Genomic DNA, 455681 nt, shown 5'->3' with positions numbered 1-455681 from the left:
CTGCCGAGCTGCACCGCCACGACGCCGACGCCGCCGCTGCCGCCGCGCACGAGCAGGCGCTCGCCCGGCTGCAGTTTCGCCTTGTCGCGCAGTGCCGTGATCGCCGTCGTGCCCACCGGGAGTGCCGAGGCCTCCACCAGGTCGAGGCCCGCCGGGAGGAGGGACAGGTGACGGGGGCGGACGGCCAGGTACTCGGCGACGCTGCCGAACGTGCGGTCCAGCACGCCCCACACCCGGTCGCCCAGCCGGGGACCGGGTTCGGCCGGGTCCGGGCCCAGGGCGACGATCTCGCCGGTGAAGTCGAGCCCCATGCGTTTCGGGAAGCCCCGCTGCATCAGCCCGGTCATGGGCCGCAGTGCGCCCGCCCGGCCGTGCAGCTCGCCGCCGTTCACGCTGGCGGCGTGCACGCGCACCAGCACCTCGCCGGGTCCGGGGACCGGCTTCGGCACCGTGCCCACATACAGCACTTCCGGTGGCCCGTACCGGTCGAACAGGGCCGCACGCATCTCAGTCGCAGTCATCTCCACGTGAGTGACGGTAGCGGGCTAACCGGAGGGGGCCGTCCATTTACGTTAATGTGAGAAATATGCCTGGTCCTCCCTCTCAGATGGCGCCCGCGCAGGCGCTGCGGGCCGACGCGCGGCACAACCGCGTGCGCATCCTCGAGGCCGCGCGGGAGTCGTTCGCCACGCGCGGGCTCGACGTGCCCATGGCGGCCATCGCGCGGCGCGCCGGGGTCGGCGTGGCCACGCTCTACCGGCGTTTCCCGTCGCGGGAGTCGCTGATCACGGAGGTGTTCGGCGACGAGCTGGCCACGTGCGCGTCGGTCGTGGACGAGGCGCTGGCCGATCCGGACCCGTGGCGGGGGTTCTGCTCGGCGATCGAGAAGGTGTGCGCGATGCAGGTCGCCGATCGGGGGTTCACCGACGCGTTCCTGACGGCGTTCCCCGACGCGATCGACTACGAGCGTACGCGGCTGCGGGCCGAGCAGGGCTTCGCCGAGGTGATGCGGCGGGCCAAGGCCGCGGGGCGGCTGCGAGCCGACTTCGACCTGGCCGACCTGACGCTGCTGCTCAAGGCCAACTGCGCCGTCGCCACCGGAACGAGGGAGGCCGCGGCGGCGACGTCGCGGCGGCTGGTGGCGTACCTGCTGCAGTCCTTCCGGGCCGAGCACGCCGAGCCCCTGCCACCGGCGCCGCCGCTCACACTCGACCTCCTGCACGGGTCGGCACCGATGCGGTAGCCCCTGCCCCCGTCACCGGCGCCTACCCTCCGGCTACGTGCCGGGCACCATGAAACGGCTCCGAATGAAGAACGGACGCTTCCTTCGCGCCTCCGGCCGAGGAGACGCGCGAAGTGATCGAGCTCCGCCTGACCCCGGAAAGCGATGCGCCGGAGCTGGTTCCCGCGGCTCGGGCCGCAGTGCTTACGGCGGTGTGTCGGTGTTGAGGGCGGCGGTGCGCAGGGCGTCGGCGACGCGGGCGACCGGCTCCGAGGGCGGGTGCGGGAGGCGGGCCAGGAGCAGGCGGCGGTGCTCCTGCGGGCCGCCCCTGACCGGCAGGATGCGTACGCCCGGCGGCGCGACCGCGGTCAGCAGGGCGGACACGGTGGTCAGCCCGCAGCCGGCCGCGACGAGGTGCAGCTTGGCGAGCCAGTCACGCGCGGTGTGGACGATCTCGGGCTTCTCGTCCAGGCCGGGCCACACCCCCATCGCCAGGTCGTCACCCGCGGGCCCGGCGATCCAGCGCTGCCCGCGCAGGTCGGCGACATCGATGTAGTCGGAGTGGGCGAGCGGATGGGTGGCGGGCACCGCGAGGCGCAGACCCCGCTCGGCGAGCGTCCGGAGGGCCAGCGGCGGCGACTCCGCGTCCGGCGGGCGGAACGGCGGCGCCGACGCCAGCAGGGCCAGGTCCAGGCTGCCGGCCCGCAGCGCGCGGACGAGCGCCGGGGTGCTGCCTTCCCGGGTGACGACCGTGATGGCGGGGTCCGTGCGGCGCAGCGCGGCAAGTGCCCTGGCCAGCAGCACGGCGCCCGCGCTGGGAAACCAGCCCACCCGTACGACCCCGGCCTGCGCCGGCAGGCCGGACAGCTCCCGCGCGGTCGCGTCGATCTGGTCCAGCACGATGGTGGCCCGGCGCAGCACGATGCGGCCGGCGGCGGTCAGCCGCGCGCCGTCGCGCCGCCTCTCCAGCAGGTCGGCGCCCGCGGCCCGTTCGATCGAGGCGATCTGCCGGGACACCGCCGACTGGGTGTAGCCGAGCGCGGTCGCGGCGGCGGTGAAGGTGCCCTGCTCGGCCACGGCGCGGAAGACCCGCAGCGCGGTCAGCGACACGTCGCTGAAGTCCATGACGTCTACGCATACCAGGTGTGCGTAACTTTCGTTGGACTCATGGCCGAGGCGGCTCCTAGCGTGGCGGCATGAACGATCCACGCATCGCCCTGGTGACGGGGGCGAACCAGGGCCTCGGCCGCGCCCTCGCCGAAGGGCTGGCCGCCCGGATGGCCCCGGACGACCTGGTCCTGCTCACCGGCCGCGACGCCCGGCGGGTCTCGGACGCCGCCCGGGAGGTCACGCGATCACCCGGCACGCGCAGCCGGGTGGAGGGCCGGGTCCTCGACGTCGCTGACTCCGGCGCCGTGGCCGGGCTGGCCGATGAGCTGCGCGAGCGCCACGGCGGGGTGGACGTGGTGATCTCCAACGCCATCGCCCCGAACGCCCCCGACAGGTCGCAGGCCGAGCAGGCCGACGAGTTCATCGACGTCGCCAACGTCGCCACCCACACGATCCTGCGCTCGTACGGCCCGATACTGAAGCCCGGCGGGCGGCTCATCGTCGTGGCCAGCACCCTGGGCACCCTCGGCCACCTGAACCCACGGCTGCACCACTTGTTCGACGGCGCCTCCCTCGACCAGGTCGAGCGGGCCGTCGAGTCCTGGCGCAGCGCCGTCCACGCCGGGACACTCGAGGAAGCCGGCTGGCCACACTGGCTGAACGTGCCCTCCAAGGTGGCGCAGGTGGCCGCCGTGCGCGCCGTCGCGGCCGAACGCCGCGAGCGCGACCTCGCCACCGGCACGATGATCGCCTCCGTCTGCCCCGGCATGGTCGACACCCGGGCCTCCCGGCCCTGGTTCAGCGAGTACGGCCACGCCCAGACCCCGGCCCAGGCCGCGCGGGCGGTGCTCGACCTGGTGCTCGCCGAGGGCGCCGACCCCGCCCTGTACGGAGAGCTGGTCCGCTTCGGCAAGCCCCTGCCCTGGTACGGCGGGACACCGCCCACCGAGCAGGAGCGCCTCGTCATCCCGTGACGCGGCTCAGCGGCCCGAGATCAGGTTCGCCAGGCGGGCGTACGGCGAGGTGGTGGTGCCGTGGTCGTTCTCCTGGCGGTCGGCGGTCCGGAACAGCGCGTAGATGAGCTGAACCCCCGTCCACCGCAGCGGCTCCGGCTCCCACTGACGCACCTGACGGCCCACCCAGGGCAGGGCCGTGAGCTCCGTGTCCTGGCGCAGCACCAGGTCGCGGAGCGTGCGCCCGGCCAGGTTGGTGGTCGTGACGCCGCTGCCCACGTAGCCGCCCGCCCAGCCGAGCCCCGACGCGTGGTCCAGGTGGACCGTCGAGCACCAGTCGCGCGGCACGCCCAGCACCCCGCACCAGGAGTGCTGGATCCGCGCGTCCGCCGCCGCGGGGAAGAGCTTCACCAGCATCCGCCACAGCAGCGCCACCGTCTGCGGCTGCGTGGCGCCCCGGACGTCGGTACGCGAGCCGTACCGGTAAGGCACGCCCCGCCCGCCGATCGCGATGCGGTCGTCGGCGGTGCGCTGCGCGTAGATGTAGGCGTGCGCCTCGTCCCCGAGCAGCTCGTTGCCCGACCACCCGATGTGCTTCCACACCTCGGCGGGCAGCGGCTCGGTGACGATCATGGAGCTGTTCATCGGCAGCCACTGCCGGTGCTGCCCGGCCAGCGAGGCGGTGAAGCCCTCGGTGGCGCGGATGACGTAGTCCGCCGAGACCTCCCCGCGCGTGGTGATCGCCGCCGCCTGGGCGCCGTCCCGCCGCGGCCGGATCTCCGTCACCGTCGTGTCCTCGAAGATGTCCACGCCCAGCCGGGCCACCGCCTCGGCCAGGCCGACGGCCAGCTTGGCGGGCTGGATGCGGGCGCAGTGCGGCGAGTACGTGGCCTCGAGCGTGCCCGCCACCTGCACGCGCTCGCGCTGCTCGTCGCGGTCCATCAGACGCAGGTCTTCCTCGCCGTACCCCCAGGTACGCAGGTCGTCGAGCTCCTCGCGGAGCCTGCGCCGCTGGGCCGGGTTCGTCGCGACGTGGATGAGCCCGCCCTTGTGGATGTCGGCGTCGATGCCCTCCCTGCGGGTCACCTCGATGACCTCGTCCACGGACTGGAACATGGCGTGCTGCAGGTCGATCATGGCCTGCCGCCCGCGCGCCTTGGCGTGCCGCTTGCGCGATCCGGCGAACTCCGCCGACAGCCAGCCGCCGTTGCGCCCTGACGCCCCGAACCCGGCGAACTCCTTCTCCAGGATCGCGATCCGCAGCCCCGGCTCGGCCTGCTTCAGGTAGTACGCGGTCCACAGGCCGGTGTAGCCGCCGCCGACGATGGCCACGTCGTACGAGCGCGGCCCGGGCAGCGGGGGACGCCGGTCCGGCAGGCCGATCTGCCGGTACCAGAAGGAGACCCCGCCGTTGGCGAAGTCCCTGGTCAGCGGGATGCCTTTCACGTTAGTACAGCCTCCACATCGGGTGAGTCGGGCAGCAGGACGGAGTCGGCGACGCGCCACGTGAGGGTGACCTCGTCACCTCCGCGGGCGTCGCTGAGGCTGCCGGCCTGCTCGCGGACCAGTGCCGCGGAGCCGTCGGGCAGCCTCAGCTCCAGCTTCCTGCTGGAGCCCAGGTAGATCTCACCGGTGACGGTGGCCGGCAGGGCGTTCCATTCCGGGTCGGGGTCGAAGCCGGCCTTCCGCACGGTCAGTCGCTCCGGGCGTACGACGAGCGCCCCCGCCTGCTCGGCCAGGGTGCCCGGCGCCCGCAGCAGGCGCGCGCACACGCCGATGCCGTCGGGCGTGACGTCGCCGCGCAGGATCGTCGACTCGCCGAGGAAGCGGGCCACGAACAGCGTGCTGGGCCGCTCGTACAGCTCCTCGGCGGCCCCGACCTGCTCGATGCGGCCCCGGTTGAACACCGCGATGCGGTCCGACAGGACCAGCGCCTCGTCCTGGTCGTGCGTGACGTACACGAACGTGATACCGAGCTCCCCGTGGATGCGCTTGATCTCCAGCTGGAGCCAGTCGCGCAGCTTCTTGTCCAGGGCGCCGAGGGGCTCGTCCATCAGCAGCACGCGCGGGCTGTAGACGATGGCCCGCGCCACGGCCACGCGCTGCTGCTGGCCGCCGGACAGCTCGCGCGGGTAGCGGTGGCCGTACTCGCCGAGGTGCACGGTGGCCAGCGCCGCCGCGACCAGCTCGGCGCGGCGCGCCTTGGGCACCTTACGCTGCTTGAGCGGGTACGCGATGTTCTCGGCGACCGTCATGTGCGGGAACAGGGCGTAATGCTGGAAGACCATGCCCATGTCCCGCTTGTGCGCCGGCGTCGCGGCGATGGCGGCGCCGTCCACGGTCAGCTCGCCGGAGGTGGGCCGGTCGAAGCCGGCGATGATGTTGAGCGTGGTCGTCTTGCCCGAGCCGCTCGGCCCGAGCAGCGTGATGAACTCGCCGGGCCTGATCGACAGCGAGACGTCGTCCACGGCGACGAAGTCACCGTAGCGCTTGGTCAGCCCGGTCAGCTCGATGCCTGCGCCGCGGGCGGCGAGATCGTTACTGGTGGACACGGGACCTCCTGGCGACGAAGAAGGTGGCGATCAGCACGAGGCTCGTGGTCAACACGATGATCATCGTGGCCGCCGCGGCGATGGTCGGGTCGGTCTCGCGGGTGACGCTCGCGTACATCTTCACCGGCAGCGTCTGCAGGTAGGGACTCTGGATGAACAGCGAGACGACCACCTCGTCGAAGCTCGTGACGAACGCGAACAGCGCGCCCGCGGCCACGCCCGGCGCGACCAGCGGGAGCGTCACGGTGCGGAACGTCGTCAGGCGTCCCGCGCCCAGGCTGGCCGCCGCGCTCTCCAGCCGCCGGTCGAACCCGCTCAGCGACGCGGTGACCGGGATCATCACGAACGGCAGCGCGAGCACGGTGTGCGCCATGACGAAGCCCATCAGCGTGCCCACGAGCTGCAGCTTCAGGAAGACGGCGTAGACGCCGATGGCCAGCACGACGCCCGGCACGATCATCGGGGCCAGCATCGACCCCTGGATCAGCGCGAGGCCGCGCATCCTGGCCCTGGTCAGGCCGAGTGCCGCAGCCGTGCCGAGCGCCGTGGCCACGATCGTGACCAGCAGGCCCACTTCGATCGAGGTCCACAGGGCCGACATCCAGGCCGTGTCGCCGAAGAAGTGCTCGTACCAGCGGGTGGAGTAGCCGTCGGGCGGGAACTTCAGCGAGGCCTTCGAGGTGAAGCTGAGCGGCACCACGATCAGCGCGGGAGCCACCAGCCAGAAGCCGACCAGGGCGCAGAACGCCCACAGCACCCCGCGGCCCGCACGTGCGCTCATCCGGTGACCTTCCTTCCCGCCCGGCGCAGCGTGACGCCCAGCAGCGCGATCATCGCGAGCGTGAGCCCGAGCAGGACCACGCCCATGGCGCCGCCGCGCCCCCACTTCAGCAGCCCGTTGACCTGCGTGAAGATCTGCTGCGAGAGCAGTGCGTCGGTGGGCGAGCCGAGCAGCGCGGGGGTGACGTAGAAGCCGAGCGCGCTGATGAACACCGTCAGGCAGCCCGCCGACACCCCCGGCAGGGACAGCGGCATGTACACGGTCGCGAACGCCTTGGCGGGGCGCGCCCCCATGCTGCCCGCGGCGGTGAGCAGCCGCCGGTCGATCCCGCTCATCACCGCGTAAAGCGGCAGCACCATGAACGGCATCAGCAGCTGCACCATGCCGATCACGACCCCCGCCTGGGTGCGGATCAGGCTGAACGGTCCCAGCCCGATGAGCCCCAGCGCGTCGTTGACCACGCCGGTGTCCTGCAGCAGGATCACCCACGCGAAGGTGCGCACCATGAGGCTGGTCCAGAACGGCACCAGCACCAGCAGCGTCAGCACGGCCCTGGCCCGCGGCCCGGCGATCGTCATCGCGTACGCGTACGGGTACGACACGATCAGCGCGATCACCGTCACCCACAGGGCGGTGGTGAACGTGCGGCCGAGCACCCGCAGGTTCTGGGCCTCGCCGAAGAACCAGGTGAAGTTGCCGAGACCGGGTGCCGGATCGGTGAAGGCGCTGATCACCGTCGAGATCAGCGGAAACAGGAAGAAGACGGCGAGCGCCACCAGCGCCGGCAGGGCCAGGAGCGCCGGGCGGCGCTCACGATCCGCCGGCTGATTGGCGGCGGCGGGCGGTGCGACCGCTTGCAGGGTGGAGGCCATGGGCGATCAGCCGCCGAGCCAGGCTGACCACTTCTCGATCATCTCCGGCTGGTGTTCGGCCCACCACTTGGAGTCGATCTTGAGTGCCTTCTCCGCCACTCCCGGGCTGGTCGTTAGGAACGACTGGCCGACCTGGTCGAGGTTGGGCTTGGCGTCGGTGTTGATCGGCGAGTACGAGGTCAGCTCCGTCAGCTTGGCCTGCTGCTGAGCGCCCAGGTAGTAGTTGATCAGCGCCATCGACGCCTTGGGGTTCTTGGCGTTCTTCGGCACGGTCAGCGAGTCCATGATCGGCATCCACTGGTCCCACGCGACCTGGAACGGCGCGCCGTTCTTGACGGCCGCGTACGCCCGGCCGCTCCACACCATCCCCATGTCCACCTCGCCGGACTCCAGCAGCTGCTGCGCCTCCGCGCCGGTCTTCCAGAAGACCAGGTTGGAACGGATCGACTGCAGCTTCTTGGTCGCCCGGTCGACGTCCAGGGGGTAGAGCTGGTCGGGCGCGACGCCGTCGGCGATCAGCGCGCCCTCGAACGGGCCGGGCGCCGAGTCGCCGGGGTTGCCGGAGATGGCGCGCTTGCCGGGGAACTTCGTGGTGTCGAAGAAGTCCTTCCAGCCCTTGGGCGGGTTGGAGCCGAACTTGTCCTTGTTGTAGACCAGCACCATGCCGTATTGCATCGCCGGGACGGTGCACTCGCCCGCCAGGCCCTCGGGGACCTTGGACTTGTCGATGATCTTGTAGTCGAGCGGCTGGAGCAGCTTGCCGCACTGGGCCTCGGCCCAGATGGAGTCGGAGTCGATCACGTCCCAGGTGACGTTGGAGGAGTCCACCTGGGCCTTGATCTTGGCGTAGTCGGTCGGGCCGTCCTGGAGGATCTTGGCGCCCGACTCCTGAGCGAACGGGTCGACCGCGGCCTTCTGCTGGCCCTCCTGGTAGACGCCTCCGTAAGAGACGAAGGTCATGTTCAGGCCGCTGAGCGCGTCCTTCTTGATCGTGCCCGACTTGGCGGGCCCCGATCCGAGGTCGATCGAGGCAGGCGCCGCCGAGCCGGCCCCGCAGGCCGCCGCGAGCAGGAGCGAAGCCGCGACACCGGCCATGGCGGCCAGTCGCGTCGGGTGCTTCGGCATGGGTTACCCCCTAGGTGGCAGGTATGAGTGGGGTTCAGGCGGATGTAGTAGGCGGGGCGACAATCCAGAGGATCTCGGCGGTTTCGTCGCTCTCATTGACGACCCGGTGGGGGACCGACGTGCGGTACTCCACGCTGTCCCCTGGCTCCAGCACATGAGCGGCGGCGGAGCCGTTGGGGCCGAGCCAGAGCGTGACCCGCCCGCGGAGCACCAAGAAGATCTCCTGGGAATCGCCGTGGGTATACGGTTCATCCCCGGTGGACGAGCCGGGATCGAACTCCCCGGCGTACACCTCCACGTTCTGGAGCGGACGCTGGGAGATCAGGAACTTGCGCGTGCCGGGGGCCGTGTGCAGCTCCGGACGTGCTTCGCGGCGCACCACGCGGTGGCCGATCTCGTCCTCCTCGTTGAACAAATCCGCGACCGTGAGTCCGAGAGCCGAGGCGATCCGCCGGAGCATACCGATGCTGGAGCTGGTCTGCCCGCGCTCCAACTGGCTGATGAAGCTGGCGCTCGCCTTGGCCTCGGCCGCGAGAGCGCGCACGGTCATGTGGCGCATGTTGCGGTAGGCCCGGATTCGCGCACCCAAGCGGGTGTTCTCCGACTCCGTCATCGAACCTCTCGATTGGCTGCACTGAACAAATTGTTAAGTGGCAATGAAAGGACCGTACAGAGGTAGTCGAATCCCCATCAAGGGGGAGATGAGTAACGAGTGCGTAAAAGGAGGCTCAGCCCCGGGTGGGGCGCTCGTACCCTTCGTCGCCCCCGTAGACGTGCAGATCAGGGTCGTGCTCCGGCTGGTTGGCCGGGCTGGTGGGCGAGGCGGTGTGCTCGGCGGCGAAGTCGTCCGAGAGCTCCGGCGGCGGCGGGAAGAGGTAGTCGTGCCAGGTGATCTCGCCCTTGGGCTCCACGTCCGTCAGGAGGTCGCCGGCGCGCTGGGCCGCGTACAGGCCGCCGGGGAAGCGGACGGGCAGGCAGGGGCGGTGCAGGTTCCTGGCCTGCAGCCACGTCTTGACCAGTTCCTCGGTGCTGAGCACCTCGGGGCCGCCGTACTCGATCTCGTCCATCGCGGGGCCCGCGTCGATCAGCTGGGTCAGCCGGGTGGCCACCTCGCCCGCGTGGACCGGCTGCCAGGGCACCGTGCGGTCCACGGTCAGCACGGGGAGCGACTCGAAATCGCTCAGCCGCCGGTCGAGCGACTGGTGGAAGTGGGTGGCGCGCAGGATCGTCCAGCTCAGGTCGCTCTCCGCGATCAGTCGCTCGGCCTCCAGCTTGTGCCTGAGATAGCCGATGGCGACGCGGTCGGCCCCGACCATCGAGGTGTACAGCAGGTGCGGGTACCCCGTCACGCGGGCGGCGGCGATCAGCTTGCGCGTGCCGGTCACGTCCACGGCGCCGCGGCCCTTGCGGCCGCTCGTGGCGAGGTGCGCGATCACGTCGACGTCCCGGACGGCGTCCGCGACACCGTTGCCGGAGACCAGGTCGCCCCACATCCACTCGACGTTCCCGCGGCCCTCCCGCTTCGTACGGCTCAGCGCCCGCACCCGGTGGCCCGCTCTGAGCAAAGCGGGCACCAGCGCGCCACCAAGCGTGCCCGTGGCTCCCGTGACCAGAATGCGCATGACGCCCCTCTACCCGCGAATCTCTGGAAATGACAAGGAATCTGGTAAAAGCGTCTGTGGGCGGCAGAGCGGGGTAGTGCCGCTCACATGGCTCGAATCGCAGCGGAATCCCTGATAGAACGGCTCGCCGAGTGGGGCGTCGACACCGTCTTCGGCCTGCCGGGCGACGGCATCAACGGCATCATGGAGGGGCTGCGGCGCCACCGTGACCGGGTGCGCTTCGTCCTCGTCCACCATGAGGAGGCGGCGGCCTTCATGGCCACCGGCTACGCCAAGGCCACCGGGCGGATCGGCGTGTGCCTGGCCACCTCGGGGCCCGGCGGCATCCACCTGCTCAACGGCCTCTACGACGCCAAGCTGGACCACGTGCCGGTGCTGGCGATCACGGGCATGCAGGAGACGTCCGTGCTGGGCACCGGCTACCAGCAGGAGGTGCACCTGGACCGGCTCTTCGCCGACGTGGCCGAGTACAACATGATGATCACCAATCCGGCGCAGCTGCCCTCGCTGGTGGACCTGGCGATCAGGACCTCCTACGCGCGGCGCGGGGTCTCCCATCTCACCGTGCCCAACGACATCCAGGTGTCGGAGGCGGGGGAGGAGCCGTACCGGACCGTGGCGCCGGCGCGCGCGCCGCAGACCGCGCCCATCTACCTGCAAGCCCCCGGCATCCCGCGGCAGGAGGACCTCCAGCGCGCGGCCGAGGTGCTCAACCAGGCCGAGCGCCCCGCCATGCTCGTCGGGCAGGGGGCGCTGCACGCCAGGCAGGAGGTGCTGGCCGTGGCTGAAGCGCTCGGGGCGCCCGTGGTCAAGACGCTGCCCGGCAAGGCGGTCATCCCCGACGACTCGCCGTACACGACCGGCGGGATCGGGCTGCTCGGCACCCGGCCGAGCGAGGAGCTGATGGACGACGTCGACGTGCTGTTCATGGTCGGCACGAACTTCCCCTACACGAAGTTCCTGCCGGAGAAGGCGCGGGTGGTGCAGTTCGAGGCGGAGCCGACCAGGGCGGGGGCCCGGATCGCGACCGACGTGCCCGTGGTGTGCGACGCGAAGGAGGGGCTGCAGGCGCTGCTGCCGCTGTTGACCCACAGGGACCGCACCTCTCATCTCTCGAAATATCAGACGATGATGGGCAAGTGGCGGGCCGAGATGGACGCCCTGGAGAATCCGGACCGGGATCCCATCGCGCCGCAGTACGTCATGTCCGTGATCGACGAGCTCGCCCGCGACGACGCCATCCTGACCTGCGACAGCGGCACCATCGCCACCTGGGCGGCCAGGCACTGGACGATCCGGGACGGGCGCCAGTTCTACCTGTCGGGGACGCTCGCCACGATGGCGCCGGGGCTGCCGTACGCCATCGCCATGCAGCACGCCTTCCCCGGCCGGCAGGTCATCGCGTACGTGGGCGACGGCGGCTTCTCGATGCTGATGGCCGAGTTCCTGACGGCGGCCCAGCACCGGCTGCCGATCAAGGTGATCGTCAACAACAACAACTCGCTCGGCCAGATCCTGTGGGAGCAGATGGTGCTCGGCTTCCCGGAGCACGGCGTGCGCTTTTCCGAGCCCGAAGCCGACTTCTCGGCCTGGGCCCGGTCGTGCGGCGGGTTCGGGGCCAAGGTCACCAAGGCGGAGGACGTGGCACTGACGATCGGGCAGGCGCTCGCGCACGACGGCCCGGCGCTGGTGGACGTGGACGTCAACCCGAACGAGCCGCCCATGCCCGGCAAGGTCTCCTACGAGCAGGCGAAGAGCTTCGCGCAGGCGTTCCTCAAGGGGCAACCGCACAAGGCCGCCATCGCCACCACCCTGTTCAAGGACCGGATCCAGAAGCTGGGGGACTAGCCTTCGCTATCCCCGCCGCGGCGTTCAGCAGCGGATCGATCAGGCGGGGCAGCTCGCGGGCGCGCCGGGACGACAGCACGATGCCCACGGCCGCGACGGGCCGCCCCTCCACCAGGATCGGCGCCGCCGCCGAGCACGAGCCCAGGGTCATCTCCTCGTACGTCAGGGCGTATCCCTGGGTCCGTACCGCCGCCAGCTCCCTGGCCAGCCGCCCCGGCTCGATGATCGTGTGCCGGGTCGGGCGTTCGAGCTTGCGCGCGAGGTAGGACTTCACGAACCAGTCCGGCTCGTACGCCAGCAGCGCCTTGCCCACGCCCGTCGGGTGCATCGGCAGGCGGCCGCCGGTCCTGGACACGATGGGCACCGCCCGCCTGCCGTAGACCTTGTCGACGTACAGCACCTCGAGCCCGTCGCGCACGGCCAGGTGCACGTTCTCGCCGGTGCTCGCGAACAGCTCCTGCAGCCACGGACGCGCCAGGTCGTGGAGCGGGCCGGGCGCGAGCTGGCCCAGCTCCCACAGGCGCAGCCCGACCCGGAGCCGCCCGTCGGGCGCGCGGCTCAGCGCCTGCCACTCCTCCAGCTCGGCCACCAGCCGGTGCGCCGTGCTCAGCGGCAGCCCGCTGCGCCTGGCCAGCTCGGTCAGCGTGAGCTGCGGATGCGCTGGGTCGAACGCGCCCAGGACGGCCAGCACCTTGGACGTCACCGAGCGCCCTGGCTCCCGTGATCCACCTGCCATGCGGCCATTCTTCCACTGAGTGGAAGGAGGATCTCGGCCAAATCGCGGTCGAGGCAGGATGCTTCCGTCATGCGAACTCAGGTCGGGATCATCGGGGCAGGCCCCGCCGGACTGCTCCTATCCCATTTGCTCCACCTGCGCGGCATCTCCTCCGTGGTGCTGGAGAAGCGCAGCCGCGATTACGTCGAGCGGCGGGTGCGGGCCGGGGTGCTGGAGCAGGGCACGGTGGACACGCTGGTCGAGGCGGGCGTCGGCGAGCGCATGCTGCGCGAGGGGCTGCCGCACCACGGCATCGAGCTCAGGTACGGCGGCGCAGGCCACCGCATCGCGTTCGAGAAGCTCGTGCCGGGCAGGTCCATCACCGTGTACGGCCAGCAGGAGGTGGTCAAGGACCTGATCGCGGCCAGGCTCGCGGCGGGCGGCGACGTGCGGTTCGAGGTCGAGGACGTGGCGCTGCACTCGCTGGACTCGGGGCCGTACCTGACGTTCGGCGGCGAGCGGCTCGACTGCGACGTGATCGCCGGGTGCGACGGCTTCCACGGCGTGTCCAGGCCGTCCGTCCCCGAGGGGGTTCTGAGCGTTTACGAGCGGGACTATCCCTTCGCCTGGCTGGGCATCCTGGCCAGGGTGGCGCCCTCGTCGGAGGAGCTGATCTACACCAGGACCGAGCGCGGCTTCGCGCTGCACAGCATGCGCTCGCCCACCGTCAGCCGCTTCTACCTGCAGGTTCCGGCCGACGCTCAGGTGGACGACTGGCCGGACGAGCGGATCTGGGCCGAGCTGAAGGCACGGCTGGAGAGCGTGCCCGGCTTCACGCTGACGACCGGCGAGATCATGGAGAAGGGCGTCACGCCGATGCGGGCGTTCGTGGCAGAGCCCATGCAGTACGGCCGGCTCTACCTGGCCGGGGACGCCGCTCACATCGTGCCGCCGACCGGCGCCAAGGGGCTCAACCTGGCCGTGGCGGACGTCCGCGTGCTGACCGAGGCGCTGGCCGCGTACTTCGCGGACGGCTCGACCGAACTGCTCGACGGCTACTCCGCCGCGTGCCTGAAGCGGGTCTGGCGGGCGCAGCACTTCTCGTGGTGGATGACGACGCTGCTGCACACGTTCGAGGACGACGACCCGTACGGGCGGCGGCTGCAGCTTTCGTACCTGGATTACGTGACCTCGTCGGAGGCGGCGGCGACCACCCTGGCGGAGAATTACGTCGGACTGCCATGAAAGATGGCTTCCATGGAGGAGACGGACTGCGTTGAGTTCTGACGGCGGCCTGCTCGCCCCGGTCTGGGCGGGCACTCGAGCGGAGGAGATCACCTCGGACGCGGCCTGGCTGCGGGCCATGCTGGAAGCCGAGGCGGCGCTCGCCCGCGCGCAGGCCCGGCTGGAGCTCATCCCTTCCGAGGCGGCCGCGGCCATCGACAGGACGGCCGCCGCGCTCGTCCTCGACCCGGCCGACCTGGCCCGACGCGGCCGCCAGTCGGCCAACCCCGTCGTGCCGCTGGTCTCCGACCTGCGGCGGGCCGTGCCGGGCGCGGCCTCGTACGCGCACCTGGGGGCGACCAGCCAGGACATCCTGGACAGTGCGGCCATGCTTGTGGCCACGCGGGCGGTACGTGCCATCGTGGGCGATCTGAGCGCGATCATGCGGGATCTGTGCGAGCTGGCCGAGCGTCACAAGGGCACGGTGATGGCCGCGCGGACGCTGGGGCAGCAGGCGGTGCCGACCACGTTCGGGCTGAAGGCGGCGGGATGGCTGGCCGGTCTCCAGCGGGCCCGCGCCCACCTCCGCGAGCTACGCCTGCCGGCCCAGCTCGGCGGCGCGGCCGGCACCCTGGCCGCCATCGCCGAGCGGGCCGGCGGGATCGGCGGGGCCGCCGATCCCGCCACCGCGCTGCTGCTCGTCGAGGTGTTCGCCGAGGAGGTCGGGCTGGCGGTGCCCGCGGTGCCGTGGCACGCCGAGCGCTCCGCCGTCACCGAGCTGGGCGCCGCGCTCGCCGGCACGGCCAGGGCGCTCGGCAAGCCGGCCACCGACATCGTCCTCATGGCACAGACCGAGGTGGGGGAGGTGGCCGAGTCGTCCACCGGTGGCTCGTCGGCCATGCCGCAGAAACGCAACCCCGCACTCTCCGTCCTCGTGCGCTCGGCCGCGCTCCAGGTGCCCGCGTACGTGCAGGTGCTCGGGCAGGTCGGCGAGCACGAGCGGGCCGCGGGCGCCTGGCAGGCGGAGTGGCTGCCGCTGCGCGAGGCGCTCCGGCTCACGGCCGGCGCGGCCGAGACCGCGGCGGAGCTGGTGGCCGGGCTTCGGGTGTTCCCCGACCGGATGCGCGCCAACGCCGAGCTGACCGGCGGCCGCCTGGTCGCCGAACGCCTCGCCGCCCACCTCGGCCCACAGGCACTGAAGCAGGCCCTGGCAGCGGAGGACTCGCGGCTCGATGTCCCTGATGAGCTGCTCGATCCAGGGGGGTACCTGGGCGCGGCTTCTGAGCTAGTCGATCGCATTCTCGCCACCTATCGGGAGCAACCGTGAAACTCCACCACCGCATCGACGGCCCGTCCGACGCGCCGCTGCTGGTGCTCGGGCCCTCGCTCGGGACCACGATGGAGATCTGGCAGCCCCAGCTCCCCGCGCTCACCGACTCCTGGCGCGTCCTCAGGTACGACCTGCCGGGCCATGGCGGCTCGCCGCCGGCCGCGGCCGGGTTCACGATCGACGAGCTGGCGCGGGCCGTACTGGACCTCGTCGAGACCGAGCAGTTCGCGGTCGGCGGCGTCTCGCTCGGCGGCGCGATCGCCACGACCATCGCGACCCGAGCCCGGCACCGGGTGCGCAAGCTGGTGCTGTGCTGCACGTCGGCCAAGTTCGGCGAGCCGGGGCCGTGGCTGGGGCGGGCGGCGCTGGTGCGCGGCAAGGGGGTGGCGGCGCTCGTCCCGACGCTGAAGGCCCGCTGGTTCACGCCCGACTTCGACGGCCAGTGGGTGTTCGACCAGCTGGTGGAGGTGGACGCCAAGTCGTACGCCGCCTGCTGCGAGGCCATCGCCGCCTTCGACCTGACGCGCCGTCTGGGGGAGATCACCGCGCCCACGCTGGTCATAGCCGGTGCCCAGGACCCGGCCACGCCGCTCGACCAGGCCCTCATGCTGGCCAACAACATCCCGGGAGCGTTCCTGACGGTGGTGCCGCGCGCCTCGCACCTGGCCAACGTGGAACGCCCCGAAGCGGTCACCACCGCCATCGTCGGCCACCTGTCAGGAGCGTCCCTCGACGAACCGCCTGCGCCGCCCCTTCCCGCGGAGGACGGTCTGGCGGCGGGGATGCGCACCAGGCGCGAGGTGCTCGGGGACGCGCACGTCGATCGGGCGGTCGCCGCCACCACGGACTTCACCCGCGACTTCCAGGAGCTGATCACCCGCTACGCCTGGAACGAGATCTGGAACCGGCCCGGCCTCGACCGGCGCACCCGCAGCTGCGTCACGCTCACCGCGCTCGTGGCCCGGGGACAGCTGGAGGAGCTCGCCATGCACGTTCGCGCGGCTTTACGGAACGGCCTCACGCGGGACGAGATCAAGGAGGTGCTGCTCCAGACGGCCGTCTACTGCGGGGTTCCGGCCGCCAACGCCGCCTTCGCGGTGGCCCGCCGCACCCTCGCCGAAATCGACGCGGAAGGCCACTGACCTTGGGAGATGCTTTACAGTTAGTTGGTGTTCTTTGAGGAAGGATGGGCGGCTTCGCCCCTGCGCTGGCTGATGAACGCACTGGGCGACGCCCAGCTCGCCCGGATGGACCGCGACCCGGGCCTGACGGCCGCGGTTGACCAGCACGCGGCGGTGCTGCGCGACGCGATCCCGATCGACCGGGAGACGCTGGGCGACTACCTGCTCGGCTTCCTCGACGAACTACGACACCGTGGCTGGATCTTCACCGGCGAGCCGGACGCGGCGGCGCTCCGGCTCACGGCGGTCTGCTGGCTGGCCCGCGAACAGGGCTTCCTGGAAGACGGCCTCCCCGCCTGACCTGCCCCGTCCCGCCGCACAGCGAGGACCACGCCGTGCGGCGGACGCCGTGCCCGAGCGTGACGCCCGCCGGGCGCGATCACTCCGGAGGCATCTCCGAGCGCGGAGGCATGTCCGCGCGCGGCGGGGTCGTCGGCGGGCCCGTGCGGATGGGGGTGGTCTCCGCCGACATCGCCCGAGCGTCCTCACGCCCCCGCTGGTACGCCTCCGCATGCGCCCTCGCCTGCGGCGCCTCCTGCTCGATGCGGCCCAGCCAGCGCTCCCAGCGCTGCTGCATCGGCCGGACGAGCCCGCCGCCGAAGCCGATCGCCGCGATCGCGCCGAGAGTGGCGAGCACAGTGATCAGCACCGGAGTCGTGACGGTGGTGGCCACGCCGATCTGGTTGAGCGCCGCGATGATGCCCAGCGCCCAGATGAAGACCGCGGCGGCCGTCGCCAGCCAGCGGCCGTACGAGAGCCCGCCGAGCATCCCCTCGACGATGTCCCTGACGGCCTTGGCCACCGCGCCCGCGACCACGATGATCACGATGGCGACCAGTGCCATGGGCAGCCAGGCGACCACGCTGTTCAGCATCGACGAGATCGGGTTGGGCCCGTACACGCTGAAGGCCAGCTGCAGGGTGACCAGCAGGATCGCGTAGAAGACGATCTTCGCGAGCAGGCTGCTGGCGTCGTACTTGCTCCGCTCCAGCCACCGCTGCACGCCGCTGCGCTCCACCGCCCGGTCGAAGCCGACGCGTTCGAGTATCTTGTCGACGATCTTCTCCAGCGCCTTGGCCACGAGATAGCCGATGAAGAGAATCACCAGCATCGCGATCAGCTTCGGAACGAACGTCGCGACCGCCCGCCAGGCGTCGGAAATGCCTTGGCCTATGTTGATGTCCACGGTTTCCTCCTGAGGAGCTAATGCAACGGCGCTACCCGTACCGAATCGGTGTATGCACGCACCGCAGTCGAAACTTCGCACAAGGCGACATCGCACGGGGCCCCCGGCGGTCGCTAGGGTGATCGACATGCATCGCAGCCGGGTCTACGCCCTTCTGATCGACACCCCCGCACCCGAGGCCGAGCAGGCGGCGGCGTTCTGGGCGGGTGCGCTGGGGGCCACCGCGAGCCCGCTCCCCGGATACGAGCAGTTCACCTCGCTGCACGGGGCCGTTCCCGGTTTCGACGTCGCTGTCCAGGCGGTGGACGACGACGCGCCCCGGTTCCACGTCGACATCGAGACGGACGACGTCGAGGCCGAGACCCGGCGGCTGCTGGCGCTCGGGGCGACGGAGGTGTCGCGGTGGCAGGAGTGCCGCATCCTGCGGGCGCCCGGCGGCCACCTGCTCTGTGTGCTGCCCGTGGAGAGTGACCGATTCGAGGCGGAGGCCAAGGCCTGGCCCTGACCGGGCCAGGTCCACCGGTGATCAGGACCTTCAGTCGCCCCTCGCGGCCTTCAGATGCGCGGCCGCGGCCTGCTCGAGATGGACGAGGTCGGAGGCGACGGTGGCGAAGGTGAAGCCCTCGGCCAGGCGGCGGGCGGCCAGCTCGCCGGTGGGGTTGTGGATCCCGGCCGCGATCCCGGCCTCCTCGGCCGCCGTGCTGATCCTCACCAGCGCGGCCTCGAACACGTCGGCGACCTCGGGGTCGTTCGGGAATCTTCCGCCCACGGCCAGGCACAGGTCGGACGGGCCCACGTACACGCCGTCCAGGCCCGGCGTGGCGCAGATCGCCTCGATATCGGCCAGCCCGTCCGGCGTCTCGATCATGGCCAGGACCAGCACGCTCTCGTCGGCCTCCGCCGGGGTGGGGCCGATCCTCAGCATGGAGCGCATGGGGCCGTACGAGCGGCGTCCCTTGGCGGGGTAGCGGGCGGCGGACACGGCGCGGGCCGCGTCCTCGGCGGTGTCCACCAGCGGTACGATCACGCCGCCCGCGCCGAAGTCGAGCGCCCGGCCGATGGCCGCGGGCTCGCCGGACTCGACGCGCACCAGGCCGACCGAGCGGCCGCCCGCGTCGATGGCCATGAGGTTGGACAGCAGCCCCGCGTTGCCGATCAGACCGTGCTGGGCGTCCAGCGCGACGTAGTCGTACCCCAGCCTGGCCAGGCGCTCGGTCGCGACGGGGGCGTCGAGCACCACCCAGTAACCGACGCACTGTTCGCGGTTGCGGATCTTTCTGGCGAACTCGGCTGCGGTCATGTGTGATCGATCTCCTCTGCGGGGACGCGGACGTCTTTGATGACTTTGATGCGGGCGACGTGCGGGGCGGGCGGCAGGCTCATGGGCCCCCTACCGGTTGTAGGCGGGCATCGGGCCGCGGAGCGCGTCGCCCACGGCGTCGCAGGCGTCGGCCACGTCGGAGGGCAGCGGCCCGGCGGCCAGCGCCGCGAGGTTCGCGCGCAGGTGGTCGACGCGGGACGCGCCGAGCAGCACCGCGTTCACCACCGGCTTGCCGGCCAGCCAGCGCAGCGAGAGCTCGGCCGGCGGCAGTCCCGCCCGCAGAGCGATCGCGTCGATCGCCTCGACGGCCTTGAACAGGTCCGCGTCCCAATACCGCTTCCGGTACATCTCCGCCAGCCGCGAGTCCCCGAACCGCCCGCTCTCCGGTGCCTGGTCGAACCGGTGCCGTCCGGTCAGCAGCCCGCCTCCCAGGGGGTTGTACACCATCGTCCGCAGCCCGCCGGTGAGGGCGAACTCCGCGTACTCGTCCTCGATCCGCCTGGCCAGCAGGTTGTACAACTGCTGGGCGACCGCGGGAGGGGGATCGATCCCGGCGATCTGCCAGGCGGCGTAGTTGGACACGCCCAGGCTGCCGACCTTGCCCTCGTCCATCAGCTCGGCGACCGTGGCCAGCGTGTCTTCCAGCGGGGTCGCCCGGTCGGGCTGGTGCAGGTAGAACAGGTCCACGTGGTCCACTTGGAGCCGGCGCAGGCTGCCTTCCAGGCTTGCCCGCAGGCCGGCGGGGGAGAGGGGAGCGTGCCCGCCGGCGTCCGGGTGGGGGATGCCCGCCTTGGTCGCCAGCACGACCCGGTCGCGGCGGCCCCGCAGCAGCTCGCCGAGGATCTCCTCCGCGGCCCCGCCCGCGTAGCCGTTGGCCGTGTCGACGCCGCTGACCCCGGCGTCGAGCGCGAGGTCGAGCATCCGCCCGGCCGTCCCGGCGTCCACGGTGTCGCCGAACGTCATCGTGCCGAGCACCGGTTCAGCGCTCATCAAGGGGCTCCTTTCGCTGCCGCGAGGACGTCGCGCATGGTCGCCGGATCAAGCGCCGCCGCGTGCGGCGGCCGCGAGCCCCAGGCCCTCGGCCGCCCCCGTCCAGAGGAACGCGCGGCGTGAGATGCCGGGGAGTGCGGGCTGAGTCATCCAGTCCTCCATCGGACTGGGGGTGTGCGGGGAACAACCGCGTTACTCTCGGGCAACTGTGGCATAGTCTGCGCATTTCGTGCAATACTCGCCGCGTGATTTGCGCAATTCGAGGTGAGCGGCGTGTTCGCCCTGGCGGATGACCTCACGGGCGCGGCGGAGACGGCGGCGGCTCTCATGTCGCCCGCCCGTCCCGCCCGGATCGCGCTGTCCGGCCTGGCCGCGGCGGCGCCCGTGGTGGTCGCCGACCTCGACAGCCGGCATCACCCGAGAGCCTTCGACCTGGTACGGGAGGCGCTCCGTCAGGCGGGCGACCGGCAGGTCTTCGTCAAGGTCGACTCGCTGTTGCGCGGCAACGTGGCCGCCACGGTCGCCGCCTGCCTCGACGCCCCCGTCGTCTTCGCTCCGGCCCTGCCGTCCGCCGGCCGTACGGTCGTGGGCGGGGTGCCGTACATACATGGGGTGCCTCTGCGCGAAACGCGCGCCTGGCGCTCCGAACGTCGTCCCGCTCCCGCCTTCGTGGCGGAGGCGCTGGGTGACGTCCCATGGGTCCATGTGCCCGTGGGCGCCGACCTGTCCGAGGCCGTCACGGCCGGGCGGGTGGCCGTATGCGACGCGCGGACGGACGCCGACCTGGACGCCATCGTGGCCGCCGCGCTTCGGAGCCCGGTTCGTACGCGCCTGGTGGGCTCGGGCGGCCTCGCCACCGCCCTCGGCCGCGCTCTCGGCGGAGGTGCCGGCTCCTGTGAGGTGTCACGTGGGAACGGCCGGTTGCTGGTGGTGGTCGGGACGGCCGAGCCGGGGGCGGCCGCGCAGGTCAGGCTGCTCGTGGAGCACGGGGTCGCGCACGTGAGGTTGCCGGCCTTGGACCTCGGTGCCGCCGCACGTGTACGGGACGCGCTGGCCTCTGGGCCTGTCGTCCTGACCGCGGGAGCTGCGGCCCTCACCCGACACCTGGGCGAGGTGGTGCGCGAGGCGCTCGGGAAAGGCCCCGCCGATCTGATCCTCACGGGAGGCGAGACCGCCAGAGGGGTTCTGGACGCGCTGGGCGTACGTGAGCTGATCCCCTTGGACCAGGTCCACCACGGCGCCGTTCACAGCCGCACTCCTGAGGGCCACTCGGTGGTCACCAGGCCAGGTAGCTTCGGGGACGTCGACAGCCTCCTCCGCATAGCCGTCCATCTCGACCCGGACCTCCTTCACTCGGAATCGAAAGGCTGACATGAGCACTACCCCTCTCATCGCCCTCACCATGGGGGACGGCGCCGGCGTGGGGCCGGAGGTGATCGTCGGCGCGCTCCTCGCTCAGGAGACCGCCACGTTCTGCCGCCCGGTGGTCATCGGCGACGCCGGACGCCTGCGCAAGGCCGCCGGCTTCATCGGCGTGCAACCGGAGGTGGTCACCGTGTCCGGGGTCGAAGACGCGGAGTTCCGGGCGGGGCGCATCAACGTCATCGACCTCGGTCTCCTCCCCGGCGACCTGCCGTGGGGCGAGGTGTCACCGGTCGCGGGCCACGCGTCCTACGAGTACGTACGGCTGGCCGGCGAGCTGGCGATGTCCGGCGACGTACAGGCGATCTGCACGGCCCCGCTGAACAAGGAGGCCCTGCACGCGGCCGGGCACGTCTTCCCCGGCCACACCGAGCTGCTCGCCCACCTCACGGGGACCGAGGAGGTGTCGATGATGCTCTCCACCTCCAAGGTCAAGGTCATCCACGTCACCACCCACGTCGGCCTGATCGACGCGGTCGCCCGGATCGAACCCGGCCTGGTGGAGCGGACCATCCGGCGGGGCGAGGCGGCCATGCGCGGCTCCGGCGTCGCCCGCCCCAAGATCGGCGTCTGCGGCATCAACCCGCACGCCGGGGAGAACGGCCTGTTCGGGTACGGCGAGGAGGAGGAGAAGATCGTGCCCGCGATCGAGCGCCTCCAGGCCGAGGGCATGGACGTCCACGGCCCGCTGCCCGCCGACACGGCGTTCTTCCTGGCGGGCCGCGGCGACTACGACCTGATCGTCGCGATGTACCACGACCAGGGCCACGGCCCGGTGAAGATCCTGGGTCTGGAGGCAGGCGTCAACATCACGGTCGGCCTGCCGGTGATCAGGACCTCCGTGGACCACGGCACCGCGTTCGACATCGCGGGGAAGGGCGTGGCGGACGCCGGTAGCATGATCGAAGCCCTCCGCCAGGCGGCCGAGCTGTCGTCCACGCGGGGCGTGTGAGGGAAGGGACCATCGATGGGCCGCGCTGCGCAGGTTCGCCGGGACGAGATCGTCCGCCTGGCCACCACCACGGGCCTGGCCAGCGTCGAGGAGCTGTCGGCCCAGCTGGGCGTGACCGCTTCCACCATCCGCCGTGACCTGGCCCACCTCAAAGCCGCCGGCCTGCTGGCCCGCACGTACGGCGGCGCCATGGCCGTGGTCACCCACCCGGAGGCCTCGCTCAGACAACGCGTCGGTGAGGCCTTCGAGGCGAAGCGGGCCATAGCGGCCTGGGCCGCCGCCCAGATCCGCCCCGGCGAAACGATCCTCCTGGACTCCGGCTCGACCACGGGCGCCCTGGCCCACGAGCTGAGACGATCCGTGGACCTGACGGTGGCCACGACTGGCCTGAACGCCCTCCAGGAGCTGGCGGGGGCGACGGGCGTCCACGTCGAATGCCTGGGCGGCACGCTCCGCCACGTGAGCCAGGGCTTCATAGGCCCGCTGGCGGAGGCGGCCTTGAGCATGATGACGTTCGACCGGGTGTTCCTCGGCGCCGACGGGGTGACGGCGGAGGACGGCATCTGCGAGGCGAGCCTGCAGCAGACCCGCTTGAAGGAGCTGATGATGGCCCGCTCCCACCACGTCTACCTGCTGGTCCACGCCGCGAAACTGGGTCGCCGCCCCTTCCACGCCTGGGCCCGCATGCCGGACACCTGGACACTGGTAACGGACACCACCGCCACCCCGGAGTCCCTGGCCCCCTTTACGGCGAGGGGCGTGGAAACCATCGTCGCCGCCCCGTAGGCGAGCCCTTGACCATCCACACAGGTGAACTCGGTGACCGGCGACCACACTCAACAGAGCACTCTCCATCAAAGCGCGCCGGTGAGCGCGGTCATGAGACGACCCCACCACACGAGCGTCTGGGCGAGGCGAACTTGCGCAGAGGCGAGCTTGAACGACGCCACGAGGTCGTCGAGGGACCGGCTTCGGCTCGTGGGCCGGCACCGGAGCGACACCAGCCCCTGACCGCGAGATCATCACGGTGCCGATCAGGGCGGCTGCGGTCTCCGCCTCCGCCGCCGCCTGGTTCTCGACCAGCACGGCGTGTCCTCACCGACCACGACCGCGCTCCAGGTGCGGCGTCGCACCCCCTCGTGAACCGCGGTCAGAATGTGGCGATCGGGTTGACTGGGCTGCCGGACGTACCGGCGAAGCGGACCGGCGCGACTGCGAGGTGGAAGTCCCACTGGCCGAGCTCGGCAGCCGTCGTCGCGCACACCTCCAGGTCGCAGTTGTCGAGCATCCACAGGCCCATCGCGACGAGGCTCACGGCGTGAACCGGCATCAACACGTCTTCGTACCCCGACGGCTGAACGTCCTGGGGGGTGTCAGCGCCGATCAGCGCGACCTCCCGTTCATGCAGCCACGGCAGGCAGGACGCGTGCCAGCCGGCTTGCGTGAAACCGCCGGCCTCACCGGCCTCGTGCCGGACGCGGCCATAGCCGGTCCGCAGGAGTACCGCGTCGCCGGGTCGCACCCGCACACCCTGGCGGCGCTCGGCCTCTTCGAGATCGTCGGGAAACACACCCTGCCCCGGTTCCAACCATGGCACATCGCGGACCCTCGCAATGTCCAGCAGGACACCACGCGTGATGATCCCGTTCGCCGCCGCAGTGACGGACGCCCACGCCGATCCCGTTGCGGCGTCGACCAGCGAGTGCGATCGCCCGTTGTACATCGTGCCGTCCCAGAAGATGTGGCACGGCGAGTCGAGGTGGGTGATGGTGTTGCCGTGGAACGTGATGCCGAGCCGCTCGTTCGAAAAGCCCCAGCGCCGGTCGGCGTGGAATGCGGGCACCGGCATGTTCTCGGCACCCGGCATGTCGGCGGCGCACGGGCACGTCGTCGTCGACCGCTCCATGTCTTGCGGTACGTCAACCTCCCATGCGCACGACACGCTCCTGCCGTGGCGCACGGCCCGCGCCGCCGCCAGCCGGACGTCGTCGGTGATGTGGTTGAGAGTGCCGAGCTCGTCGTCGTCGCCCCACCGTCCCCAGTTCGACAGCGTGTTGAAGTACCCGAGCACGTCGTCCTGCGTGGGCATCGGTCGCTCTGCCGTCATCCCAGCATCGGCTCCTCCGGTCACGCGGTTCGAGGCAACGAAGGCAAGGTATCCCGCCCTCTCCTTTGACATGCCAAGGCCCGCTGAGCCGGCATCATACAAGATCAGCGGGCTGGTACACCGCGTGGGCGGCCAGTTCCGTGAACCCTTCCGTCTTCGTCATCGACCCGGACGGAGGGGCAACCGCCGTGCTCGCTGGTGCCCTCAATGCCGATGAACCGTAGCGCCATGATGGCCTCCACTGCTCCGGATGTGCGCGGACTTGCACACACGCGAGCTCGAGGGTGGGAGGGTCGTCAAGAGAGGCAACTGAATCGCGGGGCATCACGGGTCAGCACCCGTGATGACAACACCCATGATCAACCAGGAACAACAAGAAGCCCCAGACTCCCGGCGTATGCCGTGAGCTGGGGCATTAACTCCTGATTGATCAAGTCAGCCCTGATCTGCTGTGGAGCATGGTGGACGATACTGGGATTGAACCAGTGACCTCTTCCGTGTCAGGGAAGCGCTCTCCCGCTGAGCTAATCGTCCGTATTGAGTTAGAACTCAGAGCGGAAGACGGGATTCGAACCCGCGACCCTCACCTTGGCAAGGTGATGCTCTACCACTGAGCCACTTCCGCGTGGTGCTGCGTTTACTTTAGCGGATCCCGAGGGGTCCGCCGGCTGGGCCGAGGTGGAGACGGGATTTGAACCCGTGTAGACGGCTTTGCAGGCCGCTGCCTCGCCTCTCGGCCACTCCACCAGGAGTCTTGCTCCGAGCGGAAGACGGGATTCGAACCCGCGACCCTCACCTTGGCAAGGTGATGCTCTACCACTGAGCCACTTCCGCGTGAACCCCGGGCGACGTGCGCCGGGCTACGGGAAAACCATATCGCCTTCCCGGAGTGCCCGTGCGCAGCCAGAGGCTCGTGGGCCCAAATTCACTTGATCAGGCGCACATCCTTAGCCATCACGAACATCACGCGGTGGCCGAGCTGGATCTGGTAGTAGCGGAGCTTGCCGGTCGTGGTGACGTGTTTGGCCGGGCTGAAGGCGTCGGCGGCGTAGTAGGAGCCGATGATCGTGTCGCCCACCGTGTACGTCTGGCCGGGCCCGATCTTGTATTGGAGCGGGGTCAGCGGCTGGTAGGACGCCAGCTTGTAGGCGGATTTCTCCGGGTATGCGCGGCCGTACACCTTGGTGTCTGGCTTGCGCGGGGTGACCAGAGGGCCCTTGGCGGGGACGGCGGTGGGGTTCGCGGGCGGGTTGTAGAACCAGGCCTTCTGCCCCAGGTACCAGATGGCCGTCCAGTCGCCCTGCCGGCCCGCCACGGCGTAGCGCTGGCCGGTGGAGGCGCGGGCGCTGTGGTCGTACACGCTGTACGTGCCGGGCTTGCCCGGATGCTTGCCCGGGTCGCTGACCAGGGGAGACGACTCGTTCGGCTCCTTGTGCAGCCAGACCGTGGTGGCGCCGTGCTCCGGGCATTCCTTGGCCGGTTTGCCGGTGACGCAGCCGGTGAAGCGGGGCCGGTTCTTGTCGTACGACGGGCGGATCATGATGGAATCGCCGTCCTTCACCCCTTTGAGCGGCTTGTCCAGCAGCTCGAAATAGTGGGCCCAGTCCCAGTACGGCCCCGGGTCCTCGTGCATGCCGGAGACGGCCTTCGGCGTGGTGCCGGGCACGTTGTCGTGGCCGAGGATGTGGGCGCGGTCGAGCGGGATGTCGTACTTGCCGGCCAGGTATTTGACCAGCTTGGCCGACGAGCGATACATCGCCTCCGTGTACCAGGTGCCTCCCTTGGCCAGGTAGCCCTCGTGCTCGATCCCTATCGAACGGGTGTTGACGTCCCAGTTGCCCGCGTGCCAGGCGATGTCGTTCGTCGGCACGTGCTGGGCGACATGCCCGTCGCTGGAGCGGATCGTGTAGTGCCAGCTCGCGTACTCCGGATCGCTGACCATGGACGGGATGCCCTTATAGGTGCCCTCGGTGTCGTGAATGATGATGTAGTCGACGGTCCGGGTCCGGCTCAGGTGGTCATGGTTGCCGTAGTCCCTGCTCTTCTTCTTGCCGAAGCGCTTGTAGGCGGCGGGCATCCATTCGCAGGCGAGGGAGGCGGGGCACTCCGCCTGCCCTGTGTCTCCCGCCTTGTCCACCTCTTCGGGCTTCTCGTCCGGGGCGGGCTGGTCGAGGGCCGGCAGGTTCGGCACGGGGCCGAGCCGCACCAGGAAGCCGTCGTCGGTACGGCGTGTCACGCCGTCCCGCATCACCGAGAACACCTCGTCGGCGAAATCATGGGCCGTGGCCGCGTCCTCGGCGCCGGAATAGCGGGCGACGGCCTCGTACCAGTCGGCGGGATTGGCGCTCGGGCGGTCCTGGTAGGAGGCGAGGAGGGCGGCACCGGCCCTGATGTTGGTGGCCGGGTCTTCCCGCACGCCGGCAACGGCGGCGCCGATGAGGCGCCCGGCCTGCGGGAGCGTCGCGGGCGGATCGGCCATGCGCATCGCCGACAGGGGAGGGGCGGCGGTGACCGTACGGGACCTCGGCCGGGCGTCGTCCCCCCGCGCGTCGCCGAGCGCGTCGCCCGGCTCAACGCGAGTGGCAGGCAGCGCGTCCACCAGGTGCATCGGCCCATAGCCGCCCGCCGTGCTGGGCGACCCCCCGTTCGTGTCCCAGCGGGACTCCAGATACGAGACGCCGAGCAGCACGCTCTCCGGCACGCCGTACTCCCGTGCGGCCGCGGCGAAGTCGGCCTGCCGTCCGGAAACGCGCGCGGCGGAGCCGGGATGCGGCGGGTGGTCGCGTGCGGGCACGAAGCCGGGCACGAGGGCGGGCGAGGTGAGCATGCCGGCGATCAGGGTGGCGGCGAGCCAGAAGTGCATGACAACTCTCTCGGGAACGTCACGATGCAACTACTGAACGTAACCATTCCCAGAGAGGGATGTGTCAGACGGGTCGGATGATACGCATGAGATCAGCCAGATCAGCAGAGAACTCGGCATCCCAGTCGTCGGGCGTGAGGTGCTCGGCCAGCCGCCTGTGGGCGGGGGCGTCGGTCCCGCGGCGGAGCCGGATGTCCGTGGAGGCGTCGGAGAAGCGGCCGCTCACCTCGGAGAGTGCGAAGCCCAGCACGAACGTGCTCATCAGCCGCTCGATCCGGGGGACGTCGGCCTCCGGGACGCCCGCGTCGATCAGCGCCTGATAGGCCAGGTCGACCAGCTTGACCCCGTCGGGCGTCACCGAGGTGCGCAGCAGCAGGAGCGGGAAGACCGACGGGTGCTCGCGGGCCAGGCGCCGGACGGCCCAGGCGACCGTGCCCAGGCGCTCCTGCCACGTCTGCCCGGGATCTTCGGGCATGAGGCCGCCGAGCAGGCGGCCGACCAGGCCGTCAAGCAGTTCGTCCTTGTTCCGGAAATAGCCGTACAGGGCCATGGGTGTCACCCCGACCCGCTCGGCGACGGCCCGCATGGACAGGGCTTCGAGGCCGCGCTCGTCGGCGATCGCGAGGGCCGCGTCGAGGATTTCCGGCTGCCGGGAGGTCTTGAGCTTCCGCACGGACTCAGTCTACGGTGTAGAGCAGTCTACGACGTAGACTGAGAAGGGGGCTGAGTCTCATGTTGAGCGCGAACGGGCTGGTCAAGCGGTACGGCGATGTCGCCGCGCTGGACGGGTTCGACCTGCGGGTGGTGCCGGGGGAGATCGCGGGGTTGGTCGGGCACAACGGTGCGGGCAAGACGACGTTCTTCGAGATCGCCGCCGGCCTGGTGCGGGCGGACGCCGGGAGCGTCGTGGTGCGGGGCGAGGTGGGGATGGCGCCCCAGCAGCTCGCCCTCTATCCCAGCGTCACCGTCCGGGAGACGCTGCGGCTGTTCGGCGGGCTCGCCGGGCTGCGGCGGCGCGCCCTGGCCGCGGCCATCGACGTCACGGCGGAGGAGATGGCGCTGACCGGGGTGCTCGACCGGCGCGTGAGCGTTCTGTCCGGCGGCCAGCAGCGCCGCACGCAGGCCGCCACCGCCCTCCTGGCGAAGCCGGAGGTGCTCCTCCTCGACGAGCCCACGGTGGGCGCCGACCCCGAGACCCGTGCCGCGCTCCTGGCGGCGGTGCGCCGCAGGGCGGACGGCGGCGCGGCGGTCGTCTACTGCACCCACTACCTTCCCGAGCTCACCGAGCTGAACGCCACGATCGCCGTCGCGAGGAACGGACGGGTCATCGCGAGGGGCACGGGCGCCGAACTGCTCAAGGGGCTGCCGGGCGAGGTCCGCGTCACCCTGGACGACGACGAGATCACGGTCGCCACGACCGATCCCACCGCCACGCTGGCCGCCCTGCTGCGTGACCTGGACCGCCCGGTGCGCGGCATCGACATTCGCCAGCCGTCGCTCGACGACCTCTACAGGGAGCTGGCCCATGCCGCGTGACGCCTTGCACCGGATCGCCGTGCTGGCCGCCCACAACGTGCTCCTGCGTAAGCGCGACCCGGCCCACCTGGTCAGCTATCTGGTCATGCCCATGGTCCTCATGCTCATCTTCAAGTCCATGCTGGGCGAGCCCGTCCAGGTCGTCACGGGTCTGCTGGTCATGTTCTCGGTCCTGTCGATGGCCGACGTGGCCACGGCCGGCCTCACCGAGCGCGCCTGGCACACCTGGGACCGCCTCAAGGCCACCAAGGCCCGCATACCGGAAATCATGCTCGGCAAGGCCCTGCCGGTGTTCGCCGTGCTGGTCTTCCAGCAGGCCGTGCTGCTCGTGTACGGGATCGTGGCGGTGGGCATGCGGCCGTCGGGACCGGTGTGGCCGCTGGCACTGGCCGTGGCGGCGTGGTGCTTCGCGCTGCTCGGCGTGGGCACGGCCCTGGCCGGAGTGGTGCGCAGCCAGGGTGAGCTGAGCACGCTCTGCAACATCGCGGCGTTGTCGGTCAGCGCGCTGGGCGGTGCGCTGGTGCCGTACTCGATGATGCCCTCCTGGGCGCAGGCGATCGCGCCGATCTCGCCCGGATACTGGGCGACGACCATGCTGCAGGCCTCCGTCAGGGGCGACGTCGCGGGCACGGCCGGTCCCGCGGCCGTCCTCGTCGGGCTCGGACTCGCCGCCGGCGCCTTCGCCTGGTGGCGGTTCGGTAAAGGTTGGGGCCGCAGCAGCCTCCTATAGAGAGCCATTGGAGTTAAATCCTGCCCGATATCGGGCAGGATGATGGCGTGTCTCGTTCCAGATGCGTAGTGTCCTCCTCTGTGTCCACCACACGACATCCCTTCGAAGACCTCATCGCCCACCTCACCGAGACGAGCCCCTTGGGCCCGGGTGAGGCCGCGCGAGTGGTCGCCGACGTGCTGTCGTACTTCTCCGAGTCCGCCGAGGAGTACGTCCGGCGCCGTCACGGAGAGCTGAAGTCGCGCGGCCACACCAACGACGAGATCTTCCCGAGGATCGCCCGCGAATTACGCGGTCGCCGGGTAGCGGCACCAGAGCTGTCCCTGCGGCAGCTGCGCAGGATCATTTACGGATAAAAGAGGAGACCTCTATGTGCGGAATCGTGGCCTACGTCGGCCCGAGGGACGCGGCGCCCATCCTGCTGGAGGGCCTGCAGCGGCTGGAGTATCGAGGCTACGACTCCGCCGGGGTCGTGGTGTCCAACCGAGGGCTCAAGGTACGCAAGGTCAAGGGCCGCGTGGCCGACCTGGCCAAGGTGATGCCGGTCAGGTTCAAGGGCACCCTCGGCATCGGGCACACCCGGTGGGCCACGCACGGCGTGCCGAGCGACGTGAACGCGCATCCGCACCTGTCCGGCGACGAGCGCATCGCGGTCGTGCACAACGGCATCATCGAGAACGCCGGCGAGCTGCGCGCCAAGCTGGAGGCCGACGGCGTGGAGTTCGCCTCCGAGACCGACACCGAGGTGCTCGCGCACCTGATCGCCCGCGCCGTCGACGAGAACGACACGCTGGAGGAGGCGGTCAGGAAGACGCTCAAGAGCGTCGTCGGCACGTACGGCATCGCGGTCATCGACTCGGAGCGGCCCGGCGAGGTCGTCGTGGCGCGCAACGGCAGCCCGATCGTGCTGGGCATCGGCGAGAAGGAGATGTTCGCCGCGTCCGACGTGGCCGCGCTCGTCCGCTACACCCGCCAGGTCGTCCACCTGGAGGACGGCGAGCTGGCCGTGCTCAAGGCCGACGGCTTCCACACCTTCTCCAGCGACGCCCGCGAGACGGCCAAGGAGCCGCTGACCGTCGACTGGGACGCCGGGCACTACGACACCGGCGGCTACGAGCACTACCTGCTCAAGGAGATCTCCGAGCAGCCCGAGACGATCACCCGGACGATGAGCGGCCGGCTCGACGAGCGCTTCCACGTGGCCCACCTCGGCGGCCTGAACATGGACGCCCGCGAGACCCGCTCGTTCCGGCGCGTGAAGATCATCGGGTGTGGTTCCGCCTACTACTCGGGGCAGATCGGGGCGCAGCTCATCGAGGAGCTGGCGAGGATCCCCTCCGACGCCGAGCCCGCCAGCGAGTTCCGCTACCGCAACCCGGTCGTCGACCCCGACACGCTCTACGTCGCGATCAGCCAGTCGGGGGAGACGTACGACACGCTCGCCGCCGTGCAGGAGCTCAAGCGCAAGGGCGGCCGCGTCATCGGCATCGTCAACGCGGTCGGCAGCGCCATCGCCCGCGAGGTGGACGGCGGCATCTACCTGCACGCCGGGCCCGAGGTGTCGGTGGCCTCGACCAAGGCGTTCACCTCGACGTCGCTGGCGTTCGCGCTGCTCGCGCTGCACCTGGGCAGGGTGCGCGACCTGTCGCCCGCCGACGGGCGGCGCATCGTGGAGGGCCTGCGCAGGCTGCCCGGGCAGATCGAGGAGATCCTCACGCAGGGCGACAAGATCGCCGAGCTGGCGCAGAAGTACGCCAAGCACCCGAGCATGATGTTCGTGGGCCGCGTGCGCGGCTACCCGGTGGCCAGGGAGGGCGCGCAGAAGCTCAAGGAGATCTCGTACGTCCACGCCGAGGCGTACCCGGCCAGCGAGCTCAAGCACGGGCCGCTCGCGCTGATCGGCCCCGACATGCCGACGGTCGCGATCGTGCCCGACGACGAGCTGCTCGACAAGAACCTCACCACGCTCGGCGAGATCCGCGCCCGCGGCGGCCAGGTGCTCATGGTCGGGCACCGCGAGCCCGACGCCAAGCTGGCCGACGACGTGATCGTGATCCCCAAGAACGAGATCGAGCTCGACCCCATCCTGCTCACGATCCCGTTGCAGCTGCTCGCGTACTATGCCGCCGTGGCGCTCGGCCGCGATGTGGACAAGCCGCGCAATCTAGCCAAGAGTGTCACGGTCGAGTAAAGAGGCTAATTTGGCCTCAAACCTCGTTATCTTGCTGCGGACGGCATAAATTCGATGCTGTGCGGCAGTTCGACCATGAGACGCCCAATCTCGCACGCATGTACGACTACATGCTCGGCGGGAAGGACAACTTCGCGGTCGACCGCCAGGCCATCGAGCAGCTCGCCGAGCTGATCCCGCAGGCGGTCCCGCTGGCCCGCGCGAACCGGGCCTTCCTCCAGCGTGCCGTGCGCTACGTGGCCGCCGCCGGGGTGCGCCAGTTCCTCGATCTCGGCAGCGGGCTGCCGACCCAGGGCAGCGCGCACGAGGTGGCGGAAGAGGCCAGGGTCGTCTACGTCGATCATGATCCGGTCGTCGCCGCACACGCCACGGCCCTGCTCGGACGTTCGGGCAGGGCCGCCTGCGTTCAGGCGGACCTCCTGGATCCCGACGCGGTGCTTGCCCAGGCGGGCACGTTCCTGGATCTGCGGAAGCCGGTCGGGGTCCTGCTGGTGTCGATCCTGCACTTCCTGCCGGACTCGGCACGGCCGCAGCGGGCGGTGGCCTGTCTGCGCGAGAGGCTGGCGCCGGGCAGCTACCTCGTGATCACCCACGCCACGTCGATGAGCCGTCTGGAGGACGAGCAGCGATACCGGGGCGCCTCCAGGGACGATCCGGGTGCAGGCGCCGACCGCGCGCCCGCCGAAATCCGCACGTTCTTCGGCGACTTCCCGCTGGAGCCTCCAGGGCTGGTGCAGGCCGTCGACTGGCGTCCCGACCGGCCCAAGCTGGTCGGCGACTGGTCTCTGCCTTCGTCGCTCATGGCCGGGGTCGGCAAGAAACCTCTCTGAGAGGCATGTGTATCTCTGCGTAATGTGCCAATAACTCCGAGTACGCGATAGTTCGGGGGAGAGGCACATGCGCCGTCGGCGGTTCTTCGCATGGGGGCTGGGTCTGGCCGTGTGCGCGGCCGGTTGCGGCACGGGACGCGTCACCGGAGGCGCGGCGCTGCGTACCCGGTTCCTGATCAGCCCCGAGGGGCGCCGCTGGACGCGCACCGGGCAGGTGTTCGCCGACGCGGCGCGCGCGGCCGGATACCAGATCGGCGCCGGCACGAAGGTCACGCTGGCCGGCCTGCCCGCCCTGGCCGCCGCCGAGGTGAACGGCGGCCATACCTTCCTCGACACCACGACGCCGCTGGCCAGGCTCAGCGGCGAGGTCGAGGTCGTGGTCGTGCCCGGCGACTCCCGCTTCAGGGACTTCGAGGCCTTCGGCGCCCACCTGCTCGCCAAGCCGGGCCAGACCCCGCTGGCGGGCGGACCGCAGGGCGAGCCGGACCACCTGCTGTTCGGGCTGATCGCCAAGGGGCTCGGCGCGGACACCAGGCAGATCGACTACACCGGCTATCCCAGCAGCCAGGAGGCCGCCACCGCGCTGCTGTCCGGCAAGGCCGAGGCCGCCGCGGGCCTGCTCGCCGACTGGCGCGCCGGCATCGGCACGGGCCAGGTCAGGGCGCTCGCTGTGTCCTCGGCCAAGCGGGTGTCGGAACTGGACGTGCCGACGCTGCTGGAGTCCGGCGTACGGGTGGACTTCGCGGACTGGGTGGCGGCCTTCGGACCCGAGGCCATGCCGGAAGGGGCCCGCGAGGCGGCCATCCGCATGTGCGACGACGTGACCGGCTCGCCGGCCTGGGACGCGGCCTGTCGTTCCGAGGGGTGGATCTCGATCCCGCTGAGTGGCGAGGACTTCGAGCTGTGGCTGGCCTCCGAGGTCGAGCGCACCCGCGCCGTACTGAGAGATCTCGGACTGCTCAACAAGCCCTGAGCCACAACATGCTGGGTCAGTTGCGGGAACGGCTACTAGATGTAGGATCCTCCTCGTCGCTGGTTCGCCTCTCCGGAGGCGGAGTAAAAGGGAACCCGGTGCGATTCCGGGGCTGCCCCGCAGCGGTGAGCGGGAACGACCGCCGTCATACGCACTGGAGCGATCCGGGAAGCGACGGCCAGTAGGCAACGATTGTGCGCCCGCGAGCCCGAAGACCTGCCTGCGACATGCCGGGCTGCCCGCCCGGCGTGAAGTGACCATGGCCTCGAGGGAGGGCCGGGGAGCGAACCGGCGGGTGCTGCCTGCCGTCGTGCTCTCGCGCGCCCTCACGGGGGACGAGCTCGCGAGGAGAGAGCACGTGACGCAGATCATCGGGATCGACCGTCGTCTGGCCATCGAGGAGGCCGCCGCCCGGGTCATCGCCGATCCGGCCAACTCCCGGGTCGCCGCCAGGCTGCTGGCCGAGGAGATCGCCGAGGAGGCCGCCGCGCACGGGGTGCGGTCGTTCTCCGAGTCCATCGCCGCCACCCACGCGGCCGGGCTCATCCAGGACGGGCTGGCGGAGTTCGTCGCCGCGCACGCGGCCGAGCTGGACGCGCTGGTCTCCGCGGAGGCGGACGACCGGTTCGAGTATTTCGGGTTGCGCACCGTCTATGACCGCTACCTGCTGCGCCACCCCGAGACGCGGGCGGTGCTGGAGCGGCCGCAGCACTTCTTCCTCCGCGTGGCCTGCGGGTTGTCCGAGACGGTCGAGGAGGCGGCCGAGCTCTACGCGCTCATGTCCACGCTGTCGTACCTGCCCAGCTCGCCCACGCTGTTCAACTCGGGCGCGCGCCGGCCGCAGCTCTCGTCGTGCTTCCTGCTCGACTCGCCGCGCGACGAGCTGGAGGCGATCTACGACAGGTACGGGCAGGTGGCGCGGCTGTCGAAGTACGCGGGAGGCATCGGCATCTCCTGGACCCGGGTGCGCTCGCGCGGCTCCCTGATCCGGGGCACGAACGGCCACTCCAACGGCATCGTCCCCTGGCTGCGCACGCTCGACTCCTCCGTCGCGGCGGTCAACCAGGGCGGGCGGCGCAAGGGCGCGGCCTGCGTCTACCTGGAGACCTGGCACGCCGACATCGAGGAGTTCCTCGAGCTGCGCGACAACACCGGTGAGGACGCCCGGCGTACCCACAACCTCAACCTGGCGAACTGGGTGCCCGACGAGTTCATGCGCCGGGTGGAGGCGGACGAGGTCTGGTCGCTGTTCGACCCGAAGGAGGTGCCCGATCTCACCGACCTGTACGGGGAGGCGTTCACGCAGGCGTACCGCGCGTACGAGGCCGCGGGGCGCTACATCCGGCAGATCCCGGCCAGGACCCTCTACGGCCGGATGATGCGCACGCTCGCCCAGACCGGGAACGGCTGGATGACGTTCAAGGACGCCGCCAACCGCACCTCCAACCAGACCGCCCGTCCCGGGAACGTCATCCACCTGTCGAACCTGTGCACCGAGATCCTGGAGGTCACCAGCGACGCCGAGACCGCGGTCTGCAACCTCGGCTCCATCAACCTCGCCGCCTGCCTCTCCGGGGGCGACCTGGACTGGGACCGGCTCCGCGGCACCGTACGCACGGCCGTGCGCTTCCTGGACAGGACCATCGACCTGGGCTTCTACCCCACACCCGAGGCCGAGTCGGCGAACAAGCGGTGGCGGCCGATCGGGCTCGGCGTGATGGGCCTGGCCGACGTGTTCTTCGCGCTGCGGCTCCCGTTCGACTCGCCGCGGGCCCTCGAGCTGTCCACCCGGATCGCCGAGGAGATCGCGCTGGCCGCTTACGACACCTCGGCCGACCTCGCGGCCGAGCGCGGCCGGCACCCCTCGTACGCCGACACGCGGGCGGCCGGGGGAGTGCTGCACCCCGACCACTACGGCGCCGGGACCTCGCCGCGCTGGGAGGCGTTGCGGGAGAAGGTCGGCGTGACCGGCCTGCGCAACTCACTCATGATCGCCATCGCGCCGACCGCCACGATCGCCTCCATCGCCGGCTGCTACGAGTGCATCGAGCCGCAGGTGTCCAACGTGTTCAAGCGCGAGACTCTGTCCGGGGAGTTCCTGCAGGTCAATCGCTATCTGGTGGCCGACCTGCAGGCACGCGGGCTGTGGACGCAGGAGATGCGCGACGCCATCAAGCGGGCCGACGGCTCGATCCAGGCGGTCCCCGGCATCCCCGACGACCTCAAGGTGCTCTACCGCACGGCCTGGGAACTGCCGCAGAAGGCGCTGATCGACCTGGCCGCCGCCCGCCAGCCGTACATCGACCAGTCGCAGTCCCTGAACCTCTTCATGGCCAGCCCGACCATCGGCAAGCTCTCGTCGATGTACGCCTACGCCTGGAAGCAGGGCCTGAAGACCACGTACTACCTGCGCTCCCGCCCCGCCACCCGCATCGCCCAGACCACCGTCGCGGCTTCGGTTTGCTCCCTGGAGAACCCGGAGACCTGCGAAGCCTGCCAGTAAGGAGACGTCTATGCTGCTCGACCCGGGAATGGACCTCACGCTCCGGCCCATGCGCTACCCCGACTTCTACGAACGGTACCGCGCGGCCATCCGCAACACGTGGACCGTCGAGGAGGTGGACCTCCACTCCGACCTCGCCGACCTGGCCAAGATGACGCCCCAGGAACGGCACCTGATCAACCGGCTGGTCGCGTTCTTCGCCACCGGCGACTCCATCGTGGCCAACAACCTCGTGCTCAACCTCTACCAGCACGTCAACGCCCCTGAGGCGCGCCTGTACCTCAGCAGGCAGCTGTTCGAGGAGGCCGTGCACGTCCAGTTCTACCTGACCTTGCTGGACACCTACCTTCCGGACCTTTCCGAAAGGGTGCAGGCCTTCGCCGCGATCGACCACATTCCTTCGATCCGCGACAAAGCGGAATTCTGCTTCAAATGGATCGATTCGATCAACGAGTTGCAGCGCCTGGAGACCCGGGACGACCGCCGGCGCTTCCTCCTGAACCTGATCTGCTTCGCCGCCTGCATCGAGGGCCTGTTCTTCTACGGCGCCTTCGCGTACGTGTACTGGTTCCGCTCCCGCGGACTGCTCGGCGGCCTGGCCACCGGCACGAACTGGGTGTTCCGGGACGAGTCCATGCACATGGAGTTCGCCTTCAGCGTGGTGGACACGGTGAGGGCGGAGGAACCAGGACTTTTTAACGATGACCTGGGCAAACAGGTTACTCTCATGCTGGAGGAGGCCGTGGCGGCCGAGCTGGCCTTCGCCGAGGACCTGTGCGGGGACGGCATGCCCGGCATGGGGGTCGAGCAGATGCGCCAGTACCTCCAGTACGTCGCCGACCAGCGGCTGGCCAGGCTGGGCATGCCCAAGAGGTACGGCTCGGCGAACCCGTTCGCGTTCATGGAGTTGCAGGACGTCCAGGAGCTGGCCAACTTCTTCGAACGGCGGGTCTCCGCGTATCAAGTGGCAGTTGAGGGCAATGTGACCTTCGACGAGTCTTTCTAGACATTGGGGGCAAGGCGTGCAGTCTCTGGCGGACTGGCCGATTCTCGTAATCTCGGTGATCGGGTCGATCCTCCTGGTTGAGCTGGTGCGGAGGGTGCTCAACAAGGTCGGGCGCAAATGGGCGCTCGCCCGGCACCTGGTGGAGCACTGCACGTGGCCCGCGTTCTCGGTGGCGGCCGTGGCGGCCTTCAACCTCGTCTTCAGGCCAGGGATGTTCGGCGCCGGCCCGGACGAACAGGGCGTCGCCGCGACGGTGCAGCGGGTGCTCGGCCTCGCCACGATCGCCGCGGTCACCTGGCTGATCGTCCAGGCCTCGTACGCGCTGACGGACGTCGTACTCGACCGGCTGGTGCTGGTCGAGGGGGAGCGCAACCGCAGGGCGCGGCGGATCAGGACGCAGCTCACGCTGGTCCGCCGCATCGCCGCCGCGGTCATCATCGTGATCGCCATCGGCGCCATGCTCTTCTCGTTCCCCCAGGTCCGCGCCCTCGGAGCGGGGATCCTGGCCTCGGCCGGCATCGCGGGCGCCATCGTCGGGATCGCCGCCCAGCCCACCATCGGCAATGCCCTGGCCGGCCTCCAACTCGCCTTCAGCGACGCGCTCCGGCTCGACGACGTGGTCGTCGTGGAGGACGAATGGGGCAGGATCGAGGAGCTGACGCTCACCTATGTCGTCCTGCGCCTGTGGGACGAGCGCCGCCTGGTCCTGCCGGTGTCCTACTTCACCCAGAACCCGTTCGAGAACTGGACCCGGCACGGCAGCCGGGTCCTCGCCGTCGTTTTGCTGCGCGTGGACTGGTCGGTGCCGGTGTCGAAACTGCGGGAGGCGCTGTATGAGTTCCTGCAGGGCAATCCGCTGTGGGACCAGAAGGACTGGACGCTCCAGGTCACCGACGTGCTCCCGAACGGCCTGGTGGAGCTGCGCGCCCTGATGAGCGCCGCGGACTCGCCGTCCGCGTGGGACCTCAAGTGCGACGTACGCGAGTTCCTGGTCGACCACGTCAGGGACAACTACCCGGACTCCCTGCCCCGCTTCCGCGTGGAGACCCCGGAATCCCGCGTGCAGAATTAAATATGTGGCACGGGGCCGATCAAGGCTTTACCGTGGACATTGTCCAGCAGCACGAAGAAAGGCGGCGAAGTGAGCATCCTCGTGGCCCTTCCCGAGCCGCCGCGAAGGCTTTCCTGATAAATCCTCGAATTGTTCGGAGAGCCGTCTCGGATCCACCGGGGCGGCTTATTTGTTGACGACCGGGTGTGGGGCAGTTTGGTCAGCCCGCCTGCCTTGGGAGCAGGAGTACCGCAGGTTCGAATCCTGCCACTCGGACAGCGGTCCTGAAAGGAAAGGGCCGCGGGCCACGGCCTGGCCGACGGGATTGGCGCCCCCCGGCCGGACCCAGCCCCCGCCCCGGGCCGGCCCACGCCAGCCAAGCCCGGGGCCCAGCCGCTCTGGCGCAATCGGCAGAGGGGTCAGCGCGTCGCGTAGGCCTTGGGCAGTCGCATGCCACGGTCAGCCATGATCTGCCGGACGCGGTTCGGATAGTCCGTGATGATGCCGTCGATGCCCATGTCCATCAGGGCCTCGATGGTCGCGGGGTCGTCGCAGGTCCAGGGGACGACCTTCAGGCCACGTGCGTGCGCCTCGGACACCATCGTCGTGTCGACGTAGAAGCGGAAGCCGGGGTCGCCGATCTTTCCGTTCTGCGGGAAGCCGTACACGGGAGACAGCGCGGTGACGCCCGGGATGCTGGCGGCGGCCTTCACGAAGTCGCCGCCGAAGTCGTCGGCGTCGAGCCCACCGAGCCACGGCGAGGCACCGGGCTTGCCTACCTGAAGGAAGTCGTAGTTGGTCAGCGCAACCAGTGGCCAGGACGGCGCCAGCCGGTGCACTTCCTTCAGCGCGCCCCAGTCGAAGGACTGGATGGTGACCTGGTCCTCGATTCCCGAGGCGTGGATCTCCTCGTACACCCGGCGGACGAACAGCTCGCGCGGCTGGGTCTGCTCCGGCGCGCCCGCCTCGACCTTGGTCTCGATGTTCAGCTTGACCTGCTTGGCGTGGAAGCTCTTGACGAGGTCCAACACGTCCTTGAGCTCGACCATCCGGAAGCCGTGGATCACCTCCTGCTCGGGGAAACCGGGCAGTTGCTGGTATCCGCAGTCCATGGTCTTGATCTGGGCCAGGGTCAGGTCCTTGATGAACTTGCCGACGTAGGGGTACATCGGGTCGCCCGGTGTGACCGGCGCGGTGTCGCGGCACTTCTGGGCGCTGATCTGCCGGTCGTGGTTGACGACGACTTTCTCGTCCTTGGTGACGTGGGTGTCCAGCTCAAGTGTGCTGACACCAAGGCGCAGGGCCTTGGTGAAACCCTCCAGCGACTCCTCGGTGGTCAAGCCGAGCCCACCTCGGTGGGCCTGCAGGTCGAAGTGGGTCTTCTGGGGCAGCACACCGGGATCAGCGGCGGTCGACGCGTGCGCGGCTACCGGAGCGGCAAGTGCCGGCAGGAATGCCAAGCCTGCCAGGACATGGCGAAGGTACACGGGAGTCTCCTTGCTCAGGTCTGTATGACCTCGCGAAGGTAGATCGTCCGCCGACCCGCGCTACGGCCGTGGCGTGATGGCGTCGTGAACGTTCGCCGAACGCTTCCAGCGACGGCCTGGCCGCGCTGCTTGCCTCTCCGCCTGCCACGGTGAAACTTTCATCAGCCACTGCAACTCCCAGCAGCTCAGGGTATGCAGTGTGACCTGCCCGGATGGCAGTCCGGAGATTCGCGTGGCCACGGAGTGCTTTCACGCCTCAGTCCCGTGTGCTTCACTGCTCCCATTGCCGGAAAGCGCTTTCCGAATTGGAGCGCCGACGCCCGTTCGAAAGAGGTCCGACTTGGAAGAAACGTTAAGGCGTTGGGCGCGGCGATCGTACTTGCCGTCGCCCTGAGCGCCAAAAGATGAAAAGAGCTCCCGGCGTACGGCTCCCGGCATTCCCTTTCTCGGCCTGCCGATCCCGCCGGCGGCCGGAGCCGGTGTCCCGGGCGCTGACGTGATCCCGTGACAAGCCCGATGCTGCGCCCCTGCGGCAGGCCCGCAGCATCCGACCGCAGGGAAACGCACCCAGCATACGAAGACGAAAGTGAGATGAGGATGAGACGAGTAGTCGCATTGCGACTCCAGGCGGCGCTGGCCACGGCGGCCATCGCCGGCACGATCGGCATGGTTTTACCGGGAATCCAGGCGTCGGCAGCGTCCGGCAGCGCCACCGGCTACGCGACCAGCAACGGTGGGACCACCGGCGGTTCGGGCGGGCAGACGGTGAGGGCCACCACGGGGACCGCGATCCATGCGGCTCTGTGCAGCCGGGCCAGCAGCAGCACCCCGATCACCATCGAGGTCGAGGGGACCATCAATCACGGCAACACCAGCAAGGTGTCGGGTGGAAGCTGCAACACCGCCGACGGCGTGATCGAACTCAAGCAGATCAGCAACGTCACGATCATCGGGGTCGGCAACGGGGCCGTCTTCGACCAACTGGGCATCCACATCCGCGAGGCCGGCAACATCATCATCCAGAACGTGACCGTCCGGAACGTCAAGAAGTCGGGCTCGCCCACGTCCAACGGTGGCGACGCCATCGGCATGGAGAGCGACGTACGCAACGTCTGGGTCGATCACGTCACTCTGGAGGCCTCAGGCGGGGAGTCGGAGGGGTTCGACGGCCTCTTCGACATGAAGAACAACACCCAGTACGTGACCCTGTCCTACAGCATCCTTCGCAACTCCGGTCGCGGCGGGCTCATCGGGTCCAGTGAGAGCGACCTCTCGAACGGCTTCATCACGTTCCACCACAACCTGTACGAGAACATCGACTCCCGCACGCCCCTGCTGCGTGGCGGCATCGCTCACATCTACAACAACTTCTACATAAACCTCAACGAATCCGGCATCAACTCCCGAGCCGGGGCCCGCGCCAAGGTGGAGAACAACTACTTCAAGGACTCCAAAGACGTCCTGGGCACCTTCTACACCGACGAGGCCGGCTACTGGCAGGTCAGCGGCAACACGTTCGACAACGTGACCTGGTCCAGCCCCGGCAGCGAGAACAACCCCGCCGGCCCCAACCCCCAGTCCAACACCACCGTCAGCATCCCGTACTCCTACAGCCTCGACGGGGCCGGCTGCGTGCCGGACATCGTCCGCCAGACGGCCGGCGCCAACAAGGGTCTGCAGGTGTCGAACGGCAACTGCTCGCCCCAGACGCCGACCGCGACACCAACCAGCCCCACACCGACAGCCAGCCCCACCCCCGGTGGAACCAACCTCAGCATCGGGGCCGGCTCCGACGGCTCCAGCAAGGGTGACGGTACGAGCTACGGCAACGTGCGGGACGGCGACATGAGCACCTACTGGTCGCCGGCCGGCTCGACCGGCGACATCTCGATCAAGTGGGGTTCCGCCAAGACGGTGTCCAGGATCATCATCCGAGAGGCGTCAGGCGCCACGGGCGCTATCGGGTCCTGGCAGGTCATCAACGGCGACACTGGCGCCGTCCTGAAATCCGGCAGCGGGGCGGGCGCCATCACCTTTGCCCCGACCTCGCTGAGCAAGATCACCTTCAGGATCGCCGGCTCGACCGGCACGCCGAAGGTCGCCGAGTTCGAGACCTACGCCGGGTAGCACCAACCACCAGGAGCGGGGGCCGTCAGAACTGACGGGCCCCGCCCTTCTGCCCTGAACGGTCAGAGCCCCTGAGGGGCTGACTTGCTCAGGGAGCTCCCGCCGGTGCCGCGGCTGATCGGCGGGAACGTCGGTGTCATCGGGTTCAGCACGAGCGTCCTGTCCGCCACGGCGCCGCACCGGCCGGCCGGAGCCCTCCACCGCGTCCTGGACCTGATCGCTCAGGGACGTCGCGACGTGCCGGTCACCGAGGTCGGCTCGCCCGACCGAGGTGCCCTTGGTCCATCAGCAGCTCGCCCGAGGGGGACGGCATCGGCAAGTACGTCGCCAGGGTAAGTCGTTCCGTCCGGCCGCGTGGACTCGCGTTTGAACGCGGCGAACGCGATGTCCGACGGGTAGTCCGTCTGCCGCGCCACGCTCCGTGGTGGCGCGTCGGACTCGCGCAGCAGCCGGGCCGCGATCTCGCGGGCGATGACGCGGTGTGCGGGGGGCTCTCCGGTTCTGTGGTCGGTGGGAGCCGATCGGCAGGCCGCCGGCCCGACTCCAAGCTGCGGGGCCGGGCCAGGGCCGCGGGAGTCAGTCCCGGATCGGCAGGAGCTCGCGGATCAGGCGGGTTGCCTGCGGGAGTTCGGTGAGCTCGTGGCCGGTGCTGGGCAGGTGGCCGCCATCGGGAAGCAGGGTGACCGTGGCGCCCAGGTCCTGGGCGAACGAGATGAGGTGTTCAGCGGTGGCTGGCCCGGTCACCGGGTCGTCGACGGCGTGTAGCACTTGTATCTTGTGCGCGGCCAGGCGGATGCGGTCCCAGTCGAACCCCGGGGTGAAGAATCCGGCCAGGGCGTCGTAGCCGACCTCCTTGGCCATGCCGGCCACCAGCACCACCCCCGCGTACGGGTCGAAGCGCTCGGTGTCGTGCTGCTGGAGCAGCCGCAACACGTTGACGCCGCCCAGGCTGTGGCCCACCAGCACAGTGTCGGCGGCCGTGCTCGGGTCGGCTGCCTCGGCCAGGGTCTTCAACCACGCGTGTGGCTCGGGGGCCTGCGGGTCGGGCAGGTCGGGGATCAGTACCTGATGGCCCTCGGCGGTGAACTCCGCGCGCAGCGCGGGGTACCAGAATTCGGTGCTGGAGCTGGCGAGCATGTGGGAGACCACGATGGTGCTCAAGGCGAGCCTCGACTCTCACTAATCAAATCGCTACGTTTCGTTTCGATTGAAACTAGCACGCTGCTACTGTGGCGTCCATGCCCAGGCCAGCTGACACCGCGCGACCCTCCAAGCCCGCACGTACAGGAGGCCGCGTCCGCAGCGAGGAGGCCCGCGACGCCGTTCTGACCGCCGCCGCCGAACTCGTCGAGGAGCAGGGGTACGGCACGCTGACCATGGAAGGCATCGCCGCCCGCGCCAACGTCGCCAAAAGCACCCTCTACCGCTGGTGGAAGACCCGGGCCGCACTCGTCCTGGACGCCTACGGCCCTGCCGTGGCCCGCCGTATGCCCGAACCGGACACCGGCGACACCGCCACCGACCTCATCGCCTTCATCCGCGAGCTCTACCGCGTCGTCGAGCATCCCTTCCGGGTCAACGCGCTGCGCGGACTGATGGCCGAAGCACAACTCGACCCAGCCTTCGCCGACCAGTTCCAGCAATGGGTCCAGAGCCGCCGCGCCGTGGTCAGCGACCTGCTCAACCGCGGTATCGAACGCGGAGAGCTGGCCCCGGACCTGGACCTCGACCACGCCGTCGACCTGGTCTTCGGCCCCTTCTGGTACCGCCTTCTCGTCGGCCACACGCCGGTGGACCCCGTCCAGGCCGATGCCCACGTCCGTCGCCTCCTGGACGGCCTGGCCCGCTGACACGCCACACCACCGTCAGCATCCCGTACTCCTACAGCCTCGACGGGGCCGGCTGCGTGCCGGACATCGTCCGCCAGACGGCCGGCGCCAACAAGGGTCTGCAGGTGTCGAACGGCAACTGCTCGCCCCAGACGCCGACCGCGACACCAACCAGCCCCACACCGACAGCCAGCCCCACCCCCGGTGGAACCAACCTCAGCATCGGGGCCGGCTCCGACGGCTCCAGCAAGGGTGACGGTACGAGCTACGGCAACGTGCGGGACGGCGACATGAGCACCTACTGGTCGCCGGCCGGCTCGACCGGCGACATCTCGATCAAGTGGGGTTCCGCCAAGACGGTGTCCAGGATCATCATCCGAGAGGCGTCAGGCGCCACGGGCGCTATCGGGTCCTGGCAGGTCATCAACGGCGACACTGGCGCCGTCCTGAAATCCGGCAGCGGGGCGGGCGCCATCACCTTTGCCCCGACCTCGCTGAGCAAGATCACCTTCAGGATCGCCGGCTCGACCGGCACGCCGAAGGTCGCCGAGTTCGAGAGCTACGCCGGGTAACAGACGATCCCGCCGCCTGCTACTGATCACCAGGATCGGGGCCACGGTTCTGAGGGGACCGTCGCAGCGATGCGGCGGTCCTGCCCGGCGAGTGGAGGTCTCATGACGGTTTCGAAGTGGGGGTGAGGCCGGCGAAAAGACGTTCCTCGGCGACGTCGAGGGCGCTGCGTACGGCTCCGATCGCGGAAGAGTGGTCCCCCATGACCGAGCAGACGACCGCCGGCGGGAAGGCCGTCTCGCGTTCGATGCGGACACGTACCGGCTCGCGGATGGCCTCGCCGGCGGCTGAGATGCCACCCCCGATGATCACGAGTTCGGGGTCGATCGTCACCATGACCGGCGCCAGACCCTGTACGAGTAGGTCGGCGAACCCGTCGATGCCCGCCTGAGCGGCCGCGTCGCCCGCCTTGGCGGCGTCGAAGATGGCCCGGATCGCATCGCCCTGGTCCGCGCTCCGCTCGGCCAGAGTTTTGGGCGCCAACTCCAGCAGCCGTTCGTACGCGTGCGCCCACGGCAGCCCACGCCAGAGGCCGATCTCGGCCGCCGCCCCGTGCCCACCGGCGTGCGGCCGGCCCGCGACCAGCAGGCCGGTGCCCATGCGGCGGCCGACGTGGACATACACCACGTCGGAGGTGTCGCGGGCCACGCCTTTCCAGTGCTCGGCCAGCGCGGCCATGCGCATGTCGTTGAAGACCTGGGTCAAGATGCCGAACCGGTCGTAGACGTGTTTGCCCAGGTCGATGCCGTCCCATTCGGGGATGGCTGGAGCGTGGGCGACCTTGCCCTCGGGGCCGACGACGCCAGGCGTGGCGATTGCCGCGCACATGATGTCGGTGGCGGACAGGCCGGCCGCATTCAGGGCCTCGCTGATCGTCTGGTTCATGATCGACAGGCGCCTGACCCTGGAGGAGGTGGGGCGGAGGGTCTTGCGGTGTTCGGCGACAATCTCGCCGGACAGGTCGCTGACGAGCACCAGCACCTTGTGGCCCCCGATGTCGACGCCGAGCACGTGGCCGGCGGCCGGGCGGAACTCGAAGCGCTGCGCGGGCCGCCCCACCCGATCCTTCTGGCCGGAGCTGCTCTGGATCCAGCCCGCCTCAAGGAGGTCGGAGATCGCCTGGCTGACGGTGGGCCGGGAGATCTTGGCGGCGGCCGCGATCGCGGTGATCGTGTGGCTGCCGCCGCCGTACAGCACCCGGAGCACAGACCGCAAGTTGAGCACGCGCACCATGGACATGTCGCCGCTGAGGTGCGTCGTCGGCGGAACCATGAACGAGGTCATCCGTTTCGCTTTCTGCCTCTTACTTTACAGTTCGGGCGTCGGGCGCCGTCCGACGCGGTCCGCCGCGACGAGCCGGCAGGGAAGTGGCGTGGCCCCGGCCTTGCGGCGCCGAAATGATATCGATCATGCCGAGATCTCGATGAGCATCGCAGTCTCGGGGCGCAGGGTGGGCAGCCGGACGCCGACCGTGCCGAGCGTCGCGCCGCTGAATCGGGCCTGCGAGCCGAGCCAGCCAGGCCGGGGGCCGAGGTCGTCGCTGTTCGGGCCGATGAGCCGGATCGTGTAGTGGCGGGCTGGGTCGAGGCCGGGGAGGGTCATGCGTCCCGCGGGCTCCTCATCGGAGCGGCACATCGCGGCCACCGAGTAGAGCGCGAGCTCCGGTGTCACGACGCCGGTCAGCCAGCGGCCGGAGCTCGGGTGCTCGTCGCGGACGAGCGTGCCGGAGTGCAGCAGTGCCCGGTAGCGCTTGTAGATGGCGATCCATTCGGCGAGCTCGGTGGTCTCGGCCTCGTCGAGCTTGGTGAGGTCGAGTTCCAGGCCGAAGTGCGCGAACAGCGAGGTGATCGCGCGGAAGGCGAGGTCGTGCCGGCGGCCGGTGGTGTGTGAGACGGTGGAGGCGACGTGGCCGCCGATGAGTTCGAGCGGGATGAGCTGGCTGGTCCAGCGCTGGATGGTCTGCCGTTCGAGCGGGTCGATGCAGTCGGAGGCCCACACCCGATCGGTGTGCTCCAGGATCCCGAGGTCGACGCGTGCGCCCCCGGACGAGCACGACTCGATCTCCAGCCCGGGGAAGGCGGCGCGCAGTTCGTCCATCAGCCGGTAGGCGGCCAGCGTCTGCCGATGGACGCCGGGCGCCTCGATCAGGTCGCGGTTGTGGTCCCACTTGAGGTAGCCGACGCCGTACTCGGCGATGACCGCGGACATCTGCTTGAGCAGGTGGTCGAACGCCTCCGGGTTGGCGAGGTCGAGCACCTGCTGCCAGCGCGAGGCCGGTGGCAGCTCGGTCCGCGCCCGGAGCATCCATTCCGGGTGCGTGCCCGCGAGCTCCGAGCGCGTGCTGACCATCTCCGGCTCGAACCACAGCCCGAAGGTCATGCCGAGCTCCTTGACCCGGTCGACCAGGGGGTGAAGCCCGTCCGGCCAGCTGTGCTCGTCCACGAACCAGTCGCCCAGCCCTCGTTCCGGCCCGTTCCTGCGGTGGAACCAGCCGTCGTCGAGCACGAACCGCTCCACTCCGATCGCGGCTCCGCGCTCGGCCAGCGTCAGCAGCGTGTCGAGGTCATGATCGAAGTACACGGCCTCCCACACGTTGAGGTTCACCGGCCGGGGGGACCCGGGATGGTGTGGCCGCTGCCTGAGGTGCCGGTGGAACCGGGAGGCCAACTCGTCGAGCCCGTCCGCCCACCCGAAGAACAGATCAGGCGACTCGTAGCTCTCTCCCGGCCGCAACACGATCTCCCCAGGCAGCAGCGACTCGCCGCCGCCCAGCGTCCTGAAACCCTCACCGGTACGCTCGGCCCAGGTGCGATGGTTGCCGCTCCAGGCCGTGTGGACCGCCCACACCTCCCCCGACCGGAACCCGAACCCCGCGACGCCCGCCGCCACCACAGTCGCCGCGTCCGCCCCAGTGCGGCCCCGCCGTCCTTCACGCAGATGCACACCCACGTTGAACGGCCCCCGCTGCGGTTGCCGCTCCCGCGACCAGCGCCCGGCCAGGTCGAGCAGCTCCACCGCCCGGTCGGGCACCGGTAGCACGGCCGACAGCGCGTCGACCCGGTATTCGTCATCCCCGTCATTCCGCACGGTCGTGCGCAACCGGACCAGCCCGCTGCCGGTCAGCTCGATGGCGAGCCGCAGCCCGAGCGCGGTGCCCGGGTCGGCCGCCTCGACGGTGAGCCGTCGCCCCTCCTGGACGGCGCTGCTCACGGTGAAGCGGGGGGCCCAAGCCTCGCTGCCGCGCGAGCCGGACAGCCCCGGAATGCCGAACCACCCGGTGTGGCCCTCTGGCAGCACCGAGTGCGAGACCGGCCCGTCGATGAGGTTGATCACGTGCGGCGGGACGGCGGCCTCGGCCATCGCGTCGAGCTCGGCCTGATCGCATGGGCCCGGGTCGGCGCCCCAGTGGACGACGCTGGGGAGCCCTGCGGACCGTAGGTCGACGATCAGGGCAACGCCGGCGGATCGCAACTGTACGACGCGCCGTTCGGCGTCGGAAGGCTTCGTCATCCTGACCCTTCTCGTCATGTCGTTGGATGTCTCACTCAAGAATCATTCCGGTATGAGGAAGACGTCCGAGCTCGGAAACCTTGGCAGTGGAGTGGTTTGCGCTGGTATGCGGTCACGGTTGCCCTCGGGAACATCGTACTCCTATTATGGAGAAGGCTTGCATAAGTGCGCAGGGCTTTCTACGATACATCCGATATATCGGCTCGGCGGATGGGTGCAAGAACGCATGAACGTGACCGTGTGGAACGAGTTCTACGAGGAGAGGAAATTTCCCAGCGTCTCGGCGGTGTATCCGGACGGACTCCACGTCGTGCTGAGACAGATCCTGGTCGAGCACCTCGGTCCCGAAGCTGACGTGCGCGTCGCGCTCCAGGAGGAGCCCGAGCACGGTCTCGGCCAGGCCGTACTGGACGACACCGACGTGCTGCTCTGGTGGAGTCACCTCAAGGACGACGAGGTCTCCGACGAAGTGGTCGAACGGGTCAGGCGGCGCGTGCTCGACGGTATGGGCCTGCTCATCCTGCACTCCGCCATCGGATCGAAGATCGCCAAGGCCCTGCTCGGCACGTCCGGTCAGATGACCGGCTGGCGGCACGGCGACAGCGAGCTGCTCTGGACGATCCTGCCGGGCCATGAAATCGTCCGCGGCGTCCCCAACCCCGTCGTCATCCCCTCGGGCGAGATGTACGGCGAGCCGCTGGACATCCCCACGCCGGACGAGCTCGTGTTCATCAGCTCCTACCAGGGTGGTGAGGTGCTGCGCAGCGGCTGCGGCTTCTTCCGGGGCAGGGGCCGGATCTTCTTCTTCGCCCCCGGACACGAGGAGGCTCCCATCTACTTCCAGCCCGAGATCAAGCGCATCCTGGCCAACGCCGTGCGGTGGGCGGCACCACCCGCCGAGGCCCAACCCAAGGCCACCAGGCAGGGCGAGTACCCGAAGAACTGGTGGGTCGAGGCATGACAGACCTGATCCAGATCGGCCTCGGTCCCTGGGGGATCGACTGGGCCACCAATATCTTTCCGCAGTTCACCGACGCCAAGGTGACCGGCTGGGTGGACGCATCCCCCGGCGCGCGTGCGGCGTTCGTCGCCGAGACCGGCGCCGACCCGGCCACCATGTACGCCACCGTGGAGGAAGCGCTCGAGGCGACCGGGGCCGTCGCCGTGATCGCACCGGTCGCGATCGGCGCGCACGCGGCCGTCGCCCGGCAGGTACTGGAGGCCGGCGCGCATCTGCTGCTGGAGAAGCCGTTCGCGCTGGACACGGCCACCGCCCGGGAGCTCGCCGGCCTTGCCGCCGAGCGCGGCCTGGTCTTCGGCATCGACCAGAACTACCGCATCTTCCCCGCCGCCCCGGTCGTCCGTGACCTGCTCGAACGGCAGGCCGTCGGGACCATCCGCCGGGTCTCCCTCGAATGGCACCGCATCCACCAGGGCGTCAGGGACTCCAATGCCCTGGTCGAGCTGGCCATCCACCATTTCGACCTCATGCGCCACCTGTTCGGGCGAGAAGCGGTGGCGATCACATGCGTGCCGGTGACGCCCGTACAGTCGGCGCAGGACCGTACGCCGGGCGCGAGCCTCATCGTCGAGCTGGACGGCGGGCTCACCATCGACTACGTGCTGTCCAGCCAGGGGGTGGACGCGCAGACGCCGTGGCCCGGAGTCTGGCGCATCTCCGGTGACGAGGGGCTCATCAGGTGGGGAGCCGCGCCGGACGACCACCGGGCCGTGTCGATCAGCAACGGTGACGGGAACACGACCGCCATCGAGGTGCCCGAACTGCCGCTGTTCGAGCGGGCCGGGGTGCTGCGGGCATTCATCGACGCGGTCGAGGGCACGGGCGCGCCGACCTCGCCCGCCGCAGACAACGCGCACAGCGTCGCGATGCTGGAGGCGGCGCTGACCTCGGCGCGCACCGGGCAACGTACGAGGGTCGAGCAATGGTGACGGCCGTGGCCGACCGGGGCACGATCCGCAAACAGCGGCAGAGCAAACCGGGGCGGGGCGGCGGCGGGACCATGCTGTTCGGCCGTAGGACGATGCTGTTCCTGCTGCCGGGGGCCCTGTACCTCGCGGTGCTGTCGGTCTACCCGCTCATCGATCTGTTCCGTACAGCGTTCTCCGACGTGACCGCTGCGAACCTGCTGGGTGAGCGGCCGTTCAACGGGCTCGACAACATGTGGCGGGTGATCGACGACCCGTCGTTCGGTCACGTGGTGCTGCAGACGCTGGCCATCGTCGCGATCGTCCTCGTCGTGGGGCTGGCCGGCGGGTTCGCCGCCGCGCTGATGCTGCGCCCGCGCACTCGGCTGAGCAGCGTGACGCTCGGCGTGATGGTGTTCGTCTGGACGCTGCCGGCGGTCGTCGCCGGGAATCTGTGGAAATTTCTGCTGGAGTCGGGCGGGCCGGTCAACTCCGTACTGCTCTGGCTGCATGTGATCGGGCAGCCGATCCCCTGGCTCGCCAACGGCACGCTGGCGATCGTCGTGCTCGGACTGGTCAACGCCTGGATGGTGGTGCCGTTCTGCGCACTCGTCCTGCGCGCGGCGCTGCTTGACGTGTCCAAGGAACTGCTGGAGGCCGCCGCGCTCGACGGTGCGGCCGGCTGGAAGGTCACCAGGTACATCGTGCTGCCGCTGCTGCGCCCCGTCCTCTCCATTCTCGGGGTGCTCGTCGTGATCAACGCGTTCCGCTCGTTCGACCTCATCTTCGTGATGACCAGCGGCGGGCCTGGCACCTCCACGACCACGCTGCCGTACCTGGGCTACCAGCAGGCGTTCAAGTTCTTCGAGTTCGGCCAGGGCTCGTTCACCGCCACGTTGTCGCTGGTCATCGTGCTCTTCCTGGGTGCCGTCTACCTGCGGATGAACCGGCGGGAGGAGTCATGACCGACGCGAGGCGCAACACCACGGTGACCGTGCTGGGCTGCGTTGTCCTGCTGGCGATCTATGCACTGCCGCTGTACTGGCTGGTCGCCACCTCGTTCAAGAGCCTCAAGGACGTGTTCGCCGGATCGGCGGCCCTGATCTTCACACCCACCGTGCAGGCGTACGTCGACGTGTGGAACGGCGGCTTCGCCACCTCGGCGGCCAACTCGTTGATCATCGCCGTGTCCACGACGGTCATCGTGCTCGTCATCGCCGTGCCCACCTCCTACGGCCTGGCGCGGCTCAGCGGCCCCGTGGTGACCGGGGGACTTGCCGTGCTGATCATCCTGCAGATGGTGCCGACGACCTCGACCCTCATCCCGTTGAACCGGCTGCTGGCCCAGTGGGGCCTCACCGGCAACCTGTACGGCGTCGCGATCGCCATCGCCGCGACGAACCTGCCGTTCAGCATGCTGCTGCTCAGGCCCTTCTTCACCGGGGTACCCATCGCCATCGAGGAGGCAGCCGCCAGCGACGGCGCCGGGAAGTGGCAGCGGTTCGTGAAGATCGTGCTGCCGATCACCCGCAACGGGATCGCGACCGTGGCCACCCTCACCTTCATCGGCGCGTGGGGCGAGTTCCTGTACGCGATCACCTTTCTCAACGACCCGGGTCAGTACCCGGTCAGCGCGCTGCTCGCGCAGCAAATGTCCTCCTACGGGGTGAACTGGCCGGGACTCATGGCGGTCTCCGTCCTGGTCTCGGTCCCCACGGTTCTGATCTATCTGTTCGGGCAGCGACTGCTGGTCGGCGGCATCACGATGGGAAGCATCCGTTGAATTCTGCAAAACTCCGCATGGTCGCCGCCGCGGTCGGCCTGTGCGCTCTGGCCGCATGCGGGACCTCCGGCTCCGGCGGCGCGGGCAACGCCAACCAGGTCACGTTCTGGCACTACTACGCCCAGGGCATCCCCGCCACCGCGAAGTTCACCAAGGACCTCAATGACATCTACGCCAAGGCCAAGCTGCCCAAGCCGCTGAACAGCGTGTACGTGCCCGGCGAGCAGCTGACCCAGAAGGTCGTCGCCACAGCGGCCAGCAAACAGGGCCCCGACGTCTTCGTCCAGGGTGGCGCCGACCTGCTCCAGCTCATCAAGGCCGGCGCGGTCGCCGACTTCACCGCGCAGTACGACAAGTTCAAGGACAAGGACCAGATCCCCGACTCGGCCGTCATCAAATACGACGGCAAGGTGTACGGCGTGCAGGGCTTCAGCAACGCGACCGCCCTCTGGTACAACAAGGCGATCCTGGACGAGTTCGGCATCACACCGCCCACGACGATGGACGAGCTGAACGCCGACCTGGAGAAGATCGGCAAGAAGTACATCGGCATCGGCCTGCCCGGCCAGGGAGATCAGGACGTCAACGCCTTCTCCTTCATCACCGCGTACGGGTTCGACTACGCCAAGCCCGACGCCGCCGCCCTGGAGAATGCGTTCAGGCTGGTCGGCAGCTGGGCCGACAAGGGGTACCTGCCCAGGGACGCCGCCACCTGGACCGCCGACGTCGCCTTCCAGAAGTTCGCCGCCGGTGGCATGGCCTTCGTGCTCGGCGGCAACTGGCAGTACGGCAACGCCAAGAAGACCGCGTCGTTCAAGTACGGCGTCGTGCCCGTGCCCAACGGGACCGCTCCGGCCAAGGTCTACCAGTTCGGCGACAACGTGCACATGGGCGCGTTCACCAAGGACAAGGACGCCGCCTTCAACGCCATCGCCACCATGTTCCTCAGCAAGGACGGCGAGCTCGCCGCCCTGGAGGCGGGCAGCATGCCGGTGCGCAAGGACCTGGCCGACACCAAGGGCATGCAGGATCCGATCTACAGCCAGTTCCAAAAGGCCCTGCAGAACGGCGTGCCGTACCTGCTGCCGGGGTTCGGCACCGAGCTGACGCAGATGCGCACGCCGGTGGCCGAGGCGTGGAGCGCCGTGATCGCGGGACAGTCCTCCCCGAAGGACGCCGCCACCACCGCGGTCGCCGCCGTCCAGCGCGCCGCCAAGTAAGACCACAATTCTTACGAGGGGTACTGGGTACCGACTACAGGGGCTTGACGGCTCGGCATTCAGGAGCCGGTGACGCTCAGGTAGCCGTTCCGGCTCCAAAGGATCTTGACCTTGCCCTTGGACTTCGGCACGACGGCGAAGTACATCGAGGCCCTCTTGTACACGGCCTTCTCGCGGAAGGTCTTGCCCTTGCTCAGATTTTTGGCCAGGGAGCCGCTGTAGAACTTCATCCCGGGCGCGCCGGTGCGGGCGGTGTAGGTGTCCTCTTCCGTGATGCCGTACCAGAACAGCGCGCTTCCGGAAGTCGTGCGCAGTGCGTACGACTCCTGGGCGGGCTGGGTGTTGCGCCGGAGGTCCCATCCGGTCGGCAGGTTCTCGCGATCCCGCTTGCGCACGTCGGCGTCCCAGGTGAAGACGTTCCGCAGGATGATCCGGTTGGCGCGCGGGTCGTCACCGGCGGTGGTCAGCAGGCGTGCGTGCGTCCGGGTGAGTTCCTGGGGTGAGATCACGAGCCCCGCGCGGTCGTCCGGGGCGAGCACGGTGGCGAAGCCGTCGTCGTCACGTGCCGGGGTGGGGAGCCTGTCCAGCGTCGCGGAGTCCGCCACCATGCGCCACCCGGCCGACGTCTTCGCGAAAATGATCTGCTCCCACAGGCGGTTGCCCGGGCGCTTGAACTCGGCCAAGAACCACGGTGTGCCCGCGGCCGCTCGAGGGATGGCGAAGCGCGGCTTGACGATGCGGCTCTGCGAGACCTGGGCAGCCTCCCCTTGCAACCGGTCGAGTCGTACCTCAGCCTGATGGATCTCCGCGATCAGGCCCGCCTCCGCTGCCGACCAGTCCGTGCCGCCCTGGCGCATCGCCTCCCGCTCGGCGCTGTCCCAGCGGGCGAGGATCTGCTGGGCCTCCGCCGCCGTCACGACCCCCTGCTTCTGCGGAGGCGGGGACGTTACGGTCCCCCGCTTCGGTGAGTCCACGAACGGCGCGGAGGGTCCACCGTTCCCTTTCTGCCCTACGAGGCCGCAGGCGGTGATTACGGGCAGGATGAGCAGGATGGATAACTGACGTCTCATGGCTGTCTCCGTGGTGTGATTGCCCCCTTGTACGCGGTCCTCGTCGCCGGAGTTCAGCCCGTACGGGTGCCATGCCCAATGGTTCAAAGGGCTTGCGCCCCGCGTTTCCTGACCCTGTGCCGCTCGAAACACGTTCTCGCTGGTCAGAGCCGTCAGGCAGGGGCAGGCCGATCTGCGACCGGAACCGGGATCACAGGCGCTTACGGCTCCATCCGGCCTCGCCGCCCGTCTGTCGACCCGGACCAACGAGACATCGCCCAGTCACAACAGCGGAGGATGTGGCGGCGACGGCCATCGAGTGCTCAGCTCTTATGCCTCACGTCGCAGTATCCGCTTGATCTCGGCGAACAGGTCGCTCGCCGTGTCCGTGACGGCCGCGCCGTACCTGGAGACCTCCTCGTTCCCATGGAGCAGCACGGCGTTGGACGTATAGAGCACCAGTGGGATCCGGCTGGACCGCATCCCACTCAGCAGCTTCAGCCCGGCTCGCGGCTCCTCGATCCCGTCCTCGATCCGGTGCAGGTCGGAGATGACGAGGTCGAACTTCCCCGCGTCCAGGGCTTGGAGCGCCTGCGCGGTCGTGCCGGCCGTCTCGATGTCCACGCCGAGTCGCTGCAGGTAGTTGATTTCGAAGAGGTGATGCTTGATGTTGTCGTCGGCCCACAGGATGCGGCTGCCGGGGAAGGATTCCTCGTCCCGCTTGGCGGAGTGCCCGGTCATTTTCGAGATCTGCTCGCCCAGGAAGTCGGCGAGCCTGCCGGGATCGGCGCCGGGTTCTTGAACGGCCTGCCGTACCGTGTCCTGCAGCGCCTCCACCGCGACCTCGTCGAATTCCACGCTGAGCGGGCCGACCGAGGCGCTGCGCGCCCGCTCGGTCAGCCCGCTGAGCACGGAGACGACCCGCCGCCGGAAGCTGACGACAATGACCAGCGTGACGACGGGCCACGAGACGAGGTGGCCGACCAGGCGGAGCACGGAGTCCACCCACTGCTGGAGGGTCATCGGTCACACCGCTACGGGGAGCCGGTCGGGCCCGCGCAGGTTGATGCGGCCGTTCCACTCCACCTCGCCGTTGAGCGCGAGGCGGGGGAAGCGGCGCACCAACCGCTCGATCGCCACCCGGGCCTCCAGCCGGGCGAGTGCCGCGCCGAGGCAGTGGTGCCTGCCTCCGCCGAAGGACACGTGCTCGCGGGCGTTCTCCCGATCCAGGCGGAGCCGGTCGGCGTCCGGGCCCCAGAACCGCTCGTCGCGGTTGGCGGAGGCCAGGCTCGCGACCACGAACGTGTTGGCCGGGATTACCTGGTCTCGCACGGTGTAGGGCTCGGTGGTGATCCGGCGGGTCTGCTGGACCGGGCTGTCGTAACGCAGGAACTCCTCGACGGCGTTGCCGGACAGGTCCGGCCGGGTGCGCAGCAACGCGAGCTGCTCCGGGTGGCGCAGCAGGGCGAGCACGCCGCCGGCGATGAGGTTCACCGTCGTTTCGTGGCCCGCCACGTAGAGCAGCACGACCTGGGCGGCCAGTTCGTCGTCGGTGAGCCGGTCGCCCTGGTGTTCGACCGCGATGAGCGAGCTGAGCAGGTCGTCGGCCGGGTTGGCGCGCTTGTGCGCGATCACCTCGCCGATGAGGGTGTCCATCCGCTCCGACGCCTTGCCGATCTCCTCGAACAGCTGAGGGTCGCCGATCGGTTCGAGGGTGCGGACGAGTAACCCGCTCAGCTCCCGGATGAGTGCGTGGTCGGCCGGTGGCATACCGAGCATGCGGGAGATCACCGTGAACGGCAGCGGGAAGGCCAGGGCCGAGATGAGGTCCACGCTCCCGGCGTCCGCGATGTCGTCGAGCGCGGCGTCGACGACGTGGGTGATCTCCGGTTCCAGCGCCGCGACCTGGCGCGGGGTGAACACCTTCGACACCAGGGAGCGCAGCCGCGTGTGGTCGGGCGGGTCACGGTCGAGCATGCTGCGACGGTCGCGGCGGAACTGCTCGCGCTGGTCGCGGACGGGTCCAGGAGCCAGCAGGCGGTCGTCGACCGAGAGCCGGGCGCGCAGGAACGCCGCGACGTCGTCGTAGGCGGTCAGCAACCAGAAGCCGAAGGGATGCTCGTGAACGGGATCGGTCTGCCGTAACAGACGGTAGGCCGGGTACGGATCGTCGGTGAAGCCGGGCTCGAACGGGTTGAACAGCAACGGTGCCTCGGTCATCAGGCCTCCTGGCGTCCTGCTCGCGCGGTTGATGTGAAGTGGATCGGGATTCGTCGCGGTGCTGAGACCGGCATCAGGTTCAGGCTGACCCCGGTCGCGGCCTGTAGCGTGCGCCGGTGGTGCTCGTCGAGCTCGGTGAGGGCCGGATCGCCTGCGTGTGCGTCCAGCAGCATCCTGACCTCGGGCATGTCATCGGCGAGCGCTCGCCATAACCGGATCACGGCGGCGCGCATGTCCGGCGGCCGGTCTTCGAGCAGGGCGTCCAAGCGTGCGTCGAACGTGCGATACCAGCGACGCTGCGCCTCTCGGAGAAACTCGCCGAAGCCACCGAACTCGGTCTCGACCTCGTCGGCGAGCGGTCCGGTGACAGCCGGCTGCCCGCTCGCGGCGATCTCGGCCAGCACGGCATGCATCAGCTGATGACGGCGACGCAGTTCGCTCCACGACATTGTGACCTACTCGGCGTCGGTAACATACACTGTGTATGTTCGTATACTCTGCGTATGTCATCTGTCAAGAGCCGGCGCGAGCAGTACTCGCAGGCCACCAAGACCGCCATACTCGAGGCGGCCACGCGCCGGTTCGCGGAGCACGGCTTCGCCGGGACGACTCTCGAGGACGTCGCCACCGACATCCAGGCCAGCCGTGGCGCGGTCTACCACCATTTCGCGAACAAGATCGCGCTGCTCGAGTCGGTCCTCGACGTCCTGGAGACCGAGATGATCCGCAAGGTCAGCGAGGCCGGCTCGGGTGCCACCCAACCGTGGCAGGCGGGGCTGCTGGCAGTGGAGGCGTTCCTCGACTGCTGCTGCGATCCGGTCTACGGCCGAGTGGTCTGGCAGGAGGCCCCCATCGCGCTCGGCTGGCAACGTTGGAAGGAGCACGAGGGGAAGTACTCCTACGGGCTCATCGAGCAGTTGATCAGGGCGGCGCTGGACAGCGGGGACATCCCGCCGCTGCCTCTGGAGCCGATGACGCACATCACCTTCCACATCCTCGGCGCCGCGGGGATGGCGCTGGCCGAGGCGAGCGAAGCAGACAAGCCGCGGGTCAGGGCCGAATACCTCCAGACGATCGCTTACATGCTCGTCGGCGGGCGCCGGTGAGCGTGCCACACCGATGCGCCCCAGAGGGCCGAGCCTGGCACCGCTGCCTCACGAATCAGCCGGCGGCGCACCATAGAAGCGGACGAGCGGCCAGTGGGGTCGGCGTCCGGCTGGTGGTGCACGCACGGGTCCGCCGCGTGGTCAGCGTCCGTCGCAGAGGCGCAACGACCGCCCCAGGTCGACGATGAAGCGGGCGAGCGCCGCCCGTTTGCGGAACAGGTCGTGCAGCTCGGGGGTGGGCTCCTGGTCCAGGAGCTCGAAGGGGATCGCGGTCCACGCGCTGCGCAGCACGAGTGCGGCGACGTAACCGAGGGAGACCTCGCCGGGGTCCGCGATGCCGGCCGTCGCGTCGGCGTACGCGGCCTCGATCGCCTCGTGGACGGCGGGCAGGTCCGAGGGGTCGAGCTCGCCGGTGTGCGCCCGGCCGACCAGGAGCTGGCCGAGGTCGAAGCCCACGGCCGCCGGGTGCGGCCAGCTCCAGTCGACGGCCACGAACTCCGCCGAGCCGTCTGCTGGGATCAGCAGGTTCATGGGGCCGGCGTCACCGTGGACGAGGGTGTGCGGGAGACGGTCCAAGGCCTCCAGCAGCGGGTCGATCCGGTCGGCGAGGGCCAGCAGGTCGGCCCGGAGCAGGGGGTCGGCGTGCCGGGCGACCAGCGGGTGGCGCCACGTCGCCGGTTCCCGCAGGATCGGCAGGAACAGGTTGGCGACCGGACCCTCGCAGTAATAGCGGAGGCCGCGGTTGAGCGGGTCGCGCGACGCGGACGACCGGCCCGCCACGGGCCGTGCGGCGGCCAGGTCGCCGAGCAGGCGGGCGGCGGCGCGGTAGCGGTCCAGGTCCCACGCGGCGGGCGTGACCTGCACGTCCTCCAGCCACATGACGAACCGGTCGTCCCCTAGGTCGTCCAGCCGGTACATCCGGGGCAGCCGCAATCCGGCGGGAAGCGAAGGCCGGGCCAGGTAGACGTCCGCGTCGGCCCGCCAGGGGAAGTTCGCGAGCACCTCGGCCCTCAGCCCTTCTGGCATCTTCGCGAACCAGGCCGAGTGCTTGATCGCATGGATCGACTTGACGAAGAACGACCAGCTCACGCCGCCGGTCGTCGTGCCACGCACGCGGTGGAGCGAGGCTGTCGACAGCGACCCGGAGCCGTGGTGGAGGAGCTCGACGTGCTGCTCCGCGATCTCGGCCAGGGGGTCTCCGAGGCTCGCGCGGACGAGGTCCGTCAGTCCGGGGGTCAGCGTGATGGTCATGGGCCCAGCATGCTACGGACGATAATGCTCTCGCATGAGCATGGCCTACTCAAATACGCTTTCGCCGTGGCAGTCTCCTGGCCGTTCATCGGACGTGCGGTGCAACTGGCGGAGATCAGGTCCGCCTCCAGGGGCGTGGTCGTCGCCGGCCCGCCTGGGACAGGCAAGAGCCGCCTGGTGGCGCAGGCCGTACACGGCCTCGACGGGGTCGCCTGGGCGCGGGCCACCGCGGCCGCCGGAGAGCTCCCGCTCGGCGCCTTCGCCCAGCTGCTGCCCGCCACGCCGCCCACCGGTAACCCGCTGGGCTGGGCGGCCGCCGCGTTGCGCGCGCCGGTGCTGGTGGTGGACGACGCCCACCTGCTCGACCCGGCCTCGGCCGCGCTCGTCCACCACCTCGTGACGCGGGGCGGCACCCGCGTGATCGCGACCCTCCGCAGCCGGGCACCCGTGCCGGACGCGGTGCTCGCGCTGTGGAAGGACGGCCTGGTGCCGCGGCTGGAGCTGGAGCCGTTCTCCGTGGAGGAGACGGCGGCCGTCCTGGAGGCCGCTCTGGGCGGCCGGGTGGAGTCCGCGACCGTGGCGCGGCTGTGGCGCGCCAGCCAGGGCAACGCCCTCTACCTGCACGAGCTCGTGCTGTCCGGGATCCTCACCCAGGACGGGGACGTGTGGCGCTGGCGCGGGCCGCTGACGATCACGCCCACGCTGCGCGAGACCATCGCCGCCCGCATCGGCGAGCTGACCGCGCGGGAGCGTGAGGCGCTGGAGCTCCTGGCGTACGGCGAGCCGCTCGGCGCCGACCTGCTGGCCGTTCTCGGGTCGCTCGACGCCGTCCAGCACCTGGAGGACCGGCAGCTCGTCACCGTGCAGCCGGACGGCCGGCGGCTCCAGGTACGGCTCGCGCACCCCCTGTACGGCGAGGTCATCAGGGACGGCTGCGGGGTGCTGCGCGCGCGCACGATGATGCGCCGGCTGGCCCAGGCGGTCACCGAGGCCGGGCTTCGACGGCGCGAGGACGTGCTCAGGGTCGCCGTCTGGCGGCTGGACGCCGGCATGACCGGCGATCCCGGGCTGCTGCTGGCCGGCTGCGAGCGTGCCAGGGTCATCCGCGACCTGGAGCTGGCCGTACGGCTCGGACGCGCGGCCGTGGCCGCGGGCGGCGGGACGCCCGCGCTGGCCGCGCTCGGTACCGTGCTGTTCTACAGCGACCGGCACGCCGAGGCCGAGGAGATGTACGCCACCGCCTGGGCAGCGGAGATGGGCGACAAGGCCCGGATCGACCTCGGCGTGCAGCGCGCACTGAACCTGACCGTCGGGCTCGCGGACGTCCCGCGGGCGCGAGCCGTCCTGGAAGAGACCACCCGGCTGGCCCGCGATGTCGAAGGACGGCAGGGCACGTTCATCATGCGGGCCGTCCTGGCCGCCCTCACCGGCGACATCGCCGCCGCCGAGGACCTGCTGGCGCGGACACGGGACATGGGCCCGCTCAGCCCGCACGGCGAACGCATGATCGGCGGGGCCGAGGCGGCCGTCCTGCTGGCCCGGGGCCGCGCCGTGGAATGCCTGGCCCGCGTGGAGGAGGCCGGCGCCCGGCTCGCGAAGGAACCGGACGCCATGCGCAGCCTGTCCGCCGCCCTGACCGGGCACGCCGCGAACGCCGCGCTGCTGCTCGGCGACCTGGACACCGCCGAGCGGCTCGCCGACGAGGGATACGGCCTGAGCGGCCGGTTCGGCAGCTGGACGCGGGCGATCCTGGAGTTCGGCACGTTGAAGGCTCGCGTGCTGCGGCTGCGTGGCCGGCTCACCGACGCCCTCGCCTGGGCCCGCGACACCGTCGCGCGGCTGCCCGCCCGCAACGTGCTGGCCGGAGCCTGCCTGGGCGAGCTCGCGCACGCGTACGCGCTGCTCGGCGACGTCGCCGCGGCCGAGGATGCCCTGGTGCGGGCGGAGGCCATGGGCATGCCGATCGGCCCGTACGCCATCCTGCCCCTCCGCTTCGCCCAGGCATGGACCCTGGCCGGGCGCGGCGACGTCGCCGGGGCCGTCGAGCTCTGCCTGGAGACCGCCGAGAGCGCGCTGCCCTGCGACATGCCGTTCGCGCTGCACGACGTCGTCCGGCTGGGCCGTCCCGACCTGGTGTCCGCACGGCTCGCCGCGCTCGACGTAGAGAGCCCGCTGGTCGCCCTCTTCGCGCGGCATGCCGCCGCCCGCGACGGCGCGGAACTCGACGCGGTCTCGGAGGGCTTCGAACGCCTCGGTCTGCTGCTGTACGCGGCCGAGGCGGCGGCGCAGGCAGCGACCCGCTACCGCGAGTCCGGGCTGTGGCGCGGCGCACGGGCGGCGGAGACTCGGGCCTGGTGGCTCTCCCAGCGCTGCCAGGGCGCCCGTACGCTCGCCCTGATGGACCTCGACGTCCCCGGCCTGACGCCGAGGCAGCGCGAGATCGCGGTGCTGGCCGCCCAGGGGCTGACGAACCGCGAGATCGCCGAGCGGCTCGTCGTGTCCGTCCGCACCGTGGCGAACACGCTGTACGCCATCTACGACAAGACCGGCGTCAACGATCGCACCGCGCTCGCCACTCTCCTGAACCGGCCGGAGGGATAGCACTCCAGGGAGGACGACAGTCATCGCTGACTGCCCCGCGACACCGCCGACCGGCTCTGGGCCTCCCAGCGGGCGCCTCCACGGCCGCGTTCACGACGCCGTCGAAGGCCGCGGCGTGTAAGGCGATCCCGTCCTGGTACTTCATCGCCACCGGCGACCGCATCATCGTCCCGGCCTCGCAGCGGGCCATGGCGAAACGGGCGCACGCGAAGATCACCACGTTCGCCGGCGGCTCCCACCGCACGCTGTTGTCGCATCCGGAGGCCGTGACGCGGGTGATCGAGGACGCGATCCGCTCGGTGCGCTGATCGCCTGCTCTGCCGCATCGTGCACGTCTCGTCCGATGCCCCTGCTGAACGGGCAGCCGTGAGCGCCCGACATGCACACGCCGACGGGACGGCGAGCGCCGTGGGCTTGTTGGTCCTCCGGCGCCACGGCTATGAGTCCCGGAGCATGGCCGGACTCTCGTCGGCGACGATACAGGCCAGTTCGACACGGGATGCGATGTCGAGCTTGGCAAAGATCCGGCGAAGATGGGTGGAGACCGTATGCGGGGAGAGGAACATTCGCGCGGCGGCCTGACGGTTGGTCAATCCTCGGGCGATCAGCCCCGCCACAGCGCGCTCCGTGTCGGTGAGGCTGTCCCAGCCGAAGGCGGGCCGCTGTGATTGGTCCCAGTGGCGGCGCCGTACACCCAATGCGCGCAGTCTCGCTCGCACGCGTGCCGCGTCCCGCAGCGCACCGATGCACAGGTAGCCGTCGAGTGCCTGGTCCAGGCTTTTGATGGCCTGCTCCCGTGCGGAGGCGCCGGGTGTGGCGGCCAGCAGGACTCCTAGATCTTCGGCGCCTGAGGCGCGTGCCCACGGTTCAGGCTGATCGGCGGTGGAGGCCAACGCCCCCGGGTCCTTGTGAAGAATGCCGCGGGCGTGGGCGGCCGTGGTGGCGATGACAGGGAAGTCGGGGTTGTTCTTGGCCAGGGATTCGGCCGTGTCGACGATGGTCTGCGCATACGGGCGATTCGCCGTGGCCAGCGCCAGTCGTGTCATCCATGCGGCCATGAGAGGCGTCGTGATGAGCGCCCAGCGCCGCTCCTCCTTGTCGGTGTAGATGGCGTGGAGGATGTCCATCGCCTGTTCGGGATCGCCTTGGGCCTCGGTCACTGCCGCTATCACCCACCTTTCCCACACCGACCCGAACAACATCCCGGGCGCGGCATGTATGGAGTGGTATCGCTCGATGTGGTGGACTGCGGCTTCGATGTCGCCTCGCCGCATGGCGATGAGAGCAAGCATGGACACCCCGACGCGGACGAACCCCTGCGTGCCCAGCTCATCGGCGATCATCAGCCCGGCTTGGGCCTCGGCGGCGGCGTCATCAAGTCGACCGGCGGCCAGTCGCAGAACGGAGCGGAACAGCGCGGGTTGTGCGGCGAGCACGGTCAGCCCGAGAGCTTTGATTTCCTCCTCGGCGGCTTGGATGGCGATATCGGCCGCCTCGAACTGTCGCATGGCCCTGTAATTGAGGCTCAGCAGTAGGCGCGCATAGGGCCGTTGGATGGCTTCGACGGTGCCGCCGTCGGCGATCTGCAGGGCTTCCTGCAAGTGTGCGAACGAGTCGGCGACCCGCCCATCGACTATGGCGAACCGGGCGAGCAGGAGGAGAGCCCCGACGACGGCGGCGTCGCTGTGTCGCTCGCGGTCGGCGAGAACGGCCCCGGCCCGTAGCCGCCCCTTCCCGAAGTCATTCAGGCAGATGAGCCCCCAGAACACCGCCCATTCGGCGATGCCGCGAAGGTCATCTGAGATCTCTCGCTGGGTGAGCAGGCTTTCGGCCTCGGCTACCGCGTCTGCCGGTCGGCCGCTCAGAAGCAGGATGTACGCCAGCGCGCATCGCAGGCGGGGCGCCTGAGCAGGCGGTGCCCTGCTGAGTGCGGCTCGGGCAAGATCGGCCGCCTCCGGCAGCCGCCCGATGGCGGTCAAGGCGTCGACCGCTGTGGCGGCACGATTGTGCCACTCAGGGTCAGCGAGGTCACTGAGTTCGAGCGCCCGCTGGGCGAGGTCGGCGGCGGTCTGGGGCGAGGATCGCAGCACCTCGCGCGCCGCTTGATCCAGTCCGAGCAGTGCGGATGCGTCACCGCGGCCGGCGCCGTGAATGAGGTGTGCGGCGGCGGGAACAGCTGATCCGCCTCGTTTGAGCAGCATGTCTCCTGCGTCGCGGTGCAGAGCCTGCCGCACGGGGGCTGGGATGGTGCCGACCACAGCCTGCCACAGCAGGTCGTGCCGGAAGGCCAGCTCATCCCCTGCGGCTTCAATGATGCCCGCCGACATCGCCTCCTCCAGCATGGGCAACAGGCCACTGGTCGACTCGCCGAGCATTTCGGCGAGATCCTTCACCGAGAAAGAACGGCCCAGGACTGCGGCGCCTTGAAGCAGATGCCTGGTCCGTGCGGACACCCCTTCCAGGCGTTCTTGCGTCACCACCCGAGCCTGCGGCAGCCGTGCCGGCACCATCCGCGCGTGACCATCGGCGACCTGGAACACGCCCTCGCTCTTGAGCTTCTCAAGGAGATCAACGAGTAGGAACGGATTGCCGTCCGCGAGGGCGGCCAGGCCCAGCACGTCTGGATCGGGCGCCGCCCCAAGGACATCGGTGACGACATCGGCCACTGCTCGCTCCTCCAGCGCTTGCAGCCTGATCCGCGTCGCGCCGTCGTGTTCCAGCACGTCGAACAGACGGTTGAGGCGGGGAACGTCGCCGCTGCCGCTCGTACGGGCCAACACCCAGATGAGCGGGTAGGAGGCGAGGTCTCTCGTGATCGACCGAAGGGCCAGCAGAGTCATCGGGTCGGCCCAGTGCAGGTCATCCAGCGTCAGGACCAACGGCCCCTGGGCCACCCGCCGTTCCAGCGGTTCCTGCAGGTGCTCCAGCAACAGCAGTCGATGATCGGTCGGATCCGGAAGGTTCGCGTTGTCGCGCCTGGAAAGAGTACGACTGGATTCCCCGAGGGCCGACAACAGCGGGGCCAGTGGTATCAACTGGGTCAGTTCGTCCGCCACGCCCCTGGCGACATCCAGTCCTGCCTCCTCGGCGGCGGTGGCGGCCACGTCGAGCATGCGGCTCTTTCCGACTCCCGGCTGGCCCTCGACCAACAAGACTCCACCCCGGCCGGCTCGAGCCGCCCGGATCAAGCCGGCGAGGAGCTCCCACTCCCGCGTACGGCCACGCCAGCCGGGCCACGAGGATATGCGGGAGTCGGGCAAACCTGCCGCTTCCGGGACATATCGGGATACGTCCCCCATAAATGCATTACACACCAGCCGTACGGAGCCCCGCAAACACGCCTGTGAAGCTTGTTGATCACATGCGCCGGGAGTGGGATTCACACGGATGTGCGATGCGGCGGCTTCCTGCACGGTTCAGGCTCATATTGGTTCATCTGGCAGACCGCTTACGCGACTCCCGCCCTCGTCAAGCCTGACATCCCTTGAATCCCTTTCGAAAGGATGGCAATGGTGGACTTGCCCAGCAACTGCCTGGTACTCCTGTGGCCTCTGGTGGCGCTGCTCACGTGGATGGTCGGCGCCAAAGTCTTCACGCACCTGCTGGCCGGTAGATCATCGACGGCCAAGTGGCACGAACTCTCAGCATGCGAGAGGTCGGCCTTCACGAAGTTCGCTCGCGGGGAGATCGACGAGGACGAATACCGGCGAAAGGCCTCTCACCACCGCCAGGAAACCGGTACGCCCCCGCGCCGAGCCGGCTCCGCCGACCCAATCCGCCGGCGCCTCCTGCGACCGCCGCATTCGAGCCCTGTGCGACAAGCGGCTCGCACGGAGCCATCGATGTGGAACCGGTGTAGGCCGCGTTCGCTCCGAGGACAGATCACTCTTCTGGTCACCGTCGTGGCTGCGGTTGTGGCCGTACTCACCATCCTCGGCACTGGAGCGGGGACATATCTGATAGCCCAGGCCGGCGCCCTGCAAGGGCGGAACGGTCTGCAATCGGTGGTGCCTCAGATCCATCTGGGAACGACGTACGCCGTCCATGCGAGGCCGCCGCTCCGGGGCCTTGCATGGCCTGGCTCTCTTCCGTTGAGCGTGGGGCTCCGTACCGTCGAGCTGATCGTCTTGGTCGGCTGGAGCGCCTGGAAGGTGGCCGGCAGGCTGCTGCGCCCCCTGGGGACGATCCGTGCCGAACTCGCTGCGATCGACTTCAGAGCCGTGCCCGCTCGCATCTCCGAACCTGGAGACGCGCAAGAGATCACCCGCTTGTGTCGCACGATCAACAAGGTTCTGGGACGTATGAGCAAGGCCAAGAGAGAAGTGGAGGAGATTGCGCGCCGCCAACGGCAGTTCGCCTTCGATGTCTCCCATGAATTGCGCAATCCCATCGCAGGACTGCTGACACATCTGGAAGACGCACAACAGGATCCCCGTCAGGCTCGGTTGCCCGAGTTGCTCGGAGCGACGTTGTATCAGGTGGAGCGGCTCCAGGCGATCACCGATGACATGCTGTCCCTGGCTCGGATACGCACCTGCGCATCCGCAGAACGACAGCAACTCGATCTCGCCGCGCTGGTCCAGAACGAGATCTCTCATCGGGCGGATCGGCTCCCGGTACGGCTCCAGCTAACCCACGGCTCCACCGTCAGTGCCGTGCCGTCCCAGATCGGCCGGCTGCTCGCCAACCTGCTGGACAACGCCCAGAGGCACTCGGAACATCTCGTACGGGTCGAGGTGCGTGCCACCCACGCCGCCGTCGAACTCGCGGTCAGCGACGACGGGCCGGGCATCGCGGTCGACGACCGGGAGCGGGTGTTCCACCGTTTCACCCGGTTGGACGACGGCCGCCGGCTCGACCACAACGGCACCGGACTGGGCCTGGCCATCGCCCGTGACATCGCTCATGCGCATCACGGCACCCTCAGCGTCGAAGAGAGCACCGCGGGCGGGGCTCGTTTCGTCCTTCGGCTGCCGCGAGTCCGGTCACGTGAAAAGGGATCATCATGAGGCTTGGAAACTACTCGATCAGAGGCCGCGTGGCGCTGTTCACCGGCGCGGCGGTGGGTGCGCTCTGCGTCGTGTTCTCCACCGTCCTGTTGTTCGCCATCAACAGGATGGCCACCCAGAACCTCACCAAAGAGGTGACGGCCGTGGGCGAGCTGACCGCGTACTACGTCGACCGGGGGGAAATCGTCAATCCGCTTCCGCCCATCTCGCAGGACCTGATCCGCCCTGTACAGGTGGTCGATCCGCGCGGGCAGGTCGTCGCCGCGACCAAGGATCTGCAGCACCAGCCGGTCATGGCGCACTTCTCGCCCAAGGGCCCGCAACGCGTGGCCAGTGCCGTCGTCTGCCATTCCGTCTTCGCGTCCGGACGATGCCACATCGTCGTCGCGCAACACGTTTATCGCGACGGCGACTGGACGATCTACAGTGCCGCACCGGCGCTGCCGTTCTACGTCTATCCGATTGTGGCGGCCCTCTTGATCGGGGGGACGGTCATCTTCACGATCGCGGTGGCCTACGGATCGCGGCACACCGTCACCAGCTCCCTCAGACCGGTCAACGCCATTCGGGCTCAACTCGACCACATCCGAAGCAGCAACCTCCGGCGCCGGGTCCCCGTCCCCGCGGCCCAAGATGAGATCTATCTGCTGGCCCACAGCGTCAACCAGACGCTGGACCGGCTGGAGGACGTACTGGAACAGCAGCGGCGGTTCTGCTCCGACGCCTCACACGAACTGCGCAGTCCGATCACCGCCATCCGCGCCCAGATGGAGGACGCCCTCCTGGCGCCAGAGGACATCGAACTGGCCGGGCTGTGCAACGCCGTACTCCCGAGCGTCGAGCGGCTCCAGTCGATCGCGTCCAACCTGCTGACGCTCACTCGACTGGACGCCGGCCTCCCCTGTGAGCGACGGGCGGTCGACTTGGCCGAACTCATCGCCAAGGAGCTGAAGAACCATCGCATGAGTAGGAAGGTCGTCCAACGCCTGACACCGGGCGTCACGGTCATGGGTGACCAGTCACGGCTTGGCGAGTTGATCGGCAACCTGGTTCAGAACGCTCAACGGTACGCGTCATCTACGGTCACGGTCACCCTCTGGTGCGGGGACGGCAACCCGGCCGCCGACCCGAGATTCCCGAGGGGCGTCGCGGAACTCGAGGTACTCGACGACGGCGCCGGAATCGCCGCCGACCAGCGCGAAACGGTATTCCAGCGGTTCACCCGGCTGGACACCGCGCGCAGCAGGGATGCCGGCGGCGTGGGGCTCGGTCTCCCCATAGCCCGGCAGATCGCCGAGAGCCACGGCGGCACGCTGACCATCCAGGACAGCGATCGAGGTGCCTGCTTCGTCGTCCGTCTTCCGTTGTGCTCGTAGGCCGGTTCGCCGCCCGGCTGGGAATTCCGCCGACTCCCATGCACCGCACTGCCTGGTCGGCGCCCTGCCCACGACAATCACCAGGGCGGCTTTCGGGATGGGACCGGGGGCCGTGTGAGCCGAGCAGCTGACGGGCTGCCCAAGCAGCGGTGCGGCCATGCAGGAGAAGCCCAGCAACGCGATGTCTCGTTGGCCTGACGCTGCAGGCAGGGTCCGAGTCCGACGAGTCGGCGTCGCCTACTTTTCCGTTCGGTGGCGCCGGCCCTGTGCCGGTCAGGCGCGCATGTTCGCGCCGCCGTCGATGGCCCACACCTGGCCGTTGATCCATTCGGCGTCGTCGGACAGCAGGAAGGCCACGACCGCGGCCAGGTCGCTCGGGCGGCCCAGCCGGGTGGTGGGGACGTGCTCCAGGAACATCTTCTGGAGCTGGACGTCGTTCTGCGCCGCCTGCGTCTCGCCCATGACGAGGCCGGGCATCACTCCGTTGCAGCGCACGCCCTTGGGGCCGAACCTCCCGGCGATATGACGGGTGAGCGCGTTGACCGCCGACTCGATGCCCCGTAGGCGGGGCGCTTGCGGTCGCCGGCACTGACCGCGGCGCCGGAGGAGCAGTTGACGATGCTGCTGCCGCCGTTGTCCAGCAGGTGCGGCAGGACGGCGCGAGCCGTACGGACATAACCCAGGACGTTGACGTCCAGAGTCCGTTCCCACACGTCAAGGTCGGTGTCGAGCAGCGACTTGTCGCGCCCGAGGTCGCCCCTCGGTGATCTTGGCGGTGGTGGCCTGCGCGCCGGACAGGTTGATGTCGCCGACGACGACCGCTCCGCTCGTTCGTCCTGGACATGCAATGGTTCATCGAGCATTCCCGCCGCATCGCGGCCTGCTTCGAGCCTCTCCTCGACCACGGCCGCGCGGCCGGCATCGTCCACCCCGTCGTCGACATCGACGACCTGATGCTCGCCATCTCCATGGGCGAGGGCGCAGTCAACACCAAGGACGTCGCCCAGCGCGACAACCGCCACAAACGCGTGTGGGAAATGCTCCACCGCGCCCTTTTCACCCGCTGACGCCAGCCGCTCTTGGTGGAGCACGAGCCGCGTGGGCAAAGCCGTCTAACGGTTCATCGGCCCGAGCCGCGTGTCCACGACCGAGCGTCCTCCCTGGTGAGGCGCAGTGCCATGAGCGAGATTTCGGTCAGGTCCCCGGAGGGGCGCTCCAGGGCTGTTGTCCGGCTGGTGGATATGGCATGCCGGCCGAATGCGGTTGCGCAGGTCGCCGGGTCAGGAGAAGCACAAGTCCGCTGACGGCAGCAGCGATCAGCGCCGCGACCAAAGGAACCACCGCGATGAGGTACCCCCACCTCCACCCGAGCGCGCCTGTCAGCCATTGACTGATGAACGGGCCAAGAATCAGGGCGAGGACACCAAGAGCCGCCAGTATCGCGAACACCGTGCCCCGGCGGGGGCCCGTCCGCCGCGCGAATGCCGCCGTCGCCCCCGCCGCGCCGCCGGCGCCGAGCCCGCTCAGAACATGGCCGGTCAGCAACATTCCGGCGTTGGCGGCGAGCGCGTCCAGCAGCACACCAATGATCATGAAGACGATGGCCGACATGCCCACTGTCATCAGAAAACGGCCACCAAGGCTGACACCCAGCGCTCCACCCGCTGCCGCGCCGGCCAGGTACGCAGCGAGAGTCGTGAGCAGGACGGCCTGGCCGGACAAATGGAGGGATGACTGCACAGAAATCCGCAGCATGGGCCCCAAGGGCGCACTTAGCAGGTACAGACCGGTGAGCGCAGCGATCCCTGGGCCGATCAACGCCCATGCCGGTTGCTCTCCGCCCGGCAGAGCGGCATGCCATTGTGGTTGATGATCGTGCATGCGGATCAGTGTGCACCGGGCTCGACTGCCTCGTCCACCCCGCTATATCACCCTTTGTTTCGGCCCTTGTCAGGAATGTGATGGATGCGCGTCCAGGTCGTACAGCACGCGAACGCGGTTCTGGCCCTGCTCCCATAGCCAGGGTCCACCGCTGCCCGCGTGTTCCAGGCGCGCCACCTGCGACGGCACCACACCTGCGGCGTGCGTGCGCACCCGCTAGCGCTTGGCCCTGGCAGTGCCGGGCTCAGACCAACCACCATCCAGAGACCGCGTCCCACCGCGATAGTCACCGACCAGGAGAAAGGCACGCACTCACGCCGAGTCACCGCAACCTCTCAACCTCTGTAAAGGCAACCCTCTGGCAGGGTGGCCCCGGCATTGCACAGGTGCCTGATGGCCGCGGCAAACGAATGACAGTCGAAAAGAGCCGAATGCTCGCGCCCCGACGCAGGCTTGGGCAGGCCGAGCACCTGCCACAGGCGGCCGACATTGGCCGGTGCCGTCACCGGCGCGATAGTGTTCAACCAGGGCTGGATATTCAAGAAGCGAGCGGCGAGAAAGCTGTGCTTGATCTCTTCTCCGCGAGCTCGCACCCAACCCATGTTCTCTCCGAGTACGACCATGTCGTTGCCATAGGAGAGCACAGACTGGCCCTGACAGAATCCCAGGAAGTCGCCAAGCGCTACAGCCGGGGATAGCCCGTATTGATCCACCGCTCTCTGGCTGATGCCGGTGAGCTCAGTAAAATATGTGGACAACTGCGGATTAATCACCGGCCGGACCAGTGCTTCATACTCCTCGACAACGGAATAGTCTTCCCTCAAACGCAAGGCGCCGATCTGCACGATCTCACGAAGCTGCCCCGGGGCCGACCAATTCTGTTCAAGCGCTCCCGGCCATGATGTGAACTCAAGATCAAATATCACAAAGGTTGACAAAGCTGCCTTTCCCCTTGTCTTGAAGTGCCTTTCCCGCCTGACATCGCCCTTACTCGGGGCTGATGCAAACCGAGCGAGATGTCGCACCGGAGTCTACTACCCTCTGCCAGGATGCCTGGCAGTCTACTGGCGCTTCCGGGTGGATGCAGCGACACCGCGCGAAACTGCTGGTGAACCTCCAGCCGGGCGGTGTCAGCAGCCCGCAGGTCTTGTTAATTGAATGTTCAGGGCGTGGTTGGGTCGCGACAGAGGCCTGCCTCCCAAGAAGGACACGCCGTTTCGTATTCGGGCGAAAGCTCACTCCCGGCAGACATTGCGCTGCAGCCACCATTGCCGAATCCTGTCGGGCGTTTGCAAGAATGCCGTTCAGTACACTTCTCTCAATAGGTCCAAGCGGGAGGCCAGGCTGGAGCGCAGGCCGGCGAAATAGGGCAGCAGCGCGAGGGCCTTGTCGCTGGTGACTGCCGGCCGCCCTTGAGCCGCAGGGTCAGCGGTCTTGGACGAGCGGTTGCAGCACCGTGAGGCCACAGGACTCGGCCGGTGACGGTGGCGCGACCTCCGGCGCGGTGACGCGGAACGTGGTCGGCGCCATGCCGTAGATCGCGCGGAACCGGCGGGAGAAGTGGTACGCGTCCGCGAAGCCGCACTGCAGGGCGATCGCCTGCATGGGCAGGTTGCTCTGCCACAGCAGCGGTTCGGCCCTGGCCAGCCGGAGCAGTTCGACGGCGGCGACAGGACCGACCCCGAACGTGCGGCGGAACGTACGCGACAACGTGCTCGGCGAGACCCGGGCGGCCGAGGCGAGCTCCCGCATCGGGACCGGCCTGGCCACCCCGTCGGACCAGTGCTCGCGCACCGCGCGCATCATCGCGATCACCAGTGTCGGCAGGGCCGCCGGCGTGCGGTGCGCCGGCGCGGGATCGGCCAGGAACGTCAGCACCAGCAGGCGCAGCGTCTCGCAGGCCTGGACCTGCCATCCCGGCGGGCACTCGGCTCCCAGCCAGAGCAGATACTGGCACAGGGCGCCCATCGGGTCGTGCCGTCCGGTCAGGTCCCGTACCAGCGGCCAGCTTGCCGGCACCTGACCGGTGAGCGTGAAATGCACGTACGCGTGCCGGGTCGGGGTGCGAGGATCCCAGCGGAACGCGTCACGCATACCTGGCCGGATGAGCAGCAGCCTGCCCGGAGTCAGCGGCAGCGCGACGTCGTCCCACAGCCAGGTGGCGCTGCCTCCGAGGAGCCAGACGAACTGGTACGACCTGGCCTCCCGCGGGCCGAAGGTCGAGCCGGGCGGATAGTCCGCGACACTCGGCCCGAGCCGGGCCGCCAGATCGACGGAGATCGTCACCTGTCACAGCCGCCGTCGCGATTCGGGCGGATGCGCGGCCGGCGCACGTCCTGGAGACCTTTGTACGCGTATGGGTCGGAGCCGGCGACGAGGACGACATCCCGGAAGTCCGCCTGCGCCATGCCCGTCCCCTCCGCCGGGGCGGCCCAGGGCAGCAGGGATTCGGCGCTCATGTAGTGGTTGACCAGCGCCCGCCGGTAGCCGTGGCGGCCGGTGTTGGGCAGCGACTTGTGCAACAGGTAGCCGTTGAACACCACCACGGAGCCCGCCGCGACCTCGACGGGCACCGCGTCGGAGTCGTCGAACGGGAAGCCGTAGGACTCAACCGTGCAGTCGTAGCGGGGGTCGTCGTGCTCGCGGTTCGGGTAGAGCACGCCACGCCGGTGCGATCCCGGCAGTACCCAGAGGCACCCGTTCTCCACGGTGGCGTCGTCGAGCGCGAGCCAGGCCGCCGTGAGTGAACGGTCGCGGGTCGGGATGAACAGCTCGTCCTGGTGCCACGCCTGCCCCGGTTCACCCTCGGACTTGATGAACAACATCGACTGCATCGCCTTGACGTTCGGGCCGATCAGCGAGGTGAGCGCCGAAACAATCGCCGGATGGCGCATCGTGGCGAGCATCAGGCCGGAGAGCTTGTGCGGGTAGTGGACGCAGAGAAACCTGCGCAGCACGTCGTCGTCGGTGTCGGTGGTCCTGGCGGGGAGCGCGCCGCGGATGTCGCCGAGCTCGCCCCGGCAGATGCGGACGGCCTCTTCGAGCAGCTTGCCGACCTCGCCTGGGTCGAGGGCGTGGTCGAGGACGAGATAGCCGTCGCGCTCGTACGAGATCGTCAGGTCGAGGTTCGTCATCGCCCCATCATCGCCATAGCGGCAAGGTCCCGGCCATGGCCCGATCACGCATCCGGATGGCGAATTTTGTCACCCGCAGTCGGCAAGCAGGCATCCGCTTGTGGGGTGACGAGCATTCCTGACACGATCTCTTAGGGGACGGTCAGGCGGACGCAGCATTCGCCCGGTTGGGGGTCCAGGACCGCTTCGACGCCGGTGGCCTGGAGACCTTCGAGGTAGCCCGACAGGAAGCCTTGGTTCATGCCGCAGACCAGATCGGGGGCCTTGGCGGCCAGCGGGTGGAAGGGGCAGTTGCGTAGCCGGATGTCTGTGGGGCTGGTCCGGTAAGGCTCGAAGCCGTGCTGTTCGAGCATGCGCTGGCAGAAGGTGAGGGCGCGCTCCGCGCCGAGCCTGCCCGGCCGGGACCGGTCGCGCTCGTCGCTGCCCAGGCCGCGCCCGCGTTGCCGGGCGATCCTGATCGCCGCCTCATTGCCCGCCTCTCCGTCGCGCTGGGTCAGGATGGCGTCCAGGAAGAGGTCGGCGAGAAGCGCATGCCGCCGCTCGGGGATGGTGACCCGGATCTCGGCGTCGCCGGGCAGGTAGACCTTGGGCCGGCGCCCTACCTTGCGCACCCCTTCCGGGGCAGCGTAATCGGCGCGCAGCAGGCCCGCCGCGACCAGCTTGTCCAGGTGGAACGCGGCCAGCTTGCGGGAGATGCCCACACTGGCCGCCGCCTCGTCGCGGGTGACGGGACGGCCTGCCCGGCGGATGTAGTCGAACATCTCCCGGCGCGACTCCTCGCCCAGGACGCTGACGATCGCGACGTCGTTGGTGGTCACTCAGCCAAAATACCTCCAATCTCCACGGGCGTTAACCGCTGACTTGACGGCTCCACGCGAATAAGACCAACATTGATTAGCGAAACTACGCTGGAGGGAACGGTCGTCGTGGATACTGCCAAGAAGCCGATGAGCCCGGCCCTGGCCGGACCGTACGGGCACCCGTACCACCCGATCCTGGTCACCGTGCCCATCGGTGCCTGGGTGTCCAGCCTGGTGTTCGACATCGCTGCCCAGCTCGTCCGCGACCCGGAGTTCCTCGTTCGCGGGGCACGCTGGTTGATCGCCATCGGCGTGATCGGCGCGCTGGCCGCGGCGTGCGTGGGCGCGCTGGACCTGTTCGCCATCCCCACTGGCACCCGTGCCTTCCGGACCGCCGTGCTCCACATGGGCCTGAACCTCCTGGTGACTCTCGCCTACGCCGCCAACTTCCTGTGGCGATCCGATGACCGTACGGAGCTGGGGATGCTCGCGCTCAACGCCGCCAGCCTGGCCGTCCTCGCGGTCGCCGGACACCTGGGCGGCAAGCTCGCCTTCCGCTACGGCGTCCGCGTCGTCGACGAGGACGCCCAGGCCGAAGGGTTCCTCCGATCGAAGTAAGAGGTGTTCCATGGAAATCGCCGCACTCGTCACCTGGGTCCTCACCGCGCTGGGCGGCTTCTACCTGCTCGCCGGCTGGCTTTCCCGGGGCGGCGCCAAGCAGGGGAGCGGCAGCCACCTGCCGGTCCCGGTCATCTTCGGCCACTTCGCGCTGGCCGCCGTCGGCCTCGTGGTGTGGATCGCCTACCTGCTCACCGGCAACCACGCCCTGGCCTGGACCGCGCTGATCATCTTGGTGCCGGTGGCCGCGCTCGGCTTCACGATGCTGGCCCGCTGGATCCCTGCCAGGCGCGTACGTGCCACAGTGTCCGCGGGGCAGCAGTCGGCCCCGGCCGAGAGCAACTTCCCCGTGCCGGTGGTCGCGGCCCACGGCGTGCTCGCCGTCGTGACCGTGGTCCTGGTCCTGATCACCGCCATCGCCGGCTGACCCGGTGGAGATCTGGATCAACCCCGCCTGCTCCAAGTGCCAGTCGGCGCTGTCTCTGCTGGACGGTGAGCAGGTCGACTACACGGTGCGCCGCTACCTGGAAGACCCGCCGAGCACCCAGGAATTGGAGGAGGTGCTGCGGCGGCTCCGACTGGAGCCATGGGACATCACCAGGCTGGGCGAACCCGTCGCGGCCGACCTGGGACTGGCCGAGTGGCCACGCACCCAGGCCGACCGCGGCCGATGGATCCAGACGCTGGCCGCGTACCCGATCCTCATCCAGCGTCCGATCATCACAGTCGACGACGAAACCGCCGTTGTCGCCCGCTCCCGGGAGGCAGTCCTTCGCGTCGCGCGGTGATCAGGTTGGGGGCAGATGGCCCCCTGGCCGTCATCCTGCCGGCCAGGGGGCCGGCCGTTCGCCGGGAGACAGCCGGAGCCGCCGTGCGCCGTTTCCGCGTGCCGCGTACGCCGACCGCCAAGGGCGAGCGCCCGCAGGTCAGCCGGGTGACATCATCACCGGCCGGCTCACCGGCCCGGCCAAGGACCGCTCCGCCGACACCAACCCCACCACCAAGGTCGAGGCCCGCTACGGCCCCAGCCAGTGGCCGCGCGAGGGCGACGAGATCGTCGTCCGTCACACGCTGCGCGACATCGACGGCCCCATGTACGTCCGCGTCCGCGGCACCAACACCGACGAGCCCGAGCCCCAGCCCGACCCGCACCGCTCCGACCCGTGGGCCGACCTGTGGTTCTACTCCAAACCGGTGTTCATCGAGCGCTGACGGCAAGACACCGCCGCCCGTCTCCCCCCCGGCCGGGCGCGGCCACCTCGGTGCCTGGAGTTCATCCGCCTCCTCGGGGAACCGGCGGATCGACGCGCCGCGGCAGTCACCGGCTCGGGCTCGGCGGTACGTGACCCAGGCCAGAAAGAAGAAGGTGGCGCTGGCGCAGGGTGAGGTCGCCGATGCTGGCGTCACCGTCGATCTTCGCCTGGCGGAGAGTCTGGGTGATTTCGGTGGTGGTGTGTCCCGGGAGGGCGCGGAGCAATGTCACGGCGTTGGCGCCGATGATGGCCAGGTCCCTGCGTGACAGCAGCGCCTCCAGGCCGAGCCGGCCGGTGGCGACGGCGGCGCGCAGCTGCGTCAACGTCATCGGCTGAGGTGACGGCGTCGGAAGCGGGCTTGGCGTGCGGGGGCGCGGGGCGGGCCGCGGGCCGGCACCCTGGGCGGCCGCGATGGGTATGGCCGCTGGAGGCGGATCCTCCGAAAGGAGAGTCTGCGTCGTGACCAGCAGGCCTCCGACGGCTGTCACGGCGGCCACCGTGAGGATGACGTGGCGACGTGAGAGGCGTCGGCTGTCGCGGGCTATCGTCAGCCCGATCACCGCGGTGCGCAGCAGCACGCCGGTGACCATGCCGAGCAGGATCGGCACGCTCTGCGCCGGCAGGGGCGCCACGCCGGCGAGCACGACGCCGCCGGCCGGGGCCAGGCAGGAGATCGCGAGCCAGGGCGTGAGCCGTCTGCGGGCCAGGTCGAGCAGTGCGGTCAGGGCCAGCCCCTCGCTGGCGGAGTGGATCACCAGGGCGCTCACCACGATGGCGGAGGCGGCCAGCGCCAGAGTGGCGCCCTCGATCATGCGGTGCAGCGACATCGCGGCGGCGGTGCCGACGCCGCCGTAAACGGCGGCGCTGACGGCCTGCTTGACCCGGCGGTGCAGGCCCGGCGCGTGGCGGCCGCCGGCGGGGGCGTCATCGTGGTTGTGGCCGCATCCCTTGCGAGTGAAGTACGTGATGACGACGAAACCGAACACTCCGGCCAGGCCCACCACCCACAGCGGCACCCCGGTGGCCGCGGCTTCCTTCCAGGCGTCGGGCAGCAGGTCGACCAGGGCCGTGATGAGCATCAGGGCCGAAGCGATGGCCAGCCAGACGCTGATCGCCGCGACGTTGCGCCGGGCCAGGTGGGCACCGGCCAGCGTGGACAGCGCGACCAGGATCACGGCTGCCCAGGTCGCCCAGCCCGGCAGGGCGGCCTCGAGGGTCGGGTTTTGAAGAGCCACCGGTAGTGCCGGCCCTCCGAGCGGCATGGACATGGCGCGGCCTTTCTGGCGACAGTGCGAGGTAACGCAGCGCGAATAGTGACTAGGCCAGGGGGAGCCGGTCCGGTCATGCAGGTGCGGCGGAGTCGTTGTACGCGGGCAATGGTGCGGTCGCCGGTCCTGGGGACAGAGGCGAGGCCTCGTGGGCGCCGTGGTCGGGCGTCGTGAGATCCTCCAGCACGACGCGCAGGTGGCCGAGCCGGGCGTGCAGGGCTTGGTGCAGTTGCCGCCCGTGGTCGGCGATGGCGCTGTCGAGTTGGTTGATCTGTTCTTCGATGGTCTCGCGGTAGGCCTGGTGGGCGGCCTGGGTCAGTGCGCCGGCCGCTGCGGTGGCCTGGCGTTGCAGCTGTTCGGCGTCGGCGTGGGCCGTGGCCAGGATCTGGTGGGCCTCCCGCTGTGCGGCCGTGATCGTTTCTTGCGCGGTCTGCTCCGCCGCGGCCAGCTCGTCGGCGCTCGCGGGTGGCACGGCCGAGCCGGCCGCCAGACGTTCTCGCAGGTGGGCGTTGTCCTGCCAGAGCCGGCTGAGCGTGGTCTCCACGCGGGCCAGGAAGTCGTCCACTTCGGCCAGGTCGTAACCCGAACGCAGCCGTACGACGCTGAAGACCTGGTTGTGCACCAGAGCGGCGGTCAGCAGGTGCCCGTTCACCTGGACCGGCAACGACACGGAGCCGTTCACGGTCGAGGCGTGGCTGTGCGGGAGATGAAGGCCATGGTCGTGCTCTTCGTGCGTTACATGCATGGCGGGGTGTCACCGAACCTTTCACCATCGGCGCCCGGGTCAGCGGGGGAGTGTCGTGCTCCGGCAGCAGGCGCGGTGCCCGGTGGCCTTAGTGCGGCGAACGATGGCAGTGAACGGCCACCGGGCTGACCCTCGGAGGGAGGGGCTATCGGTCGTTGAGTCCGTGATCGTCGTGGCAGTGCCCGGGGCCGCAGTCCGGGAGCTCGGTCCCGGACGTCGCTGCTGGCTGACCCTCGGGCTCGATGGCGCAGGGGGCAGTGTCGCTCCCGCAGCCCACTTCACCGTGATGGTGGTGTGGGTGGGAGTGCTGTTCAGTCATCGTGCTTCCCTTCGGGACAGGCGGGTGGGCAGGCGAAACGTCGGAGGAGTGATCAGCGGGCGCATAGGGTTCGCGCCCAGGTGGCGTATTGGAGGATGCGGTCGGTGATGATGCGGTCGACGCCGTAATCGGCCAGGCCTCGCCAGGCGGTAGGGGTGTCGGGGGTCCAGGCGTAGACGGGCACTCCGGCGGCGTGGTAGCGGTGCACCCACGAGCGGGACAACTGGTCGTGGCGGATGGCGACGAAGGCGTAGCGCCGCGCCTGAGCAGGAGAGGGCGGAGTGCGGGCCACCAGGCCCTGAGCGATCGGCAGGGAGGCGACGCGGGATAGGGCATCGGGCAGGAACGAAGTCAGTGCGGCCCAGCGGTAGGCGTGATAGCGACGGTAGACGGTGGCAAGGGCTTGGCTGTCGGCCTCGTCCGGGACGGTCTTCAGCTCGATCAGCGCCAGGTCGGCGTGGCCGCGCAGCGCGCTCAGTGCCTGCGCCAAGGTGGGCGGCGCGAGCCCGTCGCCGCCGCGCACTGTGCGCAGCCGGGCCAGGCTCGAAGTGGCCACCAGCCCGCTGGCGTTCGTGGCGCGATCCAGCGTGGCGTCGTGCATGAGCACCGGCTGGTGGTCCTTGGTGAAGCGGATGTCGATCTCCACCTGCCGGGCGCCGGCACCCAACGCCCGGCGCAGCGAGGTGAGCGTGTTCTCCGATCCCGACAGGGGATACCCGCGGTGGGCGATCAAGCTGGGCGCATGGCACCGGCCTTGCGCCCGGACGGCGTCAGTCGGGACGACCACGGCGAGAACCAGCGTGAGCGCGGCCATCGCAGCGGGTCGACGCCACGCACGCATCGGTGCATCGGGGATGCCGTCCCCGGTCGGCGAGTGCCGCCGGGGACGGGGCGAGATGCTCATCCGGTCTCGTTACCTGATCGGGGTCGCGCCGGTGGCGGCGCTCCTGTGCAGGTAGAAGCTCCAGGCCCAGCCGCGGACCCCGGTGGGCGTGGTGACGTGCAGCCAGCCGCTCCGGCTGGAGCAGCCCCCGGTGATCGCGTGCCCACCGGGTCGAAGCTTGGCGATCGGGTGGTGGGTCAGCCCGGCGCCGGAGCGGACGTTGAGGTAGCTGGCGCGGCGCACCCGCGTCACGGTGTAGCTGCACGTGCGCGCTGACCTGCCTGGTTGCGCGGCCGTGACCCCCTGCCCGGGCAGCTTGCTCAGATGGTGCCCTTGCGCCCAGCCGCGCACGCCGGAGGGCATGATGACGTGCAGCCAGCCCTGCTGGTCGATGCAGTTGCCGGCGATCGTCTGGTTACCGCTCCGCAGGTTGCCGACCACCCGCTTCGTGAGCCCCGGCGCGGAGCGGACGGTGACCGGTTCGCCCGGCTGCAGGTTCGTGACGGCGTAGCGGCACGTCACGGCGGGAGGCTGGAGGGTTGGTACGGAGACGGCGTCGGCCGGCAGGCTCGACAGTGCCAGCCATCCGCTTGCTGCTGCCATCACCAGTGCGGCGGTGGCGGCGTGGACAGTTCTCATGCGCAGTCCCTTCCTGTGCGCATCTGCACCGAGTCCGGTGGGCCGGGTGCAGAGGGGGTCAGGTCCTGACCACCTGACGGTTATCAACTTCTACGAAGAGTAGTTGACACACTACAGAGTGTTTAAACGTCTGAGTAGATGTTCATGTGTAGAGGTAATGAACATGCGATTGAGGGCATGCTCTTGACCTGGCGCGCCTCGGTCGGAACCATATGCACATATGAACACTCAGGCAGATGTTTCAAGGCTGCGCTTGCGTACGACCCGCTGATCGACGCCCGTGTCCCCAACCTTCCGGACCTGGCCGTCACACACGTCATCCACCCCAGTCCAAGGAGCTCAGTGCATGTCTGATCAACACGGGCACGACCGGAGCCACGTACGCAGCGAAGGCAGTGATGACCACGCGCATGGGCATGGTCACGGACATGGGCATGGCGTCAGCGCGGAGGCGGACCGGCGCTACCTCGGCGGCGCGCTCGCCCTGATCGTCGGGTTCATGGCCGTCGAGGTGGTGGTCGGCCTGATCGCCGGATCGCTGGCGCTGATCTCCGATGCCGGTCACATGCTCACCGACGCGATGGCGATCGTGCTGGCGCTGGTCGCGATGCGGATAGCGGCCCGCCCGCCCCGCGGCGGCTTCACCTACGGCCTCAAGCGTGCCGAGATCATCTCCGCCCAGGCCAACGGCATCACCCTGCTGCTGCTCGCGGTCTACTTCACCTACGAGGGCATCCGCAGACTCGTCGAGGCGCCACCGGTCGAGGGCCTGTTCGTCGTGGTCACCGGGCTGGCCGGCATCGTCGTCAACGTGGCCGCCACCTGGCTGCTGTCCAAGGCCAACCGCTCCAGCCTCAACGTCGAGGGCGCCTTCCAGCACATCCTCAACGACCTGTACGCCTTCATCGCCACCACCCTGGCCGGCCTCGTCATCTGGCTGACCGGCTGGACCCGCGCCGACGCCATCGCCGCACTGGTGGTCGCGGCGCTGATGCTCAAGGCCGGTTGGGGGCTGGTCCGCGACGCCGGACGGGTGTTCATGGAGGCCGCTCCAGCCGAGGTGAACCCCGCCGAGGTCGGCCGCCAGATCGCCGCCCTGGACACCGTGGTGGAGGTGCACGACCTGCACATCTGGGAGGTCACCTCCGGGTACGCCGCCCTGTCGGCACACGTTCTGGTCACTCCCGGCGCCGACTGCCATGCCGCGCGCCTGGCCGTCGAGGACCTGCTGCACGAGGGGCACGGCATCGTGCACACCACCTTGCAGGTCGACCACGCCCCGCCCGACAGCCACGCCGTCGACGACGGCGCCCCGCGCCACCTCGTACAGCACTGCGCCGACCCCCACGGTCCCATCCACCACGGCATCCGGCCCGACGAGACGGCGAGCGGGGATTGCCACGCCGAGCGCTGAAACGCCCCAGGCACCGGCCGTCGCCGTCGCACCGGTTCGTACGGCGCGGCGGCCGGGCCTTACTCGGCCGTAAGGACCCGCACCGGTTCGACGCCCTCCTCGTTGTGACGCTCCGCCCAGGTGGTCAGGGCGGTACGGCAGACGGGGTCGGGATGGTGGCCGGCGGCAACGCCCGGGCTGCCCTGGCGCGGTCAGCGGGAGCCGCACCAGGGCGCGTCCCGTCAGCCGGCGAGGGCTACCTGGCCGGTGGGGGAGAGCCGGTGACGCCGGTCCAATCGTCTGACTGCCGCCGCCGAGGCCGCTCCCGTGGCGGCCAGCAGCAGCCACGGCAGGCAGGCCAGGCCGGTGGCGCGGGCCGTGTCGAGCAGGGCGCCGGACAGCAGGTTCCCGGCCAGGATGCCGACGCCGGACAGCAGGTTGTACAGCCCGTAGTAGGTGCCGATCAGGCGATCTCCCGCCATGTCGGCGATGGTGGCCATCTCGAACGGGAAGGCGACCAGCGTGCCGACGGTGAGCAGGAGGGTGCAGGCGACGACGGGCGCCATCGCCCACACCGGCGGGAGCGGCAGCTGCGCGACCGCGGCGGGCGGCAGGAAGGCGATCCCCATGAGCGCCAGGCCGCGGCTGATCGCCTGGCCGCGGGTCCACCGGGCCGAGCACCAGGCGGTCAGGCGCATCTGCCCGGCGATGCCGAGCAGCGCCGAGACGGCGTAGAGGGCCATCACCCCGGTCTCGCCTGCGCCGAGGCGTTGCACTTCGAGCGGCAGGGCCAGATACATCTGATACGAGAGCGCGTACGAAGCGATCATCGCCGTGGCGAACGAGACGAACGCCCGGTCCCCGAACGCCTGCCGCCAGTCGCACAGCACCGGCTGCACCTTCTGTACGGGGCCGCGCCGGGCCGGCAGCCACAGGCACTGCAGGACGGTCAGCACCGCGAAGATGGCCGCGGCGGAGAGGCACACGGCGGTGAAGCCGGTTTTCAGCAGGGCGATGCCGGCCAGCGGGCCGAGCAGGATGCCGCCCTGGTAGAAGACGTTGAACACGGCGAAGGCGGCGACCTTGCGCTCGCCGGCCGCGACGGCCAGGTAGGCGCGGGCCGCCGGATTGAACAGCGCTCCCGCGAAACCCGTCACGACGGCGGCCACGACCAGCAGCGGCAGTGAGGTGGTCAGCCCGAACAGCGCGAACCCGACGGTCCGCAGCGCGCACCCGAGCATGATCAGCGGTTTGTAGCCGAGCCGGTCGGCCAGCGTGCCGCCGATCAGGAACATGCCCTGCTGGCTCATGTTCCGCAGGCCGAGGACCAGTCCGATCGTCCAGGCCGCCAGGCCCGCGCCGGTCGACAGGTGCTGGGCGAGGTAGGGCATGAGCATGTAGAAGCCGAGGTTGATGCCTGCCTGGTTGATCTGCAGGAGCTGGATCGGCCGGTCGAAGGAGCGGAACTCCCGCAGCACGCCGCTCATCTCGTGCCCGCCAGCGGGTCTGTCACGGTGGTGCAGCGCGTCCAGCGGCGCACCTCCCGCTCGGCCGGTGAGCGCAGCAGGTCCGGCTCCTCGGCCGGGACCGTGCCGAGCAGGCCGTGGGCGTGGCAGTAGTCGTCGTCGAAGACGGTGTTCCAGTACCGCCACGGTCCGTCGGGAAAGATCGCGACGATGGTCTGTTCGGGGGCGGTGCGGGCCAGCCAGCGGGCCACCAGGGTGACCGCGCCGGTGCTCCAGCCGCCGGAGACGTAGTGCCGGGCGGCCAGGGAGCGGCAGGCCCAGACCGCTTCGGCCGGGCTGACCCAGTGCACCTCGCTGAAGGCGTCATAGGCGACGTTGCGGGGATGGATGCTGGAGCCGAGGCCGCGCATCAGCCGTGCCCTGGCGGGCTGGCCGAAGATGGTCGAGCCGATGGTGTCGACCCCGACCAGCTTCAGATCGGGGAAGTGGTGGCGCAGCACGCCGAGGATCCCGGCGCTGTGCCCGCCGGTGCCGACCGAGCACACCAGCGTGTCGATGTGCGGCAACCGGCCCAGCAACTCGTGGGCCAGCCCGGCGTAGGCCTCGACGTTGTCGGGGTTGTTGTACTGGTCGGGGCAGTAGGCGCCGGGAGTCTCGGCCAGCAGGCGCTGGACCCGCTCGCGGCGGGCCTGCTGCCATCCCCCGATCGGATGCGGCTCGGTGACGATCTCCAGCCGTACCTCGTAGGAGGCGAGCAGCCGGCACATGAGCGGCTCCATCCCGGGGTCGCCCACCAGCACGACCGGGTGGCCGAAGACGATCCCGGCCAGGGCCAGGCCCAGCCCCAGAGTGCCGCTGGTCGACTCGATGATCGTGGCGCCCGGCCGGAGATCTCCCCGAGCCCGCGCCCGCCGCACCATGTGCAGAGCGGGACGGTCCTTGATGCCGCCCGGGTTGAAGCCTTCCAGCTTGGCCCAGAATCCTCCTCCCGGTACAAACGGCTCGGAAATGAACACCAGCGGCGTATTGCCGACGGCCAGGGAAAGCGATGAAGAACCGACAGCCGGCGCCTCTTGCGGGCGCGCGAAAACAGCTTGTGATGACATGGATGAATCCCCGAACGTGAATGACGCAATTCGCGGGCATGACGAAACGGCCGCGAAACCCGAGTGGATATAGGACGACTGCGGATGTCGTGACTCCTATATGCGCATCACGCAGAGATTTTCCAGATAGGGCGCGGCAAGGCGGGCCACACGCGCCGGGGGGATCGGGATCCCGGCGACGGCATGGGCCGTGGAGACCGACCGGGTCGCCGGCGTGGCCACGGAGAGGGGCGTGTCGGCCAGGTTGACCGCCGAGCAGTCCTGTTCGGTGCCGTGCCGGTGGCGCTTCGGCAGCTCCCGGTGCAGGCATCGCGCGTCGTTCACGGCGGTGTTCTCAAGGTGGGCGCCGTGGGCGACCGGCTCCGACAACTCCACGGCCGCGCACGCGCCGCCATGGGTGAACACCACGCCGACGAGCAGCACGAGCACGAGCACCGCACGCGCCGTCAGCCGACCGGCCGGGCGGCGAGAACGGGTCTTTCGTGTCGTGAGCATCACCGGTGATGATGCCCGCACGCCCGCCGGACGCGCCCGGCGAAGTCAAAGGTTCCGGTAAAGCTGCTGCCGCCGTTCATCCTGAAAGACGCGTCGACGACGGTGCCGGTCGTGGGCGGTCATCCAACCGCATCTCGCGACACGAGGAAATGAAGGGCATATCGTGCCGCGATTTAGGTGACACTGGGCATTCGCGCATCCCGCTGACTTACAGGTGGTGTTTTTCATGACCCTGTCGAGACGCCGGGTCGTCGCCGGGCTCGGCGCGATCGCCGCGGGTCCCGCGACCGCGGACGTGCTCTTCGCGCCTCGCGGCACCACCCCGGAGCAGGTGGCCCGCGATGAGCCCTTCTGGGCCACTGTCGCCCGTCAGTTCCGGGTGAGCCCCGACTTCCCCCGAGCCCGTCCGCCGGGCCTACCACCGCAACGTCGACCTCCTCAACGAGCAGAGCTCTCACCTGCTGCGCACCACGTACAAGGCCGGAGCCGACAAGATCCGCGACCGCATCGCCGGGCTGCTCGGCACATCGAGGAGCGAGATCGCGCTCACCCGGGGCGGCACCGAGGCCCTGCAGAATCTCATCTCCGGCTACCGCCGCCTGCGCCCCGGCGACGCCGTCATGTACGCCGACCTGGACTACCACAGCGGCCAGTACGCCATGAACTGGCTACGGGACCGGCGCGGCGTCGACGTCGTGCGCATCGTCATCCCCGAGCCGGCCACGCGCCAGGCAGTGCTGGACGCCTACGAACGCGAGCTGCGCGAGCACCCGAAGGTCAGGCTGCTCCTGCTCAGCCACATGAACAACCGCACCGGCCTGGTCACGCCCGTCGGCCAGATCGTGTCCATGGCCCGCAGGCAGGGGGTCGACGTGATCGTGGACGCCGCCCACTCCTGGGGGCAGCTCAATTTCACGCTCGCCGACCTCGACGCCGACTTCGCGGTCTTCTCCCTGCACAAGTGGATGGGCGTACCGCTGGGCGCCGGATTCCTCTACATCCGCGCCCACCGCCTGGCCGACATCGGCCTCCAGTACGCCGACGAGACCTACCCCGCCACCGACATCCGCTCCCGCGTGCACTCCGGGACCGTGAACGCGGCCCCCTTCCTCACCGTGGACGCCGCTCTGGACTTTCACGACAACCTCGGGGCCGCGGTCAAACAGGCCCGCCTCCGGTTCCTGCGGGATCGCTGGGTCAACCAGCTCCGCGACATCGAGAACCTCGAGATCCTCACCCCGGACGAGCCGGACATGTACGGCGCCATCACCGCGTTCCGGCTACGCGGGCAGACGACGGAAGCCGACAACATCGCCATCGCCGACCGCCTGATGAACGAACACCGGATCTTCACCGTCGCCCGGACGGGCATGACCGGCGGCGGCGCCGTCCGCGTCACGCCCGCTCTGTTCACCTCCGCGGATGACATCGACCGGTTCGCGGCTGCGCTCCGCGGCATCTGCCGGCCGAACGGGCGCCCTTGACACGCCATCCAGGCAACGCCCTAATCTTGTTCATATGAATGAGTCTTCAGATGAGCGCGTGTTGGCGATGGACGGATGTGCTGCCAAGGTAGTGGACGCCGACCGGGTGGCCGCCGTGTGCGGGCGGATGCCGGCCGCCGAGGACCTCACCGACACCGCGGACATCTTCGGACTGCTGTCAGACCCGAACCGGCTGCGCCTGCTGGTCGCCCTGCTGGACGGCGAATTGTGCGTGTGCGACCTGGCCGCGGTGACCGGTCAGAGCGAATCGGCCGTCTCCCACGCCCTGCGGTTGCTGCGCGCCCACCGCATCGTCGCCGCGCGCCGCTCCGGCCGGATGGCCTACTACCGCCTGGAAGACCCGCACGTACGGATGCTGCTCGACCTGGCGCTCGCCCACACCGAGCACACCGACGCCATTCATCCCGAACGCGACGGGGACACTTGATGGGCGCAGGACACGGACACGCGGGAAGCCGGCATCGGTGGCGCCTGGCGGTCTCCTTCGCCCTGATCGGCGCCTACTTCGTCGTCGAGCTGGCCTACGGGCTGATCTCCGGCTCGCTGGCGCTGATGTCCGACGCCGGCCACATGGCCGCCGACGTCGTCACCCTCGGCGCGGCCCTGGTGGCGACCAGGATCGCCACCCGGCCGGACACCACCGGACGCCGCAGCTACGGCTCCTACCGAGCCGAGGTGTTCGCGTCCCTGCTGGCCGTGGTGCTGATGCTGGGCGTCGCCCTGTACGTGGTCATCGGGGCCGTCGGCCGCATCGGCGCGCCCGCCGAGGTCTCCTCCGGCCCGATGCTCGTCGTGGGCGCCATCGGCCTGGTCGTGAACGTCGTGGCCCTGTTGCTGCTGCGCTCGGGCGCGAGCGAGAGCCTCAACGTCAAGGGCGCCTACCTGGAAGTCGTGGCCGACACGGCCGGATCCGTGGGCGTCATCGTCGCGGGCTGGCTGGTCTCCGCCACCGGCCGGACGTTCTGGGACACGGTCATCGCCCTGGCCATCGGCGTGTTCGTCGCCGTCCGCGCGATCTCGCTCGGCCGGCAAGTGTTCGCCGTGCTCGGCCAGCACGTACCCGAAGGCATGGACGCCACCGCGGTCGCGCAGGACCTGGCCGCGATCGACGGCGTACGCGACGTGCACGACCTGCACCTTTGGACCCTCACCTCCGGCATGAACGTCGCCACCGCCCACCTCGTCACCACCGACCAGAACGACAACCACTCCGTGCTGGACCAGGCCCGCGACCTGCTCCGCCGGCGCCACGGCGTCGCCCACGCCACCCTGCAGGTGGAGCCCGCCGATCACGAGGGCTGCGACGAGGTCGGCTGGTGAACTCACACGGACCCCGGACTGGAGGCTCCGCTCTCGTGGAAGGCGCCGGTCGGTCAGCCCGTCCCAGCAGCGCCGCGGTCCAGAACGACCTTTGACGTTCGTTGGTCATGTTCACAAGTCGTGATCGAAATGTTCCGACGTGGGCCTCATGTCCGCCCGTACGCTACGACGGACGGGGCACAACGGGGAGGTATGCATGTCGTTCATGACGCGGATGGCGGCGGCGTTCAAGGGGGAAGTCCGGGCCGACGAGCTCGAGGCCTATCGCCGAGCAGGCGGGTTCGTCTACACCGAGCTGGAGCAGGCGGAGGCGCTGCGCTCCCGGTTAGCCGCCGAGGGGGTGAACCTGTGGCATGGCCCGCAGGCCGCGGCCGGGCAACTGCTGTGCACGTGGAACGCGTTCGTTCTGCAAGCCATCGGAGAGCACCTGCTCGACGCGGACTACGCCGCCGACCCGAGCACCGTCGGCTACGTACCGCAGGTCACCGCTCTGCAAGTCGACGCCTGCTTCGCCCAGGTCGAGAACTGGGTGTCGCGGGCGCGCCAGGCCGCGGGAAACTCCCGTTACCTGGTGGAGAATGAACTGCTGCTCCCCGCCGACCTGCCCGAATGGGCAGAGGCCAGCTCGTGCCCGCTGCCGCACCTGCACGGCATGCTCGCCGCCTCACGCGCTATCCGCAGGCACGCCGAGGTCGCGCTCGGCGTCTTCGAACAGACCGTCGCCGACGCCGACAAGCACCGCCACGCGCTGGAACGGCTGCGCCAACTGGCCGCCGAGGCGGCGACGGCCGCCGACTACGCCGAGGGCCTTCTCGACACCCACCCGGCGCCGCGCATGCACGAGGCCATCGAGCAGCGCCTGCAGCGAGCTCTGGAGATCTACTATCACCTCGGCCAGCTCATCGCGATGCCCGGCTTGATCGCCGGCTACAAGGGACCAGCTGTACGGCAGGCCGTCCCGCCCGCCAACCTGAGGGTTGCCGACGCCCGCAACTTCGACCCGTGGTGCCTGACCGACCCGCAGAAGCGGAGCTTCTGGCAGGCCGACCCACGGGCACACCAGGCGATCAAGGAGATGTGGGACTACGACCCGGCCCCCGCCATCACCTTGCGTATCCAGGCCGAGATCGATGCCGCCCGGCAGTACGGCGCGATCACCTTTGCCACCGATGCCCAGGGTAAACCGTTCGGGAGCTACTACTGCTGCCCCTTCTCTGCGATCTACCTGGTGCGCCGCCCGGTCGTCATCGCCGGCCGCGCGCTGCGGGCGATGCAGCAGTTCACGCTGGAGGTGTCGGCCGAGGACGTGCCGAAGGGCGGCCCGTTCAAGCGAGAGATCATCGTCGCCAACTTCAGGCCGACGAACAAGGTCGACTACTGCGACCCGGACGGCCTGCACGGCGACTGACCCCGCGTGACACCCCCCTTGAGCAGGCTACGGCGTGAGCCCGATCCGTTCGCTGGCCATGGCCCGGAAGCGTGCGCAGGTGGTGAAGTCGGTGTGGTCGCACGCGAGTGCGCAGTCGAGGAGTTCCAGCGATGCCTGCGTTTCGGCGATGCGTCGTACCAGGTCGGCGCGGTGGCGTTGGATGATGGACCGGCGCGTGACCGGATCCGCTGTGGCGATCATCTCGCGGATGTCGTCCAGGCCGAAACCGGCCTCCTTCGCTCTCAAGATCACCGCGACCCGGTAGAGGTCGTCCGGCCCGTAGCGCCGCCGTCCCGCCTCGACGCGAGTGGGGGAGAGGAGCCCCATCGACTCCCAATGGCGCAGGACGTGGGTGGCGAGGCCGAACCGTTCTGCGACGTGGCCGATGCTCATGGATGCGTCGATGGTATTTGACTTCATGTCGACATTAAGTCGCATGCTGTCAGACATGTCGAACAACATCGCCCCTGAAGCAGACGTCGCCGCCATGATCGCGCTGCTGGACGCCTCCGAAGGCGTCCCTGGTGCCGCAGAGTTGCGTACGCGTTCCTACGAGTTGCTGGATCTGGCGCCGGGTGCCGGCGACCATCTTGCCGTTGCCGGCGTACATGCCCATGTGTCCGAGACCCTTGCTGAAGAGCAGGTCGCCCGGCTCCAGCTGGTCCAGCGGCACGCGGCGGTCGGATCCCCAGCCCCACTGGGTCCAGGTGGTGCGGGGTAGCTCGACGCCCGCACGGCGCCAGGCGGCCTGGGTCAGGCCGGAACAGTCGTACGAGCCCGGCCCGGTGCCGCCGTACGGGCGTTGCCGGAGGCCGGGCCGGTGTACACGATGCCCGGGCTGTTGGGGTCTCCGGTGTTGAACGCGCCCAGTCTGCGCAGGAGCTTGGTCTGTTCCTTGACCAGCTTGTCGACCTTCGCCTTCTCGCCGCGTACCTTGTCGCGCGCGGTCTCGGCCTCGGCCAGGAGGCGCTTGGCCTCGTTGCGGCGATCGCGGAGCTCTTTGGTGGCCGCGTCATAGGCCCGGATCTTCGCCGCCCTCGCCTCGGCGATCTGCTGGAGGGAGGCCATGTTGCCCAGCAGCGTTTGCGGGTCGCTCTGGCCGATGAGTCTTCCCCAGAGGGGGAAGGGGCCCGCCTGGTAGTCGTTGACCGCCGCTGTGACGAGATCCTGACGAAGGGCGTCGGCTCGGGCGTCCTTGCGGCCGAGCTCGGCGTTGAGGGCGCTGTACTTCTCCTTGGCGCTCTTGTACGTTTCGGTGGCCTGGTTGTACCGCTCGACCAGCCGGTCGGCCTGCTCGTTGAGTTTCACCAGCTTGGCTCTGGCCTTTGCGGGCGACGGCTCGGCGAAGGCGGCGCCCGGGGTGGCGCCCGATGCGACCACTGCCAGGGCTCCGGCCGCTGCTGTTCGCCCCAGCCACGTCGGCACGGTCACTACGATGCCTCCTCGTAAATCTTCCAATATGGGACGAAATAGTACTGAAGTGGGAAGACTTCTTGGGAGTTCGTAAACAACTGCACCGCTGAGGGATCTTCGTACTATCCGGCGTAGCTGACAGTTGCGCCGTCGCATGTCGTCGCCAGGGCGTTCAGCGGTGCGCCCCGGCTCTCTGGGAGAGCCGGGGCGATGACCTCTGCCTGCAGGATCCGCAACAACACGTTCGTCCGCTCATCGGCGGTGCAGCGTGAACCAGTACGTCGGGAAGGGGTTGGTGCCGGGGGTGACGTCGGTGAGTTCCCAGCCGGTGAAGCGGGTGCGGAGTTCCTCGGCGGTGACGCCGGTGAAGCCGTCGTCGAAGACATCCGGGCCGTAGCCGAACATCAGCAGCCGGGCGCCGGGGGCAGCCCGGGTCGTGACGCCCGCGGCGTACGCGTCGCGGCGGTGCGTGGGAATGCCGCAGTAGCAGCTCAGGTCGAAGAACAGGCTGAAGTCCTCGCCGAGGGCGAGTTCGCCCAGCCGGGTGACGTCGCCGCGCAGCAGCAGAGGTCGTACGTCCGCGGCGTCGGCCTTGTCCTTGGCACGCCGGATGGCACGGCCGATGAGGTCGACCCCGACGACGTCCCAGCCGTTGCGCGCGAGGTAGATGGCGTTGGTGCCGGTGCCGCAGCCGAGGTCGAGCGCGCGCCCGGGAGGCAATGCGTGCGGCCCCTCGACCGTGTCGACGAGCTCGGGAGCCGGGATGCCGCTGTCCCACGGCGGCTTGCCGGACAGGTAGTAGGCCTGCAGCGTTCGCTTGACAGCGAGCTCACGGCTGCGTTCGGACCGCCTGCCCAGGCTGCTGAGCCGCCATGTCATCCGCGCCAGCTTCATCTGATCCTCCGGAAGTTTTTAGAGCTGATCTCTAGATACTAACTCTAGATATAGGCTTGAGCCGTGAGCACTGTCAAGCGGCTGGATAAGCGAACGGAACGATCCCGGCAGACCCGCGCGAAGATCGTCGCGGCGGCGCGGGAGCTGTTCCTCGAGCATGGATATGGGGCCACGAGCCTCCAGGACGTGGCGGACCGGGCCGGCGTCGCCGTGCAGACGATCTACTTCGTCTTCCACAACAAGCGCGCGCTGCTGAAGGAGCTGGTCGACACCACCATTGCCGGTGACGACGAGCCGGTCGCCACCATGGACCGTCCCTGGTTCCGCGAGGCGTGCGCGGCGGCGACCGCTACGGACCAGCTACGCCGGCACGTGCACGGCACCCGGCTGATCCTCGATCGGGTGGCCTCCATCACGAAGCTCCTCGAGACCGCCGCCGCCAACGATCCCGAGATCGCCACGATGTGGCCCACCGAGGAGGATCCGCGCTTCACGGTGCACTCCACCGCCGCGCAGGCCCTGATCGCCAAGCCCGGCGCCCGTCCCGGGGTGTCCGCGTCGATGGCGTCCGACCTGCTGTACTGCCTGCTCAGCCCTGACCTGTACCTCACCTTCGTCCGCGACCGCGGCTGGCCACCGGCGAAGTGGGAAGCCTGGGCCTACGAAACCCTGCACAGCCAACTGTGCGAGGGCGCGGACTGAGCCGGCTTCCGCGGCGCCCGCTGCCCGGCACTCCACGCCCCCTACTATGGCTCTTCGTAGAAGGTCAGAGGGGGAGGAAGGAGTGGCAGTGGTGGGCGAGGAACGCGCCCACGCCCGGGGCCGCGGCCAGGGTGGCGGGGCCGGCGAGCAGCGCCGTCACGGCGAGAACTCCCGCAAGGCGTTCGCGCCGGTCGAGCGGTGCCTGCGGGTGCAACATGCGGCGGACGCGGGTGAGTGCCGTCTCGCCGCCCGCGCCCAGCGCGAAGGCGGGCACGCGGCCTGTGGCGAGCCGTACCAGGGCAGCGGCGATGTGGAGGCGTGAGTGGCGACGTGCTGCCACGTCGTCGGCCAGCAGTTCGACCAAGCGGGCGATCTCGGCTCGTGCCTGGCCGAACAGAGGGATGCGGGGAAACGCTCGCGCCAGCGTCTCGGTACCGGCCAGCACCAGGTGATGGCGGCCGCGCAGGTGTGCCTGCTCATGGGCCAGCACGGCGGCCACCTGCTCCGGCGCGAGCGAACGCAGCGCGCCGGTGGTGATGACCGCGTGGCCGTTGTGTCCGGGCAGGCAGTACGCCAGGCGTTCCTCGTAGTCGACCACGACCGCGTCGAGGTCGCGGTCGCGCCGGCCCAGCAGGGTGAGCGCCTCGCCGTGCCGTCGTCGTTCGCGGCGGGCGCCCAGCAGGACGGCTCCACCGGTGTAGGCCAGCCGTGCCACCAGGAGACCACCGATGGCGAGGCCGACGCGGGTGGTGGTCGCGTTCAGTGTGGCTCTTCCGTGGCCCAGCATGGCGGCGCAGGCCTCGAACAGCCAGGCAACCACCACGCTGGCGGGCACGGCCACGGCGAAGGCCGACAGCAGCGCCGAGACGACCGCCGACATGCTGGCCGCCTGCCACAGGGCGATCGCGAGCTCGAACTCGCAGGCCAAGGAACTGGCCAGGGCCATCGGGACCACTCAGCAGACCGAGGTGACGCAACTGCAGAAGATCCTCGACCGGCTCTGATGTCAATACCGCCCGGGCGCGATCGGCGCCCGGGCGGTCCTGGCTAGGCTCCCTTCTTGCCGGGCACGCATGACGAGTCCAGCGTGTCCAGCCGGCCGGCTTGTTGTCGGCGCTGACGCGGCGAGGGCGTGGCGGTAGCCGTACTGGCCGGAGAAGGGGTGGCGGCTTCGGCGCGGGCCACCTGGCCCGAGCCGCGGGAGCGTGCGATGGCAGCGCTCGCCGCCTTGCGGATGCGTGGATAGTCCGGATAGGCCGGGTTGAAGGCGGGTGGAACGAAGTTCAGCTTGGACACGCGGGCGGACTTGACCTGCTGAGCGAGCGGGACCAGGTCCTGCAGCAGGTCACGCGGGATGTCGGTGCGGAAGGTCTGCTTGGCCGCGGCGGCCAGGGCGTTGAACTTCAGCAGCACGTTGCTCGGGTTGAGCTGCTTGAGCATGGCGCTCATCACGCACTGCTGGCGGCGCATCCGGGTGTGGTTGTCGGCGCCCGCGCAGGTGCTGCCCGGATGGTCGCGGGCCCTGCCGTACCAGAGGGCCTGGGTGCCGTTGAGGGTGCGGGTGCCGGCCTTGACCACGCCGCCGTCGGTACGGCCCACGCCGTAGCAGATGTCCTGCTCGACATGGATGGTGACGCCGCCGAGAGCGTCGATCAGATGCGCCACGCCCCACATGTTGACGAGCATGTAATAGTCGATCTTGAGGCCGAGGATCTGGCCGAGTGCGCCCTTGACCGCGTCCGGGGCACGGGTGGGGGAGTGGCCGGCGACCTCGGGGTGCATGTCGGCGTAGGCCCAGATGCCGTTGATCAGGTCGGCGGAGCCGCGGCCCTGGCCTGGTGGCAGCCAGAAGTTCTTCGGCGGCGGGAAGCGCTTGGCCAGCGCGGAGCCCGGCGGAAACGGCGCGTTCTCCAGCTCGCGGGGCAGCGCGAAGACCACCGAGTCGCCCGTGTGGACGTCGATGCTGACCACGTTGATGCTGTCGGTGCGGATGCTGACGCCCTTGCGCGAGCTCGCGCCGTCGCCGCCCAGCAGCGCGATGTTGAGCCGATCGCGTCCTCGCCACGGATCCTTGTGATCGATCGGCTGAGAGGGCGAGGACTGGAAGACGGTGCCGAGCGCGTCGTCGGAGGTGCGGGCGGTCGTGGCAACCAGTCCGAACGGCAGCGTCACGGCCACCGTCAGCACGCCCGCGACCGCGCCCGTACCGAGCTGACCCCACTGGCCGAGCCTGCCCGGGCGCAGCACGACGTAGGAGCTGATCACGACCGCGGCCCAGCCCAGCCCTGCCACCACGCACAGGCCTATGACCACGGCCAGCCAGGTCGGGTCGATGAGCAGACCAGCCAGTGCCTCGCCGTTGACCAGCGCGACCATGACACCGATCAGCAGCACCCCGAAGATCCCCACCATGATCAGCCCGGTACGTTTGCGCCCGGCGCGCAAATGCGCGGCACCCGGCACCACGATCGACGCAAGCGTCCAGCCGATCACGGATGGAGCAGTCCACCTGCGCATCCGACCTCCCCCGAGGGCCACATCTGCCCCATCGCGCAAGAAATTTAGCAAATCGGCCGCGCTGAACCCCCGCTTTTAGATCAAGCTCCGCCGCTAGTTGTCCGGGCTCGAAGATCGGCATCTGTTCGAGGTGGAGGCAGGGCAGGGCCGCGGTCGGTCGGCTCCCGACAACGAGCCGATCAAGCCGACAGGCCGTGGCCCTTGCCGCCGCCGTAGACGTGGCGCAGTTGGCGCCGCAGTCGATCGTGCGTCACCGTGTGGGGTCCGTCTTGCCGGCACCAATGTCTTCAGACGCGGCAGCAGCTTGAGGTTGTCGTATTGCAGGCCTGTCTGATCGTCTTCCCGGTAAAGGAGAGGGGTTGGAGATGACCGAGTTGACCTTCGACTGTTACATCGGCGCCGACGCGGAGCGGGTGTGGGACGTTCTGACCGATCCCGGCCTGATTCCTCTTTACCGGTTCGGCCACACCTTCGATTGCGACTGGGAGGCGGACTCGCCCCTCGTGTCGCGCTTCCCCGACGGGCGTCCGGGGATCGAGGGGAAAGTGCTGGAGAGCCGCAAGCGCGAACGGCTGGTCCACACGTGGCAAGAGACCGGCATGCCGAGTGCCAACGGCGGACGCGCATCGCTGGTCACCTACGCGCTGACCACGATGGGTGACGTCACCCACCTGAGGATCACCCATGACGACCTCGATCCGGATGGGATGACCATCGGCATCGTCGGCAGGGCCTGGCCGTTGATCATCTCAGGGTTGAAGACCCTGATCGAGACGGGCAAGCCCCTGCCCATCCCGGCCCCGGGCTCGTAGGACGCCACGGCGACCAGGCCCAACGGATCTCCTTGCGGGCAACGACCCTTGGCCATCCGCGCCAGGATGGTGACATCGCGCCCTCCGGCGATCAGGGCCTCCATCATCGCGCGATCGGACTGGCCGTGGATACCGGTGAGCACCGTCCCGATCTTGATCTGGGCGTCCTCGAGAAGCTTTTCGGCGCGCCGCACCTCGCGCACCCGGTCTTGGACCAGGGCGCGCCGATAGCTCCTCAGGTCGCGCAACTGCCGGATCGGCTCGGGTCAGAGGATGCCGCGGGAGGAGAACACGGCGCGTACGACCGCCGCGGCGGACGCCCCGCCATGCCGCTCGGCGGAGGCGACGGTCGCCTCGGCGGCAGCGCGGAACGTGGTGTCCTTGGCGAAGTCGAACTGCGCGTCGATGATGATCGTCCCGGCCTGCCTGTCGCCCAGCTTGGCACGGATCTCGTAGAGCGCCGCCGACCAGATCTCGCCGTCCGCGTGCACCTCGCCGACCAGGTCCTCGGGGTAGTGCTTGATGCCGTCGAGACGGCGCAGGCAGTGCGGGGCGGCGGCGGTGTAGGAGACGGAGTCCCAGTCCGCGACGCAGGCTTCCGGGGTCTTCGTGGGCAGGCCCGCCTTCCAGCTGGTCACCGCGACGGCGAGGTAGTCGCCGAACGCCTCGCCGATCGCGCCCGACTCCAGGGTGGTGCCGAATCCGGTGACCTGCCCGTCCTGCACCGAGTGCCCGTACTCGTGGACGATCACCTCGGCGTCCTCGCCGTCGTCCACGCCGCCCTTGCCGAGGGTGATGTTGGCCTTGTCGTCCCGGAAGAAGGAGTTGTCGCCGCCGTACTGGTTGATCCGCAGCTCGATCTGGCGCTGGTTGACCGGACGCAGCCGCGAGCCGAAGCCGAGCGCCTGGATGTACTGCTGCGCGGTGGTCACCCAGTAGTAGCCCATCACCTGCTCGAACTGGTCGCTGTCGCGGTGCCAGGCGGGGAAGGCGCCGTTGCCGGCCTGGGCCGCCTTGCCGGTCTCGCTCTTGACTCGGACGTAGCGACCGGTGAGCGTCCCGGAGCCGTCGAGGTCGGTGAGGGTGACCGAGCGGTAGGCGGTGGCCAGGGCGGAGCTGTCGCGGTCCTTGTCGTCGGTGAGGGTCTCGTCTCCGGTGCTCTGGACGGGGTTCGGGAAGAACACGGTGGCGGTGGGATCGCCGGCCGCCCGCGCGGTGCCGGGTACGGCGAGCGCGGCCAGAGTGGCGACGGCGAGACATGCGACACGGACGCGGCGGTGGGGGGTGTTCACGGGTGCTGCTCCTCTGCGCGGGGGACGATCATCGCAATCTAGCTGTATGACCACTTTTCCGCCATATGTCCATGACGGGCGCCAAACCGCACGGCGGCGCCGCCCTCCTGGGCAAGCTGAAGCCAGGCGTGGATGACGCCAGCCGTGGCGGCTCGGTCTGGAGAGCCGTGAAGTCGGCACACCTGAGCTTGGAACCGGAGTTGGAGCGGGTGCAGGTGGCCGAGCAATGGCGACACAGGCGGGCGACGCCCCCTCGCTGCCGTCGCCGACAGGCTGTCGACGCGCGGGTGAGATCTACTTCATCCAGCCGGCCTTGTTGAAGTCGTCGGAGGACAGGCCTCCGGCGCCGAAGTTGGCCAGGCCCTTACGTACCGCGAGGATCTGCGGGCGCTGGTAGAGCGCGATCGAGTGACCGAGCGACCAGACGAGTGCGTCGGCCTGGTTGTACAGCTTGACGGCTTCGGCCCTGTCGGTGGTGACCTGGGCCTTCTTCAGCAGCTCCACCAGTTCGGGGGAGCTGACCCGGCCGTAGTTCTGGAAGACGTTGTCGCCGTCGGGGGCCTGGAACTGTGCGTAAGCCTCCGACAGGTAGATCTGGTCCACGTTGCGGAAGGAGACAAGGTCGAAGTTGCCGCGGTTGACGTACTTCTCGAAGTAGTCGTTGCCGGGCACCTTGTCGATCGTGAGCTGGATGCCCACCTGGCCGAGCATCTGCTGGATCAGCGTGGCCTGGTCGAGCTGCTGCTGGGTGGCGTCGGCCGAGATGACGAACGACAGCTTGAACGGCTGGCCGTCCTTGGTGCGCGGGTTGCCATCGGCCCATCCGGCGTCCGTGAGTAGCTTCTTCGCGCCCTCGACGTCGAGCTTGCCCCATTCGCTGGAGGTGTCCTGGTAGCCCTCCTGGTTCGGCATGAAGAAGTGGTTGCCGACGGGCTTGGGATCGACGGGCAGGCCCTTCAGCGAGACCGTGGCGATGGCCTGCCGGTCGATGGCCTTCTCAACCGCGTTGCGGACCTTCTGATCGGCCAGCGGGCCGCGGCCGCCGTTCAGGAGGACGATGACCTCGTCCCAGCGGGCGCCGACGCGGATGTCGGTGGTGGGGTCGCTCTTGACCCGCTCGTAGGCCTCAGTACGGACGGCGCTGGTGTAATCGATCTCCTTGTTGAGGTAGGCGTCGAGTTGGGCGGCCGGGTCAAGGGCGCGGAAGACGATCGTGTCGAGCTTGGGCGGGGTGCCCCACCAGCTGGAGTCGCGCACCGCGGTGATCGTCTGCGCCGTCTTGTCGTAGGTGCCGATCTTCCATGCGGCGCTGGTGATCGGCACCTTCTCGATCCAGTGCTTGTTGAACTTCTCGGGAGTGTCGTATTCGGCCGCGGGGAAGAGCACCTTGAACAGCGACTGCCAGTCGGCGAACGGCTGCGCGAACGTCACCCTCACCTCTGCGGTGCCGGCCCCCTGCTCCACCTTGCTGACCAGTTCGTAACCGGCCGAGCTGGCGATCAGGTAGCGCTTGTCCTTGCCGTTGAGGGCCTTCCACTGCGCCTCGAAGTCCTTGTACGACAGCGGCTCGCCGTCGGACCACTTGGCCTTCGGGTTCAGCTTGTAGGTGATGACCTGCGGGGAGGTCGAGGTCACCTCGGCTGAGATCAGGTAGTCGGGGTTGGCGTGCGGCACGCCCTTGGCGTCGTTCAGAAAGAGCGTGGGCTCCACCAGCGAGGTGATCGCCTGCGCGTCACCCTGCGTACCGTCCACCTGGTTGCTGTTGTACTGCGTGATCCACTGCTGGATCGCCATGCGCAGGGCTCCGCCGTCCTTCAGCTTGTCCGGCGGCTGCGGGTTGACCCCGGAGGCGTCGGCCGCGAGCGGTGTGGTGCCGGGGGCCGCGGACGATGTGGCGGGGTTCTGTCCACCCGCGCAGGCGGAAACCGCCAGGGCGAGTGCGGCGACCATGACGGGCAGCTTTGTTCTCAACGGAAACTCCTATTTCCTAAAAAAACTACCTGAACTGTAGGATAAGCACCCCCTAACGTGCCACTGGGAGGATCTTCGTGCTGGGCTACCTCGGCAGACGAGCCGGGTACTACGTCGTGTTGCTCCTGGTAGCGGTCTTCATCTCGTACGCCCTGGCGTCGGCGAGCATGAATCCCCGGGCCTATTTCGAGGGCAGGCGCCCGCAGCCGACCGCGGAGATGGTCGATGCGCAGCTCACCGAACTCGGGATCAACGACAAGGTCCCCTTTCTCCAGCGTTTCGGCACCTGGGCGGGGAAGGCCGTCACGGGCGACCTCGGCAGGACGATCGACGACACCCCAGTCAACGACGAGTTCGGTCGCCGCATCGGGGTGAGCCTGCGGCTGCTGCTCTTCGGCACGCTGGTCGGGACCGTGGCCGGTGTGCTGGCGGGAGCGTGGGGGGCGATCAGGCAGTATCGCTTCTCCGACCGGGCCGTCACGGTGATCTCGTTCATCCTGCTGTCGACGCCGGTGTTCCTGCTGGCGACGCTGTTGAAGATCGGCACCACCTGGCTGAACGACAACGTGGGCCACCTGGTCGACTTCACCGGCGAGAAGACACCCAACCTGCAGGGCGGGTTCCTCGTCCAGCTCGGTGACCGGGCCGGGCACCTGCTGCTGCCCACGCTCTCGATCGCGCTGGGGACCATCGCCGCCTACAGCCGCTACCAACGCGCCACCATGCTCGACGTGCTGGCCTCCGACTACCTGCGCACCGCTCTGGCCAAGGGCATCCACCCGAGGACGGCCATGCTCAGGCACGGCCTGCGGACCGCGCTGGTGCCGATGACCACCTTCTTCGCATTCGGGTTCCTCGGCATCTTCACCGGCGCCGCCTTCACCGAGCGGATCTTCGGCTGGCACGGCATGGGCGACTGGTTCATGAACGCCGTCGGCCGCAACGACCTGAATTCCGTGGTCGCCGTCAACCTCTTCGCCGCCGTCGTCATCCTGCTGTCGGGCTTCGTGGCCGACGTCCTGCTCGCCGTCCTCGATCCCCGGGTGCGTCACGCATGATCACGCTTCGACGCTTCATCAAATCGAAGGGTGTCCTGGTGGGCACCCTGGTCATCGTGCTGCTTTTCCTGCTGGGCTTCCTCGGTCCGGTGATCAGCCCATGGACGCCCACCCAGGTCGACTACCTGTCGATCCGTTCGGCTCCCTCGGCGGCGCACTGGTGGGGGACCAACAGGATCGGCCAGGACATCTTCTCGCAGACCACGTACGGGCTCCGCAAGTCGCTCATCATCGGCCTGGTCGTGGCCCTGTTCTCGACCGTGCTCGCCTCGCTGGCCGGCGCGGCGGCCGGGTATCTCGGCGGCTGGACAGACCGGGCGCTGCGCTTCTGCATCGACCTGCTCCTGATCTTTCCCGGGTTCCTGATCATCTCGATGGTGTCGCCGCGGCTGAAGGGAGCGGGCTGGCTGGTCTTCGCGCTCCTCCTCGGATTCCTCGGGTGGATGATCAGCGCCAGGATCGTCAGGTCGATGACGCTTTCCCTGAAGGAACGCGACTTCGTGCGGGCGGCCGAGCTCATGGGCGTCCCGAGATTTCAGATCATCACCCGGCACATCCTGCCCAATGTCGCGTCGTTCCTGATCATAGACACCACGATCGCGGTCGGCGGCGCGGTGATGAGCGAGACTGCGCTCTCCTACTTCGGGTTCGGCGTTCAGCCGCCCGACGTCTCCCTGGGCACGCTGATCGCCGACGGTACCGGGGCCGCCATCGGCTACCCCTGGATGTTCTACTTCGCCGCCGGTCTCCTCATCGTCTTCGTGCTGGCGATCAGCCTCGTCGGCGACGGCCTGCGGGACGCGCTCGACCCCACCAGCGAGGCCGCCCGGCCCAAGCGGGGTACGGTGACGGCGCTTCCACGCTCCGAAGCGCCTTCCGGCGACGTGGTCCTCAGCGTCCGCGATCTTACGGTCCGCTTCGGCGACGCCGTCGCCGTCGACTCGGTGAGCTGGGACCTGCGCCGCGGCGAGGTACTGGGCATCGTGGGTGAGTCGGGTTCGGGCAAGTCCGTGACGGCCCTGGCCGCGATGGGACTGCTGCCCGCCACGGCCGCGGTCAAGGGTTCGGTACGGCTCGGCGACACCGAACTGATCGGCGCCGACGTACGCACCCTCATGCGGGTCCGCGGTGCCAGGGTCGCCATGGTCTTCCAGGATCCGCTGTCGGCCTTCACCCCCGTCTACCGCATCGGCGTCCAGATCGCCGAGGCGCTACGTGCCCACACGGACCTGAGCAGGGAGGAAGCCCATGCCAAGGCCGTCGAGCTGCTCAGGTCGGTCGGCATCCCCGAACCCGAACGGCGGGCCGAGTCCTACCCGCACGAGTTCTCCGGCGGCATGCGCCAGCGCGCCATGATCGCCATGGCCATCGCCAACGACCCTGACGTGATCCTCGCCGACGAGCCCACGACCGCGCTGGACGTCACGGTCCAGGCTCAGGTGCTCGATCTGCTCCGCAGGGCGCAGCGCGAGACGGGCGCGGCCCTGGTCCTGGTCAGCCACGACCTCGGCGTGATCGCGGGTATCGCCGACAGGGTCGCGGTGATGAACAGGGGCGTGGTGGTGGAGGAGGGGGAGGCGGAGCGGGTGTTCGCCCGGCCGCGGGAGCCGTACACCAAGGATCTGCTGGCGGCGGTGCCGCGGCTGGACGCGGCCATCGTGCCGCGCAGCCCCGCGCGAGAGGCGCCGCTGGTGGAGGTGACCGGCTTGCGAAAGACGTTCCCGCTGATGCGCGGGTCGGCGTTCAAGCGCAGGATCGGGACCGTCTACGCCGTGGACGGCGTGGATCTGACCGTCAGGCCGGGCGAGACGCTGGGGCTGGTGGGCGAGTCGGGGTCCGGGAAGACCACCACGCTGTTCGAGATCCTCGGGATGCCGGGGGTCAGCAGGGACGCGCAGATCGTCTTCCAGGACCCGATGTCGAGCCTCGATCCGCGGATGACCGTGGGCGCCATCATCGCCGAGCCGCTGCGTGCCAAGGGGCTCCCCGTCGACAGCGTGCCCGAACTGCTCGAGCAGGTCGGGCTGAGGGCCGAGCACGCCGGCAGGTTTCCGCACGAGTTCTCCGGCGGGCAGCGCCAGCGCATCGGCATCGCCCGCGCGCTGTCGGTCCGGCCCAAGCTGGTCGTGCTCGACGAGCCGGTCTCCGCGCTGGACGTGACCGTGCAGGCAGGCATCCTGGACCTGCTCGTCCGGCTCCGCGACGAGCTGGGGCTGGCCTACCTGTTCGTCTCACACGACTTGGCCGTGGTCCGGCAGATCTCGGATCGGGTGAGCGTGATGTACCTCGGCAGGACCGTCGAGACCGGTGACACCGCGACCGTGCTGAGCGATCCCCTGCATCCCTATACCAGGGCGCTCATCTCGGCCGTGCCGATCCCGGACCCGGCCGTCGAGCGTGCCCGCGAGCGCCTGCTCCTGCCGGGCGACCCGCCGAGCCCCTTCGAACGCCACCAGGGATGTCCGTTCCGCGGCCGTTGCCCGGTCTACGCGGGCCTGTCGTCCCCGGACAGGCAGCGGTGCGAGACCGAGTCGCCCGCGCAGGAGGAGCGCCGCTCTGGCCATCTCGTGGCTTGCCACTTCGCTGTGTGAGCATTCTTTCGCCGCTCGGTTGAGATCACCAGCCCGATTCCGACCAGGATGACCAGCTTCGACGTGGGGTTGACCGGCTGGAGCGGCTCACACAGCCCGGGTGGCGTCGACGCCGTGGTCCGGGACGGGCGGACCACGGCGCGAAGGATCGGTGCCAGGACAGCAGGCGGCTTCCGAGCAGGTCCACCGCCATCGCGGTGAGGTGACCGGAACCGACCGCGATACCGATCGTCGCGTACGACTCCCCGTCGGACGCGAGCATGGTGGCGGGCCGGCCGATGCGGTGACCGCTCGGCCCGCTCTCGCGCAGCAGCCCCGAGCTGATCAGATCGGCGACGATGCTGGAGATCGTGGTCATGTTCAAACCGGTAGACCTACGAACTCGCCTGACGAGATGTTTCTTCGTGCCGCGATAGCCCCCGAGCGGTTCGGGCGTTTTGGCCTTATATGATCCGCTTCATCATGTATGCGCTTCCACGTTCCCATTAATAGGCCGGAGACCCATCTGCATGGACCTCGCTACGCGTCGGCGCCGGCAGTCGCTGTTCTTGTTCTTCTTCCTCCCAGGAATCGCGCTGTCATCGTGGGTGACCCGCACTCCGGACATCCGCGACCGGCTGGAGGCGTCCACCGGCCAGATGGGCTTGGTGCTGTTCGGCCTGTCGGTCGGCTCCATGATCGGGATTCTGTGCTCCGGACGTCTCGTCTCGCGTTACGGGACCAGGCCTGTCATGGGTGCGGGAACCGTACTGATCGTCGTGAGCATGGCCGTCATCAGCGTCGGCAGTCTCGTGTCGTCCGCGCCGTTGGTCATGGCGGGCCTGTGCGCGTTCGGCCTGGGCATGGGATCAGGTGAGGTCGCCGTCAACGTCGACGGCGCCGACGTCGAACGGATCACCGACACGACGACGCTGCCCACCCTGCACGGCTGCTTCAGCCTGGGCACCGTCATCGGCGCATGCGCGGGCATCGCCGCCACGGCCGCCCGCCTCCCGGTGCACGTGCATCTGGCGGCGGTCACCCTGATCGCCGCCGCGATCTTCTGGTACGCCATCCGCTCCATCCCCGCGGGCACCGGAATCCTCGCACCGGACCAGGCCGGCACCGGCGCCGGCCACCCGAGGCCGAGAGTCTGGAAGGACCGCAAACTTCTCCTGATCGGTGCGATCGTCCTGGCGATGGCCCTGGCCGAGGGATCGGCCAATGACTGGCTGCCGCTGCTCATGGTGGACGGGCACGGCCTGGACGCCGCATTCGGATCCCTCGTCTACACGGGGTTCGCCGCCGCCATGACCATCGGCCGTTTCGGCGGCACGTTCTTTCTCGACCGCTTCGGCCGGACCGCCGTCGTGCGCGCCAGCGCCGTCTCGGGGGCGCTGGGCCTGATCCTGGTGATCTTCTCGGACAACGCCGTGCTGGCCGGAGCGGCGGTTCTGTTCTGGGGGCTCGGCGCCTCTCTGGGCTTCCCCGTCGCGCTGTCCGCTGCGGGGGAATCGGGACCGGAACAGACCGCCCGCGTCAGCCTGGTGGCCACGATCGGCTATGTCGCCTTCCTCGTGGGCCCACCCGGTCTCGGCTTCCTCGGCGACCACTGGGGCCTGCGCTCAGCCATGCTGGTGGTGCTCGCCTTCGTCGCCTCCGCCGTCTTCCTGGCTCCTGCCGTCGACACACGCGGCCGTGTTTCAGCCGGTCCTCGCACGTACGCGGGTTAGTCATCGGAGGAGGCAACCGCCATTTCCTGTCATCCGCCTGTCCAGCGGGCGGACGTCCCCGGCAATCATCCGATGTCTGCTCTTGACCGGTGGGGCGGAGAAACCTTAACGTTCCGCCGTATGGAGCTCGCTGATCTCTCCCAGAGGCAGTTGTCAGGACAGTCCGCGGACGGCCTGGTCGAGGTGGCGTTCACGGTGAACGGAACGGCCGAGCGGCTCCATGCGGACCCACGGACGACGCTGCTCGACACCCTGCGGGAGCGGCTGGAGCTGACCGGCACGAAGAAGGGCTGCGACCGCGGGCAGTGCGGGGCCTGCACCGTGCACGTGGACGGCAGGCGGGTGCTGTCGTGCCTGACCCTCGTGGCCACGATGGACGGCCGGGAGGTCACCACGATCGAGGGCCTGGCCGAGGGCGACCGGCTGCACCCGGTGCAGCGGGCGTTCATCGACTGCGACGGATTCCAGTGCGGATTCTGCACGTCGGGGCAGATCATGTCGGCGGTGGCCGTGCTGCGCGAGGGGCATGCGAAGACCGACGCGGAGATCCGCGAGGCCATGTCGGGCAATGTCTGCCGCTGCGGCGCCTACCCGTACATCGTCGAGGCCGTGAAGCAGGCGAGGTCCTGATGCGCGCGTTCGGCTTCGCCGCGCCCCGCGGCATCGACGACGCCCTCCGCCTGGCCGGGGACGCCTCGGCCTTCCTCGCCGGCGGCACCACGCTGGTCGACCTGATGAAGCTCGACGTGCTCGCCCCCGAGCAGGTCATCGACATCAACCGCCTCCCGCTGCACGGGATCCGGCTCGGGCCGGACGGCCTGCGCATCGGCGCGCTCGAGCGGATGGAGGACATCGCCCGTCACGACGCCGTCGCGACCCGGTACCCGCTCATCTCGCAGGCGCTGCTCCTCAGCGCGTCACCGCAGCTGCGCAACATGGCCAGCATCGGCGGCAACCTCCTGCAGCGCACCCGCTGCGGCTACTTCCGCGACGTGGCGACGCCGTGCAACAAGCGCACGCCCGGCAGCGGCTGCCCGGCGCAGGGCGGCGACAACAGAGGCCACGCCATCCTGGGCACGAGCACCTCCTGCGTCGCCACACACGCCAGCGACGTCGCGGTGGCGCTGGTCGCTCTGGACGCTTCCCTACGGCTGCTCGGCGCCGACGGCGAGCGGACGATCCCGCTGGCGGACTTCTACCTGCGGCCCGGCGACACCCCGCACGTGGAGAACCGGTTGCGACCCGGCGAGCTCATCGCCGAGGTGATCGTGCCGCCGCTGCCGTGGGCCAGGCACTCCGTCTACACCAAGGTGCGCGACCGTCAGTCGTACGAGTTCGCGCTGGCCTCGGCCGCCGTGGCTGTCGATCTCCGCGACGGCGTCGTACACGACGCCCGGGTCGCGGTCGGCGGCGTGGGGACCGTGCCCTGGCGGCTGCCCGCCGTCGAGGCGGCGCTGCGCGCCGGTCAGAGCCGCGAAACAGCGGCCGCGCTCGCCGCGGAGGGCGCGCGCCCGCTGGCCGGCAACGCCTTCAAAGTGACACTGGTGCAGCGCGTGATCCTGCGCGCCCTGACGGAACTGGCAGGCCCGCAATGAGATCGGTGGACAGGGAAGACGGCCCCGTCAAGGTCACCGGCGCGGCGGTCTACGCGGCCGACAACCACCCGGACGGGCTCGCCCACGGCTACCTGCTCACCAGCACGATCGCGCGCGGCTCCATCCTCGCCATGGACACCGCCCTGGCGGAGAAGGCGCCCGGGGTGATCGCGATCTACACCCCGTTCAACCCGCTCGAGCTCCTGCCGTACGCCAAGGAGGAGAACGCCGAGGTCCACCCGCCGCTGCGGAACACCGGCGTCCGCTACTACGGCCAGGCCATCGGGCTGGTCGTCGCGGAGACGTTCGAGCAGGCCAGGGACGCCGCGGCGCTGGTGACCACCCGCTACAGGGCCGAACACCCCAGAGCGTCCTTCGCCGACGGCTCACCCACGCCGCTGCCCGGCGGCACGCCCGTCACAGAAGTGCTGGCCCCCGGTGTCTCCTCCATCGACGAGGCGCTGGCGGCCAGCGAGGTCACCGTCACCGCCACGTACACGACGCCGGCCGAGACGCACGTCGCGATGGAGCCGCACGCCACCGTGGCGTTCTGGACCGGCGACCGGCTCACCGTCTACACCGCCAGCCAGGGCGTGCGGCTGGTCGTGGACCGCCTGTCGGAGACGTTCGCCATGGATCCGGCGCGGATCCACGTCATCAACCCGTACGTCGGAGGCGGCTTCGGCAACAAGTGGGACGTGTGGGCGCACACCCCGCTGACCGCGGCGGCGGCCCGCGCGCTCGGTCGCCCGGTCAAGACCGTGCTCACCCGCGAACAGGTGTTCACCGTGGTCGGGCACCGGCCGCTGACCTCCCAGACCGTCTCGCTCGGCGCCGCCAGGGACGGCACGCTCACCGCCGTCAAGAACGACGGCGTCTCCAGCAAGTCGGCCTCGAACAACTTCCACGAGCAGGTGGCCAACCTCTCCCTGGCTCTGTACGGCTCGGCCAATCTGCACGTCAGCAGGAGGGCCGTCACACTGGACGTTCCGGTCACGACCATCATGCGCGCGCCCGGGGAGTCCAACGGCTCCTTCGCGCTGGACAGCGCGATGGACGAGCTGGCCGCCGAGCTCGGCATCGACCCGCTCGACCTGCGCATGAAGAACGACACCCCGATCCACCCGGCCAACGGGCTGCCCTGGTCGAGCAAGCACCTGGCGGAGTGCTACACGCTGGGCGCCGAGCGGTTCGGCTGGTCGCGGCGCAGTTCCAGGCCCGGCGCGGTCACCGACGGCGACTGGCTGGTCGGCCTCGGCATGGGGACGGCGACCTACGGCGCGGGCCGAGGACAGGCGTCGATCAACGTACGACTGCGTGACGACGGCCGCGCGGTGGTGTCGGGCACCGCGGCCGATCTCGGCACAGGACAGTCCACCGTCTTCGCCATCCTCACCGCCGACGCCCTCGGCATCCCGGTCGGCAGGGTCGTGCCGGAGCTCGGCGACTCCGCCACGCCTCCGGCGGCCAACGCGGGCGGCTCCGGCTCCACCTCCACCAACGGGCCGGCCGTACAACTCGCCGCCGGCGCCGCCAAGGAGGCGATGGTCAAGCTCGCGACCGAGCACGAGAAGTCGCCGTTCCGCGGCCGGGAGGTCACGTTCTCGGCCGGGGAGGTCAGGGCCGGCGGGCGCGGGGTGCCGTTCGGTGAGCTGCTGAGGCTCCTGGGTCTGCCCGCCGTCGAGGCCACCGCGACCTCGCCGCGGAACCCTGTGAAGGACCACGCGTTCAGGTCGTTCGGCGCGCACTTCTGCGAGGTACGGGTCAACCGGTGGACCGGGGAGCCGCGGGTCACACGGTGGCTGTGTGTGGTGGACGCGGGCACGATCGTCAACGCCAGGACGGCCCGCAGCCAGATCGTCGGCGGCATCGTCATGGGGATCGGCCAGGCGCTCCTGGAGGACCTGCGGATCGAGCCGGAGACGGGCCGCTTCGGCAACGCCACGATGGCCGACTACCTGGTGCCCATCAACGCCGACATCCCCCCGATAGACGTGGAGTTCCTGAATTATCCTGACACCCTGCTGAGCGACCTCGGTGCCCGCGGCATCGGCGAGTTCGGCATCGTCGGAGCGGCGGCGGCCGTGGCGAACGCCGTCCACAACGCCACCGGCAAGCGCATCCGCGACCTCCCCATCACCCTGGACAAGCTCCTGTGACCTGTTCGGCCCGCCATCGCGGCCGCCGGCGAGCACTCCAAGGCGTCGCGGAGGAGCCGGGTGCAGGCGTGCGAGGACCTGCCGCGTCCGGCGCCCGTGGCGCGGAGACCGCATCCACGGACAACGGACATGGCGGGAGACATCAGGCGCCACTTTCCCTGCACGGGCGAAGAGACGCCTGAGTCGACCGGTGCAAAACGGGGCCAGCCGGTGCCGGTTTCTTTCACCGGGCGCCACGCACCCCGCTGCGCTCAGGCGGCCTCTTGACGCGCTCGCCGGGCTGAAGCCGACGATTCTGGCCTGTGCCGCTGTCGTTCACGCGGCGACACTTCCTTGGCTTCCTGCTTCGACGGGTCGTGCCGGGTTCGCGCCCGGCCTTACCGGCCCTCCACAGGCGTTTTGCCTCTCCGCCCGTCCGGCGGCGAGGATATTGAGCGCGGCGTTGATGTCCCGGTCGTGGGCCGCACCGCAGGAGCAGGTCCACTCCCGCACCGACAGGGGCATGTCCTGCCGTACGGCTCCACATACCGAGCACAGCTTGCTACTCGGGAACCAGCGACTGACCTTGACGAAGGTCTTGCCGTACAGGCGCGCCTTGTACTCCAGCATGGCCACGAACGACGACCAGCCCGCATCATGCACGCTCTTGGCCAGCCGGGTGCGCGCCAATCCCTTGACCGCCAGGTCCTCCACATACACCGCTTGGTTCTCGCGGATGATCTGTGTGGAGAGCTGGTGGTGGAACTCGCGCCGCGTGTCGGCGACCTTGGCGTGCTGCCGGGCGACCACAAGCCGGGCCTTGGCCCGGTTCTTGGAATCTTTCTCCTTGCGGGACAGGGCCTTCTGCGCCCGCTTGAGTTTCTTCTCCGCCCGCCGCAGGAACCGGGGCGAATCGATCTTCCGCCCGTCCGACAGGACAGCGAAGTGTCCAAGACCCAGGTCGATCCCGCTCTCGATCCGGCTTTCCGGCAGGGGTGAGGCGCTGACCTCCACGACGATAGACGCGAAATACCGGCCCGCCGCATCTTTGATCACGCTCACGCTGGATGGCTCGGAGGGCAGCTCCCGCGACCAGCGCACCGCCACGTCTCCGATCTTCGGCAGGCGCAGCTTCCCGCCCGGCGTGATCGAGAATCGGGCGTTGCGGGTGAACCGGATCGCCTGCCGGTTGTCCTTGCGGGACCGGAACCGGGGAGCGCCCAGCTTCGGGCCTTTCCGTTTGCCTGACAACGAGGCGAAGAAGTTGCGGAACGCCCTCGTGCAGTCGGCCAGCGCCTGCTGGAGCACCACCGCCGACACCTCGCCCAGCCACACCCGGTCGGGGTGCTTCTTCGCCTCGGTGATGACCTGCCGGGACAGGTCGGCGTCGGTGACGAACGGCAGGCCGGCCTCATGTGCGTCGTTGCGCAGCCGCAGCGCGTTTTCGTCCTGCACGCTCATTTGGTTTTCGTGACCAAGTTCCGCCACCGGGTCTTCAACGGTGAGCACCTGACACGGCTGGAAGAGATCATGAGGGATGTGTGCGCCGACTTCGAGACCGAACTGCGTGAGTTCAACGGCGACAACAATCACGTCCACCTGCTGGTGAACTTCCCACCCAAGATCGCCCTGTCCAAGCTCGTCAACTCGTTGAAAGGGGTGTCCTCGCGGCGGATGCGCCAGGAGTTCCCCGAACTGGCCGCCCACTACTACCGGGCAAACAAGCTGTGGTCGGGCTCCTACTTCGCCGGGTCGGTAGGCGGCGCTCCCATCAGTGTCCTGCGCCAGTACATCGAGCAGCAGAACCGGCCGGTCTGAGCGGGGTGGACGCCGGTCCGCCTGGCGGCGAATCGGCTGTCCTTGCCCCGCTACGCGGGACGGTCGGCTTCACCCCCGGCCTGAAGGACTCCGTTGCCCAATTATGCGGCCAGGAAGACGCCGTCGATGGGTTTGCCCAGCCAGGCGAAGACGCCCACGACCGCTGCCGTGTCAACGGTGACGGCGGCGACCGCCGCGGTGCCGAACGTCCACCGGAACCTGATCGCCAGGTAGATCAGCTGGGCCAGCAGCGCCACGGCGAGGGCGATGAGGGCGTTGCGGCTCAGCTCTTCTCCCAGGCTGGGCCCGATCAGCTCGTCACGCAGCTTGGTCACCTCGCCGATCCGGCGGTCGAGCGCCTGCTCGATGCCGGCCACGTCGTCGGTGCTGATCTGGCCGGCGCGTACGGAGACCGTGGCGCCGGAGGCGTGCACGGCCGCCGCCGGATGGCCGGCCTCGGTCACGGCTTGCCGGGCCGCCTCGGCGCTCGCCGGTTGGGCGGTGCTGAACTCGATCAGCCGGCCCCCGGTGAACTCGACGCCCAAGTTCAGGCCCTGGACGGCCAGCCCACGTCGCGGTAGGCGGCCGTACTCCTCACGGGCTCGTTCGAACACCAGCACGTTGGCGTCGACGGCCATGCCGATGGCCAGCACGAACCCGGCCAGACCAGGCAGCGTGAGCTTCGCCCCGAGCGCGATCAACGCCGCGTAGGAGATGAGCCCGTAGGCGGCGAGCGCCACGGCGGCCAGCAGCCCCGCGAGCCGGTAGGCGGCGACGATGAACAGCGTGGTGAGGAGGACACCGACGACGCCGGCCTTGGCACTGGCCTCGATGGCCTCTGCGTCGAGGGTGGGCCCGACGGTGCGCTGCTCGATCAGGGTGAGCGGGACGGGCAAGGCGCCGCCCTTGATGAGCACGGCCAGATCGTTCGCCTGTTGGTGGGTGAAGGAACCGGTGATCTGTGTGGATCCGCACGAGATGCCGGTACGGCACGGCACGCGTGCGTCCACCTGGGGCGACGAGATGATTTCGTCGTCGAGGACGATCGCGACCCGTCGCCGGGGATCGCCCTGGCTCTGGCAGGCGGCCGCGCCGGTCAGCTGCTGCCAGGCAGTGGCATCGCGGAAGTCGACGGAGGCGCCCGGGATCTACGTGGCCGGGGACACAGCATGTGGGGGCTGGCCCACGGCCCCGCCACGGGACGCCTGCTGGCCGAACAGATCACCACCGGCAAGCAGCCCGCCGAACTACGTGACTTCGACCCGCTGCGGTGAACACCGGGTCATCGAGGGCCGAACTCGAGCGCGGCGTCGCGATCCAGCGGGAAGATCGGCCGCCTCAGGTTCCGGTACGGCAGCCGATGCAGGTCCTGGTCCACGCCGCCCGGCGTGAGCGCCAGCATCCAGTCCGCGGCGGCCTCGAACAGCTCAGGCTCCAGGTACCCGATCTTGACCGTGACCACGCCGGCCCCGGCGACGTCCACCCCCAGGCGCCGGTACGACTCCAGCAGCCGGTACTGCATCCGGCGTGAGGTCAGGAAGACGCTCAGCCCGCCGATGCGCACACTGGCCACACGCCCACCGTCGGGGTCGTCGGCCAGCGCCTCCAGCATGCCCTCCAGCAGCAGCGGCCCCGGCGGGCGCGCGTCGACACGGCCGCCGGCGCGTACGCTGACCGGCGAGCCGATCGGCAGGTGCCCGATGCGCGCCACCGCCTCGGGGTCGAACAGGGAGGCGTAGACGGCGCGGACCGAGCCGTCGCGGATCTCGGGCCTGGCCAGCATCCGCTCCAGGGCGTAGGTGACGTCGTCGGCGCCGCCCGCGCCCGGGTTGTCGCCGGAGTCGCTGATGAAGTACGGCCGGGCCGAGCTCTCCTTCAGCGCCGCGTCCAGGCACTCGTCCATGGAGCCCGTGGGCGCGACGAAGGCGAAGTCGTCGCGTGCGTCCCAGAACGCCTGCCCCAGCTCGCGCGCCGCCCGCTCGGTGGCGGCGGCGTCGGTGCCGGTCGCCACGACCGCGCCGGTGCAGCGCGGCTCGTCGGCCCAGGCGAAGCCGATCCAGATCGCCGCGTCGATCAGGCCCGGCCTGGCCTCGATGTCCGGGATGCGGGCGTAGAGGCCGCGGGCGGGTTCGACGCGGGTGCTGGTCATCTCGCCGGGCAGCAGGATCGGCACGTGGACCAGCGCCTTGTGCGGCCGGTCGCCGCGCCGCAGCGCCTCGACGAGGTTGCGGGCGGCGCGCTCGCGGGTCTCCCAGACGTCCACGTGCGGTGCGGTGCGGTAGCAGGTCAGCAGGTCGCAGCCGTCGAACAGGGTGGGGGAGACGTTGCCGTGCAGGTCCATCGCCGCCGACACCAGCGGTTCCGAGCCGATCACGGCGCGGATGGCGGTGATCAGGTCGCCTTCGGCGTCCTGGCGGCCGACGACGCTCATCGCGCCGTGGATGTCCAGCAGCACGCCGTCGAACGGGCCGTCGGCCAGGCCCTGGACGATCTCGGCCCGCCAGGCGTCGTACGCCGCGGGTTCGACCGCTCCGCCCGGCAGGGCGCGGGCGTGGACGAGCGGCACCCATTCCACCTCGGCCGCCCACGGCTCGCCGAGCCAGCCGTACCTGTCCAGCAGGGCCTGGCCGCGGGTGACCTCGAAGTCGGCGGCGCCGCTCAGGTGCGGCGAGAAGGTGCTGGACTCGATGTGGATGCCGCAGACGGCGATACGCAAGGACACTGTGGTGCTTTCTAGGAGGGGTGGATGTCGGCTGTTTCGCGGAGGAGCTTGCCCAGTCCGATCAGGGCCGCGTCCGGGCCGGCGATGCTCGCCTCGATGGACAACGACTGGGTCAGCGGCGGCAGGCAGCGCTCGTAGAGCATGCCTTTGACGGCTGCCACGTAGACGCCCAGGCTCGACAGCGCGCCGCCGATGACGACGCTGTCGGGATTGAGGAAGTTGACCAGGCCCGACAGGGCCACGCCCAGCAGCCGGCCGGCCTGGCGCACCAGGGTCACCACAGCCGGGTCGGCGTCGACGGTGGCGGCGATGATGTCACGCGTGCTGGCCACGGGAAGGCCGCGCCCGGCCAGTTCACGGGCCAGCGCGGCGCCGCTGGCGACGGTCTCCAGGCAGCCGCGGCTGCCGCAGGAGCATTCGCGCTCGCCGCTGTCGGCCACGCGTACGTGGGTGATGTCGCCGCTCAGGCCGCCTCCGCCGCGGTAGATCTGGGCGCCGTTGACCAGGCAGCCGCCGATGCCGGTGCCGGCCTTGACGTAGATCATGTCGCCGGACTCGCGGCGGGTGACGTATTCGCCGATCGCGGCGGCCTTGGCGTCGTTGTCGATGACCGCGGTCACCTCGAAGCGGTCACGCAGGTCGCTCTGGACGTCGTATCCGCTCCAGCCCGGCATGCGGGCCGGCCCGATGACCCGGCCCCGTGGGAACTCCACCGGCCCCGGCAGGGCCATGCCGACGGCCAGCAGCCGCTGGCCAGGCGCGTGGGCGGTCCTGACACCGTCGAAGGCCGCGGTGACCTCGTCGAAGATCGCCTTTGGGCCTGCTCCTATATCGACGGCGAGCTCCTCGGCCGCCAGTAAAGCTCCGGACGGTGAGCACAGGCCGACGCGGGCATGGTGGGCGCCCAGCTCGGCCACGGCGAACACGCCTCCGGCCTCGCGTAGCCGGAGGATCCTGGGGCGACGCCCGCCGGTGGAGGCACCCACACCCTCCTCCAGGATCGCGCCCTCCTCCAGCAGGCGGCGCACCACGCTGGAGACCGTCGACGGAGCCACCTGCAGGGTCTCCACCAGATCCGCGCGGGAGGTGGCCTTGCCGCTGGCCAGCAGGCTCAGCGCCTGCTCGCGCAGTTTGGCGGGGTCCGACATGCCTCTCCCTCCCTGGTGGACACAACAGACGCCCATCATCGAGCACGAAGTCGATCAACGAAAGGCTTCCGCCGCGGACTCTATCCCGAAATAAGTGAGGTGAACAAAGTGGATTTTTCGCATTGACTTACTACTTATACCTCTATACATTCTCCGCCTGAACGGCCCCTGGAGGGCACACCCACGTCTCGACGAGGAGAATCATGGGGACGAGAATCCGCATCGTGTGCGGCGTGGTGGCCATCGGGCTCGGCTTGACCGCCTGCAGCGCGGGCGCCGGCAGCGGTTCGCAGCAGGGCGGCGCGCAGGGCAAGGACACCGCGACCGTGGCCTTCCGCACGCCCAACTGGATCCTGCCGATCTCGGCCCCCGGCTTCACCCAGGGCGAGAACGAGATCTTCTCCACCGCCCTGTACCGCAAGCTGTACGCCTACAAGCTCGACGGATCCAGCACCGACAACGTCGACCCCGGACGCTCGCTGGCCGAGCCGCCCGTCGTCAGCGACGGCGGCAAGACGCTGACCATCACGCTCAAGGACAACACCTGGTCCGACGGTAAGCCGATCACCACCAAGGACATCCAGTTCTGGTGGGACCTCGTCACCACCAACAAGGACAAGTGGGCTTCCTACAAGCCCGGCGGCTTCCCCGACAACATCTCCGCCTTCAAGGTCAAGGACGACAAGACCTTCTCCCTGACCACCACGAAGGCGTACAACACGGCCTGGTTCGTCGGCAACCAGCTCAACCGGATCGTCCCGCTGCCCCAGCACGCCTGGGACAAGGGCGACGCCAAGAAGACCTTCGAGGAGCTGACCGCCGCCTCCAAGGACCCCAAGTCCTACGCGACCAACGCGCTGTGGAAGACCAACAGCGGCCCGTGGAAGCTGCAGAGCTACGTGCCCAGCGGCGAGGTGGTCCTGGCCAAGCAGGACACCTACTCGGGCACCGACAAGCCGAAGCTGAACAAGATCGTGCTGCGGCCGTTCACCGGCGACGACGCCGAGTTCAACGTGCTGCGCGCCGGGCAGATCGACTACGGCTACATCCCGCCGGCCAACCTGTCGCAGCAGGCCTACCTGGAGTCGAAGGACTACAAGATCTCACCCTGGTACGGGTGGTCGATCACCTACCTCCAGCTCAACTTCAACAACCCCAAGACCGGGGTGCTGTTCAAGCAGCCGTACCTGCGCCAGGCGCTGCAGATGCTCATCGACCAGCCCACCATCAGCAAGGTCATCTGGTCCGGCATGGCCGCGCCCACCTGCGGCCCGGTGCCGGCCAAGCAGGGCGCGCCCAGCGGCCAGGGCTGCGTCTACCCCTTCGACCCGGCCAAGGCCAAGCAGCTGCTGGAGAGCCACGGCTGGAAGGTGACCCCCGACGGGCAGACCACCTGCGCTGACCCCGCCCTGTGCGGTGTGGGCATCGCCAAGGACACCCCGCTGAGCTTCACCGTCACCAGCCAGTCAGGCTTCTCCGCGACCACCAAGATGTTCGCCGAGATCAAGTCGGCGATGGCCAAGGTCGGCGCGCAGCTGACCATCAAGGAGGTGCCCGACTCCGTCGCGGTCACCCCGGCCTGCAAGCCGGAGGAGTCCAAGTGCGACTGGGACATGTCGTTCTTCGGCTCCCAGGGCAGCTGGTACTACCCGGCCTTCGCCTCCGGCGAGCGCCTCTTCCAGACCGGCGCGCCCGTCAACCTCGGCAGCTACAGCAGTCCCGAGGCCGACAAGCTCATCGAGAAGGCGCAGTTCTCCGCCGACGCCGGTGCCCTTCAGGAGTACAACGACTTCCTGGCCAAGGACCTGCCGGTGCTCTGGATGCCCAATCCCGTCTACCAGATCTCGGCCTACAAGTCGGGTCTGCAGGGCGTCGACCCGCAGGACCCGATGAACCTGATGTACTTCCAAGACTGGTCCTGGAAGAGCTGACCGTTGACCCGGTACCTCCTCACGCGCCTGGGACAGGCCCTGGTCATCGTGATCCTGGTGACGCTGATCACGTTCGTGATCCTGCACCTGCTGCCCGGAGGGGCGGCGCGGGCCATCCTGGGCAAGGAGGCGACGCTCGAGCAGATCGCCTCCTTCAACCACGAGATGGGGTACGACCGGCCGCTGTGGGAACAGTACGCGCTGTACCTGCAGCGGCTGGTCCGCGGCGACCTGGGCTACTCCTTCCAGCTCAACCAGTCGGTGGCCGAGGCCATCGGCCAGCGTCTGCCCAAGACCATGCTGCTGTCGCTGGGCTCGACGCTGCTCGCGGTCGTGGTGGCCGTCCCGCTGGGCGTGGTGCAGGCCGTGCGCCGTAACCGCTGGCCCGACTACACCATCAACGGGCTGTCGCTGCTGGCGTACGCCACGCCGATCTTCTTCATGGGTCTCATGATGATCATTCTGTTCTCCCAGGTGTGGCCGGTCCTGCCGCCCGAGGCCCCGCAGGGCTTCACCCTGGCGGAGGTGCTGGCCGATCCCGCCGGGCTGGTGCTGCCCACGCTCACGCTGACGGTCCTCACCGTCGCGGTCTACTCCCGCTACATCCGCTCGTCCATGGTCGACAACCTGAACGAGAACTACGTCCGCACGGCACGCAGCAAAGGCCTGTCGGAAGGCCGCGTGATCGTCGGGCACACGCTGCGCAACGGCCTGTTCCCCGTCATCACGCTGCTCGGCATGTACCTGCCCGCGCTGTTCAGCGGCGCTCTCGTGGTCGAGCGGCTGTTCAACTACCCGGGCATGGGGCTGCTGTTCTGGCAGGCGGCGCTCAAGCGGGACTATCCGATCCTGCTCGGCGTCACGCTGCTGATCTCGGTGGCCACCGTGGCCGGCGCGCTGGTCGCCGACGTGCTCTACGCCACGGTCGATCCGCGTGTACGACTCAAGGCAGGCCGTTCATGACCGTCACCCCGCAGGAGGAGGCGCCCGTTCGCGGGATGTGGCGCCAGGGCCTCGAGGTCTTCTGCGAGAACCGGCTCGCCCTGGTGGGCGTGGGCCTCTTCGCCCTGCTGGCGGCCTTCAGCTTCCTCGGGCCGGTCTTCTACCAGACAGACCAGGTCCACACCGATCTGACCAAGGTCTTCCTGGCCCCCGGCACGGACGGGCACCCGCTCGGCGCCGACGGCGTCGGCTACGACCAGCTCGGGCGCCTGATGCTCGGTGGCCAGACGTCCATCGTGGTCGGGCTGGCCGCCGGCCTGCTGGCCACCGTCGTGGGGACCGTCTGGGGCGCCATCGCCGGGTTCGCCGGCAGCTGGGTCGACGCGGTCATGATGCGGGTCGTCGACGCGATGATGTCCATCCCCGCACTCTTCCTGTTCATGCTCATGGCCTCGATCGTCACGCCCACGGTGCCGATGCTCATCGTCATCATCGGCGCCTTCGCCTGGCTCGGCCCCGCGCGGCTGGTGCGCGGCGAGGCGCTCACGCTGCGCACCCGCGAGTACGTCATCGCGATGCGCGGCATGGGCGGGACCGGCGGACGCGCGGTGCGCCGGCACATCATCCCCAACGCCATCGGCACGGTGATCGTCAACGCCACCTTCCAGGTCGCCGACGCGATCCTGTACGTGGCCTACCTGTCCTTCCTCGGCCTGGGGGTGCCGCCGCCCGCGGCCAACTGGGGCGGCATGCTGTCCGACGGCCTGTCGGACACCTTCAGCGGCCACTGGTGGCTGCTGTATCCGCCGGGAATCGCCATCATCCTCATCGTCCTCGCCTTCAACTTCATCGGCGATGGGCTGAGGGACGTCTTCGAGGTCCGCCTCCGGCGGCGCTAGCAGGAGCTTTCGTACATGACCGCACCCAACGGGCCGCTGCTGCGGCTGCGCGACCTCAGCACCGACATCGCGCTGCGGCGCGGCACCGTGCACGCGCTAGACCAGGTCAACCTCGAGGTCAACCAGGGCGAGACGCTCGGCATCGTGGGCGAGTCGGGCAGCGGCAAGACCATGACCGTCCTGTCGATCATGGGATTGCTGCCCACGGGCGGCCGCGTCGCCGGCGGGGAGATCCTCTTCGACGGCCGCGACCTGCGCGGGCTGGAGGCCCAGGAGCTGCGCAGAGTGCGTGGCGTCGAGATGGGCATGGTCTTCCAGGACCCGCTCACCTCGCTCAACCCCACCATGCGCATCGGTGCCCAGGTCGCCGAACCCCTGCGTGTCCACCAGGGCGTCGGCAAGGCCGAAGCGCGCGAGCGGGCCGTCGAGATCCTGCGCCGGGTCGGCATGCCCCGCCCTGACAAGATCGTCGACGATTACCCGCATCAGCTGTCGGGCGGTATGCGCCAGCGCGTGGTCATCGCCATGGCGCTCATCCGCTCCCCGCGCCTGCTCATCGCCGACGAGCCCACCACGGCGCTGGACGTCACCACCCAGCGCCAGATCCTCGAGCTCATCGACGACCTGCGCGAGGAGTTCAAGATGGCGGTCATCCTGGTCACCCACGACCTGGGCGTGATCGCCGGCCGCGCCGACAGGGTCGCCGTCATGTACGCCGGGCGAGTGGTGGAGACCGCCACGACCGCCGAGCTGTTCCGCTCGCCGCGCCACCGTTACACCGAGGCGCTCATGCGCGCCCTGCCCGAGGGCACCACAGACGGGCGCCTCTACAGCATCCCCGGCCTGCCGCCCGACCTGTCGCGGCCGCTGACCGGCTGCCGCTTCGCGCCCCGCTGCGGCTTCGCCACCGACGAGTGCCGCACCACCGACGTCATCCTCGCCCCGGACGACGCCGGGAGCGGGCATGAGTACGCCTGCCTGCACCCGGTCACCGCACCCGTCACGATCGCAGGGTCGTCCGGCCCGGACCGGACCGCGTCCGACGCCTCCGACCCGATCCTGACCGTGCGGGACCTGGTCAAGGAGTACGAGGCCGGCGGTGCGGGGGTGCGCAAGGTCTCCGGGCGGGTCAGCGCCGTGGCCGGCGTGTCCTTCGAGGTCAAGCCCGGTGAGACGCTCGGCATCGTGGGCGAGTCCGGGTGCGGCAAGTCCACCGTGGGCCGTCTCGTCGCCGGCCTCGAAGCACCCACCACCGGTCAGATCGTCGTCGACGGCACCGACATCGCCACCCTGGACCGGCGCGCCCGCCACCGCATGCACCGGCAGGTGCAGCTGATGTTCCAGGACAGCTACGCGGCCATGAACCCGCGCATGCGCATCGACTCCATCCTCACAGAGCCGCTGGAGATCCAGCAGGTGGGCGACGCCGCCGCCCGCCGCGCCCGGGCAAGCGAGCTGCTCGACCAGGTCGGACTGCCACGGCGGGCGCTGGAGCGCTACCCGCACGAGTTCTCCGGCGGGCAACTGCAGCGCATCGGGCTGGCCAGATCGCTGGCGCTGCGGCCACGACTGATCGTGGCCGACGAGCCGGTCAGCGCGCTGGACGTGTCGGTCCAGGCGCAGGTGCTCAACCTCATGCGCGACCTGCAGGGTGAGCTCGGCCTGTCGTACGTGTTCATCAGCCACGACCTGTCCGTGGTCGACTACATGGCCGACCGCATCGGCGTGATGTACCTGGGCAAGCTGGTGGAAGTTGGCCCGGCCCACCAGGTGGTCCGCGCCCCGCGCCACCCCTACACCCAGGCGCTGCTCGACGCCGTCCCCTCGCCCGACCCCGGCCACACGCCCAGCCCGAGCACGGCCATCCAGGGCGAGCTGCCGAGCGCGCTCAACCCGCCGACCGGCTGTCGCTTCCGCACCCGCTGCCCCTTGGCACAGGACGTCTGCGCCGAGGAGCCTCCGCTGCAGGGCGGGACGCACCAGGTCGCCTGCCACTTCCCCCTTCGCCAGGAGACGCCGGCGACGTGATCGTCCGCCGGCTCGCCCGTCCGGCCGCCGGCCGTCTTCGGCCCCCGTCACACCGCCCGCACGATCGACGGGATCCCCTCCTGGCGGCTACGCGCAGGTGTGCGATGCGGTCTCTCAAATCGTGAGGACGTCGCCCTCGCGGGCGAACTCCGCCTCGCGGTACTCCTTGGCCAGGATGTCCAGCTCGTCGTCGGTGCGGTTCGGGGCGTGGTGGGTGAGGACCACGCGGCGGGCGCCGCAGCGGTTCGCGAAGGCCAGGGCGTCGGGGATCGTGGCGTGGCCGTAGCAGTCGGCGAGTGACTGTTCGGCCGGGCGGAACTGGCCGTCGTGCAGGAGCACGTCGACCCCGGCGGCCAGTGCTTCGGCCGCCGGGCTGCCGAGCTGAGGGCTGTGGTCGGGCAGGTACGCCAGCGACTTCCCGCCGCCTTCGACCCGGATTCCATGAGTCGTGCCGCCCTTGTGGACGATCTCGGCCACCCGCACCTCGTACCCCTCCACCGGGCCGTCGGCCGAGGGCAGGAATCGCCAGCGGCCGTGCAGCCCGGAAGGGGTGATGGGGAAGTACGGCGGCGACATGAGGCGGGTCAGCGTGACCAGCGGCTCGGGAGCGGGCAGGTACAGGTCCACCCTGGACTCCGGTTGGTCGAGCGGAGGACAGAAGGGCAGGCCCTGCACGTGGTCCCAGTGCAGATGGGTCAGGATGATCGAGCCGTCGTAGGCCCGCCCGGCCAGCAGCGCGGCCAGCCCCTGCAGGCCGGTGCCCGCGTCGAGGACCAGGCGGGGTACGTCGGAGTCGTCGGGCAGCACGGCGACGCAACTCGTGTGGCCGCCGTACCTGACGAATCGCGCGCCGGGGGCGGGGGTGGAGCCACGCACACCGAGGAGAGCGATCCTCACCGAGCCTCCGAAACCCGAGCCTCCGAAACCCGAGCCTCCGAAGCCGGTGCCTCCGAAGCGCTGGAGTCCTCGCGGCGGTGGCCCTGGGCCAGGCGGGACAGGGCCTCGACCTCGATGAGGTCCGTCGGCGCCTCGGCCACCCGTACGGGAGTCAGGGCGGTGAGCGTGGCCGTGCGCAGGCCGCCCTCCAGGATCGCGCGCTCACCGAGGATCGCGCCGGGGCCGACCTCGGGCAGCGCCCGGCCGCTCACGTCGACGCCGAGCACGCCGTCGAGGAGCAGGAACAACGACGAGCTGGGCTCGCCCTGGCGGACCAGCACCTCGCCTGCCTTGAGCGAGCGGATTCGCGGCTTGGCGCCGCCGCGCATTATGCGTGTGGACATCTCCCGCTCCAGTGCGGTCTCGGCGGCCGTGACGAGGACGAGGGAGTCCTCGAAGCCCCATGGCGTTTGCTCGGCCCCCTGCTGGGCCGCCCATCTGGCGAAGTCGGTCACGCCCGCCTTGAGCGCGAGCCTGTCGTCCGCACCGTACACCCAGTGTCGGGGGAACGGGCTCGCGCCGTCGAGACCCATCTCGGCCCGGCCGTCGGCGTGCAGCGTCAGCGACAGCGTCGTCCATACCAGCGGTGACTGCATCCGCAGGTACGGCGGGTGAGAGACGCGGCGCGGGAACGGCAGCGCGGTCCTGCCGCCGGCGCTCTGCCTGAAGCGCACCCAGCCGTCTCCCAGCACGGGCTCCGGCCGCAGGTCGGGCAGGCTGAAGGCGGCGAACCTCACGCCCAGCGGCCCCAGCCGCACGGAGGTGCTCCCCATGACCAGGCCACCGCCGCTCCCGTACGAGACGAGGCGGTCGCCGTCGAACTCGGCCCAGGCCGTCAGCCGGTTCGCGAACCGGAAGCCGTCGGACCCGCGCAGCGTCTCGAGGTCGCCGATGACGTCGGGTGGCGGGTCGTCGTAGTGGGTGATGCCCATCGTGAACGCGGGCTTGGTGTACCCCTTGACCGCTTCGGACGGGATCCATGACAGCGAGGTGACATGCGATTCGATTCTCATGCCCCAAACCCTGCGCGCACGACGCCGGATCGGCGAGGGCGCCACCCTGAGGAATCCGAGGGGTGCCAGCACCCCCAAGTCGCCGTCCTGGCACCCTTCCTGCCGGGGACGGCGGCGATATCTAATCGCCCTTGTGGATCGCATTTCGATCGTGCTCGCGGACGACAACCTGATCGTCCGTGAAGGCGTGCGCGCGCTGCTCCTGCGCGACGCCGCTCTCGACGTGGCCGGCCTCGCCGCCGACTATGACGAGCTCGTCGAGGCCGCCGTTCGGCTGCGCCCCCAGGTCGTCGTCACCGACATCAGGATGCCGCCCACCTTCCAGGACGAGGGGATCCAGGCGGCCCGCGAGGTGCGCAAGCTGCTGCCGGGCACCGGTGTCGTGGTGCTGAGCCAGTACGACGATCCCGAATATGCCATCCGGCTGCTGGAAGGGGGCGCCGCCGGGTACGCGTACCTGCTGAAGGACCGGGTCGGCGACGCCGGCCTGCTCGGGCGGGCCATCAAGGAGGTCGCCGCCGGCGGTTCGCTGATCGACCCCTCCCTCGTGCGGGAGCTGATCGAGCCCGCCCGCGACGAGGGCGAATTATCGCCGGAGGAGGAGGACCTGCTGCGGCAGGTGGCCGAGGGCCGTCCGGTGAAGGCCATCGCGGTGTCGCTCGGCCGCCCGCCCGAGTCGGTCAACGCCGCCGTCGAGCAGCTCTTCCTCGACCTGGCCAAGGGCGCCTCCGCTGGGCGGCAGGGCGCGCTGCGGCGGCTGCGGATGTTGCACACCGCGATCCTGCGCCGCGAGGAGCAGGGCGAGACGCTGTCCCGGCTGCTGCCGCATGGGCTGGCCGACAAGCTGCGCCGCGACCGCGACGCGTTCGGCAGGACGGAGCGGCTGGACGTCACCGTCCTGATGTCGGACGTGCGCGGCTACTCCGGCATCGCCGAGTCGACCGACCCGGCCGTGCTCGCCGCCCAGCTCAATGCGCACCGCCGGGCCATGAACGCGGCCGTGCTCGGCGCCGGTGGCACGGTCATGCAGTACGTCGGGGACGCGGTCATGGCCGTCTTCGGCGCCCCCGACCCAGCCGAGGGCCACGCCGAGCAGGCCGTCCGCGCCGCCTGCGACATGCACGCGCGCCAGCGCGAGCTGGACGCCGAGTGGTCGCTGCGCGGGCTCGCCCCGTTCGATCTCGGCATCGGCCTTTCCACGGGGAACGTAGCGGCGGCACTGCTCGGAAGCGATGAACGGGTGGAGTACACCCTCGTCGGAGACACCGTGAATCTCGCCCAGCGCATGCAGGACCTCGCCCGCCCGGCCGGCACCGTGGCCGCGGAGTCAACCGTGCGCGCGGGCGGCCGCGGATGGCCCTGGCGACCACTGGGCCCGCGAACAGTCAAAGGCCGCGCCAATCCCGTGAACGCGTATCACCTAGAGGTGAACTGATATGTCCTCCTTGCAGGCAGCCCTCCCGATCGACGAGGCCGCCACCGCGCCCGCCGTCCGCATCCGCGGGGCCCGCCGGACCTTCGCCGCCGAGCTCGCCCCGGTCCGCGCGCTGCGTGGCGTGGACCTCGACATCGACAAGGGCGGATTCGTCGCCGTGATGGGCCCGTCGGGCTGTGGCAAGTCGACCCTGCTGAACGTCATCGCCGGTCTCGACACCGTGGACGAGGGCAGCATCGAGGTCGCGGGCGAGCGGATCGACGGCCGCGACGAGGACTGGCTGGCCCGCTTCCGCCGCCACCACATCGGCTTCGTGTTCCAGTTCTTCAACCTGCTCGACGGTGTCTCGGCGCTGGACAACCTGGTCATGCCGGGCGTGCTGGCGGGGCGGAAGCGGCGGGCCGCGGAGAGCCGCGCCCGGGACCTGCTCGACCTGCTGGGCCTCGGCGACCGCGCACAGCAGGTGCCCGCGGTGCTCTCCGGCGGCCAGCGCCAGCGTCTGGCCATCGCCAGGGCGCTGGTCAACGAGCCGACGCTGCTGCTCGCCGACGAGCCGACCGGCGCGCTGGACAGCGAGGGCGGCCTCGAGGTGCTGGAGTTGTTCCGCCGTCTGCACGCCGACGGGCAGACCATCGTCATGGTCACGCATTCCCCCGACGTCGCCGCGGGGGCCGGCCGGACGGTGCTGATGCGTGACGGCAGGCTCTCATGACGCGGATCTGGCTGGGGCTGGAGCTGCGCCGGCGATGGCGGTCGCTGGTCCTGCTCGGCCTGCTGGTGGCGCTGGCCGCCGGAATGGTGCTCGCCGCGGTGGCGGGCGCCCGCCGGGGCGCGAGCTCCGTGGACCGCCTGCTGTCGGAGACGCTCCCCGCCACGGTCGCCGTCCTGCCGAACGACCCGGACTTCGACTGGGACAAGGTACGGGCGCTGCCCGAGGTCACCGCGGTCGGCGAGATCGCGGTCGCGCCCTTCTTCGTCGAGGAGATGCCGGACTATTACGGCTACCTGCCGCCCCGCGGCCCCGAAACCTATCGGACCATCGAGCGGCCCGTCGTGCTGGAGGGCCGCCTGCCCGACCCCGCCAGGGTAGACGAGGTGGCCGTCACCGCCCGGTTCCCCAGGCGCGTCGGCGACCGTCTCACTCTGCGCCTGATGACCCCGGAGGAGGCCGAGGACCCCGACTTCGACGGCAACCCGCACGGCCCGGCCATCTCCGCTCGCGTCGTCGGCGTCGCCCGCGGCCCCTGGTACGGCGACTCCATCTCCGACCAGGGCCAGGTCCTGGTGTCGCCCGCGCTGTTCGGCGAGCACCCGGCGAACTTCATCGGCACACACAAATCGTTCGGATTCGTGAACGCCCTGGTCCGGCTCAAGCGGGGCGGCGCGGATCTGGCGAGCTTCAAGGCGGGACTGGCCAGGGTCACCGGCAGGAACAACATCGAGCTGATGAACCTGGAGGACGACGCCGAGCACGCCAGGAAGGGCGTACGTTTCGAGAGCGCCTCCCTCCTGGCGCTGGGCCTGGCCGTCCTGGTGGCGGCACTCGTGCTCGTCGGGCAGTCCGTCTCCAGGTACGTCGCGGTCGGGCTGGGTGAGCTGCGGGCGCTGCGCGCCTGCGGTCTCACCCCGAGGCAGATGCTCGTCCTGGCAGCGGCACCGCCCACCGCCGCCGCGGTGTTGGGCGCGCTCGCCGGGGCCGCGGGCGCCGCGGGCGTCTCGCCGTGGATGCCGGTCGGCATGGCCGCCCTGTACGAGACGGCGCCGGGATTCGACCTCGACTGGCCGGTCCTGGGGGCCGGTTGCGTCGCCGCGCCGCTGCTGGTCCTCGGTGGGGCCGTGGCCGCCGGCTGGTTCTCGCTCACCGCGGACCGGTCCGGCGCACCGGACCGTCGCTCGGCCGTGGCGCTCACCGCCGCCCGCGCCGGGCTGCCGCTGCCCATCCTCGTCGGGGCGCGCTTCGCCCTGGAGCCCGGCCAGGGCAACGGCCGCGTCCCCGTACGGCCGGCGCTGCTCGGCTCGGTCGTCGGGGTCCTCGGCGTGCTGGCGGCGTTCACCTTCTCCGCGGGGGTGTCCGACGCGGCCGAGCATCCCGAGCGGTTCGGCATGACGCACCGGATGGTCGTCTACCTGGGCGAGGGCGGCACCGAGTACGGCCCCGCCGGCCCTGTCCTGGCCGCCGTCGCCAAGGACCCGGACGTCACCCACGTCATGGAGACGTACGTGGGCGTGCTGAACGCTCCGAAGGTGTCGGTGACCGCGTACTCCCGTCCGGAAGGGGCGGACTTCCCCGCTGTTCTGGACAGGGGACGGCTCCCCGAGCGCCCCGACGAGGTGGCCCTCGCCGTGACCTCGGCGCGCGAGCTGGGCGCGGACGTCGGCAGCACGGTCACGCTGTCCGGCAAGGCGCTCAAGGTCACCGGTGTGGGCTTTGTGATCTCCGGCGCGCACAACAACTACGACGACGGCGGCTGGCTGACGAGCGAGGGGTTCCGCAGGGCCTTCGGCGGCACGTCCAAGTACCATCTCGCCGCGGTCGCGCTGCGCCCCGGCGCTGACCCCCAGCAGGTCGCCGGCCGGGTCCAGGAATCGATCGGCGCGCTCCCCGGCGCGGGGAAGGTCTCCCTGGAGCCGGCCGTACGGCCCGAGGAGTCCGACGAGGTGCAGAACCTGCGCGTGCTGCCGGTTCTGCTCGGGGCGTTCCTCATCGTGCTGGCGGCCGGCGCGGTCGGCCACGCGCTCGCCACCGCCGTCCGGCGCAGGCGGCACGAGCTGGCGGTGCTGCGGGCTCTCGGCATGACCAGGAACCAGGTCAGGGCCGTGGTCGTCACCCAGGCGTCGTTGCTCGCCGTGATCGGCCTGGCGTTCGGCGTGCCGCTGGGGCTGGCGGCCGGCCGCACGCTGTGGCGGATCGTGGCCGACCAGGCTCCGCTGTTCTACCAGGCCCCCGACGCCCTGCCCGCGTTGCTGCTCATCGGGCCCGCAGCCCTGTTCAGCGTCAACCTGCTGGCCGTGTGGCCGGGGCGACTCGCCGCCCGGGTGAACGTCGGTCACGTTCTGCGTACGGAGTGATCGCGTTGACATCGACCTGGCTCCGACTCGAACTGCGCCGCCGCTGGCGATCGCTGCTCGTGCTGGCCCTGCTGGTGGCGTTCGCGGGCGGCACCGTGCTGGCCTCCCTGGCGGGGGCGCGGCGCGGCGACACCGCGATCGAGCGGCTGGCCGCGCGCACGCTGCCGCTCACCGTCGTCGTGCTGCCCAACCAGCCGGGCTTCGACTGGGCGGCCGTGGCGGCGCTGCCCGAGGTCGAGACGCTGGCCCGGTTCCCGGTGTCCGGGTTCGGGGTGGCGGGCATCCCCGGTTCCGACGAGATCTCCTCCTTCCCGCCCGTCGACGGGAACGCGCTGAACACCATCGAGCGCCCGGTGGTGATCGAAGGACGCATGGCGCGGCCCGACAGGGTGGACGAGGTGATGGCGAGCTCCCAGTTCATGGTCACCTACCAGAAGAAGGTGGGCGACAAGATCACGCTGGAGCTCATGTCCAAGGAGCAGGCGGCCAGTGAAGAGTACGATCTCGCGTCCGAGCCGCCCGAGGGTCCCCGCATCCCGGCGACCATCGTCGGCGTCATCCGGTCACCCTGGTTCTCCGACAAGGTCGTCGGCGACAAGGGAGTCGTCGTGCCCACGCCCGCCCTGTACAACACGTACAAGGAGAACTTCCTCGGCGCCCAGGGCAACATCAACGCGCTCGTACGGCTGAAGGACGGCCGGGCGGGGCTGGAGGCGTTCCGCCACGACCTGACCGTCGTCAGCAAGCGCAGCGACATCGACATCTGGGACTGGGAGCTGAAGTCCATCGTGCCGGCCCGCAACCTGAACCACGTCGAGGCCGCCTCGCTGCTGAGCTTCGGGCTGGCCGCGCTGGCCGCGGCCATCGTGCTCATCGGCCAGTCGATCGCCCGCTACACGGCGGCGACCATGGCGGACCTGCGGCTGTTGCGCGCGGTCGGGATGACACCCCGGCAGGCCATCACCGCCGCGTCCGCCGGCCCGTTCCTCGCCGCGGTCGCGGGGGCCACGCTCGCGGTGGTGGCCGCCGCCGTCGCGTCGCTCTGGATGCCCATCGGGGCCGCCGCCCTGGTGGAGCCCGAGCCCGGATTCGACATCGACTGGCTGGTCCTGGGCGGGGGCTGGGTGCTCATCCCGCTGCTGATCCTCGCGGGCACGGCCGCCGCCGCGGCTCTGGCCCAGCGCACGGGCGAGCACAGCGGCCGCCGCTCGGCCGTGGCGCTGGCCGCGAGCCGCGCCGGCCTGCCGGTGCCGTTCGTCGTCGGGGCGCGGTTCGCGCTCGAGCCCGGCCGGGGGCGCAGCGCCGTGCCCGTCCGGCCCGCGCTCTTCGGCGCGATCGCCGGCGTGCTCGGCGTGCTGGCCGCGTTCACGTTCTCCGCGGGCGTCAAGGACGCCGCGGAGAATCCGATCAGGTTCGGCCAGGCGTACCAGTTCTCCGCGTTCCTCGGTTTCAACGGCCAGGAGTTCGCCCCGGCCGGCAAGCTGCTGGCGGCGGTGGCCAAGGACCCCGACGTCATAGGCGTGAACGACGGCAAGGTCGCGGTCGCCGAGGCGCCCGCGGAAGGCAGGGAGCCGGGTGTGTCCGTCACCGCGTACACGTTCCACCCGGTCGGCCACCCCATCGACGCGCTCGTGCTGAACGGGAGGATGCCGGCGTCGGCAAAAGAGATCGCGCTCGCTCCCGCCAGTGCCTCCCAGCTCGGCGTCGGCGTCGGCGACCGGGTCACGCTCGGCGGCGGGCGGACGCCCGTCCAGCTCACTGTCACGGGCATCTCGTTCCTGCCGATGGGCCCGCACAACGACTACCGCGACGGCGGCTGGGTCACACCAGAGGGGTACGACGCCCTGTTCGGCGACGCCCACTACGACTTCAAGTTCCACACCGCGCAGATCGCGCTCCGCCCGGGAGCTGATCTGGAGACGGTCCGGAGCAGGCTGACGGACCTGGCCACGAAGGTCGCCGGACGTCCCGGCGTGGGGTTCGGCGACCCGATAGAGATCCAGCAGGTACGGCAGATCCGCGACGTGGAAGGACTGCCCCTGCTGCTGGCGGGGTTCCTCGCGCTGCTGGCCCTCGGCGCGGTCGGCCACGCACTGGCCACCGCGGTGCGGCGCAGGCGGCACGAGGTCGCCGTGCTGCGGGCGCTGGGCATGACCCGCCGGCAGGCCAGGTGGGCGGTCGTCACACAAGCCACCCTGCTCGCGCTGGCCGGGCTGGCCTTCGGCGTCCCGCTCGGGCTGGCGGCCGGGCGCACGTTGTGGCGTATCGTCGCCGACATCATGCCGCTGGCGTACGTGCCGCCGGTCGCCGTCTGGGCGCTGCTCCTGGTCGGCCCGCTGACACTGCTGCTGGCCAACCTTCTCGCGGCCTGGCCGGGGCGGATCGTCGGCCGGCTGCGCATCGGCCACATACTGCGGACGGAGTGAGCCCATGCTTGAGACAGCCTCCCCGCCGCTCGTGACCGTTGCGGCGGGGACCGCTCTCGGTGCGTTCGCCGTCGCCTCGGTCGTGCTCTGCGTGGCCTGGGCCGGTGCCGCCGTCGCGGCGCTCCTCGCGGACCGGCCGCTGCTCGCGCGTACGGCGGGGCTGGTGGCGATCGCGCAGGTCGCCGCGACCATCTGGCCCAGGGCGACGCCGGTCGCGGTGGTGGCCTGGCTGGCGTGCGCGCTCAGCCTGCCCGACGGCCTGATCGGGTCGTGGCCGCGCCGGATCGTCGTCGCGAGCGGACTGATCGTCTCCGCGGCGTGGGCGATCTGGCTGCCCGTCACGACGGGCTGGGTGATCCTCTCGATCGTCGTGGCCGGTGCGACGGCACTCACCGGCGGGCTGGCCCGTTGCCCGCGTGCCCCGGTGCCCCAGCGCCGCCTGCTGCAGTGGGTGGCGGCTGCCGCCGTGGTGACCGCCGCCGCCGACGCCGTGCTGTGCGCCCTGAACCTGCTGCTCGACCTGCCCCGCGACGGCACGCTGCTGCCGTGGCTGCTGGTCGCCATGATGGTGCTGCCCGCCGGCTTGGCGCTGGCCCAGATCCCGGCCGCGTCCAGGCTCGCCGAGCGGGCGCTGGTCGAGTCGGTGGTGATCGCGGGGCTGGGCATGCTCGTGGTCGCCGTCTACCTGGTCGTCGTGATCGGCCTGGGCCACGAGCCGGTGGGATCCGAGCACGACGTGCTGCTCGCGAGCGTGGTGGCCGCGCTGATCGCCGTCGTACTGGCGCTGCCGCTGCGGTTCCGGCTCGTCTCGATGGGCCAGTCCATGCTGGGGCGGCGCGGCCAGACCCCTGAGGAGGCGCTGGCCTCGTTCGGCGCCCGGATGAGCCGCGCGGTGCCGTTCGACGAGTTGCTGCTCCAGCTCGTCGAGTCGCTGCGCGCCACCCTGGGCCCACAAGGCGCGGAGGTGTGGGTCGGCACGGAAGGACTGCTGCACCTCACGTCCAGCGTTCCCGAGCGTCCCGAGGCGCAGATCGCGCTCAACGACAAGGAACGCCTGGTCGTGGGGCGCACCAGGATCGGCGGCAGCACCTGGCTGTCGGTGTGGCTGCCCACGTTGCTCGACGGCCATCCCGCCGACGCTCCCATCCGCGTCGCGCCCGCCGCCCACCTCGGCGAGCTGCTCGGGCTGCTCGTCGTACGGAGGGCGCCGGAGGGCGCCGAGTTCACCGATGAGGACGACCGGGTGCTCATCGAGCTGGCTCGCCAGGTCGGGCTGGCATTGCACAACATGCGTCTGGACAACGCCCTGCAGGCGTCCCTGGAGGAGTTGCGCCAGCGCAACGAGGAGCTCCAGGCCTCCCGCCTGCGCATCGTCACCGCGGCCGACGCCTCCCGCCGGGCCATCGAGCGTGACCTGCACGACGGCGCGCAGCAGCACCTGGTCGCACTGTCGGTGAAGCTCGGCCTGACCAGAGAGATCATCAAGGACGACCCGGCGATGGCCGCCGAGCTGCTGGAGGAGCTGCGGACGGACGTGCAGAACGCGAACGCCGCCTTCCGCGAGCTCGCTCACGGCATCTACCCGCCGCTGCTGCGCAACCACGGCCTCGGCGAGGCGCTGCGCTCGGTCACCCGGCGGGTCGCGCTGCCGTACCAGGTCAGCGTGGACCTGCCCCGGCGCTACCCGGAGGAGGTCGAGGCCGCCGTGTACTTCTGCTGCCTGGAGGCCATCCAGAACGCGGGTAAGTACGCGGGACCCGGCGCCACGATCCAGGTGAGCATCCAGGCCGAGCCGGGCAGACTCAGCTTCGCGGTGAGCGACGACGGCGTCGGCTTCGACACCCGCGGAAACGAGGGGCACGGATTCGTGAACATGACGGACCGGCTGGGCGCGATCGGCGGCGTGCTGCGCGTGGAGTCCACGCCCGGCTCGGGCACGACCGTTCGCGGCGACATCCCGATCCCCGGCGAGCCCGCCGACAACCGGTCCCGGTGGGCTCCCGACCTCCAAGAGCCGGTCAACGGCCAAGGCGACGCCCGCGTGCACGCGATCGGAGACGGTGATGATCAGGCCTGACGGGTTCGACGCGGTGGTGGTCGGTTCGGGGCCGAACGGCCTGGTCGCGGCCGTGACGATGGCCGAGGCCGGCCGCCGCGTCCTGCTCGTGGAGGCCGCCGACCGCTTCGGCGGCGGCCTGCGTACCGAAGAGCTGACCCTGCCGGGCTTCCGCCACGACGTGTGCGCCACGGTCCTGGCCCTGGCCGTCGCCAGCCCGGCCTTCCGCGCCCTCCGCCTCGACCAGCCGGTCGCCGGTCACGGTCCGCCACCCGTGGAATGGGCGCACGCGCCCATCGCCGCGGCTCATCCGCTGGACAAGCAGCCCGCCGTGCTCGTCCACCGGGACCTGGAACGCACGGCCGGCGAACTGGGCCAGGACTCGGCCGCCTGGCGGGCCACCGTCGGCGCCGCCGCTCGCGCCGGCGACCCGCTCGTGGACACGCTGCTCGCGCCGCTCTCGCTGCCGCGCGCGCCCCTCGGCGCGGCCAGGTTCGGCGCCCTCGCCGCCCTGCCCGCGACCGTGCTCGGCCGCACGCTCTTCCGCACCGAACGCGGGCGGGCCGTGCTCGCGGGGATGGCCGCGCACTCGATGCTCGACCTGCGCTCCCCGATCACCTCCGGGTACGGGCTGATGCTGGCCGCGCTGGCCCACCACGTCGGCTGGCCGGTGGCCGTGGGCGGCTCCCAGTCGGTGGCGGACGCGCTGGTGGCCAGGCTCGTGGCGAACGGCGGGGAGGTCGTCGGCGGGTGGGCCGTGCGGGATCTGCAAGAACTGCCGCCGGCCAGGTTGGTGCTGCTCGACCTCACGCCGCGCCAGGTCCTGGCCGTCGCGGGCGACCGGCTGCCGCCCCGCTACCGGCGCCGCCTGTCCCGCTTCCGGTACGGCCCCGGAGTCTTCAAGCTGGACTGGGCGCTGTCAGGGCCGGTGCCGTGGAGCGACCCGTCCGTCAGCCGGGCGGGGACCGTCCACCTCGGCGGAACCCTCGACGAGATCGCGCTGAGCGAGGCCGAGGTGGCCGCCGGACGGCATCCGGCGCGGCCGTACGTCCTGCTCACGCAGCCGACCGTGGCCGACCCCACGCGCGCCCCCGCGTCGCGTCACGTGCTGTGGGCCTACTGCCACGTGCCCAACGGATCCGGCCGGGACATGACCGAGGCGATCGAGGCGCAGATCGAACGCTTCGCGCCCGGCTTCCGCGACCTCGTGCTCGCCCGGCATGCCCTCGGTCCCGCGGACCTCGAGGCCCGCAACGCCAACCTGGTGGGAGGGGACATCGGCGGCGGCGAGGCGTCGCTCTCGCAGTTCGCCCGCCGGCCCCGGTACTCGCCGCACCCGTGGGCCACGCCGGTTCCCGGCCTCTACATCTGCTCCGCGAGCACGCCACCTGGTGGGGGAGCCCACGGCATGGGCGGCTGGCAGGCCGCCCGTCTCGCCCTGCGCCGGGACCGGCAGGCCTGAGCGTTCAGACAGGGAGCGCGCGCAGGGCCGCCGGAGTGAGGTCGTCCTTGCGCAGGTAGGTGAGCGCGCCGCAGGTCCGCGCGTCGGGGGGCAGGTCGTCGGCCGCGTACGTCGAAAGCAGAACGATCTTGATGTCGGGCGCCCGCGCGAGGATCCTGCGGGTGGCCTCGATTCCGCTGATGCCGGGCAGGTTGATGTCCATCAGGATCATCGTGGGCCGTTCCAGGGCCGCCTGGTCGTAGGCCTCCTCCCCGGTCGCGGCCTCGCCGACCACGCGCCAGCCCGGCAGCAGCCTGACGAGCGTCCTGGCGACCGAGCGGAACAGCGCCTGGTCGTCAACGATGAGGACGTCGACCGCTTTCATGTCTCCAGGGTCCACCTTTTGGGCGTACATCCCAAGGGAGGGAGCACCACAGTCAGCGGGTGCTAGCATCCCCGCTCCGCGCGGACAGATAGAGCAGCACGGCCATCACCCGGCGGTTGGTGTCCGGTTCGGGGCCCAGCCCGAGCTTGGCGAAGAGCGCGTTGATGTGCTTCTCCACGGCCCGCTCGGTGAGGAACAGCGCGGCCCCCACCGCGGCGTTGCTCTTCCCTTGCGCGATATGGGCCAGCACGTCACGCTCCCTGCCGGTCAGCGCCGCCAGCGGCGACGACCGCGCGTGGATGGAGTCGGCCACGAGGGCCTCCACCACGGCCGGATCGATGACCGAGCCGCCCCCCGCCACCGCCCGCACCGCGTCGACCAGCGACCGAGGGTCGCTGATCCGCTCCTTCAGCAGGTACGCCCGCCCGGCGCTGCCGCCCGCCAGCAGCGGCGTGGCGTAGGCGGGCTCGGCGTACTGCGACAACACCACCAGGCCCACCCCGGGATGGCTCTGCCGCAACCGGGTCGCGGCGACGATCCCCTCGTCGGCGAAGCCCGGCGGCATCCTGATGTCGGTCACCACGACGTCGGGCCCGTGCTCGTCCACCGCGGCGAGCAACCCGGGCAGGTCCGCGCAGGCGGCCACGACCTGGAAGTCCTCCTGCAGGTCGAGCAGGCGACGGACACCCTCCCTGACCAGCAGGGAGTCCTCAGCGATCACGATGCGTACGGACATCGGCGCCCTCCATGCGCAGCCAGGTGAGCACGGCGAGCACCCGCCGGTTGTCGTCCGCCGCCGGGCTCAGGCCGAGCTTGGTCAGCACCGCGGCGATGTGCGCCTCGACGGTCTTGGTGCCGAGGAACAGGGTGCGGGCGATGGCCGCGTTGGACCGGCCCTCCGCCATGAGCCGCAGGACGTCGCGCTCGCGGTCGGTGAGCCTGTTCACCGTCGTCTCCTCGTGGCGCAGTTGCAGCAGCATGCTCACGATCTCCGGGTCGACCACCGCCCCGCCCGAGGCGATCCGCTCAAGCGCGGCGCGCAGCGCGGCGGCGTCGTCCACCCGGTCCTTGAGCAGGTAGCCGACGCCGCGCCCGCCTGCCTCCAGCAGGCGGGCGGCGTAGGCGCCCTCGGCGTACGTCGACAGGACGAGCACGCCGACCTGTGGATACCGCTCCCGCAGCTCGATCGCCGCGGCCAGACCCTCGTCGGTGAACGTCGGCGGCATCCGCACGTCCAGGATCGCCGCGTCCACCTGATGCGCGGCGAGGTGCGCCCACAGCTCCGCCACGTCGCGCGCCTGCGCCGCCACCTCGACTCCCACCGCGCCGAGGAGCAGCGCCAGCCCCTTACGGAAGAGGGTCGAATCATCACAGATCACCACCCGCATGCGGTCAAGTCTGACAGCACGAAGGTCCGGACGCCCAGGGCGTCCGGACCTCGCGATCAGGAGTCACGCGTTGACGGATACCGGGATGGTCCACCCCTGCCGGCAGGTGTCGCCGGTCAGCTTGTCGTCGCAGCCCTCGACCCAGAACGTGTACGTCGCGGAGTAGCCCGAGCTGTTGGTCACGCCGGCCGGGGGGTAGCCGACGACCTTGCCGGCGGTCCGCGATGAGGTGCGCGTGGTGACGTCGTGGCTGGGGAAGCCGACCAGGCCGATGTTGGGGCTGGCCTTCCAGTGGATGCGCCAGTAGTCGTAGTTGAACGGGTTCGTCGGCCCCCAGCGGAACACCGCCTTGCCGTTCGACTCGTACGCTGCGACGATCATGTTGCTGCCCTGGTCCGGCGACCACGCCACCTGGCCGCCCGCGAAACGCTGCCTGCGCCCGTTCTGGTTGGGCACGCCCTTCTCCTCACTGGTGGGGCAGCCGAGGGGGCTCCTCTCCCCGCCCAGCGAGCGCCAGAAGTCGCCGATCGCCCCGTACGGCTGGATGGCGCACGTGGTGGTGCGGGCCTGAGCGGGAGCGGCGATGGCGAGCCCGGAGACGACAGTGGCGGCGAGGGTCGTGGCGGCGGCCAGGACGCGGGTCGAGCGGTTCATGGTGAGCTCCTCGGGAGTCGTGCTCTCTTCTTGATGGCTCAACCATGCGCTCACCGCCGGGTCCGCCACATCGTGGCAAACCCGGCGACGATCTAAGGGTTTTCCCTCTTGTGGTGTGGCGGGCCGGCGCCGAAGACGGAAAGTGGCCCGTGCTTACGGGGGCGTCGTGGACGTCCTGGAGAATCTTTCAGATGACCGGCCGTATCCAGTCGTTCGACAGATTCGCTGTCGCGGCCGTAGCTGAACCGTCTGCAGGCGAACAAGGACCGTGGGGAGTGTGCTGTGAGGGAATCCGTCCTGGTGACCGGCGCGACAGGCAGATTGGGCAGGGCATTGCTGCCACGGCTGACGGAGATGGGCTACAAGGTGCGGGGGATGAGCCGGACCATGCGTTCCGGAGGTGACGTCGACTGGGTCACGGCGGATCTGACCACCGGGTACGGGCTGGCCGCCGCGCTGACGGACGTTCACGCGGTGGTGCATCTCGCCGCGGCCCCGTACAAGCGCAAGTACACCGATCACGTCGAGCTGGACGGCACGCGCCGGCTTGCCGAGGTGGCCCGCGAGCGCGGGGTCGCGCACCTGCTCTATGTCTCGATCATTGGCGCAGACCAGATCCCATGGGGATATTTCCGTACCAAGGTGCGCGCTGAGGAGATCGTCAGTTCGGGCAGGGTGCCGTGGTCCATCGTGCGGGCCGCGCAGTTCCACGAGTTCATGGACCAGGCGTTCTCGATGGCGGCGCGCGCCGGGCTGATGATCGCCGATCCCGGCATCCGGGCCCAGCCGGTCGACGTCCGTGACGTCGCGAGCCATCTCATCCGGCGTCTGCAGGCCGGGCCGAGCGGTGAGACGGAGGATTTCGGCGGGCCTGAGGTCCTGGCGTTCGACGAGGCCGCTCGCCAGTGGCTCGAGGCGCGCGGCAAGAGGCGCCCTCTGGTACGGATGAAGGTGCCCGGCAAACTCGGCGCCACCTTCCGTGGCGACCACCTCGTGACCGATGCGACGCCCACGGGAACGATCACCTGGAAGCGGTATCTCCAGGAACAGCTCACTTGAGCAGCGATGCGGTCAGGTGCGCTTCCGGTGTCCCGATGGCGGTGAACAGGTCGTGAGCCCGCTGCCAGCTCTTTCGCGCGCTTGGATGATCATCGGCCAGATGCCGGGCGTGTCCGAGAATCAGCAGCGCGCGAGCCTGTTCCAGCCGCTGCCCTGATCGGGCCGCCAGGTCCGCTGCCTGCTTGGCGGCCCGGACGCTCTCCTCACCCGCATCCTGCGCCAGGTGAATCGCTGCCAGCAGGGCATGGAGTCGCGGCACGTCCAGCGGGCTGTGGTTCTTGCTCAGGGAGAGGGAGCGGCTGGCCAGTTCGCGTGCCTTGTCGTAGTTCCGTACGAGATATTCGGCGCGGGCGAGTCCGAGCAGAACCTGGCCGGTGTTCGTGTCCGGCTCCTCGGCGAAGCGGCAGGCCGAATCGAGATGTCCCAAGGCGCTGTCCACCCTGCCGAGCCGCAGTTCCGATTCCGCGAGGCCGAGCAGCGAGGCCAGCTTTGAGCTGCGGTTCTCCACCGACACGGCGATGTCGACAGCGGTGGTGAAAGCGGAGATCGCCTGCTCGTGACGGCCCGCGTCGCAGTGCACCATGCCGGCCGTTTCATGGGCGACGCCCTCCGCGTAGCGCAAGCCCGCCGCACGGGACACGGCCAGCGCCTCTTCCAGGACCTCCATCGCCTCCGCGAACCTCGCCTGCTGCTGGTGGACCAGGCCGAGGTTGACCAGGGTCAGCGACTGAATGTGCCGGTCGCCGGACTCGCGGGCGAGGGGGAGAACGGCGTGGAGGCACTCCTCGGCCTGCTCCAGCCGCCCGAGCAGGATGTAGGCGGAGGCCAGGTTGCCGAGTCCGCGTACCTCCCCGTGCGCGTTGCCCGACCCGTGATGCAGTGCCACCGCTCGCCGGTAGTGCGGAATCGCCCGGCCCGGCTGTCCCAGCCGTTTGAGCGTCACCCCGCAGGCGAGGAGCGCCATCGCCTCGCCCTGCTCCCAACCGGCCTGGCGGCTCAGAGCCAGCGCACGCTCGCTCTCCCACAAGGCCGCCTTCAGATCGGCCATGCGCCATCGCGTCGTGCCGAGGACCAGGTGCATCGCGGCCTGTCCCCGGAGGTCCTGCTCCTGCTGGGCGGCGTCCAGCCCGATCCCCGCGACCCGTAGCCGTTCCCCGAGCGTCGCCCGGTGATGGAGCAGCTCCTGAGCGCCTTCGACCAGCAGCCAGGCGTACTGCCGCGGGCCGTGCGTGGCCGCGCGTGACACGGCGGCCGCCAGATTCTGCCATTCACCGTCGAACCAGGCGGCGGCCTCGGCCGGATCGCTGAACGGCCGGCCCTCGCCACGGGGCAGTCGCGGGGTCTGGAAGCCGCAGGCCTCGGTGGCGGCGATGAGAAGGTGCAGGTAGTGGTCGAGCAGACGCCGCACAGCGGCCTCACGCTCGGCGGGCGCGTCGGCCTCGCGGCTGCGCTGTCCGGCGTACTCCAGGACGAGGTCGTGAGCGGCGAACCGGCCCGAACCAGACTCCTCGACCAGATGGATGCGCGCCACCGTGGCCAGCAGCTCTTCCGCCCTGGTATCGCTCGTTCCCGCCAGCGCGGCTGCCGCGGCGACGGAGATCTCGGTGCCCGGCACCAGCCCGAGGAGCCGGAACATCCGCTGGGCATCCGCCGGAAGCGCCTCGTTCGACGCGTCGAGCGCCGCTCGGACGGCCACGTTCTCGTCTCCGTCCACGCGCAGCCCTGTCATACGTCCCCGCGCCGTCAGCCGGTGAACGCAGTCACCCACCGTTCGATGGCCGTACTCCCCGATCCAGGAGGTGGCGATGGAGAGCGCGAGCGGGAGCCGGCCGCACAGCCGTACGAGTTCGGTCGCGGCGTCCGGATCGCGGCGCGCCCTGGCCGGCCCCACGGCCTGGGTGAGCAGGTGCAGCGCCTCGTCCTCGTCGAGCACGTCGAGCGCGATGCGCTCGACGCCGTCCACCGCCACCAGCCCGCTGAGGCGATCACGGCTGGTGATGACGATCCGGCAACCGGGAGGCGCGGCCAGCAACTCGCGGACCTGCCGCGGATCCGAGACGTCGTCCAGGACGACCAGCACCCGCCGGCCCGTGAGGCGCGTCCGGTAGAGCGCTATCTGCGCGTCCACGTCGACCGGGATGTCCGCGGACGTCAGCCCCAGCCCTTGCAGGAGCAGCGTCAGCGCCTCGGGGAGGGATCTCGGGCCTGCCGGGCCGAAACCCCGCATGTCGATGAAGAGCTGCCCGTCGGGAAAGCGTTCGGCCGCGCGGTGCGCCCAATGGACCACCAACGCCGTCTTGCCCACCCCGGCGGGGCCGACGACGGCCACCCGAGATGACGCGTCGAGTCGTCGCAGCGCCTCCGCACGGCCGGCGAAACGGGTGAGACCGTGCGGCAACTGATGTGGTGTCTGGACCCTCTGCGGGCGGACCTCGTCTTTCAGCAACCGCTGATGAAGGTCGCGGAGCTCCTGGCACGGCTCGATGCCCAGCTCGCGGACGAGCCGCTTATGGAGATCGCGATACACCGTCAGCGCCTCGGGCAACCGGTCGCCGAGGTGGAGCGCCCGCATGAGCAGCCCGTGTGGTCGCTCGCGCAACGGTTGCTCGGCGACGAGCTTGCGCAGCTCGGCGACGACGTCCTCGCCGTGGCCGCGCTCCAGCAGGATCTCGGCCCGCCGCTCGGCCGCTTCGACCCGCAGCTCCGTGAGCCGGCTCCGCTCGGTCTGGGCGGCGAGACCGGTCAGGTCGGGGAAGGGCTCGCCCCGCCACATCGCCAGCGCCCTGTCGTAGGCCGGCGCAGCCTCCGCGCCGGCGCGGCGCGCACGCTCGACCAGGGCGGTGAACTCGGCGATGTCCAGCTCGCCTGGCCCGACCCTGGCCAGGTAACCGGGGCTGCGGGTGAGGATGATCGATTGTCCCAGGGGGCCCAGAGCGCGCCGGACTTCGGCGATCAGCGCGCGTATCCGCGCCGCGGAGGACGGCGGGGGGCGCTCACCCCACAGCGAAGTGGCCAGGCGCTCCATGGGTACGACGCGCTCGGGTTCGAGCAGCAGTGTCGCGAGCAGCGCCCGTTGCCGGCCGGTCAGGTGCAACGCCTGGCCGCTGACCGAAACCTCCATGGGACCAAGAAGGAGATACCGGACATTAGACGCAGGCACGCCCCCGACCGTAGCACCAAGATCCATGCGGGATCCATGCGCGATCCGTGCCGGTCGGTGCGAAGTTGTTCGCCAACGGGCACGCGAGCGAGGAACCATCGATGAGACCACAGCTCAAAGGACTCTCCTGGGAACGGGCCGGCGACAGGCTGCGCCTGGTCTACGATCCGCGCGACCAGTTCCTCCTGGCAGATCTCGACGGCTCGGTGGAGAAACTGCTGACACTGCTCGACGAGGGCGGCCGGACCGTCGAGGACCTCGCCGGCGTCCTCACGGCCGACGTGGCCGACGTGCAGGCCGCCGTCCAGGCGCTGAACGCTCACGGGCTGGTCGAGGACGGCGATCGCCTGGGCGGGCTCGACCCGGACGAAGCCGAGAGGCACTTCAGCAACCTGGCCTTCTTCGAATCGTTCGCCACGCTCGACCGCAGCCATGAGGACCTGCGGCGGCGGCTGCGCGAATCGCACGTGCTGGTGCTCGGCACCGGCGGCCTGAACTCCACCGTCATCCCGCATCTGGCCGGCCTGGGCGTCGGCAGGCTGACCCTCCTCGACCGCGATCAGGTGGACCCGCGGAACTTCGCCAGGCAGTACCTCTACCGCTGGGACGACATCGGCGCGCGAAAGGTGACCCGCGCCGCCGAGTGGGTGGGGGCGTTCGACCCCACCATCGAGGTGGACACCGTCGACACGTCGATTGACGGGCCCGACCGGCTCGCCGAGCTGATCGTCCGGACCCGGCCCGACGTGGTGGCCGTCGGCATCGACCAGCCGGGCGACGTGGACCTGTGGGTCAACCAGGCCTGCGTACGGCACGGCGTGCCCTTCGTCCGCGGCGGATTCCTCGTCACCACCGGAGCGGTGTGGTCCGTCGATCCGGGAGTCAGCGCCTGCCGTGCGTGCATACCCGCGGATCCGGTCGATGTCACGGCGTACAGCGATCCGGACGAGAAGACCCTCAACGCGATCTCCGCGATGCGACTCCACATGAGCCGGGCGCAGCACAACCGGGGCATCGGCCCGGTTGCCGGGCTGCTCGGCTCCTATGCCGCCTTCGAAGTGCTCAGATACCTGACCCGTTTCGAGCCACCGGCACACGCCGGTCGGCCACTCGTCCTCGACTTCGCCCACGGCTGTGCGGCGAATCACCCCGACGAGTGGCAGCGCAACCCAGCCTGCGCGGTATGCGGGGGGAGGTGACCATGGTGAAGATCGAGATCGTGCGAGTCGAGAGCACCCGTCTGACGGGCAACGTCTGCATGTCCACCTGAGAAACCGACCGGGGGCCACGGGGTCGCGATCCCGTCGCCCCCGGCCGCGCCAACCTCTTACGGAGAGAGATGACCGCCTTTCCGGCCACGGAGCTGCACCAGCGGGTGGCATGGCTCACCGTCGGCTTCGACGGTGACGCCTGGATACTCGGACGGCCGGATCTGGGAGTCTTCGTCGCCGTACCGGAACCGGGAGCGGTCTTCGTGACCACCCTCCAGGAGACCGGGTCCATCGCCGACGCCACAGCCCGCGCCACCGAGGTGGCGGGCGAGCAGGTGGACGGCGACGACTTCATCGAAGGTCTCACCGCCGCCGGGCTGTTCGAGGCGGCCACGGAGCAGAAGACGGGGCCGGACGCGCCCGGGCGGATCAGGTGGATCGAGGGCGTCAGCCCCGGGACCGCGGCCCGGCTCTTCGGGCGCGTGGGATGGTCGTGTTACGCCGCGGCCGCCGTAGGGGTCCTCGTCATCATGGTGACCCGGCCAGATCTGCGCCCTTCATGGGAGGACGCCTGGTTCCTCCCCAGCCCTGGCCTGTCGCTCTTCGCCGGACTGCTGCTCACCATCGCATTCAGCGCCTTGCACGAAGCCTGGCACTGGCTGGCGGGCCGGGCGATCGGCGTGCCCGCGGTCTTCAGGCTCAGCTACCGGGGCATCTACATCGTCTTCGAGACCGATCTCACGCAGATCGTCGCCGTGCCCAGGAATCGCCGTCACGGGGTGTACCTGGCGGGAACGGCCGTCGACTCCGTCATCCTGGCCATCGTCCTCGGCCTGCGACTGCCCGGCCCGCCCGGCGTGATCGACGACCTTCTGGCGGCCGCCGCCCTGCTGCAGATCACCCGCATCATCTGGCAGGGCGCGGCCCTGCCACTGCGCAGCGACTCGTACGCGCTCCTGGCGAACGTGCTGCGCTGCCACAACCTCTACCGGGCGACCTGGTTGACCACCAAGGCCAGGTTCCTCAGGCTCACCGCGGAAGAGGCCGACGAGCTGGCCGCCATGAGCGCCAGGGATCGCAGAATCGCGAGCTGGTTCACTCTGCCGTACCTCGCCGGCATAGCGATCATGACCTGGGTGCTCTTCACCATCGCGGTGCCCTTGGCTGTCTCACTCGGTCGATGGGCGTGGGAGCGGCTCGGCAGTGCCACGCTCGGCTCCTTCGGCTTCTGGGAGGCGCTGTTCGTGGTCGTCTACGTCGGTGCGGAGCTCCTTCTTCCAGTGGCACTGGCGCTGCGGGAACGGCGGATGCGACGAAGCGGACGGCTCCTCTAGCGGCCGTTCTCGCGGGTGACGCCGCCGCCATGCATGAACGGCATGGGCAGACGGCGCCGTCAGGAAGGTTGGCAGCCAGAGCACCACACAGTCGTACGGCCGGCGATACGGCGGCTGGACAGGGGTGTACCGCAGCGCGGGCAGGGGCCGGCGGGTTCGTCGCGGGCACCGGTGAGCCAGGTGTCACGCGAGGGAACGCATCCGGCCTTGATCGACTCTCGCAGGACCCGGCGCATGGCCCCGTACAACGCCGCGCGGTCGCTATCGTCCAGATCTCCCACGGCACGCTGGGGATTGATCCGGGCATGCCAGCAGATCTCGTCGGCGAGCAGGTTGCCCAGGCCGGCGAGGAACGTCTGGTCGGTCAGCACCGACTTGAGCCGTCCCCGGCGGCCCGACAGCAGCTTGTCGAAGCGCGCGCGTGACACGTCGCGCGCGTCCGGGCCGAGGTCGCTGAGCACCCGCTCGGCCTGAGTCTCATCGTCGGCCAGGCGGATGCCCTGGAGCTTCCGCATGTCGCGGAAGCGCAGCTCACCGTCGTCGAACTGCCAGACGACGCGGTCATGCCGGTGCAATGGCTCATCAGGGGAATGCCAGGACAGTGAGCCGGTCATGCCGAAATGCAGCATCAGCACCGGCCCGCCTGCGGGCGCTATCAGCCATTTGCCGTGCCGCCTCGGCTGCTCGAACCGGTGTCCTCGCAGCGCATCGGCCAGTTGCCGCGCGCCGATGCCGCGAAGGATCCCGGGGTCGCGCACGCGCACGGCCCTGATCGGCGCCCCGGTGTGCTCCGACAGCACCTTGCGGAAGCCTTCCACGTCAGGGAGTTCCGGCATAAGGGCACCCTGCCCGCCCAGCCCTGTCACATCCCTGAGCCGGAAGCCGCGATCAGGTGCGGCGTCTGCACGTCGGGCAGCGCCACCAGATCGTCGGCGAGCAGCCGCAGCTCCCTGGGGCCTCGGGCGACTGCCCCACGGACTGGGCCGGGTCATCGTCGCGGCGCCGAGCAGGCGCTCGAGCGTTTCCGCGGCGCGGGGGAGCAGGTCAGCGTCCACCCAGGCCGCGAGGTGGCCGTGGAGTGCGGTGAGGGCCTGCCGGGGGCTCGCGGCGCCGGTGATCTCCAGCGGGCCGTCGAAGCGCAGCTGCTCGGAATCACCTGTCCTGGGAGATAACAGGTACGCGATTCGCCCGATTCTTCTATCTTTGGCCGTGGTCTAACCCATGCGCTCCCAAAGGAGATGTTCGTAGTGAAGAGACTTCTCGAAGGAGCCGCCCTGCGTGCCGGTGTCGTCGCCGCCGTCGCGTTAGCCGGCGGCCTGCTGACCACTTCCCCGGCCGGCGCCACCGTGACCGGTACGGAGTCCGTCGCCGTGGCATCGCAGACGGCCGCCGCGGCCCGCCCTAGTAACGGCAGGATCCTGTACGACCGGATCAGCGGCGGCCACGGCACCCTCAAGATCAAGAACGGCACTTCGAAGGACGGCGTCGTCACCCTCGTCAAGGGCAGGACCAAGGCGATCAGCATCTACGTCCGCGCGAAGTCCACCGCGAGCATCAAGGATGTCAGGGACGGCACGTACCGGATCTACTTCACCACCGGCTACGCCTTCGCCACCTCCAAGGGCAGGTTCTCCCGGGCCGCCAGTTACCAGCGCTTCAACGACCGGCTGAAGTTCGTCACGACCGCCACCTCGTACAGCATCTGGACCTTGACCCTCCACCAGGTGAAGGGCGGCAACGCGCGGACCACATCGATCAACCCCAAGGACTTCCCGGCCTGATCGCGAGTCGACGCCGCAGCCGGAAGATCCGGACTTGGCCGTTCGTCCGGCGGGGGAGAGCCCCGCGTGGGGATGCCGGCAGGGGGGTCAGTGATGTGACCGTACGGCCATCGACGTCTTGGCCGACGCGACCGCCCCGAAGGCATTCCCACGCAGCACCTGCACACCCATCTGATCGCGCGCGCATCGACGGCGTTTCGCGTACCGAGGGATGCCGGACCGGAAGGTACGGTCCTATTCGTGATCACGGGGCCGGCCCCCAGGGTGACGCTGACGCCAGATCAGGAAGACCACGCAGGACACCAGCGCCCACCCCGCCAGCACCAGGAACGGCATCAGGCTCTGGTGACCGCGGAAGTAGACGGCGGTGTGCTGGGCGTTGACCGACGCTCCCGGCGGCAGCCAGCGACCGATGGCGCCGAGCGGTGAGGGCAGCAGCGGCCACGACACCGCCCCACCGGAGGAGGGGTTGCCGAGCAGCACCATCAGCCCCCAGGTGGGGAGCATCGCCCAGCGCCCCAGGAAGGTGTTGAACATGGTGAACACCATCCCCGTCGTGAACGTGGTCAGGGCCAGGATCAACCAGGACTCCGGGACCGGCAGATCCAGCGCGCCCAGCAACCAGTCCACGATTGCCACGATGGCGAACGCGCCGAGCGCCGCGTACACCGCAGTGAAGGCGATCCGCTCGCCGGCATTGAGATCGGCGGCGTTGGCGCTCAGCTGGGCCGCCCCGGTGAACCCGATGATCACCGCGGCGAGCGTGATGTAGAAGATCGCCAGGCCGCGCGGATCCGCTCGCTGGAGCGGCTTGACGTCCCTCACCGTGAGGCGCACCCCCACCCGCGCGGCGACTCTCGGGGCCTCCTCGGTGAGCAGCTGCGCCACCGACGCGCCCGAGGCGCTCGACACGTCCATGTTGACGTCGGCGCCGCGCACGACGAACACGGCGAAGACCCGCTGCTCCTCGATGGCCTGCCTGGCCTCGGCATAGGTCGGGTAGAAGCGCAGGACGAGCGAGGCCTCCAGCGATTTCTCCAGCCCTTCGACGAAGGCCTTCCCGCGCACGGTCTCGGCGGTGACGCCGACGACCGCTACAGGCAGATGATGCGGGGTCGGGGAGGCCATGGCGTAGGTGTACGACCCGGCGAACAGCCCCGCCCCCGCCGAGAGGATCACCACCAGGACAGACGCGGGAAAGTACGGCGATTGCTTGAAGCCCGCCCACCAGTCACCCATGCGCCCACGCTAGGCAGGGGTCCACCGGTCCAGCTCGATGACATTCTCTCCGTGACGGCTCCCGAAGCCATTCGGGAAACGTCCATGACGGGACGTGGGGGCGCCATCGGCGCACACGTGTCAGCGGAAGTCGGCGGTACGGACTACGGCCATCATGTCCTTGGACCTGACCCCGGGGTAGAAGGACGCCTCGGCGCCGACCCAGCCGCGGAAGGCTCCGCTGTCGTCGATGATTTGCAGAAGCGGTTTGATATGCGAGTTGCCGGAGTAGCAGAACTGCTTGCGCTCCATGGCCAGGCAGGTGCACCAGCGCCACAGGGCGTCGCGGCGATCGTGGTTGGAGACTGTGACGAGGTTCTTGTTGAACCGTCTCGTCAAGGCCTCCTCTCGCATACTAAGAATTTGGTCATGCGGACATCGGCCATAGCGCCCGTGGCGATTGCGGGAATGGTGCTCATCGTGATCGCGGCCGCCATTGCCGCTGTCACGCCGGTCCTGTCAGCGCCATCGGCCGAAACCGGCACCGCGACCACCACAGCGCCCGCCACCTCTCAGCAGATCGCCGATGAGAACGAAGAAGACGGGGAACGGGTAGGTCCCGGAACCGCATGGTCGCTGCAGCTCGACGAGGCGACACGCCAAAGCCTCGTCGAGGCCGCTCGTGGAGCAGGTGCGGCCGCAGCGGTCAGAGTGGCTGCGAGCGGGACCGTATATTACGGCGCCGTATATGGGCAGACCGAAGCCCAGGATGTTTTCTATGCGATCGCCATTACCGACAAGGTTCAGTTCTGGAGCAAACAGGGCGGCAACGCGTGGCGCTATAGGGGCGACTTTCAAACAGCGGGCTGCATACCCCCGGTGCCGTTCCAGCTGTACAACGCGTGGGGCCTGAGTCTCCCGACAGAACGGCCGGCCGGCCAACCCCCGTGTCCTGACCGTCAATAGGCGTGAAACGGCCGCAAGCCGGGAGCGCCAGGCCACCGGCCACCATCGTCACAGTGAGGCCAGGTCGTCGATGGTCTCCGGAATCGATACGACGTCCTGGAATCGGGAGGCGAGGCGGTCCGCCCATAGCGGCCATCGGGCAGTCCGGCACGAGCGCGACGAGGCCCGCTCGGGTGAAAGTTTCAGGGGCGGTTGAGAGCGCGGCTGATCGCTGGCCAGCGGCGATGCCTTCCGGCCCGATCGGCGGGGATGGGCCGCATTGACGGTAAGGAAAGCGCTTTCCTACTGTGGCCTCGGTTTCATCGATGTTCCATGCTTGCCCGGGCAAGGACACAGAAGGCGATCTCGTACGCGGCGTCTTGGCGCTGGAACATGCGCCGGCGCCGCCGTACCCAACACCATTGGAGAAGGATGATGCGCCTGAAAGCCGTCCTCGCGTGCGCCGGCCTGTTAGCCGGCGCATTCGTCGCACTGACACAACCCGCCGCGCATGCCGCGTCGACGCGGTATGAGGCGGAGAGCTCACCCGCGGTCTGCAGCGGCACCATCGACAGCAACTGGGCCGGGTTCTCGGGCAGTGGGTTCTGCAACGGCAACAACGCCGCCGGCGCCTACGCCCAGTTCACCGTCAACGCCGCCACAGCCGGGACGGCGACGCTGGGCGTGCGGTTCGCCAACGGGACCACGGGTGCCCGGACCGCCGACCTGATCGTCAACGGCTCGACCGCCCAAAGCGTCTCGTTCGAGGCCACCGGCGCGTGGAACACCTGGGTCACCAAGACGCTCACCGTCTCGGTGAGCTCGGGCAGCAACACCATCCGGCTCAACCCGACCACCTCCAACGGCCTGCCCAACATCGACTACATCGACGTCGAAGTGGGCGGCACAACCCAGCCGCCGGCCGGCACGCTGTACGTGGCTCCGAACGGCAGGGACAGCGCGGCCGGGACGCAGTCGGACCCGACGACCCTCGCCTCAGCGATCACCCGCATCGCCGCCGGCGCGACGATCTACATGCGCGGCGGGACCTACAACCTCTCGCAGACGGTCACCATCGCGCCGGGCAACAACGGCACCTCGAGCGCACGCAAGAAACTGTCCGCCTATCCCGGTGAGACTCCGGTACTGAACTTCTCCGCCCAGAGCGAGGACTCCGCCAACCGCGGGCTCGCCGTGAACGGGTCGTTCTGGCACGTCTACGGCATCGTCGTCGAGCATGCCGGTGACAACGGCATCTTCGTCGGCGGCAGCAACAACATCATCGAGCGCACCGAGACGCGCTTCAACCATGACACGGGGCTGCAGCTCTCGCGGATCGCCTCTGACACCCCCCGCGATCAGTGGCCGTCCAACAACCTCATCCTGAGCGCGCTGTCGCACGACAACGCCGACTCCGACGGCGAGGACGCCGATGGGTTCGCCGCGAAGCTCACCGTCGGCTCCGGCAACGTCTTCCGCTACTGCGTGTCCCGCAACAACATCGACGACGGCTGGGACCTCTACACCAAGACGGACACGGGAGCCATCGGCCCGGTGACCATCGAGGACTCCCTGTCCTACAACAACGGCACCCTCAGCGACGGCAGTCAGGCCGGCAACGGTGACCGCAACGGCTACAAGCTCGGTGGCGAGGACATCGCGGTCAACCACGTCATCCGCCGCAACATCGCCTACCACAACGGCAAGCACGGGTTCACCTACAACCGCAACCCCGGCACGATGGCGATATCGGACAACATCGGCATCGACAACACCGAGCGCAACTACTCGTTCGACGCCGGCACCTCGGTGTTCCGCAACAACGTCTCCTGCCGCAGCGGCAGCGGGACCAACGACAGGATCGTCGGCAACGCCGACAGCTCGAACCAGTTCTGGTCCGGCTCGAACGGGTCCCGGTGCTCCTCCTACGCCGGCACCCTCAACTGGTCCTTCGCCGCGGACGGCCGTCTCGTCGTGACCTTCGGCGGCAGCCCGGTAACGCCGTAACAGACTTCGCCGCCGGGCGTGGCGCCCCCGACCAGCACCCCCAGCCCGACCTTGCCACTGAGCCCGCCCGGTGGCCGGCTCCTCGCCGCCGACGTCGGGGACGGCAACGCGAGCGGTTGGACCATGACTGAGGGTCGTGGGCGTCTGGTCGACCGGGTCAAGGGGTGCTGACCCGGTCGACGCTGCCGGCGAGTGAGATCCGCGCAGCTCATGGCCCGGGTCGGGGTGTCAGGCGGATGATCGGCAGCTCTCGGTCGGTCTTTTCCTGGTACTGGGCGAAGCGGGGTGCGGCGGCGGTGATCTGCTGCCAGGCCTGTTCACGTCCGGTCCCGTGGAGCTGCTCGGCCGTCACGGCGATCGTGCGGCCCTCGACCTCGACCCGGACCTGGTCGGGGTGAGCGGCGATGTTGTAGTACCAGGCCGGGTTCCCCGAGGCTCCGGCGGCTGAGGCCACGATCAGGTAGCTGCCGTCCGGGCCGGGGAACCAGCCGACCGGCGTGGTGCGCTCGGAGCCGCTTTTGCGGCCGACGGTCGTCAGGACCAGGGCGTTGAAGCCCATGAACGTGCCGCCGCCCTTACGGCGGATCCGCCTGGCCATCAGCTTGTTCAGCCAGCGGAACGCCCACCCGGACGGCTGGCGGGTGCCGCGGGTTCCGGCAGGGGTGTCGAAGCTCATGCGAGTCCTCCGTGACTTCAGGTCATGGGTTGGCCGACCGGCTGTTGCGGAAGCCGAACGACAGCCACACGCTGTCGGTGGCGTTCTTCAGGCCGGCGGGGATCCTGGGTCGTAACCGGCGCATAGGCGTCATAGTTAACGAAGCATACTGTACGCGGCATTAACTATATGCGACATGTACCATAACGTCGTGGCCAAAACGGGGCAAACGATCACGGGGACGGACTCCGCAGCGGGACTCGGTCGCGCGAGTGAAGGGCGGTGCGCCGGCGCGGGCGATCCGGAGATGGACGTCGCCACCGGACTGGTCCAGCTCACCGCCCTGGTGCAGGGCATCTACACGCGCGTCTCCGAACGCCACGACCTGACCCCCGTACAGGCCAAGCTGCTGTGCGTCCTGCTCGACGGTCCCCGAGGCATGGCCGATCTCGCGCGCTGCTTCGGCGTGGAGAAGGCGGCGCTCACCGGCCTCATGAACCGGGCGGAGCGGCGTGGGCTGGCCCAGCGATCATCGGTGCCGGGCGATCGGCGCGCCCTGCAGGTGACCTTGACCGACGCCGGCCACCAGGCGGCGATCGCCTTCCACGCCGAGGTGAGCGCGGAACTCGACCGGCTCATCGCATCCCTCAATGACGACGACCGCGAGCACTTCCGCAGCACGATGGCTGCGATCATCACACGCTGCAGGACATCATCGTCCGCCGCGGAACGCCGCTTGTCCTGATCTGAGGCGATCGGGGGGTGGTGGCAGCGCTCTGCCGCCAGGCCGGATCGTTTTCGGTCCTGAGCCGACGGCTCAGGTGAGGGTGGGGTAGTCGGTGTAACCGCGGTGGTCGCCGCCGAAGGACGTGCTGCGGTCGGGGGTGTTGAAGGGACCGCCGGCGGCCAGGCGGGCGGGCAGGTCGGGGTTGGCCAGGAACAGGGCCCCGTAGGAGATGAGATCGGCGGTGCCGTCCTCGATCAGGCCGAGCGCGTCGGGACCGGTGGGCTCCATGCCGGTGAACGGGTTGAGGATGAAAGCGCCGGGCCAGTCCTTGCGCAGGCGCAGCACCAGGTCCCGGACGCCAGGTGCCTCCATGAGGTGCAGATAGGCCAGGCCGATCGGAGCGAGCTCCCCGACCAGGGAGCCGTACGTCTCCTCCAGGTCGTCCTCGGTGATGTCGTTGTAGGGGTTGCCCGGAGACAGGCGGATGCCGGTCCGCGCGGCGCCGGGCCGGGGCGCGCCCTTCCCACTGTTCGGCGGCTCATCGCGCAGCCCCGTGCTCTGGAACGTCGCCTGCGGCATTCGCCTGATTGACACCATGGACAACATCGCGTCACGTTGTTACGTTCGAGTGACAGTTGACAGCGGTGTCAATCCTTGTCCCCCCACGAGGAGCGGAGATCGTTGATGGTGTCACGACGCAGTTTCCTCCGGGCGAACGGCGTGGTCCTCGCGGCCGGCGGTCTCGGCCTCACCCTCCAGGGCCCCGCCGCCGCGAGAACCAGCCCCACCGCCCCCCTCCTTCCGAACTTCGGCCGTCCCTCCCACCTCGACTTCGCCGACATCAGCACCCTCCACGGCAACGACCAGTTGCTCCTGACCACCCTCCAGGGCGTCGTCAACCGCCGCCGCCCGCGCCTCTACTTCAACTACGACGCCGCCGGCTACGACCAGCGCTGGCTGTCCAGCACCGGCGCAGCGGTCACGCGCCACGACCGCCCCCTCGACCTGGTCGCCCGCTACCGCGCCGAGGTACGCGGTGCGATCCTGCACGACCCGGACGTCCCCGACTCGGTCAACGTCGCCACCACCCTGGCCGGCCTGGAGAGCGCCGTCGCCGCCACCGCCGAGCAGGCCGCCGCGCACGGCCTTCGGACTGTCGTGGACCTGCGTGGCCGCTTCGACCCCGCCGACGTCCTGGCCACGTACCGCTGGCAACTCGACCAGCTGTTCCCCCGCTGCACCCACACCCTGCTCGCCGGGCTCCCGCCCACCAGGACCGTGCGGGTGGACGGCGTGCAGTGGCGCGAGCTCGCGCGAGAGACCGAGCGTGTCCGCGACTCCTCCAACCGGGCGGTGCGCACGTTCGACCTGAGCCAGGAGCTGCCGACCGCCCAGGACGGCGTCTATCTGCGCTTCCAGGACTCGCTCGGCGACGACGGCTGGGGCGCGTCGGTGGGCTCGGTGAAGGTGAGCGCGGACGGGACACAGATCGCGGCGTTCACCCCCGGCACGGACGCCGAGGCCCCCTACCTCTTCGACGGACTCAACTCCGCCATCGGCGGCGACGACAACCGCTTCGCCGACGGCGGCAACTACTTCGTCTACCGCTTCACCGCCCCCGCCGGCGCCCGGCAACTGCTCGTCGAGGTGGACCTGTGGAACCAGTACCTGGTCACCGCCGCCACCACCGCCCCCACCCGGGTCGAGCCGTTCCCCTACTTCCGCGACTACGCGGTGGCGACCCGGGCCATGGTCTTCTGGTTGCCGCCCACCGGCGGGACCGGTGAGCTGCTCGACGAGATCTTCGGCCGGGTAGAGCCCGCCACCCCGTACGCGGGCTGGTTCTCCAACGACGTGGCAGGCGAGTGGGGCGGCGTCGACCGGGCGTCCCAGCACGGCGTCGAGGTGGTCCCCGCCGACTACTACATGAACGCCACCGTCCACGCCGGGGTCTCCGCCGAGATCTCCGACCGGGTGCGACCGCGACCGCCGGCCAGGCTGCGCAACCGCGTCTACCTCACGCTCACCATCGGCGAGGGCGACAACATCCAGTACTGCCAGCGCCGGATGCGCGAGATCTGGGACGACCCCAAGCGCGGCGGCGTGCCGGTCAACTGGACGGTCAGCCCGCTGCTGGCCGACATCGGGCCCGCTCTGCTGGCGTACTACCAGCGCACGGCCACCGCCGACGACCTGCTCGTCGCCGGCCCGTCCGGCGCCGGCTACACCTATCCGGGGTCGTGGCCGGCGGCGGCGCTGGCCGCGTACACACAGCTCACCGGCCGTTTCCTGCGCCGCACCGGCATGGATCTCGTCTACGGCTACAACCACCGCAAGCCCGATGGCGACGGCTGGGTGGCCTTCGACGAGCGCATCGCCGCCGCGTACCGGCGCGACACTCCGGTGCGCGGCATCATCCAGTCGTGGGAGACCGGCGACCTGCTGATCGACCCGGCGGGCCTGCCCGTGATCGGGAACTTCTCGCCGCAGGGCAAGGCGCAGGAGTACCGGGACACGCTGGTGCGGCGGATCGAGGGATGGGACGGGGGTGAGCCGCTGTTCATCGCCTGCGCGGTCAACGCCTGGAACTGGACGCCGTCCGACATCGCCGAGCTCGCAGGTCTCCTGGCGGACCCGTTCGAGATCGTCCGCGGTGACACGTTCTTCGCGCTGTTAGGGGAACATCTGTCGGGCGGCCGCGGGGCGTCATAGAAGTCGGCGTCACCGGTCGCGGCGTCGGGGCGGGAGCCGGCTGCGATTCGCACAGGTCGGGCAGGTCCGCCGGGGCGGGCGGCCTGTCCGAGTGGGAGCCGGCAACCTGATCCACGGCAGGGCGGGCTCGGCGACGAATTCGCCGTCCCGCCCCGCGTGGTCAGTGGTTCATCGGCCCCGTTTGACCGTGATGTCGGCGACGACGGGGAGGTGGTCGGAGGCCGGGGTGTGCGGGACCTGCGTGGCGCGGACGCTCACCGAGCGGGAGACCGCCACGTAGTCGATGCGCCTGTCGGGCGCCTCGGCCGGATAGGTCAGATCGGGCTTCCCCGCCATGGCGTCGGTGAGCTCGGTCCACAGCGGGGCGAGCTCGGGCGCGTCGGGGCGGGCGTTGAAGTCGCCGAGCAGGACTTGCGGGTCCTGGCCCCCGCGCTCGGCCATGATCTTGAGGGTGTCGGCCACCTGGAGCTGCCGGACCGCGGGATCCGAGCGGTAGTCCAGGTGGGTGCCGTACACGTGCACGTGGGCTCCCTTGGCGTTGACCACGACCTCGGGGAAGCCCGGCGCGGGCTCGGGCACCGGGTTCGGCGTCTGGGTCGACAACCGGGTGATCGAGTGGTTCTGCGAGTACAGGACCGGATATCTGGTCAGGATCGCGTTGCCGTACTGCCTGCGGGGTTCGCCGTCCGCCGGCGGGTCGAGATCGTAGATCGGGCCGAAGAAGACCCGCATGCCCAGGGCGGTGGCGAGCTCCGAGGCCAGGTCGCGCCACTCGCTGCGGGCGCCCCAGTGGACGTCCACCTCCTGCAGGGCGATGACGTCGGCGTTCAGCGCGCGCATCGCCTCCACCTGACGCGCGACGTCGAAGCGGCCGTCCTGCCCGGCGCCCGCGTGGATGTTGTACGTGGCCACCCGGAGCCGCACGTCCCGGCCGTTCGCGTCCGCCATGGCGGGCGGTGCGCTCAGTACGGCCGCGACAGTCGTGGCCACCAGTGCGGCGGTGAAGAAGGTTCGTCTCATCGCTTTTCGTCCTCGTTCGATGTGCGGGCGGTCAGTGCGAAGATCTTGATGTTGGGCACCGCGGGGCTGGTGAACGAGACCGCCTCCCGGGCCGCGTCGGCGGGTACCGACACCCGCCAGACGTTCACCTTGCGGCCGTCGGCGGTGTTGTTGATGTTGTAGCGGGTGCCGGCCGTGATCGCCGCCTCCTCGCCGAAGCGGGGTGACGGGCTCGCCCAGTCGGTCACCTTGAGCGGAGCCGTGGAGGTCGTGCCGTCCGCGTAGGTGATCGTGAGCTCGGTCTGCTGGTCGCCGTTCACGGCGGTGACCAGCAGGTCGAGGGCCTGGTAGCGGCCCGGCGTGAGGTAGGTGCGCTGGCCGCGCAGGCTGTGGAAGTTGCCCGCCGTGCCCTTGGTCTCCGGGATCAGATAGGCGCGGCCCGACACGGTGCGCATGCCCGGCTCGGGCAGCTGCTCGGCGGGGAAGCTCCAGCCCTTGCCGTCCAGGTTGCCCTGGGGCTTGGCGTCGGTGGTGGCCACGCCGTCCACGTCGTACTGGAGTTTCTGGGCGCAGGAGGAGCCGGACGGCTCGCACGCGGCGGGCAGGTTCGGGATCGGGACGTCGGCGGCGGGGACGCGGTCGACGGGGAGGTCGCCGGATCCGGTCGCCCACGAGGTGCCGGGGGTGGCGCCGACGTTCACCAGGACGTCGCCGCCCTTGTTGAGCAGGGACTCGGGGAGCCAGGAGCGGGTGTACGCCTTGCCGTTGACCTTCACGTCCTGGATGTAGACGGCCTCGGGGGCGGCCTGCGGGGCGCTCACCGTGATCGTGCGGCCGTTGCCGCGCTTGATCCAGGCCTTCGGGAACATGGGGCTGGACAGCAGCATCTCGGCCCGGCTCGGCGTCTGGGGGTACATGCCGAGCGCGGCGAAGACGTACCAGGCGGACATGGTGCCGAGGTCGTCGTTGCCGGGCAGGCCGCCGGGGCCGGTCTTGTACACGAGGGACGCCATCGCGCGCACCGTCTCCTGGGTCTTCCACGGCTGACCCAGCGCGTTGTAGAGCCACGGGATGTGGATGCCGGGCTCGTTCGTCGGGTCGTAGCGGAAGCCGTCGCCGCCGGTCGCCCACGAGCCGTCGGCGCGGTGGAAGAACGTGTCGAGCCGCTTGGCCGCCTGCTGCCTGCCGCCCATGGCGGCGGCCAGCCCGGACACGTCGTGCTGGACCATCCAGGTGTAGGTGGCGCTGGTGCCCTGGGCGAAACCGGCGTCGGAGGTCGCCGAGAACGGCCACAGCCAGGTGCCGTCGGCCTTGCGCGCCTGCTGGTAGCCGCCCTCCTGGCCGGCCGACGGGTTGAAGGTGCTGCGCCACCAGCTCGCCCGCGGCATCAGCAGGTCGTGCTCCGCGTCGCGGCCGAGCCGCCCTGCCCAGTCCGCGAGCGCGAAGTCGGCGGTCGCGTCCTCGAGCGTCTCCGCCGCGCCGCCCCAGCAGTGGCAGGTGTCCTGGGGCGCGTAGCCGAGCCGCAGGTACTCGGCCAGGTTCGGGCGCTGGCCCTCGCACTGCCCCGGGCACCCCTTGTCGGACAGGCCGGACGGGTGCGGCACGGTCGCCTGCTTCACCAGGGAGTCGAAGGCTCCGCGTACGTCGAAGTCGCGCACGCCGAGCGCGTAGAAGCCGGCGAGCGCGGGGGCCGACGGGTCGCCGGTCATCACGTGGGTGGGGCCGTTGACGTGCACCCAGCGGTCCCAGACGCCGCCGTTCTGCTGCGCCAGGTTGTACAGGGACTGGGCGTAGTCGCCGGCGACCTGTGGTTCGAGCAGCGCCAGGAGCTGGGTGTGCGCGCGGTACTGGTCCCAGCCGGAGAAGTTGCCGTACTGGGCGCCCTGCCCGCGGGCCAGCCCGTGCACCTTCTGGTCGCTGCCGAGGTAGGTGCCCGCGACGTCGCTGGTCACGTTGGGCTGCAGGTAGGAGTGGTACATCGCCGTGTAGAACGTGGTCAGCAGGTCCGCGGAGCCACCGGCCACCTCGACCGAGCGGAGCCGGTCGTTCCACGTGCGGGTGGCCCTGCCGGCCACGGACGCGACGTCGTCCCGCAGGGAGATCTCCTTGGCGAGGTTCTGCTTGGCCGCCGCCAGGCTGGTGTAGGAGATGCCGACCTTCATGCGGACGTCGGTGTCGGCGAAGGTGACGTACCCGCCGGAGCCGCGGCCCGCGCGGTCGGCGCCCGTGGCGTAGCCCTCGCCGCCGCTCGCCGTCGTCGTGCCGGGGCGCAGGTCGCCGTTCACCCAGGTGCCGGTGCCGGAGAAGGCGCGGTCGAACGAGGCGGCGAAGTGCAGCCGGTAGTAGCTCTTGCGGTTGTTGACGCCGCCGTTGGCCCGGCGGCCGCAGAACGCGCCGGTCAGCACCGAGCCGGTGACCGTACGGGTGGCGGGGTCGATCGTGATCTCGGCGTCCTCGCTGCCGTTGAGCGAGTTGGACACCCGGAACAGCAGGCTGGCGGGTGAGCCCTTGGGGAAGGTGAACTCGCCCACGCCCGCGCGGGTCGTGACCGCGAGGTCGGTCTTGACGCCGGAGTCCAGCGTGACCGTGTACCGGCCGGGCCGCGCGCTCTCGTTGTCGTGGCTGAAGGTGCTCGAGTAGATCGCGTCGGTCGTGTCCGCGGTCGGCGACGACGTGACCTCGCCGGCGAACGGCAGGATCGGGACGTCCCCCGCGGCCCCCGGATGGCAGCCCGCGCCGTTGACGTGCGTGAGCGCGAAGCCCCTCACGCGGGGCGTGTTGTAGGAGTAGCCGTTGGCGCCGGCGGCGTTGGTCTGGTCGCCCGACGTGTTGGTCGGGCTCCACGAGAGCATCCCGAACGGCAGGACGGCGCCAGGGTAGGTGTTGCCGCCGTTGGCCGATCCGATCAGCGGGTCGACATGGCTTACGGGATCGGTGACCCTGGCGGGGGAGGGGGCTGCGGCTGCCGGGACGGCGACGGCTGTGCTGAGCACCGTGCCGATGACCGCGGTGGCGAGCCACGAACGGGGAGAGAACACCTCGTGATCACATCGGCTCACACTAACCGAACCATGAACGCGCACGTAAGCCTGGAAGTCCGGACAAATAATCCCCGCACCCCCGTCGAGCAGCCCCGACCGCCGTCAGTACCCCCGCACCTGGGGCCAGGCCAGCTCGAAACCGTCGGCGACCAGCTCGGCCTGGAACCGTTCGAGCACGGCGGGGTCCTCGTGGACCTGCGCCGGTTCGAGCCGGTTCCGCAGGCAGTACGCCGCCAAGGCGCCGGCCGCCTCGCCGACGTTCCACTCCACCGGGTGCAGGCGATAGCAGCCGTTGGTGATGTGCGTGGTGCCGAGGTTCTTCCCGGCGGCCAGCACGTTGCGCACGCGTATCGGCAGCAGCGCGCCCAGGGGGATCTGGAACGGGCAGCTCGCCACGTCGATGTAGTTGTCGCCGCCGGTGGAGGGGTGCAGATCGATGCGGTACATCCCGATGCCCACGGTGTCGTGGTAGGCGACCGCGCCGTGCTCGCCGCGCACCGCCAGCGACAGGTCGTGCTCCACGATCGTGCGGCGGGCGCGGATGCGCCGCGACTCGCGGATGTAGGGGCTCTTGGCCAGGCCGTCGGCGGTCCCCATGACGTCGGGGCGCAGCCGCAGCCCCGGCCAGCCGGTGCCGCCGTCGGGCCGCGGCGCCTCGGTCTGCAGCCAGTACAGCATGCTGAGCGCCTGGTCCCTGGCGCCCCGGAGATGCCGGGCCCGCTCGTCGTCGGGGACTCCGATCAGCGGGCCGGGCAGGTAGTCGATCTGCGGCCAGTTGACGATGACGACGTCGCTGGCCGCGAAGCCGGGCTCGAACACCTCCCGGCACAGGACGCGCCGGAACACCCACAGGTCCTTGTCGCCCGGGTCGCGGCTCTGGTCGGCGACGACCGACCCGGAGGAGGCGTTCGGCACGAATGTGCGCGGCGCGGGCTCCAGCGTGCGCGGGTCGGGGGCGACGAGGCTGAGCAGCCGGTCCGGCCAGAACGGCGGCCGGTAGTCGCGCCAGAAGGCGTACTCGTCGGGCTTGTCGATGGTGTGGTCCTCGCCGGCGCGGTGCTCGATGGCGAAGACCCAGGAGAACGCCTGCATGTTCGCCGGCTGGGCCTGCGCGGGGGCGCTGGGCTCGCCGGTCTCCCCCGCTGACTCGAAGCCGGTGACGTGCTCGATCCCGGCCAGCGGCAGCAGATCGCCCAGCTCGGTGGCGTCGAGCACGTACGGCGCGCGGACATGGAACGGCTCGTCGTCAGGGCCCGCGAAGGTCACTCCGGTCACCCGGTCGCCGTCCACGTCGGCGGCCACCGGCCGGTGCAGGTAGCGGATCGTCAGCCGCCCGGCGGAGAGGTAGGGGCCGACCATGGCGGCCAGCACCGCCGCGGCCACCCGCGGCTCGCAGCAGAGCCTGCTGACCGTTCCGCGCCCCGGGTTGAGGTCGGGCGTCTCGAGGGACTGCCTGGTCAGCGGGTACCAGGTGCGGTAGTGGTCGCGGATCGCCTCGCGCAGCCTGCGGTAGGAGCGGGTCGCGCCGAACTGCTCGATCCACGGGTGCTCGTCCGGCGGCACGCCCTGGCTGGTGAGCTGTCCGCCCAGCCAGTCGGTCTCCTCGGTGAGCACGACGGTGCGGCCGCGCCGCAGCGCCGCCAGCGCCGCGGCGACCCCGCCCATCCCGCCCCCGACCACCAGGACGTCGGCCTCGGCGCTGGTCAAATCACATCACCCTTCTCGAAGAAGCCGACCTCGCCGCGTTCCATGAGGACGATGAGGCTCAGCAGCGCGCCCCAGGTCTGGAACGGCTCGCTGTTCGGCTTGTCGCACGCGCCGCCGTGGATGCTGGAGTAGTTCTCGTGCACGTGGCGGTGCTGGTTCCATTCCTTCAGCACGAGCCGGGAGCTGCCTTCGGCGAGCCACGCGGCCGCCGGCAGTTCCCCGGCGCGCAGCAGTCCCAGGTAGACGAGGAAGTTCACCGGCGGCCACGCCCGTCCCGCCCAGTAGCTGCCTTCTCCCACGTCGACCGGCTCGCTGCGGGGCTCGGTCGGCAGCAGCCATTCGCCGCCGAAGCCGTCGTCGGTCATCAGATGCCCGGACACCATTCGCCGGGTCCGTTCCCCCTCGCCGACGCCGGCCAGCAGGGGGTAGAAGCTCATCGTGGACAACCGCTCGGTCGGGAGCCCGGTGTCGGTGCGCCTGCTGCGGTAGATGCCGCTCGGCTCGTCCCACAGGGATTCCATCGCCTCGACGACGGCCGCGTGCCGCTCGTGCAGCTCCGCCGCGGCCTCCCGGTCGCCGAGGATGCCGGCGATGTCGGCGAGCGCCTCGCAGTCGGCCGCGTACAGGCTGTTCAGCCCCACGTCGTGGGCGGCGAGCAGGCTCTTGGCCTGGTCGAAGGGCACGTCGTCGAAGACGGGGTGCGCGTCCCAGCCGGTCTCGCAGGTCGCGCCGAAGTGCTGGTGGATGCGGGGGACGTCCTGCGGCGAGGGAAACTCGGCGTCGAAGTACGTGGAGCCCGCGCACAGCAGGTCGCCGTCCCGGCGCACCCGCCACCACCAGCGGTTCCAGGACAGCAGCGGCTCGAACGTCTCCTCCAGGAACCACCGCTCGCCGAACCTGCGGTAGAGCTCGCGGGTCACCAGCGAGCCCACCGGCGGCTGGGACCCGTCGTAGGTCTTGCGGCCGGTGCCCTGCTCGACGTTGGGGACGAACCCCTCCGGCGTCAGGGCCCGCAGCATCTCGACCGTGTTGACGTAGGCGAGCTCCTTGCTCGACACGCCCGCCAGCAGCGCGTTGAAGAACGCGTCCCAGCAGAACAGGGCGTAGCCGCCGCGCTTGCCGACGTTCCAGAGCCGGCTGACGGTCGTGATCACGCGGGACCGCGAGGGTTCGTAGATCGTGTTCCAGGATATGGCGTCCCTGACGATCTCGCGGTGCTGCGCCAGGGGATCGGTGCCGGCCGTCCCGATCTCGGTGGAGGCGCGGGCGACGATCTCCGCGATCTCCGTCAGGTCGCGGGCGCGGCCGGTGCTGATCCCGACGGCGCCGGTCAGCTCCATCGCCAGGTACGGCCCGTCGATGTCGGTGTAGGGGTCGTCGACGTGCGGAGCCGTGCAGAAGACCTGGACGGTTCCGCCGGGCCCTTCGGCGGTGATCCGGTCGCCCTCGCGGGTGACGGAGCCGGGCCGGTTCCACAGGTAGGCGACGCCGGCGGTCAGCAGCGCGCTCCTACGCTGGTTGGCGGTGGGTGTCACCAGCACGACCAGGTCGTCGCCCGCGTGCGCGCTCTGCACCCGGACCGTGATGCCCGCCCACGTCACGGTCGTCTCGGTGTAGCCGCCGTCGTGGGCGTGCCGGCCCAGGGTGACGGTCTCCGCGCCCTCGGTGCGGCGGCCGATCTGGGCGGCGCGCAGCGATGTGCCCCGGTAGTACTCCTTCAGGCCGAGGGACAGGCCCAGGGCGTCGGGGAGGAGGACGTGGGAGAGCACGCTCCGCGTGTCCCAGGTGTTCCAGCCTCGGGCGAGCGAGGCCTGGATACGGGCGTAGTTCGTCATGTGTTCCTTCATGTCGTCAGCCGGGGGATCCACACCCGCATGGCGTGCGGGCCGCGGTTGGCCCAGGCGTAGTAAGGGATCAGCGTGATGTCCGTGGACCGCGCCGGCGGGACCGGCTGCCCGAAGGGCCGGTAGGGGGACTCGGCAGGTCCCTGCGTGAGCGCGCCGCCGGCTCGGAGCACGGTCACGCCGTCGAAGAGGTCCGGCCGGTGTTCGGGCCGCGGCGGCGTGGTGGTGTCGATGCGGATGTCCTCCAGCACGACGCCGGACGGTTGGTCGGGCTGTTCGATCGCGTAGACCAGCGGCCCACGGGCGACGGCGACACACCCTCGTGTCGCATCGATCCGGTCGTCGGCCACCAGGAGCCGAACGGGCATGGGCATCCGCAGCAGCACCCGATCTCCCGCCTGGAACACCCGGCGGATGCGGGCGTAGCCGCCCGGCGTCACCGGCTTGTCATCCACGGAGGATCCTTCTGCCCAGTCCGGTACGCGCAGCGCCAGTTCCACCTCCCGCCGGGGCGCCTCGCGTACGGTCACCGTGACCAGGCCGTCCCATGGGTACTCGGTGTCGATGTCCACGGTGAGGCCACCAGAGGTCAGCGTGCTCTGGGCATACAGGTGCACCTGGAGCCCGTCCTCCCCGCCGGTCGCCAGGTACGCGGGGAGGCCGGCCAGAGTACGCATCACGTTGGGAGGGCAGCACGCGCAGTTGAACCATGGGCGGCGGCCGTGCGCCGGTGACCGCTGCACATCACCCCGTGCGCCGGTCCGCCGGTGAAGCGTGTTGACGTAGAAGTAGTCCGCCCCGGTCAGCGACACCGCGGGCAGCAGGGCGTTGTACAGCAGCAGCTCGATCTGGTCGGCGTACGCGGATTCGCCGGTGGCCAGCAGCAGCCGCCACGCCCACTGCATCGCCCCGATTCCGGCGCATGTCTCCGCGTACGCCCGATCGGGCGGCAACTCGTACGCCTCGCCGAACGCCTCGCCATCCCAGCGTGCGCCGATGGCGCCGGTGACGTGCTGCTTCTGGCGGCGCATCGCGTCGTACTGCCGGCGCACCGCCGCCAGCAGTTCGGCGTCGCCGGTCTCGATGGCGACGTCGGTGGCGCCCGCCGCGAGGTAGACGGCGCGCACGGCGTGCCCCTCCACCGTTCCCGCCTCGCGTACGGGCAGCCGGTCGGAGTAGTGGGCGGGGTCGCCGTAGTGGGAGGGGTCGAAGCCCGGTTTGCCGGCACGGCCGTGTCCGCGGGCCTCGACGAAGTGACGAGCCAGGTCCAGGTACCGTCGCACACCCGTCTGCCGATAGAGCTCGACGAGAGCCATCTCCACCACGGGGTGCCCGTCCAGCTCGCCGCGCCGGTCGGTTCCGAACGTGTCGGCGAGATGGTCGGCCAGCCGGGTGGCGACCCGCAGCAGCTGCGTCCGGCCGGTTGCCCGGGCCGCGGCCACGGCCGCCTGGATCAGGTGACCCGCGCAATAGTGCTCGTGGCTCATCCACAGCCGCGCGTACCGTTCCTCGCCGCGGACCTGGATGGCGGAGTTGAGGTACCCGTCTTCGCGTTGCGCCGCCGCGATCGTACGGCTGAGTTCGAGCAGGTGGTCCAGCAGTCTTTCGCCGGGGCTGCGCGCGTACTCCCAGGCGACCGCCTCCAGCCATTTGTAGACATCGGAGTCACGGAAGCTCGCACCCTGGGCCGTACCGGTGACCTCGCCCGCGGCGATCCGGAGATTGCCGATGTTGCCCGCTTCGACCAGCCGTTCATGCCCAAGTGGGATCGCACCGCGGTTGGCGTCCAGCCGCCGGGCCCAGAACCCGCCGAGCACGCGGGCGGCCGAGGGCGGCAGCGGGCGCAACGCCACGGCGGCGGTAGAGCTCGGTATGGCCGTCATGCCGGCGCCTGCCGGCGGAACCGGACGGCGTCGGCGATGACCACACCGTCAGCCGCGTCGCTGAGCTCGACATATCCCTCGAGGCCGGCTCGGAAGGAGAAGGTGCCCAAAGACGTCCATTCACCCATGCGGACGTCGGGCACACCGCGTACCCGCTGGTTGACGGCCACCGGAGTCGCGCCTTCGGCGTGGTGGACGACGTACGTGGCGTTCGTGGCCCGGTTGGCGTCGGCCGAGTAGGAGACGAGCACCTCGTATCGATCGTCGCCCGGGAGCGCCGGCCGCCACCGCGCGACGTTGCCGCCGGTGCCGCGCGCGTGCGTCAGGTAGTTGAATCCGTAGTACCCGGTGACGCCCCTGCTGCTCGGCCAGGAGCCGGTGACGTCGAAGCCGAGCCCGCCGTTGTCGACGGTGACCTCCTCGCGGATGTCCGGTGCGGTGGCTGCCCGGATGAGGCTCAGCTGATCGAGGGAGATGGCCGTGCCGCCACCTCGGCCGGCGCCGGCCAGCGTGAAGCGGATGGTGTGCGGGCCGGGCCGCAACCCCATCCGATCCAGGAGAACGACGTCGTAGCCGTCGCCGCGGAACGCCGTCAGATCCGACGTGGAGTTGCGTGGAGTCTTCCCGTCCACGGTCACCGCCATGAGGCCCCCGTCCGCGGACCTGTAGTAGCGCAGCCATAATTCGTGCTCGCCGCCGCGGGCGACGACGAAGGGGTACTCGATGAAGTCGCCGGCCGCGGCGGGGGCGAAGGCCGCGCGGGCGCCGCCGCGCGCGGTGGCCTCGCGTACCACTGACACCGTCCCGCCTGACCGGCGGGCACGCGTTGCCGGATGACCCAGGTCGTGCGTCGTCTCGGTCAGCCTCGGGCCGGTGGCCAGGCTGTCGCGGCCCTGCGTCAGCCACTCCAGGTTGAACCGGGCGGCGGCCACGCGCCGCGGTGTGCCGTCGAGGTCGCCGTCGCAGCCGTAGAGGAGCACGATGGTGCCGTCGGACAGGCACGCCAGATCCGAGTAATACCCCCGGCCCGGGTTGACGGAGCGGCTGTATCTGAAGGAGTGGCCTTCGTCGTAGCTCACCGCGACGGTCATGTTCCAGCGCATCGGAGAGTCGGGCCGGCTGAACAGCACGCGGTTGACGGCTCGGCTGCGCGGCCCGCCGGTGTAGCGGATGAGACCGGTGTCGCAGCCGTTGAAGAGTCCGGGGCTGAAGTCCATTCTGGGCGGCGACCAGGTCAAACCATCGTCCTCGCTGACCGCGATGTCCCGCGGCCAGTCGTTGCCCGAACCGGGCCGGCTGTTCATCACCACCGTGCCGTCCTCGCGCTGCACCAGCCTGGCCTCCCCTACGACGGGATAGCCCTCTCCCATCGGCACCTCGCCACCGGCCTGCCACGTGCGGCCGTGGTCATCGCTGTAGACGGTCGAGGCGCCGTAGTGGCGATCGGCGGTGGGGACACCGGTGATGATGGTCCGGTGGGAGACGGTGAGGAGCAGCCGGCCCGAGTCGAGCTGGATGCCGTGACCGGGCCCCGGGCCGTGCATCGCCCAGTTGTACGTGAAGTGGTCGAAGAGCCCGTCCAGGCTGCGCCGCTCGCTCCAGGTGACGCCGCCGTCCTTGCTCGAGATGACGTACACCGTGCTGGAGTCGGCGGAGCAACTGGTGTTCTCCGGCAACTTCACGCAGAGCCCGTGGAACAGGAACACCTCACCCGTCACACGGTCCACCACGAAGGTGGGGTTGGACCAGCACTGGCCGTCGACGGAGAGCTCCACAGCCTGGGAGGGGCTCCAGGTCTGGCCCCCGTCGGTGCTGCGGCGGACGAGCAGGTCGTGCGGTCCGGCGTCGCACACCTCGTGCCGGCCTTCGGTACAGGCCAGGATCGTGTCGTCGGGCAGTACGGCCAGGCCGTACACGTGGTAGCTGGCCAGCGGGTCCACGGCCGAGTCCCACAGGGTGGTCTCCGCGAAGAACGGTGCGGCTGGGGCCGTGGAGGCCGCGGCGGGGGAGGGCAGGGCGGTCGTGGCGGCGCCTGCGGCGAGCCCGAGAGCGAACGTCCGCCGGCTGATGGGCATGGTCATGCGACTCTCCTCGGGGGGACTTCCTGAGGACAGGACTGGGTGGGGGGTGCTTACCTGGGTTGCGGATCGAGTGGTCGGACGAGGTCGTGGAGGCGGGCCAGCGCGGCGCGCAGGTCGGTGAGCTCGGTTTCGGTGAGGGGCAGGAACGGCGCAGAGGCGTGGGGCGGGCAGAGGCCCAGCAGGTGTAGCGCGGTCTTGATCACGACCACACCACTGGCCCCCGGCCGGATCCCGAAGAGTGCGGCCAGCCGGGCGACGTCGTGCTGCCGTGCCGTCGCGGCGGCGTGGTCTCCGCCGCGGCCGGCCTTGAGGAGGTCGACGCAGAGAGCCGGCGCGAGCATGCCCACGCCCGGCACCAGACCGGCAGCCCCCAGACGCAGCCCGTCGGCGAGTTGTCGTTCGGCGCCCTGGGCCACCTGGAAGGCGGGGCGTTCCCGGGCCAGGGCGCAGAACTGCGCGAACAGGGCGGCATCCCCCGAGCTGTCCTTCAAACCGACGACGGCCGGCTCGTCGAGCAGGCGGCGCACCACGGACACGGGGATGGGGTTACCGGTGTACCCGGGACTGTTGTAGACAACGATGGGCCGGCCGTGGTGGGCGGCGTCGCGGAAGTGCGCGTGCAGTTCGCGTTCGGTATGCCGGAAGTAGGACGGCGCGAGCACGACGACGGCGTCCAGGTCGAGGTCGTCGAGGCACTCCATGCGCTGCAAGGTCTCCCGGGTGCCCGCGCCGGCGGCGCCCACCATGATCCGGGCGGACGCCCCGGCCAGTTCGCGCCACATGGCGGACACCTCCGCCGCGTACGTCCGGACGGCGTCGGCGGGCAGCAGCGGGCCCTCGCCGTTGGTGCCGGCCAGCATCAGCGTGGTGACGCCGCCGGTCGCGAGGTGAGCCAGCAGCGGCCGGACGGACGGTGGGTCGGGCCGCCCGTACCGGTCGAGCGCGGTGACGAGCGGGATGATCACCCCGGCGACCTGATGGTCGGGCGGGTCGGCAACGGTGGCCATGGGACCTCCCTAGGCGAGCCCTCCGGACGGTACCGGCGATCTGCCCGGAGCGCCAGATGCTAATAGGCATTAGTATTTCGGATCCGTTACCGATCCTCCTCTCGGCAGCGACTTGGCCCAGTTCCATTGACATCTCACAGAGTCGAGAGCAAGACTTTGCGTCCACCGTTGTTAGGCGCATTAGCGGGAGGCTCGGATGAGTCGCGGACCGGTGCGAAGGCCGACGCAGGCCGACATCGCGCGCCTCGCGGGGGTCAGCCAGGCCACGGTCTCGCTCGTGCTGAACGAGCGGGACGACGTCCGGATCAGTCCGACGACCCGAGAGCGAGTGCTGGCGGCGATCCGCGAGTGGGGCTATGTCGCCAACGCGTCGGCCCGGTCCCTCGCCGGCGGTCAGAACAAGATCATCGGGGTGTACACCTTCGAACCGGTCTTCCCGACGACCAGCGTCGACTTCTACTTCCCGTTCCTGCTCGGCATGGAGCAGGCGGCCGCGGAGCTCGGATACGACCTCCTGATGTTCACCAGCGTCGGCGGCGAGCGGCAGCTCTTCCGCGACGGGGCGACCCGGCTGTCGCTCGCGGATGGCGCGCTGCTGCTCGGGCGCGACCCGAATGTCGAGGAGGTCGAACGGCTGCGCGACACCGGCTACCCGTTCGTCTACGTAGGACACCGGGAGGTGTCCGGAGCGCCGGTCTCCTATGTGGCGGCCGACTACGCCGGAGCGACCCGTCAGCTCACTGAACGGCTGTTCGAGCTCGGGCACCGGCGTGTCGCATACGCCCGCATCGGAGACGGCGACGCGCAGCCCAGCCGGGACCGGGAGAAGGGGTTCCGGCGAGCGATGCCCGCGGGGGAGGCCAGACGGCTCACCGGTCCGGTGTGGACGCTGGACTCCGCCGACGACGTGCCTGGCCTGCTCGCGGAGATCCGGCATGGCGGCATCACCGCCGTGGTGGCGGAGCAGGTCCTCCTGGCGGAGGAGCTCCTGGCGTGCGCGCAGGGGCACGAAATGGCGGTCCCGGACGACCTGAGCATCGTCGTGCTGGGTGACTCCACCGGCGCGCGCCGCACCGACACGCCCTGGACCGGCCTGGTGGTCCCACGCGAGCAGATGGGCCGGCGGGCCACCCACCTGCTGGTGCGGTTGCTGGAGACACCCGAGCCGGACGCCCGCAGAGAAAACGTCGAGTGCCCCCTCATGCCGGGCGCGACCGTGGCCCCACCAAGGAGAGAGCAGTGACGAAGCCAAGGAAGCCCACATGATCCGGGTCATCGCCAAGCGGCTGCTCGTGGGCGTGCTGGTGATGTGGGGAGCCGCCTCCCTCATTTTCCTCATCGTCCGGGTCGCCCCAGGAGATCCGGCGACGATCCTGCTGGGCCCGGAGGCGAGCCGGGAGCAGGTGGGTGAGCTCACCGCGAGACTCGGACTCGACCGGCCGGTGCTCACTCAGTACCTCAGCTACCTCGGCGACGTGGCCCGGTTGCATTTCGGTGACTCCTACCGGCTCGGCCGGCCGGCGATGTCGGAGGTGTTCGAGCGCCTGCCCGCGACCGCCGACCTGATGCTCGCCTCCACCCTCATCGCCGTGTGCCTCGGCCTCGTGCTGGGACTGCTGGCCGGCGGGCGTCCGGGTGGCGCCGTCGATCGGGTGGTCACCGCGGGCACCATCGCCCTGCAGTCGTTCCCCACCTTCTGGGTGGGCATCATGCTGATCCTCGTCTTCGCGCTGGCGTTCCGCATGCTGCCCAGTGCGGGGGCCGGCTCGCCGGCGCACCTGGTCCTGCCGGCGTTCACGCTGGCGCTGCCGTTCACCGCCATCGTGGCCCGCCTGACCAGAAGCAGCGTCGCGGAGACGATGCGCGAGCCGTACATCCAGACGGCCCGGTCCAAAGGCCTCACCGAGCAGCAGGTGCTGGTCGGCCACGCGCTGCGCAACTCGCTCATCCCCGTGGTGACCATCGTGGGGCTGCACATGGGCGGCCTGATGGGCGGCGCGGTCGTGGTCGAGAACGTCTTCGCCTGGCCCGGGCTCGGCACGCTGGTGGTGGACGCGGTCTCCAACCGCGACTACGCGGTCGTGCAGGCGGCCACCTTTCTGATCGCGGGCATCGTGATGCTGTTCAACCTCGCCGCCGACCTGCTGTACTCCCAGCTCGATCCGCGCATCAAACTGGACGGTGCGACATGACGGCGGTGGTCGACGTCCAGCCCGGCGGTGCCCGCCCGGACACCGGCCACCGGCGTGCGGCGGGCGGGCGGTGGTTCAGCCGCATCCCGTACGCCGTGCTCGCCCTGTACGTCGTGGTCGGCGGGGTGGGTCCGCTGCTCCTCGACTACAACCCGGTGCGGGTCTCTCTCGACGACCGGCTGCTCAGCCCGGGATCGCAGCTCGCGTCTGGCGGGATCGCATGGCTCGGGACCGACGGCCTGGGCCGTGACGTCCTCGCCCAGGTCGTCTACGGCGCCCGCACGTCGATGATCATCGGTGTCTCGACGGTCGTCGTGTGCTGCGTGATCGGCGTGGCCATCGGCGTCGTCGCCGGCTACGTGGGCGGCTGGCTGGACACGGTGCTCGCCCGCGGCATCGACATTCTGCTCGCCTTCCCGGCGATCCTGCTGACCATCGTGATCGCGGGCGCCTTCCAGCGCAGCGTCCTGGTGGTGGTGATCGCGCTCTCCGCGACGGCCTGGATCTCGTTCGCGCGGGTCACCCGCGGCGTTGCCCTGTCGATGCGGGAGCGGGCCTGGATCGACGCGGCCCGCGTCCTCGGCGTGCGGCCGGCGTCCATCCTGGTGCGGCACATCCTGCCGCTCACGGCCGGTCCGGTGGTCGCCCTGGCGACGCTGGAGTTCGCTCTCGTCGTGCTGGCCGAAGCCGGGCTCAGCTTCCTCGGCATCGGCCTGCCCAACTCAGCGGTGTCCTGGGGGCAGACCATCGCGAACGGTAAGCAGTACCTCGAAAGCGCCTGGTGGATCTCGGCTCTGCCCGGCGTCGCGTTGTCGCTGTTGATCATCAACATCGGGATCCTCGGCGACCAGCTCACCGCCCGATACGGACGCGGACACCTCAGGTGAGGCACCGACCGTCGTCCGGCCGATAGAACTCCCCTTCCATCACCAGCACCCCCCGAAGAACCATCCCCGGAAGGCGGGAAGACGTCAATGACCAGACCCCTTGCCTCAGGTAAGCCGCGGCTCGCGGCACTGGCCCTCATCGCCGCCGCGGCGGTCGCGCTCAGCGGCTGCAGCACCGCCAGCGGCGGCGGCACGGGCGACGGCGCCGGCGGCGGCGAGATCACCGTCGCCGGCACCTACCCGATCGAGAGCCTCGACCCGGCCAGCCCCACGGGCGGTAGCGCCACCGGCACCCAGCTGGCATCCAAGGCGATCTTCAGCCGGCTGCTGCGGCCGCGCCCGGACGGCAGCCTGGAGGGCGACCTCGCCACCTCGTGGAAGTCCGACAGCTCCGCCTCGCAGTGGACGTTCACGTTACGCCAGGGCGTGAAGTTCAGCGACGGCAAGCCCGTCACCGCCGACGACGTCGTCGCCTCGTTCAAGCGGCTCATCGATCTCAAGAGCACGAACGCGGCCAACTTCACCGGTTACACGATGACCGCCCCGTCGCCCACTGAGGTGGTGCTGAAGGCGGCGAAACCGGACGCGGCGGTCCCGTACAAGCTCGCCATTTTCTACGTGCTGCCCGGCAGCCTGACGGGCGAGAATCCGGCGTTCTTCCAGCACCCGGTCGGATCAGGGCCGTTCAAGGTAGAGAAGTTCGACCCGTCCGGGACGCTCGTGCTGGTGCCGAACCCCAACCACTACGGTGGCACGCCCCAGGTCAAGCGGGTGACCATCCGCAAGATGCCCGAGCTCGCGGCCCGGCTGACCGCGCTGCGGACCGGCGAGGTGGACCTCGCCTGGGGCATCCCCGACGACCAGCTCGCCGAGCTGCAGCGCGACTCCAATCTCAAGGTCGAGACGGTGCCGAGTACCGCCGTGTTCACCATGTGGTTCAACTCCTCCACGCCGACGCTGAAGGACGCCAAGGTGCGACGGGCGCTGTGGCAGGCGGTCGACTTCGCGACCATCATCAAGAGGCTGTATCCGCAGACAGGCACCCTGGCCGACGCCCCGGTCGCGCCCGTCACCCTCGGCTACGCCCCCCAGGAGCCCGTGAGCTACGACCCGGCCGCGGCGAAGGCCGCGCTGACCGCCGCCGGTTTCGACTTCTCCACCAAGCTGCGGCTGCAGTTCGCCAACGCCGAGTTCCGGCCGTTCAACCAGGCGATCGTCTCCGACCTGCAGAAGATCGGCGTCCAGGTGGATCTGCTGGAGAAGGAGCAGGCGGTGTTCACCAAGGACCTGCTCGCCCTGAACTGGGACATCAACTTCCAGCAGTTGTCGAACCCCACGTTCGACGCGGCGAACACGCTCGGCCGGCTGTACCTCTGCGCGGCCAAGCGCAACGGCTACTGCAACCCCGAGCTCGACAAGCTGCTCGCCGCCGCCGGGGCGAGCTCGAACAGCGACGAGCGGGTCAAGCTGTACGGCGAAGCCAGCAAGATCATCTGGAGCGACGCGGTCGGCATGTTCCCGATGGCGGTCAAGTACGCCTACGCCTGGAACCGCCGGGTCACCGGTGTCACACCGGACCCGAACGGGATGCCGGACTTCGCCGGCATGCGGGTCAGCAGCTCGTGAGCCGCACGCGGACTCCAGCCGAGGGGGTGACACCGCCGATGCCGGCCGGCACGGCGACACCCGCGGCGCCTGGCGACCCGCTGCTCGAGGTGGACGGGCTGGTCGTCGACCTGCCCGTCGCCGGCGGCGCCGTCCGCGTCGTCGACCGGGTGACGTTCGACATCCCGCCGGCGACGACGGTCGGGCTCATCGGCGAGTCGGGCAGTGGCAAGACCATGACCGCGAACGCCGTCATCGGCTTGCTCCCGGACGGAGCGGCCACCGGCGGGGAACTGCGCTGGCGGGGCGAGGATCTCCTCCAGGCGAGCCCCGCCCGGCGGCGCCGGCTGCGCGGCCACGAGATCGCGATGATCTTTCAGGACCCTTTGGCCGCGCTCAACCCGACCCAGACGATCGCCCGCCAGGTCGGCGAGATCCTCCGCCGCGCCGGCCGTCCCCGCGACGAGGTACGCAGGCGGGTGCTCGAGCTGCTCGAGCGGGCGGGGATCCCCGAGCCGGCCGGCAGGATGCGGAGCTACCCTCACGAGTTCTCCGGCGGGATGCGGCAACGAGCCATGATCGCCCTCGCCCTGGCGGGCAGCCCGTCGCTGCTGCTCGCCGACGAGCCCACGACAGCGCTGGACGTGACGGTCCAGGCGCGGATCCTGCGCCTGCTGCGCTCCATCCAGCAGGACCAGGGACTGGCGATGCTCCTCGTCAGCCACGACCTGCGGGTCGTGGCGCACGTCACGCACCAGGTCGTCGTCATGTACGCCGGCAGGGTCGCCGAGCGCGGCCCCACCGGGGCGGTGCTGGCCGGCCCGGCCCACCCGTACACCCGCGCACTGGTCGAGAGCGTGCCCGCGGTGCGGACCCGTACCGCACTGGCACACCCATTGCCGGGTACGCCTGCCACACCGGCGAACCGCCCGCCGGGATGCGCGTTCCATCCTCGGTGCCCGCTGGCGCGTGACCGGTGCCGCATCGAGGAGCCGGAGACCAGGCCCGTCGCGCCCGGCCGGTGGGCCGCGTGCCACTTCGCCGAGGAGCTGCTGCAGCGATGAGCGTTGACCTGCTCGAGGTGCGTGACCTGCGGGTCAGCTTCGGCCGGCGTACCGCGTGGTTCCGGCAGGGCTCTGCCCGCCGGTCCGGGCAGTTCGTCGCGGTCGACGGCGTGAGCCTCGCGGTGGCTCCCGACGAGATCGTGGGGCTGGTCGGAGAGTCGGGGTCGGGCAAGACCACGCTGGCCCGTGCGGTGGTCGGCCTGGTCCGGCCCGACTCCGGCGCCGTCCTGCTCGACGGCGTGCCCCTGGGACCGGTGGGGCGGCGCACGACGGCGCAGCAACGTGCCGCGCAGATGGTGTTCCAGGATCCACGGTCATCGCTCAGCCCGCGCATGACCGTCGCCGCGATCATCGACGAGGCATGGCGCACCCATCCGAGCTCGGCCCCGCCCGGCGACCGTACCGCCGCGCTGCACCGCCTGCTCGACGACGTCGGGCTCGACGCGGGCGTCGCCCGGCACCGGGCGGACGAGCTCTCCGGCGGGCAGTGCCAGCGGGTCAGCATCGCCCGCGCGCTCGCGGTCAGGCCGCGGCTCCTGGTGTGCGACGAAGCGGTGTCCGCCCTGGACGTGTCGGTCCAGGCGCAGATCCTCCGGCTGCTGGTCGACCTGCGCGAGCGTCACCATCTGGCGATGCTCTTCATCTCCCACGACCTCGGCGTGGTGCACCAGATCGCGGACCGGATCGCCGTCATGCGCCGCGGTGTGGTGGTGGAAGAAGGCCAGGCGACGGATGTCCTGGGCTCGCCGCGGCACGAGTACACCCGCAGTCTGCTCGATGCCGCCCTCGAACTGTCCGGTGCGGACTCCCAGGACAGGGAGGGAGCGCGTGGAAACTGAGGCAGGCGTACGCGGGAGTGCTCCGGTCAAAGCCTGGCGGCGATGATCGGCGCCAGGCGATCGGCGATGACCACATGGCCGCTGTGGTTCGGGTGGACATAGTCGGACAGTGCTCACGCCGTGCCTTGCCTCCTGATGGGAGGGCCTGGCCGGCAGAGGCGCGGACTTCCAAGAGCGAGAAATGACATGGGGTTCCGGCTCGCCCGTTCAGCGGCCTTGGGCGACTGTCGCACCAGTGGACTCGACGTCAGGAACGATCGTCAATGAGACCGTCCGCGCGGCGCCCGATGGTCCGCCTCCGGGCAGCTCGGCGGCGCGTCCCCGGTGAAAATCTCATCCTGGCAGGGCGAGGCGTGAGGGCCTTCCTGGCATGCCGGAAGGGTGACGAAGGCCACCGACTCTCCTTGAGTGCGATCACCCGGCCTGGGTTAGTCTTTGTACTGACTGGTCAGTATAAAGATGGAGGGTCGTGGTGATCATCGCGGAAGGGCTGGCGATCGAGGGCGTGTACCCGGAGGTCTCGTTGAAGGCCGGGGCCGGCACGCTCACGGTGGTCGCGGGTTCGGCGGGAAGCGGGCGGACGAGCCTGCTGTTGACGCTGGCCGGGCGGATGAAGCCCACGAAAGGCACCCTGAACGTCGCCGGGCACGTCAGGCGCCGCGCCATCCGTAAAGCCGTGGCCTTGGCGCTGGTCGACGGGGTGACGGATCTGGACCGCTCGCTGACGGTCGGGGAGCACCTGCGGGAGCGGCGCCGCCGGCCGTACCAGGAGGTTCTGGAGCGGGTCGGGCTGGCGGGCCAGGAGCGGGTGCTGGTGCGGGAACTGGACCGAGAGCAGCAGGTGCGGCTGGGCGTCGCGCTGGCGCTGCTGGACGAGCCGGAGATGATCGTCGCTGACAACGTGGACGCGGGTCTGCGGGCCGACCGGCAGCAGGCGCTGTGGAACCTGCTGCGCGACCTCGACCACACGGTGGTGGCCGCCTGCGTGGCGCCGCCCGCCCGCTTCGACCAGCTCGTGGAGCTGTCGTGAAGGGCCTGTTGCGGTCGCGGCTGACACGGGCGGCGCTGGCGGCGGTGGTGGTGCTGCCGCTCCTGTACGCGGGACTGTATTTGTGGTCGTTCTGGGACCCGCAGGGCAACCTTAACCGGGTGCCGGTCGCGCTGGTCGTCGAGGACCAACCGGCCCAAGCCGCGGGGAAGACCCTGCACGCGGGGCGCGACCTGGCCGACGAGCTGCTGAAGCGCGACGTGCTCGGCTGGCACGAGACCACCGCGCAGGAAGCGGCCGACGGGGTCGCGGACGGCACCTTCTACCTGTCGCTGAGCGTGCCCACCGATTTCAGCGCCAAGCTGGCCTCACCCGCCGGCAACGATGCCGTCCCCAGCCCGGCGCGGCTCGGGCTGCGCGTGGACACGGGCCGCAGCTACATCATGGGCAGCGTCTCGGACGCGGTGTTCAACGAGGTGCGGGCGGCGGCAGAGCGCACGGCGATCCGCGACTACTTCGACAACGTCTTCGTCTCGATCGGCGACATCCACGACAAGACGACGCAGGCCGCCGAGGGCGCGGACAAGCTGCACGACGGCGCCGTGCGACTCGGTGACGGCGTCTCCCGGCTCAGCAGCGGCCTGGGCGCGGCGGAGAACGGCGCCCGGCAGCTCTCCACCGGCCTGACCAGCGCCAACACCGCCACGGGCAAACTACGTGACGGCTCGGCCCAGGTCACGCAGGGCCTCACTCAGGCACAGCAGGCGATCGGGCAACTGCGCGACGGCCTGAACAAGCTCCACGCGAAAGGGACTTCTCCGCTCAGCTCCGGCGCGAGGGAGGCGTACCAGCAGGTCCACGCTCAGACCCGTACGGTCAACCAGCTCGCCGACACGTACGTCCCCGTGCTGGACGAATGGGGCCCCAAGATCTCCGAGGCAGCCGAAGCGGTCGCCGACGCCGCCGACAAGGTCGCCGGCAGCGGCGGGTCGTCAACCGGCGCCGCACTGACGAGCACGGCGGTGGACGGCGCCCGCGAGGCGAGAGGCGCGGCCGACAGCGCCAGGGAGGCGAGCTCGCAGGCGCAGGCCGCCGTCGACCGCCTCGGCGCGGACGCCGACCCCGAGGTGCGCGCCCTGCTGCGGAACGCGGTGGCCGCCGCGCGACGGGCCGCCACTCAGGCGGACCGAGCCCAGGACGCCGCCCGGACGAGCGCCGGCACCGGTACGGGAAGCGACATCGACGCCGTCGCGGACCTGCGGAACCAGGCGCGGGAGCTGGCGAAGCAGGCGCGCGAGATCGCGGCTGTGGCGCCCCGGCTCGGCTCCAAGCTCGACCGGGCCAGGGATCAGCTCAACGCCCTGGACGCGGGCCTGGGCAAGCTGGCCGGCGGTGCCGCGAAGGTGGACGCGAGCGTGGGCACGGCCGCTACCGGCGCGAACCGGCTCTACCAGGGCGCGACCGAGCTGGCCGACGGTTCCCGCCAGGTCACGAACGGCATCGGCCGGCTGAGCGGCGGGATGGTCAGGCTGAGCGACGGCGCGAGCGAGCTGCGTACCGGCGTGGACCGGCTCCACGACGGCGCGGGCCAGGTGGACAAGGGCATGAGCAACCTCGCCGAGGGATCGGAGGAACTGGCCGGCGGGCTCGGCGACGGCGCCGCCCGCATACCTGACTACGACAAGAACCAGCGTGCCGCCCGCGCGGACGTGATGAGCGACCCGGTCCGGCTGGCCAAGGACGTCGACAACGAGGTGCCCAACTACGGCACCGGCTTCGCGCCGTTCTTCCTGCCGCTGTCGCTCTGGGTCGGTGCGATGATCGCGTTCATGGTGCTGAAGCCACTGAACCAGCGGCGGCTGGCGGGCACGACGGGCGCGGTGCGGATCGCGCTGGCGGGCTGGCTGCCGGGGGCGGCCCTCGGCGCGGCGCAGGTAGGCGTGCTGGTGGCGGTGCTGCGGTTCGGGCTCGGGCTGGAGGCTGCGCACTGGGCCGGGGTCACCGGGCTGCTGCTGCTCGCGACGGCCGCGTTCATGGCGGTCGTGCAGGCGGTGAACGCGCTGCTCGGCCCGCCCGGGCGGGTCGTGGCGCTGGCGCTGCTGATGCTGCAGCTCACCTCGGCGGCCGGGACGTATCCCATCGAGACGTCGCCCGGGTTCTTCCAGACGATCTCGCCGTGGCTGCCGATGAGCTGGGTGGTGTCGGCGCTGCGCAGGCTGATCAGCGGTGGCGATCCGAGCGTGGTGTGGCAGGCTTGCGGCGTGCTGTCGGCCTTCCTCGTACTCGGGCTCGCGCTCACCACGCTCGCCGTGGAGCGCGGCCGCATCTGGTCCGTCAAGCGCCTGCACCCGGAGCTGGCACTGTGAGCGAACGAAGTGAGCGCACCGCCCGACGCGGGAGCCGGCAGGACACCCGGCAGAAGGTGTTCAGGGCGGCTGTGGAGCTGATCGCCGAGCACGGGTACGTGGCCACCACGGTCGACGCCATCGCCGAGCGGGCCGGGGTGGCCAAGGGCACCGTGTTCTACAACTTCGGCAGCAAGGAAGGGCTTTTCGAGGCGCTGCTGGAGCACTCGATCAGCAAGCTCGCCGTGGCGCTGGCCGCCGCCGACACCGGGGAGAGCGCGCTGGACGCGCTCGACTCGGTGGTGCTCGGCCAGCTCAGGTTCTTCGAGGAGCACGGGGCCTTCGCCCGGGTGCTGCTGGCCGAGATGTGGCGGACGGTGTGGCAGGAGGCGGTGGCGCGGCTGCGCCAGAGCGCGCTCAGCGTTTACGCGAACGTGCTGCGCAGGGCCGCCGCGAACGGCGAGGTCCGGGCCGACCTGGACGTGGAGACGGCGGCGACGGCCGTGTTCGGCATGGTCCTGACGGTCGCCATCGAGCGCCGCGCCCTGTATCCGGACCGGCCGATCGAGCGGACTCACGCGACACTCGCCGAGCTCCTGCACGGCCGCATCAAGTAGGCCTACCGGAAGGCGCATCAAGGGTGCATGGCATCGCCCCTGGTCGCGCCGCTCCACCACCGTCCGCAAGCTCGCGACGCCGTCACCGAGGCCGACGGGCTTCGGCGGCGGCCTTCAGGTCGCGCAGCCACGCTTCGAGGCCCGAGCCGAGGGCCGCGGTCGCGGTGGGAACATCCGCTTCGACCTGGGCGCCGGTCCAGGTCTCCTCGGTCTGTACGAGGACGCCACCCTTGACCTTGGTGAAGGTCCACAGGTGGACACCTGCGTCGATGCGCAACCCTTCACCGATCGCGGGTCCGCTCCACAGAACGCAGGCGTTGCGCTTGAGCTGCTTGACGGTGGAGGTGATCGTCAGGGTGGTGGCGGGGGTCGTGGGGGTGGCGGGCGCCGGGGTCGTCCACCGGAACCGCGAACCCTTCCGGAGGGTCCCGGGGTCGAGGCGTTCGATGGTGGTGACGGGCGGCTGCCAGGACGGCCAGCCTTCCACGTCGGTCTGCAGTCTCCAGATGGTGCTCAGCGGCGCATCGATCACGACGCTGGTTCGGTAGCGGACAAGGGCGGTCGTGTCGACGCCTTCCCCGCCGCATTCGGATGGAGTGTTGTGGTGGGCGGCCGGGGCCTGAGCTGGAGCGGCTTGGGCGGGCAGGGCGGCGATCCCGAGGACGCCGGCTACGGCGAGCGAGATCGTGAGGGCGCCGGCACGCACGCTGGTCCGTGGTCGGACGGTTCGCGAGGTCGTGGGCCGGGGCTGCTGGTTCGGCGACGTTGCTGGGGTGAACATGGGGTTTCCTCTCGTTGCGGGTGATCGATGAACTCGTCTGGCGAGTACTACGGGTTGAGCACGACCTTTCCGGCGACGGTGCCGGATTCGGCCAGCCGCAGAGCGTCGGTGATGCGGGTGAGCGGCAGCTGGGCGGCGATCTGGGCGGTGACGTCCCCGCGCTGGAGGGCGGCGAAGACCTGGGTGAGGTCGGCGCGCAGCCGCGCCCGGAAGCGGTTCTTGGCCATGGCCCGCCCGGCCCAGACGTTGAAGAAGTAGGCGCGGCGGCGGTTGGGCAGCGCGTTCCACAGCCACACCCGGCCGAGCAGCTTGAGCACGGGCCACTGCTTGGACCCCTCGTCGTCCCTGGTGGAGGCGCTGCCGTACGAGACGAGCGCGCCACCGGGCGCGAGGAGGCGCCAGGAGCCGACGACGCCGCGGCCGCCGACGTGGTCGAAGACGGCGTCCACCCCACCGGGGGCGAGCTCGCGGACGCGCGTGGCGACGTCCTCGGTGCGGTAGTCGACCGGGACGACGCCGCGCTCCCGCAGGGCGTCGTGGTGGCGCGCGGACGCTGTGCCGATCACCTTCACGCCCGCGGCCTGCGCGAGCTGGACCAGGACCGAGCCGACACCGCCGTTGGCGCCGTGCACCAGAACGGTCTGCCCCGTGCGGACCCGTGCCTTGCGGTGCAGCATCTGCCAGGCGGTGATGCCATTGACCACCACGGTCTCCGCCTCCGCCGCGCCGACCCCGTCGGGAACCTCCACCACGTCCGCCGCGTCGACGATCACATGGCTGGCCCAGCCGCCGACCTTGACCAGCGCGGCCACCCGGGTGCCGGCCAGGCCCGGCTCGACGCCCTCACCGGTCGCCAGCACCGTGCCGACCAGGTCGTAGCCGGGCACGAACGGGAACGCCGGCTGGTCGTAGTAGCGGCCGCGGCGCATCTGCTGCTCGGCGAAGGAGACCCCGGTCGCCTCCACCCGGACCAGCACCTGACCCGGGCCTGCGACGGGGGCTCCGCGCCGGACCTGAAGCCCTTCCGGCTCCACCTTGCCCGGAAGGACGACCTCGACAAGTTCTTCGGCGTTCATGACAACCTCCAGTTACGGCATCTCGCTTTCGTTAGAAGTTGTAACGCGACCGCACGGGGAGTGTCAATAGGTTCGTGATAGGCTCTAACTAAATCTTGATGCTGTAACCAGATGGATGCCGGAAGGTGGCAGGCCATGGCGGAAACGGGCACGAAGGCCCCGCGCGAGCGCTACCGCACTCAGGTGCGCGCGGAGATCAAGGAACACGCGTGGGAGCAGATCGCCACGGCGGGTGCGTCCGCGCTCTCCCTCAACGCGATCGCCAAGCAGATGAGCATGAGCGGGCCCGCGCTCTACCGGTACTTCGCCAGTCGCGACGAGCTGATCACCGAGCTCATCAGGGACGCGTACCGAAGCCTCGCCGACACCTTCCGCGCGGCCTCCAAGCCCGGCCCGGAGGTCGCCGCGCTGGCCCACGCGCTGCGCAACTGGGCACTTGACGATCCTCAGCGGTACTTGCTCATCTACGGCACACCCGTTCCCGGTTACCACGCGCCCGACGACATCACGGCGATCTCGTCCGAGATCATGGCGACATTGCTCGACGCCTGCGCCGCGCTGCCCGTCGGCGGCTCCGCAACGCCGTTCGACGCGCACCTCGAAGGCCACCGGCAGTGGGCGGACGACCACCCCGCCCCGACCGCGGCCCTCCGCCGGGCCCTGGCCTTCTGGACCCGGTTGCACGGCGTCCTGTCCCTGGAACTCGCCGGCCACTTCAGCGGGATGGGGTTCGACCCCGCGCTGCTCTTCACCGCCGAATTGGACGACCTGCTGGTCCGCTGACCACGCCCTGCGGCGGGAGACAGCGGTGACAGGCTGCTGGACAGCCAGGTCCCCCTGCCCATTCAGGACGATCCGGCCGCGGTACGGGGAACGCGCCGGTTCGCCCTTGGGCTTTCCGCGGCCGTTTCGGTGCCCGAGGCGAACCGGCGCGCCGTGACCAGGCCGGACGGACGCTGGACCACGACCTGGCCCAGCGCGCCCGGCACGCCGAGACGCTCCGTTCGCTCAGCGACTCCGGCCGGCCCTCCCGCCCATGAGATCAGCCCGAGCCGTCAGCGGCCGCCGTACGGGTGGTCAACCGCTGGTCGTGTGCCCGTGGTTCCGGCGCTGGACGTACAGGCGATCGCCCCCCGGGCCGGTCCATTCCACCCGTACGACACCGGGCACTGCGGCGTCGGCGACGCGTGACGGGTCGGCCCAGTAGCCGAAGTTGGGGTTGCGGAAGAACGTCGCCCACAACTGGCCGCTGCGATCCACGAAGAAGTTGTTGTGGCCGGCGCCGACACCCGCGGTCCACCGCTTGGAATACGGTCCCTCGAAATTGTCCGAGACGGCGACGATGGCGTCGTACTGGTACTGAGTGCGGCCGGGGCCGGGCGGGTCGTAGGCGTACCGGGTGCTGCCGTCGGGGTTGGCCGACGTCCGGTTCCACGCGGCCTGGAGGAGGTAGTACTTGCCCCCGTGCTTGAACACGTACGCGCCTTCGAGATACGGCTCGGGCGAGTAGGGCATCTGCTGGAACTGCGGGAGGTTGCTCGTCGTGACGATGTCCTCCATGTCGTCCCGGAACTTCGCGTACAGGTGGTTGTGCAGCACAAGCCACGCGTCGTCGCCCTCGGTGTAGAGGCTGCCGTCAATGTGGTGGTAGGCGCCGGGCTCGATGAAGTTCGGCCCCCCGATGAAGGAGTCGCCGAAGGGTTTGTCGAAGTTGCCCTCGACGAGCCGGTACGGGCCCTCGATCCCGCCCTCGCTCACGAGCATGAACGAACCGACCTTCCGGGAGTGGTCGCCCATGCACGCGACGATGTACCACGTGCCGCGGAAGTAGTGCACTTCCGGGGCCCAGGCCTGGCCCCGCTTGCCGAACCGGTCGTCGTACCAGTACTCCTGCCAGGGAGCGACGACCGTGTGGCCGGGCCGGTTCTCGCCGACGAACTCGGGTGACCACACCTTGCCCTTCTCGGCGCCGGGCCGGATGCCGGTGGTGTCGACCAGCTTCCACGGCCCTCGCAGGGACGGGGACACCCATACGAAGATGCCGTCGTTCCACGGGCCGGCCGCGTCGAGCCCGGGCACCCGGGTGGTGCCCGTGGCGACGTAGATCGGACGACCATGGACGACGAAGCAGTTGACGTAGGTGTCCCGCATCCAGACCTGGCCGCGCTCCTCGTCACGGGGGCGCAGCTCGAGCGGGAGGACGAAGGAGTTGTCCTCACGCGGCCACAGGTCCAGCCGGGTGTCCGCGAGGCCGTAGGGCTCGAGGCCGGGCCAGTTCGACGGGTACCGCCGCATCGACGAGACCTCCGTCGGCGCCGCCTGCGCAGCGGTCGCGGGCAGTGCCGCCACTCCCAGAAAGCCGGCGAAGCCGGCCAGCAAAGACCGTCGCTCGAGGTGCGACCCGTTATCGGAATTCGTCATCAGTCACGTACTCCCACCTCGGCGCCTGCCGAGCTCGCTCCTGCCGAGCGGCCCGTTCGTGCCGCGGCAGGTGGAGGACGAGCGCCTTGTGCCTGTGCCGCAGCTGAGCGAAAGGGCCGCCGCTGTGCCGTATGCGGAGAGTCTGTCGAAGTCGATCAAATTTCGTCAATAGTCCGGAATAAATCCCTCGCGGACCCCGTGAGCCGGTCGTAGCAGGCGAAACCGCACGTCAAATGTCTGCGCACGTGAACGGGGGCGCCGACAGCCGGGACGTCCGTTTGGAGGACGTATGCGGGGTATGACTCATCGCCTGCGGTCCTGCAAGGCGAGAGCGTTATGAACATGATCGACAAGGTCACGGCCGCGGCCTACCGCATACCGACCGACCAGCCGGAAGGCGACGGAACCTTCGCCTGGCAGGCGACCACGCTGGTCGTCGCCACAGTTACGGCCGCGGGCGCGACGGGGACCGGATGGACGTACGCGCCTGCCGCTGCGGCCTCACTGATCTCCGAGACGCTCGCCGAGACGGTGACCGGCGCCGACGCCGCCGACATCCCCGCCCTCTGGGCCCGGATGACCCGCCAGGTGCGCAACGCGGGGCGGCCCGGTGTCGCCGGATACGCCATCTCGGCCGTGGACGTAGCTCTGTGGGACCTCAAGGCGCGCCTGCTCGACCTGCCGCTCGTCCGTCTCTTCGGCGCGGCGCGCGAGCATGTCCCGCTGTACGGCTCGGGCGGCTTCACCACGTACGACGACGACGCCACCACGGGCCAGCTCGGCCACTGGGTGCACGGACAGGGCATCGACCGCGTCAAAATCAAGATCGGCGAATCGTCCGGCACGCAACCCGGCCGCGACCTGCGCCGCGTGGCGCTGAGCCGCCGCGTCATCGGCGAGGCGGCCGAGCTGTACGTCGACGCCAACGGCGGCTACACCGCCAAGCAGGCCATCCGCATGGCCGAGAGGATGAGCGAGCACGACGTGACCTGGTTCGAAGAGCCGGTCTCCTCCGACGACCTGCCCGGGCTGAGACTGGTGCGCGAGCACTGCCGGGCCGACGTGACCGCCGGGGAGTACGGCTGCGACCTGGCCTACTTCACCCGCATGTGCCAGGCGCAGGCCGTGGACTGTCTCCAGATCGACGCCACCCGCTGCGGCGGCTACACCGGCTGGTTCGCCGCCGCGGCCATCGCCGCCGGCCACAACCTGCAGGTCTCCGCCCATTGCGCCCCCAACCTGCACATTCCAGCCGCAGCCGCCACCGCCAACCTGCGCCACATCGAGTGGTTCCATGACCACCAGCGCATCGAGTCCGAGCTCTTCGACGGGGCCGCCGACCCGGCAGGCGGCCTGGTCCAGCCCCAGGCAGGCGCCCCCGGCCACGGCCTCGTGCTCCGCGCCGGCGCCGCCGAATGCCACCGTGTGGCCTAGCTCGAGACACGTGCCGTCCCCACGCTGTCGCGCATGTGCGACAAGCCGACGCTTGGGGCTGAAGCATTTGGAGAAAATGTTGCCCTGGTGCGGGAGTGCTGGTGTGACGCGCGGGCAGGGGTTTCGCATCCACACCTCCACAATCCACACGAAACGAGGAAGGTGGTGTGCGACATGGCTGAACGTCCAACCCACCCGACATACGACATGGGCCAGCACCCTGATATTGCGGCCCTGCGCGCTCGCTACGACCTGGCCGCACAGAGCCGGTCAGGACAGTCCGTCAGCGGACTGGCCTTTCTGAGCGGCCTCTATCTCGCCATCTCACCATGGGTGGTGGGTTTCTTCGGGCGCACCACGCTGACCGTCAACAATCTGGTCACCGGCATCGCCCTGGCGCTGCTGGCGGCCGGGATCTCCTCGGCCTACGGCCGGATACACGGACTGGCGTGGGTCGTCCCGATCATCGGGGTTTGGACGATCATCGCCCCGTGGGTGCTGCCCCCGCACGGGGCCAGCGTCGGCATGATCATCAGCAACGTCGTCACGGGGGCAGTCATCACCGCATGTGGCCTGGCCTGCGTCACGCTCGGCACGATGTCCACACATCGGGGTTGATCCCCGGCAGCTGCCGCGGGTCCTGAGCCCGAGCGACGCCTCGAACGCGGTCGTAGAGGTCTGACCTCGTACCGGTTGACCTTGCGGCCGCCGGAGGACGCGCAGCGCGGCTCATCACATCGAGTAGGTCGTCCGACCACAGCATCACGTCGCCGTCGAGGCCGGGCCCCAGCGTGCCCACGAGGTCGTCCAGCCCGAGAATCGCGGCCGGATCGGCGGTGATGGCGCGCAGCACGGTCTCGTGGTCCAGGCCCTCCTTGACCGCCGGCGTCGCCTGGTGGACGGGGAACTGGACGGGGACGCAGCAGTGGTCGGACGCGATGGCGATCTCCACGCCCGCGCGGGCCAGGATGCCGGGGCCGCGCAGCGCACGATGGCATAGCTCGACCTTGGCGTCGGGGCGCCGATCAGCGGTCCGGTGATCACGGGGATGCCGCGGTCCGGCCGGCGCGTCGCTTACGGCTTGGGCCGAGTGCGGGTTGCGACCCGCCAAGGTCAGGCGCGTCGGATCGTGATGTCGCCGTCGTGGCTGCGGGCGCGAATCTCGGCCGTTTCGTCGAACCCGTCCGGGCTCTCGCGGGGGTCCAGGGAGTTGAGCAGCCTGCCGTTGGCCGTGCTCACGTCGAGCAACGCGGCGGTGCCCTGCCGGATGCCGACCTCGAGGTCGCCCGACGTGCTCGTCAGAACGACGGAGCCGCGCGCGACCTCGCCTATCCGCACACTGCCGTACACGTTCTTCGCCTCGACGCCGCCGTGGGCGCGGTTGACCTCCATGTCGCCGTTGGTGCCGATCAGCCGCAGGTCGCCGGTCACTTCGCCGATGTAGCACTCGCCGTCGTCGTTCCTGATCGTCGCGGTGCCGTCCATCTCCTGGATCCTGATCTCGCCGGACGCGCTGGTGATCTCGGCGCGGCCGGTCGCGCGGTCCACGGCGATCTCGCCGCTGTCGCTGGTCAGATGGACCGTGCCGGCCTGATCGAGACGGATGTCGCCGTAGTCCGTCCGCAGACGGCAGTCTCCCAACCGGCCGGTGCAGTGGAACTCGCCGGACATCGCCTCGCCCTGCACGTGCGAGCCCGACGGCAGCTCGATCGTCACCTGGGCTGATTCGTCCCAGTTTCCGAGTAGGCGGGTCAATCCCACCAGTCCCCAGCTCTGACGGCTGCCCGCGGCGCCTGCGTACCGGGATGGTTGTGCGCCTTTGACGACGAGCTTGCCGCCCGCGTAGCCGATCTGGACCGCGGCCGCCCCCTCCTCGCCGTCGCCCGGGCGCACATCGACCACGGTGTCGGTGCGGTCGCTCGCGATGATCCGGACATCGCCGCCGGGCAGATCGATGCTGACCGAGATCGGCTCGGGCGTGTCGAACGTGGGCATGAAACCCTCCTTGATGGTTGGCGTACGTCCGGGCCTCAGCCGACCCAGCCGGTGTAGTGGCGCCCGCTCGACGAGGCCCGCCGTGCCGACCGCCGGCCGCCGGACTCGAACGTGGCCGCGACGGCGCGGACGAGCCAGGTGTTGACCGACAGACCCTCCTGGCGGGCGGCCTCCTCGACCTGGGCCTTCAGGTGCTCCGGGAGGCGGAAGCTGATCCGGGCCGTGCCGCCTTCCTTGCCTTCCGGCGCACCCGCCGGCTGGACGTCCGCGCCGGGTGGCTCGGCGAACCCGCCGTCGTCCTCGCGGACGTCATCGTCGAACGGGTGACCCGCAGGGGATCGCGTCAGGACGAAGTCGGGATCGCCGCGGCGCAGGCGAACCTCCACCGAACCGGGCGCGAGATCACGCGTGATCTCATCGGCGGCCGCCGACAGGACCTCCAGCAGGACGAGCCGGACCGATGACTCCAGGGGCGAGACGAGCCGCTCGGCGAGGGCGCGTGCGTCCTCGCCGCCGGCCTCCGCGGCTACGGCGAGGTCCCGTCGGAGCCTGTCGACGTACGGCTTGAGATCCATGATGCCACTATGGCGTCAAAGCGACGTCAACGCAAGCCTGATTGGCGCTGATGGCGCCATCTTGACATCACTAGGGCAAGCACTCCATCTTGTACGCCTGACCGGGGAGCGGGAGCCGCGGTCGACGTCGTGGCCGCCATGGTGCGCGCGGCCCTCCCGGCGGGCGACACATCCGGCGGCCGCCGAATCCACGGCGCCCGCCCGTCGAGCAGGGCCTGCGCACGGAGTGTGCGAACACCAGCGTGGTCACCACCCCCGTTTTCGACGTCGCCTGCCGCCTGGTCTATGACGAGTCCGGCTTCGTCCTCGACTATCCCGGCCTGGCCTCGCGGGTGAACCTCAACCCAGGTAAGACATCTGGATCTTTGTGAGGAGTCCGGTGCCCTGAGTCCATGATGACGATGGGTCAGCCCGCGGATCACCACTCCGATACGTTTGGCACATGGTGACGGCCCCTACGGAATCCCCTCAAGTCGCGCAGACTGCGCCTACCCGGCTGGCGTGGCTGGACGCGTTGCGGGGCGTCGGGGCGCTGGCGGTCGTGGGCGAGCACCTGACGACCTGGGCCATGCCCTGGTTACGCCCCACCTCGTTCAACCTGGGCGTGTACGGCGTCCTGGTCTTCTTCCTGGTCAGCGGATACATCATCCCGGCCTCGCTGGAACGCCGGGGCGGCGTGCGGACGTTCTGGATCGGTCGCCTCTTTCGCCTCTATCCGCTCTACCTCGCGGTCATCGGCGTGGTGCTGGCTCTGTCGTGGTGGATCCCCGTACGCGAGGAGGTGCCCAGGGACGCCGCGTCGGTGGCCGCGCACGCGACGATGCTGATGGACACGGTCGGCGTGGCCGGTGTGCTGAACACCATGTGGACATTGTCGTATGAGATGGTCTTCTACCTGCTGGTCGCCGCGCTGTTCGTGACCGGCGTGCGTGACCGCCGCGCCCTGCTGCCGGTCCTGTTCGGGCTGATCTGCGCCGTCACCGCCCTGACCCTGTCCGGCGCGCCGCTGTCGGGCGGGTGGCTGGCCTGGCTGTCGTTCACGGTGTTCGTCGCCGGGCTGGTGTGCGTGATCTCCGGACGCGCGATCACGGCCGCGTCATGCGCGCTGGGCGTCATGGGGCTGGCCCTGGTCCTGCTGAGCAGTCGCGTTCCGTGGTTCGCCGCCGCGATCCTCGCGGTCATGTTCACCGGTACGGCGATACGCCGGTGGGAGCGCGGCGATGGTTGGCTGTGGCCGGTGGCCATCGTCATCCTGCTGGTGGCCTCGACTCCGCTCTGGGCGATCAACGCCGGCTGGTGGTGGGTCCAGCCGGACGTGTGGAGCCTGACCATCGTCCTGGCAGGCGCCACCTTCGCCGCTGCCATGGCCGGGCGAGCCCGTCGCGTACCCGCCTTCCTCACCTGGCTCGGGACGATCAGCTACTCCCTCTACCTGGTGCACCTGCCGATCCTCCTCGTCGTCATGCGTCTGGCGGGGGAGATGCGCTGGTCACCGCTGCCCCTGCAGATCGCCATCAGCGTGCTCTTCCTCGGCGTGCTCCTCCCGGCCAGCTGGCTGAGCCACCGATTCATCGAGCGGCCTCTGCAGCGATTCGGCCGCCGGCGCCTCACCCTCGAGGCGCGTACATGATCACCAGGACGCCGGCCAGGCACAGCAGCGAGCCGATGACGTCCCAGCGGTCGGGACGGAAGCCGTCGGCGACCATGCCCCACACCAGGGAGCCGGCCACGAACACGCCGCCGTAGGCAGCGAGGATCCGGCCGAAGTGGGCGTCCGGCTGCAATGTCGCGACGAAACCGTAAACCCCCAGCGCGACCACACCTGCACCGACCCAGATCAGGCCGCGCTGCTCACGCACGCCTTGCCAGACCAGCCAAGCGCCACCGATCTCGAACAGCGCGGCCACGGCGAACAGCACCAACGAACGAGCGATCGTCATAAGTCGCAATTGCACCAGGCCGGTCCGAAGGGTGCGGCGCCGGGGCCATGGGTCGTCGTATTGGCCCATTGACGCTCGGGCTGCTCGTTCGTCATTATGAACGCATGCTCATGAACGAGTGTTCATAAGGAGAGCGGCATGACGATCGTCAACACACACCAAGCCGAGGCGTGGAACGGCTACGAAGGCAACCACTGGGCCGACCACCATGCTCGGTACGATGCCGTGAACAGCGGGTTCAACGACTACTTGCTGCAGAGCGTCCGGGAAGGGGATCGGGTGCTCGATGTGGGATGCGGCAACGGCCAGGTGAGCAGGCTGGCCGCCCGGCGCGCCCGGCACGTCACCGGTGTCGACCTGTCGGCGCCCATGCTGGGCAGGGCGCGCGCCGCCGCGGCCGGGGAGCGCGTCGCCAACATCGACTTCGAGCAGGGCGACGCCCAAGTTCACCCCTTTCCCGCCGACTCCTACGATCTGGCCATCAGCCGCTTCGGGATCATGTTCTTCGCCGATCCGGTGGTCGCCTTCGCCAACATCGCCCGCGCCTTGCGACCGGGCGGTCGTGTGGCCTTCCTGAGCCTGCGCGAGATGGCCGACAACGACCTCGGCCGCGTGTTCACCGCCATGCTCGGCCACCTGCCGGCGCCCGAGTCCGCATCGCACGGAGAGGGACCGGCCTCACTGTCCGATCCGGGCCGGATCCACGAGGTGTTCACCGCGGCGGGCTTCACCGGCGTGACGGCCACCCCCGTCGAGGCGCCGCAGGTATGGGGCAGAGACGTCCAGGACGCCGCCGATTTCCTCGCCGCCTGGGGACCCGTCCGCTTCCTGCTCGATCAGGCCGAGCCCGCCGCCGCGTCCCGCGCCCGCACCGCGCTCGCCAACGCCCTTCGTCCCTACGAGCAGGCCGATGCCGTACGGCTGCGCGGCGCCGCCTACCTGATCACGGCGACCCGCCCGTGACCGCCCGCAAGGCCGCCGCTCTGAGCGACGGCCAGACGCTGCCCGACCATCTCATCGCGACCGCCGAACGCCTGCTGGCCCGGCACGGCGCGGCCGGCCTGACGGTCCGGGCGATCGCCCGCGAGGCCCAGGTGGCCGACGGGGTGCTGTACAACCACTTCGCCGACAAAGAGGAACTGCTCGCCCTGGCGCTGCACGCGCACGTCCGGACGGTCCAGCAGAAACTGCCCCCGCTGCCGAGCCGCGCGGGTCACGGCGACCTGGAGGGCAATCTGCGCGTCTACGTCACCTACGGCATAGACCTCCACCTGGCGATCCTGCCCGCCTTCGCCGGCCTGATAGCGCAGCCCGCCGTGCTCGCCCGCTTCGCCGCGCTGGACAACCCGGTCGCCCAGGGCCGCGGCCTGCGCGCCGAACTGGCCGCCTACCTCGGCGCCGAGCAGGCCCTCGGCCGCCTCAGCCCCGAAGCGCACCCCGATGCCGCCGCCGCCATGATCGTCGGGGCGTGCCACGAACTCATCCTCCCCCACCTGTTCAGGGGCACCCCCGCAGCCGACATCGAGATCCCGCCGACCTTCGTCGATCACCTCGTCACAACGTGCCTCCACGGCATCACGCGAGAACCTCGAAGGTGACGCCCGCCGTGCGAAGGGCGGGGGAGGGGCACACCTCGCCGCCACCGGCCTGCCCAAGCCACGGTCGCCGGGAACAGCGGGTGACAGATCGTCGCTTGGTCGGCGCTGTGTTTCGCTCCCGTCGGTTCGTAAACTGGGCGGGTGCCGAAGTTGTGGAACGAGACGATCGAGGCGCATCGCCGTACCGTGCATGACGCGATCCTGGACGCCACCGTCGAGCTGGTGGGCGAGCGGGGGCTGCTGTCGGTGACGATGTCGCAGATCGCCGAGAAGACCGGCATCGGGCGGGCGACGCTCTACAAGTACTTCCCGGATGTCGAGGCGATCCTGCTGGCCTGGCACGGTCGCATGGTCGCCGGGCACGTGGAGCATCTCGCCCAGGTCAAGGAGCGCGAGGGCGACGCAGGGCGACGGCTCGAGGCCATGCTGGAGACGTACGCGCTGATGCATCAGCGGATGGCGCGGCACGGCTTCGGCGGCGATCTCGTGGCGCTCCTGCACCGGTCGGAGGACGTCGGCCGCGCCCAGCGCCGGCTGCATGAGATGCTGCGCGACACGCTGGCCGACGCCGTGCGGGCCGGTGACGTTCGTGACGACGTGCCGGCGGACGAGCTCGCCACGTTCTGCCTGCACGCGCTGCGGGCTGCCGTCGAGCTGTCCTCTGAGGCTGCTGCTCGCCGGCTCGTCGCGCTCACCTTGGCCGGGCTGCGAGCGAACTGAGCGGAGTCCCGCGATGGTTCAGCGGGCTCTGGTGGAAGTGCGGCGGCGGCGCCAGAGGTGAGTGGCGACGAGGGCGGCCTTCACCAGGACGGCCGCCAGGACGACGTCCGCGCCCAGGCCCGTCCACTGCGGGATGGTCAGCACGCCGGCGGCCAGTCCCCCGTGCACGGCGACGGCCAGGACCGCGGCCAGTGTGAGGCCGAGCGCGGTGTGGCGTCTTCCGTGCGGTGGAGCCGTCGCCGGGCCGGTGGTGCCATCGGGGCGGTGCCGGTCCACGGTCAGGTTGTCACGCCGGCCCATCCTGGTGATGTTCTTGGTGAGAAGGGCTTGGGCGCGCCGCAGGCGGTCCTCGTCCTCGGCTTCGACGCGCAGCGTCAACGTTTCCGGGGTGGCGTTGAGGGTGCAGGTGCCCCAGTCGAGCGTGATGGTCCCGTCCGTCTCCGACCAATCCGCCTGGACGTTCCTCGGCCTTTCGCCGCCGGCGTGTGGGCCAGGGTGAGCTGGGAACCCGTGGCCCATCTGGCCGGCGTGGCGGCAGAGCTGGACAAGGTAGCGGCTGGCGCGGTCGGTCGTGATGTGAGCTTCGGCGGTTGGCACGGCTGATCCTTTCGGGGGTCAGATTCTGGTGACTGCGGCGAGCCAGGCCAGGACGCCGTCAGGGATGAAGGTGTTGTCGATGGTGGTGGCCTCGATCGAGTCGAGCCTCCAGCCGTCGGCGAACGCGTCTGGAACTCCTGCCGCGTTACGCGGCGCGGCCCGTACTCGCCTTCGCCGGATTGCCGGTCGCTGAAGCACAGCAGGAAGAGGTGGCGGCCAGCCTCAGCGCGTCGTGGCGGAGGAATCGCGCGGTGAGTCCCCGTTCGCGGACGTTGTTCTGGGCGCGGCTGATCGCGATGGGGGCGAGATCGACGCCGGTGACCTCCAGGCCCAGGGCGGCGCACATGAGGGCGTGCTCGCCGCTGCCGCACCCGACATCCAGCGCCCGGCCCTGGATGAAGCCGACGTGGGCGAGGGCGAGGAAGGCCGGCTGTGGGCGGCCTATGTCCCAGGGGAGCGGAGCGCTGTAGAGCTGCCGCGCCGGCGTTCGTGCGCCTGGCCGGCCACCCGCTACGCTGGCGGCTGCTGGCCGAACTCGCCTGCAGCGACCTGCGGGTGCGCGAGCTGGTCACGCTGGTCGGCCAGCCGCAAAACCTGGTCTCCTACCACCTGCGGCTGCTGCGTGACGGGGGCCTGGTCACCGCCACGCGCAGCAGCTTCGACGGCCGGGACAGCTCCTACCACCTGAACCTGGATCGCTGCGCGGAAGCGCTCGCCGGCGCGGGCATCGCTCTGCACCCGGCGCTGCGCCTGCGTCCGGCGCCACCGGCGTCCCATCCGGTCGCACCGGTGGCGGTGCTGTTTGTCTGCACCGGCAACAGCGTCCGCTCACCCATGGCCGAAGCCCTGCTCCGCCGGCGTACCGCCGGCCGGGTCGAGACGATCAGCGCTGGGAGCCGTCCCAAGCCGCGCCTGCATCCGCACACCGCACGGGTTCTGCACGATGAGTACGGCATCGACATCTCCGGGCAGAGCCCCCTCCACCTGAACGCTCTGACCGACCGCCGGTTGGACTACCTGATCACCTTGTGTGACAAGGCCCGCGAGGTCTCCCCCGAACTCGTCGACCATGCCCGCCGCGTTCATTGGAGCATCCCCGATCCCGCGGCGGCGGGCGACGCCGGCTACCCGGTCTTCGCCCGCACCGCGGCCGACATCGACACCCGCATCCGGCACCTGCTACCGGTGCTCGCCACCGGCAACCGTAAGGAGGCACAGCCGTGACCCCATCCGACCAGTACGCCAGCGTCCGCTACCTGGTCGACGACGTCCAGGCGGCCGTCGACTTCTACACCACCCACCTCGGCTTCAGTGTCAACACCAGCGCCGCCCCCGCCTTCGCCGACGTGGTTCGCGGACCGCTGCGGCTACTGCTGTCCGGACCTGCCAGCTCCGGTGCCCGCGCCACCCCCGCCGACGCCGCCACCTCCGGCCGAAATCGCATCCACCTGATCGTCGACGATCTGGACGCCGAGATCGGCCGGCTCCGCGGTGCGGGGTTGTCGTTCCGCAGCGACCTGGTGTCAGGCCCCGGCGGACGCCAGATCCTGCTCGCCGACCCCGCCGGCAACCTGATCGAGCTGTTACAGCCCGCTCAGCGGACCGGCCCCGCACCGGCCACATCCTGACCGCGGCACCGGGTCCGGCATGTCGTTGACGCCTTTCGACGGTGGACAACGGCATGTCAGTGAGCGTGCGCCTGGTGGAGGGGCCATCCGGCGAGGCGGGCGTCGAAGTCGGGGCAGTGGAAGATGCCTTCTCGGTGTCCACGGGCCAGTGGCGTGGGCGATGGCGATGCGCGCCGCTCGGGCCTGGGCGATCCGTTCGTCGAGCTCGGCGAGCTTGCGCTGATGGAGTTCGCGCCAGGCGTCGAGGCCACCCGAGGACCCTCGCCGCGCGGTGACCCCACTGCTCCAGGCCCGGGCCGCGCGTTACCCCATCGGGTCTAGTGGCCGTGATGGTATTGGTGCGTCACCGCATGGCCCTTGCCCCGGGAGATCAGCCACTTGTTCACCGGTGTCGTCAGCACGAACGCCACCAGCAACGATCCGGCCAGCGACACCCAGAACAGCCAGCTCGTCAGGCCCGCGTCCATGGCGCCGGGCACGAACACCATCACCGCGTTGTCCAGGATCTCCATCATCGCGATGGAGATGGTGTCCGCGGCCAGCGCCACCTTCAACGCGGTGCGGAAGCCGACTCCGGCCCGCAGCACGCCACGCATGGTAAGCGCGTAGCCGAACACGAAGGCCAACGCCACGGACAGCACAACGGTGGCGAGGTTGGACAGGCCGGCGGCGGTGCCGATGATCATGCCCAGCACCTCGCCTATGGCGCAGCCTGTCAGGCAGTGCAGGGTGGCCTGTGCGGCCATCGTCCACGTGGCCATGGGCGGGGTGGGGAGATCGTCCCCGGCCGGTCCGGTCGCGTGGTGCGCGTGCTCGTGCTCCGCTGGGGGAGTCGGCTCAGGGGACGCATGATGGTGACCACTGTGGTCCATGAAGATGCTCCTCGGTCGGGCTGCCCAGATTATACCGCCGGGGGGTATATCGGAAAGTGCGAGGAGCGGTCAGGGCAGATGTGCGCATTGGACGGCGATCGCCGCCGACCCGGCCCTCTGCACACCCTGTCGCCAAGACTGTGACCGCGCTGCTCATGACGCTCGTCCGGCAATGATCGATGCTGCTTCCCTGAACCAGGCGGCGATGATCGGGGCGCTGGAGGGCGGGCCGTCGACGGCCGTACGTATCCGTGCGTTCAGATGATCGGCCTGGCGGGGTTGGCCGACAGCAGGTGATCGTATTGGCTGGAAAGATCCCCGACGTGAGGATCAGAGTATGCCTCGTTCAAGAACCGTCCTGGCCGCGCTTGCCGTCACCGCCTCCACGTTACTGATCAGTGGAACCGCCGAGGCGTTGGCGGATCCGCCGTTACCCTCGGCGATCTTCCGCGCCACGCACAACAGCTACTCCGGCAATGTCGACGGCGCCAAGAACTCGATCGCCTACCAACTCGACCACGGCATTCGCTTCATCGAACTCGACATACACGACAACGGCTACGCCACCTCACACGACTACTCCGTCGGCCACGACTCGCCCGGCAACCTGGTCGACCACACGGGAAACCCCGCGTCGAACCTCCTGCGCGACTGGCTCAACGTGATCAACACCTGGTCCGCGCAGCATCCCACCGCCGCACCGATCGTCGTCGCGCTCGACATCAAGGACGACCTGACCGACAACACCTCGTACGCCGCGGGCAACCTGGCCGCGCTCAACCAGGAGCTCACCTCCGTCTTCGGCTCGCGGCTGTTCTGGGCCAGGGACTACCCGGCGAGCCCGCCGACGGTTGACGCGCTGCGCGGCCGGGTGCTCCCCGTGATCTCCGGCGACGGCAAGACCCGCGCCGTGTACAAACGCGACATCGGCTACAACCCGGCCGTCGCGATCAACGGCCGGGGCCAGGTCGTGGAGGTGCATGACTCGGGCCAGGGCGTGCTGTGGTACTGGACCGGCACGTACGGCGCCGACGGCCGCGTGACCTGGCTACGCCACGGAAAGTACGACACCGGTGTGACGCCGGCCGTCGCGCTCAACGACAACGGCGACCTGGTCGAGGTCCACCAGTCCCAGAACGCGACCACGCTGTGGTACCACGTGGGTCACCTCGGCGCCGATGGCGAGATCACCTGGTCGCCCAGCCGCCAGTACGATGACGGCGTCCTGCCGACGGTCAGGTTCACCGACGCGGCAGGCACCCGGCTACGCGAGATACACCGCAGCCAGAGCGGCAGCCAGAACTGGAACTGGGACGGCGTGCTCAACGCAGGCGCGATGACGGTCTCCTGGAGCGGCAACGCCAAGACCTCCGACGCCCGGTACGACAAGACCACCTCGACCAGCGGCACGTCGCGCGTGCACGTGTGGACCGGCGCCGACGGCCCGACACCGTCCCAGACCCTGCGGATCGACACCGACAGGTACACCGGCGACCGCATCCGCTACCAGCAGACCGCCTTCGACGAGTTCCAGCAGGGCGACAGCGCGGAGCTCCAGCAGGGCGCGCTGTTCTACGCCGCGCCCGCCACCGAGTCCTCGTTCATCACTGCGGCGCGGCAGTCGGGCCGGCTCGTGCGAGGCTGGGACTTCGACTCAGCGAGCGAAGCGACCGACCCGCCGGCGAACTACCCGGCCACCAACCATCCGTACGACACCTGGTACCAGGACCTCCTCACGCAATCCGGCGCTGTCGAGTGATCCCGGCAGGCTCGGCCGGACGGTCCTCCGAGTTGACCTGGACCTGTGGGTACGGGTTCAGCGTTGGGGCGTGCGAGTCGGAGAGCTGGCGCGCCGGACCGCCGTGACGGTCAGGGCGCTGCGTTACTACGAGAGGGTCGGGCTGGTGGTGCCGGCACGGCTGCCCAACGGCTACCGGGACTACGACCCGGTGGCGGTCCGCCAGGTCGAGGAGATCAGGGAACTGACCAGCCTGGGCCTGTCGGTGGAAGAGACCAGGCCGTTCGTGGAATGCCTGGCCGGCGGGCACGCCTCCGTTGACGAGGCCGCCGCGACGCGGACCGTGCTGCCCCCGAACCTGCCCGAACCAGCCGACGACGGGGCCGCCGACCATCTGACGGGACTGCGCCTGCCCCGGCTGACGCTGCCTGCCACCGACGGTTCGGCGGTCGCCCTGACGGGCACTGGGCGCTGGGCGGACCGTCCTGTACGTCTACCCCCTGTCCGGGCGTCCCGGGGTGGACCTGCCGGAGGGCTGGGACACGATCCCGGGGGCACGGGGGTGCACACCCGAGGCGTGCGGGTTCCGCGACCATCACGAGGAACTGCGCGAGGCCGGGGCGGCCCGGGTGTACGGGCTCTCCTCACAGTCGGGTGCCTACCAGCAGGAGCTCGTCGACCGGCTGCGCCTGCCGTTCGCGATGCTGTCCGACCCCGGGTTCGCCGTACGTGACGCGCTCGGCCTGCCGACCTTCACCACCGGAGGGATGACCCTGTACCGGAGACTGACCATGATCGTCGCTGACGGGGTGATCGAGCACGTCTTCTACCCGGTGCTCCCGCCGGACCGGCACGCCGGCCAGGTGCTCTCCTGGCTGCGGGTCCACAGTGAGCAGGCCCGATGATGTCGCTCGGATCGGCTCGCCAAGCGACCTTGGCTGGGATCACTCCACGTCAGGCGAGCACAAGGCCCAATGCGGATGAGCGATCAGTGGGCAGCGCCTCAGGGCGGGTCGATCGCCCGGGCGACCGGTTTACGCGACTGGCCCACTAGGTGTGACATTTCCCGCTATGGTGCCCAAGATCCCATAGGCCTGTCACAGGAGTCCCATGTCGCACGTCGAACCCCTCCGGGAAGGCGACCCCACCGCCGTGGGGCCCTACCGGCTGTTCGGGCGGCTGGGGGCGGGCGGCCAAGGGGTGGTCTACCTGAGCCAGGGTCCGGACGGCAGGCCGGTCGCGGTCAAGGTCATGCGCGAGGGACTGGCCGGCGAGCGCTTCGCCAAGGAGATCGACGCGGCGCGGCGGGTGGAGCCGTTCTGCATCGCTCAAGTGCTCGACGCGTCACTGGGCGGCCGGCCGTACATCGTGACCGAGTATGTCGAAGGCCCCTCGCTCCAGCAGGCCGGCCGCCACGTCGGCGCCGACCTGCAGCGGCTCGCGGTGGCGACCGCGACCGCGCTGGCGGCCATTCATCAGGCGGGCATCGTCCATGGCGACTTCAAGCCCGCCAATGTGCTGCTGGGGCAGGGCGGGCCCCGGGTGATCGACTTCGGGATCGCCCGTTCTGTCGAATCGGAGCGGACGGCTACCAGCAGCATCGTGGGGACGCCCGCGTACATGGCGCCGGAGCAGCTCGCCGGAGAGCGGAGCGGGCCGGCCGTCGACGTGTTCGCGTGGGCCTCGGTCGTGGTGTTCGCCGCCACCGGGGTGCCCCCGTTCGGCGATGATTCGTTGCCCGCGGTGATCAACCGCATCCTGCACAACGAGCCGCAGGTCGGCGATCTGCCGCAACCGTTGCGCGCGATCGTGCTGGGGTGCCTGGCCAAGGATCCGGCGCGCCGGCCGGCCATGCGGGAGGTGTTGCTGCAGCTCCTCGGCGGACAGGCCCTCGGGCGTCCGGACGGTGCCGACGGCCGCGCCCTGTCCACTGTGCCCGGGCGGCGACGGCGGGGGAGCAGGTCGGCGGTCGTCGCGGGCGTCTCCGGCGTGGGGGCGCTGGCAGTCGCGGGTGCCGTCGTCTGGGGGGCCACGAGCGTCTGGGGTCTCCAGGCACCCCGACCGAGTACGCAGCCACTGACGTTCACCTCTGCCGCGACGGCGACCTCGACGAAGACGCCGACCCCGGCGAAGACGCGCCAGCGCCCGAAGAGGACCAGGAGTCCGTCCCCATCGAAATCGGTGGTCACGACGAAGCCGACGGTGAAGCAGACCGCGAAGCCGACGCGGTCCGCTCCCAAACCGGCGACCTCATCGGCCAAGCCCTCATCGGGCGGTGGTTCGTTCCGGATCGTGTGGGTGCGGGCGATGGGCGCCAGGAAGGCCAACACCCAGGACTGCCAGATCGGCCAGAGCAACACCTTCGGCCTGGTTGAGGGGACCAAGCTGGCCACCAGATTTCACTACGAATGGGTCCTGGACGGACGGGTGGTGGAGCGCTCTGAGTCCGTCATCGCCGAATCCCACACTCAGCAGGTCGTCGGCCCGCTCGTGAAGCCGAACGGCCCTCACAAGATCACCCTCCGAGTCACGTCGCCCGCGACGGCGGTGCGGACGCTCTCGTTCACCATCTGCCCGGTCGGGACCGAGTGATGAACCCGCTCCTGCCCGAAGATCCCCCGGCCGTGGGCCCCTACCGGCTGCTCGGGCGTCTGGGCGTGGGCGGGCAGGGAGTGGTCTTCCTGGGGCAGGGGCCCGACGGGCGGCGGGTCGCGGTGAAGGTGCTGGAGGACGGCCTGGCCGGTGATCATCGCTTCGCCAAGGAGATCGACGCGGCGCGGCGGGTGGAGCCGTTCTGCATCGCTCAGGTGCTCGACGCGTCACTGGGCGGCCGGCCGTACATCGTGACCGAGTATGTCGAGGGGCCTTCGCTGCAGGAGGCCGGTCGTCACTTCGGCGCCGACCTGCAGCGGCTCGCGGTGGCGACCGCGACCGCGCTGGCGGCGATCCACCGGGCCGGGGTGGTGCATCGCGACTTCAAACCCGCCAACGTGCTGCTCGGGAGGGATGGGCCGCGGGTCATCGACTTCGGCATCGCCCGCGCGGCCGGCCATTCGCTGACCGTGACGAGCAGCATCGTCGGCACGCCCGCCTACATGGCGCCCGAGCAGCTGGCGGGCGCCCCGCTCGGCCCCGCGGTGGACGTCTTCGCGTGGGCGTCGGTGATGGTCTTCGCCGCGACAGGAAGTCCGCCGTTCGGCAACGACTCGCTGCCCGCGATGATCCGCCGCATCCTCCACGACGAGCCGTACCTGGGCGACCTGCCGGGTCCGCTGCGCCCGATCGTGCTGTCGTGCCTGGCCAAGGACCCCGCCGCCCGGCCCGCCATGCAGGACGTCCTGCTCCGGCTCATCGGCGCTCCGCCCGCCGGTACGGCAGGCGCCCCGACGGGCCGTCGAGGCGGTACGGCGGGTCGTACCATGAGTCGCCCGCGCTGGAAGGGGATGCTGGCGGGCGCCGGGGCACTGGCGGTGTCCGCTGCCCTGGTGGGCGGAGCGATCATGTGGATGTCCGACGAGCCGGCGACGACGGCCGCGCCCGCCCCCTCGGCCACGGCGCAGGACGCCACCCCGCCACCCAGTACGACACCCACTGCGCCGGCCAAGAAACAGGGCACCACCAAGACACCCAGCGCGCCGGCCAAGAAGACGCGCCCCACCAGGACCGGCGGCTCCACACCCACCGTCACCCGCACGCAGCCGGCACCCAAACCCACGACAACCCCGCCGAAGACCGCCACCACGAAGGCGGCTGCGGGGACCGTACGCCTGGCGTCGTTGACGCTGGACGGGCAGCAGACCGGAGACGGCTGCTGGTCGCCCAGTCTCTTCCCCGTCGCCTTGCTCAAGGGCCCGTCAGGCAAGCAGGTGGAGTACGGCTACCGCTGGGTCGTGGACGGCCAGGACGAGGGATGGAAGACGGACTGGGTGACCGGTACGGCGAAGAACCAGCGCAACCCCTTCGGCGCCTTCGAGCCGGGCAGGCACACGATCGTCTTCCACCTGCTGACACCCTCTAAGGCCACCAGGAGCGTGTCTTTCAGGGTGTGTGAGCGGTACTCCTAGATCCTCGCAAGGCCTTCATGAGGGGCAGCGGGTTGATGTAGTCGCGGTAGGACACGACCTGCCCGTCCCGTACCCGGAACACCGCCAGCGGCCGCTGCTCGAACGGCTCGCCGGTGGCGGTGACCGTGCCGTGCGCCACGTACTCGACGATGACCACCTCGGGGTCGAGCGTCTCGTGCATCTCCACATCGGTGTACTCGTGGAACGCGATCAGCCGGCTGTTGGCGGCCAGGAATGCCCGGATGGCCTCTCTGCCGCGCAGTTCGCCGGGGACGCCGTCGGGGCGGTACGGCCACTCGATCAGCCCGTCGGGGGCCATGAGCTCCACGAACCGCTCGTGGTCGCCCGTGAGGCCGGCCCGCATGATCTCTTCCACCACTTTCGTTGAACGCATGTTCATTGAATGACCGTACAACGAAATCCGGATTCGTTCAACGCCCGTACAATGAGACGATGACCGAGCCGCCCCGCCGCACCCGCGCGCAGCAACGCCGCGACACCGAAGCCCGGATCCTGGCCGCCGCCCGCGAGACGTTCGCCGAGCTGGGCTACGAGCGCACCACGATCCGCGCGGTCGCCGCCGCGGCCGGGGTCAACGCCGGTCTGGTGATGCACTACTTCGGGTCGAAAGAGGAGCTGTTCGCCCGTGCGGCGCGTCTCGAGCCCCACGAGTTGCCGCCGGGCGACCCCGCCGAGGCCCTGCTCGCCGTACTCCGCAAGCGCTTGGAGGGGCAACCCGTGGCGTCACTGGTGGTGCTGCGCTCGATGCTCACGCACGCCGAAGCGGCCGAGGGGTTCCGGGAGGCGGCGACGGAGTGGCTGGAGCGGATCGAGGCGGCCATCCCGGCCGGCGACGCCGACCTGCGCGCCGGCCTGATCAGCGCGATCATGACGGGCGTGGTTGTCGACCGCTACCTGCTCAAGCTCAGTTCCCTTGCCGAAGCGCCCGCCGACGACATCCTCGCCCTCCTGCGACCCTGTTTCGAGAGCCTCGCCGGCGCCCGGTGATGGACGCGGGCTCCTGCGCGCCTGCGAAGAAAGCGAAGTGATCTCCTGTCGGGAGTATCGGAGTGACCCGGCCACAATCTAGGCTTTACCTACATGAAGACTAGGCAATTCCTCTGGTACATCCCGAACCAGGCCCAGCCCGGGCACCGCGGCGACGACGTCGTCGCGGACCACAACAGCCTGGAGACCCTCACCAGCCACGCCCAGGCCCTCGAGGAGCACGGGTGGAGCGGGGCGCTCCTCGGGACCGGCTGGGGACGGCCCGACACCTTCACGGTCGCCACCGCGCTGGCCGCGCGGACGACGACGTTCCAGCCGCTGATCGCGGTACGGCCCGGCTACTGGCGTCCGGCCAACTTCGCCTCCGCCGCCGCGACCCTGGACCATCTCACCGGCGGGCGGGTGCTGATCAACATCGTGTCGGGCAAGGACAACCTGGCGGCGTACGGCGACAGCGAGGGCGACCAGGCCCACCGCTACGCCCGTACCAAGGAGTTCATCCAGATCGTGCGCAAGCTGTGGACCGAGGAGAACGTCACCTACCGCGGCGAGCACTTCAGCGTCACCGACTCCACCGTGGCGCCGCGCACAGTCGTCCGGGGCGAGCGCCGGCACCCCCGGCTCTACTTCGGCGGCGCCTCGGAAGCCGCCGAGAAGGTGGCCGCCACGGAGGCCGATGTCCAGCTCTTCTGGGGCGAGCCACTCGACGACGTCGCCGCGCGGATCGAGCGGCTCAAGCAACTCGGCGAGAAGCTCGGACGAGAGCATCCACCGCTGGAGTTCGGGCTGCGGATCACCACACTGGTGCGGGACACCACCGAACAGGCCTGGGCCGACGCCGAGGCCAAGGTCGAGGAGATGGCGAACGGCGGCATCTCGCGCGACCCGAACCGGTTCACCGCCGTCGGTCAGCAGCGGCTGCTCGACCTGACCGCGCGGGGAGAGGTGCTCGACGACAACCTCTACACCACCCCCGGCAAGTTCGGCGGCGGCGGCGCGGGCACCACCTGGCTGGTCGGCTCGGCCGAGGACGTGGCGAAGTCGCTGCGCAAATACCAGGCCCTCGGCATCACCCACTTCGTCCTCTCCGACACCCCCTACCTGCCAGAGATCAGGCGCCAGGGCGATCAGCTGCTACCGCTGTTGCGCGGATGAGCGCCGGCGCCCGCTCGGCGGACCCGGGACACCTCCGGATGGCAAGGGGCGCGATCAGGTGACGACATCGGGTCTGCTGTCAGTGAACTCGGCTGGGTGTCCGGTGTTCGCGGTGCTTGGGTATCGGGATGGAGATCTTGGTTCTGGGCGGAACAGCATGGGTGGGCCGGGAACTGTCGCGGCAGGCGGTGGAACGCGGTCATCGGGTGACGTGTCTGGCTCGCGGCGAAAGCGGGCAAGTCGCGGACGGGGCGAGGCTGGTGGCCGCCGACCGGCGTGATCCTTCGGCGTACGAACCGCTGCTCGACCGCGAATGGGACGCGGTCATCGAGGTGTCATGGCAGCCGGGCTTTGTTCGTGGAGCACTCGATGCACTGGGCGGTAGGGCCCGGCACTGGGTCTATGTCTCCTCCGGCAGCGCCTACGCCTCCCACGCCACGGCGGACGCGGACGAGTCCACGCCCCTGCTCGCCGCGACCGACCGAAGCGAGGTCGGGCGTGAGCTGTACGGCGAGGCGAAGGTCGCCTGCGAGCAGGCGTCGGCGGCGGCGATCGGCGACCGCCTCCTCATCGCGCGTGCCGGACTCATCGGCGGGCCCGGCGATCACAGCGGACGCTCCGGCTACTGGGTGGCCCGTGCCGCACGCGATCCGCGGGGGCCGATGCTGGTTCCCGATGCGCGGGCTCTGCCGACACAGGTTGTCGATGTGCGGGACCTCGCGGCTTGGCTGCTGGACGCGGGGGAGGCGGGGTGCGTCGGCACCTACGACGCCGTCGGTCCGGTCGTTCCGTTCGGAGAGTGGATCGAGCTGTCTCGCGCTGTCGGCGGGCACACCGGTCCGCTGGTCGCCGCCGACTCGGCCTGGCTGCTCGCGAACGGCGTGGCCGAGTACATGGGGGCCGAGTCGTTGCCGATGTGGCTGGTCGAGGCGGGCTGGGAGGGATTCTCGGCGCGGAACGGTTCCGCGGCGCGCGCCGCGGGCCTTCGTCATCGGCCCCGGGCGGAGCTGCTGGCCGACACGCTGGTCTGGGAACGCGAGCAGGGGCTGGACCGGGCACGGCGTGCCGGCCTCAGCGCCCAGCGCGAGCGCGAGTTGCTCAACGCCCTCGGCTGACGGAGAGCCCTGGCATCAGGCAAAGGCGAAAGTTTCGGAACGGCGGGCCGGACGAGGCCGACGCATTTCTCATTCAGCTAATTTCCGATAGTTTCGGTACTGGTTAAAAATATATTCCCAGCTCAAATGACCGACGGAAAGTCGACCTCTGAAACATTTCGGCACACATATTGACATGTTTCAGGGAGATTCCCAGACTGATCGCCAACACCCCACGCGGAAGGGAGCGCCTTAGTGATCACTATGATCCGTTCAAGGGTCGTCGCGCTGGCGGTAGCGGCGATGCTCTCGGTCGCCGGAGCGGTAACGGCAGCATCCCCCGAGGCCGCCGCGGCCGCTGGGGTTGAAGACGAGGGTGCCGACTGCGCCGTGACCGGCCTGCCCGACGCGGGATCCCTGCCTACCGACTCCAAGCTTCCCGATCCTTTCAAGAAGCTGGACGGTACGCGTATCTCCGCCAGGTCCGAGTGGCGGTGCCGACGGGAAGAGATCAAGAAGCTGGCGGAAAAGTTCGTCTATGGCGACAAGCCCGGAAAGCCGGCCAGTGTCACGGGGACGGTCTCGAGAACCGGCATCACTGTGAACGTGAACCACAACGGCAAGAGCGCCGCCTTCTCGGCGAGCGTCGACCTGCCGAGTGGTTCCGGACCTTTCCCGGCCGTCGTTGTCCTTGGAGGATTCGGCGCGGACACGGCCGCCATCAAGGCGGCTGGTGCTGCCGTCATCAACTATGACCCCTACACGGTCGGGAAAGAGGGCACCCCGCGCAATAACAAACAGGGCGCGTTCTACAGCATTTACGGCTCCTCGAGCAGCACGGGGCTGCTACTCGCCTGGGCCTGGGGTGTGAGCCGGATCATCGACGTCATCGAGCAGTCGGACGGCAGCATTCTCAAAGCGGATGCGACCGGCGTCACGGGATGCTCGCGGTTCGGAAAGGGCGCCTTCGTGATCGGCGCGTTCGATCAGCGCATCGCTTTGACCATGCCGATCGAGTCGGGCAGCGCCGGGGTTCCCATCTTCCGCGGGATTCCCGGGGAAGGCGCCCAGAGTCTGAGCAGCGCCTACGGAGAGCAGCCGTGGCTGGGCGACGCGTTCGGCTCCTTCACGAGCAGCCCCACCAGGCTGCCTGTGGACACGCACGAAATGGTGGCCATGGTCGCGCCGCGAGGACTGTTCATCATGGACAACCCCCACATCGCCAATCTGGGGCCCAAGTCCGCGAGCGTGGCGGCCCTGGGCGGAGCGGAGGTCTACAAGGCGCTCGGTGCGGGAGACAACATCACCTACTGGTCCGACATCCAGGACGGTACCCACTGCGCCAACAGGCCTGAATGGAGGACCCCGCTGCAGCAGAACATCCAGAAGTTCTTGCTGAAGACGGGCAACGCTCCGGGCGCGATCAGGATCTCGTCCAAGGCGCTCGGCAATTTGGCCGAGTGGAGAGACTGGCAGACTCCGGCCCTCAGCGACTCCGGCGACACCACCCCGCCGAGCACGCCGGGCACCCCGGCCGCGTCCAACGTGACCGCCACCGGCGCCACGCTGACCTGGGCCGCGTCCACCGACCAGGGCGGTTCCGGCCTGGCAGGCTACAACGTCTACCGCGAGCAGGGCGCCATCGACCCGCAGCTCGGCCAGTCCACCACCAACTCGATCACCCTCACCGGGCTGACCGCGAACACCCAATACCAGGTGTACGTGCGGGCGCGTGACGGCGCGGGCAACCTGTCCGGCGACTCGCAACCGGTCACGTTCACCACGACCACCAGCAGCGGCGACGCCTCTCCGCCGACGGCCCCGGCCGGCCTGGCGGCCTCGGGAACCACGTCCACGGGCACGAACCTGAGCTGGACGGCCTCGACGGACGACAACGGCGTCGCCGGCTACGACATCCTGCGCGCGCCCGGCGCGAGCGGTGGCACGTTCACCCAGGTCGGCACCTCGACCACGACCTCGTTCAGCGACACGGGCCTGACCCCGAGCACCACGTACCGCTACCAGGTGAGGGCACGGGACGCCGCGGGCAACACCTCGCCGGTCTCGAACACCGCGCAGGTCACCACCCAGCCCGGCACGTCCACCGCGACCTGCACGGCCGTTCCCACCGTGCAGACCCAGTGGGCCACCGGGTACGTCATCCAGCCGCTGACCATCACCAACACCGGCACCTCGACGATCAACGGATGGACGGTCACCTTCACGCTGCCGGCCGGGCACACGCTGACCGGCTCGTGGAACGGCACCGCCACCGTCAGCGGGCAGACCGTGACCATCAGGAACGTCAGCTACAACGGCACCCTCGCCCCCGGAGCCAGCACCACCGGCCTCGGCTTCCAGGCGAGCCGCCCGAACGGCAACACCGCACTTCCGTCCGGATACACCTGCGCCTGACAGCCGGCACTCCCTGGCCCGTCCACCCCTCGCTAGTGTGGGTGGGCCAGGGGTCTGGCGTGTCAGGTGCAACCCACCCGCCGGATCTTTCCGGCTTTCAACCCGCTGCCGTCTTGATCGCAGGCCCAGGCCGGCGTCGTCTGTCGGGAGGCCGGTGGCCGGGCGGGCTCGCCTACCTGCCTCCGGCCAGATGGACGATGAAGAAGTCAGCCGGCTCCGCCAACGCTGTCATGTCTCGCCGAACACCATGCGATGCCCCTTGGCGGTGTCCATGTACTCGCGCACCTGATGGATCAGCCCGTCCCGCAGTTCGAAGACGAAGCAGTAGTCGTTGCGGTAGGCGTTGCCGTTGGCCAGCGTGGCCTGCATGGTCTCCTCCACCACGACCACGTCGCCGTCGGCGTGGAACCCGCGGAAATCCAGCGCCACATCGGCGACGAACATACGCCGGAAATCGACGGTGAGGAAGTGGACGATGGCGTCCCTGCCCACCATGTGGTGCGTCCCGCCGAGCGCCACGGCGGTGGCGTTCCCGGCCGGGGCCAGCCACTCCGCGTCCTGGGTGAAGAACGTCGCGATCAGGTTCTTGTCCCGGGTCGAGAACGATCGCCATGCCTGCTTCACCAGCTCGCGGTTCCGCTCAGAGGTCATGCCGGGGAGTGTAGGCATCCTCCAGGCCAGAGGGCTGGCCATATCCGGCCATGATCGCAGGACGGTGGAAGCCGCCTGCTGACGGCTTGGCAGAGGGCCTCCAGCCCGTGGGTTCCGAGAGTCGAGATGCCAGGTCGACGCGGTTGCGGGCCGGATCAGTCGTGTCGCAGTGCCAGGGTCGCCGCTGTCGGCGGCGCGCGGTGTCATGTCGTGCTTCCGTGGTTCAGAGGTCAGCGGCGGCCGACTCCCGCGCATGACGGCGCCGGACACGTGGAGCCCCGCAGGCGAAGACAGCGCACGACAGGCGACCTGTCGCGTTGCGGGGACAGGACGCGTCTGGACATTTCCTGACATGACTGAGGCCTGTCAGCGCGGGATGGTCGATCTCGGCAACGAACCCCCCCACGCCGAGGAGGCAAACCCATGCTCCGATGGAAGTTCGCAGTGGCCACGGCGCTGGCCGTGACCGCCGTCGCCGGCCCCGCGGCCGTCGCGGCCGACGCCCAGACGGCCACCGCCCTCGCCACCTGCTCCGGCACCGGCTGCGACGACAAGGACCCGAACGACACCGGCTGCTCCGCCGGCGCCTCGACGGTCCCAGGCAGCGGTTTCCGGCCCTACAACGGCTACCTGGAAATGAGGTTCGGCAACTGCGCGACGAACTGGGCACGCTTCACCGTCAGCGAGAACGGCCACTACGCGATCTGGGTCCAACGGCAGGCCTCCAGCGGCATTCCCGCCAGGGAGGGGCGCCACTACGAGTTCGACGGCACGACGACAGGCGGACCCTACTGGTCGGACCAGCTCTACGCCCCGAACGTGCCGCTGACCAAGGCGCGGGTGTGCGTCACCCGCCGCGCCTACCCCTGGTGGGACAACGCCCAGTGCTCGGGCTGGTTCTGATCCGAGCGACCTGACTCTCAGCCGCCTCAATCACGAACGGAAGGACGTACACCCCCATGTCACAGCTTCCCCGCTTACGCGCCGCGTTACTGGTGGCGCTCGCCGCAGTGCTGACCTCCCTCGGCCTGGCCGCGCCCGCCCACGCGGCCGTGTATCAGGTGACCGGCGCGGACGCGCAGGGGCTGGCCATCCAGAGCGAGCCGCACATCAACCACGTCATCAGGTACGTGCCCAACGGCACCTCCCTCGACGTGGCGTGCCAGGTCAACAACGGTGACCAGGTGGACGGCAAGGTCTACAACGGCCAGCCGTTCCGGACCTGGGACCGGCTGGCCGACGGCACCTGGGTCTACGACTGGTACATGAACACGCCGACCGTGGGCAGCGACGGATACTCTCCGGGCATCCAGCACTGCGACAGCGGCGGCGGCTCCGTTCCCCCGCTGGCGGGCGGGTGCGTCGACTGGCCGAGCTCCAAGTTCCTCCAGACGCCCCTCACCTCCGCCGCCAACGGCGGCGCAGGTTACGCCTGGCAGAACGGCAGTTACTACGGCGAGGGCTACCACGTCAACTGCAACACCTCCACCAAGATGAACCAGTATTACGCGCTCGACCTCGGCATGAACCAGGGCGACCCGGTCCTGTCACCCGGCGGCGCGGGCACGGTCAAGTACGCGGGCCAGGCGCCGTCCGGCTGGGAGACCTGCGGCCTGTACGTGATCGTCGACCACGGCGGCGGCTGGTGGAGCGTGGTGTGCCACCTCAGTGCCATCTACGTGCGCACCGGCCAGCAGATCGGCAACAACACGGTCATCGGCGCGGTCGGCGGCACCGGAGGCTTCGAGCCCCATCTGCACTTCTCGCTCATGCGCAACGCCCAGCTCACCGCGAACGGCGGCGTGTACGGCGGGCAGAGCGCCCGCCCGCGTCACCTGATGCACCTGAGCTGCGGCGGGGGCTACTACGACCACATCACCAAGGGCCAGAAGGTCTGCTACTGACCGCTGATCCCCGCTGCCGCCGACGAGGTGTCCGCACCCGCCGGCGGCAGCGGCACGCGCATCTCGACATGGGTGCCCGCCCCGGGCGCGCTGTCCACGATCACGGTCCCGCCGAGAGCCCTGATGCGCTGGCGGATCGAGGCGGCGAGCCCGGTGCCCACGGCACCGGCGGCGGGATCGAAGCCGACGCCCTGGTCCAGGACGCTGACGGTCAGCTCGTCCGCCGCCGGAGACAGGCGTGCCCGCACCACCGCGGTGGTGACGCCCGCATGTTTGCAGACGTTGGTCAGCGCCTCGCGCACCGCGCCGCAGACGCCCTCGACCACGTCCTTCGGCGGGATCTGCCGGGTCTGCGCGGAGGACAGATTGGTCCCGTTCAGCTCCACCCGCAGGCCGCGCCTGGCTTGGTCGGCCGCCACCGCCTGTAACCCGGCGAGCAAATCGTCCGGCTGGTCCGGCGGGGTGCCGCTGACCAGGCCACGCAGCCACACGGCCTCCGCTCCCACGTGGGCACGGAGTTCCTTGTCGGAGATCCAGTGCCCCTGCGAGAGCATCTCCAGCGTCTGCAGCACCCGGTCGTGCAGGGCGCGGCTGTATCGGGTGGCCTCACGCTCGCGGGCCAGGTCCGCCGTACGCGCCAGGGCCTCCTGCTCGCTCGCGTCCGCCGCGGCCCCCGAACGGCGCAGCTCCCGGGCGATCAGCCAGGTGATGACCGTGTTGGCGACGTAGCTGAGCGCGTTGGGCGGCAGGTTCCACCACGGGTCGTTGTGCAGCAGGGCAGTCGCGATGAGATAAGCGGCCACCAGCAGGGCGGCCGCGGCCAGCACCTGGTGGAGGCCGCGGTAGCCCGCCCCGACGGCCACACAGGCGATCAGAGTGAACGGGTACATGAAGAACGCCCACGTGTGGTTGGCCTGCATGGGCGAGAGCCAGCCGCCCGCCAGCAGCGCCGCCGCGCACACCATCACGTCGCCCGTCAGCCAGCGAGCGTCGATCCGGGAGCGCCGCCACCAGATCGCGATCACCAGCGCGCTCTCGGCGCTCACGACGAGCGCGAGCAGCACGGCCGGCCAGATGGTCCGGTACGGGACCGTCACGGTGGCGAAGGCCGAGGCGATCTGGACGAGGCCCCCGAGCCGGAACAGCGCGGCCGTACGGGACAACATCTTCTCGCTGTGGGCCAGGTGCGCCCCGCCGGACGCCGGGATCACCGCCTGTTACCGTCCAGTCGTCCCAGCGCCGCCCTGATCAATTCGGCCTTGTTGCCCACCTGCAGTTTGGCGCGGATGCGTTCGACGTAGGTGTCGACCGTGCCTTTGCTGACCCCCATGCGGGTGGCGGTCTGGGCGTGCGTGAACCCCCGCGCGATCAGGTCCAGTGCCTGCTCCTCCCGCGGGGACAGCTTGACCTGCGGCTGCGACGGCTCCGGCGGCGGCTGGGTGAGCAGGGTCTGAAGGATGTCGGCGAGCTGCGACGACAGCCAGAACCCGCCCGCCGCCACGGTCTCGACGGCCGTGGCGAACTGCGCGGGCTGAGCCTGCTTGCTGATATAGCCCTTGGCACCCGCGCGTACCGCGCCCAGCACGTCGTCCGGCGCTCCCGAGGCCGACATGACCAGGACCTGGGTGGCGTTCGCGAGCGCGGCCACCGCGTCCAGGCCGGGCCGGTGCCCGCCCTGGACCGGGTCGACGTCGTGGTAGAGATCCAGGATGACCACGTCGGGCGTGGTCTGCGCGTCAGCCACCCACGCGGCGAACTCGGTGGGCGAGCCGACGGACGCGAGCACGTCGAAGCCGCCGGTGTCGGCCAGCACCGCGGCGACCCCGCGCCGGGCGATGGGGTGATCGTCAACGATGGCGACCCTGATCAACTCGGTGTCTCGTCCCGTCGGGCGCTTGCGATCAGACCCGTCCATCATCACCAGCGCTGTCGGCCCGCGCAAGAGCCGAATCGTCCATCTCCCCGCCCTCTCGCGATCCTGATTCGTGCACGATCTCACAGCGCCGCGTCGCTGTCTCGTCGGGCGTTTCCTGTCCGGCAAACGCACCACACAAGCCCGCTCCCACGTCATGCGCGGCGGCCGCTCGAGATATTGCCGGAACCTATTTTCTGTACGCGTGTATTGCTTTATGATATGGGCCCGCTTTTGAATGCGTGGCCAGTCGCCCGATTGCGAATTTCTCGGCCATTTGGTTTGCTTTTCGCCATGTTGCAACGCATCGAAGCGGAACGATTGATCCCCGGTTCGGGAAATCCCGTCGAGAATGGCGTGGTCGTCCTCGACGACGGCACGATCAGCTACGCCGGGCCTGCGGCGGACGCTCCGGCGACGCCGGGTGTCACCCCGGTGCGCTCGCACACCGTGATGCCGGGGATGTGGGACGCCCACGGCCACTTCATGGGTCTGCGTTCGGCGGACTTCCACCTTCTGCCGCAGGAGCCCATCGCCCTGCGCGCCGCCCGGATCGCCTGGGACCTGCGGGCGGCGCTGGACGCCGGAGTCACCTCTGTTCGCGAGGTCGGCGGGCTCGGCATCCACATGGTCAAGGGCCTGGAGGAGGGGACGCTCGAAGGCCCGTCCCTCTACTCGGCCGGGACCACGTTGTCGGCCACCGGCGGACACGGCGACCTGCACAGTTATCCGGCATCCTGGGTGACCGACTTCGGGCACATGGGCGGCGAGTTCCGGCTGTGCGACGGGCCCGACGAGTGCGCCAAGGCGGCCCGCGAGCAGCTGCGGCGCAACGCCAAGCTGATCAAGGTGTGCGCCTTGTGACGGCCAGGAGGCCCGAACCGAGGACCGCCCCCAATCCGCCGGCCATGACCGCGCGGCGCCCGGGGCCGGCCGGGGCCTCGGTCCTGCTCTTCGAGCCAGGTGTCAAGCCCACTCGAACTCCTCTCCAGATGACGACTGTTCGGCGGATTCATCCCGTCGAAGGCCACAGTGAGGATAGAAAGGCTGCCACTTTCACACTTGGACATTCTTGCGGTGGTGGCCAACCGTCAGACGCAATCAACCGCCGCGTAACTCAAAGGCGTGATCGCTTTTGTTTATCTATTTCGGCCGACCGCTATCACATTTATTCCGCATCGCCTTGCTCGGGTCTGTCGCCCCGCCCATTGGCGCGGTAGCGGAAGACATGACGGTAGGTCTGCGGGGGGACGCTGGTGACCCGGCCGAAGTGGTAACGGAACGTCGCCGCGGTGGCGAAGCCGGCCCGGCGGGCGATGTCCTCGATGGATTCGTCCGTGGTCTCCAGGAGCTCCTGCGCCAGCCGTACCCGCTGCTGGAGCAGCCACTGCAGCGGAGTGATGCCCAGGGTGTCGCGGAAGCGGCGGGCGAAGGTCCGCTCGCTCAGGTGCGCCACCTGGGCGAGCCGCGGAACGGTCAGCGGCTCGTGCAGGTGGTCGCGGGCCCACTCCAGAACGGGGGCCAGAGAGTCGTTCCTGCTGGGCTGGGGGACCGGCCGGGTGTACTGCGCCTGGCCGCCCTCCCGATGCGGCGGCACCACCATGCGGCGGGCGACCTCGTTGGCGACCGCCGCGCCGTGGTCCTTGCGCACCAGATGCAGGCAGGTGTCGATGGCCGAGCCGGTGCCGGCCGACGTGATGACGTCGCCGTGGTCGATGTAGAGCGGCACCGGGTCGTAGTCGATCTCGGGGAAGCGATGCGCGAAGTCGGGGCCGTTCATCCAGTGCGTGGTGGCGCGCCGGCCGTCCAGCAGCCCCGCGGCGGCCAGCACGTAAGCGCCCGAGCAGATCGACATGATGCGCCTGCCCAGTCCGTGAGCGGCGCGTACCGCGTCCACCAGCTTGGGCGGAGGGGCGAGCTGGACGGCGCGGGCGACGGCTCCCACCACGACGGTGTCGGCCTCGACCAGGTCGTCCAGGCCCCACGGGGTGTCGATCGACAGGCCCGCGGTGGTGCGCAGCGGCCTGGGCTCAGCGGCGCAGAGCCGCAGCTCGTACCATGGATCGACCAGGTCGCTCCGGTCGATGCCGAAGACCTCGCAGGGCACGGCCAGTTCTAACACCGGGGTGCCGTCGGTGACCGCGAGGCCGACCACGTGTCTGCTCATGGCTGGAATTTAACGCATAATGTCGTTTCTGCCGCTAGCCCGGCCCGGGCACGCCCTTGATGCTGATCCACATGAGTGACGTGACCAAGACAGGCAGCATGACCCTCCGCCACGGAACCGCGATGTACGTGGGCGCGGTGCTGGGCACCGGCGTGATCGCGCTGCCCGCGCTGGCCGCCGACGCCGCCGGACCGGCCTCGCTGCTGGCGTGGCTGGCGCTCGTCCTGCTGTCGGTGCCGCTGGCCGGAACCTTCGCCGCGCTCGGCGCCCGCTACCCCGATGCCGGCGGCGTGTCCACCTACGCCCGTCTGGCCTTCGGAGGCCGCGCGGCGGCGATCGTCGGCTGGTGCTTCTATTTCGCCGTGCCCCCGGGCGCCGCCGCGGCGGCGCTGTTCGGTGGCGCCTACGTCTCGGCCGCGCTCGGCGGCGGGACGACGACCACGGCCATCACGGCATTCGCGTTGATGGCCGTGGTCACGACGGCCAACGCCTTCGGCGTGCAGGTGAGCAGCAGACTGCAGTTCGCGCTGGCCGGTCTGCTGGTCACGCTGCTGCTGGTGTCGGTCGCGCTGTCCCTTCCGCATGCCGACCTGGCCAACCTGCAGCCGTTCGCCCCGCACGGGTGGGCCGCGGTCGGGTCGGCGGCGGCGCTGCTGGTGTGGAGCTTCGCGGGCTGGGAGGCGATCACCCATCTCGTCGCCGAGTTCCGCCATCCGCGGCGCGACGTGCCGAGAGCGACCGGGGCCGCGGTGACCATCGTGGGCGTGCTGTATCTGCTGGTCGCCTTCGCCACTCTGACCGTCCTCGGCGCCGGCGCGGCGACCACGGACGCGCCTCTGGGTGAGCTGATGGCCCGCGGGCTGGGCGGCAGCGCTCGCTGGCTGGCCGCCGGGGCCGCGCTGCTGCTGACGTTGGGCGCCATGAACGCCTACTACGCCGGGGCCGCCAAGCTCGGCGCCGCGCTCGGCCGGGACGGGGCGCTGCCGGGAGTACTGTCCAGGGGGAGCGTGGCGGGTGAGGTGCCGCGGCGCAGCCTGGCCGCCAACTCCGCGCTGTCGTTCGCCGCGCTGGCCGTGGTCGTGGCGGTCGGAGTGGGCCCCGAGCCGCTGGTGCTGCTCACCACCGGTTCGTTCGTGGCGGTGTACGCCTTCGGGGTCGCCGCCGCGATCAAGCTCCTGCCCCGGCGAAGCATGGGGCGCGCCGCGGCGATGCTGGCGCTCGTCGCGGTGATCGCGCTGCTGATCATGTCCGGCGTCTACCTGCTGTGGCCGTTGGCGGTGACCGGAGCGGCTCTGCTGTACCTGCGGCTCAACCGGCGCCGCCCGGCGCAGGGGGAGCGGCGGCCGGAGGACGTCGCGGAGCTGAGCACGTGATGGCCGATCGCACCCTGCCGGGGCCGGGCGGTCAGCGCAAGGCCGTGGCCGCCGCCGGAGGCCCGGCCGCCCTCATGCCCTGCCACCTGCGACGCACCCGATCGGAGCGCCTGTGATTCTGGGTATCGACCATGTCGGCCTGGCCACCGATGACCCGGCAGGCACCGCCCCCTTCCTGGCGGCGCTGGGGCTGGGCCCGGGCGACAGGGGAATCGCCGGAGACTACGGGGTGGCCTGCGAGTTCTGGCGCTATGCCGACGGAATAGGCCAGCCCTCCATCGAGCTGGTCTCCCCGGTCAGGCCGGATTCGCCGGTGGCCGGGCGGCTCGCGAAGCAAGGGCCCGGCCTGTACCACGTGGCGTTCGGCGTGGACGACCTGGAGAGCGAGTTCGCCCGGCTGCGCGAACACGGGTTCGCGGCGGTCGACGTCCAGCCCTGCGCCGGGGCCCGCCCAGGCATGCGGGTGGCGTTCATGTACGCGCGCAAGCCCGCCGGCCTGCTGATCGAGCTCGTGCAGTATTCGTGACCGGCTAGGAAGCAGGTACAGGGAAGATCGAGCAGGTGGTGGTGCCGTGGGCGTAGAGCTTGCCGTCGTCCACGCCCACCACCTGAGCCTCGGCCGTGCCGATCGTGCGGCCGACGTGGATGGCGGTGCCGGTGACGCGCAGCTTGCCGGTCGCCTCGGTGGCCGGGCGCACGAGGTTCACGTTGAGCTGGGCCGTGGCGTACGCCATGCCCGCGGGAAGCCGGCTCATCACGGCGCACCCGAGCGCCGAGTCGAGCAGGGTGGCGAAGTAGCCCCCGTGCACCGTGCCCATCGGGTTGTAGAGGTGCTCACCGGTCTCGCCCTCGAACACCACGCGTCCGGGGTCCGCGGCGATCAGCGTGAAGCCGAGCGTCATCGAGATCGGCGCCTGCGGGGTCCGCCCGTCGGCGATCGAGCGTAGAAACTCCAGACCATCCATTTAGACATACCGTTCAGTTTGAAATCGTGTGAGTGCGCAGGAAAACTAACAGGCGATGAACTCCGGGGAAATCACGGAACCGCCGACAGGGCGGGCGCGGGCTGGCCCTGAAAGGTGCGGCGGTATTCCATCGGGGTAACGCCGACCGACCTGATGAAATGGTGGCGAAGATTTCCGGCCGTGCCCATGCCGCATATCTGGCTGATTCGCTCGACCGGCAGATCGGTCGACTCCAGCAGGTGCCGGGCCCGCGCCAGGCGCTGGGCGTGCAGCCAGCGCAGCGGAGTGGTGCCGGTCGCCTCGTGGAAGCGGCGGACGAGCGTACGGGAGCTCAGTCCCGCGTGCTCGGCCATCTGCGCCACAGTGAGCTGCAGGTCCAGGTTCTGGATCGCCCACTGCAGAACGGGGGCCAGCCCGTCGTCACCGGCGCGGGGGACCGGGGACTCGATGTACTGCGCCTGCCCGCCGGGGCGGTGGGCGGGCACGACCAGGCGCCGCGCGACCTGGTTGGCGACCTCGGCGCCGAGATCGGTCCTGATGAGGTGCAGGCACAGATCGATGCCGGCGCTTCGGCCCGCGCTGGTCAGCACGTCGCCCTCGTCCACGTAGAGGACGGCGGGATCGACCCGCACCCGCGGATGCCGGAAGCTGAGGATGTCGGTGTACATCCAGTGGGTGGTGGCCCGCCGCCCGTCCAGCAGCCCGGCCGCCGCGAGGACGAAGGCGCCGGTGCACAGCGAGACGACCCGCGCCCCGCGGTCGTGGGCCGCCTTCAGCGCCTCCAGCAGCTCTGGATCGACGGTCTCGCCCGACAGCACGCTGCCGGCGGAGAGCGCCGGGACCACCACGGTGTCCGCGGTGGTGAGCGCGTCAAGGCCGTATGGGGTGTGCAGCGCGAACCCGTTCTGGACCCGCGTCGCCCCCGGGTCGGCGGCGCAGAGCCGCAGCTCGTACCAGGGATCGGCGAGCTCGCTGCGGTTGGTCCCGAAGATCTCGCAGGCGATGGAGATCTCGAACAGCGGCATGTCGGCCGTGACCGGGAGCGCGACCACCCTTGCGGTGACGTTCATGCCTCCACGGTAGCGGCAGGATTTTGATGAAGATAGGCAGTTCTGCCACTCGTCAGTGGTCCCGCAACCGAGCAGCCTGATGAACGTGAAGAATGAAACCTCTGCCGCTCCGTCCGCGAGGCGGGCGTCCGGGCTCGCGTTCGCCCTGACCGCCGGGGTCATCGGGCTCTGCCTCGCCGCGTCCGCCATGCCGTCTCCGCTGTACAAGCTCTACGCGGCCACCTGGCACCTGCAGACGTCCACCGTGACGCTGATCTACGCGACCTACTGCTTCGGCGTGCTGGTCTCGCTGCTGGTCTTCGGCCGGGTCTCCGACTCCTGGGGCCGTCGTCCCGTCATTCTGCTGGGCCTGCTGGGCCTGCTCGCCTCGATGGTGATCTTCATGGTCGCCGGCGGCGAGGCCTGGCTGTTCGCCGCCCGCGCCGTCCAGGGGCTCGCCACCGGCATCGCGATCAGCGCCGCGGGCGCGGCCCTGCTCGAGCTGTACCAGGGTGGCAACCCGGCCAAGGCGAGCCTCTACAACGTCGTCGCCAGCGCCCTGGGCGTCGGGGTGGGCGGCCTGCTCGGCGCGGTGCTCGTCCAGTACGCGCCCGGCCCCCTGGTCACCCCGTTCATCGTCCTCGCCGCGCTGATCGTTCTCCTGCTCCTCGGCATGCTTACGGTGCCCGAGACGGTGACCGGGGCCTCGCGCACCGGATTCAGGATCGCGGCGCCGGGCGTGCCGCGGCAGATCATCACCCCGTTCACCCTCGCGGTGCTCGGAATCACCTGCGCCTGGTCGATCATCGGCATCTACCTGGGCCTCGTCGGAACCCTGGCACCCGCACTGCTGCACACCAAGAGCAGCCTCGCGGCGGGCCTGGCCATCCTGGCCCTGGGCGGCACGTCGGCGGTGCCGCCGCTGCTCACCCAGAGAATGGCCCCGGCCGTCCAGATCGTCTGGGGATCGGTCGCGCTCACCGGCGGCATCGCGCTGATGGCGTGGTCGCTGGCCAACGAGACCGCGGCCGGGTTCATCACGGCCAGCGTGATCATCGGGGTGGGCGTCGGCTTCGGGATGTTCGGCTCGCTGCGCACCGTCGGCGCGGCCGCCCCGCCGGACCGGAGAGCCCAGGTCATGGCCGCCTTCTACCTCGTCGCCTACGCCGCCATCTCGCTGCCCGCCATCGCCGCCGGCTTCACCGTGCGCCTCCTGGGGGCGACCCAGACCTTCCAGGTCTTCGGCATGGGCATCATCGTCGTCTCGCTCGGCACGCTGGCGCTGGCCGCGGCCCGGCAGCGGGCCGCGACCAGGGCCGCCGTCGCGCCGGCCGGCGCGGTGCAGGGGGCCGCCGGACGCGCTTCCTGACCACGATCATCCCAAGGCCTCACCGGAGACTCTCTGTGACCCTTTCCGAAGACCCCATCCGCATCGCCGGCGAACCCCCCACCGAGTCCGATCTCGGCCGCATCGCCGCCGACCTCGGCCTGGACGTCACGACCAAGCATCTCGCCGAGTACGCCACGCTGATCCAGCAGGGGCTCGGCACCTACGACCGGCTGGACGAGCTGACCGCGCCGACGCCGGGCCACCGCGACCGCGACCCAGGGCACCGGCCCGGCCCCACCGAGAACCCCTGCAACGGGTGGGCCTGGCGGTGCTCGATCAAGGAGTCGGCCGAAGGGCCGCTGGCCGGCAGGTCGGTCGCCGTCAAGGACAACATCAGCGTCGCCGGGATCCCGATGCTGAACGGCTCGCCCATCATGCGGGGATTCGTTCCACGCGAGGACGCGACCGTGGTCACCCGGCTGCTCGGCGCCGGCGCCGAGATCGTCGGGAAGACCGCGGTCCCGGCATTCTGCGCCGACGCCGGCGGGCTCACCGGCGTGGAGCCCCAACCGGTCAATCCCTACGACCCCGATCGGCTTCCCGGCGCGTCCTCCAGCGGCAACGCCGTCGTGATCGTCACCGGCCAGGCGGACATGGCCGTGGGCGGCGACCAGGGTGGATCCATCCGGTTACCGGCGGCCTGGAGCGGCTGCGTCGGGCTCAAGCCCACGTACGGACTGGTCCCCTATACCGGGGCCTTTCCGCTCGAACGCACCCTCGACCACGTCGGGCCGATGGCCGCCTCCGTGGCGGACTGCGCGCTGATGCTGGAGGTCATCGCCGGCGCTGACGGCCTGGACCCGCGCCAGCAACTCGACCTGGGCATCGGCTCGTACACCGATGTGCTGGACGAGGATCTGCGCGGCCTCCGCATCGGCGTGCTGCGCGAGGGATTCGGCATCCCCGGCGTCTCGGAGCCGGACGTCGACGCCGCCGTGCGGGCGGCGGCCGAGACGCTCGCCCGCGGCGGTGCCGAGGTCGAGGAGGTGTCGGTCCCCCTGCATCGCGACGGACTGGCCATCTGGAGCGCCATCGTCTACCAAGGAGCAGCCGAGCTGGTGGCCCGGGGCAACGCCGCGGGCACCAACTGGAACGGCCATTTCGACCTCGACCTCCTCGACTTCTACCGCCGGGCGAGGTCGGCCCACGCCGGCGACTTCTCCCCGACCGTGGTGTTCACCGTTCTGTTCGGCACCTACCTGGCCGAGCGCTGCGGCCACCACTACTACGCCAAGGCCCAGAACGTGGCCCGGGAACTGGGGCGCCAGTACGCGGACGCGCTGGAGGGCAGGGACCTGCTGCTGATGCCCACCGCGGGCATGAAGGCGCGGGAACGCGGTACCGACGGCTCGATCGCCCAGATCATCGCCCGCGCGCTGGGCAACATGCACAACACCGCGCCGTTCGACGCGACCGGCAATCCCGCGCTCAGCGTCCCCTGCGGGTTCTCGGACGGACTGCCGATCGGGCTCATGCTCGTCGGGCGCCGCTACGACGATGAGACTGTGTTGCGGGTGGGCCATGCTTACGAGCAACTTCGCGGTCCGCTGGCAGCATGGACGCCCCGGCACTGAACATCCTGTCCAGACCTACGGAAGAGGTGACCCATGGCCATCCGAACCGCGGCGCACGACCCTTTCGATCACGCACTGACCTTCATGCACGTGAACTACGCAGACAGCAGGCTGTCTCTGGACACGGTGGCGCGGGTCGCCGGAGTGAGCCGGTTCCACTTCTCCCGGATGTTCAAGGCCAGGACCGGGGCCCGGTTCGTCGAGTACCTCACGAAGATCAGACTGGTCGAGGCCAGTTACCGGCTCCTGAACACGGCCGAATCGGTGAGCAGCATCTGCTACGCCATCGGGTATCGGGATCTGAGCAACTTTCAGCGGATGTTCCGCCGGCACTTCGGGACCACCCCCTCGGCGCACCGCCGCAAGCTGCAGAAGCGGCAGTATCCCGTCGAGGTCCGCACGGCCGTCGAGCCACCCGCCCGCAGGAAGGCGGCCTGAGTCTTCCGGACACGCGCACCCCGGCCCCTCCCCGGAGCCGGGGCTGCCTGCAGCGCCAGGCTGAGGCGTCAGGCCGGCCGTACCGGCTGACGCAGCAGCGTGCGTGGTGCCGGGTCGTCCAGGGCGCTCAGGTAGATCTCGTGGTGCGGGCCGTTGACGACCAGCCCGTGCTCGGCCATGAACTCCTCCATGACCTTCAGCGACAGGTGCTCCTCGCTGAACGGCCCCTCGTGCAGCAGCTCCACACACTGGCCCTCGGTGATGGTGGCCAGCCGTACCCGGTCCACGGCCGCCCCCGAGGCGCGGCTCTGCTCGCGCGCCCGCTCCAGCGCGCCCTCCTGCTGCGGTACGGCCGGCAGCGGCAGCAGCACGTGCCAGCGCCACTGCTCGCGTGGCACCTCCAACCCGGGCCGCTCGTCCTCGACCCACCACTGGCCCTCCAGCGGGCCGGTGGCGGAGCCGAGGGCGGCGGCCACGGTGTACAGGGCGCGGATGGCCGCGGTGTGCTCGCTGCCGCCGGGTTCGCCCAGGCCGGTCACGCTCAGGCAGGTGACGGGGCCGTGGGTGGCGATCGCCGGGATCATCGTTGCTCCTCCAAAGGGATCATCAGGTGGGTGACGAGCCGGTCTGGCTCGGTGGTGGCCGGGTCGGAGACGTACACCTCGTGGATCGGCCCGCGCAGCGGGTGTCCCCGCTCGGCGCACCAGGCCAGCACGGCGTGGGCGGTGAGAGAGATCTGGTCGTAGGGGCCGACGTGCGTGGCACAGGCGAACGCCCCGCCGGGCAGCACCTCCAGGCTGAGGCCCGCCCGCTCCCACGGCTCCGCCGCGCCGTCGCGGTCGAGGACGAGCGCGGCGCCTACCTCGAAGGCTTCGTCCAGCTCGATCGGGAACAGCCCGATCAGCCGCGGCGGGCCGGTGAGAGGCACGGCACGCATCAGGCGGGCGATCGCCGCCGAGGTGGCGCGGGCCACGTCGGCGGGTCCCGTCGCGCTTTCGCGGGTCATCGCCACCGGCCTGGCCGGTTCGGTGACCACCCGTACGGGCGTGGCCGGCAGTCCCTCGGCCATCACGCGCTCCAGCGTCGCGAGCGTCCGCCGCCGCCGCGCCAGCTCCGCCTCCAGCGCCGCGCGCACCCCGTCCAGGGCGTCCGCCGTACCCGACAGCACCTCGGCGATGACCGGCAGCGGCACGTCCAGCTCGCGCAGCAACCCGATCGACAACGCCTGCCTGGCCTGCGCGCGCCGGTAATAGCGGTAGCCGGAATCGGCGTCCACATGCGCCGGCACCAGCAGCCCCAGCTCGTCGTAGTGCCGTAGCTGTTTGACGCTCAACCGGCTCAACCTGGCGAACTGCCCGATCGGCAGCAGATCTCCGTCCACGCACTCCAGCATGGGCTCTCCCACAGAGGGAGAGTCCAGCGCGTGGGTGCCGGCGCGTGCTTCTCACCGTCAGCGGGCGGGCGTAGGCGTCGCCCTCGTCGCGCAGGAAGTCGATCTTAAGTTAGTTGTCTGACTCACTATGGACAGGCGACCCTTGAGTCGCTAGGGTTCTTCTCAGTCAGTCAACTAACTAACAAGCTGAAGGGTGACCATGCGCGCAATGACGGTCGAGGCATTCCTCGCCGGGCCGTACGTGGCGACCCTGACCACACTCCGGCCCGACGGCTCGCCGCACGTCGTGGCCGTACGTTTCACCTGGGATCGGCAGGCGGGCCTGGCCCGCGTGCTGACCATGGCCTCCTCGCGCAAGGCCGGGAACCTGGCCGCCGACCCGGGCGGTCGCGCCGCGCTCTGCCAGGTGGACGGATTCCGCTGGGTCACGCTCGAAGGCCCCGCCACCATCCACACCGGCCCCGCACGCGTCGGCGAGGCGGCCCGCCGCTACGCCGAACGCTACGCCGCCCCACCACCCGATCCGCCCGGCCGGATCGTCATCGAGATCGCGGTCGACCGCATCATGAACCTCAACCTCTGAAGGACTTGTCATGCCCATTCAGCATGTACTCGACTCCACCATCTCCTACCGGGAGACCGGTTCCGGGGCGCCGATGGTCTTCCTGCACGGCAACCCCACCTCCTCACACCTGTGGCGGGACATCCTGCCGGCGGTCGGCAAGGGTCGCCGGCTGGCCCCCGACCTGATCGGCATGGGCGAGTCCGGCAAACCCGATATCGACTACACCTTCGCCGACCAGGCCCGCTACCTGGACGCCTGGTTCGACGCCCTCAAGCTCGACGACGTGGTCCTCGTCGGCCACGACTGGGGCGGTGCCCTGGCCTTCGACTGGGCCGCCCGCCACCCGGGCAGGGTGCGCGGCATCGCCTTCACCGAGACCATCGTCAAGCCGATGACCTGGGAGGAGTTCCCGGACGGCGGCCGCCGGCTGTTCCGGGCCATCAAGACCGAGGGCGTCGGCGAGAAGATGATGCTGGACGACAACGCCTTCCTGGAGGCGCTGCCGGGCAGCGTCGCCACCCCGATCAGCCCCGGTGACCTGGACGTCTACCGCAAGCCGTACCCGACTCGCGAAAGCCGCCTGCCGCTGCTGCAGTGGGCGCGCTCGATGCCGCTGGGCGGCGAGCCCGCCGACGTCGTGGCCCGCGTCGAGGCGTACGACAAGTGGCTGGCGGCCAGCGCCGAGGTGCCCAAGCTGCTGCTGGCCTTCGCGCCCGGGCCCGGCACGATGATGCACCAGGACATGATCGACTGGTGCGGGGCCAACATGGCCGGCCTCCAGATCCGGCAGTACGACGAGGTCGCGGGGCACCACACCCCCGAAGACCACCCCGAGCTGATGGCCACGGCCATCGCGACCTGGCTGGATGAGCACGCCGGCCTCCTGTGACGGCACCGCCGCGGTGAGCGGGGTCCGGTGGTCCGGGTTCCCGTTCCAGCCGATCCGCCAGCGACGAAGCGTTTCAAAAGCCGCGTACGTAGGCACCGGTGGTTACGTTCCGGACAACTTCCTGTTCAATGCGTGACATTCCCTTGCGAGGTCTTTGCGGCAGCCATACTCTGCACTCCGCGACGATCTCATTACGGGGAGTAACTATGCGGATATGTGGGGCGGTTTGCTCGCCTGCCGGGGCCTTGATCGCAGCGCTGGGCCTCGCGGCTGTATGCGGTTGCCAGGCGCCCAAGACGGCCGCGCCCGTCGCCGCCACGCCGGTCTACGCCGTACCGTCGGCGACGTCCTCCCCGCGGTCGACCCACGAACGAATCCAGCAGGCGTACACGGAGTACTGGGCGGTGCTCCTCCGGGCGGGCCGATCGACTCCCGAGCAGGCGCGCGAACTGCTCAAGCCGTACGTGGCCGGCGGGTACCTCGAGCAACTCGTCGAAGGCGTCCGCAGGATGCGAGACAAGGGACGAGAGCCATCGGGCCGGGTGAATCCGCGGGTGAAGGAGGTCTGGCTCGCCGGCCGCCATGCCAAGGTGGTCGACTGCCAGGACGTCTCGCACGCCTATCTGGTCGACGTTCGAACCGGGCAGATAGTCGCGAAAGACGAGCCGATCCAGACGTTCGCGAACGTGGAGGCGGCTCTCCGGCAAGGCGAAGACGGGCGGTGGCGCCTGGAGAGCGTGCGGATCAAGGACAAGCCGTGTACGCCACTGAACCCTCCCGACGCGATGGAGACCAGTCCTCAGTGACGCCGGGCGTGCTCCAGGCGGCGGCCCGCCGAGTAAGGTGCCCGGTGGATCGGGATACCAGAGGCGTTCGCGCGGAGCACCGTCGAGCGTGAAGGAGAGCCCGGAGCGGCGTGGCTCGCCGGACTCCCCAGGATCGTGGACGACCTGCTGGAGCGTTGGGGGTGCGTGCCGGACGGCGAGGTCATGCACGGGGGTGTCGGGGTCATCGTCCCGGTGCGACGGCGGGCCGAGGGGGCCGCTGTGCTGAAGGTGTCGTTTCCGCATCCCGGCAACGTCCATGAGCCGGACGCGTTCGCGGCGTGGGGCGGGCGCGGAGCTGTCCGTTGCATGAGCGCGATGACGAACGTTTCGCCATGCTGCTCGAGCGCGTCCGGACGTCGACGCTGGCGGAGGTCGAAGACGGCGATGAGGTTGTGACGGTCGCGGGGCGGCTCAGTCTCCGGCTGGCCATCCCCGCGCCGCCCGACCTGCCCCGGCTGCGGGAGCAGGCCGGCGCCTGGGAGGAGCGGCTACGCGAGGATGCCGGCGAACTGACGCATTCGATGTCGCGCCACGTGGTGGGCGCCGCCGTGGCGACCGTCCGCGAGCTCAAGTCGCGCGCGCTGACGCTCCTCGAAGCGGACGACCTGCGCAAGGCTCTCCACCGTACGCTGGACGTCTTCGCCGAGGCCGCGGAGGTCGATCGCGAACGCGCCCAGCGCTGGGCCCAGTTCCATGCCGTCCAGGCCGCGTTCTGGGGCCGTCGCCACGGATTCCGAATGGCCCGCGGCGGATCACGCCTGGACTGGCTCACCGAATTCGCAGACCGCGTGGCGGAGTTGCTCACGAGGTGATTCATCTCGAGCAGAGATGACAGTCATCGCTGATTATCGCCCTGGCAGAGGAAGCACCGGCGCATGCCCGCCGTTGGAAGGCGTCATGAGGGGAGCAAGACCCCTCTGGACCACCCCGCGTCGAGCTATGTGAGGCACCTGTGACCCCTTCCGTTCACCCCCAGACCGCCCCGCGGACGGCGTCGCCCTCGGCCGGGCTCGTCGTGCTCCTGGCCGTCGCCTCCGGGATGACTGTCGCCAACCTGTACTACGCCCAGCCTCTGCTGTCCTCATTGAGCGCCTTCTTCGGGATCGGCACGACCGCCACGGGCGGGCTCATCACCGCGACCCAGATCGGCTATGTGGCGGGCATGCTGCTTCTCGTCCCGCTCGGTGATCGCATCGAGAAGCGCCGGCTGGTCGTGGTCCTGCTGGCCGTCACCGCGGCGGCGCTGGTCGCGGCGGGGACCGCCACCACCTTCCCGGTGCTCCTGGCCGCCTCACTGGTCGCCGGAGGAACCTCGGTCGTCGCCCAGATCCTCGTCCCGTTCGCGGCCGGCCTCGCCCCCGACCACGCTCGCGGGCGCGTCGTCGGCCAGGTGATGAGCGGCCTGCTCACCGGCATCCTGCTGTCCCGCACGCTGAGCAGCCTGGTCTCCCAGGTCGCAGGGTGGCGCGTCGTCTTCCTGGGCTCGGCCGTCCTGATGGCCGTGCTGGCACTGGCGCTGCGCTCGGCCCTGCCTCGCCATGCCCCCAGCACGAACGTGTCGTACGGGCGGCTGCTGCACTCCACCGCGCGGCTGGTGCGCACCCACCCGGCGCTGATGCGGCGCGGGCTGTACCAGGCGGTGATGTTCGGCGCGTTCAGCGCGTTCTGGACCACGGTGTCGTTCGTGCTGACCGGCCCCGCTTTCCACTACTCCGGCTTCGGCGTGGGTATGTTCGCCCTGGTCGGGGCGGCTGGAGCGGCGGTGGCGCCGTTCGCGGGACACTGGGCTGACCGCGGGCTGGTGCGCCCGATGACCGCCGCGGCGTTCGCCGCCGCCGCGCTGGCGTCGGCGCTCGCCGGACTGGGGCAGCACAACATCATCCTGCTGGCCGTCGCCGCCGTCGTGCTCGACATGGCGGTGCAGAGCACTCTCATTCTCGGCCAGCACACCATCTACCGGCTGGACGGGGATGCGCGGGCACGGCTGAACAGCGTCTACATCGCCACGTTCTTCGCCGGAGGGGCCATCGGCTCCCAGGCCGGCTCGATCGTCTACCACGCCTACGGCTGGACCGGCGTGACCGTCCTGGGCGCCGTGCTCCCCATCCTCGCCCTGCTCTACTGGGCCACCGAAGGCCGCTCCAGTGCCCGCGCCGCGTCGTGACAGGCGATCACTCTGAAGCGAAAACCACCCAAAGCATCAGAAACTGGCACAATAAGGCCACCAGTCCAGGTATCGGTACGACGGGGGACACCATGGATGAGCCGATGGTCGCTGCTGTCCCCGGTTCCTCCTGGCCGGGGTCGCGTGCCGGCCGTACGGGCGAGAGACCCGGCACCGCCACCACGGCGCTGGTGGGCCGGAGTGCCGAGATCGCCCACCTCCTGGACGCGATCGACGCGGGCCGGAGCGAGTCACGGACGATGCTCCTGCTCGGAGAGGCCGGCACGGGGAAGACGGCGCTGCTGGAGGCCGCGGCCGCTCACGCGCGGGAGATCGGAAGCCTGGTGCTGACCTCGCGGGGCTGTGAGGCCGAGGTGGAACAGTCGTTCGCCGCCCTGCACCAGTTGCTTCTTCCTCTGCTGCCCGAGACGGGCGACCTTCCCGGACACCAGCGGGAGGCGCTCGAAGCGGCGTTCGGGATCGTCGCCGCCACCCGGCAGCACGACCCGATGCTGCTGCGCGTCGGAGTGCTGAACCTCCTGGCAAGCGTCGCCCGGCGCCGGCCCCTCCTGCTGATCGCCGACGATGTGCAGCACTTCGACCGCGACTCGCGCGACGTCCTCGGTTTCGTGATGCGCCGCTTGGCGACCCAGGCCGTGACGGTGCTGTTCGCGGCACGTGGCCACACACCACCGGACGGCTTCAACCCGGACCTGCCCGTGCTGTCCCTGGCTCCGCTGAGCCGCCGGGAGGCCGCGCACCTGCTGGACGCCCAGCCGGAGCCGCCCTCCGGCCGGGCCCGGATCGAGCTGCTCGAGCAGGCCGCCGGAAACCCCCTGGCCATCATCGAGCTGTGCCGCGCCGTACGGGCGGGCCAGGCGGTGCCCGGCGGCGGGCTGCCACAGACGCTGCGCATCCAGGAGATGTTCGCCGCCCGGCTGCGCGCCCTGCCGGCCGCCACCCAGCGGCTGATCGTGTACGCGGCCGCCTCTTCGGACCATGAGGACCTGGAGACGATCATGGCCGCGGCGGGAGCCGGGTCCGATCTCGGGGTATGGGCGCCCGCGGAGGACGCCGGGCTCATCACCATCGCGGGCGGCCGGGTCGGTTTCCGGCATCCGCTCGTGCGTACGGCCTCTTATGACGGAGCCCCGGCGCACCTGCGGCAGCGCGTGCACACTGATCTCGCGGCCGTCCTCGACGCCGATCCCGCGCGCCGGGCCTGGCATCTGGCCGCCGCGTGCCCCGGGCAGGAGGAGTCCGTCGCGGCGGCGCTGGAGGACACCGCGGAGCTGGCCGAGAGGCGTGGTGGCTTCTTCGCGGCGGCACGCGCTCTCGAACGGGCCGCCGAGCGCAGCCCGGGCGCCGGGGGCCGGGCGCGGCGGTACGCCAAGGCGCTGAGAGCCGCCCAGAACGCCGGCGACCCTTCGTGGGTACGCGAGCTGTACGACAAGGTCACCGCGCTGACCGAGGACCGGGACCTCCTGGGCGTCGCGGCCTGCGGCGCCGGCATGGCCCTGTCGCTGTCCGGCCACCAGCGGCAGGGGTTTCAGGTGCTGATGAGCGCGCTGGAGCCGGATCCGCCCAAGGACGGCATGACGGTGCTCGCCATGGCCGCCGTGCTCCAGGCGGTCGCCTTCCAGTCCGGCCTCCCAGAGGCCAGGCGTCCGATCGCGGCCCTGCTCGACGGGCTCGAGGCCGGGAGCCGCGACACGCCCTACTCCGAGCTGACGACGACCGATGCCTTCGAGGCGGTCCGGGACGTGGCGCTGGCCGGGGCCGACCCGGTCAACGCCCCCGAGCTGCTGCGGCGGATCCGCCGCAGGCGGAGCGCGCCGGAGCCGCCGACCGGCGTCGCGGACATGACCCGCCTGCACGCGACCGGCGCGATCGCCTGGTACGCCGACGAGTCCGAGCTGTGCGTGGAGTCCTTCCGGCAGTCGTACGCCCTGCTCACCGCGTACGGCTCCATGGGGCCTGCCGCACCGACGCTCGCGGCGATGGCCTCGGCGTTGATCGACACCGGACGGTGGGCGGAGGCCGACGAGCATCTGGAGGAGACCGCGACGCTGGCGGCCGTCCAGAAGCTGAGGCACCTCGAGATCGACGTCGAGGCGCTGCGGACGACCCTGCGGGCGCTGCGCGGGGAGCCATCCGGCACGCTGGCCGACCCCGCCTGGACGGCCGTCGGCCTGGAGGAGAACCGCGCCACACACGCACGCCTGCTGCGCGCCGCCGGCACCGGAGCCGCGGCGGCGGGCGACTTCGACGCGGCGTTCCGCCACTTCCGGCTGCTGTTCGGCGAGGACGGCGTACCTCTGCACTACTTCCTGTCGCACCGGTCGGTCGCCGACCTGGCCGCGGCCGCCCAGCGGACGGGCCGGCAGGAGGAGGGGTCGCGCATCGTCACGGCGGTGCGCGCCGCGACGGGCCCGCGGCCGACGACCCGGATGACGCTGCTCCTGCACCACGCCGCCGCGCTGACCGGCGATCCGAAGGACGCAGAGCATCACTTCCGGCTCGCCACGGTGAATCCGGCGGGCGAGCAGTGGCCGCTGGCCCGGGCGCAGGCCCGGCTCCACTACGCGCAGTGGCTGCGCAGGAAACGGCGGCCCCTGGACGCCCGCCCGCTCCTGGCCACGGCGCTGGAGTCGTTCACCTGGCTCGGCGCGTCCGGCCTGGCCGAAGAGGCGCGCGTGGAGCTGCGGGCCAGCGGCGTCGCCACCTCGTCTGTCCAGGCGGACCCGCTGGCGGAGCTGACCGCCCAGCAGCGCGAGATCGTACGGCTGGCGGCACGGGGACTGCGCAACCGGGAGATCGCCGAGCAGCTCATGCTGTCGCCCCGCACGGTCAGCTCCCACCTGTACAACGTCTATCCGAAGCTGGGCGTGAGCAGCCGTCACCAGCTCCGCGACTTCTTCGACGACCTGTGACCACCTACGCATACGATCGGGCACACTCGGCGAACGGAAGGTGAGGGACGTGGGAACTGAGCCCGCCACGGACGGGGGCGCCTGCGAGGGTCCTGCCGTCGTCCTCGATCCTCTGGTCCAGAGGCTCGTCGACGCCTCGGCGGCACCGCCGTACCTGCACCAGCTCGGCCCGGTCGACGGCCGGCAGGCGCTGGTGGAGACCCAGGGCCACCCGGGCGACGACTTCGGGGTGGAGGCCGAGTTCCGGGTGGCGCCGGTGGGTCCGTCCGGGCTCGCCGGATTCTGGGTGTTCCGGCCGGTCCGGCCGGCCGGTCTCCTTCCGGTGGTCGTGTACGTCCACGGTGGCCGCTGGATGCTCGGCGACGCCCGGACCCACGTCCGGATGATCTGTGAGCTCGCCGCCGCCAGCGACGCCGTGTTCGTGGTCCCCGAGTACACCCGGACGCCCGAGGCCCGGTATCCGGTCGCCGTCGAGGAGTCGTACGCGGTGCTGACCTGGGTGGCCGAGCACGCGTCCGACCTGGGGCTGGACGGCCGGAGGCTGGCGGTCGCCGGCGACTGCGCGGGCGCGACCATGGCCACGGCGCTCACGATGATGGCCAAGCAGCGCGGCGGCCCGCGTATCCGGGCCCAGCTGCTGTACTACCCGATGACCGATCCCCGCTGCGACACCGCGTCGCAGCGGCAGTTCGCCTCCGGCTACCTCCTGACACGCGCGGCGCTGGAGTGGTACTGGCAGCAGTACACCGACGACGAGCACGAACTCGCCGAGCCCACCGCCTCGCCGTCACGGGCGACCACGGCCGACCTCGCGGGGTTGCCTCCCGCTCTGATCGTCTCCGCGGAGGCCGACGTCGTACGGGACGAGGGCGAGCAGTACGCGCGCCGGCTCCTGGAGGCGGGCGTGGCCGTCACCGCCGTCCGGTACCTGGGGACCGTTCACGACTTCGCGTCGCTCAACCCGTTGCGAGACAGCCCGCCGGCGCTGGCCGCCGTCCGGCAGGGTGGTCTCTTCCTCAAAGACGCCCTGGCCGCACAAGGGCAGTCAACTTACTGATGCGTCCGGGGCGGCGGCGTTGCGATGCTGACCTGCGTGAGCTGCCCACCGGCGGTTCGTATGCCCATGGAAAGAGATCAGTCAGCATGTCCGACATCAAGCCGGTCCTCGAAGAGGCCGCACAGGCGTTCGCCGAGGCGACGAAGAACCCGCCGTTCCTCTACGACCTCGGCCCGGTCGAGGGGCGCAAGGCCGTCGACTCCGTCCAGGACGGCGACGTCCCCGTGCCGGACACCGACGTCGATGACCTCGTCATCCCCGGCGGGCCGTCGGGCGAGGTCTCCATCCGGATCTTCCGCCCGGCCGGCGCCCAGGGCGCCCTGCCCGTCGTCCTTTACACCCACGGTGCGGGCTGGGTGTTCGGCAACGCCCACACCCATGATCGGCTCGTCCGTGAGCTCACCGTACGAGCCCAGGCCGCGACGGTCTTCGTGAACTACAGCCTCTCGCCCGAGGCGAAGTACCCCACCGCGATCGAGGAGATCTACGCCGCGCTGCAGTGGATCTCCGAGCACGGGGCCGAGCACGACCTCGACCCGTCCCGCATCGCCGTCGCCGGCGACTCCGTCGGCGGCAACATGACCGCGGCGACCACCATCCTGGCCAAGCGGCGCAATGGTCCGAAGCTGGCCGCGCAGCTGCTGTTCTACCCCGTCACCGACGCGAACTTCGACACCGGCTCCTACGAGCAGTTCGCCACCGGCTACTTCCTCAGCCGCGACGGCATGAAGTGGTTCTGGGACCAGTACACGACCGACCCCGCCCAGCGAGCGGAGATCACCGCGTCGCCGCTGCGCGCGAGCCTGGACGAGCTCGCCGGGCTGCCGCCCGCGCTGGTCATCGTGGCCGAGGCCGACGTGCTCCGCGATGAGGGCGAGGCGTACGCCGCCAAGCTGCGCGCCGCCGGTGTCCCCGTCACCGCCGTGCGCTACCAGGGGATCATCCACGACTTCGTCATGGTCAACGCGATGCGCGACACGCACGCGGCGAAGGCGGCCACCCAGCAGGGCGGCGAGTTCCTCCACGACGCCCTGCACGCCTGACGCCCGGCCGTGCGTACCTCTGACAAGGAAGCCCTCCCCATGACGGAAAGCACCACTCCCACGGTTGTTCTCGTGCACGGCGCGTTCGCCGACGCCGCCAGCTGGACCGGCGTCATCGCCGAACTGCAGGAGCACGGCGTTCCCGTGGTGGCCCCGCCCAACCCTCTGCGTGGCCTGGCCTCCGACGCGGCGTACATCGCCTCGGTCGCCGCCCAGATCGACGGCCCCGTCGTGCTGGCCGGCCACTCCTACGGCGGCGCGATCATCACCGTGGCCGGCGCCACCGACAACGTCGTCGGCCTCGTCTACGTCGCCGCGTACGTGCTCGACGACAACGAGAGCCTCGGCGAACTGCAGGGGCGCTTCCCCGAGTCGCCGCTGGGGGCCAACCTGCGGCAGGCGACCTACCCGGTAGAGGGCGCCGACCCCGCGGTCGAGGTCACGATCGCCACCGAGGCGTTCCCGGAGATCTTCGCCGCGGACGTCCCCACCGAGGTCACCAAGGTCCTCGCGGTGGCGCAGCGACCGCTGGCCGCCGGGGCGTTCACCGAGACCGCGGCCACGGCGGCCTGGAAGACCAAGCCTTCCTGGGCCCTCATCGCCACCGCCGACCAGGCGATCAACCCCGAGGTCCAGCGGTTCGGCGCCAAGCGGGCGGGCGCGACCGCCGTCGAGGTCGAGGGCGCCTCGCACGCCGTCGCGGTATCCCGGCCCAGGGACGTGGCCGACCTGATCCGCGAGGCGGTCCGGGCCACCTCGGCCTGACGTACCGTCCGGCGGCGTGCGGGGATCAGGTGATGTGCCGGAGCAGCGCCGCGACCGCCGGTGGCGGCTCTCCCCGGGGCCGGACGACCATGACCTTCCAGCTCGGCGCGTGCTGGGCGAAGCGGTGGGCGGTCAGGTCCGGGAACCTCGCCGCGATCGACTCCGGCATGATGCACACGCCCAGGTCGTGGCGTACGAGCTCGGACGCCGCCACGATGTCGTTCACCTCGAACGTGGTCGTGCGCTCGACCAGGGCCGCGCGGAACGCCTGATCGACCGAGTGCCGGATCGCCCAGCCGGGCGAGAAGTCCACCAGGGGCAGCCGGGCCGCGTCGGCAAGCGTCAGCGGCCCGGGGAGCTCCCGCCCGGCCGAGGTCACCAGCACCATCTCCTCCCGGGACAGCAACCGGGTCACCAGGCCCCGCTGCTGCTGGCGGTCGAGCGCGACCACCGCGAGGTCCACGGCGCCCTCCCGCAGCGCCTGCCGGATGTCGACCACCGCCGCCTGCCGCAGGCGGACCACGACGCCGGGATGCTCCTTCCGCAACCCGGCCAGCGCATGGTGCAGGCCGGCCCAGACACCCTGCATCGTGCCGACCGTGATCCGCCCGCGCAGCTGTCCCCGCACGCCGTCCACTGCCGCCCGCACCTGATCGGCGGCCCGTAGTGCCGCTCGTGCGGCCGGGATGAACGCCTCGCCGGCCGGGGTCAGGGCCACCCGGTGTGTGGTGCGCTCGAACAGCGGAGTGCCCAGGTCGCGCTCCAGCGCGCGCACCGTGCTCGAGACGGCCGACTGGACGACGTGCAGACGCTGGGCCGCCGCCGTGAACCCGCCCTCTTCGGCAACCGCGACGGCCACCTCCATCTGCCGCAGATCCAAACACCCTCCCAGGCCCGCGGGTCATCTCTGCATGAGATGACCGTTTCCTCTTATTATCGCCGCACCTGTCACGCCATGAACGGGACGCCATGGGTGAGCGGATGGAGGCCGTGACCGCGGCCCGGTTGGCGGCGTTCTACGAGCCGACCGCGTACCTGAACAAGCAGCTCCAGGCGCTTGCCCGGGCGGGCGTCGTCACCTCCACGCCCGGGCCCCGCGGCGGATTCCGGCTGGCGCGGCCGCTGGAGCGCATCACGCTGCTCGACGTGGTCGCGGCGATCGAAGGGCCGGGAGGCCTTCCACTGCGAGGAGGTGCTGCGGAAAGGACCGGGCGGCCGGTCCGACGTCGACTACCGCAAGGTGTGCGTCATCTCGCAGTCCATGAGGCAGGCCGAGCCGGCCTGGCGCAAGGAGCTCGCGGGCAGGACGCCGGCCGACATCAAGGCGACGGTGGAGCGTCGTGCGCCCGGCACGCCCGCGGCCACGCGCGAGCTGCGGCTACTGCGTGGACATGCACGCCCGCGAGGCCGGGAGGTGGGCGTGTCGGCCCGGCGCGTCAACGCGGTCGCGGCGTGGCGGGACACGCCGTTCTTCTCCGACGAAGAGCGTGCCGCCCTCGCACTCGCGGAGGCGGCCACGCGGGTCCCCGGCAACCCCGGCGGCGTCCGGATGCCGTGTGTCGACGGGCGATGCCCGTGGCTCTGGGTTCCTCGCGGATGTTCGCTATCGCCCGCCATATAGGGCGCCAAATTCACTCACAGACGTTGCTGTCCGTATCCGGCTATCGCAAAAACAATGGTCTTCGACACAGCCCAGAACCATGCCGGGTAGCGGACGTCGAATGTTCCCGTGCCACGGTGGGGGAGTTTCATGGCTGTGGGTGAGAAGACGGCGTCCGGTCGGATGCCCTGGGTGATGCTGGCGCTGGCGACGCTGGGGTTCGCGGTGAACTTCTGGGCGTGGGCGCTGCTCAGCCCACTCGGCCCGCGGTACAAGGAACTGCTCGGGCTGTCGGCCCCGCAGCAGGCGTTGCTGGTGGCGGTGCCGGTGATCGTCGGTTCGCTGGGGCGGATTCCGGTGGGTGCGCTGACCGACCGGTTGGGAGGGCGGGTGATGTTCCCGCTGGTCTCGGCCGCCACGATCGTGCCGGTGTTGTTCATCGGTGTGGCCGGTCAGAGCTCGCTGGCCGCGCTGCTGGCCGGCGGGTTCTTTCTCGGCATCGGGGGGACGGCGTTCGCCGTCGGGGTGCCGTTCGTCAACGCCTGGTTTCCGCCGCAGCGGCGAGGGCTCGCGGTGGGGATCTTCGGAGCGGGGATGGGCGGCACTGCGATCAGCGCGCTGACCACGGTAAACCTGGTCAAGAGCGCTGGGGAGACTGCCCCGTTCGTCATCACGGCGGTCGTGCTCGCGGTCTACGCGGCCGTCTCGTGGCTGGTGCTGCGGGATGCCCCCGGGCGGGGCGTGGCCGGGGGGTCGCTGACGGCGCGGCTGGCGGCCACCGCCAGGTTGCCGATCACCTGGCAGGCGTGCTTGCTGTACGCGGTGGCGTTCGGGGGTTATGTCGCTTTCTCTGTCTACCTGCCGGCTTACCTGCAGACGGGGTACGGGCTGGAGCAGGCCGACGCCGCCAACCGGATGGCCGGGTTCGTCGTACTGGCGGTTCTGATGCGGCCGACGGGCGGGTGGTTGTCGGACCGGCTCGGTCCGGTGCCGGTGCTGGCCGGGGTGTTCTCCGTGGTCGCCGTCATGGCCGCGATCCAGGCGCTGACCCCTGCCCTGATGCCGGTGGGCACGATCGCCTTCCTCACCATGGCGGCCGCGCTCGGCGCGGGCAGCGGCGCCACGTTCGCGCTGGTGGCTCAGGTGACCCCGGCCGACAAGGTGGGCTCGGTGACCGGGCTGGTCGGCGCGGCCGGCGGCCTCGGAGGGTTCGTGCCCCCGCTGGTCATGGGCTTCGTCTACGGCCGGCTCGGCTCGTACGGGCTCGGACTGGCGCTGCTGGCCGTCACCGCCGCCCTGTCCGTCGTGCTGACCCTGACCGCGGTACGCGCCCAGGCCACCGCGCGAGCACACGCCCAGTGATCAGCGCGATGGCTCCCAGTCCAGCGGGCGCGGCCGCCGTCACGATCGTGATCGGACGACCACCTCGCAGCCTCACCTGTGGGGGCGCTGCCCGCACGGCTGGATGTGCGCGTACTCGGGCCCCGACGGCACGGGCAACTTCGCGAAGTCCAAAACTCCAGGCCACGGACAGCCCGCCGCGATCGCCTGCCTCCGCGATGGTAACGCGGCGACGGGGATCATTCGGTGGATCGTTCGGTGATATGGGTGAGTTTGTCGGGGTTGCTGACGGTGTAGATGTCGCGTACTTGGGTGCCGTCCGGGGTGAGGTCGACGACCATGATGGCGTACGGGGCGTTCTGGACGAACAGCACGGCGGAGGGCTCGCCGTTGACTTCCTGGTATTGGATGTCCAAGTCGTCGAAGGGCTGGGCGGCGCTGGCGAGAAGCACGCGGGCGACGTTGTCGCGGCCGTGGATGGGACGTGGGCCGGCGGCGTTCGACTTGCCACCGCCGTCGGACCACAGGGTCACCTCGGGGGCGAGGAGCTCCATCAGCGCGTTCAGATCGCCGCCGAAGGCGGCGGCGACGAATCGCTCGGTCACTTGTCGCTGGAGGTGCGGGTCGATCTGGGTGCGGGGGCGGCGGGCCTGGACGTGTTCGCGGGCGCGGTGGGCGAGCTGGCGTATGGCGGTGGGGGTGCGGTCGAGCATCGTGGCGATCTCGGTGTGCTGGTAAGCGAACACCTCATGCAGGATGAACACCGCCCGCTCCAGCGGGGTGAGCGTCTCCAGCACCACCAGCAGCGCGATCGACAGCGAGTCCGAGCGTACGGCGTGATCGGCGGCGTCGGCGGCGGTGAGCAGGGGTTCGGGCAGCCAGGACCCGACGTAGGTCTCGCGCCGCCGGCGCAGGGCGGTCTGGTGGGCCAGTGCCTGGTTGACCGCGATGCGTACGAGGTAGGCGCGGGGATGCTCGATCTGCTCCGGATCTCTGGAGGACCACGCCAGCCAGGTCTCCTGCAGGACGTCCTCGGTGTCGGTGACGCTGCCGAGTGTGTTGTAGACGATGGAGAAGAGCAGTTCGCGGTGGTCGGCGAACACCTGGGTGGCATCGGGCATCACAGGTCCCCCTATCTGTGTGACTGTTGCCTGAGAGCCCTTGTCAGGGTCGTTGTGTGACGTCCGCACGGCGAAAAGTGACCCAGATCTCATCCGCCGGAAATTCGTTTGCCGCCCGGGTCGAGGTCGCCGCTCATCATCTCGTGACGGAGGTTGCTTTACACGCGGGTCGATGTCGTGCGTGATCTCGCCGGCTCGGTACTTCGACCGTCGCGTGTCAGGACTCGTCTCCTTGGACATTCCACGTGGTTTCGTCATCCGGGACTCGACCCGGGGCCGGGCGGCCCTCCTTTCCACGGCCGCCCGGCTGTCCGGGATGGATCCACTCCTGAAGGAGCCGAAGAGCCGGCCTGCCGTTTCAGGCCGTCATCGGGGAAGCCGCGACGAAATCATTGATGACCTCCGCGAGCCGTTGCGGCTGGTCTTCCTGGAGGAAGTGGCCCGCGTCGGCGATCATGACCGAGGTGGCGCCGGGAACGCGTTCGGCCATGCGCTGGGCGTGCGGGCCCGTGACCCCGTCGCGTTCTCCGTACGCGCACAGGAATGGGATCTGGAGTTTCTCCAGTACGGCCCAGGCGGCGCGATTGGGTTCGCTGGCCACGTCCTGCGGCGAGATGGGGACGAGCAGGGGGAACTGGCGTGCGCCCGCCAGGTACGACTCGTCCGGGAAAGGGGCGTTGTAAGCGGCTACGACCGCGGGGTCGACCTCGCCCACGGCGTTGCGGGTGACCACTTCGCCCGGCTCGAACGGGTAGGCGCGCTGGCTGCGTTGCAGCCACTGGACGTAGAACGGGCCCATCTCGTCGGAGTCCCCGGTGGGCAGCATCGTGTTGGCGGTGATCACCCGGCGGAAGCGTTCGGGCTGCTCGGCCAGCAGCCGCAGGCCCAGCAGGCCGCCCCAGTCGTGGCATACCAGGGTGACATCCCGCAGGTCCAGGGCGTCGAAGATGGTCTCGCGCAGCCAGTCCACGTGCGCCTGGTAGGTGTAGCCGTAGCGGAAAGCGGGCTTGTCCGAACGGCCGAACCCGATCAGATCGGGCGCCACGCATCGATGGCCGGCCGCGACCAGCGGCGGGATCACGTGCCGGTAGAGGTAACTCCAGGTCGGCTCGCCGTGCAGCAGCAGGATCGTCTCCCCGCCGGCCTTCTCTGGGCGTTCGTCCACATAGTGCACGCGCAGCCCGCCGCTGATCTCGGTGTAGTGGGGGTCGAAGGGGTAGTCGGGGAGGTTGTCGTAGCGCTCGTCCGGGGTGCGGAGGACGTACTCAGCTGGGTTGCTCATGCACCCTGAGAGCTGCCGGAGGGGCGTGATTGTGACGTGATCTGTGCCTCAGGTGCGCGACCCGGGACACACCGCCCTGACCGCGTTCCGCGAGCGCAAGCGCTTGGAGCGGGCCGCGCGGGGCGAGTCGACCGAGCCGGTGGCCGAGGATCTCGACCGGCCGGTGAGCATGAGCCGGGCCCGCGACGCCGAGCTGGTGCGGCTCCGGGTGGAGCTGGAGGCCGAGACGCGGACCGTCCAGGAGGCCGCCGCTCGCGCCGTCCTGGATCGCCTTGCCGGAATCCGTTGCCGGGGCGTCGGCCTGGCCAAGGCGCGGTGCGCCCGGCTCCCGGCACGCCGTGCCCGCGCCGGCGGTTGTCGCGTGCACTCGCCGAGGCCCCGGCAGCCTCCGGGCGGCGGGCATCAGCGCTCCTCAGTCCAGTACGAAGGTGCCGCCTGCGGTCGTTGCCAGGTCAGTCCCGAGGGCGGCTGCCGGCGTCCAGGCCCCGGGCCTGCCGACGCCACGGGCCAGCAGTTCGGTGACGGTGGCGGTGACGTCGGCCGTGAAGTCCATACCGTCGCCGGCGCGGAGCCATCCCTCGTACCGGGCGCCGTCCGCCCACTCGACGACGGCGTGCCCCCAGGAGTGCTTGCGCGGGCGGGATGCGGCCTTCACCGGGACCCGGCCGAGCCGGTCGACGGCGAGGCGTCCCAGCGTCGGAACGGACAGCAGGCGGCCGAGCAGCGGGAGCAGGGCACGCATCAGCGGAGCGGTCGGCACGAGAGCGGAAGTGGCCGTGACGAACGGTGCTCCGCTCACCGCATGCGCCGCGACGAGCTCGCCCGACGCGACACCTGCCGACGTCGCCGACTCCCCGTCCGGGAAGGTGAGTTGCTGTGGGTCCGCGCCGAGGCGCGACGTCACCAGCCGCCCGTTCTCGTACCGCCGTCCGCCGGCGGTGAGCACGTCCACGATGCTGGCCGCCAAGGCGGCACCGAGCACGCCCGCCTCGACGGCCACCGAGGCCACGGCGTCGACCCGCACCCGGTGCGGCGTGGGCCGGCCTTCGCACAGCTTCGCTACCACCGCCTCCGTCGCCAGCACGCCGAATCCGGCGCCGGTGACCAGGGTGCTGCCCGCCCGCACCGCTTCGTCGTGCAGGGCGAGCAGCCGGTCGACGGCGACCACGTCGTTGGCCTGATCGACGTAGTGGCCGCCAGGCATGCAGGCCCCGGCGATCACCGGTGCCGTGGCGGCGAAGGCGCCCATCGTGTTCACCACCACCCGCGGGCGCTCCCGGACGATCTCGTCCGCGATCCGCTCAGCCGAGTCGGCGACGACCACTTTCGCGTCCGCAGGCAGACCGGCTTGGGCCCCGGCGGCGATCATCCGCTTCCGGCTGCGCCCGACCGGCACGACCGTCAGCCCCCGCGCGGCCAGTCGCGCGGTCACCCCTCGGCCGACACGGCCGGTGGCCCCGACTATCCATACCTCGTCGTTCGTCCTGCTCTCGCCGGTCGTCCCGCCGGTCTCGCTGGTCTTCGTCATGTGAACGTCACCCTGCCTGCTCCGGGCCCGCACCGGGGACGGATATCCCTCAGTGATGACACAGTGTGTCGTGAGCGCAGGCTAGCACAGATGACACAGTGGGACATCACCTGTTACCGTCGGCCTATGGCGAGGTGGGATCCGGGTGCCGAGGAGCGCCTGAAGCGGGCGGCTCTGGAGCTGTACCTGGAGCGCGGCTACGACAACGTGACGGTGACCCATATCGCCGAGCGGGCCGGACTCACCCGGCGCTCCTACTTCCGCTACTTCCCGGACAAGCGCGAGGTCCTGTTCGCCGGCTCAGAGCGCCTGCCCCCGGCACTGGCGGAGGCAGTCCTGACGGCAGACCCGAACGCGGCTCCGCTCGCTGCCACACTCGACGCGCTGGCGCGAGTCGGTGCCCAGCTCGTCGAGCAGGTGGACGGCGCGGCGGAGCGCCGGGCGGTGATCGACGCCAGCCCGGAGTTGCAGGAGCGCGAACGGACCAAGACGGCCGCGATCACCGAGGCGATCCGCGATGCCCTGAAGCAACGTCAGGTGAGCGCCGGGACGGCCGAATTGGTCGCACAGATCGCCACGGTGGCCTTCCAGAACGCCTTCCGGCACTGGATCGAGGCCGAAGGACATGCGAGTTTCGGCAGCTGCCTGCACGCGGTGACCGACGAACTGCGAGCCGCCCTCGCCAGAACGTGAGAAGGGCGTCTGCCGCCGAACGCCTGTAAGGAACCAGAGGGGCGAACCGGTATGCACCGTGGCCGACTACCGCGGCTTCTCCAGTGAGGACGGCGCTTTCGGGAGTCATGTGCAGCCCTCCGCGAGGATCGGTCAGCCGAACCGCAGGACGAACCGCCCGCGAACGCCGCGCCGTTCGAGCCAGCGATGCGCGTCGGCGGCTCGGGAGGCGGGCAGTTCGCCGGCCACGCGGACGGTGAGCCGTCCTTCACCTGCGAGTTCGGCGAGCCGGTCGAGCTCGGCCGCGGCCTCGACGTAGTCGCGGACGAAGATCGGGGCGACGCGGACCCGGTCGGTCCCGTCGCCCTGGTAACCGCGGACGGTGACGACGGTGCCGCCGTCCTTGACGGCAGGGAGCACGGCGGCCTCCAGCACGGCGGCGTCGACGAGCCCGTCGACGCCGCCCGGGTGGTGGCGGCGGACCATTGCGGCGAAGTCGTCCCCCCGCGGCACGACCTCGTCGGCTCCGCACTCGCGGACGAAGGTCTCGTCCTGCCGGGCGGCGTCGGCGACGACGACCAGCCCGGCCTGCTTGGCGAGCTGGACGACGTACCCGCCGACGGTGCCGGCGGCGCCGGTGACGGCGACCGTCGCGCCGGCCGGGAGCGCCAGTGTGTCGAGTGCGAGCCGGGCGGTGAGCCCGTTCATCGGGAGGGTGGCGGCCTGAACGTCCGAGAGCCCGGCCGGGATCTTCGCGACCGAGCGTGCCGGCACGACGAGGTCTGCCCGGTAGCCGCCGTGCTCACCTGAGGGCACCACGATGGCCATGACGGCGTCCCCGATCGCGAACGGGCGGTCGACGGCGGAGCCGATCTCGGTGATCACGCCGGCGACCTCCATGCCCGGCACCCGCACCACGTCGGCCTCATCCTGCCGCGGACGAGAACGGATCATCGTGTCGGTCGGGTTCACCGTTGCGCTGCTCACCCGGATCCTGACCTGACCGGGACCGATCGGTTCGGCCGCCAGGTCGAGCTCGCCGAGAGCGTCCGGTCCGCCTGGCTGCGTCAGTCCGATTGCTTGAACCATGGTCGTTCGTCACTCCTTATTGGTTGCCGCCTGGTGGCGATGGGCAGGGCCGACCGCGCCGCTGACGAGTCGCGGCGTGTGCTCGACCCGGTTCGGCTACGGCGATGTGGGGGCGTGAAGACCCTCGAGCAGCAGGCTGCACACCTCGTCGAGTTCGGCGCCGATGCCGGGGTTCTGCCATTCGGCCGCGTGGGCGAGGTGGTTGAACTTGGCGGTGGCGTTGAAGACCACGCGGGCGGTGGCCTCCGCGTCGTCGGTGCGGAGGCTGCCGTCGGCGGCGCCGTCGGCGATGATGGCCGTCAGCTGGGCCAAGAGGTCGGCGACGTGGTCGGTGGCGACGCTGCTGTGCGCGGCCGCGAGGATTCCATAGGCGGCGAACAGCTCCGGGTCCTCGCGAATCTTGGCCTGCTTCACGGCCAGGACGGCGTGCAGCCAGGTACGCAGTCGCTGCGCCGGCGGGACCGCGCTGTCGGCGGCGATGACGGCGAGGGCGTCGCGGTTGCGGTCGAGCCAGCGCCGGGTCACGGCCTCGCGCAGCGCCTGCTTGGAGGGGAAGTGCTTGTAGACGGCGGCGTGGCTGACCCCGAGTGCCCGTGCGACGTCGACGACGGTTGCCTTGTCCGGGCCGTGGCGGCGCAGGATCTCCTCGGTGGCCGCCAGGATGGCGTTCGCGTCCAGCGGGGTTCGGGCGGGCATCAGCGCCTGCCGCCCGTTCGCTCGCTGTCCAGTAGCGCGAGCAGGGCGGGGGCGTAGCGTTCTCCCGCGACCGCCCCCCGGGGGACGGCCTGCTCGATCGCGTCCAGGTCGTCCTCGGTCAGCCGCAGGCCGGCGGCGTCCACCGCGTCGGTGATGCGGTGCGGTCGGCTGGCCCCGACCAGCGCGACGATGTCGCGGTGCGCGCGCCCCTGCGCGAGCACCCATGCGATCGCGAGCTGTGCGACCGTGGCGCCGCGGGAGGTGGCGATCTCCCGCAGCCGCTCGACCAACGCGAGGTTGGTCTCGATGTTGCCGGGGGCGAAGCGGGGCAGGTGCCCGCGATGCCGTGCGTCGCCGGCCGACGGTCGCCACGTCCCGGTCAGCATTCCTTGGGCGAGCACCCCGTAGGCGGTGACGCCGATGCCCAGCTCGCGGCAGGTGGGCAGGATCTCGTCTTCGACGCCGCGGCTGAACAGCGAGTACTCGATCTGGACGTCGGCGATCGGGTGCACGGCGTGGGCGCGGCGGATCGTCTCGGCGCCGGCCTCGGACAGCCCGATGCCGCGCACGTAGCCCTTCTGCACCATCTCGGCGACGGCGCCGACGGTCTCCTCGATCGGGACAGCGGGGTCCAGCCGGGCCGGGCGATAGATGTCCACGTAGTCGGTGCCCAGCCGCTGCAGCGAGTAGCCCAGGAAGTTCGGGATCGCGTCGGGCCGGCCGTTGATGCCGCGCACGCTGCCGTCCACACCGAACAGCGCGCCGAACTTCACGCTCACCACGGCGCGGTCGCGATCGGCGGGTCGCAGCGCCTGCCTGATGAGCGTCTCGTTGTGCCCCATCCCGTAGTGGTCGGCCGTGTCGATGAACGTGATCCCGGCGTCGAGCGCGCTGCGAAGCGTCGCGATGCTCTGCTCGTCGGCGCTGCGTCCGTACGCGCCGGACATGCCTGCGCAACCGAGCCCGACCGCCCCCACACAGACGTCGGCGCCGAGTGTTCTCTGCTCCATACGAGGAACGCTAAGCGGGCTGGTTACATATGTCAAAACTTGTAACTTGCTACCTTGGCCGTTGCGGGTCCAGAGCGTGGCGGCCTCTTCGAGTTCCTGATGCAGCAGCCGGTCGGCGCGGTCGTCGTCGAGCCAGCGGTGCAGCCGCCAGTCACGCGGGAAGCTCCAATCCCCTGAAGAGATCATCTCGCTCTGACCTGCGAGAAGGGACCAAGAGCCCCAGATGACCAATGAGCCCGGGGCCGGGGTGGCGAACGCGCCAACCAGAAGCGTTTGGCAGCTGCGTCAATCACCGATCGTGATGAATAGCCGGAGGATGCGTGGAGCTGCGGCAGTCGCAGTACTTCGTGGTGGTGACCGAGGAGGGCGGGTTCGGCCGGGCCGCTGCACATCGTCCAGGCGGCGGTCAGCCAGCAGATCGCCCGGCTGGAGCGACCGGGCCTTCGCCGGTACGGATCCGCGCTGACTGCGGTGTCCGGGGGCCGAGGTACGGCGGCAGCCGAGGGGCGCTCAGGGGGTGCCGCCGGTCCCGGTTCGAAGCCGAATGCCGTGGTGGCTACCGCTCCTCGTAGGTGATCTCGTGCTTGGCGGCGATGAGGTTGAGCTTCTTCGGGTCGAACTGTCCATCGGTGACGGCGGCGTCCGGTCCGGCCTCGAAGAGGTCCTCGAGGTAGCACTCCCACCCTCCGGGCGTGGAGATCTGTATCACCCGTGGGGGCGGCGTGGAGCCCTTGCGCAGGGCGTGCGGGACGCCGTGCGGCAACAGGACGAACCCGCCTGCGGCGACGTGTTCGACCCGGTCGTCGAACTCGACCTCCAGCACGCCGTCGAGCACGTAGATGCACTCGTCGGCGACGTGGTGGACGTGGCGGGGGATGTCGCGGGCCAGGATCACCTCCAGCAGGGAGAGTCTGCCCTCGGTGTCCTCGGTTCTGGCCTTGAAGGCGAACGCAGGCGGGGCGGGGACGCGGCTGGGCCGTACCTCGCCGGGGGCCAGCAGGATGAAACGGTCTTTCGACATGACGGTGACCCTTCACGCATGACATAATTGGAATGCGGAATCCGGATTCCGCAATTGAGTCTAGACAGAGGATCTCGTGGCATGTCAACTCCGCCGACCCGGCGTAAGCCGCGCACCGACGCCGAGCGCAACCGTGACCGTGTGCTGGAGGCGGCCCGGGCGCTGTTCACCGAGCACGGCTTTGACGTGCAGATGTCGGAGATCGCCCGGACGGCCGGTGTCGGCGTGGGGACCCTCTACCGGAAGTTCCCGACTCGCGAGGTTCTGATCGAGGCCGTCGCCGAGCAGCGCTCCGCCGAGATTGCCGCGTTCGCGCGGGCGCGCTGCCTCGCCGAGGACGATCCGTCCCAGGCGCTCGACCTGTTCCTGCGCCACGTCGGCGAGGTGCTGGCGGGCGATCGCGGCATGTCGGAGGTGATCGAGAAGGCCATGGGATCGACCGAGCCGCGCGGGGAGGCGCGCGCGGCGCTCCACGGCGTCATCGCCGAGCTGATCGACCGGGCGCGGGCCGGTGGCGTGATCCGGCCGGATGCGACGACCGCGGACGTCAACATGATCGTTTGTGGTCTGGCGGCCGTCATCCGCCATTCGGCCGGTGACTGGAGGCGGTACGCCGAGATCGCGCTGGACGGCCTGCGTCCCCGCTGATCATCTCGGTGTCACACTTCGGGTGCCCGCACCCCTCTCAGAGTCATGACCATTCTCGTTACCGGGGCCACCGGAACCGTCGGCCGCCACGTCGTCGACCACCTGCTCCGCCAAGGCCAGAAGGTGCGCGCCCTGACCCGCGATCCGGCCGGCGCCGAGCTGCCCGAAGGAGTCGAGGTCGTCGCCGGTGACCTCACCCGCTCCGGCACGCTGAGCCCGGCGTTCGACGGCGTCCGGGCAGCTCACCTGATCACCTTCGGCGGCGACTACCAGCCGTTGCGCAACGGGCAGGAGATCGTGGATCTCCTCGGGAAGGCCGGGGTGGGCAAGGTGACGCTGCTGAGCGGCTGGCACGAGGGCACCCTGGAGCCCGCCGTCAGGGCCGGCGCCCTGCAGTGGACCTTCCTCCAGCCCGTGCAGTTCATGGCCAACTTCATCGCCGACTGGGGCGAGCCGCTGCGCACCACCGGCGTCGTGCGTGAGCCGTACGGTGACCGAAAGAGCCCGCCCATCCACGAGGCCGACATCGGCGCCGTGGCCGCGACGGTCCTGACCCAGGACGGCCACGCCGGCCAGGCCTACCACCTCACCGGGCCCGAAGTCCTGACGCCCCGCCAGATGATCCGCCACTTGGCCGACGCCACCGGCCGTGACCTGCGCTTCGAGGAGCTCACCCCTGACCGGACGCGACAGGAGTGGGGCATGGAGGGCAAACGTCCGGACCTGTCACTCTTCCGCGCCTTCGCCCAGACGCCCGGCGTCACTGACGGGGACCTGGTGGAGATCCTGCTCCAGATGTACGGAACGCCGAACGAGTACGGCACCACGTTGACCGGCAACGTGGAGAAGCTCACCGGCCTCCCGCCGCGCACATTCGCGCAATGGGCGGCGGAGAACGCCCACCATTTCCAGCCGAGGGGGGCCGCATGACCGGACGCCCGTTCCGGTTCGGGGTGGCTCTGCAGGCGGCCGGCGATCGCGGTGAGTGGAAACAGAAGTGCCGCAAAGCCGAGGACATCGGCTTTGACACCATCGCCGTCATCGACCACCTCGGCAAACCCGCTCCCTTCCCCGCGATGGTGCTGGCCGCCGAGGCCACCGACCGGGCGCGGATCGGCACCTACGTGCTGGACGCCACCTTCTACACCCCCGCGTTGCTGGTCCGCGACATCGCCACCACAGATCTCCTGATCGATGGCCGCCTCGAACTCGGGCTGGCCGCCGGACGGCCGTCAGCCTCCCAGGAGACGCTCGAGAGCCTCGGCATGCCGTATCCGAGTCCGGCCGAGCGCGCGGCCCATTTGGAGCGCGTGGTGTCCGGCCTGCACCGGTTGTTCGCCGATCCGGCGGTGAACCCCGATCCGTCGCGGCGACGGCCGCCCCTGCTCCTCGCGGGCCGAGGCAGGCGGGTCCTGCGGCTGGCGGCCGACCACGCCGACATCATCGGCTTCAACGGTGGCGCGGATGGCCCGAACGCGAGAGTGGGCCTGCCCGCCTTCGCCGGGGTCAAGGCCATGGCCGAGCGGGTGGAGCTCGTACGGGCCCGGCTCGGCGATCGGATCGCCGAGGTGGAGTTCAACCACGAGGTCCCGGCCGTGGTGGTGACCACCGCGCGGCGCACCGCGCTGGAGCGGCTCCACCCCCTGGCGCTACATCACGGTGCTGGAAGGCGGCTTGGACGCCATGGCTCCGGTCATCGAGCTCCTGCGGACCTGACCGGCGCGAGCTGCACCACTGACCCCCGCTTGGGCGTGGTGTCACTCGCCGCGGAGAAACGGGTCCAGGCAGTTGGAGAAGGCGCAGCGTGACTAGAGCAGCATTTACGTCCGCCGTGCCATGGCATTACCCGTAACGGGTAATTAAATATTCGCGGGGACAGTGGTGGTGGCGTTGGCCTTCCTGCCATTCGGGTAGCCGGATCGAAAAGCCGGAAGATTACGCGACGCATGATCAGCGACTTCCTTGAGTCAGGATGAACTAGGTTCGTGGTGCTATGGAGGCGATGGCGCGATCACGTGCGGGGAATCTGCCGCTTGAGCTCACCAGCTTCGTCGGTCGAAGGCACGAGATAGCCGACGGCAAGCACCTGCTCGCGGCCGGCCGGATGCTGACGCTCACCGGTGTCGGCGGGGTGGGCAAGACGCGGCTGGCGCGCCGGATCGGCGCGGAGATGTCGCGGGAGTTCCGTGACGGGATCTGGCTGGTCGACCTGGCTCCGCTGATGGCGGGAGACCTGCTCGCGGAAACGGTCGCCGGTGCCGTCGGATGCCCTCAGCCGGATATGGCCTCTCTTGCCGAATACCTGCATGACAAGCGGTCGCTGCTGGTGCTGGACAATTGCGAGCATCTGCTCCGGCAGTGCGCCGCCTTGGCCGCCGATCTGCTGGCCATGGCCCCCGGGCTGAGCATTCTGGCAACCAGCCGGGAGGCGCTGCACATCGCGGGGGAGCGGATCCTTGAGGTCCCGCCGTTGATCGTGCCGGGCGCGGCCGAGACGTCGATGGATGACGCCCTGCAGAACGAGGCGGTGAGGCTGTTCGAGGATCGCGCAGCGTCCGTCGTGCACGATTTCCGGGTCAACGAGGCCAACAGTGTGACGGTGGCCCGGCTGTGCCGGCGGTTGGAGGGCATCCCGCTGGCCATCGAGCTCGCCGCGGTACGCGTGCAGGTCCTGTCCGTGGAGCAGATCCTCGAGCGTCTCGACAACCGGTTCCGTTTGCTGACGACCGGGCCCACTACCGCGCCGCCGCGGCAGAAGACGTTGCGGGCGCTGCTGGACTGGAGTTACGACCTGTGCGCCGAGGACGAGCGGGCGCTGTGGGAGCGGATGTCGGTCTTCTCGGGCAGTTGCTGCCTGGAAGCCATCGAGCACGTGTGCTCGGGGCACGGGATCGCGCTGGACGTCGTGCTGGACGTGCTCGCGCGGCTGGTGGACAAGTCGATCGTGCAGCGCCGCGGGCGGGGCCCTGCCGTACGTTTCGGCATGCTCGACACACTGCGCCAGTACGGATGGGAGCGGCTCGTCGCCTCCGGCCAGGACAAGTCCCTTCGCCTGCGGCACCGTGACTGGTGTCGCGACCTGGCGGCGCAGTCTGAGGCCGAGTGGTTCGGCGAGCATCAGATGGAGTGGCTGGCGCGCCTCACCGACGAGCAGGGGAACGTGCGCGCCGCGCTGGAGTTCTGCCTGAGCGAGCCCGGGGAGGCGTGGGCCGCGCTCGAGATCGCCGGCGCGATGTGGAGCCATCGGCTTTCGTGGAGCTCTCCGAGCGAAGGGCACCACTGGCTGGAGCGGGCGCTGGCACAGGAGCCCGGCGCCGGCGCCCTGCGGGCCAAGGCCTTGTGGGTCGACGCGTGGCTCGTGCTGCTTCGCGGAGAACCGCAGGCCGCCAAGCCGTTGCTGGAAGAGTGCCGGGAGCTGGCGGAGCGGCTGGGTGATGAGGCCCAGCTCGCCGGCGCGGTCCACATCACGGGGTTCGCCACGTTGCTGACCGGCGATTTCACCCGAGCTTTCGAGCTCCTGGAAGAGGCCCTGGTCCGTCGCCGCGCCCTGGGCGATCGCGGCAATGCCTGGGTGGCACTTTTCCAGCTGGCCATGACCGCCGTCCTCATGGGCGAGCCGCGTTCCGCGAAACTCTGCGAGGAAGTCCTGGAGACGGCCGAGCAGGCGAACGCCGCATGGTCGGTCTCGTACGCGCTGTGGGTCGCGGCTCTGGACCGATGGCGCCAGGGCGCACTCCGGCAGGCCGTGAGCATGATGCGGGACGCCGTCCGGCTGAAGCTGCGCTGCAACGACCATCTGGGCCTCGCCCAGTGCCTCGAGGGGCTGGCCTGGATCCTGGCCGACGACGAGCAGTACGAACAGGCCGGTCAGATGCTGGGCGCCGCTCACATGGTCTGGCGGTCGATCGGAACGTCACTGCCCGGCCTCCGGCATCTGGCGGGTCTCCACGACCGGTGCGAGTCCACGGTCCGGCACCACCTCAAAGAAGGGACGTTCAAGGCGGCCTTCAACCGGGGCTCGGAGTTCACTCTCGACCAGGCCGCCGCCTATGCGCTGGACGAGAAGCTCGCACGGCCCGCGGAAGGCGTCCAGCCCGAGTCCGACGTCACCTCCATCCTCACCCGCAGAGAACGGGAGATCGCCGAACTCGTCGCCCGAGGCCTGAGCAACAAGCAGATCGCGGATTCCCTGGTCATCTCCCAGCGCACCGCGGAGTGCCATGTGGAGAACATCCTGCGCAAGCTGAACTTCACGTCCAGGTCGCAGATAGCCAAGACGTGGGCCTCACGCCAGGCCGGTTGAGGACATCGAGAAATGACCACGCCGGGATCGGCGGCCATCCCCGACCCGCTCATCCGGATCCGGGGGCTCCGCAAGCAGTTCGGCGGCATCCGCGCGCTCGAAGGCGTGGATCTCGAGCTGCGCCGCGGCGACATCCTCGCCCTGCTCGGCGCGAACGGCGCCGGCAAGTCGACGCTGATCAAGATCCTGGCCGGAATCCATCAGGCCGATGGGGGAGAGGTGGTCGTGGCCGGCCACCCGCTGGGCAGCCGGGCCGCCACCGCCGGCATGGCGTTCATCCATCAGGATCTCGGCCTCGTGGAGTGGATGACCGTCGCGGAGAACATCGCCCTCGGCACGGGATACGCCCGGCGCGGCGGCCTCATATCCCGGCGCGCGATGGATGACCGCTGTACGGAGGCTCTCCGGATCGTCGCCTGTCACCTCGACCCGGCCGAGCGGATCGCTCCCCTGACACGCGCGGAGCGGTCGCTCGTGGCCATCGCCCGCGCGCTGGCCACGGAGGCGAAGATCGTCGTGCTGGACGAGCCGACCGCCTCCCTGCCCGACGCGGAACGCGGCCGTCTCTTCGACGTCCTGCGTGCGCTCCGCGAGCGCGGTCACGGGATCCTGTATGTCACGCATCGGCTCGACGAGGTCTACCGGATCGCCGACAGGGTCGCCGTCCTGCGCGACGGGCGCCTCGTCAGCCAGGGCGCCCTTGCCGGCCGCGATCCGGCCGATCTCGTACGTGACATCGTCGGACGGGACAGCAAGCGCCACCGGCGCCACGCCCGCAGGCCAGGAGAGGTCCTCCTCCGCCTGGACGACGTGCGCACCAGCCAGGCGGGCCCGGCCGAGTTCGCCCTTCGAGCCGGAGAACTGCTCGGCCTCGTCGGGCTCACGGGCGCCGGGCACTGGGAGATCGGGCGCGTGCTGGCCGGCGCGTGCCCCATGCTGTCAGGCCACGTGCTGCTCGCGGGCCACGCGTACCGGCCCGCCTCGGTCTCAGCCGCCGTCGACGCGGGGGTCGGCCTCGTGACCAGCAACCGGCAGGAGGAGGGAGCGGCGGGGAACCTGAGCGTACGGGAGAACCTCCTGGCCAACCCCGGGATGCGCGGCCGAGCGCCGCTGAGCCTGCTGAGCCCGCGTCGCGAGCGCGCGGAGACGGCCGGGCTCATGACGCGTCTGCACGTTCGCCCCGCCGACACGGAAGCACCCTTCGACGATCTGTCAGGCGGCAACCAGCAGAAGGTGTTGATCGGGCGGTGGCTCAAGGGCCGCCCCCGTCTCCTCATCCTCGAGGAGCCCACGGCCGGCGTGGACGTCGGCGCCAAGTCCGAGATCTACCGGCTGCTCGACGAGGCCCTGGCGACCGGGATGGCGGCGATCCTGGTCTCGGCCGACTTCGAGGAAGTTGTGAACATGTGTGACCGTGCCCTCGTGTTCGCGCGAGGAGCGGTGACCGCCGAGCTGAGCGGTGACGCCCTCACCGTCGCCGCCCTCGCCCGCGCGGCCACGACCTACGGGACGGGCCGTTGCTGATCAACGATCCCACGCCCCGGCGGCGGCTCTCCGCCGGCCAGCTGATCGGCGGCTACGGCTTGCTCGCGCTGGCCGTCATCCTGTTCGCCGTGTTCGCGATCGTGCTGCCGGACACGTTTCCCACGATGGCCAACCTGACGGCCATCGTCTCCGCCTACTCGGTCATCGCGATCCTGGCGCTGGGCGCGACGATCCCCATCGTCACGGGGCACTTCGACCTGTCCATCGGGTACGGCCTGGGTCTGGGGCATGTCATGACGCTGCTCCTCGTCGTCAACGCCGGGTGGCCGTGGCCCCAGGCCTGCCTGGTCGTGCTCGCCGGCGGCGCCGCGGTCGGCATGGCCAACGGCTTGCTCGTGGAGTTCGTCCGCATCGACTCGTTCGTCGCGACTCTCGGCACCGGCAGCATCCTGTACGCCGTCACGGGCTGGGTGACCCATGGCGCCCGGATCTTCCCCGGTCCCCACGGCCTGCCGGAGGGCCTGACCGGCCTCTACGACTCCACGTTCCTCACCCTGCCCACACCCGCCTTCTACGTCCTCGCCCTGGCCGCCGTGCTGTGGCTCATGTTGGAGCGGCTCGCCGTGGGCCGCTACCTCTACGTCATCGGCTCGAACCCGCGAGCGGCCGAACTGGTCGGGATCCCGATCCGCCGGTACGTCATCCTCGCCTTCGCGATCTCGGGCCTGGTGACCGGCTTCGCCGGGATCCTGTTCGCCGCCCAGCAGGAGATAGGCAACCCGAGCGTCGGGCTGGACTATCTGCTGCCGGCGTTCGTCGCCGCCCTGCTCGGCTCCACCACGATCAAACCCGGGCGGCCCAACCCCTGGGGCACCGTCATCGCCGTCGCGGTCCTGGCCATCGGGCTGTCCGGCATCAGCCAGCTGGGGGCGGAGTTCTGGGTGACACCGCTGTTCAACGGCATCACCCTGCTGATCGCGGTCGGGCTGGCCGGCTACTCCGCGCGGCGCCGGAGAAGCCAGGCATGAACCTCATCCGGGGTGCGCTGGCGCTGGCGCTGGCCGCCGTGGTCGCGGGCGGCTGCTCGCGCGGCTCAGAGCAGGCCGCTCCCGGCCGGACCGCCTTGACGAGCCCGTGCCCCGCTGTGGTGCGCACCGCCACGCGGGCGGTCGCGCGGGCCGAGGCGACGAACGTTGCCTGGGACGGTCCCACGAGCGGGCCGCGAGCCGTACCCGGCAAGAGCATCGTCTTCGTCGCGTCGACCATGACCAACCCCGGCGTGGCCGGCACCGCCAACGGGGTGCGGGAAGCCGCCCGGTTCGTACGGTGGAGCTTCCGCGTGATCGACGGCCAGGGCACCCCTGCCGGGATACGCGCGGCCCTGGGCGAGGCGGTCGCCCTTCGGCCATCGGGGATCGTCATCGGGGGGTTCGACCCGAATTCCGTGGCTCTGCAGGTCAAGCAGGCCAACGACGCCGGCATCCCGCTCGTGGGATGGCACGCGACCAACTCCCCGGGCCCCAGCGGGCATCCCAAGCTCTTCACCAATGTCACGACCCGGGTGGAGGACGTCGCGAGGATCAGCGCGTACTGGGTCATCGCCAGGTCGGACGGCGACGCGGGCGTCGTGATCTTCACCGACTCCTCGATCCCCTTCGCGGAGAACAAGTCCCAGCTCATCAAGGAGACCCTGCTGAGCTGCTCCGGCGTCAAGCTCCTCTCCTATGAGAACATCCCGCTCCCCGACGCGGGCAGCCGCATGCCACAGGCGATCTCCTCCCTGCTGGCGCGGTTCGGCGATCGCTGGACGCACTCAGTGGCCATCAACGACGTCTACCTGGCCGACGCCGCTCCGGCGCTGCGCGCCGCCGGGAGGCCGGGCGGCGGTCCTCCCTACTCCGTCGGCGCCGGCGACGGCGATCCATCCGCCTTCGAGCGCATCCGTGACCGGCGGTTCCAGCAGGCGACCGTCCCGGAGCCGTTGAACGCGCAGGGCAGCCAGATCGTCGACGAGCTGAACCGCGCGTTCGCCGGTCGCCCGCCGAGCGGCTACGTGCCGCCGGTGCACCTGACCACGGCGGAGAACGTGAACGGCGCCACGTCGTGGGATCCGCCCGGCTTCCGAGCCGCCTACCAGCGGATCTGGCGGGGGTAGAGGGCCGTCGGTCAGTAGCTGGGGGGAGTGGCGGCGATCAGGAAGTCGGCCGGTTCCTCGCCCGGGTTCAGGTAGCGGTGCGGCAGTGACGAGTCGAAGTAGCAGCTGTCGCCCGCCTCCAGCAGGTGTTCCACCCCGGACACCTCCACGACGAGACGCCCCCGCAGCACCAGCACGCACTCCTCGGACGGGTGCGACCACGGCTCGGCGGCCGACGACCCGCCGGGCATCAGGTGCCCTTCCAGCACCTCCAGCCGCCCGTGCCCGGGCGACACGCGGGTGTAGGTGATGCCGCCGGCCGGGGACTTCACCAGCATCCGCGCGTCCTGCCGGATCACGGCCACCGCGGCCGCGTCGGGCTCCTGGAACAGGCTGAACAGCGGCAGGTCCAGCACCTTCGCGATCTTCCTGAGCGTCTCCAGGCTGGGATCGGCCAGGTCGCGCTCGACCTGGCTGATCAGCCCGCTCGACACGCCCGCCGCCGCGGCGAGCTGGGCGAGAGTCAGCCCGCGCTCGGTGCGGAGCTTGCGGATCCTGGCGCCAATCACGCGCCGATCCTATCCTTGGCAGGCGTCAATGCCATTAAAGATGTATTGACCTGGTTAAAACCGGCCGATAAGGTGCCCGAAATGTCGCACATGCTGAACGCCACCCAGTTCCGGGCCGAGTTTCCCTCTCTGTCCGACTCCGTGCACCTGGCGAGCTGCAGCCAGGGTGCCCTGTCGTCGCGGCTCGCGTACGCGCTGCAGGAGATCGGTCACTCGCTGCGGGACAGGGGCGCCCCCTGGGAGCTGTGGATGGCGGAGGTCGGCCGGGCCAGGGAGCGGTTCGCCAGGCTCATCGGCGCCGAGCCGGACGAGGTGGCCGTGCTGTCGTGCGCCTCGGAGGCCGCCTTCCAGGCCGCCTCCTCTCTCGACTGGTCGCAGCGGCCCGGCATCGTCACCAACGACCTGGAGTTCCCGTCGATCGCGCACGTGTGGCTGGCCCAGGGCAAGCGCGGCGCCAAGGTCAGGGTGGCCGCCGACACCGGCGAGAACGTCACGGCCGAGGCCTACGAGCAGGTCATCGACGAGACCGTCAACCTCGTGTCCGTACCGCTGCACACCTACCGCAACGGCGCCCGCCTCCCGGTCGAGGACGTCGTACGGCTGGCGCACGAGCAGGGCGCGCGCGTGTTCGTGGACGCCTATCAGGGCACCGGCGTCACCCCGATCGACGTGAAGCGGCTCGGCTGCGACTACCTGGCGTCCGGGGCGCTCAAATACCTGCTCGGCCTGCCCGGCATCGCCTTCCTCTACGTCCGCGGCGGCATGGAGCAGCAGCGCGAGCCCGAGCTCACCGGCTGGTTCGGCCGCACCGAACCGTTCGCGTTCGATCCCCGGCTGCTCGACTTCCCCGGCGACGCCCGGCGCTTCGAGACCGGCACGCCGCCCATCCCGTCCGCGTACGCGGCCAACGCCGGGTTCGACCTCATCGAACGCGTGGACCTGCACGCCGTACAGGAGCATGTGTCCGCCCTGGTCGAGGAGTTGGCGGAGCGGCTGGCGGCGGCCGGCGTGCGGGTGGCGAGCCCGGCCGGAGCGCGCGGCCCGCAGGTGGCCATCGCCGACGACGACCCCGGCGAACTGGCCGCCCGGCTGGCAGAGCGCCGCATCTGGACGGCGCCGCGGGGTGACCTGCTGCGGCTGTCCTTCCACTATTACAACGACCGGTCCGACGTGGACGCGGCCGTCGAAGCCATCAGCGCCTGCCGCAGGGGCTGATCACCCCTCTTGAGAGGTCTCCAGTGGACAACGAATCCGGCCTGCAACGCAGGCTGACCGGGCGCCAGCTCACCATGATCGGCCTGGGCGGCGCGATCGGCACGGGGCTGTTCCTCGGCTCCAGCCTGGCGATCTCCCAGGCCGGCCCGGCGACCATCGTCGCCTACGTCATCTGCGCGGGCGTCGCCCTGGTGATCGGCTGGTCGCTGGCCGAGATGGTCGTCGTCCATCCCGAGGCGGGCGCGTTCGGGGTCATCGCACACCGGTACCTGGGCCCGTGGGCGGGATTCGTGGTCCGCTGGACGTACTGGACGATCCAGGTCATCGCCATCGGCGGCGAGGTCATCGCGGCCGGGATCTACGTCCAGTTCTGGTGGCCGTCACTGCCGCTGTGGCTGCCCGTCACGGTCTTCTCGGCCATCGTGCTGGCCATGAACGCCGCCGCGGTCAAGCTGTTCGGCGAGGTCGAGTACTGGTTCGCGATGATCAAGGTCGTGGCCATCATCGTGTTCATCCTGCTCGGCGTGGTCCTCATCACCGTCGGCCTGCCCGGCGCCGACGCCACCGGCGTCTCGAACCTCACCGCCCACGACGGCTTCCTGCCCAACGGCATGAGCGGGCTGTTCCTGGCCATGGTGTTCGTGCTGTTCAGCTACATCGGCACCGAGGTCGTCTCGGTCACCGCCGCCGAGTCGGAGAACCCGGCGCGCGACATCCCGCGCGCCGCCCGCCGCATGATCACCCGGCTGGCGCTCTTCTATGTGCTAGCCATCGCGATCGTGCTCACCGTGGTGCCGTGGACCACCACCGCCCAGGGCGGCTCGGTGACCGAGAGCCCGTTCGTCCGCGTGTTCTCGGCCGCCGGCATCCCGGCCGCGGCGACCGTCATGAACTTCGTCGTGCTGACCGCCGCCCTGTCCAGCGCCAACACGAACCTCTACCTGACCACCAGGATGATGCACTCGCTCGCCGCCAACAGGTACGCCCCCGCCTGGACCGGGCGGCTCAGCGCCACCGGCGTGCCGCGCAACGCGCTCGCGCTGTCGGCGCTCGGCCTGGCGCTCGCCGCCGTCGTCTCGGCGGCCAGCGAGAGCGGGGCCTACCTGGCGCTGTTCGGCGTGTCGGTGTTCGGCGCACTGGTGGTGTGGCTGCTGATCCTGGTGACGCACTACGCCTTCCGGCGCACCCGTGCCGCCCAGGGGCTGCCGCCGTCACCGGTCCGCCTCTGGGGCGCGCCCGTCACGTCCGTGGTGGTGATGCTCTTCCTCGCCGCGGTGCTCGTCTCGACGCTGTTCATCGAGCCGTTGAGGCCGGCGTGGTGGGCGGGCGTCCCGTTCTTCGTCATCCTCAGCGTCGCCTACGTCGTCACCTCCCGCCGAGCCAAGTCGACGGTCTAGTCTCCGGTACGGCCTACCGCATCCAGCCAAGGAGCCGCAGGCTCCGGGAGCTGACGGTCGTCAGGAGGCTCGGCACGGTCGAGTACGACATCACCCCGTACCGAGCCGAGATCCAGCGCCGTCACGTCTTCCAGCTGGAGCTGCAGTCAGGTCAGGGGGCGCTCCTCTCATGCCTCGTCGAGTGCTGAATCCAGTAGAGACCGGTGTCTATTGAAGTGCCGTCAGACTAAGCGTGAGCCGCCGAGTCGGCAAGGGGAGGAGGTGTATCCCGTTTCGCGCGTCAATCTCACAAGCGCCATATTCGGGTTGGGAGCAGGGGAAACGCATCTGGATAGACGCGCTGCGGAGCGTTCGGCCGTGTAACGCCTAGGTAACGGCTTCTTGTCGCTTATCTAACTCCAGCCTAATGTCGGAGGACAACGTTTTCTATCGCCCTCAGCCCGAAGGCATCACCCCCCGTGTCAGGAGATCAATCCGCCATGCGCACACGGCGCTGTTTAGCCGGCCTGCTCGCCGCGTCCCTGCTGCTGCCCTTCCTCGCCGTGTCGCCCGCGGCGGCCGTCGCGACCGCCCCCTTGCCCGCCGGATACGTGGACGTGGTCACGTTCGGCGACCCCGAGTCCGATAGCACGCATGCGCTGCGGGCCGGCTACCACACGCGCTCCACGCACGTCACGCGGTTGAACGGCGCCGTGTTCAGGGGATCCTCCGACGGCGGCGCGACCTGGACCGACCTGCACACGGTCAGCGGGGTCGACACGGCGCAGTGGTACTCCGTCCCGCTTTCCCGGACCGCGGCCTACCCGTGGCTGCGCGTCGCCTTCCCGTCGGGCAACGCCAATGTGGCCGAGATCGAGTTCCTGTTCACGATCGATGACCGTACCCTGCTCGACCTGCTCATCAAGGAGGCCGAGGCCGTCGACCCGAGCCGGTACACCCCCGAGCTGACCGCCGCGCTGGAGCACGCCCGCTCAGACCTGGCCGGTCAGGAACAGATCGACGCCGCGGCCGAGCGGCTGCGCGTCGCGCTCGCGAGCCTCTGACCAGGCGGTACGGCTCCCGCCGTACCGCCCCCTTTCCGCATCCCCCGAGGAGAGGTCATGTCCGAACGCAATCCCATCGTCAGCCGCCGTACCGCGCTCAAGGCCGGGCTCAGTACCGGGCTCGCCGCCGGCGCGGCCCTGCTCGTCCGCGCCGAACCCGCCGCCGCGGCCAGTCATCCCGGCCTGCTGCACACCCAGGCCGACTTCGACCGCATGCGTTCCATGGTCAACGCCGGAGCCCAGCCGTGGAAGGCGGGCTGGGACAGGCTCGTGGCCAACTCCCACTCCCAGAGCACCTGGACCCCCAACCCGCAGGCGACGATCATCCGCGGTGGCGACGGGCAGAACTACGGCATCCTCTACAACGACATCCACGCCGCCTACCAGAACGCGCTGCGCTGGAAGGTCAGCGGCAGCACCGCGCACGGCGACAAGGCACGCGACATCCTCAACGCCTGGTCAGGCACGCTCGCCACGGTCACCGGCAACGCCGACCGGTTCCTCGCCGCCGGCATCTACGGCTACCAGTTCGCCAACGTCGGCGAGATCATGCGCGGCTACAGCGGCTTCGACCTGGCCCGCTTCCAGCGGATGATGCTCAACGTCTTCCACCCGATCAACGAGAGCTTCCTCACCAACCACAACGACGCCTGCATCACCAACTACTGGGCCAACTGGGATCTGTGCACCATGAACTCGATCCTGGCCATCGGCGTGCTCTGCGACCGCCAGGACCTCATCGACCGGGCCGTCACATACTTCAAGACGGGCGCGGGCAACGGCTCGATCATGCACGCCATCCCGTTCCTGCACAGCGGCGGGCTCGCGCAGTGGCAGGAAAGCGGGCGCGACCAGGGCCACACCACGATGGGCGTCGGCCAGATGGGCGCCTTCTGCGAGATGGCCTGGAACCAGGGCATCGACCTGTACGGCTACGCCGGCAACCGGTTCATGCAGGCGTGCGAGTACATCGCCAAGTACAACCTGGGCGAGGACGTGCCGTTCACCGCCTACACCTGGGGCACCGGCCAGAACTGCGCCCAGCAGACGCAGACCGTGATCTCCTCGGCGAGCCGGGGCGAGGTGCGCCCCGTCTGGGAGACCGTCTACAACCACTACGCGATCAGACGCGGCCTGGCCATGCCGTACTCGGCCGCGTTCGTCGCCCAGGTGCGGCCGGAGGGCGGCGGCGGCGACTACGGGCCCAACAGCGGCGGCTTCGACCAGCTCGGGTTCGGCACGCTCACGCACGCCAGGGTCCCCGGCACCGCCGCCCTCCCGACGGGAACGACCAGGTCGCTGCGCTCCGTCAACTACCCCACCCGTTTCATCAGGCACCAGAACAACCTGGGCTACCTGCACGAGGTGAGCGCCTCCAGCGACGTCCAGACCCGGCAGGACGCCACTTTCACGATCGTGCCGGGGCTCGCCGCGCCGAACGGCTACTCCCTGCGCGCCGCCAACGGGCAGTACCTGCGCCACTACGGATGGCGGGTGCGTCTGGCCGCCGACGACGGCACGGCCGTGTTCAAGGCCGACGCCACCTTCTACGCCGTCCCCGGCACCGCGAGCGGCTCGGTGCGGCTCGAATCGAGTGGCTACCCCGGCCGCTTCCTGCGGCACCGCGACTACGAGCTCTGGGTGGACGCCTACGACGGCACGGCCGGATTCCGCGACGACAGCTCCTTCACGGCCGTCACCGCCTGGGCCTGATCCTCTAGCGGGCGGGTGGCGCCACGGACCGGCGCACCACGACGTGGGTGCCGAAGACGGCATGCTGCTCCGAGCCGCTGCTCGCCCGTCCCTCCCTCAGCTCCAGCGCCAGGCGCACGGCACTGCGGCCCAGCTCCTCGTACGGCACGCGTACGGTCGTCAGCTGCGGCCGCAGGTCAGTCGCCAGCGGTATGTCGTCGTAGCCCACGAGCGAGATGTCCTCGGGCACGCTCAGACCCGCCTCGAAGATCGCGGCCATCGCACCTCCCGCGACGATGTCCGTCTCGGCGAAGATCGCGGTGAACGGCGGCCCCGAACTCAGCCGCCTGCGCACGTGCTCGTAGCCGGACGCGCGGGTGAACTCCACCTGCGTCTCGATCAGCCCGGGATCGACGGGCACGCCGTTGTCCTCCAGCGCCCGCCGGTATCCCGAGAGCCTGCCCGCGGTCGTGGTGAACGCCGGCTCCCCGCCGAGGAAGAGGACCCGCCGGTGGCCCCGGGCCAGCAGGTGGGCGGTCGCCCCGTAGGCGCCGGACTCGTTGTCGTACTCCACGACCGTGGCGGGGATGCCGTCACCCAGCGGCGGCCGGCCGCACAGGACCAGCCGCGATCCCGCCGCGTCGAGCGAGTGCGCGATCTGGGCCATTCGCGCGCGGTAGGCGCCGTCGTCGATCGCCCCGCCGATCAGGATCACCGCCGACGCGCGCTGCTCGCGCATGAGGTGGACGGCGGCCAGCTCCCGCTCGGGGTCGCCCTCGGTCGTGCACACCAGGCACAGCCGCCCGCGGCGCGCGGCCTCCTGCTCGGCCCCGTGCACGGCGGCGGCGAAGGCCGGCCCGCGCACGTCGTTGACAATGAACGCCACCGTCTGGGTGCCGCCGGCGACCAGCGCGCGGGCATGGGTGTTGGCGACGTAGTTGAGCTCCTTGATCGCCCGTTGCACCCGCTGCTTCGTGGCCTGGGCCACCGGGTAGTCTCCGGCCATCACCCTGGACACCGTGGAGACGGACACGCCGGCGCGCGCCGCGACGTCCCGGATCGTGTTCGGGCGGTTCTCGCCCCTCCTGGCCATGGTCGTGGAGTATAGACAACGTTTTCCAGCTGTTTCAGGCTGCCCGGCGTGACGCCGCGGCGTGCCGATGGCGCGGGCCCCGGCGCCTGATTTTTTAGAAAGTCCAGAACTCCCGGGCGTTCTCCTTGGTCGCTACTTTGACGGGAATTGCCACAGATTTCGCGATGATCTGGCCCCTCGCCGCCTTAATGGCGCCGTCCACCGCCTGCCAGCCGAGCAGCCTGGGCTGCTGGGCGACCGTGGCGGACAACGTGCCCGCCCGCACCGCCTTGATGCCTTCCGGCGTGCCGTCGAAGCCCACGACCTTGACCTGGTGCCCCGCCTTCGGCCCCAGAGCCTGGGCCGCGCCCAGCGCCATTTCGTCGTTCTCCGCGAACACGCCGGTGATGCCGGGATGACGCTGGATCAGGCTGGTCATGGCCTGCTGGCCCTTGACCCTGTGGAAGTCGGCCCGCTGCTTGGCGACGACCTTGATGTGCGGGTACGCGGCGATGCCCGCGGTGAAACCCTGGCTGCGTTCGCGGGAGGCGGAGGTGCCGGCCGTGCCCTGGAGCACGACCACCTCGCCCTTCCCGCCGAGCTGCTTGGCCAGCTCCTGGGCGCCCAGCTTGCCTCCGGCCAAGTTGTCGGAGGTCAGGGTCTGAGCCACCTCGGCGCCGCTGACCGTGCGGTCGGCCGAGATCACCGGGATGCCGAGCTGACCGGCAGCCTTGACCGCCGGGCCGATCCCGTCGGAGTTGACCGGGTTGATGATGATCGCCGTCATGTGCCGGTTGGTGAAGCCCCGGATCTGGCTCGCCTGCTGGGAGGCGTCGTTATGGGCGTCGGTGACAGTCAGCTTGACACCGAAATTCTGTGCCGCGGCCTCCGCGCCGTCGCGGAACTGGAGGAAGTAGGGGTTGTTCTGCGTCGACACGGACATGCCGATGTTGACGCCTTCTGAGGGCTCACTGCCGACGGACGAGCCGCAGGCGGCCAGGCCGAACGCGAGACCGGCTATGAGGGTCGCGAAAGTTCGCATGATCTTTCTTCTTATGGTTTTGCCCTGCGCCGCAGGGTGCCGACGAGGGCCGCGATCGCGCCCGATCTCATAGCCGGTCGCCTGATGCTCCGCCGAGGTCAGACGGGTGGTCAGACGATCCGGCCACCGCCGCGAAACCGCTGGACAGAGTGTATGTGATGAGCCTCACGCCTGCCGAACGCGACGCCTGGCCGCTCTGCCGGCCGGCGCGGTCGGCCTGCCTGGCCGGCTCGTCGCGCTCTTCCACCGGCATGGCCAGGAACCGCGGATCGCACAGGAACAGCGGGTGCTCCCAGTTCGCCGGATTACTGTAGATCAATAGCAAATATTTCATTTACACCGCCGACGGACCGGCGATGACGTTGCCCTCCCGAACAGCTCGCCGTAGTAGCCGCGCAGCCTCTCGGGGTCGCCCCCGATGATCTCGAAGTGCACCACTGGTCGTCCCATGGTCAGTCCTCTCCGCGCCGACCGCTCGGCGCCCTGTCGGTGTACCCAGGGGGGTCGGAGCGGACGGCTCGGCTCTCGACGTCTCCGCGCAAGAAAATCGCGAGGCCGCTTCAGGCAAGCGGTGGCGTGGCCGACGTCCAGTCCGTGGCGCGCTCGTACGCGCGGGCGGCGCGCAGCACGAGGGCGTCGGCGTGGCGAGGGCCGACGATCTGCAGGCCGATGGGCAGGCCGGCGGAGGTGAAGCCGCAGGGCACGCCGGCGGCGGGCTGCTGGGTCAGGTTGAAGGGGTAGGTGTACGGGGTCCAGCTGGTCCAGTCCGTCGAGGGCCACTCCTCCGGCGCGTCCCTGCCCTTGGGGAACGCGGTGATCGGCAGGGTCGGTGTGAGCAGAAGGTCGTAGGTCCGGTGGAAGATTCCCATCCGTGCCCCGAGCTCCACCCGGACCGCGATGGCGTCCAGGTAGTCGGCGGTGCTGAAGGCGGCGCCCCGCTCGGCGGCGCGGCGCAGGCCGGGGTCGATCCGTTCGAGGGCGTCCGGCCCGTACGATTCGATGACCTTGGCCGCGCCCGCGAACCACAGGACGTGGAAGGCGTCCAGGGGGTCGGAGAAGCCGGGATCGACCTCCTCGACCTCGGCCCCGGCCCCGGCGAGCACGGCGGCCGCCGCCCGGACCGCGGCCTCCACCTCCGGGTCGTTGCGGACGTACCCGAGATCGGGGGAGAACGCGACGCGCAGGCCGCGAACCCCGCCCTCCAGGCCGTCCAGGAACGAGCCGGCAGGAGTGGGCAGCGCCGACCAGTCCCGCGGGTCGAAGCCGGTGATGACGTCGAGCAGGAGAGCGGTGTCGGTGACGGACCGGGCCATCGGGCCGACGTGCGAGAGGGTGCCGAACGGGCTGGCGGGCCACAGGGGCACCAGCCCGAAGGTCGGTTTGACGGTGACCGTGCCGGTGAAGGCGGCGGGAATGCGCAGAGAGCCGCCGCCGTCGGTGCCGAGCGACCACTGCCCCATGCCGAGGCTCACCGCCGCGGCGCTGCCGCCGCTCGATCCTCCGGACGTCAGGGCCGGATTCCACGGGTTGCCGGTGGCGCCGTGGCGAGGGGAGTCGGTGACGCCTTTCCACCCGAACTCCGGCGTGGTGGTCTTGCCCAGCAGCACGGCCCCGGTCTCGCGAAGCCGGGCGACGGCGGGGGCGTCGTCGGGCCAGGGCCCGTTCTCGTCGATGAGGACGCTGCCGCGCAGCGTCGGCCAGCCGCGGGTGTAGAGGATGTCCTTGACCGAGGTGGGCACGCCGTCGCCCGGACCGAGGGGGCGCCCGGCCAGCCAGCGGGCCTCGGACTCCTTCGCCGCCGCCAGCGCCCCGTCCGGATCGGCTAAGACGAACGCGTTCACCTCGGCGTCAGCCGCGTCGATGGCGTCGAGAGCGGCGCGGGTCGCCTCCACAGGGGAAAGACGGCCGTCGCGGTAGCCGGCGAGGAGCTCGGTGGCGGTCAGCCGGGTCAGATCGTTCATTCCCCTATCCTCACCGCTGTCCTCACCGCGGCCCGGACGGTACGAAGCCGAGGCGCTTGTCGACGACGTTCATCAAGGGCTTGTCATCGAGCCAGCGCAGGGCGTTGTCCACGAACTGGCGGGCGAGTGCGTCGCGCCAGCCGGCCGCGTCGCCGGCCATGTGCGCGGACACCACCACGCCGGGCATCCCCCACAGCGGGTGGTCCTGGGGCAGGGGCTCGGTGTCGAACACGTCCAGGGTCGCGCCCGCGATCCGCCCGGCCGACAGGGCCGCGATCAGGTCGGACTCGACCACGCAGGGGCCGCGGCCGACGTTGATCAGGTGGGCGGTCGGCTTCATCGCGGCGAGGACCTCGGCGTCGACCAGTCCGCGGGTCTCCTCGGTCAGCGGCGTGACCAGGACCACGTGATCGGCCCAGCCGACGTGGGCGGCCAGGTCGCCGCCCGCGACGACCTCGCCGAAGTCGGGGTCGGCGGCGCGCGCCGTACGGCCGGCGCCGCGGACCCGCATGCCGACGGCACGCAGCAGCCGGGCGATCTCGCGCCCGATGGCGCCGGTGCCCACGATCAGCGCGGTGCTGTCCGCCACTGTCAGGGTCTCGCGATGCTGCCAGGTGCGCGCCAGCTGCAGATCGTGGCCGCGGTGGACGTCCTTGGCGAAGGCGAGCACCGAGCCCAGGACGAACTCGGCGATGGGCCGGTCGAAGACGCCCCTGGCGTTGGTGACCACGACGTCGGAGTCGACGAGCGCGTCGAACATCAGCCGGTCCACGCCGGCCGCGGCCACGTGGATCCAGCGGAGCGCGCCCGCCCGGTCCCACACCCCACGCACGGCGGAGGAGAAGAAGTCCCACAGGAGCAGCACGTGCGCGCCCTCGATCGCCGCCGGCAGGCCCTCGTGATCGCAGTAGCGGACGGTCGCCCGATCCTCCACCATGTCCAGGTGCGGGGGCCGGCTGCCCGAGTCGGCGCAGAGCACGGTGATGATGGGCACGGTGATGACGGGACGGTGGGCGGATCCCGCCACAGTCGCCTCCCGGTTGTTCGCGGTGGATCGGCCGGCTCCCTGAACCGGCGACCAACGTAGGAAGGCCGGCGCGGGACTGTCAACGGTCCGTCGATTCCGCGTTTGCCGAGATGGAGATGTCGGGGACCGCGCCGATGCCCTCCATCTCCAGTGTGATCGACCGCGCCGAGCCGGCAGGCGCCGGGTGGTAGACGTGGCGCTTACGGCTCAGCGGGCCCACCACCGGTCCCGCGTCGGCGTGGAACGGGGCGGGGCCGCGCACCGACCCACGCGCCTTGCCCGCCGGCGGGCCGGTCGTGGGGCCCAGGGGGAGAGCACGGCCGCCGCGGCAGTCGCCTGGCGATCGTGCTCTCCGTCCCGGGGCCAGGGCCCGTGTCCCTCACTGGGGCTTCAGGACCTTGTCGACGACGTAGACGACGGCGTTGCTCGTGTGCACGTTGCCACAGACGATCTTGGCGCCGTTGATCGTGAGGTCCTCACCGGAACCCTTCACGGACAGTTCGCGGCCTTGCATGGTCTTGAGCGTGGCGCCTGCCAGGTCGGCCGGCGCCTTCTTGCCCTCCACCACGTGGTACTTGACGAGCTTGGCCAGCACGTCCTTGTCGGCCATGAGCTTGTCCCGGATCTCCTTCGGGATCGCGTCGAACGCCTTGTTGTCGGGTGCGAAGACCGTGATGTCCTTGGCGGAGTTCAGCTTCTCCTCCAGCCCGGCCTTCTTCACCGCGTCCGAGAACATGGAGAGCTCGGTCACCTGGGAGAGGGCGGTGGCGACCGGTTTGTCCGCGATGCCGGACAGGCTGCTCTGCATCGAGGCGCAGCCGGGCCCGAACGGGCTCGCGACGGCACCCGGCGATTCCGTCGGTGACGGTGAGACCTCTGGCATGGTCGAGGTCTCCTCCGGCGCCGGCGAGGTTTCCGGCATTGACGTCTCCGGTGACGGTGACGTCTCCGGCGTGGGCGTGTAGACGGAAGCATGGGCGGTACCGGCGGTGCTGGCGGTCAGCGCCAGCGCCGCCGCGAGAAGCACTCGTTTCACTGTGATCCCCCCGATTTCGGTGAGCCGCGGCGGGCGCACCCGCTACGGCGCGAATCGGCCCCTGGCTCGCGCCTGGGTCCTTTTCCAGTTTGGGCGGCCGTCGAGAACACAGGAGTTACATTTCGCCTAAAACGGCACAAAAGCCATATGCCATAACTTTGCGCGCAGAGTTGTGTCAGAGGCTCAAAGGCGCTGGAGCCAGCCAGTCCCGTCGGCGGGGGAGCGGTGTTCCAGCGTGACGCCGGCCCCGCCGTTCGTGTCAACGGCCTGTTACGGAGGTACTACGGGTGATCGCGTCACGAAACGGGGAGTGATGTCGCCCGGACCACCAGCTCGGGCTCGAACCGTCCCTTCGTGTCCTGCTCGCTCTCGATGCCGAGCAGGATGCGCACGGCGCTGGCGCCGAGGGTCGCGGAGGGGTGCCGGATGGTCGTGAGCGGCACGATCGCGAAATCGGCGAACTCTATGTCGTCGTAGCCGACCAGGGAGAGGTCCGCCGGCACCTGGATGCCGCCCACGATCAGTCCGTGCAGGAGGCCCAGCGCGAGCAGGTCGTTGCCCGCGACGATCCCGTCGGGAAAGCTGGACGCCGGGCGCCGGAGCAGCGTCCGCGCCACCGCCTCTCCGACCTTCGCGGTCTGCATCTGGACGCGGATGATCTCCAGTGAGGCCGGCGCCGGGGACTCGGCGACCGCTCGCTGGACCCCCGCCAGCCGCAGGTCGACGTGCGGGTGCGGGCCGCCCGCGAAGACCAGGCGCCGCCGGCCCTGGGCGAGCAGGTGGGAGGCCGCGAGATAGCCGCCCTGTTCGTTGTCGCCGGAGATCGCCGGATAGCTGTGCGGGCCCGGGGCGACGCCGACGAGGACGAACGGCGTGCCGCGCTCCCGCAGCCCGAGCAGCTCCGCGGGCACGTCGCCGACGGGGGCGGCGATGATGCCGCTCACCTGCTGGGACTCGAAGAACTTGACGTAGGCGCGCTCGCGCGCGGAGCTCTCGTCGCTGTTGACGACGAGGATGAAGCGGCCGTGCGCCGCCGCCGCCGCCTCCGCGCCCGCCGCGATCTCCGCGTAGACGGGGTTGCTCATGTTGGAGACCAGCAATCCGAGCGCGAGGCTGTGGCCGACCCGCAGTCGCCGTGCCGCGTCGTTGCCGACGTAGCCGAGCTCGTCGGCGGCGGCGAGTACGCGTTCACGCAACTCGGGGGAGACGCGGTCCGGCTGGGTGAAGGTGTAGGAGACGGTCGCCCGTGAGACCCCCGCGAGCGCCGCGACATCGCCGACCGTGGCGGCGGAAGCCGCGGCCTTCGACTGTTTCGGCGCCGGTCCAGAGGTCATCGGGCTCCTCACCATGCGCTCAGCCTAGCGTATCCGTGAATGGATTCACGAAATTGCCCTCGAGGGCCGCCGCACCGTTGACACGCCTTTCGGGGGGCGCGTAATCTGCCCGAAACGTCGTGAATCGATTCACGACACCGCGGCCGCATGGCGGGCCGCGATCATCCCGCCTCCCTCGTCCTGCTCATGGTCACCTGCGAGAGGAGTCACACGTGGCTTTGCCGCATGCGACGACGACACCACCTGACTTGCGTGAGCCTGCCGCGCAGGTGCCCGCCACGACGGCGGGACGGGCCCGCCGCAGGGTGGGGGTCCGCGCGCCGTGGTGGTTCGTCGTGCCGGCGATCTCGGTCTATCTCTTCATCGTCGTCGTGCCCAGCGCCCGCGGCGCGGTGTTCTCCTTCACCGACTGGAACGGCCTGCGCCCCGACTGGTCGGTCGTCGGCCTGGACAACTACGCCTCCGTCTTCTCCGACCGCGCGGCGCGTGACGCGCTGGTCAACACCCTGGTCCTGGCGGCGATGGCCATGGTGCTGCAGAACGTCGCCGGCCTGCTGCTGGCCCTGGGCGTGAACAGCATGGTCAAGAGCCGCTACGTGCTCCGGGTGATCTTCTTCGCGCCGGTGGTGCTCACCCCGCTGGTGGCCGGGTACGTGTGGAGCTTCCTGCTCTCGCCCAACGGCGCGATCAACGAGGCGCTGCGTGCCGTGGGACTGGGAGGGCTGGCGCACGACTGGCTCGGCGATCCGGACACGGCGCTGTACGCGATCGTCCTGGAGATCGTCTGGCAGTTCGCCGGCTACTCCATGGTGATCTACCTGGCCGGGTTGCAGGCCATCCCCGCCGAGGTGCTGGAGGCGGCGACCATCGACGGGGCCGGCCCGTGGGGGAAGTTCCGCCGCGTCGTGCTGCCGCTGCTCAACGGCGCCGTGGTGATCAACGTGATGCTCTGCCTGATCGGCGGGCTCAAGCAGTTCGACCAGGTCATGGCCATGACCGGCGGCGGGCCTGGCACCGCGACCGAGACGATCTCGACGGCAATCTACAAGAGCGCCTTCTCGCTCGGCGACTTCCCGTTCTCGATCGCGCTGGCCGTCGTCATGACCGTGGTCATCGCGGTCCTGGCCACCGTCCAGTTCCGCCTGACGCAGAGGAAGGCCACCTGATGCACGCGCGATACACCTGGCGGACGCTGACACGCGAGGCGGGCCTGATCCTGCTCGCGCTGGTGTTCCTCGTGCCGCTCGTCGGCCTGCTCAACGTGTCGCTGAAGCCGCAGGACAGCCAGACCAGCGCGCTGGCCTTCGCGTTCCCGCCCACCTTCGGCAACTACGCCGAGGCCTGGAACCAGGCCAGCCTCGGCGCGGCGCTGGCCAACAGCTTCCTCATCACGACCGTCAGCGTCGCCCTGATCATCGCTTTCGCGGCGACGGCCGCCTACCCGCTGGCCCGCGTGACCCGCGGCTGGTCGCGGTACACGTTCTACTTCGTCATCGGCGGCCTGCTCGTCCCCGGTCAGCTCGCGCTGCTCCCGCTGTACGCGACCATGCGCGACCTCGGCCTGCTCGGCTCCCTCTGGTCGGTGATCCTGATCAATGTCGGGCAGCAGATGCCGTTCTCCGTGTTCCTCTACACCATGTTCCTGCGCGAGCTGCCGCTCGACTACGAGGAGGCCGCGCTGCTCGACGGGTGCGGGCCGCTGCGCTCGTTCGTGACCGTGGTGTTCCCCCTGCTGCGCCCGGTCACCGGCACGGTGACGATCCTCAACGCGGTCGGCATCTGGAACGAGTTCTTCACGCCGCTGCTGTACCTGGGCGGCAGCGACAACACCACCGCACCGGTGGCGATCTACGGCTTCGTCAGCCAGTACGTCTCGCAGTGGCCCCTGATCTTCGCCGGCCTGGTGATCAGCGTGATCCCGATCCTGGTCGTCTACTTCGCGCTGCAGAAGCACATCATCAAGGGCTTCGCCGGCGGCCTCAAAGGCTAGCCCCACCCCCCGCTCTCGATTCGGAGTCTCTCATGAAGCTCGTTAAAACGTTCTCATCCGTGTGCTACCTCGCCGTCGCGGTGAGCGCCTGCTCGACCTCGGGAGGCGGCGGCGCCGCTCCCACCGGGCAGGTGCTCACGCTGGCCGCCGCGGGTCAGGGCCCGGCCAAGGCCGCGGTGGAGGCGTTCGAGAAGGCCAACCCCGGCGTCACGGTGAAGACCACATTCACCGAGGACGACGCCTCCTACCAGCAGCAACTGCGCACCCAGCTGTCCTCGGGGACGGCACCCGACGTGTTCCGCATGTGGCCGGGCGGCGGCAACACCATGGCCGTGCGGGACCTGGGCGCCGACGGCATGCTGATGGACCTGTCCGGCGAGAGCTGGGCGGGCGGGCTCAGCGCCGACCTCAAGGCCGTCACCAGCGACCCGGCGGGCAAGGTCACGGCCGTGCCCGTGACGATCGGCGCCATCGGCGCGATCTGGAACGACCAGGCGCTGGCCAAGAGCGGCCTCACCAAGCCCGCCACGTGGCCGGAGGTGCTGGCGTTCTGCAAGGCCGCCAAGGCCAGGAACGTCGTGCCGTTCGCGCTCGGCCTCAAGTCCGCGTGGGTCACCCAGCTGGTGCCGTACGCGCTGACCGCCTCCCTCGTCTACGGCCCGAACCCGCAGTTCACCCAGCAGCAGAAGGACGGCAAGGCAACCTTCGCGGACTCCGGGTGGAAGCAGGCCATGGACAAATACCTGCAGATGCGCGACTCGGGCTGCTTCAACGACAGCCCCAACGGCGTCGGCTACGACGAGCAGATGCAACTGCTCGGCCAGGGCAAGGCACTGGGCGCCGTGCACGTGCTGTCCGCCGTGCAGTCGGCGCTCAAGTCCGCGCCCCAGGGCACCACGTTCTCGATGAGCCCGTTCCCCGCCACCGACAGCGCCGACGGCACCTACGTGCCGGTGTCGGTCGGCATCGTGTACGGCGTCAACGCCAAGGCCAAGAACCCGGCTCTGGCCAAGAAGTTCATGGAGTTCCTCGCCTCGCCGGAAGGACAGGCGCTGTACGCGACCGCATCCGGCAGCAGTCCCGCGCTGTCCAGCCCGTCCTTCAAGGCCGACGCGCTGCAGCAGCCGGTGCTGGACGCGGTCAAGGCCGGGAAGTCCACGCTCTACCCGGACCAGGCCTGGCCCAGCGCGAAGGTCCAGCAGGAGCACCTGACCTCGATCCAGGAGCTGTTCAACGGGACGGTCGACGTGCCGACGCTGCTCGGCCGCATGGACAAGGCGTTCGGCGAGGCCAAGTGACCGGCAAACGAGATTCGGGGGCCCTGGCCATGACCGCATGGGAGGCATGCCTGTGGATCACACCTAAGATCTTCGACGACCTGCGTGACCCCGCGCCCGGCGTGGAGGCGTTCTTCGACCACCACGCCGGCTGGCTGGCCGACCGGCCGGTCACGGTGGTCTTCTGCGCGGGCAACGGCGACCACGTACTGAACTACGCCGGCCTCCAGACGTGGGACGACCGCTTCGACTGGGCCCGCTACAACTGCTTCGCGCTCGCCCCCGGCGGACCCTCCGCCAGTGCCAGGGCGCACAACCGGGACTGGCTGGCCCGGGTGCGTGACGGGGGTGAGCGCTCGGCCAACCCGTACTCCGCCGGGCCGATGTTCACCCTCTCCGAGCAGCCGATGGACTATCGCACGCTGGCTGCGATCTACGCGGCCATACGCGCGGAGGCCTCGCGCCGCGGGTTCCAGGTGAGGCTGCTGGAGTATCTGGAGCCTGGGCCGGAGTTCTGCCGCAGCGAGTGGAAGACGGTACGGCACCCGGAGGTGGCCGCCGGCACAGCCGACGCCGGCGGCCACGTGGTCCCTGGCGTGATCGACGTGACGGCTCCCCTCTCGGCCGACTCGCGCCCGTACGCCGCCTTCCCCGGCGGCATCCCGGGCGGACTGCCGTCCGGGGACTTCGTCGCCGCCCAGTCGGCGGCGTTCGTGGCCGACTTCGGGCTGGACGGGGTCATGCTCGGCAACCAGTTCGGCCTGGTCGGCTTCTGGCATCCGGACAATGCGCCGCCGCTCAGCCCCGAGCGGTCGGCCGGGATCGAGCGGTTCTTCCTGCGGTTGCGCGAGGCCATGGGCGACGGCCTCGTCTACTGGATGGACACGTACTGGCGGGCCGAGGTGGAGCGGTCGGCCTGGGGCATGACCGACGCCGCCTACCACTCGCTCGACGCGATCCTGGTCAGCACGTTCGCCGTGCTGGTGGAACGTACCGAGATCGTGCCCAACCTGCTGAGCAAGGCCGCGCTGGGCGGACCGCGGCCGCTGCTCGGGCTGGACTTCGTCGACCCCTGGTACTGGTACCGCACCTACCTCGACGACCGGCGTACCTATCTCTACCAGCGCGAGGTGCTGGCCGCGCACGCCGCATCCGTGGCCGGGATCTCCTTCTTCGCCAACGACACCTTCGGCCACTTCGTGCCGGAGCCGGAACTCGAGGACACCCTCGAGGTGGTCAGGAAGGCGGAGTGCCTTTAGGCCATGCCCGGCGGGGCGGGCTCTGTGACGCGCTGCGAACGCACAGAGCCCGCCGTCTCATACGGCGGCCGGGGGCCTAACAGCGGGGCGCCACGGCGTCGATCTTGCCGCCGAAGTCGTCCTTGTACACCCTGCGGTAGTCGCCGTCACGGACCACGCGCGTCTCCTTGTTGTCGGGGACGTGGATCCAGTTGATGAAGCAGCCGTCGGCGTGGGCGATGAAGGACCCCACGTTGTCGTGCAGCGCCGGCGGTACGTCCACGTAACCGTGATCCGGACTCCAGCACCACGACGCGCCGGTGTAGTCCCGCCCGCTCCACAGGCAGATGTCACCGGCTCGGGCGGCGGGCGCGGCCGCCGCCGCCGTGGCCGGGGCGGCGCCAGCCACCAAGGCGAGCGCGATGGCGCCGGTGGCCGTTGCGATTCGCATGTCGCGTGTCGTCGTCCTCAATGCAGTTTCCCCTCGTGTTCGTGCTGCTCGAAGAGCTGCCTACGCAGCTCTCGTCACAGCATGTAATAGATCGAACACGCAGCGCTTCTACGCGCCGGATACAAGATCTTGGACTCGCGGTCGGGAAGAACTGGCGAACACGTCATAGCGATATCGCGAGGTCAGCCCGGCTACGTGTTCGGCTTCGGCGCGCCGGTCGGGTTCCACCTCGCCGAGCGGTGCCCCGAACGGGTCGCGGGCCTGGTGGTCCAGAGCGGCAACGCCTACTCCGAGGGCCTGCCGCAGGTCGCCCCGCTCATCGCCGGCTTCCTCGACCGAGTGTGGCCCGAGGGGCGCTGGTGGCGGCGATCCCCGAGATCAGGTGCTCGCCGTACTGGGGTGACGAATGGCATGTTCTGGGGTGCTGACTGTCAGAAAGAGGGGGCGTGCTGACCGCGCAACAAAACGCCAGCTCATAACGCCTTGTGGAGCACTTGGTTGATATTTCACGCATCGCCGTTGATGGCGGCATGTCTGAAATATCCCTCTATATGGCGGCAAGTGATGATTGACGGTGGCGACGCGGCCGTCATAACCTGCCGATGCATCGAAGCCGATCTTTCTGAGCGATCCACGGGGGGCCGCTCGAAAAGATTTAACACGGGGGGCCTAACGTGCTGTTTTCGGCTGCCGTAAAATGCGGGAAAGATTGCGAGAAGACCGTATGAGGCGGCCTGTCGTAGCCATTACCGGCGGCGCTGGGTTTCTCGGGTCTCATCTTTGTGAGCGGTTTCTGGCCGAGGGTTACCGCATTTTCTGCGTCGACAACTTCCTCACCGGAGCGGTCGCGAACGTCGAGCATCTCATGGCCGACGACCACTTCCGGCTGATCCGCGCCGACGTGTCCCAGCACCTGGTCCTCCCGGACGCCGTGGACGCCGTACTCCACTTCGCCTCGCCCGCCTCACCCACCGACTACCTGCGCCTGCCCATCGACACGCTCCGGGTCGGCTCCAGCGGCACCTTCAACGCCCTTGAGTTGGCCAAGGAGAAGGGCGCCCGGTTCGTCCTCGCCTCCACATCGGAGACGTACGGCGACCCGCTGGTCCACCCGCAGCCGGAGACCTACTGGGGCAACGTGAACCCGGTCGGACCGCGCGGCGTCTACGACGAGGCCAAGCGCTTCGCCGAGGCCATGACCATGGCCTTCCGGCGGGCCTGCGGCGTGGACACCGCGATCCTGCGGATCTTCAACACGTTCGGCCCCAGGATGCGGCCGTTCGACGGCCGCGCGATCCCGACGTTCATCAGGCAGGCGCTGCTCGGCGAGCCGATCACCGTGTCGGGCGACGGCGGCCAGACCCGGTCGATCTGCTACGTGGACGACCTGGTCGAAGGCATCTTCCGGGTCTTCAACTCGGACATGGACGGCCCGGTCAACCTGGGCAACCCGCATGAGATCTCCATGCTCGCCCTGGCCGAGTGGATCAAAGACCTCACCGGCTCCACATCCGAGATCACGTTCGTGCCGCGGCCACAGGACGATCCGAAGATCCGCCGTCCCGACATCACGCTCGCGACAGCGCGGCTGGGCTGGGCGCCCAGAACACCCATCGAGGACGGGCTGCGGCACACCATCGCCTGGTTCCAGGACCATTCGCAGCTCTGGACCGCCGGCAACCTGGCACGCACGGCCTCCTAGGACGAAGCGCATGAGCACGACTGCCGGGGTCGGCTACACCGACCTGTTCAGACAGGACCGCTCCCACCCGCATTGGGCCTACGACTACGCCCAGCGCCTGGTGGAGCGGCACGGGCCGGGGCGGCGCGTGGTGATCCAGACCAGCATGTCGCCCAGCGGCTGGTTCCACGTCGGCAACTTCCGCGACACCGCCTGCGCGTACCTGGTCCACCGGGCGCTGCGGCGGCTGGGACAGGACTCGCTGATCCTGCTCAGCTTCGACGACTACGACCCCATCCGCCCCAGCCAGGCCGCCCGCGAACCCGAGCTGGCCGGGTACGGCGCCCGCCCGCTGGGCGCGGCCACCGAGCGCAGCAGGCGGATCTGCCGCCGCTACATCGCCGAGTTGAAGCGCATGGGCATCTGCCCGGCGGAGGCCGACGCCGACGGCCGCACGCCGGCGGACTCCGACTGGCAGACCCACTACCAGCACGGACGCTACCTCGCCGGCACCTACGTACCGCTCCAGCTGCGCTACCTCCGCGGCGCGGGCAAGCTCGGCAAGCTCCTCGGGCAGGCGCCCGAGCACCTGTTCAGCGTCTACTGCGAGCAGTGCGGCCGGGGCGGCACGCGTACGCTCAAGCTCGGCCGCGGCCGGGTGCGCTACGCCTGCGACTCCTGCGGCGCCCTCACCACCACCCGGCGCATCGAACTGGTGAAGCCGGCGTGGGCGCTCGACTGGACGCTGCGGGTCACCCACGAGCGCATCGACTGCGAGCCGGCGGGCCAGGACCACTGCAGCGCGGGCAGCACGATGGACCGCACCCGGGCGATCTACCGCGAGTACCTGCGGGCGCACCAGCCGGTGATCGTGCCGTACGGCCTGGTCCGCCAGGCCGCCGACAGCGGCAAGGTGTCGGGCTCGCGCGGCGGCGGAATGACGCTCGCCGACCTCATGCGGGTCATGCCGCCCCGGCTGATCCTCTTCCTGTACGGCAGGCCCAACTGCCTGTCCGACTTCCGCATCAGCCTGGACTTCGCCCCGTTCGTCGCCGCCTACGACGCCTACGACCGCTTCCTGACCCGGGTGCGGGCGGGCGAGCGGCGGGCCGCGGCGCTGCACGATCTCATCGCCGGCGAGGACGACGAGACCGGCCCGCTGCCCGGGATGCGGCAGGTGCTCGGGCTGCTCCAGTCCTACTGCTACGACGTGGAACGTGTCACCGCCCTGCTCGGGCCGGCCGCCGCCGAACGGGTCCGCCACGCCCACGCCTGGCTGACCCGTCACGGCCGCTGCTGGATGGACCGTACGGTGGCGGCCGAGCCGGGGGCCCTGCTCGTGGACGGGGACCTGCCGGAACGCTGGACCCGCGCGTCGTACCGGACGCTCTATCTGACCCTGTTCGGCACCGAGTCGGGGCCGCCGCTGAGGCGGCTGGAGCAGATCTTCGGCCGGGCCGAGCTCGTCGCCGCCGTGCGAGCCTACGCGGACCGCACCGAGCGCCCCCTGCGTGAGCGGGTGCTCGCGCAGCCCAGGCCGGGTGACGCCGATGCAAGTTGAGATCATCGACCCCACGGTGCAGCCGGTGCCCGCCGACTGGGAGCTCTTCCGCAAGCAGGAGGGCCTGATCGCGGCCTGGCAGGCGGACGCGCTCACGGCGGTCGCCTGGTGCTCCACCCGTCCGGTCCGGCTGGGGATCGTGCGTGACGGGGGCCAGGTGGCCGCCCTGTTCAGCGGTGAGGTGACGGGGCTGCCGCCCCGCCGGGGCAGGTACGCCGAGCCCGGGGCGCTCCCGCTGACCGGGTGGTTCAACTGCCGTATGCTCATCGGCTTCACCAGCGGTTTCGTGTTCGCCGCCGAGCTGCCCGAGCCGGACAGGGTCGCGGTGCTCGCCGCGTTCGAGAAGGCGCTGCGCCGCCGGCTGGGGCGGCACTGCCTGGGCATCCTCTACCGGCAGGTCACCGCCGACATGCTGCCGTTGGTGGCGCGACGGTCCCGGCCCCGGATCACGACCGCGCCCAACACGCTGCTGCGCAACCGCTGGCCCGACATGGACGCGTACTTCGCCGACCTGCCGCGCGACCGGCGGCGCCGGCTACGCAAGATCCACGCCGAGGCCGCGGAGGGCACGCGGGTGCTGGCGGGCGCGGGCGAGATCGACCCCGTGCAGGCCGCGGCGCTGGCCCAGGCCACCCTGCGCAAGCACGGCAGCTCCGACGCGCCCCTGCCCGCGCGCTATTTCCACGTGCTCAGCGGCGAGGAAGGCGTGCGTTACTTCGGCCACCTGGACGAGGACCGGCTGCTCTCCTTCGATCTGGCCTTCGACGACGGCCGGCGGCTGGTCACCACGGTGACCGGCTCGCTGGAGGTGCGCGACGGGGGCCGCCGCAACCTCTACTTCGACCTGTACCTGCGCGAGATCGACTACATGATCGGGCACGGCCGCGAGGGATGCGAGTTCGGCAAGGGGATGGCCGAGCTGAAGCAGCGGTTCGGGTGCGAGCTGATTCCCCAGACCGCCGTGCCGGCCGCATGGTGACCATCCGACATCTCGAGAGGCGAACGACCATGGAGTTCTCACAGGCGCTCGACGCGCATCTGAAGGCAATCGAGGCACGTGACCTGGAGGGATACCTGGCCACCGTCCACCAGGACGCCTCGGTGATCCTGCCGAACGGGACGCTCCTGCGCGGCAAGGAGGCGGTCGCCGAGTTCCACGCCGCCTGGTTCGGCGACCCCGACTGGTCGCTGCGGGCCGAGACCGTGCGGGTGGAGACGGTGGGGGAGGCCGCCTTCGCCCTGCTGTCGGTGGTGTACGACGACCTGGACCCGGAGGGGAAGCCGTACCAGAAGGTCTACTACCTGACCCTGTACTTCACCCGGGCCGACGGGCGGTGGCTGCTCGTCCACGACCAGAACACCTTCTGCTGAGATGACCGGATCGGGGTTCTCCGAGCGGGCCTGGGAGCAGGGGTACCGGGCCGCGGTGGCGCGGGCGTTCGGCACCGTGCCGTACTACCGCGAGATGTGGGCCGAGACGGGCGCGCGGCAGGAGGAGCCGGCCCCGACGCCGGTGACGCGGCTTGAGACCGTGCTGGCCAGGCTGTACCCGCTGGGCGCGCCGTACGAGCGGCGGCGGGAGGAGCCCGGCTGGCTGGGCGAGCCCGGCGAGCTGTTCGAGGCCCTGCGGCTGACCGGGGAGTACCGGGGCGAGCGGCCGCTGTTCGAGGTCCGCCGGGCACTGCTGGACTGGCGGCGGATCGGCAGGGCGCGCTACCACGTCGTGCTCAGCGCGGACGCCGAGGTGGCCGACCCCGAGATCAGGGCGGCAGGGCTGCGTGCCTTGCACGCCGCGCGCGAGCCCGCCCTGCTGGGCGACCCCGGCCAGATCGCCGAGCTGCCCGATCGTCCGGACCGGGCACGCCTGCTCCTGCGCGTGCCCCTGACGGACCTCGGCACACACGAGCACGGGCATGTCGTGCACGACGGTCACCTGGGCTACCTCGGGGGCCGCCACCGGGGATGCGGGCAGGTCCACGTGAACTGGCGGCGCGTGCACGTCCGCCAGACCCCGGAGGGACCGCTGTTCACCCTGCTGCGGCGGCGCCGGCCGACCCTGGTGGGCATCAGCGTCCCCGGCACCGCCCACCTCGCCCTGGAGCGCTGCCGCCGGCACGGCACGCCCGTGCTGGCCGCCCGCGAGGCGGTGGCCTCGTGAGGGCGTCCACGTTCAACCTCGCGCCGGTCGCCTACCATCTGGCCGGGGTCCGCCGCAGGGAGCGCCTCGGCCACGAGAAGCAGCGGCGGCTCCAGGCCCAGCGGCTGCGCGCCCTCGTACGGCACGCCTACGCCAACGTCCCCTACTACCGGCGCGCGTTCGTCCCCGCCCTGGTCGAGGGGCTGCGCAGCGCGCACGACCTGGCCGGATTCCCGGTGCTGGACCGCATGGACCTGCACCACAACGGAGCCGGCCTGCTCGCGGACGGGTTCACCGAGGCCAACACCCGCGCCGCCGCGACCAGCGGCTCCTCGGGCATCCCGATCACGATCCGCAACTCGGAACGCGACCTGGGCTACCTGCGCGCGACGTATCTGCAGGACATGCTCTCCCTCGGGCTGCGCCCCTCCGACAGGATCGCCTATTTCCGGGTCAACCCGTTCCTGCGTCACCCGCTCGAACGCCTGGGAGTGCTGCGCAACTTCCACATCCCCACCGACCGGTCGCTGGACGAGCAGGTGGCCGCGTTCCTGGCGGCCAGGCCCACGTTCCTCGTCGGGTTCCCCAACGTCATCGCCAGCGTGGTGGACGAGCTCAAGCGGCGCGGCATCGCCCACAAGGGCGTCAGGACCGTGCTGTTCGGCGGCGAGCGGCTCACCCCGGCCGCCCGCGCGCACATCCTCGACTACTTCGGCGCGGCCCACCAAGAGGTGTACGCCTGCGTCGAGACGTTCACCATCGCCCGCGCCTGCCCGAAGGGGAGCCTGCACCTGCGCACCTCCGACCTGGTCGTCGAGGTCGAGCACGAGGACGGCACCGTCTCGGTCGAGGACGGCCGGGGCGAGATCATCCTGACCAGGCTGCGCGGGCAGGCCATGCCGCTGATCCGCTACCGGCTCGGCGACCGGGTGCACATCACCCCCAGCGACTGCCCCTGCGGAGTGGCCCGCACGCCCATCGTGCGCGAGGTCCTGGGCCGCAGCCAGGACCGCATCGCCGCCGCCGACGGCCGGCGCTACTACGGGGACTTCCTCACCTACGTGGTCCAGGACTTCCCCGAGGTGACCCGGATGCAGCTGATCCAGCACCGGCCGGGGGCGGTCGAGGTGGTGATCGTGCCGGTCGCGGGCGCCCGCGACGACCTCACGGCCGACATCACGCAGGCGCTCCGCCGCAAGGCGCCCGGCCTGGACGCCACCGTACGAACGGCGACACGAATCGCCCCAGAAGCCAACGGAAAGATCAAGATCGTGAAAGTACACGGAGACCCCGTGCTTTCCGGTGATTCATCCGCAACCTAGAAAGGTCACGTGTCACATGTCGCTGAAGGAAACCATCGACCAGCGCATAGCCGACCACCTTAAGGCCGCTTACACCGATGACCACGCCGTACGCAAGCTGTCGCAGCACTTCCGCCGCGAGGGCTACGTGAAACTGCCCGGGCTGGTCCCGCAGTCGCTGTTCAAGGAGGTCAGCGACGAGGTCCACCGGCTGCTCGACCTGCACGAGAAGCGGATCGACATCCACCTGGCCGAGACCGGCAACTCGCCGCGTTACATGAGCACGATCAGCCAGCAGGCCATCGCCAAGGACAGCGGGCTGATCCCGGCCGTCTACGAATCGCAGGCGCTCATGGGCTTCCTGTCGCGGCTGGCGGCTCAGCCGGTCGTGCTGTGCCCGTGGGAGGAGGAGAAGTACATCGCCATCCGCCAGCACAAGCAGGGCGACACGCACGGCTGGCACTGGGGTGACTTCAGCTTCACGGTGATCTGGATCATCGAGGCCCCGGAGGCCAAGTACGGCGGTCAGCTCCAGACCGTCCCGCACACCGACTGGAACAAGCAGGACCCGCGCGTGGAGGAGTACCTGCAGGCGCACCCGATCAAGACCTGGGGACACGCCACCGGCGACCTGTACTTCCTGCGTTCGGACACCACCCTGCACCGCACGATCCCGCTGAACGCCGACCGGACGCGCATCATCCTGAACACCTGCTGGGCCAGTGAGTCGGACGCCAAGAAGGAGGCCACTCACGAGACCATGCACGCGATGTTCGACTGACAGATGTCCGACCTCATCCATCACTCAGGGGCGCATGCGGGCATGAAGGACGCCCGCATGCCGCCCCCCGGCATCACCGCGATCATCCCGTGCTACAACGAGATCGCCTGCGTCGAGCGCGCGTACCAGGAGATCCAGGCGGAGCTGGGCAAGTACGAGGACGTCGAGATGCTGTTCATCGACGACGGCAGCACCGACGGCACGCTGGATGCGATCAAGGGCTTCGCCGCCGCCGATCCCCGGGTGAAGTACATCTCCTTCGCCCGGAACTTCGGCCTGGAGGCGGCCTTCTCCGCCGGGTTCAAGTACGCCTCCAAGGCCTGGACGGTGCAGTTCGACGCGGACCTGCAGTCGCCCCCGCACGAGATGCACCGGCTCGTGGCCAAGGCGATGGAGGGCTACGACGTGGTCTTCGCCGTGCGCGAGAACCGCCAGGACGCGTGGTACCGCAGGCTCGGCACCTGGGCGCACCAGACGATCGCCCAGCGCTGGCTCGGCATCGAGCTGCCGCAGGGCGCGTCGGTGTTCCGGATCGTCCGTACCAGCGTGGCGCGCAAGGTGGTGGACACCAAGCTGTCCACGCCGTACTTCATCGCCACCGCCCCGCTGCTCGGCGCCCGCTACACCACGCTGCCCACCACGCACCAGCCGAGGGTGGACGGCACCGGCAAGTGGAACCTGCGCAAGCTGTTCACGCACGCCACCGAGCTGTTCGTCGGGTTCTCGTTCCGGCCGCTGACCTGGCTCATCGGCCTGGCCGCCGCGGCCGTGGCCGGGGGGATCGCGATCGCGGCGCTGGCGCTGGCCGGGCGCGTCGGCCCGCTCGTGGTCGACCTGGCGGCCCTGCTCACCGCCCTGGTCACGCTCGTCCTGCTCGCGGTGGTCGCCCGCTATCTCGTACGGGTGATGCGCGTGCAGGCGATCGGCGTGCCGCGCTACCAGATCCGCGAGGCCAACATCCCGATCCGGGCGGACGAGGCCCTGTACGGCCATGAGACCCCCTATGTCGTCGCCGAAGTCTGGGAGAACGTCAGTTGAGAAACCTCATCGTGCTCGGCGGAGGCGAGGACCAGATCCCCGCCTACCGGGAGGGACGCAGACTCGGCTATCGGGTGATCGGCGTGGACCAGCGTCCCGACGCGCTCGGCGCCGCGGAAGCCGACCAGTTCCTCTGCATGACCAGCAGGGACCCGGAAGGCATCGCCCGCGCCCTGGGCCCGATCGACGTCGCCGCCGTCATCTCCCCGGCCAGCGACGCGGCCCAGGAGGCGGTGGCGGAGCTGCGCCGGATCTACCGCACCCCGCACCAGACCGCGCCGGACGCCCTGCGGTGCACAGTGGACAAGGGCTTCTTCCGGCAGGTCATCGACCGGCTGGGGCTGCCCGCGTACCGCTACGTGCAGGACGACGACATCGAGAAGCTGACCGCGGCGGCGGCGGCGGACCTCGGCTACCCGCTGATCGTCAAGCCGGCCGACTCGTCGGGCAGCAAGGGCATCACCGTGCTCGACGGTCCGGCCGAGCTGCCGGGCGCGATCGAGTACGCCCGTAAGCACTCCTTCTCCCGCCAGGTGATCCTGGAGGAGCTGATCGCGGGCAGCCACGGCGCGGTGGAGTCGTTCTTCGCCGACGGCCGGCTGGCGTTCATGGCCGTCACCGACCGCGTCATCACCGGCCCGCCGGCGATGATCAGCCTGGCCCACGTGGTGCCCGCCGACCTCGGCCCGTCCGTGTACGCGCGGCTGAGCGAGGCGATCACCGCCATCTGCGCCGAGGTCGGGCACCGGCACGGCCCGGTCAACTTCGACTTCGTGCTCACGCCCGGCGGCGACCTGTGCTTCATCGAGATGGGCGCCAGGCTGGGCGGCAACGGCATGCCGCTGATGGTCCGGCACGCCTTCGGGCTGAACACGGTCGAGGCGGCCATCCGGCTGGCCCTGGGCGAGCCGCTGAGCATCGACGTCACCCACCGGCGCACCGCCGTGCTCCGCATCCTGGCCGCCGAGACCGACGGCGTGCTCACCGCCGTCGAAGGGCTCGCCGAGCTCAGGCGGATGCCGGAGGTGGTGGACGTGCAGGTGTTCAAAACGCCCGGCGACCACGTGCGGGCCTACACGCAGGCCGGGCACAAGCTCGGCTACCTGGTCCTGGTCGCCGACACGCGGGAGTTGCTGGAAGACGCGCTGGACCGGGCCCTGCGCACTCTTCGATTCGAGATCGAGCCCGATGTGAAAGGTTCCCCATGATCCCCCGTAAGCCGCTCGGCTTCCTGATTTTCACGGCGCTCGCGGTCCTCGCCGCGGCGTTCGTCTGGTTCGGCCTGCCCCACGACCGGGAGGTGAAGTCGCTGGGCATCTTCCTGGTGAAGCTGCTGCCGTTCATCTTCGCCGCCGAGGCCGTGGCCAGGCTGGACGTGGAGTGGGCCAAGCGGATCAGGCTCGCGCTATGGACGGTGCCACCCGCGTTCCTGGTGTACTTCCTCTACTTCGTGCCGAAGATCTTCTTCTTCGGCGGGGTGGAGGTCGGCAGCCGTGAGGCGTTCTACGGGCTGTACTACCACGTGCTCACGGTGACGCCGTTGATCATCATGGCCATGGTGCTGGCCTTCCGGCTGGGCGGCGGCTCGGCGGCGCTGGTGCGCAGGCTCGCCTACGGCATGCTGCTGCTGATGCTGTCAGGCCTGGAGGACTTCGCCTTCCTGACGGTCAACGACCACACCGACCCGGCCTACGCCACCATCCCCGACGTGTGGGACTGGGCCTCGCACATGACCGTGTTCCTCGGGCACCCGCCCACCAAGTACGAGGCGTACACGTTCATCCTGGTCCACGTGGTGCTGGCGCTGGCGGTGTTCTTCAGCCCGCAGCGCTGGTGGGACTCGCTCAAGCTGCGGTTCGTCCGGACCGAGAGCGCGTAGCGGTGCTCTTGCGCGAGGCGGCGTACGTGCCGCTCACCATCGCGCGGCAGTACGGCGGCGTGGCGGGGCTGCGCCGCCGCCAGCTGCGCGGGCTCAACCGGGTGCTGGAGCTGGCCCGCACCCGGGTGCCCTACTACCGCGACGACCCGCGCTACGCACGGGGGCCGCTGCGCAGCCTGGCCGAGCTGGCCGAGCTGCCGGTGCTGGACAAGCAGGTGCTGCGCGAGCAGCCGCTGGAGCGCATGCTCGCCGACGGCGTGGACCCGGAGCAGTGCCTGTCATTCCAGACCAGCGGCAGCACCGGGCGGCGGGTCAGGATCCTGCACGACCAGGACAGCCACGACTACCACATGGCCGCGTGCGTGCGCAGGTTCCTGGCCACCGGCCGCTACCTGCCCACCGACCGGCTCAGCCACATCCGGCCGTTCGCGCCGCCCGCCCGCATGTTCGAGCGGTTCGGGCTGTTCAGGCGGCACGTGATCCTCTCGCACCGGCCCATGGCGGAGATCAAGGCGGAGCTGCTGGCCAACCGCCCCAAGGTGCTGATCGGCTACCCCGTACACCTGCGGGCCCTGCTGCGGGCGCTGACCCCGGACGAGCTGGCGCGGCTACGGCGGACGCTGCGGATCGTGATGACCGAGTCCGAGCTGCTGCTGCCCGAGCACCGCTCCATGTTCGCCACGCAGTTCGCGGCGCCGGTCTTCGACGAGTACTCGGCCTTCGAGGTGCTCAACGTGACCTACGACTGCCGCCACGGCCGCGCCCACCTGGGCGAGGACCGCGTCTACTGCGAGATCGTGGACGAGCGGGGCGACCCGGTGCCGGACGGCGAGCCCGGCAGGGTGGTGGTCACCTCGTTCCTAGAGCAGGCGATGCCGCTGCTGCGCTACAGCCTGGGCGACATCGGCCTCATCGAGCCGGGCCGCTGCCCCTGCGGCCGCCGCTTCCGCACCCTGCGCCTGACCACGGGACGCAGCAACGACTACGTCACGCTGCCGTCGGGGGAGCGGCTCTACCCGGACGCGTTCCTGCACCTGGCCGCCACCCACCCCGGCGTCAGCGAGTGCTTCGTCCACCAGGAGGCCGACGGGCTGGTACGCGTCCACGTCGTACCGAGCGGCGAGGAAGCAGGCGAGCAGGTGTTCGCGACCGTGCGCGAGAAGCTGTACGGCCTGGCCGGAGGGGAGTTCCCGCTGGAGGTGGTGCGGGCGGAGTCCGTGCTCATCACGCCGGGCGGTAAGGGCCGGTTCGTCACCTCTGACTATTCCGCATGAAACGCCCTGCACCGGCCACCGTGAGGCGGCTGGCGGCGCTGGTCGGCGGCCGGGCGGCGTTCCGCGGGACGCTGCTGCTGGCCAACCTCGTGCTGCTGGCGGCCTGGGGCTCGGCGGGCTACGCGGGATACGCGCAGGCGATGGGCGGCGCCGCCGTCCTGGCCCTGATCGCCTCCACCGGGATCGAGAAGTGCGCGCTCAAGCTGATCCCCCGGCTGCGGTACACCGTCCCCGCGCTGGTCGGCGTCTTCGTGGCGCTCGCCGGCCTGCTGCTCGTGGTGTCGCTCGCCGTCCTGGGCGGCATGCTGGCGCTCGGCCACAACGGGCCGTGGCCGCTGGCCGCGCTCGCCGGCCTGAGCCAGATCGGCGTGGGACTCAACCAGGTCCTCGTCGGCCTGACCAGGGCCATCGGCAAGCCGGCGCGCGACGTGGCCAACCATCTCGTGCTCTCGGCGGCGCTGGCCTGCTGGACGGCGGCGGCGCTGACGCTCGAGATCACGCCGGCGACGTTCCTGTCGCTGTACGTCGGCACGCTGGCCGTGCTCGACCTGGCGTTGCTGGCAGGGTTGCGGCCCGACTTCCGCGGGCTGCGACGCCGCACACTCAAGAGGGCCGCCGTCGGGACGTCGCTGCGGATGGCGGTGCCCGACCTGGCCGGCGGGATGTCGATCAGCCTGATGTTCCTGGCTCTGTCCGTGGCCGGCGCGCAGGCCGAGAGCACCGGGCTCTACATGGCGGGCACCGCCTCCTCGACCCTGCTCAACGCCTTCTCCTATCTGCTGCGCATCCTGCAGCCCGACGTCTCCAGGGCGCTGTACCAGCGGGACCTCACCGCGGCCTACAAGCGGCTGTCGCGCTGGCTGCGCGTGCTGATGCTCGCCGGCACGCCGTACGTGCTGGGCGTGCTGGCGCTGGCGCTGACCGTGCTGCGGCCGTACGGGGACGTGGGGGTCGTGATCCTCTACATCGCGTGCGTCCCGGTCATCTTCGCCGTCGGCAGCGCCAACTACCTGATGGAGAACGCCACCCGCCAGGCGCTGCACGCGACCGCGGTCGGGGCCGCCCTGTCGCTGGCCGTGATCGGCGCGCTGGCCTTCGTCGTCGTGCCGTGGGCGGGGGCGCTCGGCGCGGTGGTCCTGATCGCGTTCGGCGAGCTCATCCACGCGGGGGCGATCCTCCGCTGGCTGCGACCGCGGTCTCGTCAACTCATGGGGGTGTGAACATGGCGGTTGAGAGACCGCTCGAGGACACCGAGCAGCGGCTGCTGCCCGCGCCGGCCCGGGGGCTGGTCCTGGCGCTCGTGCTGACAGGGGCGGCCGTGGCGCTGGTCATGGTGGCCTTCGGCGGCGGCGCGGGCGGCTCGGGGCAGCCGGTCGCGCGGGCGGTCGCGGAGGAGGTGTCGCGGGCGGAGTTCGCGCTGCGGCTGTTCGTCGCGGTGGGGGTGATCGGCGGGCTGGCCTCGCTCGGCGGGGTGCTGGCCCGCAGGCTCGGCCAGCCGACCGTGGTGGGGCAGATGGTGGCAGGGCTGCTGCTCGGGCCGTCGGCTCTGGGCGCGCTGGCACCCGGTGCGATGAGCCTGGTCATGCCGGACTGGATCGCGCCGAACCTGAACCTCATCGCCCAGGCCGCATTGGCGATCTTCATGTTCACCGTGGGCATGGAGTTCGACCCGCAGGTGCTCGGCCGCCAGCGGAGCGTGATCGGGGCGGCCAGCCTGGCGATGATGGCGGTGCCGTTCGCGCTGGGCGCCGTCGCGGCGATCCCGTTCTCCGCCACGATGGCCGGGCCGAAGGCGGGGATGACCGAATACGTGCTGTTCGTCGGCACCGCGCTCAGCGTCACCGCCTTCCCGGTGCTCGCCAGGATCGTGCAGGAGTCGGGGCTGTCCGGCACCAGGCTGGGCTCGCTGGCCATGGTCTGCGCGGGGGTGGCGGACGTGCTCGCCTGGTGCGCGCTGGCCGTGGTGCTGGCGATCACACAGGCGCGCAGCCCCGCCGGGGTGCTGACCGCGGTCGCGCTGACGGCCGGACTGGTGCTGCTGGTCCTGCTCGTCGTACGCCCCGCGCTGCGCGTCCTAGCCGCCCGCCACGCCGGGGCCACGGTGCCCACCCCCGCCGGCCTGGCTCTCGTGCTCGGCCTGATCTTCGCGCTGGCCGCGGCCACGGACGCCATCGGCGTACACGCGATCTTCGGGGCCTTCCTGGCCGGGATCGTGCTGCCGCGCGACTCGGCCATGCTCGGCACCGTGCCGGAACGGCTCGGGACGCTCAACCGGGCCATGCTCCTGCCGGTGTTCTTCGCCTCGATCGGGCTGCAGACCAACGTCCGGCTGGCCCTCGACCATCCGGCCGTGCTGGTCGGCGGCACGGTGCTGCTCGCGGTCGCCGTGCTCGGCAAGCTCGGCACCGCCTCCGTGGTCGCGCTGGCCGGGGGCATGCCCAGACGGCTCTCGCTCGGCCTCGGCGTGCTCATGAACGCCCGCGGGGTCACCGAGATCGTCGTGCTCAGCACCGGGCTGAGCGTCGGCGTCATCAGCGACGGCGCCTTCGCCATGCTCGTGGTGATGGCCCTGGTCACCACCGTGATGACGGTGCCCGCGCTACGCCTGCTCAAGCTGTTCAACCCCGCCGGGGCCGCATCCGGGCCAACACCGCACCACACCGCCACCAGCGGAGTCACCACCAGTGGAAAGGAACGACTGTCATGACCTCCACCTCACTCGTCACCGGGGGCGCCGGCTTCATCGGCTCCCACGTCGCAGCCGACCTGCTCCGAGCCGGCCACCGCGTCGTGGTGCTCGACGACCTGTCGGGCGGGGACGCGGCCAACGTGCCCGACGGCGCCCACTTCCACGAGGGCAGCGTGTGCGATCCGGAGACCGTGGACGGGCTGTTCAGGACCTGGAAGTTCGACTACGTCTTCCACCTGGCCGCGTACGCCGCCGAAGGGCTCAGCCACTTCATCAAGCGCTACAACTACACCAACAACGTGATCGGCAGCGTGAACCTGATCAACGCGTCCGTCAACGCCGGGACCGTGCGCTGCTTCGTCTTCACCTCCTCCATCGCCGTCTACGGCCACGCCAGTCCTCCCATGAGCGAGGACCTGACGCCGGCCCCGGTGGACCCGTACGGCATCGCCAAGTACGCGGTCGAGCAGGAGCTGAAGGTCAGCCACGAGATGTTCGGCCTGCCGTACGTCATCTTCAGGCCGCACAACGTCTACGGCGAGCGGCAGAACATCGGCGACCGCTACCGCAACGTCATCGGGATCTTCATGAACCAGATCCTGCGCGGCGAGGAGTGCACCGTCTTCGGCGACGGCGAGCAGACCCGCGCCTTCAGCCACATCGACGACGTGGCGCTGCCGATCGCCCGCTCGATCGGCAACCCGCGCGCCTACGGCGAGATCTTCAACATCGGCGGCGACACCCCCTACACCGTCAACGAGCTGGCCAGGGCCGTCGCGGAGGCGATGGACGCGCCGCTGCGGGTGCGGCACCTGGAGGCCAGGCACGAGGTGGTCCACGCCTTTTCCTCGCACGACAAAGCCAGGGAGATCCTGGGGGTGGGCGCGGAATCCGTGCCGCTGGCCGAGGGGCTGGCGCAAATGGCCGCTTGGGCGAAGAAGCACGGGCCGCAGGAGCCGTCGGTGTTCTCGGGAATCGAGGTCAGCCGCAATATGCCTCCCTCGTGGCAGGCCCTTGTCAGGTGACCGCCGGCGTATTCCATGGGTAAGGGGCATCCATTCCGCATGCGAAAGGGCGACGATGTTTGAGACGTTGTTCGATCAGGACTATTTGCGAGACCCGCATCCGGTCTATGCGCGACTCCGAGCAGAACGGCCTGTTTTCCGCACCGCCACTCCGCAGGGCGTACAGGTATGGGTGGTGAGCCGCTACGAGGACGTCAAGGCGGCCTGCACCGACCCGCGCCTCAGCAAGGACTTCTCGAACAACCCGCACATGATCAAGGCGAACGAGCTGGAGGGCGGCGACAGCAGCGCCCCGCTGGCCAGGACCGAAGGCGCGATCGCCTTCGGCCACCTGCTCGAGCGCTTCCCCGGCCTCCGGCTCGCCGTCCCGGAGGACCGTCTCGCCTGGCGCCCCGGCCTGCTCATGCACGGCCTGACCAGCCTCCCGGTGCGGAGTTCCTGAGCGTGCCCGTCGAGGCGGAAGGTGGCCGGGTCGGGTGGCGGTGGGGAGCCCGGCGGGGGCTGCTTCGCTGAACGTGCCGTCGAGCGGCAGGTGGGTCGCGCCGTCGATGTGGCCGGTGGTCCACTCGCCGCTCAGGCGCACGTCCAGGACGACCTCCTGCTGCGGCGGCGTGACGGGGGGCGCCCCGGCCGATTGGCGCCCATGTGGGCGTATTCGTCAGGCCGGTCGGCACGTCAGGGGCGGACCGCGCCGGCCAGGCGGTTGCGCCAGTAGTCGTCGAGGTCGACCACTTTGATGACGTCTCCGGTCTGTGGCGCGTGGACCATCTTGCCGTTGCCGGCGTACATGCCCATGTGCCCCAGCCCCTTGCTGAACAGCAGGTCCCCGGGCTCCAGCTGGTCGAGCGGGACGCGGCGGCCGGCTCCCCAGCTCCATTGCAACCAGGTCGTCCGGGGCAGCTGGACTCCTGCCGCGCGCCAGGCGGCCTGGATCAGGCCCGAGCAGTCGTACGAGCCCGGTCCGGTGCCGCCGTACCGGTACGGCTTGCCCACCTGGGCGAAGGCGAACCGGAGCGCCGTGCGGGCGTTGCCGGAGGCGGGGCCGGTGTACGGGATGCCCGGGCTGCCGGTGTCGCCGGTCTTGAACGTGCCCAGCCTGCGCAGGAGCCTGGTCTGCTCGTCGATCAGCTTCTCGACCTCGGCCTTGTCGTCCCGCACCTTGTCGCGCGCGCTCTCAGCCTCGGCCAGGACGGTTTTCGCCTCGTCACGCCGATCGCGCAGCTCCTTGGTGGCCGCCTCATAGGCGCGCACCTTCGCCGCCCTGAGCTGGGCCATCTGCTGGAGTGAGGCCAGGCCGCCCAGGATCGCCTCGGGGTCGCCCTGGCCGGGGAACTGTTCCCACCCGGTGAACAGGCCGGCCTGGTAGCCGCCGACCGCCACCCGGACGAGGTCCTGGCGCAAGGTGTCCGCCCGGACGTCCTTGCGGCCGAGCTCGGCGTCGAGGGCGTCGTACTTCTTCCTGGCGTTCTTGTACGTCTCGGTGGCCTGGTTGTAGCGCTCGACCACCTGGTCGGCCTGCTCGTTCAGCTTCACCAGCTTGGCCCTGGCCTTGGCGGGCGACGGCGCGGCCACGGCGGCGCCCGGGCTGGAGGTCAGGGCGACCGAGGTCAGGGTCACTGCCGCCGCCGTCCGCCCAAGCCATGTCGGCACGGTCACTACGATGCCTCCTCGCGAAGTCCCACTTCATGGCCGACTTCACGTGGGGATACGCGTGGCACCGCCGCGGCGTTCAGTTGGCGGCCGTGGCGCGGGCCAGGGCCCGGTGTCCTGTCAGAGCTTGGAGACGTAGTACATGTTGCCGCCCGGCTGGAGGACGCGGGCCAGGGCGGAGGCGGTGATGGTGTGGGTGCCGCCGGTGGGCTTCCACGGGTCGTAGACGGTGATCGTGCCCGCGGCCTTGTCATAGCCGTAGGCGATGATCGCGTGGCCGATATCGGTGCCCTTGAGTTTGCCCTTGTTCCAGGGCAGCTGGTCCATCCATACCGTGAGCACCGGTGCCCGGTGCAGCTGGCCGATGTTGTTCGAGACCCGCTTCATGAGGACGGCCGGGTTGCCGTCCGCGTCGGTGGGCATCGTGTACTTGTATCCGCTCGACTTGACGTACGCGTTGATCACCGGCACGGCGTTCACGCCCTCGGTGCCATAGGGCGGGGCGGTCTTCATCTTCTTTGCGAGGGTCGACTGGCTGACCGCGATGCCGAAGGTCGACAGGCTCATCGACGACGAGGCGGGCACGCAGTAGACGTTGGTCTGCTGCCGCTGGCCGTCCAGGCTGAGCTGGTACCTCAGCGGCCTGACGAGCTGGTCGGACTTCGCGGTGGCGGCCACGGACTGAGCCGCGGCCGGGGCGGCGGGGGCGGCGTAGGCCGGTGACAGAGGGGTGAAGCAGAGCGCGCTCACCGTCGCAGCCATGGCGAGGGCGATGCCGGTCCCCGGTCTATGGTTCTTCAAGTGATCACTCCACATATGCACACAAAGAACCAAATAGTAGTCAATAGCCGACGCTAATCGGTCAAATATGCGCAAAGAGTGATTTTGTGTGACTTGCGGGACAAAAGGGGACAGCAAATTTTGCCGTCACGGCGAGGCCAGTGCTTCCAGCGGGCGGTGGCCCGCTGGAGGCGCCCGGATTTACGGCTAGAGCTTGGAGATGTAGTACATGCCGCCCGGCTGGAGGATGCCGGCCAGGGTGGAGGCGGTGATGGTGTGGGTGCCGCCGGTGGGCTTCCACGGGTCGTAGACGGTGATGGTGCCGGCCATCTTGTCGTAGCCGTAGGCGATGATCGCGTGGCCGACCTTGGTGCCCTTGACCTTGCCCTTGTTCCAGGGCAGCTGCTCCATCCACACTCCCAGCAACGGCGCCCGGTGCAGCTGGCCCACGTTGTTCGCGACCCGGCTCATGAGGAGGAACGAGTTGCCCGCCGTGTCGGCGGGGACCGTGTACTTGTAGCCGCGGGACCTGACGTAGGCACTGACCACCGGCAGGGCGTTCGTGCGCTTGGTGCCGCCGGACGGGGTGGTCTTCATCTTCTTGGCGAGGGTCGGCTGGCTGACGCTGATGCCGAAGGTCGACAGGCTCATCGACGCCGAGGCGGGCACGCAGTAGTAGTTGGTCTGCTGCCGCTGGCCCCTGAGGCTGAGCTGGTACTTCAGCGGCGCGACAAGACTCTGCGTCGTGGCGGCGGCGGACGGGGCCGTGGATGCGGCCGGGGTCGGAGTCGGGGTGGGGGAGGCGTAGGCCGGTGACAGAGCGGTGAGGCATAGGGCCGTCACGGTCACGGTGAGGGCGATGCCGCTACCCGTTCTGGGGTTCTTCACTTGATCACTCCACGCATGCACACAAAATGTAAAGAGCAGTCAAGGACCGTAGTTGATTGCTCAAATGTGTGCAAACGAGAGCTCAGTGTGACTGAGGGGGCAGATGGGGCGTGAAGCGCTCTTACGCCAGCATCGAGTGCCGGCGGCTGTAGGCGAAGTAGATGATCAGCCCGATCACGAACCAGACGGCGAACCGCAGCCACGTCACCGGATTAAGGAACGTGATCAGCCAGATCGAGAAGATCGCCCCGATGCCCGGCACGTACGGCATTCCCGGCGTGCGGAACGAGCGAGGAAGGTCGGGCTGCCGGTAGCGGAGCACGATCACCGCCACGCACACGATCATGAAGGCCAGCAGGATCCCGATGTTCGTCAGCTCAGCCGCCTCACGGATGGGCAGGAACCCGGCGATCACCGCCGACGCGACGCCCACGATCCACGTGACCCGCGTCGGCACCCGCCGTACGGGGTGGAGCTTGGCGAACCACTGCGGCAGCAGGCCGTCCCGGCTCATCGAGAACCAGACGCGGGTGACGCCGAGCATGAACGTGAACATGACCGTGAGGATGCCGATCACGGCCCCCGCCGCGATCAGGGTCGCCAGCCCGGACAGCCCGACGGCCTTGAAAGCCGAGGAGAAGCCGCTCTCCGGGTCGATCTGCCGGTAGTTCTGCATGCCGGTGAGCACGAGCGTGGCCAGGACGTAAAGGACCATGGAGATGGCCAGCGAGTAGATGATCGCCTTCGGCATGTGCCGCTGCGCGTCCCGTGACTCCTCGGCCGCGGTGCTCATCGCGTCATAGCCGAACACCGCGAAGAACACGGTGGCGGCCCCGGTGATCGCCCCGCTGACCCCGAACGGGAAGAACGGGGTGTAGTTGGCCGGGTTGATGTGGAAGAAGCCGACCACGATCACCAGCAGCACGACGGCGACCTTGACGGCCACCACGAACGTCTCGAACCTGGCGGCCGCGCGGATCCCGAGGTTCAGCAGGAAGGCGATGAGCAGGCACAGCACCACCGCGAACAGGTCCACCACGTGCCCCTCGCCGGTGCCGGGAGCGCCGAGCATCCACGCGGGCAGCGTGAAGCCGAGCTGCTGCACGAGGAAGCCGAAATAGCCGGAGATGCCGATGGCCACGACCGCGACGATGGCGGTGTACTCGAGCAGCAGGTCCCAGCCGATGAACCAGCCGACGATCTCGCCCAGGACCGCGTACCCGTACGTGTAGGCCGACCCGGCCTTCGGGATCAGCCCCGCGAACTCGGCGTACGAGAACGCGGCGGCGGCGCTGGCGATCCCCGCGATGAGGAACGACACGAGCACGGCCGGCCCTGCCGTCTGGTTGGCGACCGCCCCGGCCAGGGCGAAGATGCCCGCGCCGATGATGCCGCCCACGCCGATGGCCGTGAGCTGCCACAGCCCGAGCGACCTGGACAGGTCTCCCTCGTGCTCGGTGGCGATCTGCTCCACCGGCTTGCGCCTGAAGACGCTTCGCGACGTGACCATGACGCCCTCACAGACTCCGTGGGAGCGCAATTCCCACCTGTGCCGTCTCTATGCCGAACCGTTCATCGGCGGCTGGTTGAGACGGCGCGGGAGCGGAAAGCACACGACTGTACGCCGTGATACGCACCGTTACAGGTAGGTGGCCGATGCTTGCGCACGAACCGACGACATGAGGCTCACGCATGCCCATGTGCTGGTCACCGGGGCCTCCTCGGGGATCGGGGCCGCCACCGCGCGGGCGCTGGCGGGCACCGGCGCGCGGCTGACGCTGGCCGGGCGCGATCGCGAACGCCTGGCGGCCGTCGCCGCGGCGACGGGCGGGCGCGTGCTGGTGTGCGACGTCGCCACACAGGCAGACGATCTCGCCGAGCAGGCCGGTCACGTCGACGTCCTCGTGAGCAACGCCGGGGTGGGGTGGGCCGGGCCGTTCGTGCGGATGCCGGCCGGGAGCGTCGAGGAGCTGCTGGCCGTCAACCTCGCCGCGCCGATCGCGCTCACGCGGTCGCTGCTGCCGGGGATGGTGGAGGCGGGCCGGGGGCACGTCCTGTTCGTGGCCTCCATCGCCGGGGCGGTGGGCGTGGCGCAGGAGGCGGTCTACTCGGCCACGAAGGCGGGGCTGATCGCCTTCGCGGAGGGCTTGCGCCATGAGCTGCACCACGTGCCGGGCGTCGGCGTGTCCGTCCTGCTGCCCGGCGTGGTGAACACGCCCTTCTTCATGCGGCGCGGCGCCCCGTACACGCGCGGCTGGCCGGTGCCGATCGCGCCGGAGCGGGTGGCGCGGGCGATCGTGGCGGCGATCCGGCACGGCCGGCCGGAGTCGTTCGTGCCGGGATGGTTGAGGGTGCCCGCCAGGCTGCGCGGAGCCGCTCCCGGCCCGTTCCGGGTGCTCGCGCGGCGCTTCGGGCGCGTCCAAGGGTCAGCCGTTCCTGATGGCACGCAGTGACTCCTTCAAGGAGCCGAGCGTGGCCAGGACGGCGGTCGGCTCGTAGCCGCAGTGCGCCATGCAGTTGTCGCACCGCGGGTCGCGGCCCCGGCCGTAGGCCGACCAGTCGGTGTCCTCGATCAGCTCGCGGTAGGTCTGCGCGTATCCGTCCGCCATCAGGTAGCACGGCCGCTGCCAGCCGAACAGCGAGTACGACGGGATGGCCCAGGCCGTGCACGGGAGCTCGATCCGGCCCTCCAGGAAGTCCAGGAACAGCGGCGAGTGGTTGAACCGCCAGCGGCGCCGCCGCCCACCGGCGAAGGCCTCCCGGAACAGCGCGCGTGTCTCCCGCACGCCCATGAACCGGTCCTGGACGGGCGCCTTCTCGTACGCGTAGGCGGGGGAGATCATCATCTGGTCGACGGCGAGCTCATTGTTGAGGTAGTCGAGCACCTCGATGACGCTCTGCGGGCTGTCGGAGGAGAAGAACGTCGTGTTGGTCGTGACCCGGAAGCCGCGCCGCTGGCACTCGCGCACGGCGGCGACCGCCTCGTCGAAGACCCCCTCCTTGCACACCGCGGCGTCGTGTCGCTCGCGAACGCCGTCGATGTGCACGGTCCAGGTGAAGTATCGGGAGGGCTCGAACTCGTCGATCTTCTTGGGGATCAGCAGCGCGTTCGTGCAGAGGAACACGTACTTCTTCATGGCGACGAGGCGGCGGACCAGCTCGCCGATCTGCGGGTGCATCAGCGGCTCCCCGCCGGCGATCGAGACCATGGGGGCGCCGCACTCCTGGATGGCGGCGACGGCCTGCTCCACCGGCATGCGCCGCTTCAGCACGTCGGCGGGGTGCTGGATCTTGCCGCAGCCGGCGCACTGGAGATTGCACGCGAACAGCGGCTCCAGCTCCACCAGCAGCGGGAACTTCGTCCGTCCCCGGAGCCGCTGGCCGAGGATGTAGCCGCCGATACGCAGGCTTTGCCGAACCGGGATCGTCATGGCAGCGATTCCTTGGGTAGCGAGAAGTGCTCGGTCTCGGGGGCGTTCGTCAGCCGCGGTCCGGTGGCCGCCGCCCAGCGCACGAGGACGGGGCCGATCGCGCGGAGCGTGCGACGGGCGGCGAGGCCGTGGGCGAGCGTCGCCGGGCGCAGCAGCGGCGCCTCCGGCGTGTCGACGATGACCCGCACGGCGGCCAGCGGCCGCCCCGCGGCGGCGCGAGCCAGGGGCCCGGTCTCCATGTCCACGGCGTACGCGCCCATGGCGGCGAGGCGCCGGCGTTCCGCGCCTCTGACGACGTGATCGGCGGTGACCAGCGGACCGACCTTGGCGGGCAGACCGGCGCGGGCCAGCTCACCCGCCAGGAGGGGAGCCGAAGGACAGGGATGCACACGCCCCCCGAACCGGACCTCGCTCGCCACCAGGACGTCGCCCGGACGCAGGCTCCTGTCGACGGCGCCGCCGAACCCCACCACCGCCACCGCCTCCTGCCCGCCCAGGCGGGCGGCCACGCGGGCCGCCCGCCGCGGGCCGATCCCGGTGGCGATCACCCTCGTGCCGGTCCGGTGAGCCGGAAGGCCACGCCTGATCGCACGGGCCTCGATCCCGAGCGCGGCACAGATGAGCAGGCCGTTCATGGGGCCTCCCTGCTCATGGCCTCCGCTTCGCGGAGGCGGCTCGGTCGCTGAGCGCCGTTGCCTTCCCTCGTCGCTCCGGTCGCTCCGGTCGCTTCGCTCCCGGCGCTCCTCAGTCCAGGCAACGGCGCTCCCTCGCGAGACAGGTAACGTCCCAGGGCGCTGATCGGGAAGACCAGCCGGTAGAGGTGGTAGTTGATGTAGAAGTCGCCGGGGAAGCCGGTGCCCGTGAAGTACGGCTCGTCCCAGGTGCCGTCCGGCCGCTGACGCTCGACCAGCCAGCGCACCCCGCTTTCCACCGCCGGCGAGCGCTCGCCGGCGGCGAGCAGGGCCAGCAGCGCCCAGGCGGTCTGCGACGGGGTCGAGGCGCCGCGGCCGATCCAGGCGGCGTCACGGTAGGAGCGCAGGTCCTCGCCCCAGCCGCCGTCGCCGTTCTGGTGCCGTTCCAGCCAGGCCACGGCACGCCGTACGGAGGGATGCCCCGGACGGACTCCGGCGGCGACGAGGGCGGGCACCACCGCCCCGGTGCCGTAGACGTGGTTGGCGCCCCAGCGGCCGAACCACGACCCGTCCTTCTCCTGCGCCTTGAGCAGCCAGATCACGGCTCTGCGCAGGACGGGGGAGTGGGGCCGCTCCTTGGCCAGGGCTTCGACGACGTGCGCGGTGACGTCGGCGGTGGGCGGGTCGATCACCGCGCCGAAGTCGCAGAACGGCAGCTTGATGCAGAGCGTGCGGTCGTTGTCGGCGTCGAAGGCCGCGAAGCCGCCGTCGGTGCTCGCCATGCCGGTCATCCACCGGATCCCGCGCCCTATCGCCGGCCGCAGGCCGGGGCGGTCCAGCCGGCGCAGCGCGAGGATCACCTCAGCGGTGTCGTCGGTGTCGGGATAGCCGTCGTTGTCGAACTCGAACGCCCAGCCACCGGGCGGAAGGCCGGGCCTGCGCACGGCCCAGTCGCCCGCCCTCGTGACCTCCTCGCGGAGCAGCCAGTCGGCGGCTCCGGTGACGGCCGGATGATCGGCGGGAGTGCCCGCGTCTAGGAGGGCGTTGACCGCCAGCGCGGTGTCCCAGACGGGAGACTGACATGCCTCCAACCGGCGCCCCCTCTCGTCGCGGATCGTGAACCGGTCGAGCCCCTGGATCGCCTTGCGCATCACCGGATGGTCGACGTGGTAGCCGGCGAGGTGGAGCGCGATCACCGAGTACACCCACGGGGGCTGGATGCCGCCCCAGGATCCGTCGGCCTCCTGACGTGCGACGATCCAGTCGACGGCGCGTCTCAGAGCGGCCCGCCGCAGGGCCGCCGACGGACGCCGCTCGTACCGGTGCAGCGCCTTGTCCAGCGCGCCGAAGGCCGCCTCCCAGCCCCCTCGCGCGGCGGGGCGCGGCACCCGGCCGGTCCGCAGCTCGGGCAGTTCGAACGGGAGCCGCCGCACAGGCCGGTAGGCGGTCACCACGGTCAACGGCACGATGGTCTGCCTGGCCCAGCAGGCCCAGTCGTAGATGTTGAGCGGGAACCACGACGGCAGGAACATCATCTCGGGAGGCATGACGGGCAGGTCCCGCCACGACCACTCCCCGAACAGCGCCAGCCAGATACGGGTGAACACCCGGCTCGCCTCGATGCCGCCCATGGCCCGGATCTGCTCGGAGGCGGCGCGCATGTGCGCCGCCCCGGGCGGGTCGCCCGCGAGCCGCAGCGCGGTGTACGCCTCGACGGTGGTGGACAGATCGGCGGGTCCTTCGTGGAAGTTGGCCCACGTGCCGTCGGCCCGCTGCTCGGAACGGATCCACCGGGCGGCCTCCGCCGTGTCCTGCTCCGTGCGGATGCCGAGGAACTGCCGCAGCAGCAGGTCTTCCGCGTCCATGGTCACGTTGGTCTGCAGCTCGCCCTTCCACCACCCCTCCGCGGACCGCAGGCCGATCAGATGGTCGCAGGCGGCCTGAAGCGCGTGCTCGGCGCCGGTCAGCAGGCTCTGGGTCTCGAGGGTGGTCATGTCAGTGATCCCTGGATGCGATGAATCGGGCGATGTGCAGGAACTCGGCTCGTACGTCCGCGGGCATGTCCACGTCGGCGAGGCACCGGGCCGCGGCGTCGAGGCGCCGCTCGGCCTCCAGCTCGGCCCACGCCCTGCCGCCCGCCTGCTCGATCAGTTGAGCGGCGTCGTGCAGGTCGGACTCGGTCAGCGGGCCGGGCCGGGCCAGCAATCCGGCGAGCCGGTGTCCGGCCGCCGTCCCGCCGGTGAGCGCGGCGACCACGGGCAGGCTCTTCTTGCGGGTACGCAGGTCCGACAGCACCGGCTTGCCCGTCACCTCGGTCCTTCCCCAGATGCCGAGGAGGTCGTCGGCAAGCTGGAAGGCCAGGCCCGCCTCGGTGCCGAACGTGGCCAGGGAGGCGGCCAGAGGGGCGGGGCCCTCGACCGCCGTGACGCCGATCGAGCACGCGCAGGCCAGCAGCGAGGCGGTCTTGTGCCGCGACATCCGCAGGCACTCCTCCCGCGTCACGTCGTCGCGGTCCTGGAACTCCAGATCCAGGGCCTGGCCCGCGATGAGCGAGAGCGTGGCGTGATTGAGCGTGCGGGCCGCCGCCGTGTAGCCGGGGGTTCCCTGTTCCAGCAGGAGATCCCCGGCCAGGGCGAGCAGGGCGTTGCCGCAGAGGATCGCTTCGGAGCGGCCGAACACCGTCCAGGCGGCCGGCTGGTGCCGGCGTACCGGGTCGTCGTCCATGACGTCGTCGTGCAGGAGCGAGAAGGCGTGCACGAGCTCCACCGCGGCGGCGGCGGGAAGGCACCGCGCGATGTCCGCTTCCGCCGCCCGGCCCGACAGCACCGCCAGCGTGGGCCGCAGCGCCTTGCCGCCGGCGGCGCGGGGCCGCCCGGCGCCGTCGGTCCAGCCGAAGTGGTAGTGGGCGACGCGCGCGGTGTGCGGGTCGAGGCGGCCGACGGCCTCGCGCAGCACCGGCTCGACGAGCTCGCGGGCGGCCTCGGCGGGCGGCAGGGTCAGGGTCATGGCACGATCTCCTGGTCTCGTATGTGCTGCCTGACCAGGCCGGCGGCGTGAAGCCCGCTGCGCACGGCCCCCTCCATCGTGTCGGGCCAGCCGGTGTCGGTCCAGGCGCCGGCGAGGTAGAGGCCGGGCCAGCGCGTGGCGCTCCGCGGTCGGAGCGCCCCGCTGCCGGGGGCCTGGCGAAACGTCGCGCGCCGTTCCCTGGTGACGAAGAAGTCGGTCATCCGGGCCTGGCGCGCGGCCGGGAACACCGATCGCAGCGCCGGGACGAAGACCTCGCGGATGTCCGCGGTCGGCCGGTCGATCCAGGTGTCCGCGACCGACACGGACACCGCCAGGTACTGCCCCTCGCGGAGCCCGGCGACGCGCGTCTTGTCGAACACCCACTGCACCGGCGAGCCGGTGACCGCGACGAACGGCACCCGCATGACCGGCCGGTCGTAGACCGCGTGCACGTTGATGATCGGGCTCGCGTCGAGGGCGCCCCACTTGTCCTGGCCGGGCGCGGCCCCCGGCGGGACCAGCTTCGCGGCCTGCTCGTGGCGCGTCGCCACGACGACCGCCGACGCCTTGATCCTGGTGCCGTCCACGATGACGGCCGGGCCCGGCTCGATGGCCGTGACCTTCGCCGACAGGCGTACGGCGCCGCCGCGCCGCGTGATGGCGGCCCTGGCGGCGGTGTCGTGCAGCTCGCCGAGCGGAACCAGGGGGATGCCCAGGTCCGCGGCGTCCGGCCGGCCGAGCAGTGCGGTCTTGAACACCTTCACCGCCGGGCCGAGCGCGGCCTCCTCGACCCCCGTGTTCAGGGCCGCCACCGCGAGCAGGTCCCAGAGCGCCTGACGCACCGGGGCCCGCTGTCCGTGCGTCGCCAGCCAGCTCCCGAACGTCATCGTGTCGAGGACCGGATCGGCCGGATCGAGCCTGCTCAGCGCGATCGAGCCGCGCAAAGCCTGGACCCGGTCGCCCGGCCCGAGCAGGCGGTAGCCCGCGAGCGCGGGCATGAAGTGGAGCGGGCCGGGCAGCGCGGCCCGGCGCAACCGCCCGGACCGCCCCGCCGTGCCCAGCACCCGTACGTCGAACCGGCTCTGCAGGTCGACCAGAGCGGTGCCGCCGATCCGTTCCAGGAGTCCCAGGTACGCGGTGCAGCAGCGGAGGAAGACGTGCTGCCCGTTGTCCACCGTCAGCCCGCCGCGCTGGAAGGAGTACGTGGCGCCGCCCAGCCTCGGACGGGCCTCGTACAGCGTCACGGGGCAGCCCGCCTCGGCGAGCGCGATGGCCGCGGAGATGCCTGCGAGCCCGCCGCCGACGACAGCCACCGGCGCGATGCTCATCGGAGGGCTCCCCACACGGGCGCGTGCCTCGCTCTCAGGCCGACGGGAGGCGTTGGAGACGCGCATCGGGCCACCTCATGGTCATGAGGACACGCGCCCACGCCCTGAGCAGGCGTAGGCGGCGTGGCCGGACGGCACGGCCCAGAACGTCGTAGTGGGCGCTTCTCAGCGCGGCCAGGGTCGCGTGGCCTCCCGCGACGTAGCCCGCGACCGCCGTACGGGCGAAGCCGGACAGCGAGACGACGATCATCTGCCCCTCGGCCAGCAGCTTCCCGGCCCGCGCGGCCTGCATGGCGACCACCTCGCGCAACTGCGGTGACGTGGCCGCCGCCGCGAGATGGCCGATCGGGCAGCCCGCCCGGCGCAGATCCTCCTGCGGCAGGTAGACGCGCCCGCGCCGGTAGTCCTCGCCCACGTCCTGGCAGTGCTCGATGACCTGCAACGCCGAGCACACCCGGTCCGACAGGGCCAGCCGGGGGCCGCTCACTTCCCCGAACACGTGCAGCACGATCCGGCCGACCGGGTTCGCCGACAACTCGCAGTAACCGAGGAGGTCGTCGAACGTCTCGTAGCGGGTGACCGCCTGGTCGAGCCGGTTGGCCTCGATGAGGAGGTGGAACGGCTCGGCGGGGATCGAGCACTCCTGGACGGTGCGGGCCAGTGCGCGGACCGCCGGCAGCCGAGGGGCCTGCCCGTCGTACAGCCGGGCCAGATCGGCCTCGAACTCGGCCAGCAGTCGCAGGCGGTCATCGGGACGCTCGTCGTCACCCACGTCGTCAACCGACCGCGCGAAGCCGTACACGGCCATGAGGTGCTCGCGGTGCCGGCGCGGCAGCAGCCGCGAGGCCACCGGGAAGTTCTCCCGGCGCGCCTTTTCCGCCTGCTCCCGCGAATGGCCCCTTTGTGACAGCACGACAGGGAAATTATCCGTCGCCGGGCAGCGCAAACATGATGGCATTGTTTCTATATTCTATTTCCATGTCATTGGCCCGGAATTTACGCGGTGTCGGGGCCGGGAAATCGGCGTTTGAATGCGTGGGGAAAGGGGGAGTGGCTTTTATGGAAATGCGGGGTGGCTTGCTCGCACGCCGTGGTCGCGCAGCGGCCCCACCCTCAGGCCCATGAGCCGGCAGCGGTCCACGAGCGCCGGGAGGGCATCGAGTGCCGATCGCCATGAGCCCGGAACGGAGGCGTGGTCGGAGTCATGGAGCAGGACGGTCGCCCCGCCGCGCAGCCCGGCCGAAACGGTGGCCAGCACCGAGTCGGGCGTGGCGGCCGCCTCCCAGTCCCGGCCCCAGGCGGTCCACAGCACGGGGCGGAGCCCCCGCAGGCGGGCGGAGACGAGCGCCTCGAGGCTCAGCGCCCCGTAGGGCGGCCGATACCACGCCGGCCTGACCCCGCCGACCGCGCTCACCAGCCCGGCGGTGCGGCCGATCTCGGCCGTCAGCCGCCCCGGCGGGGCGAGCAGGGCGTTGCCGTGCCGCCAGCCGTGCACGGCCAGCTCGTGGCCCTCGGCCACGATGCGGCGGCCCAGCCACTGGTGGCGTTCGAGCAGCTCACCGAGGACGAAGAAGGTCGCATGACAGCCGAGCCGCGCCAGCTCGTCCAGGAAGCGCGGGGTCGAGCCGGGATGGGGGCCGTCGTCGAAGGTGAGCGCCACATGGTCGGAGTCCCCGGCGCCGGCGAGAGCGGGCACCCGGCGCCGGACCGGCTGCAGCCAGGTGGCGGCCGGACCGGCGTGCAGCAAGGCCAGGCAGGCCAGCCCGAGAGGCAGGGCGAGACGGCTCATCGCCCTACCGCCGGGAGGGCGCGGCGCGTGCTCATCCTCAGCGCGTCGATGGGCACCGGCCACGACGGGGTCGCCGCCGAGCTGGCCGCACGGCTCGCGGCTGAGAATGCCGATTCAGAGATCATCGATGTCCTCCGGCTCTTCCCGCTCCGGCTGGGATCGGCGCTGCGCCGTGGGTACCGCGGGATGATCCTGCGCGCCCCCTGGCTCTACGAAGTCATCTACCAGGTCTTCTTCGTCGGCAAACGGGCGCCGGGGACGTCTCCGCTCACGGTGCTCGCCGCCTCGCGGCTCCGCCGGCTCGTCGACGCCCGCCGGCCCGACGAGGTCGTCTCGACCTTCCACCTGGCCGCGCAGATCACGGGACGGCTGCGCGAACGCGGCGAGCTGCCCTGCCCGAGCACGGTGCTGGTGACGGACTTCGCGGTGCACCGGCTGTGGCTGCACCGCGGCAACGACCGGTACCTGTGCCCGAATCCCGACATCGTCGGGCAGATCGCCGCCCAGGCCCGCCGGCCTGTGCTCCGTTGTGCGCCGGTCGTGCGCCCGGAGTTCGCGCGGGCGGTGGCCGATCCCGGACGAGTGGCCGGCAGCGTCGGCGTGGACCCCGGCGACCGGCTCGTGCTGGTGTCAGGAGGGTCCTGGGGGGTCGGGGAGGTCATCGCGACCGCGCGCACCCTGACGAGGTCGGGGCGATACACGCCGCTAGTCCTGTGCGGCGACAACGCCGGGCTGCGGCGCCGCCTGCGAGAGGCCGGGCTCGGCCCCGCGCTCGGCTGGCGCGACGACGTGCCGGAGCTCATGGCGGCCGCGTACGCCCTGGTCGACAACGGCTCCGGCCTGACCTGCGAGGAGGCTTTCGCCGCGGGCCTGCCGGTCATCATCCACCGGCCGATCCCCGGCCACGGCCGCGACGGCGCACGGGCGATGGCCAGGGCAGGAGTGAGCATGCACACCGGCAGCGCGCCCGCTCTGCTGAAGGCGCTGGACCTCCTCGAAGACGCGCGAGCGCGCAAGCGCCTGGCGGACAGGGCGGGCGCGCTGTTCTACTCGATGCCCGTCGAGGCCGGTCTCATTTCCGCGCAGAGGTGGGCGGGCTCTGGCTCTGGATGAGCGGTGACCTGGCCAGCTCGATGACGCCGTAGACCATGAGCCCGATGCCCGCCACCTCCAGCACGATCCATGGGCCGGCGCGGATCGGTTCCCCGAACATCAGCGCGCCGTACAGGATGCCGGCGATGGGGTCGCTGATGGTCAGCGCCGGTTGCGCGACCACCAGGGTGCCGCTGTGCAGGGCGTTCTGCAGGAGGAACAGGCTGCACAGGCCCGCTGCCACCATCCCGTACAGCGGCCAGGACACCAGCAGCGCGCCCGGATCCTGCTGCGCGATCCACGTGCACTTCTTGATGAGCGTGGCCGTGAAGGCGAAGCCGAGGCCCGCGGCCACGCCCAGCGCGGCGGGACGGGTGACTCCCTTGGTCGCGGACGCCACCGCCACCAGGGCGGCGATGGTTCCCGCGGTCACGGCGGTGGCGACGATCCATTCGGTCGTGTCGGGCGACCACCGGCCGTGACCGGGAGCCGCCGCCATGAGGAATATCGCGAGCCCGGCCGACAACGTGACGATCGCCAGCCACGACAGCCTGTCCAGGACCGCGCCGAACGCCCACGACAAAATGATCATGGTGAACGGCAGCTCGACCACCAGGACCGGCTGGACCAGGGCGATGCCTCCCGTCGACAGCGCGGCGGCCTGGAAGACGAACCCCGCGATCAGCGCCGCGATGCCCCACAGCCACACCGGGTGCCGGATCAGCGCCCAGATCAGGGCCATCCGCAGTCCCAGCTCCGGCGCCACCGATCGTGCCGCGTCCCGCTGCAGAACCGACGCGACGGCGTTGCACAGCGCGGCGAGCGCCGCCAGCAGCGCGGCAGTGATCAACGGAACCCGGACCGATCGGACGGACGGCCTCTCCCGCTGCGGGCTTGGGCGAGGGCGCGTACCGCGACCATGGACTTCTCCCTCGTCGTCAAGGACAGCCGGGCGGCCAGCGCGCGGCCGGGATCAGCGGTGATGCGGTCGAGCAGGCACCGATAGATGCCGGCCATGGTCCCCGTGCAGGCGGCGCTGCGCGCGTCCAGCAGAGGCAGCAGGCGCATCCCGTTGGCGAACCAGTCACGTGCCCGGTCCGCCTCGAATCGTACGAGACCGGCCAGGCGCTCCGGCGGGTCGCGGAAGCGGCCGGACGCGTCCATGTCCAGGGTGCAACCGAACCGCTCGAGGTCCTGGGCGGGCAGGTAGATCCGCCCGGACAGGCGGTCCTCCCGCAGGTCGCGAAGGATGTTGGTGATCTGCAGGGCCACGCCGAGCGCGTCCGCGAGCGGCGTCGCCACCTTGACGTCGTCCGTGCCGAACACGCCCAGCGACAGCCGCCCGATCGACCCTGCGACGCACCGGCAGTAGCCGACCAGGTCCTCGAACGTCGCGTACGTGCTCCCGCGCACGTCGGCGGCGCAGCCGTCGACCAGATCGGCGAACGCCGCGAGCGGAATCGGGTAGCGGCGGGCGGCTTCGAACAGCGCCACCAGCACGAGGTCCTGCGTCGCGGGGGCGGTCCCGCCGAGCATTCCGCGAACCGTGGACAGGCGGGTCAGTTTCTGCCCGGCCGGGCCGTCCCCGTCGGCGATGTCGTCGATCCTGCGGGCCAGCGCGTAGACGGCGCTCAGCGCGCGCCGCTTGGGGACGGGCAGCAGTCGCAGACCGTACGAGAAGTTGCGGGCCTGACTGCGCATGATCTGCTCGCAGTGCCGGTACGCCTCCTCGACGGCCCCGCCCCCTTCCCGTGAGGAGGCGTAACCATGTCGTCGCCAGAGGCCTGCGGCGCGGGCGAACATCATGGCCGCGACGGCCGCTTGTGTATTTTCCCCCATGGCATGTGTGATGGCTGTCCTTTATGTCGCGGCAATAAACTGCCCGACGGGGGCTGTCAGGCGTGGCCGGGCGAATAATTTACGTGCGGATGAACGATTCGACCGGTGGAAACAGAGCCCTTTGCTTGTTCGCGGGCCGCCGGCCCGGCCGCTCACGGGAATTGGCCGGAATTTCGTGGCGCACCGGTTTCAAGGCTCGTCGGACCGGGCGCGGGACAGCGGCGCCTTCGGCGGCGTCTGCCGCGGGCACGGGAGTGGTGCGTTGGTGAGCGGTCTCACGCCGGCGAGCAGGAGAACCTGATCGATCCATGCCTCTATGACGGAAGAGGAAGGCGGTGGATGCTCCATGTCTGTCATCTCGTCCCCCCTTGAGAGGTACTCGGGGGGAATCGTGGTGATCTGTCGTCCGGCGCAATCACCCGGACAACACGGATAGTAGCAATCGGTCATGATCGGGCGGCGTAGCGCCCACGAGTAGTGGCGGCGTGGGCGGGTACCTCACGCTCGTGCGGAGGGAAGGGGTGCGCGATGACACTCCCAGACCCCGAAACCCACGAGAGCCACTGGGTCCGGGTCAACCGCGAGCTCGGCGAGCTCGTGCAGGAGCTCCGCGTGGCGGTGACCGGGGTGCAGGTCCTGTTCGGCTTCCTGCTCACCGTCCCCTTTCAGGCGGGGTACAGCAAGCTGGACGCCATCGGGCTGGCCCTCTATCTCGTGGCGTTGCTGGGGGCGGCCACCGCGTCCGTCTGTTTCATCGCCCCCGCGGTGCAGCACCGGCTGCTGTTCCGTACGAAGCTGAAGGAGAAGGTGCTGAAGCGAGGCAACCGGCTGGCGATCATCGGCTCGGCGTCGCTGGCCGTCGCGATCTCCGGCGCGGTCGCGCTGGTCATGGAGTTCGTCCTGCGCAACCCGCTGGTCTCCCTGGCCGGCGCCGGCGTGGCGGCGGCCGTGACGTGGCTGTGGTGGCTCCAGCCGCTCGCCGACCTGCGGAGCCGGCCCCGTGATCACGTTTCCTGAACCCTGAAGCTTTACCCGGTCGCGAGTTACCGGACCGGCTGGAGGGCAGTTCGGACGGCGAGTCGTCGATCGAAGGAGCGGCATCATGGTCGTCGAGCGCACTACCGCTCAGCAGCGGCCCCACGTCACGCTGCCCGTGCTCGGCACGGTCACCCTGCCGACGCCAGAGCATCTCGCCTTCTACACGGTTCTCGTCGCATTGGGGGTCCTGGAGATCGTGGAATGGCCCATCGTGGGCATCGTCGGGATCGGCCACCTCCTGGCCAGCCAGCGCCGCTTCCCCAGCCTGCAGGGGGCCGGGGAGGCCGCGGAGTCGGCCTGAGCCGCGGGGCAACGCCTCGGCACCCGGGCCCCCGCGGCCGGGAAGCGGATCAGCGTCACGACGAGGACCGCAAATCTCTGGTCTGGGCCGCCCAAAGTATGCCCAACTTTCCCTGTTATCTGGTTCTTTGTCCTGTTTGAGGGCAGCCCACGGGCGAGTGCCTCGGCCCCGGCAACAGGCTTTCTGTGCACCCCAAGACGATGGAGCTGGAGGGAAGGAGCACTGATCATGTCGGACAAGTCACGGATAGCCTTGGCCGTGCTCGCGGGTTACTACCTCGGACGGCGCCACAAGTTGCGCATGGCCGCGGCGTTGGCGCTGGCGGGGCTCGTCGGCCGCGCGCGCATGTCTGAGGGTGGTGGCCTGCTGTCGCAGGGGATCAAGACCCTCCGCTCCTCCGCCGAGGTCGGGCAGATCACCGACCGTCTCCGCGGGGACCTGATGGAGGTCGGCAAGGCGGCGGCGGTGGCGGCGACCAGCAGGCAGATCGACGCCCTGAGCAACAGGCTGCACGAACGCGCCGAGAGTCTGCGTACGCAGGGCACGGCGAAGGGACCCCGCCGGACCACGGGGGAGGCGGAAGAGGAAGGCCCGGAGGAGGACTACGAGGACCTGGATTACGAGGACGAGGGCGAGGACTACGAGGAAGAGCAAGAGCCCCCGCCCCAGAGAGCGCAGCGACGGACCCGCCCTGTGCGGCGGGCCGGCCAGTCGCGGAGGTGAGACGAGTGGCTGAGACGAGAGCCGGAAGGGCCGGGCAGACGGTTCGGGGAACCGGCCGGGCAGTGACGGGAACGGCCAGGAGGGCCGCGGGCACGGCCAAGAGCACCGGTCAAGGAGCGGCCGGCGCGGCCAGGAGCACCGGTCAAGGAGTGGCCGGTACGGCGAGGGACGCCGGTCAAGGAGCGGCCGGCGCGGCGACGGAGACGGTCAAGAAGGCCGGGGGCGCGATCGCCGAGAACCTGCCGACCGGCCGGCTCGTCCAGGAGGCGCAGAACCTGCTGCAGGCAGCGAGTGAGCGGCTGCTCTCGTCCGCGGAAGGAAAGATGGAGGACCTCACCGGACGGTTGACCGACTACGCGGAGAACGGTGGGAAGAGCCTCATCAGCGCGGTGACCGGCTCCGACAATCCCGGTGGCCTGCTGGGCGGCGCCCTCAAAGGCGGCCTCAAGGGTGGTTTCAAGGGCGGTCTCAAGGGCGGGCTCAAGGAGGGCCTGAAGGGGATCTGGCAGAAGATCACCGGCGGAAAGGGCGGTAAGGGCGGTCACCAAAAGATCACCAACATCGTCGAGACGATCGACGTCGGCGCCCCCCGCCGCCTGGTGTACGACCAGTGGACCCAGTTCCAGGACTTCCCGACCTTCATGAAGAAGGTGGAGACGGTCAATCAGGAAAGCGACGAACAGCTCTCCTGGAAGGCCCATATCTTCTGGTCCCACCGGACATGGAAGTCCCACATCATCGAGCAGATCCCGGACAAGCACATCATCTGGCGGTCCGAGGGCGCGAAGGGCTACGTCGACGGCGCCGTGACGTTCCACGCGGTCAGCGACGACCTCACTCATGTCCTGGTGGTGCTGGAGTACCACCCGCAGGGGATGTTCGAGCGCACCGGCAACCTGTGGCGTGCCCAGGGCCGGCGAGTCCGGCTGGAGCTCAAGCACTTCAGGCGGCACGTGATGGCGCACCTCCTGCTGAACCCCGACAGCGTTGGCGAGGGCTGGCGCGGAGAGATCCGCGACAGCCAGGTCGTCAAGGACCACGAGACGGCGATGGAGGAGGAGCGCGCCAAGCTGGCCGAGGAGGAAGAGAAGCCAGAAGAGGAGGAAAGGGAGCCGGAGAGGGCTGAGGAGGAAGAGCCCGAAGAGGAGGAGTACGAGGAGGAAAGGGAGCCCGAGAGGGCCGAGGAGGAAGAGCCCGAAGAGGAGGAGTACGAGGAAGAGGAGCCCGAAGAGGAAGAGTACGAGGAAGAGGAAGAGCCCGAAAGGGAGCCCGTCGGGGCACGCGGCGCCACCAGAGGCCAGACGCGCCAGGCACCCGCAGGGCAGCGCCCCGTCCGCCGCCGCGAAAGGGAGTAGGCGCGGCAGCGGTCCCGGCTCAGCCGAGCATGCCGCCCAGGCGGCCTTCCAGCATCAGCAGGAGCTCCGCCAGCAGGTCGGCGAGTTGTCGCTCGCGTTCGGGGGGCAGACCGGACAGCAGGGCCGTCTCGTACTCCAGTTGCTCGGGCATCAGCCGCATGATGAGGCTCCTGCCGCGCTCGGTGAGGGAGAGGTGAGCCACCCGCCGGTCCCGGTCGTCGATCCGCCGCGAGACCAGGCCGATCTCCTCCAGGCGCTTGATCCGTTTGGTCACCGCCGCGCCCGAGGCGAACGTCTCACGGGCCAGGCGGCTGGGGGTCAGCTCCCCGCCGACCCTGACGAGGGCGCACAGGAGGTCGAACTCCGCACGGCTCACACCGGCCCGGCCGAGCGGCGCGTCGGAGGCGTGCTGCAGGAGGGTGGCACACCGGTTGAGCCTGCCGATGACGGCGATAGGGTCGAGATCGGCATCGGGGAGGACCTGCCGCCACTGGCGCAGCACCTTCGCCACGGCATCCTCCACGGGCTCGACCCTTCCTGTCATCACGGGCGTCCGCCGACCGCCACGCGCTCCGTTCTTCCTGTTCGCCGGCTCTGATCGTACGGCGTCGGGTCAGGTCGCCGGCTCGGCGAGCCTGTGGTGTCCGGCGCGTTCGGCGGCGGCGATGCGTTCCTGCGGCAGCGCTGCGCTCCACCACTCGCCCGCCGCGAGGTCGGCGGCTTCGCGCAGCTCCACCAGGTCGGCCCGGAGCCGGTCGCGCGCGGCGCGCTTTTGCATGGCGGACGGCGGCTCAGCCACCGCCCGCTCCAGCCGGTCGAGGCCATCGCGCACCCGCTGGGCCGCCCGCCGATCGGGCAGCAGCACGCAGGCCAGCAGCCCGGCGACGGCCCCCACGCAAGTGTCGACCCAGCGGTCGGCCACGAGCACGGACACCGGCTGCACGCCCGCGAACTCGGTCATCGAAATGGCTATCGGGGTGACGAACACGCTGCCGAGCCAGTAGTTACGGGTGATGGCCGCCTCGGTGACGAACTGCATGGCGAGGACGGTCACGATGAGCGCGAGCGCCCCGAGCCGGGTCACGGGCGCCAGCAGGGTGAACAGGGCGACACCGAGCAGGTTGCCGACGACGCGCTGGAGCGCGCGGCTCCAGGACAGGGTGGTGCTGGCGGCGAACACCGCCGCAGCGGTCACGACGGCCCAGTACGGCCGGCCCACCCCGAGCGCCATCGACGCCCAGCCCGCCACCCCCGCGCCGGCGGACACCCTCATCACGACCCGCCATCCTCGGGCCATGTCCATGAGAAAGCGGCGAAACGCCGTGCCCTGCGCGGGGACGCCCTCCTCCGAGGCGACGCCGGCGAGCTCGGCCTGCTCGGCCGCGGCGGTACGCGGGTCGGCGGCTGACGGCTCGGGCAGGGGGCGTCCCCTGCGCAGCTCGTGGGCGTGGGACAGCAGGACGTCGGCGTCGGCCGCCAATGCGCGGGCAGGCGTCGTGGGGCTGTCCGCCGAGGCCCGCGCGGCGGCTGATTCCGCCCGGACCAGCAGCCTGCGGAGCCCCTGCCGCCGATCGGCGGCGGGGGAGTGCAGCAGCGTCTGCCATGCGGCGTTGACGGTGGCCGCGGCGGCGTTGCGTACCTGGTGCAGGTCGTCGTCTTGATCGTCGGCCCGCGCCCGCAGCAGGCGGGCGGCGGACTCCAGGGCTCGCGCCACCGCGATCCGCTCCGGGCCGTCGGGCCGGACCAGCCCGGGCGCCATCCCCACGGCCCACGCCACGGCCCCGCCCAGCAGCGCGATCCCCACGTGCGCTGGAACGTCGGAAAGCCGTTGCGGCACGAAGGCCGCGCTGGCGGTCATGAACGTGAGCACGACGTTGGCCGGTGGCCCGATCCGGGTCGCGTCGCACGCGGCCTTGTGCAGCCCGGCCAGGAGCGCCGCCACCGCCACCCGGATGGCGATCGAGTCGGTGAGCGCGGCCGCGACGAGCGCGACGCCCACGCTGGACACCATGCCGAGCACGGTCCACGCCAGGGCCTTGGCGCGCGCGGCGTACGGCAGGCCATGGCCGTACAGGGCGCACATCGCTCCGGTGGCGGCGTACAGGACCAGGTCCAGCCGCCCGATCGCGAGCAGCGCGAACAGCACCAAGGCGAGCGCGGCCACAGAGCTCAGCGCGGGCTTGTGCCAGATGTCGCCGAGCGGCCGCAGGCGCAGGGCGGATCGGACGGGCATGCGGACGCGCCGGAGGTGCTGGTCGAAGGGGATGGCACTTGTCATCCCGAAAAGCTTATCAGTTGTTTTACTTGTAAAATAATGGCTGACCCGCCGGCCGCGGCAACTTTGGCGGCGACGGCCGCATCTAATCGGCCGTGGAGGCGTTGATCGCGGGGGACCCGCAGCGGATCGGGGACTACTGGCTGGCCGGGCGGCTGGGCTCGGGAGGACAGGGGGTCGTGTACGACGCCTACGACCCCGAGGGCCGGCGGGTGGCGGTGAAGGTGCTGCACGCGGCGGGCGATCGGGGGCGCTTCGCCAAGGAGGCGGCCGCGGCGGGGCGGGTTGCCTCGTTCTGTACCGCCCGGCTGCTGGCGGCCGAGCTGGACGGCGGCAAGCCGTACCTGGTCTCGGAGTACGTCCCAGGTTCGAGCCTGCGCGAGGCCGTACGGGAAGGGCGGCGCTTCGCCGGGGACGACCTGTACCGGCTGGCGACGGCCGTGGCCACGGCGCTCACCGCGATCCACGAGGCGGGCGTGGTCCACCGCGACCTCAAGCCGGACAACGTGCTGCTCGGGCCGGACGGGCCGCGCGTGATCGACTTCGGCATCGCCAGGACGCTGGAGATGTCCCTGACCAGGACCGGCGAGCTGGCGGGAACCCCCAGCTACATGGCGCCCGAGGCGCTGACGGGGCAGCGCGTAGGCACGGCGGCCGACGTGTTCGCGTGGGGCGCGATCATGGTGTTCGCGGCCACCGGGCGCGACCCGTTCGGTGGCGAGAACCTGGGCGGCGTCATGCACCGGGTGCTGACACACCATCCGGACCTGAGCGCCCTGCCGCCCCGGCTGGCCACGCTGGTCGAAGCCGCGATGGAGAAGGACCCGCCGGCGCGGCCCGCCGCGCGCGACCTGCTGCTGGCGCTGGTCAGCGGCGACGGCTCCGACACGCGCGGGCTGCTGGCGGCCGGAAGCCGCAGCGCCGGTGGCATGCGGGTGCCCGACCGGGGCGATCCCGCGCTGGGCACGATCGCCGAGGACGCCTACGGCGCGCTCGGCCCGGAGGAGCGCGACCTGGCGGCCGAGGTGTTCCTGCGGCTGGTCGCGGTGAACGCCGACGGCCAGGAGACGCTGCGCCGTGCAGCCCCCGAGGAGCTGTTCGGCGGCCGCCCGGAACAGGAGGCGGCGGCGGTACGGCGCATCCTGGAGGCCTTCTCGTACGTGGTCGCCGTCAAGGACGACTCGGTCGCCCTGTCGCGCCCAGGTCTGCTGCGGGCCTGGCCGCGCCTGCGCATGTGGGTGAACGCCGACCGCGCCGGGCTGGCCGCGCTCAGTGAGATCAACACGGCGGCGCGGCACTGGGACGAGCACGGCCGGCGCGACGGCGACGTGCTGCAGGGCAGCCGTCTGGAGGAGGCGCTGAGCTGGGCGGCGACCGGCCGCAGGCACCTGACGCTGACCCCGTTCGAACGCGACTTCCTGCGCGCGGGCACCGAGCTGACCAAGAAGCGCGGCCGGCGCAGGAAACTGATCACCACGGCGCTGGCGGGGCTGCTGGTGGTGGCGCTGGCGGCGGGCGGGCTGGCCGTGTGGCAGCGCCAGCAGGCCACCGAGCGGCTCGACATCCTGACCGCCAAGCAGGTCGCGGCCGAGGCCGACCGCCTGCGCACGGCGGATCCGAGCCTCGCCATGCTGCTCAGCGTGGCCGCTTACCGGGTGTCGCCGCAGCCGGAGGCCCGCTCCAGCCTGATGGGCTCGCTCCAGCAGCGGGAGACGGCCGTGTTCCGCGACCCGCCGGTCAAGGGCGTGGGCCGGCGGGTGCTGAGCCGCGACGGGCGCACACTGGTCAGCGTCAGCGAGGGCGGTGTCAACGTGTACGACGTGCGCACCCACAGACGGACGATGAGCTGGCCCAAGATGACCTTGAAGGGGAACTCCATACAGAGCCCTTCGCTGAGCCGGAGCGGACGCCTGCTCGCCCAGACCACCTCGGACGAGCTCGGCGTATGGGACCTGAAGACCGGTAAGACGCTCGTGAGAATGCCTCTGCCGGGTACCGGGGACGGCGGCTTCAGCGTCGTGTTCGGCGAGCACGAGACGACGCTCGCGGTCACCCTGTCCGACGAGGTCCCCTACCTCGTCGACGTGACCACCGGCAAGCGGTTCGGCCGGCCTGTATATGAGAACCGGACGTGGTCGGAGACCCCTGCGCCGCTCGTGGACCCGACCGGCAGGCACCTCCTGCTACCCGGCCACCGCTTCGACCAGCTGGCTCTGCCCGGCTGGACCGCCGAACGGCCCTTCCCCGCCTGCGTCAAGCACCACGTGCTGGCCGCCTACAGCCAGGACGGCAAGACCCTGGCCTGCGTCGACGTCGCCGGCGACATCGTGCTCATAGACGCCGTCACCGGGCACGAGCGCAAGCTGGCAGAAACGCTGAACTGCGAAATCTGCAAGGAGTTCGCAAAACTCCGGTTCAGCACCGATGGCCGTTACATCGCCGGCTTCTACGGCCGCGACCTGGAGGTCTTGCGGATCAGCGACCAGAGGGAAATCCTGAGCTACCGCGCCGAGGGTGATCTCGCCGACGTCCGCTTCGACCCCGACGGCAGAACATTGCGCTATCTCGTTGACGACGCCGTCATCAGCGTGGACCTCGAGCCCCGCGCCCCGGTCGTCTCCCTGCCCGACCCTCCGGAGCTCAGCCGCGACGGCCGCTGGGCGGTGGCCAGGAAGGACAGCTCCGCCCTCGGCGTGTTCGACCTCCGGAGGCACAAGGAGGTGCGCCGCATACCCCTCGAAGAGGAAGACGACCTCAGCGAGACCTTCGACGACTCCGGCACCAAGCTCGCCACCGTGGGCAACGACACGGTCGCGCTATGGGACCTCGGGACTGGGAAGAAGCTATGGTCACGGCGGGCGAGCCAGGGCTACTACACCCCTCTCGTCGCCAACTTCAGCCTCGATGGGCGCCGGCTCGCCATGACTCTCTACTACGGGCAGAACGCGGGGCTCAAAGAGCTGGTGCTGGACACCGCCGACGGCCATGTGGTGGCCCTGTACAAGACCCGGCTGAGCGACGGACCCTTCATCCCGGGACGGCAGGTGTTCGCCTCGCTCGAGGGCAGGCTCGTCGACATGATGACCGGCAAGCCCGTCGGCGCCGGGTTCGGCGACACCAACGCGCTGGCCATCAGCCGCAACGGGCTCATGGCCGTCCATGAGTCCGCCAGCCACAGGGTCCGCCTGTGGGACGTCAAGGATCCGGCTCTTCCGACCGCTCTGCCTCCGGCGCTGCCCCGCGCTGCCGGCAACATCGCCGCCATGGAATTCTCGCCGGACGGAAAGACGCTCGCCACGGTCACCGACCAGGGCGTACTCGAGTTCTGGGACGTCCAGGCAAGGCGCAGGCTCGGCACCTCGTACGCCGCGGGGGATTTCGACCCTTCGTCGATGGCCTTCAGCGCCGACGGGAGCGTCCTGTACGTCGGCATGCAGGAAGGCATGAAGGGTGGCAGCGTGCGCGAGGTGCCCGTCGCCGACGCGCTGGTGGCCGGGAAGGTGTGCGCGCGGGCCGGGCGCACGCTCACGCCCGCCGAGTGGAGCCAGTACCTCGGGGACGTGCCCTTCCAGAAGGTGTGCGCATGACGCGGGTTGCTCGCGTCGTGGGAAAGCGTGCGCCCGGGCATCACAGGTCAGCGGGAAAACTCACTTGCCGCACATCTGGGCCGGGGTTAGGGTCGCCGATCATATCTCGTGACGGAGGAGTTGCTTCAGATGCGTGTCGATGGCATTCGTTACCGGTCCATCCCTGTAAACCAGTCATCACGCGTAAGGACTCCTTCCCTTGGATCTGCCACGTAGTTTCACCATCCGGGAGAGCAGCCACCGGATTCTCAACCCGTTCACCCCGGAAAAGCTCGCCACTCTGGGCGCCGCGATCAAGCTGCGCAAAGGCGCTTCCGTGCTCGATCTGTGCTGCGGCAAGGGCGAGATGCTGGCCACCTGGGCCCGCGACCACGGCGTCGCCGGCACCGGAGTGGACGTCAGCACGGTCTTCCTGGCCGCCGCGCGCGAGCGCGCCGCCGAGCTCGGTGTCGCCGACCAGGTGACGTTCGTGCACGGTGACGCCGCCGTCCATGTGGCGGCCGAGCGTGTCGATGTGGCGGCGTGCGTCGGGGCGACCTGGATCGGCCAAGGCGTGGCCGGGACGGTCGCGCTGCTGGAGCGCAGTCTGCGGCCGGGCGGCGTGATGCTGATCGGCGAGCCGTTCTGGCGTGCCGAGCCGCCCAGCCAGGAGGCCGTCGAAGGCTGCCATGCCCGGTCTCGTGAGGACTACGAGACGCTGCCCGGGCTCATCGGGCTCTTCGACGGTCTCGGCTATGACGTCGTCGAGATGGTGCTGGCCGATGAGGACAGCTGGGACCGTTACCGGGCCGCCCAGTGGCTGAACATCCGCACCTGGCTGGATGCCAACCCCGGCGACGAGCTCGCCCCGGAAATGCGGGCCGAGCTGTCGGCCGACCCGTTGCGCTACACCAGGTTCGAGCGGTCGTTGCTCGGCTGGGGCGTGTTCGCGCTCATGAAGCGCTGACGCTCCCGTTCTGGCCCCGGCCCCGGTTCGCGTCAACCGGGGCCGGGGCGCCGGCCGCCGGGCGTGCGCGGTGGAGGCAGGTGAGTACGTTCAGGGCGGCGACGGCCGTCATGCAGCCCAGCGCCCACCGGTAGCCGATGACCAGGTCGGCGATGGCGGTGGGCGCGGCCTGGGAGAGGGTTCCGGCGAAGACGGAGTCGTGCAGGGCGGCGGGCAGCGGGACGGTGATGACCGACAGGACCATGGCGGTGCCCACCACCCCGCCGGTGTTCTGGAGCATCAGGCGCATGGCGTTGACGATGCCCAGCCGGTTGGAGGGGACGCCGTCGAGCAGGACGGTGGTGTTGGAGGGCAGGAACAGGCCCGAGCCCAGGCCGATGAGCACCAGGAAAGCGGCCATCGGCGCGTAGGGGACGGTCGCGGAGATCGTGCAGAGCAGCCCGGCCAGGCCGGTGAGGGTCAGCGAGGTGCCGATCACGGCGACGGCTCGCGGGCTGAGCCACCGCTGCAGGAACCCCGAGGTCACGGACGCGGCCATCGCCGCCACGGACAGCGGGAGCACCTTCAGCGCCGCCGGCACCGGTGCCTCGCCGCGTACGGCCTGGAAGAACAGCGACACCAGGAACAGCACCGAGATGCGGGCCGCCGCGTTCAGGAACGACGCCGTGGTGCCGAGGGCGAACGGGGGGTCGCGGAACAGGCGGATGTCGACCACCGGATGGCGCGTCCTGCCCTCGCGCAGGATGAACAGGGGGAGCGCCAGCACGAAGGCGGCCACGCCGCCGGCGACCAGCGGGTGGCCCCAGCCGAGCCGGGTCACCTCCGACAGCGCCAGCAGCAGCCCGCCGAGACCGGCCAGGACGAGCACGTTGCCGGGCAGGTCGAGGCCGCGTTCACCGCCGGCGGGCCGGGCCCGCGGCAGCACGAGCGCCCCCCACACCAGGCAGAGCAGACCGATCGGCACGTTGTACCAGAACACCCAGCGCCAGCCGAGGTGCTCGGTGAAGAAGCCGCCGACCGTGGGGCCGACGAGCTGGGCGATGGAGAACGAGGCGGTGTAGACGCCCATGCCCTCGCCCAGCCTGTCGCGGGGGAAGGCGTCGGTGACCAGCGCGGCGCTGTTGGTGAGCAGCATGGCGGTGCCCCCGGCCTGCAGGACGCGCAGCGCGACGATGAGCCACGCGTCCGGCGCGAGACCGGCCAGCAGGCTGGCGAGGGTGTAGGTGGCCAGGCCGGTGAGGTACATCGTCCGTCGGCCGAACATGTCGGCGAGCCGGCCGAACACCACCATGAGCACGGTCGTGGTCAGCTGGAAGGCGATGAGGATCCAGCTCGCGGCGTCGGCGCCGGCGTGGGTCTGCCGAACGACCTGGGGGAGCGCGACGTTGAGCGCGCTGCCGCCGAGGGCGGTGAGCACGCTGGCCAGGCTCACCACCGACAGGATGCGCCAGGGACGCCGCCGGTCTTGACAGTGGGGTCCGTTAGATTCGAAGCTAATTCCAGAACTTGATTCTAACACTGTCACATAATTTCAGGAGCTGCCCCTGTGTCCGCAAGAGGAAAGCCGGTGCCTGTGCCGACACCGGAGACGCAACCGCACTTCGACGCCGCCGCCAGAGGAGAGCTGAAGATCCAGCGCTGCCTCGACTGCGGCAGTCCGTTCTTCTACCCGCGCCCGTGCTGCCCGTTCTGCGCCTCGGACGCGCTCGAATGGATCACTGCCTCCGGCCGCGCCACGCTGTACTCGTACACGATCAACCACCGCCCGGCGCCCGGCTTCGAGCAGGAGGCGCCGTACGCGATCGCGGTGGTGCAGCTGGCCGAGGGCCCGCGCATGATGGCCAACATCGTCGGCATCGACAACACCCCGGACAACCTGGTGCTGGACATGGACCTGCAGGTCACCTTCGAACAGCGCGGTGATGTGACCATTCCGCAGTTCATGCCGGCAAGGACGGAGGCGGGCTGATGGCGCGAGGCGACGTGGTGATCGTCGGGGCGGCGGAGACCGACGAGGTGGGCGTGCTGCCCGGGCACTCCACGCTGCGGCTGCATGTCGAGGGTGGCCGCAATGCCGTGGCCGACGCGGGGCTGCGCATGGCGGACATCGACGGCATCGCCGGCGTGTCCACGCCGGGCCCGATCCAGGTGGCGCATGCGCTGGGCGTCAAGCCCCGGTGGATCGACGGCACCGGGGTGGGCGGCACCTCGTTCCTGCTGCACGTGCGCCACGCGGTGGCGGCGATCCGGGCCGGCCACGCGACCACGGTGCTGGTCACCCACGGCGAGTCGGGCAGGTCCCGGGTCGGCGCGGCTCGCCCGGCCCTGCCGGCGTCCAGCCCGAACGCCCAGTTCGAGGCGCCGTACGGGGTGCTCGGCCCGCCGACGATGTTCACGATCCCGCTGCTGCGCTACATGAAGGAGTTCGGGCTGACGGCCGAGCAGCTGGCGTACGTCCCGGTGGCGCAGCGCAAATGGGCGGCGCGCAACCCGCGGGCCCGCTACCGCGATCCGATCACCGTCGAGGACGTGCTCGACTCGCGCATGATCTCCTATCCGCTGCACCTGCTGGAATGCTGCCTGGTCACCGACGGCGGCGGCGCGCTGGTGATCACCTCGGCCGAGCGCGCCCGGGACCTGCCGCAGCCCCCGGTGCACATTCTGGGCACGGGAGAGACCTTCGAGTCGCCGCTGATCTCCCAGATGGAGGACTTCACCACGTCGGCGGCGTTCCGGCGCTCCAGCGCCGAGGCGTTCGCGGAGGCCGGCATCACGCACGGTGACGTCGACCATCTGATGATCTACGACGCGTTCGCGCACGTGCCGATCTACGGGCTGGAGGACATGGGTTTCGTCGGCCGCGGTGAGGCGGGGGCGTTCATCGCCGAGGGCAACACCGAGCCCGGCGGAAGGCTGCCGCTGAACACCAACGGCGGCGGGCTGTCCTACACCCACACCGGCATGTACGGGATGTTCCTCATCCAGGAGTCGGTCCGGCAGCTGCGCGGGCAGGCCGCCGCGCAGGTGCCGGGGGTCGAGATCAGTGTGGCGCTGGGCAACGGCGGCATGTTCACGGCCGCCGGCACGCTCGTGCTCGGCAACCGCACGCCGTGACCGCTGAACCCCTGACGCTGCTCTCCCGCCGTCCGGGGCTGAGGTCCCTTGAGGGAAGGAGGGGGGAAGTACGCGCGTGCCGCTCTTCCGCCGTCCAGGGCTGAGGTCCCTTCGGGGAAGGAGGGTCAGCGCGCGCGTGCCGCTATCCCGCCGTCCGGGGCTGAGGTCCCGGTGCGGGGGCGGCCCGGTGGGGTGTCCGGCCGGGCCGCATCCCGGGTCAGCCGCCGCTGGTGGTGAAGCCCTGCTCGGTGCCGAAGGCGGTGATGCGGTCCTGCCAGGACTTCAGCGCCGCGGACAGGTCGCCGCCGCCGTCGATGGCCTGGCCCACGGTGTCCTTGAAGACGCTGTTGGCGTACACCTGGAACGGGAGGTACTGCCAGCCGGGGCGGACGGCGGTCGAGGCGTCGCCCAGGACCTGGTTGATCTTCTGCCCGCCGAAGAAGTCCAGCGGTGCGTCGCGGAAGGCCGGGTCGTCGAGCAGCACCTTCGTGGCGGGGAACAGCCCGGCCTCGGAGTTCAGCGACTTGACGGCCTCCGGGTCGGAGTTGAGCCACTCCGCGAAGGCGACGGCCGCCGGGATGTTCTTGCTCTGCGGGATGACCGCCACCGAGGAGCCGCCGTTCTCGGCGTTCATCGGCTTGGCCGCGTCGAACTGGGGCATGGGGGCGACCGCCCACTTGCCCTTCGTCTTGGGAATGGAGTTCACGATGCCGTTCGGGGCCCAGGCTCCGGTCAGCCAGGCCACGTACTTGCCGGAGCCCATGCCCTTCCACCACTCGTCCGTCCAGCCGGGCTGCGCATCGACCAGCTTCTCGCCGAGCAGCGTGCTCCAGGTGCCGACCCACTGCTTGACGCCGGGGTCGGAGCCGAGCGTGACGCTGACCGTGCTCTCGCCGGAGGTCTTGAACGGCGTGCCGCCCGCCTGCCAGATCATGCTGTCGACGCCGCCGGCGTCCCCGGGGTCGATCGTGGTGATGAACGAGTCCGGGTCGGCGGCCTTGATCTTCCTGGCCGCGTCGACGAACTCCGCCCACGTGGCCGGGGGCTTGAGCTTCAGCTTGTCGAAGATGTCCTTGCGGTAGAACATCGCCATCGGGCCGGTGTCCTGCGGGATGCCGTAGACGCCGCCGTTGATCGCCACCTGGGCCCACGCCGACGGGGCGAACTTGTCCTTCAGCGCGGAGGCGCCGTAGTCGGCCAGGTTGACGACCTGCTTGGAGAGCGCGAACTGGGGCAGCGCGAAGTACTCCACCTGCGCCACGTCGGGCGCGCCGGAACCGGCCTTGATCGCGGTCTGCAGCTTGGTGTACTGGTCGGCGGACTGCCCCGCGTTCACCACGTTGACCTTGATATTCGGATATTTCGCCTGAAAGCGGGCGACGGTCTTCTCGATCCCCGTGACCCACGTCCAGAACGTCAGCTCGGCCGGCTTGCTCAGCGCGTCCTGCACGGCGGCCGACGCGCTCGGGGCGGCAGCCGGGGCGGTGGCGCCCCCGCCGGAGCCGCCGCCGCACGCGGCCAGGGCAAGTGACAGGGCCGCGCCGACCCCGGCGGTCACGAAACCGCGCCGCGACGAATGTGTTCTCATGGCGTTTCCTCACTCACGGGGGTTACTGCTTGACGCTTCCGGTGGCGAGGCCCGACTGCCAGAACCGCTGGAGCGCAAGGAAGGCGACGATCAACGGCACGATGGACAGCAGGCTGCCGGTCAGGATCAGCTGGTAGGTGGCGTCACCGGCGCCCGAGGTGCCGCTGTTGGCCTGGGCGTTCCACTGGTTGAGCCCGACGGTGAGCGGGAACCAGTCCGGCGTGTTCAGCACGATCAGCGGCAGGAAATAGTTGTTCCACGTCGCGACCAGCGCGAAGAGCAGGACGGTGACGAAGCCCGGGGCGAGCAGCCGCAGCGCGATGGTGCGGAAGATCCTGAACTCGCCCGCCCCGTCGATGCGGGCCGACTCCAGGATCGAGTCGGGCACCGCGTCGGCCGCGTAGACCCGCATCAGGTAGAGCCCGAACGGGCTGCACAGCGACGGGATGAGCACCGCCCACGGGGTGTCGACGATCCCGATGCGGCTGAACAGCAGGTACGTCGGCACCGCGAGGGCCGTGCCCGGGATGGAGATCCCGCCGAGCACCAGCGCGAACAGCAGTTTGCGGCCGGGGAAGTCGTACTTCGCCAGGGCGTATCCGCCGATGGTGGCCAGCAGGGCGGCCCCGCCCGCGCCCACCACGGAGTAGAGCACGGTGTTGCCGAACCAGCGCAGGAAGATGCCGTTCTGGTAGCTCAGGGTGTCGCCGATGTTGGCGAACAGGTGGAAGTCCCCGCCGAACCAGAGCCCGAAGCTCGAGAACAGGTCGCCGCCGCTCTTGCTGGCGTTGGCCAGCAGCCAGAACAGCGGCAGGACCGCGTACACGAACATCACCAGCATGATCACGGTGAGAGTGGAGCTCTTCCTCCGGCGGCGCCTGGCCGCGGGGGATCGGCGGGCGGCCACGGCGGGGCCCGCCTCGGCGACGGCCGTCACAGCGTCTTCTCCCTTCTCGCCGTGATGAGCTGCACCGCGTACGCCACGAGGACGGTGACGAGGCCGAGCACCACGGCGACGGCGGCCGAGTAGTTGATCTGCTGGCCGTTGAACGCGAGGTTGTAGGCGTACATGTTGGGTGTGTAGCTCGTCGTGATCACGGCGGGTGCGAGCTTCTGGAGAATGTTCGGCTCGTTGAAGAGCTGGAAGCTACCGATGATCGAGAAGATCGTCGCCACGAGGAGCGCGGGGCGCAGGGCGGGCAGCTTGATGCTCCAGGCGGTGCGGATGGCTCCCGCTCCGTCGATGTCGGCGGCTTCGTAGAGCTCTTCCGGTATGGCCCGCAGCGCGGCGTACAGGATGATCATGTTGTAGCCGACGAATTCCCAGGTCACCATGTTGCCGATGGACGTCAGCATCCAGGAGCGCGACAGCAGCTGGGGGAGCGCGATGCCCAGCGCGTCGCCGATCTGGCCGGCCAGGCCGAACTGGTCGCCGTACATGTAGCCCCACATGAGGGCCGCGACCACGGCGGGCACCGCGTACGGCATGAAGATCGTGATCCGGAACAGGGACGGCCAGCGCAGCCTGCCGCTGTCGATGGCGAGCGCGCATCCCAGGGCGAGGAGCAGCATGATCGGCACCTGCACGAGCAGGAAGAGCGCCACGCGGAGCAGTCCGGCTCCGAACAGCGCGTCGCCGATGGCGCGGGTGTAGTTGGCCAGGCCGGAGAAGACCGTGCCGCCGATCAGCCGGTCCTGGAAGAGGCTGAGGTAGATGGCGTACGCCAGCGGCGCGACCACCGTGACCAGGAAGACCACGAAGAACGGCAGGAAGAAGGCGTAGCCGGCGAAACGCAGGCGCAGGAACGGCCGGGCGAGGCCGGGACGCCGAGCTCCGGCGGCCTGCGCGGTCATCGCGTGCTCCTGGGCGATGTTCGCGCTGCCACGAAGACTGGCACTGAACTCTCCTTGTCGGGGCATCGGCGGTCGGAGGAGTCGCACGGCTACCTGCGCCGACGGATCCCTGCTCGCCGCGGCGGTCACGCTGATCGAATGTTCACGCAAACATAGAGAAGGTGTCCCGTAGTCTGAACTGGCCCGCCGGATCATGTCAACAGGTAACCCTCAGTTAACATCCACGGCGGTTTCAACCCGTTCGGTGGACCGGATTGACGGATGAGGCATGTTTACGTAAACATCGGCCGAGAGCATCCGACGACCAGAGGTGACAGTGGACGGGGCGACACAGGAAACGGCGCCGGGACGGCGCACGCGAAGACGGCCGTCCATGGCCGACGTCGCCGCGATGGCCGGGGTCTCCAGCCAGACCGTCTCCCGGGTGGCCAACAACCGGAGCAACGTGGAGGAAGAGACCCGCCAGCGCGTCCTGTCAGCCATGCGCATGCTCGGATACCGGCCCAACACCGCCGCCCGTGCTCTGGTCACCGGCCAGTTCCGCGCCCTGGGCCTGATCAGCTTCGGGCTCGGCAGCTTCGGCAACGCCCGCACCGTCGACGCCGTCACGAGGGCGGCGCAGCGGGCCGGCTACACCGTGAACATGATCGCCATCGAGTCGCAGACCGAGCGGGCCGTGCACGAGGCGTTCGACCAGCTCACTATGCAGGCGGTCGACGGCATCGTGCTCATCGAGGCGCAGATCCTCGACACGCCGGCGCTCCGGCTGCCGCCGGGCGTGCCGGTCGTGATGGCCGACGGCGACGTCAGCCACCGCCACCCCATGGTCGACACCGACCAGGCCCTCGGCGCCCGGCTCGTCACCCGTCACCTGCTCGATCTCGGCCACGAAACCGTCTGGCACGTCGCCGGCCCCGAGGACTCCTATGCCGCCAAGCGCAGGGCGGAGTCCTGGCACGAGACGCTCAAGGAGGCGGGAGCCGCGGTCCCCGGGGTGCTGTTCGGCGACTGGAGCGCGGCCAGCGGCTACGAGGCCGGCCGCGCCCTGGCCCGGCGGCCCGGCGTGACGGCCGTCTTCGCCGCCAACGACCAGATGGCCCTCGGCGTGATGCGCGCGATGATCGAGTCGGGACGCCGCATCCCCGAGGACGTCAGCATCGCCGGGTTCGACGACCTCGACGAGTCGGCCTACCTCTCCCCGCCGCTCACCACCGTCCGGCAGAACTTCGACGTGGTGGCGGAGCGGATCGTGTCGCTGATGATCGGCCAGCTCGAGACCGGCGCGTCCCCGTCCGCCACCGCGTACGTCGCCCCTGAGCTGGTCGTCAGGCAGAGCACCGCCGCGCCGCCACCTCGCCCGTGATCCGTGACCAACAGAAGGGAGGAGCGGCGCCTTCGCCTGCCGGGGCCGCCGCGCCGACGATGAACGCCGTACCTCACGATGTCATGCCGGTCGAGCGACTCTGGCGCCGGCTGGGCGGCGTGGCCTTCGGCGGCGACTACAACCCCGAGCAGTGGCCGGCCGAGACCAGAGCCGAGGACCTGCGCCTCATGGCCGAGGCCCGGGTGAACCTCGTCACCGTCGGGGTGTTCGGCTGGGCCCGCGTGGAGCCGGCACGGGGAGCGTACGACTTCTCCCTCTTCGACCAGGTCCTGGATGACCTGCACGCGCACGGGATCACCGCCGACCTCGCCACCATGACGGCGTCGCCGCCGCCGTGGCTCGCCTATGAGCACCCCGAGATCCTGCCGGTCACCGCGGACGGGACCGTGCTGGGCCCCGGCGGCCGGCAACACTTCTGCCCGTCCGGCCCCGTCTACAGGGAACGGGCCGCGCTGCTGGTGGAGCGGCTGGCCGAGCACTACCGCGACCATCCCGCCCTCGGGCTGTGGCACGTCGGCAACGAGTACGGCTGCCACATCCCCGCCTGCTACTGCGAGGTGTCGGCGGCCGATTTCCGTCGCTGGCTGCGGGAGCGGTACGGCGACGACATCGAGGCGCTGAACGACGCCTGGTCGACCGACTTCTGGTCGCAGCGCTACGCGTCCTTCGACCACATCCAGCCACCCCGCGTGGCACCGACGTACCCCAATCCGGCCCAGCAGCTCGACTACACACGCTTCAGCGACGAGGCACTGCGCGGCTGCTTCGACCTCGAGGCGGGCATCCTGCGGCGCGTCACTCCCGAGGTGCCGATCACCACGAACTTCCTGGCGGGCCTCAAGGCCGTCGACGTCTTCGGCTGGGCGCCGAGGGTGGACGTCGTGGCGGTCGACTGCTACCCCGACCCCCACGACGAGCGGCCGCATCTCTTCCCCGGCCTGGTGTACGACACGATGCGCGGCGCCGGGGGCGGCGCCCCGTGGATCCTGATGGAGCAGGCGCCGAGCGCGGTCAACTGGCGGGCCAGAAACGCGATCAAGCAGCCCGGCCGGATGCGGCTGTGGAGCTGGCAGGCGGTCGCGCACGGCGCCGACGCGATCCTGTACTTCCAGTGGCGGCAGTCACGCGGCGGCGCCGAGAAGTTCCACTCGGGCATGGTGCCGCACGCGGGCGCCGACAGCAGGGTCTACCGCGAGATCGCGGCGCTCGGCCAGGAGCTGGCCTCGGTGCCCGACCTGCCCGGCACGCGGGTTCACAACCAGGTGGCGGTCCTGCTCGACTGGAACAGCTGGTGGGCGCTCGAGCTCGACTCCCATCCGTCGGACGGCGTGCGCCAGCAGGACCGCCTGCTCGACCACTACGGCCCCCTGTTCGACCTGGGCGCCGGCGTGGACGTGGTGCCGCCCTCGGCCGATCTGACCGGCTACGCGCTGGTCGTCGTGCCGAATCTGTACCTCCTGACGGACGAGGACGCGCGGCGCCTCTCGTCGTACGTCTCCGGCGGCGGCGCGCTGGTCGTCTCCTTCTTCAGCGCGATCGTCGACGAGCACGACCGGGTCCACCTGGGCGGATATCCCGCGCCGCTCCGCGAGGTCCTCGGGGTGCGGGTCGAGGAGTTCTGCCCGGCGGCCGGGCACGAGACGTTCGCCGTGCGGGGCTGCGGGGCGCTCTCGCACCTCGAAGGGGTGGCCGGCCTCTGGCGAGAGGACCTGCGGCTCACCGGGGCCGAGCCCGAGCTCGTCTTCGACGCCCCCGACTGGGCCGGCCGCCCGGCCGTGACCAGGCACGAGTTCGGCGGGGGAACCGCCCGCTACCTCTCGACCCGGCTCGACGAGCCCACCATGCGGGCGGTCCTCGCGCGGGCGCTGGCCGAAGCGGGAGTGACCCCCGTCGTCGAAGGCCTGCCTCCGGGGGTCCAGGCGAGCGTACGCGCCGGAGCCGGCCGCCGCTTCCTCATCCTGCTGAACCACACCGCCGACAAGCACGACATCACCCTCAGCGGCGAGTGGACCGACGCCTTCTCGGGCGAGGTGGTCGCCGCTGTCACGCTGCCGCCCGCGGGCGTCGCCGTGCTCCGCGCGACCGAGTGATGGAGGATCAGCCCTTGATCGCTCCCACCAGCCCGTAGCGTGGTGCCCGAGCCCACCAGGGTCTGCGAGCGCCAGGAGACGGCGCCGAGCACGAATAGGCATGGGAGATCCGCCGCTCATGAACCGCACCCCCGCCGAGGACCGCGCCCACTGGGAGCGGACGGCGGACCAGCTGCTGCTCGCCGTACGGCCGTACGCCACCGGCGGGCATTCACTGATCCAGCTGCCCGGTCCGCCGAGCATCAATGGTGTACTCAGCGATGGGCTTGAGGGCTTCGCCCGCACCTTCCTGCTGGCGGGCTTCCGTCTGGCGGGTGCGGAGGGCAAAGACCCGCACGACTTCGCCGGGTGGTACGCGGCCGGGCTGGCCGCAGGCACCGACCCGGACAATCCGGAGCGCTGGCCCACGTTCGCCGAGTGCAACCAGGCCAAGGTCGAGGCCGCGTCGATCGTGCTCGCGCTGCACGAGACGCGGCCACTGATCTGGGACCGCCTCGACGACCAGGTCAGGCAGCGGGTACTGGACTGGCTCGCCCCGATGGTCGGCGATCCGATGCCCGGCAACAACTGGATCTGGTTCCAGGGCGTCACCGAGGCGTTCGCCCGCACCGCCGGAGGCCAGTGGCGCCAGCAGGACTTCGACCGGATCATCGCGCTGACCGACGGCTGGTACGCGGGCGAAGGCTGGTACTCCGACGGGCTCACCGGCGGCGAGCGGCGCAACTTCGACCACTACAACGGCTGGGCGATGCACCTGTACCCGCTGTGGTTCTGCCGCATCCTGGGCGATGCGGCGCCCAGCGGACTCCTCGACCGCTACCGGGACCGGCTGCGGCGCTTCCTCGAAGACCAGCGGCTGCTGGTCGGCGCCAACGGCTCACCGCTGATCCAGGGCCGCTCGCTCACCTACCGGCACGCCGCGCTGGCCCCGCTGTGGACGGGCGCGCTGTTCGACGCCACGCCGCTGGCGCCCGGGGAGACCCGGGCGATCGCGAGCCGGATGCTCGACCACTTCACGGAGCGCGGGGCCACCGACGACGAGGGGCTGCTGACGCTCGGCTGGCACCGGCCCTACCGGGGCGTCCTGCAAGTGTACTCGGGGCCCGCCTCGCCGTACTGGGCCGGCAAGGGCTTCATCGGCCTCGCCCTGCCGCCGGACCATCCGGTGTGGACCGAGGAGGAGAGCCCGCTCGCCGCCGAACAGGGAGACTTCACGCGGACCCTCCAAGCCCCCGGCTGGATCGTCTCCGGCACGGCCGCCGACGGTGTCGTACGGGTGGTCAATCACGGCGGCGACCACGCCGACCCGGCCCGCCCGCACGCCGACGACCCCTGCTACGCGCGTCTCGCCTACTCCACGCACACGGCACCCGAAACCCAGGGCGACCCTACCGCGGGCCTCGGCGCCTGCGCGGACGCCGACCCGTTGGACAACGCGGTCGTGCTGCTGGACGCCTCGGGGCGCGCCTCGCACCGGCGTCCGGCGACCAGGGTCTCCGTGGACGGCGCCACGGCGGTCTCCCGCTCGCGGGCGCATTGGCCCGAGGACGCGACCTGGGATCCTTTCGGCGGGCCCGACACCCGGTACGCTCTCGGCCCCTGGATCACGGTCGGGTCCGCGCTGCGCGGATCGGTCGAGGTACGGGCCGTACGCATCGACCCGGTACCAGGCGCTGAAGCAATGCCACAAATCCTGCGCGTCGGCGGCTGGGCGCTGGTCGTCGATCCGCAGTCGTCACCCGGCCACGCCGACGGCGTCACCGCACGGGTCGAGGACGCGGCGGGGCTGGTTTCCGTCGTCGTCGGGGCGCAGGAACTGCCCAGGGCGTCCGTGGTGTTCGGCTCGGACAGCAACGCGCTCGGCGCCGCGTCCGCCACCCCCGTCGTGGAGAGCAACGGACCCGTCGCCCACGGTACGGTGCACATCGCGCTCGTCCACCTCGGCGGCACCGACCCCGCCGCGCTGCCGCGGGTCGCCACCCGCGCCGAAGGCACCACCCTGCTCGCGGACGTGACGTGGCCCGACGGCGTACGGGACACGATCCGGCTGCCCGCGCCCGAGGTCGCGTACTGCCCGTGGGAGGAGTGACGTCGACGAGTGTGACGGCGAGCGCGGGCATGCCCGCCATGCGGCGTGGCACCAACCTGCCACGCGTCGGCGACTTCAACGAGTCCGTGATCCTGGACGCCATTCGGCGGCACACCACCGCGCCGAGCCGCGTCGAACTCGCCCAGTCCGCGGGGGCTGTCCCCGCAGATCGGTGGGCTCGGCGCGGCCTGCTCGACGCGCGCTCGTCGAGGAGGCCTCGCGCTGGGCGTGCTCGGCAGCGAGTACACGGTGACGGATCCGGCAGCGGCGCAGGGCGGGGCAGGCGCAGGCGGACGGCATCATCGAGCGGCCGGCGATCCGCATCGCCCGGGGCGTGTGCGCGGCGGCGACGCTGCTGGACGTCGACACCGTCGTCTTCGGTGGGCCGACCTGGCAGTTGCGCGGCCTCCCTGGTCCTCGACCGGGCGCTGTCCGCCCAGCCCTGGTCAACTGCTGCTCGTCTGACCCCACAAAGTCCAGGGCTGCCCTGTGGGGGAGCACGGGGCAGCAACTGCTGTCAGACGAACCGGCCGGAGGCCTGCGAGGACCGCCACAGGGCATTGCTGCCCAGCCGCGGGGTGAACGTCGCGTGGAAGATGGTGGAGGCCGCGCCGACCGCCGCCGCCTCCGGGCCCAGCAACGACGCCTCGACGTCGACATGCCGCAGCCGCCGTGCGGTGGGGAAGTCATTGACCATCGCCCCGATGTGGTCGAGGTACAGCGGGGCCGCCTCGTCGGTGAAGAAAGGGCCGCCCAGAACCACCAGATCGATGTCCAGCAGATCGACCAGACCGATGGCGCCCTGCCCGATGGCCCGCGCCAGATCGCGTACGGCCGCGCCCGCGGCCGGATCGCCGCCGGCGGCCGCCTCGGTGATCTCACGGTACGCGGCGGTGCTGCCCGGCTGATCCGCGCCGGCGGCGCAGCCGCGCCGGGCCGCCAGCTGCGACAGGCCGACCGGCGGATTGCACTCGGGGAGGATCTCCGGCTGGCCGCCGGGCTCCGTACGGCCCAGGGCCACGGCGCACAGCTGGCCGAACTCACCGGCGTTGGCGCTGGTGCCCCGGTACAGGTCGCCGTTCAGATACAGCCCGGAACCCACACCCGTACCGAGATAGAGGTACGCGAAGTCGCGGGCACGACGGTCACGTCCGATCCACCGCTCGCCCGCAGCGGCGGCAGCCGCGTCCTTCTCCATGATCAGCGGGCACTGGAAGTGGTCCTTGAGAAGATACAGCAGCGGCAGATCGGTCCACACCGACATCAGCGGCGGATCGAGCACTGTGCCCGAGGCGATGTCTACCGGCCCTGGGACCGCGACGCCGATACCGAGGAAGCCGTCCACGCGCACAGCACCGCGGGCATCGGCAAGCACATCGCTGCCCAGCTGCACCACCTGCTTGACCAGCACCTCCGGATCGGCGGTCCGGCGCACGGGCTGGGTGCGTACGGTGATGAGCGTGCCGTCGAGGTCGATGACGACGGCTGTGATGATCTCCGGGTCGATATGGATGCCCACCGCGTGCGCCGCGTCACCGCGCAACCGCACCGGGGTACGGGGCTTGCCCGACGTGGCGTGCCGCTGGGCGTCCTCGACGAGGATGCCGCGGGCGAGCAGCGACCGGGAGATCCGGGACACCGACTGCTGTGTCAGGCCGGTGCGGTGCGCTATCTCGCCACGGGTGATGGTGCCCGACAGCCGGACGACCTCGATGACGACGCACTCGTTGAACGAGCCCAGGTCGATGTGGTTGGCTCCGCCCGACGTCTCGCGGCGCAGCGCCGTGTCCGGCTCCTCGCCGGACGGCACATGGCTCGCGATGCTCTCGCGCAGCCACTGCAGCGGCTCGCCGGGCAGCTCCGCCGCGTAGCGGCCGATGGCGCCCGCAAGATCGAGGTAGACGCGGCGAGAGGACTCCGGGTGCCGGGTGCTGTCCAGGGCGACCAGGGCAAGCAGATAGCTGCGCCAGTGGGAGGAGCCTGGGATGCGGTGGAACGTGACATCCGCCTCGTCGCTCGCGGCGTCAGGCGTCCCCCACAGCACGAGGGCGTGCAGCGGTACGTGCGGATGCCTCCGACGGGCCTTGGCGAGGAAGCCGGCCAGGGCTCCGGTCTGTTCGGCGTCGCTCGGGAGACCGGTGGCGGCGAGTACTGCGCAGGCCCGGTCCAGCTCCGTCAGTACGTCGGCGCCGGCCCCGCTGCCCTCCGGCGACCCGCCGGCCGACTCCGGGCGGGTCCCGGTGAGCAGCACGGTGCGCTCGGCGTCCGCGTACAGGCCGATGACCCACACGTCCGGGCTCTGCAGCGGCGGGTCCGCGGGCGGTCCGGCGGACCAGCGGCGGCGTACCGCCGCGACCGTGGCGTGCGACAGGCCGAGTTCGCGGGCGACGGCCCGGGACGCGGTGCCGCTGCCGGGGCCGAGGAGCGTACGCGCGATGACGTCGGCCTCGTCGACCATCGCGGGACGGCCGGGCCGGGCGCGGTCGCGCATCCCGTCCACACCCGACTCCGTCCAGCGGTGCCGCCATGCGCCGACGGTCTGGCGGGAGACGCCGAGCTGCCGAGCGATGTCGGCGTCGCGCATGCCCCCGGCGGCGAGCAGGACGATCCGGGCGCGCAGGGCGAGAGGCCCGTCCTGGGTGGCCCACTGGCGGAGCGAGGCCTCATCGGCCGGCTGGAGCTCAGACATCGGCGTCCCGCAGGGGACGGGTCAGGCGCAGCGTGACGATCTCGAACGGGCGCAGCGACAGGGAGACTTCGCCGCCCTCGTCGGTGGGTTCGGCGAGGGGACATCCCCTGCCCCCGCGGGCGTGCGAGCCGGGGAACGGGTCCTCCAGCAGATCCGTCTCCTGCACATGCGCCACCGGGAAGTGCGCGGCGAGCGTAGCGCGGGCCTGGCCGCCGCGGGACTCGTAGAGTCGGACGATCACATCGCCCGACCGGTCGTCGGCGAGCTTGACGGCTTCCACCACCACGTCCGGGTTGTCCACCGTCAGCAGGGGCCGGCCGGTCACATTCGCTCCGGAGGCAGGACGCAGCGGCAGGTTCAGCCCGTAGCCCGTCTGGATCGCCGCGCCGACGTCGGCGCCGGGACGCAGCGCGTACCGGAAGCGGTGCGCGCCGCGGTCGGCGTACGGGTCGGGGCTATGCGGGGAACGCAGCAGCGACAGCCGCACGGTGGTCGTGGTCCCGCCGCCCGCGCGGGTGCTGCGGCCGACGTCGTGGCCATACGTGGAGTCCGTGGCCAGCGCCACGCCCCAGCGATGCTCGCCGACGTGGATCCAGCGGTGCGCCCAGAGCTCGAAACGGGCCGCGTCCCAGCTGGTGTTCTCGTGGGTGGGGCGCTCGATGTGGCCGTACTGGATCTCGGCGCGCGCGTTCTCCGCGTGTACGTCCAGTGGCCACGCGGCCTTCAGGAGCATGTCCCGCTCGCGCCAGTCGATGTCGGAGTCGACCACGAGGGCGTGGCTGCCGGCCGTCAGGATCAGGTCCTGCACGATGGTGGACCGGCCGGTGGAGCGGGTGACCCGCACGCTCGCCTGCAGCGGGCCGCGGTCACGCAGCTCCACCGAGACCGCGTCGGTGAGGTCGCGGTGGACGGTGCGGTACGTCGGATCGATGTTCCAGGCGCTCCAGCGCACCGGGTCGTCGGGATGCAGCTGAAGCAGGTTGCCCGCCTCCCCGGGTGCGATCGCGTCCCGGCAGGTGGCGAGGTCGACGGCGGAGCGTACGAGCCCGTCGGCGTCGATACGGATCCGGATCAGACCGTTGTCGAGGACGAAACCGTCGTCCTCGGTGACCGTGAGCGGGGCGGTGTCCCCGAACGGCAGGCCGGCCGGGCCTCGGCCGAGGGCCGGGGCCTCGGCCAGCACCGCCCAGCGGCCGTCGGCGAGTCGCTGGGCCTCCGCGGTGGCGGGGCTGTCGTCGAGGACGACGACCTCGCGGCGGTCGTGGGGGGCGGCGTTGAGCACCGTCGGTGGGTTGCCGTCCCCCTGCGCGCCGGTCGCGCGCTCGACCAGGCGTTCCAGCCGGCGGTGGATGCGGGCGTAGGTCTGCTCGGCCTCCTGGTGCACCCAGGCGATGGAGGAGCCGGGCAGGATGTCGTGGAACTGGTGGAGCAGCACCTGCTGCCACGTCTCGGTCAGTTCCTCGTACGGGTACGAGGCGCCCTCCCGCACGGCGGCGGTCGCCGCCCACAGCTCGGCCTCGCGCAGCAACGCTTCGCTGCGGCGGTTGCCGCGCTTGGTGCGGGCCTGGCTGGTGTAGACGCCCCGGTGGGTCTCCAGATACAGCTCGCCCCGCCAGACCGGGGCCGCGTCCTCGTACTCCTCGCGCGCCTGGTGGAAGAAGGCCGATGGTTCCATGATCTCCACCCGCGCCGAGCCCTCCAGGTCGGCCAGCCGGCGCGCCTTCTCCAGCATCCCGGCGGTGGGGCCGCCCCCGCCGTCGCCGTAGCCGAAGGGGACGAGGGAGCGGGTGCCGCCGCCCTTGTCGGCGTAGTTGGCGACCGCGTGGGCCAGTTCGGCGCCGGTCAGTTCGGCGTTGTAGGTGTCGACGGGCGGGAAGTGCGTGAAGATCCGGGTGCCGTCGATGCCCTCCCACCAGAACGTGTGGTGCGGCAGTCGGTTGGTCTCGTTCCACGACAGCTTCTGGGTGAGGAACCACTCGGCCCCGGCGAGCGTGGCGAGCTGCGGATAGGCCGCGGTGTAGCCGAAGGAGTCCGGCAGCCACACGCCGTCGGTCTCGACCCCGAGCTCGTCGCGGAAGAATCGGCGGCCGAAGACCAGCTGCCGGGCCAGGGCCTCACCACCGGGAAGGTTTCCGTCGGCCTCCACCCACATGCCGCCCACCGGCGCCCAGTTGCCGGCGGCGACGGCCTTGCGGACCCGGTCGAAGACCTCCGGCTGGTGCTCCTTCATCCAGGCGTACTGCTGGGCGGAGGAGCAGGCGAAGACGAACTCCGGGTACTCCTCGGCCATCGTGGCCATGTTCGAGAAGGTACGGGCGCATTTGCGCACGGTCTCGCGCAGCGGCCACAGCCAGGCGGAGTCGATGTGCGCGTGGCCCACGGCGACGGCGGTGTGCGCCGACTCGTGGGCGCGGCGGGCCAGGACGGGCGCGAGGACCTCGCGGGCGCGGGCCGCGGTGCCTGGGACGTCGTACGGGTCGACGGCGTCGATCGCGCGCTCCAGGGCGACGCGGATCTCGTGCCGGCGTGGCAGCGACTCGGGCAGCGCCAGCATCAGCTCGTACAGCACCTCCACGTCGTGGATGAGGTGCCAGACGTCCTCATCCCGGACAACGATGTCAGCGCGGCGCAGCCGGTACAGGGGCGCGCTTCCCGCCGTCACAGGATCACCGAAATGGGTGTTGATGCCCGCACTGCCCACGATGGGGGGGTTACCCGCGGCCTCCACCAGCAGATGGACCGGCTCCCCCACGGTGGCGCAACGGCTCAGCAGCAGAGTGCGGTTGTACGGGTGCAAGCCCTGTAGCGGCTTCCCGTGCCTGTCGTGGACGAAACCCTCCGCCTGACCGCCGGGGCCGCGGGTGAGGTCGAAACCGAGGTCGAAGATCGCCTCGACCCGGCGGCCCGCCCAGCGCTGCGGTATCTCCGCCGTGAACCGGAACCAGGTGGTGGACCACGGCGCGCCCCATTCACCCCCGATGGTGAACGGCCGGTATTCCCCCTTCAACGCCGTCGATACGGGCACGGGCTCGCCCGGCACGCTCCAGGCCGTGATGTCCATGGGCACACGGTGGGGGTAAAGCGCGGAACGCAGCCGCTCCTTGAGGAACTTGGCAATGCGCTCCTCGCCGGCCTGTTGGTGAGCATGCATGGGTTAGGCCTTCCTGTCCACCTCGTGTCGGCCATGTAAAACCAAGTGTGTTATTAAGTCAACTCTTGACCGCAAAATGGATGGAATGCCCAGGTGAAAGGTCAGGCTTATTAATTTACACTCTCCGCTTTTTGTGGCAGAGAATTCCCTGACATTGCTGGCGGCTCTTTCTACGGCTGGTGCACGCTTCCGTCGGTGGCGCGCAGCAGCGCCCAACGGTCGGGCTCCAGCGGCTCCGGCACCGGGTCCGGCGGGGGCGGCTCGTCGAAGTCCACGACTCGTACAATCAGACGGCACGGGAGCTCCAACGTACTGATAGGCGTATGGTGTACGGCTATCGGAACGCATGGAGTCCCGCCGGCCCTGTCAACGGCTGACGGCGGCACCACCCCTCAGTGCTGGCCGAGCCGTTTGAGCAACGTCCGCAGCGAGTGCGCCGCCTCGGTCACCGCGAGCGCGATCTCCTCGGTGCGCCGGGCGTCCATCCGGCTGATGGGCGCCGAGCAGCTCACGGCGTCGCCGCCCCCGTGCTCCGCGCCCAGCGCCACCGCCACGCAGCGGACCCCGGGCGAGCTCTCGCCGTCGTCCAGCGCCCAGCCGCGCAGCCGCGCCTCGGCCACCTGGGCGGCCAGCTCGGCGGGGTCGGTGACGGTGTCCGGGGTGAGCTTCTCCAGCGGCCAGCTGAGCCGCCGGTCGATCTCGCCCGGCTCGTACTGCGCGAGCATCGCCTTGCCCGGCGCGGTGGCATGGGCGGGCACCCGGCTGCCCACGGCCGAGTACATGCGCAGCGCGTGCCGCGACTCGCGCTTGGCGAGGTAGACGACGTCCGGGCCGGACAGCCGGGTCAGGTGCACCGCCTCGCCGGTCTCCTCCGCCAGTGCGTCGAGCACCGGGCCCGCCAGGCTCACGACGTCGTCGCCCTCCAGATAGGCCGTGCCGGTCATCAGCGCCTTCAGGCCCAGGCCGTAGCGGGTGCCCGCGGCGTCGACGTCCACCCAGCCGCGCCCCTCCATGGTGCGCAGAACGGCGTGCAGGCTGCTCTTCGGCACCCGCATGGCGCTCGCCAGTTCGGCGAGCGAGAGCCTGGCTCCGCCCGCGCCCAGCAGCTCGAGGACCTCGAGCACCCGCGCTGCGGACTTGACCTCCTCGGGCTTGCGCTCGCCCGCCTCTGCTGCCACCGATTCCACCAGAACCTCCGCTTCCCGTGCCGGCGCTGACTGGCGCTCGTCCAGGGCTGATTCTCGCCGCCTTCTTGACGCTTATATCACTGCGTATCTATGTTCAGGTAACCAAACGACGTTCGACTATCTGAACGAAGCATAGCGAGGTAAGGGCGATGCGCATACGTCATTCCCGGACTGCCAGACTGGCGGCGGTGGCTGTCGCAGCCACGCTGACCCTGTCGGCCCTGACCGCGTGCGGCGGTTCCGAGGATCCCGCCTCCGGAGGCGCGGGCGCTCTCGAGATGTGGACCTTCAAGCAGACCCATGTTCCCGGGCTCCAGCAGGCCGCGAACGATTTCGAGAAGGCGACCGGGATCAAGGTCAAGGTGCAGGCGTACACGCCCGACGACGCCTTCGCGACCAAGATCCAGAGCGCGGCCAAGACCGGCGACCTGCCGGACGTGATGGAGACCCACTCCGACGGTGAGGACCTGGGCTTCGGCGCCAGCGGGATCGCCGCTGAACTCACGAACGTAGTGAACACCGAATGGCTGAACCGCTACCCGGAGAACGTGCGGGAGTCGGGCTATGTCAACGCCGCGAAGTTCAAGGAGTCCCAGGACGAGGGCAGCAAGATGCACGGCGTGAAGCAGGGCGCCCGGCACAGCGTCCCGTTCACCATCGGCACCTTCGGCATCGTCTACGCCAACAAGAAGATGCTCGCCGACGCCGGGATCACCAAGCCGCCGGCCAACTGGGCCGAGTTCGTCGACGCGCTGAAGGCCACGCACGCCAAGGACGCCAAGAACGGCGGCCTGGCACTCGGCCTGAAGATCCCGGACACCGGCATCACCTGGCTCGCCCAGCCACTCGCCTACTCCATGCTCGGGCGCAGCGGCTACGAGGCCCTGTTCGGCAAGGACAAGGCCGCCAACTGGTCTTCCCCGAACGGCGTCAAGGTGCTCCAGGCGTACGACCAGGTCACCCCGTACTGGATGCCCGGCACCCAGACCCTCGGCATCGACGAGGCCGACCAGGCCTTCGCCCAGGGCAAGGCGGCCTGGCTGGTGGGTGGCACCTTCACGCTGTCCTTCCTGGAGCAGAACGGCATGAAGCCCGACGACGTCTACGCGTTCGGCCTGCCGGGGGACGCGGCGGGCCAGGTGCCCGACCTGGCGCTGGGTCCGCTCGCGCTGACCGGTCTCATCCTCTCGGCCACCTCCGAACAGCCCGAGAACGCCAAGAAGTGGATGGAGTATCTCTCCCGGCCGGAGGTGGCCGCGAAGTTCTCCAAGGCGTCCAGTGATCTGCCCGCCACCGAGCTGGGTTCCGAGGTCTCCGACATCGTCGGCCCCACCCTCACCTCACTGCTCGAAAGCTTCAAGGGCACGCCCGACACGACGTACGACCCGGCCCGCCGGGAGTTCTTCCCGCCGGGGTACAAGCAGGACAAGGCCGGCTCGATCCTCGTCGACATGACCCCCTTGAAGAAGGCGTCGCCGGAGGAGACCGGCAAGAAGCTCACCGAGCTCAACGACAGCTTCTGGGCGGCAGGTCAGTGACCACCGCGCATCGTCCCGCTCTGTCGGGACCCGCCGGGGCCGGCGGCGAGGGCCGCCGGCCCCCGGCCGGGGCCCCGGCACGCCGCCGGCGCATCCGCCTCGAATCCGTCTCCGGCTATCTGTTCGTCGCCCCCGCGGTGATCCTCTTCGCCGTGATGGGCCTGTACACCATCGGCTACGGCTTCGCGCTCAGCTTCGCCACGTGGAACGGCTTCACCCCGGACTGGAAGTGGGTCGGCCTCGACAACTACGCCGACCTGCTCTGGCGCGACCCGGTGTACGCGCCCCCGGTGCAGGCCGCGGCACTCAACACCCTCTGGGTGATGATCTTCGTGCCGCTGCTCACCGTCGCCGTGTCGTTCCCCCTGGCCGTCCTGCTCAACCAGGTCAAGCGGCTGCAGGGCGTGCTGCGCTCGATCTACTTCGTGCCGTACGTGACCAGCGGGATCGCCGTGTACTTCGCCTGGCGGTACATCCTGCAGCCCGACGGCGCCGTCAACTTCCTGCTCGGACAGCTGGGGCTCGGCTCCTTGCAGGAGCCTCAGGGCTGGCTCGGCAACCCTGACACCGCGCTCGGCACCCTCATCGTGGTCATCGTCTGGGGCAACGTCCCGGTCGCCATGCTGCTGTACCTGACCGGACTGCAGGGCATCAACCCCAGCGTGCTGGAAGCCGCCCAGTTGGACGGCGCCGGCTGGTGGCGCACCAACCTGTCCGTCGTCTGGCCCCTGCTGATGCCGCTGACCGCCATCAACGTGCTGCTCAACCTGCGCGAGTCGCTGCACGGCTTCCAGACCTTCCTGGTGATGACCAACGGCGGACCCGGCACCCACACCGACGTCCTGGGTCTGGAGGCCTACCGGCTGGCCTTCCTGGAGAACCTCAATCCCACCCTGGGCCTGTCCAGCGCCCTGGGCTGGATCCTGTTCGCGGTGGCGATGGTGCTCGCCCTGATCAACCTGCGAGTGCTGAGGAGCCGCGTATGACCACCGCCGACCTGGTCGCGCCCCGCCGCGCCGACACCCGCGCGGCGGGCCGGACCGTCGCCCGCGCGATCGTCCTGCTGCTGCTGATCGGCTACGCGCTCGTCAGCCTGTACCCGTTCCTGTGGATGGTCTCGGCCGCCTTCAAGAACCAGATCGAAGTGGTCAGGGGCGGCCACCTCATCCCCGAGAGCCCGACCCTCGACACGCTCACCGAGACCTGGGACAAGCTCCACTTCTTCGACTACTTCCTCAACAGCGTGCTTGTCACCACCTACACGGTGGTGCTGACGCTGGCGGTCTACGCGGCTGCCGGCTACGCCTTCGCCGTACTGCGCTTCAAGGGCCGCAAGGCGCTGTCGCGGATGTTCGTGGGGCTGCTGTTCGTGCCCGGTGTGACGGTGATGCTGCCGATCGTGATCCTGGAGAACAAGCTCGGTCTGCTCGGCACCCACTGGGGGCTGGTGCTGCCCTTCGTCAACGGGGGCGCACCGATGTCCATCCTGCTGATGACCGCGGCGTTCAGCGCCATTCCCGGTGAGCTGCGGGACTCCGCACGTGTCGACGGGGCTTCCGAGTTCCGGATCTTCGCCGGCATCTACCTGCCGCTGGCCAAGCCCGCGCTGGTCACGGTCGCGCTGCTGACCGCGGTCCCGACGTGGAACGAGTATCTGCTCACCCGGGTCTCGCTCAACGACCCGGGCACCTACACGCTGCCGCTCGGCCTGCAGACGCTCGCCGCGGAGAACATCCCGCAGTACAACAACCTGATGGCGGGCGCGCTCATCGTGGTCGTGCCGGTGATTCTGCTCCTGCTCTTCCTGCAGCGCTACTTCGTCAGCGGCCTGGTCGGTGCGGTGAAGGGCTGATGCGCGTACTCGTCACCGGAGCCGCCGGTCATATCGGCCCGTACGTGATCCGGGAACTGGCCGAACACGGCCACCGGATCACCGCCACCGATGTGGCGCCGGTCGAGGCCCCCGAGGCCGACAGGGTGCGCGTCGGCGACCTGCGGGACCCGGAACTGGTGCGCTCCGCCATGGCCGGCGCCGACGCGGTCGTGCATCTGGGCGCCATCCCGCACCCCGTGTCGGATGATCCGAGCGGACTGTTCGCCACCAACTGCCTGACCGCGCACCGGGTGCTGGACGAGGCCGGCCGGACCGGGGTGCGGCGCGTCGTCGCCGCCTCCAGCCTGGCCGCCGTGGGCCTGGCCTGGGCTCCTCATCCACACCGGCCCCGCCATCTGCCGCTGGACGAGGAGCACCCCATCCTGGTGGCGGACCCGTACGGGTTGTCGAAGCTCGTGCTGGAGGAGATCGCGCACGCCACCCACCGGCGCTGGGGCACGGACGTCGTTTCCCTGCGCATGCCGTTCACCGGCACCGGCAGCCGGCTGAAGGCCCAGTTGGCCGAGGTCGTGGCGGACCCCGAGGCGCACCGCAACGACCTGTGGGCATGGCTGGACACCCGCGACGCCGCGACGGCGGTGCGGCACGCGCTGACCGCCCCGCTGCGCGGCAGCCACGTGGTGAACGTCGCCGCCGCGGACACCTCGGCGCCCCTGCCCACCATGGAACTGCTCGACCGGTATCTGCCCGAAGTACCGGTGCACACCGAGCTCACCGGCCACACCTCGCTGGTCGACAGCTCGGCCTGCGCCAAGCTGCTGGGCTTCCGCCCGAGCCGCAGCTGGCGCACCTGACCCACGTCCCGACGACGTGCCCCAGGCGAGCAAGCACCGCCGCCCCCGTGTGACCGGCGTCGGGGCGCCGTGCCCCGCCGCCCCGAGACCAGGAGGTTGCAAGTGTTACCCCATCCGCCCGTACGGCGCAGCGCACGCCGCGCCGTCGTCCTGCTGTCGGCCGCGCTGATGCTGTGGGCGCCCGCGCCGCACGCCACCGCGGCCTCGGCGCCCGTGATGTACCCGAGCGGCGTCGGCGCCGACCTCGGCGCGACTCCCAAGACGCTGGGCGTCCGCGCCGCCGCCGGGGAGAACCCCGAGGGCCTGCGCACCGGTGAGGTGGACGGCAGGTCGTACTGGCAGACCGACCCGGCCGCGGGCACCTCCTATCTGACCTTCGACCTCGACGATGAGTACGTGGAGCAGCTGGCCGCCGACGACCTCGTCGTCAGCGTCACCTACCGCGACACCGGCGCCGGCGAGCTGACCCTGCGCCAGGGTGCCGACGGCGCCGACTCCGCCCTGTCCTTCACCGGCAGCGGCCGGTGGAAGACCGGCGCCTTCGCCCTGACCGACGCCGACCTGACCGGCGGCGCCGACGTGCTGCGCCTGTCCGGCCGCAGCGGCGGCGCGGCGCGGGACATCACGATCGCCGCGATACGCGTCGGCTCGGTCGGCGCGTTCGTCACCCTCGGCGCTTCCCCGGAGACCGGCGGCATCACGCCGCGCTCCGGCGATTCCGCCACCGGCCTCGTGACCGGCGAGCACGACGGGCGCGGCTACTGGCAGACGAACCGCAACGCGCCCGCGCCCGGCGCGAACTTCTTCTACATGAACGTCGCAGACACCTATCTCTACGACACCACCGACACGGTATTCGTCAGTGTCGACTACCTCGACGAGGGCAACGGCACGTTCGGGCTGCACTACGACTCGCCGGGTACGGAGATCCCGCAGAAGTTCAAGAACTCGGAGGTCGTCTCGTACGGCGACTCCGGCACCTGGAAGACGTACACCTTCGCCCTCGACGACGCGATCCTGACCAACCGCTCCAACGGCTCCGACTTCCGTATCCACACCGCGGGCTCCGCCACGGAGCTGAAGGTCGCGGCCGTTCGGGTCGCGGTGGCACCCGCCGTGCTCAAGCCCGCGCAGGGCCTGGAGAACCTCATCGACGCGGCCGGGCTGAAGCTGCTCGCGGCTCGGGAGGGCAGTCGCGACGGCCAGTACCCGGCTGGGGCCAGGGACGGGCTGACCGCGGCGATCGCCGACGCGAAGGAGGTCGCGAAACGGGAGGACGCCACCGAGGAGCAACTGCGGCAGGCTCTGCACGCGCTGAACGACGCGCTTCGAAAGTTCCTCGACTCCGCCGTCGTCACCGACCTCGCCCGCGGCGCCAAGCTCACCGCGAGCAGCGCCCCCGACGACGCGACGCTGGCCGCCGACGGGGACATCGCGACCACGTGGACCAGCGGCGAGAGCGGCGCAGGGGAGTGGCTGCAGGCCGACCTCGGCAAGGACAAGGCCGTCAACGACGTGCGCGTCCACTGGGCTTCACGCTACGCCTCCCGGTATGCCGTCCAGGTCTCCCGCGACGGCGAACACTTCCGGACCGTCGCCCAGTCCGGCGGCGGCGACAACAAGGAGATGCGCACCCGCTTCGAGACCGCGACCGCCCGCTATGTACGGCTGTCGCTGACCGGCTACGCGGAGGGCGCCAAGCGGTTCGCCGTCGGCGCCTTCGAGATCCGTAACGAGCGCGCCGTGCAGGGCAAGCAGGAGCTGGTGAGGACGGACCATCCGACCGAGTCCCCGGTCGTGGCCGACTTCGACGTGCGCGACTACGGGGCCGACCGCAAGGGCGAGAGGGACGCCACCAAGGCCATCCAGCAGGCGCTGTACGACTGCTACGACGCCGGCGGCGGCACCGTGTGGCTGCCCGCGGGCACCTACCGGGTCACCGACACCCTGGAGGTCTACTCCTTCTGCACCCTGCGCGGCGACCGCCGTGACCCCGACCAGGGCAAAGGCGCCTACGGCACCGTCATCTCGGCCGACCTGCCGGCCGGCGACGACGGACCCGCGCTGATCCGCGTCGGCGGCAGCGCCGGCGTCATCGGGCTCACCACGTACTACCCGCGGCAGAGCGCGACCGACCCTGTGCCGTACAACCACACCTTCCAGATCCCCGGCCGGGCTTGGATCGGCAACGAGAACTACATGATGACGACGATCTCCGACGTCACCATGCTCAACTCCTACCGCGGCATCGGCATCAGCACCTACCGCAACGACCGCGGCGAGAGCGCGAGTTCGGGCCAGGTCCACGAGTCGGCGACGGTGCGCAACATCAAGGGCACGGTGCTGGCCGAGGGCATCCGCGCCTACAACGGCGCCGACGTCGGCACCTGGGAGAACATCACCCTCTCCAACGCCTATTGGGCCGACGCCCCCGCCGCCTACCGGCCGCCGCAGCGCGCCGCGCTGGACGCGTGGACCCGCGCGCACGGCACCGGTCTGGTCCTCGGTGACCTGGAGTGGGACCAGTTCTACCGGGTCAGCCTGGCTGACTACCGCACCGGCATCCACATCGTGCCCGGCCAGCGCGCCCAGTTCACCGGTGCCTTCATCGAGGCGGACGTCCGCCGTACCGATGTGGCGCTGGAGACGGAGGACTTCGACTCCCGCTGGGGGATGTCGTTCGCCTCCAGCACCCTCGAAGGCAGCCTGGCCGCGGTACGGAACAAGTCGCAGGCATACGTCAAGGTCACTGACACCGAGCTGAAGGGCGCCACCGAGGGCACCGTCCACCGGCTGCCCGGCCAGGTGCCACGCTACGAGCCGAAGCCGCTGCCCCGGCCCGCCCGCGCCGCGCTGTACGTCGTGGATCAGGCGCCGCGTACCAACGGCATCGTGCCGCAGCGGGACGCGACCGCCGCCATCCAGCGGGCGCTGGACCGGGCTGGCCGGGCCGGTGGCGGCATCGTCTATCTGCCCGCCGGCTGGTACCGGATCGACGGCCACCTCACCGTCCCCGAGGGCGTCGAGCTGCGCGGCGCGTCCGCGGTGGCCAACCGGGACCTGCTCGGCGCCAGCGCCGGCACGGTGCTCTGGGCGTACGAGGGCCGTGGCACGGCCAACCCCGACACCGCCACCGCCCTCATCACCCTCAACGGAGACCGAGCCGGCGTACGCGGACTGCGCGCCTTCTACCCGGAGAACAACCCCGCCGCTGAGGGAGGACTGAAGCCCTACCCGTACACCATCCGCGGCAACGGGACAGGCACGTATGTGATGGACATCGGCGTGCCCAACGCGTGGAACGCCGTCGACATGGCCACCCACGCCAACGACGGCTTCACAGTCCGCAAGCTCGCCGGCGCGTACTTCAGCCACGGCATCACGGTGGGCGCGAGCGAGGGCGGCCGGATCGAGGGCGTCCTGTCCAACGGCAACGCCGTCACCCGCGTCGGCTACGCACTGCCGGACTGGGCGCAGGAGAACAACATCTTCCCGCAGGTGATCGACGACCCGATGCGCAAGCAGGCGCGGATCGTCACGGTCGACGGGGCCCGCGGCCTGACGCTGCTCGACGTGTTCGGCTACGGCTTCCACGACGGGCTTGTCGTCCGCTCCGGCGAGGTCACGGCGTTCAACCTCGGTACGGACAACCTCGGCGGCGACGGCCACACCGTCGACGCGGGCGACACGGCGAAGGTCGCCGCGGTCAACGTGATGCGCTACAACGGCGCCACGCTGCGCGGCCCGGCACGGCTGATCAACGTGATGGCGATCAACATGGCACAGCAGACGGTCCGCGCCACCGCGGAACCGGCGGAGGGCGGCACCGTGTCCATCGGCGGCTACGAGACCGAGCCGGGGAGGTACGAGAAGGGCAGCACGGTCACGTTCACCGCGCGACCCGCGGCCGGATACCGCGTCACCGGCTGGACGGTGAACGGCGCCGACGCGGGCGGTGAAGCCGAGCTCAGGCTCGTGGTGAGCGCGGACCTGACGGTGACGGCACGCTTCGCGAAGGAGGACTGAGTCCCCGAGGTGGGACGGCTCACCGTGGCCGGGGCGACTCATGTCGTCCCGGCCACTGCGTCGGTCTGGGCGGGTTCGGCCGCGACCACGATCAGGTCGGTACATGGATGACCGACAGAGGCGGGATTGAAGCGGCACGCAAATCGTTAAGGATCCAAAGCCCTGGGTCTCAGCCCTCAGACCTCAGACCTCAGGCGGATTGACGGCGCACGAGGCGCGCGGGGACGACCAGCTCGGTGGACGGCTGGTCGATGGCATCGCGCAGCCGTTCGAGCAGCCGCACGGCCGTGGCCCGGCCGATCTCGCGCGCAGGGTTGGCCATGGTGGTCAGGCCGGGCGAGACCATGCCGGCGGCGTCGATGTCGTCGAAGCCCATCACGGCCAGGTCCTCGGGGACGCGCAGGCCCCGTTGCGCCGCCACGTCCAGGGCGCCGATCGCCATGACGTCGTTCGCGCACAGGACGGCGTCGGGCGGCTCCGCGAGCTCCAGCAGCCGTGTCACGCCCTCCGCGCCGCCCGCGCGGCTGAAGTGGGTGTGCGCCACGAGGGCCTGGCCGGCCGCCATGCCGGCGTCGGCGAGCGCCGCGCGGTAGCCGGCCACGCGCTCGGCCGCCGGGCCCTCGGCGGCGGGGCCGCACACGAAGGCGATCCTGCGGTAGCCGCAGCCGAGCAGGTAGCGGGTGGCCTCGGCCGCGCCGCCCTCGTCGTCGCTGTGCACCAGGTCCACGCCGTGCTGGACCAGCCTGCCGCCCAGCCGGACCACCGGGATGCCGGCCTCGATGACCGGCAGCAGGTCCTCGGCGTGGGTGTGGAACACGGCGAAGGCCAGCCCGTCGACCTGGCGGGCGATCATGTGGTCGATCGCGGCCCGCTCGATGCGCCGGACGCCGTCGGTGTTGCTGATGATCTGGTCGTAGCCCGCCGGGCCGAGCACGTCCTGCAGGCCGCGGGCCAGGGCCGGGTAGAACGGGTTGGTGATGTCGGGGATGATCAGCCCGATCGTCTGGCTGCGGCTGGTGCGCAGGCCGCGGGCCAGGACGTTGGGCCGGTAACCGAGCTCCTCGATGGCCCGCAGCACGCGCCGCCGCGTCTCCTCGGCCACGGGGCGCCGGCCGTTGAGCGTGTGGGACACGGTTGTCGCGCTCACCCCCGCCAGGTCGGCGACCCGCCTGATGCTCGGCCGCTCGCCGCGGAGCACGCGCGGCTGCTCCTCGGGAATCGGCGGTGCGTGGTGCGGCGCCGGCGCCTGGCGGTGCAGGAAGCTCTCGAACGCGCCGCCCAGCACGGCGTACGCCTCCTCCAGCGTGCGCACACCCCGCGCGACGGCCTCGCCGGGCGGCACCCGCTCGGCGGCCTCCAGCAGGATCGACTCCCACACCTGCCGCAGGGGCCCGAGCGCGGAAGCCGCCAGGATCCGCGGCCTGAGCCCGCCTGTCTCCTCCGCCAGCGCCTCGGCCAGCGCGTGCTCGCGCGCCGCGAACAGCTCGCGGCCGTAGGCGCGCAGGGTCTCGCTGCCGCGATAGATCCGCCCGAAGAGCGCCAGGTCACCGGCCGGCTCGGCACGCAGGAGCCGGCCCAGCGCGATCGGCACCCGCCCACCCGGCCGGCGCTGCCGCACGATCTCGGCCGGGTCACCCGCCAGCAGCGGCTCGTGCTCGAAGAACAGCTGCTCCTTGGCGGGGAAGTGGTTGAACACGGTCTTGGCCGACACGTCGGCCGCCTCGGCGACCTCGTTGACCGTCACCGCGTCGAACCCCCGCAGGGCGAACAGGCGCAGGGCCGCGTCCGCGATGGCACGCCGGGTCTCGGCCTTCTTGCGTTCGCGCCTGGCAGGGGGCTGCTGGGTCGGCATGCGGAGATATTACATCCGCATAATCCTTTCAGTCGCTAAATCTTTACGTCAGGGTGCCTCCAGCCCTCCGTCGGGCCTGCGTACCCGCGCGGCCCACCGCTCGTGCTGGTGGCTGACCGGCGGGTGCTTGGCCGCCTGTTTCTCGTCCACATCGATGCCCCAGCCTGGCGCCTCATGGGGGTAGAGGTAGCCCTGACGTGCGTTGATCGTGCCGGGGAACGTCTCCAGGACCGCGTCAGGGTAGACGTGGCCCTCCTGGATCTGGAATGCCGCCGTGGTCACGTCGAGCGCGAGGTTGGCCGCCGCGCCGACCGGCGAGACGTCCGCGGGCGCGTGCCACGCCGTGCCGACGCCCGTCAGCTCGCACATCGCCACCAGCTTGCGCGCCGGGGTGAGACCGCCGATCGAGGAGACGTGCAGGCGCAGCAGGTCCACGCCGCCCAGCTTGACCACCCTGGCCGCGTCGGTGACGGAGGCGAGCTGCTCGCCCGCCGCGATCGGCATCGGCGCCGCCTGCCGCACCTCAGGAAGGCGGTCGTAGAACTCGGGCGCGATGGGATCCTCAAGGAAGAACAGCCGGTACGGCTCCAGCGCCCTGGCCAGCCCGATCGCCTGCTTGGGAGTGAGCCTGGAGTGCACGTCGTGCATGAGGCCCGGCTCTTCCCCGAGTTCCTCCCGGGCGCGTTCGAACAGCTTGGGAGTGTCGCGCAGGTAGCGCTGGACGTCCCAGCCGTCCGGGTACGGCTGCCCGGGATAGCCGCCCGGCGTGCCGGGAGCGCCGTAGTGTCCCAGACCGGGCGCCCCGGTCTGGAGCCGGACGTTGCGGTAGCCCGCGGCCAGGATCGCCCGGGCGTGCTCGAGGGTCTCCTCGACGGTGGCCCCGGCCGCGTGCAGGTAGGTGTCGGCCGCGGCGCGGACCCGGCCGCCGAGCAGTTCGTACACCGGCATGCCCGCGCGCTTGCCGGCGATGTCCCACAGCGCCATGTCCACGCCGGACAGCGCGTTGTTCAGCACCGGCCCGTCGCGCCAGTACGACGACAGGTGGATCATCCGGGTGATGTCCTCGATGTCGGCCGGGTGGCGGCCCACGAGCATGGGCGCCACGTGCTGCTCGACGGCGGCGGCCACGGCGTGGTAACGCTGGGTGAAGGTGGCGCAGCCCAGCCCGTACAGGCCGGGCTCGCTGGTCTCGACCTTCACCACGACCAGCGGCGGGCCCTCAGGCGCGGTGACGATGGGGCGGATCCGCGTGATGCGGAGCTTGTCGCGGGAGGGCCAGGGCGCCTGGGTCTCCATCATCGGGCTCGTCATGGCAGCACGTACCTCGCGGTGAATCCGAGCACCTGCTCGGCGGCGCGCAGGTCGAGCGGCACGGTGCGGTCGGGCAGCGGCGCCCGACGTTCGCTGTCGGGATGGAACACGGCCAGCAGCTCCTCGGTCGGATCGGACATCAGCGTGTTGGGCGCGGCGACGGTGACCACGTGGTGGCCCTCGATCGGGCGCGTGACCGCCAGCCAGGCGGCCCACGCGGCGTCCCGCACGTCCAGGTAGCTCCACAGCTCCTTGGCGCCGGCGGCCCGGTCGACGGCCCACTCCTCCGCCGTGTGCGGGAGCTTGTCCTCCGGACCGCCCAGCCGGGGGAAGCGGAGCGCGACGGTGGTCATGCCGTGCCTGCGGCTCATCATGGCCGCCGTGAGCTCGTCGGCCTGCTTGGACAGCCCGTACGGATCCTCGGCCTGCAGCGGGATCTGCTCGTCCACGGGCACGTAAGCCGGGTGCAGCACTCTGTCCGCCCAGGCCAGTCCCAGGGCCGACATGCTGCTGGCGATGGCGGCGCGCCCCACGCCCGCCCGGCCGGCCTCCTCCAGCACCACGAACGTGGCCCTGGTGTTGCCGCAGAACACCTCCTCCGGCGTGCCGAGCACGGGCGCCGGGAGCGCGGCGAGGTGGATCACGGCGTCCACGCCGTCCAGCGACCGCCTGACCACCTCGGGATCGCCCGCGCTGCCCACCACCATGCGATCGACCCGCAGGTCGCCGGGGTCGCGCAGGTCCAGCCCGGTCACCGCCACCTGATGGCGTGCGAGGAGATCGAGGGTGGCCAGGCCAACGCGTCCTGCCGCCCCCGTCACCAGCACCCGCCGCGGAAAGTCGGTCATGTACTCCCCACACCGTGCAAATCGATTTGTGATCCGCAGCATGCCGTGCAGGAGGTGCTGATGTCAAGGTAGGTATAGCGACTGTAAGTTTTGTATGAGGGAAAATTGCGTAAGTCGGTTGAGATTTTGCAGATCTTCGTCGTCAGTCACCGTTCATCCACTGAACGTTGAGGTGCTTGACAGTCGCATTATGTCGGGATAAGTCTTCACAAAACGTCAAGCGCAATGTGAGCAGGAGCGTCCAACCTCCCTGACGTCCCCCCGGTCAGGAAAGGAACCCCCCATGTCTGCGTGGTCCAAGCTCCTCGTCGCGGCGTCGCTGGTGCTCACCAGCGCGGCGGCGATGGACATCCCACCCGGCGACTACCAACAGGTACAGCTGGCCCTCGGGCCGGCCGAACTGGGCGAGCCCATGTCGCTCGCCGTCCTGCCCGACAGGTCGGTGCTGCACACCGCCCGCGACGGCACGGTGCGTCTCACCGACGCCTCCGGCGCGACCAAGGTGGCGGGCAAGCTCGACGTCTACACCCACGACGAGGAAGGACTGCAGGGCATCGCCGTCGACCCCGGCTTCGCCACCAACCGCTTCGTCTACCTCTACTACTCCCCCAGGCTGAGCACCCCGGACGGGGACGCCCCCGTGACCGGCACGGAGGCCGACTTCGCGCTGTGGAAGGGCCACCTGAACCTGTCGCGTTTCACGCTGAAGGCGGACGGCACCCTCGACCTGGCCGGCGAGAAGGTCGTGCTCGAGGTGCCCAACGACCGCGGTCAGTGTTGCCACGTGGGCGGCGACATCGACTTCGACGCCGCGGGCAATCTCTACCTGACCACCGGTGACGACACCAACCCCTTCGAGTCCAGCGGGTTCTCGCCGCTCGACGAGCGCACCGACCGCAACCCGCAGTTCGACGCGCAGCGCTCGTCGGGCAACACCAACGACCTGCGCGGCAAGCTGCTGCGGATCAAGCCGCAGGCGGACGGGACCTACACCGTCCCGGCGGGCAACCTCTTCCCGCCCGGCACGGCCAGGACCCGGCCGGAGATCTACGCCATGGGCTTCCGCAACCCCTTCCGCATGTCGGTCGACAAGCAGACGGGCACGATCTACCTGGGCGACTACGGCCCGGACGCGGGCGCCTCCGACCCCAACCGGGGCCCCGGCGGCCAGGTGGAGTTCGACCGCATCACCGCCCCGGGCAACTACGGCTGGCCGTACTGCACCGGCACCAACACCACCGCCGAGACCTACAACGAGTACACCTTCCCCAGCGGCCCCTCCGCAGCCAAGTACAACTGCGCGGGCGGCCCGGCGAACAACTCCTTCCGCAACACCGGGCTCGCCACGCTGCCGGCCGCCAAGCCGGCGTGGATCAAGTACGGTGGTGACGCCGGCTCGCCGCCCGAGTTCGGCGGCGGTTCCGAGTCGCCCATGGGCGGCGACGTCTACCGCTACGACGCGAGCTCGTCCTCGTCGGTCAAGTTCCCGCAGTCGCTCGACGGCCGCTACTTCGCCATGGAGTTCGGCCGCCAGTGGATCAAGGCGATCGAGGTCAAGAGCGACGGCACCCCCGGGGTGATCGAGGACTTCCCGTGGGACGGCACGCAGATCATCGACTCGGAGTTCGGCCCCGACGGCGCCCTGTACGTGCTGGACTACGGCACGGGCAGCGGCAACCAGGCGCTCTACCGGATCGAGTACATCGGCGGCGCCAACCGCAACCCCGTCGCCAAGGCCGCCGCCGACAAGACCTCCGGGAAGGCGCCGCTGACCGTGGCCTTCTCCTCGGCCGGCAGCTCCGACCCCGAGGGCGGCGCGCTCACCTACTCGTGGGACTTCGGCGACGGCGCCACCTCCACGCAGGCGAACCCGTCGCACACCTACAGCGCCAACGGCACCTTCCGGCCGACCCTGACCGTACGTGACCCGCAGGGCCTGACCGGGACCGCCAGCCTGGTGATCACGGTCGGCAACACCGCGCCCACCGTGACGCTGACCACCCCGGCCGACGGACAGCTCTTCTCCTACGGTCAGGCCGTGCCCTTCAAGGTCACCGTCACCGACCCCGAGGACGGCACGGTGGACTGCGCCGGCGTCAAGGTGACGTACCTGCTGGGACACGACAGCCACACCCACGCGATCACCTCCAAGAACGGCTGCGAGGGATCGATCACCATCCCGGTCGACGGCGAGCACGACGCGGCGGCCAACCTCTACGGCGTCTTCGACGCCGAGTACACCGACAAGGGCGGGCTGACCGGCCACAGCGTGCGCACGCTGCAGCCGGTGCACCGCCAGGCCGAGCACTTCGGCGCCCAGCAGGGCATCCAGGTCGCCAATCACGGCGGGGCCGAGGGCGGAGCGACGGTCGGCTTCACCGACAACGGCGACTGGATCTCCTTCGAGCCCTACGTGCTGGCCGGAGCCGCCAGGCTGACCGCCCGGGTCTCCTCCGGCGGCCCCGGCGGCACGATCGAGGTGCGAGCCGGCTCCTCGGCCGGCACGCTGCTGGGCACACTCACCGTGTCCAACACCGGAGGCTGGGACACCTTCACCGACGTCTCCGCCGCGCTGAGCAACGCCCCCGGCGGCACGACGAAGCTGTTCCTGGTCTTCAAGGGCGTGTCGGGGCAGGGCAACCTGTTCGACGTGGACGCCTTCACCTTCACCACCGGATCGGCGCCGAGCACCACCGTCGAGGGCGAGTCCTACACCTCCAACTCGGGGGTGCAGGTCGCGGCCCACGCGCCGGCCAGCGGCGGCCAGACGCTCGGCTTCATCGAGAACGGCGACTGGGCGGGCTACTCGAACGTCGACACGGCAGGCTCCAAGACCTTCTCCGCCCGCATCTCGTCGGCGGGAGCGGGCGGCACGATCCAGGTGCGTTCGGGGTCGGCCACCGGCACCCTGCTCGGCTCGGTCCCCGTACCGTCCACCGGTGGGTGGGAGACCTTCCAGAACGTCTCGACCACGCTGACCGGCTCCGCCGGCGGACCGCTCTTCCTGGTCTTCACCGGCGGCGGCGGCTACCTCTTCGACATCGACACCTTGACGATCACCAGGTAGGGGAAGGCGATGCTTCACAAACTCCTGAGCCTCGCGCTCGTGGCGGCGAGCCTGACCGCCGCTCCCTCGGACCCGGCCTACCAGGTGCTGGTCTTCTCCAAGACCGCCGGGTTCCGGCACGACTCGATCCCGGCCGGCATCCAGGCCATCCGCGATCTCGGCGCGGCGAACAACTTCACCGTGACCGCCACCGAGGACGGCGCCGCCTTCACCGGCGCCAACCTGGCCGGCTACAAGGCCGTCGTCTTCCTCAACACCACGGGCGACGTGCTCAACGACACCCAGCAGGCGGCCTTCCAGTCCTACGTCGACTCGGGCGGCGGTTACATGGGCGTCCACGCCGCCGCCGACACCGAATACGACTGGCCGTACTACGAGAAGCTGGCCGGCGCCTGGTTCAAGAGCCACCCCGCCATCCAGCAGGCCACCGTGCGCACCGAGAACCGCGCGCACCCCGCGACCGCCCACCTCGGCCCGACCTGGACGCGGACCGACGAGTTGTACAACTACCGCACCAACCCCCGCCCCTCGGTACGCGTGCTGCAGACCCTCGACGAAAGCACCTACAGCGGCGGCGACATGGGCGACCACCCCATCACCTGGTGCCACCCGCAGGGCCAGGGGCGAGCGTTCTACACCGGCCTCGGCCACACCATCGAGTCCTACGCCGATCCCGCCTTCCGTAACGAGCTCCTCGGCGGCATCAGGTACGCGGCCGGGGTCGCCAAGGCGGACTGCCGGCCGGAGACCGGCTACACCACGCTGTACAACGGCTCCACCAGCGGCTGGTCACAGGCCGGCCCGGGCAGCTTCGCCAACGCCGACGCCACCCTGAGCTCGCAGGGCGGGATGGGCCTGCTGTGGTACAGCGCCAAGGAGCTCGGCTCCTACTCGCTGAAGCTGGACTGGAAGCTGACCGGCGACAGCAACTCCGGGGTCTTCGTCGGATTCCCGGCCTCCTCCGACCCGCAGTCGGCCGTCGACAACGGCTACGAGGTGCAGATCGACGCCACCGACACCCCGGACCGCACGACCGGGGCGATCTACGGCTTCAAGGCCGCCGACCAGGCCGCCCGCGACGCGGCACTGAACCCGCCCGGCGAGTGGAACACCTACGAGCTGCTGGTGGAGGGCGAGCGGTTGCAGGTCCTCCTGAACGGCGTGAAGATCAACGACTTCACCAACACCGACCCGCGGCGCTCGCTGCGCCAGGGTTACGTCGGCATCCAGAACCACAGCGCCTCCGACCAGGCCGCCTTCCGCAACATCCGGATCAAGGAGCTGAGCGGCGGCGGCGCCGTCACCGTCGAGGGCGAGTCCTACACCTCCAACTCGGGCGTGCAGGTCGCGACCCACACGCCGGCCAGCGGCGGCAAGACGCTCGGCTACGTAGACAACGGCGACTGGGCGGGCTACTCCCAGGTCAGCACCGCGGGCGCCACCCGGTTCAGCGCCCGCATCTCCTCCGGCGGGTCGGGCGGCACGATCCAGGTCCGTTCGGGGTCGGCCACCGGCACCCTGCTCGGCTCGGTGCCCGTACCGTCCACCGGCGGCTGGGAGAACTTCCAGAACGTCTCCACCACGCTGACCGGCTCCGCCGGCGGACCGCTCTTCCTGGTCTTCACCGGCGGCAGCGGCAACCTGTTCGACGTCGACACCCTCACCCTGGAGAGCTCGACCGCCGACGGCACGGTGCTGTCGGACAAGGTGCACGTCTTCTACTACCCGTGGTACGGCTCGCCGCAGGTCAACGGCGGCTGGCGGCACTGGCCGCAGGGCGGGCACACCCCGCCCGACGACATCGGCGCGGACTTCTACCCCGCCCTGGGCGCCTACGACTCCGGCGACTTCGCCGGCGCGGTGGCTCAGCACATGAAGTGGATCAAACAGTCGGGCGCCGGGGTGCTGGTGCTCAGCTGGTGGGGCCGCGGCAGCTACGAGGACAACCTGGCCAGGGGAGTCATGGACGCGGCGGCGAAGGAAGGGCTCAAGGTGGCCTGGCACCTGGAGCCGTACTCCGGCCGCACCGCCGTCTCCACCGTGGAGGACATCCGCTACATCAACCAGACCTACGGGTCGCATCCGGCCTTCCGCAACGCCTTCTACGTCTTCGAGAGCCTGCGCATCACCGACTGGTCCGCCCTGAGCCAGGTCAACCAGAGCAACGTCATCCTGGCCCAGACCACCGACACCACGAAGATCGCGAACTTCAACGGCATGTACACCTACGACGCGATCGCCGGCGCCACCGCGCCCGGCTGGCAGCAGGCCGCCGACTACGCACGCCAGCACGGGCTGGTGTGGGCCCCGTCGGTGGGCCCCGGCTACGTCGACGACCGCGCGGTGCCAGGCAACACCACGCCCACCCTCTCCAGGGACAACGGAGCCACGTATGACAAGGAGTGGTCCAACGCCCTGCAGACCAAGCCCACGTGGGTGTCCATCACGTCCTTCAATGAGTGGCACGAGGGCAGCGTGATCGAGCCGGCTGTCGTGCGGACGGGCTACCAGAGCTTCGAGGGAGCCTACGGGCGCACCGGCGCCTCGGCCCAGACCGCCTATCTGGACCGCACCGCGTACTGGGTCGACCAGTTCGCGGCAGCCGGCTGACCTCGGACGCCGACCGGTCCGGACCTGGCCAAACCTCGCAAAAATGCGGGCCCGCCCAGGTGTGGGCGGGCCCGCGCCGGGCATGCACGCGGGCGTCCGTGTCGCGTCCGAGGAGCACCATGCCCCTGTCCAGACTCATCGCCTCAGCGGCCCTGGTGCTCACCGCGCCGGCCGGCTGCGGCACCACCGCGGTGACAGACAACCTGGGCGTGGCGCCCGCCGGTCCCGCGACGCCGACCGCGTCCGTGCGGCCGTCGTTCCGCCAGCCTCACGAGCTGGTGAGCAGGAACGGCCGGCTGACCGTGCGGCTGGTCGTGGAGTCGCGGACGGTACGGCTGGCGGGCCAGGACGTGCGGGCGCTGACGTACAACGGCGAGTACATGCCGCCGACGATCCGCCTGCGGCCCGGCGACCGGCTCGACCTGACGCTGGTGAACCGGCTGGGGGAGCACACCAACCTGCACACGCACGGCTGGCACGTCTCCCCGGGCGACAACTCCGACAACATCTACGTGCACATCATGCCGGGGCAGACCTTCCACTACGCCTACCGGCTGCCGAAGGACCTGGCGCCGGGCACGTACTGGTACCACTCGCACGCCCACCCCCTGTCCGAGCCGCAGGTGTTCGCGGGGCTCTCCGGCGCGATCGTGATCGACGGGCTCAACCAGTACATGCCGCCCGGCCTGCGGCACGTCACCGAGCGCCTGATCGCGCTGAAGGACTTCCAGGTGCACGCGGGGGCCATCCCGACGGCGAACATCGACAGCAACGCCCCGACCACCCGGACCGTGAACGGGCTGGTCGACCCGATCATGAACACCCGCCCCGGCGAGACACAGCTGTGGCGGCTGGCCAACATCGGCGCCGACATCGCCTACAACGTCCAGCTGCAGGGCGTGCGCTTTCACGTGGTGGCTCAGGACGCCAACCCCGTCGACCACGTCTGGAGCGCCGAGACGTTGTTCATGCCGCCGGGGAGCCGGTTCGACGTGCTCGTGCAGGGGCCGCCGGCCGGCCGCACCCGTCTGATCACCACGGCCTACAGCACCGGCCCGGCCGGCGACTCCTACCCCGAGACAGCCCTGGCCACCCTGGTGTCCTCGGGAGACCCCATGACGCCCGCGAAACTGCCCGCGAAATTCGCCCCGATCGACGACCTGAGCAAGGACCGCGTGGACCAGCGGCGCGTCATCACCTTCTCCGAGAACGACAAGGGCAACGAGTTCTACATCAACGGCAAGCAGTTCGACCCGAACCGGATCGACGTGCGGGCGAAGCTGAACACCACGGAGGAGTGGCGGGTGCGCAACCTCGCCAACGAGCAGCACACCTTCCACGTGCACGTCAACGACTTCCAGCTGATGAGCGTGAACGGCCGGCCCTACCACTTCCGCGGCTGGCAGGACACGGTGCAACTACCGAGCCGCGGCGAGGTGGTCATCAGGATGAGGTTCAGGGATTTCACCGGCAAGTACCCGCTCCACTGCCACATCCTCAACCACGAGGACCGCGGCATGATGGCCAACATCGAGGTCGTGCGTTAGCCGGGCAGGAGCAGCCGGAACTCGGTCCGGCCAGGGCGGCTCCGCACGTTCACCGAGCCGCCGTGGGCGGCCATCACGGCCCGCACGATGGCCAGGCCGAGCCCGGCCCCGCCGGTGGCCCGCGACCGGCCGGGGTCCGCGCGGGCGAACCGCTCGAAGATCTCCTCCGAGAGGCCGGCCGGTATGCCGGGCCCGTCGTCACTGACGCTGACCTCCACTTCGGCCGGCAGCCGGCGGACGGCCACGGTGACCGTGGTGCCGTCCGGCGTGTGGACGCCGGCGTTGCTCAGCAGGTTGGCGAGCACCTGGTGCAGCCGGAGCGGGTCGCCGGTCGCCGTGACCGGCTCCTCCGGCAGTTCCAGCCGCCAGAGGTGGCCGGGGGAGGCGGCCCGCGCGTCGCCCGTGGCCTCGATGGCCAGGCGGGTCAGGTCGACCTCCTCCCTGGCCAGCGGGCGTCCCTCGTCCAGCCGGACCAGCAGGAGCAGCTCGTCGACGAGCTCGCTCATCCGTCCGGACTCGGCGTCGATCCTGTTCAGCGCGTGCCGTATGTCATCTGACATCTGCCCGCGGTCGCGCAGCGCGAGCTCGGCGTGCCCGCGGATCGAGGCGAGGGGCGTGCGCAGCTCGTGGCTCGCGTCGGCGGCGAAGGAGCGCAGCCGCTGCTCGACGGCGTGCCTGCGGGCCAGCGCGGACTCCACGTGGCCCAGCATGCGGTTGAACGCGGCTCCCACCAGGCCCGTCTCGGTTCGCGGGTCGGTGTCGGGCACGCGTTCGCCCAGGGTCACCTCGCCGCTGGCCAAGGGCAGCTCGCTGACCTTGCGGGCGGTCGTGGCGATGCGTTGCAGGGGGCGCAGTGACAGGCGTACCCAGACGGCGCCGGCGACACCGGCGACGGCGATCGTGCCCGTGAACATCGACAGCTCGAGCAGCTGCAGCCGGCCCACGGCCTCCTCCACCCCGTGCAGTGAGAGCCCGGTGATCAGGACGTCCCCGTCCCGGCCCGGGACGGCGCGGACCCGGTAGTCGTCCAGGCCGGACAGGTCCACGGTCTCCGGAGGGCCGCCGACCGGAACCGCGGCCAGCGCCTGCTCGTCCTGACTGCTCAGCCGCACCGGGAGCGCGGCCTCCCGCGACACGACCGCCGCCTGGGTGACGCGCCCGCCGACCAGCCGCGCGCCGAACGTGTCCCGGGCCTGCCCGCGCGTGTCCTCGCCGTGCTCCAGGCTTGCGGCGAACCGTATGCCGTAACCGGCGAGCTGCTGGTCGATGCGGCCGAGCAGGAAGCGGTCCATCGCCAGCGACGTGGCGACGCCGAGGACCGCGCACGAGAGCGCCAGCAGCACGAGCAGCCCGGCGATCATCTTGGCCCTGATCGTTCGCGGCAGGAGCTTCACGGCTTGAGCACGTATCCGACGCCGCGGACGGTGTGGATCAGCGGTCGGCGGCCCGCGTCGATCTTCTTGCGCAGGTAGCTGATGTAGAGCTCCACCACGTGCGCCTGGCCGCCGAAGTCGTAGGACCAGACGTCGTCGAGGATCTGCGCCTTGGTCAGCACCCTGCGCGGGTTGCACATGAGCAGCCGCAGCAGCTCGAACTCCGTCGGCGTCAGGTCGATCAGCGTGCCGCCCCTGGTCACCTCACGGGACTCCTCGTCCATGGACAGGTCACCCACGACGAGCCGGTCGCCGTCGCCCGGCCGTGCCATGCCCGCCCGGCGCAGCAGCCCGCGCAGGCGGGCGAGCACCTCCTCCAGGCTGAACGGCTTGGTCACGTAGTCGTCGCCGCCCGCCGTGATGCCCGCGATCCGGTCCTCCACGGCGTCCCGCGCGGTCAGGAACAGCACACACAGCTCGGGCGTGCGCTCCCTGAGCCGGCGCATCAGCTCCAGCCCGTTGAGGTCGGGCAGCATGATGTCCAGGATCGCCGCGTCCGGGGCGAACCGCTCCGCCTCCCGGATGGCGGCGTCCCCGCTCGCCACCGCGCGTACCTGCCAGCCTTCCTGGCGCAGCGTCCTTTCCAGCACCTCCAGCAGGTCCGGCTCGTCGTCCACGACGAGCACGCGGATCGGCGTGCCGTCCGGGCGCGACAGAATGCTCATTTTCACCCCCTGACGAGAAAATACGAGCTTGCTCTGAGAATCCTCTGAGAGCGCCGTTCAGAGGAAAAACATAGATTGAGCTGGCACGTTGTGGCCCATGACCACAGCTCACGTTACCGCCCGGGGAACGGGCGTCACGGCGCCCCCGGGCCGCGGCGTCCGGCCGGGGATGCTGCTGGCCGCCGTGGTGGCGGGCGGGATCGCTGTCATCGCCCTGTGGTGGCGCGGCACGCCCGCTGTGGCGGGGCTGGACGGCTGGCTGACCGAGAGCGGCCGCGTCCTGGGCCTGCTGGCCGGGTACGGGCTGGCGGTGCTGCTCGGGCTCATGGCCAGGGTCCCGGCGCTCGAACACGGCGTGGGCAGCGACCGGCTGGCCCGGTGGCACGCCATGGGCGGCCGGTACGTCATCGGGCTCGTCACGGCGCACGTGCTGGCCGTCATCTGGGGATACGCCGTGGCCGACCGCGTCGGCGTGGTGGACGAGACGGCGACCATGGTGCTGACCTTCCCCGACATGCTGAAGGCGACAGCGGCCTGCCTGCTGCTGCTCGGGATCGCCCTGGTGTCGGCCCGCGCCGCGCGCCGGAGGTTGCGCTACGAAACGTGGTTCTACCTGCACTTCTACACCTATCTGGCGGCCTGGCTGGCGTTCGGGCACCAGCTCGCGACCGGTGCCCAGTTCACCGGCGACCGCGTGGCCCGGCTCGCCTGGTACGCCCTCTATCTCGGGGTGGCCGTGCTGCTGGTCTGGTACCGCTTCCTGGGCCCGGTCAGGTTGTGGGCGCGGCACCGGCTCCGCGTGGCCGGCGTCACCGCCGACGCCCCCGGCGTGGTCTCGGTCCACCTCACCGGGCGCGGGCTGCGGCGGCTGCGGGCTGAGCCCGGCCAGTTCTTCCGCTGGCGGTTCCTGGCCCGCGGGCTGTGGTGGTCGGCGAATCCGTACTCGTTGTCGGCGGCGCCCCACGCCGGCGGGCTGCGCATCACGGTCAAGGCGCTGGGCGATCACAGCGCGGCCCTCGCCCGGCTGCGGCCGGGCACCCCGGTGCTCGCCGAGGGACCGTACGGCGGGTTCACCGCGCGCCTCGGCCGGGGCGGCAAGTCATTGCTGGTCGCGGGCGGCGTCGGCATCACCCCGCTACGTGCCCTGTTCGAGACGCTGCCCGGACGGGTGACGCTGCTCTACCGCGCCCGCACGTCCGAGGAGGTGCTCTTCAAGGACGAGCTGGAGGAGATCATCGCAGCCCGCGGTGACGCCACGGCGTACTACTCGACCGGGCCCAGGTCCACGGACCTGTTCGACGGTCTCGAGCGCCTGCTGCCCGATCTGCGCGAGCACGACGTGTACGTGTGCGGGCCGCCCGAGTTGACCCGGGCGGCGATCAAGGCACTGCGGGCGGCGGGTGTGCCCCATCGCCGGATCCATCACGAGTCGTTCGAGTTCTGAGTTCGGAGTTCTGCGGAGGTCTGCCATGCGCAGGGTGCTGTTCGCGGTGGTGGTCACCGCCATCGGCCTGGTGCTGCTGCTGTCGTTCAAGCCACACGACGTCGCGGGCGTCGCCGAGCCGCCCGCCGCCCTGGCCCCCACCCAGGCCCAGTCGTCTCCGCCGACGGCACAGGGCTCCACCGGCTCGGCCGGGAAGCCCTCCGGCAGCCGGACCGTCGACGGGGACGTCGCCGACACCCGCTGGGGACCCGTGCAGGTGCGGATCGCCCTCACCGGCGGCAAGATCACCGACGTCCAGGTGCTCCAGGCCCCGGACGGCAACCGGCGCGACATCGAGATCAACAACAGGGCGCTGCCCATACTCCAGCAGGAGGCCCTCTCAGCCCAGAGCGCGCAGATCGACTCCGTCTCCGGGGCCACGTACACCAGCGACGGCTACACACGCTCCCTGCAGAGCGCCATCGACCGGGCCGGGCTGTGACCCGCCACGTCGAGAAGGCGATGGGCACCGTCTTCTCCTTCGACGTACGCCACGAGGCCGATGACGCGGTGGCGCGGGCCGTCGCCTGGCTGCACCACGTGGACGAGGTCTTCTCCACCTACCGGCCGGACAGCGCGGTCAGCCGCCTGGCCCGGGGCGAGCTCGGCGTGGACGACTGCCCGCCCGAGGTGGGACAGGTGCTCGCGCTGTGCGCACAGGTCGAACGGCAGACTGGCGGATATTTCGCGACATATCAAGGCGGTCGTTTGGAGCCGTCCGGTCTGGTGAAGGGGTGGGCGATCGAGCGGGCATCCCTGCTGCTGTCCGAGGCGGGCGCGCCCCGCCACTGCGTCAACGGCGGCGGCGACATCCAGCTCGGTCCCGGCCCCATCCCGTGGCGGATCGGGATCGCCGACCCGCTGCGGCCCGGCGCCCTCCGCACCGTGGTCACGGGTCACGACCTGGCCGTGGCCACCTCGGGCAGCGCCGAGCGCGGCCCGCACATCATCGACCCGCACACCGGGCTCCCCGCCGCCGAGCTGGTGTCCATCACTCTCGTCGGGCCCCGCCTGACCGCTGTCGACGCGTACGCGACCGCCGCGTTCGCCATGGGTGAGGCCGCCCGCGACTGGGTCGAGGAGCGCACCGGCCTGGAAGCGTTCGCGGTGACCGCGCGCGGCCACACCTGGCAGACCACCGGCTTCGCCGCGTTCACCGTCCAGAGCTGACCCGGGCACGACGCGACCGCCGGACACCGCGGGTGCGGGGTGTGACAGCTCGGCTGCGCGGGGTAGGCCGTTCGGTGAAGTCGAGCGAGTCACGGGGGCGAGGTATGCGTCGGCTGGCCGAGCGGACCCCGGCGCACCGGGACCGTCACGTCGACCTGCTTCGCGCCATCGCGATCGCGGCCGTGGTCGTGGGCCACTGGCTGGTGGTGTACGTGAGCTACGACGGGCGTCCGCAGGGCGGCAGCGCACTCGAAGTCGTGCCGTGGACGCGCCCGCTGACCTGGCTGTTCCAGGTCATGCCCGTCTTCTTCCTGGTCGGCGGATACGCCAACGCCGCCTCTCTCACGGCCCACCGCGCCCGCGGCGGCGACGCCACCTGCTGGACGCTGCGCCGGACCGACCGGCTGATACGCCCCACCACCGTGCTGCTGGCCGTACTGACGGCGGCGGCCCTGCTGGCCGGGGCGCTGGGCGTCGATCCCGGCCTGGTCGCGACCGCGATGTGGGTGGCCGGGATCCCGCTGTGGTTCCTGGTGGCCTATGTGGCCGTGGTGGCCCTCACCCCGCTGACCCATGCCCTGCACCGCCGGTACGGCCTGGCCGTGCCGATCGCGCTGGTCGTCCTGGTCGGACTCGGCGACGCGGCCCGGCTGGCGCTGCGGGTTCCCGCCGCGGGCCAGGGCAACTTCCTGTTCGGCTGGCTGGCCGTCCACCAGCTCGGCTTCGCCTGGCAGGACGGGCGGCTGCCCGCCCGGCCGGGCGTCGGCGTGCCGCTGGCGTTCTCGGGGCTGGCGGCCCTGGTGGCGTTGACGGTGCTCGGCCCCTATCCGGTCAGCATGGTCGGGATCGCGGGGGAGACCGTCCAGAACACCTCGCCGCCCACTCTGGCGCTGCTGGCGCTGGCCGCGACCCAGGCCGGGCTGGCCCTGGCGTTCCACGGCCCGGCCGGCCGATGGCTGCGGCGGCCGCGCTCCTGGACCGTCGTCGTGGCGATCAACTCGGTCATCATGACCCTTTTCCTGTGGCACATGACCGCCGTCGTGCTCGGCGCACTGGCGCTCTATCCGACCGGACTGCTGCCGTCCCCGCCGCCCGGGACACCCGCGTGGCTGCTGCTGCGGTTGCCCTGGCTCGTCGTCCTGGCCCTGATCCTCGGCGTGCTGGTCATGGTGTTCGGTCCCGTCGAGCGGCGTGCCGGTCCGAGCCCAGGGCCGGGAGCCACGGCCGGGGTTACGGCGGGCGTTCTGACCGTCCTCGGCGTCGCCGGTGTGGTGGCCGGGCTCCTCACCCTCGCGGTGACCGGCCCGCGGGGTCACACACTCAGCGGTCTGCCGATCGTGGCCTTGATCGTGTACTTCGCGGGGGCCGGCATCCTGCGTCTCATCCGATGGCGCCATCGAGCCCCCGCGCGGCCCCGATGATCCCTGATCGTGGTGAGAGAGCGCTTCCCCACGAGGGTGCGTTCCGGCGCCGACGGCTGTCAAGAAGGCCGTGATTCCCAAGTTCTCCCTGGCTTGGTGCGCCGAGTGCCGCCATTCCGTGGGCGGACGCGTCGCCCCAGCTCACGCGTGACCGCAATCGCCCCGACCCGGCGGAGGGAGCGCTCTCTCACGTGACGATGGGGTTTCGCGCGTATTAACCCGGGCCTTGACAGCGGTAGAAGACGCGCGCACTCTCCATCTCAGAGAGCGCTCCCCGAACCAACGCCCCCCCATCTTTGACGGAGACGTCGTGAGTCCACCCCTCAGTCCGAGCCTGCGACGCCTCGGGACACTCGTCGCCCTCATGATCACACTGTCGCTGACGGCGGTCCTGCCCGCGACCGCCGCCGCCGACCCCCTCCTGTCCCAGGGCAAGACCGCCACCGCCTCCTCCACCGAGAACGTGGCCTTCCCCGCCTCGGCGGCCGTCGACGGCGACCCGGGCACCCGCTGGTCCAGCGCCTTCTCCGACCCCCAGTGGATCCAGGTCGACCTCGGGGCCAGCGCGTCCATCAGCCAGGTGCAGCTGAGCTGGGAGACCGCGTACGCCACCGCCTTCCAGGTGCAGGTGTCGGCGGACGGCACGTCCTGGACCACCGTCCACTCCACGACCACCGGCACCGGCGGCGACCAGACGCTGAACGTGTCGGGCAGCGGCCGGTACGTCCGCGTTTACGGCACCCAGCGCGCCACCCAGTACGGCTACAGCCTCTGGGAGTTCAGGGTTTACGGGACCGGAGGCGGCTCGGGCGGCGAGAGGCTGCTGTCGTACAACAAGCCCGGCGTGGCCTCCAGCTCCCAGAGCGACGGCAACTGCTGGGAGTGCACCCCCGCCAGGGCGTTCGACCTCGACCCCGCCAGCAGGTGGGCCACCAGCTCCACCACCGGCTGGGTCGACCCCGGCTGGATCTATGTGGACCTGGGCGCGACCGCGCAGATCAGCAGGGTCGTCCTGCAGTGGGACCCGGCCTACGCCACGTCGTACCAGATCCAGGTGTCGCCCGACGCGAACACCTGGACGACCGTCTACAGCACCACCACCGCCACAGGCTTCAAGCAGACGCTGAACGTCAGCGGCTCGGGCCGGTACGTCCGGATGTACGGCACGAAGCGGGCCGGCGCCTACGGCTACAGCCTGTGGGAGTTCCAGGTGTACGGCACCGGCGGCAACCCCGTCGATCCGCCCGCACCGCCGAAGGACCCGGCCAACCCGCCGGCCCTGGTGTGGAGCGACGAGTTCAACGGCCCGGCCGGCAGCAAGCCGGACGCCGCCAAGTGGCGGGCCGACCCGGGTACCGGGCCGAACAACGAGCTGGAGTACTACACCGACCACGACAACGCCTCCATGGACGGACAGGGAAACCTGGTCATGGAGGCACGCAAGCAGGCCACGCCGGGCACGACCTGCCCGACGGACCCGCTGACCGGCAGCGGCACCTGCCAATACACCTCCGCCAGGATGAACACCGGCACGAAGTTCCAGTTCACGTACGGCCGGGTCGAGGCCAGGATCAAGGTGCCCAAGGGCAACGGGTTCTGGCCGGCGTTCTGGATGATGGGGGCCGACTTCCTGACCGGGCGGCCGTGGCCGTACAACGGCGAGGTCGACATCATGGAGATCCTCGGCAAGGACGTGAAGACGTCCTACTCGACCGTGCACGCGCCCGCGTACAACGGCGGCGGAGGCATCGGCTCGCCGTACACCCTGCCGAACGGCGCGGACTTCTCCGACGACTTCCACGTCTGGGCCGCGAACTGGGACAGCAAGGGCATCGTGTACACGCTCGACGGCAGGACGGTGTTCACGCTGAGCAAGGACCAGGTGGAGCAGACGCGCGGTCCGTGGATCTTCGACCACCCGTTCTACCTCATCCTCAACCTGGCGATCGGCGGTGACTGGCCGGGTCCGCCCAACGCCGCCACCCCGTTCCCCTCCCGCATGCTCGTCGACTACGTGAGGGTCTACCGATGAAAAACCGGAAAACCACACTGCTCGCGCTGTTATCCCTGCTGATCGGCATGGTCGCCGTCGCGGCGCGCCCGGCCGAGGCCCGGGTGATCCGGGTGGCGGAGTTCCTCGCCGACTGCCCGTTCAGCCACCGGCTGCCGGACGACCCGATCGTCTTCCCGGGGCTGCCCGGCGCCTCGCACATGCACAGCTTCTTCGGCAGTCACGTCACGAACGCCTACACACAGCTGTCCGACCTGCAGAACGGCGCCACGAACTGCAACCCGGCCGTCGACAAGTCCTCGTACTGGGTGCCGACCTTCTACCAGGACGGCGCTGCGGTCGAGCCGGCCATCGTCACCTTCTACTATCTGGGCGAAGGGGTGCGTGACGACATCATCGCCACGACCCAGCCGATGCCGCTGGGGCTGCGGATCGTGGCGGGCAACGCCAAGGCGACCGGCCCCGACGGCTCGTCGAACGCCCGGTGGTCGTGCCTGCACGCCGGGGAGGTGCCTCCGTCGAAGGACTTCGTCAACTGCCCGTCGGGGACGATGCTGGAGTCGTACCTGGATTTCCCGCAGTGCTGGAACGGGCGTGACCTGGACTCGGCCGACCACAAGAGCCACATGGCCTATCCGGTGGCCGGCGCCTGTCCCAGCACGCATCCCGTGCCCGTGCCGAAGCTGCGGCAGGTGATCCGGTACCCGGTGAGCGGCGACCCGTCGCACTTCCGGCTGGCGTCGGGAGCCGGGTTCACGATGCACGGCGACTTCTTCAACGCCTGGCCGGCCGCGGAGATGGAGCGCCGGGTGCGTGACTGCATCCGTCCCATCGTCAAGTGCGGCGCCGACGGGCGCCCGTCGTAGGTGAGGCCTCCGCTGCCCGGGCGGGCCTTCCGGTCCGCCCGGGCCCGATCAGGTGGGACGCCGGTGGTACGGGTCTTCGTGTTCCTGCTGTTGTCCGTCCTGCTGCTCGGGTGCTCCCCGGCTCCGGAGCAGCCCGAGAAGGGGTTCAACGCCACCGACGTGGCCTGGCTGCAGCTCGCCGACGCCCTGCACACCCGCGCGCTGCCGCTGCTCGGGCTTGTTCGCGGGCGCTCCGGCAGCCGGGCGCTCGCAGACCTGGCCGCCCGGCTCGTCAGGAAACACGAGAACGAACGCGCCCGGCTGCGCGCCCTGCTCGCCCGGACGCGCGTCACCGGCGAGAACCCGCACGCCCAGCACGACATGCCGGGCATGCCCACGGCCGGCGACCTCCGCACGCTGACCGGCCTGCGGGACGACGCCTTCGACCGGCGGTTCGTCGCGTTGTTCCGGGCGTATCTGGACCAGCTCGTGCTGGTGGCCAAGGGCGAGCAGAGCTCGGGCGGCGCGCCCGAGGCACGCGAGCTGGCGGCCGCGATGGAGCGCGACCACACCGCCGACCTGGCCGAGCTGGAAAGGGCCGGCGGCCCGGGGCGTTGAGCGCCGGGTCAGTGTGCCCGGCGGGCGAGGGTGAGGTCGGTGGCGAAGGTCATGTCCACGCCCTCGCCCAGCAGCGCGGCGATCTCCAGCAACAGCGCCTCGCGGGTGCCGGGGTCCAGGATCCTGTAGGCGGAGATGGAGCGGACCAGATCCAGGTAGCGGCCGGCTCCGTACCGTCCGGCGCGCGTGTAGCGGCGCTGGCCGAGGTCGGTGAAGCGAGGGTCGTCCGCCAGCTCGCGCCCCGATTGCTCGGCCCGGACCGAGTCGTCGCGGTGCAGGCTCGACGACGTCACCCCGTAGCGCGCGTCCACCGCGGCCAGCGCCGATCGCAGACCGGGATCGGTGACGACGTAGTGGTTCCAGAAGACCGCGACCGCTCCCGACGGCGCCAGCGCGGCGTGGGCGAGGTCCCAGCGCCTCTTCCCGTCGACCCAGTGCCAGGCCTGCCCGGAGTAGAGCAGGGCGAACGCCCGGTCGGGGACGTACTCCTCGAAAATGCCGATCTCCACCCGGGCGCCCGGGCACTTGGCCGTCAGCGCGGCGGCCATCCTGGGGTCGGGCTCGATACAGGTCAGATCCGCGCCCCGGGCGGCGAAGCCCGCTGTGGCCTTGCCCGTGCCCGCGCCCACCTCCAGCACCGGGCCGGGCGGCGCGTAGTCCAGCACCTCGGTGACGAGCTGGGCGGGATAGCCGGGCCTGGCCGACTCGTACTGATCGACCGCCTCTCCGAACACCACGCTACGTTCGCGGTCCACCGTCATGGCTCCCTCTTCGCGATCGGGTGAGACCCGATTCAATCATCCCGGGAAACGTGCGCCGGGACCCCTCCCGGGCCGCCGCCGGTACAAAGGCCCTTGCGAACCCAGAGAAAGGGAGACCATGCACCGGAAGGCCCTCACCGCCCTGTCCCTCGCGTGCGCCCTGCTCGCGGCGCCCGCCCTGGCCGCGAGCCCGGCCGCCGCCGCGGCCAGGCCCAGCCTCCGCGGATGCTACGACGGGAAGTGCAAGTTCACGTTCACGAAGCCAGTGAAGTTCCGCGTCGCCAAGAAGTACGGCCTGAGCGGCTGGGTGCACGTCGCCAAGGAGTACAACGAGATGGCCGGCGCGGACGTCATCGTCGTGTGGAGCGGGGGGAGCACCGCCTACCTGGGAGAGGGCACCTCCGGGGGCATCGGCGAGCTCGACTTCCGGGCGCTGTCGATCACCGGCCGAGGGGCGACGATCCGCTTCACCGGCTGACGTGGCCGCCCCGGTACACGGCCGCACGTGGGCGGGCCGTGTACCGGGGGCGGCGACCGTCTTAGTCGCCGTCCTTGTCGCGGCGCTGCCAGGGGCCGGTGATGGCGAAGACGTACCCCGGCGTCTGGATGTTGGCGAACAGGATGCGGCCGTCGGCGCTGAAGGTCGGGCCGGTGAACTCGCTGTCGTTGAAGTCGTTACGCGCGATCGGGTACGACTGGCCGCGATCGGTGACGCCCACCAGGTGCTGGATGCCCTCGCCGTCCTCGGCGAGGATCACCCCGCCGTACGGCGAGACCGTGATGTTGTCGGGGCCGTCGAAGTTCGTGTCCTGGGCGGGGTCGGGGTTGACGCCGAAGAGGACCTTGAGCGTGATCGTCTCGTGGCGCGGGTCGTAGAACCACACCTGGCCGTCGTGCTCGTTCGTGCTGCCGTCGCTGTGGCGGGCGAAGCTGGCCACGAAGTACGCGCCCCCGTCGGACCACCAGGCACCCTCCAGCTTGCGGCTGCGGGTGATCTGGTCGTCGGTGAACTGCTTGCGGGTCGACGTGGTCTTCGCGTCGCGGTCGGGCACCTCGACCCAGCGGACCTTGTACCGGGTGCCCGGCGCCGTCGCCTCCGACAGGTCGGCGATGTGCTTGTCGTCCTGGTAGCAGCTCATCGCCTCCAGCTTGCCCGCGGTGTCGCCGCCTTCGGACAGCGCCAGCGCCCGCAGCGCACCCTTGCCACCGCGGAACTTCCTCGGCGGGGTCCAGCGGTAGTACAGCCCGTTCGGCCCGCCGGCGTCCTCGGTCAGGTAGATCGCCGAGGTGTGCGGGTCGACCGCGACGGCCTCATGCGCGTAACGGCCGAGGAACTTCAGCGGCACCGGGTCCTGGTTGGCCTGGCGGTCGAACGGGTCGACCTCGAACACGTACCCGTGGTCCTTCTGGAAGGCCCCACCGGCGCGCTGCTCGGTCTCCTCGCAGGTCAGCCAGGTGCTCCAGGGGGTCTTGCCGCCGGCGCAGTTGTTGTGCGTGCCGGCCAGGCTGACGTACTCGCGGATGCGCTCGCCGCGCGCGTCCACGTCGATGTTCGTGGTGCCGCCGCCGGCCCCCGGGTCGTAGGTCAGGCCGGGCAGCGTGGGCACCCGGTACGGCTCGCCGCCGCCGATCTCGTGGTTGTTGACCAGCGTGGCACCTCTGCCATGCGGGAAGCTCGCGGTGCCGTCGGCGTCGCTCGGGGTCGGTTCGCCGCTCTCCAGCTTGGTGACCCCCGCCTGAGCGACGATCCGGTACGAGAATCCGGCGGGCAGGGCCAGCACTCCGGCCGCATCGGCGACCAGCGGGCCGTAGCCGGCCGCGGGCCGCGCTGCCGCGAACGCGGCGGGACCGGAGATGGCCTCGAGGCTGCCGGCGAACGCGATGCCGAGGCTGCCTGCGGTGGCGTGGCCGAGGAAGGAACGACGGGAAACAGGTGAGGGCATGGGACATTGCCTCCAGCATGGGGACGCTTTACACAAGCCGACCCAACGATGCCACGGAGAAGTCGATCGCGCCGCCCGTTGTCCGCATGATGAACGTCGGATGAAGAACCGGCACGCGGCGCGGCGCAGCCGACGCCCGGCCGGCCCGGCCGGTGGCCGCCGCCGGCCACGCACGGGGCATGATCGTGGATGACGGGGATCATCGGGGTGCGGCCGTACCCATGTCTTCAGAGGCAGGAGCAGCGTCATGACCGAGGAACCGCCGGCCATCACCACCGTCGACGACGGGATCGCCCGGCTCACCCTGAACAACCCCCGGCGCAAGAACGCCATCACGCTGGAGATGGCGGCGCTCATAGGGGACTTCTGCGCACTCGTCCGCGACGACGACACCATCGGCGCGGTCCTCGTCGACGCCGTGGGCGGCTACTTCTGCAGCGGCGCCGACACCCGCGACCTGGCCTCCTTCTCCGCCGACCCGGCCGCGCCGGAGTCGGTCGAGCGGACCTCCGCCGTCTATGGCGCCTTCGTCCAGATCGGGCGGTTGCCGGTGCCCAGCGTGTCCCTGGTGACGGGCGGCGCGGTCGGCGCCGGGCTCAACCTCGCCCTGGCCACCGACTTGATGCTCGTCACCCCGGACGCGGTGCTCGACAGTGGGTTCGTGGCGCGCGGCATCCACCCGGGCGGCGGTCACCTGTCCCTGCTGGGCCGCGCGGCCGGCTATCAGCACGCCATCGCGCTCGGCGCCCTGGGCACCGCGCTGTCCGGCGCCGAGGCGGTACGCCGCGGGCTCGCGTGGGACCTCGCCGAACCGCACACCATGCTGTCCACCGCCACCCGGCTCGTGGCCAAGGCCGCCGCGGACCCCCAGCTGGCCCGGCGGATCAAGGACAGCGCCACCCTCGAGCTCGCCCCGGCGGTCCCGTGGGCGGCGGCGGTGGAGATCGAGCGCGGCACGCAGATGTGGTCGCTCGCCCGCAAGGGCCGGCAGGGCTGGGAACGTAACCCACCCAAACCCGCCGTGTGACCCGGTGCTGGAGCACGGCGGGTCGTCCGGCCGACCCGTACTGAGCCGGCGTTTACGCGCGGCCCAGACTGCCCGCCGGAGCTCGCCCTATCCGGCGGCGCGGGGCCGGACGGCTCAGAGCTGGCGGCCACACGTCCCGTAGTAGCCGCCGGCCTCCCAGGTGTAGCAGTGCTCCCAGACGATCGGTACACCCTCTTCGGTGTAGGTGACCCACCGGGACGCGGCGTCGGCCGGGGCGGCGCTGATCGCGGCGGCGCCAAGGACCCCGGCCATGGCGATCACAACCCGCTTGGCGACTCCGGAAAATCGTGACATGACTGTCTCCCTTCGTTCGTCAGGACAAGATCGAGTCCATCAGGGCCGTCCTGTGACCGGCTTGGATCGTCTTGCGGGCGAGTTGGAGGACATCAGCGCGGGCCTGTTCTCGACGTCGACGCCGATGGCTCGAGCGCTGCGCCATTTACGCTACCGATGTTGCGGAAATGGGTAGCCTCGGCGTATCGTTAATTTCGCTACTCAGGTAGCGGAATGGAGGGATTCCCATGGCGCCACGGGGACGCCCGCGCGACGCGGACGTCGACGAACGGGTCCTGCAGGCGGCCACCGAGCTGCTGCTGGTCCACGGCTACGGCGGCCTGTCCACCGACGAGGTGGCCGAGCGGGTGGGCATCGCCAAGACCACGCTGTACCGCCGCTGGCCCACCAAGGACCACCTGGCCCTGGCGGTGGTGGCCAGGCTGCAGTCGTACGACGAGATCACCGACACCGGCGACATCCGGCGCGACCTCGTCGACTACATGGAGAAGATCGCCGCCGGGCTCAACCGGATGCGTACCGCGGGCCTGCCGCCGGGAGGGGAAAGCCGCTCGGCGGGCACGGTGGCCGAGCTGGTCGCCGCCGCCGCGCGGCACGACGACGTCGGCGAGCTGGAGCGGGAGGTCTACGCCCGCCGCAACGCGCTGGCCTGCCGGCTCATCGAACGCGCCCGCGACCAGGGCAGGCTCCGCCCGGACGTCGACGCCATGACGCTCCTGGAGCAGCTCGCCGGAGCGCTTTACTACCGCGTTCTGATCACCGGGAACCCGGTGGACCGCGCCTACGCCGAACGCCTGGTCAACGCCGCACTCGACGGCGCCCTCTGACACGTAGGCCGAGCACCTGGTCGCCGCCGCGGCCGGTATGCCTCACACCTGTAAGCCGATCACCAGTCAACCCAGAAGGGGACCATCATGTCGCTCGCCGTTCCTGGCACCGCACTCGTACGTTCGGCCGACGCCGAGATCATCGGTGGCGGTGACGCGCCGGCCACCGGCCGGCTCCTGCTCGACTCCAGCGCCACCGGCGGCGCCCTGAGCAGCCTGCGCATGACGCTCACGCCGGGCGCCGACGGCGCGACGCCGCACCTGCACACCGCCTCCAGCGAGCTGTTCTACGTTCTCGGCGGCGCCGCCCAGGTGCTGGCGGGGGAGGAGGTGCTCACGCTGGAGGAGGGTGACCTGGCCGTGGTGCCGCCGAACGTCGCCCACGCCTTCGCCGCCGTCCCCGGTACGGAGGCGGACCTGCTGATCGTCATCACGCCGGGTGTGGAGCGCTTCGAGTACTTCCGCCTGCTGGCTCGGCTGCGCGCGGGCGAGGCCACGATCCAGGAGCTGCTCGACTCGCAGGACCTGTACGACAACCACTTCCTCGACAGCCCGCAGTGGAAGGCGGCCCGCTCGCAGGGGTAGCAGGCTCACGGATGCCGGGGTCACACCCCGGCGAGGCGGCGGATCGCGATGAGGGCGGCGTCGTCGCCGAGGCGGCCGCCGACGTGCGCGAGCAGGTCGGCGCAGATGCCCTTGAGGATCCCTTCCGGCCGTTCGCCGGCCCAGCGGGCGGCCCTCTGCGTCAGCGGGAAGAACGTGCCCGCGGCGTCGCGGGCCTCGATGACGCCGTCGGTGTAGAGCAGGAGGACATCGTCCTGCTCGAACGGGAAGCTGGTGAGCGTGTGCTGCGGCGCGCAGAGGCCGCCGAGGCCCAGGGGCGGCGCCGGCTGGCTGCTGTCGAGGGAGATGACCCGGCCCGCGTGCAGCAGCAGCGGTGGCGGATGGCCGCAGCTGACCATCGTGAGCACCGGCCGTTCGTCGGGGATGTCCACGATCGCGGCCGTCACGAAGCTCTCCGCGTACGCGGCTTCCGCCGTCTCGCTCTGGCTCTGTGTGAGGTCGAAGCTCTCTTCCAGGTCGGCCACCAGATCGGGCAGCTCCGGGCGCCGGCGAGCGCACTCGCGGAACGCGCCGAGCAGGGCGGCGGCCTCGGAGATCGCGGGCAGGCCCTTGCCACGGGCGTCACCGATGAGCAGCCGGGTGCCGTGCTGCGTGCGAACGGCGGCGTAGATGTCACCGCCGATCTGGGCCTCGGCCTCCGCGGCCAGGTAGGCGGAGGCCAGGTGGAGCGGGCCGAGGCGTTCGGGCACCGGCCGCAGCAGGGCCGTCTGCACCGCCGTGGCCACGGAGCGGACCTGGGTCAGCTCGCGCCGCTGGCGATCCCTGACCAGGGCGAACAGCACCACGAACAGCGAGACCAGGGCGAAGCCGCCCAGTCCGGCCTGAACGTCCTGGTAATTGAGCAGATGATCGTGTACGTCGATGAGGACTTCGCCCGAGATCGCCAGGGCGCCGATGACGGCGGTGAGCCAGGGGCCGGCGAAGGAGGCCGTGACCGCGGGTGCGGCCACCAGCAGCGGCCCGAGGTGGCTGCTCCCAGGGGTCAGTATGTCGGCGAGCGTGATCGCGAGGACCATGATCAGCGGCACAGCGATGAGTTTCGGACTTGCCGGCCATGGGAGACGTAGCAGCCGATACGGGCGCCCCCTGGGGAACTTCACGCTATCTGTCTACATGTGTCGCGGCTTTGGGTGAGACCCGTACATGTGATTCTTTAGTCAAGGTTCTCCGAGTTTTACCGTCATTAGAATGCCTCAATGGTTTCGCATGGACCTGCCGCGCCTCAGAGCCTCTGCCGCCGGGAGGGCTCTGAGGCATGCGATCAGGCGGGGCCGACGCTCGCCAGAATCGCCCGCCCGAGCTCTTCCGGCCGGGTGAACTGCGGCCAGTGCCCCGTGGGCAGGTCGATGTAGTCGACGTCGCGGATCTTCGCGAGCTCCCGCGCGAACGCCTGCCCCTGCTCAATCCATCCCCGGAGCGTCGCACCCGAGAACTCGCACGCGATGACGGTGACGGGCACCTCGTAGCGACGCTCGTCGGAGGAGAGCCGCTGCGGATCGCTCGCGACGTGCGCGGGCGTCGGGATGGCGCGCTCGCGGAACGCCGCGCGCAGCTTGTCGTCGAGATCGACCAGGTCTTCCGCCTCGAACACCGACCAGTCCGGCAGCGGGACCTCGCCGTTCACGACGGGAAGCTCGTCATTGATGACCCCGCCCTCCCCGAGGGGAACGCTGTCGACGTACACCACGCGGGCGACACGATCGGGACGCGCGTCGACCGCCGCGTGGGCGACCGCGCCACCGCCGGAGTGCCCGACGAGCACGACCTTGCCGTCGGCCGGGTCGTACGAGTCGATCACCTCGACGATCGCGTCGACCTGGTCGCGCAAGGTGATTTTGGAGCGGTCGGCGTCTTCCGGCTCCATGCCGGGCAACGTGATCGCGCGCGTGCGATGCCCCGCCTGCGTCAGGGCGGGAACGACCTCGTCCCATGACGAGCCGTCAAGCCAGAAACCGGGGATCAGGATGATGTCCATCGTCAGAGGCTAGGGCAGGCCACCGACATTCTGCTGACGAACCCAAGTCTGCGATGAAATTTCGCCCCAAAGCTATACAAAACGGATGAAAAGCCCTAGTCTCGACTTGCCCCAGTCAGAAACCATGACTGGGGCGCCAAACGTTTGGCGCCTCGGCCGTGCACGAACGGCCGGGGCGCCGCTCTGTGCGGGCCTCCGGCCGTTCCTGATTTATACGCTTTCTTGACGCTCTGATCAGGTCGATTACCCCATCGCCGTGGAAAGTGTGCCATGCGGTCTTGATAAGGGGTGACCGTCATGGTGCTGGCGAAGCGGTCGGCCGCTACGCAAGGGACGCTGCGTTCCTGGCTGTTGGAGGGCCTGCAGACCGACCGTAGGCAGATCGAGCACGGTCCCCATGTGAAGCACCCGTGGTGGCAGGTGATGTGCCTGACCGGCGTGGACTACTTCTCCACGCTGGGTTACCAGCCGGGCATCGCGGCGCTGGCGGCCGGGCTGTTGTCGCCGCTGGCCACGCTGTTCCTGGTGGCGCTGACGTTGCTGGGCGCCCTGCCGGTCTACCGCAGGGTGGCGGTGGAGAGCCCGTACGGCCAGGGCTCGATCGCGATGCTGGAGAAGCTCGCGCCGCAGTGGTGGGGCAAGCTGTTCGTGCTGGTCCTGCTGGGTTTCGCGGCGACCGACTTCGTGATCACGATGACATTGTCGGCGGCGGACGCGACCGCGCACATCCTGGAGAACCCGTTCGTGCGCGGATTCCTGGTCGGGCAGCGGGTACCGGTCACGCTCGTGCTGCTGGCGATGCTCGGCGGGGTGTTCCTGATGGGCTTCACCGAGGCCATCGGCATCGCCACGCTGCTCGTCTTCGTCTACCTCGGACTGAACGCCGTCGTCGTGGCGGCCGCGATCTTGCACGTGCTGGAGGCCCCGCAGGTGGTCGTGGACTGGCGGCACGCGCTGAGCGGCGGCTACAGCAACCCGCTGGCCATGATCGGGCTGTCGCTGATCGTCATGCCGAAGCTGGCGCTGGGCCTGTCCGGGTTCGAGACCGGTGTCGCGGTGATGCCGGTGATCAAGGGCGACATCCAGGAGCGGATCAAGGGCGCCAGGCGGCTGCTCACCACCGCCGCGCTGATCATGAGCGTCTTCCTGATCTTCTCCAGTTTCGTCACCACCGTGCTCATCCCGCCCCGCGAGTTCCGGGAGGGCGGCAAGGCGAGCGGGCGGGCGCTGGCCTACCTGGCCCACCACTACCTGGGCAACTGGTTCGGCACCGCCTACGACGTGTCCACGATCGCCATCCTGTGGTTCGCCGGGGCGTCGGCGATGGCCGGGCTGATCAATCTGGTGCCGCGCTACCTGCCTCGGTACGGCATGGCGCCGGAGTGGACGGGCGCGGTGCGGCCGCTGGTGCTGGTGTTCTCGGCGATCGGGTTCGGCATCACGATCATCTTCCGCGCCGACGTGAACGCGCAGGGCGGCGCCTACGCCACCGGCGTGCTGGTGCTCATCCTGTCGGCCGCGGTCGCCGTGACGCTGGCGGCCACGAAGAAGGGGCGGCACCGGTTGGCCGCCGGGTACGCCGTCATCGCAGCCGTGCTGGCCTACACCCTGGTGGCCAACGTCATCGAGCGGCCGGACGGCGTCAAGATCGCCTCGTTCTTCATCGGGTCGATCATCCTCACGTCGTTGATCTCCCGGACCACCCGCTCGACCGAGCTGCGGGTCACTCAGGTGCACCTGGACTCGCTGGCCGAGCAGTTCGTCAACGAGGTGGCGTGCGGCGAGATCCATGTGATCGCCAACGAGCCGGACAAGCGGGATCAGGCCGAGTACAACGAGAAGCTGCGCGAGACCTGGCTCACCCACCGGCTGCGTCCCGCCGAACCGGCGCTCTTCGTGGAGGTGACGGTGCCCGACGCCTCGGAGTTCGAGACCGAGCTGCACGTCAAGGGCGAGGAGCGGTACGGCCACAAGATCCTGAAGATCGAGAGCTCGGCCGTGCCCAACGCGCTGGCGGCGCTGCTGCTGCATCTGCGGGACCGGACCGGCTCGGTGCCGCACATCTACTTCCACTGGACCGAGGGCAACCCGGTGGCCGCCTGGCTGCGCTACCTGGTCTTCGGCGGCGGCGACGTGCCGGCGCTGACCAGGGAGGTGCTGCGCCAGGCGGAGCCGGACCGGTCACGCAGGCCGCACGTCCACGTCGGCTGACGCGCAGGACGATGACCCCCGAGATCGGGTCCGCGATCAGCAAGGGGTCGGTGGAGGCAGGCAGCTCGCCGCGCTCGACGCCGCGGCGTACCAGCATGGCGATCAGGTCCAGGCGGCGTTTCATGACCGCGCGGAACACCTCGGTGAAGTCGGGGTCGCGGCAGGACTCCCCGAAGCCCTGCCGGAGCAGCTTGCGCATCTCGGGCCTGTCGAACGTCCGGATGACGTCCGACAGTGTCCCGGTCAGGTCGCCGCGCACGGAGCCGGTGCCGGCGATGTGGAACTGCTCCAGGCTGACCTGCGAGAACGCGGCGAGGAGCAGGTCCTTCTTGGTCGGATGGCGGCGGAACAACGTTGTGCGCCCCACCCCGGCCTGGGCCGCCACGTCGTCGAAGGTCATCTCGAACTCGGTCCTGGTACGGCCGGACGGCTATGCGGCCTGGACCGCCACCTACCCCGGCATCCAGCAGACCCGCGACGTGCTGAGCCAATGGTGCGGCCCCGCATGAGGCTCGGGAATCACCAGCCCCGGCCGCGCAGGAAGGCGGCGCAGCGGCTGGTCCAGTCGCCCGCGACGGGGTCGTCCTCCGCCAGCCCCAGCCCGTGCCTGCCGCTGGGATAGACGTGGACCTCCACAGGGACCTGGTGGCGGGCCAGCTCCTGAGCCAGCTGGAGGGTGTTGTCGACGGGGACCGACGCGTCGTCGGCGGTGTGCCACAGGAACATGGGCGGCGTCGCGGCGCCGACCCGGTGGGCGAGCGTCAGCTCGGAGCGCACGGACTCGGACGCGTCCCGGCCGAGCAGGTTGACGGCGGAGCCCCGGTGTGCGGCCGGTCCGGTGAGATAGGTGACGGGGTAGCAGAGCACGGCCAGCCCGGGGTGAGGGTCCGCCCCGTCGATGGCATCGTGCGGGCCCTCCGGCAGCATCGGGCCCGCCTCGGTGGCGAGGAGCCCGGCCAGGTGACCGCCCGCCGAGAAGCCGAGCACCCCGACACGGGCGGGGTCCACGCCGGTCGACGCGGCGTGATGCCTGACCCAGCGCACTGCCCTGGCGGCGTCGAGCAGGGGCAGCGGATGGCGGTGCGGCGCGATCCGGTAGCGCAGGACGAACGCCGCGATACCCAGCGAATTGAGCCACCGGGCCACCGGAGCCCCCTCGTGTTCGGCGAGGTGCTGGTAGGCGCCGCCGGGGAAGACCACGACAGCCGGGGCGGCGCTCCCTCGCGTGTTCATGGCCTCCACTCCGTGGAGGCGGGCTCGGTCGCTGGGGAGCCGTCGCCTTCCTTCGTCGCTCTGGTCGCTACGCTCCCGCCGCTCCTCAGTCCAGGCGACGGCGCTCCCTCGCGTGTTCATGGCCTCCACTCCGTGGAGGCGGGCTCGGTCGCTGGGGCGCTGTATAGGAAAGGCGGTGATGGTCGCCTCGCCGGTCGTGGGCCACAGGGGGTGCTCGCTCATGCCGCGCCTTTCACGTCGTCCGACGACGGATGTTAGCGGCCCGCGGTCGCACCCCCCTGCCCGGCCCGGAGGCGGTCCGGGCTTAGGGTCGGGGGCATGACGGAACGGACGATCATGGCCCCCGGGACGCCCGACTGTCGCAGCGCCGGGTGGTACCTGTGGTGGCTGGTCACGAGCCAGCGCGGCAGGATCGCCGTCGGCGCGATCCTGGGCACCGCCTGGATGGTCTGCCTGACACTGCCCCCGTACGTCCTGTCGCGGGCCATCGACGACGGGCTGGCGCCGGGACACTGGGACGTGCTGGCCTGGTGGGCCGGCGCGGTGCTGGGCATCGGGGTGCTGAACGCCTGGCTGGCCATCATGCGCCACCGCACGATGACCAGGGTCCGGATGGACGCCGCCTTCCGTACCGCACAGGTCGTGGCCCTGCAGGCGACGCGGCTGGGCGCGACGCTTCCGCGCAAGGTCACGGCCGGTGAGGTGGTCACGATCGGGTTCGGCGACGCCGGCGTGATCGCCCACGCGCTGACCATCACCGGCCCCGGCGTCGGCTCGGCCCTCGCGTACGTCGTGGTGGCAGTGCTGCTGCTGGCCGTCTCGCCGCTGCTCGCCGCGGTGGTCCTGCTCGGTGTGCCGCTGATCGTGGTGCTGGTCGGCCCGCTGATGGGGCGGCTGCGCGGCGCCGAGACGGCGTACCGGGCGCGGCAGGGCGAGCTGGCCGCCCGTTTCGGTGACATCGCCGCCGGCCTGCGGGTCCTGAACGGCATCGGCGGCAAGGAGGTGTACGCCGAACGCTACCGGCGCGACTCCCGCGAGCTGCAGGAGAAGGGCTACCGGGTAGGTGCCGTGACCAGCTGGATCCAGGCCCTGGGAGTCGGCCTGCCCACGCTGTTCCTCGGCGTCGTGACCTGGCTGGCGGCCCGGATGGCGGCGCAAGGGGACATCACCATCGGGGAGCTGGTGGCGGTCTACGGCTATGCCGCCGTGCTGGCGTTGCCGGTCTCGTTCTTCATCGAGGGGAGCTATGGCCTCAGCCGCGGCCTCGTCGCCGCTCGAAGGGTCGTTCATCTCCTGACCCTGAAACCCGACGTCACGGGCGGCGACGCGCGCCTGGACGCGCCGGCGTCGCCGTCTGTGCTGGGCGATCCCGCCTCCGGCGTCGAGATCTCGCCGGGCGAGCTGACCGCGCTGGTCAGCGCCCGGCCGGGGGAGTCCGCGGCGGTGCTCGACCGGCTCGGCGGGTTCACCGGGTCCGCCGCGACCTGGGGCGCGGTCCGCCTCGGCGACATCGACCTGGCACGGGTACGGGAGCGGATCCTGGTGGCGGACAACGAGGCGGACCTGTTCGCGGGCACGCTGCGCGACGTCATCGCGGGCAGGCAGGACCCGGATGAGCAGGCCGTCGAGCGGGCGGTCCACGCGGCCGTGGCCGAGGACGTCGTACGCGGGCTGCCGGACGGGCTGGACTCGGCCATCGATTCTCAGGGCCGAAACCTGTCCGGCGGGCAGCGCCAGCGCGTACGCCTGGCCCGCGCCCTGCTGGCCGACCCCGAGATCCTCCTCGCGGCCGAACCCACCTCGGCCGTGGACGCCCACACCGAGGCCACCATCGCGGCCCGCCTGCGTGCCGCGCGCCGGGGCCGCGCCACGGCGGTCACCACGACCTCGCCTCTCGTCCTGGACCAGGCCGACACCGTGTACTACCTGGAGGACGGGTCGGTCGCGGCGGCGGGCAGCCACCGCGACCTGCTGCGCGAGCACCCCGGCTACCGCCTGTTGGTGTCCCGCGACGCGGACGGCGAGACCGGCACGGACCCCGGCGAGACGAGCTCCCAGCCCGAGCAGGCCGTCCGATGAGCGACCTGTCCAGGGCCAGGACCCTGCCTGTCGCCGAGCCCTCCCGGGTCCGCCGGGCCGCGCTCCACCTGATCCGCCTCGACGGCCGCGCCTTCGCCGCCGTGATCGCCCTCAACGCGTTGGCCGCCGGCGCGGGACTGGTCGGCCCGTGGCTGCTCGGCCGCATCATCGACGAGGTCAAGTCCGGCGCCGGGGTCGCCACCGTGGACCGGCTGGCCCTCGCCATCCTCGCTTTCGCCCTGGTCCAGCTCCTGCTGACCCGCTACGCGAGCTACCTCGGCCACCGTTTCGGCGAGCGTACGCTGGCCCGCGTCCGCGAGCAGTTCACCGACCGCGCCCTCGCCCTGCCGGCCTCGGTGATCGAACGCGCCGGCACGGGCGACCTGACCACCCGCGGCACCAGGGACGTGGCGGAGGTCGGCGCCACGCTGCGTGACTCCGGTCCCGAGGTTCTGATCGCAGCGGTCCAGGCCGCGTTCATCCTGGGCGCGGTCTTCACCCTCGACCCGCTCCTGGGCGCGTGCGGCGTGCTCGGCCTGCTGGGCATCTGGTTCGCCGCCCGCTGGTACCTGCGCCGCGCGGTCACTGCCTACCTGGACGAAGGGGCGGCCGACTCGGCCCTCGCCGAGCAGCTCGCCGCCACCACCACCGGCGCCCGCACCATCGAGGCGCTCCGGCTCGAGCACCGCCGCATCGCGGCCTGCCAGCAGGCCATCGACGAGTGCCGCAGGACCCGCACCCGTACCCTGTTCCTGCGCAGCGTGCTCTTCCCGATCGTGGACGTCTCCTACGTCATCCCGGTGGCCGGAGTCCTGTTGATCGGCGGCGTCATGACGCAGGACGGCATGAGCCTGGGAACGGTCGTCGTCGCCGCCCTCTACCTGCGGCAACTGTCCCACCCGCTGGACACCGTCCTCTACCACCTGGAGAACCTGCAGAGCAGCGGCGCCTCGTTCGCCCGGGTCGAGGGCCTCGCCCCGGCCTCGCGGCAGGCGCCGGCCGCCACGGTTTCCCTCGTACCGGCCGATGACCGGCTCGAGGTCGCCGGCGCGCACTACGCCTACGACGGCGGCCCCGACGTCGTGCGCGGGGTGGACCTGACCGTCCAGCCCGGCGAACGCCTGGCGATCGTCGGGCCTTCCGGGGCCGGAAAGACCACGCTGGGCAGGCTCCTGGCAGGCGTGGACAGGCCCCGCACCGGGACCGTCACCGTGGGCGGGGTGCCCGTCGCCGACCTCGACCCCGACCGGCTGCGCGAGCGCGTCATCCTGGTCACCCAGGAGCACCACGTCTTCCTCGGCACCGTACGGGACAACCTCCGCATCGCCGCCCCCTCCGCCGGCGACGCCGACCTGCGCACGGCCCTCACCACCGTCGGCGCCGACTGGATCGACGACCTCCCGGACGGCCTGGACACCCACCTGGGCCCCGGCGGCCACCGCCTGGACGGTGCGCAGACGCAGCAGGTGGCCCTGGCCCGTGTGGTGCTCGCCGACCCCCACACGCTGATCCTCGACGAGGCCACCGCGCTCCTGGACCCGGGAACCGCCCGCCACACCGAGCGCGCCCTGGCCGCCGTCCTCTCCGGCCGCACCGTCATCGCCATCGCCCACCGCCTGCAGACCGCCCACGACGCCGACCGGGTGGCGGTCATGCAGGACGGCCGGCTCACCGAACTGGGCACGCACCACGACCTCGTCGCGGCGGGCGGCACGTATGCCGCCCTCTGGCATTCGTGGCACGGCGCGTGAGGGTCATCGCGGGACTCGCCCGTTGCCCCCCATACTGGCCAGATCGCCTATCGACGCTTGGGAGGCCGAGCCGTGCCGGAGACTCTGCTGCGTAACGTCTTCCACGTGGCGGCTCCGCCGTCCGCGGTGCTCACGCATCTGAGTGAGCCGTCGAGCTACGTGGGCCTGTCGCCGCTCGTGGTGGAGGTGCGGGACGTGCGGCGTGAGCCCGGCCAGACCCGGTTCGTGTCGGTGGAGCGCTTCCGGTTCCTGGGTTTCGTGCGGTACGACAACCTGATCGAGGTGACGTTGCGAGCCTCCCGCGAAGGCGTCGAGGGCGAGGTGGACAGCCCTGGCGGGGTGCGGCTGGACTACCGGTTCGGGCTGGCCGCCGGGGGCGAGGGGACCGAGGTGGAGGACGTGCTGAGGGTGCGGGCGACGTTCGGGCCGGTGCTCCGGTACGCCGCCCGCAAGGCCAGGGAGGTGCAGCTCGCCCGCGCGCAGGTCCTCGCGGAACGTGCCCGGTCGCTGTGAGCGCCCGGCTCGGCTCGCGTGGACGGGGAGCAGGCGCAGCCGCCCGCCGTCAGCGGGTCAGGTGCCGCCCGCCCGCCACGGAGAGCACCTCACCGTTGGCGTGCCCGTTCGCGGCGGAGCCCAGATAGGCGACCGCGGAGGCGACGTCCTCCGGGGTGCAGATGCGCCCCGTCGGCGTCTTCGCGCCCTCGGCGTCGACGGCCTCCTGCCCGAACTGGGGCCAGGTCAGCGCCCTCTCTGTCAGCGTGAAGCCCGGCCGGACGACGTTCGTGAGGATGCCGTGCCGGGCCTCCCGCACGGCGAGCACCTTTCCCGCCGTCTCCAGCGCGCTCTTGGCGGCGGGGTACGCCACTCCGGCGGGTAGCGGCTGGTCCACCACGTCGGACGAGATCAGCACCAGCCGCCCCCAGCCGGCGCTCCGCATGCCGGGAAGCACGGCGTCGACCAGCGCGAGCGTGCCCGTCACGTTGCCCGTGAGGCCGGTGGTCAGGGTCTCCCACGTCTCCGGCGCCGCCACCGGCCAGGAGACCGCGTTCGCCACCAGGACCGCGACGTCGCCGAGTTCGTTCTCGACCTGGCGCGCCACCGCCTCCGCCGACTCGGGGTCATGCTGGTCGGTCCGCACCGTGATCGCTTTCCCGCCCGCCTGGTTGATCGAGTCGACCAGGGCGCCTGCCCGCTCCTCGTTCCGGTGCCAGCCGGCGGCGACCAGCGCCCCCTCCGCGGCGAACGCCTTGGCGATCGCGCGGCCGATGTCGCCGGATGCCCCGGTGACCAGCACGACCCGCCCGTTGAGTCCGAGATCCATCAGCTTCTCCAATAGTTAGCCGACTACTTATTAGCCGACTATACACACTCGATAGGATGAGTGATGTGGACGCAAGCGACGTGATGCGCATCAACCGGGCGCTGAACAAGATGAGCAAGCTCTATCGCGCCGCCAAGGCGCGCAAGCTCGCGGCGCTCGGGCTGCACCCGGGGCAGGACGTGCTGCTGTGGCTGCTGGCTCAGGAGCCTGGGGGCATGACCGTCAAGGAGCTGGCGGCGCGGCTCGCGATCGAGCCGCCGACCGCGACGCGCAGCCTGGCCAGGCTGGAGGGCGGCGGGTGGTTCCGGCGTGAGGCGGTGGCCGGTGACCGCCGCCAGGTGCGCATCCTGGTCACGGAGGCCGGCCACGAGCTGGTGCCCGCCATCGAACGCGCATGGGCGGAGCTCGCCGAGGAGGTCATGGGCGAGACGGACGAGGATCGGCGCGAGATCGCGCTCACGGTGCTCGAGCAGGCCAACGACCGGCTCCGCCGTCTCGTCGGCGAGGACGTCCTGGCCGACGAGGAGTGAACCGGGCCCGGTGATGTGAGTCGCTTCACCGGGCCCGAATGTGTGGACCCCGCCGGGCTCTCATCGCCCGCGGCGCAGCCCGCGCAGGAAGCTCCACAACCCGGAACGGGACGTCGCCGGCCCGGCCTCACCCGCCGGCGCCGGTTGCGCCGCGACGCCGGTGCCGCCGCCGTCCCCGGCCGGGACATAGGGCTCGGCGAGCTCGTACTGGATGGGCAGGGAGCGCAGCGCCCGCATGAAGGGAGAGGGGCGCCAGGGCAGCTGGTCCGACGGCAGCGCCAGCTTGATCTTGGAGAGCCGGGAGAAGAGCCGGCGTACGGCGATCGTGGTGATCTGGATCGCCAGCCGCTGGCCCAGGCAGCTGTGCGGCCCCGCGCCCCAGGCCAGGTGGGCCCGGGTGCTGCGGATGGCCTGCTGATCGAGCGCCCCCGCGAACCGTGGATCGGCGTGGGCGCCGGCGACGGAGAGCATCACGGGATCACCCGCGGCGATCGTGTAGTTCCCCATCTTCACGTCCGTCTTCGCGAAGCGGAAGGTCAGGTTGGCCATGGGCGGGTTGAGCAGGGCGACCCGGTTCACCGTCTCGTCGATCGCTCCGACCGACAGGCTCGCGCGCACCTCGGGGTTGGAGACGGCCTCGACGACCACGTTGCAGACCAGGCTGGCGGTGAAGTCCAGCAGTCCGGGCAGCATGAGCAGCTCGCGGGCCAGCTCGTCCAGCGTGAAGTCCGGCTTGGCCTCGATCATGTAGGAGGTCAGGTCGTCTCCGGGGAGCTCCCGCTTGGTGGCCGCGAGCTCCGTCATGGCCGCGTACAGGCGCTCGAATGCCGCTGCCGCGTCGGGGCCGGCGTCGATCATCCGCCAGATGTCCATGACCACCTCCTCGCCGCGTGCGGCGGCGAAGCCGAGCATGCGGTTGGCGACCATCAGCGGGAGCGGCCGCGCGTACTGCGCCGCCAGGTCCGCGAACCCCGTGGCGCCGCCCTCCGACAGCACGCCGATGAGGTCGTCGGCGTACCGCGTGATGGCCTGCTCGAGCAGCTGGGCCTGCGGGCGGGAGTGGTCCTGGAACGGCGCGAGCGCGTGCGTCCACGCGGCCCTCAGCTGGCGCTGCGCGGCGCCCTCCGAGAACGCCGAGTTGTTGATCTGGAAGACGGGCAGCAGGGGCCAGTCCGCCGGAACCCGGCCCTCCGCGTTCGCCCGCCACCTGTCCACGCGCTTGCTCCAGACGCCGCCGCTGTTCTGCAGGACGTTGAGCGCCTCCTCATAGCCGAGGACGAACCAGACCGGCACTCCGAGGAGATCGAGCGGGGCCACCGGGCCGTACCTGCCGCGCAGGCGTTCGTGGACGAGTGCGGGGTCCGCGGCGTAATCCCTGGTCAGCAGCGGTTCTACGGACATCGACTCCAGCGTTTCTGCGGGCTGCTGGGGCCACGGGCCGTGGATCACGGGGATGAATTGCCTCTCTGGTTGCCGCCCCCTTTGCCACGTCGCTGCATATGTCACGGCACGAGTGACGCGCTCTGGGAGCTTTCGGCCGATTCGCTCAAGAGGTCTGCAAGCATCACGCATAGCGCCGATCATGGCAAGAGCCAATTGCACTCCCTGTCTCGAAGCGCGGACGCTACGTGGTCCCCGCCATAGTGGCTCGCTGGCCGGATTTGTCCTACCCTGGGGCGAGCGAGGGGAGTACTTCCCAAGCGTCGATCCGGTCAGTACGGACGTACATGGCGTCCCCGGACGGCCACCCGTGACCCCGGGTGAAGGAGACCTCGAACGGCTGAGCACGTTCGAGGAGGTTTCATGTCCGCGGGGACATTTCTGGCTGAGCCCGATCAGGGCACCATCGCGTCACCCGGCCTGTGGTCGATCACCGTGGCCGCCCTGGTCCTGCTGCTGGTGGTCGACGTCATTCTGACCCGGCGCCCGCACGAGGTGCGCATGCGCGAGGCCCTGGTCTGGTCGGTTTTCTATCTGGTGCTGCCGGTGGCCTTCTGCGCGTACCTGTGGGGCGCCTTCGGCACCGGGGTGGCGGTCGAGTTCTTCACCGGATACGTGGTGGAGAAGTCGCTGTCGGTGGACAACCTGTTCGTGTTCATGCTGCTGCTGTCGGCCTTCGCCGTGCCGCACGAGCTGACCCAGCGCGTGCTGTTGTACGGCATCATCGGGGCGCTGGTGCTGCGGGCGGTCTTCATCGCGCTGGGAGCCGCGGCGCTGCAGAGCGGCACGTGGGTGTTCCTGCTGTTCGGGGCGGTCCTGATCGTCACCGCGGTCAAGGTGCTGAAAGGGGATGACCAGGAGGTCGACGTCGCCTCCATGCGCAGCGTCCGGCTGCTCCGCCGTCTCGTCCCGGTCACCGGCGACTACCGCGGCTTCCGCCTGGTGGTCCGCGAGCAGGGCCGGCTGGCGATCACTCCGCTGGCCGTGGCCACCGTGGCCGTCTTCGCCACCGACATCGTCTTCGCCGTCGACTCGGTGCCCGCCGTGTACGGGGTGACCGAGGACCCCTTCCTGGTCTTCGCCACCAACGCCTTCGCGCTGCTGGGCCTGCGGGCGCTGTACTTCGTGCTGCGGGACGCGCTCGCCAGGCTGCGCCATCTCAACTACGGCCTCGCCGCCATCCTGGCCCTCATCGGGGTCAAGCTGGTCCTCCACTGGGCGCACGGCCTGTGGGAGTGGGTCCCGGAGATCCCCACCCTCGCCTCGCTCGGCGTCATCGTCGCGGTCCTGCTCACCGTCACGCTCACCAGCCTGTACGCCGGCAGGCGCGCCGCCTCAGCGCCCGAAGGCGGCGACGACGTCGGGCGCGCCAGGCCTCTGGAGCACGACCCGGTCGATCCTTGAGATCGGCATCGGCACGGCGGTGCCCCACGAGGCGCGCCCGTCGGAGACCGTGACCTTGCCGAGGTCGCTCCAGGCGCCGTCCCTGCCGACCAGCTTGGCCTCGTACGAGCCGGACTGTCCGGCCGACTCGACGGTGAGGAAGATCCAGCTCGGAGACCCCTGGTAGGCGAACGCGTGGCCCACCCGTAGCCGGCCGGCGTAGAGCACGGCGGCGGCGAGGTAGCGCCCGTCGGCGACGGCGAGCGTCCGCCGGTAGCTCTTCGCCAGCTCGCGGTCCGGCCCGGTGGCCAGCCACACGCCTCCGCCCGCGAGCCCGGCGACCGTCGCCGCCGTGAGCAGCTGTAGCCCGAGCCGCCGCCAACGCGGGCGCGCCCTCGTGATACGGGCGAGCACGGCCGACTCGAAGGCGGCGGGCGGCTCCTCGGCGGGGGCGAGCGTGGTGAGCGCGTCCACCAGCCGGGTGGCCTCCTCCAACTCCCTGCGGCAGGCGGCACAGCCCGGCAGATGGCGCAGCACCTCGGCGCGCTCGTCGCCGGCGAGGGCGCCGGCGGCGAATTCGGGGATCGCCTCGCGGATCCCTTCGCATTCCGGCCTCTCAGTCATCGTTCACCTCCAACTGCTCGCGGAGCCTGGCCATCCCTCTGCGCAGGCGAGTCTTGGCGGTGCCCAGCGGTATCCCCTCGACCCGCGCGACCTCCTTGCCCGTGAGCCCGTAGAACACGGTGAGCGCGATGGCCCTGGCCTGCTCCGGCGGCAGCCCGGCCAGCGCCTGCCGGACGAATTCCTCGTCCCGCGGCGCCTCCTCGGTGGGCTCGGCGGCGAGCAGCCGCGTCAGCAGCGCCTGCGGATCGACGGGCAGTTCGCGCCGCATCCGCAGCGCGTCGATGGCGAGGTTGCGCGTGATCGTGAGAAGCCAGGTCGGTACGGCGCCACGCCTGGCATCGTAGGCGGCCGCGTGCCGCCACGCCCGCACGAACGCCTCCTGCGCCACCTCCTCCGCCAGCGCCGCCTCGCCCACGATGGTCCTGGCGAGGCCGAACACCCGGGCCTGATAGCGACGCACCAGCACGGTGGCGGCACGCGCGTCGCCCGAGGCCATGCCGGCCAGCAGCGATTCATCCGAAAGTGCCCACAGTCGGTACTACGGTGACGATCATCGTTCTGGCTTCACCTGAGTGAATCCCGGAGCGACGCGCTTTCCGTACAACCGGTATGAGAAAAATCCTCATCGCCCTCGCCGCGAGCGCGCTGCTCGCGGGATGCGGCACGGCCGGCACGGACAGCGCGACAGGCGCCGGCGCGCCGTCCGTGACCATCACCGGTCCGGCGAACAACGCCGACGTCGCCGGGACCTTCCCGCTGGAGTTCACCACCAGCGAGGAGATCGGCCCTCCCGAGTCGGGCAAGCACCACGTGCACGTGTTCACCGACGGGCACACCGATGACTACACCGTTGTCACCGCCTCGCCGTTCCAGATCGCCGGACTGCCGCCCGGCAAGCACACGGTGGGGGTCACCCTGCAGAACGCCGACCACTCGCCCGCGGGCGCGTCGGCCGAGATCACGGTGAACGTCACCGAGGGCGGTGGCCAAGCCCCCGAGCCGACGCAGAGCTCCGGCGATGGCTACTAGCGAGCGCTACAACCGCAGGACCAGGTGGTTCCACGCGGGCGTCTACCTGGCTACACTCGTGCTGCTCGGCACCGGATGGTGGCTGCTGTCCGGCAGGGAGGGCGACCCGAGCCCGCTCGCGCGGCTGACCCACCTGCCCGACACCGTCCTGCACACCTGGCTCGGCTGGGCGCTCGCGGCGCTCGCGATGGCCGGGCTGGTGCTCGGGCGCCGCGCGGTACGGACGTTCGTCGGTGAATCCACGCGCTTCCGCCGCGGCGATCTGGGATGGTTCGCACGCTGGCCCGCCGCGCTCATCACGGGTCGGTTCGGCCACCACGAGGGGCACTTCGATCCCGGCCAGCGCCTGCTCAACCTCGCGCTGGCCACGGCCCTGCTCGCCCTGATCGGCAGTGGCGTGGGGATGGTGCTGCTGCATGGCGGGCCGGTGTTCGCGGTGCTGGTCAGGATCCATGTCTGGGCGACGTACCTGGCCACGCCGCTGATCGCCGGGCATGTGCTGGTAGCCGCGGGCCTGCTCCCCGGGTACCGGGGCGTCTGGCGCGCCATGCATCTGGGCGGCCGCCTCGACCGTACGGTGGCCTTCCGTCTCTGGCCGGGGTGGGCCGTGCGGCACGACCCGACCGCGCTCGGCGCCTTCGTCCTGGACTCGCTGGGCCCGGTCGAGACGGCCGCGGTCGAAGCGCATCTCGGAGAGTGTGCCGCCTGCCGGGCCGAGGTGGCCGAGCTCCGCAGGACGGTGCACCGGCTCCGCACGCACACACCCGAATGAACCCGCCTGCATCGAGAGCGGGCGGCCCTTTCCATGACGTGAATTGCGAAACTCCCGGCCGCGATCGCGCTAGGAGCCGGCGGCCAGGCCGTCCAGGGTGACGGTGATGAGGCGGTCGGCGGCGGCGGGTGACACGTGCTCGTGGAGCCAGGCGGCGGCGGAGGTGAGCGCGGTCACGTCCGCGCCTGTAGCGTCGGCACGTACGGCGCCGGATTCGCGTGCCTGCGCGATCAGTCGTTCGCCGATCTCGGCCATGCGCAGGCAGGAGTCGTGCAGCTCCGACGCCTCGTCGTCCAGGCCGTCCGCCAGCAGGGAGGCCAGGCCGCTGTAGGTGGCGGCGTGCGCCGTCGCCGCGCGGACCCAAGTGGCCGGCGCATCCGGCGAGGGGGCGGCCAGAAGCCGGTCGCCGAGCTCGAACAGGGCCTCGTTGCGCTCCCGGAGCATCGCGCCGACCAGGGCGCGGCGACTGGGGAAATGGCCGTAGAGCGTGCCGATGGCCACTCCGGCACGGCGGGCGATGCTCTCCAGGCTGGAGTCGACGCCGTGCTCCTTGAAGGCGGCGTCGGCCTCGGCCAGGAGGCGCTCGTAGTTTCGGCGGGCGTCGGCGCGGGGCCGGCGGGTGGTGGTCATGCGGACGTCCCTAGTAATTCGAGGCAGCCTCGATATAGTGTATTCGAGGTTGCCTCAGTTTATCGGAAGGACTGCTCATGATCTTGGTCACCGGAGCCACCGGATCCATCGGCACGCATCTCGTGCGCCTTCTCCTCGAGCAGGGGGTGGCTTTCAAGGCGCTGGTCCGCGACGCGGCCAAGGGGCGGGCCCTGGGCTGTGACGTCGTGGCCGGGGACTTCGACGAGCCCGCCTCGCTCGCCGCCGCCATGGACGGCGTGGACACGATGTTCCTCAACGCCGGCGGCGCCCAGCCGGTGGAGGGCGAGCAGCCGATGATCCGCCAGCAGAAGGCCGCCATCGACGCGGCTCGGGCCGCCGGCGTTTCTGACGTGGTGAAGGTGTCGGTCTGGGGCGCCCACCGGGGAGGGCGGCTGGCCGAGGGCGCACACTGGGAGATCGAGGAGTACGTGAAGGCGTCCGGGCTCGGCTGGACGATGCTGCGGCCGAGCGGATTCATGCAGAACTTCATCACCGGGGCCGGCGCCTTCACCGCCGACGGGAAGCTCGTCGACGGGTTCGGTGGCGCCCCTGTGTCTTACATCGACTGCCACGACATCGCCGCCTGCGCCGCCGCTCTGCTGACCGGATCGCACGGATTCGGGGAGACGTACGTCCTGACGGGTCCGCGGGCGCTCACCGCGGCCGAGATCGCGGGGGAGCTCTCGGCGGCCCTGGGCCGGACCGTCGGGCACGTGGAAGTGCCCCCGGCCGAACTGGCGGCGGCGCTGCGCTCCCAGGGATCGCCCGCGCAGTTCGCCGACGACTTCGCCGAGCTCTGCCGGGAGGTCGCGGCCGGCTCGCTGGCGGCCACCACGACCGCGGTGCGGGACCTCACGGGTCGCTCGCCCCGCACGTTCGCGGAGTTCCTCGCCGCCAACGCGGAGGCGCTGCGAGCCGGCCTGCTCTCCACAGCGAGCCCGAACGTCTGACTCCGGCGCTGAGGTGCGGGCGGGGCACCTCCAAGCACCCCGCCTGCACCCGCCAGGTCGTCAGGCGACGACGAGGGACTCCGCGGTGAACTCGCGGCCCACCACGATCTCCGGCACGAAGCCGTCAGGGCCCACGGGGCGGTCACCGATCAGGGTGACCCGGTGGAGGGTGCGCCGGACGTCCAGGTGGTCGAGGTCGGACGGGGCGAGGTGGGCGGTGGCCCGGTTGTCCCAGAAGGCGACGCTGCCCGGCTGTCACCGGAAGCGGACGGTGTACTCGGGCCTGGTGATCTGCCCGTACAGCAGCTCCAGCACCCGGCGGCTCTCCAGGGCGGAGAGCCCGACGATGTGATCGGTGAAGCCGGGGTTGACGAACAGCGCCCGCTCGCCCGTCTCCGGGTGCACCCGCAGGAGCGGGTGCACCGAGACCAGCAGGTTGTCGTTGACGCGCTTGAGCAGCTTTCCGTTCTCCTCGGTCGTCTGGTAGCCGGCGAGGAAGCGGTGCTCCGCGCGCAGCCCGTCCACGAAGTCGCGGAGCGGCGCGGAAAGGCCCTCGCCGGATCGGCCGAGGCCGCTCCCTGGCTTGATCTCGTGCGAGCCACCAACAACGACGGGTCGGAAAACGTGGTCTATGGCCTTCAGGTGGCCAGAGGCGATTGGGCCGGAAGCGCAGGACTGGTCGACATGTCACAATCGGCACACGAGGCACGGGTTGCGCCCGGGATGGCGGAACCGCCGCTGACGCTGCGGCAGTAACGGCTCGAGCACTGCCCACAGCTCGTCGCCGACTCCCCACGGTTTCAGCTTCGCCACCCGCGCTTCTCCCGCCATCGCTACAGCGAGAGAACAAATCACCTTTGTAGTGGCCTTGTAGCGACTTTGTGGGGGTGGTGCGGTACCGTCCGGCTGTCGTGATCAACTTCGATTAGTCCCAACCGAAGCAGGACGTCACTGGCCGCGGGTCGCAATCGCCATGGCGGCAGGTCGATGTCCAGCCGTACGGCAAGGAGTATCCCATGTCGGAACGTGAAGGAAATCTCGTACGGAAGGTGGCCTTGACGGCTGCCGCGTTCGCTGCCGCGTCCGCGGTCGGAGCCGGAGCAGCCGGTGCCGCTTCGGCTGCCGAGTCCTCTCAGGCGAATCTCTCCGAGATCGCGGCGACCACCGACCAGAACAGCGCGCTCGGCGCGGTGCTGAACCGGGTGACCGCCGACGACGACATCTTCCGTCCTACCGGCAGTTTCAACAGGTGACGGAGCGGGTTCGTTCCCGTGGCTGACCGGGCCGTGTAGCGGCCTGCTGGGACACGAAGGGCAGAGAGGCGAAGGACATCGTGATCGAGCTACCGATCGTGCAGGTGAAAGAGCGAGCTGCCGAATGGCCGACTCAGGACGTGACCGATCAGGCGCTTGAGGATCCGTACTGGCGCCCTCTGCCCTTCGTGGAATTCGCTCTCAAACTCCACGGCCGGTGCAACCTGGCCTGTGACTACTGCTACATGTACGAGATGGCCGACCAGAGCTGGAAGAACAAACCGGTGGCCATGTCACGCGAGACGATCGACCAGGTCGCCTTCCGGCTCGGAGAGCACCTGCGGGCTCACGCCGACGAAATTCAGGGAGCGTCGGTGAGGATGCACGGCGGCGAAGCGCTGCTCGCCGGCGCGGATCAATTCGCGTACGCGGCGCGAGCGTTCCGGAGCGCCGCGCCGTCCGAGGTCCCGCTGCGGCTCGTCACCACCACGAACGGCGTGCTCCTTTCTGACGAGAAACTACTGAACGTCCTGCGCGAACACCGCATCGGTGTCACGGTCAGCCTCGACGGCGACAGGGAAGGCCAGAACCGCCACCGCAAGTACGCCAACGGCCGCGGCAGCTATGACCTGGTGATGCGCGGCATCGAGGCTCTGGACCGTCCCGCTTACCGTGACCTCTTCGACCTTGTGCTGTGCACCATCGACCTGGAGAACGACCCCCTGACCACCTACGAGGCGCTGCTCGCCACGGGGGCGCCGGCCGTGGACTTCCTGATGCCGCTCGGCAATTGGTCGTCTCCTCCACCGGGATGGACCTCCGGGGACGGGGGCACCGCGTATGCGGACTGGCTGATACCGATCTTCGAGCGCTGGTATTCCACGGTGCCGCTTCCGACCGGTGTCAGGCTCTTCGAGAACATCATGACGTTGTGCCTCGGCGGTCATGCCTACACCGAGGAGCTGGGGCTCAGCCCGTTCCAGCTCATCGTCATCGAAAGCGACGGAACCATCGAACTCGGCGACGCTTTGAAGTCCGCCTACGAGGGCGCCCCATTCACCGGCTTGAACGTTTTTCGCGACACGTTCGACGACGCGCGACTTCTTCCGGGCGTCGTCGCCCGGCAACGAGGGGTGGCCGACCTGTCGCCGATCTGCGTTTCCTGCTCGATCCGGGATATCTGCGGGGCCGGCGAGTACAGCACTCGATACCGCGCCGGCTCGGGATTTCTCAATCCTTCCGTCTACTGCGCCGATCTGGCCAAACTGATCTGCCACATCCGCGACAGGGTGCTCGCCGACGTGGAACGGTTGAGGGCCGAGCGTGCGGAGGCAGGCTGAGAATTGGAGCCGGCGATTCGCATCCCGCCCGGTGAACACACCGCGGTGAAGGGAGAGCGGGCCATTCCTGGCGGAGATCCGGACGAACAGGAGCGGTGGGCGGCCCTCGCCGAGCCGCCGCCGCATGAGCGGACGGGAGAGCACCGGTGGACCCAGGACGCGGCCAAGCGCGCGGGGGTCGAGCGTCGGGTCGACCGCCCGGTTACCTCAAACTCGCCGCCTTGACTCCGCCGGCGCTGGCGCCGCTCACCACCGGTCCCAGTGCAGGACCTCCTCCCGCGGTATGCGGGGAGCGGGCTTGAAGTCGGTGCCGATGGTGAAGGCCAGCGGGATGAAGGCCGCCAGCATGACCTCCTCGTACGGCACGCCGAGCACCTCGGCCAGCTCGCGTTCGAGCGGTCCCTGGGCGGTGGTCCACACCGTGCCGAGGCCGCGCGCCCGGGCGGCCAGCATGAAGCTCCAGACCGCGGGCAGGATCGATCCCCACGCACCGGCCTGTACGGCCACCGGGGCGCGTTCGGTGCGTCCCTCCACGCCAGGGATGACGAACGCGGGCACCCGGTGGATGTTGTCGGCCAGGTGGCGCAGGCCGTCGAAGACCCGCTCGGTGGAGCCGGGATGGTAGTTCATCCGCCGCACGTCGCGTTCGGTCAGCGGCTGCCCGGTGGCCAGCGGCAGGGCGCGCAGGAAGATGTCGGCCACGGCCCGCCGCTGCTCGGCCTCGGTCACGACCATGAAGTGCCAGCGCTGCCGGTTGCGCCCGGTCGGTGCCTGTACGGCCAGGTCCACGCACTCCTCGATCAGCTCGCGCGGCACCGGGCGGGTGAGATCCAGGCGCTTGCGCACTGCGCGGGTCGTGCTCAGCAGCTCGTCCGGGCTGAGGTCCAGCGTCATGACGTGTCTCCTTCAGGCGGTGGGTACGGGTGCGGAGCGGCGGGGGCGTAGACCGTACGCGGCGATGAGGGCGCCGAGCAGGGAGAAGCCGCCCGCTGTCAGGAAGGCGATCCGGTATCCGGACAGCGTGGAACCTCCGAGCGTCAGCACCGCCGCCAGCACCGCCACGCCGATTCCGGCGCCGATCTGTACGGCGGAGGTGACCAGTCCCGAGGCCAGCCCCTGCCGCTCGTCCGGCAGGCCGGCGACGGCGGCGATGTTGAGGCTCGGGAAGGACAGCCCGTTGCCGACGCCGTGGACGACCAGCGCGGGCAGCAGCACCGTGACGTAGTCGCCGGTGGCCCCGGCCCGCAGGAACAACAGGATGCCCGCGCCCTGGACCAGCATCCCGGCGGTGGCCACCCGCCCCAGGCCCCACCGGCTGATCAGCCTGCCGGCCAGGTTGGCGGTGATGACGATGGCCAGGCCCATCGGGACGATCCCGAGCCCCGTGGCCAGCGGGGTGTAGCCGAGCACCTGCTGTAGATACAGGACGGCGACGAACTGCCAGCCGATCGTCGCGCACGCCCAGGCCAGCGCCGCGAGATCGGCGGCTCCCATCATGCCGGACCTGAACACCTCCAGCGGAACGAGCGGCGCGTGCCGTCGGCGTTCGATGGCGACGAAGGCACCCAGCAGCAGCGCGGCCACGACACCGGCCGGCCAGCTCTTCTCCGTCAGCGCGAACACCAGCAACAGCACGCCGCCGGTGACCGTGACGGCGCCGGCCGCGTCGAACCCCTCACGCACCCCGGGCCGCCGAGGGCCGCGCGGCAGTGCCAGCGGCGCCGCAGCCAGCACGAGCAGGGCGATCGGGACCGGCAGGAAGAACACCAGCCGCCAGTTGATCTCGGTCAGCAGGCCGGAGGCGATCAGCCCGGCGGTGTAGCCGGTCGCCCCGGCCAGCGAGTAGATCCCCAGCGCCCGGTTGCGCTGCGGCCCCTCGGCGAACGTGGTGGTGATGAGCGACAACGCGGCCGGGGCGGTGAGCGCGGCCGCCACCCCCTTGACCACCCGGGTGACCACCAGCGGCCACCCCGCCGACAGGAGCCCGCCGGCCAGGCTCGCCGCCGCGAACACCGCCAGCGCCAGCAGGAACACCCGGCGGCGGCCGAACAGGTCGGCGATGCGGCCGCCGAGCAGCAGGAACCCGCCGTAGGCGACCGCGTAGCCGGACATCAGCCACTGCAGGGTGCTCTCCGGCAGCGACAGATCCCGCCCGATGGCGGGCAGGGCCACGCCCATCAACGACAGGTCCATCGAGTCGAGGAACACCGCGGCGCACAGCAACACCAGGGCCACCTGTTGGCGGCCGTCGGTTCGGGTCACGATCACTCTCCATCTGCATGCAAACAATTGGCGGACAGACGGTTGGAACCGTAGGACTGCAAATCATCTGCTGTCAAACAGTCTGCGTGGAGATAGAGTTGGAGTACGCTGACGGTTGGACGCAAGAGGAGAGCGATGGCGACAACGACCAGAACGACGGACCGCGGGACGGCCTACTTTCCGCAACTCGCCGCCGAGCGGCTGGACATCGCGCTGTGCCGGGCCTCGGCCGCCGTGGCCCGCGCCGCCGACGCCCACGCCTCCGAGGAAGGGCTCGGAGTCGGGCAACACCTCGTGCTCCAGATGCTCGACGCCGTCGGCCCCTGCTCCCAGCAGACGCTCAGCGAGGAACTCCGGATCGACCGCAGCGTCATGGTCGGCATCTGCGACGACCTGGAGCGAGCGGGCCACGTCCGCAGAGAACGCAACCCCCGCGACCGGCGCTCCTACGCCGTCACCGTCACCGACTCAGGCAGCCGACGACTCGCCCAGGCCCAAGCCTCGATCCCGGCCTTCCTCGAGGACGCCTTCCACGCCCTTACCCCTGACGAGCGCGGCCAGCTGAGCGCGATCCTCGCCAAACTCCTGCAGGCCGGCGCCGGCGGCCCTCGTTAACCCCATTGCCGGCAGTGCAGGTAGGCGGCCGGCAGGGTGACCTTGATGGCGTCCGGGTGCTCGCGCAGGTGGCTGGGCGCCTCGGCGGCCACCGGGACCGCCAGGCCAGCAGGACAGCGGGCGCGATGTCGGCGAACAGGTCCTCCGGCAACCCGACCGCGCGGATCGCGCCGAGCTTGAACGCCTCCCGCTCGATGGACTTCACGCTGACGTCGCCCGGCTCCTCGCGGATCGCGGCGAAGACGTCGGCGCCCTCGTCCTTGTCCTCGTCCTCCTGCCTTTGGCGCTGCTCGTGTTGAGCCACCCGGTCCGCCGAGTCCGCGTTTTCCGCGCTCTGGCCTCCGCCGGCCTCGGCTATCGCCTCAGCTGTGGCGCCCTCCGGGTTGTCCTTGCCGGACAAGACGCCCATGGCCGTGGAGGAGCTGCTGCGCTACTTCACCATCGCCGACGGAGTCACCTCCCGGCTGGCCACCGAAGACGTGGAGATCGGCGGGGTGAGCATCAAGGCCGGCGAGGGCGTCATCGTCTCAACCCTGTCGGCCAACTGGGACCCGGCGGCGTTCAAGGACCCGGCCGAACTGGATGTCGAGCGCGGAGCCCGCCACCACCTCGCCTTCGGATTCGGCCCGCACCAGTGCCTCGGCCAGAACCTGGCCCGAATGGAACTGCAGATCGTCTTCGACACGCTGTTCCGCCGTATCCCCACCCTGCAGCTCGCCGCATCGACCGAGGACCTGCCGTTCAAGACCGACGCCGTCATCTACGGCGCTCACGAACTCCCGGTCACCTGGTGAGCAGGACATGATGCGGATCAGAGCCGCACAGGCGCGCCACGCCGTCACCCTGTGCGCACCCCGAGCCCTCTCCATCCTGCAGGAGTAAGCACATCCCCGGCGACGACGCGTCCGCTCCTGTGGAGGGTGACAAGTCCGGTGGGGTGGCTCAGGCCTTGCCTCCAGCACATCCACGCTGGTGGCAAGGCGAGCGAGTCGGGATCTGGGCACAGCGAGCACCCCGTGGACGCAACCGTCGCAAGATGGCGGCTGGTGGGGCCGGCCTTACCGGCAGGCCCACTGGGAAGCCTCTTCCCAACGGCCTGGATCGACCTCATCTGTCTTCCTGCCCGTCATGACGTAGGGAACGTGACGGGAGCCTTTGTCGCGTGGTGGGGAGGATGTCGGCCTGATGGAGAGTGTCAGTGCGCGGCGTCCAGTTTCGCCCGCTGTTCCGCCGTCAACTCCAGGTCTGCCGCGGTCAGGCTCTCGTTCAGTTGCTCCACCGAGGATGCGCCCACCAGCGGGATCACCGGGATCTCGCCGCCCATGAGCCAGGCCAGCACCACCTGGTTGACGGTCGCTCCGGTCTCGTGCGCCACCTCCCGCAGCGCCGCCAGGCGCACAGGTGTGCCGGCGTGGTCGAACGCCACGTCGAGCGGCTTGTCCTGGCGGACGTAACCGCCGCCCAGCAGGGGCGAGTACGCGACCAGCGAGAGTCCGGGCTCGGCCCTCAGATAACTGAGCAGGTTCCCGCTGACCACGCCGAGGTTGCCGTCCTTGGATCGCAGTGTCGGCAGATCGGTACGCGGCCGCAGGTAGGTGTGGTGATATTGCACGACCTCATAGCCGGGCAGCCCTGCCGCGGCCGCCAGGCTCCGGGCCCGCTCGAGTCGCCAGGCCCAGTGGTTACTCGCCCCAAGCAGACCCACAGTGCCTTCCTGGACCAAACCCGCGAAAGCCCCTACGGTCTCCTCCAGCGGCACCCTGGAACCTTCGATGTAGGCGTGGGCATACAGGAGGTCCAGCTTGTCCACGCCGAGCCGTTCCCTGCTCCGCTCCGACGATTCCTGTATCACTTGGGCGGACAAGCCCTCAAGGTCGTGGCTGAGGGTGGTCGCTGGAACGTTGGGCCGCCCTCCGAGCTTGGTGGCGATGACGATCTCATCCCCGACGCCGCGACTGCGGCGCCAGCGCCCGAGCAGCGCCTCGCTCTCTCCGCCCTGAGTACCGTTGACCCAGTACGCGTAGTTGTTGGCGGTGTCGATGAAGTTGCCGCCGGCCTCGACGAACCGGTCGAGGATGGCAAACGACGTCGACTCGTCGATGGCGGTGCCGAACAGCATGGCGCCAAGGCTCAGCACGCTGACATCACGGCGGGTCTTCGGATCATTGCCGATGGTGCGGTACCTCAAAGGGGATCCTCTCTTGACTCAGGGAATGCTGGGGCCGGCATGGGTCACAGGCGGGTGTCCAGCCGGCCGGGCGGCAGATCGCGCAGGCGGCGCAGAGGGCTGGCGAGGAGGATCAGGCCGCTCAGCACGAAGCCGATCAGCATCACCCACAACGCCGTGCGGACGGCGAACGCATCGGCCAGTGCGCCGGCCAGGATGCCCCCGAGCGGCATCGCGCCGAAGTTGACCAGCTGCACGCTGGATGTCACCCGGCCCATCAGTTCGCCCGGCACGTACGTCTGGATGAAACCGGAGAAGACCACGTTTCCTGCTACGACCCCCGTGACGATCAACACGCCGCCCAGGACGAACAGCGCCAGTCCGGCCCCGCGATCCGCCAGCGGGATCATCAGGCCGGCGGGGGCCAGGCCGGCTTTGCCCAGCAGAACGGTCCGCGCGCTGCCGAACCGTGCCGCCACCGGCCGTGCGACCATGGCGCCGACGATGCCACCCAGGCTGGTGGCCGCGATCAGCAGGCCGGTCTCGCCCGCGCCGGTCCCGACGTCGTCCACCAGGAAGAGCACGGTCAACGACGTGTAGCCGGTCAGGGCCAGGTTGGCCGCACAGCCGTACAGGGTGTTGCCGCGAAGCAACGGATCGCGGGCGACCAGGAGAATGCCGTCGCGGATCTCGGCGCGGAGGCGCCGGCGGGGGCTGGGGGAGTGGGCTTCGCGGCGTTGGATGCGGGCAAGGCAGATGGCCGAGACGGCGAAGCTGGCGGCGTCGGCGACCAGGCAGCCGACGGCCGAGAACAACTGGGCGAGCAGCCCGGCGAGGCCGGGCCCGGCCAGGTTCGCCACCTGCTCGCTGCCCTGGAGCTTGGCGTTGGCCTCCAGCAGGTCCGGCCCGTCCACCAAGAACGGCAGGTAGGCGCGATAGGCCGTCGCGAAGAACACCTTGGCGGTCCCCGCGGCCAGCGCGACCACGATCAGCTGGCCGACCGTGAGCCGGCCGAGAGCGGCGGCGATCGGGACGCTGAGGAAGGCCACCATCGACGCCCAGTCGGCCACCAGCATCACGCGGCGGCGGGGGAGGCGGTCCACCCAGACACCCGCAGGCAGGCCGATGAGCAGCCAGGGCAGCCAGGCGGCGGCAGCCAGCACGCCGACCGCGAGCGGCGGCGCGTCCAGCACGGTCACCGCGACCAGGGGCAGCGCGACACCGGTGACGGAACTGCCCAGGCTGCTGATGCTTTCGCCGATCCACAGCAGCCGGAAGTCGCGCCGGTGCAGCAGCCCGAAACGGGTTCCCTCTGCGATCGTCACGGCCGGCCGGGCACTGCGCGGGCGAAGGTGAAGACGGTGCCGCGTTCCCGGCCGTCGTCGGGCAGCTGGCGCTCTGCCCACTTGTTCATCACGGCTTTGATCTCGGCGGCGTATTCGGCCAGCTCTTCGTCGGTGACGCGGATCCAGGCCTCGGTCGAGAACGGCCCGAGCGGCCAGCGTTCCTGCTCGGACTGGGGCTGGTCCGCCCAGCGGCGCACGTGGCCGGTCTGCCGCTCCAGGTTGAGCGATTCGACGGCCCGGGCCACCGCTTCCCCTGCGGCGTCGTCGGCGAAATCGGTGGACGACCAGCAGAGCGTGGGCGTGGTCCGACGCCACCAGCGTTCGCGCCGGTCGCGGGCCAGCTCCGGCGCCTCCTCGATCAGCTCGGCGGCTGCCAGGGCGCGCAGGTGGTGGCTGACGTTGCCGACCGCTTCCCCGGTCTGTTCTGACAGGGTGCTGGCGGTGGCGGGGCCGTCGAGTTTCAGCAGGTCGAGGAGGCGGCGGCGCACCGGGTGCGCCATGGCTGCCAGGACCCGCGAGTCGGTGATCGAAGGGTGGTCGTCGGGCACAACGAGGAGCGTATATGTACAAGAGTCATTGCACAACATCTCTTGTACATATGAACCCCGGCTTGAAGAGGGAGGCGACGCTTCATGCCCCCGGCAGCGTGAGCCGCAGGAGCAGGTCCTTGACCTCGACCGCCTCGAACCGTTCCCGGGCCGCGGAGGCATCGGAGCAGAGCAGCACGGGGGCGTCGGCCGGGTCGGCGGGTAGCAGACCGTGGGAGCCGCGTACGGCGCGGGCGCCCGCGCCGAGCCCGACGACGTTCATGAGGTAACGCAGGCCGAGCTTCTTGCGCAGCAGCGCCACCCCCGCCCGCCGCTTGGCCGCCGCAGGGGACTCAGGGTCGAAGAGGAGCTCGGCAGGGTCGTAGCCGGGCTTGCGGTGGATCTCGACGAGCCGGGCGAAGTCCGGCGCGTGGGCGTCGTCGAGCCAGTAGTAGTAGGTGAACCAGGCATCGGGTTCGGCGAGCAGCACCAGTTCGCCGGAGCGAGCGTGGTCCAGGCCGTGCGCCGCCTTGCCGTCCCGGTCGAGCACCGCGGCCACGCCCGGCACGGACGCGCACAGCGCGGCGACGGCCGGCTCGTCGGCGGGATCGCGCACGTAGACATGGGCCACCTGGTGGTCGGCGAGAGCGAACGCGCGCGAGGTCCACGGGTCCAGGTACTCCATGCCGGCCTGGGTGTGCACGCGCAGGAATCCCTCGGCGCGCAGTGTGCGGTTGATGTCGACGGGACGGGAGACGTCGGTGATGCCGTACTCCGACAAGGCCACCACGGTCCTGCCCCTCGCGGCCGCGGCGTCCAGCAGGGGCGCGAGCACGGCGTCGAGCTCGGTGGCGGCCGCGGCGGAGCGCGGATCCGACGGGCCGTAACGCTGCAGGTCGTAGTCCAGGTGCGGGAGGTAGGCCAGGGTCAGGTCCGGGTCGTACGCGGCCATGACGTGCTCGGTGGCGCGGCAGATCCAGGCCGAGGAGGCGATGCCCGCCCCGGGACCCCAGTAGCTGAACAGCGGGAACGTGCCCAGTGCCGCGGTGAGCTCGTCGTGCAACCGCGGCGGGTCGGTGTAGCAGTCCGGCTCCTTGCGGCCGTCGGCGTAATAGATCGGCCGTGGCGTGATGGTCCAGTCGACGTCGGCGCCCATGGCGTACCACCAGCAGACGTTGGCCACGGTGTAGCCGGGCTGCACGCGGCGGGCGGCCTGCCACAGCTTCTCGCCGCCGACGAGCGCGTTGTGCTGGCGCCACAGCAGCACCTCGCCTAGGTCGCGGAAGTACCAGCCGTTGCCGACGACGCCGTGCCCGGACGGCGGGAGGCCGGTGAGGAACGTCGACTGCGCAGGACAGGTGACGGCGGGCAGGACGGTGCCGAGCTCTGCCTGGAAGCCGCGGGCGGCGACGGCGCGCAGCCGCGGCATGTGGGCCAGGAGCCTCGGGGTCAGCCCCACCACGTCCAGGACCAGTAGCGGTGTCATGCTGTCACTCCCAGGTCGCGTAGCCGGCCGCGGGCGTAGTCGAGCTCGTCGGCGATGTTGACGGCGAGCTGTTCGGGGCTCTTGGGACGCAGCGCGGGAGGCAGCACGCTCCAGGTGTAGGTCTCCACGTCGAAGTGGTCGCAGAGCGGCTCGGGGCCGCCCACCATCTCCTCGAGCGCCTCGCGGAGCACCGGGGTGGTCGTGGCCAGCGGCGCGGCCGGGGCGACGTGCAGGGGCAGGTGGTAGTGGACTCGCCAGGGGCCCGGGAGCTCCCGGACGAACGCCTCGTCCAGGTCGTCGGCGCTGCCGCCCACGGGGTTGCGAGTCTGGTGCAGGAAACGTGGCTCGGCGTACTCGTGCAGGGCCTCCGGGTGCGAGGTCTCGAGGGCGGCCGAGAGCTGCACCTTGACGATGGGCAGGCCCGCCTCGCGCAGGGCGCGCATCGCGTCCGCGGGGCGTTCCCAGGCGCAGGCCAGGTGGGCGAGATCCAGGCAGATGCCGAGCCGGTCGGTGTCGGAGTCCGACAGGCAGGTGATGGCCTGCTCGGTGGTCTCCACCACGCAGCCAGGCTCTGGCTCGAACCCCACCCGGATGACCCGCCCGGTCGTGGACTCGACGGCGGCCAGCCCCGCGGCCAGCTCGTCGAGCCGGCGCGCGGCCAGGCCGGCCATCGCGGCGTTCCACGGCTCGCGCCAGCCGAACGGCAGGGTGGAGACCGACCCCCTGGTCGCGTCCTCAGGAAGCAGGTCCGCCAGGACGTGCGCCAGGTCCAAGGTGTAGGTCAGCCGGGCCGTGGTGGTCCAGTCGGGGCGGTAGACGGCGTGCTTGACCACCGGATCGTGGAAGGAACGGTAGGGGAACCCGTTGAGCGTGACCACCTCCAGGCCCCGCGCGTCCAGCTCGCGGCGGAGCCGGCCGCGCAGCGCGGAGTCGGCGGCGAGCGCGGCGGCGACCGGCGCGGCCAGCCAGAGGCCGAGCCCCAGGACGTCGGTGCCGAGGATGATGCGGACCGGCACCGCGTACGTGTCGAGTTGAGCGATGATGCCCTCGAGGTCCTCGGCCGGGTGCACGTTGGTGCAGTAGCTGAGGTGCAGCGGCGTGCCGGACGGGTGACGCAGCCGCATCAGGAGCCGCCGCGCTTGATGGAGCTACCGGCGAACGCGGGCTCGCCGGCACCGGTGACGGCCAGCTCGAGGCGGCCGGACTGGCCGTAGAACTCCACCGGGTTGCGCCACAGCACCCGGTCGACGTCGTCCTCGCTGAACCCCGCCGCCAGCATCTCCCTGCCCGTTTCCAGGGTGAGCAGCGGGTCGGACACGCCCCAGTCGGCGGCGGAGTTGACCAGCATCCGGTCCAGTCCGTGGCGACGGAGGATCTCCACCATGCGGGGCGGGGACATCTTGGTCTCGGGATAGATGGAGAAGCCCATCCAGCAGCCGGAGCCGCGCACGAGATCGACGGTCACCTCGTTGAGGTGGTCGATCGCGACCCGCTCGGGCGCGATGCCGGAGGCGGCGACCACGTCGAGGCTGCGCCGGGTGCCGCGGGCCTTGTCACGGTGGGGGGTGTGCACGAGCGCCGGGAGGTCGTGCTCGACGGCGAGGGCGAGCTGCCGCTCGAAGGCGTCGTCCTCGTCGGGGGTCATCGAGTCGTAGCCGATCTCGCCGACGGCGACGACGCGGTCCTTGTCCAGGTACCGCGGCAGCAGGTCCAGTACGGGGCGGCAGCGCGGGTCGCCGGCCTCCTTGGGGTTGAGCGCGATGGTGGCGTGGTGCACGACGCCGAACTGTGCGGCCCGGTACGGCTCCCAGCCGAGGAGCGAGTCGAAGTAGTCGGCGAACGAGCCGGGGTTGGTGCGCGGCTGGCCCAGCCAGAAGGCGGGCTCCACGACGGCCTGGATCCCCGCGGCGGCCATGCGCGCGTAGTCGTCGGTGGTGCGCGAGGTCATGTGGATGTGCGGGTCGAAGATGCGCATCAGGTCTCCTGCCTGGTGAGACGGTGGAGCAGCGAGGCCGCGTCCGCGGGCATGTGGCGCCCGGCCGCGGCACGTTCGTCGGCGAAGGCGGCCAGCATGGAGGCCAGCTCGGTGTCGGCCCGCTCGTCCAGCCGGTCCACGGCGGCCAGCGGCACCCCCATGAACACGCACTTGAGCACGGCCTGCCGCCAGGCCGCCTGGTCGAGGTGGCGCGCGTACGGGCCGAGGGCGGCGGCCACCAGGCGGGCGTCGTTGGTGCGGATCGCGTCGTGCAGCAGCGGCAGCGCCGCCGCCCCGACCGCCAGCATCGGCAGGGACTTGAGCACCGCCCGCTTCTCGTCGGCGTCGCCGTGCTGGTAGAGGTCGCAGGTCATGTGGGTGACGCGGTCGGGCGGGAGCGCGGCGAGCAGCAGCGCCCTGGCCGCCTCGTCGGCCGTCCACCCGGGCACGTCCCGCAGCGGGGCCCGGCCGGCGCGCCGCCCGGCCGCGGCGAAGGACCGCGCCGCCGTCTCGGGGCGCTCGGCCGCGGTGCCGAGCGCGCCGTCGAGCCACGCCCAGGAAGGGGTGCCCGCAAGCGCCGTCCGGAGCTGCTCGGCCCGCGTCACGACGCACCCCCTTCGGCCGGGTACGGGGCCTCCCGCTCGGCGCGGCGCAGGAAGGCGAGGGACTGGGCGGCCACGGTGGGTGCGGCGTGCGAGTGGCGGGGGAGCTCGACCGCGACCAGGCCGCGGTAGCCGGAGTCGGCGAGCGCGCGGAGCACGGGCGGGAAGTCGACCTCACCTTCGCCGAACTCCAGATGCTCGTGCACCCCCCGGCGCATGTCGTCGATCTGGACGTTGACCAGGTGCCCGGCCACGGCCTCCACGCAGCCGGGCACCGGGTCGGGTTCGTTGCAGCGGCAGTGGCCGATGTCCAGAGTGATGCCGAAGCCGGTCGGAGAGCCGAGCTCGCGGTGCAACGCCCGCCACCCGGCGATCGTCTCGACGAGCATGCCCGGCTCGGGCTCGAAGCCCAGCGGCACCCCGGCACCCCACGCCGTGTCGAGGATCCGCGCGCAACCCTCGACCAGACGTTCCCAGGCGAGGGCCGGATCGACGTGGGCGGGGCGTACGCCGGACCAGAACGACACCGCCTCGGCGCCCAGGTCGGCGCCGATGGCGACGGCCCGGCGCAGGAAGTCCACCCGCGTCTCCCGGTCGTCGTCGAGCAGCGTGGGGGCGTGCTTGCGCCGCGGGTGGAGCAGGAACCGGGCGCCGGTCTCGATGACCACCGCCAGGCCGAGGGTACGCAGGCGGTCGGCCAGCTTGGCCACCCGTGGCCCCAGGCCGTCGGCGTAGGGGTCGAGGTGGTGGTGGTCGAGGGTCAGGGCCACTCCGGCGTAGCCGAGATCGGCGATGACGTCGAGGGCGTCCGTCAGACGGTGGTTGGCGAAGCCGTTGGTGCCGTAGCCGAATCTGATCATGTGGGGGAGAGCTTTCTGACCAGGCGGCGGGCCAGCGGGACCGCCGCGGCGATGGCGATGCCGGCGCGGGTGGCGCCGGCACGCGCGGCGAGGGCGCCCTGGAGCGCGGGCAGGCTGACGATCCCGGCCGTCACCGCCTCCCGTACGCGAACGGCCGAGGGGTCGGCGACGGCACGGGCCTGGGACGCGCCGAACTGGGCGGCGTACCAGGCGGCGAGGGTCGCGGGTGCGGCCGCGTCCCAAGGGTTCGGGGGACGGCGGGCGGTGGCGGCGGCGAGGGCGAGAGTGCCCGCCAGGGTGGCGGCGGGGCGGCTCCGGGCCGTGCCGGACACCTCGCCGCGTGAGAGGGCGGTGAGGAGGTAGGTGTGGGTGGCGATCGTGAACGCGGCGGGCAGCGCGCCCGCGGGCGAGCGGCCGGGCGCGGCGCCCAGCAGCACGTCCAGGCCGCGGCACAGGGCCATCGACGCGGGCCCGGCGGGCGTGTTCTTGGCGAGCAGGTCGTACGCCCAGACGGCGGCGGCCAGGGGGGCGGCGACCGCCAGGGCACGCCGCCCGCCGGCGAGTCCCGCCACGGTGACCCCGGCGGCGGTGAGCCCGGCGGCCACGGCGAGGGCCAGGCCCGGCGGCACCCGGCCCGAGGGGATGGGCCGCTCCGGCCGCTCCACCGCGTCGAGACGGCGGTCGGCCCAGTCGTTGGCGGCCATGCCCGCCCAGTACAGGCAGACCGAGGAGCAGGCCAGGACGGCGGTCCGGCCGCCGAGCGCCTGCCCGCCGGCCGCCCCCGCGACCACGTCACCGGGGACGGAGAGCGCGGCGGGCGCGCGCACGAGTTCGAGCAGGTCGCGCAGGCCCGTCATCGGCCCACCTCCGGCGTTTCCGCTCCGTCCTCCGCGTCCTCAGCGCTGAGAACGGTGACGAGGTCGCGCAGCGCCTGCCACTGGGCGGCCAGAGCGTGCGGTGTCCGGCCGAGGGGGTCCTTGAAGAAGAAGGCCAGCTCGGCCAGCGGGCCGGTCCGCCCGGCGCGGTGGGCGGCCGCCGTCAGCCGGGCCAGGTCGAGGATCAGGGGCGCGGCCAGTGCGGAGTCGCAGCCGTGCCAGGTGAACTCCATCCGCATGGCGGTGCCGAGGAAGCCCTCGAAGGTGACCAGGTCCCAGGCGGTCTTGAAGTCGCCGAGGTCTTCCAGATAGTCGATGCGGGTCTCGCCCTGCGGGGCGTAGCCGAGGGTCTCGGCCAGCACGCGCTGCTTGCTGGCGGCCTTGGCCGCGTTGGCGCCGGGCTGGGCGAGGTTGGCGCCGTCGCCGCCGCCCAGCAGGTTGATACCGGACCAGGTGCGCACCTTCAGGTTGCGCTGGGCGAACATCGGGGCGAGCACCGACTTCACGAGGGTCTCGCCGGTCTTGCCGTCGTGCCCGGCGTAGGGGAGGCGCAGCCGGTGGGCGAGGGCGTCGAGGGCGGGCAATCGGGCGCCGGTCGAGGGGGTGAAGTCGACGTACGGGCAGCCGGCGAGCAGCGCGGCGTAGGCGGCCAGCGAGCTGGGCGGCAGGACGGGATCGGGGCCTGCCAGCGCGGCCTGGAGCGCGTCGAGGTCGGCGTGGGCGGGGTGCGGCGGGGGAGTGGGTTCGGTGGTCGAGACGTTGATCACGACGACCCGGTCCAGGTTGTGGCGGCGGCGGAAACGGTCGAGGTCCGCGCCGATGGCCCGCGCCACCTCGGCCTGGATGGCGCCGGAGGCCGGCCCGGCCGTTTGATGCGCCGTGCCCCCGGCGGCGGGGGCACGGACCGCGCCGGGCGGTGCGGGGTTGCCGGCGGCTGGGGGCAGGGGGCGCACGTCCTGCTCGATGACGAGCAGGTCGCCGTGTACGGCCCGGACCAGCGCGGACGGGACGACGCCCGCCTCGGCCAGCGCCGCGGCCTTCTTGTCGAGGGGGACGGAGGTGATGTCGTGGCCGCCGAAGACCAGGTCGCCGATGCCGGGCCGGACGAGGTCGCGCAGCTCGGGCGACTCCAGGACGCAGCCGGTGGGCGTGGCCAGGCCCGCCCGTACGGCGAGCGCTCCGATCATGCTCGTGACGGCGACCGATCCGCGTGCTCCGATCAGCCAAACTCCCGTGCTCATGTGGCTCTCCTTCACGGGCGGGGCGGCGAGGACGGCCCGCCGCCCCGCGATGGGTCATTCGGCGGAGAAGGCGGCGTCGAAGGCTGCGGCGGGCGGCGTGATCGCGTTGAAGGCGCGGATCAGCTCGAGCGCGTCGGGCGCCCCGTGCAGCCGGTCCATGCCCGCGTCCTCCCACTCGATCGAGATGGGGCCGTCGTAGCCGATGGCGTTCAGGGCGCGGAAGCAGTTCTCCCAGGGCACGTCGCCGCGCCCGGTGGAGACGAAGTCCCAGCCCCGGCGCAGGTCGGCCCAGGGCAGGTGCGAGGCCAGGCGGCCGCGGCGGCCGTCGCCGGTGCGCACCTTGGCGTCCTTGCAGTCGACGTGGTAGATCCGGTCGGCGAAGTCCAGGATGAACCCGGCGGGGTCGATCTCCTGCCACACCATGTGGGAGGGATCCCAGTTCAGCCCGAAGGCGGGCCGGTGGCCGATCGCCTCCAGCGTGCGCACGGTGGTGTGGTAGTCGTAGGCGATCTCGCTCGGGTGCACCTCGTGCGCGAAGCGCACGCCGACCTCGTCGAAGACGTCGAGGATCGGGTTCCAGCGCGCGGCGAAGCCGGCGTAACCGGCGTCGATCATCGAGGCGGGCACGGGCGGGAACATCGCCACGGTGTGCCAGATGGACGAGCCGGTGAAGCCGACCACCGTGCCGACGCCCAGCTTGGCGGCGGCCCGGGCGGTGTTCTTGATCTCCTCTGCGGCACGCCGCCGCACTCCCTCGGGCTCGCCGTCGCCCCAGACACGTGCGGGCAGGATGCCCTTGTGGCGCTCGTCGATCGGGTTGTCGCAGACGGCCTGCCCGACCAGGTGGTTGGAGATCGTCCACACCTTGAGGTTGTGCTTGGCCAGCAGCTCCAGCCGGCGCTCGACGTAGGAGTCGTCGGACACCGCCTTGTCGACCTCGAAGTGGTCACCCCAGCAGGCGATCTCCAGGCCGTCGAAGCCCCACTCGGAGGCCAGGCGGCACACCTCCTCGAACGGCAGGTCGGCCCACTGGCCGGTGAACAGAGTGATCGGCCTGGTCATGAACCCTCCACGGGGATCAGGCGGCTGCCCTGAGCCGCGCTCGCCTCGACCGCGCCCAGCACCCGCTGCCCCCGCGGGCCGTCGTCGAAGGACGGCTCCGGGACGGTGCCGGTGGCGATCGTTTCCAGGAACGCGGTCATGACTCGAATCCCAGTGGCAGGTACTGGGCCGCGTTCTCCTTGGTGACGGTCTCCGAGGCCAGCGTGATCGACTGCGGCACCTGCTTCTCCAGCAGGTCGCTCATGCCCTTGCCCTGCGCGATCAGGCGGGCCAGCTTGATCGCCGAGGCGGCCATGGTGGGGCTGTAGGTGACGGTGGCCTTCAGCACCCCGGTGTCGGCCTGGATGTCGCGCATGGCGTTGGCCGATCCGGCGCCGCCGACCATGAAGAACTCGTTGCGTCCGGCCTCCTTGATCGCGGCCAGCACGCCGATGCCCTGGTCGTCGTCGTGGTTCCAGATCGCGTCGATCTTCTTGTGCGCCTGGAGCAGGTTGGTGGCCACCTTGGTGCCGGACTCCACGGTGAACTGCGCGTCCTGCTGGGCGGCCACGCTGAACCCGTACGTCTTGAGCGCGTCGGCGAAGCCCTTGCTGCGGTCCTGGGTGAGCGGCAGCGTGGCGATGCCCTGGATCTCCAGGATCACAGGGTTGGAGGCGCCCTTGTCCTTGAGCCGCTTGCCGATGAACTGGCCGGCGGCGACGCCCATGCCGTAGTTGTCGCCGCCGATCCAGGTCCGGTACGACAACTTGTCGGGGAAGACCCGGTCCAGGTTGACCACGGGGATGCCCGCGTCGGTGGCCTGGCGGGCGATCTGGTTGAGCTGCTGGCCGTCGTTGGGCAGGATCACCAGCGCGCCCACCTTGGCCGCGATCAGCGACTCGACCGCGCTGATCTGCGCGTTGATGTCGTTGGTCGGCTCGACCGGCTTGAACTCCACGTCCGAGTACTGCTTCGCGGCGTCCTGGGCGTTCTTCGTGATGGCCGCGATCCAGCCGTGATCGGCCGCGGGCGCCGAGAAGCCGATGACGACCTTCTCGCCGGGGGCGTCGTTGCCCGCGGTGGCGGCGGGCGCAGGTGCGGCGGCGCTGCTCGACGTCGCGGCCGGCTCGTTGCTCGTGCACGCGCTCACCAGGGCGCCGACCCCGACGACGCCGCCGCCGACGAGGAAGCCGCGGCGCGGTAAAGAAGTGGACATGTGACTTTCTCCTTGCGAGGGGGGTGTCGGGTCAGACGGGTGAGCGCAGGGCGCGCCGCTGGAGCAGCACGGCCACCACGATGATCAGGCCCTTGGCGATCAGCTGGTCGCTGGTGTTGAGCCCGTTGAGGATGAACAGGTTCGTGATCAAGGTGAAGATCAGCAGGCCGAGGATGGAGCCGATGATCGTGCCGCGGCCCCCGGTGAGCAGCGTGCCGCCGATGATGACGGCGGCGATGGCGTCGAGCTCGTACAGGTCGCCGTGGGTGGACGAACCCGTCGTCGTACGCGCCATGATCAGCACGGCGGCGATGCCGCAGCACAGCCCCGACAGGGCGTAGAGCAGCATGGTGTGGCGGCGCACGTCGATGCCGGCCAGCCGGGCCGCCTCGGGATTGCCCCCGACCGCGTACGTGCGCCGCCCGAACGTCGTGCGGTTCAGCAGCACCCAGCCCAGCACCACCACGACCGCGAAGACGTAGACCAGCAGCGGGATGCCCAGCACACGCGTGGTCGACAGGTCCACGATGGCCTCGTTGCCCTGCTGCACCAGCTGCGTCTTGCGGTCCGACATGCGCTGCGCCAGGCCGCGGGCGGCCACCAGCATCGCCAGGGTGGCGATGAACGGTACCAGCCGACCGTAGGCGATCAGCAACCCGTTGATCAATCCGGCCCCGGTGCCCACCAGCACAGCACAGATGATCATCACGAACGGTCCGTAGGACTGGGTGGCCAGCGTGGTCGCCCACACGGAGGCCAGCGCCATCACGGCGCCGACGGACAGGTCGATCCCGCCACCGATGATCACGAAGGTGGCCCCGACGGTGATCACGCCGATGGTCGCGGCCAGGGACAGGATGCTCACCAGATTGGAGGCGGTGGCGAAGGTGTCGGGCACCGTGACCAGGCCCGCCACGGCCAGCAGTCCCAGGGCGACGATCAGCCCCAGGTGGCGGATCTCGCCCAGCTTGAGCCGGGATCCGCCCCTGGGGGCGGATGCCGGCGCGGCCGCGCGCTCGTCCAGCGCGGGTGTCGAAGGCTCGCTCATACCGGGCTTCCTTCCATGATCATGTCGAGGATGTCGTGTTCGCGGAGGTCCCGGGCGTCGCTGTCCTTGATGAGCCGCCCCCGCCTGATGACCAGTACCCGGTCGGCCAGGCCGAGCACCTCGGGCACCTCGCTGGAGACCAGCAGGACCCCGATCCCCTGGTCGGCGAGCCGGCGCACCACCGCGTACAACTCGGCCCTGGCGCCGACGTCGACACCCCTGGTCGGCTCGTCGAGCAGCAGGAGCCGTCGGTGGTCGACCAGCCAGCGGGCCAGCACGGCCTTCTGCTGGTTGCCGCCGGACAGGGTCCCGACCGGCCGGTCGGGGTCGGCCGGCCGGATGTCCAGCGTGCGCACCATGTCGCGGGCGTCCTCGTTCTCGCGCCGCCGGTCCATCCAGCCCAGCCGCGAGTAGCGGTCCAGGCTGGCCAGCGTGATGTTGCGGGCGACGCTCTCGCCCAGCAGCAGCGCCTGGGCCTTGCGCTCCTCGGGGGCGAGCCCCATGCCGCGCCGGACCGCGCCGGTGGTGCCGCCGCCCGCCGGGACGGGGCGGCCCTCCATCAAGACCCGTCCCGAGAACGGGCGCGCGCCGTAGACGGCCTCGATGATCTCCGACCGGCCCGAGCCGACCAGCCCGGCCAGCCCGACGATCTCTCCGGCTCTTACCGAGAACGACACGTCCTCGACCCGGCCGGCCACCCTCAGGCCCTCCACGCGCAGCACCTCCTCGCCGGGCTCGCGGGACGGTCGGGGCGGGAAGACGTACTCGACGTTCCTGCCCGTCATGAGTGTGACGATTTGCGTTGTAGGCGTATCTTGGGCGGACAAACTTACAGCGACTGTACGTCCGTCCTTAAGAACGGTCACCCTGTTGCCGATCTCGCGGATCTCCTCGAGCCGGTGCGAGATGTAGACCACCGCCACACCCTGGGCGGTCAGCTCCCTGATGATGCGGAAGAGGTTGCGGACCTCGTCGTGGGCCAGGGCCGCGGACGGCTCGTCCATCACGATCAGCTTGGTGTCGTGCGAGAGTGCCCGCGCCATGCTCACCACCTGCTTGGCCGCCGGGGAGAGACGGCCCACCTCGGTGGTGGGACGGATCTCGCCGTGGCCGAGCCTGGTCAGCAGCTCGCGGGTGGCCCGGTTGGCTTCGTGCCGGCTGACGAAGCCGAGCCGGGCGGGCTCGTGACCGAGGAAGACGTTGTCGGCCACGCTGAGCCCGTCCACCAGGTCGAGCTCCTGGTAGATGGTGGAGATGCCGAGCCGGATCGCCGCCGTCGGGCTGGCCGGCCGCACCTCCCGGCCGTCGAAGGTGATGCTGCCCTCGTCGGGCTGGTGCGCACCCGCGAGGATCTTGATCAGTGTGGACTTGCCCGCGCCGTTCTGGCCGAGCAGGCAGTGCACCTCGCCGGCGCGGACGTCGAGATCGACGCCGTCCAGGGCGCGCACGCCAGGGAACTGCTTGACGATTCCTCGCATGACGAGGAGGGACGCCGAGCCGGGGGATGACTGCGGCACAGGGGCCTCCGGAGGGATGTGGGGATCCCGCCCGCCTGACGGCGCCGGTTAGCACCGCCGCGACAGCACCGAGGTCGGCGTCAACGATGCGGGCGCGGCACCGGGCGGCCCGATCAGGCGGGCGGGACGTTCAGCGAGGGCGAGTGTCCCGCCGCCGGGCGGGACGTGGAGGTGGATGCGAGGGCTCAGGGGGACGGGGGGATGGCGATGGTGGTGGGGTCGGCCAGCACCCGTTCGACGACGACGCCGGCCGCTCCGCGCGAGGCGGCGCCGAAGCCGAGGTCGGAGGCGACGAACCGGCACCGTTCGGCGGGAGCGGCCATGCCTATGCGGCGCAGCTCCGCGTGGGCGACGGGGATGAGGCGGTCGGCGAGCCGGGCGAAGTAGCCGCCCAGCACGATGACTCGTGGGTTGAACAGGTTGACCAGCAGCGCGGACCCGCGTCCGAGCCACCGGCCGACCTCCGTGACGGCCGCGTCGACCCGGGGATCCCCTTCGGCGTGCCGCTGCTCGATCTCGGCCAGCCGTTCCTCCGGATCGCGGACGAGTTGCCGGCTCCTTCCGTAGGCGTGGTCGGGGGTGGCCATGCGCACCAGCGCCGCCAGCCCGACCTTGGTCTCCCAGCAGCCGACGCGGCCGCAGCCGCACTGCTCGCCGGACGGGTCGACCATGACGTGGCCGACCTCGCCGGCGAACCCGTCCGCGCCACCCAGCGGCCGGCCACCGGAGATGACACCACCGCCGATGCCCACCTCGCCGGTGAGATAGACGAGGTCGGACGTGCCCGCCGCGACGCCCGAGGTGTACTCGGCCAGCGCGGCGAGGTTGGCGTCGTTGTCCACCGCGATCGGCACGTTCGGGGGGATGTCCGCGCGTGCCAGCCGTTGGGTCACCGCCACCCCGTGCCAGCCGAGGTTCGGGGCCACCACGACGATGCCCGTGCTGTCGACCAGCCCGGGGACGGCGATGGTGATCCCGGCCGGTGCGACCCCGAGCCGGTCGAGGTCGGCGAGGGCCCGCTCGATCACCCGGGTCAGCTCGTCCAGGGAGCGTTCGGGGCTGGACCCCATGGCGTCGAAGCCGAACCGCCGGTCGATCAGCACCCGTCCGGCCAGGTCGGTGGCGAAGGCGGCGATGTAGTCGACGTTGACCTCCACGCCGAGGGCGCCGACCCGCGAGCCGTCCAGGAGGAGCGCGAGGCTCGGGCGGCCGACGGAGCCCGCGTGCTGCGGGCCCGTCTCCTTGAGCAGCCCGCGCGCCTGCAGCTCGCTCACCAGGCTGGTGACGGTGGTCTTGTTCAGGCCCGTCTGGACGGCGACCGCCGACCGGGAGCACGGCCCGTGCTCGCTGACGTGGCGCAGCACCAGAGCGAGGTTGGAGCGGCGCACCGTGGCCTGGTCCGCGGGCAGGCCCACGGAGCCGACGCGACCCTTCACGTCGGTGGTGCGCCCGTCCGCCTTGCTGTGGTGCACGCCGCTCCCTAATTAGTTTGCATGGCTGGCCGAATTAAAAGCATCCATTACGGGATGAAACAAGTGAAAAAACGTTTCAAGCTCTGTAACGGTCTGGAAACGCGCCCGAATTCTCTGGGTGACCTGCGGCGGAGCAGCGCGTTGCCAATTCGTTATCCACCTCGGGGGTGCGGACGTGGACATCTTGGTGTTACAACCTTCATTAATTGATATTGGAGACAAATAAAGGGCAGGTGAAGGGTGACGGACGAGCCGTACCTCGCCCGCCCGGGTCCTCCGGTCGGCTCCGTCTCGGTGCGCCGCGCGAACCTCTCGCTCGTGCTGCGCCAGCTGCGCGACCACGCCTCGCTGTCGCGGGCCGACATCGCGCAGGCGACCGGCCTGCACCGGGCCACCGTCTCCAACCTGATGGCCGAGCTGCTCGACCGGAGGCTGGTGCGGGAGGTAGGCGTCGAGCACGCGGGGGCGATCGGCCGCCCCAGGCGCGCGGTGGCGCTGCACGGCGCGCACGTCGGCGCCCTCGGCATGGAGATCAACGTCGACTACATCGCGGCGCACGGCACCGACCTCAGCGGCCGCGCCCTCGTCGAGCGGCGGGTCGTCTTCGACGCGATGAGCAGCGGCCAGGATCGCGCGCTGCGCCGGCTCTGCCTGGTGGCCGGCGAGGCCGTCACGGCCATGAAACGTGCGGGAGCCGCCCCGGCCGGCCTCGCGGTGGCGGTCGCCGGCCTGGTGAACGCGGCGAGCGGCGTCGTGACGTTCGCGCCCAACCTGGACTGGCACGACCTGCCGCTCGCGGACCGGCTGTCCGACGCGCTCGGCCCGGTCCGCGTGCCGGTGACGGTGGACAACGACGCCAACCTCGCCGCGCTGGCCGAGCACGCCTCGGGCGTCGCCGCGGGCACGCCCGACCTGGTCTACCTCACCGGCGAGGTCGGCGTGGGCGGCGGCATCGTGGCCGGCGGCCGGCTGCTGCGCGGCGCGGACGGCTTCTCGGGAGAGGTCGGGCACCTGCCGGTCGACCCGTACGGCGAGCGGTGCGGCTGCGGCCGGATCGGCTGCTGGGAGACCAAGGTCGGCCTGGCGGCGCTGGTCCGCGCGGCGATGCCGGAGCAGGCGTACGAGCTGCCCGGCTCGCCGGTGCCCGATCCGGAGGAGCGGGTCGCGGAGATGGCCAGGGGCCTGACCGCGGGAGACCCCCGCATGCTGGCGGCGGCCTCAAAGGCCGGCCGCTGGCTCGGACTCGGCGGCGCGATCGTGGTCAACCTGTTCAACCCTCGGGTGATCGTCGTCGGCGGGTACTTCGCGGCACTGGCCCCGTGGCTGCTGCCGCACGCCCAGGCGGAGCTGGAACGGCTGGCCGTGGCCGGCCCCGCCGCGCGATGCCGCTTCGTCGCCTCCGACCTCGGGTTCGGCGCCGCCTCCCGGGGCGCCGCGACCGTCGTGGTCAACCAACTCATCGACGACCCAACCTCGATCATGGATCCTCCCCCCCGGCCGACAGCTCGCTGACGGCCTCGACCGCGGAGACAGCACCCTCCGCCACACCGCAGTACCGCAAGAAAGTGGCAAAAAGCGTGGCGGCGCGCGCCTTGCCTGACGTCCCCCCAAGTCAGGAAGGATCCTCATGTCACTCCGTACGCCACGCTGGGCATCGCGGTTATCCACCGCCGCCCTGCTGACCCTCACGGCGGTCACGGGCCTGACCGCCACCCCGGCCCAGGCGGCGATGGACATCCCACCCGGCGACTACCAACAGGTACAGCTGGCCCTCGGGCCGGCCGAACTGGGCGAGCCCATGTCGCTCGCCGTCCTGCCCGACAGGTCGGTGCTGCACACCGCCCGCGACGGCACGGTGCGTCTCACCGACGCCTCCGGCGCGACCAAGGTGGCGGGCAAGCTCGACGTCTACACCCACGACGAGGAGGGGCTGCAGGGCGTGGCCGTCGACCCCGGCTTCGCCACGAACCGCTTCGTCTACCTGTACTACTCCCCCAGGCTGAGCACCCCGGACGGGGACGCCCCCGTGACCGGCACCGAGGCCGACTTCGCGCCGTGGAAGGGCCACCTGAACCTGTCGCGTTTCACGCTGAAGGCGGACGGCACCCTCGACCTGGCCGGCGAGAAGGTCGTGCTCGAGGTGCCCAACGACCGCGGTCAGTGTTGCCACGTGGGCGGCGACATCGACTTCGACGCCGCGGGCAATCTCTACCTGACCACCGGTGACGACACCAACCCCTTCGAGTCCAGCGGGTTCTCGCCGCTCGACGAGCGCACCGACCGTAACCCGCAGTTCGACGCGCAGCGCTCGTCGGGCAACACCAACGACCTGCGCGGCAAGCTGCTGCGGATCAAGCCGCAGGCGGACGGGACCTACACCGTCCCGGCGGGCAACCTCTTCCCGCCCGGCACGGCCAGGACCCGGCCGGAGATCTACGCCATGGGCTTCCGCAACCCGTTCAGGATGAGCGTGGACAGGGCCACCGGCATCGTCTACCTGGGCGACTACGGCCCGGACGCGGGCTCGGCCGACCCCGGCCGGGGGCCCGGCGGCCAGGTGGAGTTCGACCGGATCACCGGCCCGGGCAACTACGGCTGGCCGTACTGCACCGGCACCAACACCACCGGCGAGACCTACAACGAGTACACCTTCCCCAGCGGCCCCTCGGGGGCGAAGTACGACTGCGCGGGCGGCCCGGCGAACAACTCCTTCCGCAACACCGGCCTGGCCCAGCTGCCGCCCGCCAAGCCCAGCTGGATCAAGTACGGTGACGCCGGCTCACCACCCGAGTTCGGCAGCGGCTCCGAGTCACCCATGGGCGGGCCGGTCTACCGCTACGACCCCGACCTCGACTCCCCGATCAAGTTCCCGCAGTACCTGGACGGCAGGTTCTTCGCCGGCGAGTACGGCCGCCGCTGGATCAAGGCCATCGAGGTCAAGGCGGACGGCTCGCCGGGTGAGATCAGCGCCTTCCCCTGGACCGGCACCCAGGTGATGGACATGGCCTTCGGGCCGGACGGCGCCCTGTACGTGCTCGACTACGGCACCGACGCCGGCGACCAGGCGCTCTACCGCGTCGAGTACAGCGGCGGCGCGAACCACAAGCCCGTCGCCAAGGCATCCGCGGACAAGACCTCCGGGAAGGCGCCGCTGACCGTCGCCTTCTCCTCCGAGGGCAGCGCCGACATCGAGGGCGGCGCGCTCACCTACTCCTGGGCGTTCGGCGACGGCGGCACTTCGACCGAGGCCAAACCGACCCACACCTACACCGAGAACGGCACCTTCACCGCGACGCTGACGGTCACCGACCCCGAAGGGGGCACCGGCAGCGCCGACGTCATCATCACGGTCGGCAACACCGCCCCCAGCTGCTCGTCGGCGGCATCCGCTGGGCGACCGGCGTAGCCCAGGGCGACTGCGCCCTCGACACCACGCCGCCGCAGGTGTTCGCCGCCACCACCCCGGCGACTCCCGACGGCGCCGCCGGCTGGTACGTCTCCAGCGTCTCGGTGACGGTCACCGCCGCGGACCCCTCGGGTATCGCCAAGACGGAGGTCAGCGTCGACGGCGGGCCGTGGACCGTCTACACCGAGCCGGTGAGCCTGGCCGCCGACGGCGACCACAAGGTCGGCTACCGGGCGACCGACAAGGCGGGCAACATCGGCGAAGGCACCGTCCAGGTGAAGAAGGACGCCACTGCGCCGCTGACCACCGCCCAGTTCGCGCCCGCCAACGACGACGGCTGGCACGGCGGCGCGGTGCCGGTCACCCTGGCCGCGACGGACCCGGCCTCCGGCGTGGCCTCCATCGAGTACAACCTCGACGGACGGTGGCTGGAAGCCGTACACCGAGCCGGTGAACGTCTCCGGCGACGGCACGCACGCCCTCGCCTACCGGGCCAAGGACAAGGCAGGCAACGTCGAGACCGAGAAGGCCGCCACGCTGAAGCTCGACGGCACCCGCCCGACCGTGCTGATCTCCGGCATCTCGGACGGCCAGATCTACGGCGACAGCCAGGATCTGCGAATCAGCTGGGAGGCGGTGGACAGCACCTCCGGCGTCAAGACGCTGGCCGGCCGGCTGGACGACGCCCCCTACCAGTCGGGCCTCCTGCGGGCCCTGTACGAGCTGAAGCTCGGCATCCACGCGTTGAAGGTGACCGCCACCGACAGCGCGGGCAACGCGACCGAGCAGACGGTCACCTTCGGCGTCACCACGTCGACCCGTGACCTGGGCAATCTGGTCGACCGCTTCCGCGCGACGGGCCGGCTCAGCCAGAAGGCCGCCAACACCCTGCAGGCCGAGCTCACGAAGGTGCGCAAGGCAGAGGGATCGGGCAACGACGCCAGGACCGTCAAGGCGCTCGAGGGCTTCCGGGCCAAGGCGGTGGACCAGGCGCTGGTGACGGTGGAGGAGATCCGCCAGGTGCTGGCCCGCGACACGGACGCGCTCATCGCCCGCCTGTCCGTGCGGAAAGCAGGCTGACCTGTGTCGTGGCGCGCCGGGGTGAGCCGGCGCGCCACGACGGCCATCAGTTGGTGATCAGGTCGAAGGATTCCCAGGGGCCGATGGCGTCGCGGTTGGCGATGAGTGGTGCGGCTCCTGCGTTGTCGGCGCAGACGTATTTGCCGTTGGCCTGGGCTTTGAGGCTGATGGTGCCGTCGGGGTTGCTGATCTGCTGGAAGGTCTCCCAGGGGCCGATGGTGTCGCGGTTGGCGATCAGCGGTTGTGCTCCGGCGCTTTCGGCGGTGACGTACTTGCCGTTGGCCCTGGCCTTGAGGGCGATGTTGCCGTTGCCGAGGTCTACGCGGTCGAACTGCTCCCAGCCGCCGATCGCCGTGCGGTTGGCGATCAGGGGCTGGGCGCCGGCGTTCTCCGCGGTCACGTACATGTTGTTGGCACGCGAGCGCAGGCTGACCGTGCCGGACGGTGCTGACCCGGTCGGGAGGCCCAGGGTGGAAGCGGTGCCGCTCAGGGACTTCACACCCTGATTGGCGGTGCCGGCGAGCCGGGTGGTGGTGTAGGAGCTGAGCGGCTTCGCGGTGCGCTCCACCACGTAGACGGACCCGGCGGCGGTGGCGAAGCCGATCTCCGCGCTCGAGCTGGTCGCGATGGTCGCGTTGTCGGAGGTACGGCGGACGCGGACCTGCTGGGTGCCCCACGGGTTGACCACGGTGGCCTGCTTGCCGTACACGCTCTTCAGCCCGACGTACTTGACCTCGCCGGCCTCCCGCTCGGAGCTGACCAGGAGGCCGTCCTTGGCCAGCAGGGTGAACTTGCCGACGAACGAGGAGTCGGCCGGCACGGCGGGGAACACCCGGATCTTGCCGTTGTAGCTCTGCATGAGCGACTCGTTGAGCGCCGTGAGGTGCACGCCGAGGTACTCGAAGACGCCGTTGGTGTTGTTCGTCATGCCGTTCGGGTAGTTCTGGTACTTCTGCAGCATGGTCTTCATGCCGTTGTAGGCCTGGTCGCCGAGGCCCAGCCGGGCGGCCTGCACGGCGTCGTTGGACCACACGTTGCCGTAGGGGAAGGGCCGCTGGTTCCAGGTGTTGACCGCGGTCTGGTAGTCGGGGAAGCCGATCCCGGTCACGTCGTACGGCCAGATCAGCTCGGCGGAGACGTTCTCGTTGTTCCTGGTCTGTGAGATCGGCGGCTGGTGCGGCTGGTAGGCGCCGTTCGAGACCACGTAGGGCACCAGGTGATCGAGTACGTTCTGCCACGTGGACCGCAGCCCCGCGTCCACCCCGAGCTGCTGGCTGACCTCGATCGTCAGAGGGAAGATGCTGCGCACGGCGGCCAGGTCCGTGATCGCGTTGCGGACGTTCCAGTACGTCTCGTGCGAGTTGGAGTTGGCCATGTAGTACGTGTTCGTGGCCGCGTCGTGGGAGAGCATGGCCGAGTAGAACTTCGCCGTCTCACGCATGAACGGGTAGGCCACGTCGCGCAGGTAGTTCGCGTCGTTGGTGTACCGATACCGCATGTACATGCTGTAGGCGGCCTCGTAGCCGGTCGACAGGATGTTCTTGGTGTAGTCGCTGTTGATCGTGCCGCGCGCGTTGCCGTCCCAGCCCATGGTCTCCGGCACCCACAGGCCGTCCACGTTGTACCGCGTCTGGGTGTACGACTTCAGGGCGGTGTAGTTCCTGGCGTACAGGTTGTTGTGCCTGTCGATGAGGTCGGGATGGTTGGTGGCGAGGAAGGACAGGTAGACGTCACGCTGGTTCCAGTACCAGTACGCGTTGCTCCACTTCGTGTTGTCCTGGGTCGCCCTGAAGACGCCGTTGATGAAGTGGGACGGGTAGTTGCCGTAGCCGCCCGCGGCGATCATGTACGTGGACAGGTAGTAGACGTTCTCCATGTAGTCCGCGTCGCCGGAGAGACCTGCATACTGGACGAACGACTTGGCCCAGAAGGAGTGCCACCAGTTGCGGTAGTTCGTGAACGTGGTCGCGTACCCGGTGGACTTCACGGCGGCGAGCTGGTTGCGGGCCTGCGCCACCGAGTCGCGGTTGGGGGCGTTGACCCGGCCGGCCGCGGTGAACCAGATGGTGTAGCTGGAGGTGGGCGTGATGGTGAGCCGTACCGTGCGGGAGTCGACGACCTGGGTGGAGTAGCTCGCGCCCTCGACCGTGGCGGCCAGCGTGTAGCCGAACCCGTTGGCGTCGCTCTGCCCCCGGCTCAGGCCGGCGGCGCTCGCGTCGGCGAAGGTGGAGACGGTCTTCCAGGTGTTCAGGTCGGGCACGTCGCCGCTGTTCGGCAGGTTCGCGGTGTCCCACATGCTCAGGGTCAGGGCCACGTTGGAGACACCGCTTCGGCTGTCGTCCACGTGGATGCCCATCACCTCGGAGTTCGGCGACCCCATGACGGTGACGGTGCGGTTGGAGTCGTACTTGGTGGTGAGGGTGCCGTCGTACAGGGACAGCCGCTGCTGGAAGGTCGTGTATCCGGTGTCCATGCCGGGGCTGGTGGCCAGGTTGACCAGCCCCGCCGCGAACGCGGACTGCTGGGACAGGTCCACCCCCGAGGTCTGCATCGTCAGCCCGTTCTGACTCCAGACCATCGCTCCGGTACGGCCGTTGCCCACGGTCATGCCGTACAGCGGGTTGGTGTTGGGCCTGTTGTAGACGATGTCGTGTTTGGACAGGTAGCCCGCGTTGTCGACGTCGAGCGTTCCCGTGGACTGGTCGAACGCGGCGTCGGTCGGCGAAGCCAGCGCGGGAGTCCCGGACAGCAACGCGCCGATGAGCGCCAGCAGAGGGAAGGACCGTAACAACTTCTTCACCATGCTCACCTTTGGGGGGTTAGGACGGGCATGTCACGCGCAGTTAACATTGGATGTTTATGGCAGTCAAGAGCCAATTAATAGAAAAGAAACCTACAAAATCCATCACGATTCACCACATATGCGCTGATAGCAGCGAGATTCTTATCTGAGGGTTCTGGATAAGTCCCGATATATGCGACGCATAAAGGGGGCACAGTGGTCGGAGGTCTGCGTCGCGCACCCCGTCCGGACGCTCAGGTTGGAGGCGGAGTTGGGCAGCGAAGGTATGCGAGCGTGTGGGGAAGGCGATTGATCAGCGGTGGGCCGTTGCGGTGAGGCGTCGCAGTGCGGCGTGGGCGGGTGGGCCCCAGGTGGGCTTGCCGCCTGGGCGGCCGCGGACGCCGGCTTCTCCGATGAGGATGCCGCTGAGGGCGCGGAGCGCCGCCCATCCGCGGGCGCGGCGCAGGGTCGCGGCGTCCGGGGCCGGCTGGTAGGCGGCATGGAAGCGGTCGGCGGTGCCGTCCGGCAGCAGATTCCAAGCGGCGGCGAGGTCGCAGGCCGGGTCGCCGGCGCAGAGGTCGCCGAAGTCGATCACACCGCAGAAGGTGCCGTCCGCGGTGAGGATGTTGGCCGGATGCAGGTCGCTGTGGAGCCATAGCGCCGGGCCTGCCCAGCCGGGCGCGGCGGCGGCGTCTTCCCAGACCGCGCGGACGGCGTCCGGGTCGGGGATGAGCCCCAGCTCAGTGGCCGAGGCGAGCTGCTTGGTAAATCCCTCAGAGCAGCCGGCCAGCGACCCTCCGCGGCCAAAGCGGCCGGCGGGCGCCTCATCGGGGGCGGGTTGGTGCAGAGCCGTCAGGAAAGCGGCCAGGACGTCGGCAGCCTCCGCGGCGCGTGTGACGGGGGCGCGGTCGGCGGGGTCGCCCGGCACCCAGGTGGTGACGATCCAGGGTCGTGGAAACAGAGCGGAGGGTTCACCGAGGCGCTGCGGGACGGGAACCGGCAGTGGAAGGCGCGGGGCGAGGGCGGGCAGCCAGGTGTGCTCCTTGAGCAGCAGCGCGTCCGCAGACTGCGTCGCCCAGGGCAACCGGACGGCGAGGTCGTCGCCGAGCCGCCACAGCTGGTTGTCCCAGCCGCGCGCGCCGAGCCGCAAAGGGCGATCGGCCAGGTCGGGGTGCTGGTCCCGCAGCAGATCCCGAACGAACGCCGCGCCGATCTCGATCTTGGTGTGGGTCATGCGGAGCAACAGTAGTCGGGTTTCGGGCGTTTCTCGGGCCGTCAGATGTCGCTCAGGGCCGCGATGGCATCTCCATGGCCGTTGCTCGCGTTCCACTGGTCGAGGCGGTTGAGCGTGATGTGAGTCTGCAAGACGAAATCAGGGGCGTGAACGTGTCCCGGGTAGGTACCTTCGAGCCGGGGATCGCCCCCTGGCCGCTCCAGGGGTCATCGTCCCGCGCGACGGGGCCGCACTCCGAGGCTCCGAACTCGCCCTCGGTGCGGGAGCTTTTCGCGATGACTCCGAGCCAAAGCCACAGAGGAATCCGAAGAGATGATCACGCGTGGCGCACCGCTGAGCTGGAGCGTCCACACAGCACCGTCGATCCCGACGGAGATCTCAGACCTGCCGCCCGACCTGCCTCGACGCATGTGGTCGCCGATCACGGCGACGCTGATCACAGGCGAGCGGGACGCGGTGCTGGTCGACGCATGCTGACCGACGAGCAGGCCGCCCGACTGGCAGACTGGGTCGCCGCGAGGGGCTCGGCCAGATCTGCCAAAGGCTGACCGGCATCCCGGCTCGGGGGACCCTCACCCTGCGTGTAAGGAGTGGTCTTCAGGGGAGTAGTGGCCTGTAAGGGGCATTCGCTTCTTCGGTGGAAGTGGTGACGTCCGTGATCGAGGATGTCGGCGACGCGACGCCGGCTACCGTAAGTGATCATTCATTTACGACGCCGGACCTGAAGAGGCGTCCGATCCGGAGGGGTTGAGGGATGAGAGCTGTCCGAATCGCTCACCATGGTGAGCCATCCAAGGTTCTCGAAACCGAGGACGTGCCTCTCCCGGAGCCGGGGAACGGGCAAGTAAGGGTTCGTATTCTGGCGACTCCGGTGAACCCGTCTGATCTCCTCTATGTACGGGGATACTACGCAGGCGTCGAAGCCCGGTTTCCAGCGCCGGTCGGATTTGAAGGCGTCGGCGTCGTGGACGCTGTCGGGCCTGGGGTGGAAAACCTGGCCATCGGACAGCGGCTATCGGTCGTCAATGGTCAAGGGGGAAACTGGGCGGAATATGCTGTCGTCCCCGCGGGCGACCTGTTCCCGGTTCCCGATGAGATTCCCGATGAGCAAGCGGCCTCCTTCGTCATCAATCCGGCCTCCGCGATCCTCATGGTCCGCCGAGTGCTGGCGGTCCCTGGAGGTGAGTGGCTCCTCCAGTCCGCGGCAGGGTCCGAACTGGGACGCATGGTCATCAGGTTGGCCAAGCTCGATGGCATCCGTACCGTGAATATCGTCCGCAGACGCGAAGCGGCAGCCGAACTGGAACGCCTGGGAGCCGACGCCGTCATCGTGTCCACCGAGGGGCCGATCGACGAACAGGTCCGGAGCGTCGTCGGGCCGGAAGGCGTCAAGTACGCCATCGATCCGGTGGTTGGAGAAACCGGCACCCAGATTTTCCAGGCACTCCATGAGGATGGACGCATGCTGGTCTACGGCTCCCTGACGGGGGAGCCGATCCGGATCGGTCAGGATCCGCGTTACATTTTGGCGGGCCGCCGTGTTCTGGAGGTCTTCTGGCTCGGCTACTGGCTCCCGAGACTCACCGACGCAGAACGACAGCAGCTGGGGGAGGATATCGCTTCGCTCATGCGCGAGGGAATTATTGAAACCTCCCTCGGGCGTAAATACTCTCTCGACGAGATCGGTGACGCCGTAGCCCAAGCAGAGCAGAAGGGCAGGCAGGGAAAGGTGTTCCTTTTTCCCGGAAAGATGTAGCGGGAATTGGGTGCGCGGCGAGTCGTCACAGAGCCAGGAGGTGGGACATGACGGAGCTGCGCTATGACGTGCTGGTTTCCGACGGAGTGCGCCGGCAACAATCCATGCGCTTGCCCGACGGAGGTCCGATCGTATCCTCGCCACTGGCATCCACCCTGATCCTGGGCCAGACGGAGGCTGTGCTGGTCGACCCGCCCTTCACGCGCGAGCAGGTGCACGCGGTCGGCGACTGGATTGAGCAGTGGGGCAAACGGCTGGCCTATATCTACGCCACTCACGGGCACGGCGACCACTGGTTCGGCACCGATCTACTGATGCGAAGATTCCCCGGCGCCGTGCCGTATGCGACCGAGGGCACCATCCGGCTGATGCACAAGCAGACGACCGAAGGGCGCGAGCAAATGTGGGATGTGGACGACGACACCACTGTCCTGCACGTGCCATCGATCGGCCTCGTCGTGGCCGGCGATGTCGCCTACAACGGAGCTCACCAGTACCTGCTGGAAAGCGTCGGCGGCGGAATCAAGAAGTGGCTCACCCGCCCTGACCCGGTCTCGCCATCCCGCCTCGTGCCTGCCACCCGTTCCTGGTGGCGGGCACGAGGTCCGGCCGGTCCGTCAAGATCGCTGAGGCTCTTGCCGGTCTGGGCTCTGGGACGCCGCCGGAGAACTTTGCGAACCACAGCGGCAATGGTGCTCTAGCCGCCGATGGGACCGTAGTTGGCGACCGAGGAGATGCGGTCGTTCCAGCCAATGCGTTCCAGGTCGGGTATGTCGATGCCGGGTGTGCCATACAGTCTGATGCCGCCGTAGTTGATGTGCTCGAAGTAGTACACCAGGCAATTGGTCGCGCCGATCGAGCTGATGGTGTCGTTCCAGTCGGATCCGGGCCAGGAGCCGTGCCTGACCTCGGTCAGGTCAGGCCATCCCTGGTGCGCGCCTAGCCAGAACCAGTCGCCGCCGTAGAAGTGATGCTCGAACATCTGCACCTCGCCGATTGTGGGCGGCCGGGTGGCTCTGCGCATGTGATCACGCGTGCCGGTGCCTATGCCCGTGCTTGACCGGCCGATCGTGGCGGCTGCCCAGACCGCCGCGCGCAGTGGCCGATCGTCGGTGTAGGCGAGGATCCGGTCATCAGAGCCGTCGGCCACGAAGGTCAGTATCTGTCCGTCGAAGCGCGTGATATCTGCCGGGTCGTATTCGACGCCATCGACGATCACGGCTACCTGTGGGGCCCGATGAGACAGCGGTGCCGAAGGCTCGACGGCATTCGGCAGACCGGGCGCGAGAAGACGGAAGGAGTCGAGGGGCTGAGGCTGGGCAGGTGGTGGCACCGCCAGGGCGTGCTGGACCAGGGACTCCAGGGTGGTGATGCCTGCCGCGCGCAGGACGGCCAGGACGTCGTCCTCGTTCAGCCCTCCCACGTTTGCGGAGAACTGCAGGAGCTTCTCGACGCCTCGCCGGGTCTCGACACTGATCTGATCATGCGCCATGCGTGTGTCTCCGTTCGGGACGGTGATGGTCAGGACGCCATCGTGCTCTTGGGGCCCGTGATGAAGAAGTAGCCCAGACGGGACAGGTTGACTACGCTGAGTTACATTCGCTGTCTGTTAGCGCTCACCGGGTCCGAATAGGCGGTGGAGGTGCGCGGCCCTGGGCCGTCACCGTCGCCCAGCGACCTGTCTGCACCAGTTGGGCTGCCTGGTGGGCCTCGAGAGCGTCGCCCTGCTACGCGCCTTCCGGGAGGGCCGCTCGGATCGCGCGTTCGTGGAGGCACGGCTCGCCGGGATCCGCGCCCTGAGCGACACTCCCGCTCTGGCCGACGCGGACGGCAACCAGATGATCGACTCCGAGCAGCCCGTCGTCCATCGCATCCTCGACGGCCTCCCGGCCGGCACGCCGCCTACCTGGCGCAGCTCGGCCACCGCGTCATCGGCGTCGACACCACCGGCCCGCGCCAGCCGGAGGCCGTCGCGCTCTACCTCGCCAGCGGGTACGAGCCCCAGTTCGACGTGCGCGACCGGCCCGCCAGCAAGCCGCCGGCGTTCGTCAAAGCGCTCGCTACCGCAGGCGCGCGGCGCGGCTGAGGCGCGGGACGCTCTCGGAGCTTGCGCGTGTAGGGGTGCTCGGGGGAGCCGAGCGCGTTCGCCGTCGAGCCCTGCTCCACGATCCGGCCGCGTTCGATGACCGCCCTCTTCTGGCACAGCGCGGCCGCCACGCTCAGGTCGTGCGAGACGACCACCACGCGAATGCCGGCGCCGTTCCCCGCCCTGGTTCTGGCCGCGGAGGCCACCGAGCGGGTGCGGCTGCGCGCGTACATGCTGAATGCCGGCTTCTACCGGCCCGCGCTGGCCGCCCGTGACGTCGCCACCACCGACGGGCAGCTCGGGCTCGGCGCCGGGCACGCCACATGGGAGTTCGAGGCCGCCGGTCTCACGTATCTGGCCGCCCCTCATGATCGCCGGACGCGGTGACCGGCTGTTGCGGTTCGCCACTCGGGAGGCCGACATCATCGGCTTCAACGGCGCGAGCGGCTCGCGGCACGAAAGCGGCGGCCTGCCGACCCTCGCCGGCTTCGACGCGATGGCCGAGCGGGTGGCGTTCGTGCGGGCGGAACTGGGGGAGCGGGCCGAAGCGCCGTCCCTCCTGGTGGGCACGGCGCGGCCGACTTCGCCGCACCTCTTGAAGGTCTTCGTTATATCCCCATTCGGGGACTTGAAAGTCCTCGGATGGGGATATAACGTGATCCGCATGTACGCGATAGTCAGGCACTACAGCGCCAGTGAGGCCTCGATCCAGGAGATGGTCGAGCAGGTGGACAAGGAGTTCGCCGACCGCGTCCCCGAGCAGGTGGGCGCGGCCCTCTACACCGCCGTCGAGACCGGCGGCGGGACCGTGATGACGATCACGGTGTTCGGCGACGCGGAGTCGGCCGCAGGTGCGGAGACCGCGGTGGCCGGGGTCCAGAAGAGCCTCGGGGCGCGGTTCGGGGTGCGGGAGACCGCCGTCCAGCGCGGCGAGGTGATGGTGAGCAGGGCCACGCGGGCCATGGTGGAGCCGGTGCGATTCGAGAGGGGCGGCATCCATGGTTGACCTTTGAGCCGGAGCGCTGCTGAGCAGGGCTCACGTGCGGCAGAGGAGCACCGCGATGTCGTCCGTACGCTGCTCGACGGTGGCCCCCTTGAGGAGCGACTCCGCCAGGTCGTACAGGGGCTCGCCGGTCGAGGGTGTGAAGCGCTCGGCCAGTTCGTCGATGGCCGTGCCGATCCCGATTCCCGGCTGCTCGATGAGGCCGTCGGTGTAGAGGGCGAGCACGGCGCCGGGCGGCAGGGGTACCTCCGAGGTGGTGTACTCGGCCGCGGGGTCCACGCCGAGCAGCAGTCCGGGGGAGTAGTCGAGGACCTGGGTGCGCCAGCCGGGCCGGCCGAGCAGCGGCGGCAGGTGGCCCGCGCTGGCCAGGCAGGCGCTGCGCTTGCGCAGGTCCAGGCTGACGTACAGGCAACTGGTGAACCGGTCGGGGGCCAGCTCGCAGAGCAGCCGGTTCGTGTGCGCGAGCACCTCACCGGGTTTCGCCCCGGCGGTGGAGTGGGCGTGGATGGCGGTACGGACCTGGCCCATGAGGGCCGCGGCGGTCATGTCGTGGCCCTGCACGTCGCCGATGACCGCCGCGGCCATGGTGTCGCTCAGGCGGATGAGGTCGTAGAAGTCGCCGCCGATGTCCATCCCCGGCGTGGCGGGCAGGTAACGGGCGGCCAGCTCGAGGCCGTGGACCTCGGGCAGTGTACGCGGCAGCAGGCCCTGCTGCAGGCACTGGGCGAGCTGGTGCTTGACGTCGTAGAGCCGGGCCCGCTCGAAAGCCTGCGCGATCAGTCCGGTGAGCGCGGTGAGCGTGGCCCGCTCGTCGGCGCTGAACTGGTGCGGGCGGTCGAACGCGAGGATGCACGTGCCGATCGGGTGGCCCGAGGTGACCAGCGGCAGGAACGCCCAGGCGGACATGTTGTCCGAGCGGACCGCCTCCGGGTACGCCTGGCGCAGCTCGTCCCAGGTGGAGAAGAACGCCGGCTGACAGGCGTCGAAGGAGTGGTTCGCCGGGTTCGGCACGATCACGGGACGGCCGTCGAACTCCTCGATGGCCTCCTTGCTGTAGCCACGCGAGGCGTCCACGCGCAGCCGGCCACCCTTCGAGGTGAGGATGCACAGGGCCTGGACGTTGTAGAGCGGCATGACATGGTCGGCCACCAGGTCGACCACCTCCTGCGCGGTCACCGCCCGCGAGAGGGTGGTGGCCAGGTGCAGCATCTCGTGCAGTGCGACCGTCCTGGACGACCGCTCGGCGCCGTCCCCGAGGTGGCCGGGTGCGCGGGCGCCCGCGTTCGGCGTGATGCGCACGGTGATCCCCGTCAGGCCGGGGAAGAGGCGGAACGACAGCTGCCGCCCCGCGGGGTTGCGGGCCGTGAAGTGGGTGGCCTGGCGTCCGACGACCGCGGCGCGGTAGCGGTCCACGTACGAGGGGTCGTCCATCCACGGCAGCGCGTCCCACAGACGCCTGCCGAGCAGCCCGGGCGCGGAGCTGAGCAGCAGGTCGGCGGCCGGGGCGGTCAGGAGGGTCACACGCCCCTCCGTGTCCAGCGAGCAGTAGCCATCGGGCAGGCGGTTGAGGCAGTCGAGCGCGACCATGTCGGCCCGTGGGTCGAGGTGTCGCGTCGGGTCGAGCACGCGGGGCCGGGGGCCCGGCTTGATCGGGCGCCCCCGCTCGGCCGCCTCCTGGAGCACGCCGGCCATCCGGGTGCTGACGTCGTCGATGAGGTCGAGCTCGCGCCTGGCGAGCCGGTTCACGCGCCCGCCCGGCCAGAGCAGCAGGAACCCGCCCCAGTCGGTGCCGCCGCCGCGGACGGGGGAGGCGGCCACCGCGAAGTGGTACGGCAGCGACAGGGCCGCCGCCGGGAACATGCGCGCCAGGTCCTCCCTGCCGGCGAGCCACAACAGCCGCCGCTCGCGCACCGCCGTGGCGATCGGCACGGGGTCGCTCGTCCTGATCCTGGCCCACGCCTTGGCGATCAGCCCCGGGAGTCCGACCTGCGCGTCCATCCGCAGGACCTCGCCGTTCTTGTCCATGACGTACGTGGCGCCGATGTGCGCTCCCGTGCTGACGACGGCTTCCACCAGCAGCTCGTCCAGGCGGGACGAACCGATCGGCGAGGCTCCGGGCCCCTGCACTGCTCAGCCCGCCTCACTTGCGCCAAGTGAGCACGACAACCGCCACAAACCTCTCATATCGGGCAGAATACACGCACATATGTAGCAGATTGCTTACGTTGCGCTAGCGTATTGATCTAGGAAAACGGCGCCGAGGAAGATCCCGCTTGACGTAATTGCGAAATGTCCGCCATAAGCCATCCCGCTCCGAGAACCCGGAGCCCGTTCACGGGCCTTGTCTGGGATCGGAGTCGGGCAGCTGCAGGCCGCGGGCGATCAGCTGGTGCATGTGCGCGCGGAAGCGCCGCAGCGTGCGGGGGTCGCCGGCGTGCCGCCGCTGACCCGTCCCGTCCAGCACCCCGCTCATTGCGAACCCGTGGATGCACCAGATCATCGTGTACGTGATGAACTGCCCATCGGCGCCCGCCGGCTTCGCGAGCGTGTCGATGCTGTCGATGGAGCGCTGGGTCAGTGCCTGGGCATTGAGCGGCTCCAGGTCGATGTCGCTGGCATCCGACAGCCAGCGGTGCATCCACAGCGCGGGGATCTCCGGATTCTCGGCGCACAGGTCGATGTACCCGTCGATGAGCCGGTGCAGCGCCTCGGCCCGCCGCTCGGGTGGCGCGGCCCTCAGCTCACCGGCCCTGGCGTCGAGGACGGCCGCCAGAGCCCGGTGCGCCTCTTCCATGACCGTCAGATAGAGCCGCCGCTTGCTGGCGAAATGCGTGCCGACCGCGGCCGCGTCCACACCGGCGGCCTCCGCGATCTGCTCGATGGCGGTCCCGTCGTAGCCGAGCGCGGCGAACAGCCTCGTCGCCGCCCGCAGGATCGCCGCCTGCTCGCCGCCTTCTGGAGAGCCCATGGACGCGACCCTAGAGCGGGAGTGCCGCACAACCCATCACATGGTCGGCAAGCAGGGGTAAAAATAGTGCCCGATGGGTCAGATCTGGATGAACTCCGCTTCCAGCAGGTGGGCGAGGGCCTTCAGCTCGGCGGCGCGGTGTCCGGTGCCGAGCGCCCAGTGGTGGGACATGCCGGTGGCGCTCCAGTCGTCGGTCCACTCGCCGGGATCCCGGCCGAAGTCCACGCGGGACGTCGTGTTCCCGATCTGCAGGTGCGGCCCGTCCACGGTCTCGCCCTCCGAGGCGACCAGGGCGAAGCGGCCGTCACGGCGCTGGATGATGCCGAACGCCGTCACCGGCCCGTGCTTGACGTCGAATTCCACGGAAACGCCCCATCCGCGCTTGCCGTGGTAGACCCCGAGCCCGCGCAGGAGCGGCCTGCGGGCGCTGATGGCCAGGTGGGCGGGCCCGTCGTGGCCCATCTCGACGTGGCCGCGGTGGAAGTCCAGCGCCTGGAGCTCGGTGAACGACCCGCCGGCGCCCATCCGGTCCATGATCAGCATGGCCAGGCTGGTGCGCAGCTCGTACTCGCCGGCTGCCGGGATGCCGCGCGCGGTGAGCAGGGACGAGCCCAGGATCATGCCGGCGCCCAGCCGCTCGTGCGTCTCCCCGTCCAGGCCGCGGTGGTAGTACGCCAGGCTGTCGAGCGAGAAGTCCTCGACCAGCCGGTCGAGGCCGACGGAGACGCGGCAGGCCCACTCCAGGTCGATGTCGTTGACGCTGTCGGCCAGCTCGAAGACCTTCTCGGTCTCCGCCCGCTTGGCGGCGACCTCGGCGTCGGTGACCTTCTCCACGCGTACCCGCAGGTCGTCGAACTCCAGCACCTCGACGTGCCCGCCGAAGTTCGCCGAGACGAGCGTGAGGTCGGTGGAGACGTCCAGCATGCCCGGGTAGAGGTGGCCCATCAGCCCGTGGCGCCCGTGCCGCAGAGCGGCACGGGCGCCGGCCGCCCGCACCCAGCTCGTGATCCGGGCCCAGGCGCGCTCGTCCTCCAGGTAACCCGACACCGAGCGGAACGGGATGCCGCACCGCTGGAAGGCGTTGGCCATCTCGGGCAGCGGGCAGGCGCCGCAGTAGGCCAGCCACTGGCCGGTGTCGAACGTGGCGTGATCCATCGACTCGGTCGGCTGCAGGTTGATCAGCAGCACGGGCGCGCCGCTGCGCTGCGCGATCGGCACGAGCATGGTGGCCGTCATGTACGTGGTGAGGAACCCGACGATGAGGTCGCAGTCGGCGGCCCGCAGCTTCTCAGCCGCCGCCGCGCCCTCCTGGGCGTCGGAGATGAACCCGACGTCCACGATCTCCGCGTCCAGCTCCCGCATCCGTTCGGAGACCCGCGCGGCCGATCGCTGGAGCTGGGGGAGGAGGTCGGGGAACTGCGGCCAGTACGCGCCCAGCCCGCCGGCGACCAGTCCGACACGGGTCTTCGTCTTGCGTGCCACGGTGAAGCCCTCCTGAGGGGTCAAGGGAGGATGGCGGGAAGTTTTCGGACAAAAGTATAGATCTTTTCCGAAACCTCACCATAGGGCGCGCAGCCAGGTCTTCGCCGCACTTCGGCCGATGTCCCCTTTGGGGAGGTGGTGTTGGGAGAGCGAGCCGATAGACCTCCTCCGCACTTCCGTTGGGGTCCCCAGGGACGGGGCCCCTGTCGTGGGGCGGTGCGGGGTCAGGGGCGTAGCGTGCGGTCCAGGAAGTCCACGACCGTACGGGTCAGCTCCAGCCGGTGGTCCGAGAGCGCGTGGTCGGTCTGGAAGAGGTGGTGCTCCAGAAGCGGCACCGGATGTGACTCGAAGGCCCGTACCAGCGGATGATGGTGCGTCTCCGCCGGCGTGATGGGGTCGCGCCCGGTGCCGATGAGCAGCACAGGGCGGTCGGCCAGGCGTGGGGCGAGCGAGGCCAGGCTCCACTCCTGGCCGTTGGCCTCCATCTCGGCCACCAGCGCCGCACCGCTGGTGTCGCGCAGCGGCAGCAGCTCGCCCTCGAAGTCCCGCACGTACGCCGCCCGCACCGCCGGATCCGCGAGGCAGGCGGCGGCGGCCACACCCGCGTCGAAGGCCGCCACCGAGGCGACCGCGCGGACCGCCGGATCGGCGGCGGCCGTCATCAAAGCCGCGAACCCGCCCATGCTGTGCCCCACCACGCCCAGCCGCTCCGGATCCAGCCGGGAGTCCCGGCGTACCGCCTCCACCACGCGGGCCGCGTCCTCCAGGAGGTGCTGCCACGAGTAGGAGCCGCCCACGCCCCACGAGCCCCGATAGTGGAACACGAGCGCCCCGTAGCCCGCCCGCCGCAGCGCCTGGGCCAGGTCGAAGTTGCGCTCGTTCCCCGGAAATCCGTGCAGGAGCACCGCGATCGGATGGGGCCCTGGACCGGCCGGGAGGTGCAGGACGCCGAGCAGCCGTTCGCCGCCGCTGTCGAACGTCACCGCCGGCGTGCTGGCAGGTGGCGTGAGAGTGCTGGAGGCGTTGGCCACGCGAGTCTCCGTCCGTCGTCGAACTGACCGGTTCGATGAGGAACTTAGCAGAGAGTTGGGACCGTCCGGTACCATCTGCGCATGCCCGTACCCAAAGGCACCTCGCTCGACCCCGCCCAGACCCGGGCCACGATCCTGCGCGCCGCCACGACCCTGCTGTACGAGCGGGGGCTCGACGGCGTCGGGGTGGCGGAGCTGTGCACGAGCGTCGGCGCGTCCAAGGAGACCCTCTACCGGCACTTCGGCTCGAAGGACGGGCTCGTCCAGGCCGTGCTCGAGACCCGCAGCGACCACGTCGTGCGCTGGCTGCGGGAGGCGGCGGCCGGCGCGGGCGACGACCCCGCCGACCAGCTCGCCGCGGTCTTCGACGCGCTCGGGAGCTGGTACGCCGAGCCCGCCTTCCGCGGTTGCGCGATCGTCAACGCCTCCACCCAGTGGCACGACGGCCCTCCGCGGACCGTCGCCGCCCGGCACCTCGATCGCCACCTCGACCTGCTGACCGGCATCGCCCGCCGGGCCGGCGCCCGCGATCCGGAGGCCCTGGGCAGGCAGCTGCTCATGCTGGTTGAGGGCGCCACCGTGCTCGCCGACCACCGCGGAGAGGGCGAGGCCGCCGAGCTGGCCAAACAGGCGGCCCTCGCCCTGTTGCGGCAGGCCCTTTAGACGGCCGGGGCCCCGTCCCTCAGCGGCCGGTCCACTTGATCTCGTACGGCTTGAGCGCGTACTGCTTGCCGTCCACGGTCGTGGTGACCTGGGCGTCGGCGGTGTTGACCAGCAGCAGCTGCTGGGGCTGCGCCAGCACCCTGACCTTGGCGTCCGACGAGGTGACCTGCTCCAGCTCGGCGTCGGCGGGGAACCACTTGACGAAGTTCGCCAGCAGCCGGCCGGTCGCCGTCTCCGCGCCGCTCCGCGGGTCCCACAGGCACGCCGGGCAGTCTTTGTCCTTGCTCTGCGGGTTCCAGTACAGCGCCGTGGCGGCGCCGCTCCGCGCGAACTCGATCATCGAGGCGGCCTGCACGGCGAGCCGCTTGGGCTCCGGCCACGTGGTGCCGTCCTCGGGCACGAAGTACCACTCCGACCACCAGACCGGCAGGTCGCCGACCTTGTCGCGCAGCCACTTGGTGACCGCGCCGAACTTCTCCAGCGCCCCGAACTCGTCGGGCAGCAGCTCGTGGGCGTCGGTGGGCGAGGCGCCGTCGACCACGACGAAGTCGGCGCCCTTCTTGTGCTTGAACCAGTAGTCGAAGGCGTCCAGGGAGTTCTGGTTGACGACCCCCCACTCGCCGCGCAGCTCGGAGTCGCCGTCCCTGTTGCTGTCGAAGCCGACGTAAGGGCCGCCGATCTTGGCGTCGGGCCGGGCCTGCTTCACCGCGGCGTACACCTTGTTGTACAGCTCGGTGTAGCCCTTGTAGTCCGCGGGCTTGGCGTGGTCCCTCCAGAAGCCCTTCAGCTCATTCCAGACCATGAAGTACTTGACGTCCGTGTACCTCGAGGCCACGGCCGCCGCCAGCTTGGCGAAGTCGTCGAAGTGCTCGGGGTAGGGGGCGTCCTCCAGGTGCTCTCCCCACGCCGAGTCCTCGGTGGGGCCTTGGGGGCCGCCCTTCATCCAGTCGGGGGCGCAGCAGAGCGTGATGACGGGGACGGCGCCGGACTCCTTCATGAGGTTCAGCCGGCTGTCGAGGTCCTCCCAGTAGTACTGCCCCGGATATGGCTCGGGGTTGAGCGCGCCGAAGCCCATGATGTGCTGGTTCTGCAGCATCGGGGTCTGCGACAGCCGCCCGGAGACGTCCTGCTCGAAGTCCGGGTTGATGTTGTTGGCGCTGACGCCCGTGTGGGTGAAGCCCCAGCGCGGCCAGCCCTCGTCCACCTGCGGCCGCTTCGCCGGCGCCGGCTGGGACTCGGCGGGGGGCTGCTGCTGCTCCTGCTGGGCTCCAGTGGTCCCCCGCTCCGCCCGGTCGGCGAAGGAGCAGCCCGTCACGGCCAGCGCAACGGCCGCCGATAACGCGGCCGCCCGGCCGAGCCGCCCCCAGATCCATCGCCCGCTAGTCGATGCCACCCGAATCTCACCCGATCCTCGCCACCCGTCATGCCGCCTGTAGCGTTCCACGGGTGGCGCGAAAGGGGCACATCGCGAGCGGGGTTCACAGCTAATCGTTATCGTTCGGCCCGTGCGAAGAGCCCGGCGTGGTCCGCCGCCCACTCCGCGAACGTCCGCGCGGGGCGACCGAGGATCTTCGCCACCTCCTCGGTCACGGGCTCGGGGACGTTCCTGATGTACCTGGCCAGCAGGCCCCGCACGAACGTCTCGGGCATCCCGTTCCTGACCATGCCCTGCTCGAGTACCTCCGGCGGGACCTCCTGGAAGCGCAGCGGCCGGCCGATCGCCTCGCCGATGACCGTCACCATCTCCTCGTGGGAAAGCGACTGCGGGCCTGTCAGCTCCACCTTCCGCCCTGCCAGGTCGTCGGTGAGCAGCGCGTGAGCCGCCACCTCCACCAGGTCCCGATCGTCAAGCGGCGACTCCCGGAACGACGCGGCCACGTACCGGACCGTGTCGCCCATGCGGATCTGCGGAGCCCATGCCTGGACCGAGTTGGAGGCGAAGGGGCCGGCCCGCAGGCTGGTCCAGCTCAGGCCGCTGGCGATGGCGGCCGCCTCGGACTCCTTGTTCCTGTCGCCGCGGTAGCGGGAGGGCTGCTCGTCGAGCGGGTCGTCGACGTTGGTCGCCGACAGGGCGACCACTCGCGTGGCGCCGCCTTCCTCGGCGAGGGCGAGCAGCTCGTCCGCGGACTCGCCGATGACGCGCGAGTGCAGGAAGACGGCGGTGACGCCGTCCAGGTGGCGGGCGAGCGTGCCCGGCCTGGACGGGTCCCCTTCGACGACCTGCACTCCCGCGGGGAGCCCGGCGTCGTGCGGAGCGCGGCTGACGGCGCGGACCGCGGCGCCCTCCGCGACGAGCAGCTCGACCAGTGGGCGCCCGAGGGCGCCGGTCGCTCCGGTCACCAGAATCGTGTTCTCTGTCATGCCTTCTGAGAGCGGGACCGGTGACCGGAGTGTGACAGGTGCCGGCGAATGTGACGCACGCCTCAGACGTACCCGGTCGAGCCGTCGGGGCGGATGGGGAGGACCCGCTCCCAATGCACGTAGTCGTCTGTGCGCAGGGCCGACTCGTCGATCTCCACACCCCAGCCGGGCCGGTCGGGCCGCAGCTCCAGGTAGCCGTCCACCGGCACGTACGGGTCCGGGCACCACGTCGTCTCGTCCGGTTTGTACTCCAGCAGCTTCAGCCCGTGATGAGAGGCCGCGAAGTGCACGTTCACCGCCGTCGCCAGCGGCCCCATCGGGTTGTGCGGGGCCACGCTCGCGTAGTGCGCCTCCGCGATGGTGGCGATCCTCCGCATCTGGGACAGCCCGCCGACCACGCACACGTCCGGCTGGACGATGTCCGCCCCGCCGGCCGTCAGCAGGGCCAGGAAGTCCTGCGGCAGGAACAGCGACTCCCCGGTGGCGAGCGGGACGTCGAGCTGGGACCGCAGGTGGCCCCACGCCGGGATGTACTCGGGCCTGATCGGCTCCTCGAACCAGAGCGGGTCGTACGGCGCCAGCGCGTTGCCGAGCTGGACCGCCTGGCGCGGCTCGAAGATGCGGGCGTGCGCCTCGAAGGCGAACTCCCACTCCGGCGGGCTGATCGAGCGGATCTCGGCGAAGTAGTCGGCCGCCTCCTTGCACACGTTGCCCCACCGGCCGGCGTACAGGTCGCGCCGGTACGGGCTCAGCTTGAAGGCGGTGAAGCCGTACCTGTCGTTCATCTCCTGGGTGAGGTCGCGGCAGGCGGGCGGGTCGGGCGCGGTGTAGACGCCGCAGTAGACGGGGACGCGGTCGCGGACGTTGCCGCCGAGCAGCATGTAGACGGGCAGGCCCGCCGCCTTGCCGGAGATGTCCCACAACGCCTGGTCGATGGCCGAGATGGCCGCCAGGCCGATCGCGCCCGGAGGGAAGCGGGCCTCCTGGAGCAGCCGGCGCACCACGTACTCGACCCGCCGCGGATCCACGCCCTCGATCTGCCGGAACATGTACTCCAGCACCGGCGGCAGCGCGTAGTCAGGCCCGTGGTTGTAGGCCTCGCCCCAGCCGGACAGGCCCTCGTCGGTCTCGATCTTCACGAGCAGCCGCGGCCGGTTCCCGACACGCTGCATGTACGTCCGCAACGCGGTGATCTTCATACTGCTCCCTCCTGCCAGGAGGCCAGGATCGTGGCCACCTCCTCGCGTACGGCGTCGGGCAGCGCCCGGCTCGGCGGCCGGACGTCGCGGCGGCAGAGCCCGAGCTGGGCGAGCGCCTCCTTGACGACCGACACGTTGTCGGCCGAGGCGTCCGCTCCGCGCAACTCCTCGAACCGCCTGATCAGCTCCCACACCTCCATAGCCGCCGGATAGTCGCCCGCGCGCAGCGCGTCGCGCATCCGCAGCGTCAGCGAGGGGGCCGCGGTGACCAGGCCCGAGGTGAAGCCGCGCGCCCCGACCGCCCAGTACGCCGGTGTGTACGGCTCAGCCAGCCCGCACAGCCAGGCGAACCGGTCGAGCCCGGCGTCCCTGGCGACCGAGGCGAAGCGTACCGGGTCGGGTACGGCGTACTTGACCCCGACCACGTTCGGGCACTCCTCGCCCAGCCGCCGGACCTCGGCCCCGGTGACGCGCGGGCTGCGGATGTAGGGGACGACGCCCAGTTCGGGCACTGCGTCCGCGATCGCGCGGTGGTAGCCCACCCAGCCCTCGCCCGACACGTACGGGTGCACGGGCTGGTGCACCATCACCATGCGCACGCCCAGGTCACGGGCGTGCCGCGCGGACTCCACGGCCGAGGCCGTGTCCAGCCCGACGCCCGCCAGCACCGTGGCGTCGTCACCGGCGGCGGCCACCGTGGACTCCAGCATCTGCCGCCGCTCGGCCGGGCTGAGCGCGTAGAACTCGCCGGTGTTGCCGTTCGGCGTGATCACGTTGACGCCCGCGTCGACCAGCCTGCGTACGAGCTTGGCGTTCGCGTCGAGATCCACGGCGCCGCCCGCGTCGAAGGGCGTCACCGTGACGGCCACGACGTCATTCAGCACAGTACGCAAGAATCAACCTCTGCTTTCGTTGAGCGGGCGGATCTTCACCGCGAACCCGTAGATGAGCGTGCCCAGGACGGCCATAGCCCCGGCGAAGAGCATCGGCCCGGTGTAGGAGTTTCCGCTCAAGGTCAGGAAGAACCCGATGAGGATCGGGCTGATGATGTTGCCGATCTGCGAGCCGAAGTTCTGGAAGCCCGCCACCGAGCCGACCACCGACGGCGACGGGGCCACTTCGGCCGGCAGGCTGAGGATGGCGGCGCCGGCGAAGGAGTGGGCGCAGTTGCTGACCGACAGCAGGATCATGACGGCCACGTTGCCGTCCACGAACGTCGTCAGCGCGATCGTGGAGGCCAGCAGCATGCCGGTGATGATGGGGATCTTGCGGGCGCGGGAGATGGGGATGCCGCGGCGGACCAGCCAGTCGGAGAACGCGCCGCCTGCGATCGTGGCGAACACCGCGAGCAGGGCCGGGATCGAGCCGAACACGCCCAGCTCCAGGATCGTGAAGCCGCGGTCCTCCACGAGGTAGCTCGGGTACCAGGTCAGGAAGAACGCGCCGGTGGCCGAGCGGCAGATGTAGCCGAGCACCAGCCCCCACACCGTGGGGTAGCGCAGCAGCCTCACCCAGCGCATCTTCGGCCCGGTCTCGGGCACGGCCGCGTCGCCGCCCTCGATGTAGTCGAGCTCGGCCTGGGAGATGCGCGGGTGCTCCCGCGGCGAACGGTAGATCATCCGCCAGCCGATCACCCAGAACAGGCCGAGCACGCCGATCACCACGAACGACGCCCGCCAGCCGAAGGCCGCGATCAGCGCGGTCACCACCGGCACCGACAGGGCCACGCCGACCTGCTGCCCGGTGTCGAACAGGCTGGAGGCCAGCGCCCGCTCCTTGCGCGGGAACCAGGTGGCGACGACCTTGATATTGGCCGGCTGCACGGGCGCCTCGCCTATGCCGAGGCCGAGCCGGGTGATGAGCAGTGTGCCGAAGCCGTGGGCCAGGGCGGTGGCCGCGGTCCAGACCGACCACCACACGACGGCGATCGGGTAGATGACGCGCGGGCCGAACCGGTCGAGCAACCAGCCGGAGGGCAGCTGGAAGATCGCGTAGCTCCAGAAGAACGAGGAGAGCAGGATCCCCTTCGTGGTCTGGTCGAATCCCAGCTCCTGCTGCATGTAGGTGCTGGCGACGCTGAGGCTGGACCGGTCGAGGTACGCGATCGCGAGCCCGAGGCCCGAGAGCGTGATGATCGTCCAGCGAAGTCGGGACCGCGCGCGACGGGGTGTCGCGGGCGCGGCCGGGGTTGGTATGGCGGAGTTAGACTGCATTCGAGCTCCATGCTGCAGGACAGTGCAGTGGCCACGCGGGACCGCCGGATCGTGTCCCGGCGAGCGTCGCGCCAACGGCGCCCGCCGCTTCCGTCCGGTCCGTGCGTGGTGAGCCGGCATCACCGGTGTGGCCCGTGTCCGCGGGTCACACCGGACGGCTCTCTGGTACGGATCTCCCTTCGTGAACCGTAATTGACGTGACTGTAACGGAAATGTCGGTCATATACGAGATGCGATGTAGGATATCTTTCGTGGTCATGAGCAGCGTGTCACTGGTCTTCGGCGGGCAAGCCAAGACGATGTCCTCGCGGGGCACGGTCGTCCTGGAGGCGATCAAGCACGCGATACTGACCGGCGCGCTCCAGCCCGGACAGCCCCTGGTCGAGACCGACCTGGCCCAGCAGCTCGGCGTGTCGAAGACGCCCGTACGCGAAGCTCTGAAGACGCTGGCGGGCGCCGGCCTGGTCACCATGAGCGAATACAAGGGCGCATCCGTGCGCACGGTCGACACCGCGCTGATGGAGTCGGTCTACGACCTGCGCCTGCTGCTGGAGCCGGAGGCGGTCTCCCGTACGGTCCAGCGCGGCGCCGACCTGACCCCGGCCGCCGACGCGCTGGGCCGCGCCGACGCGGCCGCCGACCGCGCCGACCGCAGCCTGGCCAACCGGGACTTCCACCGTGCCCTCTACGCCGGCTGCGGCAACCCCCTGCTCGTCTCCACCCTCGACTCCCTGCGCGACCAGACCGCACTCATCTCCGCGGCGGCGTGGAGCCGCGCGGCCACGTGGGAGCGCGAGGCCGAGGAGCACCGCGACATCCTGCACGCCGCCCAGTCCGGCTCGCCCGCGGAGACCGCCGGCCTGCTCCGCGACCACATCTGCCGCTTCGTCGACCGCGTCCTGACCAACGGCGGCCTCACTCCCTCCCCCTGACCCACTCCGCCGCCCCCGGGACGCGCCGCTGTATGCCTGGACGCGTCTTCCACCGCGCCACCTGTGCCGGGACGCGCCGCCCGCGCGCTTGCGGCCGCCGCCTCGGGATGCGCGCCGGGAAGTCGAGCGGGCTCAGGCGCAGGGCCGGGAGGCCGTGAACGGGTGCGAAGGCGGACGACGCGTTCCCCGCACGCGCGCAGGTGCCGTGCCCCGGAACTCGGGTAACCGCGCGGATCGTTAGCCCAGCGGCACACAACCGATCTTCGACAGGGAGTACAGAGTCGTGGTCTTCAAACGGATGCTGGGTGCTTTCGGCGTAGGCGCGCCCTCGGTGGACACCGTCCTGTCCACCCCGAGGACCCAGCCGGGCGGGACGGTGCGAGGGGAGGTACGGCTCAAGGGCGGCGACTTCGACGCCGAGATCGAGCACATCACCCTCGGCCTGGTGGCCCGGGTGGAGATCGAGCACGGCGACGGCGAGCACGGCGGGCTCGGCGAGTTCGCTCGCCTCCAGGTGTCCGGGCCGTTCACGCTGCGCCAGGGGGAGGAACGCGTCGTCGGCTTCGAGCTGCCGGTGCCGTGGGAGTCGCCGATCAGCGAGATCGGCGGGCAGCCGCTGACCGGGATGGCGGTGGGCGTGCGCACCGAGCTGGCCATCGCCAAGGCCGTCGACAAGGGCGACCTCGACATGGTCGCCATCGAGCCGCTGCCGTCGCAGCTGCGGATCCTGGAGGCGTTCCTGGGGCTCGGGTTCGGCTTCCGGTCGGCCGACCTGGAGGCGGGCCACCTCTACGGGGTGCACCAGCAGCTGCCGTTCTACCAGGAGATCGAGTTCTACCCCTCCGGCCGGTACGCGGGCCTCGTGGGCGAGGTCGAGGTGACCTTCGTGGCCGATCCCGCCGGGCTGGAGGTGGTGCTGGAGGCCGACAAGCGGACCGGGCGCTTCTCGTCGAGCGACGCCATCGGCCGCTTCCACGTCAGCCACCAGGACGCGCTCCGCACGGACTGGGAGGCGGAGCTGGGCCGCTGGCTAGACGGCCTGGCCCAGTACGGGCCCGGGCACCACGGCGGGCACCACGGGCCGGTCCACCACGACGGTCACTACGGCCCGGGCCATCACGGCGGGCACTACGAGGAGCACCACGCTGGCCCCGGCTGGGGGACGGTGGCCGCCGCCGGCGCGGCGGGCCTCGTGGGAGGCATCGTGGCGGGCGAGGTCGTCGAGGAGATCTTCGAGGGGGACGAGGACGAGGGCGACGACTGGTGATCCCTCAGCGCGCTGCGGCGGCCGGTGAAGCCCGGCCGCCGTGGCGCGTGCCCGGCCGGCCGGGAAGCGCACGTCAACCCTGCAAGCGGGCTTCAAGTCAGGGGAAAGCGTCAGGAATAGGTTCGGACATCGTTACCTGATCGAGTCCGACCTGAAGGAGCCGACGTAATCAGCACCACTGTGTGGAGCGAACTGCGCATGACCTCCACGCCGCAGCTGTCCATCTCGATCTCCCCGCACCTGACCGCCCTCGCCATGATCGCCGACGCCCTCGCCGGCCGCCGCCGCGGCCTGCCGGAGCTCTGGCGCAAGGCGATCAGCTCGCGGGTCGGCAGGCAGGGACACCAGGCCGTACGCCCCCTCGCCGCCCCCGGCTACTCGGTGGTCCCCGACAGCCTCGTGCCACGCACCCCCATCAGCGGGGACGTCTCCATGCAGGCCCAGATCGACGCCCTGCGCGACCTCCCGCCCGACAATCTGATCAAGGATCTGGAACAGGCGTTCGGCCGCGGACCGCTGCCCGCCCACTGGCGTCCGGCGGCCGAGCGGCCCGGTCGCTGGCTGCACGGCTACGCGAGCGCCCTCGCCGACGTCTGGAGCGCCACCGAGCCCCTGTGGAGGCGCGCCCGCGCCCTGCTGGACAGGGAGGTCCGGCGCGTCGGCGTGGCCGCCGTCCGCGGCGGCCCCGAGCTGCTGCTCGGTGCGCTCAACAACCGCATCGTGTCCGGCGAGCGCGGGCTGCTCATCGCCGACGTGGAGTCGAGCACGTACGAGCTGGGCGACCGGAGGATCGTCCTGGTGCCGATGCTGGCGGGCAAGGACGCGGTCATCGTCAGCCTCGACCACGAGGAGGCGGTCTGGATCGCGTACCCGGTGCCCGGCGCGCAGACACTGTGGCGCCGGCCCGTGGCGCCGGCGCTCGACGAGTTGTCGGCGCTGGTCGGGCCGGTCCGCGCGGACCTGCTCGCCGCGATCGGCCAGCCCATGACCATGAGCATGCTGGCGGCCGGCATGCAGGTCGCGCCCAGCAGCATCACGTACCACTGCGACCGGCTGAGCGCCGCCCGGCTGATCAGCAGGGAGCGGCGCGGCCGGGAGGTGTGGATCACCCGCACGGAGCGAGCGGAGGAACTGCTGGAGTTGTTCCGCCGCTGAGAGGGGCGCGCGCCGGGCAGGACCCGGCGCGCCCCGCAATGGTTGACACCGCCGCACCTTCACCACGAAACTCTCCCGAAACACCGCAAGGTGCCTACGGTAAACGTTTACAGGAGCGGCCGATGCCCAAACCCCGCTGGATCGCCGTGCTCGCCGTCCTCGCGTCACTCTCCCTGCTGGCCGCGCCCGGCGAGACGGAGGTGCGGCAGGGTGGCACGCTCACCACCGCTTCCGCCCCTTCGCAGGTGCTGGGCGAGAACATCGCCTACAACGTCTACCTCCCGAGCGGCTACGACCGGAGCAGCGATCGTCACCCGGTTCTCTACCTCCTGCACGGCCGGGGCGACACCATGCAGGCCTGGACCCGGGTCAAGACGGTCCTGGACGACATGATCCGGACCAAGCGCATCCCGCCCGTCATCGCCGTCATGCCGGACGCCCCCTGGAGCGAGCGCGGCAGCTGGTACGCCGACTCCCGCTACACCGGCGCCGACCTGCCCGGCAGGCCGGTGGAGACGGCGTTCACCAAGGACCTGGTCGCGCATGTGGACGCGACGTACCGTACCGCGCCCATCAGGGAGGCCCGCCTGGTCGGCGGGTACTCGATGGGCGGCGCGGGCGCGCTGCGGTTCGCGCTCGCGCATCAGGACCTGTTCAGCGCCGCCGCCGTCCTGAGCCCGGCCGTCTACACGCCGCTGCCGCCGTCCGACTCCTCGGCCCGCGACTACGGGGCGTTCGGGAAGGACGGTGAGAAGTTCTCCGACGAGGTCTACCGGGAGCTCAACTACCCGGCGCTGCTGCCGAAACTGGACCCCGACCTGCCGGTGCGGCTGTTCGTGGCGGTCGGCGACGACGAGTACGCCAACCCCGACCCCGCCGACGCCCATCACGACCTGGACTTCGAGTCCGCGGCCCTCTACAACGCCGCCAGGCGCTCGCCGGCGATCTCCGCGCAGCTGCGCGTCATGGACGGCGGCCACGACTGGACGGTCTGGACGCCCGCCTTCGAGCAGGCCATGGCCGAGCTGGGCCCGGGCCTGAGCGTCACGCCTGCGACCGGCCTGCCCGCCCCGCTGTACGGCACGCCCGGCACCGACTGGGCCGGGGGAGTGGCGGCCCACGCGGACGGCTCCCTGACCATCGGGTACGCGGCCGGCGGCAACGCGGTGCTCACCCGTCCCGGCGGCTGGACCAAGCAGCTCGCCACCCCGGCGGACGAGCGCCTCTACGGCGTGGCGGCCCTGCCGGACGGCGGCGTGCTGGCGGCCGGATACACCAAGGGCGACCTGGACGGGCGGCACGCGGGCAACACCACGGACGACGCCTTCGTGGCCAGCCTCGACGCGAGCGGGACCGTCCGCTGGATCACCCAGTTCGGTGTGGCCGGCGTGGCCGACCGCCTCTACGCGCTGACGGCCGCGCCCGACGGCGGCGCGTACGTGGCGGGCTACACCAAGGGCGCGCTGGACGGCGCGAGCAGCGGCGACAAGGACACGATCCTCGCCCGCCTCACCCCGGGCGGCGAGATCTCCTGGATCCGCCAGTACGGCGGCACGGGCGAGGACAAGGCCTACGGCATCGCCGCGGACGCCTCGAACGTCTACGTCACCGGCAGCGCGAGCGCCGCCCTCCCCGGCACGACCGGCCCGGGCGGCTGGCTGGCCGCGTTCGCCACGGACGGCACCAGGAAGTGGGCGACCACAGCTGGGAGCACGGCCGACGACCGGCTGAACGCGGTGGCCGTCACCACCACGGGCCTGGCCGTGGCCACCGGCCGCAGCGGCGGCGACGCCTACACCGCCGCCTACACCAGCCAGGGCAAGCAGCGCTGGCAGCACACCCTCGCGACAACCGCCGCCGACGAGGGCGCCGCCGTAACCCCGCTGGCCGGCGGCGAGGTCGAGGTCGCCGGTTACACCCGGGGCCGGGTGAGCGTCCAGGCGGGCGGCGCCGACGTCCTGACACTCCGCCTGGACGGCAAGGGCCGGCAGCTCGCCGCCGCCCAGCTCGGCACCGCCAGGGACGACGCCGTGGAACCGTTCGCTGAGCCCAACCTGTACGCCACCACGACTCCGTCAGGAGAGGTGGCGATCAGCGGCCTGACCTACGGCACCCCGAAGGGCGGCGCCGCGCCGGGCAACGGCGACGTCTTCCTGGTCAGAACGTCACCAGCGGATCTCCGATGAAGTCCGCGATGAAGTTCACGAAGAAGAACCCGAAAAAGAGGAAGTTGAGCACGAGGATGACGTAGTGCCACGGGCGCGGGCGGGCCGGGCGCGGCAGCTTGCTGTTCAGATACATGAGCAGGAACGGATAGATCAACGCGCCCAGGTTCGACATGTTGGCCGACCACTCCACCAGCCCGACCGGCAGTGACTGGAAGATGATGATCGAGATGGCGGCCAGCAGCAGGATCATGAACGGGTAGTAGAACCGCCGCGGGTCCCCTTCGATCAGGGCGCGCAGGCGCGGGCTGCTGGCGTTCGCCGCGTCGGTCGTCACGCGTACCATCGCCTCGAAGATGCCGAGCTGCGTGGAGAAGAGGATCAGCACGCCGACCACGAGCGCGACGTAGAAGCTCACCTGCCCGTAGTGGTCACCGAGCACGCTCGCCACGAACGTCGGCACGTTCGCCCGCGTCGGCTTCTCCCCGGCCATCGTGACGGCCTGCGCCATGAGGATCGTGGGCAGCAGCATGCCGAGGATGGCGCCGACGAAGAACACGCCCCACATGTCGATCAACAGCAGCCGGTACCACCTGCGCCACAGGCTCCGGTTGCGCTCGTCGTCGGGGAAGGTGACGCCGCTGGCCAGGATCTCGCGCCGCTCGCCGCGCAGGCCCGAGATGTAGCCGACGCGGTGGCCCATGCCGTAGCCCTTGTCGCGGTAGTGGCCCATGACGTACCAGTTCAGGCCCGAGGCCAACGCGGTGAACCCGGCCAGGGCGCCGAGCTGGGTCGCCGTGATCCCGGCGGGCGGGGCGGCCGGGGTGAGGAACCCGCGGATGCCCTCCCACCACTGGCTGAACGGCACCACGAGCAGGTCGACGGCCAGCAGGGCGAGCAGGATGGTGCCGACCATCACCCAGTTGGCCAGTTCGAGCGCGCGGCTGACGCGCTTGGCGCCCGCGGTGATGAGGAACACCAGCACCAGCAGGGCGACGGCCCACCAGCGCGGCTCGAGGTCGTCGGCCGCCGGCGGCACGCCGTGGACCAGCGCGTAGACGCCCTGACCCGCCGACGCGGCCCACCCGCCCGCGACGAACGCGAAGATCACGATGAGTACGGACAGCGGCACCCAGAGGGGCCAGCCCGGCGGCACCCGCCCCCAGCCGACCACCGGCGTCTCCCCGGTCGCGAGGACGTACCTCGAGCACTCCACGTTGTAGAACGTCTGGAGCAGCGCCGACACCACGATCACCCAGCCGACGCCGACGAACCCGTACTGCCCCACGTTCAGGGGCCCGAGCAGCCACTCGCCGCTACCGATCGAGATGCCGAGCGCGATCAGGCTCGGACCTACGGCGTACTTGAACAGTTCCTTGGTGCCGATCCTGGAGACCTTGAAGACCTCTTCCGGCGTGGGCAGGTCGGTGACTTCGAGATCCGGTCGGCTGACTCCGAGTGGGTGCGACATCTCACTGCCTCCTGCCGCCAGCGTGATCCTCAACGCCGGCGGCTTCAAGGCCCAATTTCCATACAGAATGCGGAATACAGCTCAGGCGTACTGGAGGCCGGCCTTGACGATGCGGCCGCCGATCACCTCGTTGTCCGCCCATGCGCGGATGGCGTCGCCCCCGCGGATGCTCCGGTCGACGTGGACGATCTCGGCGTCCGGCACAAAGGCGGGCGCGCCGTTACCCGCGTTACGGACATCGCTTCTTACAGTAGTGATGTCGTCACTTCATGGTTACAGGGGGGATCATGAAAGGTAAGCTCCTGGCAGCAGGCGGTGTGCTGATCACCGGTGCCGCGCTCTTCGGTCTGGCCGGCCCGGCCGGCGCCGAGGCCGGTCCCTGCGAGCTGAGCGAAGCCGACGTATCGCACCCGCTGTGGGCCGGCGACTTCGGCGTCGATGCCGAAGCCTGCGCCGACCTCACCAGCACGAGCCGCCCGATCACCTACGACGCCATCCCGTACGACGAGGAACGCAACGACGACTGGTACCGCACCGGCCGGGGCCGCGAACCGTACGTCGCCATCGACACCGCCCCGGCCCAGATCCATCTCTACCGCTGGCCCTGGCAGCGCAGCTGGGTCAGCCGGTGGGGCAGCCCCGCGTGGAGCGCCGGCAGCGCCTGGGATGACGGCGGCTAGGCCCGTCCCGTCCGCCACCGGCGGTTAGTCCGGCGTGAGCCCGGGGCGCGCTACGGCGTGCGCCGGGCTCATGTCACGCACGCAGCCCGTCCCGGCTACCGCTGCCGGACGAGGCCGGTACGCCCCGAGCGCGCCAGGACACGCGGCCGCTAGCGGTCGACGATCTCGTTCTTGCCGATCACGACGACCCCGCCCCGGGTCAGCGCGAACCGGGTGCGGTCGTACTCGAGGTCGAACCCGATCCTCGCCCCGTCGGGGATCACGACGTTCTTGTCGATGATCGCCTTCCGGACGACGGCGCCCCGGCCGACCTTGACGTTCTCCATCAGCACGGAGTCCTCCACCAGCGAGTGCGAGTGGAGCACCACCTTGGGCGACAGGATCGACCTGATCGCCGTGCCGCCGGAGACGATCACGCCGGGCGAGACCAGCGAGTCGATCGCCCGCCCCACCCGGTCGCCCTCGTTGTGCACGAACTTGGCCGGAGGCAGCGGGTCGTGGCCCGTGAAGATCGGCCACTTGTCGTTGTAGAGGTTGAAGATGGGATGCGCCGAGATGAGGTCCATGTGGGCCTCGTAGTAGGCGTCGAGCGTCCCCACGTCGCGCCAGTAGCCGCGGTCGCGCTCGCTGGAGCCGGGCACGATGTTGTTGGCGAAGTCGTACACGTCGGCCCCGCCCGACTTGACGAGCATCGGGATGATGTTGCCGCCCAGATCGTGCTTGCTGGTGGGATCGAGGGCGTCCTCCCGCAGCGCGTCGATCATCGACTGCGTCTTGAACACGTAGTTGCCCATCGACGCGAACACCTCGTCGGGCGAGTCCGCCAGCCCCACCGCGTCCTTCGGCTTCTCCCTGAACGCCACGATCCTGCGCCCCTCAGGATCGGTCTCGATCACCCCGAACTGGTCGGCCAGCGACAGCGGCTGCCTGATCGCCGCCACCGTCACGTCCGCGCCCGAGTCTTCGTGCTGCTCGACCATCTGCCGGGGATCCATCCGGTAGATGTGGTCGGCCCCGAACACGATCACGTGCTCGGGCATCTCGTCGTAGATCAGGTTGAGGTTCTGGAACAGGGCGTCCGCCGAACCCGAGAACCACCGCGGCCCGAGCCGCTGCTGCGCGGGCACCGGGGTCACGTAGTTGCCCAGCATCGCCGACAGCCGCCAGGTGCGCGAGACGTGCCGGTCCAGGCTGTGGTTCTTGTACTGCGTCAGCACGACGATCTTCAGGAAGCCGCCGTTCGCCAGGTTCGACAGCACGAAATCGACGAGCCGGTATATCCCCCCGAACGGCACAGCCGGTTTCGCCCGATCCGCCGTGAGCGGCATGAGCCTCTTGCCCTCTCCACCTGCCAGCACGACCGCGAGCACCCTCCGGGACTTCATGTCCAGGACGCTACCCTCAAATGGCCGATCTATCGACGAAACCCGGCATGGAGAACTTCCTTCGTGTCCAGATTTGTTGTGCAATGCACGATCGGGAGCTCCTGATCTTCGGCTTGTCGATGTGGTCCGGGGGACACAGCCCCCAATAAGGTCGTGTCATGCGTGTTGATCTGCTCAGCCGGGAGTACCCGCCCGAGGTCTATGGCGGGGCCGGGGTGCACATGGAATACCTGGCCAGGGAGCTGCGGAAGCTGGCCGACGTACGCGTTCGCTGCTTCGGAGCAGATCGCGCCGAGCCGGGCGTCTCGGCCTACCGGGTGCCCGACGGGCTGGCCGGCGCCAACGCCGCGCTGCAGGTGCTCGGCGTGGACCTGGAGATGGCCGCCGCCTGCGAGGGCGCGGACGTCGTTCACTCGCACACCTGGTACGCCAATTTCGCCGGACACGTCGCCAAGCTGCTGCACGGCGTGCCCCACGTGATCACCACGCACAGCCTGGAGCCGCTGCGGCCGTGGAAGGCCGAGCAGCTCGGCGGCGGCTACACGATCTCGTCATGGGCCGAGCGGACCGCGCTGGCCGGTGCGGACGCGGTCATCGCGGTGTCGGAGGGCATGCGCCGCGACGTCCTGTCCGCCTACCCGGAGATCCCGCCGGACAAGGTCAGCGTCATCCACAACGGCATCGACACCGCGGAGTACGCCCCCGACTTCGCCACCGACGTGCTGGAGAAGCACGGGGTGGACCCGCGCAGACCTTACGTGATCTTCGTGGGCCGCATCACCCGGCAGAAGGGCCTGGTCCACCTCCTGCGCGCGGCGCGCTCCTTCGACAGCGAAGCCCAGCTCGTGCTGTGCGCGGGCGCCCCGGACACGCCGGAGATCGCGGCGGAGGTCACGGAGCTGGTGCGCGGCCTCGACCGCGACGGGGTGTTCTGGATCCAGGAGATGCTCCCCAAGCCCGAGGTGATCCAGCTGCTGACGCACGCGACGGTGTTCGTGTGCCCGTCGGTCTACGAGCCCATGGGGATCGTCAACCTGGAGGCGATGGCCTGCGAGACGGCCGTGGTGGCGACGGCCACCGGCGGCATCCCCGAGGTGGTGGCCGACGAGGAGACGGGCCTGCTCGTCCCGATCGCGCAGGGGCCCGACGGCACGCCGTACGACCCCGATCGGTTCGCCGCCGACCTGGCCGAGCGCGTCAACACCCTGCTGCGCGAGCCGGCGCGCGCGACGGCGCTCGGGGTGGCGGGGCGGGCGAGGGCCGTCGAGCACTTCTCCTGGGAACGCATCGCCCACCGCACGATGGACCTGTACGCGACGCTACGTCCCTGACCCCCGGCCCACGGGGTCCCATGGGAAGGAACGCCGTCGCGCGCTTCCGCCTCTCTCCCCTTGAGGACCTCAGCGCACGCCGGCGGCGCGGCCGTAGCCCGACGGTCCCGTCGCACTTCGGCTGGGGTCCCATGGAGGGAGAACGGGGCGGGGGCGTGCTGCCGCGCACTCGCCGCCGGGGTGGGATGGAGGTGGGCCTCACACCAGGCCGCGACGGCTGGCCTGTGCACCGGCCTGGAAGCGGGTTTCGGCGTTCAGCTCGTCCAGGAGGTGGCGCAGGCGGCGGCGGAGGCTGCGCGGGCTGGTACCGAGCTGGCGGGCGATGGCGTCGTCCTTCAGCCCCGCCGCCAGCAGCGCCAGCAGCCGGCGATCCTCCACGCCCAGCCCGGACATCGCTTCGCCGGCGGGGTCCGGCGCGCCAGGCTCCTGCCACAGCTCCGGACGCACCGGCAGCGCCTCCCGCCACAGGCGCTCGAACAGCTCCACCAGGGCCACCACCATGGTGGACCCCATGATCAGCACTCCGCGCGTGAGCGGCGGGTCCATGGTCAGCGGCATGACCGCCCGCCAGCGATCGACGATCGCCATCTTGAACGGCAGCTCCGGCAGGATCCGCGCCTCCTCGCCCGCCTTGATCAGTTTGCCCACCTCGTCGAACGCCCCGGCGTGATCGAAGGCCTCCGGCGTGTAGATGGTCCGGTAGCGGACGCCGTCGCGGAGCAGGCCGGTCTGCAGCGGATTGTGATAGTCCAGCACGTACGGAGGCCGGTCGAAGGTCAGCACCTCCTCCTTGGCCTCCTGCTGCAGCCGGACGTACCACCGGGCCTGTTCCTCCGGCCCCGCCAGCACCTCGAACTGGCCGCCCTCCCCAGGGTCCTGGCCGACGGTGCGGAAGGCCGCCTCCAGTTCGTCGGCCGTGTCGGTGAGCTGGTCCAGCTCGCTCTGGAGGCCGCGCACCAGCGTGCGGATCGCGGTGCCCGGGTTCGTCGCCGTCCACCGGGGCGAGCGTCCCCACAGGCGGCTGACCAGGCCCTTGGCACGGAGCCTGCTCAGCGACGACTGGATGCGCCCCGCGCTCTCCCCGCTGCGCATGACGAGCTCCTGAACGGTGATGCCGGGACAGGCCAGCACCCCGCGGTAGATCCGCTCGTCGAAGGCGCTGATCCCCACGACCTCCAGCGCCCGGCCGTCCTCAAGCATGCCCTCGATCTTGGCCACTTCCGGCAGTTGCCGCAATAGGCCACAGAAACCACCTTGTCACCAATTTTCACTGACAACTAGAAACCGGGGTGTGCTTCAGAGAAAGATCGCCATTCTGGGCGTCGTGATCACGGCCGCCATAGCGGCCGCCACGCCGGCCCAGGCGGCCCCCACCCCCGCCCCATCCATCAAGGCGAACCAGGCAGACCAGCCCGCCGCCAAGGCCGAGCCGCCCAAGACGATCACCCTCATCACCGGCGACAAGGTCACCCTCCGCCCGCTCCCCAGCAAGCAGACCCAGCTCGACGTCAAGCCAGGTCCCGGCAGGGAGAAGGTCACCTTCGTGCACCGCCGGGCCAAGGACGGGCTCAGCATCGTCCCCACGGACGCGATGCCCCTTCTGGCCGCCGGCAGGCTGGACCCGCGGCTGTTCAACGTCACCCGGCTCGCCGCGCTCGGCTACGACGACGCCGCCAGCCCGTCGCTCCCGCTGATCCTGACGTACCCCGACCAGGCCGGCGCTGCCACGCTGCGGGCCGCGGGCGGGCGCCCGCTGCCCGCGATCAACGGGGTCGCGCAGAGCGAGCCCCGCACCGGCTCGGGCACACTCTGGAAGACCCTGACCGGGCAGGCCAGGACGGCGGCGGCCGCGCCCGCGAAGATCTGGCTGGACGGCAAGGCCAAGCTCTCCCTCGACGTCAGCGTCCCGCACATCGGCGCCCCCCAGGCCTGGGCGGCAGGACAGACCGGCAAGGACGTCCCCGTCGCGGTGCTCGACAGCGGTTACGACCCGGACCACCCCGACCTCCAGGGCCTGGTCACCAAGGCCCAGAACTTCACCGACGAGCCCGACGTACGCGACCTCAACGGCCACGGCACCCACGTCGCCGCCACCATCGCCGGATCCGGCGCAGCCTCGGGCGGCAGGTACAAGGGCGTCGCCCCCGGCGCCAAGCTGCTGATCGGCAAGGTCTGCGTGCAGAGCGGCTACTGCCCCGACTCGGCCATCATCGAGGCCATGACCTGGGCGGCCGAGAACGGCGCCCGGGTGGCCAACCTCAGCCTCGGGGAGCCCGACTCTCCCGGCGAGGACCCGATCGAGCAGGCCGTCAACAGCCTGTCGGAGCAGTACGGCACGCTGTTCGTCATCGCGTCGGGCAACGACGGCCCCCAGGCCCTCGGCTCGCCGGGCACCGCCGACCGCGCGCTCTCGGTCGGCGCGTCCTACCGCGACGACGACACGGTCGCGCAGTTCAGCAGCACGGGCCCGCGCCTGGGCGACGCCGCGGTCAAGCCCGACCTGATCGCGCCGGGTGTCGGCATCGTCGCCGCCAGGGCCGCGGGCACCTCGCTCGGCGACCCGGTCGACGACTCGTACACGGCGCTGAGCGGCACGTCCATGGCCACGCCGCACGTGGCAGGGGCCGCCGCGATCGTCGCGGGGCAGCACCCCGGCTGGAAGGCCGGCCAGATCAAGGCGACGCTGATGGCCTCCACCGCGCCCGGCGACGAACTGGGCGCCTACGTCCAGGGTTCCGGCCGTGTGGACGTCGCCCGCGCCGTCACCCAACAGGTCACGGCCGAGCCCGCCACGTTGAGCATGGGAGAGCTCGAGCTGCCCGGCTCCGGGCCCAGGGAGAAGACGCTCACCTACCGCAACGACGGCGACGCCGCGGTCCGGCTGGACCTCAGCGTGACCGCCAAGGACGGCGAGGGCGCGACGGTGACGCCGTTCAAGCTCGGCACCACGGCAGTGGAGGTGCCCGCCCACGGCACCGCCCAGGTCAAGGTGACGGCCGAGCCCGGCCCTGTCGGCATCTTCAGCGGCACGGTCATCGCCAGGAACGCAGGCGTCTCCGTGCGCACCGGCATCGGCATGCGCGTCGAGCCGGAGAAACGCGCGGTCAAGCTGACCTTCACCGGCACGGACGGTCAGCCCGCCCAGGCCGCCTTCGCCGGGGTGATCGACCTCGACGCCAAGGACCAGCGCAACTACGACATCTCGAGTGGCGCGCTGGACCTCAGGCTGCAGAGGGGACACCGCTACACCGTCGTCACCCTCATGCTGGACAGCGACGGCGCCATAGTGATGGCCGCCGATCCGGAGTTCACCCTCGACGCCGACCGCACCGTCGCCGCCGACGCCCGCAAGGCCAGGACGGTGGACGTGCGCACGGAGGAGCCGACCGCGCGCCTGGCCATCGGCATGCTCGGCATGCTCCAGCTCGTCGAGGGCGAGCAGCCCCTCGGCGTGGACGTGGACCTGGCCGGCATGTGGGGCGCGGACCGCGTCGAAGGCATCAAGGCCATCCCGACGAGCCGTACGGTCAGCAAGAAGTTCGCCTACTACCGGTGGACGCAGTGGGCCAAGCCGAAGGGCGACGGCGGCTACGACGACAGCCCGTACTTCTACCACCTCATGAAGGCCGAGCCGCGCATCCCCGCCGACCCCGGCTACCGCCCGCGCCGCCGCGACCTCGCCCAGGTCACCTCGACGTACGCCACGCAGAACGACGTCAAGTTCGGCGAGCACTTCGCCCTGCCCGTGCTGTACGGGACGGAGCTGGCGTGGATGCCGTACGCCGGCGTCTCCCGCTTCCCGCTCCCGTTCCGCAGGACCGAGTACTACACGCCCGGCGACACCGGCTGGTACCCGTCGTTCATCCAGTACCAGACCCCGCCCGACGGGTGGGACGACGTGGACCAGTTCTTCTTCGGCGACACCACCGTCTACCGCGCCGGCGAGAAGACCACCGACCGGTGGAACACCGGCGTCTTCGCGGCCGCGCTCAACCCCGGCGGCGACTACAACTGGCGCGAGGAGAACCTGCTGCAGTTCTCCGCCGGGCTGTTCGAGGACAGCACGTCCGATCGCGTCTCCTACGGCGACTACGTCAACCCGCAGGCCAAGCTCTACCGAGACGGCAAGGAGATCTCCGCCGCCGGCTACCTGCTCGGCAACGTCGAAGTGCCCGCCGAGACCAAGGAGAGTGAGTACCGGCTCACCATGACCGCCGACCGCGACGCGAAGCAGACCAAGCTGTCCACGCGGGTCAGCGCCGAGTGGCGGTTCAGGTCGAAGTCGGCCGAGCCGGGCAAGCGGCAGGTCCTGCCGCTGCTGACCGTCAAGATCGGCCCCGAGCTGGACGACCGCAACCGGGCGGCAGCGGGCCACATGAGCATCCCGCTGAGCGTCCAGCGCCAGGACGGCTCACCCGGCCTCGGCCTGCGCACGCTCACCCTGGAGACCTCCTACGACGACGGCCGCACCTGGCTGCCCACGCTGGTGCACCCTTCGGGCAAGGGCGCCTGGTCCGCCGAGACCTGGAACCCGGCGAGCGCGCGCGGCAAGTTCGCCTCGCTTCGCGTCACGGCCGCCGACAGCGGCGGCAACGGCTTCACCGAGACCGTCATCAGGGCCTACGAGATCAAGTGAGTTCCGGGAGCCCCGCCGGGCGACGGCGGGGCTCCCGTCATTTGACGCGCTCCAGGACCACGACCGGGATGTCGCGGTCGGTCTTCTTCTGGTACTCGTCGTAGTCCGGCCACGTGCGGGCCATCAGCCGCCAGAGCTCCGGCTTCTCCTCCGGCGAGGCCGTGCGGGCGCGGGCCTTGAACTTGTCGCCCCACACCTGCACCTCGACCTCCGGGCTGGCCAGGATGTTCTTGTACCACTGCGGGTGATCGGGGTCCCCGCCCTTCGAGGCCACGACCACGTGGTCGTCGCCGTGCTTCTGATAGATGAGCGGCGTCGTATAGGGCTCGCCTGACTTGCGGCCCTTGGTGGTGAGCAGGAGGACAGTCGTGTTGTTCCAGTCGTGCCCTTCCTCGCCGTTGGTCTCCTGGTAGCGCCGTACATGTTCCTTGCCGTAGAGCATGATCCCGCCCTACCCACCGCGGGCGTGACCTCACCGTTACGCGCCGAGGTCTGTACGAGAAGTTAACAAGCCTGGCACACTGCATTTGTGTAAGCGCTTACACACGCAATCCTGAAAGCGCTTACACCCGAGGGAGAAGCTCGATGGACGTGACCATCTACGAGGTGGCCAAGCGGGCCGGCGTGTCGATCGCGACCGTGTCCAGGGCGCTGCGCGGCACGGGGCCGGTGGCGGCCAGGACGCGCGAGAAGGTGCTCAAGGCGGTCGAGGAGCTCAACTTCACGCCCAGCCGCCTCGGCGTCAGCCTCGCCGAGGGCCGCCACGCCGCCAACGGCATCGTCTTCCCCGACCTCGCGGGCCCGTACTACACCGAGGTCCTGCTCGGCTACGAGGAGGTCGCCTCCGAGCTGGGGCGCTCCGTGGTCATCCTGTCCACCAAGGGGCGCACGCGCGTCAACGACCTGGTCAAGGAGCTCGCCGGGCGGGTCGACGGCATGCTGATCTTCGGGCACACCGTTCCCGACGCCCTGGTCGACGAGCTGGTACGGCTCGGCATGCGGCTGGTGTTCATCTCGCGCGAGCCGCTGCCCGGCGCCGACACGCTGCGCAGCGAGAACGCGGCCTCGGCGGGGCGGCTGGCGGCCCACCTGGCGGGCCACGGCTACGAGCGCTTCGCCTTCCTCGGCGCGCCCATGACCAGCCAGGACGACGTGGACGAGCGCTGGCAGGGCGTGCGGTCGGTGCTCGGCGGCGCGATCGAGGCCGTGGACACGCGGCACTACACCGTGGAGTGCGGCTTCGAGGCCGCCAGGCAGCTGCTCAAGGGCAGGGGCAGGCCCGAGGCGATCATCTGCTCCGACGACGAGGTGGCGCTGGGGGCACTGCTGGCCGCCGAGGAGCTCGGTCTCGACGTGCCCGGTGGCGTGGCCGTGACCGGCTGGGACGACATCATGGCCGCCCGCCACGCCCGCCCGGCGCTGACCACCGTACGCCAGCCCATGCGCGAGCTCGGCGCCCGCGCCGCCCGCGCGCTCGACGAGCTGATCACCGGCGTCCGCGACGCGCCCCGCCACCAGAGCCTGGCCACCGAGCTGGTGATCCGCTCCAGCTGCGGTGACCACCCCACGCCACCAAGCCCTGACCACCGAGCCGGCGATCCGCGCCGGCTGCGGTGACCACCCCCCAGGAGGTAGTCCGTGAACACCACCACCTGGCGCGCCGCCACGGGAGGCGCGCTGGCTCTCGCGATCCTGGCCGCGGGCTGCGGCCGCAGCGCCGACAAAGCGCCCGAGCAGGCGCAGAACGTCACGACCGGCAAGGTCACGGGGGAGGTCACGGTCTGGGCGATGGGTGAGGAGGGCAAGGCACTCGGCGCGTTCGTCAAGGACTTCGAGAGCGCCAACCCCGGAGTGAAGGTCAGCGTCACGGCGATCGGATGGGACGTGGCGCACGACAAGATCACCGCGGCCATCGCGGGCAGCGCCACGCCCGACGTGACCATGGTCGGCTCCACCTGGTCGGGCGAGCTGGCCAAGACCGGCGCGCTCGAGCCGACGCCCGGCAACCTGGTCGACAAGTCCGCGTTCTTCCCCGGCGCCTGGCAGACGGTCGACGTCAACGGCACGGCGTACGGGGTGCCGTGGTACGTCGAGACCCGCGTCCTCTACTACCGCACCGACCAGGCGAAGAAGGCGGGCGTCGAGCCGCCTGCGACCTGGCAGGAGTTCACCGCGTTCGCCAAGGCGCTCAAGGACAAGGGCGGCGCCAGGAACGGCTTCAACCAGAGCTACACGCAGGGCGCCTCCTGGCAGGAGGTGCTGCCGCTGATCTGGCAGGCGGGCGGCGAGATCGTCAAGGACGGGAAGTACACGTTCGACACCCCCGAGGCGCTCACGGCGCTCAAGCAGTACCAGTCGCTGTTCACCCAGAAGCTCGCCCCCAACAACACCCCCGAGGGCGCCTTCCCGCAGAGCTTCATCAAGGGCGAGGTCGGCGGCTTCTTCTCCGGCCCCTGGATGATCGGCGTGCTGAACAACGACGGCGGCCCCGGCTTCAAGGACAAGTTCGACGTCGCCCCTTACCCCAAGGGCCCGGTCTCGGCGACGAGCTTCGTGGGCGGGGCGGACATGGTGGTCTTCAAGAAGGCCAAGAACCGCGACGCGGCCTGGAAGTTCATCCAGTGGCTGAGCGAGCCGCAGGTCCAGGCCAAGTGGTACACGACCGTGAAGTCGCTGCCCGCGGTCGAGAAGGCCTGGCAGGAGCCGGAGCTGACCGCCGACAAGCAGCTCGCGGTCTTCGGCGAGCAGCTCAAGGACGCCAAGACGCCGCCGCCGTTCCCGACGTGGGAGCAGGTGGCCAAGGTGCTGGAGAGCGAGCTGGAGAAGCTGGCCCGCGGCACGCAGACGCCCGAGCAGACGCTCAAGGCCATCCAGTCGCAGGCCGACACGATCGGCACTGGCCTATGAGCGTGGCGCTCCGGGCGAGTGCCATCCGGATCTCGTTACGTCACACGTGGATCGGATGGATCTTCATCCTGCCGTTCGTGGTGCTGTTCGTGGTCTTCTACCTGGGTCCGCTGCTCGTCGGCATCGGCATGAGCTTCACCGACATGCGCAGCACCGACGTGACCGACCCGCTCGCCGTCAACCTGGTCGGGATCGACAACTACCTGCGGCTCATGAACGACGGCGCCATGCGCGGGGCGGCGCTCAACACCGTGGTCTTCGTGGTCACCGCGCTGCCGTTGACCATCGGGCTCGGGCTGGCCGCGGCCGTGCTGCTCAACTCGGGGATCGCCCGCCTGCCGGCCGCGTTCTTCCGGCTCGGCTACTACCTGCCGAACATCACCAGCATCATCGGCATCGCCGTGGCCTGGAAGTTCCTGCTGGAGCCGGAGGCCGGGCTGGTCAACCGGCTGCTCGGCCTGGCGGGCGTCCAGGGACCGAACTGGCTGCAGAGCACGTCCACGGCCCTGCCGTCGATCATCGTGATGACGGCCTGGCGCAGCTTCGGCTTCAACATGGTCGTGCTGCTGGCGGCACTGCAGAGCATCCCGAAGGAGCTGTACGAGGCGGCGGAGGTGGACGGCGCCGGGCGGTGGGCCCGCTTCCGATCGGTGACCGTGCCCTCGCTGCGGCCGGTGCTGCTGTTCTGCACCGTGTACAGCTCGGTCGGGTTCATGCAGTTCCTGGAGGAGCCGCTGGTCATGACCAGGGGCGGGCCGCTGAACTCCACGCTGTCGGCCTCACTGGCCATCTTCAACCAGTTCGGGGTCGGCAACTACGGCTACGCGGGCGCCGCCTCGTCCGTGCTGTTCATGGTGATCGTGGCGCTGGCCGTACTGCAGCTCAGGCTGGGGAGGAGAAGGTGAGCAGGACCCGCCGCCAGCGCGCGGTCGTCCATCTCGGGCTGAGCCTGGGGCTCGTGCTGGTCGCCGGGCCGTTCCTGTGGACGGCGCTCAGCTCGGTCAAGCCCGAGCACGAGATCAGGCGCGACCCGCCGACGTTCTGGCCGGAGACGTTCACGCTGGACAACTTCGCCGAGCTGTTCCAGCGGGTGAACATCGGCCACGCCTTCGCCAACAGCATGGTCATCGCGCTCGTGCTGGTCGCCACGAACCTGCTGTTCTGCTCCATGGTCGGCTACGCCTTCGCCAAGCTGCCCTTCCGCGGCAAGAACCTCGCGTTCGCACTGGTGCTGGTGCAGCTCGCGATCCCGGCGATCGTGGTCATGATGCCGCAGTTCGTGCTGATCGCCCAGCTCGGCATGGTCAACACGTTCATCGGGATCATCCTGCCGGGCGTGGTGACGCCGCTCGGCGTGTTCATGATGCGGCAGTTCATCTCGGAGCTGCCGGACGAGCTGATCCACGCGGCCAGGGTGGACGGCGCCAGGGAGTTCCGGATCTTCTTCGCGATCATCCTGCCGCTCTGCGGCCCGCCGCTGGCCACGCTGGGGCTGATCACCTTCCTCGGTGCGTGGAACAACTTCCTGTGGCCGGCCGTGGTCGCGCAGAGCGAGAACATGTACACCCTGCCGGTCGCGCTCAACATCCTGAACGGCCACGAGTCCACCCACTACAACCTGCTGGTCGCCGGGTCGGTCGTGGTGATCGCGCCGATCCTGTTCCTGTTCGTCTTCCTGCAGCGCTTCTTCATCCAGGGCATCGCCACCACCGGCCTCAAGTAAGAGGAGCCCCTCATGCGCAAGACAGTCCTGTCCGGCGTGCTGGTGCTGGCCCTGACGGTGCCGGCCGCCCCCGCCGACGCTTCAGGGAACAGCACGTTGCTCGGCTACGCCAGGGACACCTGGCTCTCGATCACCGCCATGGTGGAGCCGGCCACCGGCCTGCCCGCCGACAAGGTGACCGGCGACCTCACGACCAGGGCCAAGGTGACCTCGCCCACCAACATCGGCACGTACCTGTGGAGCACGCTCGCCGCCCGGGACCTGCGCCTGATCAGCGGCGGTGACGCCGCCGCCAGGATCGGCAGGGTGCTCAAGGCGCTGGAGAGGCTGGAGCGCGACGCGCCCACCGGCCAGTTCTACAACTGGTACGACCCCGGAACCCTCCAGCTGATCCACACCTGGCCGGAGACCGGGGACCCGGTGCGCCTGTTCGCCTCAAGCGTGGACAACGGCTGGCTGGCCGCGGCCCTCATGATGGTCCGCAACGCCACCCCGCAATACGCCTCCCGCGCCAACCGCCTGCTGACCTCCATGAACTTCAGGTCCTACTACGACCCCGCGGCGCGCCCCGACGCCGGCACCGGGCTGATCCGAGGGGGCTTCTGGCCCGAGCCGCCCGACGGCTGCTACGTCGAGAGCGACTACGCGGGCACCGGCACGACCGTCTACTCCACCTGCCACCACTACGGCGCCCCCGCCGAGACCCGCATCGGCCAGTACGTGGGCATCGCGCTCGGCCAGCTCCCGCCCGAAAGCTATTTCGGCCCCTACCGCACGTTCCCCGACAACGGCTGCGACTTCGGCTGGCAGGACCAGAAGCCGGTCGGATCGTGGAAGAAGTACCTGGGCGTGAACGTCTGGGAGGGCACGTACGCCTACCGCGGCATGCGTTACGTCCCGAACTGGGGCGGCTCCATGTTCGAGGCCCTCATGCCGGACCTCGTGGTCCCCGAAGCCGAGTGGGCGCCCAGAAGCTGGGGCCGCAACCACCCGGTGTTCGTCCGCGCCCAGATCGAGCACGGCCTGAACGAGGCCGAGTACGGCTACTGGGGCTTCTCTCCGGCCAACGACCCGCACGGCGGCTACCGCGAGTACGGCGTCGATCCCCTCGGCATGGACGAGCCCGGCTACACCTCCGACCGCGAACGCACCAGCACCGACCCCGGCTACGACGGCTGCCGCCCCGCCAAGCCGGAGCCCGCCGCCTTCGGCGACGGCGTGGTGACGCCGCACGCCGCCTTCCTGGCGCTGCCGTACGCGAAGGCGGCGGCCATGGACAACCTGGCCAAGCTGCGCCGGAACTTCGACGTCTACGGCCCCGGCGGCTTCTACGACAGCGTCGCCGTCCGCTCGGGGGCCGTGTCCAAGTGGTACCTGGCGCTCGACCAGGGGATGGCGATGGCGGCCCTGGGCAACGTGCTCACCGGCGGCGACCTGCACCGCTACTTCGCGGGCTCGGGCGTGGAGGCCAAGCTGCGCCCGGTAATGGAAATCGAGGAATGGAACGTCTCTCCATGAACAAGGCTGCCCACCGCGACTGGCAGGAGCGCATCGGCCAGGAGTCCGGTGCGATCAGCCCGGCCGCCCGGCCCGAGCTGACGGCTCCCACGGGCCTCACGGCGGTCCCGGGGGCCGGCCAGGTGACTCTGACCTGGGACCCCGTGCCCGGGGCCATCGGCTATCTGGTGCACAGGGACGGCGAGCCGGTCATCAAACCGGACGTGGACGTGCCCGCCGTCCCGTCCTGCCGGTACGTGGACACGGGTCACGGGGCGGCCTCCTACGCGGTGGCCGCCGTCTCCGCCATGGACCACGCCGGCCCCATGTCCCCGCCCGTCCACGCGGAGCCTCTCAAGGAGGGGGGCGAGGTATCCGTCCGCGTGGACGGGCGGCGGGTGACGCGCGAGCTGCCGCGGCCGTGGGCGTTCATGGTGGGGTCCGAGCACCTGTCGCACCTGCTGAGTACCGAGCGGACCGGCGGCAGGCCCATCGGCGCGGAGCTGGCCGAGGCGCTGCGGATCATGCGGGACGAGCTCGGCGTCCAGACGGTCAGGGCGCACGCCGTCCTCGGCGACGACCTGGGCGTCTACCGGGAGGTCGACGGGCAGGCGGTCTACGACTTCAGCCGTGTGGACGAGGTCTACGACAGGGTGATGGAGCTCGGCCTGCGGCCGATCGTGGAACTCGGCTACATGCCGCGCGACCTCGCCTCCGACCCCTCCAAGACCGTCTTCGAGTACGGCGCCATCGTCTCGCCGCCGAAGGACTTCGAGGCGTGGAGCGACCTCGTCCGGGCGCTCGTCGAGCACCTGGCCGAGCGGTACGGCATCCACGAGCTGATCGACCACTGGGCCTTCGAGGTCTGGAACGAGCCCAACCTGGCCGTCTTCTGGTCCGGCACGCCGGAGGAGTACTTCCTGCTCTACGACGTCACAGCCGCGGCCGTGAAGAACGTGCACCCGGAGCTGCGCGTCGGCGGCCCCGCCTCGGCCGCCAACGGCTGGGTGGAGGAGCTGCTCGCCCACGTCGAGGAGTCGGGCGCGGCGCTCGACTTCGTCTCCACCCACACCTACGGCAACGCGCCGCTCGACTGGCGGCCCACCCTGGAGAGGTACGGCCTCGACGTGCCCATCTGGTGGACCGAGTGGGGACCCACGCCGACCCATTTCCACGGCATCGGCGACGGGCCGTTCGGGGCGGCCTTCGTGCTGCACGGCATGAAGTCGGCCGCGGGCAGGATCGCCGCGCTGTCGCACTGGGTGGCCTCCGACCACTTCGAGGAGCTGGGCCGGCCGCCGCGGCTGTTCCACGGCGGGTTCGGGCTGCTGACCGTCGGCAACCTGCGCAAGCCCCGTTTCCACGCGCTCGCCCTGGCCGCCCGCCTGGGCGACGCCGAGCTGGCGGCCACGCTCGACGGCGACGTGGCCGGCGTCGAGGCCTGGGCGGCCAGGCACGACGACGGCAGGATCGGCGTGCTGGTCTGGAACGGCACGCTCAACCACGCCCAGGCCGCGGGAGCTCCCGAGCTGACCCGTACGGTCACGCTGACCATCGACGGGCTCGACGGCGCGTACACGCTCACCCACCACCGCGTCGACCGCGACCACTCCAACGTGGAGGCGGCCTGGCAGTCGATGGGCGGCGGCGAGTGGCCGGCGGACGAGCAGTGGGACAAGCTCCGCGCCGCCGGCACGCTCGACGAGCTGGCCCCTCCGGCGGCCGTCGACGGCGGCGGCTTCACCGTGACCTTCGACCTGCCGATGCCGGGCGTCTCCTTCATCGAGCTGACACCCTAAAGGGGCGACCGCGCGCGCCGGCGCGCGGTACCGTACGGGGCGATGTGGTGGTCGAAGGCACGGTCCTGTACGGGGACGCCAGCCGGTGGGAGCCTGTGCCCATGACCGAACCGGCCGGGACGCTGGCCACCCGCATCGCGCGGTTCGAGCAGGTCGCGGATCCCGGCCTGATCTGGGATCCCGCGGCGCTGGCCGAAGCCGAGCAGGCGATGCGCGCGTGCGCCGGCGACCGGTCCGACGCGGCCACCTGGCGGCTGATCGGGATGCTGCACCTGACCCGCTACCGGCTGGACCAGCGCACCGCGCAGGACGCCGCGGTGGCGGGCGCGTTCTTCGCCGCCGTGGCCGTGGCCGATCCCGGTCGCCTTCCAGAGAGGCTGCGTGGCTCGACGGCGCCCGCCGGCGACTCGGCCGGCACGTGGGCGGGGCTGGTGGAAGAGGTGTTCCAGCACGTGGACCCGGCCACGTACGCGCACGTGGGGCTGCTGGTCCACGCCCTGGTCCGGCGCGCCATGGCGGACCCCACGCCCGAGGTGGCCGACCGGCTCGAGGAGCTGCTGTTACAGGAGTCGGTACGCTCGCCCGACCCCGCCTGGGCGCCCGGTGCGCTCGCGCTGCTGGGCGACGGGCTGGTGCGGCTGTTCGGGGTGACGGGGGAGCGGGAGCACATCGACGACGCGGTGCACCTGCTGTTCAGGGCGGCGCTGGCCGAGCCGTCCCACGCGGCGGAGCTGGCCACGGCGCTCGGCATGGCGGCGTTCGGCGACGAGGAGCTGGTCAGAGCGTACCTGGCGGCCGCGGAGACGGCGCCGCGCAGCCAGGACAGGTCGCGGGCCCTGCTGGCGCTGGTCGAGCTCGCCCACGCGCGGTCGGCGGGGTCGTTCGCCGACCGCGATCTGCTGGCCTTCATCAGGGTGGGGCAGTGCGCACTGGACTTCTGGCACGAGCAGTGGGCCCACCCCGGCGTGCTGGCCCCGTACGCGGCCGGGCTGGTCGAATGGTTCGTCGTCACGGGAGACGAGCGCTCGCTCGAGGCCGGCACGGAGATGCTGGAGCCCCTCCACGTGACGCCGGACGAGACGGCGAGGGGGCTCGGGAGCGACCCGGTCGTCCGGCTCGGCCTGCTGGGCGACCGCCGCTGGAAGCGTTACGGCGTCACCGGCGAGCCGGCCGACCTGGAGAGCGCCATCGAGATCATGCGCGAGGCGGCCGGGCTCGCGCCGAGCGGGCACCCGGACCGCGCCAGGCTGCTCGCCAACCTCGCGAACGCCCTGCTCAGGCGGGCCGTCGTGACCAGGGGAGACCCCGCCGAGCCGATCGCGGCCGCCCGCGCCGCGCTCGCGGCCCACGGCGAGCGGGACCCGGCCAGGGCCAAGGTGCTGCTGATGCTCGGCCAGGCGCTCCAGCTGGACCTCAGCGCGGACAAAGCCGACGAGGCCGTCGCCGCGCTGCGCGAGGCCCTGGCGGCCGGTGAGCGGCTGGCGTTCCGCGCGGAGGCGTACGAGCTGGTCTCGGAAGTGCTGCGGTGGCGGGCCACACAGGCGGGGCGGGCCGAGGACCTGCACGAAGCGGTGGACGCGGCCCGCCAGGGCCTGGAGCTGGCCGTGAAGACCTCCCGCGACCAGGCGCCCGCGCAGCGGGTGCTGTGCCGGGCGCTGCTGGCGCGCTTCTCCGCCCGGGGGGACGTGCGTGACCTGGGGGAGGTGCTCGCGCTCGCCAGGGACGGGGACCCCGAGCTGCTGTCCCTGCTCGGCGCGGTGCTCGACGGCCCGCTGCCGCCGGACCAGCAGCTCGCCCAGTCCGCCACCGAGCTGGCGCTGGCCCTGCCTGACCTTCCGGAGGGCGAGGTGGCGGTCAAGCTGCTGCGCTACGCCGAGCGGCAGGCCGACTCGCCCGGCGAGTTCCTGCTGGAGGCCGGGCAGCGGCTGAGCGAGCTCGGGCGGCGGCGTACGGCCTGCGTCGTGCTGGGGCGTGCCGCGGAGGCGTTCGGCGGCGGTGCCCGGATGGCGTACGCGCTGTCCGCGCAGGGGCTCATCCACCGGGAGCTGGGCGAGTTCGACCTGGCCATCGAGTCCTTCGAGCGATCGGCGGGCGTCTACCGCTCGCTGGGGGAGGCCGGTTCGGAGGCGCTCCAGCTCGGGCACATGGGCCTGGTCCTCCTCCAGGCGGGTGACCCTGCCCGCGCCCTCGAACACCACCAGCGGGCCATCGCCCTGTGCGAGAGCGCCGGGCTGGCCGCGGAGGAGGCGGCCCAGCAGGGGCACGCGGCCGAGGCCTGCCTGGCGGCCGGCGACCCCGTCGGCGCCGTCGCCTGCGCGGCCAGGGCGCGCGAGCTGTATCTCCAGCTCGGCGAGGCGCGGCCGGCGGCCCTGGTGCTCGTCCCCGCCGCCAGGGCGGCCCTCGACCAGGACGACCTCACGGCCGCGGGCGAGCTCATCGCCGCGTGCGCCATCGAGCTGGAGGCCGCCGGGGCGTGGGAGGAGGCCTGCAGGACGCTCGACGCGCAGGCCGTGCTCCTGGCCGGGCGCGGCCACCCCGGCCAGGCCGCCGCCTGCGAGACGCGGCTGGTGGAGATCGTGCGGCGCAGGGGGGAGCGGCGCGAGCCCGCCGACGAGTGGTACCGCATCGCGCGCCGCCGCCGGGCCCGCGGAGACGCCGACGGCGCCAGGATGGCCTTCCAGCTGGCCGAACGCGAGTACGAAGTCCTCGGCCACTACGACGGGGCCGCCTCGGTCCGCTACAACATGGCCGTGCTCGCGTACGGGGAGGGAGAGACTGAGCGGGCGCTGGAGGAGTTCGGGGCGGCGGGGCAGGCGTTCGCCAGGCTGCGGGCTTTCGCGAAGGAGGCTTCCGCGCTGACCATGCGTGCCACCTGCCTGACCGTCCTCGACCGCTTCGACGACGCGCTGGCCGATCTCGAACGCGCGCTGGAGCTGGCCACCGCGGAAGGCGATCCGGAGACCCAGCTCACCGCCACGCTGGGGCTGGCCGCGCTGGACATGCGGCTGGGTTCGTGGCAGGAGGCCGGGGAACGGCTGAACGCGGCGCTGGGGCCGGCCGCCGGGGATCCGCTCAAGGAGGCCGTCGTACGCGACCGGCTGGCCGCGCTGGCCGCCCGTACCGGTGACCTGGAAGCGCAGGTTGAGGCGCTGGAGCTGGCGGTGGCCGGGTTCCGCGTGAGCGGCCGGCCGGGGCTGGCGGCGCTCGCCTCGATCAAGCTCGGCTTCGCCCTGGAGGAACGCGGCGACTTCCGCCGCGCCCGAGCGGCGCTCGAAGACGGCCTCAGCGGTCTCGACCCGGCACTCGCGGCCCTCGGCTCGATGCCGCCCGGCGGCTCGGGGGACTCGGGTGGCTCGGGGGTGTCCGGCGGCTCGGTGGAGGAGGGCGGCTCAGCGGAGCGCGGCGGGTCCTTCGAGCTCATCGCGGCCATGGGCGGGGGGCTGGACGCGGAGCTGCTGTCGCGGCTGGCGAGCATCCAGCTCACCCTCGGGGACGTGACCCGCGGCCACGCGAGCCTGGCCGAGGCGATCAGGGCGGGCGGTGACCAGACGGAGCGGCTGGAGACCTGGCTCAGCATCGAGGAAGCGGAGGCCGCGGGTGACCTGGAGACCGCCCGCGCCCTCGCCGAGCAGGCCGTGTACAGCGGCCCCATCGTCTCCGGGCAGGGCGTGAACGGCCGCCCCATCGTCTCGGAGCACTACTCGTTCCTGCTGGCCAAGCTCTCCGCCTTCTGCCGCGCGCTGGGAGATCTGGAAGCCGCACACGCGTACGCCGCCCGCGGCTACGAGCTGCGCGACCACCTCATGATCGACCACCTGCGCAATCTCGGCGCGGCGTCGAGGAAGCTGGGCCGCCTGGACGAGGCCGCCGAGCACCTCTCCCAGGCGGTCGCCCTGGCCCGCGACTCCGACGGCGTGCTCCCCGCCGATCTCGTGCAGGCCCTCGACCTGCTCGGCCGCGTCCGTACGGACCAGGCCCGCTGGGAGGAGGCCGCCCGCGCCTTCGACGAGGGACTAGGGCTGCTGTCCTCGCCGATCTGGCGCCCGTTGCGTGCATCCTTGCTGGCCGGACGGGCCGCGCTCCACCTGAAGCTGGGCGAGCTCGCGGAGGCCGAGGCCATGTACCGGGAGGCCATCTCGATCGGGGAGGAACGGGGCAGCCGGGGGAGTCTCGCGGACGGCTACGCCGACCTGAGCCTGGTCTGCGCGCTGCGAGGCTCGACGGACCAGGCCGGCGTCTTCGCCGAACGGGCCCTTGACCTCGAACGCGCCGCCGGACGGACCCGCGGCGTGGCTCTCGCCCTCATCATGCGTGCTCGCCTCGAGGACCCCGCCCCGGCCGGGGTCTCGCTGGCGGAGGCCTTGGCCCTGGCTCAGGAGATCGGCTTCTGGCCCGGGGCGGCCCTCGCCCTGAGCCGCCTGGGCACGCTCGACGTGGCCGCCGCGTCGTACGCCCGGGCCCACTGGCGGCTGACCGAGGCCGTCGAGCTGCTGGAGGAGCTCGGCCACGACCTGGAGCTGGGGATCGCCCTGCACCACCGGTCTCTCGCGGCGGAGGAACTGGGGGATCTACCGGGCGCGCTCGCCGACGCTGAGCAGGCCTACGAGCTGGGTCACGCCTCCGATGACAGGGTCATCGAGCTCGCCCTGCGCCTGGGGCGCGGGATGACGGCCTGGAGGCACGTGGAGCAGGCCAGGTCCAGCACGCCGGCCGCCCGGCTCGGCCTCGGGCATGCGCCCGGCCCGGCAGGCCCCGACGATGAGCACCCGCTGGACGCGCCGAGCAGCGTGCCCGGCGAGCTGCTGGAGGCCGAGCGACGCGCGCTCGGCGCCGTGCGGACGCTCATGTCGGCCGCGCGCAACACCCGCGACCCGGCGGAGGCCGCGGCGCTCATCCGGCGGGCCCGTACCGCGCGGGGCGGCGTGGAGGCGCTGTGGCGGCGCATGGAGCCACTCGCACCCGAATACGTCGCACTGCGCCGGGACACCCCACCCGACCGGCTCCAACTCGACACCCTCGTCACCCCCGGCCGGCCAGGCGGAGCCGTCGCCCTCGTCGGCTTCCACGTCGGCGAGGAGACCGTGACGGTGCTCGCCCACCGCACCGGCTGGCCCGAGCCGCGCGCTTTCCCGACCACAGCCGGCCGCGGCCTGCTGGCCGACTTCACCGCCACCATCGACGGGCGGCGACCGGACCTGCTGGACATCGAGGCGCGCCGCCACCGCGCCGCCCTCTGGCGCCGCCTGGCCGACCTCCTGCTCGCGGACGTGCTCGACGCGCTCGGCGACGGCCTGGACCACCTCTACCTGGTCCCGCACGCCGAACTCCACCGAATCCCGCTCCACGCCCTCGCCCCGAACGGCCGCCCGCCCCTCGAACGCTTCCCCGTGACCTACGCCCCCTCCGTCGCCGCCCTGGCCCGCCTCGCACAGCGGACGTCCGCGGCCGCGGCCCAGTCGCTGGTGCTCGGGTACACCGCGGAACCAGAGAGCCGGGCCGTACTCGAAGCGGCGGCACAGGACGCCGCCGCTCTGCTCGGCACTCAGCCCCTCACCGGCCCGGCCGCCACCGCGACCAGACTTCCCGGCGCCTGGGACGTGGTGCACCTGTCGTGCCACGCCGTGCTCGACTCCAGCGACCCGTTCGGCTCGGGCATCAGGCTCGCCGACGGCCTCCTGACCGCCAGGCAGCTCATGAGCATGACCGTGGACGCCAGGCTCGTCGTCCTCACCGCACTCGAACGCGGGGTCATCGGTGGAGAGGGCCTGGCCCACGCGCTCCTGCACGCGGGCGCCAGGTCGGTGCTCCTCCCGCTGTGGCCGGTCTCCACCGAGGTCACCAGGGCCCTGATGCGCGACTTCCACACCAGGTTGCGTTCCGGCACGGGCCCGGCGCAGGCGCTGCGCGAGGCCGTGCTCGAACTACGCGACCTCTACGGTCCCGCCGAGCCCGACCTGTGGTCCGCTTACGTCCTGGTGGGCCTTTGAGCGAGCACTTCGGCCAGCCGGTCCATGGACTCACGCCCGCCCCTCGGCCCGTCGGCCCGCACGATCGCGTCCCGCTCCTCCACCGACTGGTGCACGGACTGGGCTACGTACCGTGTCCCGCCCGGCACCTCCTCCAGGGTGACCGTCTCCAACGCCACCTGCCCGGGCCAGCCCTCGAACTCCCAGGTCCGTACGAACCGCTCAGGCGCCACCACGTCGTGGTAGACACCCCGGAAGCCGTGCTCCCGGCCACGGGCGTCGATGTTCACGTACCGCCACAGGCCGCCCCGGCGGACCTCCATCAGATCGACGCGGGTGGTGAGGAAACGCGGCCCCCACCACCGGGGTACCAGCTCAGGGTCGGTGACCACCCGGAACACCGTCTCCCGGGGAGCGTCGAAGACGCGGATCATGACGATGTCCTGGCGGCCGGGTTCGATCACGAACTCCGTGTCACTCATGCTCACCCTCCTGGATCTTCTTGATCTCCTGCTCGAGCCGGTCGAACCGGTCGCTCCAGCGGTCCCGGTAGCGGCGGATCCACTCCGAGGCGTCGTCCAGCGGCGCCGTCTCCAGGCGGCAGGGCCGCCACTGCGCGTCACGGCCCCGGCTGATCAGCCCGGCCCGTTCCAGCACCTTGAGATGCTTGGAGACGGCCTGGAGGCTGATGTCGAACGGCTCGGCCAGCTCGTTCACCGTCGCCTCGCCCTCGGCCAGCCGGGCGAGGATCGCGCGCCGCGTCGGGTCCGCCAGCGCCGCGAAAGTGAGGCTTAGCCGGTCGTCGGGCAATTCGGGCAACTCAGTGGTCCACGATCGCGCCGCAGGAGATGTTCACGGTCGCGGAGGTCATGGTCCTGGCCCGGTCCGAGGCCACGAAGGCGGCCACGTCGCCCACATCGGCCAGCGTCGCCGTCCGCTTGAGCAGGGTCGGCTCGCGCAGCGCGGCCTCGAGCCCGTCCCTGCCGGGGTAGTCGCCCGGCAGGCTCTCCGGCACGCCACCCGTGACCATGGTGACGACGCGGACGCCGTACGGGCCGGCCTCGCACGCCCACTGCCGCCGGATGCCCTCCATGGCGTCGAGCGCGACCTTGAAGCCGCCGAGCCCATGCGCCGTCTGGGGCCCGCTGCCGCCGAACATCAGGATCACCCCGGACCCGCGGGGGATCATGTGCTGGACGGCGGCCCTGGTGGTCAGGAACTGCGTCCGCGCGGCGACCCCGATCGGCTGCAGGAAGTCCTCGACGGAGATCTCGAGCAGCGGCTTCTGCACGTCCTGGACGCCGATGGCGTTGAACGAGACGTCGATGCCGCCGGCCCGGCCTGCCACGGAGCCGGCGAACGCGCCGACCGCCTCCTCGTCCAGCGCGTCCACCAGCGCGGTCTCGGCGGTCCCTCCGGCGGCGCGGATGTCGGCGGCGACCTTGTCGAGCGGGGCCTGGGTGCGGCCCGCGAGGAAGACCCGCGCGCCCTCGCGGGCGAAGGCCCGCGCCGCCGCGCCGCCGATCGAGCCGCCTCCGCCGTAGACGACGGCGACCTTGTCCTGGAGAAGCATGGTATTCAACCTTTCGGTTTATCAACCTGTAGGTTGAATTTAGCTCAACGGCCGGCGCCCTGTGAAGCCCAATTCCGTACGGTGGTACCAGCCGAGCTCCCGCTCGCCCTCGATCCAGCAGAGCCGTACCGACACCCCATCCAGTACGGCGGGAAAGTCGATCAGCACCGGCGCGATGCCCTTGACCTCGATGCCCCGCTCGATCCAGCCGCTGAGGATCTCCTCGATGCGGGCCTGCAGCCCCTTGATCTCCGGGATGCCGCCGAGCGGGGACCCGCCTCCCGTCCGCCGGTCGTACTCGATCTCGGCCAGGTCGGCGCGGGCGGCGATCACCACGCGAACGTCCTCGACGACCTCCGGGAGCAGCGCGCGGGCCTCGTCTACGGTGAAGATCCGATCCATGCGCCAAACGTTACGGCGCGTACGCCTCGATGAGCAGCCGTTCGGCGTGGTCGAGGTAGTCGTCCAGGTACGCGGCGGCCTT

General features: G+C 70.5%; 407 protein-coding genes, 5 tRNA genes, 7 pseudogenes and 1 riboswitch (2 of these 420 cut by a window edge). Of the genes and pseudogenes, 224 read left to right on the top strand and 195 right to left on the bottom strand.

The window, feature by feature from the left end; translation table 11 throughout:
- Positions 1–506 carry the 5' portion of an NAD(P)-dependent alcohol dehydrogenase gene (locus ACQPWU_RS39420; RefSeq protein WP_433445401.1) on the bottom strand. The gene continues 454 nt to the left of window position 1, outside the view, so the window shows 506 of its 960 coding nt (coding positions 1–506); its start codon is at positions 504–506; its stop codon lies off the left edge, out of view.
- Positions 507–586: 80 nt separating this feature from the next.
- Between ACQPWU_RS39420 and ACQPWU_RS39415 the strand changes: the two genes are divergently transcribed.
- Positions 587–1243 (top strand): TetR/AcrR family transcriptional regulator, encoded by a 657-nt coding sequence (locus ACQPWU_RS39415; protein WP_433430765.1) that lies wholly within the window; start codon positions 587–589, stop codon positions 1241–1243.
- A gap of 183 nt (positions 1244–1426) precedes the next feature.
- Here the strand turns inward: ACQPWU_RS39415 and ACQPWU_RS39410 are convergent, their stop codons facing one another.
- Entirely contained in the window at positions 1427–2347 is a 921-nt protein-coding gene (locus ACQPWU_RS39410; RefSeq protein WP_433430764.1) for a LysR family transcriptional regulator, read from the bottom strand.
- Positions 2348–2418: 71 nt separating this feature from the next.
- On the opposite strand from ACQPWU_RS39410, the gene ACQPWU_RS39405 reads away from it, so the two are divergent.
- Positions 2419–3306, top strand: a complete 888-nt coding sequence (locus ACQPWU_RS39405; protein ID WP_433430763.1) for an SDR family NAD(P)-dependent oxidoreductase — start codon at positions 2419–2421, stop codon at positions 3304–3306.
- 6 nt (positions 3307–3312) lie between these two features.
- On the opposite strand, the gene ACQPWU_RS39400 is transcribed toward ACQPWU_RS39405, so the two are convergent.
- From ACQPWU_RS39400 to ACQPWU_RS39370, 7 genes are all read right to left on the bottom strand, one after another.
- Positions 3313–4731 carry an NAD(P)/FAD-dependent oxidoreductase gene (locus tag ACQPWU_RS39400; protein ID WP_433430762.1) on the bottom strand — a complete coding sequence of 473 codons (1419 nt, stop codon included), beginning with the start codon at positions 4729–4731 and terminating at the stop codon, positions 3313–3315.
- Positions 4728–5837, bottom strand: coding sequence for an ABC transporter ATP-binding protein (locus ACQPWU_RS39395; RefSeq protein ID WP_433430761.1), 1110 nt, complete (start codon positions 5835–5837; stop codon positions 4728–4730). Before ACQPWU_RS39395 ends, ACQPWU_RS39400 begins: the two co-directional genes overlap by 4 nt.
- Positions 5824–6618 (bottom strand): ABC transporter permease, encoded by a 795-nt coding sequence (locus tag ACQPWU_RS39390; protein ID WP_360714025.1) that lies wholly within the window; start codon positions 6616–6618, stop codon positions 5824–5826. Before ACQPWU_RS39390 ends, ACQPWU_RS39395 begins: the two co-directional genes overlap by 14 nt.
- Positions 6615–7490 carry an ABC transporter permease gene (locus tag ACQPWU_RS39385; RefSeq protein WP_433430760.1) on the bottom strand — a complete coding sequence of 292 codons (876 nt, stop codon included), beginning with the start codon at positions 7488–7490 and terminating at the stop codon, positions 6615–6617. The genes ACQPWU_RS39390 and ACQPWU_RS39385 overlap by 4 nt, the downstream gene beginning before the upstream one ends.
- A 6-nt stretch (positions 7491–7496) precedes the next feature.
- Complete coding sequence (locus tag ACQPWU_RS39380) at positions 7497–8615, bottom strand: ABC transporter substrate-binding protein (protein ID WP_433430759.1); 1119 nt, start codon at positions 8613–8615, stop codon at positions 7497–7499.
- Between the two features lie 34 nt (positions 8616–8649).
- The gene (locus tag ACQPWU_RS39375; RefSeq protein ID WP_433430758.1) at positions 8650–9228 is read right to left on the bottom strand and encodes a helix-turn-helix domain-containing protein; all 579 of its coding nucleotides are present in this window, start codon (positions 9226–9228) and stop codon (positions 8650–8652) included.
- 115 nt (positions 9229–9343) lie between these two features.
- Entirely contained in the window at positions 9344–10237 is an 894-nt protein-coding gene (locus tag ACQPWU_RS39370; RefSeq protein ID WP_433430757.1) for an SDR family oxidoreductase, read from the bottom strand.
- Positions 10238–10324: 87 nt separating this feature from the next.
- Here ACQPWU_RS39370 and ACQPWU_RS39365 point away from each other — a divergent pair, with 87 nt between their 5' ends.
- Complete coding sequence (locus ACQPWU_RS39365; RefSeq protein WP_433430756.1) at positions 10325–12085, top strand: thiamine pyrophosphate-dependent enzyme; 1761 nt, start codon at positions 10325–10327, stop codon at positions 12083–12085.
- Here the strand turns inward: ACQPWU_RS39365 and ACQPWU_RS39360 are convergent.
- A complete protein-coding gene (locus ACQPWU_RS39360) occupies positions 12054–12821 on the bottom strand; it encodes an IclR family transcriptional regulator (RefSeq protein ID WP_433430755.1) in 768 nt (255 codons plus the stop codon). The genes ACQPWU_RS39365 and ACQPWU_RS39360 overlap by 32 nt on opposite strands.
- A gap of 69 nt (positions 12822–12890) precedes the next feature.
- Between ACQPWU_RS39360 and pobA the strand changes: the two genes are divergently transcribed.
- The 4 genes from pobA to ACQPWU_RS39340 are packed head-to-tail and all read left to right on the top strand — an operon-like array spanning position 12891 to position 16835.
- On the top strand, positions 12891–14045 hold the full coding sequence (pobA, locus tag ACQPWU_RS39355) for a 4-hydroxybenzoate 3-monooxygenase (protein WP_433430754.1): 1155 nt from the start codon (positions 12891–12893) through the stop codon (positions 14043–14045).
- A 31-nt stretch (positions 14046–14076) separates the two neighbouring features.
- Positions 14077–15351 carry a lyase family protein gene (locus ACQPWU_RS39350; protein WP_433430753.1) on the top strand — a complete coding sequence of 425 codons (1275 nt, stop codon included), beginning with the start codon at positions 14077–14079 and terminating at the stop codon, positions 15349–15351.
- Positions 15348–16496, top strand: coding sequence for a 4-carboxymuconolactone decarboxylase (gene pcaC, locus ACQPWU_RS39345; protein ID WP_433430752.1), 1149 nt, complete (start codon positions 15348–15350; stop codon positions 16494–16496). The genes ACQPWU_RS39350 and pcaC overlap by 4 nt, the downstream gene beginning before the upstream one ends.
- Positions 16497–16523: 27 nt before the next feature.
- Positions 16524–16835 carry a DUF6401 family natural product biosynthesis protein gene (locus tag ACQPWU_RS39340; RefSeq protein WP_433430750.1) on the top strand — a complete coding sequence of 104 codons (312 nt, stop codon included), beginning with the start codon at positions 16524–16526 and terminating at the stop codon, positions 16833–16835.
- A 79-nt stretch (positions 16836–16914) separates the two neighbouring features.
- Here the strand turns inward: ACQPWU_RS39340 and ACQPWU_RS39335 are convergent, their stop codons facing one another.
- On the bottom strand, positions 16915–17721 hold the full coding sequence (locus ACQPWU_RS39335) for a mechanosensitive ion channel family protein (RefSeq protein WP_433430748.1): 807 nt from the start codon (positions 17719–17721) through the stop codon (positions 16915–16917).
- Positions 17722–17848: 127 nt separating this feature from the next.
- On the opposite strand from ACQPWU_RS39335, the gene ACQPWU_RS39330 reads away from it, so the two are divergent.
- A complete protein-coding gene (locus ACQPWU_RS39330; protein ID WP_433430746.1) occupies positions 17849–18226 on the top strand; it encodes a VOC family protein in 378 nt (125 codons plus the stop codon).
- Positions 18227–18256: 30 nt separating this feature from the next.
- Here ACQPWU_RS39330 and ACQPWU_RS39325 read toward each other — a convergent pair whose 3' ends face one another.
- Positions 18257–19021: an HpcH/HpaI aldolase family protein gene (locus tag ACQPWU_RS39325; protein WP_433430744.1), complete on the bottom strand. Its 765-nt coding sequence runs from the start codon at positions 19019–19021 to the stop codon at positions 18257–18259.
- 90 nt (positions 19022–19111) lie between these two features.
- On the bottom strand, positions 19112–20032 hold the full coding sequence (locus ACQPWU_RS39320; protein WP_433430742.1) for an aldo/keto reductase: 921 nt from the start codon (positions 20030–20032) through the stop codon (positions 19112–19114).
- A 273-nt stretch (positions 20033–20305) separates the two neighbouring features.
- Between ACQPWU_RS39320 and ACQPWU_RS39315 the strand changes: the two genes are divergently transcribed.
- The 3 genes from ACQPWU_RS39315 to ACQPWU_RS39305 are packed head-to-tail and all read left to right on the top strand — an operon-like array spanning position 20306 to position 23192.
- Positions 20306–21403 (top strand): four-carbon acid sugar kinase family protein, encoded by a 1098-nt coding sequence (locus ACQPWU_RS39315; protein ID WP_433430740.1) that lies wholly within the window; start codon positions 20306–20308, stop codon positions 21401–21403.
- Position 21404: 1 nt separating this feature from the next.
- The gene (gene pdxA / locus ACQPWU_RS39310) at positions 21405–22406 is read left to right on the top strand and encodes a 4-hydroxythreonine-4-phosphate dehydrogenase PdxA (RefSeq protein ID WP_433430738.1); all 1002 of its coding nucleotides are present in this window, start codon (positions 21405–21407) and stop codon (positions 22404–22406) included.
- 15 nt (positions 22407–22421) lie between these two features.
- The gene (locus ACQPWU_RS39305) at positions 22422–23192 is read left to right on the top strand and encodes a DeoR/GlpR family DNA-binding transcription regulator (protein ID WP_433430737.1); all 771 of its coding nucleotides are present in this window, start codon (positions 22422–22424) and stop codon (positions 23190–23192) included.
- Positions 23193–23556: 364 nt separating this feature from the next.
- Here ACQPWU_RS39305 and ACQPWU_RS39300 read toward each other — a convergent pair whose 3' ends face one another.
- The 7 genes from ACQPWU_RS39300 to ACQPWU_RS39270 form a co-directional block, all read right to left on the bottom strand.
- Positions 23557–24495 (bottom strand): cyclase family protein, encoded by a 939-nt coding sequence (locus tag ACQPWU_RS39300; protein WP_433430735.1) that lies wholly within the window; start codon positions 24493–24495, stop codon positions 23557–23559.
- 477 nt (positions 24496–24972) lie between these two features.
- Positions 24973–25047: transfer RNA gene (locus ACQPWU_RS39295), tRNA-Val, on the bottom strand.
- A 19-nt stretch (positions 25048–25066) separates the two neighbouring features.
- Positions 25067–25138, bottom strand: a tRNA-Gly gene (locus tag ACQPWU_RS39290).
- Between the two features lie 51 nt (positions 25139–25189).
- A tRNA-Cys gene (locus ACQPWU_RS39285) sits at positions 25190–25260 on the bottom strand.
- 15 nt (positions 25261–25275) lie between these two features.
- A tRNA-Gly gene (locus tag ACQPWU_RS39280) sits at positions 25276–25347 on the bottom strand.
- A 91-nt stretch (positions 25348–25438) separates the two neighbouring features.
- Complete coding sequence (locus ACQPWU_RS39275; protein ID WP_433430733.1) at positions 25439–27376, bottom strand: N-acetylmuramoyl-L-alanine amidase; 1938 nt, start codon at positions 27374–27376, stop codon at positions 25439–25441.
- Between the two features lie 64 nt (positions 27377–27440).
- The gene (locus tag ACQPWU_RS39270) at positions 27441–28049 is read right to left on the bottom strand and encodes a TetR/AcrR family transcriptional regulator (protein WP_433430731.1); all 609 of its coding nucleotides are present in this window, start codon (positions 28047–28049) and stop codon (positions 27441–27443) included.
- Positions 28050–28108: 59 nt separating this feature from the next.
- Between ACQPWU_RS39270 and ACQPWU_RS39265 the strand changes: the two genes are divergently transcribed.
- The 10 genes from ACQPWU_RS39265 (at position 28109) to ACQPWU_RS39220 (ending at position 38472) form a co-directional block, all read left to right on the top strand.
- Entirely contained in the window at positions 28109–28912 is an 804-nt protein-coding gene (locus tag ACQPWU_RS39265; RefSeq protein ID WP_433430730.1) for an ATP-binding cassette domain-containing protein, read from the top strand.
- The gene (locus ACQPWU_RS39260) at positions 28902–29642 is read left to right on the top strand and encodes an ABC transporter permease (protein WP_433430728.1); all 741 of its coding nucleotides are present in this window, start codon (positions 28902–28904) and stop codon (positions 29640–29642) included. Before ACQPWU_RS39265 ends, ACQPWU_RS39260 begins: the two co-directional genes overlap by 11 nt.
- 80 nt (positions 29643–29722) lie before the next feature.
- Entirely contained in the window at positions 29723–29998 is a 276-nt protein-coding gene (locus ACQPWU_RS39255; RefSeq protein ID WP_433430726.1) for a hypothetical protein, read from the top strand.
- Between the two features lie 14 nt (positions 29999–30012).
- A complete protein-coding gene (gene glmS / locus ACQPWU_RS39250) occupies positions 30013–31833 on the top strand; it encodes a glutamine--fructose-6-phosphate transaminase (isomerizing) (RefSeq protein ID WP_433430724.1) in 1821 nt (606 codons plus the stop codon).
- A 59-nt stretch (positions 31834–31892) separates the two neighbouring features.
- Positions 31893–32663: an SAM-dependent methyltransferase gene (locus ACQPWU_RS39245; protein WP_433430722.1), complete on the top strand. Its 771-nt coding sequence runs from the start codon at positions 31893–31895 to the stop codon at positions 32661–32663.
- Positions 32664–32730: 67 nt separating this feature from the next.
- Complete coding sequence (locus ACQPWU_RS39240) at positions 32731–33636, top strand: Bug family tripartite tricarboxylate transporter substrate binding protein (RefSeq protein WP_433430720.1); 906 nt, start codon at positions 32731–32733, stop codon at positions 33634–33636.
- Between the two features lie 43 nt (positions 33637–33679).
- Positions 33680–33874: riboswitch (cobalamin riboswitch) on the top strand.
- 21 nt (positions 33875–33895) lie between these two features.
- Positions 33896–36139 (top strand): ribonucleoside-diphosphate reductase subunit alpha, encoded by a 2244-nt coding sequence (locus tag ACQPWU_RS39235; protein ID WP_433430719.1) that lies wholly within the window; start codon positions 33896–33898, stop codon positions 36137–36139.
- 10 nt (positions 36140–36149) lie between these two features.
- The gene (locus ACQPWU_RS39230) at positions 36150–37145 is read left to right on the top strand and encodes a ribonucleotide-diphosphate reductase subunit beta (protein ID WP_433430718.1); all 996 of its coding nucleotides are present in this window, start codon (positions 36150–36152) and stop codon (positions 37143–37145) included.
- Between the two features lie 55 nt (positions 37146–37200).
- On the top strand, positions 37201–38217 hold the full coding sequence (locus ACQPWU_RS39225) for a mechanosensitive ion channel family protein (protein WP_433430717.1): 1017 nt from the start codon (positions 37201–37203) through the stop codon (positions 38215–38217).
- Positions 38218–38396: 179 nt separating this feature from the next.
- Positions 38397–38472, top strand: a tRNA-Pro gene (locus ACQPWU_RS39220).
- A gap of 143 nt (positions 38473–38615) precedes the next feature.
- Here ACQPWU_RS39220 and ACQPWU_RS39215 read toward each other — a convergent pair.
- A complete protein-coding gene (locus tag ACQPWU_RS39215) occupies positions 38616–39683 on the bottom strand; it encodes a glycerophosphodiester phosphodiesterase family protein (RefSeq protein ID WP_433430715.1) in 1068 nt (355 codons plus the stop codon).
- A 597-nt stretch (positions 39684–40280) separates the two neighbouring features.
- On the opposite strand from ACQPWU_RS39215, the gene ACQPWU_RS39210 reads away from it, so the two are divergent.
- Positions 40281–41810, top strand: a complete 1530-nt coding sequence (locus ACQPWU_RS39210) for a pectate lyase family protein (protein ID WP_433430713.1) — start codon at positions 40281–40283, stop codon at positions 41808–41810.
- 576 nt (positions 41811–42386) lie between these two features.
- Here ACQPWU_RS39210 and ACQPWU_RS39205 read toward each other — a convergent pair.
- Positions 42387–42971: an RBBP9/YdeN family alpha/beta hydrolase gene (locus tag ACQPWU_RS39205; protein WP_433430711.1), complete on the bottom strand. Its 585-nt coding sequence runs from the start codon at positions 42969–42971 to the stop codon at positions 42387–42389.
- A 77-nt stretch (positions 42972–43048) separates the two neighbouring features.
- Between ACQPWU_RS39205 and ACQPWU_RS39200 the strand changes: the two genes are divergently transcribed.
- Both ACQPWU_RS39200 and ACQPWU_RS39195 read left to right on the top strand, forming a co-directional pair.
- Positions 43049–43660 (top strand): TetR/AcrR family transcriptional regulator, encoded by a 612-nt coding sequence (locus ACQPWU_RS39200; protein ID WP_433430710.1) that lies wholly within the window; start codon positions 43049–43051, stop codon positions 43658–43660.
- A gap of 56 nt (positions 43661–43716) precedes the next feature.
- Positions 43717–44211 carry a hypothetical protein gene (locus ACQPWU_RS39195; protein ID WP_433430708.1) on the top strand — a complete coding sequence of 165 codons (495 nt, stop codon included), beginning with the start codon at positions 43717–43719 and terminating at the stop codon, positions 44209–44211.
- A gap of 100 nt (positions 44212–44311) precedes the next feature.
- On the opposite strand, the gene ACQPWU_RS39190 is transcribed toward ACQPWU_RS39195, so the two are convergent.
- Together ACQPWU_RS39190 and ACQPWU_RS39185 are read right to left on the bottom strand one after the other, a co-directional pair.
- Complete coding sequence (locus ACQPWU_RS39190) at positions 44312–45493, bottom strand: ROK family protein (protein ID WP_433430707.1); 1182 nt, start codon at positions 45491–45493, stop codon at positions 44312–44314.
- 123 nt (positions 45494–45616) lie between these two features.
- The gene (locus tag ACQPWU_RS39185) at positions 45617–47719 is read right to left on the bottom strand and encodes an alpha-galactosidase (protein ID WP_433430705.1); all 2103 of its coding nucleotides are present in this window, start codon (positions 47717–47719) and stop codon (positions 45617–45619) included.
- Positions 47720–47945: 226 nt separating this feature from the next.
- On the opposite strand from ACQPWU_RS39185, the gene ACQPWU_RS39180 reads away from it, so the two are divergent.
- The 5 genes from ACQPWU_RS39180 to ACQPWU_RS39160 are packed head-to-tail and all read left to right on the top strand — an operon-like array spanning position 47946 to position 52648.
- Complete coding sequence (locus tag ACQPWU_RS39180) at positions 47946–48680, top strand: ThuA domain-containing protein (protein ID WP_433430703.1); 735 nt, start codon at positions 47946–47948, stop codon at positions 48678–48680.
- Positions 48677–49669: a Gfo/Idh/MocA family protein gene (locus tag ACQPWU_RS39175; RefSeq protein WP_433430701.1), complete on the top strand. Its 993-nt coding sequence runs from the start codon at positions 48677–48679 to the stop codon at positions 49667–49669. Before ACQPWU_RS39180 ends, ACQPWU_RS39175 begins: the two co-directional genes overlap by 4 nt.
- Positions 49663–50610, top strand: a complete 948-nt coding sequence (locus tag ACQPWU_RS39170; RefSeq protein WP_433430700.1) for a carbohydrate ABC transporter permease — start codon at positions 49663–49665, stop codon at positions 50608–50610. Before ACQPWU_RS39175 ends, ACQPWU_RS39170 begins: the two co-directional genes overlap by 7 nt.
- On the top strand, positions 50607–51428 hold the full coding sequence (locus ACQPWU_RS39165; RefSeq protein ID WP_433430698.1) for a carbohydrate ABC transporter permease: 822 nt from the start codon (positions 50607–50609) through the stop codon (positions 51426–51428). The genes ACQPWU_RS39170 and ACQPWU_RS39165 overlap by 4 nt, the downstream gene beginning before the upstream one ends.
- Entirely contained in the window at positions 51425–52648 is a 1224-nt protein-coding gene (locus tag ACQPWU_RS39160) for an ABC transporter substrate-binding protein (RefSeq protein WP_433430696.1), read from the top strand. Before ACQPWU_RS39165 ends, ACQPWU_RS39160 begins: the two co-directional genes overlap by 4 nt.
- Before the next feature lie 59 nt (positions 52649–52707).
- On the opposite strand, the gene ACQPWU_RS39155 is transcribed toward ACQPWU_RS39160, so the two are convergent.
- The 4 genes from ACQPWU_RS39155 to ACQPWU_RS39140 all read right to left on the bottom strand — a co-directional run bounded on the left by ACQPWU_RS39155 (position 52708) and on the right by ACQPWU_RS39140 (position 56366).
- Entirely contained in the window at positions 52708–53718 is a 1011-nt protein-coding gene (locus ACQPWU_RS39155) for a hypothetical protein (RefSeq protein ID WP_433430695.1), read from the bottom strand.
- 309 nt (positions 53719–54027) lie between these two features.
- Positions 54028–54720, bottom strand: coding sequence for a response regulator (locus tag ACQPWU_RS39150; RefSeq protein WP_433430693.1), 693 nt, complete (start codon positions 54718–54720; stop codon positions 54028–54030).
- A gap of 3 nt (positions 54721–54723) precedes the next feature.
- The gene (locus tag ACQPWU_RS39145; RefSeq protein WP_433430691.1) at positions 54724–55917 is read right to left on the bottom strand and encodes a cytochrome P450; all 1194 of its coding nucleotides are present in this window, start codon (positions 55915–55917) and stop codon (positions 54724–54726) included.
- Positions 55917–56366: a hypothetical protein gene (locus ACQPWU_RS39140; RefSeq protein WP_433430689.1), complete on the bottom strand. Its 450-nt coding sequence runs from the start codon at positions 56364–56366 to the stop codon at positions 55917–55919. Before ACQPWU_RS39140 ends, ACQPWU_RS39145 begins: the two co-directional genes overlap by 1 nt.
- 54 nt (positions 56367–56420) lie before the next feature.
- Between ACQPWU_RS39140 and ACQPWU_RS39135 the strand changes: the two genes are divergently transcribed.
- A complete protein-coding gene (locus tag ACQPWU_RS39135; protein ID WP_433430687.1) occupies positions 56421–57023 on the top strand; it encodes a TetR/AcrR family transcriptional regulator in 603 nt (200 codons plus the stop codon).
- A 141-nt stretch (positions 57024–57164) separates the two neighbouring features.
- Here the strand turns inward: ACQPWU_RS39135 and ACQPWU_RS39130 are convergent, their stop codons facing one another.
- On the bottom strand, positions 57165–58274 hold the full coding sequence (locus ACQPWU_RS39130) for a hypothetical protein (RefSeq protein WP_433430686.1): 1110 nt from the start codon (positions 58272–58274) through the stop codon (positions 57165–57167).
- A 66-nt stretch (positions 58275–58340) separates the two neighbouring features.
- On the opposite strand from ACQPWU_RS39130, the gene ACQPWU_RS39125 reads away from it, so the two are divergent.
- Positions 58341–60875 carry a LuxR C-terminal-related transcriptional regulator gene (locus ACQPWU_RS39125; RefSeq protein WP_433430684.1) on the top strand — a complete coding sequence of 845 codons (2535 nt, stop codon included), beginning with the start codon at positions 58341–58343 and terminating at the stop codon, positions 60873–60875.
- A 437-nt stretch (positions 60876–61312) separates the two neighbouring features.
- Here ACQPWU_RS39125 and ACQPWU_RS39120 read toward each other — a convergent pair whose 3' ends face one another.
- Entirely contained in the window at positions 61313–64174 is a 2862-nt protein-coding gene (locus ACQPWU_RS39120) for a helix-turn-helix transcriptional regulator (RefSeq protein WP_433430682.1), read from the bottom strand.
- Positions 64175–64972: 798 nt separating this feature from the next.
- Here ACQPWU_RS39120 and ACQPWU_RS39115 point away from each other — a divergent pair.
- Both ACQPWU_RS39115 and ACQPWU_RS39110 read left to right on the top strand, forming a co-directional pair.
- Positions 64973–65884 carry a sensor histidine kinase gene (locus ACQPWU_RS39115; protein ID WP_433430680.1) on the top strand — a complete coding sequence of 304 codons (912 nt, stop codon included), beginning with the start codon at positions 64973–64975 and terminating at the stop codon, positions 65882–65884.
- On the top strand, positions 65881–67260 hold the full coding sequence (locus ACQPWU_RS39110; RefSeq protein ID WP_433430678.1) for a sensor histidine kinase: 1380 nt from the start codon (positions 65881–65883) through the stop codon (positions 67258–67260). Before ACQPWU_RS39115 ends, ACQPWU_RS39110 begins: the two co-directional genes overlap by 4 nt.
- A gap of 273 nt (positions 67261–67533) precedes the next feature.
- On the opposite strand, the gene ACQPWU_RS39105 is transcribed toward ACQPWU_RS39110, so the two are convergent.
- Together ACQPWU_RS39105 and ACQPWU_RS39100 are read right to left on the bottom strand one after the other, a co-directional pair.
- Positions 67534–67815 (bottom strand): SDR family NAD(P)-dependent oxidoreductase, encoded by a 282-nt coding sequence (locus tag ACQPWU_RS39105; RefSeq protein ID WP_433445400.1) that lies wholly within the window; start codon positions 67813–67815, stop codon positions 67534–67536.
- Positions 67737–68123: an SDR family NAD(P)-dependent oxidoreductase gene (locus ACQPWU_RS39100; RefSeq protein ID WP_433430676.1), complete on the bottom strand. Its 387-nt coding sequence runs from the start codon at positions 68121–68123 to the stop codon at positions 67737–67739. The genes ACQPWU_RS39105 and ACQPWU_RS39100 overlap by 79 nt, the downstream gene beginning before the upstream one ends.
- Here ACQPWU_RS39100 and ACQPWU_RS39095 point away from each other — a divergent pair.
- Positions 68103–68327, top strand: coding sequence for a hypothetical protein (locus tag ACQPWU_RS39095; protein ID WP_433430675.1), 225 nt, complete (start codon positions 68103–68105; stop codon positions 68325–68327). The two genes, ACQPWU_RS39100 and ACQPWU_RS39095, sit on opposite strands and share 21 nt — an antisense overlap.
- A gap of 127 nt (positions 68328–68454) precedes the next feature.
- On the opposite strand, the gene ACQPWU_RS39090 is transcribed toward ACQPWU_RS39095, so the two are convergent.
- The 5 genes from ACQPWU_RS39090 to ACQPWU_RS39070 all read right to left on the bottom strand — a co-directional run bounded on the left by ACQPWU_RS39090 (position 68455) and on the right by ACQPWU_RS39070 (position 73093).
- Positions 68455–69141, bottom strand: coding sequence for an MFS transporter (locus tag ACQPWU_RS39090; protein WP_433430673.1), 687 nt, complete (start codon positions 69139–69141; stop codon positions 68455–68457).
- Positions 69142–69476: 335 nt separating this feature from the next.
- On the bottom strand, positions 69477–70079 hold the full coding sequence (locus ACQPWU_RS39085) for an exonuclease domain-containing protein (protein WP_433430672.1): 603 nt from the start codon (positions 70077–70079) through the stop codon (positions 69477–69479).
- A 487-nt stretch (positions 70080–70566) separates the two neighbouring features.
- Positions 70567–71427 carry a helix-turn-helix domain-containing protein gene (locus tag ACQPWU_RS39080; RefSeq protein ID WP_433430671.1) on the bottom strand — a complete coding sequence of 287 codons (861 nt, stop codon included), beginning with the start codon at positions 71425–71427 and terminating at the stop codon, positions 70567–70569.
- Positions 71424–72275: a phytanoyl-CoA dioxygenase family protein gene (locus ACQPWU_RS39075; protein ID WP_433430670.1), complete on the bottom strand. Its 852-nt coding sequence runs from the start codon at positions 72273–72275 to the stop codon at positions 71424–71426. The genes ACQPWU_RS39080 and ACQPWU_RS39075 overlap by 4 nt, the downstream gene beginning before the upstream one ends.
- A 131-nt stretch (positions 72276–72406) precedes the next feature.
- A complete protein-coding gene (locus ACQPWU_RS39070) occupies positions 72407–73093 on the bottom strand; it encodes a helix-turn-helix transcriptional regulator (RefSeq protein ID WP_433430668.1) in 687 nt (228 codons plus the stop codon).
- A gap of 108 nt (positions 73094–73201) precedes the next feature.
- Here ACQPWU_RS39070 and ACQPWU_RS39065 point away from each other — a divergent pair, with 108 nt between their 5' ends.
- The 4 genes from ACQPWU_RS39065 to ACQPWU_RS39050 are packed head-to-tail and all read left to right on the top strand — an operon-like array spanning position 73202 to position 74905.
- Complete coding sequence (locus ACQPWU_RS39065; RefSeq protein WP_433430666.1) at positions 73202–73693, top strand: DUF2231 domain-containing protein; 492 nt, start codon at positions 73202–73204, stop codon at positions 73691–73693.
- Positions 73694–73703: 10 nt separating this feature from the next.
- On the top strand, positions 73704–74120 hold the full coding sequence (locus ACQPWU_RS39060) for a hypothetical protein (protein WP_433430665.1): 417 nt from the start codon (positions 73704–73706) through the stop codon (positions 74118–74120).
- A gap of 4 nt (positions 74121–74124) precedes the next feature.
- Positions 74125–74481 carry an ArsC/Spx/MgsR family protein gene (locus ACQPWU_RS39055; protein WP_433430663.1) on the top strand — a complete coding sequence of 119 codons (357 nt, stop codon included), beginning with the start codon at positions 74125–74127 and terminating at the stop codon, positions 74479–74481.
- Positions 74438–74905, top strand: coding sequence for a hypothetical protein (locus ACQPWU_RS39050; protein WP_433430661.1), 468 nt, complete (start codon positions 74438–74440; stop codon positions 74903–74905). The genes ACQPWU_RS39055 and ACQPWU_RS39050 overlap by 44 nt, the downstream gene beginning before the upstream one ends.
- 106 nt (positions 74906–75011) lie before the next feature.
- Here the strand turns inward: ACQPWU_RS39050 and ACQPWU_RS39045 are convergent, their stop codons facing one another.
- From ACQPWU_RS39045 to ACQPWU_RS39030, 4 genes are all read right to left on the bottom strand, one after another.
- Positions 75012–76181: a hypothetical protein gene (locus tag ACQPWU_RS39045; RefSeq protein ID WP_433430659.1), complete on the bottom strand. Its 1170-nt coding sequence runs from the start codon at positions 76179–76181 to the stop codon at positions 75012–75014.
- Positions 76182–76287: 106 nt separating this feature from the next.
- Complete coding sequence (locus tag ACQPWU_RS39040) at positions 76288–76896, bottom strand: DivIVA domain-containing protein (RefSeq protein WP_433430658.1); 609 nt, start codon at positions 76894–76896, stop codon at positions 76288–76290.
- A 434-nt stretch (positions 76897–77330) separates the two neighbouring features.
- Positions 77331–78182 carry a glycerophosphodiester phosphodiesterase gene (locus tag ACQPWU_RS39035; protein WP_433430656.1) on the bottom strand — a complete coding sequence of 284 codons (852 nt, stop codon included), beginning with the start codon at positions 78180–78182 and terminating at the stop codon, positions 77331–77333.
- A 9-nt stretch (positions 78183–78191) separates the two neighbouring features.
- Entirely contained in the window at positions 78192–78800 is a 609-nt protein-coding gene (locus ACQPWU_RS39030; RefSeq protein ID WP_433430654.1) for an SH3 domain-containing protein, read from the bottom strand.
- A 346-nt stretch (positions 78801–79146) separates the two neighbouring features.
- On the opposite strand from ACQPWU_RS39030, the gene ACQPWU_RS39025 reads away from it, so the two are divergent.
- Entirely contained in the window at positions 79147–80214 is a 1068-nt protein-coding gene (locus ACQPWU_RS39025; protein ID WP_433430652.1) for a cation diffusion facilitator family transporter, read from the top strand.
- A 221-nt stretch (positions 80215–80435) separates the two neighbouring features.
- On the opposite strand, the gene ACQPWU_RS39020 is transcribed toward ACQPWU_RS39025, so the two are convergent.
- The 3 genes from ACQPWU_RS39020 to ACQPWU_RS39010 form a co-directional block, all read right to left on the bottom strand.
- Entirely contained in the window at positions 80436–81680 is a 1245-nt protein-coding gene (locus tag ACQPWU_RS39020) for an MFS transporter (protein ID WP_433430651.1), read from the bottom strand.
- The gene (locus ACQPWU_RS39015) at positions 81677–82765 is read right to left on the bottom strand and encodes a PLP-dependent cysteine synthase family protein (protein ID WP_433430649.1); all 1089 of its coding nucleotides are present in this window, start codon (positions 82763–82765) and stop codon (positions 81677–81679) included. The genes ACQPWU_RS39020 and ACQPWU_RS39015 overlap by 4 nt, the downstream gene beginning before the upstream one ends.
- A gap of 96 nt (positions 82766–82861) precedes the next feature.
- Positions 82862–83260 (bottom strand): hypothetical protein, encoded by a 399-nt coding sequence (locus ACQPWU_RS39010; protein ID WP_433430648.1) that lies wholly within the window; start codon positions 83258–83260, stop codon positions 82862–82864.
- A gap of 458 nt (positions 83261–83718) precedes the next feature.
- On the opposite strand from ACQPWU_RS39010, the gene ACQPWU_RS39005 reads away from it, so the two are divergent.
- The 4 genes from ACQPWU_RS39005 to ACQPWU_RS38990 all read left to right on the top strand — a co-directional run bounded on the left by ACQPWU_RS39005 (position 83719) and on the right by ACQPWU_RS38990 (position 87493).
- Complete coding sequence (locus tag ACQPWU_RS39005) at positions 83719–84744, top strand: aminotransferase class V-fold PLP-dependent enzyme (protein WP_433445399.1); 1026 nt, start codon at positions 83719–83721, stop codon at positions 84742–84744.
- 34 nt (positions 84745–84778) lie between these two features.
- Entirely contained in the window at positions 84779–85192 is a 414-nt protein-coding gene (locus ACQPWU_RS39000) for an ArsR/SmtB family transcription factor (protein ID WP_433430646.1), read from the top strand.
- Positions 85192–86085 (top strand): cation diffusion facilitator family transporter, encoded by an 894-nt coding sequence (locus ACQPWU_RS38995; protein ID WP_433430643.1) that lies wholly within the window; start codon positions 85192–85194, stop codon positions 86083–86085. Before ACQPWU_RS39000 ends, ACQPWU_RS38995 begins: the two co-directional genes overlap by 1 nt.
- A 196-nt stretch (positions 86086–86281) precedes the next feature.
- Positions 86282–87493, top strand: a complete 1212-nt coding sequence (locus ACQPWU_RS38990; RefSeq protein ID WP_433430641.1) for a hypothetical protein — start codon at positions 86282–86284, stop codon at positions 87491–87493.
- Between the two features lie 27 nt (positions 87494–87520).
- Here ACQPWU_RS38990 and ACQPWU_RS38985 read toward each other — a convergent pair whose 3' ends face one another.
- The 4 genes from ACQPWU_RS38985 to ACQPWU_RS38970 all read right to left on the bottom strand — a co-directional run bounded on the left by ACQPWU_RS38985 (position 87521) and on the right by ACQPWU_RS38970 (position 89821).
- Positions 87521–87976: a MerR family transcriptional regulator gene (locus ACQPWU_RS38985; RefSeq protein WP_433430638.1), complete on the bottom strand. Its 456-nt coding sequence runs from the start codon at positions 87974–87976 to the stop codon at positions 87521–87523.
- Positions 87957–88271, bottom strand: a complete 315-nt coding sequence (locus ACQPWU_RS38980) for a C40 family peptidase (RefSeq protein ID WP_433445397.1) — start codon at positions 88269–88271, stop codon at positions 87957–87959. Before ACQPWU_RS38980 ends, ACQPWU_RS38985 begins: the two co-directional genes overlap by 20 nt.
- Entirely contained in the window at positions 88268–88945 is a 678-nt protein-coding gene (locus tag ACQPWU_RS38975; RefSeq protein WP_433430635.1) for a coiled-coil domain-containing protein, read from the bottom strand. Before ACQPWU_RS38975 ends, ACQPWU_RS38980 begins: the two co-directional genes overlap by 4 nt.
- 234 nt (positions 88946–89179) lie before the next feature.
- Positions 89180–89821 carry a class I SAM-dependent methyltransferase gene (locus ACQPWU_RS38970; protein ID WP_433430633.1) on the bottom strand — a complete coding sequence of 214 codons (642 nt, stop codon included), beginning with the start codon at positions 89819–89821 and terminating at the stop codon, positions 89180–89182.
- 63 nt (positions 89822–89884) lie between these two features.
- On the opposite strand from ACQPWU_RS38970, the gene ACQPWU_RS38965 reads away from it, so the two are divergent.
- Positions 89885–90523: a TetR/AcrR family transcriptional regulator gene (locus ACQPWU_RS38965; RefSeq protein ID WP_433430630.1), complete on the top strand. Its 639-nt coding sequence runs from the start codon at positions 89885–89887 to the stop codon at positions 90521–90523.
- A gap of 64 nt (positions 90524–90587) precedes the next feature.
- Here the strand turns inward: ACQPWU_RS38965 and ACQPWU_RS38960 are convergent, their stop codons facing one another.
- Positions 90588–91403: a M56 family metallopeptidase gene (locus tag ACQPWU_RS38960; protein WP_433430628.1), complete on the bottom strand. Its 816-nt coding sequence runs from the start codon at positions 91401–91403 to the stop codon at positions 90588–90590.
- On the opposite strand from ACQPWU_RS38960, the gene ACQPWU_RS38955 reads away from it, so the two are divergent.
- Positions 91402–91527: a hypothetical protein gene (locus ACQPWU_RS38955; protein ID WP_433430625.1), complete on the top strand. Its 126-nt coding sequence runs from the start codon at positions 91402–91404 to the stop codon at positions 91525–91527. The genes ACQPWU_RS38960 and ACQPWU_RS38955 overlap by 2 nt on opposite strands.
- A gap of 43 nt (positions 91528–91570) precedes the next feature.
- Here the strand turns inward: ACQPWU_RS38955 and ACQPWU_RS38950 are convergent, their stop codons facing one another.
- Positions 91571–93040, bottom strand: a complete 1470-nt coding sequence (locus ACQPWU_RS38950) for an LCP family protein (protein WP_433430623.1) — start codon at positions 93038–93040, stop codon at positions 91571–91573.
- 365 nt (positions 93041–93405) lie between these two features.
- Here ACQPWU_RS38950 and ACQPWU_RS38945 point away from each other — a divergent pair, with 365 nt between their 5' ends.
- Complete coding sequence (locus tag ACQPWU_RS38945; RefSeq protein ID WP_433430621.1) at positions 93406–93852, top strand: SRPBCC domain-containing protein; 447 nt, start codon at positions 93406–93408, stop codon at positions 93850–93852.
- 266 nt (positions 93853–94118) lie between these two features.
- Here the strand turns inward: ACQPWU_RS38945 and ACQPWU_RS38940 are convergent, their stop codons facing one another.
- On the bottom strand, positions 94119–95144 hold the full coding sequence (locus tag ACQPWU_RS38940) for a M36 family metallopeptidase (RefSeq protein WP_433430620.1): 1026 nt from the start codon (positions 95142–95144) through the stop codon (positions 94119–94121).
- A 294-nt stretch (positions 95145–95438) separates the two neighbouring features.
- On the bottom strand, positions 95439–97115 hold the full coding sequence (locus tag ACQPWU_RS38935; RefSeq protein WP_433430618.1) for an ABC transporter family substrate-binding protein: 1677 nt from the start codon (positions 97113–97115) through the stop codon (positions 95439–95441).
- 77 nt (positions 97116–97192) lie between these two features.
- Between ACQPWU_RS38935 and ACQPWU_RS38930 the strand changes: the two genes are divergently transcribed.
- The 3 genes and pseudogenes from ACQPWU_RS38930 to ACQPWU_RS38920 all read left to right on the top strand — a co-directional run bounded on the left by ACQPWU_RS38930 (position 97193) and on the right by ACQPWU_RS38920 (position 100764).
- Positions 97193–98173 carry an ABC transporter permease gene (locus tag ACQPWU_RS38930; protein ID WP_433430616.1) on the top strand — a complete coding sequence of 327 codons (981 nt, stop codon included), beginning with the start codon at positions 97193–97195 and terminating at the stop codon, positions 98171–98173.
- A pseudogene (locus ACQPWU_RS38925) lies at positions 98170–98973 on the top strand (ABC transporter permease); the annotation flags it as partial. The gene ACQPWU_RS38930 and the pseudogene ACQPWU_RS38925, both read left to right, overlap by 4 nt.
- A 45-nt stretch (positions 98974–99018) precedes the next feature.
- Positions 99019–100764, top strand: a complete 1746-nt coding sequence (locus ACQPWU_RS38920) for an ABC transporter ATP-binding protein (RefSeq protein ID WP_433445396.1) — start codon at positions 99019–99021, stop codon at positions 100762–100764.
- Positions 100765–100789: 25 nt separating this feature from the next.
- Here ACQPWU_RS38920 and ACQPWU_RS38915 read toward each other — a convergent pair whose 3' ends face one another.
- Positions 100790–101122, bottom strand: a complete 333-nt coding sequence (locus ACQPWU_RS38915; protein WP_433430614.1) for a hypothetical protein — start codon at positions 101120–101122, stop codon at positions 100790–100792.
- Between the two features lie 151 nt (positions 101123–101273).
- Here ACQPWU_RS38915 and ACQPWU_RS38910 point away from each other — a divergent pair, with 151 nt between their 5' ends.
- The 4 genes from ACQPWU_RS38910 to ACQPWU_RS38895 all read left to right on the top strand — a co-directional run bounded on the left by ACQPWU_RS38910 (position 101274) and on the right by ACQPWU_RS38895 (position 106230).
- Entirely contained in the window at positions 101274–102476 is a 1203-nt protein-coding gene (locus tag ACQPWU_RS38910) for an MFS transporter (RefSeq protein WP_433430611.1), read from the top strand.
- Positions 102477–102596: 120 nt separating this feature from the next.
- The gene (locus ACQPWU_RS38905) at positions 102597–103106 is read left to right on the top strand and encodes a (2Fe-2S)-binding protein (RefSeq protein ID WP_433430608.1); all 510 of its coding nucleotides are present in this window, start codon (positions 102597–102599) and stop codon (positions 103104–103106) included.
- On the top strand, positions 103106–104071 hold the full coding sequence (locus tag ACQPWU_RS38900; RefSeq protein WP_433430607.1) for an FAD binding domain-containing protein: 966 nt from the start codon (positions 103106–103108) through the stop codon (positions 104069–104071). Before ACQPWU_RS38905 ends, ACQPWU_RS38900 begins: the two co-directional genes overlap by 1 nt.
- Positions 104072–104076: 5 nt before the next feature.
- Positions 104077–106230, top strand: coding sequence for a xanthine dehydrogenase family protein molybdopterin-binding subunit (locus ACQPWU_RS38895; protein WP_433430605.1), 2154 nt, complete (start codon positions 104077–104079; stop codon positions 106228–106230).
- A 315-nt stretch (positions 106231–106545) separates the two neighbouring features.
- On the opposite strand, the gene ACQPWU_RS38890 is transcribed toward ACQPWU_RS38895, so the two are convergent.
- Complete coding sequence (locus ACQPWU_RS38890; protein ID WP_433430602.1) at positions 106546–107670, bottom strand: RNA-guided endonuclease InsQ/TnpB family protein; 1125 nt, start codon at positions 107668–107670, stop codon at positions 106546–106548.
- Here ACQPWU_RS38890 and tnpA point away from each other — a divergent pair.
- On the top strand, positions 107623–108027 hold the full coding sequence (gene tnpA, locus ACQPWU_RS38885; protein WP_433430601.1) for an IS200/IS605 family transposase: 405 nt from the start codon (positions 107623–107625) through the stop codon (positions 108025–108027). The genes ACQPWU_RS38890 and tnpA overlap by 48 nt on opposite strands.
- A gap of 104 nt (positions 108028–108131) precedes the next feature.
- Here tnpA and ACQPWU_RS38880 read toward each other — a convergent pair.
- The 3 genes and pseudogenes from ACQPWU_RS38880 to ACQPWU_RS38870 all read right to left on the bottom strand — a co-directional run.
- Positions 108132–109163, bottom strand: a pseudogene (locus ACQPWU_RS38880) (SecDF P1 head subdomain-containing protein); the annotation flags it as partial.
- Positions 109164–109309: 146 nt separating this feature from the next.
- Positions 109310–110749 carry a M81 family metallopeptidase gene (locus ACQPWU_RS38875; protein WP_433430599.1) on the bottom strand — a complete coding sequence of 480 codons (1440 nt, stop codon included), beginning with the start codon at positions 110747–110749 and terminating at the stop codon, positions 109310–109312.
- 11 nt (positions 110750–110760) lie between these two features.
- Complete coding sequence (locus ACQPWU_RS38870; RefSeq protein ID WP_433430596.1) at positions 110761–111897, bottom strand: ROK family transcriptional regulator; 1137 nt, start codon at positions 111895–111897, stop codon at positions 110761–110763.
- A gap of 203 nt (positions 111898–112100) precedes the next feature.
- Here ACQPWU_RS38870 and ACQPWU_RS38865 point away from each other — a divergent pair, with 203 nt between their 5' ends.
- The 4 genes from ACQPWU_RS38865 to ACQPWU_RS38850 are packed head-to-tail and all read left to right on the top strand — an operon-like array spanning position 112101 to position 117697.
- On the top strand, positions 112101–113828 hold the full coding sequence (locus ACQPWU_RS38865) for a peptide ABC transporter substrate-binding protein (RefSeq protein WP_433430594.1): 1728 nt from the start codon (positions 112101–112103) through the stop codon (positions 113826–113828).
- A 3-nt stretch (positions 113829–113831) separates the two neighbouring features.
- Entirely contained in the window at positions 113832–114791 is a 960-nt protein-coding gene (locus ACQPWU_RS38860; protein ID WP_360699189.1) for an ABC transporter permease, read from the top strand.
- Entirely contained in the window at positions 114788–115669 is an 882-nt protein-coding gene (locus ACQPWU_RS38855; RefSeq protein ID WP_433430592.1) for an ABC transporter permease, read from the top strand. Before ACQPWU_RS38860 ends, ACQPWU_RS38855 begins: the two co-directional genes overlap by 4 nt.
- Before the next feature lie 15 nt (positions 115670–115684).
- On the top strand, positions 115685–117697 hold the full coding sequence (locus tag ACQPWU_RS38850; RefSeq protein WP_433430589.1) for an ABC transporter ATP-binding protein: 2013 nt from the start codon (positions 115685–115687) through the stop codon (positions 117695–117697).
- A gap of 114 nt (positions 117698–117811) precedes the next feature.
- Here ACQPWU_RS38850 and ACQPWU_RS38845 read toward each other — a convergent pair whose 3' ends face one another.
- Together ACQPWU_RS38845 and ACQPWU_RS38840 are read right to left on the bottom strand one after the other, a co-directional pair.
- Complete coding sequence (locus ACQPWU_RS38845) at positions 117812–118594, bottom strand: MBL fold metallo-hydrolase (RefSeq protein ID WP_433430587.1); 783 nt, start codon at positions 118592–118594, stop codon at positions 117812–117814.
- Positions 118591–119646: a cyclic nucleotide-binding domain-containing protein gene (locus tag ACQPWU_RS38840; RefSeq protein WP_433430584.1), complete on the bottom strand. Its 1056-nt coding sequence runs from the start codon at positions 119644–119646 to the stop codon at positions 118591–118593. The genes ACQPWU_RS38845 and ACQPWU_RS38840 overlap by 4 nt, the downstream gene beginning before the upstream one ends.
- Before the next feature lie 133 nt (positions 119647–119779).
- Between ACQPWU_RS38840 and ACQPWU_RS38835 the strand changes: the two genes are divergently transcribed.
- Genes ACQPWU_RS38835 through ACQPWU_RS38810 form a run of 6 tightly spaced genes read left to right on the top strand, consistent with a single transcriptional unit; the run spans position 119780 to position 130094 of the window.
- Positions 119780–121081: an adenylate/guanylate cyclase domain-containing protein gene (locus ACQPWU_RS38835; RefSeq protein ID WP_360699179.1), complete on the top strand. Its 1302-nt coding sequence runs from the start codon at positions 119780–119782 to the stop codon at positions 121079–121081.
- A 1-nt stretch (position 121082) separates the two neighbouring features.
- A complete protein-coding gene (locus tag ACQPWU_RS38830; protein ID WP_433430581.1) occupies positions 121083–121793 on the top strand; it encodes an ABC transporter ATP-binding protein in 711 nt (236 codons plus the stop codon).
- Positions 121790–124150: an ABC transporter permease gene (locus ACQPWU_RS38825; protein WP_433430578.1), complete on the top strand. Its 2361-nt coding sequence runs from the start codon at positions 121790–121792 to the stop codon at positions 124148–124150. Before ACQPWU_RS38830 ends, ACQPWU_RS38825 begins: the two co-directional genes overlap by 4 nt.
- A gap of 5 nt (positions 124151–124155) precedes the next feature.
- Entirely contained in the window at positions 124156–126576 is a 2421-nt protein-coding gene (locus tag ACQPWU_RS38820; RefSeq protein ID WP_433430576.1) for an FtsX-like permease family protein, read from the top strand.
- A gap of 4 nt (positions 126577–126580) precedes the next feature.
- Complete coding sequence (locus ACQPWU_RS38815) at positions 126581–128653, top strand: histidine kinase (RefSeq protein WP_433430574.1); 2073 nt, start codon at positions 126581–126583, stop codon at positions 128651–128653.
- Complete coding sequence (locus ACQPWU_RS38810; RefSeq protein WP_433430572.1) at positions 128640–130094, top strand: phytoene desaturase family protein; 1455 nt, start codon at positions 128640–128642, stop codon at positions 130092–130094. The genes ACQPWU_RS38815 and ACQPWU_RS38810 overlap by 14 nt, the downstream gene beginning before the upstream one ends.
- A 4-nt stretch (positions 130095–130098) precedes the next feature.
- On the opposite strand, the gene ACQPWU_RS38805 is transcribed toward ACQPWU_RS38810, so the two are convergent.
- The 4 genes from ACQPWU_RS38805 to ACQPWU_RS38790 form a co-directional block, all read right to left on the bottom strand.
- Positions 130099–130458 carry a response regulator gene (locus ACQPWU_RS38805; protein ID WP_360714204.1) on the bottom strand — a complete coding sequence of 120 codons (360 nt, stop codon included), beginning with the start codon at positions 130456–130458 and terminating at the stop codon, positions 130099–130101.
- A gap of 52 nt (positions 130459–130510) precedes the next feature.
- On the bottom strand, positions 130511–131194 hold the full coding sequence (locus ACQPWU_RS38800) for a response regulator transcription factor (RefSeq protein WP_433430571.1): 684 nt from the start codon (positions 131192–131194) through the stop codon (positions 130511–130513).
- Positions 131169–131846, bottom strand: coding sequence for a response regulator transcription factor (locus ACQPWU_RS38795; RefSeq protein WP_433430568.1), 678 nt, complete (start codon positions 131844–131846; stop codon positions 131169–131171). Before ACQPWU_RS38795 ends, ACQPWU_RS38800 begins: the two co-directional genes overlap by 26 nt.
- A 63-nt stretch (positions 131847–131909) precedes the next feature.
- Complete coding sequence (locus ACQPWU_RS38790; protein ID WP_433430565.1) at positions 131910–132500, bottom strand: LGFP repeat-containing protein; 591 nt, start codon at positions 132498–132500, stop codon at positions 131910–131912.
- 282 nt (positions 132501–132782) lie between these two features.
- On the opposite strand from ACQPWU_RS38790, the gene ACQPWU_RS38785 reads away from it, so the two are divergent.
- Positions 132783–133559: an SDR family oxidoreductase gene (locus ACQPWU_RS38785; RefSeq protein ID WP_433430564.1), complete on the top strand. Its 777-nt coding sequence runs from the start codon at positions 132783–132785 to the stop codon at positions 133557–133559.
- On the opposite strand, the gene ACQPWU_RS38780 is transcribed toward ACQPWU_RS38785, so the two are convergent.
- Positions 133552–136680, bottom strand: coding sequence for a BTAD domain-containing putative transcriptional regulator (locus tag ACQPWU_RS38780; RefSeq protein ID WP_433430562.1), 3129 nt, complete (start codon positions 136678–136680; stop codon positions 133552–133554). The genes ACQPWU_RS38785 and ACQPWU_RS38780 overlap by 8 nt on opposite strands.
- A gap of 140 nt (positions 136681–136820) precedes the next feature.
- On the opposite strand from ACQPWU_RS38780, the gene ACQPWU_RS38775 reads away from it, so the two are divergent.
- Positions 136821–137918: a ThiF family adenylyltransferase gene (locus ACQPWU_RS38775; RefSeq protein WP_433430561.1), complete on the top strand. Its 1098-nt coding sequence runs from the start codon at positions 136821–136823 to the stop codon at positions 137916–137918.
- A 140-nt stretch (positions 137919–138058) separates the two neighbouring features.
- Positions 138059–139264, top strand: a complete 1206-nt coding sequence (locus tag ACQPWU_RS38770; RefSeq protein ID WP_433430560.1) for a hypothetical protein — start codon at positions 138059–138061, stop codon at positions 139262–139264.
- A 59-nt stretch (positions 139265–139323) separates the two neighbouring features.
- Here ACQPWU_RS38770 and ACQPWU_RS38765 read toward each other — a convergent pair whose 3' ends face one another.
- Complete coding sequence (locus tag ACQPWU_RS38765; protein ID WP_433430558.1) at positions 139324–140100, bottom strand: Fpg/Nei family DNA glycosylase; 777 nt, start codon at positions 140098–140100, stop codon at positions 139324–139326.
- A 411-nt stretch (positions 140101–140511) separates the two neighbouring features.
- Here ACQPWU_RS38765 and ACQPWU_RS38760 point away from each other — a divergent pair, with 411 nt between their 5' ends.
- On the top strand, positions 140512–141045 hold the full coding sequence (locus tag ACQPWU_RS38760) for a hypothetical protein (protein ID WP_433430556.1): 534 nt from the start codon (positions 140512–140514) through the stop codon (positions 141043–141045).
- Between the two features lie 234 nt (positions 141046–141279).
- On the opposite strand, the gene ACQPWU_RS38755 is transcribed toward ACQPWU_RS38760, so the two are convergent.
- Entirely contained in the window at positions 141280–142284 is a 1005-nt protein-coding gene (locus ACQPWU_RS38755; RefSeq protein WP_433430555.1) for an ABC transporter permease, read from the bottom strand.
- Positions 142285–142404: 120 nt separating this feature from the next.
- On the bottom strand, positions 142405–142662 hold the full coding sequence (locus ACQPWU_RS38750; RefSeq protein WP_433430553.1) for a hypothetical protein: 258 nt from the start codon (positions 142660–142662) through the stop codon (positions 142405–142407).
- 30 nt (positions 142663–142692) lie between these two features.
- Here ACQPWU_RS38750 and ACQPWU_RS38745 point away from each other — a divergent pair, with 30 nt between their 5' ends.
- Positions 142693–143229, top strand: a complete 537-nt coding sequence (locus tag ACQPWU_RS38745) for a hypothetical protein (protein ID WP_433430552.1) — start codon at positions 142693–142695, stop codon at positions 143227–143229.
- A gap of 411 nt (positions 143230–143640) precedes the next feature.
- Positions 143641–145215: a carbohydrate-binding protein gene (locus ACQPWU_RS38740; protein ID WP_433430551.1), complete on the top strand. Its 1575-nt coding sequence runs from the start codon at positions 143641–143643 to the stop codon at positions 145213–145215.
- A gap of 208 nt (positions 145216–145423) precedes the next feature.
- Here the strand turns inward: ACQPWU_RS38740 and ACQPWU_RS38735 are convergent, their stop codons facing one another.
- On the bottom strand, positions 145424–145891 hold the full coding sequence (locus tag ACQPWU_RS38735) for a nitroreductase/quinone reductase family protein (RefSeq protein WP_433430549.1): 468 nt from the start codon (positions 145889–145891) through the stop codon (positions 145424–145426).
- 190 nt (positions 145892–146081) lie between these two features.
- Here ACQPWU_RS38735 and ACQPWU_RS38730 point away from each other — a divergent pair, with 190 nt between their 5' ends.
- Positions 146082–146615: a MarR family winged helix-turn-helix transcriptional regulator gene (locus tag ACQPWU_RS38730; RefSeq protein ID WP_433430548.1), complete on the top strand. Its 534-nt coding sequence runs from the start codon at positions 146082–146084 to the stop codon at positions 146613–146615.
- Positions 146616–146687: 72 nt separating this feature from the next.
- Here ACQPWU_RS38730 and ACQPWU_RS38725 read toward each other — a convergent pair whose 3' ends face one another.
- Positions 146688–147176, bottom strand: a complete 489-nt coding sequence (locus ACQPWU_RS38725) for a hypothetical protein (RefSeq protein WP_433430547.1) — start codon at positions 147174–147176, stop codon at positions 146688–146690.
- Positions 147177–147281: 105 nt separating this feature from the next.
- On the opposite strand from ACQPWU_RS38725, the gene ACQPWU_RS38720 reads away from it, so the two are divergent.
- Positions 147282–149309, top strand: a complete 2028-nt coding sequence (locus tag ACQPWU_RS38720) for a GxGYxYP domain-containing protein (protein WP_433430546.1) — start codon at positions 147282–147284, stop codon at positions 149307–149309.
- 168 nt (positions 149310–149477) lie between these two features.
- On the opposite strand, the gene ACQPWU_RS38715 is transcribed toward ACQPWU_RS38720, so the two are convergent.
- The 7 genes from ACQPWU_RS38715 to ACQPWU_RS38685 all read right to left on the bottom strand — a co-directional run bounded on the left by ACQPWU_RS38715 (position 149478) and on the right by ACQPWU_RS38685 (position 161871).
- Complete coding sequence (locus tag ACQPWU_RS38715) at positions 149478–150329, bottom strand: endonuclease/exonuclease/phosphatase family protein (protein ID WP_433430545.1); 852 nt, start codon at positions 150327–150329, stop codon at positions 149478–149480.
- The gene (locus ACQPWU_RS38710; RefSeq protein ID WP_433430543.1) at positions 150326–153367 is read right to left on the bottom strand and encodes a GH92 family glycosyl hydrolase; all 3042 of its coding nucleotides are present in this window, start codon (positions 153365–153367) and stop codon (positions 150326–150328) included. The genes ACQPWU_RS38715 and ACQPWU_RS38710 overlap by 4 nt, the downstream gene beginning before the upstream one ends.
- 84 nt (positions 153368–153451) lie before the next feature.
- Complete coding sequence (locus ACQPWU_RS38705; protein ID WP_433430541.1) at positions 153452–155056, bottom strand: FAD-dependent oxidoreductase; 1605 nt, start codon at positions 155054–155056, stop codon at positions 153452–153454.
- The gene (locus ACQPWU_RS38700; RefSeq protein ID WP_433430539.1) at positions 155053–156891 is read right to left on the bottom strand and encodes an MGH1-like glycoside hydrolase domain-containing protein; all 1839 of its coding nucleotides are present in this window, start codon (positions 156889–156891) and stop codon (positions 155053–155055) included. Before ACQPWU_RS38700 ends, ACQPWU_RS38705 begins: the two co-directional genes overlap by 4 nt.
- 8 nt (positions 156892–156899) lie before the next feature.
- Positions 156900–158783 carry a glycoside hydrolase family 127 protein gene (locus ACQPWU_RS38695; RefSeq protein ID WP_433430537.1) on the bottom strand — a complete coding sequence of 628 codons (1884 nt, stop codon included), beginning with the start codon at positions 158781–158783 and terminating at the stop codon, positions 156900–156902.
- Positions 158780–160864, bottom strand: a complete 2085-nt coding sequence (locus ACQPWU_RS38690; RefSeq protein ID WP_433430536.1) for an exo-alpha-sialidase — start codon at positions 160862–160864, stop codon at positions 158780–158782. Before ACQPWU_RS38690 ends, ACQPWU_RS38695 begins: the two co-directional genes overlap by 4 nt.
- Before the next feature lie 50 nt (positions 160865–160914).
- Positions 160915–161871 (bottom strand): dihydrodipicolinate synthase family protein, encoded by a 957-nt coding sequence (locus ACQPWU_RS38685; RefSeq protein ID WP_433430534.1) that lies wholly within the window; start codon positions 161869–161871, stop codon positions 160915–160917.
- A gap of 196 nt (positions 161872–162067) precedes the next feature.
- Between ACQPWU_RS38685 and ACQPWU_RS38680 the strand changes: the two genes are divergently transcribed.
- From ACQPWU_RS38680 to ACQPWU_RS38640, 9 genes are all read left to right on the top strand, one after another.
- Positions 162068–163114, top strand: a complete 1047-nt coding sequence (locus ACQPWU_RS38680) for a LacI family DNA-binding transcriptional regulator (protein ID WP_433430531.1) — start codon at positions 162068–162070, stop codon at positions 163112–163114.
- A gap of 19 nt (positions 163115–163133) precedes the next feature.
- Positions 163134–164063, top strand: coding sequence for an ABC transporter permease (locus ACQPWU_RS38675; protein ID WP_433430529.1), 930 nt, complete (start codon positions 163134–163136; stop codon positions 164061–164063).
- Positions 164060–164950 carry an ABC transporter permease gene (locus tag ACQPWU_RS38670; protein WP_433430527.1) on the top strand — a complete coding sequence of 297 codons (891 nt, stop codon included), beginning with the start codon at positions 164060–164062 and terminating at the stop codon, positions 164948–164950. The genes ACQPWU_RS38675 and ACQPWU_RS38670 overlap by 4 nt, the downstream gene beginning before the upstream one ends.
- An 87-nt stretch (positions 164951–165037) precedes the next feature.
- A complete protein-coding gene (locus tag ACQPWU_RS38665; protein ID WP_433430525.1) occupies positions 165038–166576 on the top strand; it encodes an ABC transporter substrate-binding protein in 1539 nt (512 codons plus the stop codon).
- A gap of 38 nt (positions 166577–166614) precedes the next feature.
- Positions 166615–167619, top strand: coding sequence for an ABC transporter ATP-binding protein (locus ACQPWU_RS38660; protein ID WP_433430524.1), 1005 nt, complete (start codon positions 166615–166617; stop codon positions 167617–167619).
- The gene (locus tag ACQPWU_RS38655; protein ID WP_433430523.1) at positions 167616–168458 is read left to right on the top strand and encodes an ATP-binding cassette domain-containing protein; all 843 of its coding nucleotides are present in this window, start codon (positions 167616–167618) and stop codon (positions 168456–168458) included. The genes ACQPWU_RS38660 and ACQPWU_RS38655 overlap by 4 nt, the downstream gene beginning before the upstream one ends.
- Before the next feature lie 472 nt (positions 168459–168930).
- Entirely contained in the window at positions 168931–169488 is a 558-nt protein-coding gene (locus tag ACQPWU_RS38650; protein ID WP_433430521.1) for an ABC transporter ATP-binding protein, read from the top strand.
- Positions 169485–171812 (top strand): YhgE/Pip family protein, encoded by a 2328-nt coding sequence (locus ACQPWU_RS38645; protein WP_433430518.1) that lies wholly within the window; start codon positions 169485–169487, stop codon positions 171810–171812. Before ACQPWU_RS38650 ends, ACQPWU_RS38645 begins: the two co-directional genes overlap by 4 nt.
- A complete protein-coding gene (locus ACQPWU_RS38640; RefSeq protein ID WP_433430516.1) occupies positions 171809–172408 on the top strand; it encodes a TetR/AcrR family transcriptional regulator in 600 nt (199 codons plus the stop codon). Before ACQPWU_RS38645 ends, ACQPWU_RS38640 begins: the two co-directional genes overlap by 4 nt.
- Before the next feature lie 82 nt (positions 172409–172490).
- Here ACQPWU_RS38640 and ACQPWU_RS38635 read toward each other — a convergent pair whose 3' ends face one another.
- A complete protein-coding gene (locus ACQPWU_RS38635; protein WP_433430514.1) occupies positions 172491–173189 on the bottom strand; it encodes an SRPBCC family protein in 699 nt (232 codons plus the stop codon).
- Between the two features lie 47 nt (positions 173190–173236).
- Positions 173237–174265 (bottom strand): medium chain dehydrogenase/reductase family protein, encoded by a 1029-nt coding sequence (locus tag ACQPWU_RS38630; protein ID WP_433430512.1) that lies wholly within the window; start codon positions 174263–174265, stop codon positions 173237–173239.
- Positions 174266–174400: 135 nt separating this feature from the next.
- Between ACQPWU_RS38630 and ACQPWU_RS38625 the strand changes: the two genes are divergently transcribed.
- Entirely contained in the window at positions 174401–175048 is a 648-nt protein-coding gene (locus tag ACQPWU_RS38625; RefSeq protein ID WP_433430510.1) for a TetR/AcrR family transcriptional regulator, read from the top strand.
- Between the two features lie 294 nt (positions 175049–175342).
- Here ACQPWU_RS38625 and ACQPWU_RS38620 read toward each other — a convergent pair whose 3' ends face one another.
- Positions 175343–176686 (bottom strand): family 43 glycosylhydrolase, encoded by a 1344-nt coding sequence (locus ACQPWU_RS38620; RefSeq protein WP_433430508.1) that lies wholly within the window; start codon positions 176684–176686, stop codon positions 175343–175345.
- Between the two features lie 342 nt (positions 176687–177028).
- Here ACQPWU_RS38620 and ACQPWU_RS38615 point away from each other — a divergent pair, with 342 nt between their 5' ends.
- Both ACQPWU_RS38615 and ACQPWU_RS38610 read left to right on the top strand, forming a co-directional pair.
- Positions 177029–178120 (top strand): enolase C-terminal domain-like protein, encoded by a 1092-nt coding sequence (locus tag ACQPWU_RS38615; protein WP_433430506.1) that lies wholly within the window; start codon positions 177029–177031, stop codon positions 178118–178120.
- Between the two features lie 174 nt (positions 178121–178294).
- Positions 178295–178738 (top strand): SPW repeat protein, encoded by a 444-nt coding sequence (locus ACQPWU_RS38610; protein WP_433430505.1) that lies wholly within the window; start codon positions 178295–178297, stop codon positions 178736–178738.
- Here ACQPWU_RS38610 and ACQPWU_RS38605 read toward each other — a convergent pair.
- From ACQPWU_RS38605 to ACQPWU_RS38595, 3 genes are read right to left on the bottom strand one after another with little or no spacing between them, the layout of a single operon-like run.
- On the bottom strand, positions 178704–179231 hold the full coding sequence (locus ACQPWU_RS38605; RefSeq protein ID WP_433430502.1) for an amidohydrolase family protein: 528 nt from the start codon (positions 179229–179231) through the stop codon (positions 178704–178706). The two genes, ACQPWU_RS38610 and ACQPWU_RS38605, sit on opposite strands and share 35 nt — an antisense overlap.
- A gap of 2 nt (positions 179232–179233) precedes the next feature.
- Positions 179234–180115 carry a DUF4097 family beta strand repeat-containing protein gene (locus ACQPWU_RS38600; RefSeq protein WP_433430501.1) on the bottom strand — a complete coding sequence of 294 codons (882 nt, stop codon included), beginning with the start codon at positions 180113–180115 and terminating at the stop codon, positions 179234–179236.
- Positions 180116–180150: 35 nt separating this feature from the next.
- Entirely contained in the window at positions 180151–180690 is a 540-nt protein-coding gene (locus tag ACQPWU_RS38595) for a hypothetical protein (RefSeq protein ID WP_433430499.1), read from the bottom strand.
- 242 nt (positions 180691–180932) lie between these two features.
- On the opposite strand from ACQPWU_RS38595, the gene ACQPWU_RS38590 reads away from it, so the two are divergent.
- Together ACQPWU_RS38590 and ACQPWU_RS38585 are read left to right on the top strand one after the other, a co-directional pair.
- Positions 180933–181061 (top strand): hypothetical protein, encoded by a 129-nt coding sequence (locus ACQPWU_RS38590; RefSeq protein ID WP_433430498.1) that lies wholly within the window; start codon positions 180933–180935, stop codon positions 181059–181061.
- Positions 181062–181132: 71 nt separating this feature from the next.
- Positions 181133–182320, top strand: coding sequence for an acyltransferase family protein (locus ACQPWU_RS38585; RefSeq protein ID WP_433430496.1), 1188 nt, complete (start codon positions 181133–181135; stop codon positions 182318–182320).
- On the opposite strand, the gene ACQPWU_RS38580 is transcribed toward ACQPWU_RS38585, so the two are convergent.
- Entirely contained in the window at positions 182298–182630 is a 333-nt protein-coding gene (locus ACQPWU_RS38580) for a YnfA family protein (RefSeq protein WP_433430494.1), read from the bottom strand. The genes ACQPWU_RS38585 and ACQPWU_RS38580 overlap by 23 nt on opposite strands.
- A 138-nt stretch (positions 182631–182768) precedes the next feature.
- Between ACQPWU_RS38580 and ACQPWU_RS38575 the strand changes: the two genes are divergently transcribed.
- The 3 genes from ACQPWU_RS38575 to ACQPWU_RS38565 all read left to right on the top strand — a co-directional run bounded on the left by ACQPWU_RS38575 (position 182769) and on the right by ACQPWU_RS38565 (position 184948).
- A complete protein-coding gene (locus tag ACQPWU_RS38575; RefSeq protein ID WP_433430493.1) occupies positions 182769–183593 on the top strand; it encodes a class I SAM-dependent methyltransferase in 825 nt (274 codons plus the stop codon).
- Positions 183590–184228 carry a TetR/AcrR family transcriptional regulator gene (locus ACQPWU_RS38570; protein WP_433430492.1) on the top strand — a complete coding sequence of 213 codons (639 nt, stop codon included), beginning with the start codon at positions 183590–183592 and terminating at the stop codon, positions 184226–184228. Before ACQPWU_RS38575 ends, ACQPWU_RS38570 begins: the two co-directional genes overlap by 4 nt.
- A gap of 141 nt (positions 184229–184369) precedes the next feature.
- Positions 184370–184948 (top strand): TetR/AcrR family transcriptional regulator, encoded by a 579-nt coding sequence (locus ACQPWU_RS38565; RefSeq protein WP_433430491.1) that lies wholly within the window; start codon positions 184370–184372, stop codon positions 184946–184948.
- A gap of 18 nt (positions 184949–184966) precedes the next feature.
- Here the strand turns inward: ACQPWU_RS38565 and ACQPWU_RS38560 are convergent, their stop codons facing one another.
- Positions 184967–185545 (bottom strand): DUF2218 domain-containing protein, encoded by a 579-nt coding sequence (locus tag ACQPWU_RS38560; protein ID WP_433430489.1) that lies wholly within the window; start codon positions 185543–185545, stop codon positions 184967–184969.
- A gap of 145 nt (positions 185546–185690) precedes the next feature.
- A complete protein-coding gene (locus ACQPWU_RS38555) occupies positions 185691–185942 on the bottom strand; it encodes a class I SAM-dependent methyltransferase (protein ID WP_433445395.1) in 252 nt (83 codons plus the stop codon).
- A 92-nt stretch (positions 185943–186034) separates the two neighbouring features.
- Between ACQPWU_RS38555 and ACQPWU_RS38550 the strand changes: the two genes are divergently transcribed.
- Together ACQPWU_RS38550 and ACQPWU_RS38545 are read left to right on the top strand one after the other, a co-directional pair.
- Positions 186035–186769, top strand: coding sequence for an ArsR family transcriptional regulator (locus ACQPWU_RS38550; RefSeq protein ID WP_433430488.1), 735 nt, complete (start codon positions 186035–186037; stop codon positions 186767–186769).
- A complete protein-coding gene (locus ACQPWU_RS38545; protein WP_433430487.1) occupies positions 186766–187173 on the top strand; it encodes a VOC family protein in 408 nt (135 codons plus the stop codon). The genes ACQPWU_RS38550 and ACQPWU_RS38545 overlap by 4 nt, the downstream gene beginning before the upstream one ends.
- A gap of 317 nt (positions 187174–187490) precedes the next feature.
- On the opposite strand, the gene ACQPWU_RS38540 is transcribed toward ACQPWU_RS38545, so the two are convergent.
- Entirely contained in the window at positions 187491–188045 is a 555-nt protein-coding gene (locus ACQPWU_RS38540; RefSeq protein WP_433430485.1) for a DUF4396 domain-containing protein, read from the bottom strand.
- A 337-nt stretch (positions 188046–188382) separates the two neighbouring features.
- Here ACQPWU_RS38540 and ACQPWU_RS38535 point away from each other — a divergent pair, with 337 nt between their 5' ends.
- The 5 genes and pseudogenes from ACQPWU_RS38535 to ACQPWU_RS38515 all read left to right on the top strand — a co-directional run bounded on the left by ACQPWU_RS38535 (position 188383) and on the right by ACQPWU_RS38515 (position 193847).
- A complete protein-coding gene (locus ACQPWU_RS38535) occupies positions 188383–189804 on the top strand; it encodes a hypothetical protein (protein ID WP_433430483.1) in 1422 nt (473 codons plus the stop codon).
- 70 nt (positions 189805–189874) lie between these two features.
- Positions 189875–190045: pseudogene (locus tag ACQPWU_RS38530) on the top strand (MerR family transcriptional regulator); the annotation flags it as partial.
- A 256-nt stretch (positions 190046–190301) separates the two neighbouring features.
- Complete coding sequence (locus tag ACQPWU_RS38525; protein ID WP_433430481.1) at positions 190302–190688, top strand: peroxiredoxin; 387 nt, start codon at positions 190302–190304, stop codon at positions 190686–190688.
- A 205-nt stretch (positions 190689–190893) separates the two neighbouring features.
- On the top strand, positions 190894–192375 hold the full coding sequence (locus tag ACQPWU_RS38520; RefSeq protein WP_433430479.1) for a protein kinase domain-containing protein: 1482 nt from the start codon (positions 190894–190896) through the stop codon (positions 192373–192375).
- On the top strand, positions 192375–193847 hold the full coding sequence (locus ACQPWU_RS38515) for a serine/threonine-protein kinase (RefSeq protein WP_433430477.1): 1473 nt from the start codon (positions 192375–192377) through the stop codon (positions 193845–193847). The genes ACQPWU_RS38520 and ACQPWU_RS38515 overlap by 1 nt, the downstream gene beginning before the upstream one ends.
- Here ACQPWU_RS38515 and ACQPWU_RS38510 read toward each other — a convergent pair.
- Positions 193822–194247: a nuclear transport factor 2 family protein gene (locus ACQPWU_RS38510; protein ID WP_433430475.1), complete on the bottom strand. Its 426-nt coding sequence runs from the start codon at positions 194245–194247 to the stop codon at positions 193822–193824. The two genes, ACQPWU_RS38515 and ACQPWU_RS38510, sit on opposite strands and share 26 nt — an antisense overlap.
- 53 nt (positions 194248–194300) lie before the next feature.
- On the opposite strand from ACQPWU_RS38510, the gene ACQPWU_RS38505 reads away from it, so the two are divergent.
- The 4 genes from ACQPWU_RS38505 to ACQPWU_RS38490 all read left to right on the top strand — a co-directional run bounded on the left by ACQPWU_RS38505 (position 194301) and on the right by ACQPWU_RS38490 (position 199519).
- On the top strand, positions 194301–194855 hold the full coding sequence (locus ACQPWU_RS38505) for a TetR family transcriptional regulator (RefSeq protein ID WP_433430474.1): 555 nt from the start codon (positions 194301–194303) through the stop codon (positions 194853–194855).
- Positions 194856–194948: 93 nt separating this feature from the next.
- The gene (locus tag ACQPWU_RS38500) at positions 194949–196010 is read left to right on the top strand and encodes an LLM class flavin-dependent oxidoreductase (RefSeq protein WP_433430473.1); all 1062 of its coding nucleotides are present in this window, start codon (positions 194949–194951) and stop codon (positions 196008–196010) included.
- Positions 196011–196138: 128 nt separating this feature from the next.
- On the top strand, positions 196139–197125 hold the full coding sequence (locus tag ACQPWU_RS38495) for an NAD-dependent epimerase/dehydratase family protein (RefSeq protein WP_433430472.1): 987 nt from the start codon (positions 196139–196141) through the stop codon (positions 197123–197125).
- A 243-nt stretch (positions 197126–197368) separates the two neighbouring features.
- Positions 197369–199519 carry a fibronectin type III domain-containing protein gene (locus ACQPWU_RS38490; RefSeq protein ID WP_433445393.1) on the top strand — a complete coding sequence of 717 codons (2151 nt, stop codon included), beginning with the start codon at positions 197369–197371 and terminating at the stop codon, positions 199517–199519.
- Positions 199520–199747: 228 nt separating this feature from the next.
- On the opposite strand, the gene ACQPWU_RS38485 is transcribed toward ACQPWU_RS38490, so the two are convergent.
- Positions 199748–200170: a nuclear transport factor 2 family protein gene (locus ACQPWU_RS38485; RefSeq protein ID WP_433430471.1), complete on the bottom strand. Its 423-nt coding sequence runs from the start codon at positions 200168–200170 to the stop codon at positions 199748–199750.
- Positions 200171–200593: 423 nt separating this feature from the next.
- On the opposite strand from ACQPWU_RS38485, the gene ACQPWU_RS38480 reads away from it, so the two are divergent.
- Positions 200594–201073, top strand: coding sequence for a hypothetical protein (locus tag ACQPWU_RS38480; RefSeq protein WP_433430470.1), 480 nt, complete (start codon positions 200594–200596; stop codon positions 201071–201073).
- 56 nt (positions 201074–201129) lie between these two features.
- Positions 201130–202074, top strand: coding sequence for a peptidoglycan DD-metalloendopeptidase family protein (locus tag ACQPWU_RS38475; RefSeq protein WP_433430469.1), 945 nt, complete (start codon positions 201130–201132; stop codon positions 202072–202074).
- On the opposite strand, the gene ACQPWU_RS38470 is transcribed toward ACQPWU_RS38475, so the two are convergent.
- Positions 202068–203285: a sensor histidine kinase gene (locus ACQPWU_RS38470; RefSeq protein WP_433430468.1), complete on the bottom strand. Its 1218-nt coding sequence runs from the start codon at positions 203283–203285 to the stop codon at positions 202068–202070. The genes ACQPWU_RS38475 and ACQPWU_RS38470 overlap by 7 nt on opposite strands.
- Positions 203282–204016: a response regulator gene (locus tag ACQPWU_RS38465; RefSeq protein ID WP_433430467.1), complete on the bottom strand. Its 735-nt coding sequence runs from the start codon at positions 204014–204016 to the stop codon at positions 203282–203284. The genes ACQPWU_RS38470 and ACQPWU_RS38465 overlap by 4 nt, the downstream gene beginning before the upstream one ends.
- 264 nt (positions 204017–204280) lie before the next feature.
- Here ACQPWU_RS38465 and ACQPWU_RS38460 point away from each other — a divergent pair, with 264 nt between their 5' ends.
- The gene (locus ACQPWU_RS38460; protein WP_433430465.1) at positions 204281–204850 is read left to right on the top strand and encodes an amidohydrolase family protein; all 570 of its coding nucleotides are present in this window, start codon (positions 204281–204283) and stop codon (positions 204848–204850) included.
- 304 nt (positions 204851–205154) lie between these two features.
- On the opposite strand, the gene ACQPWU_RS38455 is transcribed toward ACQPWU_RS38460, so the two are convergent.
- Complete coding sequence (locus ACQPWU_RS38455; RefSeq protein WP_433430464.1) at positions 205155–206153, bottom strand: GlxA family transcriptional regulator; 999 nt, start codon at positions 206151–206153, stop codon at positions 205155–205157.
- Positions 206154–206224: 71 nt separating this feature from the next.
- On the opposite strand from ACQPWU_RS38455, the gene ACQPWU_RS38450 reads away from it, so the two are divergent.
- Both ACQPWU_RS38450 and ACQPWU_RS38445 read left to right on the top strand, forming a co-directional pair.
- Entirely contained in the window at positions 206225–207526 is a 1302-nt protein-coding gene (locus tag ACQPWU_RS38450) for an APC family permease (protein ID WP_433430462.1), read from the top strand.
- A 112-nt stretch (positions 207527–207638) separates the two neighbouring features.
- The gene (locus tag ACQPWU_RS38445; protein WP_433430460.1) at positions 207639–208052 is read left to right on the top strand and encodes a VOC family protein; all 414 of its coding nucleotides are present in this window, start codon (positions 207639–207641) and stop codon (positions 208050–208052) included.
- A 4-nt stretch (positions 208053–208056) separates the two neighbouring features.
- Here ACQPWU_RS38445 and ACQPWU_RS38440 read toward each other — a convergent pair whose 3' ends face one another.
- Together ACQPWU_RS38440 and ACQPWU_RS38435 are read right to left on the bottom strand one after the other, a co-directional pair.
- Positions 208057–208491, bottom strand: a complete 435-nt coding sequence (locus tag ACQPWU_RS38440; RefSeq protein WP_433430458.1) for a PaaI family thioesterase — start codon at positions 208489–208491, stop codon at positions 208057–208059.
- Positions 208492–208562: 71 nt separating this feature from the next.
- Positions 208563–209561, bottom strand: coding sequence for a helix-turn-helix domain-containing protein (locus ACQPWU_RS38435; RefSeq protein WP_433430456.1), 999 nt, complete (start codon positions 209559–209561; stop codon positions 208563–208565).
- An 85-nt stretch (positions 209562–209646) separates the two neighbouring features.
- Here ACQPWU_RS38435 and ACQPWU_RS38430 point away from each other — a divergent pair, with 85 nt between their 5' ends.
- The 3 genes from ACQPWU_RS38430 to ACQPWU_RS38420 are packed head-to-tail and all read left to right on the top strand — an operon-like array spanning position 209647 to position 212942.
- The gene (locus ACQPWU_RS38430) at positions 209647–210909 is read left to right on the top strand and encodes an MFS transporter (RefSeq protein WP_433430454.1); all 1263 of its coding nucleotides are present in this window, start codon (positions 209647–209649) and stop codon (positions 210907–210909) included.
- Positions 210910–210944: 35 nt separating this feature from the next.
- Positions 210945–212504: an amidase gene (locus ACQPWU_RS38425; RefSeq protein WP_433430452.1), complete on the top strand. Its 1560-nt coding sequence runs from the start codon at positions 210945–210947 to the stop codon at positions 212502–212504.
- Positions 212505–212537: 33 nt separating this feature from the next.
- Entirely contained in the window at positions 212538–212942 is a 405-nt protein-coding gene (locus ACQPWU_RS38420; protein ID WP_433430450.1) for a helix-turn-helix domain-containing protein, read from the top strand.
- 68 nt (positions 212943–213010) lie between these two features.
- Here the strand turns inward: ACQPWU_RS38420 and ACQPWU_RS38415 are convergent, their stop codons facing one another.
- Together ACQPWU_RS38415 and ACQPWU_RS38410 are read right to left on the bottom strand one after the other, a co-directional pair.
- The gene (locus ACQPWU_RS38415; RefSeq protein ID WP_433430448.1) at positions 213011–213526 is read right to left on the bottom strand and encodes a hypothetical protein; all 516 of its coding nucleotides are present in this window, start codon (positions 213524–213526) and stop codon (positions 213011–213013) included.
- Complete coding sequence (locus ACQPWU_RS38410; protein ID WP_433430446.1) at positions 213523–214323, bottom strand: MerR family transcriptional regulator; 801 nt, start codon at positions 214321–214323, stop codon at positions 213523–213525. Before ACQPWU_RS38410 ends, ACQPWU_RS38415 begins: the two co-directional genes overlap by 4 nt.
- A gap of 220 nt (positions 214324–214543) precedes the next feature.
- Here ACQPWU_RS38410 and ACQPWU_RS38405 point away from each other — a divergent pair, with 220 nt between their 5' ends.
- The 9 genes from ACQPWU_RS38405 (at position 214544) to ACQPWU_RS38365 (ending at position 224578) form a co-directional block, all read left to right on the top strand.
- The gene (locus tag ACQPWU_RS38405; RefSeq protein ID WP_433430444.1) at positions 214544–214918 is read left to right on the top strand and encodes a pyridoxamine 5'-phosphate oxidase family protein; all 375 of its coding nucleotides are present in this window, start codon (positions 214544–214546) and stop codon (positions 214916–214918) included.
- A gap of 10 nt (positions 214919–214928) precedes the next feature.
- The gene (locus tag ACQPWU_RS38400) at positions 214929–215789 is read left to right on the top strand and encodes a haloalkane dehalogenase (RefSeq protein WP_433430443.1); all 861 of its coding nucleotides are present in this window, start codon (positions 214929–214931) and stop codon (positions 215787–215789) included.
- A gap of 245 nt (positions 215790–216034) precedes the next feature.
- Positions 216035–216595, top strand: a complete 561-nt coding sequence (locus ACQPWU_RS38395) for a hypothetical protein (RefSeq protein ID WP_433430442.1) — start codon at positions 216035–216037, stop codon at positions 216593–216595.
- A 323-nt stretch (positions 216596–216918) separates the two neighbouring features.
- Entirely contained in the window at positions 216919–217428 is a 510-nt protein-coding gene (locus tag ACQPWU_RS38390) for a hypothetical protein (RefSeq protein ID WP_433430440.1), read from the top strand.
- 140 nt (positions 217429–217568) lie between these two features.
- Positions 217569–218780: an MFS transporter gene (locus tag ACQPWU_RS38385; RefSeq protein WP_433430438.1), complete on the top strand. Its 1212-nt coding sequence runs from the start codon at positions 217569–217571 to the stop codon at positions 218778–218780.
- A gap of 104 nt (positions 218781–218884) precedes the next feature.
- Entirely contained in the window at positions 218885–221713 is a 2829-nt protein-coding gene (locus tag ACQPWU_RS38380) for an AAA family ATPase (protein WP_433430437.1), read from the top strand.
- A gap of 49 nt (positions 221714–221762) precedes the next feature.
- Positions 221763–222770: an alpha/beta hydrolase gene (locus ACQPWU_RS38375; protein ID WP_433430436.1), complete on the top strand. Its 1008-nt coding sequence runs from the start codon at positions 221763–221765 to the stop codon at positions 222768–222770.
- 86 nt (positions 222771–222856) lie between these two features.
- Entirely contained in the window at positions 222857–223813 is a 957-nt protein-coding gene (locus ACQPWU_RS38370) for an alpha/beta hydrolase (protein ID WP_433430434.1), read from the top strand.
- 39 nt (positions 223814–223852) lie between these two features.
- Positions 223853–224578: an alpha/beta fold hydrolase gene (locus ACQPWU_RS38365; RefSeq protein ID WP_433430432.1), complete on the top strand. Its 726-nt coding sequence runs from the start codon at positions 223853–223855 to the stop codon at positions 224576–224578.
- Positions 224579–224603: 25 nt separating this feature from the next.
- Here the strand turns inward: ACQPWU_RS38365 and ACQPWU_RS38360 are convergent, their stop codons facing one another.
- A complete protein-coding gene (locus ACQPWU_RS38360; protein WP_433430430.1) occupies positions 224604–225458 on the bottom strand; it encodes a LysR family transcriptional regulator in 855 nt (284 codons plus the stop codon).
- 89 nt (positions 225459–225547) lie between these two features.
- On the opposite strand from ACQPWU_RS38360, the pseudogene ACQPWU_RS38355 reads away from it, so the two are divergent.
- The 4 genes and pseudogenes from ACQPWU_RS38355 to ACQPWU_RS38340 form a co-directional block, all read left to right on the top strand.
- Positions 225548–225697: pseudogene (locus tag ACQPWU_RS38355) on the top strand (Rrf2 family transcriptional regulator); the annotation flags it as partial.
- 73 nt (positions 225698–225770) lie between these two features.
- Positions 225771–226199, top strand: a complete 429-nt coding sequence (locus ACQPWU_RS38350) for a hypothetical protein (RefSeq protein ID WP_433430429.1) — start codon at positions 225771–225773, stop codon at positions 226197–226199.
- Positions 226200–226328: 129 nt separating this feature from the next.
- Positions 226329–227540 (top strand): MFS transporter, encoded by a 1212-nt coding sequence (locus ACQPWU_RS38345; RefSeq protein ID WP_433430427.1) that lies wholly within the window; start codon positions 226329–226331, stop codon positions 227538–227540.
- 76 nt (positions 227541–227616) lie between these two features.
- A complete protein-coding gene (locus tag ACQPWU_RS38340; RefSeq protein ID WP_433445391.1) occupies positions 227617–227781 on the top strand; it encodes a peptidase inhibitor family I36 protein in 165 nt (54 codons plus the stop codon).
- Here the strand turns inward: ACQPWU_RS38340 and sigJ are convergent.
- From sigJ to ACQPWU_RS38325, 3 genes are all read right to left on the bottom strand, one after another.
- A complete protein-coding gene (gene sigJ / locus ACQPWU_RS38335) occupies positions 227759–228640 on the bottom strand; it encodes an RNA polymerase sigma factor SigJ (protein WP_433430425.1) in 882 nt (293 codons plus the stop codon). The genes ACQPWU_RS38340 and sigJ overlap by 23 nt on opposite strands.
- Positions 228641–228998: 358 nt before the next feature.
- Positions 228999–229922 (bottom strand): haloalkane dehalogenase, encoded by a 924-nt coding sequence (locus tag ACQPWU_RS38330; RefSeq protein ID WP_433430423.1) that lies wholly within the window; start codon positions 229920–229922, stop codon positions 228999–229001.
- Between the two features lie 412 nt (positions 229923–230334).
- Positions 230335–231450, bottom strand: a complete 1116-nt coding sequence (locus ACQPWU_RS38325; protein WP_433430422.1) for a saccharopine dehydrogenase NADP-binding domain-containing protein — start codon at positions 231448–231450, stop codon at positions 230335–230337.
- Between the two features lie 126 nt (positions 231451–231576).
- On the opposite strand from ACQPWU_RS38325, the gene ACQPWU_RS38320 reads away from it, so the two are divergent.
- Positions 231577–232143 carry a TetR/AcrR family transcriptional regulator gene (locus ACQPWU_RS38320; RefSeq protein WP_433430421.1) on the top strand — a complete coding sequence of 189 codons (567 nt, stop codon included), beginning with the start codon at positions 231577–231579 and terminating at the stop codon, positions 232141–232143.
- A 132-nt stretch (positions 232144–232275) separates the two neighbouring features.
- Here the strand turns inward: ACQPWU_RS38320 and ACQPWU_RS38315 are convergent, their stop codons facing one another.
- The 4 genes from ACQPWU_RS38315 to ACQPWU_RS38300 all read right to left on the bottom strand — a co-directional run bounded on the left by ACQPWU_RS38315 (position 232276) and on the right by ACQPWU_RS38300 (position 235938).
- Positions 232276–233211, bottom strand: a complete 936-nt coding sequence (locus tag ACQPWU_RS38315; protein WP_433430420.1) for an NADP-dependent oxidoreductase — start codon at positions 233209–233211, stop codon at positions 232276–232278.
- A 96-nt stretch (positions 233212–233307) separates the two neighbouring features.
- Positions 233308–233907 (bottom strand): TetR family transcriptional regulator, encoded by a 600-nt coding sequence (locus ACQPWU_RS38310; protein WP_433430418.1) that lies wholly within the window; start codon positions 233905–233907, stop codon positions 233308–233310.
- On the bottom strand, positions 233907–234917 hold the full coding sequence (locus ACQPWU_RS38305) for an aldo/keto reductase (RefSeq protein ID WP_433430416.1): 1011 nt from the start codon (positions 234915–234917) through the stop codon (positions 233907–233909). The genes ACQPWU_RS38310 and ACQPWU_RS38305 overlap by 1 nt, the downstream gene beginning before the upstream one ends.
- A gap of 556 nt (positions 234918–235473) precedes the next feature.
- Positions 235474–235938 (bottom strand): cupin domain-containing protein, encoded by a 465-nt coding sequence (locus ACQPWU_RS38300; RefSeq protein ID WP_433430415.1) that lies wholly within the window; start codon positions 235936–235938, stop codon positions 235474–235476.
- Positions 235939–236019: 81 nt separating this feature from the next.
- Between ACQPWU_RS38300 and ACQPWU_RS38295 the strand changes: the two genes are divergently transcribed.
- From ACQPWU_RS38295 to ACQPWU_RS38265, 7 genes are all read left to right on the top strand, one after another.
- The gene (locus ACQPWU_RS38295; RefSeq protein ID WP_433430413.1) at positions 236020–236586 is read left to right on the top strand and encodes a TetR/AcrR family transcriptional regulator; all 567 of its coding nucleotides are present in this window, start codon (positions 236020–236022) and stop codon (positions 236584–236586) included.
- A 45-nt stretch (positions 236587–236631) separates the two neighbouring features.
- Entirely contained in the window at positions 236632–237516 is an 885-nt protein-coding gene (locus ACQPWU_RS38290; RefSeq protein ID WP_433430411.1) for an SDR family oxidoreductase, read from the top strand.
- Positions 237513–238394: a TIGR03621 family F420-dependent LLM class oxidoreductase gene (locus ACQPWU_RS38285; protein ID WP_433430410.1), complete on the top strand. Its 882-nt coding sequence runs from the start codon at positions 237513–237515 to the stop codon at positions 238392–238394. The genes ACQPWU_RS38290 and ACQPWU_RS38285 overlap by 4 nt, the downstream gene beginning before the upstream one ends.
- Before the next feature lie 194 nt (positions 238395–238588).
- Positions 238589–240889 carry a LuxR C-terminal-related transcriptional regulator gene (locus tag ACQPWU_RS38280; RefSeq protein ID WP_433430408.1) on the top strand — a complete coding sequence of 767 codons (2301 nt, stop codon included), beginning with the start codon at positions 238589–238591 and terminating at the stop codon, positions 240887–240889.
- Positions 240890–240901: 12 nt separating this feature from the next.
- On the top strand, positions 240902–242413 hold the full coding sequence (locus ACQPWU_RS38275) for a sugar ABC transporter ATP-binding protein (RefSeq protein ID WP_433430406.1): 1512 nt from the start codon (positions 240902–240904) through the stop codon (positions 242411–242413).
- A complete protein-coding gene (locus tag ACQPWU_RS38270; RefSeq protein WP_433430404.1) occupies positions 242407–243402 on the top strand; it encodes an ABC transporter permease in 996 nt (331 codons plus the stop codon). Before ACQPWU_RS38275 ends, ACQPWU_RS38270 begins: the two co-directional genes overlap by 7 nt.
- The gene (locus ACQPWU_RS38265) at positions 243399–244529 is read left to right on the top strand and encodes a substrate-binding domain-containing protein (RefSeq protein WP_433430402.1); all 1131 of its coding nucleotides are present in this window, start codon (positions 243399–243401) and stop codon (positions 244527–244529) included. Before ACQPWU_RS38270 ends, ACQPWU_RS38265 begins: the two co-directional genes overlap by 4 nt.
- A gap of 11 nt (positions 244530–244540) precedes the next feature.
- On the opposite strand, the gene ACQPWU_RS38260 is transcribed toward ACQPWU_RS38265, so the two are convergent.
- Positions 244541–245077 (bottom strand): helix-turn-helix domain-containing protein, encoded by a 537-nt coding sequence (locus ACQPWU_RS38260; protein WP_433430401.1) that lies wholly within the window; start codon positions 245075–245077, stop codon positions 244541–244543.
- A gap of 81 nt (positions 245078–245158) precedes the next feature.
- On the opposite strand from ACQPWU_RS38260, the gene ACQPWU_RS38255 reads away from it, so the two are divergent.
- From ACQPWU_RS38255 to ACQPWU_RS38240, 4 genes are all read left to right on the top strand, one after another.
- Complete coding sequence (locus ACQPWU_RS38255) at positions 245159–246292, top strand: aminotransferase class V-fold PLP-dependent enzyme (RefSeq protein WP_433430399.1); 1134 nt, start codon at positions 245159–245161, stop codon at positions 246290–246292.
- A 23-nt stretch (positions 246293–246315) separates the two neighbouring features.
- Positions 246316–247689 carry an amino acid permease gene (locus tag ACQPWU_RS38250; RefSeq protein WP_433430397.1) on the top strand — a complete coding sequence of 458 codons (1374 nt, stop codon included), beginning with the start codon at positions 246316–246318 and terminating at the stop codon, positions 247687–247689.
- Between the two features lie 479 nt (positions 247690–248168).
- Positions 248169–248732 (top strand): hypothetical protein, encoded by a 564-nt coding sequence (locus tag ACQPWU_RS38245; RefSeq protein ID WP_433430395.1) that lies wholly within the window; start codon positions 248169–248171, stop codon positions 248730–248732.
- 57 nt (positions 248733–248789) lie between these two features.
- Entirely contained in the window at positions 248790–250445 is a 1656-nt protein-coding gene (locus tag ACQPWU_RS38240; RefSeq protein WP_433430393.1) for an AbfB domain-containing protein, read from the top strand.
- A 4-nt stretch (positions 250446–250449) separates the two neighbouring features.
- Here ACQPWU_RS38240 and ACQPWU_RS38235 read toward each other — a convergent pair whose 3' ends face one another.
- From ACQPWU_RS38235 to ACQPWU_RS38200, 8 genes are all read right to left on the bottom strand, one after another.
- Entirely contained in the window at positions 250450–251517 is a 1068-nt protein-coding gene (locus tag ACQPWU_RS38235) for a LacI family DNA-binding transcriptional regulator (protein ID WP_433430392.1), read from the bottom strand.
- Positions 251518–251611: 94 nt separating this feature from the next.
- Positions 251612–252538, bottom strand: coding sequence for a substrate-binding domain-containing protein (locus ACQPWU_RS38230; protein ID WP_433430391.1), 927 nt, complete (start codon positions 252536–252538; stop codon positions 251612–251614).
- A 67-nt stretch (positions 252539–252605) separates the two neighbouring features.
- Complete coding sequence (locus tag ACQPWU_RS38225; protein ID WP_433430390.1) at positions 252606–252872, bottom strand: hypothetical protein; 267 nt, start codon at positions 252870–252872, stop codon at positions 252606–252608.
- Positions 252873–253098: 226 nt separating this feature from the next.
- Positions 253099–254499 carry an amidase gene (locus tag ACQPWU_RS38220; protein WP_433430388.1) on the bottom strand — a complete coding sequence of 467 codons (1401 nt, stop codon included), beginning with the start codon at positions 254497–254499 and terminating at the stop codon, positions 253099–253101.
- Positions 254500–254521: 22 nt separating this feature from the next.
- Entirely contained in the window at positions 254522–255436 is a 915-nt protein-coding gene (locus tag ACQPWU_RS38215; protein ID WP_433445390.1) for a D-2-hydroxyacid dehydrogenase, read from the bottom strand.
- A gap of 169 nt (positions 255437–255605) precedes the next feature.
- Complete coding sequence (locus ACQPWU_RS38210) at positions 255606–255788, bottom strand: hypothetical protein (RefSeq protein ID WP_433430387.1); 183 nt, start codon at positions 255786–255788, stop codon at positions 255606–255608.
- A gap of 117 nt (positions 255789–255905) precedes the next feature.
- The gene (locus ACQPWU_RS38205) at positions 255906–256562 is read right to left on the bottom strand and encodes a fasciclin domain-containing protein (RefSeq protein ID WP_433430386.1); all 657 of its coding nucleotides are present in this window, start codon (positions 256560–256562) and stop codon (positions 255906–255908) included.
- A 296-nt stretch (positions 256563–256858) separates the two neighbouring features.
- Entirely contained in the window at positions 256859–257896 is a 1038-nt protein-coding gene (locus ACQPWU_RS38200; RefSeq protein ID WP_433430384.1) for a LacI family DNA-binding transcriptional regulator, read from the bottom strand.
- Between the two features lie 212 nt (positions 257897–258108).
- Between ACQPWU_RS38200 and ACQPWU_RS38195 the strand changes: the two genes are divergently transcribed.
- From ACQPWU_RS38195 to ACQPWU_RS38180, 4 genes are read left to right on the top strand one after another with little or no spacing between them, the layout of a single operon-like run.
- Positions 258109–259062, top strand: a complete 954-nt coding sequence (locus ACQPWU_RS38195) for a carbohydrate ABC transporter permease (RefSeq protein ID WP_433430382.1) — start codon at positions 258109–258111, stop codon at positions 259060–259062.
- On the top strand, positions 259062–259886 hold the full coding sequence (locus tag ACQPWU_RS38190; RefSeq protein ID WP_433430381.1) for a carbohydrate ABC transporter permease: 825 nt from the start codon (positions 259062–259064) through the stop codon (positions 259884–259886). The genes ACQPWU_RS38195 and ACQPWU_RS38190 overlap by 1 nt, the downstream gene beginning before the upstream one ends.
- A 32-nt stretch (positions 259887–259918) precedes the next feature.
- Positions 259919–261184, top strand: a complete 1266-nt coding sequence (locus tag ACQPWU_RS38185; protein WP_433430380.1) for an ABC transporter substrate-binding protein — start codon at positions 259919–259921, stop codon at positions 261182–261184.
- A 29-nt stretch (positions 261185–261213) separates the two neighbouring features.
- Positions 261214–262422, top strand: a complete 1209-nt coding sequence (locus ACQPWU_RS38180; RefSeq protein WP_433430378.1) for a hypothetical protein — start codon at positions 261214–261216, stop codon at positions 262420–262422.
- Between the two features lie 76 nt (positions 262423–262498).
- Here the strand turns inward: ACQPWU_RS38180 and ACQPWU_RS38175 are convergent, their stop codons facing one another.
- On the bottom strand, positions 262499–262852 hold the full coding sequence (locus tag ACQPWU_RS38175) for a peptidase inhibitor family I36 protein (protein ID WP_433430376.1): 354 nt from the start codon (positions 262850–262852) through the stop codon (positions 262499–262501).
- A 195-nt stretch (positions 262853–263047) separates the two neighbouring features.
- On the opposite strand from ACQPWU_RS38175, the gene ACQPWU_RS38170 reads away from it, so the two are divergent.
- The 16 genes from ACQPWU_RS38170 (at position 263048) to ACQPWU_RS38095 (ending at position 278660) form a co-directional block, all read left to right on the top strand.
- Positions 263048–263305, top strand: coding sequence for a hypothetical protein (locus ACQPWU_RS38170; protein ID WP_433430375.1), 258 nt, complete (start codon positions 263048–263050; stop codon positions 263303–263305).
- Between the two features lie 271 nt (positions 263306–263576).
- Positions 263577–264554: a UDP-glucuronic acid decarboxylase family protein gene (locus tag ACQPWU_RS38165; protein WP_433430374.1), complete on the top strand. Its 978-nt coding sequence runs from the start codon at positions 263577–263579 to the stop codon at positions 264552–264554.
- Positions 264555–264564: 10 nt separating this feature from the next.
- Positions 264565–266094, top strand: coding sequence for a hypothetical protein (locus ACQPWU_RS38160; protein WP_433430372.1), 1530 nt, complete (start codon positions 264565–264567; stop codon positions 266092–266094).
- Positions 266084–267073: a hypothetical protein gene (locus tag ACQPWU_RS38155; protein ID WP_433430371.1), complete on the top strand. Its 990-nt coding sequence runs from the start codon at positions 266084–266086 to the stop codon at positions 267071–267073. Before ACQPWU_RS38160 ends, ACQPWU_RS38155 begins: the two co-directional genes overlap by 11 nt.
- 29 nt (positions 267074–267102) lie before the next feature.
- Positions 267103–267465: a YybH family protein gene (locus tag ACQPWU_RS38150; RefSeq protein ID WP_433430370.1), complete on the top strand. Its 363-nt coding sequence runs from the start codon at positions 267103–267105 to the stop codon at positions 267463–267465.
- 1 nt (position 267466) lies between these two features.
- The gene (locus ACQPWU_RS38145) at positions 267467–268252 is read left to right on the top strand and encodes a hypothetical protein (protein WP_433430368.1); all 786 of its coding nucleotides are present in this window, start codon (positions 267467–267469) and stop codon (positions 268250–268252) included.
- On the top strand, positions 268249–269553 hold the full coding sequence (locus ACQPWU_RS38140; RefSeq protein WP_433430367.1) for a phenylacetate--CoA ligase family protein: 1305 nt from the start codon (positions 268249–268251) through the stop codon (positions 269551–269553). Before ACQPWU_RS38145 ends, ACQPWU_RS38140 begins: the two co-directional genes overlap by 4 nt.
- 16 nt (positions 269554–269569) lie before the next feature.
- Complete coding sequence (locus ACQPWU_RS38135; protein ID WP_433430366.1) at positions 269570–270313, top strand: HalD/BesD family halogenase; 744 nt, start codon at positions 269570–269572, stop codon at positions 270311–270313.
- Positions 270314–270316: 3 nt separating this feature from the next.
- Positions 270317–271351, top strand: a complete 1035-nt coding sequence (locus ACQPWU_RS38130) for a glycosyltransferase family 2 protein (protein WP_433430364.1) — start codon at positions 270317–270319, stop codon at positions 271349–271351.
- The gene (locus ACQPWU_RS38125) at positions 271348–272559 is read left to right on the top strand and encodes an ATP-grasp domain-containing protein (RefSeq protein ID WP_433430363.1); all 1212 of its coding nucleotides are present in this window, start codon (positions 271348–271350) and stop codon (positions 272557–272559) included. The genes ACQPWU_RS38130 and ACQPWU_RS38125 overlap by 4 nt, the downstream gene beginning before the upstream one ends.
- Positions 272556–273230, top strand: coding sequence for a hypothetical protein (locus ACQPWU_RS38120; RefSeq protein ID WP_433430361.1), 675 nt, complete (start codon positions 272556–272558; stop codon positions 273228–273230). Before ACQPWU_RS38125 ends, ACQPWU_RS38120 begins: the two co-directional genes overlap by 4 nt.
- A 2-nt stretch (positions 273231–273232) precedes the next feature.
- Positions 273233–274504: a phenylacetate--CoA ligase family protein gene (locus tag ACQPWU_RS38115; RefSeq protein WP_433430360.1), complete on the top strand. Its 1272-nt coding sequence runs from the start codon at positions 273233–273235 to the stop codon at positions 274502–274504.
- Complete coding sequence (locus ACQPWU_RS38110) at positions 274501–275724, top strand: hypothetical protein (protein WP_433430358.1); 1224 nt, start codon at positions 274501–274503, stop codon at positions 275722–275724. The genes ACQPWU_RS38115 and ACQPWU_RS38110 overlap by 4 nt, the downstream gene beginning before the upstream one ends.
- Before the next feature lie 2 nt (positions 275725–275726).
- Positions 275727–277211 (top strand): cation:proton antiporter, encoded by a 1485-nt coding sequence (locus ACQPWU_RS38105; protein ID WP_433430356.1) that lies wholly within the window; start codon positions 275727–275729, stop codon positions 277209–277211.
- A complete protein-coding gene (locus tag ACQPWU_RS38100; RefSeq protein ID WP_433430354.1) occupies positions 277208–278218 on the top strand; it encodes an NAD-dependent epimerase/dehydratase family protein in 1011 nt (336 codons plus the stop codon). Before ACQPWU_RS38105 ends, ACQPWU_RS38100 begins: the two co-directional genes overlap by 4 nt.
- Before the next feature lie 175 nt (positions 278219–278393).
- A complete protein-coding gene (locus ACQPWU_RS38095) occupies positions 278394–278660 on the top strand; it encodes a hypothetical protein (RefSeq protein WP_433430353.1) in 267 nt (88 codons plus the stop codon).
- A 233-nt stretch (positions 278661–278893) separates the two neighbouring features.
- Here the strand turns inward: ACQPWU_RS38095 and ACQPWU_RS38090 are convergent, their stop codons facing one another.
- The 4 genes from ACQPWU_RS38090 to ACQPWU_RS38075 form a co-directional block, all read right to left on the bottom strand.
- Positions 278894–279868, bottom strand: a complete 975-nt coding sequence (locus ACQPWU_RS38090; protein WP_433430352.1) for an NlpC/P60 family protein — start codon at positions 279866–279868, stop codon at positions 278894–278896.
- A 120-nt stretch (positions 279869–279988) separates the two neighbouring features.
- Entirely contained in the window at positions 279989–280669 is a 681-nt protein-coding gene (locus ACQPWU_RS38085) for a C39 family peptidase (RefSeq protein ID WP_433430350.1), read from the bottom strand.
- Between the two features lie 186 nt (positions 280670–280855).
- A complete protein-coding gene (locus ACQPWU_RS38080; RefSeq protein ID WP_433430348.1) occupies positions 280856–281536 on the bottom strand; it encodes a C39 family peptidase in 681 nt (226 codons plus the stop codon).
- 121 nt (positions 281537–281657) lie between these two features.
- Entirely contained in the window at positions 281658–283046 is a 1389-nt protein-coding gene (locus tag ACQPWU_RS38075; protein ID WP_433430346.1) for an amino acid permease, read from the bottom strand.
- A gap of 169 nt (positions 283047–283215) precedes the next feature.
- On the opposite strand from ACQPWU_RS38075, the gene ACQPWU_RS38070 reads away from it, so the two are divergent.
- Positions 283216–283989, top strand: coding sequence for an SDR family NAD(P)-dependent oxidoreductase (locus ACQPWU_RS38070; protein ID WP_433430345.1), 774 nt, complete (start codon positions 283216–283218; stop codon positions 283987–283989).
- Here ACQPWU_RS38070 and hpnH read toward each other — a convergent pair.
- From hpnH to ACQPWU_RS38035, 7 genes are all read right to left on the bottom strand, one after another.
- Positions 283963–284967, bottom strand: a complete 1005-nt coding sequence (gene hpnH, locus ACQPWU_RS38065; protein ID WP_433430343.1) for an adenosyl-hopene transferase HpnH — start codon at positions 284965–284967, stop codon at positions 283963–283965. The two genes, ACQPWU_RS38070 and hpnH, sit on opposite strands and share 27 nt — an antisense overlap.
- The gene (locus tag ACQPWU_RS38060; protein WP_433430342.1) at positions 284964–285602 is read right to left on the bottom strand and encodes a hypothetical protein; all 639 of its coding nucleotides are present in this window, start codon (positions 285600–285602) and stop codon (positions 284964–284966) included. Before ACQPWU_RS38060 ends, hpnH begins: the two co-directional genes overlap by 4 nt.
- Complete coding sequence (shc, locus tag ACQPWU_RS38055; protein WP_433430341.1) at positions 285599–287593, bottom strand: squalene--hopene cyclase; 1995 nt, start codon at positions 287591–287593, stop codon at positions 285599–285601. The genes ACQPWU_RS38060 and shc overlap by 4 nt, the downstream gene beginning before the upstream one ends.
- Position 287594: 1 nt before the next feature.
- Positions 287595–288605 carry a polyprenyl synthetase family protein gene (locus tag ACQPWU_RS38050; protein WP_433430339.1) on the bottom strand — a complete coding sequence of 337 codons (1011 nt, stop codon included), beginning with the start codon at positions 288603–288605 and terminating at the stop codon, positions 287595–287597.
- Positions 288602–289933 (bottom strand): hydroxysqualene dehydroxylase HpnE, encoded by a 1332-nt coding sequence (gene hpnE / locus ACQPWU_RS38045; RefSeq protein WP_433430337.1) that lies wholly within the window; start codon positions 289931–289933, stop codon positions 288602–288604. Before hpnE ends, ACQPWU_RS38050 begins: the two co-directional genes overlap by 4 nt.
- Before the next feature lie 34 nt (positions 289934–289967).
- Complete coding sequence (hpnC, locus tag ACQPWU_RS38040; protein ID WP_433430335.1) at positions 289968–290846, bottom strand: squalene synthase HpnC; 879 nt, start codon at positions 290844–290846, stop codon at positions 289968–289970.
- 144 nt (positions 290847–290990) lie between these two features.
- Entirely contained in the window at positions 290991–291722 is a 732-nt protein-coding gene (locus tag ACQPWU_RS38035) for a polysaccharide deacetylase family protein (protein ID WP_433430333.1), read from the bottom strand.
- A gap of 27 nt (positions 291723–291749) precedes the next feature.
- On the opposite strand from ACQPWU_RS38035, the gene ACQPWU_RS38030 reads away from it, so the two are divergent.
- Positions 291750–292835 carry an MGDG synthase family glycosyltransferase gene (locus ACQPWU_RS38030; protein ID WP_433430331.1) on the top strand — a complete coding sequence of 362 codons (1086 nt, stop codon included), beginning with the start codon at positions 291750–291752 and terminating at the stop codon, positions 292833–292835.
- Here ACQPWU_RS38030 and ACQPWU_RS38025 read toward each other — a convergent pair.
- Both ACQPWU_RS38025 and ACQPWU_RS38020 read right to left on the bottom strand, forming a co-directional pair.
- Positions 292795–293664, bottom strand: a complete 870-nt coding sequence (locus ACQPWU_RS38025) for a DMT family transporter (RefSeq protein ID WP_433430329.1) — start codon at positions 293662–293664, stop codon at positions 292795–292797. The genes ACQPWU_RS38030 and ACQPWU_RS38025 overlap by 41 nt on opposite strands.
- Entirely contained in the window at positions 293661–294653 is a 993-nt protein-coding gene (locus tag ACQPWU_RS38020; RefSeq protein ID WP_433430328.1) for a phytoene/squalene synthase family protein, read from the bottom strand. The genes ACQPWU_RS38025 and ACQPWU_RS38020 overlap by 4 nt, the downstream gene beginning before the upstream one ends.
- 528 nt (positions 294654–295181) lie before the next feature.
- Between ACQPWU_RS38020 and ACQPWU_RS38015 the strand changes: the two genes are divergently transcribed.
- From ACQPWU_RS38015 to ACQPWU_RS38000, 4 genes are all read left to right on the top strand, one after another.
- On the top strand, positions 295182–295670 hold the full coding sequence (locus ACQPWU_RS38015; RefSeq protein WP_433430327.1) for a DUF6328 family protein: 489 nt from the start codon (positions 295182–295184) through the stop codon (positions 295668–295670).
- A gap of 85 nt (positions 295671–295755) precedes the next feature.
- Positions 295756–295992: a hypothetical protein gene (locus ACQPWU_RS38010; RefSeq protein ID WP_433430326.1), complete on the top strand. Its 237-nt coding sequence runs from the start codon at positions 295756–295758 to the stop codon at positions 295990–295992.
- A gap of 228 nt (positions 295993–296220) precedes the next feature.
- On the top strand, positions 296221–296715 hold the full coding sequence (locus tag ACQPWU_RS38005; protein ID WP_433430325.1) for a hypothetical protein: 495 nt from the start codon (positions 296221–296223) through the stop codon (positions 296713–296715).
- 5 nt (positions 296716–296720) lie between these two features.
- Entirely contained in the window at positions 296721–298070 is a 1350-nt protein-coding gene (locus ACQPWU_RS38000) for an SRPBCC family protein (RefSeq protein WP_433430324.1), read from the top strand.
- 19 nt (positions 298071–298089) lie between these two features.
- Here ACQPWU_RS38000 and ACQPWU_RS37995 read toward each other — a convergent pair whose 3' ends face one another.
- Positions 298090–298593, bottom strand: coding sequence for a MarR family winged helix-turn-helix transcriptional regulator (locus ACQPWU_RS37995; RefSeq protein WP_433430322.1), 504 nt, complete (start codon positions 298591–298593; stop codon positions 298090–298092).
- Positions 298594–298683: 90 nt separating this feature from the next.
- Entirely contained in the window at positions 298684–300348 is a 1665-nt protein-coding gene (locus ACQPWU_RS37990; protein WP_433430320.1) for an FUSC family protein, read from the bottom strand.
- 92 nt (positions 300349–300440) lie between these two features.
- On the opposite strand from ACQPWU_RS37990, the gene ACQPWU_RS37985 reads away from it, so the two are divergent.
- Positions 300441–303932: a protein kinase domain-containing protein gene (locus ACQPWU_RS37985; RefSeq protein WP_433430318.1), complete on the top strand. Its 3492-nt coding sequence runs from the start codon at positions 300441–300443 to the stop codon at positions 303930–303932.
- Between the two features lie 199 nt (positions 303933–304131).
- Positions 304132–304878 carry an SAM-dependent methyltransferase gene (locus ACQPWU_RS37980; RefSeq protein ID WP_433430317.1) on the top strand — a complete coding sequence of 249 codons (747 nt, stop codon included), beginning with the start codon at positions 304132–304134 and terminating at the stop codon, positions 304876–304878.
- Here ACQPWU_RS37980 and ACQPWU_RS37975 read toward each other — a convergent pair.
- Positions 304865–306310, bottom strand: coding sequence for an MFS transporter (locus ACQPWU_RS37975; RefSeq protein WP_433430316.1), 1446 nt, complete (start codon positions 306308–306310; stop codon positions 304865–304867). The genes ACQPWU_RS37980 and ACQPWU_RS37975 overlap by 14 nt on opposite strands.
- Before the next feature lie 135 nt (positions 306311–306445).
- Between ACQPWU_RS37975 and ACQPWU_RS37970 the strand changes: the two genes are divergently transcribed.
- On the top strand, positions 306446–306847 hold the full coding sequence (locus ACQPWU_RS37970; RefSeq protein WP_433430314.1) for a Zn-ribbon domain-containing OB-fold protein: 402 nt from the start codon (positions 306446–306448) through the stop codon (positions 306845–306847).
- Positions 306847–307992, top strand: a complete 1146-nt coding sequence (locus ACQPWU_RS37965; protein ID WP_433430312.1) for a thiolase C-terminal domain-containing protein — start codon at positions 306847–306849, stop codon at positions 307990–307992. Before ACQPWU_RS37970 ends, ACQPWU_RS37965 begins: the two co-directional genes overlap by 1 nt.
- A gap of 217 nt (positions 307993–308209) precedes the next feature.
- Here ACQPWU_RS37965 and ACQPWU_RS37960 read toward each other — a convergent pair whose 3' ends face one another.
- The 3 genes from ACQPWU_RS37960 to ACQPWU_RS37950 are packed head-to-tail and all read right to left on the bottom strand — an operon-like array spanning position 308210 to position 311434.
- The gene (locus tag ACQPWU_RS37960; protein WP_433430310.1) at positions 308210–309580 is read right to left on the bottom strand and encodes an ABC transporter substrate-binding protein; all 1371 of its coding nucleotides are present in this window, start codon (positions 309578–309580) and stop codon (positions 308210–308212) included.
- A gap of 22 nt (positions 309581–309602) precedes the next feature.
- Complete coding sequence (locus ACQPWU_RS37955) at positions 309603–310517, bottom strand: carbohydrate ABC transporter permease (protein WP_433430309.1); 915 nt, start codon at positions 310515–310517, stop codon at positions 309603–309605.
- Entirely contained in the window at positions 310514–311434 is a 921-nt protein-coding gene (locus ACQPWU_RS37950) for a carbohydrate ABC transporter permease (RefSeq protein WP_433430307.1), read from the bottom strand. Before ACQPWU_RS37950 ends, ACQPWU_RS37955 begins: the two co-directional genes overlap by 4 nt.
- A gap of 373 nt (positions 311435–311807) precedes the next feature.
- On the opposite strand from ACQPWU_RS37950, the gene ACQPWU_RS37945 reads away from it, so the two are divergent.
- The 3 genes from ACQPWU_RS37945 (at position 311808) to ACQPWU_RS37935 (ending at position 316997) form a co-directional block, all read left to right on the top strand.
- Complete coding sequence (locus tag ACQPWU_RS37945) at positions 311808–312797, top strand: LacI family DNA-binding transcriptional regulator (protein ID WP_433430305.1); 990 nt, start codon at positions 311808–311810, stop codon at positions 312795–312797.
- 83 nt (positions 312798–312880) lie between these two features.
- Positions 312881–314908, top strand: a complete 2028-nt coding sequence (locus ACQPWU_RS37940) for a beta-galactosidase (RefSeq protein ID WP_433430304.1) — start codon at positions 312881–312883, stop codon at positions 314906–314908.
- A gap of 118 nt (positions 314909–315026) precedes the next feature.
- On the top strand, positions 315027–316997 hold the full coding sequence (locus ACQPWU_RS37935) for a DUF2264 domain-containing protein (RefSeq protein ID WP_433430303.1): 1971 nt from the start codon (positions 315027–315029) through the stop codon (positions 316995–316997).
- A gap of 517 nt (positions 316998–317514) precedes the next feature.
- On the opposite strand, the gene ACQPWU_RS37930 is transcribed toward ACQPWU_RS37935, so the two are convergent.
- The 3 genes from ACQPWU_RS37930 to ACQPWU_RS37920 form a co-directional block, all read right to left on the bottom strand.
- Positions 317515–319686, bottom strand: coding sequence for an ROK family protein (locus ACQPWU_RS37930; RefSeq protein ID WP_433430301.1), 2172 nt, complete (start codon positions 319684–319686; stop codon positions 317515–317517).
- Positions 319679–322837 carry an alpha-mannosidase gene (locus ACQPWU_RS37925; RefSeq protein ID WP_433430299.1) on the bottom strand — a complete coding sequence of 1053 codons (3159 nt, stop codon included), beginning with the start codon at positions 322835–322837 and terminating at the stop codon, positions 319679–319681. Before ACQPWU_RS37925 ends, ACQPWU_RS37930 begins: the two co-directional genes overlap by 8 nt.
- A 392-nt stretch (positions 322838–323229) precedes the next feature.
- Positions 323230–324024 carry an IclR family transcriptional regulator gene (locus ACQPWU_RS37920; RefSeq protein WP_433430297.1) on the bottom strand — a complete coding sequence of 265 codons (795 nt, stop codon included), beginning with the start codon at positions 324022–324024 and terminating at the stop codon, positions 323230–323232.
- A 188-nt stretch (positions 324025–324212) separates the two neighbouring features.
- Between ACQPWU_RS37920 and ACQPWU_RS37915 the strand changes: the two genes are divergently transcribed.
- From ACQPWU_RS37915 to ACQPWU_RS37895, 5 genes are all read left to right on the top strand, one after another.
- Positions 324213–325562: an ABC transporter substrate-binding protein gene (locus ACQPWU_RS37915; RefSeq protein WP_433430295.1), complete on the top strand. Its 1350-nt coding sequence runs from the start codon at positions 324213–324215 to the stop codon at positions 325560–325562.
- The gene (locus ACQPWU_RS37910; RefSeq protein ID WP_433430294.1) at positions 325559–326548 is read left to right on the top strand and encodes a carbohydrate ABC transporter permease; all 990 of its coding nucleotides are present in this window, start codon (positions 325559–325561) and stop codon (positions 326546–326548) included. The genes ACQPWU_RS37915 and ACQPWU_RS37910 overlap by 4 nt, the downstream gene beginning before the upstream one ends.
- On the top strand, positions 326545–327414 hold the full coding sequence (locus ACQPWU_RS37905) for a carbohydrate ABC transporter permease (RefSeq protein WP_433430292.1): 870 nt from the start codon (positions 326545–326547) through the stop codon (positions 327412–327414). The genes ACQPWU_RS37910 and ACQPWU_RS37905 overlap by 4 nt, the downstream gene beginning before the upstream one ends.
- Entirely contained in the window at positions 327414–328250 is an 837-nt protein-coding gene (locus ACQPWU_RS37900; protein WP_433430291.1) for an NAD-dependent epimerase/dehydratase family protein, read from the top strand. Before ACQPWU_RS37905 ends, ACQPWU_RS37900 begins: the two co-directional genes overlap by 1 nt.
- A 102-nt stretch (positions 328251–328352) precedes the next feature.
- Positions 328353–332276 carry a glycosyl hydrolase family 28-related protein gene (locus ACQPWU_RS37895; RefSeq protein ID WP_433430289.1) on the top strand — a complete coding sequence of 1308 codons (3924 nt, stop codon included), beginning with the start codon at positions 328353–328355 and terminating at the stop codon, positions 332274–332276.
- A gap of 190 nt (positions 332277–332466) precedes the next feature.
- Here the strand turns inward: ACQPWU_RS37895 and ACQPWU_RS37890 are convergent, their stop codons facing one another.
- From ACQPWU_RS37890 to ACQPWU_RS37880, 3 genes are read right to left on the bottom strand one after another with little or no spacing between them, the layout of a single operon-like run.
- A complete protein-coding gene (locus ACQPWU_RS37890) occupies positions 332467–334128 on the bottom strand; it encodes a substrate-binding domain-containing protein (protein ID WP_433430287.1) in 1662 nt (553 codons plus the stop codon).
- 48 nt (positions 334129–334176) lie between these two features.
- Entirely contained in the window at positions 334177–335439 is a 1263-nt protein-coding gene (locus tag ACQPWU_RS37885; RefSeq protein WP_433430286.1) for an enolase C-terminal domain-like protein, read from the bottom strand.
- The gene (locus ACQPWU_RS37880) at positions 335436–336287 is read right to left on the bottom strand and encodes an NAD-dependent epimerase/dehydratase family protein (RefSeq protein WP_433430284.1); all 852 of its coding nucleotides are present in this window, start codon (positions 336285–336287) and stop codon (positions 335436–335438) included. Before ACQPWU_RS37880 ends, ACQPWU_RS37885 begins: the two co-directional genes overlap by 4 nt.
- 283 nt (positions 336288–336570) lie before the next feature.
- Here ACQPWU_RS37880 and ACQPWU_RS37875 point away from each other — a divergent pair, with 283 nt between their 5' ends.
- The 3 genes from ACQPWU_RS37875 (at position 336571) to ACQPWU_RS37865 (ending at position 343511) form a co-directional block, all read left to right on the top strand.
- A complete protein-coding gene (locus ACQPWU_RS37875) occupies positions 336571–339354 on the top strand; it encodes a carbohydrate-binding protein (RefSeq protein WP_433430282.1) in 2784 nt (927 codons plus the stop codon).
- A 9-nt stretch (positions 339355–339363) separates the two neighbouring features.
- A complete protein-coding gene (locus tag ACQPWU_RS37870; RefSeq protein WP_433430281.1) occupies positions 339364–341964 on the top strand; it encodes a ThuA domain-containing protein in 2601 nt (866 codons plus the stop codon).
- A 119-nt stretch (positions 341965–342083) separates the two neighbouring features.
- The gene (locus ACQPWU_RS37865; RefSeq protein WP_433430280.1) at positions 342084–343511 is read left to right on the top strand and encodes a multicopper oxidase family protein; all 1428 of its coding nucleotides are present in this window, start codon (positions 342084–342086) and stop codon (positions 343509–343511) included.
- Here ACQPWU_RS37865 and ACQPWU_RS37860 read toward each other — a convergent pair.
- The gene (locus tag ACQPWU_RS37860) at positions 343508–344905 is read right to left on the bottom strand and encodes a sensor histidine kinase (protein WP_433430278.1); all 1398 of its coding nucleotides are present in this window, start codon (positions 344903–344905) and stop codon (positions 343508–343510) included. The two genes, ACQPWU_RS37865 and ACQPWU_RS37860, sit on opposite strands and share 4 nt — an antisense overlap.
- A complete protein-coding gene (locus ACQPWU_RS37855) occupies positions 344902–345609 on the bottom strand; it encodes a response regulator transcription factor (protein ID WP_433430277.1) in 708 nt (235 codons plus the stop codon). Before ACQPWU_RS37855 ends, ACQPWU_RS37860 begins: the two co-directional genes overlap by 4 nt.
- A 97-nt stretch (positions 345610–345706) precedes the next feature.
- Between ACQPWU_RS37855 and ACQPWU_RS37850 the strand changes: the two genes are divergently transcribed.
- The 7 genes from ACQPWU_RS37850 (at position 345707) to ACQPWU_RS37820 (ending at position 353157) form a co-directional block, all read left to right on the top strand.
- Positions 345707–347053, top strand: coding sequence for a ferredoxin reductase family protein (locus tag ACQPWU_RS37850; protein ID WP_433430275.1), 1347 nt, complete (start codon positions 345707–345709; stop codon positions 347051–347053).
- A 25-nt stretch (positions 347054–347078) separates the two neighbouring features.
- Positions 347079–347534, top strand: coding sequence for an FMN-binding protein (locus tag ACQPWU_RS37845; RefSeq protein ID WP_433430273.1), 456 nt, complete (start codon positions 347079–347081; stop codon positions 347532–347534).
- Entirely contained in the window at positions 347531–348262 is a 732-nt protein-coding gene (locus ACQPWU_RS37840; protein ID WP_433430272.1) for an FAD:protein FMN transferase, read from the top strand. The genes ACQPWU_RS37845 and ACQPWU_RS37840 overlap by 4 nt, the downstream gene beginning before the upstream one ends.
- A gap of 104 nt (positions 348263–348366) precedes the next feature.
- Positions 348367–349683, top strand: a complete 1317-nt coding sequence (locus ACQPWU_RS37835; protein WP_433430270.1) for an acyltransferase family protein — start codon at positions 348367–348369, stop codon at positions 349681–349683.
- Positions 349684–350047: 364 nt separating this feature from the next.
- On the top strand, positions 350048–351715 hold the full coding sequence (locus ACQPWU_RS37830; protein ID WP_433430268.1) for a discoidin domain-containing protein: 1668 nt from the start codon (positions 350048–350050) through the stop codon (positions 351713–351715).
- A complete protein-coding gene (locus tag ACQPWU_RS37825) occupies positions 351712–352560 on the top strand; it encodes a DUF1996 domain-containing protein (protein WP_433430267.1) in 849 nt (282 codons plus the stop codon). The genes ACQPWU_RS37830 and ACQPWU_RS37825 overlap by 4 nt, the downstream gene beginning before the upstream one ends.
- Positions 352561–352623: 63 nt before the next feature.
- Positions 352624–353157 (top strand): DUF305 domain-containing protein, encoded by a 534-nt coding sequence (locus ACQPWU_RS37820; RefSeq protein WP_433430265.1) that lies wholly within the window; start codon positions 352624–352626, stop codon positions 353155–353157.
- 8 nt (positions 353158–353165) lie between these two features.
- Here the strand turns inward: ACQPWU_RS37820 and ACQPWU_RS37815 are convergent, their stop codons facing one another.
- Positions 353166–353912 (bottom strand): class I SAM-dependent methyltransferase, encoded by a 747-nt coding sequence (locus tag ACQPWU_RS37815; RefSeq protein WP_433430263.1) that lies wholly within the window; start codon positions 353910–353912, stop codon positions 353166–353168.
- A gap of 124 nt (positions 353913–354036) precedes the next feature.
- Between ACQPWU_RS37815 and ACQPWU_RS37810 the strand changes: the two genes are divergently transcribed.
- Positions 354037–354396: a hypothetical protein gene (locus ACQPWU_RS37810; RefSeq protein WP_433430262.1), complete on the top strand. Its 360-nt coding sequence runs from the start codon at positions 354037–354039 to the stop codon at positions 354394–354396.
- A 61-nt stretch (positions 354397–354457) separates the two neighbouring features.
- Here the strand turns inward: ACQPWU_RS37810 and ACQPWU_RS37805 are convergent, their stop codons facing one another.
- Positions 354458–355861, bottom strand: coding sequence for an alkaline phosphatase PhoX (locus tag ACQPWU_RS37805; RefSeq protein ID WP_433430260.1), 1404 nt, complete (start codon positions 355859–355861; stop codon positions 354458–354460).
- A gap of 247 nt (positions 355862–356108) precedes the next feature.
- Here ACQPWU_RS37805 and ACQPWU_RS37800 point away from each other — a divergent pair, with 247 nt between their 5' ends.
- Positions 356109–356888 (top strand): enoyl-CoA hydratase/isomerase family protein, encoded by a 780-nt coding sequence (locus ACQPWU_RS37800; RefSeq protein WP_433430258.1) that lies wholly within the window; start codon positions 356109–356111, stop codon positions 356886–356888.
- Positions 356889–357002: 114 nt separating this feature from the next.
- Here ACQPWU_RS37800 and ACQPWU_RS37795 read toward each other — a convergent pair whose 3' ends face one another.
- Complete coding sequence (locus ACQPWU_RS37795) at positions 357003–357203, bottom strand: hypothetical protein (protein WP_433430257.1); 201 nt, start codon at positions 357201–357203, stop codon at positions 357003–357005.
- Positions 357204–357430: 227 nt separating this feature from the next.
- Here ACQPWU_RS37795 and ACQPWU_RS37790 point away from each other — a divergent pair, with 227 nt between their 5' ends.
- Together ACQPWU_RS37790 and ACQPWU_RS37785 are read left to right on the top strand one after the other, a co-directional pair.
- Positions 357431–358030, top strand: coding sequence for a TetR/AcrR family transcriptional regulator (locus tag ACQPWU_RS37790; RefSeq protein WP_433430255.1), 600 nt, complete (start codon positions 357431–357433; stop codon positions 358028–358030).
- An 87-nt stretch (positions 358031–358117) separates the two neighbouring features.
- Positions 358118–358615 (top strand): cupin domain-containing protein, encoded by a 498-nt coding sequence (locus tag ACQPWU_RS37785; RefSeq protein WP_433430254.1) that lies wholly within the window; start codon positions 358118–358120, stop codon positions 358613–358615.
- 20 nt (positions 358616–358635) lie between these two features.
- Here ACQPWU_RS37785 and ACQPWU_RS37780 read toward each other — a convergent pair whose 3' ends face one another.
- Both ACQPWU_RS37780 and ACQPWU_RS37775 read right to left on the bottom strand, forming a co-directional pair.
- On the bottom strand, positions 358636–359682 hold the full coding sequence (locus tag ACQPWU_RS37780; protein WP_433430252.1) for a PP2C family protein-serine/threonine phosphatase: 1047 nt from the start codon (positions 359680–359682) through the stop codon (positions 358636–358638).
- Between the two features lie 233 nt (positions 359683–359915).
- Complete coding sequence (locus ACQPWU_RS37775; RefSeq protein ID WP_433430251.1) at positions 359916–360629, bottom strand: alpha/beta fold hydrolase; 714 nt, start codon at positions 360627–360629, stop codon at positions 359916–359918.
- Between the two features lie 297 nt (positions 360630–360926).
- Here ACQPWU_RS37775 and ACQPWU_RS37770 point away from each other — a divergent pair, with 297 nt between their 5' ends.
- Positions 360927–362840, top strand: a complete 1914-nt coding sequence (locus tag ACQPWU_RS37770) for an amino acid transporter (RefSeq protein ID WP_433430250.1) — start codon at positions 360927–360929, stop codon at positions 362838–362840.
- Positions 362841–362883: 43 nt separating this feature from the next.
- Here ACQPWU_RS37770 and ACQPWU_RS37765 read toward each other — a convergent pair.
- Both ACQPWU_RS37765 and ACQPWU_RS37760 read right to left on the bottom strand, forming a co-directional pair.
- Positions 362884–363240 (bottom strand): annotated as a pseudogene (locus tag ACQPWU_RS37765) (TetR/AcrR family transcriptional regulator C-terminal ligand-binding domain-containing protein); the annotation flags it as partial.
- A 119-nt stretch (positions 363241–363359) separates the two neighbouring features.
- The gene (locus tag ACQPWU_RS37760) at positions 363360–364073 is read right to left on the bottom strand and encodes an alpha/beta hydrolase (RefSeq protein WP_433430248.1); all 714 of its coding nucleotides are present in this window, start codon (positions 364071–364073) and stop codon (positions 363360–363362) included.
- Positions 364074–364391: 318 nt separating this feature from the next.
- Here ACQPWU_RS37760 and ACQPWU_RS37755 point away from each other — a divergent pair, with 318 nt between their 5' ends.
- The 3 genes from ACQPWU_RS37755 to ACQPWU_RS37745 all read left to right on the top strand — a co-directional run bounded on the left by ACQPWU_RS37755 (position 364392) and on the right by ACQPWU_RS37745 (position 368416).
- A complete protein-coding gene (locus ACQPWU_RS37755) occupies positions 364392–366152 on the top strand; it encodes an ABC transporter transmembrane domain-containing protein (protein ID WP_433430247.1) in 1761 nt (586 codons plus the stop codon).
- On the top strand, positions 366149–367903 hold the full coding sequence (locus ACQPWU_RS37750) for an ABC transporter ATP-binding protein (protein ID WP_433430245.1): 1755 nt from the start codon (positions 366149–366151) through the stop codon (positions 367901–367903). The genes ACQPWU_RS37755 and ACQPWU_RS37750 overlap by 4 nt, the downstream gene beginning before the upstream one ends.
- Before the next feature lie 72 nt (positions 367904–367975).
- Positions 367976–368416, top strand: a complete 441-nt coding sequence (locus ACQPWU_RS37745) for an SRPBCC family protein (protein ID WP_433430243.1) — start codon at positions 367976–367978, stop codon at positions 368414–368416.
- 49 nt (positions 368417–368465) lie between these two features.
- Here the strand turns inward: ACQPWU_RS37745 and ACQPWU_RS37740 are convergent, their stop codons facing one another.
- Entirely contained in the window at positions 368466–369224 is a 759-nt protein-coding gene (locus tag ACQPWU_RS37740) for an SDR family NAD(P)-dependent oxidoreductase (RefSeq protein ID WP_433430241.1), read from the bottom strand.
- 56 nt (positions 369225–369280) lie between these two features.
- Between ACQPWU_RS37740 and ACQPWU_RS37735 the strand changes: the two genes are divergently transcribed.
- Entirely contained in the window at positions 369281–369754 is a 474-nt protein-coding gene (locus ACQPWU_RS37735) for a MarR family winged helix-turn-helix transcriptional regulator (RefSeq protein WP_433430240.1), read from the top strand.
- Positions 369755–369814: 60 nt separating this feature from the next.
- Here ACQPWU_RS37735 and ACQPWU_RS37730 read toward each other — a convergent pair whose 3' ends face one another.
- Entirely contained in the window at positions 369815–371155 is a 1341-nt protein-coding gene (locus tag ACQPWU_RS37730) for a cytochrome P450 (protein WP_433430239.1), read from the bottom strand.
- A gap of 402 nt (positions 371156–371557) precedes the next feature.
- Between ACQPWU_RS37730 and ACQPWU_RS37725 the strand changes: the two genes are divergently transcribed.
- Entirely contained in the window at positions 371558–372598 is a 1041-nt protein-coding gene (locus ACQPWU_RS37725; RefSeq protein ID WP_433430237.1) for a TerC/Alx family metal homeostasis membrane protein, read from the top strand.
- On the opposite strand, the gene ACQPWU_RS37720 is transcribed toward ACQPWU_RS37725, so the two are convergent.
- Together ACQPWU_RS37720 and ACQPWU_RS37715 are read right to left on the bottom strand one after the other, a co-directional pair.
- Entirely contained in the window at positions 372530–373201 is a 672-nt protein-coding gene (locus ACQPWU_RS37720) for an anti-sigma factor family protein (protein ID WP_433430236.1), read from the bottom strand. The genes ACQPWU_RS37725 and ACQPWU_RS37720 overlap by 69 nt on opposite strands.
- The gene (locus ACQPWU_RS37715; RefSeq protein WP_433430234.1) at positions 373194–373697 is read right to left on the bottom strand and encodes an RNA polymerase sigma factor; all 504 of its coding nucleotides are present in this window, start codon (positions 373695–373697) and stop codon (positions 373194–373196) included. Before ACQPWU_RS37715 ends, ACQPWU_RS37720 begins: the two co-directional genes overlap by 8 nt.
- A gap of 113 nt (positions 373698–373810) precedes the next feature.
- On the opposite strand from ACQPWU_RS37715, the gene ACQPWU_RS37710 reads away from it, so the two are divergent.
- Together ACQPWU_RS37710 and ACQPWU_RS37705 are read left to right on the top strand one after the other, a co-directional pair.
- Positions 373811–374230, top strand: a complete 420-nt coding sequence (locus ACQPWU_RS37710) for a hypothetical protein (RefSeq protein ID WP_433430233.1) — start codon at positions 373811–373813, stop codon at positions 374228–374230.
- Positions 374220–375002 carry an anti-sigma factor family protein gene (locus ACQPWU_RS37705; RefSeq protein ID WP_433430231.1) on the top strand — a complete coding sequence of 261 codons (783 nt, stop codon included), beginning with the start codon at positions 374220–374222 and terminating at the stop codon, positions 375000–375002. Before ACQPWU_RS37710 ends, ACQPWU_RS37705 begins: the two co-directional genes overlap by 11 nt.
- Before the next feature lie 69 nt (positions 375003–375071).
- On the opposite strand, the gene ACQPWU_RS37700 is transcribed toward ACQPWU_RS37705, so the two are convergent.
- Positions 375072–375632 carry a TetR/AcrR family transcriptional regulator gene (locus ACQPWU_RS37700; RefSeq protein WP_433430230.1) on the bottom strand — a complete coding sequence of 187 codons (561 nt, stop codon included), beginning with the start codon at positions 375630–375632 and terminating at the stop codon, positions 375072–375074.
- Between the two features lie 77 nt (positions 375633–375709).
- Here ACQPWU_RS37700 and ACQPWU_RS37695 point away from each other — a divergent pair, with 77 nt between their 5' ends.
- The gene (locus ACQPWU_RS37695) at positions 375710–376603 is read left to right on the top strand and encodes an NmrA family NAD(P)-binding protein (protein WP_433430228.1); all 894 of its coding nucleotides are present in this window, start codon (positions 375710–375712) and stop codon (positions 376601–376603) included.
- A gap of 255 nt (positions 376604–376858) precedes the next feature.
- On the opposite strand, the gene ACQPWU_RS37690 is transcribed toward ACQPWU_RS37695, so the two are convergent.
- On the bottom strand, positions 376859–377191 hold the full coding sequence (locus ACQPWU_RS37690) for a TauD/TfdA dioxygenase family protein (RefSeq protein WP_433445388.1): 333 nt from the start codon (positions 377189–377191) through the stop codon (positions 376859–376861).
- A 428-nt stretch (positions 377192–377619) separates the two neighbouring features.
- Here ACQPWU_RS37690 and ACQPWU_RS37685 point away from each other — a divergent pair, with 428 nt between their 5' ends.
- The 3 genes from ACQPWU_RS37685 to ACQPWU_RS37675 all read left to right on the top strand — a co-directional run bounded on the left by ACQPWU_RS37685 (position 377620) and on the right by ACQPWU_RS37675 (position 379421).
- Entirely contained in the window at positions 377620–377856 is a 237-nt protein-coding gene (locus ACQPWU_RS37685; protein WP_433430226.1) for a hypothetical protein, read from the top strand.
- 140 nt (positions 377857–377996) lie between these two features.
- Positions 377997–379196 carry an FxsB family cyclophane-forming radical SAM/SPASM peptide maturase gene (locus ACQPWU_RS37680; RefSeq protein WP_433445387.1) on the top strand — a complete coding sequence of 400 codons (1200 nt, stop codon included), beginning with the start codon at positions 377997–377999 and terminating at the stop codon, positions 379194–379196.
- 45 nt (positions 379197–379241) lie between these two features.
- Positions 379242–379421: a DUF6192 family protein gene (locus ACQPWU_RS37675; protein ID WP_433430225.1), complete on the top strand. Its 180-nt coding sequence runs from the start codon at positions 379242–379244 to the stop codon at positions 379419–379421.
- 21 nt (positions 379422–379442) lie between these two features.
- Here the strand turns inward: ACQPWU_RS37675 and ACQPWU_RS37670 are convergent, their stop codons facing one another.
- Positions 379443–380090 (bottom strand): nitroreductase family protein, encoded by a 648-nt coding sequence (locus ACQPWU_RS37670; RefSeq protein ID WP_433430224.1) that lies wholly within the window; start codon positions 380088–380090, stop codon positions 379443–379445.
- Between the two features lie 12 nt (positions 380091–380102).
- Complete coding sequence (locus ACQPWU_RS37665) at positions 380103–381458, bottom strand: MFS transporter (RefSeq protein ID WP_433430222.1); 1356 nt, start codon at positions 381456–381458, stop codon at positions 380103–380105.
- Between the two features lie 135 nt (positions 381459–381593).
- Here ACQPWU_RS37665 and ACQPWU_RS37660 point away from each other — a divergent pair, with 135 nt between their 5' ends.
- A complete protein-coding gene (locus ACQPWU_RS37660; RefSeq protein ID WP_433430220.1) occupies positions 381594–382073 on the top strand; it encodes a MarR family winged helix-turn-helix transcriptional regulator in 480 nt (159 codons plus the stop codon).
- A 368-nt stretch (positions 382074–382441) separates the two neighbouring features.
- Positions 382442–382867, top strand: coding sequence for a cytochrome P450 (locus ACQPWU_RS37655; protein ID WP_433430219.1), 426 nt, complete (start codon positions 382442–382444; stop codon positions 382865–382867).
- A gap of 401 nt (positions 382868–383268) precedes the next feature.
- Here the strand turns inward: ACQPWU_RS37655 and ACQPWU_RS37650 are convergent, their stop codons facing one another.
- The 16 genes from ACQPWU_RS37650 to ACQPWU_RS37575 form a co-directional block, all read right to left on the bottom strand.
- Positions 383269–384261 carry an aldo/keto reductase gene (locus ACQPWU_RS37650; protein ID WP_433430217.1) on the bottom strand — a complete coding sequence of 331 codons (993 nt, stop codon included), beginning with the start codon at positions 384259–384261 and terminating at the stop codon, positions 383269–383271.
- A 44-nt stretch (positions 384262–384305) separates the two neighbouring features.
- Entirely contained in the window at positions 384306–385565 is a 1260-nt protein-coding gene (locus ACQPWU_RS37645; RefSeq protein ID WP_433430215.1) for an MFS transporter, read from the bottom strand.
- A complete protein-coding gene (locus tag ACQPWU_RS37640; protein WP_433430214.1) occupies positions 385562–386134 on the bottom strand; it encodes a winged helix-turn-helix domain-containing protein in 573 nt (190 codons plus the stop codon). Before ACQPWU_RS37640 ends, ACQPWU_RS37645 begins: the two co-directional genes overlap by 4 nt.
- Before the next feature lie 82 nt (positions 386135–386216).
- A complete protein-coding gene (locus ACQPWU_RS37635) occupies positions 386217–387599 on the bottom strand; it encodes an alkaline phosphatase family protein (RefSeq protein WP_433430213.1) in 1383 nt (460 codons plus the stop codon).
- A complete protein-coding gene (gene eboE, locus ACQPWU_RS37630; RefSeq protein ID WP_433430211.1) occupies positions 387596–388723 on the bottom strand; it encodes a metabolite traffic protein EboE in 1128 nt (375 codons plus the stop codon). The genes ACQPWU_RS37635 and eboE overlap by 4 nt, the downstream gene beginning before the upstream one ends.
- The gene (locus ACQPWU_RS37625) at positions 388723–389574 is read right to left on the bottom strand and encodes a TatD family hydrolase (protein ID WP_433430209.1); all 852 of its coding nucleotides are present in this window, start codon (positions 389572–389574) and stop codon (positions 388723–388725) included. Before ACQPWU_RS37625 ends, eboE begins: the two co-directional genes overlap by 1 nt.
- Positions 389574–390179 carry an EboA domain-containing protein gene (locus tag ACQPWU_RS37620; protein WP_433430208.1) on the bottom strand — a complete coding sequence of 202 codons (606 nt, stop codon included), beginning with the start codon at positions 390177–390179 and terminating at the stop codon, positions 389574–389576. Before ACQPWU_RS37620 ends, ACQPWU_RS37625 begins: the two co-directional genes overlap by 1 nt.
- Positions 390176–391036, bottom strand: a complete 861-nt coding sequence (locus ACQPWU_RS37615) for a sugar phosphate isomerase/epimerase family protein (protein WP_433430206.1) — start codon at positions 391034–391036, stop codon at positions 390176–390178. Before ACQPWU_RS37615 ends, ACQPWU_RS37620 begins: the two co-directional genes overlap by 4 nt.
- Positions 391033–391893 carry an SCO3242 family prenyltransferase gene (locus tag ACQPWU_RS37610; protein WP_433430204.1) on the bottom strand — a complete coding sequence of 287 codons (861 nt, stop codon included), beginning with the start codon at positions 391891–391893 and terminating at the stop codon, positions 391033–391035. Before ACQPWU_RS37610 ends, ACQPWU_RS37615 begins: the two co-directional genes overlap by 4 nt.
- Positions 391890–393152, bottom strand: a complete 1263-nt coding sequence (locus ACQPWU_RS37605) for an inositol-3-phosphate synthase (protein WP_433430203.1) — start codon at positions 393150–393152, stop codon at positions 391890–391892. Before ACQPWU_RS37605 ends, ACQPWU_RS37610 begins: the two co-directional genes overlap by 4 nt.
- 54 nt (positions 393153–393206) lie before the next feature.
- Positions 393207–394214 (bottom strand): sugar phosphate isomerase/epimerase family protein, encoded by a 1008-nt coding sequence (locus ACQPWU_RS37600; RefSeq protein WP_433430202.1) that lies wholly within the window; start codon positions 394212–394214, stop codon positions 393207–393209.
- Positions 394211–394354, bottom strand: coding sequence for a hypothetical protein (locus tag ACQPWU_RS37595; RefSeq protein ID WP_433430201.1), 144 nt, complete (start codon positions 394352–394354; stop codon positions 394211–394213). Before ACQPWU_RS37595 ends, ACQPWU_RS37600 begins: the two co-directional genes overlap by 4 nt.
- Positions 394351–395409, bottom strand: a complete 1059-nt coding sequence (locus ACQPWU_RS37590; RefSeq protein WP_433430200.1) for an ABC transporter substrate-binding protein — start codon at positions 395407–395409, stop codon at positions 394351–394353. Before ACQPWU_RS37590 ends, ACQPWU_RS37595 begins: the two co-directional genes overlap by 4 nt.
- A gap of 31 nt (positions 395410–395440) precedes the next feature.
- Positions 395441–396457 (bottom strand): ABC transporter permease, encoded by a 1017-nt coding sequence (locus tag ACQPWU_RS37585; RefSeq protein WP_433430199.1) that lies wholly within the window; start codon positions 396455–396457, stop codon positions 395441–395443.
- Positions 396454–397935 carry a sugar ABC transporter ATP-binding protein gene (locus tag ACQPWU_RS37580; protein WP_433430198.1) on the bottom strand — a complete coding sequence of 494 codons (1482 nt, stop codon included), beginning with the start codon at positions 397933–397935 and terminating at the stop codon, positions 396454–396456. Before ACQPWU_RS37580 ends, ACQPWU_RS37585 begins: the two co-directional genes overlap by 4 nt.
- Positions 397936–398159: 224 nt before the next feature.
- Positions 398160–399446, bottom strand: a complete 1287-nt coding sequence (locus ACQPWU_RS37575; protein WP_433430196.1) for an ROK family protein — start codon at positions 399444–399446, stop codon at positions 398160–398162.
- A 240-nt stretch (positions 399447–399686) separates the two neighbouring features.
- Here ACQPWU_RS37575 and ACQPWU_RS37570 point away from each other — a divergent pair, with 240 nt between their 5' ends.
- The 3 genes and pseudogenes from ACQPWU_RS37570 to ACQPWU_RS37560 form a co-directional block, all read left to right on the top strand.
- Positions 399687–400958, top strand: a complete 1272-nt coding sequence (locus ACQPWU_RS37570) for an ROK family protein (RefSeq protein ID WP_433430194.1) — start codon at positions 399687–399689, stop codon at positions 400956–400958.
- 115 nt (positions 400959–401073) lie between these two features.
- Positions 401074–402852 (top strand): PQQ-dependent sugar dehydrogenase, encoded by a 1779-nt coding sequence (locus tag ACQPWU_RS37565; protein ID WP_433430192.1) that lies wholly within the window; start codon positions 401074–401076, stop codon positions 402850–402852.
- Between the two features lie 38 nt (positions 402853–402890).
- Positions 402891–403055: pseudogene (locus ACQPWU_RS37560) on the top strand (hypothetical protein); the annotation flags it as partial.
- A gap of 23 nt (positions 403056–403078) precedes the next feature.
- On the opposite strand, the gene ACQPWU_RS37555 reads toward ACQPWU_RS37560, so the two are convergent.
- On the bottom strand, positions 403079–403255 hold the full coding sequence (locus ACQPWU_RS37555; RefSeq protein WP_433430191.1) for a hypothetical protein: 177 nt from the start codon (positions 403253–403255) through the stop codon (positions 403079–403081).
- 29 nt (positions 403256–403284) lie between these two features.
- Here ACQPWU_RS37555 and ACQPWU_RS37550 point away from each other — a divergent pair.
- Positions 403285–403383 (top strand): annotated as a pseudogene (locus tag ACQPWU_RS37550) (OmpL47-type beta-barrel domain-containing protein); the annotation flags it as partial.
- Positions 403384–403416: 33 nt separating this feature from the next.
- Entirely contained in the window at positions 403417–403932 is a 516-nt protein-coding gene (locus ACQPWU_RS37545; protein ID WP_433445386.1) for an FIMAH domain-containing protein, read from the top strand.
- A 46-nt stretch (positions 403933–403978) separates the two neighbouring features.
- Here ACQPWU_RS37545 and ACQPWU_RS37540 read toward each other — a convergent pair whose 3' ends face one another.
- Both ACQPWU_RS37540 and ACQPWU_RS37535 read right to left on the bottom strand, forming a co-directional pair.
- Positions 403979–406735 carry a glycosyl hydrolase family 95 catalytic domain-containing protein gene (locus ACQPWU_RS37540; RefSeq protein ID WP_433430190.1) on the bottom strand — a complete coding sequence of 919 codons (2757 nt, stop codon included), beginning with the start codon at positions 406733–406735 and terminating at the stop codon, positions 403979–403981.
- 292 nt (positions 406736–407027) lie between these two features.
- On the bottom strand, positions 407028–407948 hold the full coding sequence (locus ACQPWU_RS37535) for an aminoglycoside phosphotransferase family protein (RefSeq protein WP_433430188.1): 921 nt from the start codon (positions 407946–407948) through the stop codon (positions 407028–407030).
- 312 nt (positions 407949–408260) lie between these two features.
- Here ACQPWU_RS37535 and ACQPWU_RS37530 point away from each other — a divergent pair, with 312 nt between their 5' ends.
- The 3 genes from ACQPWU_RS37530 (at position 408261) to ACQPWU_RS37520 (ending at position 410405) form a co-directional block, all read left to right on the top strand.
- The gene (locus ACQPWU_RS37530; protein WP_433430187.1) at positions 408261–408425 is read left to right on the top strand and encodes a hypothetical protein; all 165 of its coding nucleotides are present in this window, start codon (positions 408261–408263) and stop codon (positions 408423–408425) included.
- Between the two features lie 277 nt (positions 408426–408702).
- Positions 408703–409704, top strand: coding sequence for a zinc-dependent alcohol dehydrogenase family protein (locus tag ACQPWU_RS37525; protein WP_433430185.1), 1002 nt, complete (start codon positions 408703–408705; stop codon positions 409702–409704).
- Positions 409705–409751: 47 nt separating this feature from the next.
- A complete protein-coding gene (locus ACQPWU_RS37520; protein WP_433430184.1) occupies positions 409752–410405 on the top strand; it encodes an MBL fold metallo-hydrolase in 654 nt (217 codons plus the stop codon).
- On the opposite strand, the gene ACQPWU_RS37515 is transcribed toward ACQPWU_RS37520, so the two are convergent.
- The gene (locus tag ACQPWU_RS37515; RefSeq protein WP_433430182.1) at positions 410402–411196 is read right to left on the bottom strand and encodes a hypothetical protein; all 795 of its coding nucleotides are present in this window, start codon (positions 411194–411196) and stop codon (positions 410402–410404) included. The genes ACQPWU_RS37520 and ACQPWU_RS37515 overlap by 4 nt on opposite strands.
- Positions 411197–411681: 485 nt before the next feature.
- On the bottom strand, positions 411682–411945 hold the full coding sequence (locus ACQPWU_RS37510; RefSeq protein WP_433430181.1) for a hypothetical protein: 264 nt from the start codon (positions 411943–411945) through the stop codon (positions 411682–411684).
- A gap of 7 nt (positions 411946–411952) precedes the next feature.
- Here ACQPWU_RS37510 and ACQPWU_RS37505 point away from each other — a divergent pair, with 7 nt between their 5' ends.
- Together ACQPWU_RS37505 and ACQPWU_RS37500 are read left to right on the top strand one after the other, a co-directional pair.
- Positions 411953–412177 (top strand): hypothetical protein, encoded by a 225-nt coding sequence (locus ACQPWU_RS37505; protein WP_433430179.1) that lies wholly within the window; start codon positions 411953–411955, stop codon positions 412175–412177.
- Positions 412158–412796: a hypothetical protein gene (locus ACQPWU_RS37500; RefSeq protein ID WP_433430178.1), complete on the top strand. Its 639-nt coding sequence runs from the start codon at positions 412158–412160 to the stop codon at positions 412794–412796. Before ACQPWU_RS37505 ends, ACQPWU_RS37500 begins: the two co-directional genes overlap by 20 nt.
- A gap of 30 nt (positions 412797–412826) precedes the next feature.
- On the opposite strand, the gene ACQPWU_RS37495 is transcribed toward ACQPWU_RS37500, so the two are convergent.
- From ACQPWU_RS37495 to ACQPWU_RS37480, 4 genes are all read right to left on the bottom strand, one after another.
- Complete coding sequence (locus ACQPWU_RS37495) at positions 412827–414920, bottom strand: SpoIIE family protein phosphatase (RefSeq protein ID WP_433430176.1); 2094 nt, start codon at positions 414918–414920, stop codon at positions 412827–412829.
- A gap of 205 nt (positions 414921–415125) precedes the next feature.
- Positions 415126–415761, bottom strand: coding sequence for a TetR/AcrR family transcriptional regulator (locus ACQPWU_RS37490; protein ID WP_433430175.1), 636 nt, complete (start codon positions 415759–415761; stop codon positions 415126–415128).
- Between the two features lie 78 nt (positions 415762–415839).
- Complete coding sequence (locus tag ACQPWU_RS37485) at positions 415840–417243, bottom strand: arabinose isomerase (RefSeq protein ID WP_433430173.1); 1404 nt, start codon at positions 417241–417243, stop codon at positions 415840–415842.
- A gap of 224 nt (positions 417244–417467) precedes the next feature.
- On the bottom strand, positions 417468–418274 hold the full coding sequence (locus ACQPWU_RS37480) for an alpha/beta hydrolase family protein (protein ID WP_433430171.1): 807 nt from the start codon (positions 418272–418274) through the stop codon (positions 417468–417470).
- Positions 418275–418355: 81 nt separating this feature from the next.
- On the opposite strand from ACQPWU_RS37480, the gene ACQPWU_RS37475 reads away from it, so the two are divergent.
- A complete protein-coding gene (locus tag ACQPWU_RS37475) occupies positions 418356–418937 on the top strand; it encodes a TetR/AcrR family transcriptional regulator (protein WP_433430170.1) in 582 nt (193 codons plus the stop codon).
- Between the two features lie 19 nt (positions 418938–418956).
- Here the strand turns inward: ACQPWU_RS37475 and ACQPWU_RS37470 are convergent, their stop codons facing one another.
- The 5 genes from ACQPWU_RS37470 to ACQPWU_RS37450 form a co-directional block, all read right to left on the bottom strand.
- Positions 418957–420330, bottom strand: a complete 1374-nt coding sequence (locus tag ACQPWU_RS37470; RefSeq protein ID WP_433430168.1) for a GH39 family glycosyl hydrolase — start codon at positions 420328–420330, stop codon at positions 418957–418959.
- Positions 420331–420428: 98 nt separating this feature from the next.
- The gene (locus ACQPWU_RS37465) at positions 420429–421298 is read right to left on the bottom strand and encodes an NAD(P)H-binding protein (protein ID WP_433430166.1); all 870 of its coding nucleotides are present in this window, start codon (positions 421296–421298) and stop codon (positions 420429–420431) included.
- A gap of 62 nt (positions 421299–421360) precedes the next feature.
- Positions 421361–422497: a mandelate racemase/muconate lactonizing enzyme family protein gene (locus ACQPWU_RS37460; protein ID WP_433430164.1), complete on the bottom strand. Its 1137-nt coding sequence runs from the start codon at positions 422495–422497 to the stop codon at positions 421361–421363.
- A complete protein-coding gene (locus ACQPWU_RS37455; RefSeq protein ID WP_433445385.1) occupies positions 422494–423381 on the bottom strand; it encodes a dihydrodipicolinate synthase family protein in 888 nt (295 codons plus the stop codon). The genes ACQPWU_RS37460 and ACQPWU_RS37455 overlap by 4 nt, the downstream gene beginning before the upstream one ends.
- A 12-nt stretch (positions 423382–423393) precedes the next feature.
- Positions 423394–424710: an MFS transporter gene (locus tag ACQPWU_RS37450; RefSeq protein WP_433430162.1), complete on the bottom strand. Its 1317-nt coding sequence runs from the start codon at positions 424708–424710 to the stop codon at positions 423394–423396.
- A 257-nt stretch (positions 424711–424967) separates the two neighbouring features.
- On the opposite strand from ACQPWU_RS37450, the gene ACQPWU_RS37445 reads away from it, so the two are divergent.
- From ACQPWU_RS37445 to ACQPWU_RS37430, 4 genes are all read left to right on the top strand, one after another.
- Positions 424968–425642 carry a GntR family transcriptional regulator gene (locus ACQPWU_RS37445; RefSeq protein ID WP_433430160.1) on the top strand — a complete coding sequence of 225 codons (675 nt, stop codon included), beginning with the start codon at positions 424968–424970 and terminating at the stop codon, positions 425640–425642.
- Positions 425643–425925: 283 nt separating this feature from the next.
- On the top strand, positions 425926–426909 hold the full coding sequence (locus ACQPWU_RS37440) for a sporulation protein (RefSeq protein ID WP_433430159.1): 984 nt from the start codon (positions 425926–425928) through the stop codon (positions 426907–426909).
- Between the two features lie 198 nt (positions 426910–427107).
- The gene (locus ACQPWU_RS37435) at positions 427108–428064 is read left to right on the top strand and encodes an ArsR/SmtB family transcription factor (RefSeq protein ID WP_433430157.1); all 957 of its coding nucleotides are present in this window, start codon (positions 427108–427110) and stop codon (positions 428062–428064) included.
- A gap of 122 nt (positions 428065–428186) precedes the next feature.
- Positions 428187–430250: an alpha/beta hydrolase-fold protein gene (locus ACQPWU_RS37430; protein ID WP_433430156.1), complete on the top strand. Its 2064-nt coding sequence runs from the start codon at positions 428187–428189 to the stop codon at positions 430248–430250.
- On the opposite strand, the gene ACQPWU_RS37425 is transcribed toward ACQPWU_RS37430, so the two are convergent.
- Together ACQPWU_RS37425 and ACQPWU_RS37420 are read right to left on the bottom strand one after the other, a co-directional pair.
- Positions 430222–431700, bottom strand: coding sequence for an Nramp family divalent metal transporter (locus ACQPWU_RS37425; protein WP_433430154.1), 1479 nt, complete (start codon positions 431698–431700; stop codon positions 430222–430224). The two genes, ACQPWU_RS37430 and ACQPWU_RS37425, sit on opposite strands and share 29 nt — an antisense overlap.
- Positions 431701–431781: 81 nt before the next feature.
- Positions 431782–431904 (bottom strand): hypothetical protein, encoded by a 123-nt coding sequence (locus ACQPWU_RS37420; protein ID WP_433430153.1) that lies wholly within the window; start codon positions 431902–431904, stop codon positions 431782–431784.
- A gap of 83 nt (positions 431905–431987) precedes the next feature.
- On the opposite strand from ACQPWU_RS37420, the gene ACQPWU_RS37415 reads away from it, so the two are divergent.
- Positions 431988–432380 carry a hypothetical protein gene (locus ACQPWU_RS37415; RefSeq protein WP_433430152.1) on the top strand — a complete coding sequence of 131 codons (393 nt, stop codon included), beginning with the start codon at positions 431988–431990 and terminating at the stop codon, positions 432378–432380.
- Between the two features lie 149 nt (positions 432381–432529).
- On the opposite strand, the gene glgC is transcribed toward ACQPWU_RS37415, so the two are convergent.
- Positions 432530–433765 carry a glucose-1-phosphate adenylyltransferase gene (gene glgC / locus ACQPWU_RS37410; protein WP_360711235.1) on the bottom strand — a complete coding sequence of 412 codons (1236 nt, stop codon included), beginning with the start codon at positions 433763–433765 and terminating at the stop codon, positions 432530–432532.
- Positions 433766–433923: 158 nt separating this feature from the next.
- Between glgC and glgA the strand changes: the two genes are divergently transcribed.
- Positions 433924–435096, top strand: a complete 1173-nt coding sequence (glgA, locus tag ACQPWU_RS37405) for a glycogen synthase (RefSeq protein ID WP_433430151.1) — start codon at positions 433924–433926, stop codon at positions 435094–435096.
- Positions 435097–435294: 198 nt separating this feature from the next.
- Here glgA and ACQPWU_RS37400 read toward each other — a convergent pair whose 3' ends face one another.
- Positions 435295–436296, bottom strand: a complete 1002-nt coding sequence (locus ACQPWU_RS37400) for a TrmB family transcriptional regulator (protein WP_433430149.1) — start codon at positions 436294–436296, stop codon at positions 435295–435297.
- Between the two features lie 91 nt (positions 436297–436387).
- Here ACQPWU_RS37400 and ACQPWU_RS37395 point away from each other — a divergent pair, with 91 nt between their 5' ends.
- Positions 436388–439732: a S8 family serine peptidase gene (locus tag ACQPWU_RS37395; protein ID WP_433430148.1), complete on the top strand. Its 3345-nt coding sequence runs from the start codon at positions 436388–436390 to the stop codon at positions 439730–439732.
- 37 nt (positions 439733–439769) lie between these two features.
- Here ACQPWU_RS37395 and ACQPWU_RS37390 read toward each other — a convergent pair whose 3' ends face one another.
- Positions 439770–440174 carry a nitroreductase family deazaflavin-dependent oxidoreductase gene (locus ACQPWU_RS37390; RefSeq protein WP_433430147.1) on the bottom strand — a complete coding sequence of 135 codons (405 nt, stop codon included), beginning with the start codon at positions 440172–440174 and terminating at the stop codon, positions 439770–439772.
- A gap of 143 nt (positions 440175–440317) precedes the next feature.
- Between ACQPWU_RS37390 and ACQPWU_RS37385 the strand changes: the two genes are divergently transcribed.
- The 7 genes from ACQPWU_RS37385 to ACQPWU_RS37355 all read left to right on the top strand — a co-directional run bounded on the left by ACQPWU_RS37385 (position 440318) and on the right by ACQPWU_RS37355 (position 453645).
- Positions 440318–441349: a LacI family DNA-binding transcriptional regulator gene (locus ACQPWU_RS37385; protein WP_433430145.1), complete on the top strand. Its 1032-nt coding sequence runs from the start codon at positions 440318–440320 to the stop codon at positions 441347–441349.
- Between the two features lie 21 nt (positions 441350–441370).
- Positions 441371–442639, top strand: coding sequence for a sugar ABC transporter substrate-binding protein (locus ACQPWU_RS37380; RefSeq protein WP_433430143.1), 1269 nt, complete (start codon positions 441371–441373; stop codon positions 442637–442639).
- Positions 442636–443544 carry a carbohydrate ABC transporter permease gene (locus tag ACQPWU_RS37375; RefSeq protein ID WP_433430142.1) on the top strand — a complete coding sequence of 303 codons (909 nt, stop codon included), beginning with the start codon at positions 442636–442638 and terminating at the stop codon, positions 443542–443544. Before ACQPWU_RS37380 ends, ACQPWU_RS37375 begins: the two co-directional genes overlap by 4 nt.
- Positions 443541–444362, top strand: coding sequence for a carbohydrate ABC transporter permease (locus tag ACQPWU_RS37370; RefSeq protein ID WP_433430141.1), 822 nt, complete (start codon positions 443541–443543; stop codon positions 444360–444362). The genes ACQPWU_RS37375 and ACQPWU_RS37370 overlap by 4 nt, the downstream gene beginning before the upstream one ends.
- A gap of 12 nt (positions 444363–444374) precedes the next feature.
- The gene (locus ACQPWU_RS37365; protein WP_433430140.1) at positions 444375–445880 is read left to right on the top strand and encodes a glucoamylase family protein; all 1506 of its coding nucleotides are present in this window, start codon (positions 444375–444377) and stop codon (positions 445878–445880) included.
- Complete coding sequence (locus ACQPWU_RS37360; protein WP_433430138.1) at positions 445877–447658, top strand: GH39 family glycosyl hydrolase; 1782 nt, start codon at positions 445877–445879, stop codon at positions 447656–447658. Before ACQPWU_RS37365 ends, ACQPWU_RS37360 begins: the two co-directional genes overlap by 4 nt.
- A gap of 101 nt (positions 447659–447759) precedes the next feature.
- On the top strand, positions 447760–453645 hold the full coding sequence (locus tag ACQPWU_RS37355) for a CHAT domain-containing protein (protein ID WP_433430137.1): 5886 nt from the start codon (positions 447760–447762) through the stop codon (positions 453643–453645).
- Here ACQPWU_RS37355 and ACQPWU_RS37350 read toward each other — a convergent pair.
- The 5 genes in view from ACQPWU_RS37350 to ACQPWU_RS37330 are tightly spaced (at most 39 nt apart) and all read right to left on the bottom strand, a layout consistent with a single transcriptional unit that may run on beyond the window.
- Positions 453624–454106, bottom strand: coding sequence for an SRPBCC family protein (locus ACQPWU_RS37350; protein WP_433430136.1), 483 nt, complete (start codon positions 454104–454106; stop codon positions 453624–453626). The genes ACQPWU_RS37355 and ACQPWU_RS37350 overlap by 22 nt on opposite strands.
- On the bottom strand, positions 454099–454434 hold the full coding sequence (locus ACQPWU_RS37345) for an ArsR/SmtB family transcription factor (RefSeq protein ID WP_433445384.1): 336 nt from the start codon (positions 454432–454434) through the stop codon (positions 454099–454101). Before ACQPWU_RS37345 ends, ACQPWU_RS37350 begins: the two co-directional genes overlap by 8 nt.
- A gap of 10 nt (positions 454435–454444) precedes the next feature.
- The gene (locus tag ACQPWU_RS37340; protein WP_433430135.1) at positions 454445–455197 is read right to left on the bottom strand and encodes an SDR family NAD(P)-dependent oxidoreductase; all 753 of its coding nucleotides are present in this window, start codon (positions 455195–455197) and stop codon (positions 454445–454447) included.
- Between the two features lie 39 nt (positions 455198–455236).
- Positions 455237–455599: a DUF2203 domain-containing protein gene (locus ACQPWU_RS37335; RefSeq protein ID WP_433430134.1), complete on the bottom strand. Its 363-nt coding sequence runs from the start codon at positions 455597–455599 to the stop codon at positions 455237–455239.
- Between the two features lie 10 nt (positions 455600–455609).
- Positions 455610–455681, bottom strand: the 3' end of a protein-coding gene (locus ACQPWU_RS37330; protein WP_433430133.1) for a GntR family transcriptional regulator. 603 nt of this gene lie beyond the right edge of the window; only the last 72 of its 675 coding nucleotides appear in the window; its start codon lies off the right edge, out of view; it ends in the stop codon at positions 455610–455612.

This window comes from Nonomuraea sp. CA-141351 (assembly GCF_050944675.1).
In the GTDB taxonomy this organism is placed as follows: Bacteria; Actinomycetota; Actinomycetes; order Streptosporangiales; family Streptosporangiaceae; genus Nonomuraea.
The sequence above is the reverse complement of the archived record's forward strand: the minus strand, read 5'-3'. Positions and strand labels throughout refer to the sequence as shown.

Bases quoted from the DNA above. Each gene is read 5' to 3' on its own strand.
- ACQPWU_RS39415 (WP_433430765.1), top strand. From the start codon at position 587: ATGCCTGGTCCTCCCTCTCAGATGGCGCCCGCGCAGGCGCTGCGGGCC.
- ACQPWU_RS39410 (WP_433430764.1), bottom strand. From the start codon at position 2,347: ATGGACTTCAGCGACGTGTCGCTGACCGCGCTGCGGGTCTTCCGCGCC.
- ACQPWU_RS39405 (WP_433430763.1), top strand. From the start codon at position 2,419: ATGAACGATCCACGCATCGCCCTGGTGACGGGGGCGAACCAGGGCCTC.
- ACQPWU_RS39390 (WP_360714025.1), bottom strand. From the start codon at position 6,618: ATGAGCGCACGTGCGGGCCGCGGGGTGCTGTGGGCGTTCTGCGCCCTG.
- ACQPWU_RS39385 (WP_433430760.1), bottom strand. From the start codon at position 7,490: ATGGCCTCCACCCTGCAAGCGGTCGCACCGCCCGCCGCCGCCAATCAG.
- ACQPWU_RS39380 (WP_433430759.1), bottom strand. From the start codon at position 8,615: ATGCCGAAGCACCCGACGCGACTGGCCGCCATGGCCGGTGTCGCGGCT.
- ACQPWU_RS39375 (WP_433430758.1), bottom strand. From the start codon at position 9,228: ATGACGGAGTCGGAGAACACCCGCTTGGGTGCGCGAATCCGGGCCTAC.
- ACQPWU_RS39370 (WP_433430757.1), bottom strand. From the start codon at position 10,237: ATGCGCATTCTGGTCACGGGAGCCACGGGCACGCTTGGTGGCGCGCTG.
- ACQPWU_RS39365 (WP_433430756.1), top strand. From the start codon at position 10,325: ATGGCTCGAATCGCAGCGGAATCCCTGATAGAACGGCTCGCCGAGTGG.
- ACQPWU_RS39360 (WP_433430755.1), bottom strand. From the start codon at position 12,821: ATGGCAGGTGGATCACGGGAGCCAGGGCGCTCGGTGACGTCCAAGGTG.
- pobA (WP_433430754.1), top strand. From the start codon at position 12,891: ATGCGAACTCAGGTCGGGATCATCGGGGCAGGCCCCGCCGGACTGCTC.
- ACQPWU_RS39330 (WP_433430746.1), top strand. From the start codon at position 17,849: ATGCATCGCAGCCGGGTCTACGCCCTTCTGATCGACACCCCCGCACCC.
- ACQPWU_RS39325 (WP_433430744.1), bottom strand. From the start codon at position 19,021: ATGACCGCAGCCGAGTTCGCCAGAAAGATCCGCAACCGCGAACAGTGC.
- ACQPWU_RS39320 (WP_433430742.1), bottom strand. From the start codon at position 20,032: ATGAGCGCTGAACCGGTGCTCGGCACGATGACGTTCGGCGACACCGTG.
- pdxA (WP_433430738.1), top strand. From the start codon at position 21,405: ATGAGCACTACCCCTCTCATCGCCCTCACCATGGGGGACGGCGCCGGC.
- ACQPWU_RS39305 (WP_433430737.1), top strand. From the start codon at position 22,422: ATGGGCCGCGCTGCGCAGGTTCGCCGGGACGAGATCGTCCGCCTGGCC.
- ACQPWU_RS39300 (WP_433430735.1), bottom strand. From the start codon at position 24,495: ATGCCCACGCAGGACGACGTGCTCGGGTACTTCAACACGCTGTCGAAC.
- ACQPWU_RS39275 (WP_433430733.1), bottom strand. From the start codon at position 27,376: ATGCACTTCTGGCTCGCCGCCACCCTGATCGCCGGCATGCTCACCTCG.
- ACQPWU_RS39265 (WP_433430730.1), top strand. From the start codon at position 28,109: ATGTTGAGCGCGAACGGGCTGGTCAAGCGGTACGGCGATGTCGCCGCG.
- ACQPWU_RS39260 (WP_433430728.1), top strand. From the start codon at position 28,902: ATGCCGCGTGACGCCTTGCACCGGATCGCCGTGCTGGCCGCCCACAAC.
- glmS (WP_433430724.1), top strand. From the start codon at position 30,013: ATGTGCGGAATCGTGGCCTACGTCGGCCCGAGGGACGCGGCGCCCATC.
- ACQPWU_RS39240 (WP_433430720.1), top strand. From the start codon at position 32,731: ATGCGCCGTCGGCGGTTCTTCGCATGGGGGCTGGGTCTGGCCGTGTGC.
- ACQPWU_RS39235 (WP_433430719.1), top strand. From the start codon at position 33,896: ATGGCCTCGAGGGAGGGCCGGGGAGCGAACCGGCGGGTGCTGCCTGCC.
- ACQPWU_RS39230 (WP_433430718.1), top strand. From the start codon at position 36,150: ATGCTGCTCGACCCGGGAATGGACCTCACGCTCCGGCCCATGCGCTAC.
- ACQPWU_RS39210 (WP_433430713.1), top strand. From the start codon at position 40,281: ATGAGACGAGTAGTCGCATTGCGACTCCAGGCGGCGCTGGCCACGGCG.
- ACQPWU_RS39200 (WP_433430710.1), top strand. From the start codon at position 43,049: ATGCCCAGGCCAGCTGACACCGCGCGACCCTCCAAGCCCGCACGTACA.
- ACQPWU_RS39190 (WP_433430707.1), bottom strand. From the start codon at position 45,493: ATGACCTCGTTCATGGTTCCGCCGACGACGCACCTCAGCGGCGACATG.
- ACQPWU_RS39185 (WP_433430705.1), bottom strand. From the start codon at position 47,719: ATGACGAAGCCTTCCGACGCCGAACGGCGCGTCGTACAGTTGCGATCC.
- ACQPWU_RS39180 (WP_433430703.1), top strand. From the start codon at position 47,946: ATGAACGTGACCGTGTGGAACGAGTTCTACGAGGAGAGGAAATTTCCC.
- ACQPWU_RS39175 (WP_433430701.1), top strand. From the start codon at position 48,677: ATGACAGACCTGATCCAGATCGGCCTCGGTCCCTGGGGGATCGACTGG.
- ACQPWU_RS39170 (WP_433430700.1), top strand. From the start codon at position 49,663: ATGGTGACGGCCGTGGCCGACCGGGGCACGATCCGCAAACAGCGGCAG.
- ACQPWU_RS39165 (WP_433430698.1), top strand. From the start codon at position 50,607: ATGACCGACGCGAGGCGCAACACCACGGTGACCGTGCTGGGCTGCGTT.
- ACQPWU_RS39155 (WP_433430695.1), bottom strand. From the start codon at position 53,718: ATGAGACGTCAGTTATCCATCCTGCTCATCCTGCCCGTAATCACCGCC.
- ACQPWU_RS39150 (WP_433430693.1), bottom strand. From the start codon at position 54,720: ATGACCCTCCAGCAGTGGGTGGACTCCGTGCTCCGCCTGGTCGGCCAC.
- ACQPWU_RS39145 (WP_433430691.1), bottom strand. From the start codon at position 55,917: ATGACCGAGGCACCGTTGCTGTTCAACCCGTTCGAGCCCGGCTTCACC.
- ACQPWU_RS39140 (WP_433430689.1), bottom strand. From the start codon at position 56,366: ATGTCGTGGAGCGAACTGCGTCGCCGTCATCAGCTGATGCATGCCGTG.
- ACQPWU_RS39135 (WP_433430687.1), top strand. From the start codon at position 56,421: ATGTCATCTGTCAAGAGCCGGCGCGAGCAGTACTCGCAGGCCACCAAG.
- ACQPWU_RS39130 (WP_433430686.1), bottom strand. From the start codon at position 58,274: ATGACCATCACGCTGACCCCCGGACTGACGGACCTCGTCCGCGCGAGC.
- ACQPWU_RS39120 (WP_433430682.1), bottom strand. From the start codon at position 64,174: ATGGGGGACGTATCCCGATATGTCCCGGAAGCGGCAGGTTTGCCCGAC.
- ACQPWU_RS39110 (WP_433430678.1), top strand. From the start codon at position 65,881: ATGAGGCTTGGAAACTACTCGATCAGAGGCCGCGTGGCGCTGTTCACC.
- ACQPWU_RS39095 (WP_433430675.1), top strand. From the start codon at position 68,103: ATGCAATGGTTCATCGAGCATTCCCGCCGCATCGCGGCCTGCTTCGAG.
- ACQPWU_RS39100 (WP_433430676.1), bottom strand. From the start codon at position 68,123: ATGCTCGATGAACCATTGCATGTCCAGGACGAACGAGCGGAGCGGTCG.
- ACQPWU_RS39090 (WP_433430673.1), bottom strand. From the start codon at position 69,141: ATGCACGATCATCAACCACAATGGCATGCCGCTCTGCCGGGCGGAGAG.
- ACQPWU_RS39075 (WP_433430670.1), bottom strand. From the start codon at position 72,275: ATGACGAACCTCGACCTGACGATCTCGTACGAGCGCGACGGCTATCTC.
- ACQPWU_RS39060 (WP_433430665.1), top strand. From the start codon at position 73,704: ATGGAAATCGCCGCACTCGTCACCTGGGTCCTCACCGCGCTGGGCGGC.
- ACQPWU_RS39035 (WP_433430656.1), bottom strand. From the start codon at position 78,182: ATGAGCATCTCGCCCCGTCCCCGGCGGCACTCGCCGACCGGGGACGGC.
- ACQPWU_RS39030 (WP_433430654.1), bottom strand. From the start codon at position 78,800: ATGAGAACTGTCCACGCCGCCACCGCCGCACTGGTGATGGCAGCAGCA.
- ACQPWU_RS39025 (WP_433430652.1), top strand. From the start codon at position 79,147: ATGTCTGATCAACACGGGCACGACCGGAGCCACGTACGCAGCGAAGGC.
- ACQPWU_RS39020 (WP_433430651.1), bottom strand. From the start codon at position 81,680: ATGAGCGGCGTGCTGCGGGAGTTCCGCTCCTTCGACCGGCCGATCCAG.
- ACQPWU_RS39015 (WP_433430649.1), bottom strand. From the start codon at position 82,765: ATGTCATCACAAGCTGTTTTCGCGCGCCCGCAAGAGGCGCCGGCTGTC.
- ACQPWU_RS39010 (WP_433430648.1), bottom strand. From the start codon at position 83,260: ATGCTCACGACACGAAAGACCCGTTCTCGCCGCCCGGCCGGTCGGCTG.
- ACQPWU_RS39000 (WP_433430646.1), top strand. From the start codon at position 84,779: ATGAATGAGTCTTCAGATGAGCGCGTGTTGGCGATGGACGGATGTGCT.
- ACQPWU_RS38995 (WP_433430643.1), top strand. From the start codon at position 85,192: ATGGGCGCAGGACACGGACACGCGGGAAGCCGGCATCGGTGGCGCCTG.
- ACQPWU_RS38990 (WP_433430641.1), top strand. From the start codon at position 86,282: ATGTCGTTCATGACGCGGATGGCGGCGGCGTTCAAGGGGGAAGTCCGG.
- ACQPWU_RS38985 (WP_433430638.1), bottom strand. From the start codon at position 87,976: ATGTTGTTCGACATGTCTGACAGCATGCGACTTAATGTCGACATGAAG.
- ACQPWU_RS38970 (WP_433430633.1), bottom strand. From the start codon at position 89,821: ATGAAGCTGGCGCGGATGACATGGCGGCTCAGCAGCCTGGGCAGGCGG.
- ACQPWU_RS38955 (WP_433430625.1), top strand. From the start codon at position 91,402: ATGCTGGCCGCCTGCCACAGGGCGATCGCGAGCTCGAACTCGCAGGCC.
- ACQPWU_RS38960 (WP_433430628.1), bottom strand. From the start codon at position 91,403: ATGTCGGCGGTCGTCTCGGCGCTGCTGTCGGCCTTCGCCGTGGCCGTG.
- ACQPWU_RS38950 (WP_433430623.1), bottom strand. From the start codon at position 93,040: ATGCGCAGGTGGACTGCTCCATCCGTGATCGGCTGGACGCTTGCGTCG.
- ACQPWU_RS38945 (WP_433430621.1), top strand. From the start codon at position 93,406: ATGACCGAGTTGACCTTCGACTGTTACATCGGCGCCGACGCGGAGCGG.
- ACQPWU_RS38915 (WP_433430614.1), bottom strand. From the start codon at position 101,122: ATGACCACGATCTCCAGCATCGTCGCCGATCTGATCAGCTCGGGGCTG.
- ACQPWU_RS38910 (WP_433430611.1), top strand. From the start codon at position 101,274: ATGGACCTCGCTACGCGTCGGCGCCGGCAGTCGCTGTTCTTGTTCTTC.
- ACQPWU_RS38905 (WP_433430608.1), top strand. From the start codon at position 102,597: ATGGAGCTCGCTGATCTCTCCCAGAGGCAGTTGTCAGGACAGTCCGCG.
- ACQPWU_RS38900 (WP_433430607.1), top strand. From the start codon at position 103,106: ATGCGCGCGTTCGGCTTCGCCGCGCCCCGCGGCATCGACGACGCCCTC.
- tnpA (WP_433430601.1), top strand. From the start codon at position 107,623: ATGTGCGTCGTTGCGCAGCCGCAGCGCGTTTTCGTCCTGCACGCTCAT.
- ACQPWU_RS38890 (WP_433430602.1), bottom strand. From the start codon at position 107,670: ATGAGCGTGCAGGACGAAAACGCGCTGCGGCTGCGCAACGACGCACAT.
- ACQPWU_RS38870 (WP_433430596.1), bottom strand. From the start codon at position 111,897: ATGTCGGACCCCGCCAAACTGCGCGAGCAGGCGCTGAGCCTGCTGGCC.
- ACQPWU_RS38865 (WP_433430594.1), top strand. From the start codon at position 112,101: ATGGGGACGAGAATCCGCATCGTGTGCGGCGTGGTGGCCATCGGGCTC.
- ACQPWU_RS38855 (WP_433430592.1), top strand. From the start codon at position 114,788: ATGACCGTCACCCCGCAGGAGGAGGCGCCCGTTCGCGGGATGTGGCGC.
- ACQPWU_RS38850 (WP_433430589.1), top strand. From the start codon at position 115,685: ATGACCGCACCCAACGGGCCGCTGCTGCGGCTGCGCGACCTCAGCACC.
- ACQPWU_RS38840 (WP_433430584.1), bottom strand. From the start codon at position 119,646: ATGAGAATCGAATCGCATGTCACCTCGCTGTCATGGATCCCGTCCGAA.
- ACQPWU_RS38830 (WP_433430581.1), top strand. From the start codon at position 121,083: ATGTCCTCCTTGCAGGCAGCCCTCCCGATCGACGAGGCCGCCACCGCG.
- ACQPWU_RS38825 (WP_433430578.1), top strand. From the start codon at position 121,790: ATGACGCGGATCTGGCTGGGGCTGGAGCTGCGCCGGCGATGGCGGTCG.
- ACQPWU_RS38815 (WP_433430574.1), top strand. From the start codon at position 126,581: ATGCTTGAGACAGCCTCCCCGCCGCTCGTGACCGTTGCGGCGGGGACC.
- ACQPWU_RS38810 (WP_433430572.1), top strand. From the start codon at position 128,640: ATGATCAGGCCTGACGGGTTCGACGCGGTGGTGGTCGGTTCGGGGCCG.
- ACQPWU_RS38805 (WP_360714204.1), bottom strand. From the start codon at position 130,458: ATGAAAGCGGTCGACGTCCTCATCGTTGACGACCAGGCGCTGTTCCGC.
- ACQPWU_RS38800 (WP_433430571.1), bottom strand. From the start codon at position 131,194: ATGTCCGTACGCATCGTGATCGCTGAGGACTCCCTGCTGGTCAGGGAG.
- ACQPWU_RS38795 (WP_433430568.1), bottom strand. From the start codon at position 131,846: ATGCGGGTGGTGATCTGTGATGATTCGACCCTCTTCCGTAAGGGGCTG.
- ACQPWU_RS38790 (WP_433430565.1), bottom strand. From the start codon at position 132,500: ATGAACCGCTCGACCCGCGTCCTGGCCGCCGCCACGACCCTCGCCGCC.
- ACQPWU_RS38780 (WP_433430562.1), bottom strand. From the start codon at position 136,680: ATGGAGGTTTCGGTCAGCGGCCAGGCGTTGCACCTGACCGGCCGGCAA.
- ACQPWU_RS38775 (WP_433430561.1), top strand. From the start codon at position 136,821: ATGAGACCACAGCTCAAAGGACTCTCCTGGGAACGGGCCGGCGACAGG.
- ACQPWU_RS38770 (WP_433430560.1), top strand. From the start codon at position 138,059: ATGACCGCCTTTCCGGCCACGGAGCTGCACCAGCGGGTGGCATGGCTC.
- ACQPWU_RS38765 (WP_433430558.1), bottom strand. From the start codon at position 140,100: ATGCCGGAACTCCCTGACGTGGAAGGCTTCCGCAAGGTGCTGTCGGAG.
- ACQPWU_RS38755 (WP_433430555.1), bottom strand. From the start codon at position 142,284: ATGGGTGACTGGTGGGCGGGCTTCAAGCAATCGCCGTACTTTCCCGCG.
- ACQPWU_RS38745 (WP_433430552.1), top strand. From the start codon at position 142,693: ATGCGGACATCGGCCATAGCGCCCGTGGCGATTGCGGGAATGGTGCTC.
- ACQPWU_RS38740 (WP_433430551.1), top strand. From the start codon at position 143,641: ATGATGCGCCTGAAAGCCGTCCTCGCGTGCGCCGGCCTGTTAGCCGGC.
- ACQPWU_RS38735 (WP_433430549.1), bottom strand. From the start codon at position 145,891: ATGAGCTTCGACACCCCTGCCGGAACCCGCGGCACCCGCCAGCCGTCC.
- ACQPWU_RS38725 (WP_433430547.1), bottom strand. From the start codon at position 147,176: ATGCCGCAGGCGACGTTCCAGAGCACGGGGCTGCGCGATGAGCCGCCG.
- ACQPWU_RS38720 (WP_433430546.1), top strand. From the start codon at position 147,282: ATGGTGTCACGACGCAGTTTCCTCCGGGCGAACGGCGTGGTCCTCGCG.
- ACQPWU_RS38715 (WP_433430545.1), bottom strand. From the start codon at position 150,329: ATGAGACGAACCTTCTTCACCGCCGCACTGGTGGCCACGACTGTCGCG.
- ACQPWU_RS38700 (WP_433430539.1), bottom strand. From the start codon at position 156,891: ATGACGAACTACGCCCGTATCCAGGCCTCGCTCGCCCGAGGCTGGAAC.
- ACQPWU_RS38695 (WP_433430537.1), bottom strand. From the start codon at position 158,783: ATGACGGCCATACCGAGCTCTACCGCCGCCGTGGCGTTGCGCCCGCTG.
- ACQPWU_RS38690 (WP_433430536.1), bottom strand. From the start codon at position 160,864: ATGACCATGCCCATCAGCCGGCGGACGTTCGCTCTCGGGCTCGCCGCA.
- ACQPWU_RS38685 (WP_433430534.1), bottom strand. From the start codon at position 161,871: ATGGCCACCGTTGCCGACCCGCCCGACCATCAGGTCGCCGGGGTGATC.
- ACQPWU_RS38680 (WP_433430531.1), top strand. From the start codon at position 162,068: ATGAGTCGCGGACCGGTGCGAAGGCCGACGCAGGCCGACATCGCGCGC.
- ACQPWU_RS38675 (WP_433430529.1), top strand. From the start codon at position 163,134: ATGATCCGGGTCATCGCCAAGCGGCTGCTCGTGGGCGTGCTGGTGATG.
- ACQPWU_RS38670 (WP_433430527.1), top strand. From the start codon at position 164,060: ATGACGGCGGTGGTCGACGTCCAGCCCGGCGGTGCCCGCCCGGACACC.
- ACQPWU_RS38665 (WP_433430525.1), top strand. From the start codon at position 165,038: ATGACCAGACCCCTTGCCTCAGGTAAGCCGCGGCTCGCGGCACTGGCC.
- ACQPWU_RS38660 (WP_433430524.1), top strand. From the start codon at position 166,615: ATGCCGGCCGGCACGGCGACACCCGCGGCGCCTGGCGACCCGCTGCTC.
- ACQPWU_RS38655 (WP_433430523.1), top strand. From the start codon at position 167,616: ATGAGCGTTGACCTGCTCGAGGTGCGTGACCTGCGGGTCAGCTTCGGC.
- ACQPWU_RS38635 (WP_433430514.1), bottom strand. From the start codon at position 173,189: ATGTTCACCCCAGCAACGTCGCCGAACCAGCAGCCCCGGCCCACGACC.
- ACQPWU_RS38630 (WP_433430512.1), bottom strand. From the start codon at position 174,265: ATGAACGCCGAAGAACTTGTCGAGGTCGTCCTTCCGGGCAAGGTGGAG.
- ACQPWU_RS38625 (WP_433430510.1), top strand. From the start codon at position 174,401: ATGGCGGAAACGGGCACGAAGGCCCCGCGCGAGCGCTACCGCACTCAG.
- ACQPWU_RS38620 (WP_433430508.1), bottom strand. From the start codon at position 176,686: ATGACGAATTCCGATAACGGGTCGCACCTCGAGCGACGGTCTTTGCTG.
- ACQPWU_RS38615 (WP_433430506.1), top strand. From the start codon at position 177,029: ATGATCGACAAGGTCACGGCCGCGGCCTACCGCATACCGACCGACCAG.
- ACQPWU_RS38610 (WP_433430505.1), top strand. From the start codon at position 178,295: ATGGCTGAACGTCCAACCCACCCGACATACGACATGGGCCAGCACCCT.
- ACQPWU_RS38600 (WP_433430501.1), bottom strand. From the start codon at position 180,115: ATGCCCACGTTCGACACGCCCGAGCCGATCTCGGTCAGCATCGATCTG.
- ACQPWU_RS38595 (WP_433430499.1), bottom strand. From the start codon at position 180,690: ATGGATCTCAAGCCGTACGTCGACAGGCTCCGACGGGACCTCGCCGTA.
- ACQPWU_RS38585 (WP_433430496.1), top strand. From the start codon at position 181,133: ATGGTGACGGCCCCTACGGAATCCCCTCAAGTCGCGCAGACTGCGCCT.
- ACQPWU_RS38580 (WP_433430494.1), bottom strand. From the start codon at position 182,630: ATGACGATCGCTCGTTCGTTGGTGCTGTTCGCCGTGGCCGCGCTGTTC.
- ACQPWU_RS38575 (WP_433430493.1), top strand. From the start codon at position 182,769: ATGACGATCGTCAACACACACCAAGCCGAGGCGTGGAACGGCTACGAA.
- ACQPWU_RS38540 (WP_433430485.1), bottom strand. From the start codon at position 188,045: ATGGACCACAGTGGTCACCATCATGCGTCCCCTGAGCCGACTCCCCCA.
- ACQPWU_RS38535 (WP_433430483.1), top strand. From the start codon at position 188,383: ATGCCTCGTTCAAGAACCGTCCTGGCCGCGCTTGCCGTCACCGCCTCC.
- ACQPWU_RS38520 (WP_433430479.1), top strand. From the start codon at position 190,894: ATGTCGCACGTCGAACCCCTCCGGGAAGGCGACCCCACCGCCGTGGGG.
- ACQPWU_RS38515 (WP_433430477.1), top strand. From the start codon at position 192,375: ATGAACCCGCTCCTGCCCGAAGATCCCCCGGCCGTGGGCCCCTACCGG.
- ACQPWU_RS38510 (WP_433430475.1), bottom strand. From the start codon at position 194,247: ATGAACATGCGTTCAACGAAAGTGGTGGAAGAGATCATGCGGGCCGGC.
- ACQPWU_RS38505 (WP_433430474.1), top strand. From the start codon at position 194,301: ATGACCGAGCCGCCCCGCCGCACCCGCGCGCAGCAACGCCGCGACACC.
- ACQPWU_RS38500 (WP_433430473.1), top strand. From the start codon at position 194,949: ATGAAGACTAGGCAATTCCTCTGGTACATCCCGAACCAGGCCCAGCCC.
- ACQPWU_RS38495 (WP_433430472.1), top strand. From the start codon at position 196,139: ATGGAGATCTTGGTTCTGGGCGGAACAGCATGGGTGGGCCGGGAACTG.
- ACQPWU_RS38490 (WP_433445393.1), top strand. From the start codon at position 197,369: ATGATCCGTTCAAGGGTCGTCGCGCTGGCGGTAGCGGCGATGCTCTCG.
- ACQPWU_RS38485 (WP_433430471.1), bottom strand. From the start codon at position 200,170: ATGACCTCTGAGCGGAACCGCGAGCTGGTGAAGCAGGCATGGCGATCG.
- ACQPWU_RS38480 (WP_433430470.1), top strand. From the start codon at position 200,594: ATGCTCCGATGGAAGTTCGCAGTGGCCACGGCGCTGGCCGTGACCGCC.
- ACQPWU_RS38475 (WP_433430469.1), top strand. From the start codon at position 201,130: ATGTCACAGCTTCCCCGCTTACGCGCCGCGTTACTGGTGGCGCTCGCC.
- ACQPWU_RS38460 (WP_433430465.1), top strand. From the start codon at position 204,281: ATGTTGCAACGCATCGAAGCGGAACGATTGATCCCCGGTTCGGGAAAT.
- ACQPWU_RS38455 (WP_433430464.1), bottom strand. From the start codon at position 206,153: ATGAGCAGACACGTGGTCGGCCTCGCGGTCACCGACGGCACCCCGGTG.
- ACQPWU_RS38450 (WP_433430462.1), top strand. From the start codon at position 206,225: ATGAGTGACGTGACCAAGACAGGCAGCATGACCCTCCGCCACGGAACC.
- ACQPWU_RS38440 (WP_433430458.1), bottom strand. From the start codon at position 208,491: ATGGATGGTCTGGAGTTTCTACGCTCGATCGCCGACGGGCGGACCCCG.
- ACQPWU_RS38435 (WP_433430456.1), bottom strand. From the start codon at position 209,561: ATGAACGTCACCGCAAGGGTGGTCGCGCTCCCGGTCACGGCCGACATG.
- ACQPWU_RS38420 (WP_433430450.1), top strand. From the start codon at position 212,538: ATGGCCATCCGAACCGCGGCGCACGACCCTTTCGATCACGCACTGACC.
- ACQPWU_RS38415 (WP_433430448.1), bottom strand. From the start codon at position 213,526: ATGATCCCGGCGATCGCCACCCACGGCCCCGTCACCTGCCTGAGCGTG.
- ACQPWU_RS38405 (WP_433430444.1), top strand. From the start codon at position 214,544: ATGACGGTCGAGGCATTCCTCGCCGGGCCGTACGTGGCGACCCTGACC.
- ACQPWU_RS38400 (WP_433430443.1), top strand. From the start codon at position 214,929: ATGCCCATTCAGCATGTACTCGACTCCACCATCTCCTACCGGGAGACC.
- ACQPWU_RS38380 (WP_433430437.1), top strand. From the start codon at position 218,885: ATGGTCGCTGCTGTCCCCGGTTCCTCCTGGCCGGGGTCGCGTGCCGGC.
- ACQPWU_RS38370 (WP_433430434.1), top strand. From the start codon at position 222,857: ATGTCCGACATCAAGCCGGTCCTCGAAGAGGCCGCACAGGCGTTCGCC.
- ACQPWU_RS38365 (WP_433430432.1), top strand. From the start codon at position 223,853: ATGACGGAAAGCACCACTCCCACGGTTGTTCTCGTGCACGGCGCGTTC.
- ACQPWU_RS38345 (WP_433430427.1), top strand. From the start codon at position 226,329: ATGGCTGTGGGTGAGAAGACGGCGTCCGGTCGGATGCCCTGGGTGATG.
- sigJ (WP_433430425.1), bottom strand. From the start codon at position 228,640: ATGCCCGATGCCACCCAGGTGTTCGCCGACCACCGCGAACTGCTCTTC.
- ACQPWU_RS38330 (WP_433430423.1), bottom strand. From the start codon at position 229,922: ATGAGCAACCCAGCTGAGTACGTCCTCCGCACCCCGGACGAGCGCTAC.
- ACQPWU_RS38325 (WP_433430422.1), bottom strand. From the start codon at position 231,450: ATGACGAAGACCAGCGAGACCGGCGGGACGACCGGCGAGAGCAGGACG.
- ACQPWU_RS38320 (WP_433430421.1), top strand. From the start codon at position 231,577: ATGGCGAGGTGGGATCCGGGTGCCGAGGAGCGCCTGAAGCGGGCGGCT.
- ACQPWU_RS38315 (WP_433430420.1), bottom strand. From the start codon at position 233,211: ATGGTTCAAGCAATCGGACTGACGCAGCCAGGCGGACCGGACGCTCTC.
- ACQPWU_RS38310 (WP_433430418.1), bottom strand. From the start codon at position 233,907: ATGCCCGCCCGAACCCCGCTGGACGCGAACGCCATCCTGGCGGCCACC.
- ACQPWU_RS38305 (WP_433430416.1), bottom strand. From the start codon at position 234,917: ATGGAGCAGAGAACACTCGGCGCCGACGTCTGTGTGGGGGCGGTCGGG.
- ACQPWU_RS38300 (WP_433430415.1), bottom strand. From the start codon at position 235,938: ATGTCGAAAGACCGTTTCATCCTGCTGGCCCCCGGCGAGGTACGGCCC.
- ACQPWU_RS38295 (WP_433430413.1), top strand. From the start codon at position 236,020: ATGTCAACTCCGCCGACCCGGCGTAAGCCGCGCACCGACGCCGAGCGC.
- ACQPWU_RS38290 (WP_433430411.1), top strand. From the start codon at position 236,632: ATGACCATTCTCGTTACCGGGGCCACCGGAACCGTCGGCCGCCACGTC.
- ACQPWU_RS38285 (WP_433430410.1), top strand. From the start codon at position 237,513: ATGACCGGACGCCCGTTCCGGTTCGGGGTGGCTCTGCAGGCGGCCGGC.
- ACQPWU_RS38280 (WP_433430408.1), top strand. From the start codon at position 238,589: ATGGCGCGATCACGTGCGGGGAATCTGCCGCTTGAGCTCACCAGCTTC.
- ACQPWU_RS38275 (WP_433430406.1), top strand. From the start codon at position 240,902: ATGACCACGCCGGGATCGGCGGCCATCCCCGACCCGCTCATCCGGATC.
- ACQPWU_RS38265 (WP_433430402.1), top strand. From the start codon at position 243,399: ATGAACCTCATCCGGGGTGCGCTGGCGCTGGCGCTGGCCGCCGTGGTC.
- ACQPWU_RS38255 (WP_433430399.1), top strand. From the start codon at position 245,159: ATGTCGCACATGCTGAACGCCACCCAGTTCCGGGCCGAGTTTCCCTCT.
- ACQPWU_RS38245 (WP_433430395.1), top strand. From the start codon at position 248,169: ATGCGCACACGGCGCTGTTTAGCCGGCCTGCTCGCCGCGTCCCTGCTG.
- ACQPWU_RS38240 (WP_433430393.1), top strand. From the start codon at position 248,790: ATGTCCGAACGCAATCCCATCGTCAGCCGCCGTACCGCGCTCAAGGCC.
- ACQPWU_RS38235 (WP_433430392.1), bottom strand. From the start codon at position 251,517: ATGGCCAGGAGGGGCGAGAACCGCCCGAACACGATCCGGGACGTCGCG.
- ACQPWU_RS38230 (WP_433430391.1), bottom strand. From the start codon at position 252,538: ATGCGAACTTTCGCGACCCTCATAGCCGGTCTCGCGTTCGGCCTGGCC.
- ACQPWU_RS38225 (WP_433430390.1), bottom strand. From the start codon at position 252,872: ATGAAATATTTGCTATTGATCTACAGTAATCCGGCGAACTGGGAGCAC.
- ACQPWU_RS38220 (WP_433430388.1), bottom strand. From the start codon at position 254,499: ATGAACGATCTGACCCGGCTGACCGCCACCGAGCTCCTCGCCGGCTAC.
- ACQPWU_RS38215 (WP_433445390.1), bottom strand. From the start codon at position 255,436: ATGGTGGAGGATCGGGCGACCGTCCGCTACTGCGATCACGAGGGCCTG.
- ACQPWU_RS38200 (WP_433430384.1), bottom strand. From the start codon at position 257,896: ATGACCTCTGGACCGGCGCCGAAACAGTCGAAGGCCGCGGCTTCCGCC.
- ACQPWU_RS38190 (WP_433430381.1), top strand. From the start codon at position 259,062: ATGCACGCGCGATACACCTGGCGGACGCTGACACGCGAGGCGGGCCTG.
- ACQPWU_RS38185 (WP_433430380.1), top strand. From the start codon at position 259,919: ATGAAGCTCGTTAAAACGTTCTCATCCGTGTGCTACCTCGCCGTCGCG.
- ACQPWU_RS38180 (WP_433430378.1), top strand. From the start codon at position 261,214: ATGACCGCATGGGAGGCATGCCTGTGGATCACACCTAAGATCTTCGAC.
- ACQPWU_RS38175 (WP_433430376.1), bottom strand. From the start codon at position 262,852: ATGCGAATCGCAACGGCCACCGGCGCCATCGCGCTCGCCTTGGTGGCT.
- ACQPWU_RS38165 (WP_433430374.1), top strand. From the start codon at position 263,577: ATGAGGCGGCCTGTCGTAGCCATTACCGGCGGCGCTGGGTTTCTCGGG.
- ACQPWU_RS38160 (WP_433430372.1), top strand. From the start codon at position 264,565: ATGAGCACGACTGCCGGGGTCGGCTACACCGACCTGTTCAGACAGGAC.
- ACQPWU_RS38155 (WP_433430371.1), top strand. From the start codon at position 266,084: ATGCAAGTTGAGATCATCGACCCCACGGTGCAGCCGGTGCCCGCCGAC.
- ACQPWU_RS38150 (WP_433430370.1), top strand. From the start codon at position 267,103: ATGGAGTTCTCACAGGCGCTCGACGCGCATCTGAAGGCAATCGAGGCA.
- ACQPWU_RS38145 (WP_433430368.1), top strand. From the start codon at position 267,467: ATGACCGGATCGGGGTTCTCCGAGCGGGCCTGGGAGCAGGGGTACCGG.
- ACQPWU_RS38135 (WP_433430366.1), top strand. From the start codon at position 269,570: ATGTCGCTGAAGGAAACCATCGACCAGCGCATAGCCGACCACCTTAAG.
- ACQPWU_RS38130 (WP_433430364.1), top strand. From the start codon at position 270,317: ATGTCCGACCTCATCCATCACTCAGGGGCGCATGCGGGCATGAAGGAC.
- ACQPWU_RS38120 (WP_433430361.1), top strand. From the start codon at position 272,556: ATGATCCCCCGTAAGCCGCTCGGCTTCCTGATTTTCACGGCGCTCGCG.
- ACQPWU_RS38110 (WP_433430358.1), top strand. From the start codon at position 274,501: ATGAAACGCCCTGCACCGGCCACCGTGAGGCGGCTGGCGGCGCTGGTC.
- ACQPWU_RS38105 (WP_433430356.1), top strand. From the start codon at position 275,727: ATGGCGGTTGAGAGACCGCTCGAGGACACCGAGCAGCGGCTGCTGCCC.
- ACQPWU_RS38100 (WP_433430354.1), top strand. From the start codon at position 277,208: ATGACCTCCACCTCACTCGTCACCGGGGGCGCCGGCTTCATCGGCTCC.
- ACQPWU_RS38075 (WP_433430346.1), bottom strand. From the start codon at position 283,046: ATGGTCACGTCGCGAAGCGTCTTCAGGCGCAAGCCGGTGGAGCAGATC.
- ACQPWU_RS38070 (WP_433430345.1), top strand. From the start codon at position 283,216: ATGAGGCTCACGCATGCCCATGTGCTGGTCACCGGGGCCTCCTCGGGG.
- hpnH (WP_433430343.1), bottom strand. From the start codon at position 284,967: ATGACGATCCCGGTTCGGCAAAGCCTGCGTATCGGCGGCTACATCCTC.
- ACQPWU_RS38060 (WP_433430342.1), bottom strand. From the start codon at position 285,602: ATGAACGGCCTGCTCATCTGTGCCGCGCTCGGGATCGAGGCCCGTGCG.
- shc (WP_433430341.1), bottom strand. From the start codon at position 287,593: ATGACCACCCTCGAGACCCAGAGCCTGCTGACCGGCGCCGAGCACGCG.
- ACQPWU_RS38050 (WP_433430339.1), bottom strand. From the start codon at position 288,605: ATGACCCTGACCCTGCCGCCCGCCGAGGCCGCCCGCGAGCTCGTCGAG.
- hpnE (WP_433430337.1), bottom strand. From the start codon at position 289,933: ATGAGCATCGCGCCGGTGGCTGTCGTCGGCGGCGGGCTCGCAGGCATC.
- ACQPWU_RS38035 (WP_433430333.1), bottom strand. From the start codon at position 291,722: ATGAGCCGTCTCGCCCTGCCTCTCGGGCTGGCCTGCCTGGCCTTGCTG.
- ACQPWU_RS38020 (WP_433430328.1), bottom strand. From the start codon at position 294,653: ATGGGGGAAAATACACAAGCGGCCGTCGCGGCCATGATGTTCGCCCGC.
- ACQPWU_RS38015 (WP_433430327.1), top strand. From the start codon at position 295,182: ATGACACTCCCAGACCCCGAAACCCACGAGAGCCACTGGGTCCGGGTC.
- ACQPWU_RS38010 (WP_433430326.1), top strand. From the start codon at position 295,756: ATGGTCGTCGAGCGCACTACCGCTCAGCAGCGGCCCCACGTCACGCTG.
- ACQPWU_RS38005 (WP_433430325.1), top strand. From the start codon at position 296,221: ATGTCGGACAAGTCACGGATAGCCTTGGCCGTGCTCGCGGGTTACTAC.
- ACQPWU_RS37990 (WP_433430320.1), bottom strand. From the start codon at position 300,348: ATGACAAGTGCCATCCCCTTCGACCAGCACCTCCGGCGCGTCCGCATG.
- ACQPWU_RS37965 (WP_433430312.1), top strand. From the start codon at position 306,847: ATGGCGCGAGGCGACGTGGTGATCGTCGGGGCGGCGGAGACCGACGAG.
- ACQPWU_RS37960 (WP_433430310.1), bottom strand. From the start codon at position 309,580: ATGAGAACACATTCGTCGCGGCGCGGTTTCGTGACCGCCGGGGTCGGC.
- ACQPWU_RS37950 (WP_433430307.1), bottom strand. From the start codon at position 311,434: ATGACCGCGCAGGCCGCCGGAGCTCGGCGTCCCGGCCTCGCCCGGCCG.
- ACQPWU_RS37945 (WP_433430305.1), top strand. From the start codon at position 311,808: ATGGCCGACGTCGCCGCGATGGCCGGGGTCTCCAGCCAGACCGTCTCC.
- ACQPWU_RS37940 (WP_433430304.1), top strand. From the start codon at position 312,881: ATGCCGGTCGAGCGACTCTGGCGCCGGCTGGGCGGCGTGGCCTTCGGC.
- ACQPWU_RS37935 (WP_433430303.1), top strand. From the start codon at position 315,027: ATGAACCGCACCCCCGCCGAGGACCGCGCCCACTGGGAGCGGACGGCG.
- ACQPWU_RS37930 (WP_433430301.1), bottom strand. From the start codon at position 319,686: ATGTCTGAGCTCCAGCCGGCCGATGAGGCCTCGCTCCGCCAGTGGGCC.
- ACQPWU_RS37925 (WP_433430299.1), bottom strand. From the start codon at position 322,837: ATGCATGCTCACCAACAGGCCGGCGAGGAGCGCATTGCCAAGTTCCTC.
- ACQPWU_RS37905 (WP_433430292.1), top strand. From the start codon at position 326,545: ATGACCACCGCCGACCTGGTCGCGCCCCGCCGCGCCGACACCCGCGCG.
- ACQPWU_RS37900 (WP_433430291.1), top strand. From the start codon at position 327,414: ATGCGCGTACTCGTCACCGGAGCCGCCGGTCATATCGGCCCGTACGTG.
- ACQPWU_RS37890 (WP_433430287.1), bottom strand. From the start codon at position 334,128: ATGCCGACCCAGCAGCCCCCTGCCAGGCGCGAACGCAAGAAGGCCGAG.
- ACQPWU_RS37885 (WP_433430286.1), bottom strand. From the start codon at position 335,439: ATGACGAGCCCGATGATGGAGACCCAGGCGCCCTGGCCCTCCCGCGAC.
- ACQPWU_RS37880 (WP_433430284.1), bottom strand. From the start codon at position 336,287: ATGACCGACTTTCCGCGGCGGGTGCTGGTGACGGGGGCGGCAGGACGC.
- ACQPWU_RS37875 (WP_433430282.1), top strand. From the start codon at position 336,571: ATGTCTGCGTGGTCCAAGCTCCTCGTCGCGGCGTCGCTGGTGCTCACC.
- ACQPWU_RS37870 (WP_433430281.1), top strand. From the start codon at position 339,364: ATGCTTCACAAACTCCTGAGCCTCGCGCTCGTGGCGGCGAGCCTGACC.
- ACQPWU_RS37865 (WP_433430280.1), top strand. From the start codon at position 342,084: ATGCCCCTGTCCAGACTCATCGCCTCAGCGGCCCTGGTGCTCACCGCG.
- ACQPWU_RS37855 (WP_433430277.1), bottom strand. From the start codon at position 345,609: ATGAGCATTCTGTCGCGCCCGGACGGCACGCCGATCCGCGTGCTCGTC.
- ACQPWU_RS37850 (WP_433430275.1), top strand. From the start codon at position 345,707: ATGACCACAGCTCACGTTACCGCCCGGGGAACGGGCGTCACGGCGCCC.
- ACQPWU_RS37845 (WP_433430273.1), top strand. From the start codon at position 347,079: ATGCGCAGGGTGCTGTTCGCGGTGGTGGTCACCGCCATCGGCCTGGTG.
- ACQPWU_RS37835 (WP_433430270.1), top strand. From the start codon at position 348,367: ATGCGTCGGCTGGCCGAGCGGACCCCGGCGCACCGGGACCGTCACGTC.
- ACQPWU_RS37830 (WP_433430268.1), top strand. From the start codon at position 350,048: ATGATCACACTGTCGCTGACGGCGGTCCTGCCCGCGACCGCCGCCGCC.
- ACQPWU_RS37825 (WP_433430267.1), top strand. From the start codon at position 351,712: ATGAAAAACCGGAAAACCACACTGCTCGCGCTGTTATCCCTGCTGATC.
- ACQPWU_RS37810 (WP_433430262.1), top strand. From the start codon at position 354,037: ATGCACCGGAAGGCCCTCACCGCCCTGTCCCTCGCGTGCGCCCTGCTC.
- ACQPWU_RS37805 (WP_433430260.1), bottom strand. From the start codon at position 355,861: ATGCCCTCACCTGTTTCCCGTCGTTCCTTCCTCGGCCACGCCACCGCA.
- ACQPWU_RS37800 (WP_433430258.1), top strand. From the start codon at position 356,109: ATGACCGAGGAACCGCCGGCCATCACCACCGTCGACGACGGGATCGCC.
- ACQPWU_RS37795 (WP_433430257.1), bottom strand. From the start codon at position 357,203: ATGTCACGATTTTCCGGAGTCGCCAAGCGGGTTGTGATCGCCATGGCC.
- ACQPWU_RS37790 (WP_433430255.1), top strand. From the start codon at position 357,431: ATGGCGCCACGGGGACGCCCGCGCGACGCGGACGTCGACGAACGGGTC.
- ACQPWU_RS37785 (WP_433430254.1), top strand. From the start codon at position 358,118: ATGTCGCTCGCCGTTCCTGGCACCGCACTCGTACGTTCGGCCGACGCC.
- ACQPWU_RS37775 (WP_433430251.1), bottom strand. From the start codon at position 360,629: ATGGACATCATCCTGATCCCCGGTTTCTGGCTTGACGGCTCGTCATGG.
- ACQPWU_RS37770 (WP_433430250.1), top strand. From the start codon at position 360,927: ATGGTGCTGGCGAAGCGGTCGGCCGCTACGCAAGGGACGCTGCGTTCC.
- ACQPWU_RS37760 (WP_433430248.1), bottom strand. From the start codon at position 364,073: ATGAACACGCGAGGGAGCGCCGCCCCGGCTGTCGTGGTCTTCCCCGGC.
- ACQPWU_RS37755 (WP_433430247.1), top strand. From the start codon at position 364,392: ATGACGGAACGGACGATCATGGCCCCCGGGACGCCCGACTGTCGCAGC.
- ACQPWU_RS37750 (WP_433430245.1), top strand. From the start codon at position 366,149: ATGAGCGACCTGTCCAGGGCCAGGACCCTGCCTGTCGCCGAGCCCTCC.
- ACQPWU_RS37740 (WP_433430241.1), bottom strand. From the start codon at position 369,224: ATGGATCTCGGACTCAACGGGCGGGTCGTGCTGGTCACCGGGGCATCC.
- ACQPWU_RS37735 (WP_433430240.1), top strand. From the start codon at position 369,281: ATGAGTGATGTGGACGCAAGCGACGTGATGCGCATCAACCGGGCGCTG.
- ACQPWU_RS37730 (WP_433430239.1), bottom strand. From the start codon at position 371,155: ATGTCCGTAGAACCGCTGCTGACCAGGGATTACGCCGCGGACCCCGCA.
- ACQPWU_RS37725 (WP_433430237.1), top strand. From the start codon at position 371,558: ATGTCCGCGGGGACATTTCTGGCTGAGCCCGATCAGGGCACCATCGCG.
- ACQPWU_RS37720 (WP_433430236.1), bottom strand. From the start codon at position 373,201: ATGACTGAGAGGCCGGAATGCGAAGGGATCCGCGAGGCGATCCCCGAA.
- ACQPWU_RS37715 (WP_433430234.1), bottom strand. From the start codon at position 373,697: ATGGCCTCGGGCGACGCGCGTGCCGCCACCGTGCTGGTGCGTCGCTAT.
- ACQPWU_RS37710 (WP_433430233.1), top strand. From the start codon at position 373,811: ATGAGAAAAATCCTCATCGCCCTCGCCGCGAGCGCGCTGCTCGCGGGA.
- ACQPWU_RS37705 (WP_433430231.1), top strand. From the start codon at position 374,220: ATGGCTACTAGCGAGCGCTACAACCGCAGGACCAGGTGGTTCCACGCG.
- ACQPWU_RS37700 (WP_433430230.1), bottom strand. From the start codon at position 375,632: ATGACCACCACCCGCCGGCCCCGCGCCGACGCCCGCCGAAACTACGAG.
- ACQPWU_RS37695 (WP_433430228.1), top strand. From the start codon at position 375,710: ATGATCTTGGTCACCGGAGCCACCGGATCCATCGGCACGCATCTCGTG.
- ACQPWU_RS37685 (WP_433430226.1), top strand. From the start codon at position 377,620: ATGTCGGAACGTGAAGGAAATCTCGTACGGAAGGTGGCCTTGACGGCT.
- ACQPWU_RS37670 (WP_433430224.1), bottom strand. From the start codon at position 380,090: ATGACGCTGGACCTCAGCCCGGACGAGCTGCTGAGCACGACCCGCGCA.
- ACQPWU_RS37660 (WP_433430220.1), top strand. From the start codon at position 381,594: ATGGCGACAACGACCAGAACGACGGACCGCGGGACGGCCTACTTTCCG.
- ACQPWU_RS37635 (WP_433430213.1), bottom strand. From the start codon at position 387,599: ATGACACCGCTACTGGTCCTGGACGTGGTGGGGCTGACCCCGAGGCTC.
- eboE (WP_433430211.1), bottom strand. From the start codon at position 388,723: ATGCGGCTGCGTCACCCGTCCGGCACGCCGCTGCACCTCAGCTACTGC.
- ACQPWU_RS37625 (WP_433430209.1), bottom strand. From the start codon at position 389,574: ATGCGCATCTTCGACCCGCACATCCACATGACCTCGCGCACCACCGAC.
- ACQPWU_RS37615 (WP_433430206.1), bottom strand. From the start codon at position 391,036: ATGATCAGATTCGGCTACGGCACCAACGGCTTCGCCAACCACCGTCTG.
- ACQPWU_RS37610 (WP_433430204.1), bottom strand. From the start codon at position 391,893: ATGACGGGCCTGCGCGACCTGCTCGAACTCGTGCGCGCGCCCGCCGCG.
- ACQPWU_RS37605 (WP_433430203.1), bottom strand. From the start codon at position 393,152: ATGAGCACGGGAGTTTGGCTGATCGGAGCACGCGGATCGGTCGCCGTC.
- ACQPWU_RS37600 (WP_433430202.1), bottom strand. From the start codon at position 394,214: ATGACCAGGCCGATCACTCTGTTCACCGGCCAGTGGGCCGACCTGCCG.
- ACQPWU_RS37595 (WP_433430201.1), bottom strand. From the start codon at position 394,354: ATGACCGCGTTCCTGGAAACGATCGCCACCGGCACCGTCCCGGAGCCG.
- ACQPWU_RS37590 (WP_433430200.1), bottom strand. From the start codon at position 395,409: ATGTCCACTTCTTTACCGCGCCGCGGCTTCCTCGTCGGCGGCGGCGTC.
- ACQPWU_RS37585 (WP_433430199.1), bottom strand. From the start codon at position 396,457: ATGAGCGAGCCTTCGACACCCGCGCTGGACGAGCGCGCGGCCGCGCCG.
- ACQPWU_RS37580 (WP_433430198.1), bottom strand. From the start codon at position 397,935: ATGCGAGGAATCGTCAAGCAGTTCCCTGGCGTGCGCGCCCTGGACGGC.
- ACQPWU_RS37565 (WP_433430192.1), top strand. From the start codon at position 401,074: ATGTCACTCCGTACGCCACGCTGGGCATCGCGGTTATCCACCGCCGCC.
- ACQPWU_RS37555 (WP_433430191.1), bottom strand. From the start codon at position 403,255: ATGGAGGCCACGCCGGAGGCCGGGTCCGTCGCGGCCAGGGTGACCGGC.
- ACQPWU_RS37540 (WP_433430190.1), bottom strand. From the start codon at position 406,735: ATGGTGAAGAAGTTGTTACGGTCCTTCCCTCTGCTGGCGCTCATCGGC.
- ACQPWU_RS37535 (WP_433430188.1), bottom strand. From the start codon at position 407,948: ATGACCCACACCAAGATCGAGATCGGCGCGGCGTTCGTTCGGGATCTG.
- ACQPWU_RS37530 (WP_433430187.1), top strand. From the start codon at position 408,261: ATGATCACGCGTGGCGCACCGCTGAGCTGGAGCGTCCACACAGCACCG.
- ACQPWU_RS37525 (WP_433430185.1), top strand. From the start codon at position 408,703: ATGAGAGCTGTCCGAATCGCTCACCATGGTGAGCCATCCAAGGTTCTC.
- ACQPWU_RS37520 (WP_433430184.1), top strand. From the start codon at position 409,752: ATGACGGAGCTGCGCTATGACGTGCTGGTTTCCGACGGAGTGCGCCGG.
- ACQPWU_RS37515 (WP_433430182.1), bottom strand. From the start codon at position 411,196: ATGGCGCATGATCAGATCAGTGTCGAGACCCGGCGAGGCGTCGAGAAG.
- ACQPWU_RS37505 (WP_433430179.1), top strand. From the start codon at position 411,953: ATGCCGGCGCCGTTCCCCGCCCTGGTTCTGGCCGCGGAGGCCACCGAG.
- ACQPWU_RS37500 (WP_433430178.1), top strand. From the start codon at position 412,158: ATGATCGCCGGACGCGGTGACCGGCTGTTGCGGTTCGCCACTCGGGAG.
- ACQPWU_RS37490 (WP_433430175.1), bottom strand. From the start codon at position 415,761: ATGGGCTCTCCAGAAGGCGGCGAGCAGGCGGCGATCCTGCGGGCGGCG.
- ACQPWU_RS37475 (WP_433430170.1), top strand. From the start codon at position 418,356: ATGCCCGTACCCAAAGGCACCTCGCTCGACCCCGCCCAGACCCGGGCC.
- ACQPWU_RS37465 (WP_433430166.1), bottom strand. From the start codon at position 421,298: ATGACAGAGAACACGATTCTGGTGACCGGAGCGACCGGCGCCCTCGGG.
- ACQPWU_RS37460 (WP_433430164.1), bottom strand. From the start codon at position 422,497: ATGAAGATCACCGCGTTGCGGACGTACATGCAGCGTGTCGGGAACCGG.
- ACQPWU_RS37450 (WP_433430162.1), bottom strand. From the start codon at position 424,710: ATGCAGTCTAACTCCGCCATACCAACCCCGGCCGCGCCCGCGACACCC.
- ACQPWU_RS37445 (WP_433430160.1), top strand. From the start codon at position 424,968: ATGAGCAGCGTGTCACTGGTCTTCGGCGGGCAAGCCAAGACGATGTCC.
- ACQPWU_RS37435 (WP_433430157.1), top strand. From the start codon at position 427,108: ATGACCTCCACGCCGCAGCTGTCCATCTCGATCTCCCCGCACCTGACC.
- ACQPWU_RS37430 (WP_433430156.1), top strand. From the start codon at position 428,187: ATGCCCAAACCCCGCTGGATCGCCGTGCTCGCCGTCCTCGCGTCACTC.
- ACQPWU_RS37425 (WP_433430154.1), bottom strand. From the start codon at position 431,700: ATGTCGCACCCACTCGGAGTCAGCCGACCGGATCTCGAAGTCACCGAC.
- ACQPWU_RS37415 (WP_433430152.1), top strand. From the start codon at position 431,988: ATGAAAGGTAAGCTCCTGGCAGCAGGCGGTGTGCTGATCACCGGTGCC.
- glgC (WP_360711235.1), bottom strand. From the start codon at position 433,765: ATGAAGTCCCGGAGGGTGCTCGCGGTCGTGCTGGCAGGTGGAGAGGGC.
- glgA (WP_433430151.1), top strand. From the start codon at position 433,924: ATGCGTGTTGATCTGCTCAGCCGGGAGTACCCGCCCGAGGTCTATGGC.
- ACQPWU_RS37400 (WP_433430149.1), bottom strand. From the start codon at position 436,296: ATGCTTGAGGACGGCCGGGCGCTGGAGGTCGTGGGGATCAGCGCCTTC.
- ACQPWU_RS37390 (WP_433430147.1), bottom strand. From the start codon at position 440,174: ATGCTCTACGGCAAGGAACATGTACGGCGCTACCAGGAGACCAACGGC.
- ACQPWU_RS37385 (WP_433430145.1), top strand. From the start codon at position 440,318: ATGGACGTGACCATCTACGAGGTGGCCAAGCGGGCCGGCGTGTCGATC.
- ACQPWU_RS37375 (WP_433430142.1), top strand. From the start codon at position 442,636: ATGAGCGTGGCGCTCCGGGCGAGTGCCATCCGGATCTCGTTACGTCAC.
- ACQPWU_RS37365 (WP_433430140.1), top strand. From the start codon at position 444,375: ATGCGCAAGACAGTCCTGTCCGGCGTGCTGGTGCTGGCCCTGACGGTG.
- ACQPWU_RS37360 (WP_433430138.1), top strand. From the start codon at position 445,877: ATGAACAAGGCTGCCCACCGCGACTGGCAGGAGCGCATCGGCCAGGAG.
- ACQPWU_RS37355 (WP_433430137.1), top strand. From the start codon at position 447,760: ATGACCGAACCGGCCGGGACGCTGGCCACCCGCATCGCGCGGTTCGAG.
- ACQPWU_RS37350 (WP_433430136.1), bottom strand. From the start codon at position 454,106: ATGAGTGACACGGAGTTCGTGATCGAACCCGGCCGCCAGGACATCGTC.
- ACQPWU_RS37340 (WP_433430135.1), bottom strand. From the start codon at position 455,197: ATGCTTCTCCAGGACAAGGTCGCCGTCGTCTACGGCGGAGGCGGCTCG.
- ACQPWU_RS37335 (WP_433430134.1), bottom strand. From the start codon at position 455,599: ATGGATCGGATCTTCACCGTAGACGAGGCCCGCGCGCTGCTCCCGGAG.